General features: G+C 68.8%; 430 protein-coding genes, 4 tRNA genes, 1 other RNA gene and 4 pseudogenes (2 of these 439 cut by a window edge). 194 read left to right on the forward strand and 245 right to left on the reverse strand.

Annotation, left to right across the window (positions count from 1 at the left end; genetic code table 11):
• The 5 genes from LHA26_RS03735 to LHA26_RS03755 all read left to right on the forward strand — a co-directional run.
• Positions 1–438, forward strand: partial view of a nicotinate-nucleotide adenylyltransferase gene (locus LHA26_RS03735; protein WP_252167406.1) — the 3' portion only. Its footprint begins 276 nt before the window's first position; only the last 438 of its 714 coding nucleotides appear in the window; the start codon falls outside the window, past its left edge; the stop codon is at positions 436–438.
• Positions 435–842 (forward strand): ribosome silencing factor, encoded by a 408-nt coding sequence (rsfS, locus tag LHA26_RS03740; RefSeq protein ID WP_252168281.1) that lies wholly within the window; start codon positions 435–437, stop codon positions 840–842. The genes LHA26_RS03735 and rsfS overlap by 4 nt, the downstream gene beginning before the upstream one ends.
• A 1-nt stretch (position 843) precedes the next feature.
• Positions 844–1,266 carry a 23S rRNA (pseudouridine(1915)-N(3))-methyltransferase RlmH gene (locus LHA26_RS03745; protein ID WP_252167407.1) on the forward strand — a complete coding sequence of 141 codons (423 nt, stop codon included), beginning with the start codon at positions 844–846 and terminating at the stop codon, positions 1,264–1,266.
• Between the two features lie 3 nt (positions 1,267–1,269).
• Positions 1,270–2,439, forward strand: coding sequence for a murein hydrolase activator EnvC family protein (locus tag LHA26_RS03750; RefSeq protein WP_252167408.1), 1,170 nt, complete (start codon positions 1,270–1,272; stop codon positions 2,437–2,439).
• A 77-nt stretch (positions 2,440–2,516) separates the two neighbouring features.
• Entirely contained in the window at positions 2,517–4,823 is a 2,307-nt protein-coding gene (locus LHA26_RS03755; protein ID WP_437441231.1) for a GH92 family glycosyl hydrolase, read from the forward strand.
• 48 nt (positions 4,824–4,871) lie between these two features.
• On the opposite strand, the gene lpdA is transcribed toward LHA26_RS03755, so the two are convergent.
• The 12 genes from lpdA to sdhC form a co-directional block, all read right to left on the reverse strand.
• Positions 4,872–6,263, reverse strand: a complete 1,392-nt coding sequence (gene lpdA / locus LHA26_RS03760) for a dihydrolipoyl dehydrogenase (RefSeq protein ID WP_252167410.1) — start codon at positions 6,261–6,263, stop codon at positions 4,872–4,874.
• Positions 6,264–6,357: 94 nt separating this feature from the next.
• The gene (odhB, locus tag LHA26_RS03765) at positions 6,358–7,632 is read right to left on the reverse strand and encodes a 2-oxoglutarate dehydrogenase complex dihydrolipoyllysine-residue succinyltransferase (RefSeq protein ID WP_252167411.1); all 1,275 of its coding nucleotides are present in this window, start codon (positions 7,630–7,632) and stop codon (positions 6,358–6,360) included.
• A gap of 28 nt (positions 7,633–7,660) precedes the next feature.
• Positions 7,661–10,576 (reverse strand): 2-oxoglutarate dehydrogenase E1 component, encoded by a 2,916-nt coding sequence (locus LHA26_RS03770; protein ID WP_252167412.1) that lies wholly within the window; start codon positions 10,574–10,576, stop codon positions 7,661–7,663.
• A gap of 92 nt (positions 10,577–10,668) precedes the next feature.
• Positions 10,669–11,553, reverse strand: coding sequence for a succinate--CoA ligase subunit alpha (gene sucD, locus LHA26_RS03775; protein ID WP_252167413.1), 885 nt, complete (start codon positions 11,551–11,553; stop codon positions 10,669–10,671).
• 53 nt (positions 11,554–11,606) lie between these two features.
• Positions 11,607–11,897, reverse strand: a complete 291-nt coding sequence (locus tag LHA26_RS03780) for a GIY-YIG nuclease family protein (protein ID WP_252167414.1) — start codon at positions 11,895–11,897, stop codon at positions 11,607–11,609.
• 80 nt (positions 11,898–11,977) lie between these two features.
• Positions 11,978–12,940 (reverse strand): malate dehydrogenase, encoded by a 963-nt coding sequence (gene mdh / locus LHA26_RS03785; RefSeq protein WP_252167415.1) that lies wholly within the window; start codon positions 12,938–12,940, stop codon positions 11,978–11,980.
• Positions 12,941–13,117: 177 nt separating this feature from the next.
• Positions 13,118–14,230, reverse strand: a complete 1,113-nt coding sequence (gene zapE / locus LHA26_RS03790; RefSeq protein ID WP_252167416.1) for a cell division protein ZapE — start codon at positions 14,228–14,230, stop codon at positions 13,118–13,120.
• 3 nt (positions 14,231–14,233) lie between these two features.
• Positions 14,234–14,671, reverse strand: coding sequence for a PaaI family thioesterase (locus LHA26_RS03795; protein ID WP_252167417.1), 438 nt, complete (start codon positions 14,669–14,671; stop codon positions 14,234–14,236).
• Positions 14,672–14,673: 2 nt separating this feature from the next.
• On the reverse strand, positions 14,674–15,456 hold the full coding sequence (locus LHA26_RS03800; RefSeq protein WP_252167418.1) for a succinate dehydrogenase iron-sulfur subunit: 783 nt from the start codon (positions 15,454–15,456) through the stop codon (positions 14,674–14,676).
• A gap of 9 nt (positions 15,457–15,465) precedes the next feature.
• A complete protein-coding gene (gene sdhA / locus LHA26_RS03805; protein ID WP_252168282.1) occupies positions 15,466–17,262 on the reverse strand; it encodes a succinate dehydrogenase flavoprotein subunit in 1,797 nt (598 codons plus the stop codon).
• Complete coding sequence (sdhD, locus tag LHA26_RS03810; RefSeq protein ID WP_252167419.1) at positions 17,259–17,645, reverse strand: succinate dehydrogenase, hydrophobic membrane anchor protein; 387 nt, start codon at positions 17,643–17,645, stop codon at positions 17,259–17,261. Before sdhD ends, sdhA begins: the two co-directional genes overlap by 4 nt.
• On the reverse strand, positions 17,645–18,082 hold the full coding sequence (sdhC, locus tag LHA26_RS03815; protein WP_252167420.1) for a succinate dehydrogenase, cytochrome b556 subunit: 438 nt from the start codon (positions 18,080–18,082) through the stop codon (positions 17,645–17,647). The genes sdhD and sdhC overlap by 1 nt, the downstream gene beginning before the upstream one ends.
• 130 nt (positions 18,083–18,212) lie before the next feature.
• Here sdhC and LHA26_RS20005 point away from each other — a divergent pair, with 130 nt between their 5' ends.
• Entirely contained in the window at positions 18,213–19,538 is a 1,326-nt protein-coding gene (locus tag LHA26_RS20005; protein WP_302898032.1) for a methyl-accepting chemotaxis protein, read from the forward strand.
• An 83-nt stretch (positions 19,539–19,621) separates the two neighbouring features.
• Positions 19,622–20,956, forward strand: a complete 1,335-nt coding sequence (locus LHA26_RS20010) for a methyl-accepting chemotaxis protein (protein ID WP_302898033.1) — start codon at positions 19,622–19,624, stop codon at positions 20,954–20,956.
• Between the two features lie 13 nt (positions 20,957–20,969).
• Here LHA26_RS20010 and LHA26_RS03830 read toward each other — a convergent pair whose 3' ends face one another.
• On the reverse strand, positions 20,970–21,395 hold the full coding sequence (locus LHA26_RS03830; RefSeq protein ID WP_252167421.1) for a VOC family protein: 426 nt from the start codon (positions 21,393–21,395) through the stop codon (positions 20,970–20,972).
• Positions 21,396–21,728: 333 nt separating this feature from the next.
• Between LHA26_RS03830 and LHA26_RS03835 the strand changes: the two genes are divergently transcribed.
• Entirely contained in the window at positions 21,729–23,132 is a 1,404-nt protein-coding gene (locus LHA26_RS03835) for a sugar transferase (protein WP_252167422.1), read from the forward strand.
• A gap of 313 nt (positions 23,133–23,445) precedes the next feature.
• Positions 23,446–24,216, forward strand: a complete 771-nt coding sequence (locus LHA26_RS20015) for a TonB family protein (protein WP_302898034.1) — start codon at positions 23,446–23,448, stop codon at positions 24,214–24,216.
• Positions 24,217–24,327: 111 nt separating this feature from the next.
• Here LHA26_RS20015 and LHA26_RS03850 read toward each other — a convergent pair whose 3' ends face one another.
• Entirely contained in the window at positions 24,328–24,657 is a 330-nt protein-coding gene (locus tag LHA26_RS03850; RefSeq protein ID WP_252167423.1) for a glycine zipper 2TM domain-containing protein, read from the reverse strand.
• Between the two features lie 104 nt (positions 24,658–24,761).
• Here LHA26_RS03850 and pgmG point away from each other — a divergent pair, with 104 nt between their 5' ends.
• Positions 24,762–26,150, forward strand: coding sequence for a phosphoglucomutase/phosphomannomutase PgmG (gene pgmG / locus LHA26_RS03855; protein ID WP_252167424.1), 1,389 nt, complete (start codon positions 24,762–24,764; stop codon positions 26,148–26,150).
• A 52-nt stretch (positions 26,151–26,202) separates the two neighbouring features.
• Here pgmG and LHA26_RS03860 read toward each other — a convergent pair whose 3' ends face one another.
• Both LHA26_RS03860 and LHA26_RS03865 read right to left on the reverse strand, forming a co-directional pair.
• The gene (locus LHA26_RS03860; protein WP_252167425.1) at positions 26,203–27,054 is read right to left on the reverse strand and encodes a class I mannose-6-phosphate isomerase; all 852 of its coding nucleotides are present in this window, start codon (positions 27,052–27,054) and stop codon (positions 26,203–26,205) included.
• Positions 27,055–27,124: 70 nt separating this feature from the next.
• Positions 27,125–29,074 carry a S9 family peptidase gene (locus LHA26_RS03865; protein WP_252167426.1) on the reverse strand — a complete coding sequence of 650 codons (1,950 nt, stop codon included), beginning with the start codon at positions 29,072–29,074 and terminating at the stop codon, positions 27,125–27,127.
• 101 nt (positions 29,075–29,175) lie between these two features.
• Here LHA26_RS03865 and acs point away from each other — a divergent pair, with 101 nt between their 5' ends.
• Positions 29,176–31,077 carry an acetate--CoA ligase gene (gene acs, locus LHA26_RS03870; RefSeq protein ID WP_252167427.1) on the forward strand — a complete coding sequence of 634 codons (1,902 nt, stop codon included), beginning with the start codon at positions 29,176–29,178 and terminating at the stop codon, positions 31,075–31,077.
• A 62-nt stretch (positions 31,078–31,139) separates the two neighbouring features.
• A complete protein-coding gene (locus LHA26_RS03875) occupies positions 31,140–31,556 on the forward strand; it encodes a hypothetical protein (protein WP_252167428.1) in 417 nt (138 codons plus the stop codon).
• Between the two features lie 16 nt (positions 31,557–31,572).
• Here LHA26_RS03875 and flgM (LHA26_RS03880) read toward each other — a convergent pair whose 3' ends face one another.
• The 4 genes from flgM (LHA26_RS03880) to LHA26_RS03895 form a co-directional block, all read right to left on the reverse strand.
• On the reverse strand, positions 31,573–31,878 hold the full coding sequence (gene flgM / locus LHA26_RS03880) for a flagellar biosynthesis anti-sigma factor FlgM (RefSeq protein ID WP_252167429.1): 306 nt from the start codon (positions 31,876–31,878) through the stop codon (positions 31,573–31,575).
• Between the two features lie 84 nt (positions 31,879–31,962).
• Complete coding sequence (locus LHA26_RS03885) at positions 31,963–32,865, reverse strand: tyrosine-type recombinase/integrase (RefSeq protein ID WP_252167430.1); 903 nt, start codon at positions 32,863–32,865, stop codon at positions 31,963–31,965.
• A gap of 4 nt (positions 32,866–32,869) precedes the next feature.
• Positions 32,870–33,427 (reverse strand): DUF484 family protein, encoded by a 558-nt coding sequence (locus LHA26_RS03890; RefSeq protein WP_252167431.1) that lies wholly within the window; start codon positions 33,425–33,427, stop codon positions 32,870–32,872.
• Between the two features lie 60 nt (positions 33,428–33,487).
• The gene (locus LHA26_RS03895) at positions 33,488–33,982 is read right to left on the reverse strand and encodes a GNAT family N-acetyltransferase (protein WP_252167432.1); all 495 of its coding nucleotides are present in this window, start codon (positions 33,980–33,982) and stop codon (positions 33,488–33,490) included.
• Positions 33,983–34,051: 69 nt separating this feature from the next.
• Between LHA26_RS03895 and LHA26_RS03900 the strand changes: the two genes are divergently transcribed.
• Positions 34,052–36,220: a primosomal protein N' gene (locus LHA26_RS03900; RefSeq protein WP_252167433.1), complete on the forward strand. Its 2,169-nt coding sequence runs from the start codon at positions 34,052–34,054 to the stop codon at positions 36,218–36,220.
• 76 nt (positions 36,221–36,296) lie between these two features.
• Here the strand turns inward: LHA26_RS03900 and ftsZ are convergent, their stop codons facing one another.
• From ftsZ to LHA26_RS03990, 18 genes are all read right to left on the reverse strand, one after another.
• Entirely contained in the window at positions 36,297–37,751 is a 1,455-nt protein-coding gene (gene ftsZ / locus LHA26_RS03905) for a cell division protein FtsZ (protein WP_252167434.1), read from the reverse strand.
• Between the two features lie 120 nt (positions 37,752–37,871).
• On the reverse strand, positions 37,872–39,134 hold the full coding sequence (gene ftsA / locus LHA26_RS03910; RefSeq protein ID WP_252167435.1) for a cell division protein FtsA: 1,263 nt from the start codon (positions 39,132–39,134) through the stop codon (positions 37,872–37,874).
• A gap of 1 nt (position 39,135) precedes the next feature.
• The gene (locus LHA26_RS03915; RefSeq protein WP_252167436.1) at positions 39,136–40,077 is read right to left on the reverse strand and encodes a cell division protein FtsQ/DivIB; all 942 of its coding nucleotides are present in this window, start codon (positions 40,075–40,077) and stop codon (positions 39,136–39,138) included.
• Entirely contained in the window at positions 40,074–41,006 is a 933-nt protein-coding gene (locus LHA26_RS03920; RefSeq protein WP_252167437.1) for a D-alanine--D-alanine ligase, read from the reverse strand. The genes LHA26_RS03915 and LHA26_RS03920 overlap by 4 nt, the downstream gene beginning before the upstream one ends.
• Complete coding sequence (gene murB, locus LHA26_RS03925) at positions 41,003–41,947, reverse strand: UDP-N-acetylmuramate dehydrogenase (RefSeq protein WP_252167438.1); 945 nt, start codon at positions 41,945–41,947, stop codon at positions 41,003–41,005. The genes LHA26_RS03920 and murB overlap by 4 nt, the downstream gene beginning before the upstream one ends.
• A complete protein-coding gene (gene murC / locus LHA26_RS03930; RefSeq protein WP_252167439.1) occupies positions 41,944–43,365 on the reverse strand; it encodes a UDP-N-acetylmuramate--L-alanine ligase in 1,422 nt (473 codons plus the stop codon). Before murC ends, murB begins: the two co-directional genes overlap by 4 nt.
• Entirely contained in the window at positions 43,362–44,528 is a 1,167-nt protein-coding gene (murG, locus tag LHA26_RS03935) for an undecaprenyldiphospho-muramoylpentapeptide beta-N-acetylglucosaminyltransferase (RefSeq protein WP_302898035.1), read from the reverse strand. Before murG ends, murC begins: the two co-directional genes overlap by 4 nt.
• On the reverse strand, positions 44,525–45,748 hold the full coding sequence (locus LHA26_RS03940) for an FtsW/RodA/SpoVE family cell cycle protein (RefSeq protein ID WP_437441232.1): 1,224 nt from the start codon (positions 45,746–45,748) through the stop codon (positions 44,525–44,527). Before LHA26_RS03940 ends, murG begins: the two co-directional genes overlap by 4 nt.
• Positions 45,745–47,121 (reverse strand): UDP-N-acetylmuramoyl-L-alanine--D-glutamate ligase, encoded by a 1,377-nt coding sequence (gene murD, locus LHA26_RS03945; RefSeq protein WP_252167440.1) that lies wholly within the window; start codon positions 47,119–47,121, stop codon positions 45,745–45,747. The genes LHA26_RS03940 and murD overlap by 4 nt, the downstream gene beginning before the upstream one ends.
• The gene (gene mraY / locus LHA26_RS03950; protein WP_252167441.1) at positions 47,118–48,188 is read right to left on the reverse strand and encodes a phospho-N-acetylmuramoyl-pentapeptide-transferase; all 1,071 of its coding nucleotides are present in this window, start codon (positions 48,186–48,188) and stop codon (positions 47,118–47,120) included. The genes murD and mraY overlap by 4 nt, the downstream gene beginning before the upstream one ends.
• Positions 48,188–49,558 (reverse strand): UDP-N-acetylmuramoyl-tripeptide--D-alanyl-D-alanine ligase, encoded by a 1,371-nt coding sequence (locus LHA26_RS03955; protein WP_252167442.1) that lies wholly within the window; start codon positions 49,556–49,558, stop codon positions 48,188–48,190. Before LHA26_RS03955 ends, mraY begins: the two co-directional genes overlap by 1 nt.
• The gene (locus LHA26_RS03960; protein WP_252167443.1) at positions 49,555–51,006 is read right to left on the reverse strand and encodes a UDP-N-acetylmuramoyl-L-alanyl-D-glutamate--2,6-diaminopimelate ligase; all 1,452 of its coding nucleotides are present in this window, start codon (positions 51,004–51,006) and stop codon (positions 49,555–49,557) included. Before LHA26_RS03960 ends, LHA26_RS03955 begins: the two co-directional genes overlap by 4 nt.
• Position 51,007: 1 nt before the next feature.
• Positions 51,008–52,759 carry a peptidoglycan D,D-transpeptidase FtsI family protein gene (locus LHA26_RS03965; protein WP_252167444.1) on the reverse strand — a complete coding sequence of 584 codons (1,752 nt, stop codon included), beginning with the start codon at positions 52,757–52,759 and terminating at the stop codon, positions 51,008–51,010.
• Positions 52,756–53,292: a hypothetical protein gene (locus LHA26_RS03970; RefSeq protein ID WP_252167445.1), complete on the reverse strand. Its 537-nt coding sequence runs from the start codon at positions 53,290–53,292 to the stop codon at positions 52,756–52,758. Before LHA26_RS03970 ends, LHA26_RS03965 begins: the two co-directional genes overlap by 4 nt.
• Positions 53,289–54,296: a 16S rRNA (cytosine(1402)-N(4))-methyltransferase RsmH gene (gene rsmH / locus LHA26_RS03975; RefSeq protein ID WP_252167446.1), complete on the reverse strand. Its 1,008-nt coding sequence runs from the start codon at positions 54,294–54,296 to the stop codon at positions 53,289–53,291. Before rsmH ends, LHA26_RS03970 begins: the two co-directional genes overlap by 4 nt.
• Complete coding sequence (locus LHA26_RS03980) at positions 54,293–54,799, reverse strand: division/cell wall cluster transcriptional repressor MraZ (RefSeq protein WP_252167447.1); 507 nt, start codon at positions 54,797–54,799, stop codon at positions 54,293–54,295. Before LHA26_RS03980 ends, rsmH begins: the two co-directional genes overlap by 4 nt.
• 391 nt (positions 54,800–55,190) lie before the next feature.
• The gene (locus LHA26_RS03985) at positions 55,191–55,613 is read right to left on the reverse strand and encodes a hypothetical protein (protein WP_252167448.1); all 423 of its coding nucleotides are present in this window, start codon (positions 55,611–55,613) and stop codon (positions 55,191–55,193) included.
• A 3-nt stretch (positions 55,614–55,616) separates the two neighbouring features.
• Entirely contained in the window at positions 55,617–56,612 is a 996-nt protein-coding gene (locus LHA26_RS03990) for a cysteine synthase A (RefSeq protein ID WP_252167449.1), read from the reverse strand.
• A 155-nt stretch (positions 56,613–56,767) separates the two neighbouring features.
• Between LHA26_RS03990 and LHA26_RS03995 the strand changes: the two genes are divergently transcribed.
• The 5 genes from LHA26_RS03995 to bfr all read left to right on the forward strand — a co-directional run bounded on the left by LHA26_RS03995 (position 56,768) and on the right by bfr (position 61,582).
• Positions 56,768–57,181: a hypothetical protein gene (locus LHA26_RS03995; RefSeq protein ID WP_252167450.1), complete on the forward strand. Its 414-nt coding sequence runs from the start codon at positions 56,768–56,770 to the stop codon at positions 57,179–57,181.
• Between the two features lie 158 nt (positions 57,182–57,339).
• Complete coding sequence (gene purL / locus LHA26_RS04000; RefSeq protein WP_252167451.1) at positions 57,340–59,505, forward strand: phosphoribosylformylglycinamidine synthase subunit PurL; 2,166 nt, start codon at positions 57,340–57,342, stop codon at positions 59,503–59,505.
• An 89-nt stretch (positions 59,506–59,594) separates the two neighbouring features.
• Positions 59,595–60,794 carry a DUF418 domain-containing protein gene (locus LHA26_RS04005; RefSeq protein ID WP_252167452.1) on the forward strand — a complete coding sequence of 400 codons (1,200 nt, stop codon included), beginning with the start codon at positions 59,595–59,597 and terminating at the stop codon, positions 60,792–60,794.
• A gap of 35 nt (positions 60,795–60,829) precedes the next feature.
• Entirely contained in the window at positions 60,830–61,000 is a 171-nt protein-coding gene (locus tag LHA26_RS04010; protein ID WP_252167453.1) for a (2Fe-2S)-binding protein, read from the forward strand.
• An 81-nt stretch (positions 61,001–61,081) separates the two neighbouring features.
• A complete protein-coding gene (gene bfr, locus LHA26_RS04015; protein WP_252167454.1) occupies positions 61,082–61,582 on the forward strand; it encodes a bacterioferritin in 501 nt (166 codons plus the stop codon).
• 39 nt (positions 61,583–61,621) lie between these two features.
• Here the strand turns inward: bfr and LHA26_RS04020 are convergent, their stop codons facing one another.
• The 7 genes from LHA26_RS04020 to LHA26_RS04050 all read right to left on the reverse strand — a co-directional run bounded on the left by LHA26_RS04020 (position 61,622) and on the right by LHA26_RS04050 (position 67,256).
• Entirely contained in the window at positions 61,622–62,053 is a 432-nt protein-coding gene (locus LHA26_RS04020; protein WP_252168286.1) for an Hpt domain-containing protein, read from the reverse strand.
• A 65-nt stretch (positions 62,054–62,118) separates the two neighbouring features.
• Positions 62,119–62,346, reverse strand: a complete 228-nt coding sequence (locus LHA26_RS04025; protein WP_252167455.1) for a sulfurtransferase TusA family protein — start codon at positions 62,344–62,346, stop codon at positions 62,119–62,121.
• Complete coding sequence (gene der, locus LHA26_RS04030; RefSeq protein ID WP_252167456.1) at positions 62,343–63,713, reverse strand: ribosome biogenesis GTPase Der; 1,371 nt, start codon at positions 63,711–63,713, stop codon at positions 62,343–62,345. The genes LHA26_RS04025 and der overlap by 4 nt, the downstream gene beginning before the upstream one ends.
• An 89-nt stretch (positions 63,714–63,802) precedes the next feature.
• Positions 63,803–65,206 carry an outer membrane protein assembly factor BamB family protein gene (locus tag LHA26_RS04035; protein ID WP_252167457.1) on the reverse strand — a complete coding sequence of 468 codons (1,404 nt, stop codon included), beginning with the start codon at positions 65,204–65,206 and terminating at the stop codon, positions 63,803–63,805.
• 23 nt (positions 65,207–65,229) lie between these two features.
• Positions 65,230–65,925, reverse strand: a complete 696-nt coding sequence (locus LHA26_RS04040; protein WP_252167458.1) for a tetratricopeptide repeat protein — start codon at positions 65,923–65,925, stop codon at positions 65,230–65,232.
• Positions 65,926–65,988: 63 nt separating this feature from the next.
• Positions 65,989–66,864 carry a 3-methyl-2-oxobutanoate hydroxymethyltransferase gene (gene panB / locus LHA26_RS04045; RefSeq protein ID WP_252167459.1) on the reverse strand — a complete coding sequence of 292 codons (876 nt, stop codon included), beginning with the start codon at positions 66,862–66,864 and terminating at the stop codon, positions 65,989–65,991.
• Positions 66,865–66,908: 44 nt separating this feature from the next.
• The gene (locus tag LHA26_RS04050; protein ID WP_252167460.1) at positions 66,909–67,256 is read right to left on the reverse strand and encodes an ArsC family reductase; all 348 of its coding nucleotides are present in this window, start codon (positions 67,254–67,256) and stop codon (positions 66,909–66,911) included.
• 134 nt (positions 67,257–67,390) lie between these two features.
• Here LHA26_RS04050 and LHA26_RS04055 point away from each other — a divergent pair, with 134 nt between their 5' ends.
• Positions 67,391–67,882, forward strand: coding sequence for a cysteine hydrolase family protein (locus LHA26_RS04055; RefSeq protein WP_252167461.1), 492 nt, complete (start codon positions 67,391–67,393; stop codon positions 67,880–67,882).
• 18 nt (positions 67,883–67,900) lie between these two features.
• Here the strand turns inward: LHA26_RS04055 and LHA26_RS04060 are convergent, their stop codons facing one another.
• The 8 genes from LHA26_RS04060 to guaA form a co-directional block, all read right to left on the reverse strand.
• On the reverse strand, positions 67,901–68,515 hold the full coding sequence (locus LHA26_RS04060; protein WP_252167462.1) for a biliverdin-producing heme oxygenase: 615 nt from the start codon (positions 68,513–68,515) through the stop codon (positions 67,901–67,903).
• A gap of 47 nt (positions 68,516–68,562) precedes the next feature.
• Positions 68,563–69,417, reverse strand: coding sequence for an energy transducer TonB (locus LHA26_RS04065; RefSeq protein WP_252167463.1), 855 nt, complete (start codon positions 69,415–69,417; stop codon positions 68,563–68,565).
• Positions 69,407–70,852, reverse strand: coding sequence for a surface lipoprotein assembly modifier (locus tag LHA26_RS04070; protein WP_252167464.1), 1,446 nt, complete (start codon positions 70,850–70,852; stop codon positions 69,407–69,409). Before LHA26_RS04070 ends, LHA26_RS04065 begins: the two co-directional genes overlap by 11 nt.
• A 67-nt stretch (positions 70,853–70,919) precedes the next feature.
• Positions 70,920–71,678 carry a Slam-dependent surface lipoprotein gene (locus tag LHA26_RS04075; RefSeq protein WP_252167465.1) on the reverse strand — a complete coding sequence of 253 codons (759 nt, stop codon included), beginning with the start codon at positions 71,676–71,678 and terminating at the stop codon, positions 70,920–70,922.
• A 114-nt stretch (positions 71,679–71,792) separates the two neighbouring features.
• A complete protein-coding gene (locus LHA26_RS04080; protein ID WP_252167466.1) occupies positions 71,793–74,876 on the reverse strand; it encodes a TonB-dependent receptor in 3,084 nt (1,027 codons plus the stop codon).
• Positions 74,877–75,210: 334 nt separating this feature from the next.
• Entirely contained in the window at positions 75,211–75,705 is a 495-nt protein-coding gene (locus LHA26_RS04085) for a sigma-70 family RNA polymerase sigma factor (RefSeq protein ID WP_252167467.1), read from the reverse strand.
• Between the two features lie 247 nt (positions 75,706–75,952).
• Positions 75,953–77,776, reverse strand: coding sequence for a phospholipase D-like domain-containing protein (locus LHA26_RS04090; protein WP_252167468.1), 1,824 nt, complete (start codon positions 77,774–77,776; stop codon positions 75,953–75,955).
• A gap of 293 nt (positions 77,777–78,069) precedes the next feature.
• Positions 78,070–79,632 (reverse strand): glutamine-hydrolyzing GMP synthase, encoded by a 1,563-nt coding sequence (gene guaA / locus LHA26_RS04095; protein WP_252167469.1) that lies wholly within the window; start codon positions 79,630–79,632, stop codon positions 78,070–78,072.
• 134 nt (positions 79,633–79,766) lie between these two features.
• Between guaA and LHA26_RS04105 the strand changes: the two genes are divergently transcribed.
• Positions 79,767–80,795: a cache domain-containing protein gene (locus LHA26_RS04105; protein ID WP_302898036.1), complete on the forward strand. Its 1,029-nt coding sequence runs from the start codon at positions 79,767–79,769 to the stop codon at positions 80,793–80,795.
• A 20-nt stretch (positions 80,796–80,815) separates the two neighbouring features.
• Here the strand turns inward: LHA26_RS04105 and gorA are convergent, their stop codons facing one another.
• Positions 80,816–82,159: a glutathione-disulfide reductase gene (gene gorA / locus LHA26_RS04110; RefSeq protein WP_252167470.1), complete on the reverse strand. Its 1,344-nt coding sequence runs from the start codon at positions 82,157–82,159 to the stop codon at positions 80,816–80,818.
• Positions 82,160–82,279: 120 nt separating this feature from the next.
• Between gorA and lepB (LHA26_RS04115) the strand changes: the two genes are divergently transcribed.
• The 3 genes from lepB (LHA26_RS04115) to era are packed head-to-tail and all read left to right on the forward strand — an operon-like array spanning position 82,280 to position 84,677.
• The gene (gene lepB / locus LHA26_RS04115) at positions 82,280–83,122 is read left to right on the forward strand and encodes a signal peptidase I (RefSeq protein WP_252167471.1); all 843 of its coding nucleotides are present in this window, start codon (positions 82,280–82,282) and stop codon (positions 83,120–83,122) included.
• The gene (rnc, locus tag LHA26_RS04120) at positions 83,119–83,787 is read left to right on the forward strand and encodes a ribonuclease III (RefSeq protein WP_252167472.1); all 669 of its coding nucleotides are present in this window, start codon (positions 83,119–83,121) and stop codon (positions 83,785–83,787) included. Before lepB (LHA26_RS04115) ends, rnc begins: the two co-directional genes overlap by 4 nt.
• Positions 83,784–84,677, forward strand: coding sequence for a GTPase Era (era, locus tag LHA26_RS04125; RefSeq protein ID WP_252167473.1), 894 nt, complete (start codon positions 83,784–83,786; stop codon positions 84,675–84,677). The genes rnc and era overlap by 4 nt, the downstream gene beginning before the upstream one ends.
• Positions 84,678–84,686: 9 nt before the next feature.
• Here era and LHA26_RS04130 read toward each other — a convergent pair whose 3' ends face one another.
• Both LHA26_RS04130 and LHA26_RS04135 read right to left on the reverse strand, forming a co-directional pair.
• Complete coding sequence (locus LHA26_RS04130) at positions 84,687–85,400, reverse strand: NAD-dependent deacylase (RefSeq protein WP_252167474.1); 714 nt, start codon at positions 85,398–85,400, stop codon at positions 84,687–84,689.
• A 107-nt stretch (positions 85,401–85,507) separates the two neighbouring features.
• Positions 85,508–86,122 carry an outer membrane protein gene (locus LHA26_RS04135; protein WP_252167475.1) on the reverse strand — a complete coding sequence of 205 codons (615 nt, stop codon included), beginning with the start codon at positions 86,120–86,122 and terminating at the stop codon, positions 85,508–85,510.
• A 436-nt stretch (positions 86,123–86,558) separates the two neighbouring features.
• Here LHA26_RS04135 and rpsA point away from each other — a divergent pair, with 436 nt between their 5' ends.
• The 7 genes from rpsA to LHA26_RS04170 all read left to right on the forward strand — a co-directional run bounded on the left by rpsA (position 86,559) and on the right by LHA26_RS04170 (position 94,427).
• Positions 86,559–88,268: a 30S ribosomal protein S1 gene (gene rpsA / locus LHA26_RS04140; protein WP_252167476.1), complete on the forward strand. Its 1,710-nt coding sequence runs from the start codon at positions 86,559–86,561 to the stop codon at positions 88,266–88,268.
• 207 nt (positions 88,269–88,475) lie between these two features.
• The gene (locus LHA26_RS04145) at positions 88,476–88,754 is read left to right on the forward strand and encodes an integration host factor subunit beta (RefSeq protein WP_252167477.1); all 279 of its coding nucleotides are present in this window, start codon (positions 88,476–88,478) and stop codon (positions 88,752–88,754) included.
• A gap of 562 nt (positions 88,755–89,316) precedes the next feature.
• On the forward strand, positions 89,317–89,484 hold the full coding sequence (locus tag LHA26_RS04150; RefSeq protein ID WP_252167478.1) for a hypothetical protein: 168 nt from the start codon (positions 89,317–89,319) through the stop codon (positions 89,482–89,484).
• A gap of 606 nt (positions 89,485–90,090) precedes the next feature.
• On the forward strand, positions 90,091–91,029 hold the full coding sequence (lepB, locus tag LHA26_RS04155) for a signal peptidase I (protein ID WP_252167479.1): 939 nt from the start codon (positions 90,091–90,093) through the stop codon (positions 91,027–91,029).
• Positions 91,030–91,763: 734 nt separating this feature from the next.
• Positions 91,764–92,267 carry a hypothetical protein gene (locus LHA26_RS04160; protein ID WP_252167480.1) on the forward strand — a complete coding sequence of 168 codons (504 nt, stop codon included), beginning with the start codon at positions 91,764–91,766 and terminating at the stop codon, positions 92,265–92,267.
• A 274-nt stretch (positions 92,268–92,541) separates the two neighbouring features.
• Complete coding sequence (locus LHA26_RS04165) at positions 92,542–93,975, forward strand: ABC transporter substrate-binding protein (RefSeq protein WP_252167481.1); 1,434 nt, start codon at positions 92,542–92,544, stop codon at positions 93,973–93,975.
• 35 nt (positions 93,976–94,010) lie between these two features.
• The gene (locus tag LHA26_RS04170; RefSeq protein ID WP_252168288.1) at positions 94,011–94,427 is read left to right on the forward strand and encodes a DUF4112 domain-containing protein; all 417 of its coding nucleotides are present in this window, start codon (positions 94,011–94,013) and stop codon (positions 94,425–94,427) included.
• Between the two features lie 37 nt (positions 94,428–94,464).
• On the opposite strand, the gene LHA26_RS04175 is transcribed toward LHA26_RS04170, so the two are convergent.
• From LHA26_RS04175 to LHA26_RS04225, 11 genes are all read right to left on the reverse strand, one after another.
• Complete coding sequence (locus tag LHA26_RS04175; protein WP_252167482.1) at positions 94,465–95,181, reverse strand: ribonuclease T2 family protein; 717 nt, start codon at positions 95,179–95,181, stop codon at positions 94,465–94,467.
• Complete coding sequence (locus LHA26_RS04180) at positions 95,181–95,591, reverse strand: hypothetical protein (RefSeq protein WP_252167483.1); 411 nt, start codon at positions 95,589–95,591, stop codon at positions 95,181–95,183. The genes LHA26_RS04175 and LHA26_RS04180 overlap by 1 nt, the downstream gene beginning before the upstream one ends.
• A gap of 25 nt (positions 95,592–95,616) precedes the next feature.
• Entirely contained in the window at positions 95,617–96,468 is an 852-nt protein-coding gene (nadC, locus tag LHA26_RS04185; RefSeq protein WP_252167484.1) for a carboxylating nicotinate-nucleotide diphosphorylase, read from the reverse strand.
• 15 nt (positions 96,469–96,483) lie between these two features.
• Positions 96,484–97,473, reverse strand: a complete 990-nt coding sequence (gene nadA, locus LHA26_RS04190) for a quinolinate synthase NadA (RefSeq protein ID WP_252167485.1) — start codon at positions 97,471–97,473, stop codon at positions 96,484–96,486.
• A 97-nt stretch (positions 97,474–97,570) separates the two neighbouring features.
• Positions 97,571–98,272 carry a DUF4230 domain-containing protein gene (locus tag LHA26_RS04195; RefSeq protein ID WP_252167486.1) on the reverse strand — a complete coding sequence of 234 codons (702 nt, stop codon included), beginning with the start codon at positions 98,270–98,272 and terminating at the stop codon, positions 97,571–97,573.
• Entirely contained in the window at positions 98,272–99,093 is an 822-nt protein-coding gene (locus tag LHA26_RS04200; protein WP_252167487.1) for an MBL fold metallo-hydrolase, read from the reverse strand. Before LHA26_RS04200 ends, LHA26_RS04195 begins: the two co-directional genes overlap by 1 nt.
• Before the next feature lie 8 nt (positions 99,094–99,101).
• The gene (grxD, locus tag LHA26_RS04205; protein ID WP_252167488.1) at positions 99,102–99,437 is read right to left on the reverse strand and encodes a Grx4 family monothiol glutaredoxin; all 336 of its coding nucleotides are present in this window, start codon (positions 99,435–99,437) and stop codon (positions 99,102–99,104) included.
• An 11-nt stretch (positions 99,438–99,448) separates the two neighbouring features.
• A complete protein-coding gene (locus LHA26_RS04210; RefSeq protein ID WP_252167489.1) occupies positions 99,449–99,679 on the reverse strand; it encodes a BolA/IbaG family iron-sulfur metabolism protein in 231 nt (76 codons plus the stop codon).
• Between the two features lies 1 nt (position 99,680).
• The gene (locus tag LHA26_RS04215; RefSeq protein WP_252168289.1) at positions 99,681–100,004 is read right to left on the reverse strand and encodes a DUF1476 domain-containing protein; all 324 of its coding nucleotides are present in this window, start codon (positions 100,002–100,004) and stop codon (positions 99,681–99,683) included.
• Positions 100,005–100,148: 144 nt separating this feature from the next.
• The gene (locus LHA26_RS04220) at positions 100,149–100,799 is read right to left on the reverse strand and encodes a 3-oxoacid CoA-transferase subunit B (protein WP_252167490.1); all 651 of its coding nucleotides are present in this window, start codon (positions 100,797–100,799) and stop codon (positions 100,149–100,151) included.
• A gap of 1 nt (position 100,800) precedes the next feature.
• The gene (locus LHA26_RS04225; protein ID WP_252167491.1) at positions 100,801–101,712 is read right to left on the reverse strand and encodes an HAD family acid phosphatase; all 912 of its coding nucleotides are present in this window, start codon (positions 101,710–101,712) and stop codon (positions 100,801–100,803) included.
• 45 nt (positions 101,713–101,757) lie between these two features.
• Here LHA26_RS04225 and LHA26_RS04230 point away from each other — a divergent pair, with 45 nt between their 5' ends.
• Together LHA26_RS04230 and LHA26_RS04235 are read left to right on the forward strand one after the other, a co-directional pair.
• Positions 101,758–103,410 (forward strand): thiamine pyrophosphate-binding protein, encoded by a 1,653-nt coding sequence (locus LHA26_RS04230; RefSeq protein ID WP_252167492.1) that lies wholly within the window; start codon positions 101,758–101,760, stop codon positions 103,408–103,410.
• Positions 103,411–103,507: 97 nt separating this feature from the next.
• Positions 103,508–103,867 (forward strand): hypothetical protein, encoded by a 360-nt coding sequence (locus tag LHA26_RS04235; protein WP_252167493.1) that lies wholly within the window; start codon positions 103,508–103,510, stop codon positions 103,865–103,867.
• Between the two features lie 32 nt (positions 103,868–103,899).
• On the opposite strand, the gene LHA26_RS04240 is transcribed toward LHA26_RS04235, so the two are convergent.
• From LHA26_RS04240 to thiS, 3 genes are all read right to left on the reverse strand, one after another.
• Entirely contained in the window at positions 103,900–104,070 is a 171-nt protein-coding gene (locus LHA26_RS04240; RefSeq protein ID WP_252167494.1) for a hypothetical protein, read from the reverse strand.
• A 143-nt stretch (positions 104,071–104,213) separates the two neighbouring features.
• Positions 104,214–104,405 (reverse strand): CsbD family protein, encoded by a 192-nt coding sequence (locus LHA26_RS04245; protein ID WP_252167495.1) that lies wholly within the window; start codon positions 104,403–104,405, stop codon positions 104,214–104,216.
• A gap of 77 nt (positions 104,406–104,482) precedes the next feature.
• Complete coding sequence (gene thiS, locus LHA26_RS04250) at positions 104,483–105,490, reverse strand: sulfur carrier protein ThiS (RefSeq protein WP_302898037.1); 1,008 nt, start codon at positions 105,488–105,490, stop codon at positions 104,483–104,485.
• Between the two features lie 55 nt (positions 105,491–105,545).
• Between thiS and aroQ the strand changes: the two genes are divergently transcribed.
• Genes aroQ through accC form a run of 3 tightly spaced genes read left to right on the forward strand, consistent with a single transcriptional unit; the run spans position 105,546 to position 107,913 of the window.
• Complete coding sequence (gene aroQ / locus LHA26_RS04260; RefSeq protein ID WP_252167496.1) at positions 105,546–105,980, forward strand: type II 3-dehydroquinate dehydratase; 435 nt, start codon at positions 105,546–105,548, stop codon at positions 105,978–105,980.
• Positions 105,981–106,022: 42 nt separating this feature from the next.
• Positions 106,023–106,547 (forward strand): acetyl-CoA carboxylase biotin carboxyl carrier protein, encoded by a 525-nt coding sequence (accB, locus tag LHA26_RS04265; protein ID WP_252167497.1) that lies wholly within the window; start codon positions 106,023–106,025, stop codon positions 106,545–106,547.
• 7 nt (positions 106,548–106,554) lie between these two features.
• The gene (gene accC / locus LHA26_RS04270; protein ID WP_252167498.1) at positions 106,555–107,913 is read left to right on the forward strand and encodes an acetyl-CoA carboxylase biotin carboxylase subunit; all 1,359 of its coding nucleotides are present in this window, start codon (positions 106,555–106,557) and stop codon (positions 107,911–107,913) included.
• An 89-nt stretch (positions 107,914–108,002) separates the two neighbouring features.
• Here the strand turns inward: accC and LHA26_RS04275 are convergent, their stop codons facing one another.
• From LHA26_RS04275 to gap, 4 genes are all read right to left on the reverse strand, one after another.
• A complete protein-coding gene (locus LHA26_RS04275; protein WP_252167499.1) occupies positions 108,003–108,353 on the reverse strand; it encodes a hypothetical protein in 351 nt (116 codons plus the stop codon).
• Between the two features lie 91 nt (positions 108,354–108,444).
• Positions 108,445–109,641: a phosphoglycerate kinase gene (locus tag LHA26_RS04280; protein ID WP_252167500.1), complete on the reverse strand. Its 1,197-nt coding sequence runs from the start codon at positions 109,639–109,641 to the stop codon at positions 108,445–108,447.
• Positions 109,638–110,114 (reverse strand): MOSC domain-containing protein, encoded by a 477-nt coding sequence (locus LHA26_RS04285; RefSeq protein WP_252167501.1) that lies wholly within the window; start codon positions 110,112–110,114, stop codon positions 109,638–109,640. The genes LHA26_RS04280 and LHA26_RS04285 overlap by 4 nt, the downstream gene beginning before the upstream one ends.
• Positions 110,114–111,121, reverse strand: a complete 1,008-nt coding sequence (gene gap, locus LHA26_RS04290; protein WP_252167502.1) for a type I glyceraldehyde-3-phosphate dehydrogenase — start codon at positions 111,119–111,121, stop codon at positions 110,114–110,116. Before gap ends, LHA26_RS04285 begins: the two co-directional genes overlap by 1 nt.
• A gap of 130 nt (positions 111,122–111,251) precedes the next feature.
• Here gap and LHA26_RS04295 point away from each other — a divergent pair, with 130 nt between their 5' ends.
• The 5 genes from LHA26_RS04295 (at position 111,252) to LHA26_RS04310 (ending at position 112,717) form a co-directional block, all read left to right on the forward strand.
• Positions 111,252–111,437, forward strand: a complete 186-nt coding sequence (locus tag LHA26_RS04295; protein WP_252167503.1) for a hypothetical protein — start codon at positions 111,252–111,254, stop codon at positions 111,435–111,437.
• Positions 111,437–111,754 carry a cell division protein ZapA gene (locus LHA26_RS04300; RefSeq protein WP_252167504.1) on the forward strand — a complete coding sequence of 106 codons (318 nt, stop codon included), beginning with the start codon at positions 111,437–111,439 and terminating at the stop codon, positions 111,752–111,754. The genes LHA26_RS04295 and LHA26_RS04300 overlap by 1 nt, the downstream gene beginning before the upstream one ends.
• Before the next feature lie 11 nt (positions 111,755–111,765).
• A non-coding RNA gene (gene ssrS / locus LHA26_RS20245) (6S RNA) lies at positions 111,766–111,922 on the forward strand.
• Between the two features lie 4 nt (positions 111,923–111,926).
• Positions 111,927–112,493, forward strand: coding sequence for a 5-formyltetrahydrofolate cyclo-ligase (locus tag LHA26_RS04305; protein WP_252167505.1), 567 nt, complete (start codon positions 111,927–111,929; stop codon positions 112,491–112,493).
• Positions 112,490–112,717, forward strand: a complete 228-nt coding sequence (locus tag LHA26_RS04310) for a DUF2842 domain-containing protein (protein WP_252167506.1) — start codon at positions 112,490–112,492, stop codon at positions 112,715–112,717. Before LHA26_RS04305 ends, LHA26_RS04310 begins: the two co-directional genes overlap by 4 nt.
• Before the next feature lie 110 nt (positions 112,718–112,827).
• Here the strand turns inward: LHA26_RS04310 and LHA26_RS04315 are convergent.
• The 4 genes from LHA26_RS04315 to LHA26_RS04330 form a co-directional block, all read right to left on the reverse strand.
• Positions 112,828–112,904: transfer RNA gene (locus tag LHA26_RS04315), tRNA-Asp, on the reverse strand.
• Between the two features lie 38 nt (positions 112,905–112,942).
• The gene (locus tag LHA26_RS04320; protein ID WP_437441246.1) at positions 112,943–114,205 is read right to left on the reverse strand and encodes an AI-2E family transporter; all 1,263 of its coding nucleotides are present in this window, start codon (positions 114,203–114,205) and stop codon (positions 112,943–112,945) included.
• Positions 114,206–114,319: 114 nt separating this feature from the next.
• Positions 114,320–115,138 carry a DeoR/GlpR family DNA-binding transcription regulator gene (locus LHA26_RS04325; RefSeq protein WP_252167508.1) on the reverse strand — a complete coding sequence of 273 codons (819 nt, stop codon included), beginning with the start codon at positions 115,136–115,138 and terminating at the stop codon, positions 114,320–114,322.
• Positions 115,135–116,640, reverse strand: a complete 1,506-nt coding sequence (locus tag LHA26_RS04330; protein ID WP_252167509.1) for a glycerol-3-phosphate dehydrogenase — start codon at positions 116,638–116,640, stop codon at positions 115,135–115,137. Before LHA26_RS04330 ends, LHA26_RS04325 begins: the two co-directional genes overlap by 4 nt.
• Positions 116,641–116,783: 143 nt before the next feature.
• On the opposite strand from LHA26_RS04330, the gene LHA26_RS04335 reads away from it, so the two are divergent.
• The 4 genes from LHA26_RS04335 (at position 116,784) to LHA26_RS04350 (ending at position 120,920) form a co-directional block, all read left to right on the forward strand.
• The gene (locus tag LHA26_RS04335) at positions 116,784–117,587 is read left to right on the forward strand and encodes an MIP/aquaporin family protein (protein ID WP_252167510.1); all 804 of its coding nucleotides are present in this window, start codon (positions 116,784–116,786) and stop codon (positions 117,585–117,587) included.
• A complete protein-coding gene (gene glpK / locus LHA26_RS04340) occupies positions 117,584–119,077 on the forward strand; it encodes a glycerol kinase GlpK (protein WP_252167511.1) in 1,494 nt (497 codons plus the stop codon). The genes LHA26_RS04335 and glpK overlap by 4 nt, the downstream gene beginning before the upstream one ends.
• A 136-nt stretch (positions 119,078–119,213) precedes the next feature.
• Complete coding sequence (locus LHA26_RS04345) at positions 119,214–120,452, forward strand: cell wall hydrolase (RefSeq protein ID WP_252167512.1); 1,239 nt, start codon at positions 119,214–119,216, stop codon at positions 120,450–120,452.
• Positions 120,453–120,545: 93 nt separating this feature from the next.
• A complete protein-coding gene (locus LHA26_RS04350; protein ID WP_252167513.1) occupies positions 120,546–120,920 on the forward strand; it encodes a hypothetical protein in 375 nt (124 codons plus the stop codon).
• Here the strand turns inward: LHA26_RS04350 and LHA26_RS04355 are convergent.
• From LHA26_RS04355 to LHA26_RS04445, 19 genes are all read right to left on the reverse strand, one after another.
• Positions 120,886–121,812, reverse strand: coding sequence for a winged helix DNA-binding protein (locus tag LHA26_RS04355; protein WP_252167514.1), 927 nt, complete (start codon positions 121,810–121,812; stop codon positions 120,886–120,888). The two genes, LHA26_RS04350 and LHA26_RS04355, sit on opposite strands and share 35 nt — an antisense overlap.
• Before the next feature lie 73 nt (positions 121,813–121,885).
• Positions 121,886–122,284: a flagellar export chaperone FliS gene (locus LHA26_RS04360; protein ID WP_252167515.1), complete on the reverse strand. Its 399-nt coding sequence runs from the start codon at positions 122,282–122,284 to the stop codon at positions 121,886–121,888.
• Positions 122,285–122,479: 195 nt separating this feature from the next.
• The gene (locus LHA26_RS04365) at positions 122,480–122,818 is read right to left on the reverse strand and encodes a hypothetical protein (RefSeq protein WP_252167516.1); all 339 of its coding nucleotides are present in this window, start codon (positions 122,816–122,818) and stop codon (positions 122,480–122,482) included.
• 68 nt (positions 122,819–122,886) lie between these two features.
• Positions 122,887–124,023, reverse strand: a complete 1,137-nt coding sequence (locus tag LHA26_RS04370; RefSeq protein ID WP_252167517.1) for an EscU/YscU/HrcU family type III secretion system export apparatus switch protein — start codon at positions 124,021–124,023, stop codon at positions 122,887–122,889.
• Positions 124,023–124,808 (reverse strand): flagellar biosynthetic protein FliR, encoded by a 786-nt coding sequence (gene fliR / locus LHA26_RS04375; protein WP_252167518.1) that lies wholly within the window; start codon positions 124,806–124,808, stop codon positions 124,023–124,025. The genes LHA26_RS04370 and fliR overlap by 1 nt, the downstream gene beginning before the upstream one ends.
• A gap of 4 nt (positions 124,809–124,812) precedes the next feature.
• Entirely contained in the window at positions 124,813–125,094 is a 282-nt protein-coding gene (gene fliQ, locus LHA26_RS04380; RefSeq protein WP_252167519.1) for a flagellar biosynthesis protein FliQ, read from the reverse strand.
• A gap of 4 nt (positions 125,095–125,098) precedes the next feature.
• On the reverse strand, positions 125,099–125,944 hold the full coding sequence (fliP, locus tag LHA26_RS04385) for a flagellar type III secretion system pore protein FliP (protein ID WP_252167520.1): 846 nt from the start codon (positions 125,942–125,944) through the stop codon (positions 125,099–125,101).
• A complete protein-coding gene (locus LHA26_RS04390; protein WP_252167521.1) occupies positions 125,934–126,221 on the reverse strand; it encodes a FliO/MopB family protein in 288 nt (95 codons plus the stop codon). The genes fliP and LHA26_RS04390 overlap by 11 nt, the downstream gene beginning before the upstream one ends.
• Positions 126,218–126,535: a flagellar motor switch protein FliN gene (fliN, locus tag LHA26_RS04395; RefSeq protein ID WP_252167522.1), complete on the reverse strand. Its 318-nt coding sequence runs from the start codon at positions 126,533–126,535 to the stop codon at positions 126,218–126,220. Before fliN ends, LHA26_RS04390 begins: the two co-directional genes overlap by 4 nt.
• 5 nt (positions 126,536–126,540) lie before the next feature.
• Entirely contained in the window at positions 126,541–127,497 is a 957-nt protein-coding gene (locus LHA26_RS04400; RefSeq protein ID WP_252167523.1) for a flagellar motor switch protein FliM, read from the reverse strand.
• 29 nt (positions 127,498–127,526) lie between these two features.
• Positions 127,527–128,123 carry a flagellar basal body-associated FliL family protein gene (locus tag LHA26_RS04405; RefSeq protein WP_252167524.1) on the reverse strand — a complete coding sequence of 199 codons (597 nt, stop codon included), beginning with the start codon at positions 128,121–128,123 and terminating at the stop codon, positions 127,527–127,529.
• 16 nt (positions 128,124–128,139) lie between these two features.
• Positions 128,140–130,533 (reverse strand): flagellar hook-length control protein FliK, encoded by a 2,394-nt coding sequence (locus LHA26_RS04410; RefSeq protein WP_252167525.1) that lies wholly within the window; start codon positions 130,531–130,533, stop codon positions 128,140–128,142.
• A complete protein-coding gene (locus LHA26_RS04415; RefSeq protein ID WP_252167526.1) occupies positions 130,530–130,955 on the reverse strand; it encodes a hypothetical protein in 426 nt (141 codons plus the stop codon). Before LHA26_RS04415 ends, LHA26_RS04410 begins: the two co-directional genes overlap by 4 nt.
• Positions 130,952–132,277, reverse strand: a complete 1,326-nt coding sequence (locus LHA26_RS04420) for a FliI/YscN family ATPase (protein ID WP_252167527.1) — start codon at positions 132,275–132,277, stop codon at positions 130,952–130,954. Before LHA26_RS04420 ends, LHA26_RS04415 begins: the two co-directional genes overlap by 4 nt.
• Positions 132,274–132,915 carry a FliH/SctL family protein gene (locus LHA26_RS04425; protein WP_252167528.1) on the reverse strand — a complete coding sequence of 214 codons (642 nt, stop codon included), beginning with the start codon at positions 132,913–132,915 and terminating at the stop codon, positions 132,274–132,276. Before LHA26_RS04425 ends, LHA26_RS04420 begins: the two co-directional genes overlap by 4 nt.
• The gene (gene fliG, locus LHA26_RS04430) at positions 132,908–133,942 is read right to left on the reverse strand and encodes a flagellar motor switch protein FliG (RefSeq protein ID WP_252167529.1); all 1,035 of its coding nucleotides are present in this window, start codon (positions 133,940–133,942) and stop codon (positions 132,908–132,910) included. The genes LHA26_RS04425 and fliG overlap by 8 nt, the downstream gene beginning before the upstream one ends.
• Positions 133,935–135,716, reverse strand: a complete 1,782-nt coding sequence (fliF, locus tag LHA26_RS04435; RefSeq protein WP_252167530.1) for a flagellar basal-body MS-ring/collar protein FliF — start codon at positions 135,714–135,716, stop codon at positions 133,935–133,937. The genes fliG and fliF overlap by 8 nt, the downstream gene beginning before the upstream one ends.
• Position 135,717: 1 nt before the next feature.
• A complete protein-coding gene (gene fliE, locus LHA26_RS04440; RefSeq protein WP_252167531.1) occupies positions 135,718–136,083 on the reverse strand; it encodes a flagellar hook-basal body complex protein FliE in 366 nt (121 codons plus the stop codon).
• A gap of 10 nt (positions 136,084–136,093) precedes the next feature.
• The gene (locus tag LHA26_RS04445; protein WP_252167532.1) at positions 136,094–137,344 is read right to left on the reverse strand and encodes a sigma-54 interaction domain-containing protein; all 1,251 of its coding nucleotides are present in this window, start codon (positions 137,342–137,344) and stop codon (positions 136,094–136,096) included.
• 295 nt (positions 137,345–137,639) lie between these two features.
• Here LHA26_RS04445 and LHA26_RS04450 point away from each other — a divergent pair, with 295 nt between their 5' ends.
• The 3 genes from LHA26_RS04450 to LHA26_RS04460 all read left to right on the forward strand — a co-directional run bounded on the left by LHA26_RS04450 (position 137,640) and on the right by LHA26_RS04460 (position 139,996).
• Complete coding sequence (locus LHA26_RS04450; RefSeq protein WP_252167533.1) at positions 137,640–138,518, forward strand: flagellin N-terminal helical domain-containing protein; 879 nt, start codon at positions 137,640–137,642, stop codon at positions 138,516–138,518.
• A gap of 105 nt (positions 138,519–138,623) precedes the next feature.
• Complete coding sequence (locus LHA26_RS04455) at positions 138,624–139,523, forward strand: hypothetical protein (protein WP_252167534.1); 900 nt, start codon at positions 138,624–138,626, stop codon at positions 139,521–139,523.
• Positions 139,524–139,663: 140 nt separating this feature from the next.
• Entirely contained in the window at positions 139,664–139,996 is a 333-nt protein-coding gene (locus LHA26_RS04460; RefSeq protein ID WP_252167535.1) for a hypothetical protein, read from the forward strand.
• Between the two features lie 68 nt (positions 139,997–140,064).
• Here LHA26_RS04460 and LHA26_RS04465 read toward each other — a convergent pair whose 3' ends face one another.
• The 8 genes from LHA26_RS04465 to LHA26_RS04500 all read right to left on the reverse strand — a co-directional run bounded on the left by LHA26_RS04465 (position 140,065) and on the right by LHA26_RS04500 (position 146,248).
• Entirely contained in the window at positions 140,065–140,772 is a 708-nt protein-coding gene (locus LHA26_RS04465; RefSeq protein ID WP_252168291.1) for a FliA/WhiG family RNA polymerase sigma factor, read from the reverse strand.
• 14 nt (positions 140,773–140,786) lie between these two features.
• Positions 140,787–142,913 (reverse strand): flagellar biosynthesis protein FlhA, encoded by a 2,127-nt coding sequence (gene flhA / locus LHA26_RS04470; protein WP_252168292.1) that lies wholly within the window; start codon positions 142,911–142,913, stop codon positions 140,787–140,789.
• A 5-nt stretch (positions 142,914–142,918) separates the two neighbouring features.
• Positions 142,919–143,851 (reverse strand): transglycosylase SLT domain-containing protein, encoded by a 933-nt coding sequence (locus tag LHA26_RS04475; protein ID WP_252167536.1) that lies wholly within the window; start codon positions 143,849–143,851, stop codon positions 142,919–142,921.
• Positions 143,848–144,171 (reverse strand): hypothetical protein, encoded by a 324-nt coding sequence (locus LHA26_RS04480; RefSeq protein WP_252167537.1) that lies wholly within the window; start codon positions 144,169–144,171, stop codon positions 143,848–143,850. Before LHA26_RS04480 ends, LHA26_RS04475 begins: the two co-directional genes overlap by 4 nt.
• Entirely contained in the window at positions 144,168–144,446 is a 279-nt protein-coding gene (flgM, locus tag LHA26_RS04485) for a flagellar biosynthesis anti-sigma factor FlgM (RefSeq protein ID WP_252167538.1), read from the reverse strand. The genes LHA26_RS04480 and flgM (LHA26_RS04485) overlap by 4 nt, the downstream gene beginning before the upstream one ends.
• Positions 144,447–144,458: 12 nt before the next feature.
• Positions 144,459–145,004 carry a flagella basal body P-ring formation protein FlgA gene (locus LHA26_RS04490; RefSeq protein ID WP_252167539.1) on the reverse strand — a complete coding sequence of 182 codons (546 nt, stop codon included), beginning with the start codon at positions 145,002–145,004 and terminating at the stop codon, positions 144,459–144,461.
• Positions 145,005–145,088: 84 nt separating this feature from the next.
• Positions 145,089–145,562, reverse strand: a complete 474-nt coding sequence (locus LHA26_RS04495) for an OmpA family protein (protein WP_252167540.1) — start codon at positions 145,560–145,562, stop codon at positions 145,089–145,091.
• Positions 145,559–146,248 (reverse strand): MotA/TolQ/ExbB proton channel family protein, encoded by a 690-nt coding sequence (locus LHA26_RS04500; RefSeq protein ID WP_252168293.1) that lies wholly within the window; start codon positions 146,246–146,248, stop codon positions 145,559–145,561. Before LHA26_RS04500 ends, LHA26_RS04495 begins: the two co-directional genes overlap by 4 nt.
• A 242-nt stretch (positions 146,249–146,490) precedes the next feature.
• Here LHA26_RS04500 and flgB point away from each other — a divergent pair, with 242 nt between their 5' ends.
• The 14 genes from flgB (at position 146,491) to LHA26_RS04570 (ending at position 157,899) form a co-directional block, all read left to right on the forward strand.
• Entirely contained in the window at positions 146,491–146,841 is a 351-nt protein-coding gene (gene flgB / locus LHA26_RS04505; RefSeq protein WP_252167541.1) for a flagellar basal body rod protein FlgB, read from the forward strand.
• A gap of 4 nt (positions 146,842–146,845) precedes the next feature.
• The gene (gene flgC, locus LHA26_RS04510; protein WP_252167542.1) at positions 146,846–147,250 is read left to right on the forward strand and encodes a flagellar basal body rod protein FlgC; all 405 of its coding nucleotides are present in this window, start codon (positions 146,846–146,848) and stop codon (positions 147,248–147,250) included.
• The gene (locus LHA26_RS04515; protein WP_252167543.1) at positions 147,247–147,915 is read left to right on the forward strand and encodes a flagellar hook assembly protein FlgD; all 669 of its coding nucleotides are present in this window, start codon (positions 147,247–147,249) and stop codon (positions 147,913–147,915) included. Before flgC ends, LHA26_RS04515 begins: the two co-directional genes overlap by 4 nt.
• A 35-nt stretch (positions 147,916–147,950) precedes the next feature.
• The gene (locus tag LHA26_RS04520) at positions 147,951–149,258 is read left to right on the forward strand and encodes a flagellar hook protein FlgE (protein ID WP_252167544.1); all 1,308 of its coding nucleotides are present in this window, start codon (positions 147,951–147,953) and stop codon (positions 149,256–149,258) included.
• A gap of 33 nt (positions 149,259–149,291) precedes the next feature.
• Complete coding sequence (gene flgF, locus LHA26_RS04525) at positions 149,292–150,041, forward strand: flagellar basal-body rod protein FlgF (RefSeq protein WP_252167545.1); 750 nt, start codon at positions 149,292–149,294, stop codon at positions 150,039–150,041.
• Between the two features lie 24 nt (positions 150,042–150,065).
• Positions 150,066–150,854, forward strand: a complete 789-nt coding sequence (gene flgG / locus LHA26_RS04530; protein WP_252167546.1) for a flagellar basal-body rod protein FlgG — start codon at positions 150,066–150,068, stop codon at positions 150,852–150,854.
• 14 nt (positions 150,855–150,868) lie between these two features.
• A complete protein-coding gene (locus LHA26_RS04535; protein WP_252167547.1) occupies positions 150,869–151,537 on the forward strand; it encodes a flagellar basal body L-ring protein FlgH in 669 nt (222 codons plus the stop codon).
• An 11-nt stretch (positions 151,538–151,548) separates the two neighbouring features.
• Positions 151,549–152,667 carry a flagellar basal body P-ring protein FlgI gene (locus LHA26_RS04540; RefSeq protein ID WP_252167548.1) on the forward strand — a complete coding sequence of 373 codons (1,119 nt, stop codon included), beginning with the start codon at positions 151,549–151,551 and terminating at the stop codon, positions 152,665–152,667.
• Positions 152,664–153,044, forward strand: coding sequence for a rod-binding protein (locus tag LHA26_RS04545; protein WP_252167549.1), 381 nt, complete (start codon positions 152,664–152,666; stop codon positions 153,042–153,044). Before LHA26_RS04540 ends, LHA26_RS04545 begins: the two co-directional genes overlap by 4 nt.
• On the forward strand, positions 153,041–154,366 hold the full coding sequence (gene flgK, locus LHA26_RS04550; protein ID WP_252167550.1) for a flagellar hook-associated protein FlgK: 1,326 nt from the start codon (positions 153,041–153,043) through the stop codon (positions 154,364–154,366). Before LHA26_RS04545 ends, flgK begins: the two co-directional genes overlap by 4 nt.
• A gap of 11 nt (positions 154,367–154,377) precedes the next feature.
• A complete protein-coding gene (locus tag LHA26_RS04555) occupies positions 154,378–155,232 on the forward strand; it encodes a flagellin N-terminal helical domain-containing protein (protein WP_252167551.1) in 855 nt (284 codons plus the stop codon).
• Between the two features lie 291 nt (positions 155,233–155,523).
• Positions 155,524–156,387: a flagellar motor stator protein MotA gene (motA, locus tag LHA26_RS04560; RefSeq protein ID WP_252167552.1), complete on the forward strand. Its 864-nt coding sequence runs from the start codon at positions 155,524–155,526 to the stop codon at positions 156,385–156,387.
• Between the two features lie 4 nt (positions 156,388–156,391).
• Complete coding sequence (locus tag LHA26_RS04565) at positions 156,392–157,369, forward strand: flagellar motor protein MotB (RefSeq protein WP_252167553.1); 978 nt, start codon at positions 156,392–156,394, stop codon at positions 157,367–157,369.
• A 104-nt stretch (positions 157,370–157,473) separates the two neighbouring features.
• Complete coding sequence (locus LHA26_RS04570; protein WP_252167554.1) at positions 157,474–157,899, forward strand: GNAT family N-acetyltransferase; 426 nt, start codon at positions 157,474–157,476, stop codon at positions 157,897–157,899.
• A 48-nt stretch (positions 157,900–157,947) separates the two neighbouring features.
• Here LHA26_RS04570 and LHA26_RS04575 read toward each other — a convergent pair whose 3' ends face one another.
• Positions 157,948–159,972, reverse strand: coding sequence for a M13 family metallopeptidase (locus LHA26_RS04575; protein ID WP_252167555.1), 2,025 nt, complete (start codon positions 159,970–159,972; stop codon positions 157,948–157,950).
• Here LHA26_RS04575 and LHA26_RS04580 point away from each other — a divergent pair.
• Positions 159,953–160,645, forward strand: a complete 693-nt coding sequence (locus tag LHA26_RS04580; protein ID WP_252167556.1) for an NUDIX hydrolase — start codon at positions 159,953–159,955, stop codon at positions 160,643–160,645. The genes LHA26_RS04575 and LHA26_RS04580 overlap by 20 nt on opposite strands.
• On the opposite strand, the gene LHA26_RS04585 is transcribed toward LHA26_RS04580, so the two are convergent.
• The 4 genes from LHA26_RS04585 to LHA26_RS04600 all read right to left on the reverse strand — a co-directional run bounded on the left by LHA26_RS04585 (position 160,642) and on the right by LHA26_RS04600 (position 164,746).
• Positions 160,642–161,127, reverse strand: a complete 486-nt coding sequence (locus tag LHA26_RS04585) for a hypothetical protein (protein ID WP_252167557.1) — start codon at positions 161,125–161,127, stop codon at positions 160,642–160,644. The two genes, LHA26_RS04580 and LHA26_RS04585, sit on opposite strands and share 4 nt — an antisense overlap.
• 103 nt (positions 161,128–161,230) lie before the next feature.
• Positions 161,231–161,554 carry an ATP-dependent Clp protease adapter ClpS gene (clpS, locus tag LHA26_RS04590; RefSeq protein WP_252168294.1) on the reverse strand — a complete coding sequence of 108 codons (324 nt, stop codon included), beginning with the start codon at positions 161,552–161,554 and terminating at the stop codon, positions 161,231–161,233.
• 225 nt (positions 161,555–161,779) lie between these two features.
• Positions 161,780–162,706, reverse strand: a complete 927-nt coding sequence (locus LHA26_RS04595) for a phasin family protein (protein WP_252167558.1) — start codon at positions 162,704–162,706, stop codon at positions 161,780–161,782.
• A 270-nt stretch (positions 162,707–162,976) separates the two neighbouring features.
• Positions 162,977–164,746, reverse strand: a complete 1,770-nt coding sequence (locus LHA26_RS04600; RefSeq protein ID WP_252167559.1) for a PHA/PHB synthase family protein — start codon at positions 164,744–164,746, stop codon at positions 162,977–162,979.
• Positions 164,747–164,859: 113 nt separating this feature from the next.
• Here LHA26_RS04600 and LHA26_RS04605 point away from each other — a divergent pair, with 113 nt between their 5' ends.
• The 3 genes from LHA26_RS04605 (at position 164,860) to LHA26_RS04615 (ending at position 168,004) form a co-directional block, all read left to right on the forward strand.
• A complete protein-coding gene (locus tag LHA26_RS04605; RefSeq protein WP_252167560.1) occupies positions 164,860–166,074 on the forward strand; it encodes an LL-diaminopimelate aminotransferase in 1,215 nt (404 codons plus the stop codon).
• A gap of 107 nt (positions 166,075–166,181) precedes the next feature.
• Entirely contained in the window at positions 166,182–166,586 is a 405-nt protein-coding gene (locus LHA26_RS04610; protein ID WP_252167561.1) for a glycine zipper 2TM domain-containing protein, read from the forward strand.
• Between the two features lie 110 nt (positions 166,587–166,696).
• Positions 166,697–168,004 carry a homoserine dehydrogenase gene (locus LHA26_RS04615; RefSeq protein ID WP_252167562.1) on the forward strand — a complete coding sequence of 436 codons (1,308 nt, stop codon included), beginning with the start codon at positions 166,697–166,699 and terminating at the stop codon, positions 168,002–168,004.
• 47 nt (positions 168,005–168,051) lie between these two features.
• Here the strand turns inward: LHA26_RS04615 and LHA26_RS04620 are convergent, their stop codons facing one another.
• Complete coding sequence (locus LHA26_RS04620) at positions 168,052–169,794, reverse strand: hypothetical protein (RefSeq protein ID WP_252167563.1); 1,743 nt, start codon at positions 169,792–169,794, stop codon at positions 168,052–168,054.
• Positions 169,791–171,485, reverse strand: coding sequence for an Hsp70 family protein (locus tag LHA26_RS04625; protein ID WP_252167564.1), 1,695 nt, complete (start codon positions 171,483–171,485; stop codon positions 169,791–169,793). Before LHA26_RS04625 ends, LHA26_RS04620 begins: the two co-directional genes overlap by 4 nt.
• Before the next feature lie 312 nt (positions 171,486–171,797).
• On the opposite strand from LHA26_RS04625, the gene LHA26_RS04630 reads away from it, so the two are divergent.
• The 6 genes from LHA26_RS04630 to LHA26_RS04655 all read left to right on the forward strand — a co-directional run bounded on the left by LHA26_RS04630 (position 171,798) and on the right by LHA26_RS04655 (position 178,649).
• Positions 171,798–172,553, forward strand: coding sequence for a hypothetical protein (locus tag LHA26_RS04630; protein ID WP_252167565.1), 756 nt, complete (start codon positions 171,798–171,800; stop codon positions 172,551–172,553).
• The gene (locus tag LHA26_RS04635) at positions 172,543–173,088 is read left to right on the forward strand and encodes a hypothetical protein (protein ID WP_252167566.1); all 546 of its coding nucleotides are present in this window, start codon (positions 172,543–172,545) and stop codon (positions 173,086–173,088) included. Before LHA26_RS04630 ends, LHA26_RS04635 begins: the two co-directional genes overlap by 11 nt.
• A gap of 753 nt (positions 173,089–173,841) precedes the next feature.
• A complete protein-coding gene (gene recJ, locus LHA26_RS04640) occupies positions 173,842–175,614 on the forward strand; it encodes a single-stranded-DNA-specific exonuclease RecJ (RefSeq protein WP_252167567.1) in 1,773 nt (590 codons plus the stop codon).
• 41 nt (positions 175,615–175,655) lie between these two features.
• Positions 175,656–175,731: transfer RNA gene (locus LHA26_RS04645), tRNA-Glu, on the forward strand.
• 68 nt (positions 175,732–175,799) lie between these two features.
• Complete coding sequence (locus LHA26_RS04650) at positions 175,800–176,858, forward strand: retropepsin-like aspartic protease (RefSeq protein WP_252167568.1); 1,059 nt, start codon at positions 175,800–175,802, stop codon at positions 176,856–176,858.
• Between the two features lie 234 nt (positions 176,859–177,092).
• Complete coding sequence (locus LHA26_RS04655; RefSeq protein WP_252167569.1) at positions 177,093–178,649, forward strand: hypothetical protein; 1,557 nt, start codon at positions 177,093–177,095, stop codon at positions 178,647–178,649.
• 44 nt (positions 178,650–178,693) lie between these two features.
• On the opposite strand, the gene LHA26_RS04660 is transcribed toward LHA26_RS04655, so the two are convergent.
• Entirely contained in the window at positions 178,694–179,794 is a 1,101-nt protein-coding gene (locus LHA26_RS04660; protein ID WP_252167570.1) for a right-handed parallel beta-helix repeat-containing protein, read from the reverse strand.
• Between the two features lie 248 nt (positions 179,795–180,042).
• Between LHA26_RS04660 and LHA26_RS04665 the strand changes: the two genes are divergently transcribed.
• Positions 180,043–180,468, forward strand: a complete 426-nt coding sequence (locus LHA26_RS04665; RefSeq protein ID WP_252167571.1) for a hypothetical protein — start codon at positions 180,043–180,045, stop codon at positions 180,466–180,468.
• Between the two features lie 46 nt (positions 180,469–180,514).
• Here LHA26_RS04665 and ribD read toward each other — a convergent pair whose 3' ends face one another.
• The 3 genes from ribD to LHA26_RS04680 form a co-directional block, all read right to left on the reverse strand.
• The gene (gene ribD / locus LHA26_RS04670; protein ID WP_252168295.1) at positions 180,515–181,468 is read right to left on the reverse strand and encodes a bifunctional diaminohydroxyphosphoribosylaminopyrimidine deaminase/5-amino-6-(5-phosphoribosylamino)uracil reductase RibD; all 954 of its coding nucleotides are present in this window, start codon (positions 181,466–181,468) and stop codon (positions 180,515–180,517) included.
• A 92-nt stretch (positions 181,469–181,560) separates the two neighbouring features.
• On the reverse strand, positions 181,561–182,610 hold the full coding sequence (locus LHA26_RS04675) for an NAD-dependent epimerase/dehydratase family protein (protein WP_252167572.1): 1,050 nt from the start codon (positions 182,608–182,610) through the stop codon (positions 181,561–181,563).
• An 8-nt stretch (positions 182,611–182,618) separates the two neighbouring features.
• Complete coding sequence (locus LHA26_RS04680; RefSeq protein WP_252167573.1) at positions 182,619–182,930, reverse strand: putative quinol monooxygenase; 312 nt, start codon at positions 182,928–182,930, stop codon at positions 182,619–182,621.
• A gap of 318 nt (positions 182,931–183,248) precedes the next feature.
• Here LHA26_RS04680 and LHA26_RS04685 point away from each other — a divergent pair, with 318 nt between their 5' ends.
• Positions 183,249–183,677 carry a helix-turn-helix domain-containing protein gene (locus LHA26_RS04685; RefSeq protein ID WP_252167574.1) on the forward strand — a complete coding sequence of 143 codons (429 nt, stop codon included), beginning with the start codon at positions 183,249–183,251 and terminating at the stop codon, positions 183,675–183,677.
• Between the two features lie 30 nt (positions 183,678–183,707).
• Complete coding sequence (locus tag LHA26_RS04690; RefSeq protein WP_252167575.1) at positions 183,708–184,070, forward strand: hypothetical protein; 363 nt, start codon at positions 183,708–183,710, stop codon at positions 184,068–184,070.
• A 150-nt stretch (positions 184,071–184,220) separates the two neighbouring features.
• On the opposite strand, the gene LHA26_RS04695 is transcribed toward LHA26_RS04690, so the two are convergent.
• Positions 184,221–184,388: a hypothetical protein gene (locus tag LHA26_RS04695; protein ID WP_252167576.1), complete on the reverse strand. Its 168-nt coding sequence runs from the start codon at positions 184,386–184,388 to the stop codon at positions 184,221–184,223.
• Positions 184,389–184,531: 143 nt separating this feature from the next.
• On the opposite strand from LHA26_RS04695, the gene LHA26_RS04700 reads away from it, so the two are divergent.
• Positions 184,532–184,993, forward strand: a complete 462-nt coding sequence (locus LHA26_RS04700; protein ID WP_252167577.1) for a MarR family transcriptional regulator — start codon at positions 184,532–184,534, stop codon at positions 184,991–184,993.
• A gap of 13 nt (positions 184,994–185,006) precedes the next feature.
• Here the strand turns inward: LHA26_RS04700 and LHA26_RS04705 are convergent, their stop codons facing one another.
• Entirely contained in the window at positions 185,007–186,248 is a 1,242-nt protein-coding gene (locus LHA26_RS04705; RefSeq protein ID WP_252167578.1) for a CaiB/BaiF CoA transferase family protein, read from the reverse strand.
• 14 nt (positions 186,249–186,262) lie between these two features.
• Positions 186,263–187,582 (reverse strand): Nramp family divalent metal transporter, encoded by a 1,320-nt coding sequence (locus LHA26_RS04710; RefSeq protein ID WP_252167579.1) that lies wholly within the window; start codon positions 187,580–187,582, stop codon positions 186,263–186,265.
• A 173-nt stretch (positions 187,583–187,755) separates the two neighbouring features.
• Between LHA26_RS04710 and LHA26_RS04715 the strand changes: the two genes are divergently transcribed.
• Both LHA26_RS04715 and LHA26_RS04720 read left to right on the forward strand, forming a co-directional pair.
• The gene (locus LHA26_RS04715; protein ID WP_252167580.1) at positions 187,756–188,442 is read left to right on the forward strand and encodes a response regulator transcription factor; all 687 of its coding nucleotides are present in this window, start codon (positions 187,756–187,758) and stop codon (positions 188,440–188,442) included.
• A gap of 39 nt (positions 188,443–188,481) precedes the next feature.
• Positions 188,482–188,799: a hypothetical protein gene (locus LHA26_RS04720; RefSeq protein ID WP_252167581.1), complete on the forward strand. Its 318-nt coding sequence runs from the start codon at positions 188,482–188,484 to the stop codon at positions 188,797–188,799.
• On the opposite strand, the gene LHA26_RS04725 is transcribed toward LHA26_RS04720, so the two are convergent.
• Positions 188,796–190,508, reverse strand: coding sequence for a DUF885 domain-containing protein (locus LHA26_RS04725; protein ID WP_437441233.1), 1,713 nt, complete (start codon positions 190,506–190,508; stop codon positions 188,796–188,798). The two genes, LHA26_RS04720 and LHA26_RS04725, sit on opposite strands and share 4 nt — an antisense overlap.
• 122 nt (positions 190,509–190,630) lie before the next feature.
• Here LHA26_RS04725 and LHA26_RS04730 point away from each other — a divergent pair, with 122 nt between their 5' ends.
• Positions 190,631–192,409, forward strand: a complete 1,779-nt coding sequence (locus LHA26_RS04730; protein WP_252167582.1) for an aminopeptidase P family protein — start codon at positions 190,631–190,633, stop codon at positions 192,407–192,409.
• A 24-nt stretch (positions 192,410–192,433) separates the two neighbouring features.
• Here the strand turns inward: LHA26_RS04730 and LHA26_RS04735 are convergent, their stop codons facing one another.
• Positions 192,434–193,816 (reverse strand): aminopeptidase P family protein, encoded by a 1,383-nt coding sequence (locus LHA26_RS04735; RefSeq protein WP_252167583.1) that lies wholly within the window; start codon positions 193,814–193,816, stop codon positions 192,434–192,436.
• Positions 193,817–193,921: 105 nt separating this feature from the next.
• Here LHA26_RS04735 and LHA26_RS04740 point away from each other — a divergent pair, with 105 nt between their 5' ends.
• Together LHA26_RS04740 and LHA26_RS04745 are read left to right on the forward strand one after the other, a co-directional pair.
• Positions 193,922–195,346, forward strand: a complete 1,425-nt coding sequence (locus LHA26_RS04740) for a phospholipase D-like domain-containing protein (protein WP_252167584.1) — start codon at positions 193,922–193,924, stop codon at positions 195,344–195,346.
• Between the two features lie 75 nt (positions 195,347–195,421).
• A complete protein-coding gene (locus LHA26_RS04745; protein ID WP_252167585.1) occupies positions 195,422–195,847 on the forward strand; it encodes a DUF3597 domain-containing protein in 426 nt (141 codons plus the stop codon).
• 54 nt (positions 195,848–195,901) lie between these two features.
• Here the strand turns inward: LHA26_RS04745 and LHA26_RS04750 are convergent, their stop codons facing one another.
• The 3 genes from LHA26_RS04750 to LHA26_RS04760 are packed head-to-tail and all read right to left on the reverse strand — an operon-like array spanning position 195,902 to position 196,924.
• Entirely contained in the window at positions 195,902–196,396 is a 495-nt protein-coding gene (locus LHA26_RS04750) for a nucleoside deaminase (RefSeq protein ID WP_252167586.1), read from the reverse strand.
• Between the two features lies 1 nt (position 196,397).
• On the reverse strand, positions 196,398–196,559 hold the full coding sequence (locus LHA26_RS04755; protein ID WP_252167587.1) for a hypothetical protein: 162 nt from the start codon (positions 196,557–196,559) through the stop codon (positions 196,398–196,400).
• The gene (locus LHA26_RS04760; protein WP_252167588.1) at positions 196,556–196,924 is read right to left on the reverse strand and encodes a hypothetical protein; all 369 of its coding nucleotides are present in this window, start codon (positions 196,922–196,924) and stop codon (positions 196,556–196,558) included. Before LHA26_RS04760 ends, LHA26_RS04755 begins: the two co-directional genes overlap by 4 nt.
• Positions 196,925–197,078: 154 nt before the next feature.
• On the opposite strand from LHA26_RS04760, the gene LHA26_RS04765 reads away from it, so the two are divergent.
• On the forward strand, positions 197,079–197,288 hold the full coding sequence (locus LHA26_RS04765) for a hypothetical protein (RefSeq protein WP_252167589.1): 210 nt from the start codon (positions 197,079–197,081) through the stop codon (positions 197,286–197,288).
• 60 nt (positions 197,289–197,348) lie between these two features.
• Here the strand turns inward: LHA26_RS04765 and LHA26_RS04770 are convergent, their stop codons facing one another.
• The 4 genes from LHA26_RS04770 to LHA26_RS04785 all read right to left on the reverse strand — a co-directional run bounded on the left by LHA26_RS04770 (position 197,349) and on the right by LHA26_RS04785 (position 203,782).
• Positions 197,349–199,478, reverse strand: coding sequence for a M3 family metallopeptidase (locus LHA26_RS04770; RefSeq protein WP_252167590.1), 2,130 nt, complete (start codon positions 199,476–199,478; stop codon positions 197,349–197,351).
• Positions 199,475–201,142 (reverse strand): S10 family peptidase, encoded by a 1,668-nt coding sequence (locus LHA26_RS04775; protein WP_252167591.1) that lies wholly within the window; start codon positions 201,140–201,142, stop codon positions 199,475–199,477. Before LHA26_RS04775 ends, LHA26_RS04770 begins: the two co-directional genes overlap by 4 nt.
• A 98-nt stretch (positions 201,143–201,240) precedes the next feature.
• Positions 201,241–202,902 (reverse strand): DNA repair protein RecN, encoded by a 1,662-nt coding sequence (gene recN, locus LHA26_RS04780; protein WP_252167592.1) that lies wholly within the window; start codon positions 202,900–202,902, stop codon positions 201,241–201,243.
• 70 nt (positions 202,903–202,972) lie between these two features.
• Positions 202,973–203,782, reverse strand: coding sequence for an outer membrane protein assembly factor BamD (locus tag LHA26_RS04785; protein WP_252167593.1), 810 nt, complete (start codon positions 203,780–203,782; stop codon positions 202,973–202,975).
• 116 nt (positions 203,783–203,898) lie between these two features.
• On the opposite strand from LHA26_RS04785, the gene LHA26_RS04790 reads away from it, so the two are divergent.
• The gene (locus LHA26_RS04790) at positions 203,899–205,074 is read left to right on the forward strand and encodes a glycosyltransferase (protein WP_252167594.1); all 1,176 of its coding nucleotides are present in this window, start codon (positions 203,899–203,901) and stop codon (positions 205,072–205,074) included.
• 9 nt (positions 205,075–205,083) lie between these two features.
• On the opposite strand, the gene LHA26_RS04795 is transcribed toward LHA26_RS04790, so the two are convergent.
• From LHA26_RS04795 to yajC, 4 genes are read right to left on the reverse strand one after another with little or no spacing between them, the layout of a single operon-like run.
• Positions 205,084–205,458 (reverse strand): Mth938-like domain-containing protein, encoded by a 375-nt coding sequence (locus tag LHA26_RS04795; protein WP_252167595.1) that lies wholly within the window; start codon positions 205,456–205,458, stop codon positions 205,084–205,086.
• Positions 205,458–206,438: a protein translocase subunit SecF gene (gene secF, locus LHA26_RS04800; protein WP_252167596.1), complete on the reverse strand. Its 981-nt coding sequence runs from the start codon at positions 206,436–206,438 to the stop codon at positions 205,458–205,460. Before secF ends, LHA26_RS04795 begins: the two co-directional genes overlap by 1 nt.
• Positions 206,439–206,446: 8 nt before the next feature.
• Positions 206,447–208,036: a protein translocase subunit SecD gene (gene secD / locus LHA26_RS04805; RefSeq protein WP_252167597.1), complete on the reverse strand. Its 1,590-nt coding sequence runs from the start codon at positions 208,034–208,036 to the stop codon at positions 206,447–206,449.
• A gap of 8 nt (positions 208,037–208,044) precedes the next feature.
• Complete coding sequence (gene yajC / locus LHA26_RS04810) at positions 208,045–208,380, reverse strand: preprotein translocase subunit YajC (protein WP_252167598.1); 336 nt, start codon at positions 208,378–208,380, stop codon at positions 208,045–208,047.
• A gap of 182 nt (positions 208,381–208,562) precedes the next feature.
• Between yajC and LHA26_RS04815 the strand changes: the two genes are divergently transcribed.
• The 6 genes from LHA26_RS04815 to LHA26_RS04840 all read left to right on the forward strand — a co-directional run bounded on the left by LHA26_RS04815 (position 208,563) and on the right by LHA26_RS04840 (position 212,687).
• Positions 208,563–208,639 (forward strand) — tRNA-Pro (locus LHA26_RS04815).
• 140 nt (positions 208,640–208,779) lie between these two features.
• Positions 208,780–209,328, forward strand: a complete 549-nt coding sequence (locus tag LHA26_RS04820) for a glycosyl hydrolase 108 family protein (protein WP_252167599.1) — start codon at positions 208,780–208,782, stop codon at positions 209,326–209,328.
• Positions 209,325–209,633 (forward strand): 3TM-type holin, encoded by a 309-nt coding sequence (locus LHA26_RS04825; protein WP_252167600.1) that lies wholly within the window; start codon positions 209,325–209,327, stop codon positions 209,631–209,633. The genes LHA26_RS04820 and LHA26_RS04825 overlap by 4 nt, the downstream gene beginning before the upstream one ends.
• Before the next feature lie 9 nt (positions 209,634–209,642).
• The gene (locus LHA26_RS04830) at positions 209,643–210,572 is read left to right on the forward strand and encodes a 2-hydroxyacid dehydrogenase (RefSeq protein WP_252167601.1); all 930 of its coding nucleotides are present in this window, start codon (positions 209,643–209,645) and stop codon (positions 210,570–210,572) included.
• Between the two features lie 256 nt (positions 210,573–210,828).
• Positions 210,829–211,482: a BRCT domain-containing protein gene (locus LHA26_RS04835; RefSeq protein ID WP_252167602.1), complete on the forward strand. Its 654-nt coding sequence runs from the start codon at positions 210,829–210,831 to the stop codon at positions 211,480–211,482.
• A 434-nt stretch (positions 211,483–211,916) separates the two neighbouring features.
• Complete coding sequence (locus tag LHA26_RS04840) at positions 211,917–212,687, forward strand: hypothetical protein (RefSeq protein ID WP_252167603.1); 771 nt, start codon at positions 211,917–211,919, stop codon at positions 212,685–212,687.
• Positions 212,688–212,959: 272 nt separating this feature from the next.
• Here the strand turns inward: LHA26_RS04840 and LHA26_RS04845 are convergent, their stop codons facing one another.
• Positions 212,960–213,208 carry a glutaredoxin domain-containing protein gene (locus LHA26_RS04845; protein WP_252167604.1) on the reverse strand — a complete coding sequence of 83 codons (249 nt, stop codon included), beginning with the start codon at positions 213,206–213,208 and terminating at the stop codon, positions 212,960–212,962.
• Positions 213,209–213,345: 137 nt separating this feature from the next.
• On the opposite strand from LHA26_RS04845, the gene LHA26_RS04850 reads away from it, so the two are divergent.
• Both LHA26_RS04850 and LHA26_RS04855 read left to right on the forward strand, forming a co-directional pair.
• A complete protein-coding gene (locus LHA26_RS04850; protein WP_252167605.1) occupies positions 213,346–215,241 on the forward strand; it encodes a PAS domain S-box protein in 1,896 nt (631 codons plus the stop codon).
• 6 nt (positions 215,242–215,247) lie between these two features.
• Positions 215,248–215,625: a response regulator gene (locus LHA26_RS04855; RefSeq protein ID WP_252167606.1), complete on the forward strand. Its 378-nt coding sequence runs from the start codon at positions 215,248–215,250 to the stop codon at positions 215,623–215,625.
• 19 nt (positions 215,626–215,644) lie between these two features.
• Here LHA26_RS04855 and LHA26_RS04860 read toward each other — a convergent pair whose 3' ends face one another.
• The 4 genes from LHA26_RS04860 to LHA26_RS04875 form a co-directional block, all read right to left on the reverse strand.
• Positions 215,645–216,334, reverse strand: coding sequence for a DsbA family protein (locus LHA26_RS04860; RefSeq protein ID WP_252167607.1), 690 nt, complete (start codon positions 216,332–216,334; stop codon positions 215,645–215,647).
• A gap of 8 nt (positions 216,335–216,342) precedes the next feature.
• Positions 216,343–217,710: a M48 family metalloprotease gene (locus LHA26_RS04865; RefSeq protein ID WP_252167608.1), complete on the reverse strand. Its 1,368-nt coding sequence runs from the start codon at positions 217,708–217,710 to the stop codon at positions 216,343–216,345.
• An 85-nt stretch (positions 217,711–217,795) separates the two neighbouring features.
• On the reverse strand, positions 217,796–220,456 hold the full coding sequence (locus tag LHA26_RS04870; RefSeq protein ID WP_302898038.1) for an Rne/Rng family ribonuclease: 2,661 nt from the start codon (positions 220,454–220,456) through the stop codon (positions 217,796–217,798).
• 377 nt (positions 220,457–220,833) lie between these two features.
• The gene (locus LHA26_RS04875) at positions 220,834–221,238 is read right to left on the reverse strand and encodes a winged helix-turn-helix transcriptional regulator (protein ID WP_252167610.1); all 405 of its coding nucleotides are present in this window, start codon (positions 221,236–221,238) and stop codon (positions 220,834–220,836) included.
• Positions 221,239–221,316: 78 nt separating this feature from the next.
• Here LHA26_RS04875 and LHA26_RS04880 point away from each other — a divergent pair, with 78 nt between their 5' ends.
• Entirely contained in the window at positions 221,317–222,108 is a 792-nt protein-coding gene (locus LHA26_RS04880) for an SDR family NAD(P)-dependent oxidoreductase (RefSeq protein WP_252167611.1), read from the forward strand.
• Positions 222,109–222,131: 23 nt separating this feature from the next.
• Here LHA26_RS04880 and ubiG read toward each other — a convergent pair whose 3' ends face one another.
• Positions 222,132–222,881, reverse strand: a complete 750-nt coding sequence (gene ubiG / locus LHA26_RS04885) for a bifunctional 2-polyprenyl-6-hydroxyphenol methylase/3-demethylubiquinol 3-O-methyltransferase UbiG (protein WP_252167612.1) — start codon at positions 222,879–222,881, stop codon at positions 222,132–222,134.
• A 71-nt stretch (positions 222,882–222,952) separates the two neighbouring features.
• Here ubiG and LHA26_RS04890 point away from each other — a divergent pair, with 71 nt between their 5' ends.
• The 3 genes from LHA26_RS04890 to LHA26_RS20140 all read left to right on the forward strand — a co-directional run bounded on the left by LHA26_RS04890 (position 222,953) and on the right by LHA26_RS20140 (position 228,249).
• Positions 222,953–224,209 carry an aspartate kinase gene (locus LHA26_RS04890; protein ID WP_252167613.1) on the forward strand — a complete coding sequence of 419 codons (1,257 nt, stop codon included), beginning with the start codon at positions 222,953–222,955 and terminating at the stop codon, positions 224,207–224,209.
• Positions 224,206–225,225, forward strand: a complete 1,020-nt coding sequence (locus tag LHA26_RS04895) for an NAD(P)H-dependent flavin oxidoreductase (protein WP_252167614.1) — start codon at positions 224,206–224,208, stop codon at positions 225,223–225,225. Before LHA26_RS04890 ends, LHA26_RS04895 begins: the two co-directional genes overlap by 4 nt.
• 129 nt (positions 225,226–225,354) lie before the next feature.
• Entirely contained in the window at positions 225,355–228,249 is a 2,895-nt protein-coding gene (locus LHA26_RS20140; protein WP_367890736.1) for a PAS domain S-box protein, read from the forward strand.
• A gap of 21 nt (positions 228,250–228,270) precedes the next feature.
• Here the strand turns inward: LHA26_RS20140 and LHA26_RS04910 are convergent, their stop codons facing one another.
• Entirely contained in the window at positions 228,271–228,969 is a 699-nt protein-coding gene (locus tag LHA26_RS04910; RefSeq protein WP_252167615.1) for an EI24 domain-containing protein, read from the reverse strand.
• A gap of 107 nt (positions 228,970–229,076) precedes the next feature.
• Here LHA26_RS04910 and zwf point away from each other — a divergent pair, with 107 nt between their 5' ends.
• Positions 229,077–230,576, forward strand: a complete 1,500-nt coding sequence (zwf, locus tag LHA26_RS04915; protein WP_252167616.1) for a glucose-6-phosphate dehydrogenase — start codon at positions 229,077–229,079, stop codon at positions 230,574–230,576.
• Positions 230,573–232,405 (forward strand): glycoside hydrolase family 15 protein, encoded by a 1,833-nt coding sequence (locus LHA26_RS04920; protein WP_252167617.1) that lies wholly within the window; start codon positions 230,573–230,575, stop codon positions 232,403–232,405. Before zwf ends, LHA26_RS04920 begins: the two co-directional genes overlap by 4 nt.
• Positions 232,406–232,652: 247 nt before the next feature.
• Here the strand turns inward: LHA26_RS04920 and LHA26_RS04925 are convergent, their stop codons facing one another.
• The 20 genes from LHA26_RS04925 to LHA26_RS05020 all read right to left on the reverse strand — a co-directional run bounded on the left by LHA26_RS04925 (position 232,653) and on the right by LHA26_RS05020 (position 250,699).
• Positions 232,653–233,885 (reverse strand): MFS transporter, encoded by a 1,233-nt coding sequence (locus LHA26_RS04925; protein ID WP_252167618.1) that lies wholly within the window; start codon positions 233,883–233,885, stop codon positions 232,653–232,655.
• Entirely contained in the window at positions 233,882–235,618 is a 1,737-nt protein-coding gene (locus tag LHA26_RS04930; protein WP_252168297.1) for a chloride channel protein, read from the reverse strand. The genes LHA26_RS04925 and LHA26_RS04930 overlap by 4 nt, the downstream gene beginning before the upstream one ends.
• 49 nt (positions 235,619–235,667) lie before the next feature.
• Complete coding sequence (locus LHA26_RS04935; protein WP_252167619.1) at positions 235,668–235,943, reverse strand: hypothetical protein; 276 nt, start codon at positions 235,941–235,943, stop codon at positions 235,668–235,670.
• Positions 235,944–236,038: 95 nt separating this feature from the next.
• Positions 236,039–236,629: a methionine biosynthesis protein MetW gene (gene metW / locus LHA26_RS04940; RefSeq protein ID WP_252167620.1), complete on the reverse strand. Its 591-nt coding sequence runs from the start codon at positions 236,627–236,629 to the stop codon at positions 236,039–236,041.
• Entirely contained in the window at positions 236,626–237,753 is a 1,128-nt protein-coding gene (gene metX / locus LHA26_RS04945; protein ID WP_252167621.1) for a homoserine O-acetyltransferase MetX, read from the reverse strand. Before metX ends, metW begins: the two co-directional genes overlap by 4 nt.
• A gap of 2 nt (positions 237,754–237,755) precedes the next feature.
• The gene (locus LHA26_RS04950) at positions 237,756–238,538 is read right to left on the reverse strand and encodes a LysR family transcriptional regulator (RefSeq protein ID WP_252167622.1); all 783 of its coding nucleotides are present in this window, start codon (positions 238,536–238,538) and stop codon (positions 237,756–237,758) included.
• Positions 238,535–238,933, reverse strand: coding sequence for a Co2+/Mg2+ efflux facilitator ApaG/CorD (apaG, locus tag LHA26_RS04955; protein WP_252167623.1), 399 nt, complete (start codon positions 238,931–238,933; stop codon positions 238,535–238,537). Before apaG ends, LHA26_RS04950 begins: the two co-directional genes overlap by 4 nt.
• Positions 238,930–240,138: an aminotransferase class I/II-fold pyridoxal phosphate-dependent enzyme gene (locus tag LHA26_RS04960; protein WP_252167624.1), complete on the reverse strand. Its 1,209-nt coding sequence runs from the start codon at positions 240,136–240,138 to the stop codon at positions 238,930–238,932. The genes apaG and LHA26_RS04960 overlap by 4 nt, the downstream gene beginning before the upstream one ends.
• Before the next feature lie 60 nt (positions 240,139–240,198).
• Positions 240,199–241,242 carry a 3-isopropylmalate dehydrogenase gene (leuB, locus tag LHA26_RS04965; RefSeq protein ID WP_252167625.1) on the reverse strand — a complete coding sequence of 348 codons (1,044 nt, stop codon included), beginning with the start codon at positions 241,240–241,242 and terminating at the stop codon, positions 240,199–240,201.
• A gap of 49 nt (positions 241,243–241,291) precedes the next feature.
• Entirely contained in the window at positions 241,292–242,026 is a 735-nt protein-coding gene (recO, locus tag LHA26_RS04970) for a DNA repair protein RecO (RefSeq protein WP_252167626.1), read from the reverse strand.
• A 9-nt stretch (positions 242,027–242,035) separates the two neighbouring features.
• On the reverse strand, positions 242,036–243,958 hold the full coding sequence (gene uvrC, locus LHA26_RS04975; RefSeq protein ID WP_252167627.1) for an excinuclease ABC subunit UvrC: 1,923 nt from the start codon (positions 243,956–243,958) through the stop codon (positions 242,036–242,038).
• Between the two features lie 58 nt (positions 243,959–244,016).
• Positions 244,017–244,352 (reverse strand): hypothetical protein, encoded by a 336-nt coding sequence (locus tag LHA26_RS04980; protein WP_252167628.1) that lies wholly within the window; start codon positions 244,350–244,352, stop codon positions 244,017–244,019.
• 68 nt (positions 244,353–244,420) lie between these two features.
• Entirely contained in the window at positions 244,421–244,972 is a 552-nt protein-coding gene (locus tag LHA26_RS04985) for a F0F1 ATP synthase subunit B family protein (RefSeq protein WP_252167629.1), read from the reverse strand.
• 10 nt (positions 244,973–244,982) lie between these two features.
• Positions 244,983–245,474, reverse strand: a complete 492-nt coding sequence (locus tag LHA26_RS04990) for a F0F1 ATP synthase subunit B family protein (RefSeq protein WP_252167630.1) — start codon at positions 245,472–245,474, stop codon at positions 244,983–244,985.
• Between the two features lie 53 nt (positions 245,475–245,527).
• Positions 245,528–245,761: a F0F1 ATP synthase subunit C gene (locus LHA26_RS04995; protein WP_252167631.1), complete on the reverse strand. Its 234-nt coding sequence runs from the start codon at positions 245,759–245,761 to the stop codon at positions 245,528–245,530.
• 29 nt (positions 245,762–245,790) lie between these two features.
• Positions 245,791–246,579, reverse strand: coding sequence for a F0F1 ATP synthase subunit A (locus tag LHA26_RS05000; RefSeq protein WP_252167632.1), 789 nt, complete (start codon positions 246,577–246,579; stop codon positions 245,791–245,793).
• A 32-nt stretch (positions 246,580–246,611) separates the two neighbouring features.
• Complete coding sequence (locus LHA26_RS05005) at positions 246,612–246,935, reverse strand: AtpZ/AtpI family protein (protein WP_252167633.1); 324 nt, start codon at positions 246,933–246,935, stop codon at positions 246,612–246,614.
• 110 nt (positions 246,936–247,045) lie between these two features.
• On the reverse strand, positions 247,046–247,423 hold the full coding sequence (locus LHA26_RS05010; protein WP_252167634.1) for a YdbL family probable chaperone protein: 378 nt from the start codon (positions 247,421–247,423) through the stop codon (positions 247,046–247,048).
• Positions 247,420–247,605: a YnbE family lipoprotein gene (locus LHA26_RS05015; RefSeq protein WP_252167635.1), complete on the reverse strand. Its 186-nt coding sequence runs from the start codon at positions 247,603–247,605 to the stop codon at positions 247,420–247,422. Before LHA26_RS05015 ends, LHA26_RS05010 begins: the two co-directional genes overlap by 4 nt.
• Positions 247,606–247,636: 31 nt before the next feature.
• On the reverse strand, positions 247,637–250,699 hold the full coding sequence (locus tag LHA26_RS05020; RefSeq protein WP_252167636.1) for an intermembrane phospholipid transport protein YdbH family protein: 3,063 nt from the start codon (positions 250,697–250,699) through the stop codon (positions 247,637–247,639).
• A 151-nt stretch (positions 250,700–250,850) separates the two neighbouring features.
• Here LHA26_RS05020 and radC point away from each other — a divergent pair, with 151 nt between their 5' ends.
• Entirely contained in the window at positions 250,851–251,534 is a 684-nt protein-coding gene (gene radC / locus LHA26_RS05025; RefSeq protein WP_252167637.1) for a RadC family protein, read from the forward strand.
• A gap of 9 nt (positions 251,535–251,543) precedes the next feature.
• On the opposite strand, the gene LHA26_RS05030 is transcribed toward radC, so the two are convergent.
• Complete coding sequence (locus tag LHA26_RS05030) at positions 251,544–251,960, reverse strand: hypothetical protein (RefSeq protein ID WP_252167638.1); 417 nt, start codon at positions 251,958–251,960, stop codon at positions 251,544–251,546.
• A 131-nt stretch (positions 251,961–252,091) separates the two neighbouring features.
• Here LHA26_RS05030 and purB point away from each other — a divergent pair, with 131 nt between their 5' ends.
• Genes purB through LHA26_RS05045 form a run of 3 tightly spaced genes read left to right on the forward strand, consistent with a single transcriptional unit; the run spans position 252,092 to position 256,525 of the window.
• Positions 252,092–253,411 carry an adenylosuccinate lyase gene (purB, locus tag LHA26_RS05035; RefSeq protein ID WP_252167639.1) on the forward strand — a complete coding sequence of 440 codons (1,320 nt, stop codon included), beginning with the start codon at positions 252,092–252,094 and terminating at the stop codon, positions 253,409–253,411.
• Complete coding sequence (locus LHA26_RS05040; protein ID WP_252167640.1) at positions 253,404–253,955, forward strand: biliverdin-producing heme oxygenase; 552 nt, start codon at positions 253,404–253,406, stop codon at positions 253,953–253,955. The genes purB and LHA26_RS05040 overlap by 8 nt, the downstream gene beginning before the upstream one ends.
• Complete coding sequence (locus tag LHA26_RS05045) at positions 253,952–256,525, forward strand: HWE histidine kinase domain-containing protein (protein ID WP_252167641.1); 2,574 nt, start codon at positions 253,952–253,954, stop codon at positions 256,523–256,525. The genes LHA26_RS05040 and LHA26_RS05045 overlap by 4 nt, the downstream gene beginning before the upstream one ends.
• 18 nt (positions 256,526–256,543) lie before the next feature.
• Here LHA26_RS05045 and LHA26_RS05050 read toward each other — a convergent pair whose 3' ends face one another.
• From LHA26_RS05050 to LHA26_RS05060, 3 genes are read right to left on the reverse strand one after another with little or no spacing between them, the layout of a single operon-like run.
• The gene (locus tag LHA26_RS05050) at positions 256,544–260,740 is read right to left on the reverse strand and encodes a translocation/assembly module TamB domain-containing protein (protein WP_252167642.1); all 4,197 of its coding nucleotides are present in this window, start codon (positions 260,738–260,740) and stop codon (positions 256,544–256,546) included.
• A complete protein-coding gene (locus tag LHA26_RS05055; RefSeq protein WP_252167643.1) occupies positions 260,740–262,782 on the reverse strand; it encodes an autotransporter assembly complex protein TamA in 2,043 nt (680 codons plus the stop codon). The genes LHA26_RS05050 and LHA26_RS05055 overlap by 1 nt, the downstream gene beginning before the upstream one ends.
• A gap of 60 nt (positions 262,783–262,842) precedes the next feature.
• Complete coding sequence (locus tag LHA26_RS05060) at positions 262,843–263,052, reverse strand: hypothetical protein (protein WP_252167644.1); 210 nt, start codon at positions 263,050–263,052, stop codon at positions 262,843–262,845.
• Between the two features lie 135 nt (positions 263,053–263,187).
• On the opposite strand from LHA26_RS05060, the gene LHA26_RS05065 reads away from it, so the two are divergent.
• Complete coding sequence (locus LHA26_RS05065) at positions 263,188–263,358, forward strand: hypothetical protein (protein ID WP_252167645.1); 171 nt, start codon at positions 263,188–263,190, stop codon at positions 263,356–263,358.
• A gap of 144 nt (positions 263,359–263,502) precedes the next feature.
• Here the strand turns inward: LHA26_RS05065 and LHA26_RS05070 are convergent, their stop codons facing one another.
• Positions 263,503–263,700 carry a DUF5818 domain-containing protein gene (locus LHA26_RS05070; protein ID WP_252167646.1) on the reverse strand — a complete coding sequence of 66 codons (198 nt, stop codon included), beginning with the start codon at positions 263,698–263,700 and terminating at the stop codon, positions 263,503–263,505.
• Positions 263,701–263,830: 130 nt separating this feature from the next.
• Between LHA26_RS05070 and LHA26_RS05075 the strand changes: the two genes are divergently transcribed.
• On the forward strand, positions 263,831–264,748 hold the full coding sequence (locus LHA26_RS05075; RefSeq protein ID WP_252167647.1) for an NAD(P)-dependent oxidoreductase: 918 nt from the start codon (positions 263,831–263,833) through the stop codon (positions 264,746–264,748).
• Here LHA26_RS05075 and LHA26_RS05080 read toward each other — a convergent pair.
• The 3 genes from LHA26_RS05080 to LHA26_RS05090 are packed head-to-tail and all read right to left on the reverse strand — an operon-like array spanning position 264,709 to position 267,442.
• Positions 264,709–265,443: a Crp/Fnr family transcriptional regulator gene (locus LHA26_RS05080; protein WP_252167648.1), complete on the reverse strand. Its 735-nt coding sequence runs from the start codon at positions 265,441–265,443 to the stop codon at positions 264,709–264,711. The two genes, LHA26_RS05075 and LHA26_RS05080, sit on opposite strands and share 40 nt — an antisense overlap.
• Positions 265,444–265,454: 11 nt before the next feature.
• Positions 265,455–266,477, reverse strand: a complete 1,023-nt coding sequence (locus LHA26_RS05085) for a Gfo/Idh/MocA family protein (protein WP_252167649.1) — start codon at positions 266,475–266,477, stop codon at positions 265,455–265,457.
• Positions 266,471–267,442 carry an MDR/zinc-dependent alcohol dehydrogenase-like family protein gene (locus LHA26_RS05090; RefSeq protein ID WP_252167650.1) on the reverse strand — a complete coding sequence of 324 codons (972 nt, stop codon included), beginning with the start codon at positions 267,440–267,442 and terminating at the stop codon, positions 266,471–266,473. The genes LHA26_RS05085 and LHA26_RS05090 overlap by 7 nt, the downstream gene beginning before the upstream one ends.
• Positions 267,443–267,528: 86 nt before the next feature.
• On the opposite strand from LHA26_RS05090, the gene LHA26_RS05095 reads away from it, so the two are divergent.
• Entirely contained in the window at positions 267,529–267,786 is a 258-nt protein-coding gene (locus tag LHA26_RS05095; RefSeq protein ID WP_252167651.1) for an SWIB/MDM2 domain-containing protein, read from the forward strand.
• Positions 267,787–267,837: 51 nt separating this feature from the next.
• Here the strand turns inward: LHA26_RS05095 and LHA26_RS05100 are convergent, their stop codons facing one another.
• From LHA26_RS05100 to LHA26_RS05115, 4 genes are read right to left on the reverse strand one after another with little or no spacing between them, the layout of a single operon-like run.
• Positions 267,838–268,947 carry an inositol-3-phosphate synthase gene (locus tag LHA26_RS05100; RefSeq protein ID WP_252167652.1) on the reverse strand — a complete coding sequence of 370 codons (1,110 nt, stop codon included), beginning with the start codon at positions 268,945–268,947 and terminating at the stop codon, positions 267,838–267,840.
• Positions 268,934–269,860, reverse strand: coding sequence for a glycosyl hydrolase (locus LHA26_RS05105; protein ID WP_252167653.1), 927 nt, complete (start codon positions 269,858–269,860; stop codon positions 268,934–268,936). Before LHA26_RS05105 ends, LHA26_RS05100 begins: the two co-directional genes overlap by 14 nt.
• Positions 269,857–270,669: a TIGR04290 family methyltransferase gene (locus tag LHA26_RS05110; protein ID WP_252167654.1), complete on the reverse strand. Its 813-nt coding sequence runs from the start codon at positions 270,667–270,669 to the stop codon at positions 269,857–269,859. The genes LHA26_RS05105 and LHA26_RS05110 overlap by 4 nt, the downstream gene beginning before the upstream one ends.
• Positions 270,666–271,247, reverse strand: a complete 582-nt coding sequence (locus LHA26_RS05115; protein WP_252167655.1) for a histidine phosphatase family protein — start codon at positions 271,245–271,247, stop codon at positions 270,666–270,668. Before LHA26_RS05115 ends, LHA26_RS05110 begins: the two co-directional genes overlap by 4 nt.
• 249 nt (positions 271,248–271,496) lie before the next feature.
• Here LHA26_RS05115 and LHA26_RS05120 point away from each other — a divergent pair, with 249 nt between their 5' ends.
• Genes LHA26_RS05120 through LHA26_RS05150 form a run of 7 tightly spaced genes read left to right on the forward strand, consistent with a single transcriptional unit; the run spans position 271,497 to position 279,035 of the window.
• The gene (locus LHA26_RS05120; RefSeq protein WP_252167656.1) at positions 271,497–272,609 is read left to right on the forward strand and encodes an SDR family NAD(P)-dependent oxidoreductase; all 1,113 of its coding nucleotides are present in this window, start codon (positions 271,497–271,499) and stop codon (positions 272,607–272,609) included.
• Positions 272,606–273,661, forward strand: a complete 1,056-nt coding sequence (locus LHA26_RS05125) for an SDR family NAD(P)-dependent oxidoreductase (RefSeq protein ID WP_252167657.1) — start codon at positions 272,606–272,608, stop codon at positions 273,659–273,661. Before LHA26_RS05120 ends, LHA26_RS05125 begins: the two co-directional genes overlap by 4 nt.
• Positions 273,658–274,752: a glycosyltransferase family 4 protein gene (locus LHA26_RS05130; RefSeq protein WP_252167658.1), complete on the forward strand. Its 1,095-nt coding sequence runs from the start codon at positions 273,658–273,660 to the stop codon at positions 274,750–274,752. The genes LHA26_RS05125 and LHA26_RS05130 overlap by 4 nt, the downstream gene beginning before the upstream one ends.
• Positions 274,749–275,858 (forward strand): CgeB family protein, encoded by a 1,110-nt coding sequence (locus LHA26_RS05135; RefSeq protein WP_252167659.1) that lies wholly within the window; start codon positions 274,749–274,751, stop codon positions 275,856–275,858. The genes LHA26_RS05130 and LHA26_RS05135 overlap by 4 nt, the downstream gene beginning before the upstream one ends.
• Positions 275,855–276,943, forward strand: coding sequence for a CgeB family protein (locus tag LHA26_RS05140; RefSeq protein WP_252167660.1), 1,089 nt, complete (start codon positions 275,855–275,857; stop codon positions 276,941–276,943). Before LHA26_RS05135 ends, LHA26_RS05140 begins: the two co-directional genes overlap by 4 nt.
• Complete coding sequence (locus LHA26_RS05145) at positions 276,940–278,025, forward strand: CgeB family protein (protein ID WP_252167661.1); 1,086 nt, start codon at positions 276,940–276,942, stop codon at positions 278,023–278,025. Before LHA26_RS05140 ends, LHA26_RS05145 begins: the two co-directional genes overlap by 4 nt.
• Positions 278,026–278,036: 11 nt before the next feature.
• Positions 278,037–279,035 (forward strand): NAD-dependent epimerase/dehydratase family protein, encoded by a 999-nt coding sequence (locus tag LHA26_RS05150; RefSeq protein WP_252167662.1) that lies wholly within the window; start codon positions 278,037–278,039, stop codon positions 279,033–279,035.
• 197 nt (positions 279,036–279,232) lie between these two features.
• On the opposite strand, the gene LHA26_RS05155 is transcribed toward LHA26_RS05150, so the two are convergent.
• Positions 279,233–279,679 carry a PilZ domain-containing protein gene (locus LHA26_RS05155; RefSeq protein WP_252167663.1) on the reverse strand — a complete coding sequence of 149 codons (447 nt, stop codon included), beginning with the start codon at positions 279,677–279,679 and terminating at the stop codon, positions 279,233–279,235.
• A 76-nt stretch (positions 279,680–279,755) separates the two neighbouring features.
• The gene (locus LHA26_RS05160) at positions 279,756–279,899 is read right to left on the reverse strand and encodes a hypothetical protein (RefSeq protein WP_252167664.1); all 144 of its coding nucleotides are present in this window, start codon (positions 279,897–279,899) and stop codon (positions 279,756–279,758) included.
• A gap of 153 nt (positions 279,900–280,052) precedes the next feature.
• Here LHA26_RS05160 and LHA26_RS05165 point away from each other — a divergent pair, with 153 nt between their 5' ends.
• Together LHA26_RS05165 and LHA26_RS05170 are read left to right on the forward strand one after the other, a co-directional pair.
• Positions 280,053–281,654: a flavin monoamine oxidase family protein gene (locus LHA26_RS05165; protein WP_252167665.1), complete on the forward strand. Its 1,602-nt coding sequence runs from the start codon at positions 280,053–280,055 to the stop codon at positions 281,652–281,654.
• 5 nt (positions 281,655–281,659) lie between these two features.
• Entirely contained in the window at positions 281,660–282,064 is a 405-nt protein-coding gene (locus tag LHA26_RS05170; RefSeq protein ID WP_252167666.1) for a c-type cytochrome, read from the forward strand.
• A 69-nt stretch (positions 282,065–282,133) separates the two neighbouring features.
• On the opposite strand, the gene LHA26_RS05175 is transcribed toward LHA26_RS05170, so the two are convergent.
• A complete protein-coding gene (locus tag LHA26_RS05175; RefSeq protein ID WP_252167667.1) occupies positions 282,134–282,628 on the reverse strand; it encodes a RidA family protein in 495 nt (164 codons plus the stop codon).
• Positions 282,629–282,746: 118 nt separating this feature from the next.
• Here LHA26_RS05175 and LHA26_RS05180 point away from each other — a divergent pair, with 118 nt between their 5' ends.
• From LHA26_RS05180 to metK, 5 genes are all read left to right on the forward strand, one after another.
• Positions 282,747–283,319: a nitroreductase family protein gene (locus LHA26_RS05180; RefSeq protein WP_252167668.1), complete on the forward strand. Its 573-nt coding sequence runs from the start codon at positions 282,747–282,749 to the stop codon at positions 283,317–283,319.
• Positions 283,320–283,364: 45 nt separating this feature from the next.
• Positions 283,365–283,718 (forward strand): GntR family transcriptional regulator, encoded by a 354-nt coding sequence (locus tag LHA26_RS05185; protein ID WP_252167669.1) that lies wholly within the window; start codon positions 283,365–283,367, stop codon positions 283,716–283,718.
• Between the two features lie 114 nt (positions 283,719–283,832).
• On the forward strand, positions 283,833–285,281 hold the full coding sequence (locus LHA26_RS05190) for a sugar transferase (protein WP_252167670.1): 1,449 nt from the start codon (positions 283,833–283,835) through the stop codon (positions 285,279–285,281).
• A 69-nt stretch (positions 285,282–285,350) separates the two neighbouring features.
• Entirely contained in the window at positions 285,351–286,910 is a 1,560-nt protein-coding gene (gene lnt / locus LHA26_RS05195) for an apolipoprotein N-acyltransferase (RefSeq protein ID WP_252167671.1), read from the forward strand.
• Between the two features lie 37 nt (positions 286,911–286,947).
• Entirely contained in the window at positions 286,948–288,144 is a 1,197-nt protein-coding gene (metK, locus tag LHA26_RS05200; RefSeq protein WP_252167672.1) for a methionine adenosyltransferase, read from the forward strand.
• A 49-nt stretch (positions 288,145–288,193) separates the two neighbouring features.
• Here the strand turns inward: metK and LHA26_RS05205 are convergent, their stop codons facing one another.
• Complete coding sequence (locus LHA26_RS05205) at positions 288,194–289,957, reverse strand: sensor domain-containing diguanylate cyclase (RefSeq protein ID WP_252167673.1); 1,764 nt, start codon at positions 289,955–289,957, stop codon at positions 288,194–288,196.
• Between the two features lie 132 nt (positions 289,958–290,089).
• Between LHA26_RS05205 and uvrA the strand changes: the two genes are divergently transcribed.
• Entirely contained in the window at positions 290,090–293,008 is a 2,919-nt protein-coding gene (uvrA, locus tag LHA26_RS05210; protein ID WP_252167674.1) for an excinuclease ABC subunit UvrA, read from the forward strand.
• Positions 293,009–293,056: 48 nt separating this feature from the next.
• Here the strand turns inward: uvrA and LHA26_RS05215 are convergent, their stop codons facing one another.
• Together LHA26_RS05215 and LHA26_RS05220 are read right to left on the reverse strand one after the other, a co-directional pair.
• Positions 293,057–293,476, reverse strand: coding sequence for a DUF805 domain-containing protein (locus LHA26_RS05215; protein WP_252167675.1), 420 nt, complete (start codon positions 293,474–293,476; stop codon positions 293,057–293,059).
• A 68-nt stretch (positions 293,477–293,544) separates the two neighbouring features.
• Positions 293,545–294,417: pseudogene (locus LHA26_RS05220) on the reverse strand (YifB family Mg chelatase-like AAA ATPase); the annotation flags it as partial.
• Between the two features lie 374 nt (positions 294,418–294,791).
• Between LHA26_RS05220 and LHA26_RS05225 the strand changes: the two are divergent.
• From LHA26_RS05225 to LHA26_RS05250, 6 genes are all read left to right on the forward strand, one after another.
• Entirely contained in the window at positions 294,792–296,150 is a 1,359-nt protein-coding gene (locus LHA26_RS05225) for a metallophosphoesterase (protein WP_252167676.1), read from the forward strand.
• Positions 296,147–297,181: a GTPase-associated system all-helical protein GASH gene (locus tag LHA26_RS05230; protein ID WP_252167677.1), complete on the forward strand. Its 1,035-nt coding sequence runs from the start codon at positions 296,147–296,149 to the stop codon at positions 297,179–297,181. The genes LHA26_RS05225 and LHA26_RS05230 overlap by 4 nt, the downstream gene beginning before the upstream one ends.
• Entirely contained in the window at positions 297,178–298,194 is a 1,017-nt protein-coding gene (locus LHA26_RS05235) for a TRAFAC clade GTPase domain-containing protein (RefSeq protein WP_252167678.1), read from the forward strand. Before LHA26_RS05230 ends, LHA26_RS05235 begins: the two co-directional genes overlap by 4 nt.
• A complete protein-coding gene (locus tag LHA26_RS05240) occupies positions 298,191–299,036 on the forward strand; it encodes a TRAFAC clade GTPase domain-containing protein (RefSeq protein ID WP_252167679.1) in 846 nt (281 codons plus the stop codon). Before LHA26_RS05235 ends, LHA26_RS05240 begins: the two co-directional genes overlap by 4 nt.
• A gap of 1 nt (position 299,037) precedes the next feature.
• Positions 299,038–301,680, forward strand: coding sequence for a GAP1-N1 domain-containing protein (locus LHA26_RS05245; protein WP_252167680.1), 2,643 nt, complete (start codon positions 299,038–299,040; stop codon positions 301,678–301,680).
• Between the two features lie 99 nt (positions 301,681–301,779).
• The gene (locus tag LHA26_RS05250) at positions 301,780–301,974 is read left to right on the forward strand and encodes a hypothetical protein (protein ID WP_252167681.1); all 195 of its coding nucleotides are present in this window, start codon (positions 301,780–301,782) and stop codon (positions 301,972–301,974) included.
• A gap of 135 nt (positions 301,975–302,109) precedes the next feature.
• Here LHA26_RS05250 and LHA26_RS05255 read toward each other — a convergent pair whose 3' ends face one another.
• Positions 302,110–302,979: a hypothetical protein gene (locus LHA26_RS05255; protein WP_252167682.1), complete on the reverse strand. Its 870-nt coding sequence runs from the start codon at positions 302,977–302,979 to the stop codon at positions 302,110–302,112.
• A 489-nt stretch (positions 302,980–303,468) separates the two neighbouring features.
• On the opposite strand from LHA26_RS05255, the gene LHA26_RS05260 reads away from it, so the two are divergent.
• The gene (locus LHA26_RS05260; protein WP_252167683.1) at positions 303,469–304,488 is read left to right on the forward strand and encodes an IS110 family RNA-guided transposase; all 1,020 of its coding nucleotides are present in this window, start codon (positions 303,469–303,471) and stop codon (positions 304,486–304,488) included.
• Between the two features lie 756 nt (positions 304,489–305,244).
• Positions 305,245–305,799, forward strand: a complete 555-nt coding sequence (locus LHA26_RS05265) for a hypothetical protein (protein WP_252167684.1) — start codon at positions 305,245–305,247, stop codon at positions 305,797–305,799.
• A gap of 67 nt (positions 305,800–305,866) precedes the next feature.
• Here the strand turns inward: LHA26_RS05265 and LHA26_RS05270 are convergent, their stop codons facing one another.
• The 8 genes from LHA26_RS05270 to LHA26_RS05305 all read right to left on the reverse strand — a co-directional run bounded on the left by LHA26_RS05270 (position 305,867) and on the right by LHA26_RS05305 (position 316,399).
• Positions 305,867–307,495, reverse strand: coding sequence for an AAA family ATPase (locus LHA26_RS05270; RefSeq protein ID WP_252167685.1), 1,629 nt, complete (start codon positions 307,493–307,495; stop codon positions 305,867–305,869).
• 182 nt (positions 307,496–307,677) lie between these two features.
• Positions 307,678–307,971, reverse strand: coding sequence for a putative quinol monooxygenase (locus LHA26_RS05275; protein ID WP_252167686.1), 294 nt, complete (start codon positions 307,969–307,971; stop codon positions 307,678–307,680).
• A 201-nt stretch (positions 307,972–308,172) separates the two neighbouring features.
• The gene (locus LHA26_RS05280) at positions 308,173–310,989 is read right to left on the reverse strand and encodes an ATP-binding protein (RefSeq protein WP_252167687.1); all 2,817 of its coding nucleotides are present in this window, start codon (positions 310,987–310,989) and stop codon (positions 308,173–308,175) included.
• Positions 310,990–311,053: 64 nt separating this feature from the next.
• Entirely contained in the window at positions 311,054–312,379 is a 1,326-nt protein-coding gene (locus LHA26_RS05285) for an MFS transporter (RefSeq protein ID WP_367890738.1), read from the reverse strand.
• Positions 312,380–312,768: 389 nt separating this feature from the next.
• A complete protein-coding gene (locus LHA26_RS05290; protein ID WP_252167689.1) occupies positions 312,769–313,740 on the reverse strand; it encodes a quinone oxidoreductase family protein in 972 nt (323 codons plus the stop codon).
• A 190-nt stretch (positions 313,741–313,930) separates the two neighbouring features.
• Entirely contained in the window at positions 313,931–314,587 is a 657-nt protein-coding gene (locus LHA26_RS05295; protein WP_252167690.1) for an NAD(P)H-binding protein, read from the reverse strand.
• 71 nt (positions 314,588–314,658) lie between these two features.
• Entirely contained in the window at positions 314,659–315,642 is a 984-nt protein-coding gene (locus LHA26_RS05300; protein ID WP_252167691.1) for a LysR family transcriptional regulator, read from the reverse strand.
• Between the two features lie 226 nt (positions 315,643–315,868).
• Entirely contained in the window at positions 315,869–316,399 is a 531-nt protein-coding gene (locus LHA26_RS05305) for a glutathione binding-like protein (RefSeq protein ID WP_252167692.1), read from the reverse strand.
• 1,522 nt (positions 316,400–317,921) lie between these two features.
• On the opposite strand from LHA26_RS05305, the gene LHA26_RS05310 reads away from it, so the two are divergent.
• Positions 317,922–318,647 carry a POT-type proton-dependent oligopeptide transporter gene (locus LHA26_RS05310; protein WP_252167693.1) on the forward strand — a complete coding sequence of 242 codons (726 nt, stop codon included), beginning with the start codon at positions 317,922–317,924 and terminating at the stop codon, positions 318,645–318,647.
• A gap of 353 nt (positions 318,648–319,000) precedes the next feature.
• Here LHA26_RS05310 and LHA26_RS05315 read toward each other — a convergent pair whose 3' ends face one another.
• The gene (locus LHA26_RS05315; protein ID WP_252167694.1) at positions 319,001–321,793 is read right to left on the reverse strand and encodes an ATP-binding protein; all 2,793 of its coding nucleotides are present in this window, start codon (positions 321,791–321,793) and stop codon (positions 319,001–319,003) included.
• Positions 321,794–322,545: 752 nt separating this feature from the next.
• Here LHA26_RS05315 and LHA26_RS05320 point away from each other — a divergent pair.
• The 6 genes and pseudogenes from LHA26_RS05320 to LHA26_RS20145 all read left to right on the forward strand — a co-directional run bounded on the left by LHA26_RS05320 (position 322,546) and on the right by LHA26_RS20145 (position 331,731).
• Positions 322,546–324,183 carry an HWE histidine kinase domain-containing protein gene (locus tag LHA26_RS05320; RefSeq protein ID WP_252167695.1) on the forward strand — a complete coding sequence of 546 codons (1,638 nt, stop codon included), beginning with the start codon at positions 322,546–322,548 and terminating at the stop codon, positions 324,181–324,183.
• Between the two features lie 152 nt (positions 324,184–324,335).
• Positions 324,336–326,402 carry a catalase gene (locus LHA26_RS05325; RefSeq protein WP_252167696.1) on the forward strand — a complete coding sequence of 689 codons (2,067 nt, stop codon included), beginning with the start codon at positions 324,336–324,338 and terminating at the stop codon, positions 326,400–326,402.
• Between the two features lie 482 nt (positions 326,403–326,884).
• Positions 326,885–327,547: a (2Fe-2S)-binding protein gene (locus LHA26_RS05330; protein ID WP_252167697.1), complete on the forward strand. Its 663-nt coding sequence runs from the start codon at positions 326,885–326,887 to the stop codon at positions 327,545–327,547.
• A complete protein-coding gene (locus tag LHA26_RS05335; protein WP_252167698.1) occupies positions 327,547–328,563 on the forward strand; it encodes an FAD binding domain-containing protein in 1,017 nt (338 codons plus the stop codon). The genes LHA26_RS05330 and LHA26_RS05335 overlap by 1 nt, the downstream gene beginning before the upstream one ends.
• The gene (locus tag LHA26_RS05340) at positions 328,560–330,788 is read left to right on the forward strand and encodes a xanthine dehydrogenase family protein molybdopterin-binding subunit (protein ID WP_252167699.1); all 2,229 of its coding nucleotides are present in this window, start codon (positions 328,560–328,562) and stop codon (positions 330,786–330,788) included. The genes LHA26_RS05335 and LHA26_RS05340 overlap by 4 nt, the downstream gene beginning before the upstream one ends.
• Before the next feature lie 98 nt (positions 330,789–330,886).
• Positions 330,887–331,731: pseudogene (locus LHA26_RS20145) on the forward strand (arginase family protein).
• Positions 331,732–331,916: 185 nt separating this feature from the next.
• On the opposite strand, the gene LHA26_RS05345 reads toward LHA26_RS20145, so the two are convergent.
• From LHA26_RS05345 to poxB, 10 genes are read right to left on the reverse strand one after another with little or no spacing between them, the layout of a single operon-like run.
• A complete protein-coding gene (locus tag LHA26_RS05345) occupies positions 331,917–333,443 on the reverse strand; it encodes an efflux transporter outer membrane subunit (RefSeq protein WP_367890739.1) in 1,527 nt (508 codons plus the stop codon).
• The gene (locus LHA26_RS05350; protein ID WP_252167701.1) at positions 333,440–334,423 is read right to left on the reverse strand and encodes an efflux RND transporter periplasmic adaptor subunit; all 984 of its coding nucleotides are present in this window, start codon (positions 334,421–334,423) and stop codon (positions 333,440–333,442) included. The genes LHA26_RS05345 and LHA26_RS05350 overlap by 4 nt, the downstream gene beginning before the upstream one ends.
• Positions 334,420–334,632: a DUF1656 domain-containing protein gene (locus tag LHA26_RS05355; protein ID WP_252167702.1), complete on the reverse strand. Its 213-nt coding sequence runs from the start codon at positions 334,630–334,632 to the stop codon at positions 334,420–334,422. The genes LHA26_RS05350 and LHA26_RS05355 overlap by 4 nt, the downstream gene beginning before the upstream one ends.
• The gene (locus LHA26_RS05360) at positions 334,629–336,737 is read right to left on the reverse strand and encodes an FUSC family protein (RefSeq protein WP_252167703.1); all 2,109 of its coding nucleotides are present in this window, start codon (positions 336,735–336,737) and stop codon (positions 334,629–334,631) included. Before LHA26_RS05360 ends, LHA26_RS05355 begins: the two co-directional genes overlap by 4 nt.
• Positions 336,738–336,796: 59 nt before the next feature.
• On the reverse strand, positions 336,797–337,384 hold the full coding sequence (locus LHA26_RS05365) for a LutC/YkgG family protein (RefSeq protein WP_252167704.1): 588 nt from the start codon (positions 337,382–337,384) through the stop codon (positions 336,797–336,799).
• Positions 337,381–338,940, reverse strand: a complete 1,560-nt coding sequence (locus LHA26_RS05370; RefSeq protein WP_252167705.1) for a lactate utilization protein B — start codon at positions 338,938–338,940, stop codon at positions 337,381–337,383. Before LHA26_RS05370 ends, LHA26_RS05365 begins: the two co-directional genes overlap by 4 nt.
• Positions 338,937–339,680 (reverse strand): (Fe-S)-binding protein, encoded by a 744-nt coding sequence (locus LHA26_RS05375; RefSeq protein WP_252167706.1) that lies wholly within the window; start codon positions 339,678–339,680, stop codon positions 338,937–338,939. The genes LHA26_RS05370 and LHA26_RS05375 overlap by 4 nt, the downstream gene beginning before the upstream one ends.
• Before the next feature lie 17 nt (positions 339,681–339,697).
• Positions 339,698–340,684, reverse strand: coding sequence for a cytochrome d ubiquinol oxidase subunit II (cydB, locus tag LHA26_RS05380; RefSeq protein ID WP_252167707.1), 987 nt, complete (start codon positions 340,682–340,684; stop codon positions 339,698–339,700).
• A 4-nt stretch (positions 340,685–340,688) separates the two neighbouring features.
• Positions 340,689–342,113, reverse strand: a complete 1,425-nt coding sequence (locus LHA26_RS05385; protein ID WP_252167708.1) for a cytochrome ubiquinol oxidase subunit I — start codon at positions 342,111–342,113, stop codon at positions 340,689–340,691.
• 21 nt (positions 342,114–342,134) lie between these two features.
• Entirely contained in the window at positions 342,135–343,862 is a 1,728-nt protein-coding gene (poxB, locus tag LHA26_RS05390; protein WP_252167709.1) for a ubiquinone-dependent pyruvate dehydrogenase, read from the reverse strand.
• A gap of 665 nt (positions 343,863–344,527) precedes the next feature.
• Here poxB and LHA26_RS05395 point away from each other — a divergent pair.
• On the forward strand, positions 344,528–344,767 hold the full coding sequence (locus tag LHA26_RS05395) for a hypothetical protein (RefSeq protein ID WP_252167710.1): 240 nt from the start codon (positions 344,528–344,530) through the stop codon (positions 344,765–344,767).
• Between the two features lie 238 nt (positions 344,768–345,005).
• Here LHA26_RS05395 and LHA26_RS05400 read toward each other — a convergent pair whose 3' ends face one another.
• On the reverse strand, positions 345,006–345,428 hold the full coding sequence (locus LHA26_RS05400) for a DUF427 domain-containing protein (protein WP_252167711.1): 423 nt from the start codon (positions 345,426–345,428) through the stop codon (positions 345,006–345,008).
• A 572-nt stretch (positions 345,429–346,000) separates the two neighbouring features.
• On the opposite strand from LHA26_RS05400, the gene LHA26_RS05405 reads away from it, so the two are divergent.
• The 7 genes from LHA26_RS05405 to LHA26_RS05435 all read left to right on the forward strand — a co-directional run bounded on the left by LHA26_RS05405 (position 346,001) and on the right by LHA26_RS05435 (position 353,932).
• Positions 346,001–346,849, forward strand: coding sequence for an SDR family oxidoreductase (locus LHA26_RS05405; protein ID WP_252167712.1), 849 nt, complete (start codon positions 346,001–346,003; stop codon positions 346,847–346,849).
• 57 nt (positions 346,850–346,906) lie between these two features.
• Entirely contained in the window at positions 346,907–348,523 is a 1,617-nt protein-coding gene (locus tag LHA26_RS05410; RefSeq protein ID WP_252167713.1) for an NAD-dependent malic enzyme, read from the forward strand.
• Positions 348,524–348,537: 14 nt separating this feature from the next.
• Positions 348,538–350,004, forward strand: coding sequence for a class II fumarate hydratase (gene fumC, locus LHA26_RS05415; protein WP_252167714.1), 1,467 nt, complete (start codon positions 348,538–348,540; stop codon positions 350,002–350,004).
• Between the two features lie 426 nt (positions 350,005–350,430).
• Positions 350,431–350,640, forward strand: coding sequence for a hypothetical protein (locus tag LHA26_RS05420; protein ID WP_252167715.1), 210 nt, complete (start codon positions 350,431–350,433; stop codon positions 350,638–350,640).
• 106 nt (positions 350,641–350,746) lie between these two features.
• Positions 350,747–351,505, forward strand: coding sequence for an alpha/beta fold hydrolase (locus LHA26_RS05425; RefSeq protein ID WP_252167716.1), 759 nt, complete (start codon positions 350,747–350,749; stop codon positions 351,503–351,505).
• A 222-nt stretch (positions 351,506–351,727) separates the two neighbouring features.
• Positions 351,728–352,738: a helix-turn-helix domain-containing protein gene (locus LHA26_RS05430; protein WP_252167717.1), complete on the forward strand. Its 1,011-nt coding sequence runs from the start codon at positions 351,728–351,730 to the stop codon at positions 352,736–352,738.
• 64 nt (positions 352,739–352,802) lie between these two features.
• Positions 352,803–353,932, forward strand: a protein-coding gene (locus LHA26_RS05435; RefSeq protein WP_437441234.1) for an IS3 family transposase whose coding sequence is annotated in 2 segments (ribosomal slippage) — positions 352,803–353,049 and positions 353,049–353,932 — 1,131 coding nt in all. Because the reading frame shifts where the segments join, the coding sequence is not laid out codon by codon here.
• A gap of 384 nt (positions 353,933–354,316) precedes the next feature.
• Here the strand turns inward: LHA26_RS05435 and LHA26_RS05440 are convergent.
• Positions 354,317–354,631 carry a winged helix-turn-helix transcriptional regulator gene (locus tag LHA26_RS05440; RefSeq protein ID WP_252167719.1) on the reverse strand — a complete coding sequence of 105 codons (315 nt, stop codon included), beginning with the start codon at positions 354,629–354,631 and terminating at the stop codon, positions 354,317–354,319.
• A 152-nt stretch (positions 354,632–354,783) separates the two neighbouring features.
• Here LHA26_RS05440 and LHA26_RS05445 point away from each other — a divergent pair, with 152 nt between their 5' ends.
• Together LHA26_RS05445 and LHA26_RS05450 are read left to right on the forward strand one after the other, a co-directional pair.
• On the forward strand, positions 354,784–355,395 hold the full coding sequence (locus LHA26_RS05445) for an FMN-dependent NADH-azoreductase (protein WP_252167720.1): 612 nt from the start codon (positions 354,784–354,786) through the stop codon (positions 355,393–355,395).
• Positions 355,396–355,606: 211 nt separating this feature from the next.
• Positions 355,607–355,867 carry an NAD(P)/FAD-dependent oxidoreductase gene (locus LHA26_RS05450; RefSeq protein ID WP_252167721.1) on the forward strand — a complete coding sequence of 87 codons (261 nt, stop codon included), beginning with the start codon at positions 355,607–355,609 and terminating at the stop codon, positions 355,865–355,867.
• A gap of 410 nt (positions 355,868–356,277) precedes the next feature.
• On the opposite strand, the gene LHA26_RS05455 is transcribed toward LHA26_RS05450, so the two are convergent.
• The 4 genes from LHA26_RS05455 to LHA26_RS05470 all read right to left on the reverse strand — a co-directional run bounded on the left by LHA26_RS05455 (position 356,278) and on the right by LHA26_RS05470 (position 360,488).
• Positions 356,278–356,682, reverse strand: coding sequence for a tautomerase family protein (locus LHA26_RS05455; protein ID WP_252167722.1), 405 nt, complete (start codon positions 356,680–356,682; stop codon positions 356,278–356,280).
• 222 nt (positions 356,683–356,904) lie between these two features.
• Positions 356,905–357,783, reverse strand: a complete 879-nt coding sequence (locus LHA26_RS05460) for an NAD(P)-dependent oxidoreductase (RefSeq protein ID WP_252167723.1) — start codon at positions 357,781–357,783, stop codon at positions 356,905–356,907.
• A 37-nt stretch (positions 357,784–357,820) separates the two neighbouring features.
• Entirely contained in the window at positions 357,821–359,212 is a 1,392-nt protein-coding gene (locus tag LHA26_RS05465; protein WP_252167724.1) for an NAD-dependent succinate-semialdehyde dehydrogenase, read from the reverse strand.
• Between the two features lie 337 nt (positions 359,213–359,549).
• Complete coding sequence (locus LHA26_RS05470; protein WP_252167725.1) at positions 359,550–360,488, reverse strand: LysR family transcriptional regulator; 939 nt, start codon at positions 360,486–360,488, stop codon at positions 359,550–359,552.
• Positions 360,489–360,618: 130 nt separating this feature from the next.
• On the opposite strand from LHA26_RS05470, the gene LHA26_RS05475 reads away from it, so the two are divergent.
• The 4 genes from LHA26_RS05475 to LHA26_RS05490 all read left to right on the forward strand — a co-directional run bounded on the left by LHA26_RS05475 (position 360,619) and on the right by LHA26_RS05490 (position 367,333).
• The gene (locus tag LHA26_RS05475; RefSeq protein WP_252167726.1) at positions 360,619–361,200 is read left to right on the forward strand and encodes a carboxymuconolactone decarboxylase family protein; all 582 of its coding nucleotides are present in this window, start codon (positions 360,619–360,621) and stop codon (positions 361,198–361,200) included.
• A 98-nt stretch (positions 361,201–361,298) separates the two neighbouring features.
• The gene (locus LHA26_RS05480) at positions 361,299–362,081 is read left to right on the forward strand and encodes an NAD(P)H-dependent oxidoreductase (protein WP_252167727.1); all 783 of its coding nucleotides are present in this window, start codon (positions 361,299–361,301) and stop codon (positions 362,079–362,081) included.
• Positions 362,082–362,534: 453 nt separating this feature from the next.
• Positions 362,535–366,467: a tetratricopeptide repeat protein gene (locus LHA26_RS05485; RefSeq protein WP_252167728.1), complete on the forward strand. Its 3,933-nt coding sequence runs from the start codon at positions 362,535–362,537 to the stop codon at positions 366,465–366,467.
• A gap of 170 nt (positions 366,468–366,637) precedes the next feature.
• Positions 366,638–367,333, forward strand: coding sequence for a trypsin-like peptidase domain-containing protein (locus tag LHA26_RS05490; protein ID WP_252167729.1), 696 nt, complete (start codon positions 366,638–366,640; stop codon positions 367,331–367,333).
• A 211-nt stretch (positions 367,334–367,544) separates the two neighbouring features.
• On the opposite strand, the gene LHA26_RS05495 is transcribed toward LHA26_RS05490, so the two are convergent.
• From LHA26_RS05495 to LHA26_RS05505, 3 genes are read right to left on the reverse strand one after another with little or no spacing between them, the layout of a single operon-like run.
• A complete protein-coding gene (locus tag LHA26_RS05495; RefSeq protein ID WP_252167730.1) occupies positions 367,545–369,935 on the reverse strand; it encodes a hypothetical protein in 2,391 nt (796 codons plus the stop codon).
• Positions 369,932–371,272 (reverse strand): NACHT domain-containing protein, encoded by a 1,341-nt coding sequence (locus LHA26_RS05500; protein ID WP_252167731.1) that lies wholly within the window; start codon positions 371,270–371,272, stop codon positions 369,932–369,934. The genes LHA26_RS05495 and LHA26_RS05500 overlap by 4 nt, the downstream gene beginning before the upstream one ends.
• Complete coding sequence (locus LHA26_RS05505; protein ID WP_252167732.1) at positions 371,262–372,440, reverse strand: Fic family protein; 1,179 nt, start codon at positions 372,438–372,440, stop codon at positions 371,262–371,264. The genes LHA26_RS05500 and LHA26_RS05505 overlap by 11 nt, the downstream gene beginning before the upstream one ends.
• 872 nt (positions 372,441–373,312) lie before the next feature.
• On the opposite strand from LHA26_RS05505, the gene LHA26_RS05510 reads away from it, so the two are divergent.
• The gene (locus LHA26_RS05510; RefSeq protein WP_302898067.1) at positions 373,313–373,768 is read left to right on the forward strand and encodes a GNAT family N-acetyltransferase; all 456 of its coding nucleotides are present in this window, start codon (positions 373,313–373,315) and stop codon (positions 373,766–373,768) included.
• Here LHA26_RS05510 and LHA26_RS20150 read toward each other — a convergent pair.
• Together LHA26_RS20150 and LHA26_RS05520 are read right to left on the reverse strand one after the other, a co-directional pair.
• Positions 373,756–374,837: pseudogene (locus LHA26_RS20150) on the reverse strand (adenosine deaminase). The gene LHA26_RS05510 and the pseudogene LHA26_RS20150 sit on opposite strands and share 13 nt — an antisense overlap.
• 40 nt (positions 374,838–374,877) lie before the next feature.
• Entirely contained in the window at positions 374,878–375,270 is a 393-nt protein-coding gene (locus tag LHA26_RS05520; RefSeq protein WP_252167734.1) for a DJ-1/PfpI family protein, read from the reverse strand.
• Here LHA26_RS05520 and LHA26_RS20155 point away from each other — a divergent pair.
• Both LHA26_RS20155 and LHA26_RS05525 read left to right on the forward strand, forming a co-directional pair.
• Positions 375,235–375,516, forward strand: a complete 282-nt coding sequence (locus LHA26_RS20155; RefSeq protein WP_367890740.1) for a thioredoxin domain-containing protein — start codon at positions 375,235–375,237, stop codon at positions 375,514–375,516. The genes LHA26_RS05520 and LHA26_RS20155 overlap by 36 nt on opposite strands.
• Positions 375,423–375,815 carry a glutathione S-transferase C-terminal domain-containing protein gene (locus tag LHA26_RS05525; protein WP_367890746.1) on the forward strand — a complete coding sequence of 131 codons (393 nt, stop codon included), beginning with the start codon at positions 375,423–375,425 and terminating at the stop codon, positions 375,813–375,815. Before LHA26_RS20155 ends, LHA26_RS05525 begins: the two co-directional genes overlap by 94 nt.
• 297 nt (positions 375,816–376,112) lie before the next feature.
• Here the strand turns inward: LHA26_RS05525 and LHA26_RS05530 are convergent, their stop codons facing one another.
• Positions 376,113–376,838: an SDR family oxidoreductase gene (locus LHA26_RS05530; protein WP_252167736.1), complete on the reverse strand. Its 726-nt coding sequence runs from the start codon at positions 376,836–376,838 to the stop codon at positions 376,113–376,115.
• A gap of 113 nt (positions 376,839–376,951) precedes the next feature.
• On the opposite strand from LHA26_RS05530, the gene LHA26_RS05535 reads away from it, so the two are divergent.
• The 5 genes from LHA26_RS05535 to LHA26_RS05555 all read left to right on the forward strand — a co-directional run bounded on the left by LHA26_RS05535 (position 376,952) and on the right by LHA26_RS05555 (position 381,472).
• Positions 376,952–378,094 carry a LysR family transcriptional regulator gene (locus LHA26_RS05535; protein WP_252167737.1) on the forward strand — a complete coding sequence of 381 codons (1,143 nt, stop codon included), beginning with the start codon at positions 376,952–376,954 and terminating at the stop codon, positions 378,092–378,094.
• Between the two features lie 77 nt (positions 378,095–378,171).
• A complete protein-coding gene (locus tag LHA26_RS05540; RefSeq protein WP_252167738.1) occupies positions 378,172–378,651 on the forward strand; it encodes a hypothetical protein in 480 nt (159 codons plus the stop codon).
• A 150-nt stretch (positions 378,652–378,801) separates the two neighbouring features.
• Positions 378,802–379,434 (forward strand): sensor histidine kinase family protein, encoded by a 633-nt coding sequence (locus LHA26_RS05545; RefSeq protein WP_252167739.1) that lies wholly within the window; start codon positions 378,802–378,804, stop codon positions 379,432–379,434.
• Complete coding sequence (locus LHA26_RS05550; RefSeq protein WP_252167740.1) at positions 379,431–380,921, forward strand: TM0106 family RecB-like putative nuclease; 1,491 nt, start codon at positions 379,431–379,433, stop codon at positions 380,919–380,921. The genes LHA26_RS05545 and LHA26_RS05550 overlap by 4 nt, the downstream gene beginning before the upstream one ends.
• Positions 380,918–381,472 carry a hypothetical protein gene (locus tag LHA26_RS05555; RefSeq protein WP_252167741.1) on the forward strand — a complete coding sequence of 185 codons (555 nt, stop codon included), beginning with the start codon at positions 380,918–380,920 and terminating at the stop codon, positions 381,470–381,472. The genes LHA26_RS05550 and LHA26_RS05555 overlap by 4 nt, the downstream gene beginning before the upstream one ends.
• Here LHA26_RS05555 and LHA26_RS05560 read toward each other — a convergent pair.
• The gene (locus LHA26_RS05560) at positions 381,434–381,742 is read right to left on the reverse strand and encodes a helix-turn-helix domain-containing protein (protein ID WP_252167742.1); all 309 of its coding nucleotides are present in this window, start codon (positions 381,740–381,742) and stop codon (positions 381,434–381,436) included. The genes LHA26_RS05555 and LHA26_RS05560 overlap by 39 nt on opposite strands.
• 103 nt (positions 381,743–381,845) lie before the next feature.
• On the opposite strand from LHA26_RS05560, the gene LHA26_RS05565 reads away from it, so the two are divergent.
• The 3 genes from LHA26_RS05565 to LHA26_RS05575 all read left to right on the forward strand — a co-directional run bounded on the left by LHA26_RS05565 (position 381,846) and on the right by LHA26_RS05575 (position 384,862).
• Positions 381,846–381,986 carry a hypothetical protein gene (locus LHA26_RS05565; protein ID WP_252167743.1) on the forward strand — a complete coding sequence of 47 codons (141 nt, stop codon included), beginning with the start codon at positions 381,846–381,848 and terminating at the stop codon, positions 381,984–381,986.
• A 591-nt stretch (positions 381,987–382,577) separates the two neighbouring features.
• Positions 382,578–383,612, forward strand: a complete 1,035-nt coding sequence (locus LHA26_RS05570) for a spectrin repeat-containing protein (RefSeq protein ID WP_252167744.1) — start codon at positions 382,578–382,580, stop codon at positions 383,610–383,612.
• A gap of 149 nt (positions 383,613–383,761) precedes the next feature.
• A complete protein-coding gene (locus LHA26_RS05575) occupies positions 383,762–384,862 on the forward strand; it encodes a hypothetical protein (protein ID WP_252167745.1) in 1,101 nt (366 codons plus the stop codon).
• A 19-nt stretch (positions 384,863–384,881) separates the two neighbouring features.
• Here LHA26_RS05575 and LHA26_RS05580 read toward each other — a convergent pair whose 3' ends face one another.
• Together LHA26_RS05580 and LHA26_RS05585 are read right to left on the reverse strand one after the other, a co-directional pair.
• Positions 384,882–387,995: a hypothetical protein gene (locus LHA26_RS05580; protein WP_252167746.1), complete on the reverse strand. Its 3,114-nt coding sequence runs from the start codon at positions 387,993–387,995 to the stop codon at positions 384,882–384,884.
• A gap of 916 nt (positions 387,996–388,911) precedes the next feature.
• Positions 388,912–390,795 (reverse strand): hypothetical protein, encoded by a 1,884-nt coding sequence (locus LHA26_RS05585; protein ID WP_252167747.1) that lies wholly within the window; start codon positions 390,793–390,795, stop codon positions 388,912–388,914.
• 104 nt (positions 390,796–390,899) lie between these two features.
• Between LHA26_RS05585 and LHA26_RS05590 the strand changes: the two genes are divergently transcribed.
• Positions 390,900–391,526 carry a hypothetical protein gene (locus LHA26_RS05590; protein ID WP_252167748.1) on the forward strand — a complete coding sequence of 209 codons (627 nt, stop codon included), beginning with the start codon at positions 390,900–390,902 and terminating at the stop codon, positions 391,524–391,526.
• 25 nt (positions 391,527–391,551) lie between these two features.
• On the opposite strand, the gene LHA26_RS05595 is transcribed toward LHA26_RS05590, so the two are convergent.
• From LHA26_RS05595 to LHA26_RS05605, 3 genes and pseudogenes are all read right to left on the reverse strand, one after another.
• The gene (locus LHA26_RS05595) at positions 391,552–392,004 is read right to left on the reverse strand and encodes a hypothetical protein (RefSeq protein WP_252167749.1); all 453 of its coding nucleotides are present in this window, start codon (positions 392,002–392,004) and stop codon (positions 391,552–391,554) included.
• 358 nt (positions 392,005–392,362) lie between these two features.
• A complete protein-coding gene (locus LHA26_RS05600; protein ID WP_252167750.1) occupies positions 392,363–394,009 on the reverse strand; it encodes a recombinase family protein in 1,647 nt (548 codons plus the stop codon).
• Between the two features lie 35 nt (positions 394,010–394,044).
• Positions 394,045–394,683 (reverse strand): annotated as a pseudogene (locus tag LHA26_RS05605) (magnesium chelatase domain-containing protein); the annotation flags it as partial.
• A gap of 153 nt (positions 394,684–394,836) precedes the next feature.
• Here LHA26_RS05605 and LHA26_RS05610 point away from each other — a divergent pair.
• The 8 genes from LHA26_RS05610 (at position 394,837) to dapE (ending at position 400,373) form a co-directional block, all read left to right on the forward strand.
• Positions 394,837–395,088: a hypothetical protein gene (locus tag LHA26_RS05610; protein WP_252167751.1), complete on the forward strand. Its 252-nt coding sequence runs from the start codon at positions 394,837–394,839 to the stop codon at positions 395,086–395,088.
• Between the two features lie 112 nt (positions 395,089–395,200).
• Positions 395,201–395,335, forward strand: a complete 135-nt coding sequence (gene rpmH / locus LHA26_RS05615) for a 50S ribosomal protein L34 (protein WP_015459770.1) — start codon at positions 395,201–395,203, stop codon at positions 395,333–395,335.
• 17 nt (positions 395,336–395,352) lie between these two features.
• Positions 395,353–395,670 carry a ribonuclease P protein component gene (rnpA, locus tag LHA26_RS05620; protein ID WP_302898040.1) on the forward strand — a complete coding sequence of 106 codons (318 nt, stop codon included), beginning with the start codon at positions 395,353–395,355 and terminating at the stop codon, positions 395,668–395,670.
• Complete coding sequence (gene yidD, locus LHA26_RS05625) at positions 395,667–395,879, forward strand: membrane protein insertion efficiency factor YidD (RefSeq protein WP_252167753.1); 213 nt, start codon at positions 395,667–395,669, stop codon at positions 395,877–395,879. The genes rnpA and yidD overlap by 4 nt, the downstream gene beginning before the upstream one ends.
• 48 nt (positions 395,880–395,927) lie before the next feature.
• Complete coding sequence (gene yidC, locus LHA26_RS05630) at positions 395,928–397,634, forward strand: membrane protein insertase YidC (protein WP_252167754.1); 1,707 nt, start codon at positions 395,928–395,930, stop codon at positions 397,632–397,634.
• A complete protein-coding gene (yihA, locus tag LHA26_RS05635; RefSeq protein ID WP_252167755.1) occupies positions 397,631–398,296 on the forward strand; it encodes a ribosome biogenesis GTP-binding protein YihA/YsxC in 666 nt (221 codons plus the stop codon). Before yidC ends, yihA begins: the two co-directional genes overlap by 4 nt.
• A 266-nt stretch (positions 398,297–398,562) precedes the next feature.
• Entirely contained in the window at positions 398,563–399,237 is a 675-nt protein-coding gene (locus LHA26_RS05640; protein ID WP_252167756.1) for a glutathione S-transferase family protein, read from the forward strand.
• Between the two features lie 5 nt (positions 399,238–399,242).
• Positions 399,243–400,373, forward strand: a complete 1,131-nt coding sequence (dapE, locus tag LHA26_RS05645; RefSeq protein ID WP_252167757.1) for a succinyl-diaminopimelate desuccinylase — start codon at positions 399,243–399,245, stop codon at positions 400,371–400,373.
• Here the strand turns inward: dapE and LHA26_RS05650 are convergent.
• From LHA26_RS05650 to LHA26_RS05660, 3 genes are read right to left on the reverse strand one after another with little or no spacing between them, the layout of a single operon-like run.
• Positions 400,354–400,926: a Smr/MutS family protein gene (locus LHA26_RS05650; protein WP_252167758.1), complete on the reverse strand. Its 573-nt coding sequence runs from the start codon at positions 400,924–400,926 to the stop codon at positions 400,354–400,356. The two genes, dapE and LHA26_RS05650, sit on opposite strands and share 20 nt — an antisense overlap.
• Complete coding sequence (gene mltA, locus LHA26_RS05655) at positions 400,901–402,124, reverse strand: murein transglycosylase A (RefSeq protein WP_252167759.1); 1,224 nt, start codon at positions 402,122–402,124, stop codon at positions 400,901–400,903. Before mltA ends, LHA26_RS05650 begins: the two co-directional genes overlap by 26 nt.
• Complete coding sequence (locus LHA26_RS05660; RefSeq protein WP_252167760.1) at positions 402,121–402,780, reverse strand: Tim44/TimA family putative adaptor protein; 660 nt, start codon at positions 402,778–402,780, stop codon at positions 402,121–402,123. The genes mltA and LHA26_RS05660 overlap by 4 nt, the downstream gene beginning before the upstream one ends.
• Before the next feature lie 255 nt (positions 402,781–403,035).
• Here LHA26_RS05660 and secB point away from each other — a divergent pair, with 255 nt between their 5' ends.
• The 6 genes from secB (at position 403,036) to LHA26_RS05690 (ending at position 409,342) form a co-directional block, all read left to right on the forward strand.
• On the forward strand, positions 403,036–403,530 hold the full coding sequence (gene secB / locus LHA26_RS05665; protein WP_252167761.1) for a protein-export chaperone SecB: 495 nt from the start codon (positions 403,036–403,038) through the stop codon (positions 403,528–403,530).
• 34 nt (positions 403,531–403,564) lie between these two features.
• A complete protein-coding gene (gene murJ, locus LHA26_RS05670) occupies positions 403,565–405,151 on the forward strand; it encodes a murein biosynthesis integral membrane protein MurJ (protein ID WP_252167762.1) in 1,587 nt (528 codons plus the stop codon).
• 31 nt (positions 405,152–405,182) lie between these two features.
• A complete protein-coding gene (trpS, locus tag LHA26_RS05675; protein ID WP_252167763.1) occupies positions 405,183–406,214 on the forward strand; it encodes a tryptophan--tRNA ligase in 1,032 nt (343 codons plus the stop codon).
• 90 nt (positions 406,215–406,304) lie between these two features.
• On the forward strand, positions 406,305–407,057 hold the full coding sequence (locus LHA26_RS05680) for a DUF4136 domain-containing protein (protein ID WP_252167764.1): 753 nt from the start codon (positions 406,305–406,307) through the stop codon (positions 407,055–407,057).
• Positions 407,058–407,185: 128 nt separating this feature from the next.
• The gene (locus tag LHA26_RS05685; protein WP_252167765.1) at positions 407,186–407,926 is read left to right on the forward strand and encodes a 16S rRNA (uracil(1498)-N(3))-methyltransferase; all 741 of its coding nucleotides are present in this window, start codon (positions 407,186–407,188) and stop codon (positions 407,924–407,926) included.
• A 42-nt stretch (positions 407,927–407,968) separates the two neighbouring features.
• Complete coding sequence (locus tag LHA26_RS05690) at positions 407,969–409,342, forward strand: glutamate--cysteine ligase (RefSeq protein WP_252167766.1); 1,374 nt, start codon at positions 407,969–407,971, stop codon at positions 409,340–409,342.
• Here LHA26_RS05690 and LHA26_RS05695 read toward each other — a convergent pair.
• Both LHA26_RS05695 and LHA26_RS05700 read right to left on the reverse strand, forming a co-directional pair.
• Positions 409,336–410,946 carry an efflux transporter outer membrane subunit gene (locus LHA26_RS05695; RefSeq protein WP_252167767.1) on the reverse strand — a complete coding sequence of 537 codons (1,611 nt, stop codon included), beginning with the start codon at positions 410,944–410,946 and terminating at the stop codon, positions 409,336–409,338. The two genes, LHA26_RS05690 and LHA26_RS05695, sit on opposite strands and share 7 nt — an antisense overlap.
• A gap of 75 nt (positions 410,947–411,021) precedes the next feature.
• The gene (locus LHA26_RS05700) at positions 411,022–412,932 is read right to left on the reverse strand and encodes a potassium transporter Kup (protein ID WP_252167768.1); all 1,911 of its coding nucleotides are present in this window, start codon (positions 412,930–412,932) and stop codon (positions 411,022–411,024) included.
• A gap of 149 nt (positions 412,933–413,081) precedes the next feature.
• Between LHA26_RS05700 and LHA26_RS05705 the strand changes: the two genes are divergently transcribed.
• The 3 genes from LHA26_RS05705 to LHA26_RS05715 are packed head-to-tail and all read left to right on the forward strand — an operon-like array spanning position 413,082 to position 416,067.
• On the forward strand, positions 413,082–414,581 hold the full coding sequence (locus tag LHA26_RS05705) for a sensor histidine kinase (protein WP_252167769.1): 1,500 nt from the start codon (positions 413,082–413,084) through the stop codon (positions 414,579–414,581).
• Between the two features lie 5 nt (positions 414,582–414,586).
• Positions 414,587–415,036: a response regulator gene (locus LHA26_RS05710; RefSeq protein WP_302898041.1), complete on the forward strand. Its 450-nt coding sequence runs from the start codon at positions 414,587–414,589 to the stop codon at positions 415,034–415,036.
• Positions 415,033–416,067, forward strand: coding sequence for a sensor histidine kinase (locus LHA26_RS05715; RefSeq protein ID WP_252167770.1), 1,035 nt, complete (start codon positions 415,033–415,035; stop codon positions 416,065–416,067). The genes LHA26_RS05710 and LHA26_RS05715 overlap by 4 nt, the downstream gene beginning before the upstream one ends.
• Before the next feature lie 9 nt (positions 416,068–416,076).
• Here LHA26_RS05715 and LHA26_RS05720 read toward each other — a convergent pair whose 3' ends face one another.
• Positions 416,077–416,712: a DNA-3-methyladenine glycosylase family protein gene (locus LHA26_RS05720; protein ID WP_252167771.1), complete on the reverse strand. Its 636-nt coding sequence runs from the start codon at positions 416,710–416,712 to the stop codon at positions 416,077–416,079.
• An 82-nt stretch (positions 416,713–416,794) separates the two neighbouring features.
• Here LHA26_RS05720 and LHA26_RS05725 point away from each other — a divergent pair, with 82 nt between their 5' ends.
• Positions 416,795–417,112: a 2Fe-2S iron-sulfur cluster-binding protein gene (locus LHA26_RS05725; protein WP_252167772.1), complete on the forward strand. Its 318-nt coding sequence runs from the start codon at positions 416,795–416,797 to the stop codon at positions 417,110–417,112.
• On the opposite strand, the gene LHA26_RS05730 is transcribed toward LHA26_RS05725, so the two are convergent.
• A complete protein-coding gene (locus LHA26_RS05730) occupies positions 417,113–417,880 on the reverse strand; it encodes a TrmH family RNA methyltransferase (protein ID WP_252167773.1) in 768 nt (255 codons plus the stop codon). It abuts the gene before it with no gap.
• A gap of 83 nt (positions 417,881–417,963) precedes the next feature.
• Here LHA26_RS05730 and LHA26_RS05735 point away from each other — a divergent pair.
• Positions 417,964–418,050 (forward strand) — tRNA-Tyr (locus LHA26_RS05735).
• Between the two features lie 128 nt (positions 418,051–418,178).
• On the opposite strand, the gene LHA26_RS05740 is transcribed toward LHA26_RS05735, so the two are convergent.
• From LHA26_RS05740 to LHA26_RS05750, 3 genes are read right to left on the reverse strand one after another with little or no spacing between them, the layout of a single operon-like run.
• A complete protein-coding gene (locus tag LHA26_RS05740; protein ID WP_252167774.1) occupies positions 418,179–418,445 on the reverse strand; it encodes a BrnA antitoxin family protein in 267 nt (88 codons plus the stop codon).
• On the reverse strand, positions 418,435–418,629 hold the full coding sequence (locus LHA26_RS05745) for a BrnT family toxin (protein ID WP_252167775.1): 195 nt from the start codon (positions 418,627–418,629) through the stop codon (positions 418,435–418,437). Before LHA26_RS05745 ends, LHA26_RS05740 begins: the two co-directional genes overlap by 11 nt.
• Positions 418,630–418,673: 44 nt before the next feature.
• On the reverse strand, positions 418,674–418,859 hold the full coding sequence (locus LHA26_RS05750; RefSeq protein WP_252167776.1) for a hypothetical protein: 186 nt from the start codon (positions 418,857–418,859) through the stop codon (positions 418,674–418,676).
• Positions 418,860–419,171: 312 nt separating this feature from the next.
• Here LHA26_RS05750 and LHA26_RS05755 point away from each other — a divergent pair, with 312 nt between their 5' ends.
• Positions 419,172–420,929 (forward strand): hypothetical protein, encoded by a 1,758-nt coding sequence (locus LHA26_RS05755; RefSeq protein WP_252167777.1) that lies wholly within the window; start codon positions 419,172–419,174, stop codon positions 420,927–420,929.
• Positions 420,930–420,969: 40 nt separating this feature from the next.
• On the opposite strand, the gene LHA26_RS05760 is transcribed toward LHA26_RS05755, so the two are convergent.
• From LHA26_RS05760 to LHA26_RS05775, 4 genes are all read right to left on the reverse strand, one after another.
• Complete coding sequence (locus LHA26_RS05760; protein WP_252167778.1) at positions 420,970–421,566, reverse strand: SOS response-associated peptidase; 597 nt, start codon at positions 421,564–421,566, stop codon at positions 420,970–420,972.
• Positions 421,567–421,947: 381 nt separating this feature from the next.
• The gene (locus tag LHA26_RS05765; protein WP_252167779.1) at positions 421,948–422,175 is read right to left on the reverse strand and encodes a DUF5818 domain-containing protein; all 228 of its coding nucleotides are present in this window, start codon (positions 422,173–422,175) and stop codon (positions 421,948–421,950) included.
• Positions 422,176–422,263: 88 nt separating this feature from the next.
• Positions 422,264–423,313, reverse strand: a complete 1,050-nt coding sequence (locus LHA26_RS05770) for a glycosyltransferase family 4 protein (RefSeq protein WP_252167780.1) — start codon at positions 423,311–423,313, stop codon at positions 422,264–422,266.
• Positions 423,310–424,245, reverse strand: coding sequence for a UDP-2,3-diacylglucosamine diphosphatase (locus LHA26_RS05775; protein WP_437441235.1), 936 nt, complete (start codon positions 424,243–424,245; stop codon positions 423,310–423,312). Before LHA26_RS05775 ends, LHA26_RS05770 begins: the two co-directional genes overlap by 4 nt.
• Before the next feature lie 215 nt (positions 424,246–424,460).
• Here LHA26_RS05775 and LHA26_RS05780 point away from each other — a divergent pair, with 215 nt between their 5' ends.
• Both LHA26_RS05780 and LHA26_RS05785 read left to right on the forward strand, forming a co-directional pair.
• On the forward strand, positions 424,461–425,108 hold the full coding sequence (locus LHA26_RS05780) for a class I SAM-dependent methyltransferase (RefSeq protein ID WP_252167781.1): 648 nt from the start codon (positions 424,461–424,463) through the stop codon (positions 425,106–425,108).
• Positions 425,108–425,740: a hypothetical protein gene (locus LHA26_RS05785; protein WP_252167782.1), complete on the forward strand. Its 633-nt coding sequence runs from the start codon at positions 425,108–425,110 to the stop codon at positions 425,738–425,740. Before LHA26_RS05780 ends, LHA26_RS05785 begins: the two co-directional genes overlap by 1 nt.
• A gap of 64 nt (positions 425,741–425,804) precedes the next feature.
• Here the strand turns inward: LHA26_RS05785 and LHA26_RS05790 are convergent, their stop codons facing one another.
• Positions 425,805–427,466 (reverse strand): aminotransferase class III-fold pyridoxal phosphate-dependent enzyme, encoded by a 1,662-nt coding sequence (locus LHA26_RS05790; RefSeq protein WP_252167783.1) that lies wholly within the window; start codon positions 427,464–427,466, stop codon positions 425,805–425,807.
• Positions 427,467–427,498: 32 nt separating this feature from the next.
• On the opposite strand from LHA26_RS05790, the gene asd reads away from it, so the two are divergent.
• The gene (gene asd / locus LHA26_RS05795) at positions 427,499–428,359 is read left to right on the forward strand and encodes an archaetidylserine decarboxylase (protein WP_252167784.1); all 861 of its coding nucleotides are present in this window, start codon (positions 427,499–427,501) and stop codon (positions 428,357–428,359) included.
• Here the strand turns inward: asd and LHA26_RS05800 are convergent.
• Positions 428,356–428,712 carry a hypothetical protein gene (locus LHA26_RS05800; protein ID WP_252167785.1) on the reverse strand — a complete coding sequence of 119 codons (357 nt, stop codon included), beginning with the start codon at positions 428,710–428,712 and terminating at the stop codon, positions 428,356–428,358. The genes asd and LHA26_RS05800 overlap by 4 nt on opposite strands.
• A gap of 156 nt (positions 428,713–428,868) precedes the next feature.
• Here LHA26_RS05800 and LHA26_RS05805 point away from each other — a divergent pair, with 156 nt between their 5' ends.
• From LHA26_RS05805 to fghA, 6 genes are all read left to right on the forward strand, one after another.
• Positions 428,869–431,253, forward strand: coding sequence for a TonB-dependent receptor (locus LHA26_RS05805; protein ID WP_252167786.1), 2,385 nt, complete (start codon positions 428,869–428,871; stop codon positions 431,251–431,253).
• Positions 431,254–431,255: 2 nt separating this feature from the next.
• Entirely contained in the window at positions 431,256–432,581 is a 1,326-nt protein-coding gene (locus LHA26_RS05810; protein WP_252167787.1) for an alkaline phosphatase family protein, read from the forward strand.
• 166 nt (positions 432,582–432,747) lie between these two features.
• A complete protein-coding gene (locus tag LHA26_RS05815) occupies positions 432,748–433,677 on the forward strand; it encodes a GGDEF domain-containing protein (protein ID WP_252167788.1) in 930 nt (309 codons plus the stop codon).
• A 4-nt stretch (positions 433,678–433,681) separates the two neighbouring features.
• Positions 433,682–434,794, forward strand: coding sequence for an S-(hydroxymethyl)glutathione dehydrogenase/class III alcohol dehydrogenase (locus tag LHA26_RS05820; RefSeq protein ID WP_252167789.1), 1,113 nt, complete (start codon positions 433,682–433,684; stop codon positions 434,792–434,794).
• 8 nt (positions 434,795–434,802) lie between these two features.
• Positions 434,803–435,186, forward strand: coding sequence for a VOC family protein (locus LHA26_RS05825; RefSeq protein ID WP_252167790.1), 384 nt, complete (start codon positions 434,803–434,805; stop codon positions 435,184–435,186).
• Positions 435,186–436,028: an S-formylglutathione hydrolase gene (fghA, locus tag LHA26_RS05830; protein WP_437441236.1), complete on the forward strand. Its 843-nt coding sequence runs from the start codon at positions 435,186–435,188 to the stop codon at positions 436,026–436,028. The genes LHA26_RS05825 and fghA overlap by 1 nt, the downstream gene beginning before the upstream one ends.
• A 39-nt stretch (positions 436,029–436,067) precedes the next feature.
• Here fghA and ruvB read toward each other — a convergent pair whose 3' ends face one another.
• Together ruvB and LHA26_RS05840 are read right to left on the reverse strand one after the other, a co-directional pair.
• Positions 436,068–437,087, reverse strand: a complete 1,020-nt coding sequence (ruvB, locus tag LHA26_RS05835) for a Holliday junction branch migration DNA helicase RuvB (RefSeq protein WP_252167791.1) — start codon at positions 437,085–437,087, stop codon at positions 436,068–436,070.
• Entirely contained in the window at positions 437,084–437,626 is a 543-nt protein-coding gene (locus LHA26_RS05840) for a homogentisate 1,2-dioxygenase (RefSeq protein WP_252167792.1), read from the reverse strand. The genes ruvB and LHA26_RS05840 overlap by 4 nt, the downstream gene beginning before the upstream one ends.
• Before the next feature lie 96 nt (positions 437,627–437,722).
• Here LHA26_RS05840 and LHA26_RS05845 point away from each other — a divergent pair, with 96 nt between their 5' ends.
• Positions 437,723–438,205, forward strand: a complete 483-nt coding sequence (locus tag LHA26_RS05845) for a pyridoxamine 5'-phosphate oxidase family protein (protein WP_252167793.1) — start codon at positions 437,723–437,725, stop codon at positions 438,203–438,205.
• 7 nt (positions 438,206–438,212) lie between these two features.
• Here LHA26_RS05845 and LHA26_RS05850 read toward each other — a convergent pair whose 3' ends face one another.
• The 6 genes from LHA26_RS05850 to LHA26_RS05875 form a co-directional block, all read right to left on the reverse strand.
• Positions 438,213–439,085 (reverse strand): EamA family transporter, encoded by an 873-nt coding sequence (locus tag LHA26_RS05850; protein ID WP_252167794.1) that lies wholly within the window; start codon positions 439,083–439,085, stop codon positions 438,213–438,215.
• Complete coding sequence (gene ruvA / locus LHA26_RS05855; protein WP_252167795.1) at positions 439,085–439,693, reverse strand: Holliday junction branch migration protein RuvA; 609 nt, start codon at positions 439,691–439,693, stop codon at positions 439,085–439,087. The genes LHA26_RS05850 and ruvA overlap by 1 nt, the downstream gene beginning before the upstream one ends.
• A complete protein-coding gene (gene ruvC / locus LHA26_RS05860) occupies positions 439,690–440,187 on the reverse strand; it encodes a crossover junction endodeoxyribonuclease RuvC (protein WP_252167796.1) in 498 nt (165 codons plus the stop codon). The genes ruvA and ruvC overlap by 4 nt, the downstream gene beginning before the upstream one ends.
• Positions 440,188–440,218: 31 nt before the next feature.
• A complete protein-coding gene (locus LHA26_RS05865; protein ID WP_252167797.1) occupies positions 440,219–440,965 on the reverse strand; it encodes a YebC/PmpR family DNA-binding transcriptional regulator in 747 nt (248 codons plus the stop codon).
• Positions 440,966–441,081: 116 nt separating this feature from the next.
• Complete coding sequence (locus tag LHA26_RS05870; protein ID WP_252167798.1) at positions 441,082–441,324, reverse strand: DUF2312 domain-containing protein; 243 nt, start codon at positions 441,322–441,324, stop codon at positions 441,082–441,084.
• A gap of 58 nt (positions 441,325–441,382) precedes the next feature.
• The gene (locus tag LHA26_RS05875) at positions 441,383–441,682 is read right to left on the reverse strand and encodes a DUF1244 domain-containing protein (protein ID WP_252167799.1); all 300 of its coding nucleotides are present in this window, start codon (positions 441,680–441,682) and stop codon (positions 441,383–441,385) included.
• Between the two features lie 77 nt (positions 441,683–441,759).
• Between LHA26_RS05875 and pyk the strand changes: the two genes are divergently transcribed.
• Together pyk and LHA26_RS05885 are read left to right on the forward strand one after the other, a co-directional pair.
• A complete protein-coding gene (gene pyk, locus LHA26_RS05880; RefSeq protein WP_252167800.1) occupies positions 441,760–443,229 on the forward strand; it encodes a pyruvate kinase in 1,470 nt (489 codons plus the stop codon).
• 121 nt (positions 443,230–443,350) lie between these two features.
• Positions 443,351–444,568: a hypothetical protein gene (locus LHA26_RS05885; RefSeq protein WP_252167801.1), complete on the forward strand. Its 1,218-nt coding sequence runs from the start codon at positions 443,351–443,353 to the stop codon at positions 444,566–444,568.
• 102 nt (positions 444,569–444,670) lie between these two features.
• Here LHA26_RS05885 and ykgO read toward each other — a convergent pair whose 3' ends face one another.
• Positions 444,671–444,796 (reverse strand): type B 50S ribosomal protein L36, encoded by a 126-nt coding sequence (gene ykgO, locus LHA26_RS05890; protein ID WP_004210176.1) that lies wholly within the window; start codon positions 444,794–444,796, stop codon positions 444,671–444,673.
• 217 nt (positions 444,797–445,013) lie between these two features.
• Here ykgO and LHA26_RS05895 point away from each other — a divergent pair, with 217 nt between their 5' ends.
• A complete protein-coding gene (locus LHA26_RS05895) occupies positions 445,014–445,664 on the forward strand; it encodes a DUF4136 domain-containing protein (RefSeq protein WP_252167802.1) in 651 nt (216 codons plus the stop codon).
• A complete protein-coding gene (locus tag LHA26_RS05900; RefSeq protein WP_252167803.1) occupies positions 445,661–446,782 on the forward strand; it encodes a M14 family metallopeptidase in 1,122 nt (373 codons plus the stop codon). Before LHA26_RS05895 ends, LHA26_RS05900 begins: the two co-directional genes overlap by 4 nt.
• 18 nt (positions 446,783–446,800) lie before the next feature.
• On the opposite strand, the gene mltG is transcribed toward LHA26_RS05900, so the two are convergent.
• From mltG to fabD, 5 genes are all read right to left on the reverse strand, one after another.
• Positions 446,801–447,760, reverse strand: a complete 960-nt coding sequence (gene mltG / locus LHA26_RS05905; protein WP_252167804.1) for an endolytic transglycosylase MltG — start codon at positions 447,758–447,760, stop codon at positions 446,801–446,803.
• Positions 447,761–447,769: 9 nt separating this feature from the next.
• Positions 447,770–449,029: a beta-ketoacyl-ACP synthase II gene (gene fabF / locus LHA26_RS05910; RefSeq protein ID WP_252167805.1), complete on the reverse strand. Its 1,260-nt coding sequence runs from the start codon at positions 449,027–449,029 to the stop codon at positions 447,770–447,772.
• A gap of 165 nt (positions 449,030–449,194) precedes the next feature.
• A complete protein-coding gene (locus tag LHA26_RS05915) occupies positions 449,195–449,431 on the reverse strand; it encodes an acyl carrier protein (protein ID WP_252167806.1) in 237 nt (78 codons plus the stop codon).
• A 128-nt stretch (positions 449,432–449,559) separates the two neighbouring features.
• Entirely contained in the window at positions 449,560–450,300 is a 741-nt protein-coding gene (gene fabG / locus LHA26_RS05920) for a 3-oxoacyl-[acyl-carrier-protein] reductase (protein ID WP_252167807.1), read from the reverse strand.
• 11 nt (positions 450,301–450,311) lie between these two features.
• Positions 450,312–451,247: an ACP S-malonyltransferase gene (gene fabD, locus LHA26_RS05925; protein WP_252167808.1), complete on the reverse strand. Its 936-nt coding sequence runs from the start codon at positions 451,245–451,247 to the stop codon at positions 450,312–450,314.
• 271 nt (positions 451,248–451,518) lie between these two features.
• Here fabD and rpsF point away from each other — a divergent pair, with 271 nt between their 5' ends.
• A protein-coding gene (rpsF, locus tag LHA26_RS05930; RefSeq protein WP_252167809.1) for a 30S ribosomal protein S6 crosses the window boundary here: on the forward strand, positions 451,519–451,535 show its beginning. Its footprint extends 385 nt past the window's final position; the window shows 17 of its 402 coding nt (coding positions 1–17); the start codon lies at positions 451,519–451,521; the stop codon falls past the right edge of the window.

A 451,535-nucleotide genomic window follows, 5' to 3' on the forward strand; every position in this document is an offset into this window, starting at 1 on the left:
GGGCTCGGCACGCGCTTCACCGCCGATACGCTCGCGGCGCTGCTGCGTCGCTATCCCGGTCATGATTTCATCTGGCTGATGGGCGCGGACAATCTCGAGCAATTTGCGCGCTGGCATGATTGGCGGCGGATCGCGCGCACGCTTCCCATTGCCGTGATCGCGCGTCCCGGCTATGATGCGCCCGCCCGTCGCAGCGAGGCGATGGGCTGGCTTGGCCGTTTCGTCCGGCCCGCGGGCGATGCGAAGCGGTGGACGCAATGGAGTTTGCCGGCGATCGTGCTGTTGCACACGGTTCCCGATCCGATGTCCGCCACCGCCAGGCGCGCCGCCGATCCCCTTTGGGCGCGGCGCTTTCAACCCAGGGCCTTGCGCGATTCGGTCACGCGCCGGCCCGTCTCCCCGGAGGTTCATTGCCTGCTACCCCCGCCCGCGCCGTGACGCCGGGCAGCCCCGTGTCCGCCGAAGCGCAGAAGCTCCACGCGCAGGTGCTCCAGTCGCTTGAGGATGATCAGGCGGTCGAGACGATCTCGATCCCGCTCGCCGGCAAGTCGACGATCGCCGATTTCATGGTGATCGCCTCCGGTCGTTCCACGCGGCAGGTCGCCTCGATGGCGACCAAGCTCGCCGACAGGCTGAAGGGCGAGCTGGGGCGCACGCCGCGCATCGAGGGCCTGCCCACCGCCGACTGGGTGCTGATCGACGCCGGCGACGTAATCGTCCACCTCTTCCGGCCCGAGGTCCGCTCCTTCTACAATCTGGAGCGGATGTGGGCCTTTGGTGACGAAGCCGAGGCCGCCGGCGCAACGCCGCCGACGCCGCCGGCGCCGCCGCCCAGCGCCTGACTTGCTGCTCCACATCGTCGCGCGCGGCCGGATCGGGCGCGGGCCGGAGGCGGAGCTTGTCGATCGCTATCTGAAGCGCATCGCCTGGCCGGTGAAGCTGAGCGAGCTGCCCGATCAGGGCGGCCGCCTGCCCGAGGCCGTGCCCGGACTGCGCCGCGTCCTGCTCGACGAGACGGGGGAGGATCTGCCCTCGCGCGTCTTCGCCGCCCGGCTCGGCCGCTGGCGCGACGATGGCGTGCGCGAGGCCCGCTTCCTGATCGGCGCGGCCGATGGCCATCCCGAGGCGCTGCGGGCCGAGGCGGACCTGGTGCTGGGCTTCGGCCGTGCCACCTGGCCGCATCTCCTCGCCCGCGCCATGCTGGCCGAGCAGCTGTGGCGCGCCACCAGCATCCTCGCCAATCATCCCTATCATCGCGAAGGCTGAGCCATGCGCCGGCCCGCCGCTCTTGCCGCGCTCCTCGCCCTCGCCGCGCCGGCGCCGGGCCAGACGCCGGGCTATGATCAGAACCGCGCCGCGCTGTTCAGCGCGCGCCGCGCCGCCGCCGAGGCCGAGGCGCGCGCCGCCGCGCTCCAGGCGGCCGCGCGCGGCGCCAGCGACGAGGCGACGCGGGCGCGCGCGGAGGCGGCGGCGCTGACCCTGCGCGTCGCCGCCGCCGAGCAGGATCTCGCCGCCGCCCAGGCGCGCATCCGCCTGCTCGGCGCGATCCGTGCGCGCGAGCGGCGCCGGCTGGCGGCGCGGCAGGGCCCAATCCTCCATCTACTCGCCGCCTTGCAAACCATGGCGCGGCGGCCGCCGGGGCTGGCGATCGCGCAACCGGGCAGCGTCGCCGATCTCGTCCATGTCCGGCTGCTGCTCGCGGACGCGATGCCGGTGGTGGCGGCGCGCACGGTGCGGGTGCGCGCCGAACTGGCCCGCGCGACGCGGCTTCGCGCCGAGACCGAGCAGGCCGCCGCCGCGCTCGTCTCCAGCCGCCACACGCTCGGCGCACGGCGCCAGGCGCTAGCGGCGCTCGAGGCCAGCGCCACCCAGCGCGCGCTGCGCCTCGCCGATCGGGCCGCCGATGTCGCCCAGCAGGCGATCGGCCTCGGCGAGACGGCGCGCGACATCGCCGATCGGCTGCGCGTGGATCAGGCCGCCGATCAGGTGGTGCGCCGGCTCGCCGCCCTGCCCGCGCCGCCGCCGCGCCCCGGCCCGATTGCGGCGGCGGCGCTGCCGCTGCACCAGGGCCATGATCGCTACCGCCTGCCCTTTACCGGGCGGGTGGAGACCGGCTTCGGCGAAGTCAGCCCCAGCGGCGCCCGCGCGCGCGGGCTGAGCCTGGCGGTCGCGCCGCGCGCGGAGGTGCTCGCGCCGGCCGAGGGTCATGTCGCCTTTGCCGGGCCCTTCCGCTCCTATGGTCAGGTGGTGATCCTCACCCATGGCGGCTATTGGACGACCACGCTCACCGGCCTCGCCACGCTGGCGGTGCATGCCGGCGATCATGTGCGCGCGGGTCAGCCGATCGGCAGGGCGGGCGCGACGGCGCCGCGCCTGACGGTGGAGCTGCGCCGCGGGCGCCGCCCGATCGATGTGCTCGCCGTCGCTCAGGCGGGATAGGCCTCGCCGCGCCGCGCCCGGCACCCTAGCCAAGGATGGCCAAGGAGGAGAAAAGCCGCTTTTATAAGCGCATGCCCATGTCCGCTCTTGTCGCCGCGCTACTCGCGGCCGCCGCCCCCGCCTCCGGCTCCGGCTCCACTTTTCTGGCGGTCGATCCCATGATCGGCACGGGCGGCGAGGGCCACACCTTTCCCGGTGCCGTCGCGCCCTTCGGCATGGTGCAACTGAGCCCGGATACCGACACCAGCCACCAGATTCGCGACGCCTATAAATGGGCGGCGGGCTATCGCTACACCGATCCCACCATCCAGGGCTTCAGCCACACCCATTTTTCCGGCGCGGGCCATTCCGATCTCGGCGATGTGCTGGTGATGCCCGTCTCCGGCTCGATCGTGCCGCTGGAGGCGGGCGATGCGAGCCGGCCGGGATCGGGCTATCGCTCGCGCTTCGATCATCGCACCGAACGCGCCGAGCCGGGCTATTACGCCGTCACCCTGGCCGATTCCAAGGTGCGCGCGGAAGTGACGGCGGGGCTCCGGGTCGGCGTGCACCGCTATCGCTTCGCGCCCGGCGCCGAGGCGCATCTCGTGCTGGATCTGCGCACCTCCCTCTATGATTATCCGGGCAAAATCCTCTGGTCCTCGCTCCGCCTCCATCCCGACGGCACCATCACCGGCAGCCGCCAGACGCGGGGCTGGGCGCCCGATCGTCAGCTCTTCTTCGCGCTGCGCACCTCGGCGCCGATCGTCGGGCATGGCTTCGAGGATCGCGAAGGCGCGATCGCCTATAAGGGTTTCCAAGGCCCTGGCCGGGGCCGCGACGATGTCGCCGAGCGCAGCGGCCGGGCGCTGGTGGCGCGGCTCGATTTCGGCCGGCTCGCCGCGCCGCTGGAGGTGAAGGTCGCGCTCTCCTCGGTCGACGAGGCCGGGGCGATCGCCAATCTCGATTCGGAGCCCGGCGATTTCGATGCGATCCGCGCCGCCACGCGGGCCCGCTGGGAGGCCGCGCTCGATGCGCTCACCCTCACCGGCCCCGCGCCGCTGCGCCGTTCGGTCGCCACCGCCTTCTACCACACGCTCATCGCGCCCTCGCTCGCCGGCGATGCGGACGGGCGGTGGCGCGGCCCCGACAATCAGGTCCACCAGGCGCGCGGCTATGATTTCCACTCCACCTTCTCGCTCTGGGATACGTTCCGCGCCGAGCATCCGCTGCTCACGCTCGTCCAGCCGCCGGCGCGCACCGCCGCCTTTGTGCGCTCGCTGGTCGATAGCCAGGCGGTCAGCCCCTTCGGCATCCTCCCCATCTGGCAGTTTCAGGGACGCGAGACCTGGACGATGATCGGCTATCACGCCGTGCCCGTGATCGCCGACGCCATCCTCAAGGACATGCCCGGCATCGATGCCGAGGCCGCGCTGAAGGCCATGGTGGCGAGCGCCGACTATGCCCCTTATGGCGGGCTCGGGGACTATATGCGCTACGGCTATGTGCCGATCGACCGCGAGCCCGAGGCGGCCTCCAAGACGGTCGAATATGCCTATGACGATTGGACGATCGCGCGCGTCGCCGCCAAGCTCGGCCATGCCGATCTCGCGCGCCGCTTCACCGCGCGCGCCGGGAATTGGCGCAACAGCTTCGATCCCGCCACCGGCTTCGTGCGCGCGCGGCTGGCGAGCGGCGCCTTCCGCACGCCCTTCGATCCCACGGCGATCAACTATGGCTCGGACTATACCGAGGGCAATGCCTGGCAATATAGCTGGTTCGTGCCGCAGGATCAGGCGGCGCTGATTGCCGCCATGGGCGGCGACGCCGCCACCGTCCGCAAGCTTGACGCCATGTTCGATTATGACAACTCCAAGCTGGACTACAGCCATGCCGAGGATATCGCTGGGCTGATCGGCCAGTATATCCATGGCAACGAACCCAGCCACCATGTGGCCTATCTGTATGATTATGCGGGCCAGCCTTGGCGCACCCAGGAACGGCTCGCGCAGATCGTGGGCAGCCAGTATAAGCCGACGCCGGACGGGCTCGCCGGCAATGACGATCTCGGCCAGATGTCCGCCTGGCTCGTCTTCACCGCGCTCGGCTTCTATCCGGTCACGCCCGGCAGCGGCGAATATGTGATCGGCCGCCCCTTTCTCGATCGGGCGACGCTGGCTTTGCCCAATGGCCGGCGCTTCACCATGGAGGCGCGCCATCTGTCGGCCGCCAACCGCTATGTCGGATCGGTCACGCTCAATGGCCGGCCGCTCGCGCGCAGCGTGATCCGCCACGCCGACATCCTTGCCGGCGGCACGCTCGTCTTCACCATGCAGAAGACGCCGAATAGGAAATGGGCGACCGCCCCCGGCGATCGCCCCTATTCGATGAGCAGCGGCGGCTGAGCCGCGCCCCGGCAGACAAGGGGAGCGGCCGCGCCGCCCCCGGCCCGCTCAGATGTGGATCGGCTTGCCCTGCACCGCCATGGCGGCTTCCTTCACCGCTTCCGAATGCGTCGGATGGGCGTGGCAGGTATAGGCGATATCCTCGGAGGTGGCGCCGAATTCCATCGCCTGCGCCGCCTGCGCGATCATCGTGCCCGCCAGCGAGGCGATGATCCACACGCCGAGCACGCGATCCGTCTCCGCGTCCGCGATCACCTTCACAAAGCCGTCGGGCTCGTGGTTGGTCTTGGCGCGGCTATTGGCCAGCATCGGGAACTTGCCCACCTTCACCGCGCCACGCTCGCGCGCCAGCTCCTCGGTGAGGCCAACGCCCGCGATCTCGGGCATGGTATAGACCACGCCGGGGATCACGTCGTGGTTCACGATCCCGGTCAGACCGGCGATATTCTCGGCGACGGCGATGCCCTCATCCTCGGCCTTGTGCGCCAGCATCGGACCGGGAGTCACGTCGCCGATCGCCCAGATGCCCGGCACGCCGGTCGCGAAATCATGATCGACCGCGATCTGGCCCTTGGGGTTGGTGGACAGGCCGGCCTTTTCGAGCGCCAGCCCCTCGGTATTGGAGCGGCGGCCGATCGCCACCAGAACGGCATCGGCCGTCAGCGTCTCGGCGGCGCCGCCAGCGGCGGGCTCCACCGTCAGCGTCGCCCGGCCATCGGCCACCGTCACGCCCGTGACCTTGGTCCCGAGCCGGAGTTCGAGGCCCTGCTTCTTGAAGATCTTGGCGGCTTCCTTGCGGACCTCGGCATCCATGCCCGGCAGCAGCTGGTCGAGGAACTCGACCACCGTCACCTTGGCGCCAAGCCGCTTCCACACCGAGCCAAGCTCGAGCCCGATCACGCCGCCGCCGATCACCACCAGATGCTCGGGCACCTTGGGCAGCTCGAGCGCGCCGGTCGAATCCACCACCACCGTCTGGTCGATCGTGACGCCAGGCAGCGGGGTCACCGAAGAGCCCGTGGCGATCACGATATTCTTGGCCCGCACCGTGCGGCCACCCACTTCGACGCTGTCCGCGCCGGTAAAGGCGGCGCGGCCCTTCAGCCACTCCACCTTGTTCTTCTTGAAGAGATATTCGATGCCGCCGGTGAGGCCCTTCACGGCGTCCTTGCGGCTGCCATGCATCGCATCGAGATCGAGCACCGCCTCGGTCTTGATGCCGAGCTTGGCGAGCTTGCCGCTCGCCGCCTCCTCGAACAGCTCCGAGGCGTGCAGCAGCGCCTTGGAAGGAATGCAGCCGACATTGAGGCAGGTCCCGCCCAGCGTCTCGCGGCTCTCGGCGCAGGCCGTCTTCAGGCCCAGCTGCGCCGCGCGGATCGCGGCGACATAGCCGCCCGGCCCGGCGCCGATCACGAGAACGTCAAAATCATAGTCAGCCATGATGGTCTTTCCGCTGTTCGCGCCGGCGCGTGCCGCCGCCTGCATTCCGGGTCCGGCCGCCGGCCGGGCACGCGGCCCGGCCGGCAGGCGCGGCTTAGAGGTCGATCAGCAGCCGCGTCGGATCCTCGATCGCATTCTTGAGCGCGACGAGGAAGGTCACCGCCTCGCGGCCATCGATCAGCCGGTGATCGTAGCTCAGCGCCAGATACATCATCGGCTTCACCACGACCTGCCCGTTGCGCACCACCGGCCGCTCCTCGATCCGGTGCAGGCCCAGCACCGCCGACTGCGGCGGGTTGATGATCGGAGTCGACATCAGCGAGCCGAACACGCCGCCATTGGAGATGGTGAAGGTGCCGCCCTTCATCTCGTCCATCTTCAGCGTGCCGTCCTTGGCGCGCTTGCCGAAATCGCCGATCGTCTTCTCGATCGTCGCCACCGACATGGTGTGCGCGTCGCGGATCACCGGCACGACCAGGCCGTTCGGCGCCGACACCGCCACCGAGATATCGGCATAGTCGTGATAGACGATGTCGTCGCCCTCGATGAAGGCGTTGACCGAAGGCACGTCGCGCAGCGCCTGGCACGCGGCCTTCACGAAGAAGCCCATGAAGCCGAGCCGCACATTGTGCTTCTTCTCGAACAGATCCTTGTACTTGGCCCGCGCCTCCATGACCGCCGACATATCGACGTCGTTGAAGGTGGTGAGCATCGCGGCGGTGTTCTGCGCCTCCTTGAGGCGGCTCGCCACCGTCTTGCGGAGGCGGGACATGCGCTGCCGCTCCTCGCGGCGCGCGCCGGCGGCGGGCGTCGCCGCGGCCGCGGCCGGCGCCGGGGCGGGACGGCTCTGCGCCGCCTTCACCACATCCTCCTTGGTCAGCCGGCCGCCCGGGCCGGTGCCGCTGAGGCCGGCGGGATCAAGGCCATGCTCGGCCACCGCGCGGCGCACCGAAGGCGACATGGGGAGCGTCTGGCCGCTCTGCGGATCGGCCTCGTGATTGCCATAAGCGGCGGCGGTCGCCTGGGTGCCGGGCTTAGGCGCCTCGGCGGCGGGCGGCGGCACCGTCTCCTCGGCCTTGGCGCGCGGCTCGGTACCGGTGCCGGTCGCGACCTGGCCCGCGCTGGTGCCGCCGCCGGCCTCGATCGTCGCGATCAGGGCGCCGACCTCGACCGTGTCGCCTTCCTGCACCACCAGCGTGCCGATCACGCCGTCGACCGGCGAAGGCACCTCGACCGCCACCTTGTCCGTCTCCAGGCTGGCGATGGGTTCGTCGGCCTTCACCGCCTCGCCCGGCTTCTTGAGCCACTGGCCGAGGGTCGCCTCGGTGATCGATTCGCCGAGCGTCGGCACCTTCACATCGGTGGTCATCTGCTGGTCCTTGTCCTGGATCTTGGTCTTAGCTGGCCTTGGCGAGCTGCGGGGCGGCATCGGTCAGGCCGAGCGCGGCGGCGATCAGCGCCTGCTGCTCGGCGGCATGGCGCTTGGCGAGCCCGGTGGCGGTCGCCGCCGAAGCCTTGCGCCCGGCATAGACCGGCCGCTTGGTCTTGGCGCCGGCCTCGCCCAGGCACTCCTCGATCAGCGATTCGACGAAGAACCAGGAGCCCGCATTTTTCGGCTCCTCCTGCGCCCACACCACCGTCTCGACATTGGGATAGGCGCGCAGCCGCTCCACGATCACGTCCGACGGGAAGGGATAGATCTGCTCGACGCGCAGGATGGCGACATCGCCCAGCCCCGCCTCGTCGCGCGCCTCCATCAGATCATAGGCGACCTTGCCCGAGCAGAGCACCAGCCGGCGCACCTCGGCCTCGGCCGGCGCCTTGGGATCGAACAGCACGCGGTGGAAGCGGCTGTCGCCGGTGAGATCGGCCAGGCTGGAGACCGCCGCCTTGTGCCGCAGCAGCGACTTGGGCGTCATGATGATCAGCGGCTTGCGGAAGTCGCGCGTCATCTGGCGCCGCAGGATGTGGAAATAATTGGCCGGCGTGGTGCAGTTGGCGACCTGGATATTATCCTCGGCGCAGAGCTGGAGATAGCGCTCCAGCCGGGCGGAGCTGTGCTCGGGGCCCTGCCCCTCATAGCCGTGCGGCAGCAGCATCACCAGGCCGTTGGCCCGCAGCCACTTGGCTTCGGACGCGGCGATGAACTGATCGATGATCACCTGCGCGCCGTTGGCGAAATCGCCGAACTGCGCCTCCCACAGCACCAGCGTCTTGGGGTCGGCGCCGGCATAGCCATATTCGAAGCCCAGCACGCCGAACTCGGACAGCGGGCTGTCCAGCACCTGGAACTTGCGGTCCACCTCGGACAGCGGGATATATTTGTGGCCGTCCTTCTGGTCGGTCCAGGCGGCGTGGCGCTGGCTGAAGGTGCCGCGCCCCGAATCCTGGCCCGAAAGCCGCACGCCATAGCCTTCCTGGAGCAGCGTGCCGAAGGCCAGCGCCTCGGCGGTCGCCCAGTCGAAGCCCTCGCCGGTCTCGAACATCTTCTTCTTGGCGTCGAGCACGCGGGCCAGCGTCTTGTGGATGGTGAAGCCATCGGGCACGCCGGTCAGGATCGGCACCAGCGCGTCGATCTGATCCTGCTTGACCGCCGTGGTGCCCGACGGGCCGACCACCGAGACCGGCGCCGAAAGCCCCGCCCAGGCGCCCTCGAACCAGTCCGCCTTGTTGGGACGGTAGCTCTTGCCCGCCTCGAACTCCTGCTCGAGTTCGGCGACGTAGCGCGCCTCCTCGGCCTCGATCCAGGCCTGGTCGACCACGCCCTCCTCCTTCAGCCGCGCGCCATAGACGGCGGACACGGGCGGATGCTTGCGGATCGCCTCGTACATCAGCGGCTGGGTGAAGCCCGGCTCATCGCCCTCATTGTGGCCGAAGCGGCGATAGCACCACATGTCGATCACCACGTCGCGCTTGAACGCCTGGCGGAAATCGGTCGCGAGCTTGGAGGCGAAGGTCACCGCCTCGGGATCGTCGCCATTCACGTGCAGGATCGGCGCCTGCACCGTCTTGGCCACGTCCGACGGATAGGGCGAGGACCGCGCGAATTGCGGGCTGGTGGTGAAGCCGACCTGATTGTTAACGATGAAGTGGATGGTGCCGCCGGTATTGTAGCCGCGCAGGCCGGAAAAGCCGAGGCACTCCGCCACGATGCCCTGGCCGGCAAAGGCCGCGTCGCCATGCATCAGGATCGGCAGCACCTTGTGGCGCTCATTGTCCTTGAGCTTGGTCTGCTTGGCGCGCGCCTTGCCGAGCACCACCGGGTCCACCGCCTCGAGATGCGAGGGATTGGCCGAGAGCGACATATGCACCTTCACGCCCTCGAACTCGCGATCGGTGGAGGTGCCGAGATGATATTTCACGTCGCCCGAGCCGCCGACATCCTCGGGATTGGCCGAGCCGCCCGCGAACTCGCTGAACACCGCGCGATAGGGCTTGCCCATGACGTTGACGAGCACGTTGAGCCGGCCGCGATGCGGCATGCCCAGCACGATCTCGTTCACGCCGGCGAGGCCGCCATATTTGATCACCGCTTCCAGCGCGGGCAGCGCGCTTTCGCCGCCGTCGAGTCCGAAGCGCTTGGTGCCCACATATTTGCGGCCCAGGAACTTCTCGTACTGCTCGCCCTGGATGACCTTGGACAGGATCGCCTTCTTCCCCTCGGGGGTGAACTGGATATCCTTGTCGCGGCCTTCCATCCGCTCCTGCAGGAAGCGGCGCTCCTCGACATCGCCGATATGCATATATTCGAGGCCGACGCTGCCGCAGTAGTTGCGCCGGAGCACCGCCACGATCTCGCGCACCGTGGCGCGCTCGAACCCGAGCGTGCCGCCGAGGAAGATCGGCCGGTCCAGATCCTGGTCGGTGAAGCCGTGATAGGAGGGCTCGAGATCGGCGGGAACGTCGCGCCGCGCCAGCCCCAGCGGATCGAGCGTCGCGGCAAGATGCCCGCGCACGCGATAGGTGCGGATCAGCATCATCGCGCGGATCGAGTCGAGCGTCGCGGCGGCGATCGCCGCCTCGTTCGCGGGGCCGGCGGCCGGCGCCGCCGGCGCGGCGGGCTTGCCGCCCTTGGCGGGCTTGGGCGCGGGCGCCATCTGGGTCGGATCGAGGCCGGCGGTGAGCGGATCGGTCTCGCTCGGCGGCCAGTTCGGACGGGCCCAGCTCGGCCCGGTGATCGCCGCCGCGATCTCGTCGAAATAGCGGGCCCAGGCCGGGTCCACATCGGCCTTGTCGGCCTGCCACTTCTTGTAGAGCCCTTCCACGAAGGAGGGGCTCACGCCCGCCAGTTCGATCTCGCCTTCAAAGCCCATGTCACCGTCCTTATCACCCGGGCGCCCGCCATGGATCACCCGGGTTTCTCACGTCCGCCGCGTCGGCCGCATGGTCGGCGCGCGCTGCTGCCTCAGCCCTTCAGCAGGGCCGAAAGCGTGGTGCCGAGCTCCGAGGGGCTCGCCGCCACCTTGATCCCGGCCGCTTCCATCGCCGCGATCTTGTCCTCGGCGCCGCCCTGGCCGCCCGACACGATCGCGCCCGCATGGCCCATGCGCCGGCCCGGAGGCGCGGTACGGCCCGCGATGAAGCCGACCATCGGCTTCTTGCGGCCGCGCTTGGCCTCGTCGCGCAGGAACTGCGCCGCCTCTTCCTCGGCCGAACCACCGATCTCGCCGATCATGATGATCGACTGGGTGGCCTCGTCGGCCAGGAACAGCTCTAGCACGTCGATGAAGTTGGTGCCGTTGACGGGGTCGCCGCCGATGCCCACCGCCGTGGTCTGGCCCAGGCCTTCGTTGCTGGTCTGAAACACGGCCTCATAGGTAAGCGTGCCGGAGCGCGAAACAACGCCCACCGAGCCCTTGGAGAAGATCGAGCCCGGCATGATGCCGATCTTGCACTCGCCCGGGGTCAGCACGCCGGGGCAGTTCGGCCCGATCAGCCGCGACTTGGAGCCCGACAGCGCGCGCTTCACGCGCACCATGTCCAGCACCGGAATGCCTTCGGTGATGCACACGATCAGCGGCACCTCGGCATCGATCGCCTCGAGGATCGAGTCGGCGGCGAAGGCGGGCGGCACATAGATGACCGAAGCCTCGGCCCCGGTGGTGGCCACGGCCTCCTTGACGGTGTCGAACACCGGCAGGCCGATATGGGTGGACCCGCCCTTGCCGGGCGTGACGCCGCCGACCATCTTGGTCCCGTAGGCGATCGCCTGCTCCGAGTGGAACGTGCCCTGGCTGCCGGTAAGACCCTGGCAGATCACCTTGGTGTTCGCGTTGACGAGGATGCTCATGCCTTGTTCTTCGCCCTTCTTTCGTCACTCCGGCGAAGGCCGGAGTCCAGTCCCTACGTCAGCGACGCGAACAGATCTTCCCAGCCGGGATTCATCTCTTCGATCACGCGCATCTTCCATGCGCGCCGCCACGCCTTGATCTGCTTCTCGCGTCGGATCGCATCCTCGATGCGATCATGAACCTCGAACCAAACCAGATTTGTGCAGCCATAGCGAGAAGTGAAGCCGGCGCCGAGGCCGGCCTTATGCTCGTAGGCACGCTTCACCAGGTCACTCGTTACGCCCACATACAAGGTGCCGTTGCGGCCGCTCGCCATGATATAGACAAAGCCGCGCCGGCCCACGCGCCGTCATCCCAAGCCAAGGCCGCGGGCCTGGACCCCGGCCTGCGCCGGGGTGACGACACCTAAGGATAATTCCCCCCTCACCCCAGCGATCCGTCGATCGCGCGGCAGGCCTGCTGCAGCTCCTTCACCGCATCCACCGACACCTGAAGATTCTGCTTGGCGTCCGCCGCCAGCTCGACCTCGAGGATCTTCTCGACGCCGCCCGCGCCGAGCACCACCGGCACGCCGACATAGAGGCCGGACACGCCATATTCGCCGTTCAGCTCCACCGCGCAGGGGAGGACGCGCTTCTTGTCGTGGAGATAGGCCTCGGCCATCTCGATCGCGCTGGTCGCCGGCGCATAATAGGCCGAGCCGGTCTTGAGCAGGCCGACGATCTCGCCGCCGCCCGAGCGCGTGCGCTGGACGATCGCGTCGATCTTCTCCTGGGTGGACAAGCCCATCTTGATGAGATCGGAGACGGGGATGCCCGAGACGGTCGAATATTCCAGCACCGGCACCATGGTGTCGCCGTGGCCGCCCAGCACGAAGGCGTTGACGTCCTTCACCGAGACGCCGAACTCCCAGGCGAGGAAGGTGCGGAAGCGCGCCGAATCGAGCACGCCCGCCATGCCCACCACCTTGTGCGCGGGCAGGCCGGAGAATTCGCGCAGCGCCCACACCATCGCGTCGAGCGGGTTGGTGATGCAGATCACGAAGGCGTCGGGCGCGTGGCTCTTGATGCCCTCGCCGACCGCCTTCATCACCTTCAGATTGATGCCGAGCAGATCGTCGCGGCTCATGCCGGGCTTGCGCGCGACGCCGGCGGTGACGATGATCACGTCCGCGCCGGCAATGTCCGCATAATCATTGGTGCCGGTGATCTTCGCATCAAAGCCTTCGACCGGGCCGCACTGGGCAAGATCCAGCGCCTTGCCCTGCGGCACGCCCTCGACCACGTCGAACAGCACGATATCGCCCAAGCCCTTGAGCGCCGCGAGATGCGCGAGCGTGCCGCCGATATTGCCCGCGCCGATGAGCGCGATCTTCTTGCGTGCCATTATGCCTCCACGAGTCAAAGTCGGGGCGCGGCCGCGCGAGAACCGGCGGCCAGCCGGAAAAGCGGGCTTCGCTTAGACCCATGGCGCGGGCGGTTCAACCGCTTTGCGGCGACCGCGAACAGGAAAGCATGAAAAGCCACAGGCCGGACCGGGGCGGGACAAAGCCCGGCTGTCGGGTCAGACGACGCCGTGGCCGCGCGCGAGATAATCGGCCGAGCGCATCTCCATCAGGCGCGAGACGGTGCGCTCGAATTCGAACCCGTCATCCCCGCCGACATAGAGGCGCTCGGGCTCGGCATCGGCGGCGGCGAGCAGCTTGACGCCATGCTCGTACAGCGCGTCGATCAGCAGCTTGAAGCGCGCCGCCTCATTCCGCCGCTCGGGCGTGAACAGCGGGATGCCGACCAGGATCACCGTGTGGTAGCGCCGCGCCACCGCGAGATAGTCGGCGGTGCCGCGCGCATCGCGGCACAGCCGGGCGAAGGAGAAGACGGCGACACCCTTGACGCTCTTGGGCACCAACAGCGTGCGGCCGCCCGGCACGGCGATCTCTTCCGAGGGCACATGCGCCCGGTCCTCCACCGGGAAATCGGTGAGGCGGAAAAAGGCGCGGCTCAGCGCCTCGGTGGCGGCGCGGCCATTGGGCACATACCAGGTCGGGAAGCCGCCCAGCCGCTGGAGCCGGTAATCGGTCGGGCCATCCAGCGCGCGCACGTCCAGCCGCTCCTCGAGCAGCGCGATGAAGGGCAGGAAATGCTCGCGATTGAGGCCGTTCCTGTACAGATCGGCGGGCGCGCGATTGGAGGTGGCGACCATCGTCACGTCATGGCTCATCAGCCGCGTGAAGAGCCGCGACAGGATCATCGCATCGGCGGCGTTGGTGACGATCAGCTCGTCGAAGGCGAGCAGCCGCACCTCGTCAGCCAGCGCGTCGGCCACCGGGAGAACCGGATCGGCCACGGCGCGTGCGCGCTCGGCGCGCAGCCGCTCATGCACATCGAGCATGAACTCGTGAAAATGCACGCGGCGCTTGTTGGGCATCGCGACGCAATCGAAGAACAGGTCCATCAGCATGGACTTGCCGCGGCCGACCCCGCCCCAGAGATAGACGCCTCGCACCGGCTCCGGCCGCCGGCCGAGCGCGCGCCACAGCACCGATCCGCGCCGTGGCCGGGCATCGAGCGCCACCGCCGCCTGGTCCAGCCGAGCCGCGATGGCGCGCTGCGCCGGATCGGGGCGCAGCTCGCCCCGGGCGACGAGCGCGTCGTAGCGACCGAGGACTCCCGTCATGCCTCAGCCGCGCGGGGCGCTGAACTTCCGCAGCGTGCCCTCGAAGCTCAGCAGCAGCCGGCCCTCCTGCTCCATCACGCCACGCAGGAAGAGCAGCCGCCCCGTCTCGCGCAAAATCTCCACCACCGCGTCGAGCGGCTGGTCGATCCGCCCCGCATCCAGAAACTGGCTGGACTGGGCGAGCGTCACCGCCTCGCCGATCCGCACGCGCCCCAGCGCCTGCGGCGCCACGAACAGCACCTGGTCGAGAAAGGCGAGCATGAATCCGCCATGGATCATGTCCATGCCATTGGCGCGGGCCGGGCCGGTCTCGACCCGGCACCGCACCCGCTCGCCTTCCACCCGCGCCCGGATCAGCCCGAACACCGCGTTGAAATCCTCGCGCGGGGAGCGCCAGCCGACAAAGCCCTCGCCGTCCGGCTCCAGCGCCGCGTCCGTCATGGTCAGACCGCGCGCTCCACTTCGAGCTTCTTGATCTCGGCGATCGCCTTGGCCGGGCTCAGCCCCTTGGGGCAGACATTGGCGCAGTTCATGATCGTGTGGCAGCGATAGAGGCGGAAGGGATCCTCCAGCTCGTCGAGCCGCTCGCCGGTCATCTCGTCGCGGCTGTCGGCCAGCCAGCGATAGGCCTGGAGCAGGATCGCCGGACCGAGGAACTTGTCCGAATTCCACCAATAGCTCGGGCACGAGGTCGAGCAGCAGGCGCACAGGATGCACTCGTAGAGCCCGTCGAGCTGGGCGCGATCCTCGGGCGACTGGAGCCGCTCCTTGCCCGCGGGGGCCGGCGTCACCGTCTGCAGCCACGGCTTGATCGAGGCATATTGCGCGTAGAAGTGCGTGAAGTCCGGCACCAGATCCTTGATCACGTCCATATGCGGCAGCGGCGTGATCTGCACCGTGGACTTGCAGTCCTCGATCGCGGTGGTGCAGGCGAGGCCGTTCTTCCCGTCGATGTTCATCGAGCAGGAGCCGCAAATCCCTTCCCGGCACGAACGGCGGAAGGTCAGGCTGGGATCGATCTCGTTCTTGATCTTCAGCAGCGCGTCCAACACCATCGGACCCGTCTCGGCGAGATCCAGCTCGAACGTGTCGTAGCGCGGATTTTCGCCGCTATCGGGATCGTAGCGGTAGATCTTGAAGGTGCGGGGTTTGGCCGCGCCATCCGCCTTGTGGACCTTGCCGGTCTTGCGGATCGTCGAGTTCTTGGGAAGTGCGAATTCGGCCATGGCTCGTCCTCAATACACCCGCGCCTTGGGCTTGATATACTCGACCTCGTCGGTCAGCGTATATTCGTGCACCGGGCGATAATCGATCGCCACCTTCTCGGCGGTGCCACCGTCGAACCAGGCGATCGTGTGCTTCATCCACTCGGCGTCGTTCCGCTCGGGGAAATCCTCGTGCATATGGGCGCCGCGGCTTTCCTTGCGGTTGGCGGCGGAATGCATGGTCACCACCGCCTGCGGGAGCATATTGTCCAGCTCCAGCGTCTCGATCAGATCGGTGTTCCAGATCATCGAGCGGTCGGCCACGCCGACATCGGCCAGGCCCTCATACACGGTGTCGATCCGGCCCTTGCCCTCCTCGAGCAGCGCGGTGTCGCGGAACACGGCGGCGTGCTTCTGCATCGTCCGCTGCATCTCCAGGCGGATCGCGGCGGTCGGCGTGGCGCCGCTGGCGTTGCGGAACCGGTCGAGCCGGGTCAGCGCCCGCTCGTCGGCCGCCGTCACCACCGCGCCATGTTTGGTGCCGGGCTTCAGGATATCGGCGATGCGCAGGCCGGTCGCGCGGCCGAACACCACCAGATCGATCAGCGAGTTGGACCCGAGCCGGTTGGCGCCGTGCACCGACACGCAGGCCGCCTCGCCCACCGCGAACAGGCCGGGCACCACGCTATCGGGATCGCCGTCGCGCAGCGTCACCACCTCGCCATGATAATTGGTCGGGATGCCGCCCATATTATAGTGCACCGTCGGGGTCACCGGCAGCGGCTGGCGGGTGAGATCGACGCCCGCGAAGATCTTGCCCGTCTCGGTGATGCCCGGCAGCCGCTCCGCCAGCACCTTGGGATCGATATGATCGAGGTGCAGGTAGATATGGTCCTTGTTGGCGCCGACGCCGCGACCCTCGCGGATCTCCATCGCCATCGACCGGCTCACCACATCGCGCGAGGCCAGATCCTTGGCGGACGGGGCATAGCGCTCCATGAAGCGCTCGCCCTCCGAATTGGTGAGATAGCCGCCCTCGCCGCGCGCACCCTCGGTGATGAGCACGCCCGCGCCATAGATGCCGGTCGGATGGAATTGCACGAATTCCATGTCCTGCAGCGGCAGGCCCGCGCGCAGCACCATGCCGCCGCCGTCGCCCGTGCAGGTATGCGCCGAGGTCGCCGAGAAATAGCAGCGGCCATAGCCGCCCGTTGCCAGCACCGTCGCATGGCTGCGGAAGCGGTGGATGGTGCCGTCTTCCATGCAGAGCGCGATCACGCCCTTGCACTCCCCGTCCTCCATGATGAGGTCGAGCGCGAAATATTCGATGTAGAAGTCGGCGTCGTACTTCAGGCTCTGCTGGTAGAGCGTGTGCAGCATGGCGTGGCCGGTGCGGTCGGCGGCGGCGCAGGTGCGCTGCGCGGCCGGACCGGCGCCCATATTCTGCATCATGCCGCCGAAGGGGCGCTGGTAGATGCGGCCCTCGGTGGTGCGGCTGAAGGGCATGCCGGCATGTTCCAGCTCGTACACCGCCGCCGGCGCCTCGCGCACCAGATATTCGATCGCATCCTGGTCGCCCAGCCAGTCCGATCCCTTGACGGTATCGTACATGTGCCAGGTCCAATGGTCCGGGCCCATATTGCCGAGGCTCGCGGCGATCCCGCCCTGCGCCGCCACCGTGTGGCTGCGGGTCGGGAAGACCTTGGTGATGCAGGCCGTCTTCAGCCGGCGCTCGGCGATGCCCATGGTGGCGCGAAGGCCCGAGCCGCCGGCGCCGACGACCACCGCGTCATAGACATGGTCGATGATCTGATAGGCGGACATCAGGCCTGCACCCCACCGAAAGCGATTTTGAGGATCGAGAAGATGCACAGCGCGCCGGCGGCCAGCGCATAGGCGTTGAACACCAGCGTCCAGAAGATCTTCACGCTCTCATGCGTGTAATCCTCGATGAACACCTGCAACCCGAGCCGAAAATGGTAGAAGACGGAGATCACCAGCAGCACCATCGGCACCGCCACCAGCGGCGATTTCAGCCACAGCACCAGCGCCTGATGGTCCAGCACTGGCAGGCGCGCCAGCGAAACGATGAACCAGGTGATCAGCAGCAGATTGCCCGCCGCCGTGACGCGCTGCATCCACCAATGGTGCGGCCCGGCATGGGCGGCGCCGAGGCCGCGCACGCGGCCGAGGCTGGTTCCGGTACCCATCAATATTTCCCCAAGATCACGGCCCAGAGGACAAGCGTCGCGACGAGCGAGACGAGGAAGGTGAGCAGGGCGCCCCGCTTGTTGGTGCGCAGCTCATAGCCCGCGCCCGTATCCAGCAGCAGATGCCGCACGCCCGAGGCCATATGCTGGAACAGCGCCCAGCTGAGCCCGATGCCGACCAGCCGCGCCAGCCAGTTGAACAGGGCCTGCGCGCCGCCGCGCGGGCTCGCCGCATCGGCTTCCACCACCCAGTGGTAGAAGCTGGCATAGGCCGCCGGGCTGATCGCGGCGGCGGTCAGCCACCAGGTGAAGATGGTGACCGCTCCCACGGCCAGGGTGAGGCCGGTCGCCCGATGGACGATGGAGACCAGCATGTGCGGGCCCCATTTCCAGATGGTCAGGTGGGGCGAGAGCGGTCGCGCAGGATTTCGCGCCATGATGCCTCCCGTTCGAATGCGCCGCCTCTGTAGACCATGTGGCACGCTATGCAAGAGTTGTGCAGCGCGGGCTAACCCACGCTTTACGCTTCTCTGGCAAGGAGGGCCGGCCGCAACCGGAGTAGGCACCATGCTGGGCATCCTCGATCTCCCGCTCGATACCGATCCCAAGGCGGTGGAGGCGCGACTCGCGCTCTTCGTCGATGCCGGGTTCGAGCGGGACCGCGCCGCCTTGTGGGCCGCCGCCGGCCCGGCGCTGGTCGCCGGGCTCGATGCCTTCGCCGCGAGCGCGAGCGCCCTGCCGCCGCCGCTCGCCGATGCCGCCCGCCTCGTCGTCGGCCACACCGCCGCCTTTTACGGCCGGCCGATCGACCGCGCCTGGGTGGACGAGGTGCTGCGCTTCGCCCGCACCCTGCCGCCCTATGAATGCAACGATCCCCGGCTGAGCCTCTATCAGGCGCGGCGCTTCGCCGCGATCGGCGCCGCGCTGCACGCCGCCCGCCCGGACGATGCCGGCTTCGCCCCCGCCGGCCTCGCGACCATCTTCGCGATCGACGAGCTGCGCCAGTCGATCCTGCGCAGCGATCGGCTGCACGCGATTGAGGCGGAGCGGATCGAGAGCCGCCGCGTCGATGCCGATGCGTTCGGCGGTCTTGTCGGCGCCGCGCTGCACGGCGCGCTGTCCAGTTCGGGGGCGCTGCGCGGCCAGACGGGCCGGGCCTCGGCCTCGGCGCGCGGCATGCTCGGCAAGACGTCCGAAGTGGCGGCGGCGGCCGAACAATCGGCGGTGGCGATGCGCGAGGCCGCGCAGACGGCGGCCGGCCTGATCCGCGCGATCGACCAGACCCGCGCCGAGGTAGAGACCGCCTCGTCGATCGTCGCCCGCGCCGCCGACCAGTCGACCCAGGCGGTCGCGGTGGCGGACGATCTCTCCGGCCATGCCCAGGCGATCGAATCCATCCTCGGCCTGATCCGCGACATCGCCGGCCAGACCAATTTGCTCGCGCTCAACGCCACGATCGAGGCCGCGCGCGCGGGCGATGCCGGGCGCGGCTTCGCCGTCGTCGCGCAGGAGGTGAAGAGCCTCGCCTCGCAGACCGCGCGCGCCACCGACGATATCGCCGCCAAGATCGCCGCCATCCAGTCCGCCAGCCGCCAGACGCTCGACGTCAACGGCTCGATCCGCGACATTGTCGGCGAAGTCCAGGCCTCCGCCCAGCGCATCCGCACCGTCATGGAAGCCCAGGCGCAGACCGTCACCATGATCACCGCCGCCGTCGACGAAACCGCGCTCGCCGCCGACTCCATGTCCGGCACCATCGCCGCGATCCGCACCGACACCGAGGCCGTCGCCTCCGACATCGATCGGCTCGATGCCGGCTTCCAGGATGTCGACCGCCAGCTCGCCGCGCTCGAGACCGCCACCTCCGATTTCGTCGCCCGCATCGCCGCCTGAGCGGGGCGCCGGATCACGGGTAAGCGGGCGTTTACCCTTTCTCCCTATGCCAGGGGTCGAACCTTGGCAGACGGAAGCGTGCAATGATGGATCTCGCGGTCAGCGACGTGCGGCTGAGCGAACGCGCCCTGAGCGATAGGGCGAAGGGGCTGACGGGAGACGGCCAGCTCGAACAGGCGATCGCGCGGCTCTGGGCGCGCTGCGGCGAGGCGCTGGTCGAGCGGGTGCAGCAGCATTGGACCGCGCACAGCGCCGAGATCGGCTTCTCCGCCCGCCCCGCGCTGGAGCAGGCCTATCTCGATCATGTCCGCCGCTGCTTCACCGAGCCGCTCGACATGGCATGGGCGCGCCGCGAGGCGGCGCTCGGCGCCGTGGTCCGCGAGAGCGGCACGCAGACTTCCGCCGTCGCCCGCTTCATGGCGGGGCGCACCGAGACGCTGCTCGCCTATCTCGGCGAGACCCAGGCCGACGATCTGCCCTTCCTGGTCGAGGCGATGGGCGCCATCCAGCGGCTCACCCTCGCCGAGATCGAGCTGATCTTCGCCGAGCTTACCAAGCGCAACCGCCTGGATTCGATCGAGCAACGCTCCAGCGAAGGCCATGCCTTCCGCACCGAGGTGGGCGGAATCCTGGCCCAGACACTGTCCAGTTCGGGGGCGCTGCGCGGCCAGACGGGCCGGGCCTCGGCCTCGGCGCGCGGCATGCTGGGCAAGACGTCCGAAGTGGCGGCAGCGGCCGAGCAGTCGGCGGTGGCGATGCGCGAGGCCGCGCAGACGGCGGCCGGCCTGATCCGCGCGATCGACCAGACCCGCGCCGAGGTGGAGACCGCCTCCTCGATCGTCGCCCGCGCCGCCGACCAGTCGACCCAGGCGGTCGCGGTGGCGGACGATCTCTCCGGCCATGCCCAGGCGATCGAATCCATCCTCGGCCTGATCCGCGACATCGCCGGCCAGACCAATTTGCTCGCGCTCAACGCCACGATCGAGGCCGCGCGCGCGGGCGATGCCGGGCGCGGCTTCGCCGTCGTCGCGCAGGAGGTGAAGAGCCTCGCCTCGCAGACCGCGCGCGCCACCGACGATATCGCCGCCAAGATCGCCGCCATCCAGTCCGCCAGCCGCCAGACGCTCGACGTCAACGGCTCGATCCGCGACATTGTCGGCGAAGTCCAGGCCTCCGCCCAGCGCATCCGCACCGTCATGGAAGCCCAGGCGCAGACCGTCACCATGATCACCGCCGCCGTCGACGAAACCGCGCTCGCCGCCGACTCCATGTCCGGCACCATCGCCGCGATCCGCACCGACACCGAGGCCGTCGCCTCCGACATCGATCGGCTCGATGCCGGCTTCCAGGATGTCGACCGCCAGCTCGCCGCGCTCGAGACCGCCACCTCCGATTTCGTCGCCCGCATCGCCGCCTGAGCGGGGCCGCGCCTCAGGCCGTGGCGAAGAGCTTGGCGGGATCGCGGAAGGCTTTGAACTCCAGGGCGTTGCCGGCGGGATCCCGGAAGAACATGGTGGCCTGCTCGCCCGGCTGGCCGACAAAGCGGATATGCGGTTCGATCCCGAAGGCGATGCCCGCCGCGACGAGGCGCGCGGCGAGCGCCTCCCATTCGTCCCAATCCAGCACAAGCCCGAAATGCGGCACGGGCACGTCATGGCCGTCGACGGGCGCCCGCACCGCGTCGCCACGCGGCGCGGGATCGAGATGCGCCACGATCTGGTGGCCATAGAGGTTGAAGTCGATCCAATGCGCCGCGCTGCGGCCCTCGGCGCATCCCAGCACGCCGCCGTAAAAGGCCCGCGCCGCGGCGAGGTCGTCAACCGGAAAGGCGAGGTGGAAGGGCCGCAAGTCTGTCATGCGAAAAGGCTAAACCAAGTCGCGCCCGATCGATAGGGGCGCGCGGAGAGCATCGGCACGAGGACGATGCACCGCAGCAAAAGCACGGGCCGACGCAGCGGCGCCGGGCGGCCATGTTTCAGCCCGCGCAACGGGTTCGGGCGGGAACCAGGCCGATCCTGGGGCTTTGACGCGCCATCATCGGCCCGGAGCATGACACTTTGTTTCGCACCAGCAATTGGGAAGCCTTGGAGAAGGCCTGTCCTGTTTTGGTGCGGTGCAAAAAGTGGCTGGTCCAAGCCATGTGATTCGCGGTAGAAACAGTCTCACCGTCCGGCTGACAGAGGTCCCGTCATGAAGCTCGAAGTCGGTAACGCCGCGCTTTTCAGCCGGGTTGAACCGTCCAATTTCGGATCGGTCCTGCCCATGAGCAAGGTCTCGACTCGCGTCCGCCTTTACGCGCTTCTGCTGGGGCTGGACTGTGTGGGCGTGGTGGCGGCGTTCGCGCTGGCCAATCTCTTGCGCTTCGGCCTGGCGGATCAAGCCGCCGGGGTGAACAATGCGGCGCTGCTGCTGCCGCTCTATCTGGCGGTGGCGATCAACCGCAATGTCTACTCGTCCGATCTGTTCAACCGCTGGCGCCATGCCGCGCACCGCGCGCTCACCTCGCTGGGCGGCGCGGTCGGCGCGATCCTGTTCGTCGCCTTCTATCTGCGCGCCGGCACGCATCTGTCGCGCGAGGTGTTCACCATCGGCACCGCGCTCGCGGCCTTGTGGATCTTCGCGCTGCGCTACGCGCTCCACCGCTTCGGGCCGATGCTGTTCGCGGGCGATCCCTTCGCCACGCTGCTCGTCACCGATGGCGTCGCGCTCGAGCCCGGCCCCCATGCCGTCGCCGTCGATGCCGCCGCGCTCGCGCTCAACCCCGATGTCGCCGATCCGCACGCGCTCGATCGCGTCGGCCGGCTCCTCAAGCGCGCCGACCGCGTCGTCGTCGCCTGCCCCGAACATCGCCGCGCCGCCTGGGCCGCCGTGCTCAAGGGCGCCAATATCCGCGGCGAGATCGTCACCCCCGAACTCAGCGGCCTCGGCTCGCTCGGCGCCAGCCGCTTCGCCAACGCGCCCACGCTGATCGTCTCGGTCGGCCCGCTCAGCCTGCGCCACCGCGCGCTCAAACGCGGCCTCGATCTCTTCCTCTCGATCGCAGCACTCACCGTGCTCGCGCCGCTGCTCGCGCTCACCGCGCTCGCCGTCAAGCTCGAGAGCAGCGGACCCATCTTCTTCGTCCAGCCCCGGCTCGGACGCGGCAACCGCCTCTTCCCCATGTACAAGTTCCGCTCGATGCGGGCCGAATTGTGCGATGTCGCCGGCGCCCAGTCGACCGCGCGCGGCGATGCCCGCGTCACCCGCGTCGGCCGCATCATCCGCGCCACCTCGATCGACGAACTCCCCCAGCTGCTCAACGTCCTCAAAGGCGACATGTCGATCGTCGGGCCCCGCCCCCACGCACTCGGCAGCCTCGCCGGCGACAAGCTCTTCTGGGAAGTCGATCAGCGCTACTGGCACCGCCACGCCACCAAGCCCGGCATCACCGGTCTCGCCCAGGTCCGCGGCTTCCGCGGCGCCACCCACCTCACCTCCGACCTCACCTACCGGCTCCAGGCCGATCTCGACTATCTCAACGGATGGACCCTCTGGCGCGACATCTCCATCCTGCTCGCGACCTTCAAGGTCGTGCTCCACAAGAACGCCTATTGAGCGGCGGGTCGGCGCGGCCGACCCGCTCGCCTCGGGGCGCCGTCGCGCGCGCCCCATGCGCCGGGCAAGGGCCGGCGCCCGCCGATGCCAAGATCGTCCGCCGCCGCGCGATCCGGCCGCATGAGCGCGAATCTCTAGCCTCGAATCCCTAGCGCCGGGCCGTAGCCGCGCCGCCGCTGCCGATCGACCGCGCACCGATCGTCTCGCCGCCCCCGAGCGCGAGGGGTGCCCTGCCGCCGATACCGTCATCGGAGCGGCCTGCGCGCCATCCCGTGGCTCCGGCGCGCGCGATCGGCGTTATCGATCCGGACCCATGGCCAGCAGGACCCGCCGCAGCGTGCATCAGCCCCGTCAGGATCGCCTTGTCGCCGGCCTGGGCTCGGTCCTCGTCACGGCCGCGCTCGGGGCGGCGCTGCTCTACGGCCTGGCGGTGGATCGCGGCCTGCCGCGCGACACGCCGCTGGTGCTGATCGGCCTCTCGCCCCCACCGCCCCCGCCACCGCCCAATCCGCCGCCCGCCCCGCGCCGGCCGAGCCCGGCGGCGCGCGGCGCGCCCGCGCCACCCGCGCCCCGCGCCCGCGCCACCCCCGTCGTCGCGCCGCCCCCGCTGGTGGTGATGCCGCCTCCGCCGCCGCCGCTTCCGGTCGCCACCATCCCCGATAGCGGCGCGGCAGCGCGCTCCGGCATCGCCGACCGCGCCGGCCAGGGCAGCGGCACGGGCGGGATCGGCACCGGCAATGGCGGGGGCGGCGAGGGCGATGGCGAGGGCGACGATCGTCCGCCGCGCCAGATCCGCGGCCGGCTGAGCTATCGCGACCTGCCGCCCGCGCTCCGCGCCAGCGGCGAGGGCGGTCGGGTCGGCGTGCGCTACCGCGTCGAGACGGACGGCCGGGTAAGCGGCTGCACCATCACCGAGCCGAGCGGACGCCCCGACCTCGACGCGCTGACCTGCCAGCTCATCACCGAACGCTTCCGCTTCCGACCCTCGCGCACCGCCGACGGCACGCCCGTGCGCGCGATCATCGTCGAGCGGCATGAATGGGTGGTGGAGCATGATCCCGACGAGGCGGACGATCCGCGCTGACGCGGCGCACAGCCCGCCACGCCGCCCCGCCCGTGCCCGATACGACAAGGCCCGCCGCCCGCCGGCGCGAAGCCGGAGGGCGGCGGGCCCGGCAGGCGGTACCTAGGTGGCTCAGCAGCCGTTGCGGCGATTCTGCGCGGCGTCGTGCTTCTTGTCGAGGTGACGACCGAGCAGCGCGCCGCCGCCCGCGCCGGCCAGCGTGCCGAGCGTGCCGCCGCCCAGCACATTGCCGAGCACCGCGCCGCCGACGCCGCCGGCGATGGTGCCGGTGGTGCCGCTGCTGCGCTTGCAGTCCACGGCATAACGGCCGTCGCGGCCGCGATATTCCCGATCGTCGCGATAATGGCGCCGGTCATAGTCCTGCGCCATGGCGGCGCTGGGGAGCGCGGCCGGCACCAGGGTCACGGCGGTGAACGCGGCGAGCGCGAGCTTGATCTTCATGTCGATCTCCTTCCGGCCTTCGTAACGAAAAAGCCTGCTCCGGGTTGCGCGCCCGCGCCACGCCCCGCTTGCTCCCGCCGCGCCGCGCGCTAAGCCTCGGCGCCATGGGGCACCGCATCGATCCGCGCATCCTGCGCCACTATGACATTCGCGGCCGCGTCGGCGACGGGCTGGACCGCGCCGATGCCTATGCCATCGGCCGCGGCTTCGCGACGCTGCTGCGCCGCGCGGGCGGGCGCCGCGTGGCGGTGGGCTATGACGGGCGGCTCAGCTCGCCCGCGCTCGAGGCGGCGCTGGTGGAGGGGCTGTGCGCCTCGGGCGCGGATGTCGTGCGGATCGGGCTCGGCCCCTCGCCCATGCTCTATTATGCCGAGGCGGAGCTTGGCGTGGATGCCGGCATCCAGGTGACGGGCAGCCATAATCCCGCCGATGAGAATGGCTTCAAGCTGGTCCGCGGCCATCGCGCCTTTTTCGGCGACGCGATCCGCGCCTGCGCCGCGCTCGCCGCCGAAGGGGATTGGGAGACGGGCCGGGGCGCGGTCGAGACGGTCGACGTGCGCGATGCCTATGTCACGCGGCTGCTGCGCGATCATCGCGGCCATGACGGCCGGATCGGCTGGGATGCGGGCAGCGGCGCGGTCGGCGCGGTGCTCGGGCGGCTCACCGCGCGCCTGCCCGGCACGCATCACCTGCTCCACGATCAGGTGGATGGCCGCTTTCCGTATCATCACCCCGATCCCACGGTCGAGGCCAATCTCGCGGATCTGCGCGCGCTGGTGGCGCGGGAGCGCCTCGATTGCGGCTTCGCCTTTGACGGCGACGGCGATCGCATCGGCGCGATCGACGGCGCCGGACGGATCCTGTGGGGCGATCAGATCCTGCTGCTGCTCGCCGGGCCGGTGCTGCGCGATCATCCGGGCGCGCCGATCATCGCGGACGTGAAGGCGAGCCAGACGCTGTTCGACGGCATCGCCGCGCGCGGCGGCCGCCCGATCCTGTGGAAGACGGGCCATGCCCTCATCAAGACGCGCATGGCCGAGCTGGGCGCGCCGCTGGCGGGCGAGATGTCGGGCCATATCTTCTTCGCGGACCGCTGGTACGGCTTCGACGATGCGCTCTACGCCGCGCTGCGCCTGCTCGCGCTGATCGCCGAGAGCGGCCGCTCGCTCGCCGAGCTGCACGCCGCGCTGCCCGCGCCGGTCAACACGCCGGAACTGCGCATCCCCGTGCCCGAGGCGGACAAGCAGGCGATCGTCAAGGCGGTCATCGATCGGCTCCTGGCCGCGGGCGCGCGGGTGGATCGCACCGATGGCGCGCGCGTCGCGACGGAGCGCGGCTGGTATCTGCTGCGCGCCTCCAACACCCAGGCGATGCTCACGCTGCGCGCCGAGGCGGAGGATGCGGCCGCCCTCTCCGCCCTGCTCGACACGCTCGCCGCCGAGCTGGCCGCCGCGGGTCTCGCGCCGGACTGGCGCGCCGCCCTGCCCGGCTGATCGGGCGGAGCGGCCCCCGCGGCCGCCCCGCCCGTCGGCAGCGGGCCGCGCCTCAGCCGAGCAGCGCCTCGTTCACCGCGCCGCCGGGATAGGCGACGAGCAGATCGATTCCCGGATCGGCGGCGAAGGGCGCGTCGCTGTCGACCAGCCAGACCCCGCCCGGCGCGATCCGCTCGTCGCCGGCCGTGGCGCTGCCGGCGAGCGGGATCAGCCAGAGCGGCCGTTCGCGCGTGCCGGCGAGCCGGCCCTGGTGCGGCGCGGTCCAGCGCTCGGTGACGAACTTGCCCTCGGCAGCGAGGATCCGCCGGCCCGGCGCCAGATCCACCGGCTGGAACGGCGCGACATAGGGCACGGGATTGGACACGGCGACGCCATCGTCGAGATGCAGCTCGCGCGGGCGGCTATAATCGTAGAGGCGATAGGTGAGATCCACATTCTGCTGGATTTCGATCAGCACCAGCCCCGGCCCGATGGCATGGACGGTGCCCGCCGGCGAATACCAGAATTCGCCCGGCTTGACCGCCTTCCAGTCGAGCAGATCCTCGATCGTGCCATCGAGCGCGGAGGCGCGCAGTTCCTCCTGGGTCATCGGCCGGGTCATGCCGAGGCCGATCGTGGCGTGCGGCTCGGCCGATAGGATCTGCCAGGCCTCGCTCTTGCCGCGCTCGAAACCGCGCGCCACAGCGTCGGCATCGTCGGGATGGACCTGGATCGAGAGCTTCTCGCTCGTGAAGAGATATTTGATGAGGAGATCGGGATCGCCCTCCCCGGCCTCGGGCGGCGCCTGGAACCAGATCTCGCCGATCGGCGCGCCGCCTTCGGGTACGGCCTCGAAGCCCGGCCAGAGATCGTGCCGGCCCCACGGCTTTTCCACGCGCTTGGTGATCAGACGGATGACGGGCATGACGATTGGCCTCCTGCTGCGCGCGGCCGCCACGGCGCGGCCGGCGCGGGGTGAAACTCTGGAGCAGAATTCACGGGCGCGGCGTCGGTGCCGTGCCGAGCGTGCGATCGAACCAGTCGAGCGTGCGCCTTCGTACATCCTCCACATGGTCGGCGCCGGCGATATGATGGCCCTCGTCCGGATAGATGACGAGCCTGGTGTCGACACCAAAGGCTTTCAACCCGTTCCAATATTCCACCGATTGGGTGGGCGGCACCTCGATGTCGCGCTCGCCCACCAGGATCAGGGTCGGCGTCTTGGCGCGCGCGATCTCGCGCACGGGCGACACCTTCCAATAGGCGTCGTGATCGGCATAGGCGCTGGCGCCGAAGAAGGGGATCATCCAGCTGTTGATGCCGTTGGTGCCATAATAGCTGATCCAGTCCGAAAGGCCGGCCGAGGCGACGATGCCCTTGAAGCGGTTGGTCTGAGTATTGGCCCACATCGCCATGAAGCCGCCATAGGAGCCGCCCATCAGACCCAGCCTCTCGCCGTCCACGGGCGCGGCGGCGATCGCGGCATCCACCCCGGCGAGAATGTCGCGCAGGTCGCCGCCGCCGAAATCGCGCTTGTTGGCGGCGGTGAAGGCCTCGCCCTGGCCATAGCTGCCGCGCGGATTGGGATAGAAGATCCAATAGCCCTTGGCGATGAGCGCGGCGTTGGTGCCCTGCCAGACATAGTTCGGCACCGTCGCCGCGGCGGGGCCGCCATGCACCACCGTCACCATCGGCGCCTTACCCGGCGCGGGGCTGGCGGGGCCGATCAGCCAGCCCTGCACGCGATGGCCCTCGCTCATCCAGCTCAGGCTGCGCGCCCGCACGCGCGGCGTCCAGGCGTCATTGTCGTGGGTGAGGCGGCGCGGCGCGCTGATTGGCCCGGCGGCGATATAGGGCGGCGTTTCCCAATCCTGCGCCACCATCGCCACGCGATCCCCGGCGAGCGCGACCTGGCCGTCGGCCGCCTGGAAGCGCGCCGGCGCGGCGTAGAGCGCGGTCACGCCGCGCGCCGCCGGATCGATCCGCACCACCTGGCTGTCGGCGCCCGCCAGCGCGGTGCCGCGCAGCCCGGCCTTGTCCCATGTCAGGCCGGTGACGCTGCCCTTGAAGCCCGGCGTCACGTTGCGCGGCGTGCCGCCGGCCAGCGGCACGACATAGACATCGCCGCCGATCGAGCCGAAATCGCTCATCAGCCCGCCGATAAAGGCCACCGAACGGCCATCGGGCGAGACGCGGGGCGCGTTCATCTGCACCTTGGGCGCGGCGATCGGCCGGCGCGCGCCGGTGGCGAGATCGAAGCCGTCCAGCGTCGCCACCCACCAATTGGCGTCGCCATTGCCTTCCGCGCTGGTCGCGACGAAGCCGCGGCCATCGGGCGTCCAATCATATTCGTAGACATAGCGGCCGGCGGGCGAGACGAGGCGGAGCGCGCCGCCCCCGGCGGGAACGACCGCGATCCGCTGCTCGTCATTCTCGACGCCGATCTCGCCGATCGCGCGGACGCCGGCCTGCACCGCGCCGGCTTCCTTGCGCGCGCCGGGGGTGACGAGCAGCGCGATGCTGCGGCCATCGGGCGACCAGCGCGGCGTCGCGGCCAGCCCCCGCACCTCGGCCAAGGTCCGCGCCTCGCCGCCCGCGAGCAGCATCAGCCGCGCCACGCCCGCGCCGGTGTCGCGCGCGATGAAGGCGATGCGTCCATCGGCGGCGAAGGCCGGGTCGCTGTAGCGGCAGCGCGGGCAGGGATCGCTGGTGGACAGGATATGGCCATCCTGCGCCGCGCGCACAACCAGCCGACCATGGCCCGCCCCGACCGGCGCGGGCGCTTCCTCGCCCTCGATCGTCACGATCCGGTCGCCCGCCGGCGCCAGTGCGAGCGCCTGGAAGACATGGAGGGGCTTGGCGGGGGTCTGCCCGGTCTGGGCGAGAACCGGCGTCGCGACACCGGCGAGCGCCGCCACAGAGAGGGCGGATCTGGAAAGACGCACGGGCAAACCCTTCTAGCGATGATCGTCGGTCGATACCATGTCGTCGCGCGGGCGCAATCTCGGTGCTACCAAGCGCGGAAACTTCGCGAAGGAGGGGACAGATGAGCGGACAATGGACGATCGATCCGGCCGAGCGCGCGGCGCTCCATGCCCGATCGCTGGCCGATCCCGATGGCTTCTGGCTGGAACAGGCGCGCCGGCTGGACTGGATCACGCCGCCCCGCACGGCGGGCGACTGGTCCTTCGCCGAGGAGGATTTCCATGTCCGCTGGTTCGCCGACGGCACGCTGAACGTGGCCGCCAACTGCCTCGACCGGCACCTCGCCACCCGCGCCGACCAGACCGCGATCCTGTGGGAGCCGGATGATCCCGCGCACGCGCCGCGCCGCCTCAGCTATGCCGAACTCCACGCGGAGACGTGCCGCTTCGCCAATGTGCTGAAGGGCCTGGGCGCGGGCAAGGGCGATCGCATCACCATCTACATGCCAATGATCCCGGAGGCGGCGGTGGCGCTGCTGGCCTGCGCGCGGATCGGCGCCATCCATTCGGTGGTGTTCGGCGGCTTCTCGGCGGATGCGCTGGCCGGACGCATGGCGGATTGCGGCTCGACGCTGCTCATCACCGCCGACGAGGGCCGGCGCGGCGGCAAGCGCGTGCCGCTCAAGACCTGCGCCGACGAGGCCGCGCAGATCTATGACGGGCTGAAGACGATCCTGGTCGTCCGCGCCACCGGCGCCGAGGTGCCGATGCAGCCGGGCCGCGATGTCTGGTATGACGAGGCGGTGGCGGGCGTGGCGGCGGAGTGCCCGGCCGAGCCGATGGCGGCCGAGGATCCGCTCTTCATCCTCTACACCTCGGGCTCCACCGGCAAGCCCAAGGGCGTGCTGCACAGCAGCGCCGGCTATCTGCTCTGGGCGGCGCTGACGCACCAGGTCGTGTTCGATCACCGGCCGCCCGAAACCTATTGGTGCGCCGCCGATATCGGCTGGGTGACGGGTCATAGCTACATTGTCTACGGACCGCTCGCGAACGGCGCCACGACGCTGATGTTCGAGGGCGTGCCCAATTGGCCCACGCCCAGCCGCATCTGGGAAGTGGTGGATCGCCACCAGGTGAGCATTCTCTACACCGCGCCGACCGCCCTGCGCGCGCTGATGAAGGAGGGCGACGGCCCGGTCCGCGCCACCTCGCGCGCCTCGCTGCGCCTGCTCGGCTCGGTCGGCGAGCCGATCAACCCGGAGGCGTGGCGCTGGTATCACGATGTCGTCGGGGAGGGCCGGTGCCCGATCCTCGATACATGGTGGCAGACCGAGACCGGCGGCCACATGATCACCCCGCTCCCCGGCATGCCGCTCAAGCCCGGCTCGGCCACCCTGCCCTTTTTCGGCGTGGAACCGCGGCTGCTGGATGGCGAGGGCCGGACGCTGACCGGCGAGGCGGAGGGCAATCTCGTCATCGCCCGCTCCTGGCCCGGCCAGATGCGCGGCGTCTGGGGTGACGAGACGCGCTTCTTCGAAACCTATTTCCGCACCTTCCCGGGGGTCTACACGACGGGCGACGGCGCCCGCCGCGATGCCGACGGCTATTATTGGATCACCGGCCGCGTCGATGACGTGATCAACGTGTCCGGGCACCGCATGGGAACGGCCGAGGTGGAAAGCGCGCTGGTGCTGCACGAAAGCGTCGCCGAGGCGGCGGTGGTTGGGTTTCCGCACGATGTGAAGGGCCAGGGCATCTACGCCTATGTGACGCTCAATGCCGGGGTCGAGGCGAGCGACGCGCTGCGGCGCGGCCTGCGGGATTGGGTGCGCCACGAGATCGGCCCGATCGCCACGCCCGACGCCATCCAGTTCGCCCCCGGTCTGCCCAAGACCCGCTCGGGCAAGATCATGCGCCGCATCCTGCGCAAGATCGCCGAGGGCGAGACCGGCGGCCTCGGCGATGTCTCGACGCTCGCCGATCCGGCCGTGGTCGAGGATCTGGTCGCCAACCGGGTGGGATGAGCCGGTTCATCGCCGGGCCAGCCGGCGGGGTGGAGATGGGGCGGGATCTGGGGAGAGTGCGCGTGGATCCGAGGATTGCCCTGTTCGCCCTGGCGCTGGCCGCGCCGGCCGTGGCGCAGCCGCCCGACGAGGCGCCGGCGGCGGCGCGGCCGATGCCGGTCTATCGCGAGAGCGAGGAGGCGGTGCCCCCGGCCGAGAGCCGCACCGACAGCCTGGATGCGCGGACCGACGCCTGGGAGGATGCCGCACACCGCGCCGATCGCGCGCGGACGCGGGCGCTGAACCAGCGGGCCGCGCGCGCGCCGTCCGCGCCGCGCGTCAGCGGTGCCGCGCAGCGGCGCTACCAGGCCTCGCTCGATCGCTATGAGCAGGGGCTGGCCGGCTATGAGGCGGCGCAGCGCGATTACGCCGCGCGCATGGCCGATTGGCGCGCGCGCAGCGCGGCCTGCGCGCGGGGCTCTGTCGAGGCGTGCGACTAGCCGCCGGCAGCGGCGCTCAATTGTCGTTGGGCGCCGGCCGAATATCGAGCGAGATCATCTTCGCCGCGATGGCGCGCTCGTCGATCGGGAAGCGTCCCGATGCGATCAGCGCGCGGATCGCCTCCACCTTCTTGGAGTCGATCGGCGGCGGTGCCTTGGCCAGCAGGGTGATGAGATTGGCCACCCCGGCCTGCGCGCTCGTGGCGCTGGCGCTGGGCGCCGTCGCCTGCGTCTCAGTGGTCGCCCGCACGACCGATGACGTCGCAGTCGAACGGATCAGCGCATAGTCTGCGGTGCTCCCCGTCCTATCGATCCCGTCCATCGTCTTTCATCCTGGTCGTACGCTTCCCCACAGCCGATTACGACCGGGCGGCGGGAAGGTTTAGCCACAGGCGCGAAGTTTTTTTCAGGCCCGCGGATGGGCCGCGCGGTACACGTCCAGCAGATGCGCGGTATCGACGCCGGTATAGATCTGCGTGGAGGAGAGGCTGGCATGGCCGAGCAGCTCCTGCAATTGCCGCAGATCGGCGCCGCGCCCGAGCAAATGGGTGGCGAAGCTGTGGCGCAGCGCGTGCGGCGTGGTACGCTCCCCCAGTCCCAGCCGCCGCCGGGCGTGGCGCACCGCGCGGCGGATCATGTCCGGCGCCAGCGGGCCGCCGCGCGCGCCCCGGAACAGCGCCATGCCCGGGCGCAGCGGATAGGGGCAGGCCGCGGCATAATCGGCGATCGCGCGGGCGACGGCGGGCAGGATCGGCACCATCCGCGTGCGATTGCCCTTGCCGGTGACGCGGATCGTCTCGCCGATCGGCAGCAGCGCGGCATCCAGCCCCAGCGCCTCGCCGATGCGCAGACCGGCGCCGTACAGCAGCAGCAGCACCGCCCAGTCGCGCGCGGCGATCCAGGGCTGGGTGGCGGCGATGGCGGCATCCTCGGCCAGCGCCACCGCCTCCTCGGGCGCGATCGGGCGCGGCACGCCGCGTTTGACGCGCGGCCCGCGCAGGCGCGGCGGCGCCACCCCGGCGAAGCTCAGAAAGCCGCGCACCGCCGTCAGCTCGCGCGCCGCCGAGGCATTGGTGAGGCCGGCATCGGCGCGGCGCTGGGCGAGGAAGGCGCGGAGCGCGGCGGCGTCGGTCTCGGCGAGCGCGGCGGCATCCACCGGCCCGCCGCGATAGCCGCCGAGAAAGGCGATCAGCCGATGCGCCGCCGCGACATAGGCGCGCACCGTGTGCGGCGAGCGCAGCCGATCGCGGCGGAGATGATCGCCAAAGGCGGCCGCGAGCGCGCGCGCGGGATGATCGGCCAGGCTCATCGCCTCACAGCCACCGCGCCACGCCATGGGCCAGCATCTCGCCCAGAAAGACCAGCGGCTCGGCGCCGTGTCCGCCCTCGATCGCGCCGGCAGGCGCGCGCTGGCCCAGCACCAGCAGCCCGGCGGGCAAGGGCGCGACATGATCGAGCCGGATCAGCGCCTCGGCGCGGATCAGCGACGCGGCCGGCCCGAACAGCGGATGCCCGCGCGTCACGCCCCGCATACGCGCGCCATCCACCCGCATCGCCATCCGCGCCACCACGCGGGGATGGACATATTGCAGGCCATTGGCATCGGCGCGAACGCCGCGCCCGCCCAGCGCCAGCGCGATCGCCACCGCATCGACGCCGAGCAGATCGGGCCATTCCTGCGTGGCGATGTGGATCAGATGCTCGAGCCCCGTCGCCGCCGCCGCCGCCAATACGGCGCGATGGATCGCCGCCACCGCGCCCGAGCGGTTCCGCGCATAGGCGAGCAGATCGCGATTGGCCTCCTCGACCGCCGCGACACGCGCGCGCAGCGTCGCCACCGCGTGATCCTGGAAGTCGATGATCCGGCCCATTCGGCCAGTGTAGCCGGGGCGGGTTAAAAGGAAATGGCGGCCGGTCGGGCGCGGGCCGGCTCAGGCGAGACGGAAGAGCCGGCTGAGGCCGCCGCCGGCGGGCAGGCGCATCAGCCCCTGTTCGACAAAGCCGAGCTTGGCGAGCAGCGCGGCCGAGGCGCGGTTGTGCGGCGCGGCGATGGCGAGCAGCGGCCGCAGATCGGGCCGGCTGGCGAGCAGCCCCGAGGCCGCCTCGAAGCCATAGCCCTGCCGCGTCTCCCGCGCGAACAGGGCGAAGCCGAGATCGGGCGCCTCCAGCCCGGGGCGACGGTAGAAGCCGGCGGTGCCGATCGCGGCGCCGTCCGATCGACGCACTAGCTTGAGCCCGCCAAAGCCATGCTCCGCATAGGAGGCCAGAATGCGGGTGCGGACATAGTCCGCCGCCTCGGCGATTGTACGCACCCCACGATCCCCTATGTTGGCGCGGAAACCGGGATCGTTGAGCATCGCCAGCACGAAACCGGCATCCTCGATCCCGATCCGCCTGATTGTGAGCCGCTCCGTCTCGAACTCCATGCAACACCCCCTGCCGCCGATCCTATGCGCTTCGGCGCGCCTGTCACCTCCTCCCTTGGGCGTAGGCCGATGAGCCGCGCGCGCGTGCTGCTGCTCAACGCGGCGCTCGGCCCGCTCGATTATCGCGTCCCGCGCGAGATGCATGTCGCGCCGGGCTCGATCGTCCTCGCCCCGCTCGGCCCGCGCCAGCTCGCCGGCGTGGTGTGGGAGGCGGACCGCATGCCCTCGGACGCGGAAGTGGGGGATAACCGCCTGCGCAACCTCGTGGCCCCCTATGATCTGCCGCCGATCGCCGCGCCGCTGCGTCGGCTGATCGAGTGGACCGCCGACTATTATCTGGCGCCGCCTGCCGCCGTGCTGCGCATGGCGCTCGCCTCGGCCAGCGCGCTGGATGGCGGCCGCACCGCGATCGAATATCGCGCCACCGGCCGCGTGCCCGAGCGGCTCACCCCCCAGCGCGCCCAGGCGCTGGAGCGGATCGGCGAGCGCCAGGGTCTGGTCCGCGAACTCGCCGCCATCGCCGACGTGTCGGACGGCGTGATCCGCGGGCTGGTGAAGCTCGGCGCGATCGAGGCGGTGAAGGTGGCGGTGGACGATCCCTTCCTGCCGCCCGATCCCGATCATGCGCCGCCTGCGCTCTCGGCCGATCAGCGCGCCGCGGCCGAGGCGATGAGCGCGGCGGTGACCGCCGCCGCCTTCCAGCCCTTTCTGCTCGACGGCGTCACCGGATCGGGCAAGACCGAAACCTATTTCGAGGCGATCGCCACTGCGCTGCGGCACGATCGCCAGGCGCTGGTGCTGCTCCCCGAAATCGCGCTGACCGAGCCTTTCCTCAAGCGGTTCGAGGCCCGGTTCGGGCATTTGCCCGTGGCCTGGCATTCCGATCTGCGCTCCACCCAGCGGCGCCGCGCCTGGCGGGCGATCGCGAGCGGCGAGGCCCGGGTGGTGGTGGGCGCGCGCTCGGCGCTGTTCCTGCCCTATGCCCGGCTCGGGCTGATCGTGGTCGACGAGGCGCACGAGACCAGCTTCAAGCAGGAAGAAGGCGTGATGTACCACGCCCGCGACGTGGCGGTGATGCGCGCCCGCTTCGAGGATGTGCCCGTGATCCTCGCCTCGGCCACCCCCGCCATCGAGACCCGGCAGATGGTGGAGATCGGCAAATATCGCGAGCTGAAGCTCGCCAGCCGCTATGGCGCCGCGCAAATGCCGACGATCGAGACGATCGACATGACGCGCGATCCGCCGCCGCGCGGGCGCTGGCTCGCGCCTTCGCTGGTGGCGGCGCTGACCGATACGGTGGCGCGGGGCGAACAGGCGCTGCTCTTCCTCAACCGGCGGGGCTATGCGCCGCTCACCCTCTGCCGCAATTGCGGCCATCGCTTCCGCTGCCCCAATTGCACCGCCTGGATGGTGGAGCACCGCCTCACCGCGCGGCTCGCCTGCCACCATTGCGGCCATGTCATGCCGCCGCCCGCCGCCTGCCCGGAATGCCATGAGGAGGATGTGCTGGTCGCCTGCGGGCCCGGCGTGGAGCGGATCGCCGACGAGGTGGCGGCGCTCCTGCCCGAAGCGCGGGTGGCGATCGTCACCTCCGACACGCTCTGGTCGCCCGCCAAGGCGGCCGAGTTCGTGGCGCGAATGGAGGCGGGCGCGATCGACGTGGTGGTGGGCACGCAGCTCGTCACCAAAGGCTACCACTTCCCCAATCTCACGCTGGTGGGCGTGGTGGATGCCGATCTCGGGCTGCAGGGCGGCGATCTTCGCGCCGCCGAGCGCAGTTTCCAGCAGATCGCGCAGGTGGCGGGGCGCGCGGGGCGCGGCGAGAAGCCCGGCCGCGTGCTGGTCCAGACGCGCGAGCCCGGCGCGCCGGTGATCGAGGCCCTGGTGACGGGCGATGCCGAAAGCTTCTACCAGGCCGAAACCGAGAGCCGGCGCGAGGCCGGGGCGCCCCCCTTTGGCCGCTATGCGGCGATCATCGTCTCGTCCGAGGATCAGGGCGAGGCGCTGCTCGCCGCGCAGACGATCGGCCGCGCCGCGCCCGAGATCGATGGCATGATGGTGTTCGGTCCCGCCCCCGCGCCGCTCGCCATGCTGCGCGGGCGCCACCGCCAGCGGCTGCTCGTCCATGCGCGGCGCGCGCTCGACGTGCAGACCGTGATCCGCGATTGGCTGGGCGCGCTCAGCTGGCCGCGCGGCGTGCGCGTGGCGGTGGATGTGGATCCGTACAGCTTTCTCTGAGCCGCCGCGCCGCCCATGCAGAAAGGGGCGTGCAACCCGCCGGCCGCGCGCGCCCCTAATGCCGGCTCGGTGCCGCTTACTGGTTGTTCTGGCGGTTGAGGAAGCCCGGCAGATCCAGCGAGTCGCGGCGCTTCTCGGTGCCGCGATCCTCTTCCGGCGCGGCCTTGGCGGCGCCCCGCGCGATCGACGACATGCGCTCGAACAGCGTTCCGCCGCTGGCCGGCTGGGCCGCGCGCGCGGCGCGGGCGGGCACCGGCGCGGGCGGCTCGGCCTCGCCGGCCAGCCAGCGGCGGCCGCTCTCGCTGCCCTCGCCCGCGCGCACCGGCGGCGCCTGGGGCGGCAGCGGATTGGGCGAAACCGGCGGGGTGAGGATCGTATCCTGGTCGAGCAGCAGCTCATCCTCCTGCGGCGCGGGCGCGGCGGGCGCCTCGGCGACGGGCGGCGGCGGCGGCGCGGCCGGGGTGGCCGGCGCGACGGGCGCGGCGGCCGGCGCCTGGCTCACCGGCGCGGGCTTGGCGGCGGCGGGGAAGCTGAACACCTTGGCGGGCTCGGGCTGGCTGCCGACCTCGGCCTCGATCCCGGTGGCGACCACCGAAACGCGGATCTTGCCCTCGAGATCATTGTTGAAGGCCGAGCCCCAGATGATGTTGGCGTCGGGATCGACAAGTTCGCGAATATGGTTCGCGGCCTCGTCCACCTCCATCAGGCGCATGTCCTCGCCGCCGGTGATCGAGACGATCACGCCCTTGGCGCCCTTCATGCTCACGCCGTCGAGCAGCGGATTGGCGATCGCCTTCTCGGCCGCCTCGATCGCGCGATTGTCGCCCGAGGCTTCGCCCGTGCCCATCATCGCCTTGCCCATCTCGCCCATCACCGAGCGGACATCGGCGAAATCGAGGTTGATGAGGCCGGGCATGACCATCAGATCGGTGATGCCGCGCACGCCCTGCTGGAGCACCTCGTCCGCCATCTTGAACGCCTCCTTGAAGGTGGTGTTCGGATTGGCGATCAGGAAGAGATTTTGGTTGGGGATGACGATCAGCGTATCGACGTGCTTCTGCAGCTCCTCGATCCCCGCCTCGGCCGAGCGCATGCGGCGCGCGCCCTCGAAGCTGAACGGCTTGGTGACCACGCCCACGGTGAGGATGCCGCGATCCCGCGCCGCCTTGGCGATCACCGGCGCGGCGCCCGTGCCGGTGCCGCCGCCCATGCCCGCGGCGATGAAGCACATATGCGCGCCTTCCAGCGCCTTCTCGACCGCGTCGAGCGTCTCCTCGGCGGCGGCGCGGCCGATTTCGGGCCGCGAGCCCGCGCCCAGCCCCTGGGTGATGCGCAGGCCCAGCTGGATCCGCCGCTCGGCCGGCGAATGGTTGAGCGCCTGCGCATCGGTGTTGGCGACGAGGAAGTCGACACCCTGCACTTCGGCCGCGATCATGTTGGCGATGGCATTGCCACCCGCTCCACCGACACCGATAACGCTGATGCGGGGTCGAAGCTCGTCGACTTCGGGTCGAACGAATTCGATGCTCATCCAGTACACTCCAATGGGGCGGCGCCGGCCGCGGCGCTCCTACACCGGCCGATTTTTGCAAAAACAACGCCCGGACGCACGCGAAAATTCCCGGCATCCACAGTTTTTACGATCGGCCGGTCAATAGCTGCTCCGAAAGGCGGCGATCAGCCGGCTGATGAGCCCGCCGCCGCTCGACCGGCCCACCCGCACCGCCGCCGGGTCGGGCGCGCGCAGGTCGGTGGGGTTGGAGGCGGCATAGAGGGCGAGCCCCGCCAGAGTCGCGAAGGCAGGGCCGGCATGCGCCTCGGGCAGCCCGGCCAGCCCGCGCGGGCGGCCCACCCGCACGGCGCGGCCAAGCACGCCCTGGATATAGTCCGCAATGCCCTTCAGCTCGGCGCCGCCGCCGGTCAGCACCACCTGCCGGCCGACCGGCCCGGTGAAGCCGAGCGCCTTGAGCGCCGCCGCGATCTCGCCCGAGAGCATGTCCAGCCGCTGGCGGATCACTGCGATCAGCTGCGCGCGGGTGATGCGCTGCGGCTCGGCGCCCTCCTCGCTGCCCGCCATCGGCGCCACGTCGATCATGTCGTGATTGTCGCGCGGGCTGTTGGTGGCGGAGCCGTAGAAGCATTTCATCCGCTCGGCCTGGCTGCGGCGGGTGCCGAAGGCGGAGGCGATGTCGTCGGTGATGTCCTGGCCGCCGAGCGGGATCGCGGCCAGGCCGACCAGCATGCCGCCCGCGAACAGCGAGACATTGGTCACCCCGGCGCCCAGCTCCACCAGCGCCACGCCCAGCTCCCGCTCCTCCTCCGAGAGGCACGCGAGGCCGGTGGCGATCGGCGCGGCGACGATCGCCCGCACCGCGAGATGGGCGGAGCGGACCGAGAGATCCAGATTGCGCACGGGCGAGGCGTCGGCCGCGACGACATGGATGTCGACGCCCAGCTTGTCCGCATAGAGGCCGAGCGGCTTCTTGACGCCGCGCACATCGTCCAGCGTGTAGAGCGTCGGCTGCGCGTGCAGCACCATCCGCCCCTCGGGATCGATCGAGTTGCGCCCGGCATCGAGCAGATCGTCGATATCGTTCTGCTCGATCCGCACGCCGCCCAGCTCGACCTCGACCGCCGCGACGCGGCTGACCAGGCCGCCGGCGGAAAAGCCGACCCAGACATCCTCGATATTGACGCCGGCGATCCGCTCGGCCTGCTCCACCGCCTCGCGGATCGCCACTTCGGTGCGTTCCATATCGGCGATGAAGCCGCGCCGCACGCCGCGGCTCTCGCGCTGGCCGGTGCCGAGCACCGTCAATTCGCCGCCCTCGCCGCGCTCGGCGATCAGCGCGCACACTTTGGACGAGCCGATATCGAGCGCGGTGATCAGCTTGTCGGGTCGACGCTCCGCCATGTCAGATCGCGTCGGTGCCGGCCGGCGCCGGCGGCACCAGCGGCGCCGCGCCCGCATCGGCCCCCGGCTCGCGGCTCACCCGCACCACGAACTTGCCCGGCACGCGCATGTCGAACCGCACAAAGCCCTGGCCCAGCAGCCGCGCCGCCTGATCCATGCGATCGAACTTGGCCAGGGCCTGGCGCTCCGCCTCGGCGCCCTCGGGCAGCGCCAGCGTCTCGCCGGATTGAAAGCGCATGTCCCAGCGCCGGCCGCCGACCCAGGTGGCGCCCGCGATCAGCGGCTTGAGCCGGGGCGCGGCGGCGAACAATTGAGCGAGATCCTGGGTCTGGAAATTGGCGCCGGGGCCGACGATCACCGGCAGGTCCGGCATCGCCTGGGGCTGGACCGGGGCCAGCACCACGCCGCTGCGGTCGATCAGCGACAGCCGGCCATTGGTCTGCCAGATCGCCGCCGGCTCGCGCTCGACAATGTCGACCAGCAGCGTGTCGGGCAGCCGGCGCGACACGCGGGCATCGGCCACCCAGCCGAATTTGAGCAGCTTGGCCCGGATCTCGGCGAGATCGACCAGCGGCATCGCGGTCGAGGTCTGGTCGAGCGCGACCGAATAGACGGGCAGCCGGTCCATATGGTGAATGCCCTGGATCTCGACGCGCTTCACCGACAGCCCGGCCGCGCCGGCCAGCTCGCCAAGCTCGGTGCCGACCAGCGCGGGCACGCCCAGCGCCCAGGCGATGCCGGCGATGCCGATCGCGCCCAGCGCCAGCACGGTGCGCCGCCACCAGCGCTCCAGCCGCTCGGCCGGGATCGGCAGCGTCGCCACCGCGCGGCTCGCCACCGCCTTGCGCGTCGCCTTGGCGGCGGAGGCGCCGCGCCGCGCGATCGCGGGCGCCTTGACGCCACGCGGGGTCGCGCCGCGTCGGATCTTGGCGCGTTCGCTCATGTCGGCCTCCGGCTCAGCGCCTCGTCGAGCAGCATCTGCACCAGCGCTTCATAGCTGATGCCGGCATGGCGCGCCTGTTCGGGCACCAGGCTCAGCGGCGTCATACCCGGCTGGGTGTTCACCTCGAGCAGGAACAGCCCCTGCTCGCCCTGCGCCTCGTCCCAGCGGAAATCGGATCGCGAGGTGCCCCGGCAGCCGAGCAGCCGGTGCGCCTCCTCGGCCATGCGCATCGCTGCGGCGGCGATCGCCTCCGGGATCTCGGCGGGGCAGACATGGGTGGTCAGCCCCTCGGTATATTTCGCGTCATAATCGTAGAAGCCATTGGCGGTGCGCAACTCGGTCACGCCCAGCGCGGCATCGCCGAGCACCGCCACGGTCAGCTCGCGGCCCGGGATGAAGGGCTCGGCCAGCAGCCGGTCGAACCGACGCCACGGCCCCTCGCTGTCCCGGCTGATCGGATCGCCATGATTGCCGCCCTCGGTGATGATCGCGACGCCGACCGACGAGCCCTCGTTCACGGGCTTCAGCACATAGGGACGCGGCAGCGGATCGCCCGCGTACAGGCTTTCGCTCGCCACGATCCGCCCCACCGGCATGCGGATGCCGTGCGGCACCAGCGCCTGCTTGGTAAGCTCCTTGTCGATCGCGATCACCGAGGTGACGAGGCCCGAATGGGTATAGGGCAGGCCCATCAGATCGAGCAGGCCCTGCACCGTACCATCCTCGCCGGGCGTGCCGTGGAGCGCGTTGAACACCACATCGGGCGCGGCCAGCGCCAGCGCCTGGCCGACGCTGCGATCCATGTCGATCGCCACCACCTCATGCCCGAGCGCGCGCGCCGCCGCCGCGACGCCGCGCCCGGAGGTGAGCGACACCTCGCGCTCGGCCGACCAGCCACCCATCAGCACGGCCACCCTCAGCGGCGTCATCGCGTCTCTCCCTCTGGCGCGGCGGCGCGGCCGATCCGCTGTATCTCCCATTCCAGCGTCACGCCCGCATGGGCGAGCACGCGGCCGCGCACCTCCTCGCCCAGCGCCTCGATGTCGGCGCTGCTGGCGCCGCCCAGATTGAGGAGGAAGTTGCAGTGCTTCTCCGAAACCTGCGCATCGCCCCGGCGCAGGCCGCGACAGCCGGCGGCGTCGATCAGCGCCCAGGCCTTGGCGCCGGGCGGATTCTTGAAGGTCGAGCCGCCGGTGCGCGCGCGCAGCGGCTGGCTCGCCTCGCGCTCGGCGGCGATACGGTCCATCTCGGCGGCGATCGCGGCGACCGTGCCCGCCCCGCCCTGGAGCAGCGCCTCCACCACCACCGCGCCCTCGGGCAGCGCCGAATGGCGGTAGGAATAGCCGAGCCGCGCCGCCGGCCAGGTCTCGATCGCGCCCGCGCGCGTCACCACCGTCGCCTCGATCAGCAGATCGGCCATGTCGCGGCCATAGGCCCCGCCGTTCATCCGCACCGCGCCGCCGATCGTGCCGGGAATGCCGCGCAGAAATTCGAGCCCGGCAATGCCCGCGTCGCGCGCCGCGCTGGCCACGGTGATGCCCATCGCCGCCGCGCCGGCGCGCAGCCGCAGCCCCGGCTCCACCGTCACCGTGGCGAAGCTCTTGGGCAGGCGGATCACCACGCCCGGAACGCCGCCATCGCGCACGATCAGGTTGGAGCCCACGCCCACCGCCATCACCGGCATGTCCGCCGGAAGCGCGCCGAGAAAGCCGGCCAGATCGGCGCGGTCGCGCGGGCGCGCCAGCCACTCGGCCGGGCCGCCGGTGCGGAACCAGATGAAATCGGCGAGCGCGGCGCCCGCCTCCAGGCTGCCCGCGAGCGGCGCCGGCCCGGCCGGCGCCGCCGGCGCGCGGGGCGCGGCCTGGCTCATGCCGCGGGCTCCACGACGCGCGCCTTCTCGATCGCCGGGGCGAGGCCCGCCGCCCATTTGGTGATGTCGCCCGCGCCGAGGCAGATCACCATGTCGCCCGGGCGCACCTGCCGCGCGAGATCGGCGGCGAGCGCGTCGGGTCCGGCGATTTCCTGCGCGGCGCGATGGCCGCGCCGCCGCAGCCCGGCGACCAGCGCCGCCGCGTCGACCTCGGCGATCGGCGCCTCGCCCGCCGCATAGACCGGCGCGACATAGACCATGTCGGCATCGTTGAACGCCTGCTGGAACTCCTCCATCAGGTCGCGCAGCCGGGTGTAGCGGTGCGGCTGCACCACCGCGATCACGCGACCCCGCGCGCCTTCGCGCGCGGCCGAAAGCACGGCGCGGATTTCCACCGGGTGATGGCCATAATCGTCGATCACCGTGGCCCCGGCGACCTCGCCCACCTTGGTGAAGCGGCGCTTGACCCCGCCGAACTTGGCGAAGCCGGTGCGGATCACCTCGTCCGGCACGCCCAGCTCCAGCGCCACCCCGATCGCGGCGAGCGCGTTGGAGACATTGTGGCGGCCGGGCATGGGCAGCTCGATCCCCTCGATCGAGCGGCTGGTGCCGTCGCGATGGCGGATGATCGCCTCGAAGCGGTTGCCGCCCGGCACCGGCGTGACATTGACGCCGCGGACATCGGCCTGCGCCGAAAATCCATAGGTGACGATGCGGCGGTCGCGCACGCGCGGCAGGATCGCCTGCACCTCGGGATGATCGAGGCAGAGCAGGGCGGCGCCATAGAAGGGAACATTCTCGACGAACTCGACAAAGGCGTCCTTCACCGCCTCGAAGCTGCCGTAATGATCGAGATGCTCGGGATCGATGTTGGTGACGATGGCGTAGGTGCCGTCCAGCCGCAGGAAGGAGCCGTCGCTCTCGTCCGCCTCCACCACCATCCAGTCGCTCGCGCCGAGCCGGGCGTTGGAGCCGTAGCTGTTGATGATGCCGCCGTTGATGACGGTGGGATCGACCCCGCCCGCGTCGAGCAGCGCCGCGACCATCGAGGTGGTGGTCGTCTTGCCATGGGTGCCGGCGACGGCGACCGTGGATTTGAGCCGCATCAGCTCGGCCAGCATCTCGGCGCGGCGCACCACCGGCACGCGCGTCTCCAGCGCCAGCTCGACCTCCGGATTGCCGCGCTTGATCGCGGTGGAGGTGACGACCACCGCCGCATCGCCGAGATTGGCCGCGTCATGGCCGATCATCACCTTGATGCCGCGCTGCCGGAGATGCTCGATCACATAGCTCTCGGCCATGTCGGAGCCCTGCACCCGATAGCCCAGATTGTGCATCACCTCGGCGATGCCGGACATGCCGATCCCGCCGATGCCGATGAAATGGATGGTCCCGATATCGGTGGCGACACCTTTCACGCAAACGCTTCCTTCAACTTGGGCCGGCCCCGGCCGGCACGGGCCGGCACACCCTCCACGGGCGGCGCCAGCGTCTCGACCAGGTCCGCGAGATCCCGCGTCGCCGTGGGATAGCCGGCCTGTTTGGCGCGGCGCGCGGCATTTTCAAGCGCGCCGGGCTCCAGCGCCATCTTCTGCATCTGCTTGGCGAGCCGCGCCGCGGTGAACTGGCCCTGCGGGATCGATGCCGCGCCGCCGGTCGCCGCCATCTCGCGGGCATTGGCGGTCTGGTGATCGTCCGTCGCCGAGGGCAGCGGCACGAGGATGGCGGGGCGGCCGGCGGCGGTCAGCTCGGCGATGGTCGAGGCGCCGGAGCGGCCGATGAACAGATGCGCCCAGCCCAGCCGCTCGGGCAGATCGGCCAGATAGGTGGCGAGATCGGCCGGAATGTCCAGCTCGGCATAGCGGGCGCGGACCTGCTCGATATCCTCGGGCCGGCATTGCTGCGTCACCTGCAGCCGCTCGCGCAGCGACACGGGCAACAGGCCGAGCGCATCGGGCACCACGCCCGACAGCACCGCAGCGCCCTGGCTGCCGCCCGTCACCAGCAGCCGGAAAATGCCCTCCTCGCTGAGCGGCGGATAGGGCTGGTCGCGCAGCGCCAGCACCTCGGCGCGCACCGGATTGCCCACCACCACGGGCGCCACGCCGCGCGGCAGGCGATCGACCTGGCGATAGGCGGTCGCGACCCGATCGACGCGCCGCGCGAGCAGCCGGTTGACGCGCCCCAGCACCGCATTCTGTTCATGCACCAGCGTCGGCATGCGCAGCGACAGCGCGGCCAGCAGCGTGGGCAGCGCCGGATAGCCGCCAAAGCCGATCACCGCCGCCGCGCCATAGCGGCCGAGCAGCCGCCGCGCCTCGGCGCGCCCGCGCCAGATCGCGCGGCCGGCGCGCAGCCAGCCGCGCACGCCGCCGCCGAGGCGGCCGGCGGGCAGCACATGCACCGGCACATCCTCGAACAGGCCGGGAATGCGGGCGCCGCGCGCATCGGTGACGAGCACCACGCGATGGCCGCGCCGCAGCAGCTCCTCGGCCAGCGCATGGGCGGGAATCATGTGGCCGCCGGTGCCCCCGGCGGCGAGAATGAAGCAGCGTTGCGCGGTCGCGGGATGGGCGCTCACCGATGGGTATTCCAGGTCACGACATAGGGCGAGCGGGTGAGATACGGGTTTCGGCGGGTGAATGCCAGCAGCAGGCCGAACCCCATCGACAGCGCGATCAGCGACGATCCGCCATAGGAGATGAAGGGCAGCGTCATCCCCTTGGACGGGGCGAGCTGGACATTGACCGCCATGTTGATCAGCGCCTGCGCGCCGAACTGGGTGGCGAGCCCGGCCGCCGCCAGCGTCAGGAACATATCCTCCTCGTCCAGCAGCTTGACGAAGACCCGCACGACGATCGCCATGTAGATCAGCGCGATCGCGATACAGGCGATGAGCCCGAACTCCTCGCCGATGACCGAGAAGATATAGTCGGTATGCGGCTCGGGCAGGTGGAATTTGGCGGTGCCGCCGCCCGGCCCCGTGCCGAGCAGGCCGCCATGCAGCAGCGTCCGCCGCGCGCTGTCCACCTGATAGGTATCGCCCGACTGGAAGAGGAAATTATTGATGCGCAGCGTCGCCACCGGATAGAAGAGATAGGCGGCCACCACGGCGCCGATCCCGGCCAGGCCCAGCGTCACCAGCCCCTTCATCGGCGCGCCGGTCAGCGTCAGCAGCGCGGTCCACATCAGCAGGAACATGATCGTCTGGCCGAAATCCGGCTGCTTCATCAGGATGCCGGCGATCGCGGCGGTGATCACGCCCGAGATCAGCGTCACCGGCAGCGTGCGGTCCTTCTGCTTGATCGAGAACAGCCATGCCATCGCCACCACATAGAGCGGCTTGAGAAACTCGGAGGGCTGGAACTGCGCCATGCCGGAGCCGATCCAGCGCCGCGCGCCGTTCACCTGATGACCGACCAGCGGCGTGGCGGCGAGCGCGAGGAAGCAGAGCATCGCGCCGATCAGGCACAGCCGCCGCGCCACGTCCTTGGGCGTCATCGACACCACGAACATCACCGGCACGCCCACCATCAGCCACACGCATTGGCGGTAGAAATAATAGAGGGGCGGAAACTGCACCGCGCCGCCCGAGTAGCGCACGCCGGCGGCGGGCGAGGCGGCGGCGACCGCGATCAGCCCGATGCCGATCAGCACCGTGACGAGCGCGAGCAGCACGAGATCGATTTCCCAGAACCAGCGGCCCAGCGCCGAGCGATCGGCGCGGCCGAGCCGCTGCGCGCGCTGCCCACGCAGCCGGTCGCGCGCGGCCCGCTGCTTCGTCGCGCTATCCATCTTCATGGCCTCGCCTCCATCGCCCGCACCGCCTGGACAAAGGCGCGGCCGCGCGCCTCATAGTCGCTGAACTGGTCATAGGAGGCGCAGGCCGGCGACAGCAGCACCACATCGCCCGGCCGCGCCGCCGCCGCCGCCGCCGCCACCGCCGCGTCCAGCGTACCGGCGCGCGTCACCGCCACGCCCGCCGTGCCGAGCAGCGCCGCGAACAGCTCGGTCGCCTCGCCGATCGTGTAGGCGGCGGCGACATGGCCGAGAAAGGGGCGGCAGGCATCAAGCTCGTCGGTCTTGCGGCGACCGCCCGCGATCCAGTGGATGCGCTGATAGGCGCCCAGCGCGGGCGCCGTGGAGGTGGCGTTGGTGGCCTTGCTGTCGTTCACCCACAGCACCCCGTTGATCGTCGCCACCCGCTCCATGCGGTGCGGCAGCCCGGGATAGGAGCGCAGCCCCGCCTCGATCGCCGCGGGGTCGATGCCGAGCGCCTCCGCGATGGCGCACGCCACCGCGACATTCTGCGCATTGTGCGGCCCCTGCAGCGCGGGCCAGCGGCTCTGGTCGGCAATATCGGCGGCCGATACGGTCACCAGCAGCGGCCGCTCCGCCGGCGCGGGCAGCGCCGCCTGCGCGCCGAACAGCGCGGCGTCGCCCGGCGCCGGATCGGCCGGGTCCGCCAGCAGCGCGGCGATCGCGCGGGTCTCGTCATCGTCGGTGGCGATCACCGCCACCTGCCCGCCGCCCTGCAGCTGGAAGAGCCGCCGCTTGGCGGCCGCATAGGCGGCGAAATCGGCATAGCGATCGAGATGATCGGGGGTGATGTTGGTCAGCGCCGCGACATCGCAGGCGAGACTGTGGGTGAGATCGATCTGGAAGCTCGACAGCTCGAGCACATAGACCCCGCCGGCCGGCAGCGGCGTCTGGCCCAGAATGGGCAGGCCGATATTGCCGCCCATCAGCGTCGGCACCCCGGCGCCCTCGAGAATGTGGTGGACCAGCGCGGTGGTGGTGGACTTGCCGTTGGTGCCGGTGATGCCCACCACGCGGTGCGGCGGCAGCGTCGGGCGCGCCAGGGCGAACAGCTCGATATCGCCGATCACCGGCACCCCCGCCGCCGCCGCGCGCGCGGCGATCGGGTGGGTGTTGAGCGGCACGCCGGGCGACACCACGATCCCGTCCATCCCGTCGAGCGGCAGCGTCATGGGATCGGCGAGCGTGAGGCCGGGCGCGTCCGCCAGTTCGGGCGCGGCGCGGCGCGCGGCGTCTGCGTCCCACGCCGTGACGCGCGCGCCCCCGGCGAGCAGCGCGGCGACGCTCGCCAGGCCCGAGCGGGCGAGCCCCAGCACCGCATAATGGCGGCCGGCAAAGGCGGGCGAGCGGATCATCGCAGCTTCAGCGTGGCGAGGCCGGCCAGCGCCAGCACGAAGGAGATGATCCAGAAGCGGATCACCACGGTCGGCTCGGACCAGCCGATCTGCTCGAAATGATGGTGGATGGGCGCCATCTTGAACACCCGCCGCCCGGTCCGCTTGTAGAAGAAGACCTGGATGATCACCGACAGCGCCTCGACCACGAACAGCCCGCCGACGATGCCGAGCACGATCTCATGATGCGCCACCACCGCGATCGAGCCCAGCGCGCCGCCCAGAGCGAGGCTGCCCGTATCGCCCATGAAGACGGCGGCCGGCGGCGCGTTGAACCACAAAAAGGCGAGGCAGGCGCCGATCATCGCGGCGCAGATGATCGTCAGATTGCCGGCGCCCGGCACGTGCGGCACGCCCAGATAGGTGGCGAACTTCACGTTGCCAACGACATAGGCGATCACGAAGAAGGCGAGGCAGGCGATCACCACCGGCATCGTCGCCAGCCCGTCCAGCCCGTCGGTGAGGTTCACCGAATTGCCGAAGGCGACGATGGTGAAGGCGGCGAAGGGCACGTAGAGCGGCCCGAGATCGATCACCGGCCCGTTGTAGAAGGGCACGTAGAGTTCGGTGCCGTTGAAGTGGACGATCAGCGCCGAGGCAATGCCCGCGATCAGGAACTCGAACAGCAGCCGCACCCGGCCGGACACGCCCGCCGTGCTGCGCTTCTTCACCTTGTCGTAATCGTCGAGAAAGCCGATCAGCCCGAAGCCCAGCGTCACGAACAGCACCGCCCAGGTGTAGCGGTTGGACAGATCCATCCAGAGCAGCATCGAGACGACCAGCGCGGTCAGGATCATCAGCCCGCCCATGGTGGGCGTGCCGCGCTTGGCGAGATGCGATTGCGGCCCGTCGAGCCGGATCGGCTGGCCCTTGCCCTGGCGGATGCGCAGCCAGCCGATGAAGCGCGGGCCGATGATGAGCCCGAGGAACAAAGCCGTCAGCGCCGCCGCTCCGGCGCGGAAGGTGATGTAGCGCACCAGGTTGAAGACGTGTGGGAAGCCGAGCGACTCGGCGAGCAGATACAGCATTAGCCGATTTCCCCCGCCAGCGCCGAGACGACGCGGGCGAGCCCGATAGCATTGGATCCCTTGACCAGCACCGCATCGCCCGGACGGATATGCTCCGCCAGCATCCGCTCGGCGGCGCCCGCATCGGCCACATGCGCGACCGCGATCCGCCCTTCAAGCGATTCGGCCAGCGGCGCCATCGCGGGGCCGACCAGGATCGCCAGCGCCACCCCCGCCTCGATGAGCGGCGCGTCCAGCGCGCGATGATAGTCGGCGCTGCCCTCGCCCAGCTCGCGCATCTCGCCCAGCACCACCAGATGCCGCCCCGGCGCATGGCCAAGCTCCCGGATCGTCGCCGCCATCGAGGCCGGGTTGGCGTTGTAGCTCTCGTCGATCAGCAGCGCCTCGCCATCGGGCAGCGGCACGCGGCGGCGCGCGCCGCGCCCCGGCAGCCCGGCCAGTTCGGCCAAGGCGACGCCGGCGGCGGGCAGATCGCCGCCCGCCGCCTCGACCGCCGCCAGCACGGCCAGCGCGTTCGACACCCAATGCGCGCCGGGCAGGCCGATCTGGAAGGTGAGCGCGGCCTTCGGCAGCACCGCGTTCACCAGCGTCCCCTCGGCGATCCGCACGCTTTCCGTGGCGCGCACATCAGCGCCGGTGCCGAGCCCGAAGGTGAGGATATCGTCCGCATAGGGCCGCGCGGCGGCGCGCAGGCGATCGCGATGCGGGCTGTCGAACGGCAGGATCGCCACCCCGCCCGGCTCGAGCCCGCGGAAGATCTCGCCCTTGGCGTCCGCGATCTCCGCCTCGCTCGCGAAGAAGGCGGCATGCGCCGGCGCGATCGCGGTGACGAGCGCGACATGCGGGCGCACCAGCCGGGTCAGCGCATCCAGCTCGCCGGCATGGTTCATGCCCATCTCGAACACGGCGAAGGCGGCGTCGCGCGGCATGCGGGCGAGGCTGAGCGGCACGCCGACATGGTTGTTGTAGCTCTTCACCGAGCGGTGCACGCGACCGGGCATGAAGCGATCGAGCGCGGCGAACAGCGCCTCCTTGGTGCCCGTCTTGCCGACCGAACCGGTGACCCCGATGATCCGCGCCCCGCTGCGCGCGCGTGCCGCCGCGCCGAGCGCCTGGAGCGCGGCGGCGCTGTCCGCCACGCGCACATGCGGCGCCGCGACCGGCGAGGAGACGAGCAGGCCCGCCGCGCCCTGCGCCAGCGCCTGATCGATGAAGCGGTGGCCGTCGGTGGTCTCGCCGGTCAGCGCCACGAACAGGTCGCCCGGCCCCACCTCGCGCGAATCGAAGGCGACGCCGGTGACGGTGAAGGGCGCCGAGGCGGTGCCGCCGGTGGCGGCGGCGATCTCGTCGGCGGTCCACAGGCCGGTCATGCCGCGACCTCGCGCGCCACCTGCACATCGTCGAAGGCGAGCACGCGATCGCCGACGATCTGCCCGGTCTCATGGCCCTTGCCGGCGACGAGCACGATGTCGCCCGCGCCGGCCTGCCCCACCGCCTCGGCGATGGCGGCGCGGCGATCGCCGATCTCGGTCGCGCCGGGGGCGGCGGCGAGGATCGCGGCGCGGATCGCGGCCGGCGGCTCGCTGCGCGGATTATCGTCGGTGACGATGGCGATATCGGCCTGCTCGGCCGCGATCGCGCCCATTTCCGGCCGCTTGCCGGTGTCGCGATCGCCGCCCGCGCCGAACACCAGGATCAGCCGCCCCGAGACGTGCGGACGCAGGGCCGCGATGGCGGCGCGCAGTCCGTCGGGGGTATGGGCGTAATCGACATAGACGGGCGCGCCGCGCGCGGTGATCACCGCGCGCTCGAGCCGGCCGCGCACCGGCTGCAGGCGGCCGAGCCCCGCCAGCACGTCCGCTGCCGGCACGCCCGTGGCCATCGCCAGGCCCGCGGCGACGAGCGCGTTGGCCGCCTGATAGGCGCCGATCAGCGGCAGGGTGCAGCGATGCTCGCGCCCGTCCACCGCGATCGTCAGCGTCTGGCCGAGCTGGGTCGGCACGCGCTCGATCAGACGCAGCGCGTCGCCGCGCGTGCCGACGCTGAGCAGCCGGGCGCCGCGCTCGCGCACCAGCTCCTCCACCCGCGTCGAGGCGGGATCGTCCGCCCACACCACGGCGGCGCCATCGGCATCCACCACCTCCGAGAAGAGCCGCAGCTTGGCCTCGAGATAGGCCTCCATCGTGCCGTGATAATCGAGGTGATCGCGGCTGAGATTGGTGAAGGCGGCGGCGCGCACCGGCAGGCCTTCGGTGCGGAACTGGGCGAGGCCGTGGCTCGAGGCCTCGAACGCGGCATGGCTCACCCCCTCGCGCGCCAGCCCCGCCATATTGGCGAGGAAGGTCACGATGTCGGGCGTGGTCAGCCCGGTCGAGACCTGGCTGATCTTGCCCTCGCCATCGGTGGTGGTGACGCCGAGCGTGCCGATCGAGGCGGCGGCATGGCCCGCCATGCGCCACAGCTGACGGGTCAGCTCCACCGTGCTGGTCTTGCCGTTGGTGCCCGTCACCGCCACCGTGGTGGCCGGAAAGGGCGCGAAGAAGCGCGCCGCGATCCGCGCGAAGGCGCGGCGCGGCTCGGCATCGGCGATGTGGACGACATGCTCGGGCACCGCCGCCTCGGGCCGCGCCACCACCGCGATCGCGCCCGCCGCCACCGCCGCCGGGATGAATTCCTCGCCGTTGCGCGCCAGCCCGCGAAAGGCGCCGAAGATGGTGCCCGGCGCCACCTTGCGATGATCGATCGCGCACCCCGTCACGCGCGCCCCGGCCCCGCCGCCGCGCGTCGAAAATCCGGCGATCAGGCTGTCGAGCTGCATCTCAATCCTTGTCCTGGGCGGCGGCGGCGGGGCCGCTGGGCGCCGGCGTCTTGTTCTTGTCGGGGCGCCACAGCAGCGGCATCAGCTCGCTGAGATCGACATCGTGGCGCTCGTCGGGGATCACGCCCAACAACGGGCCGATCCGCGCCACGGTGTGCGCGATCGCCGGTCCCACCACCCAGGCGGCGGTGGTGAAGCCATAGGTGTCGGCGGTGCCGTGCGGGCTGTCGAGCGTCATCATGATGACGTAGCGCGGATCGTCCATCGGGAAGACGCCGGCGAAGGTGGAGACGTTGACCTTGCGGTTATAGCCGCCGGCCTGCGCCTTCTCCGCGGTGCCCGTCTTGCCGCCCAGGCGGAAGCCGGGCACGTCGGCCTTCTTGCCGGTGCCGTCGGCGGCGGGCAGCACCACCAGCCGCAGCAACTGGCGCACGCGCGCGCTGGTCGCCTCGGAGATCACGCGGCGGCCCGCCGGCACGGGATTGTCCGCGCCGCGCTTGAGCAGCGTGGCGGGGCGGTAGACGCCGCCATTGACCAGCGCGGCATAGGCGATGGCGAGGTTGAGCGGCGACACCGCGATGCCGTGGCCGAAGCCCACCGTCATCACCGTCGTCTTGCCCCAATAGCTCGGCCAGAGCGGGCGCGCCGCCGCGCCCAGCTCGATCGCCGCCGGCTTGTCGAGCCCGAGCTGCTGGAAGAAGCGCGTCTCGCGCTGCTGGCCCAGCTCCTCGGCGATGCGCGCGGTGACGATGTTGGAGGAATGCACCATCATCTCCGGCACGTTCAGCCAGCGATTCTCGGCATGTTCGTCATGGATCTTGAAGCGGCCGATCTGCAGCGGCTTGGTGGCATCGTAGCGCTTGGTCATCGAGGTGACGACGCCGCTCTCGATCGCATTGGCGATGGTGATGGCCTTGAAGGTGGAGCCGAGTTCGTAGACCGACTGAGTGGTGTTGTTGCGCAGCGCCTCGAGCCCGGTCTTGCCGGGATCATTGGGATTGAAGCTGGGCAGCGAGACCATCGCCACCACCTCGCCGGTGCGCACGTCCAGCACCAGGCCGCAGCCGCCGGCGGCCGAAAATTTGACGAGCGCGGCGTTAAGCTCGCTCTCCATCGCCGCCTGGACGCGGCTGTCGATCGAAAGCGCCGCCGGGGTGCCGCGCGTCGCAGGATCGGACAGGCGCTGGTTGAGCACCTTCTCCATCCCGAACACGCCATGGCCATCGGTGTCGGTCCAGCCGAGCACATGCGCGGCAAGGCCCGTCTGCGGGTAGAGGCGCTCGGGTTCCTGGGCAAGCGCGATCGCCGGCTCGCCGATCGCGTTGACCGCGCTCACCACATCGGGCGTGGCGCGGCGGCGCAGATAGATGAACGGCTTGCCCGAGCGCAGCATCGCCAGATAGGTGGCCGCGCTTTTCTCGGGCAGCACCCGCGCCAGCTTTTCGGCGACCTCGCGCGGATCGTTGACGAGCTTGGGCGGCTGTAGCGCGATCGACCAGGCCATGATCGTCTGCGCCAGCGGCACGCCGTTGCGATCGACGATATCGCCGCGCGCGGGCAGGCCGCTCGCGGTGGCGCCGGACGCATTGCTATCGTTGAAGGCGGTGAGCCAGATCAGCCGCAGCGCGATCAGCGACGCCAGGCCCAGGAACAGCAGCATCACCAGCATCAGCCGGAAATGCGTAAGCGCCAGCGATTGCTGGCGCTGTCCGGCGAGACGGACGCGATCCGGCCGCGCGGCGGTCCCGCTCACGGCCGGTCAGTCTTGCCCAGATAGGCGACCCGCTGCGGCGCCACCAGCGCCGCGCCGCGCGGCCGGACCAGCGCGGCATGACGCAGCACCGGCTGCGCGCCCTCATCCAGATCGAGCGAGACGGAATGGAGCAGGCCGCTGGCCGGCTTCTCGACCGGCGTATAGGCCACCTGCGCCACCGCCGGCGGCGCCTGGAGCGCGGCGGCGGCCGGGGTCGTCGGCACGCCCTGATCGGCGCCCGGCGCGGCGAGGCTGGCAAGCTGCATTTCGCCGTTGAGATACTGGGCCGCCTTGGGCGCGGTCAACGCCAGCACGTCCGCATTCCACCGCTCAAGCTGCACGAGCCGGCTCCGCGTGCCGAGTTCGGTGGAGAGCTGGCGGATATCGGACTGGGCGAGCATGAGGTGCCGGTCCAGCCGCGCCATCTGCGCGCGCTCGGCCGCGACCTTCAGCGACACGAGATAACAGCCGAGCGCCGCGACCGCGACACAGGCCACCCAGACGATGGTTTTGAAACGGGCGGCGATCATCATCGGCGAATTCCTCGGGCGGCGGCGGCGGGGATGGCGGGGGCAGGAGCGGAGGCGGCGGCGCGGCCCCAGGGCGGGGCGGGGGACCGGCGGGCGGCGCGCAGCGTGGCGGAGCGCGCGCGCGGGTTTCGGGCAAGCTCGGCGGGGCCGGCCTTGACCGGCTTGGCCACGGCCTCGAAGCTGGGCGGCGGCGCCGCGCCGGCATCGGGCCGGTGGCGCGATCCCGCCGGCCGCGGGCGCCCGCGCTCGACCAGGAAGCGCTTGACGATCCGGTCCTCAAGGCTGTGGAAGCTCACCACCGCGAGCCGGCCGCCGGGCACCAGCAGCGCCTCGGCGGCGATCAGCGCCTCGTCCAGCTCGTCCAGCTCGCCATTCACATGGATGCGAAGCGCCTGAAAGCTGCGCGTGGCGGGATCCTTGGGCATGCCGGGGTGATGGCCGGTGGCGCGGCGCACCAGCTCGGCCAGCTCGCCGGTGCGTGCCAAAGGCCGCGCCGCCACGATCGCGCGAGCGATCCGCCGCGCGCGCGGCTCCTCGCCATAATGGAAGAGGATGTCGGCGATCTCCGCCTCGTCGGCGCGGTTGAGGAAATCGGCCGCGCTCTCGCCGGCCTGGCTCATCCGCATGTCGAGCGGACCGTCCGCCTGGAAGGAGAAGCCGCGCGCCGCCTGATCGAACTGCATCGACGAGACGCCGATATCCAGCACCACGCCGTCCACCGCCGAGACACCGCGCGCCGCGAGCGCGGCCGCCATGGTCGCGAAACGCTCGGGCACCAGCACCAGCCGGCCCGCGCTCGCCGCTTCCAGCGCGCGACCGGCGGCGATGGCGTCGGGATCGCGATCGAAGGCGAAGACCCGCCCAGCCCCCGCCGCAAGCAGCGCGCGCGTATAGCCGCCGGCGCCGAACGTGCCGTCCACCAGCGTATCGCCGGGGCGCACCGCCAGCGCGGCCACCACCTCGTCGAGCAGCACCGGCACGTGCGGCGCTTCGGCGGCCGCGCTCACAGCGCCACCCCGCGCTCGCGCAGAAGGAATTGCAGCGGCTTGCGCGCGCGCGACGTGGCCGGCAGCCGATCCAGCGCGACGAGCGGGTTCCAGATCTGGAAGCTGGAGCCGGCGCCGATGAAGAAGGCGAGATCCTCGATCTGGCCGAGCATGCGCAGCATCGGCGTCAGCACCATGCGGCCCGCGCCGTCGAACTTGACCGGCTCGAGGCTGCCGAAGCTGTCGAGGCGCGCCGCCTCCAGCGCCGCCATCTGCTCGATCGCGGGCAGCTCGGCGACCGACGCCTGGAGCTGGCGGTCCATCTCGGCCGAGGCGACGGGATCGAGCGCGGTCAGGCAGTCGCCGCTGGCATGTTCGCCGATCGACAGGGTGTTGTCGGGATCGAGCCCGGCGCCGAGCGCCCGCTTCTCGATCAGCGCGCGAAAGCCCGCCGGCACGGATACCCGTCCCTTCGCATCCACGGCGTTCAGCGCATGGCCTTGAAAGAGATGGCCGAGTTCCACCGATACCCCGTTCGACGACGCGCGCCCCCGCCGCCACTCCGCGATCGACAGACCTGGCCCCTCGCCGGTCTGCCTCGCGGACGACGTGGGAGTATCATGGGTAGGGCATGGGTTTCAATACCACTGCATGGGTAGACTTGTGTATGAAATGCCACGGGCTGGTCGGGGGCAAAAATCGAAAAGCCCCGCAAAACAGCCACTATTCACGCTTCGTTCTTGTCGTCAGCCCTGTGGATAACTGTGTTGATGCGCGCACCCCGACTGGGGCAGGCATGGGCCGGCATGGATCGGCATGGCGCGCGGCGACGCACCGCGGCGGGCGCGCGCACGGCGAATCATCCGCGTCGCCGGCGGCGCGCGAGCGGAGCGGATCAGCGCTGGACGGGTGCGATCAGCGCGCGGGCGTGGCGGCGGCGCTGCCGGCGGGCGGCGCGGCGGCATGGCCGGCGGGTAGCGGCGGCCCGGCCATGGCGGCGGGCGGCGCGGCGGGCACGGCGGTGATCGATCCCGGCGCCGGCGGCGCGGGGTTGAGCGTCACGATCGGCGGCGACGGCTTGGGCGCGTTGCCCGGCGCCACACCCAGTTCGGCCAGCGGCTCCTTGGGCGCCTCCTCGGCCGCCGCGTTGGCGGGGCCGCCGCCATTATGGTGCGGGGCGGGATGCGGATCCTGGCCGAGAAAGGCGAACAGCGCGGCGGCGAGCAGCGTGAGCAGGAACACCGCGGCGAGCCCGGTGACGCCGACGCGGATCCTCTGCAGCGCGGGATCGCGCCCCGCCTCCTCGCGGCGCCTATCGCTGGGCCGGCGTCGCGCCATCGCTTAGCGCGCGAGCCAATCCGGCACCGGCAGGCCCTTGGCGGCGAGCCAGACGGGATTGGAGAGGGTGGAGAGGTAGCGCATGCCTGAATCGCAGAGGATGGTGACGATCGTCTTGCCTGGTCCCAACGCCTTGCCCAGCGCGACCGCGCCGGCGACGTTGATACCGGAAGACAGGCCGACGCACAGCCCCTCCTCCATCAGCAACTGGCGCACCCAGCGCAACCCCTCCTCGTCGGCGACGCGGAACTGGGTGTCGATCGGCGCCCCGTCGAGATTGGCGGTGATCCGGCTCTGGCCGATCCCCTCCGCCACCGAGCTGCCCTCGGCGGCGAGTTCGCCCTGCGCATAATAGCTGTAGAGCGCTGCGCCGTGCGGATCGGTGAGCGCGATGGTGATGCGCTCGTCCTGCTCCTTCAGCCCCAGCCCCACCCCGGCCAGCGTGCCGCCGGTGCCGCAGGCGCATGTGAAGCCGTCGATCCGGCCGCCCGTCTGCGCCCAGATCTCGGGCGCGGTCGTGCGGATATGGGCCATGCGGTTGGCGGTGTTGTCGAACTGGTTGGACCAGAAGCCGCCCGGCGTCTCCTCGGCGATGCGACGCGAGGTGTGCACATAATGGGCGGGGTTGGAGTAGCTGGTGGGCGGCACCTCCACCAGCTCGGCGCCCAGCGCGCGCAGCGTGTCCTTCTTTTCCTGGCTCTGCGTCTCGGGAATGACGATGATGGTGCGATAGCCCTTGGCATTGCCCACCAGCGCCAGGCCGATGCCGGTGTTGCCGGCGGTGCCCTCCACGATCACCCCGTCGGGGCCGAGCGCGCCGCGCGCCTCGCCATCCTCGATGATGAAGCGGGCGGCGCGGTCCTTCACCGAGCCCCCGGGGTTCATGAACTCGCACTTGGCGAGGATTTCGCATCCGCTCTCGGCGCTGGCGCCGGCGAGACGGACAAGGGGTGTGTTGCCGATGAGCGAAAGGGCACCGGGCACGATGCGGCTGGCCATGGTGCATGGATAGGATGCCCGGGCGCGAACGGCAACGCACCTTTGCACGGCCATCGCCAAGCGCAGCTTCGTCGGCCTGTCCCGAAAGCGGGCCAATGTGGCGCGCCGCAATGCACAATGCATCTTGACGCGGCGCACCCTGTTAACGATCACTTATGATCGTTATGCACATCCTCCCCCGCATCCGTCTCGCCGCGCCGGCCGCCGCCGGCCTTCTCCTGTTCGCGCTCGGCGCCTGCAACATGCAGCCCGAGAATATCGAGGTCGGCCCCAACGACGATCAGAAGGAAGCCCTCGCCCACGCCAAGCCGGTCGAGCTGCCGCCCGCCATCGAGGCGAGCAAGAGCTACCGCTGCAAGGACAACAGCGTCGTCTATATCGATTGGTTCGCCGGCGGCAAAAGCGCCACCGTGCGCCCCAAGAAGGACGATTCGCCCGTGATGCTCAAGGCCGATCAGGCCGGCCAGCCGCTCACTGCCGAGGGCGGCTACGCCATCTCCGGCACGTCCAAGGCCTCCAATGTCGATGTCACCTTGCCCGGCAAGGGCAAGCAGAGCTGCAAGGGCTGATCTCCCGGCCTTGAACCATGTCCGGCCGGCGACCTTGTCGCCGGCCTTTTTCATGCTCGGCGCCGCGCGGCGCCATCTTCCATCCCCCCCGCGATGCGGCGGGCGGCCAAGCCATTTTCTTTTGTCTGCGTCGCGCGGCTCGGCTATCGGCTGCGGCCATGACCGACAGCCCCGCCATCACCCCCGAGATCGTCGCCAGCCACGGCTTTACGCCGGAGGAATATGAGCGGGTGCTCATCGCGCTCGGCCGCGTGCCCAATCTTACCGAGCTGGGCATCTTCTCGGTAATGTGGTCGGAGCATTGCTCCTACAAGTCGAGCCGGGTCCATCTCCGCACGCTGCCGACCACCGGGCCGCAGGTGATCTGCGGGCCGGGCGAGAATGCCGGCGTCGTCGATATCGGCGACGGTCAGGCCGCCATCTTCAAGATGGAGAGCCATAACCACCCCTCCTATATCGAGCCCTATCAGGGCGCGGCGACGGGCGTGGGCGGCATCCTGCGCGACGTGTTCACCATGGGCGCGCGCCCGGTCGCCAATCTGAACGCGCTGCGCTTCGGCCGGCCCGATCATCCCAAGACCCGCCACCTCATCGCCGGCGTGGTCCATGGAATTGGCGGCTATGGCAATTGCGTGGGCGTGCCGACGGTGGGCGGCGAGGTGAACTTCCACCCGGCCTATGATGGCAACATCCTTGTCAACGCCATGACGGTGGGCGTGGCCGAGACCGACAAGATCTTCTACTCGGCGGCGAGCGGCATCGGCAATCCGATCGTCTATGTCGGCTCCAAGACGGGCCGCGACGGCATCCACGGCGCCACCATGGCGTCGGCCGATTTCACCGAGGAGAGCGAGGAGAAGCGCCCCACCGTCCAGGTCGGCGATCCCTTCACCGAGAAGCTGCTGATCGAAGCCTGTCTCGAGCTGATGGCCTCGGACGCGATCGTCGCCATCCAGGATATGGGCGCGGCGGGCCTCACCTCCTCCTCGGTGGAGATGGCCTCCAAGGGCGGCGTCGGCATCGAGCTGGTCATGGATCAGGTGCCGCAGCGCGAAACCGGCATGACCCCCTATGAGATGATGCTCTCCGAAAGCCAGGAGCGCATGCTGATGGTGCTGAAGCCGGGCCGCGAGGCCTTTGCCGAGGCCATTTTCCGCAAATGGGAGTTGGATTTCGCGGTGATCGGCCGGGTCACCGACACCGGCCGCATGGTGCTGACCTGGCATGGCGAGGTGGTGTGCGACATTCCGCTCGGCCCGCTCGCCGACGAGGCGCCCTGCTATCAGCGGCCCTTTGTCCGCACCACGCCGCCCGCGCCGCTCTCGGCGGTGCCGGAAAGCGCCGATCTCGGCCGCGATCTGCTGACGCTGATGGGCTCGCCCGACATCGCCTCGCGGCGCTGGATCTGGGAGCAATATGATCACATGGTCGGCGGCGACACGGTGCAGCGCCCGGGCGGCGATGCCGCCGTGGTGCGCGTGCACGGCACCGCCAAGGGCCTCGCCCTGTCGACCGATTGCACCCCGCGCTACTGCCAGGCCGACCCCTTCGAGGGCGGCAAGCAGGCGATCGCCGAATGCTATCGCAACCTCTCGGCGGTGGGCGCGACCCCGCTCGCCACCACCGACTGCATGAATTTCGGCAATCCGCAGCGGCCCGAAATCATGGGCCAGTTCGTCGGCTGCATCGAGGGCATGGGCGAAGCCTGCCGCGCGCTCGACTTCCCGATCGTGTCCGGCAATGTCTCGCTCTACAACGAGACCAAGGCCGAGGATGGCAGCGGCTCGGCGATCCTGCCCACGCCCGCCATCGGCGGCGTCGGCCTGCTGGCGGACTGGTCGCGCTCGGCCACCATCGGCTTCAAGGCCGAGGGCGAGGAGGTCGTGCTGATCGGGGCGCCGGGCCGGCATCTCGGCCAGTCCTTGTGGCTGCGCGAATGCCATGGCCGCGAGGAAGGGCCGCCGCCGCCCGTCGATCTCGCGGCGGAAAAGGCGCATGGCACGCTGGTGCGCACGCTGATCACCGAGGGCCGCGTCACCGCAGTGCACGATATCTCCGATGGCGGGCTGCTGGTCGCCATCGCCGAGATGGCGCTGGCGGGCGGCATCGGCGCGACGCTGGACGATGTGCGCGACGCCGCCACCGCCTTTGGCGAGGATCAGGCGCGCTACATCGTCACCGCGCCGCCGGGCACGCTCACCTGCGGAACGGTGATCGGCCGCACCGGCGGCCGCAGCGTGGCGGGGGTGGCGCTGGCCGATCTCGCCCGCGCGCATCAGGGCTTCTTCCCCGCGCTGATGGGCGCCGACGGCGCGCTCGCCTGATCGCGGCCGGCGCGCCTCCGCCCGCGCCGGCGCCCGATCCCGCGCCGGCGCCGCGCCTGGCCGCGCTGGATGGCCTGCGCGGGCTTGCGGTGCTGGGCATCGTGCTGATGAACATCAGCGGCTTCGCCCTGCCCTCCGGCGCCTATTTTAACCCGCGCGCGCTGGGGCCAGCCGGGCCGGCGGACCTCCTCCTCTGGTCCTGCGGCTTCATCGCCGTGGACGGCAAGATGCGCGCGCTCTTCTCGATCCTGTTCGGCGCCTCGACCGCGCTGGTGCTGGCCCGCGCCGAGGCCGCCGGGGAGGATGCGGGGGCGGTTCATCGGGCGCGGATGATCAGCCTGGGCCTGTTCGGCATCGCCCATTGGGTGCTGCTCTGGCCCGGCGACATCCTGCTCCATTACGCGCTGATCGGCCTGCTCGCCGCGCCCTTCGCCGCGCTGGACGGGCGCCGCCTCTGGCGGCTCGCGCTCGGCCTGCTGCTGTTACAGGCGCTCGCCCAGGCCTGGGTGCTGCTCGGCAATGTCGCGCTGCGGGCCGAGGCGCTCGCGCCCCATGCCGATCCCGCGCGCCTCGCGCAGTGGCGGGATTTCGCCGCCAATGTCGGCATCGGCGATCCGGCGCGCATCGCCGCCGAGATCGCGCGCCAGCGCGGCGCGTGGGGCGGCATCGTGGCCGCCAACCTCGCCACCCTGGCCGCCGGCGCGCCCTTTCTGCTGCTGTTCAACGGGCCCGAGACGCTCGCCTATATGCTGATCGGCATGGCGCTCCAGCAGTCGGGCTTCTTCGCCGGCGCCTGGCCGCGCGCGCGCTATCGGCGGCTCGGCGCCTGGGGCGTTGGGCTCGGCCTGCCGCTCTCGGCGCTGCTCTGCCTGCTGTGCTGGCGATCGGACTTCGCGACCCTGCCCGTCTTCGCGGCGGCGACGCTCGGCGGCGTGCCGCTGCGCCCGCTGCTGGCGCTGGGCTATGCCGGCTGGGCCGTGCCCCGCCTGGGCGGGAGCGGCCGCTGGGCACGGCGGCTGCAGGCGGCCGGGCGCATGGCCTTCAGCAACTATCTGCTCACCACGCTGCTGATGTGCGCGCTGTTCCAGGGCTGGGGGCTGGGGCTGTTCGCGCGGCTCGATCGCGGCCAGCTCTATGCGCTGGTGCCGATGGTCTGGGCGCTCATGCTGCTCTGGAGCCCCGCCTGGCTGCGCCGCTTCCGCTACGGTCCGCTGGAATGGATGTGGCGCAGCCTGGCGCGCGGGGAACTGCAAGTCTTTCGCAGAAGCATTGCAACTGGATCGCATTAGCCCTATAGGCCGGGCGTCCAACGCCGGGGAGCCCGATGGTCGTCTGCGTCTGCAATGTGATCCGCGAAGCGCAATTGCGCGAGGCCGCCCGCCAAGGCGCCAATGATCCCGCCACCGCCTATGCCAAGCTCGGCTGCCGCGCCAAATGCGGCAAATGCCTGCCCTTCGCGCGCGCGCTGATCGCAGAGGAGCGCAACGTCGCCTGAGAATCGCTTGCGCGAGTCGTTCGCGATGGGCTTTGCCCGGAGGCGGCCCTACGGTGTTGCAGCCGCGCAACGGAGACGAGCATGAAGGGCGACCCCAAGATCCTGGAAATCCTGAACACGGCGCTCAAGAATGAGCTGACCGCGATCAACCAGTATTTCCTGCATTATCGCATGCTCGAACATTGGGGCGTCGAGAAGCTCGCCGATTTCGAATATCATGAATCGATCGACGAGATGCGCCACGCCGATTGGCTGGCGGCGCGCATCCTCTTCCTCGAGGGCCTGCCCAATTTCCAGCTGCTCGGCCGGCTGCGCGTGGGCGAGACGGTGGAGGAGATTCTCCGCGCCGACATGGCGCTGGAAGAGGAGGCCATCCCCACGCTGCGCGAAGGCATCGCCCATGCCGAGGCGGTGCGCGATTATGTGAGCCGGGACCTCTTCCTCAAGATCCTCGCCAACGAGGAAGAGCATGTCGATTATCTGGAGAAGCAGTTCGATCTGATCCGCCTGATGGGGATCGGCAATTATGTGCAGCTCCAGTCCAAGCCCGCCAACGAGGAAAGCGCCGCCACCGGCGATTGAGCCGGGTGGGCCCCGGCCGCGCGCCGGGGCCGCTGCCGCTCAGCGTTGCGCCACGCCGAAGCCGGCGCCCGGACGCCGGCCGAAGCCGCTCGGCGCGCGCCGCTCCGCCATCTGGCCGAGCTCGCGATCGAACAGGGCGAGCGTCGCCTCGAAGCGCGGCCGGAGATCGATCACGCGCTGGATAAGCTCGTCCGGCGCGGTGCGCATCTCCACGCAATGGCGCGCGGTCATCTCGATGTCCTCGGCCAGCGCCGCGAGCGGCAGCGCGCCGAACTGCCGCGCCTCGCCCTTCAGCGTGTGCGCGGGCAGCACCAGCGCCGCTGCCGAACGCAGCCGCATCGCCTGCTCGATCGCCCCGACCGCCTTGGTGCCGTCCTCCCGGAAATATCCCAGGATGCGGACAAAGGCGGTCCCCAGCTCGGCCCGCGCCCGCGCGAAGACCGCCCAGTCGACCAGCTCCCCCGCTGCCATCGTCACTGCCGCTTCCTTTGCTTACCTCAGGCTCCGGCTTATCGCCGCCCAACGTAAACAGAGGCTTACTTTCCACCTTCGTCGATGGTCTGAGGTCCGAGATGGACCCAATCGTCGACGGTCCGCACGCTGCGCCCCTGCGCGGCGGCGAGCGCGTGGATCTCGCTGACGGCGCGCTCGTCATCCAGCCGCACCGCCAGCCCCGCCCCGCCGCCTTCGCGCAGCGCCCGCGCCGCGCGCAGCACCGGCCAGGGGCAGCGGAGCCCGCGCAGATCGAGCGCCGCGCCGGTCACTCCGCCGTCTTGAACGGATTTTTGGGGGCGCGCAGCGTCAGCCGCACCGGCACCGCGCCAAAGCCAAGCTCGCGACGGATGCCGTTGATGAGATAGCGCTGATAGCTGGTGGGCAGCTGATCCACGCGCGTGCCGAACAGCACGAAGCTCGGCGGCCGCGTCTTCACCTGGGTGACGAAGCGCAGCTTGATCCGCTTGCCGCCCGGGGCGGGAGGCGGATTCTTTTCCACCGCCGCCTCGAACCAGCGGTTGAGCTGGCCGGTCGAGACGCGCCGCGACCAGGCCTCGCGCGTCTCGAACGCCGCGCCGAGCAGCTGGTCCAAACCCTTGCCCGTCGCCGCCGAGACCGCCAGCACCGGCACGCCGCGCACCTGCGACAGCCCCTCGTCCAGCGCCGCCTTGACGCCGTTGAACAGCGAGGACTGATTCTCCGCGACATCCCATTTGTTGAGCGCGATCAGCAGCGCGCGCCCCTCTTCCAGGACGCGGTCGGCGATGCGCAGATCCTGCGCCTCCAGCCCGCGCGTGGCGTCCAGCAGCAGCACCACCACCTCGGCGAAATCCACCGCGCGCATCGTATCGGAGGCGGAGAGTTTCTCGAGCTTGTCCTCGATCTTGGCGCGCTTGCGGAGCCCGGCGGTATCGATCAGCCGCACCTTGCGGCCCTGCCACTCCCAATCCACCGCGATCGAATCGCGGGTGATGCCCGCTTCGGGCCCGGTGATCAGCCGGTCCTCGCCCAGCAGCTGGTTGACGAGCGTGGACTTGCCGGCATTGGGACGGCCGACGATGGCGAGCTTGAGCGGCGCATCGGGCTGGGCCTCCTCCTCGCTCTCCGCCTCCGCCGCTTCGGCCTCCAGCTCGGCGCGCTCGATATGCGGCAGCAGCGCCTGGAAGAGATCGCCCATGCCCTCGCCATGTTCGGCGGAGATCGGCACCGGATCGCCCAGGCCGAGCGCGAAGCTTTCGAAGATGCCCGGCTCGGCGGCGCGGCCTTCGGCCTTGTTGGCGGCGAGGATGACGGGCGTGTCGCTGCCCCGAAGCCAGCGCGCCACCTCCTCGTCCAGCGGGGTCACGCCGGCGCGGGCATCGAAGACGAACAGGGCGACATCCGCCTGGCGCACCGCCGCCTCGGTCTGCACCCGCATCCGCCCGGGCAGCGACTGGGGATCCTCATCCTCGAACCCGGCGGTATCGAACAGGCGGAAACTGAGGCCGAGCAGCTGGCCCTCGCCCTCGCGCCGATCGCGGGTGACGCCGGGCCGATCATCGACCAGCGCGATGCGCTTGCCGACCAGGCGGTTGAACAGCGTCGACTTGCCGACATTGGGGCGGCCGACGATTGCGACGGTAGGGAGACGGGACATGCCCGCGCGCTACCCTATTCCCGCGCCAAACTAAATGGGCTTGCGCGGCGCGGGCCGCCAAGACGCCCGCGCCGCGCCGAGACGGCGGCTCAGCGCCAGGCGGACAGCGTGCCGTCGCTCGCCAGCGTGTAGAGCATGGAATTGGCCACCACCGGCGGCAGATTCACCGGCTTCTTCGAAATCCGCACCTGCGCCGAGACCTTGCCCGTTTCCGGCGCGACATAGGCGAGATCGCCGTCGGTGCTGGTGAGCAGCAGCCGGCCGCCGGCCAGCACCGGCCCGCTCCAGGTGATCTGCTTGGTCTTCTTCTTCGGGTTCTTCCAGCGATCGAGCTGGGTCGTCCAGCGGATCTTGCCCGTGGTGCGCTGGATGCAATAGAGCTGCGCCGTATCGCTCACCACGAACAGCCAGTCCCCGCCCAGCGCCGGGGTGGAGATGCCGCCGATGTTGAGCTCCCACAGCCGCTGGCCGGTGACGAGATCGAGCGCGATGGTGCGGCCGCCCGCGCCCACCGCATAGACGCGCGTATCGTCCACCACCGGGCTCGCATCGACATCGGAGACATCGCCCACCGTCGTCGAGACGCTGGTGCGCGTCAGCGCGTCCTGCCACACGACGCGGCCATTCTCGTAGCGATAGGCATCGAGATCGCCCGAGGAGAAGCCCGCGATCACCGTGCCGCGCGCGATCGCCGGGGCGCCCGCGCCGAACACGCCGGCCGATTGCAGCGGGCCGCTCGCGGTCCATTGCGTGGCGCCATCGGCCTCGTTGAGCGCGTAGAGCTGATTGTCCTGCGTCATCGCATAGACGGCGCCATTGCCGATCGCCGGGGCGCCGCGCATCGGGCCCGCCGGCGTCACCTTCCACTCGATCTTGCCGCTCGCGGCATCGAGTTGCGCCACCTCGCCCAGGCCGTTGGTGGCGTAGAGCTTGCCATTGTCGTAGCTGACACCGCCGCCGAACAGCGACTTGCGGAAGCTCTTGCGCTTCTTGCCGAGCACCAGCCCGACCGGGCCGCCGCGCTTCAGCGCCGGGCCCTCGCGTCCGGCCAGCTGCGCCTTCCACAGCAGTTCGCCGGTGGCGGCGTTGAAGGCGCGCACCGTGGCGGTGGTATCCATGACATAGAGCTTGCCGTCGGCGATCACCGGCGCCGCGCCCAGTCGCGCGCCCGCCTTGGCGCCCTCGAGCCGCGCCGTCCAGACCCGCGCCGGCTGCGCGCCCAGCGCGACATTGCCCATCGCCTTTTGCGGATTGCCGCCCGGCTGCGGCCAGCCGCTATTCACCTCGGCCGGGGGCACCTGCACCGGCGTGTTGGCGAGACCGGGATCGGAGCTTGCGCCCTCCTCCACCGTCAGCACCGGCACACGCTCGCCCAGCACCGCCGTCTTGGGCTTGCCGTCGCCATGGCCCTTGAAGATACCGCATCCCGACAGCAGCAGCACCGCCGTCATCGCCGCCAAAGGCTTTCGCATCGCCCGCCCGCTCATCATCATCGGTTTAAAATCCTTAGCCCCTGTCAGGACCGGCCGCTGTCGGCAGGCTGAACGTCCCGGCCGAGATCGGCGGCAAGCTGGGCGACGCGGCCGCGCAGCGATTGCGGCACGCTCCGGTCCTTGGCCACTTCCGCGAAGCTTTGCGCGGCCTCTTTGGTCTGGCCGAGCTTCATCTGCGCCAGCCCGGTCAGCTCGCCCGCCGATCCGAACCAGGCGGTGCCAGGCACCATCAGCGGCTTGAGCCGGGCGATCACCGTGCCCGGCGGCAGCGTATCGAAGGCGAGCGCGGTGGCGCGGACCAGCGCCAGATCGCGCACCGGCTGCGGCGCGCCGGCATCGTTGGCGACGGCCATGAATTTGGTCGCGGCGTCGCCATTCTTGCCGTCGCGGATCAGCGCATCGGCCTGCAACACGCCGGCGAGCGCGGCATAGCCGGCGCTGCCATCCTGCTCCAGCGTGGCGAGCTTGGTCTTGGCGGCGGCGCTGTTGCCGGCGCCGAGCGCGGTCATCGCCGCGGTCAGCACCTCGCCATTCTCGCCCGCGCGCACGTCGCGATGATGCTGCCAGAACAACCAGCCGCCAAAGGCGATCAGGCCGATCACCACCAGCGCCGCGGCGATCAGGCCGTAGCGGCGCGCGGCGACCGTCATCTTCTCGCGGCGGACCTCATCGTCCACCTCGCGGAAAAACGCCTCGTTACTGTGCGGCGATCGGGCCAAAACCAACTCTCCAGGGATCAGGGACGCGGACCTTAGCCGGGCCGGCCGGCGGAAACAAATGGCCTATGGCTTGGGCGCGTAGATATGTGCCGTCTCGGGGAAGGCGCGGGCGCGCACCTCGGCCGCATAGCGGGCCGCCGCCGCATCGATCCGCCCGGCGAATTCGTCGTACCGCTTCACGAACCGCGCGGTGCGTTCGAACATGCCGAGCATGTCGTCGATCACCAGCACCTGGCCGTCGCACGCCGCCGAGGCGCCGATGCCGATCACCGGGCAGGGCACCGCGCCGGTGATCGCCACCGCCAGGGGCTCCATCACGCCTTCCACCACCAGCGCGAAGCAGCCGGCCTCGGCGATCGCGCGCGCATCGGCGAGGATCTTCGCCTCCTCGGCGGGCTCGCGCCCGCGCGCGCCATAGCCGCCCAGCGCGTTCACCGCCTGCGGCGTCAGCCCGACATGGCCGACCACCGGAATGCCCCGCGCCGCCAGAAAGGCCACGGTCGGCGCCATCGCCTCGCCGCCTTCCAGCTTGACCGCCGCCGCGCCGCTTTCCTTGAGCAGCCGCGCCGCCGCGGCGAAGGCCTGTTCGGGCGAGGCCTCGTAGCTGCCGAACGGCATGTCGATCACCACCACGCTGTGCCAGGAGCCGCGCACCACGGCGGCGCCATGCGCGGCCATCATGTCCAGGCTCACCGGCAGCGTCGAGGGCAGGCCGTAGATCACCTGGGCGAGGCTGTCGCCCACGAGCAGCATGTCGCAATGCGGATCGAGGATCTGCGCCATGCGCGCGGTATAGGCGGTGAGCATCACGATCGGCTCCGCCACCGGGCGCATGTCCGGCTTGCGCGCGCGGATGGCGGGCACCGTCAGCCGCTTCATCGGAGTCGGCGTGGGCGTGGCGCGGCTGGTCGCGGCATCGAGCGTGAAGCTGGTCGACATGGCGGCGCTGTAGAGCCTTGGGCCGCGCGGGGGAAGCGCTTCGCTCAGCCGGCCAGCGCGTCCGCGTAGAGATCGGGCTTGAAGCCGACGATCCGCGCCGCGCCCATATCCAGCACCGGCCGCTTGATCATCGAGGGCTGGGCCAGCATCAGTGCCACCGCGCGCGGCGCGTCGAGCCCCTGCTTGTCCGCCTCGGGCAGGCGGCGAAAGCTGGTGCCGGCGCGGTTGAGCAGCGTTTCCCAGCCCATCTCGGCCACCCAGGACTCCAGCCGCGCGCGATCGATGCCGGCGGTCTTGTAATCGTGGAAGGCATAGGCGACGCCGTGCGCGTCCAGCCAGGCGCGCGCCTTCTTCATCGTGTCGCACGCCTTGATGCCATACAGGGTGATCATCGCCGCTCCGCCTCAGCCCGGGTCTCGCCGCCGCCTAGCCGAGCCGGGCGGCGCGGGCCAGTCCCAGGCCTGCGGCAAGCCCGGATGGGCCTTTGCCGCGCCGCCCGCTACTTTTGGGGCGAAGGGAGCATGGCATGACGACGGCGTGGGCCATCATCGACGTTCAGCAGGATTATTTCCCCGGCGGCGCGCTGCCCCTGTGGCGCGCCATTGAAACCGAGGCCGCGATCGTCGCGGCGATCGCCGACGCGCGCGCGGCAGGCGAGCGCATCCTCCTCGTCCGCCACCGCAACCCGGCCGATGCCGCGCTGTTCGCCGCCGACAGCGCGGGCGCGGCGCTGCGCCCGGCGGTGCTGGCGGCGGCGGGGCCCGAGGCGCCGATCGTGACGAAGAGCGTCGCCGATGCCTTTCAGGGCACCGATCTCGCCCGCCATCTCGACGGGATCGATACGCTGCGCCTGTGCGGGATGATGACGCAGAACTGCATCGTCTTCACCGCCCTGTCCCGCGCGACCGACGGGCTGCGGGTCCAGGTCGCCCCCGATCTCTGCACCGCGCCCACCGAGCAGATCCACCGCATCGCGCTCCGCGCCCTGGCGAGCAAGGTGGAGCTGGTCGAGGGCTAATGGGCGCCCGGCGCCGGATCAGAAGATGTGACGATCGGCGAGCGACCGGACGAGGGCGAAGGCTTCGCGCGCGCCGGCGCCGGCCCGCGCATCGTCGACCACGCTCAGCGGCGCGGCGTCGAGCGCCTCGACGAAGCGGCGCCACTGCTCGGCCGGCCCTTCCCGGGCCGGCGCCAGGTGCCGCGCGCCGAAATCGTCCGAAAGCCCGATCTTCGCCACCTGCTTGCGGAGCAGACTGGCGCCGAGGTTCGATCCTTCGGCGACATAGAGCCAGCCCAGCGCGGTGGCGACCTCGATCGGCGCCGCTTCCGCGAAGACCGGCGGCTGAACCGGCGGCGGCGCGCTCAGGCCAAGATCCGACAGGTCGAGCGCGACGAGCGGCAGGCGTCGGCGCTCCACCAGCTGCGGGATCAGCGCTTGCAGCCGGGGATGCCGGTAGAGCGCGTCCACCGCCCGGTGGAACTGCAGCTGCATAACGAGGAAGCGGCCATAGGCTTCGACACTCGCGAAGGTGTCTGCCTGGCTGAGCGCGGAGTCGAGCTGCGCGTGCTGCTCGCAGGTCAGGGCCTTGAGCCGCTTGGCGCGGCTTTCCTCGTGCAGGAGGGGCGCGCCTTCGACGATCAGTTTGGTCATGGGCAATGGCCTTTCGGAAGCGGGTTGCGGGCAGAAAGGGGCGATGGCTAGGAGCGGTGCGCGTCCAGCGAGAACCGCACCGGCACCTCGACGCGCACCGGATCGCCCCGGATCGCGGCATCGGGCGGCGGCAGGGGCGCGGCGCGGCGGACGGTGGCGAGCGCCTCCATGTCGAGCAGCGGATATCCGGAAGGCCGGCGCAGCTCGACGCCGAGCACCGAACCCTCGCGGCTCACCAGGATCGCGACGGTGACAACGCCTTGCTGGCCGGCGCTCTCGGCGGCGCGCGGGTAGCGGCGAAATTGCTGGAGGCGGCCGAGCAGCCTTGCCAGCCACGCGGCCTCGGCGGCGTCCGCCTGCGCGGCGGCGCCGTCCTGCGCGGCCGCCGTGCCGGTTTCGGGCGCCACGGCCGGCGGTGCCGTCGCCGGCGCACCGGGCTCGCGCGCCGGACCGCTCGAGAAGGCCGGAGGCGCGCCGGTCGTGGCGGCGGCCTGGGCGGGCGCCGGTTGCGCGACGGGGGCCGGCGCCGCGGCATCGGACGTGCGCGCCGCCTCCGGCCTGCCCTCGCGCCGAGGCGGGTCCGGCCTCGCTGGCGCGTTGCGGGAAGAAGGCGGCGCCGCGCCGGGGAGATCGAAGCGGAGCAGGCGTGTCGCGCGCGCCGGCGGCGCCGCCGGGATCAGGCGGGCGCGCGCGGTCCAGAAGATCAACGCCAGCGCGACCGCGACGATCGCCAGCGCGCCCAGCGCGCCCGCCGGCCGGGCGGCGCGCGGCGGCGCATAGGATGATCGCGCGCGCCACCCGCCCTCGCCAAGAACAGGCGCGTCGCCGCCGCCCGCGGCGGTCTGCCGCAGAAATTTGGCGGCGGCGTGCGGATCGTCGAGGCGAGCCAGTTCAGAGTACATGATCGATCCTGACGCTGAGGCTGGTGCGGCGATAGGCGTAGAGCCAATCGACCGTGCTGGCGGTGCGGCCATGCTGGGCGAGCAGGCTGGGGCTGAAGCCGGCCAGGCGCAGGCCGGGCCATCGCGCGAGCAGGCTGTAAGTCTGCTCGGTATCGCGCCGAGTCGCGTCGAGCAGCGCGCTATAGGCCGCATAGTCGCGCTGCCGCACCGAGGCCGTCAGCAGCAGCTCGGCCGCCGCGCCGATTGTCTTCACCAGGCCGACGCGCCCGCCATATTGCCGATAGGCGTTGACCGCATCGCGCGCGCTTTTGTCGACCAGGTCCGGGCCGGCGAACAGCGTCCAGCCATGCGGCAGCGTGTACCAGCCGGTGAGCGCGAGATCGGCCTGGCGCCCGCTGAAATCCTGGTAGTCATCGCGGCGATAGGCGAAGTGGCGCAGATTGGCCTCGAGCCGCACCAAAGCGCGCGGGCCGATCGCCACGCCGAATTCGCCATGGCCGCCCCAGGCCTCGTACAGCCGCGCCGCCCCGAGCGTGCCAAGATCATAGGACGGCGCCAGCACCAGCCCCGTCCGCGCCGAGCGCCGGTCATAGCCGGCGTAGAGCGACAGCGATGTCTGGCTATAGGCATGGTTGCCCGGATAGACATCGCCGAACAGCAGCGCGCGCGCGGCGATGCCGCTCCGCCCGCCGAGCGGGCGGCGCCAGGCGGCATTGGCTTCGATGTTGATCCCCGCCGCCGCGATCGGCGCGGGCACCTTGCGGTCGATCAGGCAGCCGCCATCGTCTCCGGCGAGCAGACAGGTGGCGCTGGCCGAGGATTGGTTGAGGTTGGAGCTATAGCCCGGCCCGATCGAGAGCATGGCTTGCACGCCGCGTCTTTTGCGCAGCGCGCCCCGGAATAGCTCGACCGTCCGCAGCACGCCCGCCGCCTTGTCCCCCTGGGTGGCGAGTTCGCGCCGGAGATCGTCGAACAGCCGCGCCGCCTCCCGGTCGCGATGATCCAGAAAGAGCGCGCGCGCGAGTTCGAGCCGCGCCGGCAGCAAGTCCGGCTGGCGCGCGAGCAGCGCACGATAGGTGTCGGTCGCCCGCGCCAGATCGCCCTGCGCGCGCGCCAGCGCCGCCTCGGCATAGAGCAGCAACGCCGCGTCGCGATCGGGCAGCGTGCGATAGGCGTCGAGAAGGCGGCGCGCCTCCGCCCAGCGCTGCCGGACCAGCGAGAGATAGAGCGCTGCGCCGAGATCATTGGCGTTGGAGCCTCCGTCCTGGGGCGCGCCGTCGATCGCGATCGCGGCGGTATCGGCCGCCGCCGCGGCGGCGCGCGCGTCGGCCGCGGCCTTGCGGCGCTCGGCCGCTTCGCCGAGCCGCAGCCCCGTGTCGAGAGGAGCCGTCGGCTGCGCCCGCGCACCGCCCGGCGTCGCGATCATGCAGAGCATGGCCGACGCCAGGCACGCGCCGCGAAGGACAAGGGTCGCGAAGACCCTTGCCCCCCGACGCACAGGCTCAGTTCCTGGTGCCACCGAAGGCCGTGTCATTCTGGCGTGCACCGGCGAAGGTGACGATCCCGGCCAGCGCGGCCGCGCCGGCGCCGAAGAAGCGGCCGTTGACCGAGCCTCCGGTGTTGCCGGCCGAGTTGCTGGCGTTGCCGCTGCTGATTACGCCGCCGTTCGTGATCGTCGCGTTGCCGATATTGACGCTGTAGGCCGCGTTCGCGATGCTGCCGGTCAGCGTCTTGGCGGTGAAGTTGGCGTTGAACGTGCCGCTCAACAAACCGCTTGCGGCGGCATAATTGTTGATGCCCTTGACCGAGTAGCTGGCGGTTCCGCTCGTGGGAACGGTCGTGCCCGTGCTTGTCCCGGCATAATAGACCGTATGATCGGTGCTGCCGGAGGTGGCATTGCCGGCCCATTCGCCGAACCAGACATCGTTGTTGGCCACCTGGGCGAAGTGGAACAGGCCGAGATTGCGATGATCGTTCGGGCCGCTGGTCGGATTGTTGATCGTGGTGACGCGGTTGCCGTCGGTCACGCCGTCATTCTTCAGATCCTGGAAGGCGACATAGTAATCTATGCCGGTCGCTTGCGCGCTGAGCCCAGCCTTTTTCGCACTCGGATGCATCGGCCCGAAGCTCGCGCTCAGACCGACCTTGTTGTGCGAGGCGTCGCTGCTGCCGCCATCCACCACCTGCGCCTGGGCGGCGCCGGCAAGGGCAATCATCGTCACGACAGAGGTGGCAAGACGCTTGAGATTGACGATTTTCACAGTACTTCTCCTGCTTGGTGAAGCACCCGATGCTTCGGGCGCCGTCATCCGGCAGTCGCCGCTCGGCCGAGCTTTGGACGTGAGGCATGGTGGCGGCTGCCGAATTGCGTGATTTCATAAGCGGCCGGTCAGGCTGAACCGGAGCGTCCGACCCGGCGCGGGGTTGAGCGAGCGGGTCAGCGGATCGCCGTAATAGCGATCGGTGAGATTGGTGCCGTTGATCTCCGCGGTGAAGCGCGGGCTGATCCGGAAGCGCACATAGGCGTCCACGGTCAGGTTGGCGCCCCAGGCATAGGGCACGTTCAAGGCATAGCCATTGATCGGGTCTGCGGGATCCAGCAGACGCTCAAGGAGCGCGTTCTTGTAGCGGCTGTACCAGACGAAGCGGGGGCCGAATTCGAGCCGCCGCTGCAGCATCCGGGCGCCGAGCGTGACGTTGAGCGAATTGTCGGGCGCGGCCTGGGTGAGCAGATATCCACGGTAGAAGCCGTATTTGACGCAGTCGGGTACGCGAAATTTGATGATGTCGGTCGTGATGGCCCGGGTGGCGTCGCACGCCTTGTTGGTCAGCACATGCGCATAGCCGAAATCGCCGAACAGCCAGCCATTGTCATAGCGGGCCTGCACCTCAAGCCCCGAAAGGATCTGCTTGGCGATGTTGGACGCCTTAAGGTGGGTGTCGCGTTCGATGACATCCGTGGTGACGTTGCGGTAGAAGACGAGCTTGAGATCGGCCTTGTGCTGATCCTGGAGGTGAAGCAGCGGCCGCAAATCCTGGATGAACGCCGCCTCGAAAGCGTGAGCATGTTCCGGCCGCAGCCTGACCGACGGATTCAAGGATTGCGAGAAGCCGATGGTGCTCTCGAAGAGGCTGGGATAGCGAGAGGCCTCGGCATAGCGGACATAGGCGCGGCTGGACTCGGTGATGTACAGGGTGGCCGATGCCGTCGGCGCCCAGTTGCGACTGGAAAGCTGCGTATCCGCGAGATTGAGCTGACGGAAAATCGTGATGGGGGATAGCGTGCAGCCGCGCGCCAGATCATATTTTGATCGGTCGTTATAGCTGCCGTTCAGGCACGGTATGTCGGCGCGACTATAGCGACCGTTCGCGTCGGCGAAGACCGGGTCCAGATAGACCGGGAAAAGGCTCCAGCCATTGTCGGACGCCTCATAGCCCTGCGCGATCCGATCGGCTTCAGCGGCCACCGCGGCAAGCAAATCGGGGGTCGCGTCTGCGTCAGCGCCTCCATTAAGTATTCTCGCGTAGACACGCCGGCGGTAATCGGCCTGATTCTGCGTGTTGAAGTAAATGTAGGAAACATACCCGATCGTGGATTGCACCGAAGGTAGACTGCCGTCCTTTACGGCGTTGCGGAGGCGGTCATCATCCGAGCGGAAGCCGGCGTAGGTCGCGCCGGCGTTGAGTTTGAGGAAGCGGAACGGCCGCCATTCGCTCTTGAGATCGATACGATATTCCTCGCGGCGCCCGGATCGGTAATTGCCGCAGAAGAAGGACGCACAGGTCGTCGCGGCCTCTATCGCGGAGGCGCTCCGCGGCCGCAGCACTTCCCGCTGCCAATTGCCCTGCACCAGCAGGTCCAGGCGTGATCCCAGCTTGAACTGGTTGCTGGCGATGAACCCGAACCGATCGTTGCGCGCGCTCGCGACAGCCGTGTTGCGCAGGATCGGGTCGGTATAGGTGGCGGCGTTGGGATAGCCGCCATTGCTGTTTGTCTCGCTGAGCGTGTGCGTGTCCCACAGACCCGCTTTCAGATCGAGCCACCATAGACCGGGCTGAAGCCGGTAATCGAGATTATAGGCTTGGGCCCGGACATGGCTGGCCGGCCACTGGATTGATCCGATCGTTCCACCCCAGCCGACGATGCGCGACGGCATGATGTCGCCATAGCTGGCGCGCGTGTCGCGGAAGCCCGCCTTGAGATCGGACACGCCGTTGATATGCCAGGCGAGCTTCGCCAGCCAGGACGAGGTTCGCGACGAGGTGTTGGTGACCTCGTTGCCCGGCAGATAGTTGAACGCCATCCGCTGAATGAAGGTACCGGGCGAGTCCGGATTGGCGTCGGCCTGCGCATAATAGCCGAAGCCGTTCTCGCCCGCGAAATAATTGCCATGGGTGCGGTAGGCATAGGCGCCGAACAGATCGAGCCTGCCAAGCCGGCCCGCCATCGCGATCCGCGCGGCCCTGTCGCCCAGCGACAGCAGGTCATTGTCCTCGCGGGTCCGCGCCTTCACCAGGACGGCCGGGTCATTGGCGGGATAGACGAAGGAGCCCGGTGTTCCGTCCGAGCCCGGAAAGCCGGGCACCTCGTGATAATCCTTGCCCGTGAGCAGGGTCGGCCAGCGCGGCGCGGTGGAGTTGTTGCCGCCCTCGAGCTTGGCCTCGATGCCGAACGCCTGGCCCGTGCGCAGGATGTCGTCCGCGTCGAGCGTGCGGATGATCACCGCGCCGCCGATCGCGCCATCCACCCCGCGCTCGGAGACGGGGCCTTTTTGCACCTGGATGCCCGAGATCAGATTGGGATCGATATAGGCGCGGTTGCTCGCGCCGTTATAGCCGCGCCACACGGTCAGCGCCTGTTCGGTCCCGTCGACGATCACGGGCACGCGGCCGGGGCCGGAGATGCCGCGCACGCTGGGGTCGATCGCACCGCCATTGCGCGCGTCGCCGCTATAGACGCCGAGCATGCCCTTGAGCACGTCCGACGAGGTCACGCCCTTGTAGCGCTCGACCTCGTCCTTTCCCATATAGGTCGTGGTGGTGTCGCGATCGTAGATATCGTCGTGGCCGCGTGCGTCGCGCGCCGCTCCGGCGGTTGCCGCGCCCGGCTCGCCGCCCTCGATATGCAGCGGACCCGTGCTGATCGTGCCGGCGGCGGCCGGTCTCTCGGGCGCGACGGTGACGATCCCGCCCTTGATGCGGCCTGCATAGCCCGTGCCGGCAAGCAGCCGGGCGAGCGCTTGCGGCGCCGAAAGCAGGCCGGACACCTTGCCGCTCCGCGCGTCGGCCGGCACGGCCGCATCGATGCTGACCTGAAGACCCGATTGCGCGCCGAACGCGGCGAGCGCGCTTTCCAGCCGCTGGGCCGGAATTGCGAACCGGCTTTGCCCCGCCTCGCCCGGCGCGGTCGCGGCGAGCGACGGCAGCGCCCATCCCGCCAGCGCCACGGCAGCCAGCATCCGCGTGCGCCGCCGGCGATTACCCCCTGTTCGAAAAGCCTTTGCCCCCTTGTCCACCAGTGATCGCCCCCTTTGTCACGCCGTGATGACCGAAACTGCTATTGCAATTCAATCGCACGTCTATGACGAGCCGGGCCGGAGGTTTTCCGGGAGAAAATGCGCAGCCGCCAGGGCCGCGCAGTGGACGCTGACGATCCTCAGCCAGGGTGTGGGCGGCCGCACGTCGAGCGTGTCGGCTCGGCCACGGCCCGGCACGACGCGGGTGCCAAGCGCCACGAGCCGGACCATTTCCGGCCTTCTCGCGCCGGGCGTCCATACGCCCTTTCCGGCGCCATCAAGGCGCGCGCCGTAGGGCGCGCCGGCACCGCTCGAGCCCTTCGACCACCAGTTCGTGCGCCCTGCTCTTCGAGATCGACAGGCGCGCCCCGATCTCGACCAGCGTGACGCCCTGGATGCGGTGCATCTCGACCGCCCGGCGCATGCGCTCCGGCATGGCCGCCATCGTCTGCCGCACGAGGTCCAGCTCCTCGCGGGCGACGATGGCCGCCAGCGCGCTCGGATCGCCGCTTGGCGACGCCTCGGCAGCGCCACCAGGATCCGCCTGAAAGAGCCGCTGCTCGACGGCTGTGCGGCGGCTGCGGTCGATGACGAGGTTCCGGACGATGCGGCGCAGATATCGTTCGGGTTCGGCAAGCGGCCGCGTGCCGGAGACGGCGTTGAAGAGCAGCCAGGCTTCCTGGATCAGGTCTTCGGCCTCGGCGCGGTCGCCCATCCGCGCGGCGGCATAACGGATCAACCCGGGTCGCTGATGGAGGAAGATCTGCGTCAAGTCCCGGCGCCGCGCCACCACCGAAACGCCCCCTATCGCCTCGACCCCGTCTCGATGGACAATGCCGTTCTGCGAACGAGTCGCAATCCGCCATTTCCACAGTGTCGGGCTTAAGGGGAGGAGCGCTGCTCTCCCGTGCGCGGTTCAGGCCGTCGGACGGGCGGCAGGTGGCGCCTGCTCGCCCGCTCTCCGGTCGATCGATCGCGCGGGATCGGCCGGCAAACGCCGCCCGGGCGCCTCGCCCCCGCTATCGCGCGAACAAGACCCGGTCCTTGAAGTGCAGATCCTCGGGATCGAAGAATTTATGCGCCCATGCATCGGATGTTCCGAGGAACCAGCCTGCGGACACCGCCGCCTGCTGCTTCAGCGCGGGCGGCCGCACATTGGCCTTGGCCTTCGGGCCCTTCGCCGTACTGTCGAGAAAGTTGAAATGATCGATCAGCCCGATCGCCTCGATGGCGAAGACCGTCGCAACATCGCTGTCCCGGATCGCGAGCAGATTGTCGCCGTTCACCTGTTCGCCCTTCAGCGCCAGGTTGGATGATCCGCAATACACCACGGGATCGGCACCGTTGAAGCCACAGACCACGAACTTGTGGTGGATCTGATGGCCCACACCGGAGATATTGCGCACCTGGTTGAAGGGCGGCGGAAGCTGGGTGTTGACCGGCTTGCCCGTGACGATCACCCCGGTCGCGCTGCCGATGGGGTAGAGGGCGATGCCTTTCGGATCGTCGGAAATGCCGAAGCTGAAGACCGATTGGCTTTCATGCAGCGCGGTCAGCGCATCATAGACGGGGTTCTCGGACCCGCCGTCCAGCTCCATGACCGCGAACAGCACATTGCCGAGTCCGTCCGCGACCGTCTCCTCCGCCTTGATCCGCGTCACCAGCCCGTCGAGGATGGACCGCGCCTCGGCCTCGTCATGCGGCGAGAAGGTGATCGTGGTCTTCGGCAGATCGGTTGCTTCGAACGCATAGGGCCGGGTGGCGAAGGCCGATTTGGCGAAGGCCGCGGCGTGCACCCCATCAGTCCACGCCTCCTCGAACACGGCCGCATAGGTTTTGGCGACATCATCGTCGGTAAAGACGAGCACATGATTGGAATTCACGTAGAGGCCCGTCACCGAGAAGTTGGTCGATCCGGTGAGAACCTTGAAGGGCACGCCACCGCGCGCGAGAATGAACACCTTGTCGTGCGCGTACCGGCCGAAATGGCCGCGTTTGATCCGCTCGTCCCCGGCGCGCGCAGCGAACAGGGCGGCGAATTGATCCTCGGGCTTCGAGCCGTTTTTGTCGTGATGCAGGGCAGCGTCGTCGAGGATGATCCGGACCCGGCCCTTGGCGCCAAGATCGAGCAGCGCGCTTACCAGATCGGGCTCGTTCAGATCATAGGCGAAGATATCGAGCGAGAGGCTCTCGTCCTTGCCGACATCCTGCAAAAGATCGAAAATCAGCGTTCGTGCCGTGAACCCCGACCAGGCATATTGCTGCGCATAGGTGAAAGTCTCACCCTTGGCATTCGCGCCACAGACCTGGCTGGTGTCGAACTGAAGCGCGGCATTCTTCGGGCGGATGAGCGCGCTCAGCCCGAAATGGCGGACGAACGCCTGCGATTGGGTGAAGCCGCGCGTGAAGCCGAGCGCGAGCTTGCCCTTCACGAAGGGCGCGACCTCGATCTCCGCGCTCGCCGTGAGGCCGGCGTCGAGCGGCTGGAGCGACCCGCGGCCGTCGAAATAGCGCGGCGTCACCGCGTAGCGATAGGTGCCGAAGGCCGGCTCCAGCCCCTGATGCACCTGCCCCGGAACGTGGATCCAGCGGAACTTGTGGATGGGCGCGTTGATCGTCGAGAAGGCCGACTCGGTTGGCTCCTGCGCGTGATCGCCCGGTTGCTCGAAGCGGAGGTTGTTCTGGAGATAGTAAGAGGGCTGACCGGGCGGCGTGACCTGAATGGTGAAGCCGGCGAGATTGTGCTGAGCCGCTTCGGACGCAAGATCGAAGGCGAGAAGCGTCTTGGCGTCACCGCGATGGGCCACCAATATCGTAGGGCCGTTTTGCGCACGAACCTTCATGGCTTCCTCCTCTCCACCTCGATCATCTTCACGAGGTCCAGGATGGCGACGGGACCGGACGATGGATCAGCCATATGTCAGGGACATGACAGCCACTGAAGGCGAGCTTGGCGCTGCGGCATCGCCCGGTTCGGCGGAGTTGGATTGGCCCGTCAATCAGAACAAGCGTTACGCTCCGCTGCCCGCTACAAGGCTCACGCTTGGCGCCCGGAAAGCCCGTCAGCTATTAGGCTCCCCCAAGCAGCGTCTCTGTCGAACGCCGGCGTATTTTCCGAGAGGCGCACACGCCAAGATCATTCCCACTCGATCGTGCCCGGCGGCTTCGAGGTATAGTCGTAGGTGACGCGGTTGATGCCCTGCACCTCGTTGACGATGCGCGTCGCGACGCGGGCGAGGAAGCCGGCGTCGAAGGGGTAGATGTCGGCGGTCATGCCGTCGGTCGAGGTGACGGCGCGGAGCGCGCAGACCGATTCATAGGTGCGGCCATCGCCCATCACGCCGACGGTGCGCACCGGCAGCAGCACCGCGAACGCCTGCCAGATCGCGTCGTACAGGCCATTGGCGCGGATTTCCTCGAGATAGATGGCGTCCGCCTTGCGCAGAATGTCGCAGCGCTCCTTGGTCACCTCGCCGGGGATGCGGATGGCGAGGCCCGGCCCCGGGAAGGGGTGGCGGCCGACAAAGGCTTCGGGCAGGCCCAGCTCGCGGCCGAGCACGCGCACCTCGTCCTTGAACAATTCGCGCAGCGGCTCGACCAGCCGCATGTTCATGCGCTCGGGCAGGCCGCCCACATTATGATGGCTCTTGATCGTCACCGAGGGGCCGCCGGTGAAGCTGACGCTCTCGATCACATCGGGATAAAGCGTGCCCTGCGCCAGGAATTCCGCGCCGCCCAGCTTGCGCGCCTCGTCCTCGAACACGTCGATGAAGGTCTTGCCGATGAATTTGCGCTTGGCCTCGGGATCGGTGACGCCCGCCAGCCCGCCCAGGAACAGCGCCTCGGCCTCCACATGCACGAGCGGGATATTGTAATGGCCGCGGAACAGGCTCACCACCTCGTCCGCCTCGCCCGCGCGCATCAGGCCATGGTCGACGAACACGCAGGTCAGCTGGTCGCCGATCGCCTCGTGGATCAGCACCGCCGCCACCGCCGAATCCACGCCGCCCGACAGGCCGCAGATCACCCGACGCTCGCCCACCTGCGCACGGATTTCGGCGATCTTGGCCTCGCGGAACTCGGCCATCGACCAATCGCCGGCCAGCCCGCACACATGGCGCGCGAAATTGGCGATCAGCCGGGCGCCGTCGGGGGTGTGGACGACTTCCGGGTGGAACTGCACGCCGTAGAAGCGCCGCGCCTCGTCCGCGACGATGGCATAGGGCGCGCCTTCGGACACGGCGACGGGGGTGAAGCCGGGCGGCAGGGCATCCACCTTGTCGCCATGGCTCATCCACACCTGATGCCGCTCGCCCACCGACCAGAGCCCGTCGAACAGCGCGCAGGGCTGCTTCACCTCGACATAGGCGCGGCCAAACTCGCCGCCATCGCCCGAAATCACCACCGAGCCGCCGAGCTGCGCGCTCATCAGCTGCTGGCCGTAGCAGATGCCGAGGATCGGTATGCCCGCCTCGAACAGCGCCTGCGGCGCGCGCGGGCTGGCCTCGGCCGTCACCGAGGCGGGGCCGCCCGAAAGGATCACGCCCTTCGGTCGCATGCGCGCGAAGGCCGCCTCGGCCGATTGGAAGGGCGCGATCTCGCTATAGACCCCGGCCTCGCGCACGCGACGCGCGATCAGCTGCGTCACCTGGCTGCCGAAATCGACGATGAGGATGCTGTCGGAGGGGGTGACCGTCATGCCGCAGCGCCTAATCGCCCGTCGCGCCGCTGTCCAGCGGCGGCCATTGTGCTGCGATGCCGCATGTGCAACCCTTCCTTTACCCTATTCCCCTAATCTCCCCAAAATCCTTTGAAAAACGGATATTTGCCAGCATGCCACGCCGCATCCGATCGCTGCTCTCCACCCTGCGCGAGGAGGTGCAGCATTATGCGGCGGAAACCCAGGCGATCGCGGGGCGTACCAATTTGCTGGCGCTCAATGCCACCATCGAGGCGGCGCGCTCGGGCGAGGCGGGGCGCGGCTTTTCGGTGGTCGCGCAGGAGGTGAAGGCGCTGGCCGGCCAAGCGCGCACCAGCGCCGCCACCTTCCGGGCCGAAGTGCTCGATCGGCTGGCGCTCGGCGCGCGCATCGCCGAGGAGCTGGTCGGCGAGGTGGAAGGCGCGCGGCTGGCGGAACTGGCGCAGTCGATCATGCAGACGATCAGCCGCGCCATCCATGACCGCTCGATCGACCTGCGGATGATGGCGAGCGATCCCGCCGTTGTCACCGGCGTCGCCCATGGCCTGACCGATGACGAGGCCGCCGCCGGCGCGCTGGAGCGGCTGCGCGCGCTGCTCCGCTTCTCGCCCTATTTCCTCAACGCCTTTCTGTGCGACGATCAGGGCCGGGTGGTCGTGTCCGCGCACGAGAATGCGCAGGTCCGGCACCATAATTTCAAGGGCGAGCCGCAATATACGCGCACCTTGTCGAGCACCGTCGCGGATGAATGGTTCACCGACGAACCCTGGGAAAATCCCTTTTCGGGCGATCGCCAGGTGCTGATCTTCGTGGCGCCGGTGCGGCGGAACGGACGGGTGATCGGCGCCTGCTATCTCGAATATGACTGGCAGGGCCAGATCGGCGCGATCATCGGCGGCGAGCAGCCGGGCGGCGCGACGATCACGATCATCGACGAACGCAACCAGATCTTCGCCAGCACCGGCGCGCATGAGTTTGGCAGCATGCTGGCGATCGGCGCGCTTCCCGAGGACAGCTACCGATCGGTCGAGACGCGCGACGAATCGGTCGTCGCCCAGGCCATGGCCATGCCTGTCCACGGCTTCGACGGGCTTCGCCTGCGCTGCGTGATCGAGCAGCGCGTGCCCGGCGAACGCGAGCTGGCCGCCGCCGTGCGCGGCTGAAGGGCGGCCTCTCGGCGGCGCTACTTCAGCAGCACCAGTTCCTCCGCCATGGTGGGGTGGAGCGCGACGGTTTCGTCGAAGGCCTGTTTGGTCAGCCCCGCCTTCACCGCCACCGCCGCGGCCTGGAGGATTTCGGGCGCGTCGGGGCCGATCATGTGCAGGCCCAGCACGCGGCCGTTCACGGGGTGGCAGATCATCTTGTAGAGCGCGCGCTCGTTGCGGCCGGCGAGCACATTCTTCATCGGCCGGAAATCGGACTGATAGACCTTGACGCTGCCATAGCGGTTGCGCGCCTGCGCCTCGGTGAGGCCGACGGCGGCGATCGGCGGATGGCTGAACACCGCGCTCGGGATGCAATCATAGTCGACGCGCCGCGGCGTGCCGCCGAACTGCGTGTCGGCAAAGGCATGGCCCTCGCGGATCGCGACGGGGGTGAGCTGGACGCGGTTGGTGACATCGCCGATCGCGAAGATGGAGGGCACGGCGGTGCGCTGGTCCTCATCCACCCGGATCGCGCCGATCGCATCCAGCTCGACGCCGAGCGCCTCCAGCCCGAGATCGGCGCTGTTGGGCGCGCGGCCGGTGGCGAACAGCACGCAATCCGCCACCATCGGATCCTGGCCACGCGCATGGACGCAGAGCTGGCCATCCTCCATCCGCGCGACGCGCTCGATCTCGGCCGAGAAGCGGAAGTCGATCCCCTTTTCGGCGGAGATGCTGAGCAGCCGGTCGCGGATCGTCTCGTCATAGCCGCGCAGCAGGTCCGCCGATCGGTTGAGCAGCGTGACGCGCACACCGAACTCGTTGAAGATGCCGGCAAACTCATTGGCGATATAGCCGCCGCCGATGATCACGATGCGGCGCGGCAGCGCCGGCAGATGGAACACCTCGTTGGACGTGATGCCCAGCTCCTTGCCGGGCACGTCGGGAATGGCGGGGCGCGCGCCGGTGGCGATCAGGATCAGCCGCGCGGTGTGCCGGCTGCCATCGGCGAGCGCCACCTCATGCGGGCCGACCACCGTCGCGCGCTGGCGGAAGATGGTGACCTCGTGGGTGGCGAGCGTGTTGCCATACAGGCCCTCGAGCCGATCGACCTCGGCGGCGACGGTGTCGCGCAGCCTCGGCCAGTCAAAATCGCAGGCGGGCACCTCCCAGCCGAAGCGCCGCGCATCGCGAAGATCCTCGGCGAAATGCGCGCCATAGACGAGCAGCTTCTTGGGCACGCAGCCGCGAATCACGCAGGTGCCGCCCAGCCGATATTCCTCCGCCACCGCAACCCGCGCGCCATGCGCCGCCGAGATGCGCGAGGCGCGCACCCCGCCCGAACCTCCGCCGATGACGAACAGGTCGAAATCATACTGCATGGCGGCGCGCCTCCTGATGGTGGCGCGGCATGTAAGCGCCCGCGACGCTTTGGCCAATCCTTGCCGCAGCGGTGCCGCGCAGCCTTGACGAGCCGGGCCGCCCGGTCGCAAGGCGAGGCCGTGCCCAGTTCCTCGTCCGCGCTTCGACGCCCCGCCCCCGCCCGCGCCGGCGGCTGGCGCGAGAGCGTGCAGTCCCTGCTGCTGTTCCTGCTGCTGGCGCTCGTGCTGCGCACCTTCGTGGTGATGCCGCGCTCGATCCCATCCGAATCGATGATGCCGCGCCTGCTCGTCGGCGATTATGTGCTGGTCGCGAAATGGCCCTATGGCTTTTCGCGGTTCAGCCTGCCCTTCGCGCCGGCGGCGCCCGCCGGGCGGCTGTTCGGCCGCCTGCCCCGGCGCGGCGACGTTGTGGTGTTCCGCGCGCCGCCCGATGATCGGCACGATTACATCAAGCGCCTGATCGGCCTGCCCGGCGATCGCGTGCAGATGCGCGCGGGCCGGCTCTGGCTCAACGGGCGCATCGTGCCGCGCGCGCGGATCGCGGATTTCGTGGTGCCGCTTGCGGCCAATACCGAATGCCGCTCGATCGCGCTCACCCCCTATGGCCTGTCGGCCGATGCCGAGGGGCGGCCGCTCTGCCGCCTGCCGCGCTATCGCGAGACGCTGCCGGACGGGCGCAGCTACACGATCATCGATCAGGGCGTGACGCCGCAGGACGATACGCCGCCCGTCACCGTGCCGCCCGGCCATTTCTTCCTGATGGGCGACAATCGCGACATCTCCGCCGACAGCCGCTTCCCCGCCACGCCCGGCGGCGGCATCGGCCTTGTTCCCTTCGACAATCTGGAGGGCCGCGCGCTGATCACCTTCTTTTCCTCGGGCGCGGCCTTTGACTGGCGGCACCCGATCGCCTGGCTGGCCGCGATCCGCGCGGACCGCATCGGACAGGGCTTCTCCTCATGAGCGACACCGGCCTCGCCGCCTGGCTCGAAACCGCGCTGGGCCAGGCGCCGCAGCGGCTCGACCGGTTCGAGACCGCGCTCACGCATAGCAGCCATGCGGGCGAGAGCTATCAGCGGCTCGAATTCCTGGGCGATCGCGTGCTCGGGCTGGTGATGGCCGAATGGCTCTTCACCCTCTTCCCCGACGAGCCCGAGGGCAAGCTGTCACGCCGGCTCAACGCGCTGGTGGCGGGCGACACCTGCGCCGAGATCGCGCGCGAGATCGGCGTGGCGGCGCATCTGCGGCTCGGCAAGCAGGCGCGCGACGATGGCGCGACGCATTCGGTCTATGTGCTGGGCGACGTGATCGAGGCGCTGATCGGCGCGCTCTTCCTCGAGGCGGGGTTCGAAGGCGCGCGCGCCGCCATCCGCCGGCTCTGGGGCGATCGCGTCCAGCATCAGGACAAGGCGCCCAAACATCCCAAGGCCGAGCTGCAGGAGCTGGCCGCCGCGCGCCAGTGGCGGCCGCCGGTCTATACGCTGGGCCATCGGTCCGGCCCGCATCATGCGCCCACCTTCACCGTGCGGGTGGAGATTGCCGGCCGCGCCGGCGCCGAGGGGCGCGGATCGTCCAAGCAGGAGGCCGAGACGGCGGCGGCGCGCGCGCTATTGGAGCAAGTGAAATGACGGAGAAATGCGGCCTGGTGGCGGTGGTGGGCGCGCCCAATGCGGGCAAGTCCACGCTGGTCAACGCGCTGGTCGGACAGAAGGTGGCGATCGTCAGCCCCAAGGCGCAGACGACACGGGTGCGGCTGATGGGGATCGCGCTCGCCGGCCCGGCGCAGCTGCTGCTGGTGGACACGCCGGGCATTTTCGATCCCAAGCGCCGGCTGGACCGGGCGATGGTCGCCGCCGCCTGGGAGGGGACGAGCGACGCCGATCTGATCGCTCTGGTCATCGACGCCAAGACCGGGCTCACCGCGCGGCTGGCGCCGCTGATCGAAGCGCTGGCCAAGCGGCGCGAGCCCACATGCGTGATCCTCAACAAGGTGGACGTGACGCCCAAGGAGAAGCTGCTGGCGCTCGCCGCCGAGCTGCACGCGCGGCTGGCGCCCGAGGCGATCCTGATGGTGTCCGCCGCGACCGGCGACGGCATCGCCGATCTCAAGCAATGGCTGGCCGATCGCATGCCCGAGGGGCCCTGGCATTTCCCCGAGGATCAGGTGTCCGACGCCACCGACCGAATGCTCGCCGCCGAGGTGACGCGCGAGCAGCTCTATCTCCAGCTCCATGCCGAGCTGCCCTATGCCTGCGCGGTCGAGACCGAGAAATATGAGGAGCGCGGCGATGGCTCGGTGGCGATCCACCAGCAGATCCTCGTCGCGCGCGACAGCCAGAAGGCGATCGTGCTCGGCGCGCGCGGCGCGCGGCTGAAGGAGATCGGCAGCCGCGCCCGGGCCGAGCTGGCGCCGCTGCTCGGCCGGACGGTGCATCTCTTCCTGCACGTCAAGGTGAAGCCCGACTGGGAGGAGGATCGCGGCCTCTATCGCGAGATCGGGCTCGACTGGGTGGAGTGAGCGACCGGCTCAGCGGCTAGCCAGCATCGCCTCCACCCAGGCGGGCACCAACTGCGTCGCCGGGCCGAGCCGCGTCTCCTCGAACCAGGCGCTGCCCGCCGACGCCTCGAGATTAAGCTCCAGCGTGGCCGCGCCCGCGGCGGCGGCGAGGCGGACAAAGCCCGCGGCGGGATAGACCGCGCCCGAGGTGCCGATCGAGACGAACAGATCGGCGCCCTCCAGCGCCGCCTCGATCTCGGCCATGTGATAGGGCATCTCGCCGAAGAAGACGATGTCGGGCCGCAGCCGCGCCGCGCCGCAGGCGGGACAGGCGGGCGCATCGGCGAGATCGCCGGTCCAGGGCTGGCGGGTCTCGCACCCCTCGCACAGCGCCGAGCGCAGCGCGCCATGCATGTGGATCAGCTGGCGGCTGCCCGCGCGGGCATGGAGATCGTCGACATTCTGGGTGACGAGCAGGAAGGGGCCCGGCCAGCAGGCCTCGAGCCGGGCGAGCGCGGCGTGCGCGGCATTGGGTGCGACGGTGGCGAGCGCGCGGCGGCGCTGGTCGTAAAAGTCGAGCACCAGCGCGCGATCGGCGGCCAATGCCTCGGGCGTGCAGATCGTCTCGATCCGGTGCCCCTCCCACAGACCGTCCGGCCCGCGAAAGGTGGCGAGTCCGCTTTCGGCGGAAATGCCGGCGCCGGTCAGCACGACCAGGCTCTGCGGCGGTGTTTCGGCGGCCATGCGCGGCTCCCTCGGGAGAATGGCCGGAAGACTAGCAGCGCCGCGCGCGGCGCCGCCAGCCGGTTCCGCCCGCCCGGGCCGCACGCCCGGGCGAACGGAGGCGTCGCTTACTTGAAGCGGACGCCGATGCCACCCATCACGCGCTGGCGCGAGGTGTGGTCCTGATAGTTCGAATAGACGTACTGGGCGTTCACATAGACCGGCACCGGCACGAAGCTCTGGGTGAGCGTGTATTCCACGCCGCCGCCGACCTGATAGCCGGTGGTGCGGCCGTGATTATAGTAGCTCGTCTCGCCGACCGGCGCGTCGAAGCGCTTGCGCTGCTCGTTCACCGCATAGCCGCCCTTGCCGAACACGAGCAGGTTGGGGGTGACGAGATAGCCGGCGCGCACCGCGACCGCCCATTCCTCGAACGACTTCTGGCAGACGCTGCCGCCATTCACGCCGCCCGAGCAATTCTCGTTCCACTTGTTGGAACGCCAGAACGAGCCCTCGGGGCCGATCACGATCTTGTCGCCGAGCTGGCCGTCGAAGCCGATCGTGCCGCCATAGCCGAACTTGTCGTTGTGCTGGCCCTGCGACTGGAAGCGATCGCCACCGGCATTGCCCTCGAGGCGGAAGCCGCGGAAGGAGGTGGTGGTCCAGTCGGTGCTCTGGGCCGAAGCGGCCTGGGCCCCGAACACGGTCGCCGTGGCCAGAGCGGCCATGATCATCTTACGCATCGCAACATCCTTCTACTGGGGAGGTACATCCCTGTCGGCCGCAGAACCGGCGCTTGGGGCGCGGGTTCCCGGCGGGACGCGCTCCGTAGGCCGCATGTTGCAACACAGCAACACCAACTTGCGTCAGCCCCCCTGAGCGCCCATGCGCCCGCGCGGCTTGTGTCGCCGCCGCCGATCGCCTATGCAGGGCGGGTCCGTCGGCGCGAGTCCGGCGGGGTAGGCGCGTCTGGGCAGGCCGGTGGTCGTGTCCTCACGCGCCCTTTTCGCATGGTTGCGGCGCCGATGGCGCGTCTCGATCGACCTGCGCGAAGCGCCCCCGCCCGCTTGTGCCACCGGATGCCGCGCCGGCATGGGGCCGTCGCGGCGGTTCTGGCCAAAGACCTCCGGATACAACCGGATGGCCGGAAAGATCGAACGAACAGGACAACCGCTCCTTATGGCGACTGCTGCCAACCCGACGCGCGACGATTTCGCCGCGCTGCTCGACCAGACCCTGGGTGCCACGGACGGCTTCGAAGGCCGCGTGGTGAAGGGCACCGTGACCGGGATCGAGAACGACATGGTCGTGATCGATGTCGGCCTGAAGTCCGAAGGCCGCGTGCCGCTGCGCGAATTCGCGCCCGCGCCGGGCCAGAAGGCCGATCTCAAGATCGGGGACGAGGTCGAGGTCTATGTCGATCGCGTCGAGAATATCCATGGCGAGGCGATGCTCAGCCGCGACCGCGCGCGCCGCGAGGCCGCCTGGGACAAGCTGGAGCAGGAATTCGCCAAGACCGCGCGCGTCGAGGGCGTGATCTTCGGCCGCGTGAAGGGCGGCTTCACCGTCGATCTCAACGGCGCCGTGGCCTTCCTGCCGGGCAGCCAGGTGGACATCCGCCCGGTGCGCGACGTCACCCCGCTGATGGACCTGCCGCAGCCCTTCCAGATCCTCAAGATGGACCGTCGCCGCGGCAATATCGTGGTGTCGCGCCGCGCCGTGCTGGAAGAGACCCGCGCCGAGCAGCGCACCGGCCTCATCCAGTCGCTGCATGAGGGCCAGGTGATCGACGGCGTGGTGAAGAACATCACCGATTACGGCGCCTTCGTGGATCTCGGCGGGATCGACGGCCTGCTCCATGTCACCGACATGAGCTACAAGCGCGTCAACCACCCGTCCGAGGTGATCAATATCGGCGACACGGTGCGCGTGCAGATCATCCGCATCAACCGCGAGACGCAGCGCATCAGCCTCGGCATGAAGCAGCTCGAGAGCGATCCGTGGGAGGGCGCGGGCGCCAAATATCCGGTCGGCGCCAAATTCTCGGGCCGCGTGACGAACATCACCGAATATGGCGCGTTCGTCGAGCTGGAGCCGGGCATCGAGGGCCTGGTCCATGTCTCCGAGATGAGCTGGACCAAGAAGAACGTCCATCCCGGCAAGATCGTCTCGACCTCGCAGGAGGTGGAAGTCGTCATCCTCGAGGTGGATCAGGACAAGCGCCGCATCTCGCTCGGCCTCAAGCAGGCCCAGCAGAATCCGTGGGAGGCCTTTGTCGAGAAGCACCCGGTGGGCTCGACCGTCGAGGGCGAAGTCAAGAACGCGACCGAGTTCGGCCTGTTCATCGGCCTGGACGGCGATGTGGACGGCATGGTCCATATGTCGGACATCGCCTGGGGCGTGACCGGCGAGGAAGCGCTGGCGCTGCACCACAAGGGCGAGACCGTGCAGGCGGTGGTGCTCGACGTGGACGCCGAGAAGGAGCGCATCTCGCTCGGCATCAAGCAGCTCGAGCGCGGCGGCGTCGCCACCGGCACCACCTCCAGCGCGGGCGTATCGCGCGGGCAGACCGTCACCGTGTCCGTTCTGTCGGTCGGTGACGCCGGCCTCGACGTGCAGATCGGCGACGATGGCGCGACCGGCTTCATCCGTCGCGGCGATCTCGGCCGCGATCGCGACGAGCAGCGTCCGGAGCGGTTCCAGGTCGGGCAGAAGTTCGACGCGATGGTCACCGGCTTCGACCGGTCCAAGAAGCCGACCTTCTCGATCAAGGCGATGCAGCTCGCCGAAGAGAAGCAGGCCGTGGCGCAATATGGCTCGTCCGACTCGGGCGCGTCGCTGGGCGACATTCTCGGCGAGGCCCTCAAGGCGCGTCAGGAAAACAACTAATCCCGGATCGGGCGGCGCCGACGCCGCCCGCCACCGGCGCTCGACCCCTTCCCGCCCCGGCGGGGAGGGGTTTTTCGTTGCCCCTGTGCGGTTTACCGGTGCACACCGAGGGTAATCCACAGGGTGACATTGATCCAAATTTATGGGATTGCCCCTTGTCTACAGCCAGTGGCGCTCGCGGGGAGCGACCGAGGTAAGGGCAAGGCGATGATTCGATCGGAACTGGTTCAATCGATTGCGGCGGAGAATCCGACGCTGGGCCAGAAGGATGTCGAACGCATCGTCACGACGGTGTTCGATGCGATCGCCGATCGGCTGGTGGATGGCGGCCGGGTGGAGCTGCGCGGGTTCGGTGCCTTTTCCACCCGCGCGCGCGACGCCCGGGTGGGCCGCAACCCCCGCACGGGTGAGTCGGTGGAGGTGGATGCCAAGCGCGTTCCCTATTTCAAGCCGGGCAAGGAAATGCGGGAGCGTCTCAACGTCTGAGCCGGAGGGGGCGGCGCTCGGCGCGGAAGCGCCGCCTCCGGTTCAAGGCCATCGCAGCCGCCGGCTTGACCCGCGGCCCGCCATGGTCTTTGTCGCGAACCGATGCGGACGTGGCGAAATCGGTAGACGCAGCAGACTTTACAATTGGAGTGCCCGTGGGGAAATCCACGGAGTAGAACCGCTCAAAGTCGGGGAACGCTGTCGGGGCTCCGGCCCCATGCCAATCCCGAGCCAAGCCCGCACCGGCCACCGGTGCGGGACGGTGTAGAGACTGGACGGGCGGCGCCTAAAGCCTGCGGGCCAGGGCGAAGGGACAGTCCAGACCACGAACGCCCTGTGGCGGCGGCGAAAGCCGAAGTGGTAAGAAAATCTGCTTCTCGTAGAGAGTACGGGTTCGAGTCCCGTCGTCCGCACCAAAAGCCCGGTTCCGCCACCGGCGCGCAACCCGGGCCCGGCGGCGGGGGCCGGCAGGCGCGACGCGGGGGACGGGCCGCCTGCGCCCGGCGAGCCCGAGTGGCGTGGACGATGGCCTTGGGCCCATCTGGCAGACGGGAGACGGTCGATGGCACGGATCGCGCGCACCCTGTTCGTGGCGTTGGGCATCGCCGCTTTGGCGTTCGGCATCGGCCAATGGCGTCCCGGCCTTGGCATGCCGCTCACGCTCGCCGTCACGAGCCTCTGGGTGGCGCTTGCCATCGTGCGGCAGCGGGCGGTGAGTCGCCACCGCTAGAGGCGCGCGGCGGCCGGGGGGCACGCGGCCGCTGAAATAGGTGCGCGCTGTCGGCCCGGCCGCGCCCCCGGCCCCGACCCGCGCGCAAGGGGCCCACAGCACGGGCGGGCGCGCGGCCGGGCGGCGTACCCCATCGACCGAGCCCATGACCGCTGGAAGGAGAAAGCCAGTGACACGGAATGCGCTCACCCTGTTCGCGGCGTTCGGCCTCGGCCGATGGCGGCTCGGCCTTGGCCTGCCGTTCCCGCTCGGTGCCGCGCGCCTGTGGGTGGCGCTTGCCGTCACCTCGCGGCGCGCGACCGCTCGGCGGGAGGAGCGCGGCAGGGAAGGTCCACAAGGACGCGCGCGCACAAGGGCGGGGATCCGCCGGCGCGCGGCGCGAGGCCGACAGCGGCCCGACCGCTATCGGCGCCGCTCCGCAACCAAGCCGCGCACGGGACGGGCAGGCGCCGGGCCGAGCGGCGTGATCGATCGCCCGACCAGGGTAGTTCGTGGACCTGTAAGGAAAAGGGCCGCTTTCGCCCACGCGCCGCCTTCACGGCATACGCCGCTTTTCTTGAATGCTGATTTTTCAATAGGCTGCCGGGCCCTAGTGGGAGAGCGGGCATGAATGATGGCTCGGATGGGCGACAGATTGGCAGGCGCGTCCCGGCGCGCATCGGGATCGCTGCTCTGAATATCGTCACGCCCGGCCTTGGGCTCTTCCGCGTAGGAGCGTGGCGCGCCGGGTTGGGCTTCCTCGTTGCCCCTGCTGTGCTGATGGCGCTGCTCGGCGTAGCGATGGGCTATGCACCCGTCACGAGTTATTCGAGCGCTATAGTCGCGATCGCTGTCATTTCTGCGGCGATCGCCGCACTCTACATCGCGCCAATTCTCCTAACCTGGCGTAAGAGCAAGTTTCGTTCGCCGCCGTATAGTTGGTCCCGTTGGTACGGCTTGGTCGCCATATCGGTTGCGGTCGCTATTTTAATGCAGTTCCCCGCGCACGTCCTCGATCACTCCTATAAGGCTTACTTTGCGCCCGCTGAAAGCATGGCTCCTACGATCGAGAAGGGCGACATGTTCATCGTCGATATGCGTTGGCGCGGTCCGCTCGTTCGTGGAACGATCATCATGTTCAGAGGACAGGACAGTAATCGGGTTAGCCGGATCGCCGCAATAGCGGGGGACACGATTGAAATGCGGAACGGCGTGCCTTTTGTGAGCGGGAAGGCCGCGATGGAAACCGCACAGGGACAGGGACATTTCACCGGCTACGGCGGACCATATCAGGCTGCCATCTTCGGCGAGCGTTTTCCGGGTGAGCCCTCCATCCACAAGGTCTTGGATACGGGCTCTTCGCAGTTCGACGACACCTTCGAAGCGACCGTTCCGCCAAACCACGTCTTCGTTCTTGACGACGATCGTGATCGCGCGGCCGACAGCCGCGTGCCGCCAAAGCTGGGAGGCGTCGGAATGGTTCCAGTAGAGGCTTTGGTGGGCCGCCCTATATATATTTATTGGAGCGCCAATCGGGCGAGGATTGGAACAAGGCTCGATCGGTAGATGACCCAGCGGCGGTTCGGTCCGCTGTGTTCGCTTTCCAGGCAAGATCAGCCGCTTGCGGCCAGCGCCGCCGCTTCCTTCGGGAGCGCGGAGCGGTGATCGTCCTCCATCGGGGAAGACCGTAAGGCCTCCGGCTTTCTCGCTCGGTCACGAGGCACGAACGGAAGCGCGTTCCAAGCCTCGCGCCGAGAGAAGCGAAGATTAGGTCGTGAACTCATAAGCGGCCGCTCTTCGCGAAGCGGCGGAACGGGGTTTTGGGTGGTTTGCCGCCGGACCGCTCTCGTCTAGCCTTCGCTCCGTTCAGGCGAGCTATGGATAAGCGGGAGTGATGCGTGTGGGATCGCTTGGTTCGCTTTTCTTGACAATCCTCGCCACCGCTCCGCCGGGTGCCGCGATCGTCGCCCCCGTTCCGACGAAGGTCGATCAGGGCCGGGCCTGCTCGAATGACGAAATCAAATCGGGGGATTGGCGCACATGCAATCCCTGTACGGGGGAGGCTGGTGTTCGGGGCGACTTGGTCGTTTGTGACGGGAACCGAGATCAGACTCGGTACCGAATACCGCGCCAGCCAATGGCCGGAGAGGCGGGCACCGCCAAGCCGAAATAGCCAAAGGTTAGCGGCACAACGTCCGGTTCTGTGTTGGTGAGCGGCGCTCACCGGCGGAGACTGGGCGTTGGCTGCAAGTGGCTATGGTTGGTGAATAGGCGACCAGCCGCTTTTGACAGAGGAGGTGATGATGCTGACGTCCAAACCGGCAACGCTACTGGTAGGCCTCGTCTTGATTGGCACCCCGTCTGAACGTGGGTTGGCAGATGGCATGTCACCACAGCAGCAAGCCGATGAAACATCGCTCATGGATCCCAACGGGCCGCTCAATCCGCACGGCTTTCCCCGCTTGAACGAGTGTGAACGCATCCCCCTCAGCGACCCTGCTTCCGAGGCAAAAGCCAACATCTCAAGAGGTGATCTGCGCCCGTTTAAAATCTATGGCTTCATAAACCCCAAGACTCAGGTCGCGCCCGGCATCACATGTCCGAGCATTTCCTTTTGGCCATACGCCTACAGAGGCGGCAGGTTCATATCGGATATGCCTGCGTGCGGAACAACGAACACCGCATCGAACGCGCCGGCGGAGAAGATGGAAGCGTATAATCGGATACTTGCGGCTGATGCTCGTTTTCAACAACTCACGGGTTGTAAGCCCGCGCCATTGAAGAGCGACCCTGCGGCACGCTAGAGTCCGTCTCCGTTGGGTGACCGCGTTCGGTATCATGTGAATACCCGCGTCAAGTCCGCAACTGGGCGGTAGCGGTCCGTCCGCTTTATGAGTCTACGGCCTCGCTAACCACCCAAATCACGCTGGTCCGCCGCCTCGCCAATCGTATCCGCCCGGCGCGACCATCCGTCCGCCGGGCGCGCCGCCACGGGACGTGCCGCGCGGCCATGCCCCCCCGCCCCGCGCGGCGCCGCGCCCTCTTCCGCCGGCGGCGCATCCGTGCGAGGTCGGCGCGGTGATCGGCCGCCTCTGCCTCTGCTCGCTGCTGCTCCTCACCGCCTGCCGGCGCGAGCCGCCGTCCGGCCCCTTGCGGGTGAGCGTGATCGGCCCCGCGCTGGCCGCCGGCGCGGTGCCCGCCGCCGCGACCGGGCCGCTGCCCGCGCCGGCGGCGACGCTGATCGCAGCGACGGGCCAGGGGCTGCTCCGCTTCGATGCCGCGGGGCAGATCATCCCGGGCCTGGCGGAGCGCTGGGCGGTGAGCGACGATGGCCGCAGCCTGTTGTTCCGCCTCGGCGAGGTGGATCAGCCGCGCGCCGCGCCGGCGATCGCCGCGCAGCTGCGCGCCGCCATCGCGCCCGCCAGTCGCAACCCGCTCAAGCCGCTGCTCGGCGCCATCACCCAGATCGAGGCGGTGACGCCGCAGGTGATCGATATCGAGCTGGCCGCGCCGCGCCCCAATTTGCTGCCGCTCTTCGCCCAGCCCGCGCTGGCGGCGCCGTGCCGCGCGGGCGGCCCGTTCGCGCTGCTGCGCCTCGATGCGGGGGTGGCGCTGCTCCGCCAGAAGCCGCCGCGCGACGCCGATCCCGATGAGCCGGGGCCGGCGCCGACGCGCGTCGCGCTGCGGGGCGAGCCGGCGGCGCGGGCGGTGGCGCGCTTCCAGCTGGGGCGCGGCGATCTGGTGCTGGGCGGCGGATTCGCCGATCTGCCGATCGCGCGCGCCGCCACCATGGCCGCGGGCGCGCTGCGCGTCGATCCGGTCGCGGGGCTGTTCGGCCTCGCCTTCGAGGCCCGCGCCACGGGCTTCACCGCCGCCGCCGCGCATCGCCGCGCGCTGGCCATGGCGATCGATCGCGCGCGCATCGCCCGGCTGGTGGCGCCGCCGGGCTGGACCCCCATCGAGGCGATCCTGCCGCGCGGCACCCCCGAGATCGCCACGCCCGTCCAGCCCGGCTGGCAGGACATGCCGCTGGACGCGCGGCGCGCGGCGGCGCGCGCGCTGCTGGCCGGGGCGCCGGCGGCGCCCGTGCGCGTGGCGCTGCCCGATGGCCCGGGCGCGCGCCTGCTCTTCGCGCTGCTCGCCGATGATTGGCGGCGCATCGGCGTCGCGGCCGTGGCGGTGCCCGAGGGCGCGCCCGCCGAGCTGCGCCTGATCGACGAGGTCGCCCCCGCCGACACCGCCGCTTTCTATCTGCGCCGCTTCGCCTGCGAGCGCGGCACCGCCTGCACCGAGCCGGCGGACACGCTGCTGATCGCCGCGCGCTATGCCGAGACGCTCGACGAGCGCAGCGTGCTGCTGACCCAGGCCGATGCGCTGATCGAGGCCACCGCGCCCTTCATCGCGCTCGGCCCGCCGATCCGCTGGTCGCTGGTGGCGCCCGGGCTGGACCGGTTCCGCGATTCGCCGCGCGGCCTGCACCCGCTCGACGAGCTGCGCAGCCCGGCGCGCTGACCGGCTCCACCCGGCGCTTCGTGCGTTATAGGGCCATGCCCGCCACCTTCCAGTCCCTCCCCGGCCTCGGCCGCGATCCCGCCTCGATCCGCCAGCGGGTCGAACATGCCGAGCGGCTGCTCGAAGGGCTGATCACCATTCCGGGCCTCAACCGCAAGGTCGGGCTGGACGTGCTGCTCGACGCCCTGCCCGGCATCGGCCCCGTCGCCGCCACCGCGCTGGGCGGCTGGATCGTGTGGGAGGCGCGCAATCTCGGCCTGTCCAAATGGCAGATGGCGCGCATGGCGGGCAATGTCGGCTTCGACCTGCTGCTCTCCGCCATTCCCTTCGTGGGCGCGATCCCGGACTTTTTCTTCCGGTCGAACAGCCGCAATCTGCGCATCATCAAGCGCCATCTCGATCGGCACCATCCCGGCGCCGCGACCATCGAGACCGAGGTGCGGCGCGCCTAGCGGCCGCACCGCGCCGCGCCGCGGACGGGCGCCGCGTTCAGCCTTCCGGGGTGGCGATGCGCAGCGCGGCGCCCGGGGCGGCGCCGCCGGCGCCGGCCGGACAGGCGCGCGGGCGGCGATCGCGCCCGAGGCAGATCCACACCTCCTCCAGCCAGCCGCGCGCATTGACGTTGAGCCGGAGCATGTCCGCCGTCAGCCCCGGATTGGCGGCGGCGAACGCGGTCTGGAAATCGCGCGCGGTGAGATCGCGGCGCGCGGCGAGCGCCGCCATGTCGGGGCTGCGCACGCGCCGGAACAGCGCCGTCTCGGTGGCGAAATAGCGGCTCGGATCCGGGCTCATGCAGGTGCCGTGCTTGGCCCATTCATGCTGGAGCAGCTGCACCGAGGGCGTGGCGCAAAGGCCGGCGCGCAGCTGGGCCGGGCTGAGCAGCGGCGTCGCGCGGCAATATTGCGGCCAGCGATTGGGGCCGTCGCCATCGGGCCACAGGCCGTGCAGCGTGAAGCCGGTGCGCATCGCCGGGCTGGCGCAGCCGAAATCGCCCGGCCGCCCGCGCCGCGCATGGCAGGCCTCGGGCTGCCAGATCAGCGAGAGCGTATAGCCGGTGATCGGCACCACGCGCTTGGGCTGATCGGCGCTCGGCAGTTCGGGCTCGGGCCGCGGCAGGCCGGCGGGGATGGGGCAGGCCGGCGGCTGGGCGGCGAGCATGGCGGGCAGGACGAGAAGCGGAAGCGACACCAGGCGAAGCGGAAGCATCAGGCGGACTCCAGGCGGCGGCCCGGCGCCAGCCAGGCGCGGGCATCGGGGCGGAAGGTGAAGGCGAGCGCGAGGCAGTGCAGCGCCAGGCGGCCGGCGCCGAGCAGGCCCGCCGCATCCCAGCGATAGGTGCCGCGCGCCGCGCCGAAGAGCAGGAGCGCCACGCCCAGCGCGAGCAGCAGCAGCGCCAGCCAGCGCGCGCCATCGCTGCCGCGCGCCGCGATCAGCCAGAGCAGCAGCAGCGGCACCGAAAGGCCGCACAGCGCGAGGAGGGTGGCGAGGAAGCCGGGGCGCGACGCCGAGGCCAGCGCGGCGCGGATGGCGGACCAGTGCAGCAGCGTCGACCCCGCCCCGAGCGCGATGCCCGCCGCGTAGAGAATGGCGAAGCGCGTGATCGAGATCGGCCGCATCCTGTCCCCCCTGGCGGCGGCCAGATTAGGCCGGCGCCAGAGCGAGGTCGAGGCCGATATCCGCCGCCGGCGCCGATTGGGTGAGCCGGCCCACGGAGATATAGTCGACGCCCGTCTTGGCGATGGCGCGGATCGTCTCCAGGCTCACCCCGCCCGAGGCCTCGCACGGCACGCGCTTGCCCACCAGCGTCACCGCGCCGCGCAGAATGTCGGGCGGCATATTGTCGAGCAGCAGCCAGGTCGCGCCCGCCGCGAGCGCGGGCTCGATCTGGTCGATCCGGTCGACCTCGACGATGATCCGCGCGATCCCGGCGGCCTTGGCGCGCGCCGCCGCCGTGGCGACATCGCCCGCCACCGCGACGTGATTGTCCTTGATCATCGCCGCGTCCCACAGGCCGAGCCGATGGTTGGTGGCGCCGCCCATGCGCGTGGCGTATTTCTCGAGGCGGCGCAGGCCGGGGATCGTCTTGCGCGTATCGAGCAGCGTCGCGCCGGTGCCCGCGATCGCCTCGACATAGCGGCGCGTCAGCGTGGCGATGCCGGAAAGGTGCTGGAGCGTGTTGAGCGCGGACCGTTCGGCGGTGAGCAGCGCACGCGCCCTGCCCTCGATCCGCATCACCGTGGCGCCGCGCGGCAGCGCCTCGCCATCCGCCGCCCGCCCGTCCAGCCGGACATCGGGATCGAGATGGCGGAAAAAGGCGCCGGCGAGCGCGAGCCCGGCCAGGGTGATCGCGTCCCGCGCCACCAGCGCGCCGGTGAAGCGCGCCTCGGCCGGGATCACCGCGGCGGAGGTGATATCCCCCTCCGCGCCGAGATCCTCGGCCAGCGTGGCGCGCACAAAGGCGTCGGTGTCGAAGCCGTCGAGCGTGAAGTCCATCGTCGCCCCGCCCGCTCAGCCGCGCGCGCCGAGATCGCCGCCGCCGACGCTGCGGCCCGCCATCTCCAGCATGCGGTCCAGCGGACGCTTGGCGGCGATGCGGGTGGCCTCGTCCAGCTCGATGCGCGGCTCCAGATCGCGCAGCGCGAGATAGAGCTTCTCCATCGTGTTGAGCGCCATGTACGGGCACATATTGCAGTTGCAATTGCCGTCCGCCCCGGGCGCGCCGATGAAGCGCTTGTGCGGCGCCGCCTTCTCCATCTGGTGGATGATGTGCGGCTCGGTCGCGACGATGATCGTCTCGGCGGGCGAGGTCAGCGCGAATTCGAGGATCGCCCGGGTCGAGCCCACCGCATCGGCATGGTCGAGGATATAGGCCGGGCATTCGGGATGCGCCGCCACCGGCGCATCGGGATAATCGAGCTTGAGCTTGAGCAGCTCGGTTTCGGAAAAGGCTTCGTGGACGATGCAGGCGCCCGGCCACAAAAGCATGTCGCGGCCGGTCTTGCGGTTGAAATAGGCGCCGAGATTCTTGTCGGGCGCGAAGATGATCTTCTGGTCCATCGGCAGCTGGGCGAGGATCCGCTCGGCCGAGGAGGAGGTGACGATGATATCCGAATGCGCCTTCACCGCCGCCGAACAATTGATGTAGGTGATCGCCAGATGATCGGGATGGGCGGCGCGGAAGGCGGCGAAGCGTTCCGGCGGGCAGCTATCCTCCAGGCTGCACCCGGCGGCCATGTCGGGCAGCACCACCGTCTTTTCCGGCGAGAGGATCTTGGCCACTTCGGCCATGAAGCGCACGCCGCAAAAGGCGATCACCTCGGCATCGGTGGCCGCCGCCTTGGCCGAGAGATCGAGGCTGTCGCCGACGAAATCGGCGAGATCCTGGATATCGGGCGTTTGATAATAATGGGCAAGCACGATCGCGTTGCGCTCGCGGCGCAGCCGGTCGATCTCGGCGCGCAGGTCGAGCCCCTGCAAGGTCTGAACGGGCGCGGTCATCTCTAAACCCTTCTCGGCTGGCGCGGGCCGGCGCCTCGCGCTGCCCGCCGCTATTACGATTATGTCGGGGAGGAAAGGCCTGTCGTCCAGGGGAGGGTCAGCGGTCCAGCCCGAAAATCTCGCCGAGCGAACGGGATCGCTCCATCGGCCGGGGATCGGGCTCGGCGGGAAAGCCGGGCTCGTCGGGAAAGCGCACGCGCACGCGCGCGTCCAGCCCGGCGGCGCGGAGCGGCAGCGCGAAGCTGCGTTCCACCGCCCGCCGCGTGGCATCCCGCGCGATCTGCATCGCCACCGGCTGGCGCGCCTGGCGCATCAATTCGGTCTCGGCGGCCTTGCGGTTGGCCGCGTCCAGCCCTTCGCCGACATGGGAGAAACGCAGCAGCAGCCCGCCGCCATCATAGCTGCGCATCCGCGCCAGATCGACCGCCGGCCCCACCAGTTCCAGCGGCGGCAGCGTCACGTCGAGCCGGTGCGCGGCGGCGTCCCAGCGCAGATCCCCGGGCCGCAGCCGCGCGAGATCCACCTCGTAGCGCACCTGGCCGGGCAGGATCAGCGTGCGCTGGGCGGACAGGCCGAAGCGGCTCTGCGTGGCGGTGACCACGGCCACATAGCTGGCGACCAGCCCCGACAGGCGGTTCTGCGCGCGCAGCCCCTCCAGGCTGGCGGTGGCGATCACGCTGGGATCGGGGACGAAGCGGCGCTCGACCGCGCGCACGACCCGGAGCGCCGCCAGCCCCAGCGCCGCCACCGCGATCAGCCCGAGCAGCGCGATCAGCGCGCGCCGCGCCCAGGGCGGCATCAGGCGGCGAGCGCCCAGCGCGGGCCATCCTGCCGCACCCGATCGCGCTCGGCGAGGTGCTGGAGATGCGCGAGCACGCTGGCCTCGGCGCCGCGCACCAGCCGGGGATCGAGCCCGACATAGAGCCGCTCGACCATTTCGGGCACGCCCGCCACGCCTTCGCCGAGCAGCCGCAGGATCTGGCCCTCGCGCTGGCGGCGATGGCCGATCATCCGCCGCACCAGCCGCGCCGGCTGCGCCACGGGATCGCCATGCGCCGGGAAATAGGTATCGACATCCAGATCGAGCAGCCGCTCGAGGCTGGCGAGATAGGCGCCCATATGCCCGTCCGGCGGGATAACAACGCTGGTGGACCAGCCCATGACATGATCGCCGCTGAACAGGGCGCGGGCTTCGGGCAGCAGGAAGCAGAGATGGTTGGAGGTATGGCCCGGGGTGGCGAGCGCGCGCAGCGTCCAGCCCGGGCCGGTCACCGCCTCGCCATCGGCGAGCACGCGCGCGGGGGCATAGCTTTCGTCGAAGCCGGCGCCCGCCACCGGCGCGCAGCCCAGCACCGGCGCCCCGGTGGCCGCCGCGAGCGGCGCCGCGCCGGGGCTATGGTCGCGATGCGTGTGGGTGCAGAGAATGGCGGCGACCGTCTCGCCCGCGACCGCCGCCAGCAGCGCCTCGATATGCGCGTCCAAGGCGGGTCCGGGATCGATCACCGCGACCCGGCCATGGCCGACGATGTGCGTCTGCGTGCCGGTCGCGGTGAAGGGACCGCCATTGGCGGCGGTGATCCGCCGCACCAGCGGGTGCACCGTCGCGACCGGCGCGGCCATGCCCAGGCTCAGGCCGCTTTCTGCGCGACGCCGGACTTGGTCATCAGCTCGGCCAGCTCGCCGCTCTCGTACATCTCCATCATGATGTCCGAGCCGCCGACGAATTCGCCCTTCACATAGAGCTGCGGGATCGTCGGCCAGTCCGAATAGGCCTTGATGCCCTGGCGGATGCCCTGATCCTGAAGCACGTCGATCGAGGCGTAATCCACGCCGAGCCGATCGAGGATCGCGATCGCGCGGCTGGAGAAGCCGCATTGCGGGAATAGCGGCGAGCCCTTCATGAACAGCAGCACGTCGCTGCCCTTCACGGCCTGGTCGATCCGCGCCTGAACGTCTTCGGTCATGCTGTCACTCCTTAAGGCGTGGCGGTGGTGAGCTGGAGCGCGTGCAGCACGCCCCCCATGCGCCCGCCCAGCGCCTCGTACACACGTTGATGCTGCCGCACGCGCGGCAGACCTCGGAAGCTCTCGCTCACCACCCGGGCGGCGTAATGATCGCCGTCACCGGCGAGATCGGTGATCTCCACCGATGCGTCCGGGATGGACTGGCGGATCAGCGCCGCGATTTCGTCCGCCGCCATCGCCATGTCAGAGCGCCTCGATCAGCTGGCGGCGTGCTTCGATCAGCTTGAGTTCCAGCTCGCCGCGGATGGCGGCTTCGTCGATCTCCACGCCGGCGGAGACGAGATCGCCGTACAGCTTGCGGATCACATCCTCGTCGCCAGCGGATTCGAACTCCGCCTGCACGACCGAGCGGGCATAGGCATCGGTTTCGGCGGGGGTGAGACCCATGCGGTCCGCCGCCCATTGGCCGATCAGACGGTTGCGCCGCGCGACCACGCGGAACGCCATTTCCTGATCATGGGCGAACTTCGCTTCGAAAGCGCGTTCCCGGTCGTCGAAACTCGTCATGCCTCTGCCATCCCCTGCGGACCCTTGGCGGCGGAGATAGGCAAGCTCGTCGGGTGGCGCAATGGGCGCGGCCCGGTCCGCGATGTGGGTGCCGCGCGCGCGCGGCACGGGACGCGGGCCGCCGGAAGCGCCGGCCGGCCGGGCTCAGGCGGGGGCGAGCGCCTCTTCGTACCGCGCCGTCACCTTGGCCGCCACCTCGGCGGCGCTGATGCCCGGCGCCAGCTCGATCAGGCGGAACAGGCTCGCATGATCGGGCCGGCTGAACACCGCATATTCGGTGATGATCATGTCCACCACATTCTTGCCGGTGAGCGGCAGGGTGCAGGCGGGGATGAATTTGGGCGTGCCATCCTTGGCGGCGAGATCCATCACGACGATGATCTTCTTGACCCCGGCGACGAGATCCATCGCCCCGCCCATGCCCTTCACCATCTTGCCGGGGATCATCCAATTGGCGATGTCGCCCTGTTCGGACACCTCCATCGCGCCCAGCACCGCGACATCGATATGGCCGCCCCGGATCATGGCGAAACTGTCCGCCGAGGAGAAGAAGCTCGATGAGGGCAGCGCGGTAATGGTCTGCTTGCCGGCGTTGATGAGGTCGGGATCCTCCTCGCCCGCATAGGGGAAGGGGCCGATGCCGAGCATGCCGTTCTCGGACTGGAGCGTCACCTCCACGCCCGCGGGCAGATGGTTGGCGACGAGCGTGGGAATGCCGATGCCGAGATTGACGTAGAAACCGTCCTCAAGCTCGCGCGCCGCGCGGGCCGCCATCTCGTCGCGTGTCCACACCATCTCAGCCTCGCCCCTTGCCCTTGCCTGTGGTCGGCGCGCCGGGATCGGTCCAGCGCTGCGCCGGCGGGAAGATCGTATCGATTCCTCCCTTCAGCCCCGCTCCATAGACCGGATTGGGCAGCGCGAACCAGCCCCGCCCCCACAGGCCGGCGATGCCCGGCAGCGCGGTGAGCGCGCGGCGCGCGGCGGGATCGGCCTCGGCCGTGAAGAGATCGGAGAAATCGCCGAGCTGATCGCCGCCGAGCGCGATCACGCAATAGCGCGCCGCGATCCGCGCGCGGCGGCCGTCCTTGGCGGGGCCGGCCTCGTCGTCGCCCATCAGGAACAGCGTCTCGCCATGGCGCGCGGGGCCGAGGCCGGCGCGGTCGAGCGCCTGCTCGGTATAGCCCGCATTCGCGGCGGAACGATTGGTGTTGAAGATGACGGTGATGCCCAGCGCGCGCAGCCGCGCCAGCCCCTCGCGCGCGCCCGGCACCGGCGCCACCGCCTCGACGCCGCCCTGCTCCCAGCGCAGCCAGCGCTGCTGATCGAAGCCCGGCCGTCCGGCGGCGAGCTGATCATATTCGAAGCCGAGATTGAGCAGCACCGTCTCGTCCACGTCGAACACGGCGGCGGGCGGCTTGGCGCCGCACGGCACGAAGCGCGGCGCCGCCAGCGTCGCCCCGGCGGCGAGCACCACGCCTCGCCGGCCGGCGCGCGCGCGTTCGGCATAATCGGCCAGCGCGTTCCACGCCTGGCGGCTCACCGCCGCCGCCTCGCCCGAGCCATAGAGATATTGATCGCCCGCGAGAAAGGGCGACGCGGCGGCCGGCGCGCGCGGCCGCGGCGGCGTGCCGCAGCCCGCCACGGCGAGCAGGGGCGCGAGCGATAAGGCGAGCGGCGCGGCGCGCGCCAGGCGGGCAAGGATGCGCATGGCCGGAGCGCTAGCATCCCCCCGGCGGCCGGACTAGAGAGAGGTATGACTGACACGCGCACCGGCGGCCGCATTCTGGTGGACCAGCTCCTCGCCCAGGGCTGCGACCGGATCTTCACCGTTCCCGGCGAAAGCTTCCTCGCCGTGCTCGACGCGGCGCATGACAGCCCCGCCATCGATCTGGTCGTGTGCCGCCAGGAAGGCGGCGCGGCGTTCATGGCCGAGGCCGACGGCAAGCTGACGGGCCGGCCCGGAATCGCCTTCGTCACGCGCGGGCCGGGCGCCACCAACGCCGCCATCGGCGTGCATGTGGCGCGCCAGGATTCGACCCCGATGATCCTGTTCATCGGCGATGTCGCGCGCGGCGATCGCGATCGCGAGGCGTTTCAGGAGGTGGATCTCGTCGCCGCCTTCCGGCCGCTCGCCAAATGGGCGGCGCGGATCGACGATGCCGCGCGCATCCCCGAATATGTCGCGCGTGCCTATGCCACCGCGCTCTCCGGCCGCCCCGGCCCGGTGGTGCTGGCGCTGCCCGAGGACATGCTGCTCGACCGCGTCGAGGCGGCGGACCGGCCGCGCATCCAGCGCCCGCCCCAGCCCGCCGATCCCGGCGCGCTGGAGGCGCTGGTGGCGCTGCTCAAGGACGCGTGCGCGCCGCTCGCCATTGTCGGCGGGGCCGATTGGGACGAAGCCGCCGCGCACCATTTCGCCGCCTTCGCCGAGGAGATCGGCCTGCCCGTCGCCTGCGCCTTCCGCCGCCAGGATGCGATCGATAGCGCATCGCCCGTCTATGCCGGCAATCTCGGCTATGGCCCCAATCCGGCGCTGGTGGCGCGCGTCAAGGCCGCCGATCTGCTGCTGGTGGTGGGCGCGCGGCTCGGCGAGGCGACGACCGATGGCTATAGCCTCGTCACCCCCGATCATCCCGGCCAGACGCTGGTCCATGTCCATCCCGATGCGGCCGAGCTGAACGCCGTGTACCGGACCGATCTCGCCATCTGCGCCGATTGCCACGAATTCAGCGAAAGCCTGGCGCACTGGCCGCACGACATCCTGCCCTTCGCCGACGGCGCCGAGGCGCATGCGGCCTGGCGCGCCTGGTCCGAGCCGGCGCCGCGCGCGGGCGTGGCGCTCGATCTCGGGCCGTGCGTGGCGACGATGCGCGCGGCGCTGCCGGCCGATGCCATCCTGTGCAACGGCGCGGGCAATTATTCCGGCTGGTGGCATCGCTACTGGCGCTACGGTGCGCCGGGCACGCAACTCGCCCCCACCGCCGGCGCGATGGGCTATGGCCTGCCCGCCGCGATCGCCGCCGCGCTGCGCCGGCCGGGCGCCCCGGTGATCGCGCTGGCCGGCGACGGCTGCTTCCTGATGAACGGCCAGGAGCTGGCCACCGCCCAGGCCAAGGGGCTCAAGCTGCTCGTGCTGGTGGTGGACAATGGCAGCTATGGCACGATCCGCATGCACCAGGAGCGCGCCTATCCCGGCCGCCCCTCGGGCACGACGCTGACCAATCCCGATTTCGCCGCGCTCGCCCGCGCCTATGGCGCCTTTGCCGAGCAGGTGGACCGCACCGAGGATTTCGGCCCGGCGCTGGAGCGGGCGCTCAAGGCCCCCGGCGTGGCACTGCTCCACCTCCGCACCGATCTCGAACAGATCAGCCCCGCGCTCACGCTCACCCAGCTCAAGGCCCGGTGAACATTAAATAAACATCCCGTTCCTGGGCGGTTCAGCGGGGCGCGCCTATATCCGCCTCATGCATGATCGATCCGATCATCGTCTTGGGAGATGCGCGATGCGCAAAATGTTCACGGGTGCCGCCGCCGCCGCCCTTCTGGCGATGAGCGGTCTGGTCGCGACCGCGCCGGCCGAGGCGCGCTGGGGCGGCGGCTATGGCTGGCACGGCGGTGGCGGCTGGCATGGCGGCTATGGCCGGGGCTATGGCTATCGCCGCTATGGCGGTGTCAGCACGGGCACGGCGGTGGCGGCCGGCCTGCTCGGCCTGGGTGTCGGCGCGGCGATCGCCTCGTCCGATCGCTATCCGCCGGCCTATGGCTATGGCTACGGATATGCCCCGCCGCCGCCGCCCCCGCCGGTCTATTATGCGCCCCCGCCGCCGCCGGCCTATGGCTATTACGGCTATTACGGCTGGTAGCGCCGGACGATCGCCGGCCGCCTGACCTCCGGTCAGGCGCGCCCGGCGGTGTCGCGTTTGCTGCGGTCGAGCGCCACCAGCATGGCGAGGAAATCGCGCGGCAGCGCCTGTTCGGCCGGCTGGCCAAAGGCGGTGCTCAGCGTGGCGGACAGCATCGCGTCGGAGGCGCTGTGGTGCTCGGCGGGTCTGAACCAGTCTGTCATAACATGATCCATAACGGTTTGGTGGGCGAAACATTTACCGCGCCCGCCACTGTCCGCCCTTTTCCCCTAACGACAGAAGGCGCGAGCCTGCGACTCGCGCCTTCTTCGGCCTAGGTATAGGGGCTTTCGCCCAAGGTCGGAGGTCAGGCGCGGTCGACCACGCCCTTCACCGCGCCCTTCACGTCGCCCTTGGCCTGCTGGAGATGGCCCTTGCCCTCCTGCGCGGCACCTTCGGCCTCGAGTCGGCCATTGTCGCTCTCGCGGCCGACAGCCTGCTTGGCCTTGCCGGTGATCTCGTTGGCCACGCCCTTGATCTTGTCGGTCAGCTCGCTCATTGACTGTCTCCTTGTCCTTCGTCGGTAAAAACCCACGGCCGGACGGAGCGGTTCCAACCTCGATTAGCTTTAGACGATCAGATGAGCCCGGCGAGCGGGCTGGAGGGATCGGCATAGCGGCGCTGGCCCATGCGCCCGGCGCGGTAGGAGAGCCGGCCCGCCGCCACCGCCGCCTTCATCGCGGCCGCCATCAGCAGCGGATCCTTGGCCTCGGCGATGGCGGTGTTCATCAGCACGCCGTCGCAGCCAAGCTCCATCGCCACCGCCGCGTCCGAGGCCTGGCCCACGCCGGCATCGACCAGCACCGGCACCCCGGCGCCCTCCACGATCAGCCGGATCGTGACGCGGTTCTGGATGCCCAGCCCCGAGCCGATCGGCGCGCCGAGCGGCATGATCGCCACCGCGCCGGCATTTTCCAGCCGCTTGGCGGCAATCGGATCGTCGACGCAATAGACCATCGGGAGGAAGCCCTCCTTGGCGAGGATCTCGGTGGCGCGCAGCGTCTCCACCATGTCCGGGTACAAGGTCCGCGCCTCACCCAGCACCTCCAGCTTCACCAGATCCCAGCCGCCCGCCTCGCGCGCCAGGCGCAGCGTGCGGATCGCCTCGTCGGCGGTGAAGCAGCCGGCGGTGTTGGGCAGATAGGTGAAGCGCTTGGGATCGATATAGTCGGTCAGCATCGGCGCCTTGCGATCGGACACGTTCACCCGCCGCACCGCCACCGTGACGATCTCCGCGCCGGACGCCTCGAGCGCGGCGGCGTTCTGCGCGAAATCCTTGTACTTGCCGGTGCCGACGATGAGCCGCGAGGTGAAGCTCCGCCCCGCCACCGTCCAGCGATCCTCCGCCAGCCCTGCCGCCGGATGATCGCCGCCGCCGACGAAATGGACGATCTCCAGCTCGTCGCCATCCTCCAGCAGCACCGCCGCGAGCTGCGACCGGGGCACCACCTCGAGATTGCGCTCCACCGCCACCTTGGTCGGCTCGAGCCCGAGCTCCTGCGCGAGCCCGGCCAGGCTGAGCCCGGCGGCGACTCGCCGATGCTCGCCATTGACGCGGATGCTGAGGGTGCCGTCGCTGTGCATATTTGGTTTCCAAGAAAGCTCGTCTAGGTAGGCCCCGCATATAGGAAGGGAGCCCATGGCCGCCACCGTCTATGTCCTCAACGGGCCGAACCTCAACCTGCTCGGCACGCGCGAACCCGAAATCTACGGCGCCGACACGCTCGACGATATCGCCGGGCGGATGGAGGACCATGCCCGCACGCTCGGGCTGGAGCTGGATATCCGCCAGTCCAACCACGAGGGCCATCTGGTCGACTGGATCCAGGAGGCGGCGGCGCGCCAGGCGCATGCGGTCATCCTGAACGCCGGCGCCTATACGCACAGCTCCATCGCCGTCCATGATGCGATCAAGGCGGTCGAGGTGCCGGTGATCGAGGTGCACCTTTCCAACCCGCATCGGCGCGAACCCTTTCGCCGTCGCAGCTATGTCGGCATGGCCGCGCACGGCACGATCGCCGGTTTCGGCGCGTTGGGCTATCTGCTGGCGCTGGACGCGGCGGCAAAGCTCTGACAGGACGCGCGGCAATCTTGTCCACATAAGAAGGGTCATGGAATGACCGAAGCCATTCAGGACGGCGGCGCGGCGCCGATGCAGGTCGATCCCGCGCTGGTGCGCCAGCTTGCCGAACTGCTCGACGCCACCCGCCTCACCGAGATCGAGGTGCAGGACGGCGACCGCCGCATCCGGGTCGCGCGCACCGTCTCCATCGCCGCCGCGCCCGCGCCGATGGCGCTCGCCGCCGCCGCGCCGATGGCGCCGGCCGCCGCGCCGCTCGGCGCCGCGCCGGCGGCGGCGGCCCCCGCGCCCGCCGCCGCCCCCGCGCTGGCGGCTCCGGGCGCGCATCCCGGCACCGTCCGCTCGCCCATGGTCGGCACCGCCTATCTCGCGCCCGAGCCGGGCGCCGCCGATTTCGTGGCGATCGGCAAGCCGGTCAAGGCCGGCGAGACGCTGCTGATCGTCGAGGCGATGAAGGTGATGAACCCGATCGTCGCGCCGCGCGCCGGCCAGATCACGCAGATCCTGATTGAGAATGGGCAGCCGGTCGAGTTCGATCAGCCGCTCGTCGTGATCGAGTAGGATCCCGATGCCGATCCAGAAGGTCCTGATCGCCAATCGCGGCGAGATCGCGCTGCGCATCCATCGCGCCTGCCACGAGATGGGCATCCAGACGGTGGCGGTGCATTCCACCGCCGATGCCGATGCCATGCATGTGCGCCTGGCGGACCATGCCGTGTGCATCGGGCCGCCGGCGGCGAGCGAAAGCTATCTCAACATCCCCAACATCATCGCCGCCGCCGAAATCTCCGGGGCGGACGCGATCCATCCGGGCTATGGCTTTCTTTCGGAAAACGCCAAGTTCGCCGAGATCGTCGAGGCGCATGATCTGATCTTCATCGGGCCCAAGCCCGAGCATATCCGCACCATGGGCGACAAGATCGAGGCCAAGGCGACCGCCGCCCGGCTCGGCCTGCCATTGGTGCCCGGCTCCGACGGGCCGCTGACCTCGCTCGACGAGGCCAAGCGCGTCGCCGCCGAGATCGGCTATCCCGTGCTCATCAAGGCCGCCTCGGGCGGCGGCGGGCGCGGCATGAAGGTGGTGCCGGAAGAAAGCCAGCTCGAAAGCCTGATGGCGCAGGCCGGCAGCGAGGCCAAGGCCGCCTTTGGCGACGCCACCGTCTATATGGAAAAATATCTGGCGGACCCCCGCCATATCGAATTCCAGGTGTTCGGCGACGGGCGCGGCAACGCCATCCATCTCGGCGAGCGCGACTGTTCGCTCCAGCGCCGCCACCAGAAGGTGCTGGAGGAGGCGCCCTCTCCCGTCATCTCGATGGCGCAGCGCGAGGAGATGGGCGCCACCGTCGCCCGGGCCATGGCCGAGATGGGCTATCGCGGCGCCGGCACGATCGAATTCCTCTACGAGGATGGCCGCTTCTACTTCATCGAGATGAATACGCGGCTGCAGGTCGAGCATCCGGTCACCGAGATGGTCACCGGGCTCGATCTGGTGCGCGAGCAGATCCGCGTCGCCGATGGCTATCTGCTCACGCTCAGCCAGGACGAGGTCGAGTTTCGCGGCCATGCCATCGAATGCCGCATCAATGCCGAGCATCCGCGCAGCTTCGCCCCCTCGCCGGGGCTGGTGAAGGGCTATCACGCCCCGGGCGGCATGAATGTGCGCGTCGATAGCGGCCTCTATGCCGGCTATCGCGTGCCGCCTTACTATGATTCGATGGTCGCCAAGCTGATCGTCTGGGGCCATAGCCGCGAAGGCGCGCTGCGCCGGCTGCGCCGCGCGCTCGAGGAATTCGTGATCGACGGGATCACGACGACGATCCCGCTGCACCAGGCGCTGCTCGACGATCCCGAGTTCCAGGACGGCGACTATACCATCAAATGGCTGGAGCGGTGGCTGGCCGAGCAGGAGCCCGACCAGGGCTGAGCCGCCGGCCATGCGCTTATGAGAGCCCCGCGCCGAGCGATCGACGCGGGACTTTTCATGTCGGAACGGCACCCCGCGGCGGGCGCGCCTCAGCTTTGCGGACCGCCGCCGCTCATGCTGTCGGGATCGGGCTGCTCGGTCTCGCCGGCGCCGCCGCCGCCCGCCCCGGCGCCCGAACCGCGCGCGGCGCCGGTCTTGAAATCGGCGGGCTCGCCGGCCTCCTCGACAAAGGGATCGTCGCCGCCATGGCCCTGGCGCGGCCCGCGCCGGCGCTCCGCCGTGCTGCCCACGGGCGTGGCGTCGGTGCGTTCGGGGCGCGGCGGGGCGATGCCGGGGCCATCCTGCCGCTCGCCCTCGGGCGCGCCCGGCACATAGGGCGCCACCGCCTCGTCCGCCTCGGGCGCGCGGCCCGCGGCCTGGTTCTGATCCTGGTCGGCCATGTCTGTCTCCTCTCGCGTCGCGAGGAACAACGCGACAGGGCCGCCGCCGTGCCGCCCGCCGCGCGCCAGGCCGGCGCGCGGCGGCGCGGGATCACGATTGGAGCGCGGCGACCCCCGGCAGCGTCTTGCCTTCCATCCACTCCAGAAAGGCGCCGCCGGCGGTGGAGACGAAGGTGAAGCCGTCCGCCACCCCCGCCTGGTTGAGCGCGGCGACGGTATCGCCCCCGCCCGCCACCGAGATCAGGCTGCCATCCTGGGTGAGCGCGGCGGCGGTGCGCGCCAGGCTCACCGTGGCGGCGTCGAAGGGCGGCGTCTCGAAGGCGCCGAGCGGCCCGTTCCACACCAGGGTGCGGCAGGTCTTGAGCACATCGGCCAGCGCCTCGACCGCGCTCGGCCCGACATCGAGGATCATCTCATCCTCGGCCACCTCATGCACATTGACGGTGCGCACCGGCGGATTGGCGCGGAATTCCTTGGCCACCACCACGTCATAGGGCAGGTGGACGGTGCAGTTCGCCGCCTCGGCCGCTTCCAAGATCGCCAGGGCGGTCGGCGCCAGATCATGCTCGCACAGCGATTTGCCCACCTTCACGCCCCGCGCGGCGAGGAAGGTATTGGCCATGCCGCCGCCGATGATGAGATGATCCACCCGCGCCACGAGATGCTTGAGCACATCGAGCTTGGTCGAGACCTTGGCGCCGCCGACCACCGCCGCCACCGGATGCTCGGGCGAGCCGAGCGCCTTTTCGAGCGCCTCCAGCTCGGCCTGCATCGCGCGGCCGGCATAGGCCGGCAGATGATGCGCCAGCCCCTCGGTGGAGGCATGGGCGCGGTGCGCGGCGGAGAAGGCATCGTTCACATAGACGGTGCCGAGCCGCGCCATAGCCTGCGCCAGCGCCGGATCATTCTTCTCCTCGCCGGCGTGGAAGCGGGTATTCTCCAGCACCGCGATGCTGCCCGGCGCGAGCGCCGCGACCGCCGCCTCGGCGTCCGCGCCCTGGCAATCGGGGATGAAGCTCACCTCGCGCCCCAGCACATGCGCCAGCGGCTGGGTGACCAGCGCGAGGCTCATATCCGGTCGCTTCTCGCCCTTGGGCCGGCCGAAATGCGCCAGCACCAGCACCACCGCGCCCTTGTCGGCCAGTTCGGCAATGGTCGGCGCCGCCGCGCGCAGCCGCGTGTCGTCCGTCACCCGCGCGCCGTCCATCGGCACGTTGAGATCCTCGCGCACCAGCACGCGCGTGCCGCGCAGCGCGCCGAGATCGTCCAGCGTCTTGAAAGCCGTCATATCGCCTCCCGATAATCCGCGTGTATCAGCCGCACCTCATCGCCGAGCGCGATCGCGCCCGGCTCGACCACCCGCAGCGTGCGGCCGCCGCGCCAGCCGGGGCGCAGCGCCGCCTCCAGCCCGGGCGCCACCGCCTCCATCCGCCGGCAGGGATCGCATTCGCCGGTAATCTCGAGCAGCGCGGCGCCGATCCGCACCAGCGCGCCCGGCGCGCGCGGCAGCGAACCCTCGATCAGCAGATTGGCGCGGCGCAGCGACCAGTCGATCTCCGCCCCGCCCAGCGCCTCGAGCGCCGCCCGCCAATCGGCGGCGAGCAGCGCCGTCACCTGGCGGCGGCCGGCGGCGCGCGGCCTGCGCACGCCCCGGCAATCGCCCGCCAGGCCGGTGGCGAGGCCGATCTCGCCCGCCGCCATGCACAGCATCGGCCCGCGCGGCCGCGCCTTGCGCGCGATGCCGAGCAGGCGTCCGCGCATCAGAGCGTCTTGGCGATCGCGCCGGCGGTGTCGACCATCCGGTTCGAGAAGCCCCATTCATTGTCGTACCAGGAGAGGATGCGCACCAGCTTGCCCTCGAGCACCGCCGTCTCGAGGCTGTCGACCGTCGACGAGGCCGGCGCGCCGTTGAGATCGATCGAGACGAGCGGCTCGTCGGTATAATCGAGCACGCCCTTCATCGGCCCCTCGGCGGCGGCCTTGAGCAGGGCGTTGACCTCCTCCTTGCTGGTGTCGCGCTTGGGGGTGAAGGTGAGATCGATCATCGAGACGTTGGGCGTGGGCACGCGCACCGCCGATCCGTCCAGCTTGCCCTTCAGCTCGGGCAGCACCTCGCCCACCGCCCGCGCGGCGCCGGTGGTGGTGGGGATCATCGACATCGCCGCCGCCCGGGCGCGGCGCGGATCCTTGTGGATCTGGTCGAGGATCTTCTGGTCGTTGGTGTAGCTGTGCACCGTTGTCATCAGGCCGCGCTCGATGCCGATCGCGTCGTTCATCACCTTGGCCACCGGCGCGAGGCAGTTGGTGGTGCAGGAGGCGTTGGACAGGATGCTGTGCTCGGCGGTGATCTTGTCGTGGTTGACGCCGTAGACGACGGTCAGGTCCACGCCCTTGGCCGGCGCCGAGATCAGCACGCGCTTGGCGCCCGCCGCGAGATGCTTGCCGGCCGATTCGCGATCGGTGAAGAAGCCGGTGCACTCGAGCGCGATGTCGATGCCGAGATCCTTATGCGGCAGATTGGCCGGATCGCGCTGCGCGGTGACGAGGATGCGCGTGCCGTCGACGATCATATAGTCGCCCTCGGCGGTGACGCTGCCCTTCCAGCTGCCATGGATCGAATCCCGCTTGAACAAAGCGGCATTGGCCTTGGTGTCCGCGAGATCGTTGATCGCCACCAGCTCGAGGCCGCACTCGGGCCGCTCCAGGATCGCGCGCGCGACGAGCCGACCGATGCGGCCGAAGCCGTTGATCGCAACCTTGACCGCCATGTTCCGTGACTCCCATCGCAGGGTTTGAGACTGGCGCCCATGTGTCGCGCGGGGGCGGGCGCGTCAACTCTCGCAGGGCGCGAATCGCCAGCGCCTTGCCCGGCGCCCGCGCCATGCTATGCCAGGCGCCATGGCGGACACGCGCTTCGATCAGGCCCTTTCCCGCATCGAGGCGGCGCTTGCCCGGCTCGAACAGCTCGCCGCCTCCGTGCCGCAGGACGCGGCGGAGGCCGAGGCCCGCCATGCGGCGCTGCGCAGCGGCGCGGGCGAGGCGCTCGCCCGGCTCGACCAGCTGATCGCGGCGCGCGGCGGCTGATGGCGGACGTTCCGATCGAGGTGGGCGGCCGCGCCTATACGCTGGCCTGCCGCGAGGGCGAGCAGGATCGCGTCCGGCTGCTGGCGCGGCTGGTCGATTCCCGCCTCACCGAGGCGCGGCGCGCGGTCGGGCGCGGGCAGGAGGCACGCGAGCTGCTGCTCGCCGCCATGCTGCTGGCGGACGAGCTGGACGAGCAGCGCACCGCCTCCGCCGGGATCAGAATCGAAGGCGAAGCGCGGCTCGCCGCGCTGGAACGCTGCGCCGTCCGTCTCGAGGCGCTTGTCGCGGCCCTTGAGAAGCCGGCGCCGGCATCCTAGATCGGCCTTGGTGGGTACTGCCCGGTGCGAGCTGTAGCGATTATCCCTGAGGCGATTCCACATCCATGGGGGTCGTCCCTGGCCGGACCCTGGTCCGTGCTACATGGCTCCCACCTGACGTTGACGGCGTCAGAGGATATTCCGGCAAACGGCCATGGCGGTCCCACCACCCTTGGCTGAGGCCAATCCCGAAAAGCCGGCGCTGCGCCGCGCCGCCCGCGCCGCGCGCCGGGCCTTTCTCCAGAGCCTCGCCGCGCCCGATCGCCACGCGCGGGAGGAGGCGCTCCGGGCGCGGCTGGCGCCTTTGCTCGCCGCGCCGGGGCCGATCGCCGGCTATGTCGCGCATCGCGGCGAACCCGATATCCTGCCCTTCCTGCATCGCGCCCACGCCGCCGGCCATGCCATCGCGCTGCCGCGGATCGAGGATGGCGTGATGCGCTTCGTCGCCTACGCGCCCGATCGGCCGCTCGCCCCGGGCCATGCCGGCATCGCCGAGCCTCCACCCGCCGCCACCGTCCGCCCCGCCCGGCTGCTGATGCCGCTGCTCGCCTTCGATCGGCAGGGGCATCGCCTCGGCCAGGGCGGCGGCTTCTACGATCGCTGGCTCGCCGCCCATCCCGCTCCCGCCCGCATCGGCATTGCGTGGCGCGTGCAGGAGAGCGCCGGGCTTCCCGTCGACCCCTGGGACGCCGCGCTGACCGCGATTGTCACCGAAGAGGAATGGATCGCCTGCCCATGATCGCGCCCCCGCCCGCGCCCAGCTGGCGCAAGCCCGCCGGTGCCTTTCTGATCCTGCTGCTGATCGCGCTCTGGCTGGGGCTGGTGGTCCAGGTCGCGGGCCCGGTGGCGCGGCTCCATTGGGCGGCGCAGGCGCTGTTCTACGCGGCGGCCGGGCTCGCCTGGATCTGGCTGCTGCCGCTGCGCCGGCTGCTGCGCTGGATGGAAACGGGCCGCTGGCGCTGATCGGCGCCGGCGCGGATCAGCGATCCGAAAAGGCCATCGCCCGGGCGGCGGATTGATTGCGGAGGGGAAGAAGAAGCCCGGATGAGGCGCCCCCCACTCTCCGTGGAGAGTGGCGCGAGTGACGGGGCTCGAACCCGCGACCTCCGGCGTGACAGGCCGGCGCTCTAACCAACTGAGCTACACCCGCGCATTTCTTGGCGCCCCCGTTGCCGGGGTGGGCGCGCTCTACGGGGCTCCCCCGCCCCTGTCAAGCGACCCATGCACATCCTCGCGCACATTCTTGTCGCTGCCGCCGAGCGTGCCCGACTCGAACAGAAAGCCGGCGATGTCGGGGCGTCCGGCGGCGTCCAGCACGGTCCGCGCGATGATGAGCAGCGGCACCGCCAGCACCGCGCCGGACACGCCCCACACCCAGCTCCAGAAGCTCAGCGCCACCAGGATCAGCAGCGGATTGATCAGCAGCCGCCGGCCGACGATGAGCGGCGTGACGATGTTGGCCTCCACCAGATGCAGGCCGATGAAGATCGTCGCCGGCATCGCCGCCGCCCAGGGCTCGGCGAAGGTCATGATGCCGCCGAGCGCGAGCAGGCAGGCCGCCGCGATCGGCCCGAGATAGGGCACATAGTTCAGCAGCGCGACCATGCCGCCCCACATCAGCGGCGTCGGCAGGCCCAAGGCATGGACCGCGCCCGCCACCACCAGCCCGAGCGTCACGTTGATGACGGTGATGGTGGCGATGTAGCTGGAGGTGGCGTCCACCACATCCTGGATCACGCGCGCCAGCGTCATCGCCGAGGAAAAGCTGGAGCGGCGCATGATCGTGTGCCGCCGCATGTTCGACCAGCCGGCGAGGAAGAAGAAGATCACCAGCATCACGAACACGAACTGGATGATCGCGAAGGGCGCCGCCGTGGTGAGCAGCGAGAGCAGCGAATTGGGCGTTTCCAGCGTCACCGTGCGGGCGTGGCGCGCGGCCTTGGCGATCGCGATCGTCGCCGCCATGTCGTCGATCGATTTGTTGAGGCTGGCATAGATTTCCACCAGCGGGCGCACCGTGGTCTTGATGCGGCCGATGCGCTCGGGCACCAGCGACACCCAGTTGCTGGCCGGCACCACGATCGCCGCGATCGCCATATTGGCGATGCCGAGGAAGAAGAGCAGGCAGGTGAAGGCGGCCAGGCCCGAGGGCAGGCCGCGCCGTTCCAGCCATTCCAGCAGCGGCACCAGCGCCACCGCCACCACCAGCGCCGCCGTGACGGGCAGGAAGAATTCGGCGCCCGCGCGCAGCGCGAAGGGCAGAGCGATGGCCAGCCCCACGCCCATCACCAGCGCGATCGCGGCGAGCAGCCGGTCGCGATGATAGCCGCCGGGCCAGACCAGATCCTCGATCCGGCCGGCCGGCGCCGGCGGTGGCGCCGCCGGTGTCGGCGTCGGTGCCGGCGCGGCACCCAGCGGCTCGGCCCCGATCCTCTCGCCCGGATGATCCATGTCGTGCACGCGCCCGCCTTATCTGCTGCGATCGGATTCGCGTGGCGCGAAGCCGCATCCGGCGGACCTTAGCATGGCGCGCGGCGCTTGCCTCCCCGCCCGCGCAGGGGCGCGTCAGGTCGGGTCGGCGCAGCAGGTCACGCGCGTTCCGGCGGCGGCGCAGGCGGCGGCGAGGCGGGGATCGTCCAGCCGGTCGGTGACGAAATGGCCGATCTCCTCGAAGCCGCCGATCCGCACCGGCGCCGGCCGCCCCACCTTGCTGTGATCGGCGACGAGGATCACCTGCCGCGCCTGGGCGATGATGGTGCGCGCCACCTGCACCTCGTCGGTGTCGAAATCGAGCAGCGCGCCCTCGGCATCGATCGCCGAGGCCCCGATCACCGCGAAATCGACCTTGAAATTGCGGAGGAATTCCGCCGCCAGCGGGCCGATGATCGCGCGATCGGCCGCGCGCACGCGCCCGCCGACCGCGATGACCTGCCGGTCCGCGCGCCCGGACATGCGATCGATCACGTTGAGATTGTTGGAGATCACCAGCAGGTCGCGATGCTCGTCCAGGGCCTCGGCCACCGCTTCGGTGGTGGTGCCGATGGTGATGAACAGCGACGCGCCATCGGGGATCAGCGCCGCCGCCGCGCGGCCGATCGCCGCCTTGGCGCCCGCCGCCACCAGCCGCCGCTCGCCATAAGCGAGATTGTCCACGCCCGACGTCACGATCGCGCCGCCATGCACCCGCGCGAGCAGGCTCTTGCGCGCGAGGATATTGAGATCCTTGCGAATCGTCTGCGGCGTCACGGCGAGCCGCGCGGCCAGATCTTCGACATCCACCCGCCCCGCCTGGCGCGCCTGCGCCAGGATCAGCCGGTGTCGCGCGGCGACCGCCTCCATCCCCTTCCGATCGCCCGCGGCCGGCGCCGGCGCCGCGTCGCTCATGCCGCCGCCCGGCGCCGCGCCAGATAGGCCTCGATCCGCGCCGCCGCGTCCGCCGGCACGTGCAGGCCGAGCTTGCTGCGCCGCCAGAGTATATCCTCGGCGGTGCGGGCCCATTCCTCGGCGACGAGATAGTCGATCTCGGCGGCGTAGAGCCCGCCGCCGAAGTCCTCGCCAAGCGCCTCGGGCCCCGCCGCCGCCCCCAGAAGCTGGCGCGTGCGCGTGCCATAGGCGCGCGCCAGCCGCCGCAGCAGCGCGGGCGGCAGGCCGGGCCGCTCGGCGACCAGCGCCGCCACCAACCGCTCGAAGTCGTCGAAATCGCCCCCCGGCAGCACCGCGCCGGCCGTCCAGGCCGGCCCGGCTTCGGGGAAGAAGGGCGCGAGTTCGGCCAGCGCATGTTCGGCCAGCTTGCGGAAGGTTGTGATCTTGCCGCCGAAGATGCTGAGCAGCGGCGCCCGCCCCGCGCCCGCGTCGAGATCGAGCACATAGTCGCGCGTCACCGCCGAGGCGCTGGCGGCATGATCGTCATAGAGCGGTCGGATGCCGGCATAGCTCCACACGACCTGCGCGGGCGTGATCGGCCGCGCGAAATAGCGCGCGATCGTGGCGCACAGATAGGCGGTCTCGTCCGCGCTGATCTCGGGCCGCGCGGGCGCCGCGTCCCAGGGCTCGTCGGTGGTGCCGACCAGCGTATAGTCGCCCTCATAGGGGATGGCGAAGACGACGCGCTTGTCCGGATTCTGGAGCAGAAAGGCGTGGGCGCCCTCGTACAGCTTGGGCACCACGATATGGCTGCCCTTGACGAGCCGCACGCCACGCTCGTTCGGCGCCTGGCCGAGCCGGCCGAGCAGATCCACCACCCAGGGCCCGGCGGCGTTGACGATCGCCCGCGCCTCCACCCGGCGGCGCACCCCGCCCTGCTCGATCTCGGCCGCCCAGCCCGCGCCCGCGCGCGCCGCGCGCACCAGGCTGGTGCGGGTGCGGATATCGGCGCCCCGCGCGGCGGCATCGGCGGCGTTGAGCGCGACCAGCCGGCTGTCCTCGACCCAGCAGTCGGAATAGACGAAGGCGCGCCCCGCATCGGGCCGCAGCCCGTCGCCCATCGCGTCGCGATCGAGATCGACCGCGCGCGTCGCGGGCAGTTTCCGGCGGCCGCCGAGATGATCGTAGAGGAACAGGCCGAGCCGCACCATCCAGGCCGGACGCGGCGAATGCGCCTGCGGCAGCACGAATTCCAGCGGCCAGATGATGTGCGGCGCCATGCCCCACAGCCGCTCGCGCTCGATCAGCGCCTCGCGCACCAGCCGGAATTCGCCATATTCCAGATAGCGCAGGCCGCCATGGATCAGCTTGGTACTGGCCGAGGAGGTGTGGCCGGCCAGATCGTCGCGCTCCACCAGCAGCACCGACAGGCCGCGCCCCGCCGCGTCGCGCGCAATGCCGGCGCCGTTGATCCCGCCGCCGACGATGAGGAGATCCACCGTCTCCGCCTGATCGCTCGCCATAGCTGTTCGCGCTTTCGTTTCTCTTTCGGGTGAAACCAAATATAGGCGCGGTCGGTTCCCGGCGAAAGGCTTGACCTTCGCTCGAAAGAGGGGGAGGCTCGGTCCGGATAAGAGAGGCCGGACAAGAGAGGATGGCGCCGGGCATGGACCGCACGCTGATGGGCGAGCTGATTTCCGAACTGATCGCGATGGCGATCATCATGACGCTCGGCAATTCCGCCGCCGCCATGATCACCCTCTATGATCCGAGCCCCTATGCGCAGGCCTATTGGGGCGTGTGCATCGCCTGGGGCCTCGCCGTCACCATCGCCATCTATGTCACGGGCGCGGTCTCGGGGACGCACGCCAACCCCGCCGTCACGCTCGCGCTGGTGCTGTTCCGCGGCTTTCCGGCGCGCAAGGCGCCGCTCTACATGGCGGCGCAGGTCGCGGGCGCCTTTATCGGCGCGGCGCTGGTGTACCAGATGTTCCAGCCGGTGATCGATCACTACACCGCGCTCCACCATCTGCCCCGCACGCAGGGCGGCGCGGCCGGCGTCTTCTTCACCCATCCGGGCGAGGGCATCACCAGGATCCATGCCTTCTGGGACGAGGTGATCCTCACCGCCATCCTGCTGCTCGGCATCTTCGCCATCACCGAGGAATTCAACACCTCGGCGCCCATGGCCAATGCCAGCGCGCTGATCATCGGCCTGCTGGTCGCCTGTATCGGCGCCTCGGCGGGCTATCTGGAGGCCTGGCCGATCAACCCCGCGCGCGATCTCGGGCCGCGTCTCTTCTGCTGGCTCGCCGGCTGGGGCGCGGCGGCCCTGCCCGCGCCGGATCATTATTGGTGGGTGCCGATCGTCGGCCCCTTCACCGGCGGCGTCGTCGGCGCCGCCTTGTATCAGTTCGCCGTCCGGCCCTTCCTGCCGGGCCGCGCCCTGCCGCCAGAGGAGGCCGCATGACCCGCCCGACCCATATTCTCGCGATCGATCAGGGCACCACCTCCACGCGCAGCATCGTCTTTTCCGACGCGGCGCGCGCGGTCGCGACCGCGCAGACCGAATTTCCGCAACATTATCCCCGCCGCGGCTGGGTGGAGCATGATCCCGAGGATATCTGGCGCGATACGCTGGCCACCGCGCGCGAGGCGATCGCGGCGTCAGGCGTCGGCGTGGCCGGGCTCGCCGGCATCGGCATCACCAACCAGCGCGAAACCGTGGTGGTGTGGGAGCGCGCGACCGGCAAGCCGATCTACAACGCGATCGTCTGGCAGGACCGCCGCACCGCCGCCACCTGCCAGGCGCTCAAGGCCGAGGGCGCCGAGGCGCTGGTGCGCGCGCGCACCGGCCTGCTGCTCGATCCCTATTTCTCGGGCACCAAGCTCGCCTGGATCCTGAACGAGGTGGCGGGCGCCCGCGCCGCCGCCGAACGCGGCGACCTCGCCTTCGGCACGATCGACAGCTTCCTCCTGTGGCGGCTCACCGGCGGCAAGGTCCACGCCACCGATGTCACCAATGCCGGGCGCACCCTGCTCTACGATATCCGCCGCCAATGCTGGGACGAGGAGCTGTGCCGTCTGCTCGGCGTGCCGCTCGCCATGCTGCCCGAGGTGCATGACAATGCGCATGTCTTCGGCACCACCGAGGCCGGGCTGTTCGGCGCGCCGCTGCCGGTGGCGGGCATGGCGGGGGATCAGCAGGCGGCGCTGTTCGGCCAGGCCTGTTTCGAGCCCGGCATGGCCAAATCCACCTATGGCACGGGCTGCTTCATGCTGCTCAACACCGGCGAGGAGGCGCTGGCATCGGATCATCGCCTGCTCACCACCCCCGCGTACAGGCTCGACGGCCGCATGACCTATGCGCTCGAAGGATCGATCTTCGTCGCCGGCGCGGCGGTGAAATGGCTGCGCGACGGCATCGGCGTCATCACCCATGCCAGCCAGACCAACGATATGGCGACGCAGGTGCCCGACAGCCACGGCGTCTATATGGTCCCGGCCTTTGTCGGGCTGGGCGCGCCGCACTGGGATCCGGAAGCGCGCGGCGCCATTTTCGGCCTCACCTTCGGCGCCAGCGCCGCGCATCTCGCCCGCGCCGCGCTCGAGGCGGTGGGCTATCAGACGCTCGATCTCGCCGAGGCGATGATCGCCGATGGCGGCCAGGCGCCCGCGATCATGCGCGTGGATGGCGGCATGGCCGCCAATGACTGGCTCTGCCAATTCCTGGCCGACATGCTCGAAACCCCGGTGGAACGCCCTGTCCATCTCGAAACCACCGCGCTCGGCGCGGCCTTCCATGCCGGGCTCGCCACCGGCGTCTGGGCCGATCAGGCGGCGCTGGCGCGGACCTGGACGCGCGGCCAATGCTTCGAGCCCGCCATGGGCCGCGACATGCGCGCCACGCTGATCGCGGGCTGGCGCGAGGCCCTCGGGAAAACCCTTAGCCACAGCTGAGGATCGCGTAGGCCTTTGGCGAGTTACCTCCCCGGCTTGGCACAGGCCGGCGCATTCGCCGCGTGATTTCGCTTATCACGCGGCCGTCGCGCGCCTACAGCGCCCGGCCGCGTCGAAGCGACGCCAGGAGACAGACTTGCTGATTGCCCGACGGGATTATGATGCGCTGGTGTCGTTCGCGCTGATCTGCGCCTTCGCGCTGGCGCTGCTCACCATCGGCCGCCAGCCGCCGCCGGCGCGGCACGGCGTCGCGCCGAGCGCGCTTGCCGGCGCGCCCGCCGCGGCCCCCGCCGGCGCGCTGCTGCCGCCGCCGCCCGCGGTCGAGCCGATCGACTATGCGGCGATGAGCGCGGACGAAGCGCGCGCCTATAATGCCGGCATCCCCTTTGTCGCGAACGGGCTCGAGGCGGCGCGGCCCTTCATCTACACGGGCAGCCCGGCCGATCGCGCCGCCGCGCGCGCCTGCCTCGCGGCCGCCATGCTCTATGAAGCGGGCGATGATCGCACCGGCGAGCGCGCGGTCGGCCAGGTCGTGCTCAACCGCCTTCGCCACCCCGCCTTCCCGAAGACGGTGTGCGGCGTCGTCTTCCAGGGGGCCGAGCGCAGCACCGGCTGCCAATTCACCTTCACCTGCGACGGGGCGCTGGAGCGGCCGCCGCTCGCCGCCGCCTGGGCGCGCGCCAGCGCGCTCGCCGATGCCGCCCTGTCCGGCTCGGTGGATCGCGATGTCGGCCTCGCCACCCATTACCACGCCAATTATGTCGTGCCCTATTGGCGCGGCAGCCTCGATAAGATCGCCGGGGTCGGCGCGCACATCTTCTACCGGTGGACGGGCTGGTGGGGCACGCGCGGCGCCTTTGCCGGGCGGCTCCAGCCGCTCGAGCCGATCGACGCGCGTCTGGTCGCGCTGGCCGGGCCGGGCGTGCTGCCGGGGCCGCAGCCGGGCGATCCGCTCGCCACGCCGGGCGATGCGCCCGCCACCGCCACCGCCACCGCCGCCGCGCCGCCGCCGCCGCCGCCCAGCGCCGATCTCGAGGTGGAGGGCGTGCCGCGGCGCATGCTGCGCGGCGCGATCGTGCGGCTGAAGGACGAGCAGGCCTCGCAGTTCGTCGTCCAGCTGCCCGCCGACGCGCATCCCAACAGCTTCGCCATGACCGGCTTCTCGATCTGCGCCGATCGGCCCGACTGTCTCGTGATGGGCTGGACCGAGCAGGCCGATCTGCCGCGCGCGCTGCCGGTGATGCCGATCGACCAGCGCCGCATGGCCTTCACCTACCGCAAGAGCAGCGCGCTCGGCATCGCCCAGCCGCGCTGGGATTGCAGCCGCTTCGTCCGCGCCGCGGCGGGCGAATGCCTCCCCGGAACGGGACGATGAGCCGAACGCCCGCGCATTCGCCCTTGCCGCGCCCGGCGCCGGGGGCCATGGCGCGGCCGATCACCCTCATTCCGGCATCGAAAGCATAGACGCATGCAGCAGGCCCGACGCATCCTCAAGCTCCGCCCCGGATCGGGCGATGGCGCGACGCCGGCCGATCCCCGCCAGCTCATCACCCGCGCGATCGGCCGGCGGACGCGGGTGGAGGCGGTGTACAACCGGATGCGCATCGATCTGGCGCCGCACATCCTCTACACCAAGCATGACGAGGCCTATGTCGATGGCGTCGTGCTGATGCGCGAGGGCCAGCCGCCGCGCGAGCTTAAGCTCGGCAGCTTCAAGCTTTCGGGCCTGGCCGAGCTGATCCCCACCGCGCGGCCCTTCGATCCCAGCTCGCTCTTCGATCCCAAGCTCGAGCGCTACGAGGGCACGCTCATCGCTTCGGTGACAAGTCCTCCGGAAGCGTAAGCTCGGCCGACTGGCGCAGCACCGCGCCGGCATAGGCGGCCATCGCCTGGTTGGCGGCGGGCGTCAGCGACACAAAGGCACGGCGCCGGTCACGCGGATCGGGATGACGCACCATCAGCCGGTTGTCGATCAGCGTCGAGATCCAGCGCAGCGCGGTGGTGGCGGGCACCGAGGCGGCGATGCACAGGCTGGACACGGCGACCTCGCGCCGCTCGAGCTGGGCCAGCCGCAGATCGAGCAGCATGTCCCAGGCGGCATCGGCGAACAGGCCGCGCACGAAGAAATCGTGCCGCAGCCGGCGGCGGCGGATCACGGCGCGCAGCAGCGCCATCTCTTCGGCGGGAGGAACCTCCTCCAGCACGCCGGGCGTCGCGCCGGGCACCACCAGCTGCGCCAGCGAGCGCGCCACCCGCCCCACTTCCTCGCTGAGATCGGCTAGGCGCATCGCCATCGCCTCGGCGCTGCTGTCATGCACTTCGGTGCTGCGGCGCCGGCAGGCGGCGACCAGCGCCGAGGCCATTTCGCGCGGCTCGGGATCGACCAGCAGGCTCGCCGACAGCCCCGCCTGGGTCGAGGCGAGATCGACCAGCGCGAGCGGCACCAGCACCAGCGCCTCGAAGCGCCGCTCCTGCGCGGCCCGCTCCAGCCGCGCCAGCGCCGCATCCAGCAGCGCACCATAATCGGCCTGCACGTCGACGATGACCAGCTCCGGCTGCTCGGCATCCTCGAGCTGGAGCAGCGCCTCGGCGATCGTGGCTTGGCCGATCACCTCGCCCCCCGCCTCCAGCACCGCCGCATGGAGCGTCGCCATGCGCTTCGCATTATCGCCGAGCAGCAGCGTCCGCATGCCCGATTTGCGTTCATAGAGTAGATCGACCACGCGCCTATCCATCGCTGTTCCTCCGGCGCGGCGGACGATAGCAGCGGTTGCGGGCCGGCAAATCCTGAGACGAATACGAAATCGGTTATCCGATCTTGCCCCAAGCCTCTGCGATTTCGGCAATCAAGTCCCGAGCTTGGACGAGCGGCGCAAGATCGCGCTTCTCCAGCCCCTCGCCCAGCAGGCGACGCGCCTCGCGGTAGATGGCCGCGAGTCCCGCGGCCAGCTCGCCGCCCTGGCCATGATCCAGGCAGCCTTCAAGGCCGAGCAGGATCGAGACCGCGCGGGCGCGGCGCTCGGGCATGCCGGGGCTGGTCGGGCCGTTGCCCGCGGCGATGCCGGCGGCCAGCGTGTCGAGCGTCTTCATCACCTCGTCGAACAGGATCCCGATCAGCTGGTGCGGCGAGGCGCCTTCCACCTTGGTGCTGATGTCGAGCGCGCGGTACCGGGCGCGAGCGCCGGCATGGCCGGTATGTGCGAACATGGCGATCAATCCCTAATGACGGCGTGTCTGAAAATCAGGTCTGCGCGGGCCGGCGGCGGCATACGGGCACGGCCATGTCGTTGCTCCTGCTCGTCCCGCAGCGCCGGCCCCGTGGCGGCGTCCTGCCCTGATGACGACCATGACCGGAAAATCTTTACAGGCGGTTCAAGCGTTAACCCTAAATCGCCGGGCCGATCACAGGCCCGCGAGCAGCCGCACCGCGGCCGGCCCCAGCCGCGCCTGCGCGATCAGCGCGCGCCGCGTCGAGGCGGCCAGCGCGCCCAGCGTCGCGGCGCGGTCGACCGGACGCGCCGGCCCCGGCAGCGCCGCCTCGCCGCGCAGCAGGATCGCCGCGAGCAGCGCGCGGATCTCGGCCGATTCGCGGCTGGTCGCGCCCGGCGCGGCGCTCGCCGCGTCGTGCATCACCTGCCCGGTCGGCCGCGCCGGCGTGGGGCGCGGGCGGCGGCCGCGGCCATCCGCATCCACCATCCCGGCCAGGCCGGGCGCATCGGCGGCGGCGATCGCTGCAATCATGTGGCCCGCTCCATGCTTACCGTCTCTTAGGGATAACGGCGGCGGAGGCGGGACCTTAAGCGCCCGGTTCAGGCGGCGGGGCGGCCATGCTCGTCGAACTGCACCTCGCCCGGCACGTCCACAACCGGCTGGTCGATGCCCTCGGCGCGGGCGCGCTCGATGTTGAACACGAAGGCCAGCACGGTGGCCACCGCGATATAGAGATCCTGGCGGATCAGCTGGCCGGCGCGGGTGGTGAAATAGAGCGCGCGGGTCAGCTCCGGATAGCGCAGCATCGGCACCTTGGCCTCCTCGGCGAGCGCGCGGATCGCGTCCGCCGTCGCGCCCCGCCCGCGCGCGACCACCACCGGCGCCGCATCCTCGCCCGGGCGGTAGCGGAGCGCGACCGCGAAATGGGTCGGGTTGGTGAGCACCACGCTCGCCTCTCGCACCGCCTGGCGCGAGCTGCGCCGCGCCGCCTCCATCTGCCGCCGCCGCACCGCGCCCTTGAGTTCGGGCGAGCCCTCGCTCTGCTTGTGCTCGTCCTTCACCTCCTGCTTGGTCATGCGCAGCCGGCGTTGGCGGCGGATGATCTGGGCGGGAATGTCGATGCCGGCGATGGCGAACAGCCCCAGCGCCATCACCAGCACCGCGAACACGAAGCTCTGGCCAAGCTCGTTCATGGCGCCGGCGATGTCGCCCCGGCCAAGCGTGGTGAGCCCCTGCAGCCGCTTGCCGAGCAGCCACCAGCCCAGCGCGCCGAGCACCGCCACCTTTGCCATCGCCTTGAGCAGCTCGGTCACGCCCTGCATGCCGAAGATGCGCTTGATCCCGGCGAGCGGGTTGAGCTTGTCGCCCTTGAAGGCGATCGCCGACCAGCGGAAACCGAGCGAGCCGAGAATGGCGGGCGTGCCCACCGCCGCCAGCAGCGTCACCAGCAGCAGCGCGGCCATCGGCAGGGCGACCCGCAGCAACATGCCCGTCACCGCCCGGCCGGGCTCGAAATCCTCGATCGCGCCGCGGTCGAACCGCAGCGCGTCGCGCAGCAGCTCGGCGAGCGCCTGGGTCAGGATCGGGCCGCCGATCGCCAGCCAGGCGGCGCCCGCCAGCACCACCATCGCCGCGCCGAGATCCTTGGATTGGAGGACATCGCCCTTCTCGATCGCGTCCTTGCGCTTCTTGGGCGTCGGATCCTCGGTCTTTTCGCCGCCTTCGCTCTCCGCCATCAGCCGCCTCCCGCCGCCAGCGCGCGGGCGAGATCGAGGCCCCGCTCGAGCGCCGCGATAATCCCCTCGCCGATCGCGGGCGCCGCCATCGACAGCAGGATGATCCCCGCCAGGAGCGTCGCCGGCAGGCCCACCGAAAAGAGGTTCATCGCCGGCGCCGAACGCGCCAGGATCGCCATCACCACCTGCACCAGCACCAGCGCGAAGCCCACCGGCAGCGCGATCGTCATGCCCGCCGCGATCATGTCGCCGCCGAACAGGATCAGCGCATGGATGCTGCCCTGCCCGAGCCAGGCCTGGCCCGGCGGCAGCGCGCGATAGCTGTCCACGATGATCGCCGCGAGCATGAGATGGCCGCCGATCGACAGGAACAGGAAGGTGCCCAGGATCGAAAGCAGCGTGCCCAGCGCGGTCGAGGAGGCCTCGCTCTGCGGATCGATCATCTGCGCGAAGCCCAGCCCCATGGCGCTGCCGATCACCTCGCCCGCCATCAGCGCCGAGACGAAGCCCATCTGCACCGCGAAGCCGAGCGCCAGCCCGGCCAGCGTCTCGCCGATCACCAGCAGCACCCCGGCGGCGGAGGCGAGCCCGTCGGGCGGCAGGTCGAGCGGAACCGGGCCGAGCCCGGCAATGCCCACGCCCAGCGCGAGGATGATCCGCACCTGCACCGGCACGTTGCTGGCGCTGAATACGGGCGCGGCGAGAAAGGCGGCGCCCGGCCGCAGCATCGCGATCAGGAAGACCCAGAGCTGCGCCTCGATCCCCGCCAGGCTGGTCGGGATCATCGCGCTACTGCAACAGGTCCGGAATGCGCGCGAACATCTCCTTGGTGAAGTCCGCGAGCAGGGTCAGGATGGCGCCGCCGAACAGCGCGATGCACAGCGCCACCACCAGCAGCTTGGGCACGAAGGCGAGCGTCTGCTCCTGGATCGAGGTCGCCGCCTGGATCATGCCCAGCACCAGCCCGGCGACCAGCGCCGGTATCAGGATCGGCATGCAGGCCAGCGCCAGCACCCACAGCGCGTGCTGCGCGACGCCGACGAAATAGTCCGTGCCGATCGCCGGTTCCATGCCGCTATCCGAAGCTCGAGGCGAGGCTGCCCATCGTCAGCGCCCATCCATCGACGAGCACGAACAGCAGCAGCTTGAACGGCATCGAGATGATCTGCGGCGAGAGCATCATCATGCCGAGCGACATCAGCGTCGAGGCCACCACCAGATCGATCACCAGAAACGGCAGGAAGATCAGGAAGCCGATCTGGAAGGCGGTCTTCAGCTCGGAGGTGACGAAGGCGGGCAGCAGGATCGAGAAGGGGATATCCGCCGGCGTGGCGAATTTGGGCGCGTGCGCGATGGTGCTGAACAGCTGGAGATCGGTCTGGCGGACCTGGCGCAGCATGAAGCCGCGCAGCACCGTGCCCGAATTGGCGATCGCCTGCTCGATCGGGATGCGGCCCTGGCCATAGGGGGTGACGGCGCCGCGGTTGATCTCGTCGATCGCCGGTCGCATCACGAACAAAGTGAGGAAAAGCGACAGGCCGACCAGCACCTGGTTGGGCGGCGTCTGCTGCAAGCCCAGCGCCTGGCGCAGGATCGACAGCACGATGATGATGCGCGTGAAGCTCGTCATCATCAGCACCAGCGACGGCAGCACCGTCAACAGGCTCATCAGGATGAGGATCTGGAGCGACAGCGAGAGCGGCCGGCCCTCGCCCGAAATCTGGCCGAGCGCGCGGTTGAGCGCCCCCGTCTGCGCCGCGCCCGGCGCTGCCGGCACGCCCGTGCCCGGCGCCGCCGCCGGGGCGGCCGGCTGGGCATGCGCGACATGGCTCCACAGCAGCGCCACGACGAGCGCGAGCGCGAGCAGCAGCGCCGGCTTCAGCCAGGCCTGCGCCGGCGATCGGGCGCGCTCAGGCGCCATCGTCGATGAACGGCGCGAAATCGCCCGCACCTTCGGCGATCAGATCCATCCGGCCGCGGGTGACGCCGACCAGCAGCCGCCGCCCCTCGAACTCCACCACCACCAGCCGCGCGCCCATCGCGCCCATGGAGATGGCGTCGACCACCCGGATCGCGCGCTCGCGGCCGCCCGACCCGAGGCCCGGCTGCAGCCGCCGCATCAGCCAGAGCGTGCCCACGGCCATGCCGGCGACCAGCGCCAGCATCAGGAAGACGTTGAGAAAATAGGCGAAGGTCATGCGCGCCGTTCAAGCCCGGCGAGCCGGGTCTCGGTGGCCACGACATCCACGATGCGGATCCCGAAGCGGCCATTCACCGTCACCACCTCGCCCTTGGCGACGAGCGTGCCGTTCACCAGAATATCGAGCAGCTCATTGGCCTGGCGATCCAGCTCCACCACCGAGCCCTCGTTGAGATCGAGCAGCTCGGACAATTTGAGCGAGGTCGAGCCGACCTCGACCGAAAGCCGCAGCGGAATATCCGCGAGCAGCCGGAAATTGCGCGCGGCAAGGCTGTCGGGATCGTCGGTGCCCGGGAAGGGCGCTTCGCTCATCTCGTTCAAATCCTATGTCCCCCGGGACGATCCAGCGCGCCCAGAGTCTCGATCTGGAACGCCGCGCGTCCTTCCTGCTCGCCGATCGTGCCTTCCGCAAGCCGTCTGTTGCCGACGATCAGCGGCACTTTGGGGGCAAGCGTGATCGGGATCACATCGCCGACCTTGAGCGAAAGCAATTCCTTCACCGAGAGCGTCGGCCGCGCCACCACCGAGCGCACCGGCAGGCTGACATTCTCCAGCGCGCGCGCCAGCCGGTAGCGGAACTCGCTGTCGCCCGCCCCCGCCTCGGCATGGACCTTGGCGCTGAGCTGCGATTCATAGGCACGCATCGCCGCCAGCGGGAAGACGAGATCGATCGTGGTCGCGCCCGGGCCGCCGCCGGCGACGCTGAAGCGCTGCACCACCACCGGCTCGTCGCCGCGCACCAGCGTGGCATAGCCGGCATTGGTCTCGCGCGCGGCCAGCTGCGGCTCGAAATTGACGATATCGGCCCAGGTCTCGACCACCGCGAGCACGATGCCCTCGGTCACGCGGCCCAGCAGCCTTTCCTCGGCGGCGGTGAATTCGCGCTTGCGCACCGCGCCCTTGGGCGGCGCGCCGGTGCCGCCGTAAAAGGCGTCCACCAGCCGGCTCACATAATCCGGGGCGAGCGCGATCAGCATGCCGCCCTTCATCGGGCGCATCCGATAGAGGCTGACGCTGGTGAATTCGGGCAGGCCGTCGCGCCAGGTGTCGAAGCGCGAGGTCAGCGCCGGGGCATGTTCCACCTTGGGCTTGGCCTTGGCGAAGGGCTCCAGCACGTCGCGCAGCCGCCGCGCCAGCCGTTCGGCGAGCCGATCGAGCCCGGACAGGCGCGCGCCGGGGCGCAGCGATTCGCTGCCCAGCGCGAACCGCTCCACCTTCTGCGCGCCATCCTCGGCCCGCGTCTTCAGCCCCTTGCCGGCCGGCTCCTTCGCCACGTCGCTCCGCTCCTCATCGAGCGCTTATCCTACTGGATGATAAAGCTCGAAAAATAAACATTGTCGACGCCGCCATAGCCGGTCTTGTCGACCAGCACCTTGTTGATCGCGTCGGTCAGCTTGGCGCGCAGCTGGTCCTTGCCCTGCGGCGTCTGGAGCGCGATCGCATCCTGATCGGCGAGCACCGACAGGATCGCCGAGCGGATCGGCATCTCATTGTCCTTGAAGGCGTCCGCCACCTTCTGGTCGTAGAAGGTCGAGGCCGACAGCGCGAGCTGCACCACGCCGTCCGTATCGCGCAGGTTCGAGGTGAAATTCTGCTCGATCGTCAGATAGGTCGGCTTGTAGACCTTGGGATCGGGCGCGAAGCTGCCGATCTCCTTATACTGGTCGGCGGGGTGCGCCTTCTGCCCCTCGCGCGCGACCAGCTTGGGCGCCTCGGGATCCACTTCGGGCTCCTTGGCGTGCGCGCCGCCGCCGCCCATGCCGGCCGCGAACATGCCGCCCGCCGCGCCGCCGCCGGCCAGCACCAGCGCGCCCACGATCGTCAGGATCAGCTTCTTCTTGCCGCCCTTCTTGGCACCCGCATCGGGCGCCGCCGCCTTGTCCTTGGCGTCCTTGCTCATCGCTTATCGATCCTTATCACGCATACTGGCCATCGGCGGCGCGCGCCGGGGCCGGAGCCGGGGCGGCGCGGCGCGGGCGCGCGGCGTCGGTCTGCGGAAGCGGGGCGGCGCGCGGCGCCTGCCGCTGCTCCTGGCCCTGATTCTGCGCCTGCCGGCCCGCGTCGCCGCTGCCGCCACCGCTATAGCCGGCATCGGTTAAGGAATTGGTTGACGCGGCGTTTGTCATGGCCGGCCGGTCCGCCTGCTGGGCCTGGTGCTGCTGCGCCGCCTGGCGCCCGGCCTCGCCGCCCGCGCCGCCGCCGCCCAGATCCACCGTCACCGCGCTGAGATGCAGGCCATGGCCATGCGCGGCGGCGATCAGCTGCGGCCGCGCCTCGTCGAGCGCGCTGCGCGTCGCTTCGCTGCTGGCGCTGAGCGTCACCGCCGCGCTGCCGTCCGCGCCGCGCGAAATCGCCACGTCGATGCGGCCAAGGCCCTGCGGCGTCAGCGCGAAACGCGCGTCGCCGCTGGCGCTGCCGGCGCTGGCGATATCGCGGGCGATGCCATCGGCCCAGGCCGCGTGGCGCGCCACCGCGACGAGGCGGTCGGTCCCGCCCGCCGCCAGCATCGCGCCGGCCTGCGGCGCGGTGGCGGCGATCGCCGCGCGCGGCGCGAGCGGCGTGGCGGCGGGGGTGGCGACGGCGGAGGACGCGGCATCGGTGCCGGAGACGGGGATGGCGGCGCCCTCCGCGCCCGCCTCGTCGCGCGCCCGCGTCCGGTCGCGGCCGCGCGCCGCCGGGCTCGCATGGCTGGCGGCGGCGGGCATCGGCGCGGCGGCGGCGATGGGCGCGACCGGGGGGGCGGCGGCCGGAGCCGGGGACGCGGAGACGGCCGCGATCGGCGGCGCCGGGGTCGCGGGGGCGGCAGCCGCCTGCGCGACCGGTGGCGCCGTCCCTTCGGCCGGGAGGCGCGCGGCGGCCATCGGCGCGGCGGTGTTCGGGGCGACGCCGGCGGCCGGGGCGGACGGAAGCGGATCGGCCGGACGCGGCATCGCCACGCCGGCGCTCGCCACGCGCGGCGATGCCAGGACGGCGGCGGCGGACGCGGCGCCCTCGTCCGATGCGGGCGCGGGAGACGCGGGCGGCGTCGCGCCCGGCCGCGTCGCGACGGGGGTCGGCGCCGGGGTCGGCGCGGCCGTCAAGGGCAGCGGCGTCGGCATGGCCGCCGAGGGCAGCGGCGTCGGCATGGCCGCCGAGGGCAGCGGCGGCGGCGTGGCGGCGGCCGGAGCCAGCGGCGACGGCAGCGGCGCGGGCGTCGGCGTCTCGGTGGCCGAGGGCAGCGGCGCCGGCGCGGCGGCGAGATCGGCGGTGGCGAGCGCGAGCGTGGAGCTGGCCGCGGCGCCACGCGGCGAGGCGGCGCGCGCGGCGAGCAGCTCGCTGGTCGGCGCGGCGGCCGGCAGCGCGGCGGCCAAAAGCGTGGCGCGCGGCGTGGCGGAGGCGATCGGCGCGGTCACGGGCCGCGCTTCGGTGGCGAGCCGCGCCGCCGATTGCAGCGCCTGCAGCACGGGCGCGCCCTCCAGCGCCGCGTCGTCCGCGCTCGCCGTCATGGGCTGAGGGGCCGCAGCGGCCGGAATCGGCTGCGGCGCAAGCGCCGGCGCGGCCATGGACGCGCGCGGCGGCACGGGCGCGGCGGCGGACGAGGGAGCCGGCGTCGCGGGGGCGGGCGCAGGCGGCGCGATCGGCGTCATCGCCAGCGCCGCCGCAAGCGTCGCGGCGTTGTCGGCCGGGGCCTGGGGCGCGGACCGGTGGGGCGCGTCCGCCGCGTCCGCTGCCGTGTCGGCATCCGCGTCGGTCTCGGACGCGGCGGGCGCATCGGCGCGCGCGGCGGCCGTCGGCAGCGCCGCCGTGGCGATGGCGACCGGCCGGCGATCGGGCCGCGCGGGGATATTGGCGACGGGCACGGCCAGCGGCGGCGGCGCGACCGCCGGGAGGCTGGTGGCCGGGACCGGGGCGGAGGCCGCCGGATCGGCCGGCCTCTCCGGTGCGGGCGCCTGCAGCGCCTCGGCCGCGATCGCCGGATCCGGGCCGCCCGACGGTAGCGCCGCCGGATCGCGAGCGGCGGCGCCGGTGGCGATCGGCGCATCGGCATCGGCGCCGGCGGGCGCAAGCGGGGTCGCGGGCGTCGGCGCGCGGTCGAGCGCGGCCATGGCGACAGCGGTGAGGCTGGCGGGCAGCGGCGCCTGCGCTCCGCGCGGCGATGCCGCGCTCACCGGATCCCCGCCTTTGGCGGCCGGCATCGAGAGATCGCCCATCAGCGCCGCGAAACCGGGCGCCGCCCCCGCCGTGCCGCCGGCCGGCGCGGCGGCGGCGAGCGGGGCGAGCGGATCGGCCGCCGCCATGGCGGGCGCGGCGAGGCTGAGCATGTCCATCATGCGTCTCCCAGGGTGCGCGGCTCGCGCTGGCGGGCATTGGCCGCCGCGCGCCGTTCGGCGGCGCGGGCGATATCGGTGGCGGCGCGGCTGCTGAGCTTGGTCGCGCTCTCCTGGCGGATGCGCGCTTCCACCCGCTCCTCGCGGCGGAGCGCGGCGGTGGCGCGCGCGCCCTCGATGGCATCGGCGAGGCCGAAGCGCGCCTCGTCCAGCCGCAGCGCCAGCTCGGCGCGCGACGCCAGCGTGGCGGCCGAGAAATCGCCCAGCTCCCAGGAAAGGCTGGAGCGCAGCTGGGTGAGCCGGCTCTCGCTCGTCTCGAGCTGCGCGAGCTTGGCCTCGGCGGCGGCGGCGGCGGCGGCGGCCTGCGCATGTTCCACCCGGCGCACCCGGGCGATGCGTTCGCGGCGGCGGACCAGCGCGCTCATATCCCGAAGCGCTCGATCAGCTCGGCCGAGCTATGCACCATGTCGATCCGGTCCTTCGGGCGCTGCTTGAGAAAGTCGAGGATTTCCTGGTGGCGCGCAACCGCCATGTCGATCAGCGGATCGCTGCCCGCCTTGTAGGCGCCCATCAGGATGAGATCGCGGTTCTCCTCATAGACCGACCAGAGCCGGCGCAGCACGGCGGCGGCGCGGCCATGCTCCTCGTCGACGATATCGGCCATCACCCGGCTCAGCGAGCGGCCCACGTCGATCGCCGGGAAGACGCCCTGTTCGGAGAGCGAGCGCGACAGGATGATATGGCCGTCGACGATCGCACGCGCGGTGTCGACGATCGGGTCGTCGCCATCGTCGCCATCGGCGAGCACGGTGTAGAGCGCGGTGATCGAGCCGCCGCTGTGCGCATCGGCGCCGGCGCGCTCGATCAGCCGCGGGATCATGCTCAGCGCCGAGGGCGGATAGCCCTTCATCGTCGGCGGCTCGCCCAGCGACAGGCCAAGCTCGCGCTGGGCATGGGCGCAGCGCGTCAGGCTGTCGATCAGCAGCAGCACGCGCTTGCCCTGCTCGCGGAAATATTCGGCGATGGCGGTGGCGCGCATCGCCGCGCGGATGCGCAGCACCGGCGGGTGATCGGCCGGCACCGCCACCACCACGGCGCGCTCGCGCACCCCGGGGGTGAGCTTGGTGGCGAGAAAGTCCGCCACCTCGCGGCTGCGCTCGCCGATCAGCCCCACCACGATGACATCGGCCTCGGCGCCCTGGATCATCTGGCCCATCAGCACCGATTTGCCGACGCCCGAACCCGCGCAGATCGCGATCCGCTGGCCGACGCCGGCGGTGAGCAGGCCGTTGATGGCGCGCACGCCCATGTCGAAACATTCGGTGACGCGGGCGCGATCCAGCGGATTGGCGGGCTTGCCGGCGAGCGGCCAGCTGTGCGTCTCGCCGATCGGGCCGAGCCCGTCGAGCGGGCGGCCGGTGGCATCCACCACCCGGCCCAGCAGCGCCTCGCCCACCTCGGCCACGCCGCCCTTGGCGTCGGGCTCCACCCGGCCGCCATTGGCGTGCGGCGCGTCGCCGTCCAGCGCCATCAGCAGCGAGCGGTCGCCGCGAAACCCCACCACCTCGGCGCGCGTGGCATGACCATCGGCGTCGATCACCCGCACCGAGCCGCCCACCGGCATGGCGAGCCCCGTCGCCTCCAGCATCTGCCCGTCATAGGCGACGAGCTTGCCGATCCGGCGCGGCGCCACCTCGCCCACGGCCAGGCCGGCGAGCAGCGATTCGGCGCGGTCGGCGAGGCTCATCGCGCCGCCGCCACGCGATCGAGCGCGCCGCGCAGCCGGGCGAGGCGCAGCGCGGGGCTGTCCTCCACCGATCCCGCCGCCGTCTCGAGCCGCAGCGCGCCCGGCGCCAGCGTCGGGTCCGCCTCGGCCGCGACGGGCAGCGCCGCGCCGTGCAGCCGCGCGAGATCCTCGGGGTGGAGCTTGAGCACCGCCGGCTGGGTCTCCTCGCCGATCACGGCGGCGGCGGCCTCGGCGCGCGCCAGCAACAGCGCGGGATCGATCGTCACCGTCCCCATGATCTCGGTGACGAGCCGCTCCACCGTGGCCGCGATCAGCACGCCGAGCGGGCCGACCGGCTCGGGCCGGAGCGCCTCGAGCCCGACCGCCAGCCGCGCCAGCCCCGCCCGCTCCTGCTCCAGCTCGGCGCGCATCGCGGCGATGCCCTGCTCATAGCCGTCCGCGAAGGCGGCGTGGCGCAGCGCCTCGATATCGGGCGCGGGCGGCTCGCACGCCTCGGGCATCTCGGCGGCGGCGGCCGCCGGCGCGGGCGCCGCCGGCTCGCTGCCCCAGGCGGTGAAATGGTTGAAATGCGGCGGTCGCGTCCAGATCGAGACCTTGGCGGCATCGGCCACGGTCGCGGCGCTGAGCAGATTAGACATAGTCTTCCCCCTTGCCCCCAAGGTTGATCGTGCCGGCCTGGGCGAGCTGGCGCGCGATGGCGAGAATCTGCTTCTGCGCCTCCTGCACCTCGGCCAGCCGCATCGGGCCGCGCTCGGCGATCTCGTCCTGGATCGACTGGGCGGCGCGGCTGGACATGCAGCCGAAGATCTTCTGCCGCAGCCGCTCGTCGGCGCCCTTCAGCGCCACCACCAGCAGATCGCTCTCGACACCGCGCATGAGCGTGCCGAGATCCTTGTCGCTGACGCTCATCAGATTGTCGAAGATGAACATCTCGTCCTCGATCGCGCGCGCCAGCGTCTTGTCGAGCTTGGCGAGCTGGCGGATCACGCGCTGCTCGGTGGCGGTGCGCGTGGAGTTGACGATCTTGGCCGCCTCGCTGGCGCCACCGCGCGCCGGGGCGGTGCCGTTGGAGCGCTTGTTCACCTGGCGCAGCAGCAGCCGCTCGAGATCGTCGAGCGCTTCCTGCGTCACCGCGCCCAGAGTCGCGACCCGGTAGATCACCTCGGCCTGCAGCTCCTCCTCGAGCAGCTGCAGCACGTCCGCCGCGACCGGCGGCTCGAGATGCGCCAGCACCAGCGCGGCGATCTGCGGATGCTCGAACTCGACCAGCCCGGCGATCGTCTTGGCGTCCATCCACTTGAGCGAATCGAGCGCGGAGGAGCGCGCCGGCGGCGTGATGCGGGCGAGCATATTCTCGGCGCGCTCGGCGCCGAGCGCGCGCTCCATCATGGTGCGGATCTGGCTGTCCGCGCCGAAGCCGATCGTGGTCCGCTCGCGCGCCCGACCGATGAACTGGTCGAGCACCCCGTCCACCTCTTCCTCGCTCACATCGGCGACGCCGAACATGGCCGAGCCGAGCATCTGCACCTCGTCCGGATCGAGCCGGCCCAGCACCTGGGCGGCCTCGTCCTCGGCCAGCAGCATCAGCAGGATCGCGGCGGCGCTCGATCCCTTGGGCATGGGCGCGCCGCCATCGGGGGCGGGAAGCGGCAGCGGCTCAGGCATTTTCGGCGGCCTTGGGCATGTCGGCGCGGATCAGGTCGCGCACCACCAGGGCGGCGCGATCGGGATCCTGGCGGACGAAGTTGCGGATCAGCGCGGCGCGGGCGGCATAGCTGGGCGCGGCCTCGATCATGTCGAGCGTCACCGGCTTGTCGGGGCTGATCTCGGCGGTCTGCTCGGCGAGCGCGGACTGCATCTCGCGGCCCATGTCCACGCGCTCCTTCTCGGCGGCGGCGCGCTGCTGCTCCACGGCCGCCTGGCGGCGCTTCATCAGCGGCCGGCCGATGCCGAAGACGAGGATCGCGGCGACGATGATCGCGGTGAGATTGCGGCCGACCGGGCCGATCCAGCTCGCCTGATACCAGGCGGGCTTGGTGGCGGCGTCGCTGGGCGCGAAATTCTGCTGCGACACCGAGACGATGTCACCGCGGGTCTGGTCGAACCCGACCGCGCCCTTCACCAGATTCTCGATCTGCGCCTGCTGCTGCGGGGTCAGCGGCTTGGCGCCCTGCGCCTGGCGCAGCGCCACCGCCACGGTCAGCCGGCGCACCGTGCCGACCGCATTCTTGGTCACCGACACTTCGTGGCCCAGCGTGTAGCTGCGGTTGTAGCTCTCGTCGGTCTTGCCGGGAGCGGCCGCGCCGGCCTGGCCGGGGGCGGCGCCGGGCGCCTGCGGGCCGTTCGGCTGGGGCGGCGTCTGCGCCACCGGCTGGCCATTGGGCGTGGCGGTGGAGGTGGCGGCGGCGGGCGCGGTGTTGGACAGCGCGCCGGGGATGCCGGTCGCCGGCTTGGCGCCGCCGCTGCCGTCGGCGGTCCAGCTGCCCTCCTCATGGGCGAGCACCTGGCCGTCCTTGGGATAGGTCTCGCGGGTCGAGGCGATCTCGGCGAAATCGAGATCGGCATGGACCTCGGCGGTGAAATTGCCGTCGCCCACGATCGGCGTCAGCAGCGAGGCCAACGCCTGGCGATATTTGTCCTCCATCCGCGTCTGGAGCGCCACCTGGCGGTCGGCGCCGTCGTCGGCACCCGCGCCGCCGCTCTTGGAGAGCAGCCGGCCCGATTGGTCGACGATCGACACATCGTCGGGCGACAGGCCCGAGACCGAGGCGGCGACGAGATGCACGATGGCCTGGACCTGCGCGTCCGAGAGCGCGCGGCCGGCGCGCAGCCGCAGCATCACCGACGCCTGGGGCTTGGCGGTATCGCGCAGGAACACGCTCGGCGTCTCGACCGCGAGATGCACCTTGGCGCTCTCCACGGCATCGATCGCCTCGATCGTGCGCGCCAGATCCATCTCGTGCGCCTCGCGCAGCCGCTCGCCTTCCACCGCGCGGCTCGCGCCCATCGGCAGATTGGTGATGAGCTGGTCGCCGTCCGGCGCCGCCTTGGGCAGGCCCTGCTGCGCGAGCAGCATCTTGGCGCGGTAATAGCTGTCCTCGGGCACGGTCAGCGCGCCGCTCGAGGCATCGAGGTGATATTTGATCCCCGCGGTGTCGAGCGCGGCGGCCACCGCCGCCTTGTCGGCGTCCGGCAGGCCGGCGAACAGATCGCGCTGCGGCGCCTGGTGCAGCACCGCCCAGATCAGCGCGGCCGCGCCGAGCAGGCCGATCAGCCCCATCAGTGGCAGGCTCTTCGCCACCGCCGGCTGGGCCGCGATGCTGCGGATGCGCTGCAGGATGCCGCCCATGCCGCCGGCGGCGAGGCCGGCGACCGGCGCCGGCAGGGCGCCGGCGGCAGCGGGGACGAGATTGGTCGAGGGGGCGGTCAGTTCAGCCATGTCACACCGGCATGCTCATGATGTCCTTGTACGCGGACAGGAGTTTGTTGCGGACTTGCAGGGTCGCCTGGAAACCGACCGAAGCCTGCTCGCGGGCGAGCATCACGGCGGCCACGTCGGTGGTGTCGCCACGCTCGTAGGAGGCGGACATCGCGTCCGACTTGGTCTGAAGCTGGTTGACCTGGCCGAGCGCCGACTTGAGCGCGTCGCCGAAATCGGCGGCGCCCGGGCCGGACGGCGCGGCGGCGCCCCCCGCCGGCGCGACCGGCGCGCTCGGGGCGGCGCCGGCGGCCTTTTGCAGCGCGGCGTTCTGCTGGAGGATCTGCGCCCGCATCTGCAGCAGGCTGGAGGCGGTGATGCTCGTCATCGATCAGCCCTCACGCCGCGACCGCGCGCATCTCGGCCAGCCGGTAGCGCAGCGTGCGCTCCGAAATGCCGAGCGCCGCCGCCGCCGCCGCGCGGCGTCCGCCCGCGGCTTCGAGCGCGGCGCGGATCGCATCCTGCTCGGAGGCGCGCGCCGTATCCGCCAGCCGACGCGCCGGCGCGGCGGGCACCAGGCTCAGCACCGGCGCGGCGGCGCGGTGCATCACCTCGATCGCGAGATCCTCGGCCTCGATCCGGTCGCCGCCGCGCAGCAGCAGCGCGCGCTGGAGCACATTGTCCAGCTCGCGGACATTGCCCGGCCAGTCATGCGCCATCAGCCGGTCGAGCGCATTGGCGGTCGGCCAGGCGAGGCGCTCGCCCGGGCGGGCATGGCGCAGCAGCAGCGCGGCGGTGATCGCGCGAATGTCCAGCCGGCGCGCCTTGAGCGGCTTGAGCGCCAGCGGCATGACGTTGAGCCGCCAGTAGAGATCGGCGCGGAACCGGCCTTCCTGCACTTCCACCGCCAGCTCGCGATTGGCCGCGGCGATGATTCGCACGTCGATCTTGATCGGGCTCGTCGCGCCCACCGGCAGCACCTCGCGCTCCTGGATGGCGCGCAGCAGCTTGGCCTGCAGGCCGAGCGGCATCTCGGCGATCTCGTCGAGCAGCAGCGTGCCGCCCTCGGCGGCGCGGAACAGCCCCTCGGACGCCGCCGTCGCGCCGGTGAAGGCGCCGCGGACATGACCGAACAGCATCGCCTCGAGCATCGACTCGGGCAGCGCCGCGCAGTTGATCGCGACAAAGGGCTTGGCCGCGCGCGGGCTGGCGGCGTGGATGAAGCGGGCCATGCCCTCCTTGCCGGTGCCGGTTTCGCCGAGCACCAGCACGGTGGCGTCGGAGCGGGCGACGCGGGTGGCGAGCGTCAGGTAGAGCGCGCTCTCGGGCTCGCCCACCGCCGGGCCGGCGCCGCGCACCAGTTCGGCGATCAGGGCCAGCGCGAAGGGCAGGTCGTCAAAACCGAAGCGAAGCGTGGCCGGGCTGGTGGCGGTGGCGAGGATCAGCTCGGGCGCGCCCTCGGCCATGGCGATCAGCACGTCGCGCGGCGTGGCGTGGGCGCGCTCCGAATCGGCGAGGATGCGCGGCGCGGCGCGGGGCGCCGCGAGCGCCGCCGTCACCGGACCGGCGGCGATGCCAACCCCGGCCAGCCAGGCCGAAAGGGCCGGACAGGCGCGCTGCGCACCGTTGCTGATCCCGATCATCGTCATCGACGCTTGGTCTCCGGAAAAACTTGCCCGTTCACTGGGCAGGAATTTCCCTGATTCCGACCAATAAAACGTTAACGCGCGCGCCCGGATCGCTGAGGACCGCGCACGACGCGCGAGCGCCGCCCGCACCCGCCCGCTCATACGCGCGCGCGCGTGGGAAGAGGGCCGTCATGGTTAAGGGCGCGGTAGGAAAAAACCCCCGAAATTTCTGCTAAAACCCCGCCGGGCGCGGCCGTTATCGGGATCGTGGCCGGCAAGGAATTGTCGCTCCGGCCGGCACTCGGAGGATTTCGCGATGACCGTGATCAACACCAACACCGCCGCGATGCGCGCCCAGAATGGCAGCCGCGTGGCCAATGCCGCCATCCAGACCGCGATGAGCCGTCTCTCGTCGGGCAAGCGGATCAACACCGCCGCCGACGACGCCGCCGGCATGGCGATCTCCAACTCGATGACCTCGCAGATCACCGGCATGAACCAGGCGATCCGCAACGCCAATGACGGCGTCTCGCTGGTCCAGACCGCCGACGGCGCGCTCGACGAAGTCACCAACATGCTCCAGCGCGTCCGCGAGCTGGCGGTGCAGTCGGCCTCGGGCACCTATTCCGACAATGACCGCGCCAACATGCAGACCGAAGTCGGCCAGCTGACGACGCAGATCAAGTCGGTGCTCGGCAACACCACCTTCAACGGCACCTCGCTGTTCAACACCGGCGCCAGCGCCGCCGCGACGACGGTGAAGATCCAGGCCGGCGCCGGCTCCAGCGCCAACGACCAGATCACCATCAACATCGGCGGCATCGACCTCTCGGCCGCGACCGCGTCGGGCTCCACCGCCGCCACCGGCAATCTCGACGTGTCGAACACCGGCGGCTCGACCAGCAACGGCGTCACCAACGCGCAGAACACGATGAAGAGCGTCGACTCGCTGCTGACGACGATCAACACCGTCCGCGCCGGGCTCGGCGCCTCGCAGAGCCAGCTCAACTCGGCGGTGAACAACCTCACCAACAACGTCACCAACCTGTCGGACGCGCGCAGCCGCATCCAGGACGCGGATTTCTCCTCGGAGACGACCGCGCTCGCCAAGGCGCAGATCCTGAGCCAGGCCTCCACCGCCATGCTCGCCCAGGCGAACCAGTCCTCGCAGGGCGTGCTCAAGCTGCTCCAGTAAGCGGGTCCGGTCCCTCTCCGAGGCGATCCCGGCCTCCGGCGCACCGCTCCCCCGCGCCGGAGGCCGTCCCGTCTTCCTCTTCCTTCCCGTTTCAGGGCCGCGCGCATGACCGACAATCTCGATATGGCCAGCCTCATCGCCGAGGTCGACGAGCTGGTCTTCGACGAGCCCGAGGCGCCCGCCAAGCCCGCGCGCAAGCCGCGCAAAAAGGCCGCCAAGGCCGAGCCGACGCCGGCGCCGGCACCCGCCGCGCCGCCCGCCGCCACGGCCGAGCCGCTGCCCGAGATCGATCTCAGCGGTCTCGATTTCCTTGAGGCGGCGCCCGCCCCGGCCCCGGCCCCGGCCGGTCCGCCCGCCGCCGATCCGCTCGCCGAGATCGATCTGAGCGGGCTCGATTTCCTGGAAGCGGCGCCGGCCGCGCCGGTGGCCGCCACGCCGGTCAGCGCGCCCGCGCCCGCGCCGGCGCCCACCGCCGCCCCTGTCCCGCCCGCCGCGCCCACTGTCGCCGCCGCGCCCGTCGCCGCCGCGCCCGCCGCGATCGCGCCGCCCGCCGCCGCGCCGAGCCCGCGCGTCGCGCTGATGACCAAGCTGCTCGTCGGCCTGTGCGTCGTCAGCAGCTTCGCCTCGCTCGGCGGGCTGCTGACGGTGAGCCGCTCGGTCGCCGCCGCCGAGGCGCAGCGCGCCGCCGCCGCCGAGGAACGCGAGAAGCTGGAGCATCTGAACCAGACCGCCGAAAGCCTCGCCCAGTCGAGCAAGGCGCTCGCCGCCATCCTCGCCCGCGCGCCCGCCGTCGCCACCCCGCCGGCCAGCGCCGAGGATGTCCGCCAGGCGATGGACGGGCTCAAAATGGCGCTGTCCAAGCAGCAGCCCGATGGCGTCGCGCCGCTCGCCGGCATGATCCGCGACGGGCTGGGCGATGTCATCATCCGCCTCAACCAGATCGACGCCGCGCTCGATCAGCACGCCGGCACCGCCCCCGCCCCGCGCCGCCGCCCCGCCGACTGAGCGGGCCGGCGGCCCTGGCCTGCGCGCCGGATCTAGGGAAAGACGCGGAGGCCGCCCTCGGCATCCTGCGTAGAGCGGGTGTAAGCGCGCTGCCATAAAGCTCTGCGATCCTCGTCCCCATCGTCATGGAGGACAGGATCATGATCGCGGAGATCGTCACCTATTCGCTCGCGGCGGGCAGCGATGCCGAGACCGCGCTCGACATTTACCGCCGCACCAGCCGCGATGCCGAGCAGAATATTGATCTTGTCCGTTCTTTTCCGCTGTTTGACGCGGAGCGCGGGCTCGCCGGCGGAATCTTTCTCTGGCGATCGCGCGAGGCGGCGGAGCGCGCGCACGGCGAAAGCTACTGGGAATCGGTGCGCGCCCTCGCCGGCGCCTATCCCGAGATCGAGACGTTCGATCTCCTGCCCGACGATGATCTGGTCGATACCGACGCCGTCGCGGACGAGGCGCTGTACGACGAGGAATGAGGCACGACGAGGAATGAGGTACGTCGAGGATCGAGCGTCCGCCGGGCCGCTGCCCGGGGAAAGTGAGATCAATCCTCGTCCCAGCCCTTGAGCAGCGCGCGCACCTTGTCGAGCGCGGCCTTCTTGATCTGGCAGACGCGCGCGGCGCCGATGTCCAGCACGCGGCCGATTTCCTCGAGATTGAGTTCCTCGACGAAATAGAGCTGCAGCACCATCGCCTCGCGCTCGGGCAGCTTGCCGATCGCGCCGGCCAGCGCCTCGCGCAGCCGGTCGCGGTCCAGCTGCTGGTCCGCGCTCTCCTCGAGATCGGCGAACCACATGGACTGGTCGGAATAGACCTCGTCCAGGCTTTCCTGGCGCACCGATTCGGCGGCGTCGGCCATTTCGCGATAGCCGGCGGCGTCGAGCCCCAGCGTCTCGGCAAGCTCGCTCTCGGTCGCCGCGCGGCCCAGCCGGCTTTCGATCTCGGCGCGCGCGCGCGCGATCTCCTTGCGCTTGGCCATGCCCGAGCGGCACTGGCTGGCGTGACGCCGCAGATGATCGATCATCGCGCCCCGCACGCGCATCTGCGCATAGGTGGCGAAGGCGTGGCCGCGATCCTCATAGCCATTGGCCGCCTCGACCAGGGCGACCATGCCGATCTGCACCAGATCCTCGATGTCCACCGCGTTGCTCACGCGGCCATGGACATGCCAGGCGATCTTGCGGACCAGCGGCATGTGCGCCGACACCAGATCGGTCGGCCGCTGCCGCGCGGGCTTGCGGCCATAGGTCATCGAGCTGTGCGCGTTCACCGCACCATCTCCGCGTCGCGCCGCTGGCCGACCTGGCTCTGCTGGCCGCCGACCACGGCGACCACCTCGACCGGCTTGCCATCGGGTATCTCAAGGAAGGACAGGACCGGCGCCTCGGCCAGATGCGGCCGCAGCAGCCGGGCGAGCGCGCGCCGCGCGATCGGCGAGGTGACGATGGCGAAGCGCTTGGCCTCGCCCAGCAGCGGCTGCGCGGCCTCGCCGATCGCCGCGACGATCCGCGCCGCGAGCGCGGGCTCGATCGGGTGATTCGCGTTGGGGCCGGTGCGCACCGCCTGGGTGAGCAGCGCCTCGAGGCTGCCGTCGAGCGTCACCACCGGCAGCGGCATCCGCACCGGCACCAGCGTCTGCACGATCAGCGCGCCGATCCGGCGGCGGATATTCTCCACCAGCATGATCGGCTCCACGCCCTCGGCGGCGGCATCCGCCATCGCCTCGGCGATGCGGCGGAAATCCTTCAGCGGCACGCCCTCCACCAGCAGCGCGCGGCACACGCCGGCGATCTGCGGCAGGGTGAGCGGCGCCGGGGTGAGCGCGGACACCAGCTGCGGCGCGGTTTCCTTCAGCTGGTCCACCAGCTTCTGCGTCTCGTCCATGCCGAACAGATCGGCCGCCGAGGTGGCGATCAGCTGGTTGAGATGGGTGGCGATCACCGTCGAGGGATCGACCACCGTATAGCCCAGCACCACCGCCTCGGAGCGTTTCTCGGGCGCGATCCACACCGCGTCGAGGCCGAAGGTCGGATCCTTCACCGCGCGGCCGGGGATGGTGCCGACCAAGTCGCCGCTGTCGAGCGCGAGCAGCTCGGCGGCGAAACATTCGTCCTCGGCCAGGCACACGCCGCCCACGGTGATGCGATAGCCATTGGGCGACAGGTTCATATTGTCGCGCACGCGGACCATCGGCACGACGAAGCCAAGCTCCTTGGAAAGCTGGCGGCGGATGCCGGTGATCCGCGCCATCAGCGGCGCGCCCTTGCGCTCGTCCACCAGCGCCACCAGCCCATAGCCGATCTCGAGCCCGAGCGGCGCGTCGTCCGAAACCTCGTCCCAGCCGATCTGGCTGGGATTGGCGGGCGCCGCCGGCGCCGGCTTGTCGGCGAGCGCCGCCTCCGCCTTTTTGAGCGCGTCCGCGCCCCGCAGCTTCCACGCGACAAAGCCGCACAGCGCCGCCGCCGGCAGGATGATGATATGCGGCATGCCCGGCACCACGCCGAGAATGCCCAGGATCGCCGACACCGGCGTCCACGCCTTGGCCGAGCCGAACTGGCTGCCGATCTGGCCCGAAAGATCGAGCGGCGAATTGACGCGGGTGACGATCGAGGCGGCCGCGATCGAGAGCAGCAGCGCCGGGATCTGCGCCACCAGCGCGTCGCCGATCGCGAGCTGCACGTAATTCTTCGCCGCGTCGCCGATCGACAGGCCGTGGCTGAGCACGCCCAGCACCAGCCCGCCCAGGATGTTCACGGCCAGCACCAGCACGCCGGCGACGGCATCGCCCTTCACGAATTTGGAGGCGCCGTCCATCGAGCCGTAGAAATCCGCCTCGGTCGCCACTTCCTGGCGGCGCACCTTGGCCTCGTCCGGGGTCAGGAGCCCGGCATTGAGATCGGCGTCGATCGCCATCTGCTTGCCCGGCATGGCGTCCAGCGTGAAGCGCGCGGACACTTCCGAGACGCGCCCGGCGCCCTTGGTGATGACCACCAGGTTGATGATCATCAGGATCGAGAAAACGAAGATGCCGACCGCGTAATTGCCGCCGATCAGGAAGGAGCCGAAGGCCTCGATCACATGGCCCGCCGCCGCCTCGCCCTCATGGCCATGCACCAGCACGACGCGCGTGGAGGCGACGTTGAGCGCCAGCCGCAGCAGCGTGGCGAACAGCAGCACCGTGGGGAAGGCGGAAAAGTCCAGCGGGCGCGCGGCGTTCAGCGCCACCATCAGCACGGCGAGCGAGATCACGATGTTCGAGATGAAGCCGAGATCGAGCATGATCGCCGGCATCGGCACGACCATCAGCGCGATCAGCAGCAGCGATGCCATCGGCAGGATCGCGCCGCGGCTCGCATCGGCCCAAACACGCTTGTTGATCGCCTTGGTGGCCATCTTCGTCACATTCCCAGGCTGGACAGCATCAGATAGGCGAGCTTCGCGGTCTGCGGGCTCGGGGTGAGCGCGGCCTTGGCGTCGAGCGCCGCGTCGAGCGTGTCGCCCGTCGCGGCGGCGGTGCCGCCGGTCGCCGCGCCGGGCAGATCGCCGCCGTTGAGCGCGGCGAGCTGCATCCGCGCCAGCTCGGACGCGGTGTCGCCGCTCGTGCCCTGGCGGGCGAGCAGCGTCTGCACGGTCGAGGCGCCGGCGGGCGCGTCGCCCGACGCGGCCGGCGCCTGGCCGCCGAAGCGGCTGGCGAAGCGCTGATACACCTCGTCCAGGCTGCGCGCCGATCCGTCCTTATTGTAGAAGACCCAGCGATTGGCATGGGCGGCGGCGGGGAGCAGCGCGGCGGCGGACTGGCTGCCATCCGCGTCGCGCGCCGCCAGGAAGCGGCTCGCCCCCGCCGGGCCGAGGAAATGCGCCATGTAGAGATCGACCGAGCCCGCGTCGCGCCCCAGCCTCTTCTCCAGAAAGTCGCGATTGTCCGAGGCATATTCGCCCGCCATCGCCGCCGAGGTGCCGGCATCCTGGCGCAGCGCGAGGATCTGCGCCTTGGTCGCCTGGTCGCTCACCACATAATGGCCGCCGCTGGTGCGCTCGATGGCGTTGGCGGCCCAGCCCAGCCCATGCTCGGCGCCGTGCTGCTTCAGCATGGCGAGCCAGGTCTGGCTGGTGAACTGGTAGAGGCCCGACGCGCTCGAGGTCGCGGCCTTGGCATTGGGGTTGAGCCCGCTCTCGATCTTCGCCTGGTGGTAGAGATAATGGAAATCCACCCCCGTCGCCGAGGCGGCGGAGGCGATCGCGCCCTGCACGCCGCCGCCGGCCGCGAGGCCGGTATCGGTGGCGGCGGTGCCCGCGCCCGCGCGGACGCCGGGGATGACGGTCAGGCTCATCCGCGCTTCCACCGGGCATTGCGGCCATAGGTGGGCGCGGCATCGCCACGGCCGCTGGCGGCGGCCAGCCGGGTGAGCCGGCGCTCGGTCATGTCGGCCAGCACGTTGATGCGCACGCGCGCGGCGTCGGCGAGGCGGGTCGCCTCCTCCGCCAGCGCCTTCATCTCCGGCGTCGGCCGCGTCGGGCTGGCGCGCACGCGCAGCAGCGCCTGATCCACGGCGGCGTTGGCGGCCTCGATCGCGGGCGCGTCGTCGGCGTCGAGCGCGGCGATCAGCGCGCGCTGCTCGCGCAGCAGCGCCTCGAGCGCGGCGACGCTCACGACGCCACCCCGCCGAGATCGGAGGCGATCATCTTGTCGGCGATCTGGCCGGCATCCGCCTTGTAGGTGCCGCCGCGAATCGCCGCGCGCAGCGCCGCGACGCGATCCTGCGCGATCGGCGCGCCCTCGGCGGCGAGCCGGTGGATGGTGGTGGCCGGGCCATGCTCGGCGGGCGTCGCGCCCGGCGCGGCGGCGCCGCCGGCGCGCGCGGTCTGGCCGAGGCCGGTCTGGCCGCCGATCAGGCCGCTGCCCGATGCTCCGATGCCGTTGATCATCCCCGCCCCCCTTCAGAAGCTCGCGACCCGGACGATGCCGGTATCCACCACGTCGCCGATCACCACCGGGCCGCGCGCGTCCGTCTTGACGCGCACCTTGCCGCCGGCGCGGCCATCTTCCTGCGCGATCGCGGCGGTGCTGACGGTGAAGCCCGCCGAGGTGGCGCGCAGCTCGACGGGATCGCCGCGCCGGATCAGCGGCGGCGCCGCCGGCGTCGCGGGCTGGGCGGCGGCCATGGCGGGCGTGCCGGGCGCGGGCTGGGCGCCGGGCACGCGCATCAGCGGCACGCGGATGCGCCAGCCGAGCGGCTCGCAGCGCAGCGGCAGCGCGCCGAGCGCGGGCGGATCGATCGTCACGGGCTTGGGGCAGGCGGCCAGCTTGAGCCGCCGGTCGAGATGGGTGAGCGGGCCGCCCGGCGTCGCGACATCGGCGTCGAGCGCGGCGACCACGCGGCTCTCCAGCCGGGCGATGTCCTCGAATCCGTCCGGCCCCGCCACCGCGCCGGCCGGCGCCGCGATCAGGCAGGAGAGAATCAGAAGGGCGAAAGCCCGTGCCATGCGAGTGCTCCCAGAGTTCGGGGCTCACAAAGCAATGCGCGTGCCAAACAATTGGTTAACGCGACCGCGAAAGTGTTAACGCGGTTAGACCAAAGTCACGAGCCGGATCGTCTGCCCGCCGTGCCGCGCCGCCGCGCGGGCGGTGCCCTCCACGCGCAGATCGATCCGGTCGGCCGCGAGCCCGCCCTCGGAAAGCGCGCGCGCCACCGCCGCCGCCCGCGCCGCCGCCAATTCCCAGCCGTCGAAGCGGCGGGCATCGCCGTCGCGCCCGCGACTCTCCACGATCATCCGCGCCCCCCGCGTCACCGCGCGCGCGCCGGCGGCGCGCAGCATCGCGCGCGCGGGCGGCAGCAGCAGCGCCTCGCCGGGCTGGAAGAGCGGCGCCGCCGCGCGCTCGTCCGCCAGCGGCGCGGGCGCGCCGAAGGCGGCGCGCAGGCTCGCCGCCGGATCGCCGCGCTGCGCCTGGAGCAGCAGCAGAAAGCCGAGCAGCACCAGGCAGAGATCGGCGAAGCTCAGCGCCCAGCGCGGGGTCGCGGCCGGCGCCGCCCGGGCGATCACGCCGCCGGCCTCAGCCGCGGCGGCGCCGCGCGCGCGGCCGCCGGCGCGGGCATGGGCATGGGCAGCGGGGTCAGCTCCGCCTCGGCGAGCGCCGCCAGCCGCGCCACCGCCTGGGCCTGCCATTCGCGCTCCACCTCGCCCAGCCGCTCCAGCCGCGCCGCGATCGGCCCGAACAGGCAATTGGCCGCGATCATGCCGTATAAAGTGGTGGTCAGCGCCAGCGCCATGCCCGGCCCGATGCGGCTGACATCGTCCATCGCCTGGAACATGGCGATCAGCCCCAGCACGGTGCCGATCATCCCCATCGCCGGCGCCGTGTCGGCGGCGGCCCGCCACACCGCCTGCACGCCGGCATGACGCGCCGCGCGCGCGTCCAGCTCGGCCTCGGCCCAGGCGCGGAAGGCGGCGGCATCGCGCGCATCGGCCAGCTCGATCGCCACCTGCGCGAGGAAATGCTCCACCTTGGCCCGATCGCAGGTCGCGATGCCGGTACGGTTGGCCTTTTCGATGATGCGCTGCACCGCGCGTCCCGCCGCCTCGGCGTCGGCCGCCGGGCGCGCGGTCACAAGCGGCCGCAGCGCCGCCAGCGCCCGGCGCGCGTCGCGGCCGGTGGCGCGCGCCGCCGCCAGGGCGAGCGATCCGCCGATCACCAGCAGCGGCGCGACCGGATCGAGGAAGATCTGCATATACACCGCACCCGCCCCCGCTGCCGCCGGCCGGCAAAATCGGCCGGCAAAAATCTGCCGCCCACCGGCAAAACATTGCCGGCGTCCTTGCGCCCGAAGCGAAAATCACCCGTCGCCAGGAATTGGCACGACGGTTGCATACCCTCGGAGCGACCGCCGCACATGCGACGATCCCGATGGCCCCACAGCCGATAACGGCGGGCCCGGCGGAAGTTTTAGGAGGCTCGGCAGAGTTTTTTCAAATGGCAGACGACGCGCTCTTCGGCATTCACGGCACCGCCCTCGCGCTGCGCTCGCAGCGTATGGCGATGCTCGCCTCCAATATCGCGAACGCCGCCACGCCGGGCTTCAAGGCGCGCGACATCGATTTCGCCAAGGCGCTCGACAGCGCCAGCCAGACCGGCAGCGTCGATCGCGCGGTGGATGGCCATGTCCAGTACCGCGTGCCGGTGCAGGCCTCGGCCGATGGCAACACCGTCGAGCTTGCCACCGAGCAGACCCAGTTCGCCGAGAATGCGATCGCCTACAAGGCGACGCTCAACTTCCTGCAGGGCCGCATCTCCACGGTCATGCAGGCGCTGAAGGGGGAATAAGGCGATGAGCGCGCCGCTCTCTGTCTTCCAGATTTCGGGCCGCGCCATGTCGGCGCAGCTCGTCCGGCTCAACACCGTGGCGTCCAACCTCGCCAATGCGGGCACGGTCGCCACCACCAAGGAAGGCGCCTATCGCGCGCTCAAGCCGGTCTTCACCCAGGTCTCGGACACGCCCGGCGTGTCGACCGTCAAGGTCGATCAGGTGGTGCAGTCCAACACCGAGCCGACCAAGCGCTACGATCCCAACAATCCGCTTGCCGACAAGGACGGCAATGTCTGGGACGCCGGCGTCGATGGCGCCGCCGAGCTGGTCGATATGATCGAGACCCAGCGCCAGTACCAGAACAACGTCCAGGTCATGCAGACCGCCAAGACGCTCACCCTCGACACTCTGAGGCTCGGACAATGACCAGCGTTACCAGCTCGATCGACTCGCTCAAGACGCCCACCACCTCGCCCACCAGCACGGGTGCGGGCAGCCAGACCATCGACCAGGCCGGCTTCCTCAAGCTGCTCACCACGCAGATGACCAGCCAGGATCCGACCGCGCCGATGGACACCAACACGATGGTGACCCAGCTCAGCCAGCTGTCGCAGACCTCGGGCATCACCGAGATGAACGCCAGCCTCAAGTCGCTGGTCAGCGAGGCCACCGGCAACCGCATCGGCGATGCCGCGAGCTGGATCGGCAAGGCCGCGCTGGTCAGCGGCTCGGTCGCCCAGCCCATGACCGATGGCAGCTTCGGCGGCCAGATCACCCTGCCCGCCGACGCCACCTCGGTGAATGTCGATCTGGTCGATGCCGGCGGCAATGTCGTCCATTCGGAGCAGGCCGGCGCCCAGCCCAAGGGCAGCTTCGAATTTCTGTGGGACGGCAAGGGCGCGGACGGCAAGGCCGTGTCCGGCCCGCTCAGCGTCAAGGTCTCGGCGGTCGGCAGCGCCGGCGCCGTCACCCCCACGGTCGCGACCTGGTCCACCGTCACCGGCGTCAACTCGCCGGCCGGCGGCAGCGCCGCCCAGCTCACCACCACGGTCGGCACCGTCGCGCCCAGCGACGTGCTCAGCCTGTCCTGATCCCCTTTCCGCCTCTTCCCTGACGGAGCGTATCCATGGCTTTCTATACCTCGCTCTCCGGCCTCAACGCCGCCCAGCTCGATCTTTCGGTGACGTCGAACAACATCGCCAATGTCGGCACCACGGGCTTCAAGCAGAGCCGCGCCGAGTTCGGCGATCTCATCTCCTCCTCGGCGCTGCAGTCGCAAAGCTCGTCGGTCGGTCAGGGCACGCGGCTGAAGAGCATCAGCCAGGATTTCACCCAGGGCGCCACCCAGACGACGAGCCGCGCGCTCGATCTCATGGTCGGCGGCGAGGGCTTCTTCGTCACCCGCGCCTCGGGCACGGGCAATGTCACCAAGTTCACGCGCAACGGCGCCTTCTCGCTCAACGGCAACAACGATGTCGTCGATAGCGGCGGCGCGGTGCTCCAGGTGCTCCCGGTCGATTCGCTCGGCAACGTGATCGCCACCGGCTCGGCGGCGATGCAGGGCCTGCACGTGCCGCCCACCAGCGGCACGCCCAAATCGACCAGCGCCATGTCGGCGACGCTGACCTTCCCGTCGGATGCCGATCTGCCGGCGCAGCGCACGGTCTACAACAGCACCACCGCGCCCTATGCGTTCAACAAGAACGACTCGAACAGCTATAACTACGCCACCTCGATCACCGTCTATGACGCGGTGGGCAACGCGCTGCCGGCGACCAGCTATTATATCCGCACCACCAAGCCGGCGCCGGATGGCTCGGGCGACCAGACCAGCGCCTGGACGGTCCACACCTATGTCGGCGACAAGGAAGTCTTCCCCACCGGCACCACCACCGCGCAGCAGATCACCTTCGCCGCCGATGGCACGATGACCGCGCCGACCGCGTCCTTCACCTATGATCCGGTGCAGCCCACCGGCGCCGCCGCGCCGCTCACCATCACCATGAACTATGGCTCGGCGACCAAGCAGGGCAATTACGCCTTCACCACCGTCAAGCAGGATCAGAACGGCAACACCACCGGCAAGCTCAACGGCCTGACGGTGAGCGAGGACGGTCTCGTCCAGGCCGGCTATTCGGATGGCACCACCAGCGCGCTCGGCAAGGTCGCGCTCGCCACCTTCGCCAACCCCAACGGCCTCCACCAGGCGGGCTCCACCTCCTGGACGACCACCGGCAAGAGCGGCAACGCGCAGATCGGCGAGGCCAGCACCGATGGCCGCGGCCAGGTCAATGCCGGCGCGCTCGAGATGTCCAACGTCGATCTCACCGCCGAGCTGGTCAACCTGATCTCGGCGCAGCGCAACTTCCAGGCCAACGCCAAGGCGATCGATACCGACAAGCAGATGCTCCAGACGATCATCCAGCTGCAGTAACTTTTTGGTGATCCGCCCGAGGGATAATAGGTAATGGACCGCCTGATCTACACCAGCTTGTCGGCGATGCGCGCGCTCATGGATCGCCAGACGGTGACCGCGGGCAACCTCGCCAACGCCAACACCACGGGCTTTCGTGGCGATATGGCTGACACGCAGGCGATCTACCTCGATGCCACCAAGGGCGTCACCACGGCGCGCGCGCAGACCGGGCAGAATGTCCAGCGCGCCGATTACAAGCAGGGCGCGGTCGTCGAGACCGGGCGCGATCTCGATGTCGCGCTCGAAGGCGACGCGATGCTCAGCGTGCAGGGCGCGGACGGGCAGGAAGCCTATACGCGGCGCGGCGATCTCAAGGTCGCCGATACCGGGCTGCTCACCACCGGCGACGGCCTGCCCGTGCTCGGCGATGGCGGCCCGATCACGCTGCCGCCCGCCGACAAGGTGACGATCGACAAGACCGGCGCCGTGTGGGTCGTCCCCACCGGCGGCGATCCCGCCCAGCCGCAGCAGGTGGACCAGCTCAAGCTGGTCTCGCCCGCCGGCTCGGCGATCACCAAGCAGTCGGACGGGCTCTTCCATGTCGCCGCCGGCGGCACCCTGCCCGGCGATCCCACCGCGCGCCTCACCAGCGGCGCGCTGGAGGGCTCGAACGTCGATGTGACGCGCACGCTCACCGACATGATCGAGGCGAGCCGTTCCTACGAAACCCAGGTCAAGCTGCTCTCCGGCGCCAAGGAGATGGACAGCTCGACCGCCGAATTGATGAACCTGCCGAGCTAAGCCCGACAGTCCGGAGTATCAGTCATGACCGTCGCCGCCCTTCACGTCGCCCGCACCGGCCTCGATGCCCAGCAAGAAAAAATGCAGGTCATCGCGAACAACATCGCCAACGTCAACACGACCGGCTTCAAGCGGGATCGCGCCAATTTCGCGACGCTCGCCTATCAATATCTCACCCAGCCGGGCGCGACCTCCTCGGGCGACGACAAATACACGCAGGGCGCCGCGCTCGGCACCGGCGTGAAGATCGAGGGCACGTCGCGCTCCGACAAGCAGGGCACCATCAACCAGACCGGCAACGCGCTGGATCTCGCCATTCAGGGCAATGGCTTCTTCCAGGTGCAGCAGCCCGACGGCACGATCGCCTATACCCGCGACGGCAATTTCACGATGACCGCCGAAGGCGCCGTCACCACCGCCGATGGCCATGCGCTGATCCCCAATATCCAGGTGCCGCAGGGCGCCACCAACATCACCATCGGCCAGGACGGCACCGTCTCGGCCACGGTCGGCAACGCCACCGAGGCGACGCAGATCGGCAAGATCCAGCTCGCCAGCTTCACCAACCCCACCGGGCTGAAGGCGATCGGCGACAATTATCTGGTCGAGACCCAGGCCTCGGGCGCGCCCCAGGTCGGCGATGCCGGAGTCGAGGGCCGCGGCACGCTCGAGCAGGGCGCGCTCGAATCGTCCAACGTCAACGTCGTCGAGGAGCTGGTCGACATGATCGAAACCCAGCGCGCCTATGAGGTCAATTCCAAGATGATCAAGGCGACCGACGAGATGCTCCAATTCTCCAACCAGAATATCTGAGGCGCGGCTCCGTCATGGCTTCTGTCCGTCTGCTCTGCGTTCTCGGCCTCGGCCTCGCGCTCGCCGCCCCGGCGGAGGCGCGCCGCGCCGCGCCCAAGGTCAGCGAATACGCGCCCACCATGCCGCAGCCGCTGCCGGCGCCGCCGGCCAATGGCGCGATCTTCCAGGTGTCGCTCGGCTATGCCCCGCTCACCTCCGGCGCGCGCGCCTCGATGGTGGGCGATCTCGTCACCATCGTGCTGACCGAGCGCACCGCCGCGCAGAAGACCAACACCGCCTCCACCGATCGCTCGGGCAATGCCGGGCTCACCCCGCCAACCAGCGGTCCGCTCTCCTTCTTCAAGGCGTCGGATGCGAGCGCGGGCGCCAGCGCCACCTTCTCGGGCAAGGGCGGGGCCACCCAGTCCAACCAGCTCACCGGCGCGGTCACCGTCACCGTCCAGCAGGTGCTGCCCAACGGCAATCTCGTGGTGCGCGGCGAGAAGCATCTCACGCTCAACCGCGGCGACGAGTTCGTGCAGATCTCGGGCATCATCCGGCCGGTGGATATCGACAGCCAGAACCAGGTTCTGTCCACCCGCGTCGCCGATGCGCGCATCACCTATTCGGGCAAGGGCGAGATCGCGCGGGCCTCGAGCCAGGGTTGGCTCGGCCGCTTCTTCTCGCGCGTCAGCCCCTTCTGAGCGAGCCTGTGATGACCCTGCTCTCCCGCTTCCGCGCCGCCGCCCTCGCCGCCCTCGCCGCCTTCGCGGCGCTCGCGCCCGCGCCGCTCGTCGCCGCGCGCATCAAGGATCTCGGCCAGTTCCAGGGGCTGCGCACCAACCAGCTCACCGGCTATGGCATCGTCGTCGGCCTGTCGGGCACCGGCGACGACAGCCTCGAATATGCCACCCAGGCGATGAAGGGCGTCGCCTCGCGCTTCGGCCTGCAGATCCCGGCGGGCGTCAATCCGGCCACCAAGAATGCGGCGGCGGTCATCATCACCGCCGATCTCCCCGCCTTCGCCAAGCCCGGCCAGACGCTGGACATCACCGTCTCGGCGCTGGGCAAGGCCAAGAGCCTGCGCGGCGGCACGCTGCTGCTCGCGCCGCTGGTCGGCGCCGATGGCCAGATCTACGCCATGGCGCAGGGCAATCTCGCGGTTGGCGGGCTGGGCGTGTCGGCGGCCGATGGCTCCAACGTCGTCATCAACGTGCCCACCGCCGGCCGCATTCCCGGCGGCGCCACGGTGGAGCGCGCGGTCGATGCCGGCTTCGCCACCACCCCCACCATCAACTTCAACCTCGCCGAGGCCGATCTCACCACCGTCCAGCGCGTCGCCGAGGCGATCAACGCGCGGCTCGGGCCGGGCCGCGCCCAGGCGATCGATGCCGAGACGGTGGCCATCACCGCCCCCCCGGGCGCCGAGCTGCGCACCGCGCTGATGGCCTCGATCGAAAATCTCGACGTGAACCCCGCCGACGCCGCCGCGCGTGTCGTTGTAAATGCGCGCACGGGTACGGTCGTTATCAATGGTGCGGTCAGGATCGCGCCGGCGGCGGTAAGCCACGGCAAGCTGACCGTGAAGGTTGATGAGAAGCCGCAGGTGTCGCAGCCCGCGCCCTTCTCGCAGGGTCAGACGGCGGTCGTGCCCAACAGCGCGATCTCGGTCGAGGAGAAGCATTCGCCCATGTTCCAGCTCGCCCCCGGCGCCAGCCTGGCGGACATCGTGAAAGCGGTGAACGCAATCGGCGCGTCGCCTGCCGATCTGGTCGCCATCCTCGAAGCGCTCAAGCAGGCGGGCGCGATGAAAGCGGATTTGATCGTCCTATGATCCAGCCTCTCTCCCCCCTCGCCGCCACCACCGGCACCACCGGCACCACCGGCACCGCCGCGACCGGGCAGAACGCCAAGCTCAAGTCCGCCGCCCAGGCGTTCGAGGCGGTGTTCCTGCGCCAGATGATCGGCTCGATGCGCCAGGCGCAGCTCGCCGATGGCGCGATGGACAGCTCGGCGACCGACCAGTTCCGCGACATGGCCGATTCGCGCACCGCCGACTCCATGTCGACCAAGGGCGTGCTCGGCATCGCCAAGATGCTCGAGAGCCAGCTCTCGGCGCTGCCCCAGGTGAAGGCCGCCACTGCCGCCGCCGATACCGCCGGCCGCGCCGTGCATGTCGTGGGCGATCTCGCCAAGCGGTTCGCCCTGTGAGCGATCTGCTCCAGATCGGTGCGTCGGGGCTGCGCGCCTTCAACACCAAGCTCGCCGCGATCGGCGAGAATGTGTCGAACGCGGGCACCGACGGCTATACGCGGCGCACCGTCACGCTCGCCGAGGCCTCGGCCAACAGCTCGTCGAGCGTCAGCAATCTGAACGGCGTGCGCGTCCAGTCGGTGCAGCGCGCCGACGATACCTTCGCCGCCACCGCCAAGCGCTCCGCCGCCACCGATGCGGCCGCCGCCACCGCGCGCTCGACCTGGCTCGGCAATGTCCAGACCGCGCTCGCCGACGACGCCACCGGCGTCGGCCAGAGCGCCACGACCATCTTCACCGCCGGCCAGGCGCTCGCCGCCGATCCCGGCAGCACGGGCAATCGCAAGGCCTTTCTCTCGGCGATCGATCAGACCGCCCAGGCGTTCAACACCACCGCCAAGCAGCTGCAGAACGCCGCCGACGATATCACCGCCGCCGCCCAGGGCGCGGTGACGACGATCAACCAGTCGCTGGATCAGCTGGATAATATCAACAGCCAGCTCCATGCCGTCCAGCCCGGCACCGCCGCCCAGGCCAATCTGCTCGATCAGCGGGACAAGATGCTGGATTCGGTGTCCGCCAATATCGGCATCGACGTGCAGTTCGCGGCCGATGGCAGCGCCACGGTGCAGATCGCCGGCGGCGGCGCCACGCTCGCCTATTCGGGCAAGTCGGCGGCGCGCCTGTCGGTCGGCGCCACCGGCGGCCGGCTTTCGCTCAACGCCACCGTCAACGGCGTCGATCAGCCGATCACCGCGCCCGGCGGCACGCTCGGCGGCCTGGTCGACAGCGCCGACGCGGTCGCCACGCAGCAGACCCGGCTCAACGATCTCGCCACCGATTTCGCCAATCAGCTGAACAGCTGGTCGGCGGCGGGCACCGATGCCAATGGCGCCGCCGGCGCCCCGCTCGTCAGCGGCACCAGCGCCGCCACGCTCGCCGTCGCCACCACCGATCCCACCAAGGTGCCCGCCGCCAAGGGCGGCGTCTCCAACGGCAATCTGCTCACGCTCGATGGCCTGCGCGGCACCAGCGGGATCGAGCAGAGCTGGACGCGCCAGGTCACCGATGTCGGCCGCCAGGTCGCCGCCGCCAAGACCGCCGCCACCGCCGCCTCGTCGCGCTCGGACGCGGCCAACGCCAATTTCACCGCCGCCACCGGGGTCGATACCGATTCCGAGGCGGCCGATCTCGTCCGTTACCAGCAGGCCTACAACGCCGCCGCCAAGGTCATCCAGGTGGCGCGCGACACCATGCAGGCGCTGTTGCAGGTCATCTGAGGAAGCCGTCCATGATCACCAGCGCCCGCTATTCGATCCCGCAGGAAATGGCGCGCCAGAAGGCGCTGTCGGACAGCATCGCCCAGCTCCAGACGGATATTTCGAGCGGCGTGAAGATCCACCAGGCGTCGGACGATCCCGTCGCCGCGCGCCAGATCGCCAAGATCCGGTCGATCCAGGCGAGCTACCAGACGTACAAGACCAACATCGCCACCGCGACGCAGATCAGCAGCCAGGTGCAGGACAGCCTCGACACGCTGCAGACCTCGATGATCCGCGCCAAGGAGCTGATCATCCAGGCCAAGAACGGCACCGCCAACAGCGGCGACCGCGCCGCCATCGCGGCCGAGCTGCAGGGCATCGCCGCCGAGGTCACCCAGGCGCAGGGCGCCACCGATTCGGCCGGCAATCCCATCTACACGCCCAGCGGCACCGAGCCGATCCTGATCCCGGTGGGCGAGAATGTGCAGCTGCCCGCCGCCGCCAGCAGCGACGATGTGTTCGGCAACGTCAAGCTCGCCGATGGCAGCACCAGCACGCTCTCCGATATTCTCCAGAACGCGATCACCGCCTTCCAGAACAACGACGCGACCGGGATGCAGACGGCGCTCACCTCGCTGGATGCCGCCCAGTCGCATCTCAGCCTCAACCTCACCGATGCCGGCGTCCGCGCCCAGCGCATCACCGCCGCCGACGATCGGCTCGAGAACCGCAATATCGATCTCACCGATCAGCGCTCCACGCTGGAAGATACCGATATCACCGCCGCCAGCGCCGAGCTGATGCAGAAGAAGCTGGTGCTCGACGCGGCCCAGTCGATCCTCGCCCAGCTCTCCAAGACCTCGCTGTTCGACAAGCTCACCTGAGCCGGCGCGCGGGCCGGCCGCCGCGCCGCCCGCCCCCGCCCCGCCGGCCGCAGCCGCGCCGGCCACCGCGATCCTGATGGCCGCGCGGCGTGCAGCCGATCGCGGCCATTCTCACATCGTCCCCAGCGCCCCACCACGCGCCGCCACGCGCCGATTGCGCGCCGATTGCGCGCCAAGAGGCCGGTTAACACGCCGTTAGCTTATCGATTCCTTGAGAATTGCCGGGCTAGTCCGACTGGTGATGAGCGTGCGGCCCCGCGGCCGGCGAACCGCTTCAGGGGTGAGTACCACATGTTCGCAGCGATTGGTCTCGTCGTTCTTCTCGGCATGGTGTTTGGCGGCTTCGTCTTTACGGGCGGCGATCTCCATCCCGTCCTCGAGGCCATTCCGCATGAGATGATCATCATCGGCGGCGCCGCCGTCGGCGCCATCGTCGCGGGCAATTCCGGCAAGGAACTCAAGCAGCTCGGCGGCGGACTCGGCAAGGTGTTCAAGGGTCCGACCTACAAGAAGCAGGATTTCCTCGATGCCATCTTCCTCGCCTCGTCGCTGATGAAGATGCTGCGCACCGAAGGGCCGGTCGCGGTCGAGCCGCATATCGAGGATCCCAAATCCTCCACCGTCTTCGCCAACTATCCCAAGCTGCTCAAGGATTCGACGCTGGTCCACCTGATCTGCGACACGCTGCGGCTGGTCGTCGTCTCGTCGGGCACGCTCGATCCGCACGCGGTCGAGGAGGTGATGGACAATGGCCTGAAGACGCACCACCACGACGCCATCCGTCCCGCCGACATGCTGCAGAATCTGGCCGACGCGCTCCCCGCGCTCGGCATCGTCGCCGCCGTGCTCGGCGTGGTGAAGACGATGGGCGCGATCGACAAGCCGCCCACCATCCTCGGCGCCATGATCGGCTCGGCGCTGGTCGGCACCTTCATGGGCGTGCTGCTCGCCTATGGCATCGTCGCCCCCTTCGCCAACCGCGCCAAGCAGGTGATCGAGAGCGACGCCTCCATCTACCATGTCGTCAAGCAGATCATCATCGCCTCGCTGCACGGCCATCCGCTGCCGCTGGTGATCGAGGCGGCGCGCTCCAGCATCAGCCACTCGAACCAGCCGGCCTTCGCCGATGTGTTCGACGGCATGCGCGGGCGCTGATCCCATGGCCAGCGCGGCAGGCGGCAAGCGCGGGCGCAACGAGCCCGAACCTCCCAAGATCATCATCGTCAAGAAGATCAGCGGCGATGGCCATGGCGGCCATCATGGCGGCGCCTGGAAGGTCGCCTATGCCGATTTCGTCACCGCGATGATGGCCTTCTTCCTGCTGCTGTGGATCCTCGGCGCCACCACCGAGAAGCAGCGCAAGGGCATCGCCGATTATTTCGCGCCGACGATCATCGAGGTGCGCGAGAAATCCGCCGGCTCCAACGGCCCGCTCGGCGGCGACAGCGTCGTCGCGCGCGACAATTATCCGCACAAGGCGCAGCAGACGGGCACGCGCAGCCTCACCATCCCCAAGGACGCGACCGGCGGCCCCAAGGATGGCGCCTCCGCGCTCCGCACCCGCGATCGGCTGCGCTTCCAGCAGCTCAAGAAGGTGGTGCAGAAGCAGATGCAGCAGAACAAGGCGCTCGCCCAGCTGCAGCAGCATATCCGCTTCACCGAAACGCCCGAGGGGCTGCGCATCGATCTGGTCGACGGCGCCGATTTCTCGATGTTCGCGCTCGGCTCGGACCAGCTGGTGCCGCGCGCGGCGGCGCTGATCGGCGAGGTGGCGCAGGCGATCGCGCAGGTGCCCAATGGCGTGATCGTGCGCGGCCATACCGATGGCCTGCCCTATGCGGCGGGGCGGTCCGTCAACAACTGGACGCTCTCCTCCGGCCGCGCCGAGGCGACCCGCCAGCGCCTGGCGGCGGGCGGCGTCGCCGCCGCGCGCTTCCAGCGGATCGAAGGCGTGGCCGATCGCGAGCCGTTCGAGAAGGACGCCTATGATCCGCGCAACCGCCGCATGTCGATCACGCTCGCCTGGACGCAGGGCGGCGCCGACGAAAGCGAGGCCCGCGCGCTGGCGGACAAGCTCGGCGGCGAGGTGGTGAGCGACAAGCCGCCGGAAGGGCTGCACGGCTTCTCCGGCAAATAGGATGCCGGCGCCGGCACGGGCGGTGATCCCGCGCCGGACGGGCGTGGCGGCGGCGCGCGGCGCGGGCTAGGATCGGCCCCTCTCCTCGCCTAGAGGCTGGTGCCATGGATCTTCCCCCCGGCTATACGCTCCACCCCGAAGCCCCGGACGTCGAGAGCTATCGGCGGCTGCGCGCCGTCTCCGGCCTCACCCCGCGCAGCGCCGCCGCCGCCGAGGCGGGGCTGCCGCACGGCGTCCACGCCGTCACCATCCGCCACCAGCAGCGCGCGGTCGGCATGGGCCGCATCGTCGGCGATGGCGCGCTCTTCCTCCACATCGTCGATATCGCGGTGGACCCCGCGCATCAGGGGCGCGGCCTCGGCAAGGCGGTGATGGCGGCGTTGATGGCGCATATCCGGGCGCACGCGCCGGCGGAGGTCCATGTCAGCCTGATCGCGGACGGCGAGGCCCGCCATCTCTACGCCCAGTTCGGCTTCGCCCCCGTCATGCCCGATTCGATCGGCATGGCCTTGTGGATCAAGCCGGACTGAGCGTGGACGGGGCGGCGGCCCCCGCCCCGCCCCGCCACGCCGCGCCGCTCACCAGACGGTGACGCGCGCGGCCGGCGCCAGATACAGCCTGTCGCCCGGCTTGACCGCGAAGGCGGCGTACCAGGGCGTGAAGTTGCGGACGATGCCGTTCACCCGATATTCCTCGGGGCTGTGCGGATCGGAGAGGAGCTGGCTGCGCAGCGCGCCCTCGCGGCTCTTGCCCTGCCAGCTCTGCGCATAGGCGAGGAAGAAGCGCTGGTCGCCGCTATAGCCGTCGATCACGCGGTCGCCATGGCGCGCGACATAGCGGCGCCACGCCGTATAGGCCGCCTCGAGCCCGCCGAGATCGCCGAGATTCTCGCCGAGCGTGAGATCGCCCTTGATGTGCACGCCCGGGATCGGCTCATATTGGTCGAACTGGCGCGCCAGCAGGGTGGCATGGGCGGTGTAGCGTTGCGCGCTGGCCGGGGTCCACCAGTCGCGCAGCCGGCCGGCGGCATCGTAGTGGCGGCCCTGATCGTCGAAGCCATGGCCCATCTCATGGCCGATGGTGGCGCCCGATTCGCCATAATTTACCGCCGGATCGGCCGCCGCATCGAAGAAGGGCGGCTGCAGGATCGCCGCCGGAAAGGTGATCTGGTTCATCGTCGGATCGTAATAGGCGTTCACTTCCTGCGGGGTCATGTACCACAGGCTGCGATCCACCGGCTTGCCGAGGCGCGAGCGCTGGAGCGCCCAGTCGAACTGGTCCGCCGCCAGCACATCGCCCAGCACATCGTCGCGCCGCACCGTCATCGGGCCATAATCGATATAATGGGCGGGGTGGCCGATGCGCGGCTCGAAGCTGGCCAGCTTGGCGAGCGCCTCGCGCCGCGTCGGCGCATCCATCCAGGCGGCGCCCCGGATCTTCTCGCCATAGGCGGCGCGCAGATCGGCGATCAGCTCGGCCATCTGCCGCTCGGTCTCGGCGGACCAGTATTTCTCGACATAGAGGCGCCCCACCGCCTCGCCGAGCCGCGCATTCACCAGCCGCACGCCGCGCTTCCACCGCGCCGGCGGCGTCGGCACGTCGTTCAGCGTCCGGCTGTAGAAATCGAAATGCGCATCGTCGAAGGCCTTGGGCAGATAGGCCGCGTGATCGCTGAGGAAGTGCAGCGTCAGATAGGTCTTCCACTGGTCGAGCGGCACGTCCGCCAGCCGCTGGCCGGCCGCCGCCACCGCGCTCGGCTCGCGCACCACCACCGTCGGCATGGCGGCGAGGCCGATATGATCCAGCGTGCCCGCCCAGTCGAACTGCGGCGCCAGCGCCGCCAGCTGCGCGCGGGTCATGGGGTTATAGGTGGCGGTGGCGTCGCGCTGGCGCTCGGGCGTCCATTGGTCGGTTGCGAGCCGCGTCTCCAGCGCGAGCATGGCCTGCGCCTTGCCGGCCGGGTCGGAGAGCCCCGCCAGCCGCGCCAGCCGGGTCAGATAGGCGATATAGGCGGCGCGGATCTGATCATATTTGGCGCCCTTGAGCAGATAATAGTCGCGCCCCGGCAGGCCCAGCCCGCCCTGCTCGGCCACCACCGTGTAGCGCGTCGGATCGGCATCGTCGGGCTGGATGCCGATCTGCACCGGCGCGGCGAAGCTCGGCTCCGCCATCAGCCGCACCAGCTGGCCGCGATCGGCGATCGCCGCGATCCGCGCCAGGCTGGGCTGCGCGGGCGCCAGGCCGCGCGCCTCGATCCCCGCCTCGTCCATCCAGGCGGCGTAGAAATCGCCCACCTGCCGCGCCGCCGGGCTGGCGCCGGGATCGCGCATCGCCTGCTCCACCAGCTGGCGCACCGCGATCTCGGCCTCGTCCACCAGATCGTTGCTATAGCCCGCGCTGCTGCGATCGGGCGCGATCCGCACCGTCTTCAGCCAGGTGCCGTTGGCGTAGCGGTAGAAATCGTCCCCCGGCTTCACCGATTTGTCCATGGTGGCATAATCCACCCCCCAGCTGCCATAGCGGGGATGGGCGGCGGGCGCGGCCAGGGCGCCGCCGGCGAGCGCGGACGAGAGCAGAATGGCGATGGCAAAACGTGACGACATGAAGGCCCCCTGGCAGCAAGCGGCGGAAGCTAGCGCGGGCGGCGACGCGGAACAATGCGCCGCCGCCGCCTCGCTCCTCGTGATGCGCGACACGCCCGACGGCGCCGAGCTGCTGATCGTGCGCCGCGCCGCCGGGCTCGCCTTTGGCGGCGGCGCGCTCGTCTTTCCCGGCGGCCGGGTCGAGCCGGAGGATTGGCGCGGCCCGGCCGACGATCCCGAAGCCGCCGCGCGCCACGCCGCCGTGCGCGAAACGCGCGAGGAGACGGGGATCGCCTGCGCGGTCGAGACGCTCCACCCCTTTGCCCGCTGGCGCGCGCCGCCGGGCCTCGCGCGCCGCTTCGATACGCGCTTCTTCCTCGCCCCCGCGCCCGGCGCGGCCGATCCCCGCGCCGATGGCGTGGAGACGGACGAGGCCTTCTGGGCGCGCCCGGCCGCGCTGCTCGCCGCCGCCGAAGCCCGGCCCGGGCTGCTGCTCTTTCCCACCTTCTGCCTGCTCGCGCGGCTCGCGGCGCTGCCCGATTATGCGCGGGCGCGCGCCGATGCCGAGGCCTGGCCGCGCCCCGTCATCACGCCGCGCGTCGAACAGCGCGCCGACGGCGCCTGGCTCGCCATCGACCAGGGCCTCGGCTATCCGCGCACCGCGCGCCCCGTCGCCGCCCAGCGCCGCGCCTAGGCCGCCCCCGCCCGCGCCGCGCAGGCGCGCTCGACGGCGGCGCGGAAGGCGGCGGGATCGTCGGGACAATGGGCGATCGCGCGGATCGTCCTGCGGCCGGCGCGGATCGGCCGATCGAGATCGAGCACGATCGTCGGCCAGGCGATCAGCGCGAGATTGAGCAGGTCGGGCGCCTTCAGCGCCGCCCGCGTCCAGTCGGACCGGAAGCCGCGGATCGCCTCGAGCGGCACGCTGTGCGGCCCGAAGGGGCCCGCGCGCAGGATCAGCCGGTCCGGCTCAAGCCGCAGCGGGCGCCGCCGCACCAGGCGCAGCATCCGCACCAGCAGCGCCAGCGCGACGAGATCGATCGCCCCCACCGGCGCCGCCACGCGCCAGCCCCACAGCGCCACCAGCACGCCGTGCACCACCGCCGCCTCGATACAGGCGAGGCCGAGCAGCACCGCCAGCAGCGGCGCCAGCGCGCGATGATAGGAAAAGGCCATGGCCCAGACTGGACGCTCCCGCGCCCGCGTCAATTGGGACCATCACCAGAGTGGCGCCCGCGCCGGCGCCGATCGGCCCCCGTGCGGGCGGCTCAGGCCCGGCTCACGCCTTCTCGATCGTGCATTGCAGCGGATGCTGGTGCTGGCGCGCGAAATCCACCACCTGGGTCGCCTTGGTCTCGGCGACTTCGTGGCTGAACACGCCGCACACGCCCACGCCCTTTTGATGGACATGCAGCATCACGCGCGTCGCATCCTCGATGTTCATCCGGAAGAAGCGCTGAAGGCACAGCACCACGAATTCCATCGGCGTATAATCGTCGTTCAACATCAAAACTTTGTAGAGCGACGGCTTTTTCGTGCGGGTGCGGGTGCGCGTCGCCACGCCGGTGCCGACATCCTCGCCACCCGCGTCCTTGCCGGCCATCGACCGCACCGTCTCGAGCGCCCGCATCACCGCCTCATCATGCTTCATGCTATGCCTGTCCTGAGAGTCGCCACGATATGGCATCGCGACGCCGCTCGGCAAGACCTCGCACCGCGTTCGCACCACGACGCACCGCCGCCGCCCGCGCGCAATTGGCCCGAAAACGCGACAGGCGGCCGCCCCGCCTGGGGACGGCCGCCTGCCGGAGCCACGAAAGGGGGTGGCTTAGGCGATCGGCGCCTTGGCCTTCTCGGCGGCCACGGCGACGCGGCTCGAGAGCGGCTGGACGATCTCGCCCGCCAGCTTCAGCCACGCCTCGGAGAATTTGGAACCCTCGGCCACCGCCTCGTCGAACGCCTTGCGGGCATAGTCCGACTGGAGGGTGAAGAGTTCGGTCGGGCTCTTCGCGGCGACGAAGCCCTTGAACGCGGCGGCCGCGCTCTCGAAGCTCTTGCGGCTATAGTCCACCGCCTCCTGGCCCAGAGTCTCGGCGCCCTTGGCGGCGACGCGGCCGGAGGTGACCAGCGCCTCGACATTGCCCTTGGTGAAGTCGTTGAATTCCTCGATCATCTTCGCGCCGCGCTCGAGCGAGGCCTTGGCGCGCGACTGCATGTCGCCAAAGGCGGCCTGCACATGCTCGGAATTGGGGGCGAAGTTGCCGGTGTTGAACGAGGTGGCCATCAGAAATCCTTTCGGGCTGAAATAGTCTTGAAGCGAGGGCGGGGCGGCCTTGCCGATCGCGTCGGCGGCCTGGGCGAAGGCGGCACCCGCCTCCTCCGCCACCTGGCGCCCCGCCTCGGCCGCCTGGACGGCGGCGTCGGGAGCGGCGACGGTCGGGGTGGAGGCGAGCGGCGCGGGCGCCGGAACCGGAGCCGGAGCCGGAGCGGCCGCCTCGGCCTTGGGCGCCTCGATCTTCGGGGCCTCCGGCTTCGGCGCCTCGGCCTTGGCCGGCTCCACCTTGGCAGGCTGGGCGCTCGGCGCGGCCATGGGCGGCGCCGGAGTCGCGGCGGGCTGTGTCTCGGCCGGGGGCACGGGCGCCGCGACCGGCGGCTTGGCGGCCGCGGACGGAGCGGGCGCCGCGGCGTCCTTCACGAGCGGCGCGGGCGCCGCTTTGGCGCCGCGTTTGGCAATGGGGGTTTTGCTGTCTGCCATCGACCACCTCTCACCTTATTGCGCTGCACAATAAACGAATCGCGCGCCGCGCTCAAGCATTTTGTGCGCTGCAACAAAAGTATAACCTCCATTTACGGAGAGGTCGCGCCGGCTTTGGTCTAAGCCGCTTTGACCGGGCGCAAATCACCGAGCGCTCCGGGTCGGGCCGGGCACGGGCGCGCCGCCGGGCCACGCCATGCCCGGCCGTATCGCGCGGGAGGGCCGCGCCGCTCCCTCGTCCAGGGATCGAGTCGGGGCGCCCGGTGCCGGTCAGCGCATCCGCACATAGCGGCCCGGCGCGGGCTCGATCGCCGGAAAGGGGCCGGCGCCGGGCACGCGCGCGCCGGTGGCGGGCACCGTCTCGCCATCCTGCTGCGCGATCCAGGCGCGCCAATCGGGCCACCAGCTGCCCTTGGTCTCGCGCGCCCGGGCGAGGAAGTCGGCGAAGTCTGTCGCCGGCTCGTCCACCGTCCAATATTGATATTTCTGCGCCTCGGGCGGGTTGACCACGCCGGCGATATGGCCGGATCCCGCCAGCACGAAGCGCAGCGGGCCGGCGAAATGCTCGGTCAGCTTCCACACGCTCTCGGCCGGCGCGATATGATCCTGCCGCCCCGCCTGCACATAGGCGGGCGTGGTGACGCGGCCGAGATCGATCGGCACGCCCAGCACGGTCAGCGCGCCCGGCCGCACCAGCAGATTGTCGCGGTAGAAGTCGCGCAGATAGTCGAGGTGCCAGCGCGCCGGCAAATTGGTGACATCGCCATTCCAGTGGAGCAGGTCGAAGGGCCGCCCCTCCTCGCCCAGCAAATAGCTGTTCACCACGTGCGACCAGATCAGGTCGCGCCCGCGCAGCAGGTTGAAGGTGGCGGCCATGTAGCGCCCGTCGAGATAGCCGGGCTCGCCCAGCGCGCCGATCAGCTGGAGCATGGCATCGTCCACGAACAGCGACAATTCGCCCGCCTGGCTGAAATCCACCTGCGCGGTGAAGAAGGTGGCGGAGGCGACCTGCGCGGCCTCGTCGCGCGCGGCGAGCAGCGCCAGCGTGGTGGCGAGCACCGTGCCGGCCACGCAATAGCCGACCAGATGCACCCGCTCCGCCGCCAGCGCCGCGCGCACCACGCGCAGCGCGTCGAGCTGGGCGGCGACATAATCGTCGAGCCGCGTCTCGGCGAGATCGGCGTCGGCCGATTTCCACGAGACGAGGAACACGCTCAGCCCCTCCGCCACCGCCCAGCGCACGAAGCTTTTCTTCGGCCCCAGGTCGAGAATGTAGAAGCGGTTGATCCAGGGGGGGAAGATCAGCAGCGGGGCGGCGCCCACCCGCGCCGTGGCGGGGGCATAGTGGATCAGCTGGAAGAGCGGCGTCTCGTAGATCACCGCGCCCGGCGTGGCGGCGATGTCGCGGCCCAGCTCGAACACGCCCGGCGAATGGGTGAGCTGGCCGCGCCGCAGATCGGCGAGCATATGGTCGAGCCCGGCGAGCAGGCTCTCGCCCTTCGTCTCGATCATGCGCGCCAGCGCCTGCGGATTGGTGGCGACGAAATTGGTCGGCGCCAGCGCCTCGCGCAGCGCCTCGGTGGCGAAGCGCAGCTGGTCCTTCTGCTTGGCGTCGAGCCCCTCCAGCGCCTCGACCTGGTCGGCGAGCGCGCCCGCGAGCAGCCCGTGCGCCTGCTCGATCAGCGCGAAGCCCGGATGCGCGCGCCACGCGGCGGGATCGTCGGGCCGCGCGGGCAGCGTCGCCACCGCCGGATCGAGCAGCGCCTCCCACAAATGGGTGGCGCCCTGCCAGAAGCGCTGCTGCGTCTCGGCGAGACGCGCGCTGTCGAAATGCGGCGCGGCGGCGGGCGCCCAGCGCGCGAACAGCGCCTCGCCGGCCTGGGCGAGCGCCGGCGCGGCGGCCCCGCGCCCGGCCTGTTCGGTGGCATAGTCGAGCAGCATCTGCTGCGCCCGGCCGATCACCCCGGTCCAGTGCTGCAGCTCCTCGAGCGAGGGCGTCGCCAGCGGCGCCGAGGACGGGGCGGTCTGGGGATCGGGCACGAACATCCTCCTCCGGCGCGCGATCCGGCCTGTGCCGATCGCGAGGGCGGCGTTATAAGCCGATCGCCGCCAGCAAGGCGAGCATTCCAGAAAGTTCGTCCGAAGGACCGCTCATGTCAGAGGATTTCTACCGCATCCGCCGCCTGCCGCCCTATGTGTTCGCCGAGGTGAACGCGATGAAGGCGGCGGCGCGCGCGCGCGGCGAGGACATCATCGATCTCGGCATGGGCAATCCCGATGGCGCGCCGGCGCCGCACGTGATCGAGAAGCTGGCCGAGGTGGCGCGCGATCCCGCCGCCCATGGCTATTCCGCCTCCAAGGGCATCGCCGGGCTGCGGCGCGCGCAGGCGGGCTATTATCAGCGCCGCTTCGGGGTGGATCTCGATCCGGATTCGGAAGTGGTGGTGACGCTCGGCTCCAAGGAGGGGCTGGCCAATCTCGCTCAGGCGATCACCGCGCCGGGCGACGTGGTGCTCGCCCCCAATCCCAGCTATCCCATCCACACCTTCGGCTTCATCATCGCGGGCGCGGCGATCCGCTCCATCCCGGCCGCGCCGGGGCCGGATTTCTTCGCGCGGCTGGAACATGCCATCGCCTATACCGTGCCCAAGCCCTCGGTGCTGGTGATCGGCTATCCCTCCAACCCCACCGCCTATGTCGCCGATCTCGCCTTTTACGAGGAGGTCGTCGCCTTCGCCCGCGCGCACAAATTGTGGGTGCTGTCCGATCTCGCCTATTCCGAAATCTATTTCGGCGACACGCCGACGCCCTCGATCCTCCAGGTGCCGGGCGCCAAGGAGGTGGCGATCGAATTCACCTCCATGTCCAAGACCTATTCGATGGCGGGCTGGCGGATCGGCTTCGCGGTCGGCAACCGCACGCTGATCGCGGCGCTGACGCGGGTGAAATCCTATCTCGATTACGGCGCCTTCACCCCCATCCAGGCGGCGGCGGTGGCGGCGATCAACGGGCCGCAGGATATCGTCGAGCATAACCGCCAGCTCTACAAGCGCCGCCGCGACGTGCTGGTCGAGAGTTTCGGCCGCGCCGGCTGGGAGGTGCCGCCGCCCGCCGCCTCGATGTTCGCCTGGGCGCCGATCCCGCCCGCGCTGCGCCATCTCGGCGCGCTCGAATTCTCCAAGCAGCTGCTCAGCCACGCCCAGGTGGCGGTGGCGCCGGGCGTGGGCTTTGGCGAGGAGGGCGAGGGCTATGTGCGCATCGCGCTGGTCGAGAATGAGCATCGCATCCGCCAGGCGGCGCGCAACCTCAAACGCTATCTCCAGTCGATGGGGGTAAATGCCGCCGCGCCCGGCCGCCGCGCCGGCTGAGCGCGCCACCCGTCCCCGCTTCGCCCGTCCCGCCCCCTTGCGCCGGCCGCCGCAACCAAATCGGCGGACCGGCGGTTGGAGGGGCAGATGTGCAAGGGAGATGGATCATGAAGACGTTCATCCTCGCGGCGGCGATGGCCAGCCTCGCCGCGCCGCTGGCGACCGCGCCGCTCCAGGCCCAGCCGGGGCGCGACTGGGATCATCGCGGCGACGATCGCGACCATGATCGCGGCTGGCACGGCGATCGCCACGATTGGGATCCGTCCAACAGCTATCGCCGCGGCAATTATCGCGAGCGCCGGCTGGGCCGCAACGACGAGGTCTATCGCGGCCGCGACGGGCGCTATTACTGCAAGCGCAACGACGGCACGACCGGGCTGGTGATCGGCGCGCTCGGCGGCGGCGTGGCGGGCAATCTGCTCGGCGGCGGCACGCTCGGCACGCTGCTCGGCGCGGGCGGCGGCGCGCTGCTCGGCCGCTCGATCGATCGCGGCAATGTGCGGTGCCGCTGAGCGCGGCTGACGCACGCTCCTAACCGAAAACGCCCGTCGGGCGATTTCATTATTGCTCCGGCCCTCCCGTCGTGCCAGCGCTCGCGCCGGTTCTACGGGAGGGTTTTTGCATGGCACAGCCGTTGCGCGTCGCGCTCGCGGGTCTCGGCACGGTGGGCGCGGGGGTCATCGCCCTGATCGACGCCAATCGCGATCTCATCGCGCGGCGCGCCGGCCGGCCGATCGAGATCGTCGCCGTCTCGGCGCGCGATCGGGCGCGCGATCGCGGCGTCGATCTCACCCGCTTCGCCTGGCTGGACGATACGCGCGCGCTCGGCCAGCGCGACGATGTCGATGTGGTGGTGGAGCTGATCGGCGGCGCCGATGGCCCCGCGCTCACCTTGGCCCGCGAGGCGCTCGGCCAGGGCAAGCATTTCGTCACCGCCAACAAGGCGATGATCGCGCATCACGGGCTCGCGCTCGCGGCCGAGGCGGAGCGGCTCCAGCGCGCCTTCAAATATGAGGCGGCGGTGGCGGGCGGCATCCCCGTCATCAAGGGGCTGCGCGAGGGCGCCGCCGCCAATGCGCTGACCCGCGTCTATGGCATCCTCAACGGCACCTGCAATTACATCCTCTCCACCATGGAGAGCGAAGGCGCCGATTTCGCCGCCGTGCTCGCCGAGGCGCAGCGGCTGGGCTATGCCGAGGCCGATCCCGGCTTCGACATCGACGGCGTCGACGCCGCGCACAAACTCTCGATCCTCGCCAGCCTCGCCTTCGGCTCGCGCCTCGATTTCGAGGCCGTCGCCATCACCGGCATCCGCCAGATCATCGCCGCCGATATCGCTCAGGCCCAGGCGCTGGGCTATCGCGTGCGGCTCGTCGGCATCGCCGAGACCAGCCCCGAAGGCAGCAGCACCGCCGGCCTGTTCCAGCGCGTCCATCCCTGCCTGGTGCCGCTGCACCACCCGCTCGCCCATGTCGCGGGCTCGCTCAACGCCGTGGTGGCGGAAGGCAATTTCGTCGGCCGGCTGCTGTTCGAGGGGCGCGGCGCCGGCGCCGGGCCGACCGCCTCGGCGGTGGTGGCGGATCTGATCGACATCGCCCGGGGCGAGCTTGGCCCCGCCTTCGCCATGCCCGTCGCCGCGCTCGAGGCCCAGCCCCCCGCCCCCGCCGGCGAACGCCGCGCGCGCGCCTATCTGCGCTTCTCGGTGGCCGACCGGCCCGGCGTGCTCGCCGAGATCGCGGCGGCGATGCGCGACGCCAATGTCTCGATCGAAAGCCTCATCCAGCGCGGCCAGACACCCGAGGGCGGCGCGCTGGTGGCGCTCGTCACGCACGAAGGCCCCGAACGCTGCGTCGCCGACGCACTCGCCCGCCTCGACGGCTCGCCCAGCCTGCTCGGCCAGCCGATGTGGATGCATATTCTGGACGTGTGAGGGGGGCATGGCCCGCCGGGCACGCGCAGACCGACCGCCTCGCCGCCTCATCCCCCGAACATCGCCCGCAACAACGTGAGGCTCGTCTTGTCCCGCCGGACCAGCGCGGCGTCGATCAGGGCGATGCGCGCGTTGCAGATCGCGAGCGGCGGCCCCTCGCGGTGCAGCGCCCGCACAAACGCCGCGCGGTTGAGGCGCGCGCGCGTCATCGCTTCGTCCATGAGGGTCGACGGGACGGTGTAGGTGCCGGTGTTCTTCACATCGTCGGCCGGCGGCGTGCCGGTGCGGATCGCGCGCGCGAGCAGGGCGTAGCTATCTTTGCTCAGATCGCGCCGGTCCGGGCCCCTGTCGCGGCCCTCGAGGACCGCGACGCATGTCTCGGGCGCGGCGCGCTCGGCCCAGCGGAGCCGCTGCTCGTAATAGGTCGCAAAGTCCAGCACCAGCTTGCCGTCCCCGTCGCGCAGCACGCGCGCCAGGAGGTGCGAGAGGATGATGTCGGTCTTTTTCACCAATGCCTGGAAAGCCGGGTGCGGATCGCTGCCGCGCCGCGCCCGCGCGCTGTCCCACTCCCGCTTCAGCCGCGCGTACAGATCAGGGTTCACCCTCGGCAGCTCGGGCAGACTCAACGCGCCATTGGTGAACAGGGAAAGCAATTGTTCCAGATCCTGGTCCAAGACGACCAGTTCGGGAGCGGGCGCTACCACCTCAAAGGCCGGACGGGCCGGTGGCTGCACGCGATTTGGGTCGGGCGGCGACGATACGTGAAAGATCATGCCCAGTAAGATGGGCCCAAAAACAGACATGAGCATCAGCGCCATCAATCTTGCCGGCGCGGACAGACCCGCCTGATCGATCACAGTATCGAGGATCCTCCGGCATCGCTCGCGATAGAGGATACCGATCGGGAACGGCGCCGCGCGCTGTCGCTTGATGCGATCCGCCCACCAGGCATGCGAGTCTTCGTTCAGCCCGGCAAGGATCGTCGGGTGATAATTCCGCGCATAGGCCAGCATATATTCGACGCGGGGGCCGGATAACCAACCGTCGATCCAGCCGCGCACCCCCGATGGCGGCGCTTGCCGCAGCCGGCGCAGATACCGGTACATGCGGCGGTTCTCCGTGCGCAGCTCGGCCTCGAAGCTCAGATCCCTGGCGCGCTTGAGGATCCAGTCGATCACCGGCGGCCGGTGCAGCGCGCTATCGTCGCTGTCCCAGCGGAAATAGGCGATCGCCCGATCGATCATCGGATCGCTGCGCGGCGTACCCTCGGAGATGGTCTCCGCGAAGAAGCGCTCGACCTGTTGGGCATGCGCCAGATTCTGCATCGCCGGATCGGCGAGGATCCGCTCGACCAGCGCCGTCATCTCCTCCTGCGAAACGCTGCGGCTGCGATCGTGCACCATCGCGTGCAGCGCATGCAGCGCCTCGAAATCGGCCTGCCCGCGCAGGTCGGGCGCACGCTCGATCGGAAGAAGATCCGGCGCCGCCGCGGCGACCGGTTCGGGCGCGGCGGCCCCCGCCGGATCGGCCGCGGCCTCTCCGGCACCCTCGGCGTCGTCGCCGTCCTCGACGTCCTCGGCCTCGTCGGCATCCTCGGCGTCGTCGGCCTCCTCCTCCTCCGCCTGCTGTTCGGCCAGATACATCGCCCAGTCGCGCGCCTCGCGCAGCGCGGCGAAGCCTTCGGGATCCGTCTCCGGATCCATCGCCTTCAGCAGCCGCGCATAGGCCTTGCGGATCTCCCGGATATCGCCGGTCGGGTCGATGCCCAGCGTTGCCCAGGGCCCCATCACAGGTAGCGCTCGCCCTCGATGGCATCCAGCTGCTCGGTCACCATCGCCATCGCCTCGGCGATCGCGCGGGGATCCTGCGTGGCGAGCACGCCTTGGAAATGCGCCAGCAGCCGCCCGGCCCGCGCGCGCCGCTCGCCGACAAAGGATTCGAAGCAGCGCTCGGCGCGGGCGATCAGCGCCTGGTTGGCGGCCTGGTCGCGCGGGTGGATCTTGAGCGCGGCCAGCGCGGCGCGGCGTTCCTCCGCCTCGGCCCGGTCCAACCCCTCGCCCTCGTTGATGACGGCCACGCGCTTCTCGCCGGTCTCGGGCACGGTCACGTCCACCTCGAGCAGCCCGCTCACGTCATAGGTGAAGCGGCAGTCGACCGTGATCTCGCCGGCGGCACGCGGCGGCACCGCGATCTCGACGCTGCCGAGCCTTATGTTCGCCGCCACCGTGCGCGCCTCGCCCTGGTAGATGTTGAACACGATCCGGTTCTGCTGCGGGTGTACGGTGGAGAAGCAGTGGACCCGGCTGGCGGGCAACACGGTGTTGCGCTCGATGATGGGCTGGAACAGCCCCCTGTGCAGCGTGCCGCTGGCGTCGTGCTCCGCCACCTCGACGCCCAGGCTGAACGGGCAGACATCGGTCAGGCGGATCTCGGCGAGGTCGGCCTTGCGTTCGCGCAGCCCCGCCTGCACCCCCGCGCCCAGCGCAATCGCGTGGTCGGGATGAACGGAGGCGTTGGGGAAGCGCGCGAACATCCGCGTCACCGCCTTGCGCACGATCGGCATCCGCGTGGCGCCGCCGACCAGCACGATCTCGCTCATGGCATCGGCATACAGCTTGCTGTCGCGCATCGCCCGCAGCACCGGCTCGCGCAGGCGGTCGAGCAGCGGGGCTGCGGCGGCCTCGAACTCTTCGGCCGTGATCTCGGTCGATAGCAGCGTGTCCCGCCAGACGAGTTCGAAGGTCGCGGTCTCCGCCTCGCTCAGCGCGCGGCGGGTCCGCTCGGCGGCGGCGCGGATCTGCTCGCGCAGCTTGTCCTGCGCCGGATTGAGCGGCAGGCGCAGCCGTTCCTTGGCGATGCCGGCGATGACTTCGTTGAAATCCTCGCCGCCCAGCCGATTGTCGCCCGCCGAGGCGCGGACCTCGATCACCCCGTCGAAGATCTCGACGATCGAGACGTCGAACGTGCCGCCGCCCAGGTCGAAGACGAGGAAGGGATCGCGGTCCTCCCGCTCGGCGATGCCGAAGGCGAGCGCGGCGGCGGTGGGTTCGTTGACCAGCCGCTCCACTTTGAGCCCGGCCAGCTCGCCGGCGCGCCGCGTCGCCTTGCGCTGGCGATCGCTGAAATAGGCGGGCACGGTGATCACCGCGCTGGTGACCTCTTCGCCGCAATGGCGCTCCGCATCGGCCTTGAGGCTCTTGAGCACCAGCGCCGAGACTTCCTCGGCGGTGAACGACGAGCGTCCGAGCTGGATCGGCTTCTGCGTGCCGATCAGCCGCTTGAACGCGGTCGCGGTGCGATCCGGATGGACGGGCTGGCGATCAAGCGCGGCCCGGCCGACCAGCACGTCGCCATTGTCGGTCAGGCTCACCGCCGAGGGCGTCAGAAATTCGCCCAGGCTGTTTGGAATCAGCTCGGGCCCGCCATCCCCCCAGCGCGCGATGGCGCTGTTGGTCGTGCCAAGATCGATGCCTACGATCACGAAACCCCCCTGCGCCACCCCCTGACGACTAATGCTATAGTAGAGCGCTCGGGCGCCCGAGCGGCCATGGGGGGGCCTTAATCTCGGCGGAATGGCCAGCGCTGGCGCTGACAAGGGCACATGATGCGCGCGGCGGAGTGTCCGCCGCCGGGTCTTGGGAGAACGGCGCGTGACCGGCCCTCTTATCCTTCCGGTGCGGCAGGCCGGCGTCACGCTGCCGGCGGCCAACCCTTGAGAAAAGTCCAGGCCCGCCCCATCGAAGCTATCCGGGCTGGGCGGTCGCGGACGCTTCGCTGTCGGGGCGCGAAGCGGTTGGCGCGCGCGTCCGCCACGCGATTTCTGCGTTCACGGCCTAGCGGCGACCGACGGGCGCGCGCGGCGGGGCGGGGCGGGGCGGGGCGGGCAAGAAAGCTTCTGGTCGTTGATCTCGACGGGCTCATTCTTAAGCGGCGTGGACAAATTCAGCCGTGCCGGATCGTCCGTCGTCCCGCCTCAGGTGAGAAACATCGTCATGATGGCGGTCCGGCGACCGTCAACTACGACGGGAATAACACCGTCATTAAGCAGACTGTTGTGCCAGCATTTGAACAATCTGCTAAGACAATATCCGACGCTCTCAACAATGCCAACCCATTCTCGATTATCGTCAATGGGAAAGTGACGACGGCTGATGAAATTGCCGACATCACACACCACTTCGATTTCAAGTTCACAGAGGGCGTAGCCTATCCGGATCATAATTACGGGGGACAAACCCAGTATGATCCGGCTACGGGTCGGTACGTCTCGAATATGGATGCGACCGGAACCGCGGCGGGCTACGCGGCTCAGGGCCCTGACGGGGTCAACTACATCGAACTGCATGAGATTGCGCACAAGCTCCAGATTTCCCGGCAGTTTCAGCAGACGCAGTATTCTGACTTCCTGAACCAACATAATCAGGACCCAACTGGCTGGTCCGACTCAGCCCAGTTTGACGCCGTTGAAAGGTTTGCGAACGACATTACGGAGGCGATTGAGCTACAACTCCACATCAATGTGAAGACGGACGTGCCACATGGCTACTAAGTTCACCGCCCTGCTATGCTCGACCCTGGCTCTCAGCGCCGCGTCGGCCTTGGCCGAAAGCTATCAGCCGCAGGTTTTTGCGTTTGGTCCGCTGGTCCTCGACCTTCATCATCAGATGGTGCGGTTTGGCCCGGAGGATCGGCCTCTCGTGGACTGCTCCGATCCAAGCACATTTTGTGTCCGCTCCGACCTTGTCACTTTCGCGGTTCCGAGGCGCTGTGCCGATCTTCAGAAGGAGAGATTTGGCTCGGGTGACGTCGAAACGATTGTTCTACAAAGAAAGGTCGACGGCGGCACCAAGCCGGACTTTGCACGAGAAATGCTCCTCGGAAATCCTTCTCGCCCAAACGTGGTTGTCGGGTATGAAGCGACCTTTGGCGTTACCTATATCTTCTATGACTCGCAGCGGAAGCTGGACCTTGTCAAGCTTGCGCGCGAGGGTAAGCTGACTGAAATGGTCAAAACTGACAACTACACCTTCAACATAAAGCGACGACTTATTACCTTTGATAAACTTGCACCTTGCGAAGCCTAGGCTGCGCGGGCAAAATCAGGACGCCTGCTGCCTAGGCGGCTCGGACAAATTCAGCCGTGCCGGATCGTCCTTCGTCCCGCCAAGCGTAATTTGGCAGCGTCGGCTGCCACCGATTACTGGCTGAGGCACAGGGGCTAACAACGAAATTATGAGCCTCCACCAGGCGGTGGCAGCCGCACAGCCTGGTGGCTGAGAGCCGATCGCAGCATCACTTCAGTGCGCTGAGAATGACGGACAGGCGGGAACGATGGCGAGGACTTCTTCAGCCTACGCATAATGCCGAGGTTTCGCACAGAAAGCGCACAGGCTATGGTCCGACGGTCTGACCAAGCCCGAAGGCCAAGGGCGAGGCGGACGGGATTGGAGGCCGCCGAGCCTTCAGCCGGCCGGGCGCGAAGTCATCCGGGTTCGCCGAAGCTTCGCATTTGCCCGTTCACCGGTCAGCGCAGGTTCGCCCGTCCCGTGCCACAGGGGGGGCCTCATCTGCGTGACCCCAGCCCCGCGCGAGAGAGCGGGTCTAAAGCGGTCCGCCACAGGGCCGCACCCCGGGTGCCCGAGGCACGCGAGGACGCGCCAGGCCGGCTCTCCCCCGCCCCGTAGCGTCCCCGCCGCGCGCCCGCTTATCCTACAGAGCGCCACGCTGCCCGATCGGGCGCACCCCCTCGCCTCGCCCCCCTCCGATCGCCACCGCCCCGCCCCCGAAACCCCACCGCCCCGCTTCCTTCCCCCGGTGCGATCGGCTATGCGGCGGCGATGCAGCTTTCTCCCCCCTGCGGGGTCACGCGCTCGATCACCGGCCAGGCCTGGCGGTGGCGCGGGCTCGCCGCCGATGCCGGATTCCAGCCCGAGGCGCTGGTCGATCAGCTGCTGCTGGCGCGAGGCTGCGCGCGCGAGGCGCTGGCCGCGCACCGCGCGCCGACGATCCGCGATTTCATGCCCGATCCTTCGCTGTTCCGCGATATGGACGCGGCGGCGGCGCGGCTGGCCGATGCGGTCGCGGCGGGCGAGGCGATCACCGTGTTCGGCGATTATGATGTCGATGGCGCCACCTCGGCGGCGCTGCTGGTGCGGCTGCTCGGCGCGTTGGGGGTGCGGGCGGGGCACTATATCCCCGATCGCCTGCTCGAAGGCTATGGCCCCTCGGCGGACGCGCTGGTCGGGCTCAAGCGCGCGGGCGCGTCGCTGGTGGTGACGGTGGATTGCGGCGCGCTCGCCTTCGAGGCGCTGGCGGCGGCGCGCGCGGCGGGGCTCGATGTGATCGTGGTCGATCACCACAAGTGCGAGACGCGGCTGCCGGAGGCGCTGGCGATCGTCAATCCCAACCGGCTCGACGAGGCGGACCAGGCCGCGCAGCACGGCCATCTCGCGGCGGTGGGCATGGCCTTTCTGCTCGGCGCGGCGCTGGTCCGCACGCTGCGCGCGCGCGGCTGGTTCGCCGGCCGGGCCGAGCCGCGGCTGCTCGATCTGCTCGATCTCGTCGCGCTCGGCACGGTGGCGGATGTGGCGGCGCTGCGCGGGCTCAACCGCGCCTTTGTCGCCCAGGGCCTCAAGGTGCTGGCGCAGGGGCGGAATATCGGGCTGGCGGCGCTGGTGGAGGCGGCCCGGCTGAAGCGGCCGCCGAGCTGCACCGATCTCGGCTTCGCGCTCGGGCCGCGCATCAATGCCGGCGGCCGGGTCGGCCGCGCCGATCTCGGCGTGCGGCTGCTCACCACCGAGGATCCGGCCGAGGCGCGCGCCATCGCGCTCGAGCTGGACCGGCTCAACGAGGAGCGCCGCGCCATCGAGCAGGCGGTGCGCGACGAGGCGGAGGCGCTCGCCGCCACCGCCGGCGATCGCGCCGTGGCGCTGGTGGCGGGGGCGGGCTGGCATCCCGGCGTGATCGGCATCGTCGCCGGCCGGCTCAAGGAAAGGCTCGGCCGCCCCGCCATCGTCATCGCGCTCGATGAGACGGGCGCCGGCAAGGGCTCGGGCCGCTCGATCGCGGGGGTGGATCTCGGCGCGGCGGTGCTCGCGGCGCGCGAATCTGGGCTGCTGCTGGCGGGCGGCGGCCATGCCATGGCGGCCGGCCTCAGCGTCGCGCCGGGCGGCGTGCCGGCGCTGGCGGCGTTTCTGGAGGAGCGGCTCGCCGGCGCGGTCGCCGCCGCCACGGCGGAGCGCGCGCTGCTGCTCGATGCGGTGGTCGCGCCCGGCGGCGTCACCCCCTCGCTGGTGGAGGCGATGGAGGCGGGCGGCCCCTATGGCGCCGGCTGGCCCTCGCCGCGCGTCGCGGCCGGGCGGGTGCGCGTGGTGCGCGCCGATTGCGTCGGCACCGGCCATGTCCGCGCGATCGTCGCCGGCAGCGACGGGCGATCGATCAAGGCCATGGCGTTCAACGCCGCGCAGGGCCCGCTCGGCCAGGCGCTGCTCGGCGCGCCGCCGCACCGCAGCCTGTGGCTCGCCGGCCGCGCCCGCATCGATGATTGGTCCGGACGCGCCGCCGCCGAACTCCATGTCGACGACGCCGCCTGGGCGGACGAGGCCGCTTGACCCCGCCCCCCGCCTCGCCTAAGCGACCCCCCACCCAGGACGGCCCCTTCGTCTAGCGGTCTAGGACGCGGCCCTTTCACGGCTGAAACACGGGTTCGATTCCCGTAGGGGTCACCAAATCCGCCACCCTCTTGATCGGCGTTCCCACAGGCGTAGCATCCCCGGCAAAGACACGGGAGAGGCACGTGGCGGGATCGATGATGGCGGCGGGCCTGCTGGCCCTGCTGCAGGCGGCGGCGTCCGCGCCGTCCCCCGCACCCCAGGCGCCCCCCGCCGCCTCGCAGGCCTCCGCCCCGCAGGACCCGTCCCCCGCCCCGGCCGCGCCGCGCGATCCGGCGCCGGACGCCGCCGCCCCGCCGGTCGATGCCAGCACCGTCCCCGGCGCCCCCGCCAGCACCGCCGTGCGGCTCCACGAGGTCGATACGCGCATGACGGTGCCCGTGCTCATCAACGGCAAGGGACCCTATCGCTTCATCGTCGATAGCGGCGCCACGCGCACCATCATCTCGGGCGCGCTCGCCGCCCTGCTCGGCCTGCCCTCGGCGGGCGCGGTGTCGCTGCACAGCATCGGCGGCGAAAGCCGCGTGCCGGCGGTGCGCATCGATTCCCTCTATGTCGGCGCGCTGCCCGCCAAGGCGCTGGTCGCGCCCGTGCTCGACGCCGGCAATCTCGGCGGCCTCGGCATTCTCGGCATTGATACGCTCAAGGGCAAGAAGATGGTGATCGATCTCGTGCGCCACAGCATGACGATCAGCCCCGCCGATGCCTATGCGCCCCGGCCCGGCAGCAACGAGATCGTCGTCACCGCGCGCAGCCGGCTCGGCCAGCTCGTGCTCGCCGATGCCGATGCGGCGGGGCAGAAAATCTATGCCGTGGTGGATACCGGCAGCATGGTCACGCTCGGCAATCTCACCCTGCGCGACAAGCTTGTCCGCCACCGCCGCGCGACGCCCCAGCCGGTCACCATCACCGATGTCACCGGCCGCACCATCGTCGCCAGCTCGGCGCCGATCCGCGATCTCCGGCTTGGCGCGGCGCATCTCGCCAATGTCGTGCTCGCCTTCGACGATGCCCATGCCTTTGAGCGGTTCGGCCTCGCCAAGAAGCCGGCGATGCTGCTCGGCATGGATATCATGCAGGCGTTCAGCCGCGTCTCGATCGATTTCGCCCGCCGCACCGTCCGCCTGACCCGGCCCGAGGAGAAGGACGCGGCGCCGATCGTCCGGCTCAATCCGGAGGGCTGAGCCGCCGCCCGAGTCGCGCCCGCCCGCCCGGCCGGCGCACGCCTGCCGGCTCGGCTCGGCGCGAGGCGGCGCCGCTTCGTCGCCGCCTGCACAGGCGATGCAGTACGCCATCATCGGACATAATCCGAAGTCCATTGCCAAAACCATAATGGTCGTAATAAGTAGCCGCGTCGCGAGTGTTTGCGCCGGAAACTCCGGAAGATAGCCGTACTCGCACCTGGGGGGAGACGGTCTGTGTCAAGTGTCGTTACGGTTGCGTCCAGCCGTCTTGCCAACGGAAATCAGGCCCAGCTCAGCTTCCGTCCCGATGATGACCAGAGTCTCACCGGCGAGTTGGTGCTGACGCTCACCAATTCCAGCAAGCCGGGCTTCTCTCGGACGGTGGATCTGGGCCACACCCAATATGAAAGCACCGACGGCATCGTCACCGCCCCCAAGGGCGCGTCGATCCTGACCTGGACGGGCGACAACCAGACCCATGCGGTGCTGTTCAACCAGGACGGCGTGATCCTCAACACCGTCGATCGCAGCGGCGATGGCTTCGTCACCGGCAATTCGCTGATCAACCCCGATGGCTCGCTGGGCTTCTCGACCTACAGCTTCGGCGCGAGCCAGGCGGTGGACACGATCAACTTCCGCGCCAATGGCGTGATCATGTCGGAGAATCTCACCAGCATCGTCCTGTCCGACTATGTCTCGCACACCAATTTCTACGATCGCTCCGGCGCGCTGATCGGCTCCCGCCCCGGCACCGACGCGATCCGCGAGGAGGTCAGCACCGATGCCGCCACCGGCGTGCGGACCGACACCTATTATGATCTGGCCGGCCATTATGCGGGCTCGGAGCGGATCGCCGCCAATGGCAGCCTGATCTATTATGACGGGCTCCAGCTCAACGCCGCCGGCGATGCCTATGAGCATGTCATCACCACCTACAATGCCGATGGCTCCTACCATGTCCGGCATCTGGATGATCCGCAGCCCAATGTGCAGGCCTTCAACGCGGCGGGCACGCTGATCGGCTCCGATGTGCGCCAGGACAATGGCGATCGGCTGGTGGTGGACTATGATCCCGCCCATCCCGGCGCGATGCTGCGCTCCACCGTGCTGCATCAGGATGGCAGCAAGGCCGTCGAGACCTTCGTCACCGGCCAGACCTATGCCACCCAGACGCTGAGCTATGACGATCAGGGCAAGCTCACCCAGCTCGAGCGCGACTATGCCGATGGCAGCGTGCAGATGCGGCAGAGCTTCGGCGCCGATGGCAGCAGCGCCGTCACCAGCTTCGATACGCACGGCCGCACCGTCTCCAGCGTCCTCACCGCCGCGGGCGGCGCCAAGGATGTGGTGAGCTTCAGCTATGCCGACGACAGCGCCGCCAAGCCGAGCAGCGCGGTCGCCACCCATTATGCGGCGTCGGGCACCAAGATCCTCACCGACACGAGCAATGCGGACGGCAGCCACCGCATCCAGGCGCTGGTATCGGGGGTGACGCTGGCGGGCCATGCCGGATCGGACGATCTGCTGGTGGGGGCGCCGCTCGGCTCCACCACCCTGGCCTTTGGCGAGTCGATCGGTCACGATACGGTGTGGAACTTCAAGCCGGGCACGGCCGCGCACCATGATGTGATCCAGCTCTCGGCCTCGCTCGCCAGCGATTTCCAGCATCTCCAGTCGCACCTCTCCACGGTCGGCGGCGACACGCTGATCAGCTTCGATTCGCACAATTCGATCCTGCTGCACGGCGTCACCGCCAGCAGCCTCGTCGCGTCGGACTTCGCCTTCGTCTGAGCCGAAGTCCGGCTCCGCCCCCGGCCCGACCGGGGGCGGACGGATCACCGGACCTCGACCGGCCCGGTGAAGCTGTTGCCGCCCAATGCCACCTTGCTTTCATAGGCGAACAGCGCGCGCCGCCCCGCCGCCGCGCGCACCGTATTGTTGGTCACGGTGCCCGAGGCGAGATTATAGTTGAGTTCGCCATTCTCGTCCCCGCAATTGGCGCCCTTCACCGGGCAGCTATGGCTGCCGCTGACGATGTTCTTGTTCATCGTCACCCCGGTCGAGCGATAGGCGCGGATGCCCGAGCCGCCCGACCGCTCCACGACATTGCCCTCGATCAGCACGATTCCGGCATAGCGCGGATCGAGCCCCTGCGCGCGATCCACCATGATGCCGTTGCCGTCGGTCGGCTTGGCGTTGAGCGGATCCTGCCAGAAGGGCACGCTATTGGCCGAATCCCGCACCGTGTTCACGCGGATGCGCACCCCCTTGGCGCCGCCGCCGGCGGGGGTGCGGCCATAGTGGAAGTCGATCCCGCTCGGATCCTGGATGCTCCACCAGCCCGTCCGCTCGACCCGGTTGCTGCTGATCTCAACATCGTCGACATTCTGCGCATAGATTCCCGCGCCCGCGCAATCATGCACGTACACGCCCGAGATCAGCACATGATCGGCGCGCACGGCGATGCAATATTGGTTGAAGCGCTGGTGCGTCGGCGCCTTGCCGCTGGCCTTCTCGGCGCGGTAATTGGCCTGGGCCTGATCGTAGCTGATGCTCCGCAGCGTGCCCACCACCTCGCCGCCGACGATCCGCACATAGGGGGCCGCCACGTCCAGCGTGAACAGCGAGACATCGTCGCTCGGGTCATGCTCCAGCCGCGCGCCGGCGGCGAAGCGGTAGAAAATGGGCTGGCTCGCGCTGCCGCCGCGCCCGATCCAGACCGGGCCGGGATAGCGGCCCGCCGCGATCTGCACCTCGTCGCCCGGCAAGGTGAGGCTCGCCGCGCGCCCGATCGTCGCGCAGGCCTCGGCGGCGGACAGGCAGGTCCTGGTGTCGCCGCCGCCCGGCGCGACATAGAGCGTCCGCCCCGCCGCCGGCGCGAGCGGCGCAAATCCGCAAAGAAGCAGCGGTACGACCCCGCCTATAGTGATACGCATCTACTCGTCTCCCCAACACGGTCAAAGACGGGACGGGATCTGCCGCCGGCGCCCGGGCCCGGCAAGGCGCGGGCGGCGCGGCGAGCGCGGGGCGCGGCGAGCCACGCACGGCCTGCTTCTTTGTCATGCCTCCGCCATGCTCCGGCGGGGCCGCGCCCGGTAGGCCGGCATGGCGGACGAGGAACGGCGCGATCCCCGGATCGTTGGCCGGGCGTCCTGCAGGGACCGTTTTTGCAATGCGGAGAGAGATGATGAAGACCATGCTCATCGGTGCCGTCGCGATCACCGCGCTCGGCGCGGCCGTCAGCCCCGCCTTCGGCCAGGACGCCTCGAGCCTGCCGCCGGGCGCCGCCCGGGATCAGGCCTATAACCGCGCGATCAAGCATGATCAGGCGTACAACCAGTCGCTCAAGGGCGCGCCCACGCCCGAGACGCACGATCAGGCCGTGGCCCGCGACGAGGCCTATAACCGGGCCAAGCGCGCCAATGCCGCCGGAATCGCGCATGACGAGCAGTATCACGAGGCGACCGCCCGCGATGAGGCCTATAACCGCAAGCTGAAGGGCAATCCCGCGCCCGAGACCCATGCTCAGGCGGTGGCGCACGACCAGGCCTATAATGCCGGCGCCAAGCGCGACAAGGCCTATCACGAGGCGCATCCCAACGGCCATTGAGGCCTGATCGGGCCGGGCGGCGCGATGCCGTCGTCCGGCCCGCTTTCTAGCGGCGGCGTTCGTAGAGTTCGAGCCGATCGACTCCCAAGCCGCGCGCGTCCAGCAGCCGCCACCGGCCATGCGCCGCGTCCAGCCCGGCAAGGCCGATCCCTCCCAGCGCCGCGCGGCCCGCGCCGATCAGGAGCGGCGCACGATACAGCAGCAGCCGATCCACCAGATCCTCGGCGAGGAAGGCCGCCGCCGCGCCCGCGCCGCCCTCGACCAGCAGATGATCCACCCCCGCCAGCGCCGCCGCCGCGCGCGGGCTCTCCACCCAGGTCCAGCCCGCCGGCAGATCGGCCGGGGTTCGCGCCAGCAGCAGCCGGCGCGGCGCGCGCGCCTCCAGCCCGGGCAGCCGCACGTCCAGTCGCGGCGCATCGGCGCGCAGCGTGCCGCCGCCGATGCAGATCGCCTCGGCGCGCGTCCGTTCCAGATGGGCATGGGCGCGCGCCTCGGCGCCCGTGATCCAGCGGCTCTCCCCCGAGGCCAAGGCGATGCAGCCGTCGAGCGAGGTGGCGAGCTTGAGCGTCACCTCCGCCCGCCCCTGGTAGCGGCGCTGGAGAAAGCCCGCCATGGTACGGGCCGCCTGATCGGCGCCGATCCCGATCGTCACGCCGATGCCGGCGGCGCGCAGCCGGGCGAAGCCCGCGCCGGCGGTGCGGGGATCGGGATCGGTGAGCGCCGCCACCACCCGCGCCGGCCCCGCCGCCGCGAGAAGATCGGCGCAGGCCGGCCCGCGCGGCGAGACATGGGCGCACGGCTCGAGCGTGACGAAGACGGTCGCGCCGCGCGCCGCCGCCCCCGCTTCCGCCAGCGCCATCGCCTCGGCATGGGGACGGCCGCCGGGCTGGGTCCAGCCGCGCCCTACCACCACGCCCTCGCGCACGATCAGGCAACCGACATTGGGGTTGGGCGCGGTCCGCCCGCGGCCCCGCTCGGACAGGGCGAGCGCCGCCGCCATCCAGCGCCTGTCCGCGCCTTCGCGACCCGCCGCCCCGCCGTCTACCCCGCCGCTCGCCATCGACACCTCTCCTCCCCCCGCCCCGCTCCGCCTCAGCGCGGCAGCACCCGCGCCGCCTGCAGCCGGGCGATGGCATCGAGCAGCGCCTGGCCGCTGTCCACCGTCTCGGCGAAGCCGGCGCGGCGGATCTTGCCCATGTCCGACACGAGATCGAAGGCGGAATGGAAGACGAAATCGCCAAAGCCCCACTGCACCGCCGCGTCATAGGGCGTGTCCACCAGCCCCTGCGCCGCGACCAGGCGCCGCCAGGCGGGCCCCTGGTCCGCCAGGCGCGTGGCGAGCGTCATCGGCAGGGGCGGCCCGGGCGGCAGCGCCAGCGCGGCGCCGATCCGCTCCCAGATCCGGCGCCAGCGAAAGGGTTCGTGCACATAGTTGAAGGCCTGGCCCCGCGCCGCCTCGGCGGTCGCCGCCCATAGGCTGGCGCGCGCCAGCGCGTGCGCATCGGTCAGCTGCGCGAACACCCCGTCATAGACCTGCGCCGGGCCGGGAAAGCGGAAGGCCGCCCCCGCCGCCCGCACCAGCGCCGCATAGGCGCCGATCACCATGGCGATGTTCATCGGATTGCCGGCGGCATCGCCGATCACCACGTCGGGCCGCAGCAGGGCGAAGTCGGGACCCCCGGCGGCCGCCCGGCGGCGCAGCGCATCCTCCTGCGCGAAGTAGAAATTCGCGCCCAGGGGGCGGATCGGATCATCCTCGTAGAAGGGCGCCGGCACGGGGCCGAGATGCACGCCATAGACTTTGGCGCCCTGGTACAGCACCACCCGCTCCACCGGCGCGCCCGCCGCCGCCAGGCCATCCAGCAGCGTCTCGAGCATGGCGCCGTTGACCGCCTCCTCCTCCGCCAGATCGGCGCGCGGGCTGAGCGCGGCATAGAAGACATGGGTCACGTCGCCGGCGGCCATCAGCGCGGCGCGCGCGGCGGCGGGATCGGTGAGATCGGCGGCGATCGCGCCGGCGCGCGGATCGGCCCGCCGGCCCAGCGGCCGCGCCCGCCAGCCCGGCGTCTCCGCCAGCGTTTCCAGCAGGGCCTTGCCGATGATGCCATGGGCCCCGGCGACGAGCGCGACGCGGTCGGCCATCGTCCGGCTCAGGCCAGATGCCGCAGGAAGGTCACCGTCGGCGCGCCGTCCAGCAGCGTGTCGAAGCGCGCCGCCAGCGAGAGGAAGGGCGGCGCGGCCTCGTGCGCGTCCAGCGCCGCGCGATCCGCCCAGCGTTCGATCATCACGATGCGGCGCGGATCGTCGCGGTCCACATACATGCTATAGGCGAGACAGCCCGGCTCCTCGCGCACGGCGGGAATGATGGCGCGCAGCGCATCGGCGAGCGCATCCTCCTGGCCGGGACGGGCGACGAGCGTCGCCACCAGATCGAGCGGATCGGCGGAAGGCTGGCTGGACATGATGATCTCCTCGGCGGCGGCCGCGTCGCGGCACGGCCATGCGCCATCGCTAAACCGCCGGGCGGCCCCTGGCGATCCGACGTTTTTCGCAATGCACAAAGCCAAGGCTCCCCCTCCGCCCCGCGCCTGACCTAAAGGAGCGCGGACATTGTCGCGCTTGGGGGCTTACTGGATGGAAGAAGTGGTCAATCTCCTGCGGCGCAAAAGGAAGTGGCGCGCCGCGCGGGCCGCCGGCCGGCTCGAGCGCCCCGCCACCGGCTTTGCGGTGGATTGCGCTGCTCCGCCGCACCCGTCACGCTGCGCCGCTAGGGGGCGGTGATGCACGACGAGCGATTCGACAGCCTGAGCGAACGGCAGCGCCTCTACCTCCGCCTCGTCTTCACCCATCACAATTCGTCCGAGATCGGCCGCCAGACCGGGTCGAGCCCGGACGCCGTCGACAAGCAGTTGAAGATCGCGATGCGCAGGCTCGGTGTGTCGAGCCGGTTTGAGGCGGCGCGCCAGTTCGCCGCCTATGAATCCGGGGTCCAGCCTTCGGACCCCCCAGCCACCGGACCTTCTCTCCCCCCGGTCCGGTCGCTTCCTCTGCCGGTGCCGACCAAGGCGAACCCGGCGAACACGCTGTCCTGGCGACAGGTGCTGATCTGGGGATTGGTGATCGGGCTCCTCGGCCCAGCGCTCATCACGCTGGCCGCCGCCGCGCTCGAAGCCGCCGATCACGTCCTTGGCGGCGCCGGACATCCATAGGTGCCGCTGCGTGTGGCTTGGGAGATAAGTATGACGGATCGCGCAACCATCGCCCGACTGATCGCGAACGACGTTCGCCGGGCCGAAGCCTCGATCACCAGTGCCGTCCGGGATACGTCCGCCTTTCTCGTAACGCTGTGCGAAGGCGATCTGGCCGACGATCTCGGCGCGGCCACGCTTCAGATCGCGCTGGAGCGCACCAGCCTCGGCATCCAGTCGCTGGTCGAGAGCCGCCGCCGGATCGGCTGCGAAACGCATAGCTATCTCGAGAAGGTCGGCCGCCGGATCGGACTGGACGAGACAGCCTGGGGCGAAAAGCCCGCGAACATCGCGCAGTTGGGCTTGATGGAGGGCAATGACATCTCCCCCGAGCCAGCCATGACAGATCGTTGAGCGAGGCTCAGCACGAGGGATTTGCAACTGGCAATGCTGTCGCTGCTCGCATACAATCTGTTTCTGCTTGGGGTGTGTATCTATGCCCTTGTTGCTGGCGGCCGGCCTGAAAAGATTGCTGCGGCTGTAAACTTGGTGGCGTCCTTCGCGTCAGCTGTGGTTTTCAGGCTTGGCCTTGCGGATATGCGTCTCTTTGCTCCACCGATAATCACAATAGATTTGATGGTGTTGCTGTGCTTCTTCTGGCTTGCCGTGCGCACCGATCGCTTCTGGCCGATCTGGTGCTTCGGTTTCGCCGTGTCCGATGTCGCCATCCATTTCGCGCGCTGGTTCACGCCGGCCAAGCCGTTCGCCTACGCGACCGCGATAGCGATTTGGGCTTATCTCGCGCTTCTGGCGCTTCTCTTGGGCACCCTCCGGGCCGCGCGCCGGCCCGCAGACCCGAACGGAGGTTTTAGACCATGGAAACCGGCAACCCCCTCGGCACCCCCTCCTCGCCCGCCACGTCCGATGTCCGGGCGGAACTGATCAACGCCTTGCACCGCTCGCTCGCCACCGCGCCCGGCCAGGCGACGATCCGGCTGATGCTGGCACGCCGTCTGCTCGCCGGCCGCCAGCGCCGCGCCATGATGATCCCCGGCGTCAGCTTCGGCGAGCCCGCCTGGGATATTCTGCTCGATCTCTACGTGGCCGCGCGCGAGCATCGCCGCGTCTCGGTGTCGGATGCGTGCATCGCCGCGCAGGTGCCGCCCACCACCGCGGTGCGCTGGATCAAGCGGCTGGAAGCGCAGGGCGCCGTGGTCCGCCATCCCGATCCCGATGATCGCCGCCGCTGGTTCGTCAGCCTCTCGGTCGCGCTCCTCGCCTCGGTCGATCAGTGGCTCGATGCGGAATGGCAGTCGCTGAGCAAGATGCAGGCCTGACCGGCGCTTTGGCTCAGCGGGGCCGCGGGATGATTCCGGCCGCCTTCAGCGCCGCCAGCCGTGCCGCGTCCAGCCCCAGCGCCGCCGCCAGCACCGCCTCGGTGTCCGCGCCCAGCCGGGGCGGCGCCCGCCTATAGCTGGGCGGCGTCGCCGAAAGCTTGGCCGGAAAGCCCGGCACCCGCACCGGCGGCCCCTCGCCGCGCGTCAGGCTCTGCACCAGCCCGCGATGCGCGATCTGCGGATCGGCCAAAGCCTCGCCCACGCTGTTCACCTTGCCCCCCGGCAGGCCCGCCGCCGCCATCGCCTCGGCCAGCCGCGCCACCGGCCAGCGCGCCAGCCGCGCGCCCAGCGCCTCGTCCAGCGCCGCGCGGTGCGCGTGGCGCGCGGCATTGGTGGCGAAGCGCGCGTCCTCGGCCAGTTCGGGCGCCTCGATCAGCCGGGCGAAGGCCTGGAACTGCCGATCATTGCCGAGCGCGACGAGGATCTCGCCATCGGCGCAGGCATAATCCTGATAGGGCACCAGCGTGGGATGCGCGTTGGCGAGCCGCTGCGGCGCCAGCCCGCCGTTGAGCGCGTTGGACGCCTGGTTGGCGAGCAGCGCCACCTGCGTGTCGAACAGCGCGCAATCGATATACTGGCCCTCGCCCGTGGCGTCGCGGTGGCGCAGCGCGGCGAGAATGGCGATCGTCGCATAGAGGCCGGTGAACAGGTCGCTCACCGGCACGCCCACCTTGAGCGGACCGCCGCCGGGCGCCGCGTCGGGGCGGCCTGTCACGCTCATCAGCCCGCTCATGCCCTGAATCAGGAAATCATAGCCGCCGCGGTCGCGATAGGGCCCGTCCTGGCCGAAGCCCGTGATCGAGCAATAGATGAGCCGCGGGCTCTGCGCGCGCAGGCTGGCCTGGTCCAGCCCATATTTGGCGAGACCGCCGACGCGGAAATTCTCGATCACCACATCGCTCGTCGCCGCCAGCGCGCGCACCAGATCGGCGCCCTCGGTCCGGCTGATATCGATCGCGACCGAGTGCTTGTTGCGGTTGGCGGCGGCGAAATAGGCGGAATCGCCCGATCCGTCGTCCAGAAAGGGCGGCCCCCAGCGGCGCGTATCGTCGCCATGGCGCGGCTCCTCGATCTTGATGATCTCGGCGCCGAGATCGCCCAGGATCTGCGTCGCCCAGGGCCCCGCCAGCACCCGCGACAGATCGAGCACGCGCAGCCCCGCCAGCGCGCCCGTCGTCCCGCCCGTCTCCGCCATCCTCGCCTCCTCGTTCAGCCCGCTATGCCGAGAAGCGCGGCGAGGAGCCAGAGGTCGGCCAGCACGATCCCGGCGAACAGCGCCCAGGCGATCCCCGCCACCGGCCGCGCCAGGCGGAAGCGGCCCATGATCGCCGGATTGGCGGTAAAGCCGATCAGCGGCGCCAGCGCGAAGGGCAATTGGAGCGAGAGCACCACCTGGGTGAGCACCAGCAGCTTGCCCACGCCGCCATCGCCAAAGGCCAGCACCCCGGCCAGGGCCGGGCCCAGCGCCAGCCCGCGCGTGATCAGCCGGCGCTGCCAGCAGGGGATGCGCAGGTCCAGAAAGCCTTCCAGCACCACCTGGCCGGCGATGGTGCCGGTGAAGGTGGCGCTCTGTCCCGAGGCGAGCAGCGCCACGCCGAACAGGATCGGCGCCACCGCCGCGCCGGTCAGCGGCTCGAGCAGGTGGAAGGCATCGCCGATCTCGGCCACGGCCTCATGGCCGGAGCCGTGGAAGACGGTGGCGGCGACGATCAGGATCGCCATGTTCACCAGCGTCGCCAGCGCCAGCGCGGCGATGGTGTCGATCCGCGCATAGCGCAACCGGTCGCCGAAGCCGATCGACGCCGCGCCGCGCGTCTGCACGATGGCCGAGTGGAGATAGAGATTGTGCGGCATCACCGTGGCGCCGAGAATGCCGACGGCGAGATACACAGCGTGCGGATCGGAAAACAGCCCGGCCGAGGGCAACAGCCCCGCCAGCACCGCCGCCGGCGCGGGCGGCGCCAGCGCGATCTGCGCCACGAAACAGCCCGCGATGGTGGCGATCAACCCGAGCACGATCGCCTCCAACTCGCGGAAGCCATGGCCCTTCAGCCCCAGCACCAGCACCGTATCCAGCGCGGTGAGCAGCACGCCCAGCCAGAGCGGCAGGCCGAACAGCAGCGTGATGGCGAGCGCGCTGCCCAGCACCTCGGCGATGTCGGTGGCGATGATCGCCAGTTCGGCAAGCAGCCAGAGGCCGCGCGTCACGCCGCGCGGATAGTGCGCCCGCGCCATCTGGGCGAGATCGCGCCCGGTCACGAGCCCCAGCCGCACGCTCAGCGATTGCAGCAGCATCGCCGCCAGCCCGCAGCCCAGCACCACGCACAGCAGGCCATAGCCGAAGCGCGAGCCCGCCTCGATGTCGGTCGCCCAATTGCCGGGATCCATATAGCCGACCGACACCAGCAGGCCGGGGCCGAGGAAGCGCAGCAGCCGGCCGAGCGTCGGCGCGCCTTCGGGCACGCGCACCGATCCCTGCACCTCGGGCGGGCAGAAGGGGGCGGTCGCGGTCTTGGGCAAGGTGAACACGATCGGTGCTGGTACGCACCGGACCGGCCGGGAGCAATCGGCGCGGCTCGATCACAGTCATCGAAGGCGGCGGGGTTCGCGCCGCGCGGCGGGATCGGCTATGGCGGCGCGATGCCCTGCCGCGCATCCGCCCCGCCGCGCACGCCGCCCCCCGCCCCCGTCGCGAGGCGCGGATGAGCGGCGGCGTCCTTGTCGTCGATGACGAGTTCCCGATCCGCCGTCTGCTCCGCAACAGCCTGGAACGCGCGGGCTATGCGGTGCTGGAGGCGGCCGATGGCGCGGCCGCGCTGGCGGCGGTGGAGCATCATGATCCGGCGGCGGTGCTGCTCGATCTCGGCCTGCCCGATCGCGACGGCCTGTCGCTCGTGCCGATCCTGCGCAAGCGTCCCCGGCTCGCGCTGCTCATCGTCTCGGCGCGCGACGCGACCGGCGAGAAGGTGGCGGCGCTCGATCTCGGCGCCGACGATTATGTCACCAAGCCGTTCGACAGCGACGAAGTGCTGGCGCGGCTGCGCGCGGCGCTGCGGCATCGCGGCCATGAAACGGCGCGCGCCGCCCGGCTCCGCGCGGGCGCGATCGAGATCGATCTCGAGCATCGCCTCATCCGCCGCCCCGACGGCGAGGCGCATCTGACGCGCAAGGAGCATGACGTGCTCGCCGCGCTCGCCGCCGCGCCCGGCCGGGTCGTCACCCACCAGCGTATTCTCGAGGCGGCATGGCCGCTCGATCATGATCGCAAGATCGAATATCTGCGCATCGTCATCCGCAATCTGCGCCAGAAGATCGAGCCGGCCGATGCGGTCGGCAGCGTGATCGTCAACGAACTCGGCATCGGCTACCGGCTGCGCGCCGAGCCCTGAAGGCTATCGCCGCCGCCGCGCCCCGGCTAGGGAGCGGCGATGGATCTCGACGCGCTGCTCCGCCACTATTTCGGCACCGACGACCCCGATGCGATCGACGGCGTCCGCCTCGCCCTGGGCCGCGAGCGGCTGACGGTCGATTTCGGCCGCGAGGCCGATCCCGGCCGACGCTTCGCCTTGTGGACGCTGATGGAGGTGTTCGGCATCGCGCCGCTGCCGGCCGAGGCCTTTCCCGATCATCCCGCGCTGCGCCGCGCCGCCGACGACTATCTCGACGCGGCCGACCGCCTCGCCGAGCAGGACGAGGCGGACGACGCCGACGAGGCCGGCCTTCACGGAGGCGGTGGCGGCGCCTAGAGCGCCGCGCCGCCCCCCGGCAGCATCCGCGCCCGCACCAGCGGGATGGGCGGGCCGCCATAGCTCAGGAACTGGTCGTGAAAGGCCTTCCAGCCGGCGCGGCCGCCATGGCTGCGGGTCCAGTCCGCGCGCAGCTTGAGGATCATCAGCTTGCCGAGCGTGTAGTTGAGATAGGCGGGATCATAGGTGCCGCGCGCCGCCTGCTGCTCGGCATTGCCCGGATCCTGATAGCCATCGTCGATGAACATGCGGCGCGACTCGGCCTCGCTCATGCCGCGCGTGTGCAGCCCGATCGCGGAGAGGAAGCGCACGTTGCGCAGCAGCGCGTTGGTCAGCTGGCCGATATGCGTCTCGGGGTCGCCATCGCCCAGACCCGCCTGCCACATCATCTCCTCGGCATAATGCGCCCAGCCCTCGGCATAGGCATAGCCGACATAGAGGCGACCGATCGGCGAGGCCGCCCGGTTGGCGTGGAGGAACTGCACGAAATGCCCCGGCATCACCTCGTGCACCGTGGTGAAGAGCAGATCGCCGCGGCTGGGGATATAGGCGTCCTGCTGCGCCTTGGACCAGCGCGGATCGGGCGGGGCGATATAGTAGATCGAGGGCACGCCGATATCGAACGGCCCGGGCGGATCGATATAGGCGGAATTCTGCGCGTTATAGGGCGGCGCCGCCGCCACCAGCGCCTGTTCGCGGCCCGGAATGGTGAGCAGATCATGCTGCACGACAAAGGCGCGCAGCCCCGGCACCTGCCGCCGCGCCGCCGCCACCGGGCCTTCGGCCGGCTTGTCGCGCGCCGCCTTGTCGATACAGGCGCGCACCGTGCCGCCCGGCAGATAGCGCGCGCAGGCCTCGGCCAGCGCCGCCTTGTTGCGGGCGAGATCGGCGCGGCCGATCGCCTCCAGCCGGTCGAGCGGGGTATCGACCATCTCCGTCGCCGCGAGCATGCGCGCGAAACGCGCCGGCCCCAGCGCATAATCCTGCGTCGCGTGCGCGGCATTGGCCTGCAGCCAGGCCGCCAGCTGGCGCATCGCGGCCGCCGCCGGCGCGGCGGCGGCATCATAGGCCGCCTGGAGCGCGGGATCGCGGACGCTGGCGAACGCCTTCTTGCCGTCGCCCGGGTAATAATCGGCCAGGCCGCCAAAGGCGGTCACGCCGTAATGGATGAAGCTGGCCGGCATCGGCATCCGCAGATTGGCGCGGATCTGCGCCACCGCGCCCGGAACCGCGCGCAGATAGGCGATCATCGCCTTCATCCGCACCGCCGGCGCCGCATAGGGGCGCGAGGTGTAGGTGCCGGGATCGATGCCGTTCGAGAAATACCAGGCGGGGTTATGATGCGGCTGATCGGCATCGGTGAGCCAGAAGAGCCGGCCCTTGGCCACCGCCACCAGATAGTCGCGCTCGAAGCGCTGGTCGGCGGTCAGCGCGGCGGCGGGAAAGGCCTCGGCGCGGCGGATCGACCCGCGCAGAAATTCGGCGCGGCGCGCGAGCCCCGCCTCGCTCCAATCGGGCAGCCGGCCATCCTGCTCGTGCCGCCCGGCCTGCACCGCAAAGGCGGGATCGAGCCTGAAGTCGGTGGCGATATAGGCGTCGCGAAAAGCCTCCCAGCGCGGCGCGGGGCGTGCGCCGATCAGCGTGGCGAGCAGCGGCAGGGCGAGCGCCCCGCGTCGGACGAAGCGGGGTAGGCGGGCGAAGGAACGCAAGGCAGGCCCTCTCGATCGGAACAGCCCGCCATGCTAGCCGGGCCGCCCGCCGCGCGCCAGCGGGTGCAATCCGCCGCGAAGCGTGTATCGGGGCGACACGCAAGCTTGAGGAGAGATCCGCGATGAACCGCCTGGGCGCGCTGCGCCAGCTGCTGGAGACCGAAGGGCTGGACGGGCTGATCGTGCCCAAGCAGGACGAGCATCTGATCCGCGAGGTCGCCGCCGATGCCGAGCGTCTGCGCTGGCTCACCGGCTTTACCGGCTCGGCGGGCACCGCGCTGGTGCTGCGCGATCAGGCGCTGCTCTTCGTCGACGGGCGCTACATCACCCAGGCGGCGCGCGAGGTGGCGGAGGCGGATTGGACGCTGGTGCACAGCATCCGCACCCCGCTCGCGACCTGGCTCGGCGACACGCTGCCCGCCGGTGTGCGGCTGGGCTATGCCCCGCGCTTCCACGCCATTGCCGATGCCGAAGCGCTCGGCCGCGCGGCCGCGCGCGCCGGGGCGACGCTGGTCGCGCTGGACCAGAGCCCGATCGATCGTCTGTGGCAGGATCGCCCCTCGGTGACGCCGCGCCCGGTCCGCATCCATCCCATCGCCTTCGCGGGCGAGCCCTCCGAGGCCAAGCGCCACCGCCTCGCCGCCGATCTCGGCCGCCAGTCCGCCGATGCCGCGATCGTGACGGCGCTCGAATCGATCGCGTGGCTGTTCAACATTCGCGGCGACGATCTGGCGGACACGCCGGTCGCCCGCGCCGCCGCCATCCTCGACGCGGGGGGCCGCGCCACCCTCTTCCTCGCCGATCCCGCGCCAAGCCCTGCGCTGCGCGATCATCTCGGTGCCGAGGTGACGATCGCCGCGCTCGCCGATTTCGCCGGCGCGCTCGACGCGCTGGGCATGGCCGGACGCGCGGTGCTGGTCGCCGCGCAGGGCACCAATGCCTGGATCAAGCAGCGCCTCGAAACCGCGGGCGCCACCATAAGGCTGGGCGCCGACCCCTGCCTGCTGCCCCGCGCGCTCAAAAATCCCGTCGAGTTGGCCGGCGCGCGCGCCGCGCATTTGCGCGACGGGGTGGCCCTGGTACGCTTTCTCGCGTGGCTCAAGTCCGGCGCCGGCGGGCCTTCGCTGGACGAGATCGGCGCGCAAGAGAGGCTGCGCGCCTTCCGCGCCGAGGGCGCGCACTTCACCGGGCTGAGCTTTCCCTCCATTTCGGCCGCCGGGCCCAATGCCGCGCTGATGCATTACAGCGCCGCGCCGGACACGGTGCTGCCGCTGGCCGATCATCCACTCTATCTCATCGACAGCGGCGGCCAATATCTGGACGGCACCACCGATGTCACCCGCACCGTTGCCATCGGCATGCCGGATGCGGCGATGCGCCGCGCCTTCACGCTCGTGCTCAAGGGGCATATCGCGCTCGCCCGCGCGCGTTTCCCGCTTGGCACCAGCGGCGCCCAGCTGGATGTGCTGGCGCGCCAGCCGCTCTGGCGCGAGGGGCTGGATTTCGACCATGGCACCGGCCATGGCGTCGGCGCCTATCTCTGCGTCCATGAAGGGCCACAGGGGATCAGCGCCAGCAATCGCGAGCGTTTGCAGCCGGGCATGATCCTGTCGAACGAGCCCGGCTATTACGAGGTCGGCGCCTTCGGCATGCGCTTCGAGAATCTCATGGCGGTGCGGGAAGACGGCGCGCTGGCCGGATCGGGCACGCCGCTGCTCGCCTTCGAGACGCTGACGCTGGCGCCGATCGAACGCGCGCTGATCGCGGTCGAGCGGCTGGACGCCGACGAGATCGCCTGGATCGACGCCTATCATGCGGAGGTGGCGGCGCGCCTCACACCACTGCTCGATCCCGCCACCGCCGCCTGGCTGGCGGCCGAATGCCGCCCGCTGGCCGGCTGATCCGGCGGGCGGCGCGCCCCCGGCTCAGTCGGCGAGCAGCGCTTCCATCTCCTCGGCCTCCTTGGGAATGGCGGGGCCGAGGATGCGCGGCGCGTCCTCGGTGACGAGCACATCATCCTCGATGCGGATCCCGCGCACGCCGGTAAAGGCGCGTACCCGCGCATAATCGATCATGTCGGCGTGGCGGCCTTCCGCCTCCCACTTCTCGATCAGCGGCGGGATGAAATAAAGGCCGGGCTCCACCGTCACCACCATGCCCGCGCGGAGCGGCTTGGCCATGCGCAGATTGGCGAGGCCGAACAGCGGGCTGCGCGACACGCTCTCGTCATAGCCGACGCTCGCCTCGCCGAGCGCCTCCATATCGTGCACGTCGAGCCCGATCTGGTGGCCCACCCCGGTCTGGAAGACGAGCGCATAGGCGCCGCTGTCTACGATCGCCTGCGGGTCGCCGCGGAACAGGCCCTCGGCGATCAGTCCCTCCACCAGCACGCGCGCGGCGCATTTGTGGACCTCGAGATAGGGCGTGCCCGCGCGACACGCCGCGATCGCCGCCTTCTGCGCCGCCAGCACCAGATCGTAGCAGAGCCGCTGGCGCGCCGAGAAGCGACCGCCGATCGGCAGGGTGCGGGTGATGTCGCCGGCATAGCCGAGCGGGCTGGTGGCGCCGCTATCGTGCACCACGAGATCGCCGGCGGCGAGCAGCTGGTCGCGCCGGTCATTGTGCAGCACCTCGCCCGCCGCCGAGAAGATGACGGGATAGGCGAGCCGGCGATCCGCCGCGCGCGCCACGCCTTCCACCGCCCCGGCGACGACATGCTCGCGCACGCCGGGCCGCGCCAGGCGCGCGGCGGTGGCGTGCATCTCCGCCGTCACCGCCAGCGCCAGCTCCATCTCGGCGATTTCCTCCGGCGACTTGATCTCGCGCTGCGCGACGATCGCGGCCACCAGCGGCGCCGAGGCGCCCGCCACCACCTCGTCGGCGCCACGACCCAGCCAGGCGCCGATCCGCGCGACGCTGGTCTGCCGATAGGGCGGGGTATAGTGGATCATCCGGCCGCGGCTGACATCGAAAAGAAAAGGCGCCAGATCCGCCAGCGGCCGCACCGCCGCCACGCCGACCCGCGCGGCCTCCTCGCGGAGCGGGGTCTTGGGGCCGAGCCAGATCAGATCGTCGAGCGAGGGATCGTCGCCGAACAGCAGGCTCTCGCCGCTGTCGAAATCGATCAGCCCCACCAGCCCGCTACGGTTCAGCCCGAAATAATAAGCGAAGCAGCTGTCCTGCACATAGGGATGGTGGTTGGACGCATAGTTCATCGGGCTGCTGGGCGCGGCGGGAAACAGGCCGAGGCCGGTGAGCGAGGCGGCGAGCGTGGCGCGCCGGGCGACATAAAGGCTCGTATCGAACATGGCCGCCGGCATAGCCGCCGCGGGCGGACGCGACAACATGCGCGCCGGCTGGATCATCGCGGCGCGTCGGGATATGGCCTGCTCGCAATCGCATAAGGGGTGACCATGCTCGAACAGGGCCGGAACTGCTGGCGGATCGAGCAAGCGGACCGCATGGCCGTGATCGTCGATGCGGACGAGTATTTCGCCGCCGCGCGCCGGGCGCTGCTCCAGGCGCGATCCCGCGTCATGCTGATCGGCTGGGATTTCGACGCGCGCATCACCCTGCACGACGGGCCGCGCCTGCCCGGCGAGCCCGAGCGGGTGGGCGAGTTCCTGCTCTGGCTGGTGCGCCGCACCCCCAGCCTCCATCTCTATCTGCTGCGCTGGGACATGGGCGCGATCAAATCGCTGTTCCGCGGCTCCACGCCCTTCACGCTGCTGCGGCTGATGCGCCACCCGCGCGTGCATGTGAAGCTGGACGGGCACCACCCGGCCGCCGCCTCGCATCACCAGAAGATCGTGGTGGTGGACGATTGCCTGGCCTTTTGCGGCGGCATCGACATGACCGGCGAGCGTTGGGACACGCGCCACCATCGCGATGGCGATCCCCGGCGCGTGCGGCCCAACGGCACGCCCTATAAGCCGTGGCACGATGCCACCACCGCTCTGTCCGGCCCCGTCGCGCGGGCGCTGGGCGACGCCGCGCGCGATCGCTGGGCGCGCGCCACGGGCGAGCGGCTCGAGCCCGTCGCCGACACCGGCCCGTGCTGGCCGGAGGGGCTGCCCGCCCATGCCGAAGCGGTGCGGGTGGCGATCGCGCGTACCCATCCGGTGATGGCGGATCAGGAGCCGGTGCACGAGATCGAGGCGCTGTTCCTCGATCAGATCGCAAGCGCACGTCGCTGGCTCTATTGCGAGAGCCAGTATTTCGCCTCGCGGCGGGTGGCGCAGGCGATCGCGCGGCGGCTCGACGAGGCCGACGGGCCGGAAATCGTGATCGTCAATCCGCTCGCCGCCCAAGGCTGGCTCGAACCCATCGCCATGGACACGGCGCGCGCGCGGCTGATCGAGTCGCTGCGCCGGCGCGATCGGCACAAGCGGCTCGCCCTCTACCATCCCTTCACCGCCGGCGGCGCGCCGATCTATGTCCATGCCAAGATCACCGTCGTCGATGATCGCCAGCTGCGGATCGGCTCGGCCAATCTGAACAACCGCTCGATGCGGCTCGACACCGAATGCGACATCGCGCTGGTGGACCAGGCGCCCGATATGATCACGGGCATCCGCGACGGGCTGATCGCCGAGCATCTCGGCCTGCCGGTGTCGCGCGTCGTCGAGGTGCTGGCCGAAACCGGATCGCTGATCGCGACGATCGAGCGGCTGCGCGGCCCCGGCCGGTCGCTCCGTCCCTATGTCGTGCCCGATCTCAGCGCGGTCGAGACCTGGCTCGCCGACAATGAGGTGCTCGATCCCGAAGGGCCGGAGGAGAGCTTCGAGCCGCTGTCCGGCCACCGTCTGTTCGAGCGCCTGCGGCCGCCGCCACGATAGACCGTGGCCCGCGCCTGACCGGCCGCGCGCCTGCCGCCGGCCGCGCTTCGTTGACGCCCGGCAAAGGAGACGGGCATGAGCATTTTCGGTACCATCCTGAACAAGATCTTCCACCATGGCGGGGCCGGTTCGGCGCCCGCCCAGCCGGCGCCCCAGCCGGCCGCCGCCGCGCCCGCCAGCCCGAGCGCGGCCGCGGCCCCAAGCCCGGCCCCCGCGCCCGCCGCCGCCGCTGCTCCGGCCCAGCCGGTGGATGTCGAGGCGGTGCTCACCGACATGGCGCAGCAGCAGGGCGGCGGCGGCAATTGGCGGACGTCGATCGTCGATCTGCTCAAGCTGCTCGATCTCGATTCCAGCCTTACGGCGCGCAAGGCGCTGGCCGACGAGCTCAACGTCCATGTCGGGGCGGACGGCAGCGCCGAGGAGAATATCGCCCTGCACAAGGCGGTGATGCGCAAGCTCGCGGAGAATGGCGGCAAGGTGCCGGCAGACCTGCGCGACTGATCGATCGCGTTCGAGCCGGGCCGCCCCAAGCGCGGGGCGGCCCGGCCTCGGCCCCTAGATGTTGCCCTGCTCCTCGGCGGGCACGCTGTCCTCCGGGCCATAATAGAGCGCGGCGCATTCCGCGCGCAGCAGCCCGCCTTCAAAGACGATATCGTCCCGCCATGCGTCGCGGATGAAGGACAGGGTGTCGATGTGCCGATCCTCGAAATACATGCGATGCACATCGTCGCGTCCCGCGCCGTACACCACGCGCCCGACCTTGGACCAGATCGCGGCCATGGTGCACATGCCGCAGGGCTGGAGCGTGGAATAGAGCGTGGCGCCGCGCAATTCCATGTCGCCGATCGCGGCACCGGCCGCGCGGATGGCGGCGATCTCCGCATGGGCGGTGGGATCGCACTGCTCCTCGGTATGGTTGCGCTCCACCGCAATGGCGGCGCCATCACGCACGATCACCGCGCCGATCGGGCTCAGCGCGGGATCGCGCCCGCGTTCGACCGCCTTTTCGATCGCGAGGCGCATCCAGCGCGAATCCTCGTCCGCGCCCATCTCAGCGCTCGTCGCCCTGGCTCGGCGGAACGGGCGGCGGCGCCGGCGTTGGCGGCCTGTGGACCAGGCCGCCCGCCGCTTCCCATTCGGCGCCTTCGGGGATGAAGGGCTCGGCGGCCGGGTCGGCCGGCGGCGGAGCCGAGGTCGGGCCGGTGCCGCTCATCGCGACGTCGCCGTCGGATCATGGCCGATATCGCCCGGCGTCGTCGCATTGGTGCGCGCCTCGCGCGCGGCATCGCGCGCGGCCCCTTCGGGCGGCGCCTCGTAGCGCGCGCCATCGCCGCCGAAATGCGCGCGGCTGTCGAGCGGCGCGCGCGTTTCCTGCGGATCCTCGCGCGCCTCTTCCGGGCTGCGGCCGCTCTGATCGTCATAGGCGCCGCTGCGCACCGCGCCCTCGGCCAGAGGCACGTCATCCGCCGCGCGCTCGCGCGGCGGGCGCGTCGCCGGGGTCATGCCGCCGGCCGCCGCCGTGCTGACCGCCGCGGTGCCGCCCTGGTGGCGCTCGGCATAGTCGGTCTTCTCGGTCATGCTCGCTCTCCTTGTCCGGCCCCAACGCATGGCGGCGGCGCTTCGCCCCGACAGGAATCGCGCGCGGCGCTCGCTTTGCCGCGTCCCGATGTTAAACCGGGGTTCACGCAAGCGGGCGCAGCCTTCCGATCCGCCCGGTGGAAAAGGATGACCGATGACCCGCGCCAAGACTTCGCTCGCCCTGGTGGGCGCCGGCCTGCTGCTCGGCGGGGGCTGGATGGCGGCGCAACAGACGCGGCATCCCAGCGCGGAAGAAGTGGCGCAGCGCGCCTGTATCGAGGATGTCGCCAATCACTCCGCCGAGGCGGAGGATAGCGGCGCGCTCGCCGCCCAGGCGGCGGAGTGCTCGGTCCAGGATCTCTGAGCCCGCGCCGGGCGGAGCCGCCGGCCCCGCCCCTCCACCGCCCGCTACGCGGCCGTCGCCCTAGCGGATGAAGCCATCGTGGCGCAGCAGCGCGTCGGGGCTCGGATCACGGCCCCGGAAGGCGCGATAGGCCTCGGCAGGGTCCACCGTCCCGCCGCGCGACAGGATGGTGTCGTGCAGCCGCGCCGCCACCTGCGGGTTCCAGGCATCGCCCGTCTCGGTGAAGGCGGCGAAGGCGTCATGATCGAGCACTTCGGCCCAGAGATAGCCGTAATAGCCGGCGGCATAGCCCTCGCCCGAAAAGATGTGGCCGAATTGCGGGATGCGGTGGCGCATCACGATCTCCGAGGGCATCTTCAGTTCGGCGAGCGTGGTCTTCTCGAAGGCACGCGGATCGATCTTCGCGTCGCCCGCCAGGTGCAGCTTCATATCGACCAGCGCGGAGGCCTGCGTCTCCACGACCGAAAACGCCTTGTTGAACGCCTGGGCCTGCTTGATCCGCGCGATCAGCGCCGGCGGCATCGGCTCGCCGCGCGCATTGACGAGCAGCCGCAGCACCTCCGGCGTTGTCAGCCAATTCTCGTTGAGCTGGCTGGGGAACTCCACGAAATCCCGGGCGACGGCGGTGCCCGACAGGGTCGGATAGGTGACCGAGGAGTTGAGGCCGTGCAGCGCGTGGCCGAATTCGTGGAACATGGTGTTGGCGTCGTCGAACGAGATCGTCACCGCCTCGCCCGCCGGCGCCTTCACGAAGTTGGAATTGTTCGAGACGATGGTGGTGACCGGGCCCTCGAAGCGCGATTGCTCGCGATACGATGTCATCCACGCGCCGGAATTTTTGCCGGCGCGGGCATAGGGATCGAAATACCAGAGGCCCACCTGCCGGCCATCGCGGCCAAGCACCTGCCACACCTTCACGTCCGGCTGGAAGACGGGCACGTCGGTCACGGGCTTGAAGGTGAAGCCGTAGAGCCGCCCGGCCGCGTAGAACATCGCCTCGCGGACATGATCCAGCTGGAGGTAGGGCTTCACCTGGTTGAGATCGAGATCATATTTCGCCTTGCGGAGCTTCTCCGCATAATAGCGGTAATCCCAGGGCGCGATCGCGAAGCCGCCATGTTCGGCGTCGACGATCTTCTGCATCGCCGCCACGTCCTGGTGCACCTGCGCCACCGCCGGCCACCAGACCTTCATCGAAAGATCGAGCGCCGCCGTGGGCGTCTTGGCCATGGTGTCGGCGAGATGCCAGTCGGCATAGGTGTTGTAGCCGAGCAGCCGCGCCTTGCGCGTCCGCAGCGCCAGGATCTGCGTGACGATCGCGTTGTTGTCGGTCGCGCCGCCCATGTCGCCGCGCGAGGTCCACATGGCGAACGCCTTCTGGCGCAGCGCGCGGTTGCTGCCATAGGTGAGGAAAGGCTCCACCGCCGAGCGGGTGTTGGCGATGCGCCACTTGCCGGCCTGGCCATGATCGGCGGCATCCGCCGCATAGCCGGCGACGAGCGCGGCCGGCATGCCCGCGAGATCCTCGGCCCGATCCAGCACGAGCGCGACATTCTCCTCGTCCGCCAGCTCATTCTGGGCGAAGCGCGTCTGCAGCACCGAAAGCTGCTGGTTCACCGATGCCAGCGCCTGCTTGTCGGCGGGCGACAATTTGGCGCCCTCGCGGCTGAAATCCGTCCAGATGCGCCAGACCAGCCGCTGCTGCTCGGGCGTGAGCCGGGCCTTGTCGGGTGCGGTATAGACCGCGTCGATGCGGCGGAAGAGCGCCGCATTCTGGATGATGCTATCGTCGAACGCGGCGAGGCGCGGCGACATGCGCGCCTCTATGTCGCGCATCGGGCCCGTCTTGAGGTTGGCGCTCCACAGATCGTAGAGCACCATCACCCGCTGCAGCGCCTTGCCCGATCGCTCCAGCGCCACGATCGTATTGTCGAAGGTCGCCGGCGCGGGATTGCTGGCGATCGCCTCGATCTCCTTCGCCTTCATCGCCATCGCCGCCGTGAGCGCGGGCTCGAAATCGGCCGGGCGCACCTTGTCGAAGGGCGGCACGCCGCCATAGGGGCCGGTCCATTCGGCGAGCAGCGGCGCGGCCGAGGCCGGGAGCGCGGTCGGCGCGGCGGAGGGTGCGGCGGCGGCGGCCAGGCCCGCCAGGCCGCCCAGCGCGGCGCCGGCCATCAGCAGCGCCCTCACTGGCCGCCCCCCACGCGGCCGGCTGAGAGGCTGGGCGGCGCCGAGGGCTGGCGCTGCTGGGCGTCCGCCACGGCATCGTCGAAAAAGGCGGCGAGATCGCGGTGCATCGCCGCCCGCGCATCGGGATTCAGATAAGCCATATGTCCTGCCGGATAATAGTGGAATGCGAAATTGCGGGCCTGATCGGGGCCGAGCTGCATGTGCCGCAGATCATATTCCGTGCCGGCGAACGGTGTCGCCATGTCGTAATAGCCGTTGAGCGAGAGCACGTGCAGATAGGGGTTGGTGCGCATCGCCACCGCGAGATCGACGGCGGTGTTCGGCACCGATTGCTTGGCGTCATAGCCGCGCACCGGCGCCGCATGCTTCCAATCCCAGGAGAAGCCATCGAGATTATAGGCCGAAACGCGATAGGGCATCTCGGTGTCGTAGTGCAGGTCGCGCACGAGATAATCGGAGAAGGCGCCGATATAGGCGCCCGAGATCGCCTCGCTCGAGGCATCGAATTCGGGCGCGTCGCCGGCGGCGTCGGCGTCGACACCGGTGTAGCGGCTGTCGAAGCGGCCGATCGTCAGCCGCTGGTCGCGCAGCAGCTCCTTCTGGAAGCGGGGCAGATCGACGCGCAGATTGGCGTTGAGGATGAAGGCCGGCGACAGGCCGGTGAGCGCGGCCATCTGCTCGGCGATGCGCTGCCGGCTGGCCGGATCCAGCGCCGAGCCCTGGGCGAGCGCGGCGGCATAGGGGCCGTCGGCGAACTGCCGCGCGCGCGCCACCGCCTCCTCCACCGTCGCCGGCGGATTGGCAAGCTTGTGGTGATACCAGGCGGTGGCGGCGTAGCTCGGCAGATAGGTGATGTAGAGCCGGTCGTAGCCGGGCTGGCGTATGCCGTAATTGAGGATGGAGGAGAGCAGCACCACGCCGTTCAGCGCCATGCCGCGATCCTGCAGCGCATAGGCGAGCGCGCCCGAGCGGGTGGTGCCATAGCTTTCGCCGAAGATCACCTTGGGGCTCTGCCACCGCGCGGTCTTGGTGACATAGCGGATGATGCCGCGCGCGAAGGCGTCGACATCCTGGTCGACACCCCAGAAATCCTTGCCCTTCTTGTCGCCGAGCGGACGCGAGAAGCCGGCGCCGACCATATCGAGGAAGACCATGTCGGTCTTGTCGAGCAGCGTATCGGGATTGGGGCCGAAATTGAACGGCGCCGGGCGCACGAATTCGGGATTGGCGGTGGCCACCCGCATCGGCCCGAACGAGCCCATGTGCAGCCACAGCGACGAGGAACCGGGGCCGCCATTGTAGAAGAAGGTGATCGGCCGCTTCCGGTAATCGCCCGGCTTGTCGGCGGTGTAGGCCACGTAGAAGATCGAGGCGATCGGCTTGGCCTCGTCGTCGCGGATCGTCAGCGTGCCGGCGGTGGCGGCATAGGCGATGCGGCCGCCGCGCGTTTCGGCGACATGATGGGTGACGACGGCGCGCTCCTCGACGGGCGGCTTGATCCAGCCTTCCACCGCCTCGGCATCCTTGTCCTTCTGATGCTGGCGGGCCATGTCGCCGCCGCTGTCGGGCTTGGCGGGATCGGCCTTGGCGGCCTCAGCGGCGGCGGGAAGGGACAGGCCGGCGAGCAGCGCGGCCGCCAGCGAAAGCACGAATTTGGAACGCATCAACGGGCCCTTGCAAGATGATCGCAGCTGCCCCCCGGCCCGGCTGCGCCCCCCGCTGCCAAGACAGCCCGCGCGCGCCCGCTTGGCAAGCCTTTTCGTCAGGCGACCGCGATGAGCCGCCGCGCCTGGGCGCGCGCCTCGTCGGTGATCTCGGCGCCGGACAACATGCGCGCGATCTCCTCCGCCCGATCCCCGGCATCGAGCGCGCGCACGCCGGTCCGCGTGACAAGGCCGTCATGGCTCTTGGCGATCAGGAAATGACGGTCGGCCCGGGCGGCGACCTGCGGGCTGTGGGTGACGACGAGCAGCTGCGCCTGCGCCGCCAGCCGCGCCAGACGCTCGCCGATCGCCGAGGCGACCGCGCCGCCGACGCCGCGGTCGATTTCGTCGAACACCATCGTCCGCGCGCCCGCCTGCTCGGCCAGCGCGACCTTGAGCGCGAGGATGAAGCGCGACAGCTCGCCGCCGCTGGCGATCTTGGCGAGCGGCGCGAAGGGCGCGCCGGGATTGGTGGAGACGAGAAACTCCACCCGGTCCCAGCCTTCCGGGCCCCAGGACGCTTCGCCCAGCTGCTCCAGTCCGGTGCGGATGCGCGCGGCGTCCAGCTTGAGCGGCGCGAGCTCGCCGGCCACGGCGGCGTCCAGCCGCTCGGCGGCGGCGGCGCGAATGGCGCTCACCGCCTCCGCCTGCGTGCAATAGGCGTCGCGCGCGGCATCGCGCGCGCGCTCCAGCGCCGCCAGCCCGGCGCTCCCTGCCGTCAGCCGCGCCAGCCGCGCCGCCAGCTCCTCGTGCAGCGCCGCCAAGCCGTCGGGCTGGACGCGATGCTTGCGGGCGAGGCCGCGCAGATCGAAGAGCCGCGTCTCGATCCGGTCGAGCCGGGCGGGATCGAAGGCCAGCGCCTCGCCCGCGCGGGCCAGCGCCTCCTCGGCCTCGCTCGCCTCGATCACCGCGCGATCCAGCGCGGCGAGCGCGGCGGCGAGATCGTCCTGCTCGGCGGCGACGCGATCCAGCCGGCGCGCCGCCTGGCGCAGCGCCGCGAGCGCGCCGTCCGACCCGTCGAGATGCGCGATCACCCCGGCGAGATCCTCCGCCAGCCGCGCGCCCTTCTGCATCGTCGCGCGCTCGGCGGCGAGGCTTTCCTCTTCGCCCGGCTCGGGGGCGAGCGTGGCCAGCTCGCCCACCGCATGCTCCAGCCATTCGCGATCGCGCGCCGCCGTTTCCAACTCCGCCCGCGCCTCGGCCAGCACCGCCTCGGCGCGCCGCCACGCCGCATAGGCCTCGGCCAGCGGGGCGAGCGGCGTGCGCGCGAAGGCATCGAGCAGCGCGCGATGGCCGCGCGGGTTGAGCAGACCGCGATCGTCATGCTGGCCGTGGATTTCCACCAGCCGCCCGCCAAGCTCGCGCAGCAGCGCGGCGGAGGCGGGCTGATCGTTGATCGAGGCGCGGCTGCCGCCATCGGCCTTGACGATGCGGCGGATCAGCAGCGGCTCGCCGGGCTCGCCTTCCAGCCCATGCTCGGCCAGCAGCGCGGCGATGCCGGCATCGTCGCCCGGTTCGAAACTGGCGGTGACGACCCCCTGCGCGGCGCCATGGCGGACGAGCCCGCTATCGGCCCGCTGACCGAGCACCAGCCCCAGCGCATCGAGCAGGATCGATTTGCCGGCGCCCGTCTCGCCCGTCAGCGCGCCGAGGCCGGGCGCGAAATCAAGGTCCAGCGCCTCGATCAGGACGATGTCGCGGATGGCGAGCCGGGTCAGCATGCGCGCCCTCTCTAGTCGATCCCGAGGGGAACGGGAACAGGGGACGAACAAATCGCCCCGGTCGCGTGCCTCACCCGGCGGTGCGCACCACGCCCTTGGGCGCCTTGCGCGTCATCAGGCTATAGGCGCGCCCATACCATTTGGAGCCGGGATAATTGGCGCCGAGCACCGCCGCCGACCGCTCCGCCTCTTCGGGCAGACCGAGCGCGAGATTGCTTTCGACCAGACGCTCCAGCGCCTCGGGCACATGGGTGGTCGTCTGATATTGGTCGATCACCGCGCGGAAGCGGATGATCGCGGCGAGCCACTGGCCGCGCCGCTGGTAGAAGCGGCCGATCTCCATCTCCTTGCCGGCGAGGTGATCGTTGACGAGATCGACCTTCAGCCGGGCGTCTGCGGCGTATTTGGTATCGGGATAGCGGCGGATCAGCTCGCCCAGCGCATCGAGCGCCTGCTGGGTGATCTTCTGATCGCGCGTGACGTCGTTGATCTGCTCGTAATAATCGACCGCGATCAGATAATAGGCATAGGCGGCATCGCGGTTGCCCGGATGGATCGACAGGAAGCGCTGCGACGACTTGATCGAGTCATTATAGCTGCGGGCAAGATAATAGGAATAGGAGCTCATCAGCTCCGCGCGACGCGCCCAGACCGAATAGGGGTGCTGCCGCTCCACTTCGTCGAACAGCTGCGCCGCCACGCGGTAATCCCGGCGATCCAGCCGGTCATAAGCGAGGTTGTACAGGGTATCGACATCGCGGGCGATGTAGCGCTGATCGCCCGCCTTCTTCTTGCCATTGCTGGCGCAGCCGGCAAGCGGCGCGAACACGGCTGCGGCAAGGGCGGCGAAAAGGAGCGGACGAGAGGCGAGGCTGCGCATAACGACGCTCCTTAGCGGCTGCGGGGGAGTGTGGGAAGCGGCCCGCGACATCCACGCCGCGCCTTGCGTCCCGGCGCTGAACCCGCTCTTAACGGCTTGTCGGCCATGGTGGGATCATGCTGCGCATCCTGACCATCGCCAGCCTCTTCCCCGATGCGACGCGGCCCGGCTTTGGCGGCTTTGTCGCGCGGCAGACCTGCGCGCTCGCCGCCCTGCCCGACACCGACGTGACGGTGATCGCGCCGCTCGGCCTGCCGCCGCTGCTCGGCCGCCGCCATCCGCGCTGGCGCGCGCTGGCCGCGCTGCCCGCGCGCGAGGCCTGGGCGGGGCTGGACGTGCACCGCCCGCGCTTTCCCATCATTCCCGGCCTGGGCGCGGCGCACGGCCCGCTGCTGGCGGCGCGGCTGCTGCCCTATGTGGCGCGGCTCCATCGCCGCCTTCGCTTCGACGTGATCGATGCTGAATTCTTCTATCCCGATGGCCCGGCGGCGATCGCGATCGGCCGTCGGCTGGGCCTGCCGGTCTCGATCAAGGCGCGCGGCGGGGACATTCACTATTGGGGCCGGCACCGGGGCAGCGCCGGTCAGGTGCGCCGCGCCGGCCGCGCTGCCGATGGCCTGCTCGCCGTGAGCGCCGCGCTCAAGACCGATATGGTCGCGCTTGGCATGCCCGAGGCCCGGATCCTGGTGCATTATACCGGCGTGGATCTCGCCCGCTTCCGCCCGCCGGCGGACCGCGCCGCCGCCAAGCGGTCGCTCGGGCTCGAGGGGCCGGTGCTGCTCTCGGTCGGCGCGCTGATCGCCCGCAAGGGGCATGATCTCGCCATCGCCGCCCTGCCCCGCCTGCCCGGCGCGACGCTGCTGATCGCCGGCGAGGGGCCGGAGGCGGCGGCGCTGCGCGCACAGGCCGAGCGGCTGGGCGTGGCGGATCGGGTGCGGCTGCTCGGCCGCCAGCCACACGAGGCGCTGCCCGCGCTCCATGCCGCCGCCGATGTCGGGCTGCTCGCCTCGGCGTCGGAAGGGCTCGCCAATGCCTGGGTCGAATCGCTCGCCTGTGGCGTCCCGCTGGTCATCAGCGAGGCGGGCGGCGCGCGCGAACTGCTTGACCGGCCCGAGGCGGGGCGGATCGTCGCGCGCACGCCCGAGGCCATCGCCGCCGCGGTGGCCGCGCTCCTCGCCGATCCGCCCGCGCCCGAGACGGTGCGCGCGGCGGCCGAGCGCTTCACCTGGCCGCGCAACGCGGCGCGGCTGCGCGCGCATCTCGCCGGGCTGGTGGCGGCGCGGGGCGGCTGAGCCGCCGGATCAGGCGTCGAGCGGGAAGAGCGCCACCGCGACCTCGCGGCCCTCGCCGCGCACGATCACCCAGGCGCGGGCGGCGGCCCGGCTGTCCATGAGATCGATGCCGATGCCGCGCGCCTGGGCGGCGGCGAGCAGCGCGGGAGACGGCCGGCGCAGCCGCGCGCCGGTGCCGATCAGCAGGAATTCGGGTGCCGGATCGAGCAGCGGCGCCAGATCGTCCAGGCTCAGCGCCTCCAGCGCGGGCGGGGTCCAGGCGATGGCGCGGCTGGGGCTGAGCTGCACCGCCCGGTACAGCGTGCCGTCCACGCGGAAGCCGCCCGCCCCGACGCCCTGGAGCACCGGACCGGCCGCGGCCTCTTCCGGGACAAAGCGCGCCATCAGCGCTTGGGCGCGATCCGCTCGGCATTGGCGCGCGCGGCCTTGCGGGAGTCGCTCGCGGCGGCCACCTGCTTGAAGCGCGACTTGTCGATGCCGAGCGAGATGAGCAGCGAGGAGGAGACGTAGATCGAGGAATAGGTGCCGACGATCACGCCCAGGATCATCGCCGCCGTGAAGCCGCGCAGCACATGGCCGCCGAACAGCAGCAGCGACACCAGCGCCAGCAGGATGGTGAGCGAGGTCATCACCGTGCGCGGCAGGGTTTCGTTGACCGAGAGATCGATCAGCTCGCCGATCGGCATCTGCCGATACTTGCGCAGATTCTCTCGGATGCGATCGTCGATCACGATCTTGTCGTTGATCGAATAGCCGACGATCGTCAGCACCGCGGCGACGATGTTGAGATCGAATTCGAGCCGGGTGAGCGCGAAGAAGCCGAGCGTCATCAGCACATCGTGCAGGATCGACACGAAGGTGGAGACACCGAACTGCCACTCGAACCGGAACACGCCGAACAGGGCGATGCCGGCGATGGCGAGGAAGACGGCGAGCACGCCCTTCCAGATCAGCTCGTCAGAGACCTTGCCCGAGACCGTCTCGACGCGATTGTAGCGGACGCCGGGAAAGCTCTGGCTCAGCGCACCCTCGACCTTGGCGACCAGCGCGTTGTTGGCGCCTTCGTCGGTCGAGCGCGGCAGCGGCAGGCGGATCGAGATGGTGGTGGGGTCGAAGGACTGGAGCGACGCCTCGCCCACATCGAGCCCGTCGATCCGCTCGCGCACCGCGTCGAGCGGCGCGGCCGTGGGGAATTTGGCCTCGATCAGCAGGCCGCCGACGAAATCGACGCCGAGGTTGAGGCCGCGCGCGGCGACCAGCCCGACGCTGGCCAGCGACAGCAGCAGCGTCACCGCAAAGGCGATGCCGCGCAGCCGGACGAAGCCGATATTGGTGTTGTCGGGGACGATTTTGAGAAGGCGCATGGCAGGGCTCAAATATGGATCGCCTGCGGGCGGTGGCGCTTGAGCCACAGCGCGACCAGCATGCGCGTGAAGGTGACGGCGGTGAACACCGAGGTGACGATGCCGAGCAACAGCACCACCGCGAAGCCTTTGACCGGGCCGGAGCCGAGCAGCAGCATGATGGTGCCGGCGATGGCGTGGGTGACATTGGCTTCGAAGATGGTGCGGCTCGCTTCCTTATAGCCAAGCTCGACCGCCTGGACGACGTTGCGGCCGCGCCGGCGCTCCTCGCGGATGCGTTCGTTGATCAGCACATTGGCGTCCACCGCCGTGCCGATCGTCAGCACGAAGCCGGCGATGCCCGGCAGCGTCAGCGTCGCGTTGAGCAGCGCCATCGCCGCGAGGATGACGAAGATGTTCAGGATGACCGCGAGATTGGCGTAGACGCCGAACCGGCCATAGGTGACCAGCATGAAGGCGACGACCAGCGCCACCGCGATCGCGCTGGCGACGACGCCGGCATGGATCGAATCGGCGCCGAGGCCGGGGCCGACCGTGCGCTCCTCCACCGTCTTGAGCGCGATCGGCAGCGCGCCCGACTGGAGCGAGATGGCGAGCTGCTGCGCGCTGTCGACGGTGAAATTGCCGTTGATCCGCGCCGCGCCGCCGAGGATCGGCTCGTTGATCGAGGGCGCCGAGAGCACGACATTGTCGAGCACGATCGCGAAGGGCTTGCCGACATTCTGCTGGGTCACCTCGGCGAAGGCGCGCGCGCCCTTGGAGCCGAAGGTGATCGAGACGACCGGCTCGTTGGTCTGGCCGTCATAATCCTGGGCGGCCTTGGCGAGATCGGTGCCGGTGATGATCGCGCGGCGCTTGACCGCGATCGGCGCGCCATTCTGGTAGCGCAGGATCTGGTCGCCGATCGGCGCCTGGCCGGCGGCGACCTTCTGCGGATCGGCCTGGGTATCGACCAGCTTGAACTCGAGCTTGGCGGTCTTGCCGATCAGCGCCTTGAGCTTGGCCGGATCCTGCAGGCCCGGCACCTGGACGAGGATGCGATCGCTGCCCTGGCGGACGATCGTCGGCTCCTTGGTGCCGAGCGCGTCGATGCGCTTGCGGACGATATCGGTCGCGCCCTTCATCGCCTGATCGACGAACTGGTTGATCCCGCCCTGGGTGGGGGTGAGGACGATGCGGGTGGAATCGACCACCTTCACGTCCCAGTCGCGCGTGCCGGTGGAGCCGACGGGCGCGGTGAGGGTGCGGATCTTCTCGACCGCGGCATCGACCCGGGCGGGATCGCGCACGAAGAAGCTGAGCGCGCCATCGGCGGTGGAGATGTCGCCGATGTCGATCGCGGGCTGCATCGCGTGCATCGAATCGCGGACGCTGTCTTCCATGGCGGCGACGCGGGTCTTGGCGACATCGGCCGTATCCGCCTCGAGCAGGATATGGCTGCCGCCGGCGAGATCGAGGCCGAGATTGATCCGCGGCATGCCGCCGAGCCCGAGCGCGCGGGCGGTGTGGTCCGGCATCAGGCTCGGCACGGCGAGCAGCACGCCGAGCAGCAGCACGCCGAAAATCGACAGGATCTTCCAGCGCGGAAAGTCGAGCATCGGGCGCCTCAGTCGTTCGCGGGCTTGCCGGCGGCGCGCACATCGGTGAGCGTGCCCTTGACCGCGCGGACCCGGGTGTTGGGCGCCAGCTCGATCTCGACCTCATCGCCGTCGACGCGGATCACGCGGCCGATCAGGCCGCCGCCGGTGACGACGGCGTCGCCCTTCTTGAGCGCCTCGAGCATCTGCTTGTGCTGCTTGGCGCGCGCCTGTTGCGGGCGGATGAGCAGGAAGTAGAAGATCACCACCATCAGGATGATCGGCACGAAGCCCGAGAAAGCGGCGAAGCCGCCGCCCGAGGGCGCGGCGCCGGCGGCTTGGGCGAAGGCGGGAGACGAGAACATGGGGCGGGTCGCCTGGCTGGACTGGGGGCGTGACAGCGCCCCCCTGCTGAAGGCGGGCGCCTATCACGGCAGGCGCGCCCCGCGCAAGCGAGGGCGGGACGCGCGCTTCCCGGAAAGCGACGCGAGCCCCTTGCGAACGCTTGCCAAGCGCCGCCGCCTCCCCTACAGGCCCCCGCTCAGGTCGGGGCGTAGCGCAGCCTGGTAGCGCATCAGACTGGGGGTCTGGGGGTCGCAGGTTCGAATCCTGTCGCCCCGACCAGCGCGACCCTTTGGAGTCGCGGGCCAAGGGCCGGGTCAGCAATGGCCCGGCCTTTTCCTTTGGCGCCCGCCGCTTGGCGCAGGCTGTCCTACACGAACCCATTTGGTTATACAGCGGGCGTTCTGGACAGGAGGCTGCGCATGGACCCGACGCATCTGATCGACGCGCTGATCGCGCGCGAGGGCGACTATGTGGATCACCCCGCCGACGCCGGGGGCCCGACCCGCTACGGCATCACCGAGGCGCAGGCGCGCGCCGCCGGCTGGACGGGGTCGATCCGCGCGCTGCCGCGCGCCACCGCCGCCGCGCTCTACGCCGCGCGCTACTGGCACGAGCCCGGCTTCGACCGCGTCGCCGAGCGCGCGCCGCGCCTGGCCGCCGAACTGTTCGACACCGGCGTCAATATGGGCCCGCTCACCGCGATCGCGCTGCTGCGGCGGGTGCTGCGCGCGCTCAACCGGCAGGGCCGCGACTTTGCCGATCCGCGCCCGCGCGGCCCGATCGACCGGCCGCTGCTGGCGGCGATCGACGCCTTTCTGCGCCAGCGCGGCGCGCCCGCCGAGACGGTGCTGATCCGCGCGCTGGATGCGCTGCAGGGCGCGCGCTATGTCGCGCTCGCCGAACGGCGCCCGGCCAACGAGCTGTTCCTCTATGGCTGGCTCGCCAATCGCGTGGGCGGGGCGCGATGAGTGAGGATCGCTTCACCCGCCGCGCGCGGCCCGCCTTTCTCTACGTGATGTACGCGCTGCTGCTGGGCGCGGGGCCGGTGGCGCTGGTGGCGGCGCTTTCGCCGGCGACGGCGGCGGCGATGACGCGCGCGATGGCGGCCTATCTCGCCGCCCTGCCGGAGCCGCTCTACGCGCTGTTCGGCACGGGCTATATCGGCTACACGGCGGCGCGCGAATGGGGCAAGGCGCGGCCCGCCGCGCGCGTCGCGCCGGCCGCCGCCGAGACGGTACGCGCCGGCTTTCCCTCGCCCCCCGCGATCGACTAGGCCGCGCCCATGACCGCGCTTCCCCGCATCGCCATCGCCCATTCCCAGCTCGGCAGCGTCGTTCCGCCGCTGCGCGCGCACTATACGGTGCTCCCCTTGTGGGAAGCGCCCGATCCGGCGGCGCTCGCCGAGACGCGGATCCTGGTGGCGGCGGGCGAGCTGCCGCTGCCGGACGCGGTGTTCGAGGCCATGCCCCGGCTCGGGCTGATCGCGGTCTTCTCGGTCGGCTATGACGGGATCGACGTGGCGGCGATGCGGCGGCGCGGGCTGGAGGTGAGCCATGCGCGCGACGCCAATCACGAGGATGTCGCCGATCACGCGATCGGCCTGATCCTGGCGCATCGGCGCAAGATCGTGGCGGGCGAGGCGCTGCTGCGCGCCGGCCTGTGGGGCACCGGGCCCAAGCTGCTCACCCGCGCGCTGGGCGGCGCGCGGCTGGGGCTGGTGGGGCTGGGCGCGATCGGCGGCGCCATCGCCCGGCGCGCCGAGGCGATGCGCATGACGGTGGGCTGGTGGGGCCCGCGCGCCAAGCCCGACGCGCCCTGGCCGCGCGCCGACAGCCTGACGGCGCTGGCGCGGGCGAGCGACATCATGGTGCTGACGGCGCGCGCGACCGAGGACAATCGCGCGATGATCGACGCCGGCGTGCTCGACGCGCTCGGCCCCGAGGGGCTGCTCGTCAATGTCTCGCGCGGCCAGCTGATCGACGAGCCCGCGCTGATCGCGGCGCTGCGCGACGGCCGGCTCGGCGGCGCCGCGCTCGATGTCTATACGGTCGAGCCGACGCCGGCGGACATGTGGGCGGATGTGCCCAACACGCTGCTCACCCCGCACAGCGCCGGCGCCACCGACCAGGCGCTGGCCGAAATGCAACGCCAGCTCCGCGCCAATATCGACGCCTTCCTCGCCGGCCGGCCGGTGCTGTCGCCGGCGGCGTGAGGGGGGGGGAGACCTTCGGTGGGTTCAAGCACTCCAACACCGTCGAAAGTCTTTTCTGGCTCTTGAAGCGCGGCATGGCTGGCATCTTCCGGATGAACGAAGCCCATCTGAGCCGTAGACTCATAAAGCGGCTGCGCCGCTAACGCCCGACGTGTTGCCGATCGGCCTCTACCCCCACCGATCTGAAAACGGGTATCTCGTTCACTCAGAGTTGGCAGTAAGGAAATCTGAGCATCCGACTCGCCATACCCACGTCATGGCCGACCTGATCGTCAAACGCGCGACTGCTAAGCGCGATCTCCTTCGCCGTTATGCAATTCACATCGATGGTGAGTGCGTTGCGCACGTTCGCGCGGGAGGAGCGACGCATATCAAGATCGCAGAGGGGATGCGTGAATTGCGGTTGTCGATCGACGGCCACAGTTCACAAGCAAAGACAATCCTCGCGAGCAATCACTGCGTCGCCATAGTGAACTGCGCTCCAGCCGAATATCCGGTTCCTGCTAGACAGTCCCGGATCTCAATCCTCCGATTGGCGGAGCGCTTACCCCCGGACCGCACGTCCTATATCAAGGTGGATCTGGACTGTGCGACTGAACTGGCACGGGCGTTCTTGCATGCAGCTTGGTCGGTCGCCCGATATAAAATTGGAGAGCGATCCAAGCCGGGTGAACAGTCGCGATACGGGCTCAGCGCTGGCGACCTTTCTGTGCTTTACCACGGGTGCCGCAGCCCCAACGCGGCTATTGTCACCACTCTCGGTTCGGCAAATGATCGCCTTTGGCGTGAGTTGGTCCGCGTCCATTGGCTAGCTGCCAGCACGATCCCCGCAATCGGTTCTGGGGCAGCGGTCGGCTATAGATTTACAGAGCTTGGCCAGATAGAATTGCTTGAAATCTTCGACGGATAGATCGTCTCGGCAGCGGATTTCTCCATGGTATCCTGATTGCAGGATAAGCCAATTGCACCCAATCTCAGGCATGTCGAACGGTGGCAACTAGGCATCTTTTCTTGAGTTCACGACCTAGGTTGCTACTGCGCTGAATTTGATTTTGCTACAGCACCCGCATGGTAAGCGATGCGGAGCGCACGGACGCCGCAAGGACCGGTGGCCGCTGCAAGAGCCTCACCTATGGAAGAATTGATCAGATCGCCGCCTAAGCATCCCAAGCTACCCCGCCAGAGTAGCTAGCACCCTCTTCCATATTTCCTGAAGACTCCGGCCACCTTCCCTTGCTAGCCTTGTGCGGCTTGTGAGGGGTGGCGAGGGCGCGTTTCAGCGCCGCTCCCATGCGAGCCGCTGTCTCTACGTCAGAGAGAGTGTCCGCCTGCCACGGTGCTGACATGTACCTAGATCCATTCGAGGGGCCGTTTCTCAAGCTCGAGAGAGCGGGTAAGCATTTAATCGAGCTTGTCGAAGCAGTTCGCGCCTATCAGGCGCTCGCCCATCCTGAGTTCATTCACAGAGGTCGCGCTGAGGACCCGTGGGAGATTGCGCTTTCCGAAAAAGTTCCTCCCGAAATATCGCTGATCCTAGGCGATATCGCGCACTCCTTGCGATCAGCACTAGATGTGATGACGTGTGACATCGCTCGGGTCCGAAAAGTAGGGGTGTCCGACATGTCGTTCCCATTCACAGATAGTGAGGAGTCTTTCAAGGCGAAGCTGTCTGTTTCGCCAAAGTCGGCTCCCTTTCTAAAGCTGGGGAAAGACGTCGTAAGCATGATCGAAGCTGCACAACCTTATAAGGGCGGAAACGACCTCCTCCGCGGCCTGCATGATCTCAACAATCACGACAAACACCGAACGGCTGTACCATTAGTACAGTTCATTAGTACTTCATTCAATCCTGGAGTGAAATGGTCGAGAGAGATGGGAGTTAATCTTATCTATCAATCCGGAATACTAATGGGGCTCGGGGTTGGAGAACCTATCTCGCACGAAAGGTACCTCAGCCATCCCGCTGACAGCATCACTATCAACAAGGACGCCATGATTATAACGTTTCCCCCGGGATACTTCCTAACCGGCTCTATCTTGGAAACAATGGAAAACCTCGTGAATGCTGTTTTTAGTCTCGTCGAGCGATTCAAGGAGGCAGTTTTGCCGGCCTAATTTAGGCAATCATGTCCTCGCTTTCTAGATTTTTTGAAGTCTGGATTGACGACTCCATTTGAAGTATGATTTCAGCGCCTGCCCGTCTAGATGGCTTCCTTTTGGACCTCATGCATCAAATATGTGATTGCGTTCGAAACGATGAAGAAGCCGATTACCGGTTTATGTCAAAAGCAACATCCATTAGGCGGCCTTGAACGGCGGCTAAGTCTCAGTCTTCGTCCCACCTGGGGTCATTAACAACCGGCAGTTCTTGGAGCCGGTCGCCCCCCTCAGCGTTCCGCCAGATAGGCGTCGAGCGCGTCGCTGCCGCCGATGCGGTGGTCGCCGATGAAGATTTGCGGCGTGGTGTCGACGCCCTGGTCCTGCTTGAAGCGATCGACCTCCTCGCGCGAGACGAGCAGGCGGTCGTCCACCGCATAGCCGGCGCCTTCGAGCAGCGCCTTGGCGCGCAGGCCGAAGGGGCAGACATGATCGGGCAGCACCATGCGGTACAGCGTCGCCTCGTTGGTATCGGTCATGCCGGGTCCTTTCCTGATGCTCTGCGCCAACGCGCGGCGGCGGGGGGTGATCCGCCGGGCCCGCGCGGGCCGGCGCGCGGCGGCGCCGCCCCCTTCGCGCGGCGCCGTGCGTTCTTGATCCAGCTTAGGAGTGGCCGATGCTGGACAGGGACGATCTTCTGCGGCGGCAGCATGTGCTGGCCGAGTTCGGCGAGTTCGTGCTGCGGTGCGACGATCTGCAGACCGTGCTCACCGAAGCCTGCCGGCTGATCAGCGAGGCGCTGGGCACGGGGCTCGCCAAGGTGCTCGAGATCGAGCCCGGCGGCGAGACGGCGGTGGTGCGCGCCGGCGTCGGCTGGGCGGCGAACGTGGTCGGCACGATGCGGATCCCGCTGGACGAACAATCCTCCGAGACTTTCGCGATCGAGGCCGGCGCGCCGGTGATCGCGCGCGACGTGGAGACCGAGAGCCGCTTCTCGGTGCCCGATTTCATGCGCGCGCACGGCGTGGCGGCGCTGGTGAACGTGCCGATCCGCCTGCCCGGCGGCCGCGCCTTCGGGCTGTTGCAGGTGGATGCGCGCGAGCCCCGCCAGTTCGGCGCGGAGGATATCGAGTTTTTGCGCACCTATGCGATGGTGCTGGGCCCGGTGATCGACCGGCTGCACAAGATGCGCGACCTCGAAGACACGATGAAGCGCTACCGGATGATCGTGGAACATGCGCGCGACTACGCGATCTTCCTGAGCGACCCCGAGGATCGCATCACCGATTGGCTGCCCGGCGCCGAGGCCGTGTTCGGCTGGACCGAGGCGGAGGCGCGCGGCCGCAGCGCCGAGATCCTGTTCCTGCCCGAGGATCGCGCCGCCGGCGTGCCGCGCCAGGAGATCGCGCGCGCGCTGCGCGACGGCACCGCGCCCGACATTCGCTGGCATCTGCGCAAGAATGGCGAGCGCGTGTTCATCGACGGGCGCACCATCGCCGTGCGCGACGGCGCGCGGCTGACCGGCTTCATGAAGATCGGCCAGGACATGACCGAGCGGCGCCGGTCCGAGGACGCGCTGCGCACCAACGAGGCGCGGCTGCGGCTGGCGCTGGAGACGGCGCGGCTGGGCGCGTGGGACTGGGACATGGTGGGCAACCACATCGAATGGTCCGACGAGCATTTCCGGCTCCAGGGCTATAGCGTGGGCGGGGTGACGCCGAGCTTCGAGGCCTGGGCCGAGCGCATCCACCCCGAGGATCGCGCCGAGGCCGAGCGGGCGCTGCTCCGCGCGCGCGACGAGCGCATCCCCTATGTGGCCGAGTTCCGCACGGTGCATCCCGATGGCACGACGCTGTGGTGCTCGGCCTCGGGCCGCTTCTTCTACGACGAGCAGGGCCGGCCGATCCGCATGATCGGGGCGATGCAGGACATCACCGAGCGCCGCCAATGGGCGGACCGCCAGCAGGTGCTGGTCGGCGAATTGCAGCACCGCACGCGCAACCTGATGAGCGTGGTGCGCAGCATCGCCGAGAAGACGGTGCGGGCGAGCACCGGGCTGGAGGATTTCCGCGACCGCTTCCGCGACCGGCTCGACGCGCTGGCGCGGGTGCAGCAGCTGCTCTCGCGCTTGCAGGAGGGCGAGCGGGTGCGGTTCGACGAGCTGATCCGCCACGAGCTGGACGCGATGCAGGGGATCGGCACGATCAGCCTGGACGGGCCCTCGGGCGTGCGGCTGCGCTCCTCAACGGTGCAGATGCTCGCGATGGGGCTGCACGAACTCGCCACCAACGCGATGAAATATGGCGCGCTGGGCCAGGCGGGCGCGCGGCTGAGCGTGACCTGGCGCTACGAGCCCGACGGCGAGGGCGGCGAGCCCTGGCTGCACATCCGGTGGCGCGAGGAGGGGGTCGCCATGCCCGCCGCCGATGCGCCGGCCGCCGGCACCGGCCAGGGCCGCGAGCTGATCGAGCGCGCGCTGCCCTATCAACTCGGCGCTCAGACTCGATACAGGTTAGAGAAGGACGGGCTCGACTGCTGCATCGCCTTGCCGGTGTCGCGAACGAAAGGCTGATCGACCATGACCGGCGCGCCCCTGCGCGGCTGCCGCCTGCTGGTGGTGGAGGACGAATATTTCCTCGCCCAGGATCTGCGCGACCATCTCACGGCGGCGGGGGCGACGGTGATCGGGCCGGTGGGGCTGATCGACGAGGCGGTGGCGCTGATCGTCGCCACCGACGCGATCGACGGCGCCATTTTGGACGTGAACCTGCAGGGCGAACCCGCCTTCCCCGCCGCCGATCTGCTGACCGCGCGGGGCGTGCCGATCCTCTTCACCACGGGCTATGACGGCGACGCCATGCCCGAGCGCTACCGCCATATGCCGCGCTGCGAGAAGCCCGTGCCGGCGGCGACGGTGATCCGCGCGATTGGCGCGGCGGTGCGCGGCGGGCGCTGAGACGGGCGGGCGCGCGGGCTCAGCCGGTATGGGCGCGCGCCGCCGCGACGGCCGCCTTCAGCCCCGCATAGCCGACCGCGCCCGGCAGGATCTGATCGCCGACGACGAAGGTGGGCGTGCCGGAAAAGCGCATCGCGCGCACCGCCGCCATGGTGGCCTCCACCTCGCGCGCGATGTCCGGCGCATCGGCGGCGGCGGGCGCGATGCCGGCGGCGCGGGTGGCGGCGGCGAGCGTCGCCGTATCGAGCGGGCCGGCGGCGTAGAGCGCATGGTGGAACGCGGCGAAACGGCCCGCCTTGGCGGCGGCGAGGCTGAGCCGGGCGGCGCTGTCCGACAGTTCGGACAGGACCGGCATCTCCTTGAAGACGACGCGCAGATTCTTGTCCTCGGCGACGAGGCGATCGACATCGCCGACCGCCGCGCGGCAATAGCCGCAGGCATAATCGTAGAATTCGGCCAGCGTGACATCGCCCTTGGGATTGCCCGCGACCGCGCCCGGAAAGGGCGTGAACAGGGCGGCGCGGTTGGCGGCGACGAGCGCGGCATTCTGCTGCGCCTGGAGCCGCTCCATCGCTTCGGGCAGCACCTCGGGATGGGCGAGCAGATAGGCGCGGACGCCGGCGCCCTGATCGCTTGGCGGACGCAGCGCCAGCATCGCGCCGGCGCCGGCCAGGCCGCCGATCAGCGCCGCCGCCGCTGCCATCGCCATGCCGCTTTTCACTTGCGCCGTTCCTTCCAGTCCAGATTGTTGCGCGAGGCGAGCGCGATGTCCTCGGCGCGGAGATAATCGACCGTGCCGACCTTGAAGCCCTTCATCGCGCGTTCGGCATTGAGGCCGGCGAGGCGATCGTCGCCCTCCATATGGTAGCGTTCGGCGGTGGCGAGCGCGGCATGCGCCTCGTCGCCGCGGCTGGCATAGACGGTGCCCAGCGCATACCAGGCGAGCGGATCCTCGCGATCGCGCGCCACCGACAGGCGCAGCACGCGCTCGGCCTCGGCATAGTTGGCGGGATCCTCGGTGGCGAGCAGCGCATGGCCGAGCATGGCCGAGATGAGCGGCGCATTGTCCGATCCGGCGACCGCCTTGCGCAGCGGCGGCAGCGCCTCCTTGGGGTGGCCGTTCTCGAGCAGCATCTGGCCGGCCAGCTCGTTGAAATAGGGATCGCCCGGCGCGGCGGTGAGCAGCGCGCTCGCCTCGCGCATGGCCTGATCGGGATAGGCGGCGCGGTGCCAGGCGAAGGCGCGCGCATAGTGGCCGTAGATCGACGAGTCGCTCGTCGGATAGCGTTTGAGCGCCTGATCGGGATCAAGCACATAGCCGGCCAGCTTGGCCTTGACCCGCAGGAAGCGGACCTGCTTGGCGGGATCGATCGGCGTGTTCCACCAGGGCGAGGCGGACAGATCATGCTCCAGCACCGCCTGGCGATCCGCCGACATGGGGTGGGTCTGCATGAAGGGATCGGCCGAGGCATAGCTGGAGGACAGCCGATATTCCTCGGCGCGCAGCTTGTCGAAGAAGCTGATCATGCCCTTGCCGCTCAGATGCGCGTCGTTGAGGTGGCGCACCGCCGAGGCATCGGCCGCGCCTTCCTGCGCGCGGCTGAAGGCGAGATAATTGCCCAGCGCCATCTGCTGGCCCGCGCCGAGCGCCGCCATGCCCGCCTGGGGCGCGCCGGCGACGGCGGCGGCGACTCCGAGCAGCAGCGAGAGCAAGGCGATGCGGGTGGCCGGCTTGGCATGCTCGCTGCCGAGCGGGGCATGGCCGCCCTCGATATGGCCAAGCTCGTGCGCGATCACGCCTTCCAGCTCATTGGCATTGTCGGCGGCGAGGATGGTGCCCGAATTGATGTAGATGACCTGGCCGCCCGCGACGAAGGCGTTGATCTCCGGATCGCGGACCAGCACCACTTTGAGCGCGCCCGGTGCGAGGCCGGCCGTCTTCGCGAGCGGGCTGGCGATGCTGTCGAGGAAGCGCTCGGTCTCGGTATCGCGGAGAATCTCGGGCGCGTCCTGCGCCAGGACGGGCCGCGCGCCGAGCAGGAGCGCGAGCAGCAGCATGAGGACAGCGCGAACCCGCCGGAACATGGCCCTGCCTCGCATCGCGCCGCTGAACCTCAAGTGAAAGGCTGCCGGCGCGCACCCGGACAGGGCGCGCGCCGGCGATTTCGGATCAGGCGCCGAAGGTGCGCTGCCACCAGCCGCGACGCGGCGCGGACTCGGCGGCCGGCGCGGGCTCCTCCCCGGCGTCGGGGGCGGGCGCGGCGGGCTCGACCTCGGCCGGCGCGGCCTCGACCGGAGCGGCCTCCGTCTCGACCGCCTTCTTGCGCGGCGCGCGCTTGCGCTTGGGCGCGGGCGCGGCCTCCTCGGTGGCGGCCGGCGCGGCCTCGACCGGGGCGGCCTCCGCCTCGACCGCCTTCTTGCGCGGAGCGCGTTTGCGCTTGGGCGCGGGCGCGGCCTCCTCGGTCACGACCGGCGCGGCCTCGACCGCGACCGGCTCGGGCGCGGCGGGCGCCTCGGCGACAGGCTCGGCCGCGGCGGCCGTGGCGGCCTCGGCACGCGCCCGGGGACGACGCCGGGTCTTGGGCTTGGCAGGCGCCTCCGGTGCCACCGCCGCCGGCGCGACCGGGGCCGCTTCGGGCGCGGCATCGACCTCGGCCTCCGCCGCCGGCGCGGCGTCGCCCGGCGTCTCGGGATCGGTCGCGGCCGGGCCGACATCGCCGGCATCGACGATCAGCGCCTCGCCCGCTTCCCGACGACGGCCACCGCGACGGCCGCGACGGCGACGACGGCCACCCTCGCGCCCCTCGCCCGCCGGGCTTTCGCCCGCCTCGACCGGCTCGGCGCCGGCGGCCTCATCCTCGGCGTCCAGATCGGCGTCGGCTTCGGTCGCGGGCGCGGTCTCCTCGCCCTCCTCCTCGGCGCCATCGGCCAGGGTCTCGCCCTGATCCTCCTGGTCGCGGCGACCGCCGCGCCGGCGGCGACGGCGCTTGCGGCGGCCATTGCGCTCGCCCTCGCCGCGCTCGCCCTCCTCGGCGGCGCCGGAGGCGGCGGCCTCGGCCTCCTCCTCCTCCTCGTCCTCATCCTCCTCCTCGGGAAGATCGCTGTCATCCTCGGGAACAACGGGCGGCGGCAGCTTGGGGGCGTGGGCCGGCGGCGGGCCGGACACCTCGATGCTCATCCGCGCGCCATCATCCTGGCCGTCGAGCAGCACCTCGATGCGGACGCCGTAGCGATCCTCGATATCCGCGATCTCGGCGCGCTTGCGGTTGAGCACATAGATGGCGGCCTCGCGGCTGGCGCGCAGGCAGAGCAGCGAACCGCGTCCGCGCGCCGCCGTCTCCTCGAGCAGACGCAGCGCCGACAGGCCCGCCGACGAGGCGGTACGGACAAAGCCGGTGCCCTCGCAATGCGGGCAGATGCGGGTGGAGGCCTCGAGCACGCCGGTGCGCAGCCGCTGGCGGCTCATCTCGAGCAGGCCGAAGGAGGAGATGCGCCCCACCTGGATGCGGGCGCGATCATTTTTGAGCGCCTCCTTCATCGCCTTCTCGACCTTACGGATATTGGATCCGTTCTCCATGTCGATGAAGTCGATGACGACGAGGCCGGCCATGTCGCGCAGGCGCAGCTGACGCGCGATCTCGTGCGCCGCCTCGAGATTGGTGGCGGTCGCCGTCTGCTCGATATTATGCTCGCGGGTGGAGCGGCCCGAGTTGATATCGATCGAGACGAGCGCCTCGGTCGGGTTGATGACGATATAGCCGCCCGATTTGAGCTGCACGACGGGATTATACATGGCGGAGAGCTGATCCTCCGCGCCGAAGCGCTGGAACAGCGGCACCGCATCCGAATAGGGCCGCACCTTGCGCGCATGGGCGGGCATGAGCAGCTTCATATAATCGCGCGCGGCGTGGTAGCCGGACTCGCCCTCGATCAGCACCTCGTCGATGTCGCGCGTATAGATATCGCGAATCGCGCGCTTGATGAGGTTGGAATCCTCGTAGATCAGCGCAGGCGCGGTGGAGGAGAGCGTGTTCTCGCGGATCTCGTCCCACAGCCGGGCGAGATAATCGAAATCGCGCTTGATCTCGGTCTTGGTGCGGCTGAGGCCGGCGGTGCGGACGATGCAGCCCATGGTGCGGGGCAGCTTCAGCTCCGCCATGATCGACTTGAGCCGCTTGCGATCGGCCGCGTTGGAGATCTTGCGGCTGATGCCGCCGCCGTGCGACGTGTTGGGCATCAGCACGCAATAGCGGCCGGCCAGGCTGAGATAGGTGGTGAGCGCCGCGCCCTTGTTGCCGCGCTCTTCCTTGACGACCTGGACGAGCAGCACCTGGCGGCGATGGATGACATCCTGGATCTTGTAGCGGCGGCGCAGCGCCTGGCGGCGGCGGCGCAGCGCCTCGACCTGATCGCCCTCGCCATGGTTGGACGAAGGCTTGGGCTTGGGCGCGCCCTCGCCATCCTCGTCGGTGGCGGCGTCCTCGGCGAAATCCTCGTCCTCGTCCTCGCCGGGATCCTCGATCTCGTCCTCGTCATCCTCGGCGACGCGCAGCGCCTCCTCCGCCTCTTCGCGGAGCAGGGCCTCGCGATCCTCCTTGGGGATCTGGTAATAATCCGGATGGATTTCCGAGAAGGCGAGGAAGCCGTGGCGGTTGCCGCCGAATTCGACAAAGGCGGCCTGGAGCGACGGCTCCACCCGCGTCACCTTGGCGAGATAGATATTGCCCTTGAGCTGCCTGCGTTCGGCGGATTCGAAATCGAATTCTTCGATGCGGTTACCGGACAGGACGGCGACCCGGGTTTCCTCCGGGTGGCGCGCGTCGATGAGCATGCGCTGAGTCATTGATGGGTCTCCGCGCGCCGGCGGCTTCAAGAGCTCGCGGGCGCGCATGGTCAAAAGGCCGGCGCGCGCGACACGGGCGCACGCTTGCGGCGGGATCGGAAAAAGCGGCTTCGGCCGTCCAGGGGCGCTGCCCGCCACGCGCGCCGCGCGCCCGGGGCGTGCGGTCTGCTGGGACGGGGCGATGCGGCATTCTGGACGTCAACCTGGTTTGCGCCGGCGGACGCCGGCCTCGCGATCGGCGGGCCAACGACGGAAAGCGGCTGGCGGATCGACCGATGCGATCCTACCCTGCTAGCATCGGTGCGGCGGAGGAGCAAGCCGGCCAAAGGCGAAGTGTCACCCGATGGTTAACGCGCCGCGCACTTTTAGTCGGCGAGCAGCGGGCGGCCGGTGGCGCGATCGATCACCACCGGATCGAAGGCGACGCCATCGGCGCCGGCGAGCACGATCATCGGCGTGTCATCGCCGAAGCGCCGCGCCCAGGCGCCGAGCGCGATCAGGATCGGGATCAGCGCCTGCCCCTTCTCGGTGAGGCGGAATTCATCGCGCGGCGGCCGCTCGGAATAGCGGTGGCGGGCGAGCAGCCCATCCTCCACCAGCCCCGCCAGCCGGCGCGTGAGGATATTGGGGGCGATGCCGAGCGCGCGGCGCAGCCCATCGAACCGGAATTCGCCGCGCGCCACCTCGCGCAGGATCAGCAGCCGCCAGGCATCGCCCATCCAGGCGGCGGCGCAGGCGATCGGGCAGGCAGGTTCGGCAGGCGCGTCCATCGAGTCCATTGCAATTTGAAAGTTACGTCACTATCATTCCGCTACCAACTCAATGTGGTCGGTTTCAGGAGAATTGCAATGCAGGAAGCCAAGGGAACGGCGCTGGTCACGGGCGCCTCGGCGGGAATCGGCGCCGTCTATGCGGAGCGGCTGGCGCGGCGCGGCCATGACGTGATCCTCGCCGCCCGCGACACCGCGCGGCTGACCGCGCTGGCCGAGCGGCTGCGGACCACGCATGGCGTCGGCGCCGAAATCGTCACCGCCGATCTCACCCGGGACGCCGATGTCGCGGCGCTGGAGGCGCGGCTGGCGCAGGACCCGGCGATCACGCTGCTGGTCAACAATGCCGGCATCACGCTCAAGGGCGGCCTGCTCGACAATGACGCCGAAGCCATCACGCGGCTGATCGCGCTCAACGTGACCGCGCCGACCCGGCTGGCGACGGCGGCCGCGCGCGCCTTCTCGGCGCGCAAGGCGGGGGCGATCGTCAATATCGCGTCGGTGCTGGCGGTGGCGCCCGAACTGTTCGAAGGCGCCTATTCCGGCACCAAGGCCTATCTGCTCAACCTCTCGCTCGCGCTCGCGGCGCAGCTGGCGGAGAGCGGCGTGCGCGTGCAGGCGGTGCTGCCGGGCGCGACGCGCACCGAGATTTGGGAGAAATCGGGGGCCTCGGCGGATGCGCTGCCGCCCGAATGGGTAATGGAGGCCGATGTGCTGGTGGATGCCGCGCTGCTCGGGCTCGATCGCGGCGAGGTGGTGACGATCCCGCCGCTGGCCGACGAGGGCCTGTGGCAGGCCTATGACGGCGCGCGGCGCGCGCTGGCGCCGCATCTTTCGCGCCGCGAGGTCGCGCCGCGCTACCGCAGCTGAGCCGGGCCGGCCGTGCGCGCGGATCAGGCGCGCACGGCCGCGACCATATAGTTGAGGCGCATATCGTCCGAGAGGACAAAGCCCCGGCTGGGCGAGAGGCTGAGCCCGCGCCGCGCCACAGGCGTCAGGCCGGCGGCGCGGAGATGCGCCTCCAGCTCCTCCGGGGTCAGGAACTTCGCCCAATCATGCGTGCCGCGCGGGATGATCGACAGGCCCTCGGCGAGCGTAATCAGCGCGAGCCGCGACCGCGCGGTGCGGTTGGGCGTGGAGAGGATGAGCAGCCCGCCCTCCGCCAGCGCGCCCGCCAGCCCGGCGACGAAGGCGGCGGGATCGGCGACATGCTCGATCACCTCGAGGCTGCAGACGAGATCGAAGCGGGCGCCCGCCAGCGCCTCCACGCTGCCGGCGCGATAGCGGATCGCCAGCCCCTGCCCCTCGGCATGGGCGCGCGCGGCGGCGATATTCTCCGGCGCGGCATCGAGGCCGGTGACGCTGGCGCCGAGCCGGGCGAGCGGTTCCGCCAGCAGGCCGGCGCCGCAGCCGAGATCGAGCGCGCTCCGCCCGGCGAGCGGGTGGCGGGCGCGCGGATCGAGGCCGAAATGCCGGTCCGCCATCTCGCGGATGAAGCGCAGCCGCGCCGGATTGAGCCGGTGGAGCATCGCCGAGGAGCCTTTGGGATCCCACCATTCCGCCGCCATCGCGCCGAAATGCCGGGCCTCGCGCGGATCGATGGTGGTGGCCGGCACAGGGTGAAGTGCAGTTGCATCGCTCATCCCTTACCCCTAACAGGACGCCCGCTTCTTTCCCACGCGCTTTCCGAACGGCGCAACAATCGAGCGAAGATATGGCCCGTATCGTTATGAAATTCGGCGGAACGTCGATGGCGGGCATCGAACGTATCCGGCTGGTGGCGCGCCAGGTGAAGCGCGAATGGCAGGCCGGGCACCAGGTGGCGGTGGTGGTATCGGCGATGTCGGGCGAGACCGACCGGCTCGTCAATTTCTGCCGCGAGGCCTCGCCGCTGTACGATGCGCGCGAATATGACGTGGTGGTCGCCTCGGGCGAGCAGGTGACGACGGGGCTGCTCGCGATCGCGCTGCAGGCGATCGGCGTGCCCGCGCGCTCCTGGCTCGGCTGGCAGCTGCCGATCCGCACCAGCGAGGCGCACGCCGCCGCGCGCATCATCGACATCGACACCGCCGCCATGGACGAAAGCCTGGCGCGGGGCGAGGTGGCGGTGATCCCGGGCTTTCAGGGCCAGGGCGCGGACGGCCGCATCACCACGCTGGGACGCGGCGGCTCCGACACCTCGGCGGTGGCGGTGGCGGCGGCGATGAAGGCGGACCGCTGCGACATCTACACCGATGTCGACGGCGTCTACACCACCGACCCGCGGATCGTGCCGCGCGCCCGCAAGATCCCGCGCATCACCTATGAGGAGATGCTGGAACTCGCCAGCGTGGGCGCCAAGGTGTTGCAGACCCGCTCGGTGGGACTGGCGATGAAGGAGCGCGTGCGCGTGCAGGTGCTCTCCTCCTTCGGCGACCCGGACCTGCCCCCCACCCCCGGCACGCTCGTCGTCGGAGAGGACGAGATCGGAGACGAAAACGTGGAAAGCCAGCTCATCACCGGCATCGCCTATGACCGCAACGAGGCCAAGATCACGCTGACCGCCGTGCCCGACCGGCCCGGCGCGGTGGCGACCATCTTCGCGCCGCTTTCGGAGGCGAACATCAATGTCGATATGATCGTGCAGAATGTAGCGCACGGCACCGGATCGACCGACGTCACCTTCACCGTGCCCGGCGCCGAGCTGGCGCGCTCGATCGACGTGCTGGAAAAGGCGCAGGCGACGATCGGCTATGCGGCGCTGGTGCCCAATACCGAGGTGTGCAAGATCTCGGTGGTGGGCGTGGGGATGCGCAGCCATGCCGGCGTCGCCGCCACCATGTTCGAGGCGCTGGCCGCGCGCGGCATCAACATCCTCGCCATCACCACCTCGGAGATCAAGGTCTCGGTGCTGATCCACGAGGATTATACCGAGCTTGCGGTGCGCGTGCTGCACACCGCCTACGGCCTCGACGCCGAGGACGCGGCATGAGCAGCGGCAGCGACCGGCTCGCCGCGCTGATGGCGCGGGGGACGGCCTTTCTCGGCTGCGACGTGGCGATCATGGCGGGTGCCATGTCGTGGATCTCGGAGCGGCATCTCGTCTCGGCCATGTCCAATGCGGGCGGCTTCGGCGTGATCGCCTGCGGCGCGATGACCCCGGCGCTGCTCGACGCCGAGATCGCCGCCACGCAGGCGCTGACGCGCCGGCCCTTCGGCGTCAACCTCATCACCATGCATCCCGACCTGACCGCGCTGATCGATGTCTGCGCGGCGCGCGGGGTCGGCCATGTCGTGCTGGCGGGCGGACTGCCGCCGGCGGGCTCGATCGAGCGGATCAAGGCCTCGGGCGCCAAGCTCATCTGCTTCGCCCCGGCGCTGGCGCTCGCCAAGAAGCTGATCCGCTCGGGCGTGGACGCGCTGGTGATCGAGGGGATGGAGGCGGGCGGCCATATCGGGCCGGTCTCCACCAGCGTGCTCGCGCAGGAGATGCTGCCGCATATCGCCGAGGCGGTGCCGGTGTTCGTCGCCGGCGGGATCGGCCGGGGCGAGGCGATCGCCGCCTATCTGGAAATGGGCGCGGCCGGCGTGCAGCTCGGGACGCGCTTCGTGTGCGCCACCGAATGCGTGGCCCATCCCCATTTCAAGAAGGCCTTCATCCGCGCCTCGGCGCGCGACGCCGTGGCGAGCGTGCAGATCGATCCGCGGCTGCCCGTGATTCCGGTGCGCGCGCTGCGCAATGCCGGCGGCGACCTGTTCACCGCCAAGCAGCGCGAGGTGGCGCAGGCGCTGGACGAGGGCCGTGTCGCCATGGCCGAGGCGCAGCTCCAGATCGAGCATTATTGGGCGGGTGCGCTGCGCCGCGCGGTGATCGAAGGCGATATCGAGCATGGCTCGCTGATGGCCGGCCAGTCGGTCGGGATGGTGACGCGCGAGGAGCCGCTGGCGGACATCCTCGCCCAGCTCACGGCCGAGGCGGGCGAAGCGCTGGCGCGCCGCGCCGCCTGATCGCGACGCGCGGACGAAGGCCGGCGCGGCTTAGCCTTTCGTCCAGCCGCGTACCGCCCGCGCGCAGGCTCCAACCAATTCGTTAACCTTATTTGGGCAAGGCTCGGCGCGTCCTTGAGGAGGCGAGTGGTGTTCGGCGCCTTGATCTATCTGGCCAGCCATCACGACCTGCGGCTGCTGGCGCTGGCCGGCCTTGTCTGCGCGGCGTCGACCTCCACCGCCGTGCTGTTGCTGCGGCGGCTGCGCGCCGATCCGGGACAGGCGCCGCGCCTCTGGCTCGCCGCCGCCGGGATCGTGACCGGCGCCGGTATCTGGGCGACGCATTTCATCGCCATGCTGGGCTTCGATGCCGGCGTGACGATGGGCTATGATCCGGTCCGCACGCTCGCCTCGCTGCTGATCGCGGCAGGCTTCACCACCGGCGCCTTCGCGCTGACGGTGCGCGACGCGGTGCCGGGCGGCCGCTGGGCGCGGGGCGCGCTGTTCGGCCTGGGCGTGGCGGCGATGCATTATACGGGCATGGCGGCGATGACGGGCAGCGCGACGATGCGCTGGTTCCCGCCGCTGATCCTGCTCTCGCTGGCCTTCGCCATCCTGCCCGCCATATCCGCGCTCAACCTGATCGCCGCGCGGCGCGACCGCGGCTCGGCCACGCTCGCCAGCCTCTTGCTGACCCTCGCGATCCTGCTGCTGCATCTCACCGGCATGGCGGCGATGCGGATGATGCCGATGGCCAGCGCCGCGCCGGCGGCCGGCGCCCTGCCCACCCCGCTCTTCGCCGGCCTGGTGGCGGCGATATCGATGGGGCTGATCGCCATCGCGCTCGCGGCCAATCGCTGGAGCCTGAGGCGGCGCCAGGCGCATCAGAGCACCACCGACGCCGCCTGGGCGGCGCTGTGCCGCTCAAACCTTGTCGCCGAATTCGGGCTGGACGGCCGCATCCGCTGGGCGAACGAAGCCTTTCTCGCGACGATGGGCTATACGCTCGACGAGCTGGCGGGGGAGAGCCACCGCCTCCTCTGCCCGCCCGACTTGCCCGCCACCCCGGACTATCAGGCCATGTGGCGCAGCCTGGGCCAGGGCGCCTTCGCGTCCGGCGAGTATCGGCGCATCGCCAAGGACGGGCGCACCGTCTGGCTCCAGGCCACCTATAATCCCGTGCTCAACGATCGCGGCCAGCCCGACCGCATCCTCAAGATCGCCTCCGACGTCACCGCCGCCAAAATGGCCGCCGCCGATTCCGCCGCGCGGCTGAAGGCGCTGGATCTTTCGCAGGCGGTGATCGAGTTCACCCCCGATGGCGTGATCGTGGCGGCCAATGACGGCTTTCTGCGGCTGATGGGCTATGCGCGCGAGCAGCTGATCGGCCAGCATCACCGCCTCTTCTGCACGGCGGAGGACGCCGCCTCGGAAAGCTATGCCGCCTTTTGGCGCAAGCTCGGCCAGGGCCGGTACGATCAGGGCACCTACAAGCGGGTGGCGCGCGACGGCCGCGAGGTCTGGCTGAACGCCAGCTACAATCCCGTGCTCGACCCGGACGGGCGGCCGGTGCGGATCGTCAAGTTCGCCAGCGACGACACCGAGGCGCGGCTGCGCAGCGCCGAGCGCCAGGCCATGGCCATCGCCATGCGTCGCTCGCAGGCGGTGGTCGAGTTCGATCTCGACGGCACCATCCTGGACGCCAACGACAAGTTCCTCGACTGCCTCGGCTATGCCCGGCACGAGGTGATCGGCCGCAAGCACAGCCTGTTCGTGCCGGACGCCGAGGCGCGCGGCCCCGCCTATGCCGCGCTCTGGGCCAAGCTTGCCCGGGGCGATTATGACGCCGGCATCTACAAGCGGCGCGCGCGCGACGGCCGCGACGTGTGGCTGCAGGCCAGCTACAATCCGATTCTCGATCCCGAAGGCCGGCCGATCAAGATCGTCAAATTCGCCACCGACATCACCGAGGCCAAGCTGCGCAGCGCCGAGCGCGAGGCGATCGCGGCGGCGATGGACCGTTCGCAGGCGGTGATCGAGTTCGCGCTCGACGGCACCATCCTGCACGCCAACGCCAATGCGCTGGAGGCCTTCGGCTATAGCGCGACGGATCTGGCCGGCCAGCCCCATCGGCTGCTCTGCCCCGCCGGGCAGGACCGTACCGACGACTATCGCCGCTTCTGGGACCGGCTCGCGGGGGGCGGGTTCGACAGCGGCGTCTACAAGCGCCGCGCGCGGAACGGCGCCGATCTGTGGCTGCGCGCCACCTATAATCCGATCCTCGATCCCGAGGGCCGCACCCTCAAGATCGTGCTGTTCGCGATGAACATCACCGAAGCGCGCGAACGGCACGCGGATCATGAGGGCCGGGTCAACGCGATCGCCCGCGCGCAGGCGGTTGTGGAATTCGCGCTGGATGGCACCATCCTGGACGCCAACGACAATTTCCAGGCCGCCTTCGGCTATGACCGGGCCGACCTGATCGGCCGCCACCATCGCATGCTGTGCGACGAGACGATCGCCGGCGCGGCCGACTATGCCGCCTTCTGGGAGCGGCTGGCGCAGGGCGAGTTCAGCAGCGGGCGGTTCCGCCGGCGCGGCCGCGACGGCGGCGAGATCTGGATCCAGGCGACCTATAGCCCGATCCTCGACGCCGATGGCCGGCCGCGCAAGATCGTGAAGATCGCCAGCGACATCACGCGGCAGGTGCGGCTGGAGCAGGAGGTGCAGGCGGCGCTCGCCGAAAGCCGCCGCTTCCAGGCGGCGCTGGAGACGCAGCGCGACCAGCTGGGCCGCACCATGACCGAGATCACCCATATCGTCGGCTCGATCGGCGCGATCGCCTCGCAGACCAATTTGCTCGCGGTCAACGCCACGATCGAGGCGGCGCGCGCCGGCGAGGCGGGGCGCGGCTTCGCCGTGGTGGCGAGCGAGGTGAAGAAGCTGGCGCACAACACCAAGGCCGCCACCGAGCGCGCGCAGGACATGATCGTCCGCCATTCGGACATCGGCCAGTCGGCGCGCGGGCAGACGCTGGCGGCGTGAGGCGCCGGGCCCGGCCCGTCCTCAGCCCCGCCCCTCGCGCCGGCCGTGATAGAGATGGGTGGCGGCGGCGGCCGCGACGATCGGCACGAGCAGATTGACGAAGGGCACCAGGAACAGCGCCGCCGCCGCCACCCCCAGCGCGGTGCGCGCGCCCCGGCTGGCCTGGAGCGCGGGGCGGAGCGCCGGGCCGCGGACGTGGCGCAGCGCCACCATCTCGCCGAGATCGGTTCCGAGCGCGAGCCCGTTGACCAGCACGAAGAGCAGCGCCGGGCCGATGCCGGTGACGAGCAGCACCAGATAGAAGGGCAAGGCGACCAGATTATAGACGAGCAGCCGCGCCGAGGAGCGCAGCCCCAAGGCCAAGGCGCGGGCCGGACCGAGCGGTCGCGCGGTGGCGCGGGCGGCGGGATAGTGGCGCGCCTCCACCGCCGCCACCACCGCGTCCATGAAGCCCGACAGCACGCCGATCGCCACCGCCGGAAAGAGCAGCCACAGGCCCAGGAGCGTCGCGAGCAGCGCGGACAGGCCCGAGGCGGTGGCATCGAGCGGGCAGCCGTCCAGCCCGATCAGCCCGCAGGGATCGCTCCCCGAAAGCGCCCAGCCGATCGCCAGCCCGGCGGCGGCGAACAGCGCGAGCGTGAGGAGCAGCGAGCGCATCAGGATGCGCAGCAGGGCGGGATCGGCGAGCTGGCCGACAGCGAGGGCGAGGGCGCGCAGCATGCCGGCCCCAGCGCGCCGCCGCCCGGCGCGGTTCCCGCATCCGGCGGCGGAACAGAAGACGGGATGAGCCTTTGTTGCGGCGCGAGGCTTTGAAAGGACTGCTGATCATGGAAGCGCCGCGCGTGCCGCCCGCGCCACCCTGCCTGCTCGTGCTGTTCGGGGCGACGGGCGATCTCACCCGGCGCCTGCTGATGCCGGCGCTGATCAACATGACCCGCGCCGGGCTGCTGGACGAGAAGTTCCGCATCCTCGGCATCGGCATCGAGCCGGGCGACGACGCCATGCTGCGCGAGCGGCTGGCGAGCTTCCATCCCGAAAAGGGGGGCGAGGGCGATACCGAGCGCGGCGCCGCCTGGACGCAGCTGTCCGAGCGCATCCACTATGTGCAGGGCGATTTCACCCAGGACGCGATCTACGAGCGGGTGAAGCAGGAGGTGGGCGACGGCAACGCCGCCTTCTATCTGGCCACACCCCCGGCGCTGTTCGCGCCGATCGCCGCCAAGCTCGGCGCCCATGGCCTGACCGACGAGGCCAAAGGCTTCCGCCGCATCGCCATCGAGAAGCCGTTCGGCCATGATCTGCAATCGGCGCGCGCGCTCAACGCCGCGCTGCTGGAGAGCGCCGCCGAGAGCCAGATCTACCGGATCGACCATTTCCTCGGCAAGGAAACCGTCCAGAACATCATGACGGCGCGCTTCGCCAACATGATGATCGAGGGGCTGTGGAGCAGCGACAAGATCGATCATGTCCAGATCACCGCCGCCGAGACGGTGGGGATCGGCACGCGCGGCGCCTTTTACGATGTCACCGGCGCGCTGCGCGACATGGTGCCCAACCACCTCTTCCAGCTGCTCGCCATGATCGCGATGGAGCCGCCGACCAGCTTCGACGCGGAATCGATCCGCACGGAAAAGGGCAAGGTGCTGAAGGCGATCCGCCACTACAGCGTGGAGGAGGCGCGCGACAATGGCGTGCGCGGCCAGTTCACCGCCGGCACCGCCGAGGGCGCCGCCGTGCCCGCCTATACCGAAACGCCCCATGTCGCGGCCGACAGCCGCACCGAGACCTATGTCGCGCTCAAGCTGCTGGTGGATACGTGGCGCTGGGCGGGCGTGCCCTTCTATCTGCGCACGGGCAAGCTGCTCGCCGCGCGCGACACCGAGATCGTCGTCACCTTCAAGCCGGTGCCCTTCGCGCAATTCGCCTCCATCCCCGCCGAGCATCGGCCGCCGCCCAACCGGCTGGTGATCCAGGTCCAGCCCAATGAGGGCCTGTCGATGCAGATCTCGATCAAGCGGCCCGGGCTGGTGGTGGAGGCGGTGCCGGTGGCGCTGGATTTCCGCTACGCCGCCATGTTCGATATCTCGGGCCTGACCGGCTATGAGACGCTGCTCTACGATCTGTTCGTGGGCGACCAGACGCTGTTCCAGCGCGCCGACGGGATCGAGGCCGGCTGGGCGGCGGTGCAGCCCTTTCTCGACGCCTGGGCCGACGCCCCCGCCCCCGATCCCTACGCGCCCGGCAGCAGCGGGCCCGAGGCGGCGGACGCGCTGCTCGCGCGCGACGGTCGCCAATGGTGCCCGGTCGGCGCGGCGCGCTGCCCGTGAGCCGGGCGATCGAGGATTATGCGCTGATCGGCTCGACCCACAGCGCGGCGCTGGTGCATCGCGACGGCACCATCGCCTGGCTGTGCCTGCCACGCTTCGACAGCGAGGCGATCTTCGCCAGCCTGCTCGGCACCGAGGCGCATGGCGGCTGGACGATGCACGCGCGCGGCGAGGCCGAGCGGACGCGGCGCTATCTGCCCGACACGATGATCCTCGAGACGACCATCGCCACCCCCACGGGCACGGCGGTGGTGCTCGATTTCATGCCGCCCCCCGCCAGCGACGAGGTGCATGAGCTGATCCGCATCGTGCGCGGCGTGGAAGGCGAGGTGGCGCTCGCCACCGAGCTGCGGCTGCGCTTCAACTATGGCCGCGACATTCCCTGGGTGCATCGCAAGGAAGGCGCCACCCTCGCCGTGGCGGGGCCCGACGCCGTCCGCATCTCCAGCAGCATCGAGCTGGAGAACGAGGATTTCGCCACAAGGGCGGAGTTCACCTGCCACGCCGGCCAGGCGATCGCCTTCACGCTGGAATGGTATCCCTCGCATCGCGAGCCGCCGCTCCCGCGCGACGCCTTCGCGCTGCTCGAGCATAGCCGCTGCTTCTGGCAGAACTGGATCGCCGCCTATTCGGCCGACGGCCCCTATGCCGATATGGTCGAACGCTCGCTGCTGACGCTCAAGGCGATGACCTATAGCCCCACCGGCGGCATCGTCGCGGCCCCCACCACGTCGCTGCCCGAGGCGCCCGGCGGGGTGCGCAACTGGGATTATCGCTTCTGCTGGCTGCGCGATGCGGTGGCGACCATCTATGCGCTCGGCGCCTCGGGCTTTCTGGAGGAAGCGGGGGCGTGGCGCTGGTGGCTGATGCGCGCCGTGGCGGGCGCGCCCGACGAATTGCAGATCATGTACGGGTTGCGCGGCGAACGCCGGCTGACCGAGATCGAGCTGGACCATCTTCCCGGCTTCGCCGACAGCCGCCCGGTGCGGATCGGCAACGCCGCGTCCGAACAGATCCAGCTCGATGTCTATGGCGCGGTGCTGGCGGCCTTCGATGCCGCGCGGCGCAGCGGCATTCCCGATATGGACGCGGTGTGGCCGGTGCAATGCGCGATCGCCCATCATCTCCTCGCCATCTGGGACCAGCCCGATAGCGGCCTGTGGGAGATGCGCGGGCCCAAGCGCCAGTTCGTCCACTCCAAGATGATGTGCTGGCTCGCCTTCGACCGGATGATCGCGAGCGCCGAGGATTTCGGCCTGTCGGGCGATCTCGACACCTGGCGCGCCGCGCGCGACGCCATCCACGCCCAGGTCTGCGCGCAGGGCTTCGACGCGGAGAGCAACAGCTTCGTCCAATATTACGGCGCCAAGGGCGTCGACGCGGCGCTGCTGCAGATGCCGATCATGGGCTTCCTGCCGCCCGAGGATCCGCGCGTGCGCGGCACCATCGCCCGGATCGAGCGCGAATTGCTGCACAATGGCGTGGTCTATCGCTACCGCACCGATGACGGGGCGGATGGCCTGCCGGGCGAGGAAGGCGCCTTTCTCGCATGCAGCTTCTGGCTGGCGGAGGCCTATGCGCTGTGCGGCCGGCTGGACGACGCCAAGGCGCTGTTCGCGCATCTGTGCGGCTTCGCCAATGATCTGGGCCTGCTGGCCGAGGAATATGACCCGGTGAACCAGCGCCAGCTCGGCAATTTCCCGCAGGCCTTCAGCCATTTCGCGCTGGTCAACGCGGCCCATACCCTCGCCGGCGCGACCGGCGGCATGGCGCAGAGCCTGGCCGGTCGCCACGGCCGGCGGCTGAAGGAGACCGACGCCGCCGCCTGAGCGCGGCGCCGCGCGGGGTCGCGAGGGCGGAAACGGCCGCTCGCCGCTTTGCGGGGGAACACGGTGTTCTGGGGGGAGAGCCGAACGGCTCGCTTCGGCAAGACAGGTATTTCCCAAGATTAGTCCTCGAGCATGAGGAAGCGGGACTTGTCGCGCTGAACTTATCCCTCTTTCGGCAAGTCACAGTGTCCGCCTGGGCGTCGGCGACTGGGGCGGCGGCGGCCCGTGCGCTCTATGCGTTTCCGCCCTAGAGCCGGCGCGCCGAGGCGCAGGCGGCGAGGCCGATTGCGCCCAGCGTCAGCATAAGCCCCGGTTGGCCGAGCCGGGGCAGCACCGCCACCGACACCAGCGTGACCAGCACCATCGCCAGCGCGTTGGCGACATTGTTAGCGGCGACATCGCGCGCGCGGGCGGCGGCGGCGCCAGCGGTTTGCAGCGTGGCGTAGAGCGGCACGATATAGACCCCGCCCGCCACCGCCAGCAGCAGCAGCAGCCCCGCCACCAGCGCGCCGCCCGGCGTCGCCACGAAGCTCAAGGCGTCGAGCGGCGCGGCGGCGGGCGGATGGCGCGTGGCGAGGCCGAGCCCGGCGGTGAGCAGCGCCAGCGCGAGCGCCGCCGGCGCCGCCGCGCGGGTGCGCACCGCCCCGCCCATCCAGCGGCTGACGCCGAGCGCGCCGAGCGCCACGCCGATCGAGAAGAGCGCGAAGAACAAGATCGCGACGCCCGGGCGTCCGCCGAGCCGCGCCGCCAGGGGGGGAAATTGCTGCGTGAGCGCGGCGCCCAGCGCGAAGAACCAGCTGATGCCGAGCACCGCGTGGCGCAGCCGCGGCGTCGCCAGCGCGTGGCGCAGGATGCGCGCCGTGCCGCGCGCCAGGTTGCGATCGGGCGGCGGCGCGGCCCCGGGCGGCGGCGCGGGCGGGATGCGCCGCGCCGCCATCAGCCCGACGAGCGCGGTCGCCAGCAGCAGCGCCAGCGCCGCCTCGCGGTGCACCAGTCCGCCCAGCATCTGGCCGGCCAGGATCGCGAGGAAGGTGCCCGCCTCGACCAGCGCGGTGCCGCCGACCAGCTCGTCCGGCCGCAGATGCTGGGGCAGCAGCGCGTATTTGACCGGGCCGAACAGCGAGGAATGGGCGCCGAAGCCGAACAGGGTGAGGCAGAGCAGCGGCAGCGAGGCGCGGTACAGCGCCAGCCCGGCGAGCCCGACCAGCGCCAGCTCCGCCGCCTTCACCCAGCGCGCGATCCGCGCCTTGTCGTAGCGATCCGCCGTCTCGCCCGACAGGCTGGAGAAGAGCAGAAAGGGCAGGATGAACAGCCCGCCCGCCAGGCTGGCGACCAGCGCGGCGGCGGCGGGCCGGTCGCGCAGCACGCCATAGGTGACGAGGAACAGCATCGCCGAGCGGAAGAGATTGTCGTTGAAGGCGCCCAGCAACTGGGTGACGAAGAGCGGGCCGAAGCGGCGCCGGGCGAGCAGCGCGATCATCCGCCGCGCTCCTCGCCGAACAATTCGCGCTGGGCGCGCTCCAGCTCGTCGGCATAGCGTTTGCGGACATGCGCCTCGGTGATCAGCCCGAGCACGCCGCCATCGGACGTGACGACGGCCAGCTCGTCCACGCCCAGGCGATCGAACACCGCCATGCAGTCGGTGATGGTGCGATCGGCGGTGACGGTTTCGTCCGGCCGCCGCGCCAGGCTCTGGATCGGCGCGGCGGGATCGAGCCCGTCGGCATAGGCGGCGGCGGTGGTGACGATGCCGCGATACATGCCGTCGCCATCGGACAGAACCATGCGGCTGGTGGCGCCGAGCGGCACCTGCCGGCGGAATTCGGCGATGCTGGTGGCGGCCGGCACCGCCGCCGGCGCCTTGCGCATCATCCGCCCGGCGGTAAGCTGCCGCACCCAGCCGATATCGCGCGCCGAGCGGACCACCTCGCCGCGCAGATGCAGGCGCCAGGTCGAGAAGCTGTAGCCGAACAGCTCGCGCACCAGCGCGCTGGCGACGAGCGACGCCGTCAGCACCACGCCGGTGAGCGCGAAATCCCGCGTCGCCTCGAGCACCAGAAAGGCCATGGTGAGCGGACCGCCGACAATCGTGACGGCCAGCGCGGCCATGCCGACCAGCGCCGCATCCTGCGTCCAGAGATGCTGGCCGGGCAGCCAGAGATTGACGCAGGCGGCATAGACGCGGCCGATCAGCACGCCGAGGAAGAGCGAGGCGAAGAACAGGCCGCCGCGAAAGCCGAAACCGAGCGAGATGGTGGAGGCGGCGAGCTTGGCGAGCAAGGTGGTGACGAGAAAGGCGAGGCCGACATCGCCCGCGATGGTGAGCCCGAGCGCGCCATGGCCGGCGCTGAGCGCCTGGGGCGAGGCCCAGGCGATCGGCATCAGCAGCGCGCCGCCCAGCGCCGGGCGCAGCGCCACGGGCAGCTTCAGCCGGCGCACGCCGGCCTCCACCAGCCCGACCGCGCGCATCAAGGCGATGCCGATCACGGCGCAGACCAGCGCCACCCCCATGAAGGCGACATAATCGAGATTGCGGGTCACCCCCGCGACATCGGCGGTGAGCAGATAGGGCTCCGCGCCGAGCGCCTTGGCCATGCCGACCCCGGCGATGCAGGCGGCGGCGACCGGCGCCACCGCGGCGGGCGTATAGGCGCCGATCACGATCTCGAAGGCATAGAAGGCGCCCGTCAGCGGCGCGCCGAAGGCGGCGCCGATCGCCGCGCCGGTGCCCGCCCCCACCAGCACGCGCAGATCGGCGCGGCGCAGCGCCAGCCAGCGTCCGGCGAGCGAGGCGAGGCCGCCGCCGATCTGCGCATAGGCCGCCTCCAGCCCCACTGACGCGCCGCAGCCATTGGAGACGAAGGTCTGCCCCGTCACGCTCAGCGTGTCGCGCAGCGGGATGGCGCCGCCATGCAGCGCGTTCGCCTCCACCACGTCGATCGCGGTGCGGCGGCGGCCGAGCGCGATGCGGATCAGGCCGAGCAGCGCGCCGCCGGCGGGCAGCGCCAGCAGGCTGAGCGGCGGCACATGGCCCATCTCGCTCAGCCGCGCATGGCCGGGCAGATGATAGAGGGCGCGCTGCACATCATGGGCGGCGAAGCCGAGCAGGATGGCGAGCGCGCCCGCGCCCGCGCCGGTGCAGGCGGCAAAGGCGATGAACACCGCCTCGCTTCGCCGCAGCTGGCCGCGCAGCGCGACAAGGTGGCGCAGCATGGTGTGCCCGGTCACGCCGCTCCCTTCCGCTCCGCGCCTGCGCGCCCTCCTAGGCGCTTTCGCGCGCCTCGGCCAGCAGCGCCGCAAGCCTCGGATCGCGCGCGACAAACAGATCGAGCAGGCCAAGCGCGGCAAGCGCCGGCACGGCGGCGCGCATGGCCGCCTCGCGCGCGGCGCGCGTCTCTGGCGGGCCATCCGCCTCCAGCCAGGCGCGCGCATTGGCGAGAAAGGCGGCGACGGTGCCCTTGCGCAGCAGGCGTCCGTCGCGCTCGATATGGTCCGCGCCGTCGGCGAGAATGTCTTCGGGTCGCACGCTTTCGGTCATGGTCGCATCTCCTCTTTCCCTCCTTGTAGCGGCGGCGCGGCGCCGCTCTCCCGGATCATGCGCCAAACGGCGGCCCACCCGCCGCGAGGTCAGGGTCAGGCCCGGCGGATGAGGAAGATGGCGTGAGCCGCGAGGAGGTTGGCGGCGGTGGCGCCGGTCCGGCGCTCGCCGCTCAGAAACCATTCGCGCTCGCGCACGATCGCGCGGTCGCGGAGGAAGGCGCGGAAATCGTCGATGGTGAGGTGATGGATGTTGGGCGTGTCGTACCAGGCCTCGGGCAGGCTACGCGTCACCGGCATGCGGCCGCCGAACAGCAGCGACAGGCGCACCCGCCAATGCGCGAAATTGGGGAAGGAGACAAAGACGTGCCGGCCGATGCGGAGCAGCTGCTCGAGCACCCGCTCGGGCGCGCGGCTGGTCTGCAACGTCTGGCTCAGAATGGCATAGTCGAAGCCGGCGTCGGGATAGCCGGCGAGATCAATATCGGCGTCGCCCTGCACCACCGACAGGCCGCGCGCCATCGCCGCCGCGACATTGCCGGCATCGATCTCGATGCCGCGCGCATCCACCTGCCGCGCGTCGCGCAGCGCCGCCATCAGCGCGCCATCGCCGCAGCCGATATCGAGCACGCGCGCGCCCGGCTCGACATGATCGGCGATGATCGCGAGATCGGGCCGCAGGCTCACAGCCCGCCCGCGCGCAGAAACCCGTCCACGAGCCGATTCAGCTCGGGCACGTCGAGCAGAAAGGCATCATGGCCGAAGGGCGAACGCAACTCGACAAAGCTGGCGGCGGCGCCGGCGGCGTTGAGCGCCTGCACGATCGCGCGCGATTCGCTGGTCGGGTACAACCAGTCGGTATCGAAGGAGACGAGGCAGAAGCGCGTGGACGAGCGGCGGAAGGCATTGGCCAGCCAGCCGCCATGCTCCTCGGCCAGATCGAAATAATCCATGGCGCGGGTGATGTAGAGGTAGGAATTGGCGTCGAACCGGTCGACAAAGCTGATGCCCTGGTGGCGCAGATAGCTCTCCACCTGGAAATCCGCGTCGAAGCCGAAGCCCTTGGTATCGCGCGCCTGGAGCCGCCGGCCGAATTTGGCGGTGAGCCCCGCCTCGGACAGATAGGTGATGTGCGCCGCCATGCGCGCCACCGCCAGCCCGGCGGCGGGCGGATCGGCGCTGGCATAATAGTCGCCGCCGCGCCATTTGGGATCGGCCATGATCGCCTGGCGCCCGACTTCGTGAAAGGCGATATTCTGCGCCGAATGACGCGCCGCCGAGGCGATCACCACCGCCGCGCGCACGCGATCGGGATAGGTGGCGGCCCATTCCAGCACCTGCATCCCGCCCATCGACCCGCCGACCACCGCCGCGATCGTGCCGATGCCGAGATGATCCGCCAGCCGCGCCTGGGCGCGGACCATGTCGCGGATGGTGATGACGGGAAAGCGCATCGCGAAGGGCGCGCCATCGGGCGCCGCCTCGCCCGGCCCCGAACTGCCCATGCACGAGCCCAGCACATTGGCGCAGACGATGAAGTGCCGCGCGGGATCGATCGGCCGCCCTTCCCCGACCAGCCGGCTCCACCAGCCGGGCTTGCCGGTGCGCGGATGGACGCTGGCGACATGCTGATCCCCCGTCAGCGCGTGGCAGATCCACACCACATTGTCGCGCGCGGGGGCGAGGCGGCCATAGGTTTCGTAGGCGATCGTCACCGGGGCGAGCTGCTGCCCGCCATCCAGCGCCAGCGGCGCCGCCAGCGTGACGCGGCGCTGCGGGCCGAAGCGGCGATCCTCGGCGGCGCTCGCCACGATCAGCCGGCCAGCGCCGCCACCAGGGCGCGCACCTTCTTCTGCCGCCACTGCGGCAGCGGCGCGACCAGCCAGTAATGCGGGCCGGGCTCGCGCGCGAACACGGCGACGCGGCCCGCCGCGACATCGCCCGCCGCGAGCAGCGCGGGCACCAGCGCGCGCCCGAAGCCGGCGGCGGCCGCTTCCAGCGCCAGCCCGGCATCCGCCACGCTCAGCAGCGGCTCGCTCGCCTGGGGCGGCGCGCCGGGCCAGCCGATCGCCGCCTCGCCGCCGCCTTCCACGCCGACCAGCGCGAAGCCGCCCTCGAGCAGGGCGACGCCTTCATGCTCGCCCTTATCCTCGGCGAAGCGGATGGCGAGATCGAGATTGGCCTCGGTGAAATCGAGCCCATCGTCGGAGGAGAGCAGCACGAAGCGCAGCTCCGGATCGGTGCGCGCATAGTCGGCCAGGCGCGGCGCCAGCCAGCGCCCGGTCATGTCGCGCGGGGCGGCGATGGTGAGCGTCTTGGACGATTGGCCGGCCTGCATCGCGCGCACCGCCTCCTCGAACTGGAGAAAGCCCCGGCGCAGCGCCTCCAGCCCGGCCTCGCCCTCCTGGGTCAGCTCCAGCCCGCGCGTGGTGCGGCGGAACAGCACCACGCCCAGCGTATCCTCCAGCGCGCGGATCTGCTGGCCCACGGCGGCCGGCGTCACCGCCAGCTCATCGGCCGCGCGCGTGAAGCTGAGATGGCGCGCGGCCGCATCCAGCACGCGCAGCCCGTTGAGCGGGAGATGCGTCCGCTTCATCGCGCGGTGACGGGCACGTGCAGCAGGAAGCGGGGAATGGCGACATCGAAGCTGGCGCCGAGCTCGTCGACCATGCCGTAGCTGCCCTCCATCGTGCCGCTCGCCGTATCCAGCGGACAGCCCGAGACATAATCGAAACTGTCGCCGGGGCCGATCAGCGGCTGATCGCCCACCACGCCGCCGCCGCGCACCTGCTGCACCTGGCCGCGGCCATCGGTGATGATCCAATGACGGGTGAGCAGCTGGACGCCGCGCCGGCTCTGATTCTCGATCCGGATATGATAGGCCCAGAACCAGCGATCATGCGCCGGCTCGGACTGTTCGGCCTGATAGCTGACCGACACGCGCACGATGATGCCGCGCGTTTCCGCCTCATAGGGGAAGAGCGCCTTCACAGCCCCACCGCCCGCAGCGCGGCATCGAAATCCTCGAGCAGATCATCCGCATCCTCGAGCCCGATCGACAGGCGCAGCATGCCCTCGGTGATCCCCATATCGTGGCGCACCTCCTCGCTCAGCCCGCTGTGCGTGGTCGAGGCCGGATGCGTCATCAGGCTGCGCGAATCGCCGAGATTGTTGGAGATGTCCACCAGCCTCAAGGCATCGAGCAGGCCATGGGCCTGGGCGCGCCCGCCATCGAGCATGAGCGCGATCACCGTGCCGCCGGCCGACATCTGGCGCATCGCCAGCGCGTGCTGGGGATGCGAGGCGAGGCCGGGATAGAGGAGACGGGGAACGCGGCGCTCCAGAAAGGCGGCGACGCGCAGCGCCGTCTCGCTCTGGCGGCGGATGCGCAGATCGAGCGTCTCCAGCCCCTTCAGCACCACCCAGGCGTTGAAGGCGGACAAGGTGGGGCCGGTGTTGCGGGTGAAGGGCAGCAGCGTATCGGTGATGAAGCGTTCGCTGCCGCACACCGCGCCGGCCAGCACGCGCCCCTGGCCGTCCATCATCTTGGTGGCGGAATAGGCGACGACATCGGCGCCGAACTCCAGCGGGCGCTGCAGCGCCGGGCTGGCGAAGGCATTGTCGACCACGGTGGTGATGCCATGATCGCGGGCGATCGCGCAGATCGCTGCGATATCGGCCACGTCGAGCGTCGGGTTGGTCGGCGTCTCGAAGAAGAAGACCTTGGTCTCGGGCCGGATCGCCGCCGCCCAGGCCTCGGTGTCGCGGCTGTCGACCACGGTGGTGGCGATGCCGAACTTGGGAAGCAGCGTATCGGTGAGCCAGCGGCACGAGCCGAACGCCGCCTTGGCGCCGACCAGATGATCCCCCGCCTGCAACTGGCAGAGCAGGGCCGCCGTCATCGCCGCCATGCCGCTCGCCATCGTCCGCGCCGCCTCGGCGCCCTCGAGCAGCGCGATCCGCTGCTCGAGCATCTCCGTGGTCGGGTTCTGGAGGCGGGAATAGGTCATGCCCGGCTGGTCGCCGGCGAAACGGGCGGCGGCATCGGCCGCGCAATCATAGGCGTAGCCGGAGGTGAGGAAGATCGCCTCCGACGTCTCGCCATATTCGCTGCGCGCGGTGCCGCCGCGCACCGCGCGCGTGGCGGGGCGCCAATTCTGGGTGATCGAGCGATCTTGTCCGGCCTTGCGCTTCATGCCCGCCGCTTTGCGCCCCCTCTCCCGTCCGCGTCAATCGCCGGCTTTGCCGTAAGCCCCTCAGAGCGCGGCGCGCACCGCCTCGCCCATGGCGCGCGTGCCGGTGGCGCCGCCGAGATCGGCGGTGCGGTGCCCCGCCGCCAGCGCGGCGGCGACGGCGCGCTCGATCCGGTCCGCCGACGCCGGATCGCCCAGCGAATAGCGCAGCATCATGGCGGCGGACAGGATCGTGGCGAGCGGATTGGCCTTGTCCTGGCCGGCGATATCGGGCGCGGAGCCGTGGATCGGCTCGTACAGCCCCTTGCCGGCGCGGTCGAGCGTGGCCGAGGGCAGCATGCCGATCGAGCCCGCGCACATCGACGCCTGATCCGAGAGAATGTCGCCAAACAGATTGCCCGTGACGATGACATCGAACTGGCCGGGATCGCGCACCAGCTGCATCGCGGCATTGTCGACATACATGTGGCTCAGCGCGACATCGGGATAGTCGGCGGCGAGCGCGCTCACCACGTCGCGCCACAGCTGCGAGGTCTCGAGCACATTGGCCTTGTCGACCGAGCAGAGCCGGCCGCGCCGCGCCCGCGCCGTCTCGAAGCCGACCCGCGCGATGCGCGTCACCTCGTCCTCGTCATAGCTCATCACGTCATAGCCCTGGCGACGGCCGGCCGGGGTGGTGCGCAGTCCCTTCTCGCCGAAATAGACATCGCCATTGGTCTCGCGGACGATCACCAGATCGATCGCGGCGGCGATATCGGGGCGCAGCGCCGAGGCGGCGGCAAGCTCGGGATAGAGCTTGGCGGGGCGAAGGTTGGCGAACAGCTCCAGATGTTTGCGCAGGCCCAAAATGGCCTGCTCGGGGCGCAGCGCGCGCTCCAGCCCGTCGCACGCGGGATCGCCGACCGCGCCGAACAGGATGGCATCGGCCCGCCGCGCGAGATCGAGCGTGGCGGGCGGCAGCGGATGGCCCTCGGCGCGATAGCCGGCGGCGCCGACCGGCGCCTCCTCGAAGCGGAGCCCGGCGCCGGCGACCGCCTCCAGCACCTGCCGCGCCTCGGCCACCACTTCGGGTCCGATCCCGTCTCCGGGCATGAGCGCGATCAACATGGGCGGTCTCCTTCAACGCGGCGCGTATCGCGGCGCCATGCCAGCCCGCTTACGGCCCGGCAAGCCGGCGCAGCCGCGCCAGCAGCCGCTCGCGCGCATCCAGCACCGCCTCGCGCGCGCCGCCGAGCAGATCGCGCGCGAGGAAAAAGCCGGTGAGGCGGAACCCATCGAGCAGCGCGGGCCAATCCGCCTCGCCGCCCGCGAGCAGAAAGCCCGGCAGCGGCAGCAGCCGCGCGGCATAGGGCTCGCCGGCCGCGCGCGACACGGCCTGGCCGCTGCGCGGGCTGACATAGACAAGATCCGCCCCCGCCCCGGTGGCGGCACAGCGCGCGAGATCGAGGCCGAAGCCCAGCTCGGCGAGCAGCAACAGCTCGTAGCGCGCCAGCGCGCCCGCCCAGAGCCGCGCCGAGGGTGCCGCCTCGATCGCCGCCAGCAGCCCGCCGAGCGCCGCATAGAGGCGCGGATAGGGCTGCGCTTCCGGCAGGGCGATGGCGGTGAGCGCGGTCGCCCAGTCGATCGCCGCCGCCGCCATCGGCTCGCCATGGAGCGGCGCGCGGCTTTCCAGCAGCTCCACCGTCAGCGCCGCGAGCTGCGTGTCGGTGCGCGCGCGCAGCTCGGCAGCGACGCCATTGCCCGGCATCAGCACCGGCCGCAGCCGCCGCGAGCGGCCGCCGCGCACATAGCCGTGGCGCAGGCCGTGCTCGGCGGTGAGCAGGCGCACCACCGCGCCATGTTCGCCATGCGGGCGGACCGCGCAGATCAGGCCGGCGGCGCGGATCAGCACGCCGCCGTCTCAGCCGCGCGGGTGGAAATGATCGTGGATCGCCTGCGCCATCGCCTTGGAGATTCCGGGCGCGCGCTCGAGATCGGCCAGCGCCGCGCCGCGCACCGCCTTGGCCGATCCGAAATGCATCAGCAGCGCCTTTTTGCGCGCGGGCCCTATGCCGGGCACATCGTCCAGCGGATTGGCGGTGAAGCTGCGCGCGCGCTTGGTGCGGTGCGCGCCGATGGCGAAGCGGTGCGCCTCGTCGCGCAGCCGCTGCAGATAGAAGAGCAGCGGCGAGTTGAGCGGCAGCATCGATTCGCGGCCGTCGGGCAGGTGGAAATGCTCGCGCCCGGCGTTGCGGTCCGGCCCCTTGGAGATGCCGACCACAGCGACATCCTCGACCCCGGCCTCCTGCAGCGTCGCGCACACCGCCGAGACCTGGCCCTTGCCGCCATCGATCAGCAGCAGATCGGGCCATTCGCCCGAGCGGCGCTCGGGATCCTCCTTCTCGAGCCGCGCGAAGCGGCGTTCCAGCACCTCGCGCATCATCGCGAAATCGTCGCCCGGCGCGGTTTCGGGGCGCTTGATGTTGAACTTGCGATAGGCGTTCTTGCGCAGCCCCTCGGGGCCGGCGACGATCATCGCGCCCACCATGTTGGTGCCCATGATGTGGCTGTTGTCGTACACCTCGATGCGCGCCGGCGGGCCGTCCAGCTCGAACAGCTCGGCCACCTCGCGCAGGATGCGGCTCTGGGTGGTGCTTTCGGCCTGATGCCGGTCCAGCGCCTCCTCGGCATTGCGGCAGGCCTGCTGGAGCAGCCGCCTCTGCTCGCCGCGCTGGGGCCGCTTGAGCTCGACCCGGCGGCCGGCGCGCGTCGCCAGCATCTCGGCGAGCAGCGCTCCCTCCTCCAGCTCGCGATCGATCAGCACCAGCCGCGCAGGCGGCACCTCCTCGTAGAATTGGGCGAGGAAGCTCACCAGCACCTCTTCCTCGGGCACGTCGGCGGTGTGCGCGGGGAAGAAGCTGCGATGGCCCCAATTCTGGCCGCCGCGGATGAAGAAGGCCTGGATGCACATGGCGCCGCCCTTGGCGGCCAGCGCGAAGACATCGGCATCCGCCACGCCTTCCGCATTGATCGCCTGGGTGCCCTGGATGAAGGTGAGCGCGCGCAGCCGATCCCGGAGCAGCGCCGCCAGCTCGAAATCCATCGCCTCGGCCGCCGCCGTCATCTGATCGCCGAGCTTCTTCTGCACCTGGGTCGATTTGCCGGCGAGAAAGCTTTTGGCATCCTCGACCAGCTCGGCATAATCGGGCTTGGAGATGCGCTCGACGCACGGCGCCGAGCAGCGCTTGATCTGGTAGAGCAGGCAGGGCCGCGAGCGGTTCTGGAAGAAGCTGTCGGTGCAGCTGCGCAGCAGGAACAGCTTCTGCAGCGCGTTGAGCGTGCGTGTCACCGATCCGGCGCTGGCGAAGGGACCGTAATATTGGCCCTTGGCGCGCCGCGCGCCGCGATGCTTCTGCACGCGCGGGAAATCATGATCCTCGCGCAGCAGGATGAAGGGGAAGCTCTTATCGTCGCGCAGCAGGACATTGTAGGGCGGCCGGAACCGCTTGATGAGCTGCGCCTCGAGCAGCAGCGCCTCGGCCTCGGTGTTGGTGGTGACGATCGTCATCGAGCGCGTCTGCGCCACCATGCGCTGGAGCCGCTTGGTGAGCCGCGCGACCTGGACATAATTGCCGACGCGGTTGCGCAGCGCGCGCGCCTTGCCGACATAGAGCACCTCGCCGCGCTGATCCTGCATCCGGTAGACGCCGGGGCGGACGGGCAAAGTCTTCAGCACGTTGCGGATCGCGGCGATGCCCGCCTCGAGATCGGGCTGGTCGCTGCCGCGCACGGTGAAGGCGGACTTATCTTCGGCGAAACGGTCGGGCGCTACGGGATCGGTCACCCCGGCGATTTAGGGTGCGGAGGCGGCGGGCGAAAGGGCCTGCGCGCCGCCGCCCCGGTCAGGCGCGGGCGCGATCGCGCGTGAAGCATTCGGTGGCGGCGCGCGCGCTGCTCACCACGCGGCAGATATGATCCGCGCCGAGAAAGCGGAAGCTGTACAGCTCGCCGAAGCGGGTGCGGACCGAGATCATCTTCTCGTCGCGCTCGAAGGCGGCGATCGGCACCAGCCCCAGCTCGCGCCGGCCGCTGCCGAAGGAGATGGCTTCGGGCGTGATCGTCATGGTCGGCTGGGCGGACAGGCTGATCCGATCCATGCCGGGCCGTTCGCCGATCCACTTGCCGAGCAGGGGATTGGCGCCCGCGCTGATCGCCAGAGCCATGAGCAGTGCGGCCATATACATCCCCCGGGTAACGCCGGAGCATAGCGCGGCGCGGCCGATCCGCCAAGCGCCGCCGCAGCGGCTCAGCCCAGGGTGGCGATCGTCCGGTCGATCAGCGCCGCATCGGCGGCCGCATCGTGCCGCTCGGCGATGATCCGCGCCGCCGCGCCGGCGGCCGCGCTGGCGGCGGTGGCGCGGACATCGGCGATGGCGCCGCGCTCGGCGGCGGCGATCTTGTCCTCCGCCATCTTGCGGCGGCGCGCGATCAGCGCCTCGGCGTCGGTCTTGGCGCGGGCGACGAGCAGGCTCGCCTCCTCGCGGGCGCCGGCGAGGATCGCCTCGGCGTCGCGATGCGCGGCCTTGGCCTTGGCCTCCATGTCCGCGCGCAGCGCCTCCGCCTCGGCGCGCAACGCCCGGGCTTCCTCGAGCTGCTGACGGATGGTGGCGATCTTCTTGTCGAGGCCGGCGGCGATCAGGCGGGGCACGCCCTTCCAGATCATGATCAGGATGACCACCAGCATCGACAGCGCCACCCAGCCGGGCGGGCCGAGGCCGAGGGCGGATTCCTCATGCTCGGAGCCGGGCACGGGCACGCCGACTTCGGCGGTCGTGGCGGCCTGGGCGGGTGCGCTCATATCAGATTCCTCAGGCGGCAAGCTGGGCGCGGACGGCGGCCATCGCCTCGCCCTCGCCGATCTGCGCGCCGGACAGACGCGCGACGATGTCCCGCGCGGCCTCGGCGGCGACGCCTTCAATATCGGCCAGGGCGCGGGCGCGGGCATTGGCCAGCGCCAGCTCGGCCTTTGCGAGCGTCTCGGCCGTGTCGGCGGCGGCGTGGCCGAGCACCGTCTCGGTGTGGCGGACCGCCTCGGCCTTGGCGGTGGCGACCGCCTCGGCGGCGGCCTTGTGCGCGCGCGCCATCTCGGCGGCATAGTCCTTCTCCACCGTCGCGGCGGCCGCGCGCGCCGCCTCGGCGGCGGCGAGATCGCCGGCGATGGTGTCGTTGCGGGCCTGGACCGTGCCTTCGATCTTGGGCAGCATCCCCCGGCCGATCACCACATAGATCACGGCGAAGACGAGCAGCAGCCAGAGCAGCTGCGAGGCATAGATGGATGCGGCTTGATCGATTTGCGGCATTGGTCACTCCGCCCGCGCGGCGGTCCGGCCGGGGCCGGGCCGCCGGGCCGGGCTCAGCCCTTGACGACGAACAGGATGAGGATCGCGACGACGAAGGCGATCAGGCCGAGCAGCTCGGCGGCGGCGAAGCCGATGAACAGGCGGCCCTGCTGGCTGTCGGCGGCGGACGGGTTGCGCAGCGCCGAGGCGAGGAAGGAGCCGAACACATTGCCCACGCCGAGCGCCGCGAGACCCACGCCGATCGCCGCGAGACCGGCGCCGATGACCTTGGCAGAAGCGAGATCCATGACTGTATCCTTATGTTGAAATCGGAAGATTAATGCAGGTTGATGGCGTCGTTCAGATAGAGCGAGGTCAACAGCGCGAAGACATAGGCCTGGATCGCCGCGACCAGCAGCTCGAGCATGCTGACGCCGACGATCATGACGAAGCTGAGCAGGCTCACCACCGGCCCGATCGCGGTGCCGGAATTGATGCCCTGGATCACGAAGCTGGCGAACACGTCGAGCAGGATGTGCCCCGCCGTCATGGCGACGAACAGCCGGAGCCCGAGCGAGAAGGGCCGCACCAGGAAGGACACCAGCTCGATCACGAAGATCAGCGGCACCAGCAGCGCGGGCGTGCCATGCGGGATGAAGAGCGAGAAGAAGTGCAGGCCGTGACGGGCGAAGCCGACGATCAGCACGATCGAGAAGCTCATGATGGCGAGCACGCCGGTGACGGTGATGTGGCTCGTCACGGTGAAGGGGTGCATGCCCGGGATCAGCGCCAGCGGGAAGAGGCCGATGAAGTTGGCCAGCAGGATGAACATGAACAGCGAGAAGACATAGGGGGTGAAGGCACGCCCCTTCGGCCCGATGTTCGACTCGATCATGTTCGAGACGAAGCCGGTAAAGCCTTCCACCATCGCCTGCCAGCGATTGGGCACCAGCTGGCGGCGCATGCCGCCCAGCATGAACAGCCACAGCAGCGCCAGGATCACCACCATGAACGCCGCGGAATTGGTGAAGGCGATATTGTGCCCCAAGAGCGTCCAATCCGCGCCGACCACCGGGTCGACGCGGAATTGCGCCATGGGATCGATGCCGCCGCCCGCTTCAGCCACTCTGGACCCTTCTCATGCTCGAAGCGCCCAGATCACTCCGGGCGCTCGCTAGAAATCCGATAAATATTCCTGAAGGCAACGGCGACGCCAAGCGCCAGCATCACCAGCAGGAGCCAGGGCGAGGTGCCGAGCCAGCGATCCAAGAGCCAGCCGATCAGCGCACCGCCTGCCGGTCCGGCGATCAGCTCGGTCAACACGCGGCTTCCCTGACTATAGCCTTTTTCGGGCTTGCGCGGGCGGCCTTGCGCGATCCGGGCCGTCTCGGCGGAGCGGGCCGCCCTCAACCGCTCCTCGAGCGATGAAGGCTCTCCCCCCGTCCCACCTGACTGGACCTGCCGGGGATCGTCCTGCGCCATGCACCCTCCTCGCGATCGGGAGGGTCATGCCGCGGGCCAGCCCCCCTAGGCGGGCTCCCCTTAGGTGCGGCGGCAGGGCGAGTCAATCGCGGGCGGAATGGCGGCGCGCGTCAGCCGCCGCATTGGGGCGGCAGGGTGATGGGCGCGTCGCGCTTGACCGCCCATATCCCCGGCGCGACCGAATAGGCCCGGCCGGCCTTAAGCCCGGTCAGCGTCTTGCAGCCGATCGAGGCGGCGAACGCCTCGATCGGCACGTTCTTGGCCTGGGCCACCTGGGTATAGCCCTGGCGGCGCTTGATATTGATCGCCTCCACCTCGGCCTTGAGCGCGGCCGAGGGAGGCCGCGCGAAACCCAGATAGCCATCCGCCTGCTCGCCCACGGCGCCGCTGGCGATCGCCGCCTCGACCGCGCTCGACTGGGCGAGGGCGACGCCGCCGGCGGCGAGCGCCAGCGCGGCGAGGCACGGAAAGAGCGCGCGTCGCATCATTTGGGGAAAAGCTCCGGGTTGGAGGTGATGAAATCCTCGGCATCCTTTTTGAGGCTGACGACGACTTCCTGCTTCACGGTGATGTTGAGGTTGATCTCGATCGGGCGATCGGGCGCCTTGACCGAGACACAGCCGCCAAGCGCGCCGACCAGCGGCGGAAGAAGGAGAAGTTGGGGCCGCATGGCGGAATGCTAGCATCCTCTCTGCTGTACGTCACCGTGGCCGATGATCTGCCATGGCATCGCTGACGGCGGGCTGAATGGCGGGGGATGACGGTGCGGCGGCGGCGGGCAGGCCGGTGCCGGCGAGCAGCAGGCTGGGATCGGCATAGGAGCGCGCGGTGCCGAGCAGCGCGCGGAAGGGCGCGCGGATGGCGATGGAGAAGCGGAAGGGCAGGTTGCGGATCAGCCGCGCCACCAGCCCGGCGCCGGGCGTCGCCTCGCGCACGCCGGTGAAGCGCACGCGGCTGACGATCTCCCCATCCAGCCGACCGTCCAGATCCACGGCGAGCGCGCTGTAGCGGATCGCCTTCAGCGCATCGAACGCGAGCGCGCCGAGCCGCCCGACATTCTCCTGCGAGAGCGCGCCGATATAGGCGAGCGTGCCGCCCGGCGGCCGCGCCACCATCTCGCCGCCCTCGATCCGGCCGCCGCGCTGGTCGAACACCATCGGCAGGGTTCCGTCGAACAGGCCGGTGGCGGCCAGGTTGGGCGCCGCCATGTCCTGGACGAAGGCGGCGGCATCGGCGCCGCGCACGCGGAAGGTGAGCCGGCGCTCGCTATCCTGATCGAAGGCGAGCAGCGAGGGATCGAGCGTCAGCTGGCCGCGCGCGAAGGGCCAATGCCCCTCCTCCAGCGCCACCTTCTGCCCCGGCAGCAGCTGATAATGGAGGACGCCCTGTGTCACCGGCACGCCGGGATTGACCTCGGCGATCCGCACCTCCTGGCCGGGCGGCGTGGCGAGCGCGAGCAGATCGTTGAAATGCACCCGTCCCGAAAGTCCGGTAACGGGGCCGAAGGCGGCGGCGAAATCGAGCCGCTCGGTCTCGAAATCGCCCTGCGACGTGATCGCGCCCGGCGCCCAATCGATCCGGGCGCGGCCGCGGACATGGCCGCGCGCATTGGCGATCACGCCCAGCGTCAGCCGGGTGAGCGCCTCGGGCTGCAGCGCCGGGGTGAAGGCGAGATCGGGCACGGCGATGTCCGCGCTGCCCCGCCCCGCGTTCAGATCGTGGCGCAGCGTCACCTCGGCCAGCGTCGCGCCGCCGCCCGGCCGGGTGAGGCCGGTGGTGGCGGTCACCCGCCCCTGGTCCAGCCGCAGCGCCAGCCCGCGCCCCGCCAGCGGCTGGAAGCGTGCGGGCGCCTGCGCGTCGGACAGGGTGAAATCCGCCGCCAGCACCAGCGCGCCGTCCGCCTCGCGCCATTCGCCCTCGCCGCCATCGGCGATCAGGGGCACGCTGCCGATCTGCCCGCCCAGCCGGTGGAAGCGGCCCGCGCGCGCGCCGAACGCGCCGTCGAGCGCGGCGATGTCGAGCCGGGTGGGCGTGGCGCCGGCGCCGAGCCGCACCGCCAGGCCGGTGACGTCGAACCGGTCCTGGTCCAGCGTCACGCGATCGGCGGCGAGGCTGAGCGGCGCCGTGCCCGAGCGGCCGGCGAGCCGCAGATCCGCCACCATCAGCCCGGCGCGGAGCCGCCCGGCGGCGTCGATCGCCGCGATCGGCGCGCCAGCGCGGCCGCAGCCGCGCAGCCGTCCCTCCTCCAGCGTCATGCCCGCGACGGCAAGCCGCGCGAAGCCGATCGGCACGCAGCCGGACTCGAGCCGCCAGCCCCCCGCCCCGCCCGCCAGCGCGAGCGGCAGCGTGAGCCCCTCCACCCGGCCGCCGCCGATCGGGCCATCGGCGGTGAGGCGCGTGGCGAGCCGCAGCGTGCCGGCGTCGTAGCGCAGCGTCACCGGCGTGAGCGCGAGCCGCGCCGCCCCGGCTTCATACGGCGCGGCGAGGATGGTGGCGGTAAGCGGCGCAGCGCCGCGCGGCCGGGCGAAGCGGGCCGTGAGGCGGGGTAGGCCGTCGCCCGCGCTGGCCGCCTGGCCGCTCAGCGCGATCCCGCCGCCGGCCGGCCAGCTCAGCGTGCCGGCGAGGCGCAGCGCGCCGCCGCTCGCGCCGCGCAGCATGGCGTCGGCGAGGCGCAGACGCGGCCCGCCAGGCGGCCGATCGAGCGCGATCCGCGCATCGAGCGTGGCGGCGCGCGCGAGCCGCGCCGCCGCCGCGCCGATCGCCGCCGCCACCGGGCCGGCGGGCGTGGACGCGGCGGCGCGGCCGAAAGCGGCCAGCGCGCGGCGGCGATCCGGATCGAGCGCGAGCCCCGTTCCGTGCACGGTGCCGCTGCCGGTCACACCCCCGGCATAGACCAGTCGCCCCGTCAGGCTGGCCTCGGCGGCGCGGAGCCCGGCTGCGGCGAGGCGCGGTGCGGCGAGGCGCAGCGTGCCCATGCCGGTGGTGGCGCGGCGATCCCCGGCGAAGCGCAGCGCGCCGTTCAGCGCCGCGATCCGCGCCGGCCCCGCCGCGCCCGGCCCGGCGGCGAGCGCGAGCCGCCCCTCCCAGCGATCGAGCGCGGGCGAGAGGCTGGCGCGGCCGTCGATCCGCGCCGGGCCGAGCGCCGCGCCGCCGCAGCGCAGGCCGGCGAGGGTCAGCGGCCCCGCCAGTTCGGGCCCTCCGCCGGCCACGCGCACCGCCAGCGTGCCCGCCAGGCCGGTGAGGCGGCAGCCGGGCGCGGGCCGCAGCTGCGGCGCGGCGAGCGTGAGCCGGCCGCTGAAATCGCGCGCCGCATTGCCCCGGCCGTCGAGCCGCGCCGCGATCGCCCCGGCCGGGGTGGCGAGCGCGAGCCGCGCATCGGCGAGCGTCAGCGCCAGATCGGGCAGGCCCGCCGCGCCACGGCCCTGCGGCCGCAGCCGATCGAGCGCGCCGAGCGACAGGCCGCGCGAATCGATCCGCGCGGCCAGCCGCACCCCCTCGGCGCGCACGCCGCGCAGCTGCGCGCCGCCGGCGCCATAGCCCAAGGCGAGATCCAGGCTGCGCACGGTGAGATCGGGCGCGCGCGGATCGCCGATGCGAAGATCCGCCAGCCGCTCGTGGAACGGCCCGATCGACACCAGCCGGTAGGAGGCGCGCACGCCGCGCCGCGCCAGTTCGCGATCCACCACGCCGCGCACCAGCGTCTGGCGCTCGATCCATACGCCGCCCAGGACGAGGAGGATCGCGGTGCCCGTCGCAAGCGCCACAGGCCGCCGCCGGCGCCATCCCGATCGGCCCCCGGGCCTGTTTTCCTCCGCGCCTGATATCATCGTATCGGCTCTTTATGCGGGCCGCGCGCCGGGCTCCAGGTTTTCGCGAAATTGTGGCGCGCCGCGCCGTCGCCTAGCGTGGGTCCACATGCATGATCGATCCCACTCCGCCGACGGCCACCGCGCGCGCCTGCGTCGGCGCCTGCTGACACAAGGGCCCGACTCTCTCGACGACCATGAGCTGGTGGAATATCTGCTCGCGCTCGCCATTCCGCGCCGCGATACCAAGCCGCTCGCCCGCGCGCTGCTGCACGAATTCGGCGACATTGCGCGCCTGTTCGCGGCCGAGCCCGAGGCGCTGATGCGCGTGAAGGGCATGGGCGCGAGCGCGGCGGCGGCGATCCGGATCGCCGATGCCGCCGCGCTGCGCCTGCTGCGCGCCCGCGCGATGCAGGGGCCGGTGCTGGCGAGCTGGCAGGCGCTGCTCGATTATCTGCAGGCCGACATGGCGCATATCGGCATCGAGCGGGTCCGCGTGCTGCATCTCGACACGCGCAACCGCCTGATCCGCGACGAGCTTGTGTCCGAAGGGTCGATCGATCAGGCAACGGTCCATATCCGCGAGGTGCTGAAGCGCGCGATCGAGCTGGACTCGGCGGCGCTGATTTTGGTGCACAACCACCCGAGCGGCGATCCGGCGCCGAGCCGCCAGGACATCGCGCTGACCCGCGAGATCATCGCCGCCGCCAAGCCGCTCGGCATCCTGCTGCACGATCACATCGTCATCGGCGCGCAGGGCCATGCCAGCCTGCGATCGCTCGGGCTGATCTGAGGCGGCGGCTCAGCGCGCGAGGAAATCCGCCATTTCCTCCGGGGTGACGCCGCCATCGTGATTCGCGTCGGCCACCGCGAAGGCGCGCGCGGCGGCGTTCATCGCCGGCACCGGGCGGATGCCGCCGGACTGCGCCGCGCCCGCCGCCGCCACCTTCGCGCCATTGGCGCGCATCACCCAGGTCGCGAATTCGAGCGGCCCGAGCCGGCCGGTGCGGCGGACATCGTAGCGCGGCCATTCGGCCCTGACCGCCGCGAGGATCTGCGCGCGAGCGGGCTTGGCGCGGGGCGTCGGATGCGCCGGCGCCGGTTCGGCGCGCGCCATGGGCGCCGCGGGCAGGCGCTGGACGGGCGCGGGCGCGACCGGCCCCGGCTCCGGGCGTGCCGCCGCCTCGGCGACCAGCAGGGCCGCCAGCAGGATCGTCATCGTCTCGTCTCCATGGGCGCCGGCGCATCGCCTGTCCCGCCTTGCGAAAGGCTGAACATGGCTTCGTTGCGGGGGCCGGCGGCCTCTGCTACGCGCACCGCTTTCTTCCGGCGGCACGCAAGGAGTTCCGCATGATTCCGCGCTATTCGCGACCCGAAATGGTCGCGATCTGGACGCCCGAGAGCCGCTTCCGCATCTGGTTCGAGATCGAGGCGCATGCGCTCGACGCCATGGCCGCGCTCGGCGTGGTGCCGGTCGAGGCGGCGCAGCGCGTGTGGGAGGCGGATCGCGCCGCCGGCGCCTTCGACGTCGCGCGAATCGACGCGATCGAGGCCGAAACCAAGCATGACGTGATCGCCTTCCTCACCCATGTCTCGGAGCGGACCGGGCCCGAGGCGCGCTTTCTCCACCAGGGCATGACCAGCTCCGACGTGCTGGACACCTGCCTCGCGGTGCAGCTGAGCCGCGCCGCCGATCTGCTGATCGCCGATGTCGACGCGCTGCTCGCGGTGCTGGAGCGGCGCGCCTTCGAGCACAAGCGTACCCCCACCATCGGCCGCAGCCACGGCATCCATGCCGAGCCGGTGACCTTCGGGCTCAAGCTGGCCCAGGCTCATGCCGAATTCCAGCGCGGCCGGGCGCGGCTGGTGACGGCGCGCGCCGAGATCGCGACCTGCGCCATTTCCGGCGCGGTCGGCACCTTCGCCAATATCGATCCGCGCGTGGAAGCCTATGTGGCCGAGAAGATGGGGCTGGTGCCCGAGCCCGTCTCGACCCAGGTGATCCCGCGCGATCGCCATGCCATGTTCTTCGCCATTCTGGGCGTGATCGCCTCCTCGGTGGAACGGCTGGCGATCGAGGTCCGGCATCTCCAGCGCACCGAGGTGCTGGAGGCGGAGGAATATTTTTCGCCGGGGCAGAAGGGCTCCTCGGCCATGCCGCACAAGCGCAATCCGGTGCTCACCGAAAACCTCACCGGCCTCGCCCGGCTGGTGCGCGCGGCGGTGACGCCGGCGATGGAGAATGTCGCGCTGTGGCACGAGCGCGACATCTCGCATTCCTCGGTGGAGCGCGGCATCGGGCCCGACGCCACCATCACCCTCGATTTCGCGCTCGCCCGGCTCACCGGCGTGATGGACAAGCTGCTCGTCTATCCCGAGCGGATGCGCAAGAATCTGGATCGCATGGGCGGGCTCGTCCATTCGCAGCGGGTGCTTCTGGCGCTCACCCAGGCCGGCGTGAGCCGCGAGGACGCCTATCGGCTGGTCCAGCGCAACGCGATGAAAGTGTGGGAATCGGACGGCGCGCTGTCGCTGCTCGATCTGCTCAAGGCCGATCCCGAGGTGACGGCGGCGCTCGGCCCCGCCGAGATCGAGGAAAAGTTCGATCTCGATTATCATTTCCGTCAGGTCGACACGATCTTCGATCGCGTCTTCGGCCGCCATGGCTGAGCGCGGCGGCGCCCATGCCGCGCTGCGCGCCGCGACCCGCGCGGACCATGATCGCGTCGACGCGCTGTTCGGCGCGCTGACGCTGGCGTCGGCGGCCGATTATCGCGCCTTCCTGCTGGCGCAGGCGCTGGCGCTGCCGGCGGTGGAGCGCGCGCTGGACGAGGCGGATTTCGCCGGCGCGCTGGCGGACTGGCCGGGCCGCCGGCGCGGCGACGCGCTCGCCGCCGATCTCGCCGCGCTCCACACCCAAGCGCCCGATCCGCTGCCGCCGCCCGCGCTCGCCGGCCGCGCGGCGCAATGGGGCGCCGCCTATGTGCTCGAAGGCTCGCGGCTGGGCGGCCAATTGCTCGCCCGACAGCTTGGCGCGGGCCAGCCCAATGCCTATCTTGGCAAAGTGCACGCACCCGGAAAGTGGCGAGATTTTCTCAGCGCGCTCGATCAGGCGATCGAGACGCCGCCGGCTGTCGCCGAGGCGGTGGCAGGCGCGCGCGCGGTATTCGCGCTGTTTGAGCGTGCGGGACGGCGCGCGATGGAGATGCATTGATCCAGCCCCTCGCTCCCGCCGGTGCGCCTGCGGTGGACCTGTCCAACTGCGATCGCGAGCCGATCCATATCCCGGGGCTGATCCAGTCCTTCGGCTTTCTGCTCGCGCTCACCTCGGATTGGATGGTGGCGCGGGCCTCGGCCAATAGCGAGGCCTTTATCGGCCAGCCGGCGGCCGCGCTGATCGGCCGGCCCGTGCTCGACATTCTGGGCGGCGAGGCGGTGCACGCGATCCGCAACCGCGTCGCGCTGCTGCGCGGGCCGGACGCCACCGAGCGGCTGTTCGCCCTGCCCGTTCAGGGGGTGGAGCAGCGGTTCGATTGCGCGGTGCATCTCGCCAATGGCGGGATCGTCGTCGAGCTGGAGCCCTGCCATCCGGAGCTAGGCGACGGTGCCGGGCTGGTTCGCTCGATGATGGCGCGGCTCGACCAGGCGGAGACGCTGGACGGCTTTCTGCGCGAAGGCGCGCGCCAGATCCGGGCGCTGACCGGGTTCGACCGGGTGATGGTGTACCGCTTCCACGCCAATGGCGACGGCGAGGTGGTGGCGGAGGCGGCGCGCAGCGGCATCGGCAGCTTTCTCGGCCTCAACTACCCGCATACCGACATCCCCGCCCAGGCGCGCCGGCTGTACGAGCGCAACCTGTTCCGGATCATCGCGGATGTCGCGGCGCCGCCGGTGCCGATCGTGCCCGCGCTGGACGAGAGCGGCCGTCCGCTCGATCTGTCGCTGGCGGTGCTCCGCGCGGTGTCGCCGATCCACATCGAATATCTCACCAATATGGGCGTGGGCGCGTCGCTCTCGGTGTCGATCCTGCTCGAAGGCAAGCTCTGGGGCCTGTTCGCCTGCCACCATTATGGCCCGCGCTGCCCCGGGCTCGAGCGGCGCTCGCTCACCGAATTGTTCGGCCAGATGTTCGCGATGAAGCTTGAGACGATCGAGCGCCGCGCCGCCGCCGCCTTCGCGGATCGTGCCCGCGCGGTGGGCGACCGGCTGCTGGTCCAGCTCGCCGGCAATGAATCGCTGCGCGACGATCCCGCCTGGCTCGCCGAGACGATCGGCGACGCCATCCCCTCCGACGGCATCGGCGTGATCGTGAACGGCCAGATCGCGCTCGCGGGGCTGACCCCGCGCGAGGATGCGTTCGTCCGCCTGGTGCGCGAACTCAACCGCACCACCGCCGGCCGGGTGTTCGCCACCGATTCGATCGCCGGCTTCTTTCCCGAGGCGGCCGAATGGGGCCACCAGGCCGTCGGCATGCTGGCGCTGCCGATCTCGCGCAGCCCGCGCGATTATGTGGTCCTGTTCCGCCAGGAAATGGTGCGTTCGGTGCGCTGGGCGGGCGATCCGCACACGCCCAAGAGCTTCGGTCCCAATGGCGATCGGCTGAGCCCGCGCAAAAGCTTCGAGGCCTGGTCGGAGACCGTCCAGGGCCGCTCGCTGGCCTTTTCGCCGGCCGAGCTTGACGTCGCCGAAAAGCTGCGCGGCACGCTGATCGAAGTGGTGCTGCGCATGTCGGATGAGGCGCATGCCGAGCGCCAGCTCGCGGCCGAGCGGCAGGAGCTGCTAATCGCCGAGCTTAACCACCGCGTGCGCAACATTCTCGCGCTGATCCGCGGCCTGGTGCGCCAGTCGCGCGGCAGCACCGGCTCGGTCGAGGAGTTCGTGCGCGAACTCGACGCGCGCATTCACGCGCTGGCGCGCGCGCACAACCAGATCACCGCCGATCACTGGAACCCCGCGCCGGTGCGCGGCCTGATCGAGACCGAGGCCGAGGCCTATCTCGGCGGCGCCAGCGGCCGCGTGCAGGCGACGGGGCCGGATGTGCTGCTGAGCCCCAACGCCTTTTCCACCCTCGCGCTGGTGATCCACGAGCTTGTCACCAACAGCGCCAAATATGGCAGCCTGTCCGATAGCGGCCGGGTCGAGACGCACTGGGCGATCCGCGAGGATGGCGCGCTGATCCTCGACTGGCGCGAGATCGGCGGCCCGGCGGTGACGGCGCCGCGCCGCCAGGGATTCGGCAGCACCATCATCCGCCGCTCCATCCCCTATGATCTGGGCGGCGAGGCCGAGGTGGAGTTCGCGCTTACCGGACTGCGCGCGCATTTCGTGATCCCCGCCGCGCATGTCGGGCGGCGGCCCGGCGCGGCGGCGCGCGAGGCCAGCGCGCCGGCGGTGCGGCCGGCCGAGCCGCGCACCCGCCCTTCGCTGCCCGCCGGGCCGGTCCTGCTCGTCGAGGACAGCCTGATCATCGCGATGGACGCGGAGGATATTCTCGTCCGGCTCGGCGCCGAGCGCGTGCTCACCGCCAATTCGGTGCGCGCCGGGCTGGAGGAGATCGCGCTGGAAACGCCGGTGCTCGCCATTTTGGACGTCAATCTCGGCCCCGAGACCAGCCTGCCGATCGCGGATCGGCTGAAGGCGCTGGGCGTGCCCTATCTCTTCGCCACCGGCTATGGCGAGCAGGCGCAGCTGCCGGAGCCGCATGCCCAGATTCCGGTGGTGCAGAAGCCCTATACGCAGGACGGCGTGGAGCAGGCCCTGCGCGCGGTGCTGCCCACTCCCTGAGCCGCACCGGCCGCCGGCTCAGTAATCCTTGGAGATCCGCACATTGGCGCTTTGCCGGCCGATGGTGGAAATGGTCGAGAGCAGCGACAGCCAGCGCGTCACCTGGAACTCGATCCGCGTCGCCGAATAGCCCTGGCCGTCCGTCACCAGCTCCACATAGGTGCGGCGGCCGATATATTTGCCGGCGGCGATCGAGGTCTTCTGGCCGGTGGTGACATCGGCGGCCTCGATCCGCAGCCGATCGAGACCGGCGACGCGGCGGATGGCGTTGATCGGATCCAGCGCGCCGCGCCCGCCGCCGGTACGCAGCGCGTTCACCGCCGCCGCCAGCTGAAGCGCCTCGGGCGCCGAGAGATTGGCGATCGAGGTGCCGAACAACAGCCGCGACAGCAGCTCGTCCTCGGGGAGCGCGGGAACGCTGGTGAAGGACAGTTCCGGCTTGCTGCCCGTGCCCGAGACACGGATCGTGGCGTTGAGGTTGGAGATCGACGCGATCGCCGCGATATCGAGCGCGGGATCGACCGGCTGGCTGCCGGTGAAGCGGATGATGCCGCGATCCAGATCGAAGCGGCGACCGGCGAACTGGTAGCTGCCGCGGATCATGTCCGCCCGCCCCGTGATCGCCGGATTGTCGACCGTGCCGCGGATCTGGAGCTTGGCGCGCCATTCGCTGTCGAGCCCGAGGCCGCGCACGAACAGCTGGTTGCGCGCATCGGTGGTGAGATCGAGCGACCAGGGCGCGGGCGCCGCCTCGGGCTCGACATCGGCGGGGCGGTTGAGCTCGGTGACGGCGAGATGCGGCACCGCCGTGGCGGCGACGCTGCCGAAGCGATAGGTGGCGCGGTCGAGCCGGACGGCGCCGCTGATCGCGCCGCCCCGCCCATTGGAGCGGATGGTGAGAGGCCCGGTCACGGTGGCGGCGATATCGTCGCGATTGAGCAGCAGCGCCTTGCGCGCGGTGAGCGCGATATCGATGCCGAGCCCCTGCGGCGCGGCGAAATCGAAGCTGGCCTGGCCGCTGAGCGCGCCATCGTCGCGCGTGGTGCCGCTGAACTGATCGATCACCAGCCTCGATCCGTCGAACCGGCCGCGCCCCTTGATCCCCTCGATCACGGTGCCGAGCGTGGCGCTCTCCAGCCGCGCCGCGCCGGTCGCCAGCGAGCCGCGGATCACGGGCGCATCGACCCGCCCGCTGATATCGGCGCCGATCGCCACCGGCCCCGACAGATCGATCGTCTCGATCCCCGACAGGCGCCACAGCGTGTCGATCGGCCCGGCATAGCGAAGCTGGCCGAACAGCCCGGCATGGGCGAAACGCTCGGCCAGCGTGCCGCCGGGCGGAAGCGGGCCGAGCGCCGCCTGGGCGCGTCCGATCACCTGGCCGCCCGATGCCGCGACCGCGCGCAGCGCGGCGCGATCGCCGGTCAGCGCCGCTTCCACCCCGAGATCGACCGGGCGCGAGGAGAGCACCAGCCCGGCGCGGCTGAGCCCGCGCACGCGCAGCGTCACCCGGCCGCTCGGCAGCGCCCCCTCCTGCGCGCGGCCATAGCTGATCCGGCCGCTGGCGGCGCCGCTCAGCGCCAGGCCGGGCTTGAAGATGTCGAGCATCGTCAGGGGCAGCGCGGAGAGGCTGGCCTCGAAGCGGTTGGGCCCGGCGCCGAAGCGGCCCGCCACGGTGGCGCCGCCGCCGCCATAGCTGAGCCCGGTCGGCTCGAGCCGCCAGCCGGCGCCGTCGCGGCTGAGCGTGGCGGGGCTGGTCAGCGTCACCGGCCGGCCATCGATCTGGCCGCCGCCGCGCAGCCGGTACTGCATCGGCGCGACATCGATATCGGTATCGAAGCTGAAGGCCTTGCCGCGCGATCCGGCGAGGCTGGCATGGATCAGGCCGCGCCCGCCCGCGAGCCGCGCCTGGCCATCGGCGCGGGCGAGGAAGATGGTGCCGCGCCTGAGCCCGCGCGCCATCACCTGCGCCGTCACGCGGGTGGCGGCGGGATCGAGCACGATGTCGGCATCGGCGCGCCCACGCCGCACCGTGAGATCGGCATCGCCCGCGAGCCGGGCATCGGCGGCGGCGATGTGGACGAGGATGCGCTGCAGGGCCTGCGCCGCCGCCAGATCGATCGTGCCGGTCAAGCCGCCGCCCGCCACCGCGAGCCGGCCGGCCAGCACCGGCCCCACCGCCGTCAGCCGTCCGGTGGCGCGCGTGCCCGACACCGCGAGCGCGGCGACGTCGATCACGGTCGGCTGCTGCGGCGGGGTAAGGATGCGCCCGCCCAGCGTGAAGGGGCCGAGCGTCGATCCGCCCTGCGCCTGGAGCGCGAAGCCTTCGGGCACCGGATCCAGCGCGACGCGCACCCCGGCAAGGCCGAGCGCGGGCACCGGGCGATCGAGCAGCAGCCGCACCTGGGGATGATCGATCAGCCCGTCGAGCGCGAGGCGGAATGGCCCGTAACTGGTCTGGCTGCCGCTGCCCTCGAACTGGAAGCTGCCGTCGCGGCGACGCAGGCCGGCGCCGCTGATGCGCAGCGCGGGCGCGGTGACGGTGAGGTTGGTGAGCCGGAGCCCACCATCGGGCTGGCGCACGAGATGGGTTTCCAGCATCGGCAGGCCGCCCGCCAGTCCGCGCAGAAAGCCATTGTCGAAGCGCCGCACCCAGGCGCGGCCGCGCCCCTCCACGATCGCCGCGCGCGTATCGGCGGTGGGGCGGACGGCCAGCTCGGTCAGCACGTCCACCAGACCCAGATTGGGGATGAGATAGCGCGTCAGCCCGCCCGAGAGCGTGACGCCGAAGCGGCCGGTGACGAGATCGACGAACAGCGCCAGCCGGCCGTTCAGCTTGTCGGAGCGCAGGCTCAGCCCCTCGCCCGTCACCAGCCTGGGCGTGACGCGCAGCCGGCCGCTGACCGCCAGATTGGCGAGAATGCCCCCCGCCTCCGCGCCCACCCCGGTCACCCGCCGCGCGGTGAGCCGCAGCGGCAGATCCAGCGCGCGGCCGCCCAGCCGCCCCTCGCCGGCGGCGCGCACCGCCTCGAAGCCGGTCGTGTCGAAGGCGAGCGTCGGGGCGGTCAGCGCGTAGCGGAAGGCGGCGGTGCGGAACGGCCCGGCGAGGCGCGCGCGCAGCCGCACGTCGCGCCCCGTCATATTGGGGAAGAGCGCCGCCGGCCGGCGCAGCGCCAGGTTCACGGTCAGCGGATCGAAGCGGCTGGCGGCCAGATCAATCCGGCCCTGGGCCTGCGCCTCGAGCGCGGGCGCCTTCAAGGCGAGCCGGCCGGTGAGCTGGCGATCGGCATAATGCGCGCGGCCGGACACGCGGACCGCCGGGCTGGTGAGGCGCTGGAGCTTGCCCGCGACGAGGCTGGCGGGGGTGACGAGCCCCGACAGCGCATAATCGCCCCGCGCCTCGGCAAGGGCGAGATCGGCGACGCTGCGGCCGGCGACGCGCAGCCGCGCCCGGCCGCGCCAGCCGCGCCACCGCCCGGTGCCGCTGATCGCCATCGCCACCGGCCGGCGCGCGCCGAACAGGCCGGGCACCACCCCCGTCGCGGGCGCGGTGAGCCGGCCGTCCAGATCGAACCGGTCCTGCGCGGGCGCGGTATCGAGCCTGAAGGCGAGGCGATCGCCCGCCGTGGAGGCGGCGACGAGATGGATCAGCGCCCGCCCCCGCGCGGTATCCGCCCGCGCGCGCAGCCGCACCAGCCGCCGCGCACCCGCCACCGGCGGCTCCAGCCGCAACCGCAGATCGACCGCGCCGAGATGGATGGGATAGCCGGGTATCAGCGGCTGCGGATGGGCGGAGGGCCGCAGCCGGGGCAGGCGCCGGAGGATCACCAGATCGGAGCCGAGGCGATCGACATAGAGGCGATGCGCGAACCAGCGCGTCGGCCGCCAGTCCAGCGTCACCAGCGGTGCCTCGAGGAACAGGCCCTGGGGATCGGACAGGCGGAGGTCGCGCAGCCGGGCATGGCGCCAGATCGAGCCCTCGATCCGGCCGATATGGATGCGCAGGCCGGTGGAGGGGCGCAGTTCGCCGATGCGATCGACGATGAAGCGGTGGCCGGCATCGCTGTCCACGCCAATGCCGATCACGGCGACGAGCGCCGCCAGCAGCGCCACCAGCCCGGCGAGCGCGCGCGCCAGCCGCCCCGGCCAGCGCCGCCGCGCGCGGGGCGGCGGCGCCGCTGGCGCCGGAGCGGCGCTCGCGTCCGGCTCAGCCATCAGAAGGCCTGGCCGAGCGAGACATAGATGGCGACGCGGCTGTCGCCGGGCTGACGGTTGATGGGTGTGCCGACATCGACGCGGATCGGACCGAAGCTCGTATAATAGCGCACGCCAAGCCCCGTGCCGAAGCGGAAGCCGGTGAAGCGCGGCAGCGCCGCCGTATAGAGATTGCCGCCATCGAGAAAGGGCACGATGCCGAAATTGCCGAAGCGGAACCGCGCCTCGGTGCCGAACTCGGCAAGGCTGCGGCCACCGATCGGATCATTGTCGACATCGCGCGGGCCGATCCGCTGATAGCCGAAGCCGCGCACCGAGCCGCCGCCGCCCGCGTAGAAGCGCCGGGTGGGGGCGATGCGATCGCGGCTGGCGCCCTGGATCGAGCCGAGCCGCACCCGCGCCGCCAGCACGATGCGATCGCCCAGCGGCTGATAGGCCGAGCCATCGATCTGCAGCCGCGCATAGCCGAAGGCCGAGCCCTGGAGCGACAATTCGGGCGAAACGCGCGCCGCCAGCCGATAGCCCGAGGAGGGATTGAGCAGATCGTCCGATCCGTCATAGGCGAGGCTGGTCGGCACGGCGGCGATATAATAAGTGCGCCGGCGCGGCTGGCCGGTGGCGGCGATCACGTCGCGCTCGTCCGATGTCGCGAACTCGACGCCGTAGGACCAGGTCCATTTCTTCTGCCAGACGATGTTGGTCTGCCGCTCGATCCCCGCGCTGATGCTGAAGGTGTTGGCATCATAGGCCGGGCGCTTCTGGTGATCGGCCGCGATCTGCGCCGTGAACACCTGGTCGCGCTGGCGGAAATTGCCGCGCCGCAGCTGCGCCGAGACAAGCTGTTCCTGCGTGCCCGCCTTGCCGCGGAAGGTCACCGCGCCTTCGGGCGGGAGCAGATTGCGGTGCTGCCACGAAAGCTCGACGCTGGCGCCCTCGCCCGTGCCATAGCCGATCGCCGCCGCGACGGTGCGCGGGGGCGCCGGCTCGAGCCGCACGGCGAGATCCACCACCTGCGGATCGGCCGTGCGCACCGGCCGGATCTGCACCACCGACACAAGGCCGGTCGCCACCAGCGCGCGGCGGAGATCGTCGAGCCGCTCGGCATTGTAGCGATCGCCCGGCTTGAGCCTGGAGATGCGCGTGACATGGCGCGGCCCGAACACGCGATGCCCCTCCAGCCGGATCGCGCCGATGCGCATCCGCGCGCCCGGCGTCACCGCCAGCGCGAGCGTGGCGCGGTGCGTGTCATGATTGATGGTGATGTCGGGATCGGCCACGACGGCGAAGGCATAGCCGCGCGCGCCGAGCGCGGCGCGAAGCGCGGCGATGCCGCCATTCACGCGATCGGCATCGGCGGGATCGCCGGGCTTGAGCGCCAGCGCCGAACGCAGCGCCGGGGCATCCTCGCCCGCCGCGGCAAGCCCGCTGACATGCACCTCGGCAAAGGCATAGCGCTGGCCCGGGCTGGCCAGCAGCGCCACCTGGAGGCGCTGCGCCGTCCCCGCCACCGGACCGGTGGGCAGCGCGACGCGGGTGTCGACCTCGGCATCATAATAGCCGGCGGCACGCAGCAGCTCGCGCAACAGGCCCGCATCCTGGCGGGCGCGGCGATCGATCTGCGCGACATTGGCGGGCTTTTCGAGCCCGGCATGGAGCACCGACAGCTCGTCGAAGCGCGTGCGCAGCGCCGCGCCGCCGCCAATATCCTCAAGCCCGTCGAGCCGGATGGTATAGCGTTGCTCGCCGACCGGCACGGATCGGCCGCGGCTCGCCACCGGCGCGGCGGGCGGTGGCGGCGGCAGCGCCAGGGTAGGGATCGGGCCGGGCGCCACCAGCAGCGGCGCCGCCTCGTCCGGCCGGCTGAGATCGGGCCAATCGACCCCAAGATCCGGCAGCGGCGCCAGCGGCGAGCCGGGATCGAGCACATCGGCCGGCGGCGTGGCGATGCCGGGCTGCTCGCCCCGGGCCACGGCCGGACACAAAGCGAGGGTGATCGCGGCGCGCGCCCGCCAGGCGCTGAGCCGCGCGGCGGCGGACGACATGGCCCGACAGTAGAGCCTGATGCGGCAAGGGGAAAGCGTCTCGCGCGGCGCCTGGCGGCGCTAGTGCACCGTGCCCGAGGGCGCCGCCGTCTCCAGCATGCGGATGGTGCGGCCGACGCGGCACCAGCGCGTGTAATGGATGAAATTGCCCCAATCCCGGCTGCGCGCCGCCCGCTGGCGCGCCTCGCCGATCGCGCCGGGGCCGAATTGCTCAATCAGCGCGGAAGCCTGATCATAGGCTTCGCGATCACCGATGAAGATGAGTTCCACGTCTTGTCTCCCCGCTGCCACCTTGGTCGCACGGATGGGGTTAAGGACGGACCGAGGACAAGGGTGAAGCGCCGGCTTACCATTCTTGCCGCCTTCGCGGCTGGCATCGCCGCCTCGCCCATGGCAGAGCGGGGCATGGCCAGCCCTTCCCGGTCGTCGCGCGGCGGCGGCGTTCTCATCGCGCTCGGCGCCGTGCTCGGCGCGTTGATCGGCACCTTCTCGGGCCAACCCTCGATCGGCGTCGTGGCGGGCACCGGGCTCGGCGTGGCGCTGGCGGTGCTGCTCTGGTGGCGCGACCGGCGCTGAACAGGATCGCCGCTGCGGCCCGCCTCGGCGCATAAAAAAAGGCCGACCCTTGCGAGCCGGCCCGGAGTTTAGGAGAGGATGCCTGAAAGGCACGCTTCTTGTGCATCTGCGAAGATCATTTTGCAAGTGCACAATCCTCAAGTCTCAAGCGGGTCGCAACGCGCGCACTTCGACCCGGCCGGCCTCCACATAAATCCCGGTGACGAAGACTTTCTTCTCGACATGATCGACCGGCAGCCGGTTCAGCTCGAGCAGCACGGCGCCGCCGCTGTCCCGCCGCAAAACAAAGCCGCCCGCCTCGCGGACGAGCGTGCCGCTATCGACGAACGAGTCGCCGCGCATCGGAGCTTCCACCATCGCCGCCCAACGCCCGGCACGACGAAGGGGTGCCGCAGCGGGATCGGCGCGGCTGGCCGGGCGGCGGCGCCGGCGATATGGATCGGTCGCGGCCGGGCGCCCGAGGAGACTGGACATGCATATCGGATTCATAGGCTTGGGCGGAATGGGCGCGGCCATGGCGAGCAATCTCGTGCGCGCCGGCCATGATCTGACCGTGTTCAACCGCAGCCGCGACAAGGCCGCGCCGCTGGCCGAGATGGGCGCCAGGGTGGCCGAGGATATCGCCGGCGCCTGCACGGGCGAGTGCGTCGTCACCATGTTGGCCGATGATGCGGCGGTTCGCGCGGTGGCGCTGGGCCCGGACGGGATCGTCGCCCATCTCGCGCCGGGCGCCATCCACATCTCCTCCAGCACGATCGGGCTCGACTGTTCCAAGGCGCTGGCGGAGGCGCATGCCGCCGCCGGCCAGCGCTTCGTCGCCGCGCCGGTGTTCGGCCGGCCCGATGCGGCGGAGGCGGCGCGGCTGTTCGTCGTCGCCGCCGGGGCGCCCGAGGCGCTCGCCGCCTGCGAGCCCGTGTTCGATGCCATCGGCCAGCGCAGCTTCCTGCTCGGCGACGAGCCCAGCGCCGCCACCATCGCCAAGATCGGCGGCAATTTCCTGATCGCCTCGACGATCGAGGCCTTGGGCGAGGCGCTGGCGCTGGGCGCGCGTGGCGGCATCGATCCGCATGCCTATCTCGATCTGCTCACCAACACGCTGTTCGGCGCGCCCGTCCACAAGACCTATGGCGCGCTCATCGCCGACGGCGCCTTCACCCCCGCCCGCTTCGCCGCCCCGCTCGGCGCCAAGGATGTCGGCCTCGCGCTGGAGGCGGCCCGCGCGCTGAAGGTGCCGCTGCCGCTCGCCGGCCTGATCCATGACCGCTTCGTGCGGCTGATCAACACCGGCGGCGCGGAGCGCGACTGGGCGGCGCTGGGCGGTCTCGCCTTCGAGGATGCCGGCCTGCCGCCTCAGTCCCCCGCCGCCGCGAGCGATGCCGAGTCTAGATAGAGGTAGAGCGGATTGAACTCGGCGATCTGCCGCAGCCGCTCGGCGTCGAGCAGCTCGGCCTCGCCGTTGCGGAACAGCAGCAGCCCGTCCTCACGCAGGCTGCGGAGCGTGCGGTTGACATGCACCGGCGTGAGCCCGCACGCCTGGGCGATATCGATCTGGCTCAGCGCCAGGGCGAAGCGGCGGCCATCGCTGAGCCCGACCGCGCGCAGCCGCGCCTCCAGCTCGCAGAACATGTGGCTGATGCGGCCCGCCGCATCGAGCCGGCCGATGCGGAATATCCATTCGCGATGGGTGGCGGCATCCAGCAGCGTGCTGGCCCAGAGCGCGGTGGTGAGCGCGGGCCGGGTGGCGACGAGGCGGCGGAGATGCGCGTGCGGCATCATCGCCACCGTCACCGCCGTCATCGCGATCACGTCATGATCGATATAGCCGAGCGGAAAGCCGTGCAGATCGACGAAATCGCCGGGCACGTGCAGCCCCACGATCTGCCGCTCGCCCTTCTGATCGTCCATCACCCGCGCCACCAGCCCGTCCAGCAGCAGCAGCGCCCGATCCAGCGGCTCGCCCCGCGCCACCGCGCGCTGACGCGGCGCGAGGTGGCGGGTTTCGGTGAAGGCGGCATCGAAGGCGCGCTGGTCCTCGGGATCGGCGTCGCGGACCGAGCGGTGCTTGAGGAAGAGTCCGCTGCGCATGGCCAATTCCTTCACGTGAGTCCGGCGGAAAGCGCCGCTGTCGAAATCCCGGCGGCCGCGTAGATGCGATCGAGCGTGTCGGACACCTGGACAAGATGCTCGGCATCCGCATCGTAACGCGGCGATGCGGCGATCCGCTCCGCCCAGGCCGCGGCCGCGCGCCCCCCCCAGGCATCGGGCGGACCGGCGAGACGATCCGCCCTTGTGCCGGTGAAATGCTCGGCGGTGAAATCGTAGAAGGAGCCGTCGACGTTGCGCAGCGCGGCGCCGCCGTGCCGCCCCTGAAACTCCGCCGCGATCACCGCGTCGCGCCCGGCATGGAGCCGCCACGAACAGGCCAGCCGCACCACCGTGCCGCCGGCGAGCCGCAAGGTGGCGAGCGCGAGATCCTCGACCGCGTCGCTAGCGATCGGCGCGCCGCCGCTGAACAGATCGGCCTCGACCGCCTCGACCGCGGGAAAGTCCAGCGCCCAGAGCGCGAGATCGACGAGATGCACGCCAAGATCCATGACACAGCCGCCGCCCGCCTGGCTGCGATCGTAGAACCACGGCTTGTCCGGCCCATAGGCATTGTGGAACACCAGATCCACGGCATGGATCGGACCGAGCGCTCCGGCCGCGAGCAGATCGCGGATCGCCACCATGCCGGCGGTGAGCCGATAGGAGAAATCGACCGAAAGCAGCCGGTCCGCCGCGCGCGCGGCGGCGATCACGCGGCGCGCCTCGCCCGCGTCACGGCCGAGCGGCTTCTGGCAGAAGACGGCGCAGCCGGCCTCCAGCGCGGCGATCGCCTGGCCGGCGTGGAGCGCGCTGGGCGTGGCGATCACCACCCCGTCGAGCCCGAGCGCGAGCATCTCGTCAAGCGAGGCGCAGCGCCGCGCGGACGGCGCCAGCGCGCACGCCGCCGCCGCCGCCTCGTCCGCGCCGTCCGCCACCGCCACCGCCTCGATCGCGCCGGTGGCGAGCATCGCCTCCATGCGGTGGCGGCCGATCCAGCCGGTGCCGAGAAAGCCGATCCGGGGGCGGCTCAGCATCGCACCAGCGCCTTGACGAAGGCGCCGGGCTTGTCGCGCGTCGCATCCAGGGCGGCGCCGAGCTGCGCCAGGGGATAGTCGTGCGTGTAGAGCGGGCGCGGATCGAGCGTGCCCGAGGCGACCAGATCGATCGCCGCGCGCAGCCCGGCCATCTGCACGGCGGGATCGCGCTCATGCGCATTGATCACGTCGATTCCCTTCCAGTTCCACATCTGCATGCTCACCTGGCGCGGCCCGTCCTGGTGATAGCCGGCGATCACCAGCCGGCCGCCAAAGCCCACCAGCTCGCCGGCGAGATCGAGCGGCCACTGCTTGCCCACCGCCTCGATCACGCGCGCGCACAGCACATCGCCGGTCAGCGCCTTGACGCGATCGATGATCGCCCAGTGATCGTCCATCACGATCGTTTCGGCGGCGCCATAATGCCGGGCGAGCGCGAGCGAGCTTTCGCGGCGCGAGATGGCGATGACGCGCGCGCCCGCCGCGCTCGCCAGCCGCGTCAGCACCGCGCCGAGAAAGCCGATGCCGATGATCGCCACCGTCTGCCCCGGCTCGATCGCGGCGCGGCGGAAGATGTTGACGGCGCAGGCCAGCGGCTCGCCGGGAAAGGGCTGGCCGGCGAGCGCCTCCGGCAGCCGCGCCACCTTGTCGGCGTCCGCCACGTCGAAGCCGGCAAAGCTGCGATAGGACAGCGCCGCCACGCGATCGCCCGGGGCGAGCCCGGTCACGTCAGGCCCGATCGCGTCGATCACGCCCCAACCCTCATGGCCGAGATCGCCCGGCTCGCGCGGATAGGTCAGCCATTCCAGCCCGGCCCAGGGCTCGAGGTTGGACGCGCACACGCCGCAGCCCTCCAGCCGGACGCGGACCTGGCCGGGCCCCGGCTCCGGTCGCGCCACCCGATCGAGGCGGATCATCCCCGGCTCGACCAGAACGGCCGCCGTCATCATTGCCGGTGCGTCCATGAATTCTCCTGAGTTTTCAATGCAACCATTTGCCCGTCCTGCGCTTTCCAGCCGGTCGTCAACCGCGAGAGAACGGGAGCAGGGATATGGCGGGAAGCACCAAGACCGATGGCGCGCACAAGACGGTACAGCCCTCGCCGGAACTCGGCGCGGTGGTGGGCAACGATCCGTTGAAGCGCACCGACGTTGTCAGCAAGATCTGGGAATATATCAAGAAGAACAATCTCCAGAACGAGAAGGACAAGCGTCAGATCGATGCCGACGACAAACTCGAGAAAGTGTTCGGCAAGAAGCAGGTCAGCATGTTCGAGATGAACAAGCTGATCTCCGCCCATCTGAAGTGAGACGGATCGGCGGCCCGTCCCGGCGGGCCGCCGCGCCGTTCCGGCACAGCCTCATGGCTGGTCGCCGGCGATGAAGCGCTGCACCGCCGCATGGGCCGCGTCGTCGGTCATCTGCTCGGCGGGATGCTTGCAGAAATAGGCCGACGGCGCCCCTATGACGCCGCCCGCGCCGCGATCGCGCGCGAGCTTGGCGCAGCGGATCATGTCGATCGCCACGCCCGCCGAATTGGGGCTGTCCTCCACCGAGAGGCGCAGCTCCAGATTCATCGGCACGCCGCCGAACAGCTGCCCTTCCATGCGGATGAAGGCGACCTTATTGTCCTTCTGCCAGGCGACATAATCCGACGGGCCGATATGCACGTCGGGATCGGGCAGCCGTTCCGCCGCCACCGCCTGCACCGCCTCGGTCTTGCTGATCTTCTTGGATTTCAGCCGGGTCCGGTTGGACATGTTGAGGAAGTCGGTATTGCCGCCGGTATTGAGCTGGTAGGTGCGGTCCAGCTTCACCCCGCGCTTGGCGAAGAGATCGGTGAGCACGCGGTGGACGATGGTGGCGCCGAGCTGCGCCTTGATATCGTCGCCCACGATCGGCACGCCCGCCGCCTCGAAGCGCGCGGCCCAGTCCGGATCGCTGGCGATGAAGACGGGAATGGCGTTGACGAAGGCGACCCCCGCCTCGAGCGCGCAGGCCGCGTAGAATTCGGTCGCGCGCTGCGAGCCTACCGGCAGATAGTTGATCATCACCTCCGCGCCGGCCTCGCGCAGCGCCGCCACCACGTCGGCCTGGCTCGGCTCGGGCAGATCGGCCGCGACGAAGCTCTGCGCCTCCGGATACTCCGCCATATGCTCGGCGACGCCGTCCAGGATCGGGCCCATGCGCACCCGCGCGCCGGTTTCGGGCACCGCCTCGCAGAAGCGCGCGGTGCAATTGGGCGCGGCGAAGATCGCCTCGGCGACATCGCGCCCGACCTTGCGCGCATCCACGTCCCAGCCCGCCACGACACGGATGTCGCTGGGCCGGTAGCCGCCCAGCTCCCAATGCATCAGGCCCACCATCTCGTTGGCGCCCTTGCGATAATGCGCGATGCCCTGGACCAGCGAGCTGGCGCAGTTGCCGATCCCGACAATGGCGAGGTTGATCGGACGCTCAGGCGACAACATCGATACTCTCCCGGATCGCCGGCAGCGCCGGCGCATAACGATCGATCATCCAGGCGCAGAAATCGGCGAAGGCCTGGGGTTCGCGCGCGCAGCTGGTATGGTGCGGCGCGACGCCGAGATGTTCCGGCGTGAAGCAGAAGGTGACGGTCACGTCGAAATCGGCGAGCGCCTCCATCTGCCGATCGAACCAGCCGATCGCATCGGGCCGGAAGCTGTCCGCCCAGGACAGGCCGGTGCGCAGCTTGCGCGTGCCGAGCCGCTTCATCCACGCCACCGCCTCGTCGAGCCGGGGATCCTGATAGTGGAACCATTGCATCAGCCCCATCTCGCCGGCGACGCGGGCATAGTCGTCCAGCGCCGGCTTGGGCGTGCCATCCTCGCGGATCAGCCCCATGTAGAAATGGCGGTAATAGGAAGAGCCCTCGGCCTCGCGATGCCGCGTCTCGGCACCCCAGGCCATGGGAAGATCGTAGAGCGAGTACCAGAAGAGGCGCGGCACGCGCCCGATCAGCAGCTCGGCGGTGCGCGTGAGCCCGAAGACCTGCACCTCCTCCGCGCCGAACGAGCCGACGCCCACTTCCGTCACCCAGACGGGCTTGTCGGTCACCGCCTCGATCTCGGCGATCTTGTCCGGCCAGGCGTGGATCGGCCACAGATTCCAGTCGAGCGGGAAGCCGTGCACGGCAACCACGTCGACCGCGTCGAGCGCGCCGTGGCGCTCCATGCGCTGCAGCCAGGAAGGATCGATCGGCGACATGCCGCCGAGCACGCGCGTGACCGCGGGATTGATCGCGCGGATCGCCGCCCCGGCGCGGATCACATGATCGGCATAGATGGCCCAGTCCGGATCCAGCGCCGGATCCCAGTGCGACTTGTTGTTGGGCTCGTTCCAGATCATCGCGGCTTCGATCATCGGCCGTCTCCTTTCGCGGGATAGGCCGCCATCGGGCCGTGCATGAGGTCGCCGAACGGCACCGGCGCGGCGCGGCAGAGATAGACTTCCGCCTCCGGCCGCGCCGTGATGGCGAAGCCGGCCGCGCGCAGCATCGCCTCGGTGCAGGCGCGGTTGGGCGCCCACCAATTGGTCCAGTCGCCTGCATAATGCCGCTCGATGAAGTGCATCCGCGGATAGCCGGGCTCGGAAAAGAGCGGCGGCTCGTCGAAGGTGCCGGGGGTATGGAAGGGATGGTCCTCGGGCACCGGCGCGACCGTCTCGGCGCCGCGCTGCATCGTCTGGAACAGCATCCAGTCACCCGCGACATGCTCGCGGACCAGATCCAGCGCCAGCAGCGGATGGCGCAGATGGTAGAGCACGCCCATGAAGATGACGAAATCGAAGCGCTCGCCGAGCGCGCCGACATCATAGACCGACAGGTTGCGGAACTCGATTCCGTCGAACCCCAGCGTGCGCGCCGCCAGCCGCCCCTGCGCCAGATAGCGCTCGTCGCTGTCGATGCCGACCACGCGGTCCGCGCCGCGCCGCGCCATCTCCATCGCGTAGAAGCCGGCGTTGCAGCCGATATCGAGCACCGTCATCCCGCGCATATCGCCCGGCAGCGCATGGGCGAAGCGCTGAAACTTGAAGCGGGGATAGTCGCCCAGAAAATGCTCGGGCGCGGTGTGCACGCCGCCCAGATCGATATTGTGGAACCACGGGGCCAGCGCCGCCACCTCGTCGCGCAGGCGCTCGCGCGCCGCATCGGCCGGTTCGCGGTCGCTCATGCCGGCCGCTCGTTGAGCTGGACCAGCCGCCCGCCCCAGCCGCCCACCGACAGCGTCGTCACCGATGCGGGATCGACATCGAAGGCGAGCAGCCGATCCAGCGACAGGCCGAGATAATGCGCGACGACGCCGCGGATGATGTCGCAATGGCTCACCAGCACCACCGGGCCCGGCGTGGCGGCCGCCGAGCGCGCCTCGACACAGGCGACCGCGCGCGCCGTCGCCGCCGCCATCGTCTCTCCCTCGGGCGGCCGGGCCGCCTCGCGCGCTTCGTTCCAGCGGGTCCAATCGGGATCAGCGGCAAGCTGGGCGAAGGGCCGCCCCGTCCAGAGCCCGAAATCGATCTCGTCCAGCCGCTCGTCCACCGAAACCGGCAGGCCCAGCGCGCCCGCTGTTTCGCAGGCGCGGCGCCGGGGGCTGGAGAACACCGCGCCGATCGGGCGGGCCGCGGCCCAGCGGCCCAGCGCCTCGGCCTGATGCCGCCCTTCCGGGCTGAGGCCGATATCGGATCGGCCGCTCAGCACATCGCCCAGTTCGGCGTGGCGGGCATGGCGGATCAGGTGGACGAGCGCGCTCACCGGCGCGAGACAGGCAGGAAAAGCATCAACATAGAAGCTGGTAACCCCGAGATAGGCCCGGCGTTCCCTCCACCGGTCGGTAAAATCCCTCCGTTCACCCGAAGAAGGGGAACAAAGATGAAGAAGGATGGCTTCTTACTCTCTGTTTCCACACGATTACCCAGTCAATTGATCTACGTTAATCACAATAATTGATCTATGTTGCGATGCCTTTCGGCATCGCGGCGGGATGAGCTTTGCGGAGGGCACATGGAGCGGGTACTCATCACCGGCGGGGCGGGATTTATCGGCCGGTTCGTGGCCGACGAGCTGATGCGGCGGGGCCATCAGGTCCGCGTGCTCGATAGCCTCATCGAACAGGTTCATGGCCAGATCGACCGTCCGGCGATGCTGCACGAGGATGTCGAGCTGATCCGCGCCGATGTGCGCGACGGCGCGGCGGTGGCGCGCGCGCTCGAGGGGATCGACAGCGTCGTGCACCTCGCCGCCGAGGTCGGCGTCGGCCAATCCATGTACGAGGTGGAGCGCTATACCTCGGTCAATGATGTCGGCACGGCGGTGCTGTTCGAAAAGCTGATCCAGCGGCCGGTGCGGCGCGTGGTCACCGCCTCGTCGATGAGCATCTATGGCGAGGGCCTGTATCGCGACCAGGATGGCGCGCTGGTGGAAACCGCCGAGCGCACGACGCTGCGCGACGGCCAGCGCAACTGGGAGCCGGTTGACGCACAGGGCCGGCCGCTCGCCCCGGTGGCGACGCCGGAATGGAAGCGGCCCAACCTCGCCTCGATCTACGCGCTCAACAAATATGTGCAGGAGCGCACCACCCACATCCTCGCCGCCCCCTATGGCATCGAGGGCGTGTGCCTGCGGCTGTTCAACGTCTATGGCCCGGGCCAGGCGCTGTCCAACCCCTATACCGGCGTGCTGGCGATCTTCGCGGCGCGCCTGCTCAACGGCCAGCAGCCGATGATCTTCGAGGATGGCGAACAGCGGCGCGACTTCGTCCATGTCACCGATGTCGCCCGCGCCTTCGCCGATGCGCTGGAGCTTCCCGGCGCGGCCGGCGGCACCTTCAATATCGGCTCGGGCACCGATCGCAGCGTGACCGAGGTCGCCCGCGCGCTGGCCCGCGCCATGGGCAAGAACCAGATCGAGCCGGAAATCGTCGGCAAGGCCCGGATCGGCGACATCCGCCATTGCTTCTGCGACACCGGCCGCGCGCGCGAGGCGATCGGCTTCGAGGCGCGGCAGGATTTCGAGGCCGGTCTGGCCGAGCTGGCGGAATGGGTGGCCGAGCAGACCGCCGAGGATCGCGTCCATTCGGCGCGGGCCGAACTCGAGGCCCGGGGGCTGGTGGCGTGAGCGGCGGCGCGATCCTCGTCACGGGCGGCGCGGGCTTTATCGGCTCCAACCTGGCGGACGCGCTCGCCGCCGCGGGGCACCGGGTGATCGTGTATGATGCGCTCGCCCGCGCCGGGGTGGAGCGCAACCTTGCCTGGCTGCAGGCGCGCCATGGCGATCGGATCGATGCGCGCATCGCCGATCTGCGCGATCGCGCGGCGCTGGCCTCGGCCGTGGCGGAGGCCGAGGCCGTTTTCCACCTCGCCGCACAGGTGGCGGTGACGACCAGCCTCACCGACCCGCGCGACGATTTCGAGATCAACATCGCCGGCACCTTCGATCTGCTCGAGGCGATCCGCGCCACCGGCCGTCGCGTCCCGCTCGTCTTCGCCTCGACCAACAAGGTATATGGCGATCTCGCCGATCTCGATTTCGCCCGCGAGGGCGAGGCCTATGTGCCGGTCGACGCGGCGGTGCGCGCGCACGGCATCGGCGAGGCGCGGCCGCTGGATTTCCATACGCCCTATGGCTGTTCCAAGGGCGCGGCCGATCAATATGTGCTGGACTATGCGCGCAGCTATGATCTGCCGGCGACGGTGCTGCGGATGAGCTGCATCTATGGCCAGCGCCAGATGGGCACCGAGGATCAGGGCTGGGTCGCCCATTTTCTGATCCGGGCGCTGGAGGGCCGGCCCATCACCCTGTACGGCGATGGCTATCAGGTGCGCGACATTCTCGACGTCGGCGATGCCGTGGCGGCCTATCTCGGCGCGTGGCGCGAGATCGAGACGGTGAAGGGCCGCGCCTTCAACCTTGGCGGGGGCCCGGCCAACGCGATCAGCCTGCGCGCGCTGATCGCGCATATCGGCGCGCTGATCGGCCGCCCGGTGACGCTCGACTGGTCCGACTGGCGGGCCGGCGACCAGCGTTATTTCGTCGCCGATACGCGCGCGGTGGATGCGGCGCTCGGCCTGCCCGCCAAGCGTCCCTGGCGCGACGGCGTGGAAGGGCTGGCGCGCTGGCTGGCCGAAGAGCGCGGCCACAGCCTGGCCGGGCTCGAGGCGGTATCATGAGCCGGCGCCCGCTGCGCCTGCTGATGACGGCGGATGCGGTCGGCGGGGTGTGGCAATATGCCGCCGACCTCGCGCGCGCGCTGCGCCCGCTCGGCATCGAGACGGTGATCGCCCTGCTCGGGCCCGCCCCGACGCCCGGGCAGCGCGCCGAACTCGGCGACATCCGCCTGATCGAAACCGGCCTGCCGCTCGACTGGCTGTGCGACGGACCGACGCCGGTGCTCGCCGCCGGCGAGGCGGTGGCCGCGCTCGCGGCGGCGGAGCGGGTCGATATCGTCCAGCTCAACATGCCGACCCTGCTCGCCGAGGCGCGCTTCCCCTGCCCGGTGGTGGCGGTGACGCATGGCTGCGTCGCCACCTGGTGGGCGGCCGCCCGCGCCACCCCGCTCAGCCCCGCCTATCGCTGGCATGAGCGGCTGACCGCGCGGGGCCTCGCGCGCGCCGATCGCGTCGTCGCGCCCAGCGCCGCCTATGGCGCGATCGTCGCGCGCCATTATGATCTTCCCCGCCCCGCCACCGTGCCGAATGGCCGGCGTCCGCTGCGCGTGGTGCCGGGCGCGCGGCACGATTGCGTCTTCACCGCCGGACGGCTGTGGGACGAGGTCAAGAATGCCCGCACGCTGGATGCCGTGGCCGCGCGGCTGGCGGTGCCCTTCCACGCCGCCGGCGCGGCGATCGGCCCGCATGGCGAGACGATCACGCTCCAGCATCTTCACCCGCTCGGTCTGCTCGACGAGGCGGGCATCGCCGCGCGGCTGGCGCCGCGCCCCATCTTCGTCTCGGCGGCGACGTTCGAGCCCTTCGGCCTGGCGGTGCTGGAGGCGGCGGCGGCGGGCTGCGCGCTGGTGCTGTCGGACATCCCGACCTTCCGCGAGCTGTGGAGCGGGGCCGCGCTGTTCGTCGATCCGCACGACGAGGACGGCTTCGTGGCCGCGATCGACTCGCTGATCGGCGACGATCGCCATCGCGTCGAGGCCGGCGAGGCGGCACGCGCCGCCGCCGGCCGCTACACGCCGGCGGCGATGGCGGCGGGCATGGCGGCGCTGATCCGCGGGCTCCTCCCCACCCGCGCCCGGGCCGCCGCCGCATGAGGATCGTCTATTTCACCCACTCGCTGGCCTCGTGCTGGAATCATGGCAATGCGCATTTCCTGCGCGGCGTGGCGAGCGAGCTGGTCGCGCGCGGCCATGATGTGCGCGTCTACGAGCCCGCCGGCGCCTGGAGCCTCGCCAATCTGCTGGGCGATCATGGCGAGGAAGGGCTTACCGCCTATCGCCAGGCCTATCCCGAGTTGGGATCGACCGAGATCGACGCCGAGGCCGATCCCGTGCCGCTGATCGAGGACGCCGATCTCGTGCTGGTGCATGAGTGGAACCCGCCCGCGCTGGTCGCCGCGATCGGCCGCGCCCGCGCGCGCGGCGGCCGCTTCACGCTGCTCTTCCACGATACGCACCACCGCGCCGTGAGCGCGCCGGACGAGATGCGCGCCTATGATCTGGCCGCCTATGACGGGGTGCTCGCCTTTGGCGAGACGCTGTCCGAAGTCTATCGCGGCTGGGGCTGGGGCGCGCGCGTCTGGACTTGGCACGAGGCGGCGGACCTGCGCCGCTTCCACCCGCCCGAAACCGAAGGGCCGCGCGAGGGGCTGATCTGGATCGGCAATTGGGGCGATGGCGAGCGCACCGAGGAACTCGAATCCTATCTGTTCCGCCCCGCCGAGGCGTGCGGCCTCGCGCTCGACATATATGGCGTGCGCTATCCGGAGGCGGCGCAGGCGCTGCTCGCCCGGCATGGCGCGCGCTATCATGGCTGGGCGCCCAACGCCGCCGCGCCGCGCCTGTTCGCCCGCCACCGCGCCACGGTGCACGTGCCGCGCCGCTTCTACGCCACCATCCTGCCCGGCATCCCCACCATCCGCGTGTTCGAGGCGCTGGCCTGCGGCATTCCGCTGGTCTCGGCGCCCTGGAACGATGCCGAGGGGCTGTTCCGCGTCGGCCAGGATTTCCTCATGGTCGACCGCCCCGATCAGATGGCCGATGCGCTGCGCCTGATCCGCGACGATGCGGACGCCCGCGCCGCGCTGGTGCGCGCCGGGCTCGAGACCATCCGAACCCGCCATAGCTGCGCGCACCGGGTCGACGAGCTGCTCGCCATCGTCGATCGCCTCCGCAGCCCCGTCCTGGAGCCCGCCGCATGAAGATCGCCTTCTACGGATCGAGCCTGTTGTCGTCCTACTGGAACGGCGCGGCCACCTATTATCGCGGCATCCTGCGCAACCTCGCGCTGCACGGCCACGCCATCCGCTTCTACGAACCCGATGCCTTCGATCGCCAGAAGCATCGCGATATCGATCCCCCCGAATGGGCGCAGGTCACCGTCTATCCCGCGACGGAGGAAGGGCTGCGCGGCGTGCTGGCGGAGGCCGGCGATGCCGATGTGGTGGTGAAGGCCAATGGCGTCGGCGTGTTCGACGCCGAGCTGCTGGACGGGATCGTCGCCGAGGCGGCGCCCCATGCGCTGCGCATCTTCTGGGATGTCGACGCCGCCGCCACCCTGGACGAGATGCGCGCCGATCCCAGCCATCCGGTGCGGCGCCGGCTCGCCGATCTCGATCTGGTGCTCACCTATGGCGGCGGCCCGCCGGTGATCCGCGCCTATGAGGCGTTCGGCGCCGCGCGCTGCGTGCCGATCTACAACGCGCTGGATCCGACCACCCATTTCCCGGTGCCGCCGGATCCGCGCTTCGCGTGCGATCTCGCCTTTCTCGGCAACCGGCTGCCCGACCGCGAGGCTCGGGTGGAGGAATTCTTCCTCAAGGCCGCCGCCGCGCTTCCCGACCGCGCCTTTCTGATCGGCGGCAATGGCTGGGAGAGCAAGGCGATGCCCGCCAATGTCCGGCATCGCGGCCATGTCTACACGGCCGAACACAATGCCTTCAACTGCACGCCGCGCGCGGTGCTGAACGTCGCGCGCGACAGCATGGCGCATATCGGCTTCTCGCCGGCGACGCGCGTGTTCGAGGCGGCGGGGGCGGCCGCCTGCCTCATCACCGATCAATGGGAGGGGATCGAGATGTTCCTGACGCCGGATGTCGAGGTGCTGGTGGCGCGCGACGGGCAGGACGTGGCCGATCACCTCGCCGGGCTCACCGCCGAGCGCGCCGCCGCGATCGGCGCCGCCGCGCGGGCGCGGGTGCTTGCCGAGCACAGCTATGATCTGCGCGCCGCCCAGGTGGATGCCTTGCTGCGCGAACATGCCGCGCGCCAGGCGGTGCCGGCATGAGGCTCGTCGTTCTCGGGCTCACTTTGTCCTCCTCCTGGGGCAATGGCCACGCCACCACCTTCCGCGCACTGCTCAAGGCCTTCGCCGCGCGCGGCCACGACATCCTGTTCCTCGAGCGCGACAAGCCCTGGTATGCGAGCCAGCGCGATCTCGCCGATCCGGACTATTGCCAGCTCGCCTTCTATGACAGCCTGGGCGATCTGGCGGACTGGCGGCGCGAGATCGCGGGCGCGGATGCGGTGATCGTCGGCTCCTATGTGCCCGAAGGCGTCGCCGTCGCCGGTCTGGTGCAGCAATGGGCCGAGGGCGTCACCGCCTTCTACGATATCGACACGCCCGTCACGCTCGCCAAGCTGGCGCGCGGCGACACCGAATATATCGCACCCGAGACCATTCCCGGCTTCGATATCTATTTTTCCTTCACCGGCGGCCCCACTTTGGCGCGGATCGAGGCGGAGTTCGGCGCCCCGGCGGCGCGCGCGCTCTATTGCTCGGTCGATCCGGCGCTCTATCCGCCGCCGGCGCCCGGCACGCGCAAGCTCTGGGATCTCTCCTATCTCGGCACCTACAGCCCCGATCGCCAGCCGACGCTTGAGCGGCTGCTGATCGCGCCGGCGCGCGCCAATCCGGGGCTGCGCTGCGTGGTGGCCGGGCCGCAATATCCGTCCGACATAGACTGGCCGGACAATGTGGCGCGGATCGAGCATCTGCCGCCCGCCGAGCATGCGGCCTTTTACGGCGCCTCGCGCTTCACGCTCAACGTCACGCGGGCGGACATGATCGCGGCCGGCTGGTCGCCCTCGGTGCGCCTGTTCGAGGCGGCGGCGTGCGGCACGCCGATCATCTCCGACATCTGGGACGGGATCGAGCAGCTCTTCACCCCCGACGCCGAGATCATCCTGGCGCGGAGCGGCGCGGAGGTGGAAGCCGCGCTCGCCGGCGATGCCGAGGCGCTCGGCCGCGCGGCGCGGGCGCGGGTGATGGCGGCTCACACCGCCGCCCACCGCGCCGCCGAACTCGACGATCATCTTAGCCAAGCAACGGCCAAAAAGGCCGCCGGCCCGCTCGTGCTGGCACGTTAGAGGAGTAGCGGATGCTCAACCCCCAAAGCGACCTGATCCTTGTCGCCGGCGGCGCCGGCTTCATCGGTTCGCACCTGTGCCGCGCCCTGCTGGATCAGGGTCATTCCGTCGTCTGTCTCGACAATCTCCAGACCGGGCGCGCCCAGAATCTGGAAGGGCTGAGTAGCGATCCGCGCTTCGAGTTCATCGAGGCCGATGTGGTCGCCCCGCTGCCGGCGAGCGTGACCGAGCGCACCGCCCGCTTCCGCCGCATCTACAATCTCGCCTGCGCGGCTTCGCCGCCGCAATATCAGGCCGATCCCGAGCATACCATGCTCACCAACGTGGTCGGCTCGCACCATCTGCTGCGACTCGCCGAAGCCTCGAGCGCGCGCTTTCTGCTCAGCTCCACCAGCGAGGTCTATGGCGATCCGGAAGTCCATCCGCAGCGCGAGGGCTATCGCGGCTGGGTGAACTGCACCGGCCCGCGTGCCTGCTATGACGAGGGCAAGCGCGCCGCCGAGGCCATGGCGTTCGATTATGCGCGGCTGGGGCGCGCCGAGGTGCGCGTGGCGCGCATCTTCAACACCTATGGCCCGCAAATGCACCCCGATGACGGCCGGGTGGTGTCCAACCTCATCTGCCAGGCTCTGTCGGGCCGCGAGATCACCATCTATGGCGATGGCAGCCAAACGCGCAGCTTCTGCTACGTCTCCGACATGGTCGACGGGCTGATGCGGCTGATGGAGAGCGAGACGGTGGGGCTCGATCCCGTCAATCTGGGCAATCCGGTGGAGCTGACGGTGAGCGAGTTGCTCGCCGAGGTGCTGGACCTGACCGGAAGCCGCGCGCCCATCGTCCATATGCCGCTGCCGATCGACGATCCGCGCCGCCGCCGGCCCGATATCGACCGCGCCACGGCCTTGCTGGGCTGGCAGCCGCGCGTCGGCCTGCGGGACGGGCTGGAGCGCACCTGCGCCTGGTTCGCGCGCGAGCTGGCAGAAACGACGCCACAGCGCGTGCCAGCCTGACGATCAAAGCGGCCGGCGCGCCAACGCATGTGAATTCGGAGCCGGCGCGAATCGCCTAGACGGAAGGGGTCCACAGGGCGCGCCGGCCATCCCCCAAAGCCCCGCCGCCGGTTCGACCCGCCGCGATGGACGCGAAGAAAACTGGCGCCCCGGCCCGTCCCCATGGGCCGGGGCGCCATTTCATGCAGGCTGCGGGCTCAGCGCTTGAACAGGCCGCGCATCTTGCCGAGCAACGAGCCCGGCTTCTCTTCCGGGATCTCGCGATCGGTCGCGCGGCGGTTGTAGGCGATCGCCTCCTGGGTGCGGATGCGATCCCGCATCTGGGGGAAATTGCCCTCCGCCACGGTTTCGGCGATGCCGGCGCGCACCACATCCTCGGCGCTGATCGGCATGAGGAAGGCGGCGCCATGTTCGATGCCGTTGACGCGCATCACGCGCGCCGCCTGCATGCCGAGCCCGGGGATGCCGAGGCTCACCAGCGCGCCGATTTCCAGCGGCGGTTCCGCGGTGAAGCGGACGCCGGTGGTGGATAGGTCGATCACGGCGACGTCGCTCGCGACTCGCGTCCGCTCGCGCACCGTGCCGCGGCGGCCGATCTTGATTCGCTCGGCGCGTTCGACCTCGATCGATGTCTTTATGGACATGCTCGCACGCTCACTCGTAACCTTCTCAGCTACTCGTTAAAGCATCGTCCTTACCAAGCGCTTACCAAAGCGCGGCTCATGGCCCCTCGCGCCACGGATCGGGGGCGCCATCGGGCAGCGGCTGGTCCGGCCGCGGCGGATGCGGCGCATCGGCATCGGGCGGCGGCGCGTCGGGCATCTCGGGCGGCAGCTCGGTGGGGGGCTTGGACGCCATCATCATCTCCTCTCCCAATCCCAACGCACGACCTCCAAGCGCGGCTTCCGTGCCGCACCGCCGCAATTTTTTCTCGCCCATGCACAATCAGCGCTTGCGTAATAAAAGTATCACGGCACCTTGGGTGTCGGGACATAAAAGCAAATGGGGCAAGGGAAAATGGAGAATAAGCGTGCGGAGCCGGGTGGCTTCACGCGGCGGACCCTGCTTGAGCGCATGGCCGCCATGGGCGGCACCGCCATGCTGCTGGCGGGCATGGACGCGCTCGGCTTCGGCATCGGCTCGGCCCAGGCGGAACCGCCCCGCCTCACCGGACAGCCCGCCAAGCGGCGCGTGCTGGTGCTGGGCGGCGGCGAGGCCGGGCTCGTCTCCGCGCTGGAGCTTGGCCGCGCCGGCTATGACGTGACGCTGATCGAGGCGCGCGCCTTCCCCGGCGGACGCGCGCAGACCGCGCGGCGCGGCTTTCAGCTGACCGAGCTGGGCGGCACCCCGCAGACCTGCCAATTCGACGAGGGGCTCTATATCAACCACGGCCCGTGGCGGATCCCCTACCACCACCGCTCGACGCTCCATTACACGCGCAGCCTGGGCGTCCCGCTCGAGCTGTTCAACAATGATAACGACGCCAGCTATCTCTATTTCGAGAAGGGCCACGGCCCGCTCGCGGGGCGGCCGGTGCGCAAGGGCGAGATCGCGGCCGATCTGGGCGGCTATACCTCCGAAATCCTCGCCAAGCTGACCCGCCAGGGCGCGCTGGACCAGCAGCTGAGCGCGGACGATCGCGAGCGTTTCGTCGCGTATCTCGTCTCCTCCGGCTATCTGTCCCCCAAGGATCTCCGCTATTCCGGCACCGAGGGCCGGGGCTTCGACGTGCTGCCCGGCGCCGGCACCGATCCCGGGCCGGGCCGCGCCTCCACCCCCTATAGGCTGACCGATCTGCTCCAGGCCGGCAGCTGGCAGGCGCTCCATTCGGTGACGCTGTGGGATCAGCAGCGCACCATGTTCCAGCCCGTCAACGGCATGGAGCAGATCCCCAAGGCGATGGCGCGCGCGATCCCGCCGCGCGTGATCCGCTATTCGACCGAGGTGCAGCGCATCCGCCAGTCGCCCGACGCGGTGATGGTGGACGTGCTCGGCCCCGGCGGCCAGCGCGAGACGCTGACCGCCGACTGGTGCGTCTGCACAATCCCGCTTTCGGTGCTGAAGACGATCGACTCGGACTTCAGCCCCGCCTTCAAGACCGCCATGGCCCAGGCGGCCTATGCGCCGGTCGGGAAGATCGGCCTCCAGATGAAGCGGCGCTTCTGGGAGGAGGATCACATGATCTATGGCGGGCATGTCTACACCGACAATCCCGACATCATGTCGATCGCCCTGCCCTCCACCGGCTGGCAGGGACGCAAGGGCGTGCTGCTCGGCTATTACAACTTCATGGCCAACGCCGCGAAGATCAGCGCCAAGAGCCCGGCGGAGCGCGCCGCCTTCGCGGTCGAGTTCGGCCAGAAGATCTTCCCGGAATATCGCGACAGCTTCGAGAGCAGCTTCTCGGTGGCCTGGCACCGGGTGAAATATAATTTGGGGGGCTGGGCGATGTGGAGCGACGAGGCGCGCGCCACCGCCTATCCCGTGCTTTGCCAGCCCGACCGGCGAATCTGGCTGGCGGGCGAGCATATGAGCTATATCGGCGGCTGGCAGGCGGGCGCGATCGAGAGCGCCTGGCAGCAGATCGCCCAGCTCCACGCCCGCGCGATGAAAGGATGATCGGCATGCGCTTTCGCTCCGCTTTGCGCGCCGCCTGGCCGATGCTGGCCGTGGCGCCCGCCGCCTTGCTCGCCCAGGCGCCCGACGCCCCCACGCCCGCCCAGGCCTTTGCCGACAATTGCGCGGCCTGCCACCAGGCGGACGGCAAGGGCATCGCCGGCGCCTTTCCCGCGCTGGCGGGCAATGGCTTCGTCACCGGGCCGGCCGAAAAGCCGATCGCGGTGGTGCTCAACGGCCGCGCCGGCATGCCGACCTTCCGCGACGATCTTACCGACGCGCAGATCGCCGCCGCGCTCAGCTATGCGCGGAGCGCCTGGGGCAATCACGCGCCGCCGGTCACGCCGGACATGGTCAAGGCCGCGCGCGCTGGCGCCGCCGTCGCCGCCAAGGCGCCGCTCCAGGCGCATTGAGGCCGGGCCGGGCTCCACGCATAGTCCGCCCGCGCCGCCGGACCAGGACCGGCGGCGCGGCGCGGCCGCTCAGCGGCTGGGCGGACGGGCGGCCTGGACCTCGATTTCCACCAGCGCGCCGGGCGTGACCAGCGCGGCCACCTGCATCGCCACGCGCGCCGGTTTGTTGGGCTGGGCGGCGGTTCCGAAGAACTTGGAATAGCTCGCCATCATGCCCTTGAAGTCCATCTTCCCGCCAAGCGCGGGATCGCCGACCATATAGACCCGCATCATCGTCACGTCGCCCAGGCCGAGCCCCTCGGCCTTGAGGCTGTCCGCCAGCTTGGTGAGCACCGACAGGGTCTGCTGCTCGGTATTGCCGAGCTGATCGGGATGCGCGGGATCGGGCGGGCTGGCGAGCGCGCCGCTGACCCAGACGATGTCGCTGCCGGCGGGCGCCCGCACGCTCGCCGCGATCGGAAAGCTTCCCGTGTAGCGGCGCGTCACCTCCGCCGCGCCGGCGCCGGCCGGGATCGCCGCCGCCATGGTGATCGCCAGCATCATGCCCCGAACTGCTCTGCTCATCGCCATCGCCCCTTTTTATGTTGCAGGTGCGAGTGAACCAGCGCGGTGCCCCTCCCGTCAACGGCTTTGCGCGCCCGTGCGCTTTCTTCGCCGCGCGCCAGCCGGTACAGCGCGCGCCATGTTCAACGATCTCTCCTCGCCGGCGAGTCTCGTCGCCAGCCGCCGCTCCGCCAAGCCGCGCGATCTCGTCGCCCCCGGCCCCGACGCCGCGCAGCTGCGGCGCATCCTCGCCGCGGCGATGCGCGTGCCCGATCATGGCAAGCTGGCGCCCTGGCGGCTGGTGGTGATCGGCGCCGATCGGCGCGACGCCTTCGCGGCGCTGCTCAAGCAATGCTACCGCGCCGACAAGCCCGACGCCGCGCCGCGCGAGCTTGAGGCGCTGGACCAGTTCGCCCATCAGGCGCCGGTGCTGGTGGCGCTGCTTTCCACCCCCGCGCCGGCGAGCGCGATCCCGCTCTGGGAACAGGAGCTTTCGGCGGGCGCGGCGGGCATGATGCTGCTCACCGCCGCCCATGCCGAAGGCTTTGCCGGCGGCTGGCTCACCGGCTGGCCCTCCTACGGGCCCGGCGTGGCCGAGGGGCTCGGCCATCCCGGCGCGCGAATCGCTGGCTATTTCTTCCTCGGCACCCCCGCGCGCCCGCTGGAGGAGCGGCCCCGCCCCGACTATGACGCGATCGTCAGCCACTTCTGACGCCGAGGCTTGACGCGCCGTGCTGTGTTACTACGGTACCGCAGCATGGCCAGCGATGATCGTCCCGTCTATATCCGTCTGCGCGACAGCATCGCCGAGGCGATCCTCGAGGGCCGCTACGGCGATGGCGACGCCCTGCCTTCGGTGCGCGCCTTCGCCGCCGAGCAGGGCGCCAATCCGCTGACGGTGGCGCGCGCCTATCAGAGCTTCCAGGACGAAGGGCTGGTGGTGGTGCGGCGCGGCATCGGCATGTTCGTAGCACTCGGCGCGGCGGAGCGGCTGCGCGCGCAGGAACGCGCCCATTTCCTCCGCCATACCTGGCCACAGGTGCGCGCGCAGATGCGACGGCTGCGGCTGCGGCCCGAGGATCTGCTGAAGGATGATCTCGCGCTCGGCTGAGCCCGTCGCCATGCCATTCCGGCACAAAGCCGCGCCAAGCCCGCTGGACCCGCGATCCGGAAGGTCTAGAGCAAAGATTAACCTGCTCGGACCTATAAAGCAGCGGGGGAGGAGATGGACCTGGACAGTGGCACCGAGGCGGATCCGTATGGGGATCCGGACGCCGTGGCGGTCGCGCGCGCCGCGCTGGCGGCCAACCTGCCTCCGCTCGAGACCGATACCGTGCTCGCGCGCGACAAGGGGCGCTTCCGAATCCGCCTCTACGCGCTTCTGCTGGGGCTGGACTGTGTGGGCGTGGTGGCGGCGTTCGCGCTGGCCAATCTCTTGCGCTTCGGCCTGGCGGATCAAGCCGCCGGGGTGAACAATGCGGCGCTGCTGCTGCCGCTCTATCTGGCGGTGGCGATCAACCGCAATGTCTACTCGTCCGATCTGTTCAACCGCTGGCGCCATGCCGCGCACCGCGCGCTCACCTCGCTGGGCGGCGCGGTCGGCGCGATCCTGTTCGTCGCCTTCTATCTGCGCGCCGGCACGCATCTGTCGCGCGAGGTGTTCACCATCGGCACCGCGCTCGCGGCCTTGTGGATCTTCGCGCTGCGCTACGCGCTCCACCGCTTCGGGCCGATGCTGTTCGCGGGCGATCCCTTCGCCACGCTGCTCGTCACCGATGGCGTCGCGCTCGAGCCCGGCCCCCATGCCGTCGCCGTCGATGCCGCCGCGCTCGCGCTCAACCCCGATGTCGCCGATCCGCACGCGCTCGATCGCGTCGGCCGGCTCCTCAAGCGCGCCGACCGCGTCGTCGTCGCCTGCCCCGAACATCGCCGCGCCGCCTGGGCCGCCGTGCTCAAGGGCGCCAATATCCGCGGCGAGATCGTCACCCCCGAACTCAGCGGCCTCGGCTCGCTCGGCGCCAGCCGCTTCGCCAACGCGCCCACGCTGATCGTCTCGGTCGGCCCGCTCAGCCTGCGCCACCGCGCGCTCAAACGCGGCCTCGATCTCTTCCTCTCGATCGCAGCACTCACCGTGCTCGCGCCGCTGCTCGCGCTCACCGCGCTCGCCGTCAAGCTCGAGAGCAGCGGACCCATCTTCTTCGTCCAGCCCCGGCTCGGACGCGGCAACCGCCTCTTCCCCATGTACAAGTTCCGCTCGATGCGGGCCGAATTGTGCGATGTCGCCGGCGCCCAGTCGACCGCGCGCGGCGATGCCCGCGTCACCCGCGTCGGCCGCATCATCCGCGCCACCTCGATCGACGAACTCCCCCAGCTGCTCAACGTCCTCAAAGGCGACATGTCGATCGTCGGGCCCCGCCCCCACGCACTCGGCAGCCTCGCCGGCGACAAGCTCTTCTGGGAAGTCGATCAGCGCTACTGGCACCGCCACGCCACCAAGCCCGGCATCACCGGTCTCGCCCAGGTCCGCGGCTTCCGCGGCGCCACCCACCTCACCTCCGACCTCACCTACCGGCTCCAGGCCGATCTCGACTATCTCAACGGATGGACCCTCTGGCGCGACATCTCCATCCTGCTCGCGACCGCGCGCGTGGTGCTGCACCGCAACGCCTATTGACGGCACCGGCCGCGCCGATCCGACAAGACTCTCTAGCCAGCGTCGCGCCGAGCCTCTACCGCGCCCGCCATGGCACCGTTCTTCTCGGCCGTGGCCCTTGGCCTGCTCGTCGCCTTCGGCTTCCAGCCCTTCGGCATCTGGCCGCTCGCGCTGATCGGCTATGCCGGGCTGGCGCTGCTGATCCAGGCCCGCAGCCCGCGCGCGCGCGCCGCGTTCGCGATCGGCTGGGGCTTCGGGCTCGGCCAGTTCGTGCTCGGGCTGGACTGGATCGCCACCGCCTTCACCTACCAGGCCAAGATGCCGGGCTGGCTCGGCTGGATCGCGGTGCTGCTGCTGTCGCTCTACCTCGCCGTCTTTCCAGGCCTGGCCGCGCTGGGCGCCTGGTGGACGACCCGCCGGATCGGCGGCGGCGCGGCGACCCTGTCGCTCGCGCTCGGCGCCTGCTGGGGCGTTTCGGAATGGCTGCGCGGCACGCTCTTCACGGGCTTTCCGTGGAACCCGGCCGCCGCCGCCTTTGTCGATCTGCCGCTCGCCCAGCTGGCGCGGATCACCGGCACCTACGGGCTTTCGGCGATCATCGTCGCCTCGTCGGGCTTCATCCTCATCCTCGCCGCGCTGCCGCGCGAGCGGCTCGGCCGCAAGACGATGCTGTCCTCCGCCAACCTGCCCGCGGCGGCGGGGCTGCTGCTGCTCGCGGGCCTGTATTTCGCGCCGGGCATCGCGGTGCGTATCGGCCGTCCCGATCCGCTGCCGCCGGGGACCGGCCCGCGCGTGACGGTGATCCAGCCCGATATCGGCCAAGGCGAGCGCTGGGATCCGCAGCTGAGCCGCCGCCATCTGCAGCGGCTGATCGCCCTGTCCGGCCGGCCGGGCGATCAGCCGCGCGTGCTGCTCTGGCCCGAATCGGCGATCGAGGATTTCGTCACCGAGGATCCCGCCATAGCCGCCGCGCTGGCGCCGGTGATCGGCCCGCGCGACGTGCTGATCGCGGGCGGCGTGCTGCCCGTTCGCGACGCCGGAGGCGCCTTCGTGGCGGCGCGCAACAGCGCCTTCGCGATCGGGCCGGGCGGCCGCATCCTCGGCCGCTACGACAAGGCGCATCTCGTGCCCTACGGCGAATATCTGCCGATGCGGCCGCTGCTTTCGCTGCTCGGCCTGTCGCGGCTGGCGCCCGGCGACGTGGATTTCCTGCCCGGGCCGGGGCCACGCACGCTCGCTCTGCCGGGCGGCCTCAGCGTGGCGGTGCAGATCTGCTACGAGATGATCTTCTCGGGCCATGTCGTCGACGAGGCGCACCGGCCGGACTTCCTCTTCAACCCCTCGAACGATGCCTGGTTCGGCCCGTCCGGCCCGCCCCAGCATCTGGCGCAGGCGCGGCTGCGCGCGATCGAGGAGGGGCTGCCGATCGCCCGCGCCACGCCCACGGGGATCTCCGCCATCATCGCGCCCGATGGCCGCATCGTCCGCGAACTCGGCGCACACGCAATGGGCATGACGAGCGAGCGGTTGCCCGCCGCGCGGCCGCGGCCGATCTTCACCTATCTGGGCGATGGCGCCGTGTGGCTGATAGCCCTGCTTCTCGGCCTCATGGCGATTGCCGCTGGCCGATATAAGGAAAGCTTTATATAAGGCTTCCTCAAAGTCTGGTTCCTCAGGAGACCCTTCCTTGCGCAGCGACTATATCTTCACCTCCGAATCCGTGTCCGAAGGCCATCCGGACAAGGTGGCGGATCAGATTTCGGACGCCGTCGTCGATCTCTTCCTCTCCAAGGATCCGGAAGCCCGCATCGCGTGCGAAACGCTGACGACCACCAACAAGGTGGTGCTGGCCGGCGAGATCCGCTGCAAGGGCGTCTATGAGGACGGCACCTGGGCCGAGGGCGCGCTCGACGAGATCGAGCGGACGGTGCGCGAGACGGTGAAGCGGATCGGCTATGAGCAGTCCGGCTTCCACTGGCAGACCTTCGACTTTTCGAACAATCTCCACGGCCAGTCGGCGCATATCGCGATGGGCGTGGACGAGACCGGCAACAAGGACGAGGGCGCCGGCGACCAGGGCATCATGTTCGGCTATGCGACCGACGAGACCCCGGGCTTCATGCCCGCCACCCTGTATTACAGCCACAAGATCCTCGAGCAGATGGCGGCGGATCGCCATTCCGGCGCCGCGCCCTTCCTGGAGCCGGACGCCAAGAGCCAGGTGACGCTGCAATATCAGGGCGGCGTGCCGGTGCGCGCGACGGCGCTGGTCGTCTCCACCCAGCATTCGCCCAGCCTCTCCAACGAGGCCGGCCAGCAGCAGCTGCGCGACTATGTGAAGGGCGTCTTCGCCAAGATCCTGCCCGAGGGCTGGCTGCCGGCGGACGAGTCGATCTACGTCAATCCCACGGGCCTGTTCGAGATCGGCGGCCCCGATGGCGATGCCGGCCTGACCGGCCGCAAGATCATCGTCGACACCTATGGCGGCGCGGCGCCGCATGGCGGCGGCGCCTTCTCGGGCAAGGATCCGACCAAGGTGGACCGCTCGGCCGCTTATGTCGCGCGCTACCTCGCCAAGAATGTGGTCGCGGCCGGGCTCGCCAAGCGCTGCACCATCCAGCTCAGCTATGCGATCGGCGTCGCCGAGCCGCTGTCGCTCTATGTCGACACGCACGGCACCGGCACGGTCGACGAGGCGCAGCTCGAGAAGCTGCTGCCGACGCTGGTGCGGCTGACGCCCAAGGGCATTCGCGAGCATCTCAAGCTCAACAAGCCGATCTACCAGAAGACCGCCGCCTACGGCCATTTCGGCCGCGACGCCGAGGGCGATCTCTTCACCTGGGAGCGGACCGACCTGGTCGATCAGCTGAAGGCGGCGATCTGATCGCGGCGGGCCGGCGGCGGCGCCATCGCCCCGCCGGCCCCACCCCGTCTCAGGCGGCGGACACCTGGTTGCGGCCGTTGCGCTTGGCCGCATAGAGCGCGGCATCCGCACGCGCCAGCAGCGCCGCGGCGGGCTCCATCCCATCGTGCCGCGCCATGCCGCAGCTGATCGAGATGGGCACCCACAGGCCGGCGCCGATCGCCACCGGCCGCGCGGCCACCTGCGCGGCGATCGCGGCGCACAGGCTCTGGCTGCGCTCCTCGCCCTCCTCGATCAGCAGCAGCGCGAATTCATCGCCGCCGAACCGGCCGAGCGCATCCTCGCCGCGCACCAGCGCGCCGATCCGCGCCGCCACCTCCACCAGCACCGCATCGCCGGCGGCGTGGCCATGGCGATCGTTGATCGGCTTGAAGCGATCAAGATCGATCATCGCCACATGGACGCGCGCATGGGCGGCGAGCGCGCGGTCCAGCCGTTCCAGAAATCCCGCCCGGTTGAGCAGCCCGGTCAGGCTGTCGGTGCGGGCGCTGCGCGACAAGGCCAGTTCGGTGCGCTTGCGGGCCGTCACGTCGCGGATGGTGGCGACGCTGCCGCCGGCGCCGCCCTCCCCCGCTGAGACGGCGCAGATCGCCGCCTCAAGCCAGCGCGCCTCGCCCTCCACGGGGCTGAACTCGATCTGATGGAAGCGGCCCGGCTCGCTCAGCGCGGCGCGATGCCCCTCCACCAGCAGATCGCCGCCGAGCGCGGACAGCGCCATGCCGGCCAGATCCGCGGGCGCGCGGCCGAACAGCGTCATGGTCGCGCCATCGGCGGCGCGGCACTGGCCGTCCGCGCCAATGTGGAGCAGCACATCGGCCGAGCGCGAGGCGAGAAGCCGCAGCATTGCCTCGCTCTCCGCCAGCCGCGCGGTCAGCGCGCGGCGCGCGCCGAGCGCAGTGGAGACGGGCAGGCCCGTCAGCAGCAGCGTGGCGAGGTAGAATTGCAGATAATGCGCCTGCTCCAGCGGCACCGGCGAGACGAGCGGCAGCGGGCCGCGCCCCACCAGCGTGGCGCTGATTCCCGCCAGCGCGACGATCAGCACCGAGACCTGCGTGCCGCGCTGGCCGAGGCGGAAGGCCACGAGCATCATCAGCGCGAAGGGCAGGAACAGGAGCGGCCGCTCCGCGCCCCAGAAGACGATCACGGCGGTGAGGGCGGTGAGGGCGAGCAGCGCCACGCATTCCAGCCGCCGCGCCGGGGCGCAGCTGCGCAGCCAGCCCGCATAATCGCCCCGCAGCTGCGAGACGAAGATCGGGGTGAAGATCAGCAGGCCCAGCCCGTCGCTCAGGAACCAGACGCGAAAGGCGCGTACATAGCCTGTGTCCAGCAGCAGCGTGGCGGCGCCGGCGGCGACCACCCCGCTGACCGCCGGCGCGATCAGCCCCGCCCAGCCGAGAAAGCGGATCATCGCCGCCGGATCGGGCAGCAGCCCCTCGCGGCGCAGCGCCGCCGCGCGCAGGCCGAACAGCGCCAGACCCACTTCCAGCATGTTGCACGCGGCGAAGGCGAGCGGCACCGGCGCCGAGCCGCGCACCACCAGCCCCGCCGCCGTGCTCCCCGCATAGCCGATCGCCAGCAAGGTGGGCCAGCGGTGGCGCGGCAGGCGCAGCCCGGTGGCGAGCAGCAGCGCATTGGCCGGCCACACCGCCGCGATCGCGCCATCGTGGCTGACTAGGCGGAGGGTGAGGATGGCGAGCAGCGCCGAGCCGATGCCGGCCGCCAGCATCGCGCCCGTGTGGCGGGGATGATCGAGGCTGGGGCAGCGTCTGGCCATGACCAAAGTCTAAGCAATAATCCCTAGCGGTTTGTTAACCGAACTTCACCGCCGCCCTTGTCCTTGCCGAGGCGCTTCCCATGTGCGCGGAGGCACTTGCCCAATCCGAACAAATATGGAACGTTAACCCCTATGCTGACCCATATCTCTGTCCGTGGCGCCCGCGAGCACAACCTCAAGGGGGTCGATCTCGACCTGCCGCGCGACAAGCTGATCGTCATCACGGGGCTTTCGGGCTCGGGCAAATCCAGCCTCGCCTTCGACACCATCTATGCCGAGGGCCAGCGCCGCTACGTCGAATCGCTGTCGGCCTATGCGCGCCAGTTCCTCGAGCTGATGCAGAAGCCGGACGTCGACCATATCGAAGGTCTGTCGCCCGCCATCTCGATCGAGCAGAAGACCACCTCGCGCAACCCGCGCTCGACGGTGGCGACCGTCACCGAGATCTACGATTATATGCGCCTGCTCTGGGCGCGGGTGGGCGTGCCCTATTCGCCCGCCACCGGCCTGCCGATCACCGCGCAGACGGTGAGCCAGATGGTCGATCGGGTGATGGCGCTGCCCGAGGGCACGCGCTTCTACCTGCTCGCGCCCGCCGTGCGCGGCCGCAAGGGCGAGTATCGCAAGGAGCTGGCCGAGTGGCAGAAGCAGGGCTTCCAGCGGGTCCGCATCGACGGCACCGTGCACGAGATCGAGGACGCCCCCGCGCTCGACAAGAAGTACAAGCATGACATCGACATCGTCGTCGATCGCATGGCCGTGCGCGAGGGCATCGAGACAAGGCTGGCGGACAGTTTCGAGACGGCGCTGAAGCTGGCCGAGGGGCTGGCCTATGTCGATATCGTCGCCGAGGGCGAGGCGCTGGCGGCGGCCGGCAAGAAGATGAAGGGTACGAGCCTGCCCGAGGGCATCGCCGACCGGCTCACCTTCTCGGAGAAATTCGCCTGCCCCGTCTCGGGCTTCACCATCGCCGAGATCGAGCCCCGGCTCTTCTCCTTCAACGCCCCGCAGGGCGCCTGCCCGGCGTGCGACGGCCTGGGCGAGAAGCTGTATTTCGATCCCGAGCTGGTGGTGCCCAACCATCATCTTTCGATCAAGCAGGGCGCGGTGGTGCCCTGGGCCAAATCCAACCCGCCCTCGCCCTATTACATGCAGGTGCTGGCGAGCCTGGCGCGCGAGGCGGACTTCGCGCTGGAGACGCCGTGGAACGCGCTCAGCGAGGCGCAGCGCCAGCTGGTGCTGCACGGCTCGGGCGGCAAGCCGGTGACGCTGCGCTTCATCGACGGGCGCAAGAGCTACGAGGTGAAGAAGCCGTTCGAGGGCGTGATCGGCAATCTCGAGCGGCGGATGCTCGCCACCGAAAGCGCCTGGATGCGCGAGGAGCTCGCCAAATATCAGTCCGCCAAACCGTGCGAGGTGTGCGGCGGCGCCCGGCTCAAGCCCGAGGCGCTGGCGGTGAAGATCGCCGGCGAGGACATCGCCGCCGCCACGCGCCGCGCCGTCGGCCCCGCCCTCGCCTTTTTCCGCGACCTGCCCAACCATCTGAGCGAGCAGCAGAAGCAGATCGCCGAGCGGATCCTGAAGGAAATTGTCGAGCGGCTCGGCTTTCTCGACAATGTCGGGCTCGACTATCTCAATCTCGATCGCACCTCGGGCACGCTGTCGGGCGGCGAGAGCCAGCGCATCCGGCTCGCCTCGCAGATCGGCTCGGGCCTGTCTGGCGTGCTCTATGTGCTGGACGAGCCCTCGATCGGCCTCCACCAGCGCGACAATGACCGGCTGCTGGTGACGCTGCGGCGGCTGCGCGATCTCGGCAACACCGTGATCGTCGTCGAGCATGACGAGGACGCGATCCGCACCGCCGACCATATCGTCGATATGGGGCCGGGCGCCGGCGTCCATGGCGGCGCGGTGGTGGCGGAGGGCAGCCTGGACGATATCCTGGCGACGCCCGGCTCGCTCACCGGCGATTATCTGGCCGGGCGCCGCGCCGTGGGCGTGCCGCGCACGCGCCGCAAGGGCTCGGGCAAGCAGCTGACGGTGAGGGGCGCGCGCGCCAACAATCTCAAAAACGTCACGGCCTCGATTCCGCTCGGCACCTTCACCTGCATCACCGGCGTGTCCGGATCGGGCAAATCCACCTTCACCATCGATACGCTGTTCGCCGCCGCCAGCCGCCAGCTCAACGGCGCGCGGATGCTGGCGGGCGCGCACGAGACGGTGGAGGGGCTGGAGCGGCTCGACAAGGTGATCGATATCGACCAGTCCCCGATCGGCCGCACGCCGCGCTCCAACCCCGCCACCTATACCGGCGCCTTCACCCAGATCCGCGACTGGTTCGCGGGCCTGCCCGAGGCGCAGGCGCGCGGCTACAAGCCGGGGCGCTTCTCGTTCAACGTCAAGGGTGGCCGCTGCGAGGCCTGTCAGGGCGATGGCGTCATCAAGATCGAGATGCACTTCCTGCCCGATGTCTACGTCACCTGCGACGTCTGCCACGGCAAGCGCTACAATCGCGAGACGCTGGAAGTCACCTTCAAGGGCAAGTCGATCGCCGATGTGCTCGACATGACCTGCGAGGATGCGGTGGAATTCTTCAAGGCGGTGCCGGGAATCCGCGACAAGATGGCGATGCTGGTCGAGGTCGGTCTCGGCTATGTCAAGGTCGGCCAGCAGGCCACCACCCTGTCCGGCGGCGAGGCGCAGCGCGTCAAGCTCGCCAAGGAATTGTCTCGCCGCGCCACCGGCAACACGCTCTACATCCTCGACGAGCCCACCACCGGCCTGCATTTCGAGGATGTCCGCAAGCTGCTGGAGGTGCTCCACGCGCTGGTGGAGCAGGGCAATACGGTGGTGGTGATCGAGCATAATCTCGAGGTCATCAAGACCGCCGACTGGATCGTCGATCTCGGCCCCGAGGGCGGTGACAAGGGCGGCGAGATCGTCGCCGTCGGCACGCCCGAGCAGGTGGTGAAGGCGCCGCGCAGCTATACCGGCCGCTATCTCAAGCCGCTGCTGCCGGCCACCGGCAAGAGCAAGGCGCAGGCGGCCTGAAGCGGCGGGCGGCGCGGCGGCCCGTCGCGCGCGCCCGTCGGGCCCGCCTCAGCGGTAGAGGTGCGGCGCGTCCTTGGGGTCCGGCCCCCAGCGATTGGCGCCGCGCTGGCTGTCGGTGAGGAAGAAGATCAGCAGCACCAGCGCGCCGACAAAGGGGATGAAGCCGATCAGCAGCCACCAGCCGCTGCGGCCGATATCGTGGCAGCGGCGCACCGCCACCGCCAGCGAGGGGATGAGCGTCGCCAGCCAGGCGAGCTTGGTGATCCAGCCGGCGGTGCGCATCGTCTCGTAGGACCACAGGCCGGTGCCGGTGGTGAGCACGGTCGCGCTGGTGCCGCCGGTCGGCAGCAGTTCGTCCAGCGCCATGGCGACGGCGTAGAGCAGGAACAGGAACAGCACGAAGAGCCAATATTCGATGCGCGGTGCGCGGCCTCGAAAATCGGCATAGTGGCGCAAGGGCCGGATCATCCAGTGCATCGGTCTTCCCCCAGAAGCTGTGGTCGCAGCTGCAACGTCCGCCCGCGCGCGACGCTCCCTCAGCCCGTCAGCGGACGGCGGCGGTAGGAAAGCGCCTCCGCCACGTCATCATGCCCCACCGTCGCGCGCTGGGCGAGATCGGCGATCGTCCGCGCAACCCGCAGCACCCGCGTATAGCCGCGCGCCGAAAGGCGCAGCGTCTCGGCGGCGCGGGCGAGCAGCGCCTGGCCGCGCGCATCGGGGGTGGCGACCGTGTCGAGCAGCGCGCCATCGGCCTCGGCATTGGTGCGCAGCCCCGCCTCGGCATAGCGCGCCGCCTGGCAGGCGCGCGCGGCGGCGACGCGCGCCGCCACGGCGGCGGACTTCTCCCCCGTGGGCGGCAGCGCGAGATCGGCGGCGGTGACGGGCCGCATCTCGACATGGCAATCGATGCGATCGAGCAGCGGGCCCGATATCTTGGCCTGGTAATCGGCGGCGCAGCGCGGCGCCCGCGCGCAGGCGAGGCCGGCATCGCCGAGATAGCCGCAGCGGCAGGGGTTCATCGCCGCGATCAGCTGCACCCGCGCGGGGAAGGTGACATGGGCGTTGGCGCGGGCGACGGTGACGCTGCCCGTCTCCACCGGCTGGCGCAGCGAATCGAGCACGGCGCGCTGGAACTCGGCCAGCTCGTCGAGGAACAGCACGCCGAGATGGGCGAGGCTCACCTCGCCCGGCCGCGCGCGCAGCCCGCCGCCGGTGAGCGCGGCGATCGAGGCGGAATGGTGCGGCGCGCGGAACGGCCGGCGGCGGATCAGCCGGCCTTCGGGAAGCCCGCCGGCGACGCTGGCAATCATCGACACCTCGAGCGCCTCGGCGGGGGCGAGATCGGGCAATATCCCCGGCAGGCACGCCGCGAGCAGCGACTTGCCCGCCCCCGGCGGCCCCACCATCAACCGGTCCGATATGGCTACACCCTTCTATATCAGTCAGCTCTGGTCGGCCACATTCCCGCTTTCAGGAAAGTGGCCCGGACCAGCTTCAAGCCACGCCCGCCCCCTAGCCGCTCCCATCATCTTCATTTACGTTCGAATTAAGCTTTCGGGCCGCCGCCCGGAATGGCTCACCTTGGGACAAAGCCGCCGTACTTGGCCTGCCAATTCGACGACGGCTTTCGGCATGAGCAGACGCAACAGCCTCGGATCGATGTGTCGATCGACTGAGGCTGGGCGGTGTGCGGCAAGGCAGCTTACAACCGATAAGGCGATAGAAACGACGTGGGTGCGTAACTATATAGGTTGCGGGGCTGACGTTGAGGAATGGGGGATTGATGCCGGCGGTTTTCGTCCATGTTTCGGACATTCACTTTGGACAGGAGCGCGATCACTCGATCCACATTCACAACGATGTGAAGCTGCAGTTGATCGAGGACGCCGCCGATGTGGTGGCAGGCCTTCCTGCGGGCGTGGCACAAGGCATTCTCGTGACCGGCGATATCGCCCAGAGCGGCACCTGGCAGGAATATGAGGATGCGAGCAGATGGCTCGACGAGCTCGCTGGGAGGATCGGGTGCCCGATCCACCGTGTGCAGATGGTGCCGGGCAACCACGATCTCGATCGCAAGAAGCTGTCCGTCGGCGGCTCCGCGCTGCTCGACTACATCCGCGCGGGCGGTCAGGCGGAATATGAGAAGGTTTTCGCCAATCCGAGCGACCGCGCGACGCTGCTCGCCCGCTTCGAGGACTATGGCCGCTTCAGCTTCGGTTATCGATGCGTGCTCGACGAGGAGGCGAGATTCGCGACCAATCTACGAATCGAGGTCGGACCGGACCGATGGATCAGATTCGTGCGGCTGAACTCGTCCCTGCTCTGCACGGGCGATGAGAAGGAGGAGCACCCCGAGCTAATGATCGGCTCGCGACAGTTCACGATTCCGAGGAAGACGGGAGAGGAGAACGTCGTGCTCGTCCACCATCCGCTCCACTGGTGCAAGGATGCTGCCGACGTGCGGGAGTATGTGCACGCCAGGGCGCGCGTTTTCATCTCGGGCCACGAGCACGATCCGAAGGTGAATGTCGAACGCGTCGCGGATGGCTGCGACGTGCTGATGCTCGCCGCCGGCGCTGCCGTGCCCTATCGGTCGAACGACGAATACACCTACACATACAACATCATTGAATTCGACTGGGACGAGGCAAACGACGCGCTGGCGGTAACGATGCATCCGCGAGCCTGGAACCGGACGGGAAAGTGCTTCGAGGCCGACGAGAAGCGCCTCGGAGGCAAGGACCCGCGCTTCTCCCTCGGTTCGCCCAATTTCAGGAAACTCGGCCCTGTGACGTCGGATGTCGACGGAAACGCCATCGTTGAGGATGCCGCTGGTACCGAACCCATCGTCGAGGAAGTGCCTGCGGAGACCGCTGGCGCGGAACTGGGGGAGACGCCGCCGATGCCGCCCGCTGCCAAAGGCTATGAGCTCGCCCTCCTGCGCTTCTTCCGCGATCTCGTGGAAAGCGAGCGACTTCGCATCCTGGTCGAACTGGACGCGATCCCCTCGGACTTCGACGAGCGGATGACGCAGGGTGTGGAGCGTAGGCTATTCGATTGGCTGGTCGGCGAAGGGCGTCTTCCAGACGTCACGGCGATGATCGAGAAGATGATCTCAGAACGGAAGGATGGGGACGCGTGACTGACAACATTCCGGTGCACCTGCGGATCACGGGCCTCACCCCGTCAAACGATGACGTGGATTCCCGCCGCCTCGCGGTGGCCGACCTCGCCAAGAATTGGGGCAAGGTGAAGGACGTCGGTTCGATCGTCTCCAAGGCGGCGGCGATCGCGGTGTCGCTCGGCGGCGACGGGAGCCCCACCGTAGAGCTTGGCACCGAGGTGCAGGGCGCCGTCCAAAAGCACGCGTCGGCGTTTCTCTACGAGGATCGTCCGCTCGAGGTGGGCGTCTGCGCCGGCATGGCGGCGGTGGCGATGCTCGCGCCCGATCCGGCGACCTACGGCTGGACGATTCTGGACGTCTATTCGAACTCCCTGTGGTCGGCGCTCGCGTTCCAGCCGGTGTTGGAGGACGGAAAGCGCGAGAACCTGCGGCGCGAGGTCCTGGACCGAGCGCAGCGGCGCAGCCTCGACAGCGCCGAGCGGGCGCGTGAGCGCGACGCTGTGCCCGATCCGGCTGAGCTGGTCGTTACGATCGGGGAGGAGGACAAGGTCACCACTAACTTCAAGAAAGCGGCGCTCGACGCGATCGAGGCCCTTCGGCGGAACTCCGCCCTCGACCGGGAGGAGCTGGACTTTCTCTGGTGGTCGCAGCTCAGCCGCAGCCGCCTACTGAGTCGCCCCCTGTCGGCGCTCTCCGAGACCGTTAGGCTGGTCGGTTCGGGCATCGAGGCGTCGAACCACCTGCGGCGGCTGCCCGCCGAGGTTCATCGCGACCTGGTCCTGCGAACCGTCGACGCCGATCCCGAGTTCGATCTGCCCGAGCTGCTCGCGGGGATCGGCGTTGATCGTGCGCCGCTCGCAGCAGGGGTCCACGCCGCCGGCAACGTGACGGCCCATCCGACCGTCTTCCCGCTTCTCAACGCCATCGTGACCGGCAATGCCGACGTGGTCGGGTCCGAGATCAAGCGGAAGGTCTCGACCTGGGGATCGCGCGCGCTTCTCGAGGGTGCGCTGTCGCGGAACATGGCCACGGGGATCATAAAGCAGTGAGCTCGGGCTGCAACTTCGAGGGGTGCACCGTCGGCGAGACCGGCGTGTGCGCTCTCGAGCAGAATCCCGCAACCTGCGAGCACCGCACGGCGTTGGCGGCCGATGTCGACGGCGGGGATGCCGACGCGCACGGGGATGGCGGCGCCGGCGGTATCGGCGCGCCGGTGCTGCAGCGCCCAACTGGCGGCGCCTCCTTCCCATCAAGCCACACACTCGGCCCCGAGGTCATCTCCGGCATGATGGCTTCGCGCTATGTGACCGTTGTGGGAATTCTGGGCGATCCGGATTCAGGCAAGACTGCGTGCCTGGCGAGCATCTACCTGCTCGTCTCGAACGCCATGCTGGAAGGCTGGGCATTCGCCGATAGCCGCAGTCTGATGGGCTTCGAGGACATCGCCCGCGGCGCCCGCGATTGGAACGCCGGCAACCCTCCGGACCAGATGACCGTCCACACCGAGATGTCGGACGATCGCCGGCCGGGCTTCCTCCACCTGCGCCTCGTGCGCAAGTCGGACGGCCGTCGCGTCGATCTGGCGCTCCCCGATCTGCCTGGCGAATGGACCACCAAGCTCGTGGCGAGCGCACAGTCGGATCGCCTCGAATTCATGAAGGCGGCCGAGGTGATCTGGGTCGTACTCGATGGTCGCGCCCTTGCGGACAAGGAGCGGCGGCAGGCGCTGATCTCGCGTGTTGGGCAGTTGGCGGAGAGGTTGAAGACCTTATTCGACGGCCGGCCGCCACGCGTCGTGGTCGTCGTCACCCATCGCGACGACGGCGAGCTTGTCGAGGCGGCCTCCAGTCGGCTGGCCGCCGAACTCGAGCGCCGCGGAGTCGAGGCGAGCATCCTGCAGGTGGCGCCGTTCTCCGACCATGCGGAGGTGAAGGCCGGGTTCGGGATTGCCGATCTCATCGGCGAGACCGTGGGCGTGACGCGGCCGATCCCGGACTTCTGGCCGACCAGTCCGTTGCGCGACGGCGTTCGGTCATTCGTGAGCTACAGGAGGCATCGATGACCCGTTCGGTGGTGCTTCTCGGCGGTCCCGATTCTGGGAAGACCAATTACGTCGGACGGGTGTGGCCTGCGCTAGACACGAAGCAGGGGCGCCTTCAGATCGCCCAGCAGCCGGACGACATCACCTTCGTGCTGGAGGTGACGGATCATCTCAACTCCGGGAACTTTGCTCCTCGATCTGAGCACGCAGATGCGCGTCGAGATTTCGAAGTAATCGTCGCGGAAGAGGAAGGCGGCGCACAGACGGCGATCGTCATTCCCGACATCTCCGGCGAGCTGTGGTTGAACGCCGTCAAGGATTCGGAAATCTCATCCGACTGGATGGACGAACTGCGCCGGGCTGACGGCGCGCTTCTATTCGTCCGGGTCGGGTCCGATCAGGATGTCAGGCCTCTGGATTGGGTGAGCTCGAAGAAGATGATGGCGAAGCTGGGGAACGGCGAGGATCCGGGCCTAGCGACGCAGGTCATGCTCTGCGAACTGCTGCGCTTCCTCGAAGTATCGCTGATCGATCGCCCGAATGGCGGCCGGCCCCGGGTGTCGATAGTGGTGAGCGCCTGGGACATGGTCGACGTCGGAAAGTTCGCGAAGGGGCCAAAGGCGTATCTCGAGCATGAGTATCCCCTTCTCGCCGGAAGGCTGAACGACATCGAGCGGCTTGATCTCCGCGTGTTCGGCCTGAGCGTCGTAGGAGGTGATCTGAAGGTCGATGCCGACTGCCGCGATGCGGTGCAGGAGGGGGGACTGGACGGTCGCGGCTGGGTGGCCGTGCAGAATTCCGAAGGGAAGTGGGAGCGCGACGGTGACCTCACGCTCCCGATCGCCTGGATAATCGGCGCCTAGTGTGACGGTCGTCGAGCGCCAGGTTCATGGATATCGCAGGGGGCATCAGCTCCTGGCTGGATCGGTGCGGCTGCCGAAGGAGGATCAGGCGGCGATCGACCGTCTTTCCGATGTCGCGGGGCCCTTGCGTCCGCGTGAGAGTTTCGATCCGTATCTGACAGGCTATCCGCTCCCGAGCGGGACTCATTACGTCCTCGCCCGAACATGGATGGATCTCACCGTCACCCGGGCGGGCTGCGTCCGGACGATCAGCCTGATCATCCCCATGGCCGACTGGGCGGCGACCGACGGCATTTCTGCCTTCCTAGCGCTGCTGGAGCTGGATCGCCCGCCCGAGGACGGGGATGCCACCAGCGTCTCCCTGGAGAATCGGTCAACCGAGGCCCTGCCGCCCGTGCCGGACTTCAAGGGAAGCGAACTCCTCGAAGCACTGTTCCTCGAGGACTCGCAGCCCGTCGCCTTGTTTGATGCCCCGATGCCAGAACTCATCGCCGTCCGGTTGATGACCGCGCTATGGCCGTCGATGCGCCGGCGGTTTGCGGTATCCACGTTCGCGCTTTCGCCGCGGAAGGTCGCCGGTAGGGATTTCAATCTCGTCTTCGCACCGAAGGATGCAAGGGCGAAGTTCTCCGATTGGAGTGGCCGGCGGATCGACGGGCGCCTGTCCCAATCGGCTCGGCATCGATGGACCGGCTCGATCGTCGGCCGGGTCTTCGATGATCCTCATCCGCGCCTGCTGACCTCGAAGGAGGTTGGGCTTGTCGGGGGTGACGGCGAGGATGTCGACAGCGCGGCGGCCTTGAGGATCGCCCTGCTGTGGGACGAACTTCTCGGTAAGTTGAGCGGCACGCCGACGGCGGCGCTGGGGCTTCTCGACATCGCCAGCTCGGGTAAGGTTCGCGACGCGTTCGCTGTCCGTATGCTGGAACCTTCGCTCGCCGATGCCGTGCTGAGGGCCCCCTCGATCCTTCCCGAGGACGAGGCCTGGACCTTCCTGGGCGCGATTGCGCGGAAGATGCACGGCCGTTCCATGCCGCTTGGCGTTGATGCGGTGGGAACGGCTGTGGGGCAGCTTGCCGGACGGGCGCCCGAGGGGGCGATCGCATTGCTCTCCCAACCCGACGACCGCGGCGTCATCACCGGACTGTCGCCCATCATCGCCGACGGCATAGGCCACGCCTTCGGCGACCATGCCGAGCGCGCATTGCTATCCGCCCGACCTGAGGTGTTCGGGAGATTGCTGTCGGAGAGTGCGCGGCTGGCGGAGGGAGTGGCGAACGATCCCTTGCTGATGGAACGCGTCGGCGAGATTGTTCCGGATCTCGAACCGCATCTCGCCGCCGCAGTCGGCGACGAACTGCTGCCGCTGCTGGTGTGGGACTGGCAGCTTCCCGCTGCCGCCCCTCTTCTGAAGAGGCTCGATGGAGGGGAGCTCGCAGCAGAGGTACGGCATCTCGGCAGCGTGAACGACTTCGAGGCACCCGGACTTGCGGATCTCTGCATCCGGCGCGCCCGCGAGATCGGGGTCAAGGATGCGGTCCTCATCGCGCTCAGCGAGATGCCCGCCACGAATCGCCGGAATTCCCTTCTGGCGCAGGCGTTGGATCCGGCGTCGGGGGATGCGAGGTGGCTGCTGCGCGAGGCGCATCTGCCTGACGATCTCCGCGCCACCATGTTCGCTGGGTTGCTACGACGGGCGGACGACCGCCAGCTCGGCGCAATGCTCGGTGATCCCGGCATAGGCGTTGATGCCGTGTCCATCGCGGAGCGGGTTGCGCCGGATCTGCTGCAACGCTTGATCTTCATCGACGCGGTGCCGCTCGACGTATTCGTGCGGACCGTGACGACCGTCTTCGCCCGTACGAAGGGTGACGACAGGTCCAAGATAGCACGCCGTGCGCTTCAACGCTGCTTGGGCGCACACTTCCCGGGTGACGAGACGGCGTTTCTCGTCGCGATGCTCGGTGGCCTCGGCGAAGGGCTGGATGGCGCATGGGTCGCACGCGCCGGCCTTGCATCAGGCATTCTCCCCTCGCTGGCCGGTAGGAACATGGTGGCTTTCCGGAAGGCGCCCCAACCTGCGCGCCTTCGCGTGGTCTGGGCGATGGGAGAGGTGGGGCAGATCCTGCGCGAGAGGCGGTCGTTCGATCTGGACGCGGCCGCTGCGGAGGCATGCGCGTATCTGCTGTTTGAAGCCGAGAAGGCTGCGCCGCGCGCTGCACTCGCGGCGGCCGGTCATCTCCTTCCCATGCTGATCGGACAGCGGAAGGATCCTGTGTCGATGATGATCGCCGCCGCCTTCCCGCTGATATATCGTGAGCTGGCTAAGAAGGACGACGTCCCCGACCTGCTGAAGTTCATTCCGTTCTTCGACTGGGATCGTTGCAAGGCGGCGCGGCAGGAGTTGGTGTCCGCGTTCTTGTCATCTTCTTGGCCGCCAGGCGATCTGGCTCTCACCGCATGCCGATGCAACGACCTTGGAAAGATCCTCCGCCGGACCGCCAAGTCGTATGGCGGCGATGGCTATATTGGGAGGGTGGAGGCAGATCTTTCGCGTCTGCCTGACGGTTGTCGCAAGCCGGCCGTCCAAGCCATCAGCTCGATCCGATCAGACTGGTCATCGAAATATGATTGGCGCGACTGAAGCGTATCGGGATTAACAGAATTCGACAAACTTTGGCTTTTTAGGAGCACGCGAACCTGTTCAGCGACAGCAATCAGGAGGGCTCTTCCATGGACCGCTTTGGAACAACCCATCGGCAGCTTTTGTCACAAGCGGACGACCATGGTGTCTAGACTGAACGACCGGCTCTGGTCGCCAGCTGCCTTGCAGCTCCGCCAGCGCGAAGACCCGGATCGCTTCACCGCCAAACTTCCGCTCGACGCGCGACGGCGTACCACCAGCGCCGCGGCGGAAATGCTTGCGGCGATCCTCTGAAGATCCGGACTGAAGGCCCACGCGCCCCGCGTCGACCGATCACGCCGTCCCGAGCGCTCCAGCTGACTGGCCAAGTCCACCAGCCATCCATAAGCGACCGCCTCAGCCAGCTTCCGGCTTAGCGCTGAAGCCGTCCTAGCTTGTAAGTTGACCTTTGGGCGTTGCCCTCTCCGATCCCAAATCGGGGTCAATGATTGCCGCTGCCGACCGTAGAGGATCGGTGACATCCCGTACCCCATCGATTGTCCAAATCGCGTCATCGAGGATGAAGCGCCAGCCGTTCACATGACGGGCGTGGGTCGCCCTCGCAGCCACCACGGCTTGAGGGATGATGGCCGCCCGCGCCACTACGAAGTCGCAGTCGAACAGAGCGGCTGCAAGGAAATCGAAGGTACCTTGAGGCAAACCACGCATGACGCCGAGCTGCCGCTCGCCGGCTGAATTGCCGGTGAGTATTCGTGCCTTGATCTGATAGCGCCTTCTATGGGCATCCTCGGCGTCGTAACTCGCCGCCGAATTCGCTGTAAGCGTCCAGCCGAACGCCTTGGCGAAGAGATGCTCGGCGTAGTCACCTAGCGGAGCATTACCGGTCCGAACGACGCCACGTCGGCGGAGCTCTCCGACCGCTGCTGCCTGCAGCTGGAGTAGCGCCTTGTGACTCGCCGTCTGCAGGAACGGCCAGCGGACATCCGGTGCGGCCGCTGGCTTCTCGGCAGGTTTGCAGGGGAGAGGCGACCCGACCTTTTTCCCCAGTGATGGCAGAACGCTGTAGACGTTCTCAGGCACTATACGGCGCAGTCGATTGCCCACGTTCATCCGCTGCTGTCCCGGGTTGAGGTGCGCATGCTTGGCGGCATCAACGCCAAACTCAGCGGCCACCGAATGAAGGGCATTGAGATCGAGAAGACCGTCGGGCCCAGTCGTGCGCGCTCTCAACCAACGTTTGAAGGGACTGTCCCGCGTCTCCGCATACCGGGCGCCACGTTGCTCCCGGGTGAAATGCATCGTTTTAGATCCAAATGCGGACGGCGCCGATTGTCGCCCTCTTTCCGACTCTAGCCGACCTTGAGCTCGTCCGCGAGAGCCCTCCGCACCACGCGGCTCTTCTGGGGTCGAAACAGTCGCTACGGGTTCTCCGGACAGCCTGCATCTTCACTCGGTTTCGCAGGGATGACTCTTCCAGCTTATCAGCGAAAGCGGCTCGGTGATGATCGAGATCGGTGGAAGCGTTCCGCGACTTCGGACCACTGCCCGGGGGCGGGTTGCACGGAGGAGGGCTCGTGAGAGCGCGCGTACTTCCGCTGTGCCGATTCTGGTCGGTGCCATCTTGCCGACGCCGGCCTGGGTGGAACGCGACGCATCAGCTTCGCGCACCAGCTCATAACGTTAAATCACTATGCGTCGGGACAGGTGACGTGATGGGGTGGACGGCCCCTGCACCAGCGTAGCTGTGCGATGATGCGGCCGTAGAGCCACGTCTAGAGGAGCCGTCCCATGCAGCAGGATGTTGTCACCGTTGGAGTCGATCTGGCGAAGAACGTGTTCCAGGTCCACGCGATCGGCGCCGATGGCAAGGTGCTGGTGCGCCGGCAGCTTCGGCGCGCGGAGGTTCTGAAGTTCTTCTCAACGCTGCCGCCTTGCCTCGTCGGCATGGAAGCGTGCGCGTCGGCACATCATTGGGCGCGCGAGCTGGTTGCGTTCGGGCACGACGTGCGGCTGATGCCGCCAGCCTATGTGAAGCCGTACGTGAAGCGTGGGAAGACCGACGCTGCCGACGCGGAGGCGATCTGTGAGGCGGTGACCCGGCCGACCATGCGATTCGTGGCGGTGAAGACGCCGGAGCAGCAGGCCGTGCTAATGCTCCACAAGACCCGTGACCTGCTGGTCCGGCAGCGGACCGGGCTCATCAACGCATTGCGCGCCCATCTGGCCGAGTATGGCATCATCAGCAGCAAGGGCCCGGGCGGCGTCACCGTGCTCATGAAGGTGCTGCACGAAGCGCAGGAGCGGCTACTAGCGCATGCGCGATCGGCTCTCCATACGATCGGCTCGCAGCTTCGCGCGCTTGCGAGCGAGGTCGATCGGCTTGAGGCTCAGATCCTGGCCTGGCACCGTGCGGATGACGCGAGCCGACGGCTCGCCACCATCCCCGGCATCGGTCCGATCACCGCCTCGGCTATCGCGGCGGCCGTGCCGGATGCGACCATGTTCCGGTCGGGGCGTCAGTTTGCGGCCTGGCTCGGCCTCACGCCACGGCCGCACAGCTCGGGTGGCAAGGAGAAGCTCGGCGGCATCAGCAAGCAGGGTGACGGCTATCTACGGCGCCTCCTCGTGGTCGGCGCCACGGCGGTGATGCGCATGGCGCGCAAAGATGCGGCTCGGCAGCCATGGGCAGCCCAACTGCTTACGCGCAAGCCCGTGAAGATCGCCACGGTGGCGCTCGCCAACAAGACGGCGCGGGTCGCCTGGGCGGTGATGGCGCGCAACGAGGTCTACGCGGCAGCTGCCGCGTGATCGCCATCCTCGCCGCACGCTGAGCAGCGGCGGGGTGGTGTGAAGGGTAGCTCAGCGATGATGACGGACCGGTCAGACCGGGGATCGCACAAACCCAGGGGAGCAGAGCGCCTCGAGCGCGATGACGTGATTAGGGATGTGATCCGCGGAGTTCATCAGGGCCAGCAGCCGTGCGGTGCTGCGCGAACAGGCCGAACACATGGATGCACCCGACCGGTGCTCATCGCGCTGAAGATACCCCTTGCACCGCAGGGGTCGTCCACACATGGCTCTACGGCCGCATCATCGCACAGCTACGCTGGTGCAGGGGCCGTCCACCCCATCACGTCACAGGGACCCTGATGACTAAGCAGCGGCGTGACGGATTGCGCGAGAAGCTGCCAAGCCCTCCTCGCGTCTTTCCGCACGAGCCGCAGGGATGGCTACAGTTGAAAAAGACCTATGATCCGGGGACCAAGGGCGGCCTGCACGTAACGTTCGCTGGCTGCCGAGTTGCCCTTTGAAGTGTCTCAGGCGGCGCACTACTCATCGGCCGCAGACTGCATTAGCGGGCTCGACGGTCGAGCACTTCCTGCTCTCACTTCCTCGCGAAGTGCCAATCAGTCGGGCCAAGCGGGCCGAACGCTCAGTCGCGCCCGACGCACAATTGACGAGCAAGGCTCCAGGTTTGCCGGAAGGGTCCCTTGCACTCCGCATTGCCGATAGGTGAGTGGGGAAAAAGGTTCCTCTCCGCCTTCGGCGACCAGGAGGTTCTGCATGACGAACGATGCATCCGGTCGCGAGCGCGACTACAGGATGGTGCGCGCGGCGATGGCGCTGATCGCTGGCGGAGACGATGCGCCAGGAGATCCCGACGTGGTGGTGATCGTGGGCCGCGAGATTCGTGACATTTCTCAGACCAAGGTGCTCCTGGAGATGCTCGCGGCGCAGAAGAAGGGCTGCATCTACATCGCGATGCCGCCACTCGGTGCCACGAGCCGCGCACCCCAGGTGCATGTGATTCGGTGGACCGGCCTGCCTGACGCCAGATTCGATGTGACCGGCCGCTGCGCTTTCTGGGCGCCCGACGAAGACGGGCGCCTCCTGATCACATCGCAGGGAGGACGGCGCGGCCACTTCGAGATGATCGACGGCCGTCTGGTCCACCAGGAAGGGCCGCCTCCGGGCCCATTGGGCGCGGGCATCGCGCGGGCGGCCCGGCGGCTCCGTACGAAGATGAGTTCGCTGCGGGACGTGACGGAGGGTCTCGAGCAGATGCCCAGCAGGAGGATCGAGAGCATCGACGACTTCAGGCGATCGTTCGAGGTCTGAACGGCAGACCCGGGCGGCGACGCCCGGGTTTGCAAGCGCGTCCACGCGTGTTTCCAGTCGGGCCCGCTCAGCCGTCCGGTGAAAGGCCGCCACCCCGGAGCAGATCCGAAGCGGCAAAGCGGAACATGCGCCCGTCCTTCTCCAGAAGGCCGCTTTCCGCCAGCCTGTCGAGATGCCAGTTGATCGCACCAGGCCGCGCTTCAGTGCTTCCGCCTCCGTGAGCCGTCTTGACCAACCTGCTACGGGGATCGTGCGCTCGTTCGGCGGCCACGATCTTCTTGAGCCGGTTGGCGGAGACGGTCGTGCCAACCGCCGCGGCCGGGTAGGTTTGTTGGAGAACTTCACGGACCAAGTCGGTTCCTGGGCCGAAGGCGGCCGCATCGACTGACCTACGTCCTCTCCTCTGCACGACAGTCCGCTCCTCTCGCGGCGCCCGATCGATCGAAGGACTCTCCTCTGCATCCGAAACGCCGCTGTCCCCGACGGTGGGAGAACGATCGTCACTCTCCCAACCGTCGAGCGCGCCGCTCTCGAGCACGTGATCTGGCATGTCCGTCACGTCCACGAAGGCGCCGTGGCGCTGGCGCGCCAGAAAACGCTCTCCCGTACAGGCACCTTTCAGGTTGGCCTTCGCCACATAGACGACCAGCAGGTTCTCCCGCTTGAAGCGCTTGCCGAGCCACTTCCGGACAGGCTCCGCCTCGGGGGCGACCTTCCTCCGCCCGCCCCAGTCCTGCACGAGCCGCACTTCGACCACCAGGCGAGGCGCCGTCGTCCACATCGCCACACCTCGCAGGCGGCTCGCCGCGCTGGCCCGATATGTCTTCTCGGAGATGGTCGTTGTCTTAGGAGTATGACCGATGATCGCCCAGAAGATGCGGAGGCTCTCGCAAAGTCGCCCGAGATGGAAGAAGAAGTTCGTCGTCGCCTGGGCGTCCATGCTGTCGAAACCGGACATGCTGGTGGCCGAGTCCATCACCACTCCGATGATGCGATCCTCCGGAGACGGGTGTGCCTCGTTCCACTTGGAAATGTATTCACGCACCTCATCCATCACCGCGCTGGCCACCCACTCGCGCTCCTTGGTTTGCCAGAACAGGCTCGAGTTCGGGTGTCCGAACTCCTCCTCGGGCATGCTGAGGAACGGCATGACGTGGAGCCGAGCCGACGTCCGCATCTGCGCGTCGTGATCCTGGCCCATGGAAAACTGCAGAACGTCGCGAAGACGGCCTATGATCTGATCGCGGGTATCCTCGGCGGACAGTATGAGGACGTGACCCGTGCCATGAATGTCACCGCCAAGCCATTGCCGCTGTGGGCGATCGTCGACCTGGCTGGCCAGCATTGCGGCCATCCAGAGCATCAGTTGAGTCTTGCCCGTCGAGCCGGCCCCGAACCAGACGGACGTGCCCACCTCCGCGAGCCAGCCGTCAATTCGGTATCTGATCGTCGGATCCGCGCTGCCGACGTGCAGGTGGGCGAGCCACCTGCCGCTGCCGGGCTCCGAGTCCCATAGCTTTTCCGTCGTCCGATCAGGGGCGGACACCGCCTGCTTCCGTCCAACGGCATCGCGAACTGCAGCCTTTTCCCGGCTCGAAATCGCCGCTGCCCCGCGTCTTCTGAAATCGTGTGTCGCGTCCACCCGATGCATCCCGATCGTATCGAGCCGACCGACGTCGGCTGCGAGGTTCAGCATCCAGCGGAAAAGGTTTCTTTATAGTATATGGATCAGAAGCTGGCTGAAGGTCAGCCAGCGATGATCCAGTGGGGTCGCTGAACGATGCTTGCAAGCCCGGCCGGCGACTCGTCCCGAGGCATCCTCGATCTCGCCTATGAGAGCCGCCGTCACCGATCAGCCGCGCCCGCCCCGCAGCCGCGTCAGGCGACTTCCACGGGGTCGAGGACGAAGGCGACGCGCTCAGCGAGAGCGTTGATCTGCGCGAGGTATGCCTGGAAGTGAGGCGCCCGATGGGCCGCGACCGCCTCCGCGTCGACGTAGAGCTCATCGAGGACGAAGCGCTCGAGCGCGGTCTGGTCCTGCCAGATGTCGTACCGAAGATTGCCGGGTTCGGACCTGCTGGGCGCGAGCATGCCGTCGAGCAGCGCACGCAAACGATCCCCGGCGTCCGGACGTGCTGTGAGGACGGCGACGATCTTCACCGGAGCTGTCATGGTATCTTTCCTCGTTCTGATATTTAGAGCTTGGAACGCAGCCGGAGCCCCCCGGGTGACCCGGCTGCTCACGCGGCCACGGCGGCGCGGTCGAGAGCCTGGAGCTACGACTTGGTAACCAAATGGTCGCTTGCCGCAATCGCCTCGCAGGCCCCGCCGCTAACCCCTCGCGCTTCGGGCGGGGCAGTGCGGCTAGTCGGCCTATTCAATAGGGGCCGGACGCGGCGGCTTCTCCTCCAGACCGCCTTGAGCCGAATGGGGAGGGACGGAAGGGCGTTCATGCCCCCTGCCGGTTGCCAACCCCTCGGTTCGGTCGAGCAGTATTCGTGCCTCCAACTCATGCGCGCCGATGGCGCGCGCATTGTCCACGGCCGCGTTCATGACTTCGGAAGCTCTCGCTTCTTCGCCCAAGGACCGCAGCACTCGGCTCTTGATCCGAAGAAGCTCAGGCAGACACCATGCCTCGTCGGTCTGCCACTGTAGGAACAGCGCGGCATCGATCTCCTTCAGCGCGTCAGCGGCCCTGTCTACGGCGAGCAGGGAATCAGCCAAAATGCCCTTGTACATCGGCGTCCGCACCAGCATCCCATCGTCCAGCAGCTCCTGAACGGCGAGCGTCATCTCCGTCAAACTTTGCGCGTCACCTGCATGATGTCGTGCTACTCCGGCGTAGAAGCGGTAAACTGGCTCCCAAAGCCTGATGTTCTCACGATCGAGATTACGTCTCAGAAGAGACAGATGGCGCTCCAGCCGCTCCTCGTCACCGCTCCAGACCGCGAGCGGAAGGGCGACAAGCGCAAGGATGTTGGATTGCCCCATCAGCTGGCCTACGTCCTCCAGCTTGAGGATCATCTCATCGGTCATTTTATGCGCGCGTTCGGGTTCGCCGGTCAGCCAACGCGTAAACGCGAGAGTCGTATGGATGCTGACGTATCGCTGCTCCTGATAGCGTACGATACTTGATGTTGGGACGCCCCTGAGGAGATCCTGAGCCAGTCGCTCAAGCGTCTGCTGGACCTCCGAGATCCTGCCTAGATGCATGCCGGCAAGCGTACCGAGTCGCTCGCCGTCATGCTGCGATGCCCAATCGCCCCGTTCCCGGGCCAAATTCAGATATTCATCGAGCACAGCGAGCGCGTCCTCGTTGCGCCCGCTATAGATGAGGAAAAGAGCCTTGCCGTACATGGCCGAGAGGTAACGCTCGATGTTCTCGCTGAGCTTCGAGAGTCTCAGAGCGCGAGACCAAGCCTGATCCGCCTCGTGTTGCGGCCTGCGGGCCAGCGTCATGCTGTAGGCAAGCGATTGCGCCAGAACCGCCTGGCGAAGACCCTCCGAGGGCGCACCATCGCTATACTCGAGCGCGCGACCAACTTGGAAAAGCTGCTCGGAGATCGATGAGCGCTCGTTCCAAAACCGGATGGCTGCTACCGCGATATCAATCCCCAGCGATGGATCACCATCATCGCCGAAGCACCAGTCCAGCGCTTTGCGAAGATCTCCGACCCTACCTTCGTATCGCGACAGCCAGACGCTGCTCTGCAGCCTACCCCATTCGACGGTCGACTGCTCGAATGACGTTAGGACAAGTCGCGCATGCTGCCGAAAAGCCTCAGGCGCGATCGGCTCACGAAGAAGCGCGTCCGCCGCGTAGCATTTGGTGCTCTCCAAAAGCCTATAGCATACCTGATCCTCCCGAATTTCGGCTGAGATCAAGGATTTGGATACCAGGCTACCAAGCGCAAACGTGATCTGGAAGGAGCCGAGGTGGACCAATCCCGCCATGTAAGCGACGTCGGCCATCCCGAAGTGACTGGCGAACACAGAGAGCAGCCGAAAGATCGTCGCCTCATCGATGGAAAGCAGCCGATAACTCCATTCGACTGTGGCCGACAAAGTGCGATGCCTCGCTTGCGAGACCTTCCGCCCATCGCCGCCCTCATCCAAACGGTTGACCACCGACTCCAACAGGTCGGCCGGCGAGAAATTAGAGATCTGTGCGGCGGCGATTTCGATAGCGAGCGGCAGGCCGTCCAACGCCTCGCACAAGGAGACTACGGCGAGGGCATTCGCGTCATCGAGCCGAAAGTCTACCGCCTCCTTCGCCAAGACCGTGAAAAGCTGAACGGATGAGAACGTCGACGCCTCAGCTGCGGTGAGGCCCCCCTTCACGGTCGGAAAGCGGAGCGGTTCGACGCGCTGGACATCCTCGCCGACAACTCCGATCGGTTCTCGGCTGGTGGCTAGAACGCGGCTTCTAACCCCCGCCCCCACGAGGCGTGCCACGATGGTAGCCGCCATTGGCAGAACATGCTCGCAGTTGTCGAGGACGATGAGCAATCGCCTAAATTGCAGGTGCTCGACTATAGCACCGACAGGGTCTGTAGGATCGCCCTTAAGACCGAGGCATGCGCTGATTATGTGCGGGACGAGCGAAGGGTCGTCGGTAGCCGAGAGATCAACGAAACGAACGCCGTCGGCGAATGCCCCGTGTTTGAGGTGCGCCACCGCGATCGCAAGGCTCGTCTTACCAACGCCGCCTGCTCCCACCAAGGTCAAGAGCGGGACTTGATCCAGCGAACGGCCGATGTTCTCGACGTCCTGCTGACGCCCGATCAACGTCGGCAGCAGCGGCAGCGAGCATCCGACCTCCTCCTCGGGCGCGGCAAACGTTGCGCCATCAGCGTTCTCCAGATGGACGCGGGCGACGAAACGGTAACCTCGCCCGACGACGGTGGCGATGTACCTAGCCTGAGGTAACGTGTCTTCGAGGACACGGCGCAAGTTGCTTATGTGGACCTTGAGGTTGTGCTCGTCGACGAAGACGTTCGGCCAAGCGAATTCATTCAGCTCCCTTTTGGTGACCTCCTCCCCCGCGCGACGCACAAGAAGGTGCAGGATGTCTAACGCGCGGCCACCGAGCTTGACCGGCTTACCATCCCGCAGAAGGACGTGACGGCTGGGCACAAGCTGGAAGGCACCGAAACGAAAGGCTACGTCGGCTGTCAGGCGTTCCCGCATGTAGCCGGCCTCACTCTTCCTTTCGATCGGCGGGGACCATCTCTCTTCGTCATATCGGACGAGCCTAGCGGGTTTCGATCCCCTTGTCCCCCGACCATTTCGCGTGCGCAACGGCAGCCCCCTCCTGCCGGGCGAGGCGGCCGTGGCGATGCGCGAGCACCAGAAAGGTTCCGGCACCCACACTCAATGCCGATAGGAACAAGCGGACGTGGCCCCAATCCCCGGCATACGAGACGATGTGCGCCATCACGACGGGACCCAATCCGGCGCCCAAGCCACCAAGCAGCTGAACCGACGCGGCGACGAAGCCACTCGAGCCTTCCGAGAAATCCTGCACAGTCGACCATAAGGCCACCTGACCGAGGCCGACGAACCCCATTCCGACGCACATCAGGGTGACCATCGCTATCAAGGTACCCGCCGACATGCCGATCGCGAACCAGAGGCCGCTGCAAACCATCGCCGCTCCTCCAACCCACACCCGAGAGATAAAAAGCGACCCCGAGCGTTTGAGGACCATGTCGGAAATGACGCCGCCAAATACGACCGCCAGGTAGAGAGCGGCGAGCGGTATCGAGGAGAGCCAACCAATCCTTACGAGATCTGTACGCCAGACTTCTGAAAGATATAAAGGGAACATAGCAAAAATGAAACTTTGCAATGCGAGGAAAAGCATGTAGGAAATCGCCAAGCTTCTAACATCTCTTCTTGAAATCGTTCTAAATAGCCCCCCATCTCTGCGCATTTCGACGGCACAGATTGATCTACGCCTCTTTTGATCAAAAGTGGCGTATGCGTAAACCAGCGCCCCGAAAACCATGCCGAAGGCCCCCAACGCTCGGAAGCAGTCCCGCCAACCCCAAAGCTGCGCGACCTCCGCCGCAATCGGGCCGCTGGTGATGGCCCCCAGGTATGCGGCAGCCAAGAGTGAAGCGCTACCCCGCGATCTGAGCCGCAAGGGCACCTCACGTTGCAGCAGCATCATGCTTGAGACGAAGTCGGGTGCCTGGAACGCGCCCATCAAAGCTCTCATGAATAGAAGGCCAATGGCACCTAAGGCGAACGGCGTGAGAAGCACCGCAAACGACCAGCCGACTACGCAAACACCGATGGTGCGGATCGGGCTCAAGCGCCTCGCCATCCACGCTCCAGGAATCTGGAAGAGCGCATATGTCCATGTCACGGCTGCCAAGACATGCGCAACCTCTACAAGGGAAAGACTGAAGTCCTTTCGAATTTGCGGTGCAAAGATGGGCATCATGTGTTTGTCGAACTGCATCAAGAACGCTGCGGGCATTAGGATCAAGACGATCTTCGCCCAAGTAGCACCCATTCCCTTGGCGGTTGACCGTCCTGCAATCGACATTCCCATTACCCCCGCTGAAAGCATACGCCTTTGCGGCGCCTAGCCGAAAGGCTGGAGAGATTCCAGCTTACGCCCGCTCAGAAGCGGTGCGCATCCTGTCAAGATGCAGCTTGTTCGCAGATACTGCAAGCGCTCATACAGCCTTTCCAGGTGATGGGCGACCGGTGCAAAGCCCCAACGAATGATTATTATTCCCAACCATTCGACTCAATGCAAATTATTTAGCAAATCACACGATGTAGTTCCCGACGAGTACTTTAAATCTCTGCTCCCCTCGCAAAGACCGATGTTCGTTAAGTCGACCGAAGCCGCTGGAAGAGTATCGCCGAACCGGCGCGTCCGCCGGTTTGATGGTAGTGTGATCCGCCCACCGTCCCCCGGACCTCACAGCGCCTTCGCGCATCCTTCGACATTCAGGGCCTAAGGATGATCGCGCCTTCGGTTTCGCCACGGTCGAGCATGGCGTGGACGTCGACGACGTCGTTCAGCGGAAAGGCGCGCCAAAGGTTCGGCTTGATGATCCGCCGGCTGACGGCGTCCAGGACATCGCGCGACCGGGCCCTGTATTCATGGGCATCGTCAACATGGGCCGCGAGCCCAGGGCGCGTCAGGAACAAGGACTTCTTGTTGAGAAGGTCGATGTCGACGGGCTCCGGCTTTCCGGACGATGCGCCGAAGGAAACCATCGTTCCGCGAACGCGAAGACTGTCCAGCGACGCTTGGAAGGTCCGCCGTCCCACGCCATCGTAGACGACGTCTACCATCCTACCGCCGGTCAACCGGGCAACCTCCGACGGCACTTCTGACCGCCCCCAGATCAAGACGTCGCTGCACCCTGCCTCGCGCGCCCGTTCGACGCTCCCCTCGCGGGAGACGACGCCGATCACCTGCGCACCGAGATGCGCTGCCCACGATGCGATGAGCTGCCCCACTGCACCGGCCGCGCCGTAGAGGAGGATGACGGTCCCGCTCGTAACCGGAAAGGTGCTCTTGAGGAGGTATTGCGCCGTCAGACCCTTGAAAAGGACCGCCGCAGCGTCCTCGAAGCTGATAGTGTCCGGCAGCGCGATCAGGCGCTCAGCGGGGTAGATTCGCGAGCTTGAGTAGGCGCCGATGGGACCCAGCGCATAGGCGACACGATCTCCGACGCTGATCCCCTCGACCTCGCTGCCGATCGCCGAAACGGTGCCTGCACCCTCAAGACCGAGTCCACTCGGCAGCGGGATCGGAACGGCACCGGTGCGCTGCTGCACATCGAGGTAATTGACCCCGATCGCCGCCTGTCGGATCTGAACGTCTCGCGGCCCGGGCATCGCCTCGCCAAACTGCTCCACGAGGAGCACGCTCGGCCCACCCGTCTCTTTAATGCGGACCGTAGCGACCATCGACAACTCTCCCAAAGGGCACCATTTCGTAAAAAATCATAGTTCGATAAGCATCCACCAGATGAAAGGCGTTGCCTTCGATTGAGCAGAATGGAGGGGGTAGGATTAAGGCCGTCCGGCCGCAGGTCTCCTTCAAGGCATGACTGCCAAGCCTTGCCGTCTAAATAGGGACCGCAAGCGGCTGCTCCGCTCAGCGTCTCACCAGCTCCGCCACGGCTGACGTGATCGATGTAGTACCGGCGGTCACCTCAAGGATGACCCGCTTGATCGAAGGTTCGGCGATCAGGGCCACGATCGTCGCCGCGACGTCGTCACGCGTGATCCGCCCGTGGATCTTCGCAGGGCCGAGATCGACTTCACCCGTCCCGGGGTCGTCGAAGAGCGCCGATGGGCGGACGACGACCCAATCCAGATCGCGCCGAACCAGATCGGCCTCGGCTCGCTTCTTCTCAAGCAGATAATGCTCGAAGCTCGCCGCCATGTGCCGCCCGCGCCATGCTTCCGGAAAGGCCGAGATGAGGTAGAAGCGCGCGACCCCAGCAAGGTTTGCAGCGGAAGCAATCCTGCCCGGCCCCTCGCCGTCGATGGCGGTGGTCGCCTCCTCGCCGCCCTTCCCCCCGGCTCCGGCCGAGAAGACGATGATTTCGCAGCCCCGGAGCGCAACCGCAAGCTCGTCGACCGACATGCGGGTAAAGTCACCGATGCGCGCCTCGATTCCGTCCCCCGCGAGCGACCGAAGCTGCTCGTCCCCGCGGACGAGGCCGTCTACGTCCCAACCTCGATCGACGAGCAGTCGGGCGATCCTCCTACCGGTCCCACCGGCGATCCCGATGATGAACGCCTTCACCAGACCCTCCTGCGACGACATGAGCGACTACGCATCTTCAACGGGACGGCCCGGCGTCAGATGTCAAAGGACTAGGCTTGCGCGTTGACCGGCGTCGCCAGACGCGTGATCACAGAAGGCAAAGCCTCGGGCGCGAGGCTCGAAGAGCCGCGGGCTCCATCCGCCGGCACACCGTCGAAGACGCGCCGGTCGCGTGTGACCCGATCCGCGATCCCGTCCATGACGGCCCGCACTCGCGGCGAATCCGCTAGGTCCTCATGGACGGCAAGCCAGTAGTCGCGCGTCGGCCGCAGTTCGTCGGGGAGGACCCGTTCGAGATCCTCGTGCGCGTCGCCCACGAAACATGGCAGGAACGCGAGCGCCGCACCGCTACGCACCGTCGCGAGCTGAGCGGTCACGGTGGTGGTCCGGTAGCGGGGCTCGACCCGAAGCTCCTGCCCCGCGCAGACATCGAGCTCCGTCGTCTGCAGCATCTCCGTTATGAATCCGCACCAGCTCTCGTCGAGGAGGTCCACCGGCAAGTTGGGCGGTCTTCGCGAGGCGAAATAGCCGGCCGTGCCGTACACGCCAAATTCGAACGAAGTGAGCTTCCGGAAGCGGAGATCCCCCGACGAGGGGCGATCCATAGTCACGACGACGTCCACCTCCCGGGATGCGAGCGAGAAATTGCGCGAAATGGCGACGAGGTCGAGGTCGAGATCGGGATGCTCTCGGGCAATCTCCGGAAGCCGCGCAGCGAGGTAGTGGGCTCCGAACTCCTCCGTCGCACCGATCCGAACCCGCCCAGCGATGTTCGATCGAGCTTCCGCCAGCGTCATGACCTCACGCAGGATGATCGACTCGAGCTTCTCTGCGGCCTCGGTCAGCCGCTGCCCCTCCTCGGTGACGGCGAGACGACGTCCCGCCCTCTCGAAAAGCGGCACACCAGCCTCCTTCTCAAGACGCGCGATGCGGCGGCTGATAGTCGAGTGGTCCATGCGCAGCGCGTTAGTGGCCTCGGTCATGGTGCGATCACGCACGACCTGGAGGAATACCTTGATGTCGCTCCATTCCATGTGGCGCTCCCGACGCTTGCACCAGACCGATGTCGAGGAGTCGACCCGCACCCGCCGCGGCGCAGCCGTCCGGTGGAGCTTGAAGTCCGCTGGGCACCGACAATCCGCCGCGGTGACAACTCGGATAAGAGGCGCCTCCACGACATGGTCTTATCTGACGCACGGAACGGCGGGGGTGAATCGTTGTAAAAAGACCCGCCGCCGCCAAGCCTCGTCCAAGGTCCACCTAGCCCTCGACCATCAAGGCCGTCGCTACCCGCGGGCGCGATTCGACTCGCGACGCCCACCGGTCGATGTTGAGCATCCCCAGCTCGTCGGCCACGGCCGTGCTCGCCACGCTCCAGAAGGCCCAGAGATATATGTCGGCGATCGAGAACTCCTCGCCGATCAGGAAGGAATGTGACGCCAGATGAAGGTCGATCCAAGCCAGACGTGTCAGGAGCGGTGGCTCACGAAGGTCCGCCGTCTCGGTCCTCCGCTCGCAGCCGTAGATCTCGCCCGATATGAAATGCATCCATTCCGAGTGCCGGTTGCGCTTGATCGTGCCGGCACGCGGCACGAGGTGTCGCTCGGGACATAGATCCGCAAGGAACTCCATGATGGCAGGTGGCTCGCGAAGTGTCGTTCCGTCGGAAAACTTCAGGATCGGAGCGATCGCGAACGGCGTGAAATCCTTCAGATCACGGTGTGGCTGCTCTTCACCACCCGGCAGCCTGACCAAGTCCCACGGAAGGCAGGTTTCGCTAAGCGCGATCAAGGGAGCCCGTGATCGCATGCCCGGCGCATGGTAGAGCCTTGGTCGCACCGTTGACGGCCTTGACCCTGGTAGACCATCGTTCGAATGCCGCATCACTGCCTCCCGCGTGGGCATAGCCAACTTTCCGCGGCGTTTGCTTCATGGCAAAACAGTTCGGCGGAGGTGACCGTCGGCCGATGATCCACTACTCGTAGGATCGCGGTGGAAGCGAGGGTGAAATAGGACCGCTCGCGGGGAACGTCTCCTGAAGGGCCTCGTCGAGGGCCCCTTCCAAATCAGACGGGAGCGCGTCGGCGTCCCGCGGCGTGTCCATCGGCATCGAATGATCCTTCTCCAGAGCACACCAAGTTCGACTGCGGCCCGAGGATCGACAAGGCCGAACACCGCCCAGGCCCTGTGCGAGAATACCAGAGGTCAGTGCGTTATTGGTTGGACCGTAGGGCGCCGTGGTCTTCGCTCACGCGTAAACCTCTCCCTTGCGATGCCCCGGCCGCTTAGGTTTAGGAAACAAGAAAGGAGAATAAGCCACGGATGGCAAATTTCTAGCAGTCTTTGTCATTGCCAAATGCAAGGACTTGGGTCGGTCGCCATACCCGGCGATGACACGGCCTGCCCTCTGTCTGTCGGCAACAGGTTTTTACATGCGCCCTCTGAAGCCGTATGTTTTAACGGCGATCAGTGACCAATTCGACAGGAGCCGGCGACAAGCAGATGCGGACTTGACCGGGGGACACGCCAATACTTCTCCCAGTCAACGACCGCAGGCTATCCATTCAGAGCCTGTCGAGACCCGCATTTCAAGGGACATGATGGATGACCGCGGCAGCAACACTGCCTGAGCAGGCCGCAATAGAAATAGCTCTTGATTGAATCTGTCAGGCGTCAAGCGTCGTGTATCTCGCGCGCCAACGGAAGCAACATCATTCCTATCCTCCCATGGTTCATGCAGGGCTCGCCTTCGAACTGGATGTCGCCGAGCTGCCTTGAACCATCGACACGGTCGTTTCCCGCCCCGCCCGGGTACCGGCAGCCGAAAGCCACACAAGGGCGGGAGGTCCAACTTGGCTCTTCCCGCCCCAAGCGGCACGTGCGAAAAAGCTGACGACCTCCATGCGAAATGCGGCCCGGTTTAACGATTCAAGCCCTGAGATCCATCGACATCCGCCAGCGCAGCCGACCTTCCCCCACCTATAGATCCGGCCTAGCTTATCTTGTGCTCGCAGAGGGATGTATACAATTTTCTCTTTTTGGCTTACTGTCAATTCTTACATTTTACACCTCCAATCACCTTTTTCAACAGGGACATATTGAACATGTTTTAGGCTTTGGCAGCCTCTCCACGATCATATACTATTTGCTAGGTCCACAATCACCGGTGAGAATGGGCGCCGGTGTCACAAGTCTCTTCGTGAGCCTAACATACTTAACGCCCGTTCTTTGCGGACCGATTCTCAGGCAACATAGAAGCCGGTCCAAGGCAGTCATCTTTGGCAGCTTGACAATGTTGATCGGCTAGCTGTGCATGCTGCCTGAGGCTACGTTTTTACCCGCGCTTGCTTGCATCCTCGTCGGGTTCGGCTTCATCAAGGGCAACTTGGCTGCACAGATCGGTGAGCTCTGCGCTGAGCGAAACGTCAGCCGGACAAGCGCCTTCCAGGTCTACAACCTCATGCTGCAGATAGCGGCGACGATCTCCCCTCTGGTTTGCGCGTTCTTCAGCCAGGAGGTCTCTTGGCCCTTTGCTTTCGGCGCAGCAGGCGCCGCCACGCTTCTCGGTTTAGCGATCTACCTCGCGGGTCTCCGATCAGCACGCCTCAAGGAGGAGGACCGCCGCGGTCAGATCCCCGAGCAGACGACAAGTCAGGGCAGTAGGGATTTCATTCGCACTTCAACATTGATTCTACTTGTTCCTGTGATGGCGCTTGTCTGGGTGGGGAACCAAGAGATCCCGATAGGATACGAGCTCTGGGGCCGCGCGCACTTCGCCCTGGACTTCCTCGGCTGGAAGATGCCAGCGAGCTATCTTGTCTCACTGGATGCGTTCATCTCGATCGTGACAGCGGCCTTGAGCATAGCGTTTTGGCGGTGGTGGGGGATGCGTCACGTACAGCCGGACGAAATGAGCAAGGTCGCTCTCGGCGCGACTCTTGCGGCGGCGGCCCCATTCGCTCTTGCGCTTGCGTCGATGCACCAGGATGCTTCCAAGGCAAGTATCAGCCTCGCGGGGGTATCGCCTTCCACGTTCTGAATGGTCTAGGATTAGCTAACTTCTATCCAGCCGCCCTCGCACTTTATTCTCGCACCTCCCCGCAACCGCTTACCACGACGATGATTTCTGCCTTCATCATGTCGCAGTTTATCTCGGGTCTCTTCGTCGCAAAGCTCGCGAGCCTTCTAGGGTCCATGTCGGACACCCTGTTCTGGTCTCTACATGGCGCGGTGATCGCTCTCGCAGCGGCTGCACTGCTCTCGATCCGCCGGCTAGCGGGCCAGCTGCTTAGCTGAATCGGAGTGCATGCTCGAGATGATGGGGAAGGCTGATGCCGAGTTGCTCGCTACAAAGGCTTGGTATCCGAGTAGATGGTCAATCCTGATGCTAGCCTAGGCGCGCAGGTACAAGCCCGCCTTACGAACGGTATTTTCAGGCGCAGGTAAAGGCAGTCTTTCAGCCGACAACACACTACTCAGTCGAAGAGCCTCTTGCTTGATGCGGCTTCTAAAGAAGAGAGCTCCTATCTTAGATGCCGCGGCCTCCGCGCGCTGGAGGCAGTCCATAGCTCCAGCATAGATACCGCCAGCAGCGTTGATTTTTGCTTCTACTCGCAGAAGTTCAGGGTAGATCCATTCCTCGCAGCGGAGCGTCTGCTCTTCGAAGGCCCGCCCGATGAACTCGCAAGCCAAGTCGCGCTTTCCGCTTCCTAGCGCAGCCTCCGCGATCATCGATAGATGAAGAGCGGAGCGCTTCAAGAAGCCTCTGGATGACATCTCCTCGAAACACTTCATCATCCCGTTGAGCCCACCCGTAGGATCACTTGCACGGCGGCTCGCTGCCGAATAGAAGTCGACAAGGAGATCCCAAAGCTCGACGGGCCGCCCTCTCCTATGGCATAAAGCTATTTTGGCCAATCTAGTCATCTCAAGATGGTCCTGCCGGAGGTAGGCAATCGGCATCGCAGCCGCAGTAAACAGAAGGCCTCGGTCGACAGGATGAAGAAAGTCCATTCCCTCTTCTATCTGGTCCAAAATAGGGGGCCGCCTTCCCTCCGGATCCATCAGAAATTGCATGAATGAGCGGTTAGCCTGTATGTTGATGAATCGCTCCCAACGATATCGGTTGGTGCACGATGCCGGCGAAGTTACTCCCAGGTGCGTCTCGGCAAAACGTAGGCAGCCATAAGCCTCTGCAAGCCGGCCTTTAGTAAATTCTATGGTTGATCTTATTCGCTCAACTTCTATGATCACAGAATGATTGTTTGGGCGCCTACCAATCTCTTCCAGACGGTCGAAATCGAGCGTAGCTTCTCTGATTTCGCCTTTTAGAAGATGAAAGCCGCACTTCCCGGCTAAGGCCGTGAAGCAGCTGAGTTCATCCCCGGTGGCGACGGCCAAGTCTACGACCTCGATCCAAGCCCTCTCGGTTGCCTCTCCCAGTTGAGCCGACAGAGTCAGACTCCACGCGCGAGCGTTCGCGACGCGGAATTTCGCAGCCTCAAGCCCCATTGCAGCACTGCCAAGCCGCAACGATCTCTCGAAGGTTGCCTGCTGGAAGCGGAGGTCCCCCTGCTCGTCCCACAGCCGAATGGCAGCAGCCGTCAATTCCAGTAGAAGAGCCGGGTTTGCTCCCTCGCCTGCACACCAGTCGATCGCTTCGACCAGGTCCACATTCCTGTGGGCGTAGCGCTGGCGCCAGGTCTCAGGCTCGATCCAAGCCCACTCGTCCTCCGCACGATTGAAGATCCGGAGCATCACGCGGGCATGTTGAGCCCGGGCGACCTTCTGCTCCGTCACGTCCCCCCGCAGCTGGGCACGCCCAAAAAAGCGTTCGGCGGCAAGGAGGCGATATCGGGTTATGGTAGACGTCGATTCAACAGCGACGAGCGACTTGGCGACCAAGTTGCTCAGCACCATGAAAATCCGATGCGCATCCCAGACGGTCGGGTCAAGAAGGGATACGACGTCCTCTACTTCGAACCCGCTGTGGAATACCGACAATGTCTTGAACAGCCTGGACTCGTCTATCGAGAGGCGACTGAAACCAAAGTCCGTCTTGCCTGACATGAGCCACATCGGGTCGTCCGGTTCATTCGGTAGGGGACCGTCGAGCACGCGGCGCGTCACGATGTCCAGCATCTCGGACACAGACACCCGGCCGTAGAGATTTGAGAGGGCACTGGCGATTGATCGAGGCCGGCCGTCCATAATCTGGCAAAGCGCCACGACAGGTCTCACGTCGTCTTGAGTCAGTTCGTAATCGGATATCGCCTTTGCGCCCTCCACCAACATCCTCACAGCTGGAAACGCCAGGGCCTCCTCGGAGGTCAGGGTCAGTTCGCTTCCCGCTGGCGGATACGATAGCGATCCGATCCGGTGAATGGATTCATCGGGTACCCGCAGCGGTTCCAGGCTGACGACCATCATGACGGACGCGCTGGGCGAGTAGAGGAAACGAGATACCAGCAGTCGCACGGCCGGTAGCACCTTCTCGCAGTGATCGAGAATGATCAGGAGGCGACGATGCTCGAGGAAATCCAACAGCAGTCCCGTCATGTCGGTGGCAGTCGCGCGAAGTCCGATTGATGCGGCTATGCAGTTCGCAACGGCCCCGAGATCCTCCAACGATGAGAGGTCGACGACGAAGGTGCCGTCCTCGAAGTTAGGTCGGACGGTTTCGGCTACGGCGAAGGCGACCGACGCCTTGCCCATCCCGACAGGTCCGGCGAGTGTCACCACGCGGCATGAGCCCACCGCCATCGCGATCTCGCCGAGCTCGCGAGATCGGCCAAAAACCGGGCTCGCCACGGGTTGGCCGCGACTTTCACCCGGGACGATACCGACCGCGCCCGGTTCTTTCGCATCGGTCATAAGAACGGGGGCGATGAACTGGTAACCTCTACCCGGGACGGTCGCGATATACGTAGTCTGCGACTTCGTGTCCCCGAGCGCCCGTCGGAGGCTGGAGACGTGGACCTTGAGGTTCGCGTCGTCAACTGTCGTCGAGGGCCACGTGTGGTCGATCAACTCCTGCTTCGTGACCAAGCCGCCGGTCCTGCTGATTAGCAGGTGGAGGATATCTGCAGCTCTCGACCCAAGCCTTATCCTCTCCTTTCCCCTGACCAGCAGGTGGCCGCGAGGTATGAAGAGGAAGGGCCCAAAGAGGTATGATCCCTCTTCCATGCTAGAAAGCTGCACGTTCCACCTGACCGCTGGATTCCATGGCGTGATCGTAGCACGAGCATGCTGCATCGCAATGCACACGCGTGGGCGTTACCGGCCACATCGAGGAGCTTCCGCTCCTTTGCGACGTTGAAAAATGGCGGAATTGAGGGCTTTCTCGAGATGGTGGAGAGACATGCCTGCGTGTCGATGCGTGCCGGATTTACGACTTTTAACTTCGCTCAGCGTGCTTTTGAGCACAAGGTTCAAGAAGGAACAACCCCGCCCGCGCTGCGAAGTGCCTCGAGTGCCCTGGGCGGCCGCAGAAGCCGCCTTGAAGCCGACCCGTCCCCTTCGGCGAAGTTAGGACAAAGCATCATGGAACGGCCGGAAACGCGAAGGCAGCGGCTCAAGCCGTGGACGAAGTCCCGGCTCACCATTTCGAGGCGGTCGGCTCTGTGCTTGGAGCGCCTCGGCCTTCGATCGGCTCGATCGACGGCGTCAACGTGGGGGGAAGCCGGATGCCTTGGAGGCTCCGCGTCTCGGATGGACGCACTTCCCGCGGCGAGGCCGATCCACGTGGGAGCCGCAAGGGCATTCAGAACCCGACCGGGCTTGCCGAGCACATCCGACAAAGGGAGTTCGCTGCCAGTCTGGCCCGCGAAGCGGTGTCACGGCGGGACGGAGATAAAGACCATGGATAGGTCCGTTTACCCCCGGGCCGAAATGCCTCGCGGGAGTTCGATGGTAGGGCGGCAGCGGAGTTGAAGGGCATGTCGCAGCTTACCGGAGGCGTCGATAGGGATGGTCCCTTCTTCCTGCATGAGATCCGCTCCGCCAGAGTCTACGAGGAGGCAGCACGGCTGATCCGGGCGCTCTCGGAGTCAGAGGGGATCGACGACGGCTGTAGATCGGCGATCGCCGCGACGGACCTTCCAGTCGTGATCACCAACCCCGCACTTGCCGACAATCCCATCGTTCATGCGAACGCTGCGTTCGAAAAACTGACTGGCTTCGCAGTCGAAGAGGTGATCGGCCGGAATTGTCGTTTCATGCAAGGGCCAGCGACCGACAGGGTCGCCATAGCCCGCCTGCGCGCCGCCGTGGCAGCACAGCAGCCGATCGACATCGAGATCCTGAACTACAAGCGAGATGGAACCGCGTTCCTTAACAGACTGCTCGTTACGCCTGTGCCCCTTCATGAGGGTGGGTCGGTACTCTTTCTGGCCGTCCAATGGGACGTCGCGCTTGGAACAGACATGATTGCCGCTGATTCCGGCTGCGAAAGACATTCTACAAAGCACGCTTCCGATGCATTCATGGCATCCAATTTGCGAGCCGAGCGGTTGCGCCAAACCCTCTCGGCCGGCGGCTTGGGTTCCTGGTGGCTCGACCTCGAGACCGATGACTATCAGGAATGCGAGACCTGCAGATCGCAATACGGTCGCAGCGACCTCACTCCGGTCACCTTTGGGGAACTTGAGACGTCGGTGCATCCGGACGATCGTGAGCGACGTCGGGCAGCCTTGCGCCAAGCGCTGGAGGCCGGGAAAGGCATCGACGTCGACTTCCGCGTGTCTACTTCCGCCGGGGAGGAGCGTTGGATCCATCTCCGTGGGCAAGCCGATCATCGTGCCGACGGCACGCCGATGTCGCTTGCCGGCATTTCGCAGGACGTGACCGCCCGGAGACGGGTTGAAGAGCGTCGCGCATTGCTCTCAAACGAGTTGAGCCACCGGGTGAAGAATATGCTGGCCATGCTCCAGGCAGTGGTCGCTCAAACCGTTCGTAGTTCCAAGTCCCTGCAAGAGGCTGCTCGGACGCTCGACACAAGAATCCAAGCAATAGTCGCTGCCACCGATCTGCTAGTGCATGAGCGGCCTGAAGCTGCCGACTTGCGAGACGTCATAAGCCGGTCTCTCGCTCCATTCGGCATCGAGGACGCCCGCAGAGTCGATGTGAAGGGTATGGATCTCACTCTTCCCGCGCAGTTGGCGGCCGCACTATCACTCACCCTCTACGAGTTGGCGACTAACGCGACAAAATACGGCGCGCTGTCGACTGCCACAGGCTCGGTCTTAATCAAGTGGCATGTCATCAACGATCCCAGTTCGGAGTCTTTGCGCCTGGACTGGATTGAGAGAAACGGCCCGGAGGTTTCTCCGCCAGATAAGAAGGGCTTCGGCACGCTACTGATTCAGCAAGTTCTAAAACAAGACCTCGGATCGGAGATCGACATACTTTATTTGCCGGAAGGTATAGAATTTACGGCAGTGATGCCTCTAATCGAGCCGCCTGGAATGCTATCGCCACCCTCCTGTTTTCGAACGGCGAGGCTTGAGCAGGCTAAGCCAATCATCCTTGACAAACAACCGCTACAGAAGGCTCCTCAGCGGGCTACCGAGCGCTAGCAGAACACTCTATCGCCTCCGCCCCCAGACTTCCGGCTCGGCCAATCTGCACAAGGCAGTTTCGCAGATCCGCTTGTTAGCACTGATGATGCGTAAGAAGACGACTGGGCGCTGTGATAGCGGTTCATCCCGTTCTCAAGGAACATTGATCGATGGAAAAACTTGAAAGCAAAGGTGGCGAGACGCATCAGGTCACGGATGAAGATCATCCCGTCCTCACGACCAATCACGGCGTACCCGTCAGCGACAACCAGAACCAGCTCAAGGTGGGCCTGCGGGGACCCACGTTGCGCGAGGACGAAGTATTTCGCGAAAAGATCAATCACTTCGACCACGAGCGGATCCCTGAGCGAATCGTACATGCCCGGGGCAGCGGTGCCCACGGTTATTTCGAATGCACTGAGAGCCTCGAGGACGTGACGCGGGCGGACTTGTTCCAGCATGTCGGGCGGCGAACCGAGGTCTTCGTGCGCTTCTCGACCGTGACAGGTGGCGCCGGGTCGGCCGATACGCCGCGCGACGTCCGAGGCTTCGCAATCAAATTCTATACCCGGGAGGGTAATTGGGACCTCGTCGGCAACAATATTCCCATCTTCTTCATCCAGGACGCCATCAAGTTCCCGGATCTGATCCACGCTGCGAAGATGGAAGCAGATCGCGGTTACCCGCAAGCCGCGACGGCACATGATACCTTTTGGGACTTCATGTCGCTGATGCCGGAAACGACCCACATGGCTATGTGGATCATGTCGGATCGCACGCTTCCACGAAGCTTCGCGACGATGCAGGGTTTCGGTATCCACACGTTCCGGTTCATCAACCGCGCAGGCCGCCCCACCTTCGTCAAGTTTCATCTCAAGCCCAAGGCTGGTCTCGTCTCCACGATCTGGGACGAGACGGTGAAGATCGCGGGTGCAGACCCGGATTACCAGCGCCGAGACCTTTTCGAGCGCATAGGTCGCGGGGATCATCCCGAATGGGAGGTTGGCGTTCAGTTGTTTGACGAGAGCCTGGCCGACAGCCTCCCTTACGACGTCCTGGATGCCACCAAAATTATCCCGGAGGAGGTAGTTGCGGTGAGGACCATCGGCCGCCTCGTCTTGGATCGGCGGCCCGACAACTTCTTCGCCGAGACGGAGCAGGCCGCCTTCTGCCCAAGCCACCTCGTGCCAGGGATCGACCACACCAACGATCCTCTTCTCCAGGGCAGGTTGTTCTCGTACCAGGACACCCAGATCAAAAGGCTCGGCTCGACCAACTGGCACCAGATACCCGTCAACCGAGCGAAGGGTCGGGAAGGCTGCCCCTTCCTCAACATGCAGCGCGACGGGCACATGCAGATGGATGTACCCAAAGGACGGGCCAACTACGAGCCCAACAGCCTCCATCTGGCTGGCGAGATCGGTGGTCCCCGCGAGACTCCGGAGAGCGGGTTCCGGACATACCCGGCGGCCGAAGAGGGCGAGAAGGTAAGGCGCCGGGCGGCCAGCTTTGCTGACCATTACACTCAGGCCCGGCTTTTCTGGCGGTCAATGGATCCCGCAGAGCAGGCCCACATCGCGAGCGCTTTCGTATTCGAGCTTTCCAAGGTCTCACTCATGCACGTCCGGCTTCGTATGCTGGCCAACCTGCGTAACGTCGACGAGGAGCTCGCCGCGCGCATCGCCGCTGGACTGACGATGGAGCTGCCCGAGGCCTCGGCCACGGCCGCGCCAGTGATCGACATGCCGGTCTCGCCGGCTCTACGCACCGTGCGCGGACCACTGGAAAGGGAGACGCTCCTAGGCCGGACAGTCGGCATATTGATCGCGGACGGGAGCGACGCGGACGCGCTGAGGGAGCTGCGGGCCGATCTCGGTAAGGCTGGCGCCCACGTCCTTGTCGTGGCTCCCAGGATAGGTGCCATGTCCCTTTCGGACGGTTCTACCCTCGAAGCCGATGCGCAGCTGTTCGGACAGCCCTCGGCAACTTTGGATGCGGTCGCGATCATTCTCTCGGATCCCGCGTGCGCCAAGCTAATACGCGAAGTCGCGGCCGTGCAGTGGGTCATGGACGCGTTCGGCCACCTCAAGGCGATCGGCCACGATGCCGGAGCCAAGCCGCTGCTCGACCGCGCAGGGGTCGAGCCGGACGAAGGCGTGACGGGACTCGCCGACTTCGTCGAAGCCGCGAAACGCCGCTACTGGGACCGGGAACAGAAGGTCAGGACTCTCGCCTGAAGTCCCTCATCCCTTCCTCAGCACGGCCTCACGCGAGGTGCCGCGCCAGCCGCCACGCGTGGGCTGGGCAGGCCGTCGCTCTGCTCGGCCACACGGGACCACGGCCGCAAGGTGCAGAGGTGGCAGCTCGACGAGGCGAGCGCCACCAGGGGCCGCGCCATAGGACGATGGCCTACGAGGTTACTGTCACTGAGCAAGGCCGGGCAATCTATGAGCGACCGTGGGGCCGTTCACTGCATGCCGCAGCGTCGGGCGCCGAACACCGACGACGGCCACAATCGTCTTGTGACTACAGAGGCAAGACCGCGTCGTTCCTTCTCCGGGCGGCTCATCCACCAGCACGCCAGCAAATGGTCGGCTAGGCTGGCCTGCCCGCAGCCCGAAGGATCGACGGGTCTTGAAAGCACGGATGTCCTTCGTGGTCATTTTTACCTCAATTTACGTGCCTCAACGAAAGCAGTTTGCTCAGAGGATCTTCGGAGATGTGGCTCGGCATCCGGTCCGCATTCAAAACGGATCTTCCGCCCACGGTGCAGGAGTTGACGACCATGGAAGAGCCTATCGTCGGACGCCGAACCGTTCTCTCGAGCGGAGCCGCGATGGCGGCCTCCCTATCGCTCGGAAGCACTCCCCTTCAGGCCGGAGACCCAGCGGTGAACAGTTCCAATCCAGAGATGAGCGACGTGCTGCTGATGGTGAACGGCGCCGAGCACGTCGTCCATGTCGACACTCGCATGACTCTGCTCGACGCGCTCCGAGAGAGGTTGCACTTGGCCGGCTCGAAGAAGGGCTGCGACCAGGGTCAGTGCGGTGCATGCACGGTCCACATCGATGGTGAGCGGCACCTGTCCTGCCTGACCCTGGCCGTCGCGGCGCAGGGCCACCAAATCACCACGATCGAAGGGCTGGCGCAGGGCGACCGGCTACACCCCATGCAGCAGGCCTTCATCGATCACGATGCCTTCCAATGCGGCTATTGCACGTCGGGACAGATAATGTCTGCGGTGGCCTGCGTCCGCGAAGGCCATACCGGCACCGACGCGGACATCCGCGAGTACATGAGCGGCAATCTGTGCCGGTGCGCTGCCTATCCCAACATCGTCGCGGCCATCAAGCAAGCCGGTAAAGCGATGGAGAAAAGCTGATGCGTCCGTTCGCGTATGAGGCCCCGACCGACGCGCAGGCAGCGGTAAGGCTAGCTTCCGTCCCGGCGACCGCTCATGTCACCTCCCCCGTCCAATACAAGGGCGGCGGCACCACGCTGATCGACCTCATGAAGCTCGACGTGATGCAGCCCACTACCCTGGTCGACATCACAAGGTTGAACGACGAGCGCCTGCGGCGGATCGAGTCCCTCCCGAACGAGCTGCGGATCGGATCGCTGGTCACGATGGCGAGGCTCCACGAGGATCCTGCGATCGTTCGGAACTACCCGATCCTGACGGAGAGTCTTTGGCAAGGCGCCTCCCAGCAATTGCGCAACATGGCGTTTCTGGGCGGCAACGTCCTTCAGAGAACGCGCTGCTCCTACTTCCGCGATCCCAGCTTCGCACAATGCAACAAGCGCAATCCCGGATCGGGCTGCTCCGCGCTGGACGGGGCCAATCGCGGGCACGCGGTCCTCGGCACGAGCGAGCATTGCATCGCACTCTATGCGGGCGACTGGGCACCGGCCCTGGTCGCGCTTGACGCCCGCGTCGAGGTGCTGGGCCGATCGGGCGTCCGCTCCGTCGCCTTCGCCGATCTCCATCGCCTTCCCGGTTCGACCCCACACATCGAGACCAACCTGATGCCGGGCGATCTGATCACGGCATTCGTCATTCCCGGCGGACCTCGCCGGCGCTCGCTCTATCGCAAGATCCGCGATCGGGAGAGCTACCAGTTCGCGAACGCGAGCGCAGCGGTTGCCCTCGAGATGGACGGCGACGTCGTCCGCGATGCCCGCATCGGGCTAGGTGGTGTAGCGACGATTCCGTGGCGCGCGCGCACTGCGGAGCGGATGCTGCGCGGCAGACGGCTCACCGAGGCCTCCGCGAACGCCGCGGCGGCCGCCGAGTTCGAGGCCGCCAAGACCCGCGCGCATAACGTCTACAAGGTCGCGCTCGGTCGCGCGACGATGGTTCGCTCCCTGTTGGAAGCGCAGGCACTGGAGATCGCATGATGGGCGACCTGAACACCGCGGCACCGGCGCCCGGTCCAAACATGGGCTCTCCGATCCCACGCAAGGAGTCGGTCGCGAAGGTCACTGGTCGCCTGCCCTATGCAGCCGACGTGAACGATGTGATCCCGCTGCAGGCGTATTTCCTCACGAGTGCGATCGCCCGTGGGCGCATCGTGTCGATCGACACGGCGCCCGCGGAGGCGCTCGAGGGTGTCGTCAAGGTGTACACGCACCAGAACGCACCCAAGAGGATCCCCACGCCCTACACCCAGAAGGGGGGCTACGCTTCCGATACGAACATGCCGTTGACCGGCACCGAGATTTTTCACGATGGCCAGATCGTGGCGATGGTCGTCGCCGACAGCTACGAGATCGCCCGCGACGCCTCGCGGCGCATCGTCTGCCGCTACGCGGAGGAAGTTCCTTCGCCTACCATGACCAGCAAAGGCGTGCTGATCACCCATCCCGATGCACTCGCAGAAAAGGAGAAGAAGGCCGGTGACTTCGCCGCCGAGTTCGCCGCGGCGCCGGTGAAGGTGGAGGGCGAATATACGACGCCTGCGCAGCATCAGAACGCGATCGAGCTATATTCGACTACAGCATCCTGGTCCGGCGACGAACTGACGATCCACGAGCCCAGCCAATTCGTCGTGGAGCTTGCCAATGGCACCGCGGCGATGATGGGCATCGACCCTTCCAAGGTCCACATCGTGAACCCGTACATCGGCGGCGCCTTCGGCGGAAAAGGGTTCATGACGCAGCGGACAGCGCTGATCGCCGGCGCCGCCCGTGATCTCGGACGGCCCGTCCGCAACGTCGTCACTCGTGATCAGGGCTACACTCTTGCGACCTATCGTGCGGAGACCAAGCATCACGTCCGCCTAGCCGCCGACCATCGGGGGCGCCTGCTCGCCTACGGGCACGAGAGCTGGGAGCTGCAGTCCCGGCACGACGACTATCCGCTTGCCGGATTCGGCATAACGACGGTGATGTATGGCAAGCCTGCGATCGAGACCCGCGTGAACATGGTGAAGGCGGACCGCCAGACGTCGGGCTTCATGCGCGCGCCGATCGAAATGCCATACATGTACGCGCTCGAGAGCGCGATGGACGAGCTGGCCGTCGCCCTGAAGATGGATCCCATCGAGCTGCGTCGCGTCAACGATATCCGCGAGAGTCCAGTGGATGGAGCGCGCTTCACGAGCCGCTCGCTGATGCGCTGCTTCGACGAGGGTGCCGCGAGCTTCGGCTGGAACAAGCGTCATCCCGAGCCCGGCTCGATGCGCGATGGAGATTGGCTGATCGGATACGGATGCGCGGCCGCAGCCTACCCGACGCACATGGCGCCGGCGATGGCACGGGTGACGCTCAACGCGGACGGCGACGCGCGGATCGAAACCTCGGGACAGGATTCGGGGCAGGGCACCTACACGGCGCTGGCTCAGATCGCCGCGCGGGAATTGGGCATAGCACCGGGGCGCATTCGCGTGACCATGGGCGACAGCAAGCTCCCTCCGGCGCCAGCTTCAAGCAACTCCTTAGGCACCGCGTCGATCGGGTCGGCGGTCAAGCTAGCGACCGATAAGATCCGCGCCCGGTTCGGCGGCACCCTGCCCAAGCCGGACGAGCGGGCCGACGCATTCCGGCGGCTCGGCCTCAGCGAGGTGGCCGAAATCGGCGAGTTCGTGCCGCCCACCAAAAGCCCGGAGGTGCTGGCAAAGCTGCAGAAGGGGCAGGTTCCATTCGCTAACCAAGCACGGGGAGACGAGACCAAGGACGGCAAACCGCTCATGTTCGCATTCGGTGCGCAGTTCGCGGAGGTCCGTATCCACCGTCTCACGCACGAGATCCGCGTACCGCGGCTCACCGGTGCCTTCGCGGCCGGCCGGATCGTCAATACACGTATGGCCCACAGCCAATTCATGGGTGGCATGATCTGGGGCATGGCCTCCGGGCTTCTCGAAGCGACCGGAGTCGACGAGAAGCGAGGCCGCTACGTGAAGGATGCACTCGGAGAGTATCTCCTCCCGGTCAACTCCGACGTCTCCCAAGTCGACGTGATCCTCATCCCCGAGGAGGATCGCGAGATTAATCCCCTCGGAGTCAAGGGCATCGGCGAAATCGGCATCGTCGGTGGGGCAGCCGCCATGGCGAATGCTGTCTACCACGCCACCGGCAAACGGATCCGCGATCTGCCGATCGTGATGGATAAACTGCTGGTATGACCGTTTGGATCAGGCAACTGGTCCTGCGGTCCTGCGAGTATAGAAACAGACGACCGAGCGGCATCGACGTAAAATTCGTCAAGGCGTAGTTGTGCAGCATGCCTCGTTCAGTGGAAATCATAGTCGCGCCATTCCATGCGGGCGCCTATTGCCAGCGCGTCGGCAACGGACCTCACCGCCTCCTGCCGAACGTCGAGAGCGTCGCCCGAGAGAATGGCCGTGATGCTTCGTGCATCGAGATCGAGAGGGTCGAAGGGGCCGAGGGGGAGATCGGTCGCAGCTTCGAAGTCAAACGACGTGTCGCGACCGACGTCTCCGCAGCCACTGAGGCAGGACGCTTCCCTTTGGTCCTAGCGGGCAATTGCAATACCAGTGTCGGCGTGTTCTCGGGCCTGCGGGACGCCGAGGCCGGCATATTGTGGTTCGATGCCATCCCGACTTCGACACGCCCGATGAGACGACGAGCGGCTACTTTGACGGCATGGGCGTCGCAACGCTCGCTGGGCAGTGCTGGCATCGTCTTGCGGCATCGATCCCAGGGTTCAGACCGTTCGACACCGGCAGGCTCATCTACTGCGGCATTCGCGACTTCGAGTCGGGGCAGCGCGAGAAGGTCCAGAGGCACGGCATCAAGGCGGTGTTTGGATCGGCTACATCGCCACCCGATTTCGCCCGGCGGCTCGAACCATTGCTTGACGGCTTCCCGCCACGACACCTACTACATCTTGATCTCGATTGCCTCGACACTTCAATTGGGCAGGCCAACGAGTATGCAGCGCCTGGCGGCTTAACAGAGAACGACCTCTTCTCTTGCGTCCAACAAGCAATCCACCGATCCCGACCTATTGCGCTTACGGTCGCCTCCTTCAATCCCGAATTTCCAGGGAACGAGGCAATCGCCAACGCCGCCGTCAAGTGTATCCGATCAGTCCTTGAGGCTTGATAAACAATATCACGAAACCGCGTGCACGATGCACCAACGAATACCCCGCTTCTAGGGAGGCGTGATACCGATAGGCGGATCAATCTGTCCCGCTTGATCGGGTATACATGCCTCATTGCCATGTCCAGAAGACAAACTATCCCGCAAGCAGGTTGCCTCACCACCCCGCTCTCCGCTCGGCGGCCTCAGTCGCCTCCCCTGCGCTGATCCGGGGAGTTTCTGCGAGTGCCGTTGCGGCTCGGGTCGGGGCCGCGCCTGCGTGTGACGACTACGTCGTCGAGCGGTGTCTCAAGCGGCTGCGGCGCGTCCTGCCATCCGCCACCAAGCGCTAGGAACAGATCGACCTGACGATCCGCCAGTTGCGCGGTCGCGTCCGCCAGCATCGCATCGGCCTGAATGAGCGTCCGTTCTGCATCCAGCGTGTCGATGAACTCCCCAATTCCGCCGGCATATAGCCGCTTGGTATTTCGAGCGGCGATAGCGGCCTGATCGCGAGCCTCCATCAGGCTGCGCTCGTTCTCTATCTGCCTGGTCAAAGCGGACATGGAGGTTTCGGTTTCCCGCAGAGCGGCGAGGACGGTTCCGTCGAAAGCGGCCAGGTCGGCACGGGCCAGAGCATTTGCTTGGGCAACTTCCGCCCTTGCCACTGCCACGTTCGGGAAGCTCCAGCTCACGAGAGGGCCGAGCTTGCCGCTGAAGGCCCGATCGCGAAGGATGTCCCCTGCCCTCGTTGCGACGGTCCCCAAGTCGCCACCCAAGGTGATCGAGGGGTATAGCGCGGCGGTAGTGACTCCGATCGCAGCAACCTCGCCCGCCAGCCGCCGCTCGGCCTGCCTGATATCCGGCCGCCGCCGGAGCAGGGCGGCACCATCGCCAGTCGGGATAGGCCTTCTCACGACGGCAGGTGACGCGCATCCAGATACGGCGATCGGCACCTGCTCCGGCGGATCACCGGTCAGCGTCGCGAGCAAGTAGAGGGCAGCCCGTTGCCGAGCCACATAGGTCGGGCGATCCGCCTCCGTCTGCGCGAGCAGTGCGCGAGCGCGGACGACGTCGTTGATACCCGAGATGCCTCCTCGGAACCGGCGATCCGAGACTGACACGATGTCGCGCGCGAGCTCTATAGAGCGATCGTTCACGGCGATCTGATTCCCGGTCGCGCAAACGGCGGAATAGGCGCGTGCGACCTGCGCGGCGACGTTGATCCTGGTGAGGTCAAGGGCGGCGCGCGCAACATCTACCTCCGCCCTCCCCGATTCGACGTTGCGCCGGAGTCGGCCAAAAAGATCGAGATCGTAGGATATGGCCTCGGCGAATGCGTAAACCGGGCGGGGCTTCAGCGCTTTCGTCGCGCCGGCCGCGTCCGCCGAGCCCTGACCGTAGGTTGCGCTTCCCGTGAAGGTCGATTGCGGCGTGCGTTCCAGCTCGATCGCGCGCATGGCCGACTGTGTGGCTTCCAATGTCGCGAGCGCCTTCCGCAGATCCGCGTTGCGTATGAGCGCCTTGGTTATCAGGGCGTCGAGGGCGGGCACGTCGTACATTTGCCACCATCGGTCTGGTAGTGGCTCGGATGTGAAAGCGGTCGACGTTCCCTCGACCAGTGGTGGCGCGGATCTGGTTTCCGCAAGTATCGCGGGGCGGCGGTAATCTGGTCCGACCGTACAAGCTCCGGCAAGCAGCCCTACCGCCACAACCCAATTTCTCGCGCTCACGGTAAATCGACCCTGCCGATGGCAATTCGCGGCGGCGCTGATGGACGGAAGAGCGGGGCCTTGTTCGCCCGGTGGATCGGCGTGGCAGGCAGGCCGGCTGGCGTGACCCGCTCCGCATTTGGCCGGATCGTGACAGTAGCCGTGCGCCCGGCGACGAGGCGCACACCTTCCGGCACTTGATCGATGACGATGCGGACCGGGACTCTTTGCGCGAGGCGGACCCAGGAAAAGGTCGGATTTACGTTGGGTAGAAGAGCGGCCGAGCCACTGTCCTCGCGGTCGGCTATGCCAGCCGACAAGCTGTCCACGTGGCCCCGTATCGGCTGCTCGTCCCCGAGCAGAGTTATCGTCGCCTGATCGCCTAGTCGAAGGCCGTGGAGCTTCGTCTCTTCGAAATACCCGAGCACGTAGTAGCTGTCGACGTCCAGCAGGGCGAACCGCGGGCTGCCAGCTGCGACATAGTCGCCCGGGCGCAACGTGAAGCCGGTGACGTAGCCGTCGACGCGCGCACGCACGTCCGACCTTGCAAGATTGATGCGGGCGACCCGGAGGTCGGCCAGCGCCTGTCGAACTGAGGCTCGGTCGATATCGGCGGCCGTAACCCGCTGGTCCCTCACCTCGCGACTGACCAGGTCGCCCAAGGCTACGTAGCGCTGGCGTTCCCGGATGGCGTCCACAAGGGATGCGCGCGCACGAGCCACGGCGGCCGCCGCCTGCTCCATCTGCGCGGCGTAGCGCTCCTTGTCGACGACGAACAGGATCTGCCCGGCCCGTACGAACTGGTTGTCGTGCACCGCGACCCGGGTGACCAATCCGGAGACGTCGGCCGCGACCTGGACGCTGTCGGCACGCAGCTTCCCATCACGGGTCCAGGGATAATCCTGGTAGCGATGCCAGACAGAGATGAGTGCCCCCACTGCCGCCGCCGCGAAGACGAGCGTGACGAGGATCCGGCCAATCTGCGGCAGCGCTCGGCTCATCGAGCCACTCCAACCAGCGGCGCCCCCGCGAGGAGCGCGAGCAGGATGCAGAAGATCGCGACCTCGACGAGAGGACGGTGCCAGACGAACCGATAAAACCCGCTTCGCACAAGCAGCACCGAGAGCAATGCCGTCAGGAACAGTGCAAGTGCCACCTCGGGAATGATCGGCGAGAGGTACACGCCTCCGATGGCGAACTGGGCCGTCACGCAGCACTTTCTCGCGGGTCCGCAACGATCGGTTCGGCGGCCAGCGTCATCCGCAAGGAGGCCAGCGAGCCGCACAACTCGGCAGCGGCCAAGTTGCCGCTCTCCCGCGCCAGCGAGGTCCATACCCGCTCGACGAGTGCGAGCGACGGGGTGGGACCGGTCTTCTCTGCGCTGAACCGTCGAGCGATCGCGCGGCGCAGGTCGGCGATCGCGTCGCGGGTCGGCGCGGCCACTTCGTTCTGGTGTGTTCTGAGGCAACGTAGAGCGGCGGCGGTGAGGAACGCCTTGAGCAGCGCCTCGAAGCCGGTCGGATCGTCGTGCGGTAGCCCCGGCGCGATCACGCCGTATTGTGCGATCCTATCGATGCTGAGCGAGACAAAACGATCCTCGTCCGGCAGGATGCGAGCACTCGCCATCTCGACGACTTCGCTGCGCTGACTGCCAATCAGCCGCCGAGCCACGAAAGACGGACGGTCAAAGCTGCAAACATGAAGTGAGGCGACGCTGAACAGGCCTGCGGCAAGGCAGGCGAACAGGATATGCAAGGTCGTGTCGTAGTCCGGTACATAGGCGTTCTGAAGACCAAGGAAGGCGAACGTATTCGCGATGACCAGGATGGCAGCCGGCGCCATGCCCATCATCGCGCCCAGCGGGAGCTGGATCATGGTGAGCACGCCGATCAGGACAGGGAAGGCAGTGACGCGTGGCAGAATGCCCACCTCATAGGTGAGCGCGATCATTCCGGCGACCGCCAGCCAAAGGCAGATGCCGGTCGAAGAAACCAGTGCGCCGGAGGTGCCGAGAACAAAGCCTAGCGAGACGTAGACGAACAGAAGCGAGTAGGCGCCATCACTCCAAGCCGTGGCATACCAGGCGATAGCGGCCGCGGTCAGCGCCAGCGCCAAGGGCGCGACGTCGAAAGCGCCGAGCAGGTAATCGACGCTTCGCACCGGACGTGCGTGCCGGCCGTCCCCCCGCAGTTCGCTTGGGACGGAGCCGGTCGTTGCCACGCATTGAAGTAGACTTTCCAGGCGACACCAATGACCGACGAGTTCGGAGAGGCGGATACGCGCGAATGAGCAGAGCAAATCGGGCACATCCTCAAGCGCCGCCGCATCCCTGCTCGCCTCTGACAACCTGTCCCGCAATCGGCAGCCTCGAACAATATGATCCTCGATCGCCCCGCTTCCGTAATCGAGGCGCTCGAGCAGCCACTCTCGGACCTCCGCCTGGTCCCGGTCCATCGAGCCAACATCCGCTCGGCCCTGGTGATCGGCTTGCAGCCAAAGGTCCGCCGAGGCGAGGTGGGCTATGATGTGGGCGATAGTCATCCTGAGCAGCCGGAGCTCACTATGCCGCGGCGGTCGCGCCACGATATCATATGGCAGCTGCACGAACAGCGCGTCGAGCGGGGCCAGCAGGCCGGCAAGCCGGCACAGGCTCTCGCGGGAATTCCAGCGCGACGGCGCGTCATGCACGGCATGGGGTGCCAGCCAGACGTTCGCCAACTCGGCCGCCTGTCGCCGCCATTCCGTCATCTTGGCCAGGAAGTCGGGCGTGGCGGCACGCGGCAGGATCAGACTGTCGACCAACAGGATGGCAAGGATGCCGAGGCTGCTCTCCGCAACTCGGGTGGCGGCGAAGAAAAAGATGCTTCCCGGTGCCTCGACGTGGACGACGCCGATCACGCAGATCGTCAGCGAAGCGGAGACCCACATGTAGGCGGCGGGCGTGCGGTCGAGCTTGGCGGGGTAATAGGTGGCGACAACAGCGAGAATGAGCACCGTCACAAGGACGCCGATGTTGCTGCCGAATGTCGAAGCGAGCAGGACCGCAGTCACCCCTCCCATCGCGGTGCCCGCCAGGCGGAACAGGGCACGCGAGCGAAACGCTCCGGTGCCGGGTTGAACCAGGAGCACGTAGATCGTGAGGGCGGACCAGTAGGGATTGTCGAGGTTCTGGCTGAAGCCGATTGCCAGCGAAATGGCGACGGCGAGGGCCGCCTTTACGGAAAGCAGGAGGTCGTCCAGCTTAGGCGTGCGAAGCGCCCGGATCGTTCCATGGACGCTGAACGGGGGAGCAGGAACAGCGGCTCTGGTCGACATCGATCGTCTTCGGGCTCGTGCTTCGATGGGATCTCTCCGCAGGCGCTACGGCCAGTCTTCTAGCGGGCGACCAATGCGACTTGGAGCGAGCGCACTCCCTGTGCACCGTGGATCAACACGCCCTCGATATCCGCAGTGGCCGACGGCCCGGTCTGGAAGACGGCGTAATGCACCCGTCGCCACTCCAGGCGACGATAGGCGTGATGAACATTCGGGACGATGTCGGCCGGATCAACGAGGACGATCAGGTGCTGGGGTAGATAGCCGAGCGTGTTGATTCGGAGCTGCTCCTCGGTCAGGCACACCGATCCCGTTTCGGCGATCGCGAATGCCGCCCGCACGATGCCGACGTCCACGTCGGCAAGATCGGTCGGTTCGGTGGAAGCCGTGATCTGCTTGCTTCCGTCGATTTCGGGAACGGCGGAGCAGACCACCTTGGCGTCTCCGAGCCTCTCCTTCACGAAGGCAATCGGATCGGATCCGTCGGTCACCAACAGTTCGCCGCCCATGCGTTCGAGCGCCTCACCGAAGGCGTTGATGAGGTCGCGGGGCGCGTTCCCGTCGAAGAGAGGCACCAGCGGATCTGGCCGATCTATCCGGGGCAGGTGCGCCCGGACGGAGGCGAGGATTTCGTCACGCGCGCTCACGCCTTCGTCTCCCGATTGTCCTTGTACCACTGATGGAAGGTCTGCTTGGGTGCATGGGGCACCTCGCGGCCCCTCCCCCAGGTATTCATCCGGTTGTAGATGACGAAGCGCGGGAGATGGCGAAGCGCGCTGTTCGCCACGGGAAGCGCTGCCCGGTAGAGCGCCGGATTGGCGAGCAGGGCGCCCGCCGCCTTCATCATCCCCTTCTTCAGCAACGGCAGCTCATGCGTCTCCGCCAGCACCTTGCGCCAGTCCGCGATCTGCTCGTGAATGTTGATCTTCACTGGGCAGACGTTCGTGCAGCTGCCGTTGAGGGTCGAGGCGAAAGGCAGGTTGCTGTACTTGCGAGCGCTGAAGGTGGGATCGAGGATCAGTCCGATCGGTCCGGCGTAGGTGGCGCCGTAGCTGAGGCCGCCGCTGCGACGGAAGACCGGGCATGTGTTCATGCAGGCTCCGCAGCGAATGCACTTCAGCGACGACCAGAACTTCTCCATGCCGAGCCGGTCGGAGCGACCGTTGTCGACCAGCACGATGTGCATCTCGCCGCCTCGGCGTGGACCGCGGAAATAGGACGTGTACTGCGTGAGCGGGGAGCCGAGCGCTGACCGCGACAGCATCCGGACGAATACGGCCAAGTGGTCCATCGTCGGGATCACCTTCTCGATCCCGGCCGAGACGATGTGGAGCGGCGGCGTGTTGGCGGAAAGGTCGGCGTTGCCCTCGTTGGTGCAGACCACCACCGCACCGGTCTCAGCGACCGCGAAGTTGCAGCCGGTCATGCCGGCGTCCGCCGACAGGATCAGCGGTCGCGTCGCTTCGCGCTGCCGCTCGGCAAGGTAGTGTACGTCATCGTTGTCCGGGTCCGATCCGAGCTTCTCGGCGAACACCGCGGCGACGTCCGTCCGCAGCTTGTGCACCGCGGGCACCACCACGTGGCTCGGAGCCTCGCCATCAAGCTGTTGAATGCGCTCGCCGAGATCTGTCTCTATGACCTCGACCTCGTGCTCCTTCATGAAGTCCCGGAAGTTGCACTCCTCGGTGAGCATCGACTTGCTCTTGATCAGTCGCTTGGCTCCGTGATCGCGCAGGATGCCGAGGACGATCCGATTATGCTCCTCGCCGTCGCGAGCCCAGTGGACGTGGATACCCTGGGCGCGGGCGTTGGTTTCGAACTGATCAAGGTACTTGTCCAGATTGGCGAGGGTGTGCTCCTTGATCGCGGAGGCGAGGTTGCGCAGTTCCTCCCATTCCGGGAGGCCGTGCGTCTCGCGGTCACGCTTTTGACGAAGATCCCATAGCCGCTCGTCGTGCATCTTCTCGTGCTCGGTCGCGCCGATGAACCGGTCCGCCGCCTCGGCTTGATCAACGGGGCGGTCGCCTTTGATCACCGCGCCACGAGGTTGGGCTTCTGGCGTCCGAGACCGGAGCGGCTTGGACTGGCCCTCGGCGTGATCGAGCCGCCTGCCGCCTCGCTGCGCGCCCTCGCCGGGCCCCGGATCCAGCATCTCCGGATGAAGCATGGCGTCGCGACGGAGCGTATGCTGCGGGTCGGTCATGCCTTGGCTCCGTTCAGGATCTGAGCGATGTGGATGTAGCGGAGCGGGAGCCCGAGGCGCTCGGCGCATCCCTGCTGATGCAGCATGCAGGAGCTGTCGGACGAGGTGACGTATTCCGCCCGGCTCTGATGTTGGTCCTTCACCTTGTCGTGACCCATCTTCGCCGAAACACCTTCTTCGAAGACCGAGAACGTCCCTCCGAAACCACAGCACTCGTCGGGCCGGGCGAGTTCCACGAATTCGAGGCCCTTCACCTTCTCCAGCAGGTTCCGGGGCTTGGAGAAGGGCACCTCGTGGAGTTCCGACATGCTGGCGAGGTGCAGTCCTCGAAGCGACTGGCAGTTATTGTGCAACGCCACCCTGTGCGGGAACTCGGCCCAGGGAAACTCGTCGATCTTCAGAATGTCGTGAAGAAACTCCACCAGTTCGTAGATCTTCCCACGAACACCCGTCACCTCCTCGGTCTGCTCGATCGCGTCGAGGTTGAAGCGGACTTGATGGACGCAACTGCCGGATGGCCCGACGATGTAGTCATAAGGAGCGAAGTTTCGGACGAACAATGCTTCCGTCGCCGCGGACTCCTCGTGACACCCAGTGTTGGTCATAGGCTGACCACAGCACGTCTGGTCGATCGGATATTCGACATCGCAGCCGAGACGCTCGAGGAGCTGGAGCGTCGCTATTCCGACCTCGGGATGGAAGGCATCGACGTAGCAGGGAACAAACAATCCGACGCGCATGACTCGACTCCGCCTGCTCAGAGGTAATTTGTTTCGGGATCAATCTTGCCGCGGAAGACGCGGTAGACGACGGCCGTGTAGATCAGGGTTATCGGCAGTACGACGACGCCTGCTCCCCAGAAGAGGAAAGCGAGACTGGCGTGCGGCGCCGCCGCCTGATCGATCGTCACGCTGAAGGGCACCATGTACGGCAGGAAGGACGCCACGAGCGTCCCGAACGCCGAGCCGAAGATCAACATGCCCATCGGGTAGAGAGCGCCGTCGTAACGGCGCCGAATCGCGACGGCCAGCACGGTGGATGCTGCAAGGCCAATCGCTGGAAACGTCATCATGGCAGGCCGCTCCGACCACCGGTGCAGCACGCGAAGGTCGAGGCCGATCGCGTAGGTGAAGGCCAAGAGGAGGAAGACCAGCACCGCCGCCAGGAGCCGAGGCAGATATCGATATCCGAGATCGCGGACCTCGCCTTCGGTCTTGGCGCAGAGCCAGGCCGCTCCGAGCAGCGCGTAGCCGAAGACGAGCCCAAGGCCGCAGAGGATCGCGAATGGACTGAACCAGCCGAAGGCGCCGCCGACATATTGGCCTCCCCTGACCGGAAGCTCCTGCACGAGGGCACCAATGGCGGCACCCTGCACGAACGCGATCAGGACAGAGCCGCCGGCGAAGCCGAGGTCCCACACATGTCGAAGACCGATCGACTTGTAGCGAAACTCGAAAGCAACGCCGCGCAGGATGATCGCCGCCAGCATGACAAGCAATGGCAGGTAGAAGGCGGAAAGAAGGAGCGCATACACGTGCGGAAAGGCGCCGAAAAGGATCGTCGCGGTCAGGACGAGCCAGGTCTCGTTGCCGTCCCAAACGGGTGCGATCACTCGCATCATCTGCCGCCTGGCCGCCTCATGGGGAGCGATGCCGAACAGCATGCCGACCCCGAGGTCGAAGCCGTCGAGCAGAACATACATGAGGAGCATCAGCCCGAGGGCGGCGGCCCAAAAGTCGATCATCGCCCTACTCCGCCGCGGCCAAGCCGGCCGCCGAATCCACTCCCGGACTGCTGCCGGGCACGGAGAGGGGCCGTTTGGGATTGGTCTCGGTGCCGAGATGTCCGGGCGCGGGGAAGGCGCCGGCCTTGAGCAATCGGTAGATGTAGATGGTGCCCGCCACGAAGATCAGCGCATACACCACCGCGAACACGATGAGGCTGGCCGCCACCTGCGGCGTCGTGAGGAAAGGCGTGGCCGCCCGCGCGGTTCTTACCTGGCCGTAGATCGTCCAGGGCTGTCGCCCGACCTCCGCCGTGAACCATCCCGTCAGCGTGGCGATGAAGCCGAGTGGAAAGGAGAAGAAGATGGACCACAGCAGCCACCGCGCCCGCTCGAGCCTGCCGAGCGCGTGGAGGACCGAGCCACTCCAGGCGAGTGCCAGCATCAGCAGGCCGCACCCGACCATGATGCGGAACGCGAGGAAGGGTATCGCCACGGGCGGCCGATCGGAAGGGGCCCAGTCCGTCAGGCCGACCTCCTTCGAGTTCAGCGTCGACGTTGCGATCAGACTTCCCAGATAGGGCACGCTCAGCGTGAACCGATTACGCTCGTTCTTCTGGTCCGGCCAGGCGATCAGCACTTCCGAGGCCGGCTGTTCGTCATGCCAGCGCGCCTCGATGGCGGCGAACTTCGTGGGCTGCCACTTGTGGACGTAGTCGCCCGTCAGGTGGCCGAAGAGAAGCTGAGCAGGCACGAGAATGGCGGCGAGGCCGAGGCCCATGCGCAGCATCGCGCGCGCCTCGACCTTGTTCATGCCACGCAACGCATACCACGCGCCGGTCGCGGCGATGCAGAACGAGGTTGTGACGTAGGCGGCGAGCACCATGTGCGGCACCCGGACCCACACGACCGGACTAAAGATGATTGCCGTCCAGCTCGTCGGCACGAACACCCCGTCCGGCCCCTGCACGAAACCGACCGGCGCCTGCATCCAGCTGTTGTTCACCATTATCCAAAAGGAGGACATGGTGGTGCCAAGGCACACCATCAGCGACGAGAAGAAGTAGAATCCTCTCGTAACTCTGTCGCGACCAAGCACGAGCACGCCGAAGAACGACGCCTCGATCGCGAAGGCCGTGAAGCTCTCGTAGCCAAGCAGCGGGCCTTGGATCGGTCCCGCGCGCCGCGACAGCTCGCTCCAATTCGTTCCAAATTGAAAGGCCATGACGATGCCCGAGACGACTCCGAGGCCGAAGGCGATGCCGAAGATACGCAGCCAGAATGAGAACAGCCGGTCATAAACCGGTGCCTTCAGGATCAGCGAGCAGCCCTGAAGGTAGGCGAGCCAAGCCGCAAGCCCGACGGTGAATGCAGGAAAGATGATGTGGAACGAGATCGTGAAGGCGAACTGGATTCGCGACAGAAGCAGCGGGGTGACGTCCATGGCCATCTCCGATCCCGTGTGCATCGATCAGCGAAGGAGGTTGGTTCGGGCTACGTCGACCACCTCGTTCCCGCGACCGTTAATCACCGCCCGCGCCAGCCAGAGACCGAAGCCCTTCGCCTGCTCGACGCCGATGTGCGGCGGCATCGAGAGCTCCTGGCGGGCGGTGACGGCATCGAGGAGCGCCGGTCCGGGGTGCGCCAGCACCTCGCGCATCGCCTCTTCGAGGTCCTCGGGATCCTCGACGCGCCTCGCGAACAGGCCGATGCTTCTGGCCATCTCCGCAAAGTCGGGATTCAGAAGGTCAACGCCCGCGTCGAGAAATCCCGCCGCCTTCATCTCCATCGAAACGAAACCGAGCGAGCCGTTGTTCAGCACGATGATCTTGACCGGAAGCTGGTGCTGCCGGAGCGTGAGAAGGTCGCCCATCAGCATGGCCAGTCCCCCGTCACCGGAGAAGGAGACGACCTGCCGGCCAGGAAAGGCAGATTGGGCGCCGATCGCTTGCGGAAGCGCATTGGCCATGGACCCGTGGTTCAACGAGCCGATCAGCCGGCGCCTGCCGTTGAGCTTGAGGTAACGCGCGGACCAGATGGTGGTGGTGCCCACGTCGAAGGTGAACACCGCATCGTCCGCCGCGGCTTCGCTCAGCGTCCGCGCGACATACTGCGGGTGCAGGGGACCACCGCGACGGCCGACGGCGAGATCATCCAGATCCTCGCGAGCCCTCCTGTAGTTAGCGAGGCTGTCTTCGAGGTGTGCGCTGTCCTTCCTCCTATCGAGCCGCGGCAGGAGTCCCTCGATCGTCCGGGCGACGTCGCCGATGACGCCAAGGTCGATCGGGCACCGCCGGCCCAGGCTTTCCGCCCGCACATCGACCTGTGCCACCTTGGCATCGGTCGGATAGAATTGGCGGTACGGGAAGTCCGTGCCGAGCATCAGCAACGTGTCGCAGTCGAGCATCGCGTGATAGCCGGACTTGAAGCCGATAAGACCGGTCATGCCGACGTCGTACGGGTTGTCCCATTCGACGCCCTCCTTTCCCCCCAAGGCGTGGACGATCGGCGACTGCAGCGCAGCAGCCAGCCGCATCAACTGCTGATGAGCGCCGAAGCAGCCACGCCCGCAAAGCAAAGTGACGCGGCTTGACTCGTTCAACAGCGTGGCGAGCTCGTCCAGCTGGCGGTCTTGGGGCCGGACGACCGGCGCGGCAGGGACGAGGGATTTGGATAGCCTGGTGCCGCTGGGCATCTCCATCAGGCCGACGTCCCCAGGCAACACGATCACCGCGACGCCGCGCTCCGCCACCGCGACGCGGATCGCCGTCTCAAGGACACCCGGCAGCTGCTCCGGGCTCGTGATCAGCTCGCAGAAATGGCTGCATTCCTGAAAGAGGTTCTGCGGGTGGGTTTCCTGGAAATAGGAGCGTCCGATCTCGGCGCTGGGGATCTGCGCCGCAATCGCCAGTACGGGCACACGCGAGCGGTGACAGTCGAACAGTCCGTTTATGAGGTGCAGATTGCCCGGGCCACATGACCCCGCGCAGACGGCCAGATCGCCCGTCAGGTGGGCATCGGCGCCGGCCGCGAAAGCCGCGACCTCCTCGTGACGCGTGTGGATCCAAGCCATGTCCTCGCGTTTGCGAAGCGCCTCGGTCATACCGTTCAGGCTATCACCGACGATGCCGTAGATCCGTCGCACGCCCGATTGGTGGAGAGCCTCGATCAGCAGGTCCGCGACATTCGTCTTGCCCATCTTCGCTTCCTTCGACCCAACTGCTTTGAAGATCCGGCGCTCTCGTCCCCAACGGCTCGGATCCGCCTGCAAATGCTCTTCGACCACCTTCGGATCGCCGTGCAACCGACACGCAACGGCAACGAATCTTATCGCAATCGTGGCGAATGGATGCTCGTGCCGCAGTCGTGCCTCGAGCAGATCGCTCGGTCCGCAGCTCATTTGCGACCGGGAATGGCGTGACTTTCTTGGAACAGCGGCCCGACAACATCGAGCCACGTGGATCGGTCGGATAAGGGATCCTGGATTGAGGCTACACGCGCTCGAGGGTCGAAAAGGCTGTCTTCGGAGGGAAGTGTTCACCCTGCTTGCGGCAAAGTTCTGCCGCGTTGCGATCGCATGGACCGGCGCAGCCTCCAAGCATAGCTCCCAATCAGCGCACCAATCTCGTTGCGCCTTTTTGAAGGAGGTAGGCAGCTTTGTCGGCGCGGCGGTCAGGGGTGCGCCCGGCAATATGACCGCCGTCGAGGTCGCGCTGATCCCCAACGACATGCGCGCTGGGCGCATTCCCTACTATGGGTGGGATCCGCTACCCGACCCCTTCCCCGGGGACTCCCTCATACGAACAGCGTGATGGTCGCCGCAGGGCGACCTCGATCACACCTGCACGACCCGTAGCAACCCAGATGACCAACGGCATCGTGACGGGGGTCAGCGCGGGCACCGGTGGTCGTCACCTGATCGTGAGGTCTGCGGATCGCTCCTGGCGATTCCACATGGCGGTGCCCGCCCAAGCGCCCGTTGTTCGCTACCTGCTGGCCGATCGCGCCGCGCTTGCGGTCGGATCGCGGGTGATGATCAAGACCATATCGGGCGGTGTCGCCGATCTCGTTTCGATCGGCAGGGGCGTCACTCCGCCAATGTGATCGCCGACCGGTCATTCTCATCCGGAACGACGATGAGATGAGCCCTCCTCGTATAGGCGCCCGATCTCACCGTCGCAGCTCGTCCGCTTTCCAGCCGTCAGGCGAGGAACTCGTCGATCACGATCGGAAGATGGCGCGTTTGGAGCGGGCCAAGCCAGCTTTCCGGATTAAATTGCGGGCGGCCGGGCGTCGCCAGCGCAGCGGCTTGATTCACGCCGGCGCGCCATCGATTCCCTCCTCACTCCTGAGGCATATCAACCCGTCCGGGGTAGAAGGCGATGTGGCCTCTGATGGCCGCGACGGCATCGAACGGCTCCTCGTAGGACCAGGCGATGTTCTCCATTCGACGGTCATCGGCAGAGCCATCGAAATAGGATGCGTCACCTTTGTAGGGACAGTGGGTCCGATGATCGCTGCCCGAGAGATAGGCGAAATCGACGTCGGCGCGCGGGATGTATTGGACTGGGGCGTAGGCGGCTTCCCGCAGAATGAGCGCGTTCGTCGTGTCTACAATTGTCTTACCGCCTAAACTCACCGTGACGCGCTTTCCATTTGGCTCGATCGTAAACGGATGGTCCGAGCCAGGTACCCGGCGATCTTGGTTCGGCATGAGACACTCCTCAATCTGGTGGCCATGAAATGGGCGCTGGGCGCGGTCCATGTCAACGACGAGCCTTTTCCATAATCGGCCTCTCGGCCTACCGACCCGCGTCCATGACAGCCGGCGGAGTGAGCGGGATCGTTCTTTCTCGAGCCTTGGCGGAGGCGGTCTCGGCATATGTGCTGCCACGTTCCGAGGCTCCAAACGTCGGCGCCTCGGCCAAGTGGCTTTGAACGGCGCCACGCTAACGAGCAGCTCCATGCCGCCGACCTATGCGACGGACCAGACGTCGCGCCAATCCCCAAGAGCTGGACATCGACCACGCCCCGGCCATGTTGTGCCAACCAGGTCCACTAGAGCTTCGCCGGCCATTTACCGTGGATTCGCGATCTCGCAGGGCTCTCCTTCGCTCCTGTTGTCGATTGCTTCGCCCAGGTTGCGCAAGGGGATCGGAGCCCACCAGCCCGAGTTGATCCCAGCGACCGCAAAGCAGAGCCGGTCCGGCGCCCGGTTGGCAACGATCAGCCAGCGTCTCGCGCGATCATGTGCGCTGGTCCTGCAGCGATTTGCTCGCATCCGTGCCGGCGAAAGACGGCCGACATCGCGAGGCGAGCGCGAAGGAGAAAAGGTCGATGAAGCGAGTATTGATCACCGGCGCTGGCACGGGTTTTGGAAACGAGGTCGCCTTCCGGCTTGCCGAGAAGGGTTTTGACGTAATCGCGACCGTCGAGATCTACCCGCAGGTCGAGGTGCTCGAGAACCAGGTCAAGGAGCGTGGCGTCCCGCTGCAGATCGAGAAGCTCGACGTGACCAGCGAAGGCGATCGGCGGAAGGCCCTCGGTTGGGGCGTCGAAATCCTCGTCAACAACGCGTCGGTCCTCGAAGGCGGGTCGGTGGTGGACATCCCCGGCCTCAACATGCGCAACGAGTTCGAGGTCAACGTCATCGCGCCGCTGCTGCTTACTCAAGGAATCGCCAAGCAGATGATCAAGCGGCGTGAAGGTCGCATCGTCTGGGTTTCGTCGCGCGAAGGAATCAACGTCAATCCCTTCACCGGCATCTACTCAGCGTCAAAGCACGCGACCGAGGCGATCGCGCAAACGATGGCGGTCGAACTGCAGGAGTTTGGCATCGAGGTCGCCACCATGAATCCTGGGCCTTTCCTGACCGGATTCAACGATCGCGGCTTCGACACGTGGAAGAGCTGGATCGACGATCCGACCGAGCGCGTGTTCGACTATTCCAAGCTCGCATTCCCTCGCGCGCAGTTCGATCCCGAATACGTCTACGCGACCCTCACAGCCCTTGCCGCGGGTGAACTCGACAGCTTCCGCAATCTCGAGCCGAAATCGATGATCGAGGAAGCGAAGCAGAACATCGAGAACGTCTGGACCAAGAAGATCAGCGACGGGCTCGGCACGCGCCACAAGCAGGTGCAGCAGTGTTACGACATGGAGCCCGAACAGCGCGTGCAAGAGTGACGATCGGCTTCAATCAGTGCGGCGCGACTTCGCGCCGTCAAGTTAGGGGATAGGAATATGTCAGAGCATCAGCGCGGCCTCGCGCTTCTTCAGAACCCGATTACCAACAAGGGCACCGGGTTCACGGCCGAGGAGCGGCAATCGCATGGAATGGAGGGCCTACTGCCCACCACCGTCGAGACGCTGGAGGCGCAGGTCGAGCGGGTGCTGGGGCATCTCTCCGCCAAACCGACCGACCTCGAACAATACATCTATCTGGAAGAGCTCTGTGATCGCAATCGGACGCTGTTCTACGCGGTGCTGATGAGTGACCCGGCGCGCTTCGTCCCGATCGTGTACGATCCGACCATCGCGGACGCCTGTCTCACCTACGGTCACATCTATCGCCGTCCGCAGGGCATGTACCTGACGAAGGAGATGAAGGGCCGGTTCGCCGAGGTGCTGTCCAACTGGCCGAACCGCGACATCCGCTTCATCTGCGTGACGTCGGGCGGCCGCATCCTGGGGTTGGGCGACATCGGCGCAAACGGCGCACCGATTCCGATTGGCAAGCTCCAGCTGTACACCGCCTGTGCCGCGGTCCCCCCGGATGGCCTCCTGCCCATCCACTTCGACATTGGCACCACCAATGCCGCCCTGCGAGCGGATCCGCTCTATACCGGCCTCCGCAACGAACCACCCTCGCCGGCAGAGATCGACGAGCTGGTCGACGAATTCATGGAAGCCGCGAACGCGGTGTTCCCGGGAGTGTGCGTCCACTTCGAGGACTGGAAGGGCGTCGACGCGATCCGGCTGCTGGCGCGCTACAAGGACAAGTACCTCGTCCTGAACGACGACATTCAGGGCACCGCCAGCGTCACGATCGCCGGTCTGATCACCGCTCTCCAGATCAAGAGGGAGAAGCTGGCTGACCAGAAGATCATGTTCGCAGGGGCCGGATCTGCGGCGATCGGCATCGCCAATATGATCGTCGAGGAGATGAAGAACGAGGGCGCGAGCGACGAGGACGCACGCGCTCGCGTCGCGCTGTTCGACGTCGACGGGCTTCTGGACGCGAAACGCGGGGACTTGAGCCCGTCGCAACGGGTCTACGCCAAGGATCTTCCGCCGACGAAGGATCTGGCGGAGGCGGTCAAGGCCTTCAAGCCGACCACGCTCATCGGGGTCAGTACGACGCCGGGGCTGTTCACGGAAGCGGTGGTGAAGGGTGTGGCGGCGAGCACCGACCGGCCGATCATCTTCCCGCTTTCCAACCCGACGGACCGGGCGGAGTGTACGCCCGAGCAGGCTTATGCCTGGACGGACGGGAAGGCCTTGTTCGCTGCCGGCGTGCAGTTCCCGGACGTGACCGTCGCTGGCAAGACCTTCCATCCCGGTCAGGCCAACAATTTCTACGTATTCCCCGCCTTCGGTCTTGCGGTCTACGCGACCAAGCCGAAGCGGATCGACGATCAGATGTGGATCGCCGCAGCGAAGGGCTCGGCCGACCAGGTCGACCAGTCCGCCCGCGAGAAGGGCATGCTCTACCCGCCCCAGCGCGGCATCCTCGAGACGGAGATCACGACCGCGACCCGCGTCGCCGAGCACATCTTTGATCGCGGTCTCGCGACGGTCGACCGTCCCGATGACATCCGGGCCTGGATCAAGGGCCTGACCTACACACCGCGCTACTAATCGGGAGACGGACGATGGGCGATAAGCCGGCAGGCGGGACCGGGCATCCCGCATTGAAGGACGTGGCGATCGGACTCGACGCCAAGGGACAACGCGACGAGTTCGACTCGATGGGACAGGTGCAGGTTCCTGCCGACCGATACTGGGGCGCGCAGACCCAGCGATCGCTCCAGCATTTCTCCATCGGCGACGACCGCATGCCGAAGCCGGTCTACCACGCCTATGGCTACGTCAAGAAGGCCGCGGCGCTGGTCAATGCCAAGGCCGGACGGCTGGAGGAATGGCGCGCCGATGCCATCGTGAAGGCGGCGGACGAAGTGATCGCTGGTAAGCTCGACGATCACTTCCCGCTGTTCGTCTGGCAGACCGGCAGCGGCACCCAATCAAACATGAACGTAAACGAGGTCATCTCGAACCGCGCCATCCAGTTGCTCGGCGGCGAACTCGGCACCCAGAAGCCCGTCCACCCGAACGACCACGTGAACATGGGCCAGTCGTCGAACGACAGCTTCCCGACCGCGATGCACGTCGCGACCGTCCTCGCGCTCGACGATCAGCTCCTTCCGGCCCTCGACCGCTTCGCCACGTCCATCGAGGCGAAGGCAAATCAGTGGATGGACGTCGTCAAGACCGGGCGGACCCACCTGCAGGACGCGGTACCGCTGACGGTCGGCCAGGAATGGTCCGGCTACGCGGCGCAGATCCGCGATGCCGCAGACAACGTGGTCCGGTCGCGCGACGGACTGTACAGACTTGCCGCGGGCGGCACGGCGGTCGGAACCGGGCTCAACGCGCCCCAGGGTTTCTCGCGCGCGATCGCGGGCCAGATCGCGGATCTGACCGGCAAGCCATTCGTGACGGCACCCAACAAGTTTGCAGCCCAAGGCTCGCTCGACGCGATGGTCGCTTCCATGGCTGCCGTCCGCGGTGTCGCGATCGCATGCATGAAGGTCGCGAACGACATGCGCTGGCTCGCCTCCGGCCCACGCTGCGGCCTAGGAGAGCTACTGCTGCCGGCGAACGAACCGGGCTCCTCGATCATGCCGGGGAAGGTGAACCCAACGCAGTGCGAAGCGATGGTCATGGTCTGCATCCAGGTGATCGGCGAGGACAACACGGTCGCATTCGCGGGGAGCCAAGGCAACTTCGAGCTGAACGCCATGCGGCCGGTGATCATCAGCAACGCGCTGCACTCGATCCGCATCCTCTCGGACATGTGCGACAAGATGCGCACCTTCTCGATCGAGGGCACGGAGCTCAATCGGAAACGGATCGACGCGACCGTCGACCAGTCGCTGATGCTCGTGACCGCGCTGGCGCCCGTGATCGGGTACAACAAGGCCGCCGCCATCGCGGAGGCGGCCAACGCCGACGGCTCCACCCTCCGCGAGGCCGCCATCAAGGCCGGAGTAGACGAGTCCACCTTCGATCAAACCGTCGACCCGTCGAAGCTCGTGGGCGAAGGCGTCGCGGGCGCCTGACGCGCCTGGCCCTAACGGGAAAGCGCCTGCTTTCCGAGGCGGTACGGCCGGTGACGAAGCGATTGTATGAGCACGTCCACGGGCAACGATCGCTTCGGACAAACTCTCGCGACCGCGCCGTCGCCTTCCCGTCCCTGAAGGGCCCTCCAGGTGGGCGCGGTCAGCCGAAGGTCTCGCCGTTCGCGGCTGGAGCGTCGGGACTTCACCGCTGCTCGACCTGGCGTGCCAAATCCGGAGGCCGTTCCCGTCACCGCATCATTCAGGGTCCGAGCGAGCTTGATTGCCCAGCCTGCCGCGCGGACTCATGCACTCGCGCGATGGTCAGGCAACCGGGCAGCTCGGGCAAAGTTAGCGTCCCCGTGCGGCACGCGGTTCCGATGCCACATCGCCACCCTCGCTTTACCTCGGTCCGCCTGTGTGGCCGTCATGGGATGGGTCAATCGGGATGACCACCGCTCGCTGAGTGATCTTACCGATCAACATCAGGGCATCGTTCAGGGCAAGCACCCCGTCACTAGCTTTGCCGCCGCTGCCCGCCTCATGCGGCGCCAGCCACCGATGGGCGACTTTACCACGATTAACTTCTCCAATCTGAGCATCGGGTTCAATGTTAAATCAGGAGGCGAGCGCGGTTGAGGCTCGGCTGCAACGGACGAGCCACGGCCAACGTCGCTCCCAACCACACTCCGCTGCCTCGGCAGCATCGATTGAACGATAGTCGAAAGGCATCATGATGAGACGCGTGGCTGCAATCCTGACCACCGCCTTTGGCTGCTTGCTTGGCTCGGAAGCGCTCGCAAATCGAGCGGAAGATGGCGCGCGGAACATCGTCCTCGTCCACGGTGCCTTCGCGGACGGATCCGGCTGGAAGCGGGTCGCCGACATCCTTGCGCACGACGGTTATGTCGTCAGTGTCGTGCAAGAGCCGCTGACATCCTTGGAAGACGATGTCGGCGCCACCAATCGAGTGCTAGACCGCCAACGTGGCCCTGCAGTCTTGGTCGGCCACAGTTATGGCGGAGCCATCATCACCGAGGCTGGGAACAACTCGCACGTGGCCAGTCTAGTGTATGTGGCGGCGTTCGTGCCCGACGAGGGCGAGACCGTCAAGTCGCAGGTCAGGAGCAAACCCGGGGCGGCGAACAGCATCGTGTCGACGGCCGATGGATATCTTCTGGTCGATCAGTCCAAATTTCCCGCCGACTTCGCCGCTGATGTGCCGCTCGCCGAAGCAAAGTTCATGGCCTTGTCTCAAGTGCCCTGGAACAGCAAGATCACCTCGACGCCGATCGCGGATCCCGCGTGGAGGCATAAGCCCGCCTATGCGATCGTCGCCACTCAGGATCGCATAATCAACCCTGACCTAGAGCGGGTGATGTACGCTCGTGCGAAGGCCAAGGTGACCGAAATCAGAGGTAGCCACGCCGTCTTCATTTCACAGCCCCGAGCCGTGGCTGACGTCATCGAGCGTGCTGCCAGAACAGGTGATCAACATCGATGATAAGTGCCATCATCCGCTCATTTGAAAGCCCGACGAGATCATGGAGAGTCGCGTAGCGAACCGAAGCGTTGCGCGCAGTAGGGCCGAAAAGCCTGTGCTGACACTCTTGAAGTCGCAGGCAACTGGTGGGCTCGCTATCTTGGCGGGCGGCACGACCCCGCATCGCCTCTTCAACCTGATCGGCTTCACAAGCATCATACATCGTATCGAGAGATCCTGGTTATGGCGATCATTTCGAACAGGGCAAACGACAGCATAGCTCATTCGGTGCCGGAGAACGCACTGGATCCTCGCAACTATTCGTCCAAAAGCCTCGACTTCCTCTCCTTCCAGCCAGGCGTTGCAGCTGTGGAGCGGAGTGATGAGATCGGCTGGACTTCCTTGCTGACCGGCCACTCTCGCGGCGCAAGCAAGTGCACGGGATACGAGACGGGCCGGACGCCGGATCAACGCATCACCGTCATGACGGGTGGCCACGGCCGAATAGAGTATCACGAGAAAGGGCAGTGGATCGGTCGCACATTTTCCGCTGGGACCATCTTCCTCGCCGAACCCGAGGAGAGCCAATGGATCCGATGGGAGACTTCACCAAAAAGCCCACCCGTCGAATGGCTTCATGTCTTCATATGCAAGCGACTCTTCGAAGAAGCAGTCGAGGTCTTCCGCCGACCAGGACAAAGATCCCATCGTCCTAATATGACCGCCTTGGCGATCAGAGATGGTGTCCTAGAGCGTGTCATGTTGGCGCTGCTAAGAGGAATGCGCGACAATCTACCCGATATCTACGCACAGGCGACGGCACAATGGATTGTCGTCCACCTGCTTGGTCGTGGCGGAAATTTGCAGCCCGAACAGCCGGCATGGGCTGGGGGGGTCGTCGATCTGCGGCTCCAAAGGGCAATCGACTACATGCAAGCACATCTCAGTGAGGAGATCGAGCTTGAAAAAATTGCCGAGGCCGCCGCTGTAAGCAAATTCCACTTCGTAAGGCTTTTCAAAGCCGCTACAGGCAATACGCCATTCGCGCACCTAACAGAACTTCGTCTCAATTTGGCCTCTAGTCTATTAAGAAGAGGATCCGACCTGGTAAGCCAAGTGGCATATCAAAGCGGATTCAAAAACATAACCCACTTCAACGCAGCTTTTCACAAGCGCTTCGGCGTTGCGCCTAGCGCGTACCGGCGGGAATTTGGCAAGACCACCGTTTATAAAAGAGAGAATGCTCTTGCCTAAACTGACGTGCTCCCCTGAAACTCCGCCAGTCTGAGCTAGAGTCCGCCTTCGTGAGGAGACGGACGTGAAGAAGGCCAGGTTCAGCGAGGAGCAGATCATCGCGGTGCTGCGTGAGCAGGAGGGCGGAATGAAGACCGCCGACGTGTGCCGGAAGCACGGTATCAGCAGCGCGACGCTGTACGCGTGGAAGGCGAAGTACGGCGGCATGGACGTGTCGCAGGCGCGCAAGCTGAAGGTGCTGGAGGAAGAGAACGCCCGGCTGAAGCGGCTGCTAGCGGACGCGATGCTCGACAATGTCGTGCTCAAGGAGGCGGCAGCAAAAAACTGGTAGGGCCTGCCGTTCAGCGGAAGGCTGTCGAGCATGCTCGACAGGTGTTCGGCATCAGCGAGCGTCGGGCCTGTACCATCTTCGGCGTGGATCGGACGTCGATGCGCTATGCGCATCGGCGATCTGATGATGGCGACCTGCGGTCGCGGCTGCGGGAGATCGCGGCCGAGCGTCGCCGCTTCGGGTACCGGCGGCTGGGGATCATGCTGGCTCGCGAGGGCCTGGTCATGAACCACAAGAAGCTGCTGCGGCTGTACCGCGAGGAGAACCTGCGCGTGCGGCGCCGGCGCGGTCGCAAGCGAGCCATGGGCACGCGGGCGCCCATGACGCTGCCCCAGGGACCGAACCAGCGCTGGAGCCTCGACTTCGTCAGCGACACGCTGATCAGCGGCCGGCGCATCCGCATCCTGGCGGTGGTCGACGACTTCACGCGCGAGTGCCTGGCGCTCGTGGTCAACACCTCGCTGTCAGGCGCGCGGGTCGCCCGTGAGCTCGACGCCATCATCGCGGTGAGAGGCGCACCGCCGCTGATGATCGTCAGCGACAACGGCACCGAGCTGACCAGTCTGGCGATCCTGAAGTGGACGCAGGAGCGCCCTATCGAATGGCACTACATCGCGCCCGGCAAGCCGCAGCAGAACGGCTACGTCGAGAGCTTCAACGGCCGCCTGCGCGACGAATGCCTCAACGAGACGCTGTTCGTCTCGCTCGGCCATGCTCGCTCGGTGCTGCGGCTCTGGCGCGACGACTACAACCATGTGCGGCCGCATAGCGGGATAGGCGGGCTGACGCCCGCCGATGCTGCCGGGCGGGTTGTGCAACACCGCCCCGACGGGCACCATGACAACCCCGGACTCCAGTTATGACTGGAGGAGCTTTGGGGAGCACGTCAAAACCCCTGCTTCGCTTGCATATGCCATTTGGATTGTACCAAAATTATGAAGCGCTTTAGTGCCAAGGAGATGCACGCGTAGTAAAGCAATGCAAAATGCGGCCATCGCGGCGCTCTCTGGGACCTCGGAGCCGAGGAGCGACGAAATCAATCGATGAACGGAGTCTCAGACATCAAGTATTCCTTTCATTGAAAGTGAATGTCCTGACTTTTTGTCACGTCGGCATGCATAAACCCGATCTCCGCTCAATCCCCTCGCCGCGCGGTTCAGATTCATTTTATGCAGGTTGCGGATAGCGGATATGTCTGCATCTTTGGCAAACCTGTTCGACCGTCGACGATACCGAATAAAAGAGATCTAAACCTTGGCTTTAGCCTCATCAAAAGCCAGTCGGTTGCGCTCGATCTCCAAGATATGGCTCCTCGCCCAGGCTCCAAGCTCGTTGATGGGCCCAGCCAGGGATTGCCCCAGGTGCGTCAGTGCATATTCGACCTGAGGAGGAATCGTGGGATTTACGGTGCGCGTCAACATGCCGTCACGTTCCAGTGCGCTCAGAGTCCGAGACAGCATCTGCTGACTTATGCCCCCATTGATACGCTTGATTTCGTTGAAACGCCTTGGTTGATCAACGAGCGTCAAGACGATCATCACGGTCCACTTGTCGCCGATCAAACTTAGAATACCGCTGAATCGGCTGCAATCCACGTGATCCGGCTCTGCGTAAGTCAGCTTCTATGACCAGGTCTTCGAAAAATGACCTCTTGGCGAGGCCGCTAGAGTCACATAGCTGGCTCTGGTCACTTTTCTAGACCGGAGCCAACTCGATGAAGATCCTCCACCTCGATGTTAGCGCTAGCGACGTCGCGACCTCCCATACGCGTCGCCTGACAAGCAGGCTCGTCGAGCGGCTGAAGGAGGCAAATTCCGGAGCTACGGTCATCTACCGCGATCTAGTCGCCAACCAGCTGCCGCATGTGGACTTGACGATCCTACATGCCTGGATGCCCGAGAACGCCAACGATCCCGAACTGATCGCGACGCTGGGACGCTCTAAGGCGCTTGTGGACGAACTTAAAGCGGCCGATGTGGTGGTGGTAGGATCGCCCATGTACAACTTCACGGTCCCATCGACCCTGAAGACGTGGATCGATCACGTGGCCATCGCCGGGCAGACTTTCAGCTACACCGCCGAAGGCCCGCAAGGACTGCTGAGCGGACGTGCGTATCTAGTTCTCTCCTCCGGCGGAATCTACTCCGAAGGCGCTTCCGCGGGGAACGATCATCTCTCCGGCTACCTCGAAGCGGTCTTTCGGACGCTCGGCCTCGAGCAGATCAATGTCATTCGCGCGGAGGGTGTGGCCTACGGACCCGAGCAGGACCGCGCGGCCATGGAAGCTGCCATCGAGAGGATCGAGGAGTTGACGGCGGCCGCTTGACGGCTCCGCCACCGACGGCCAGCCACGAGTGAGGATCGTGGCTGATTGTCGGCCTGGTTCCTCCGCTCGTTGCCGCTCGAATCCGAGGTGCGTCGCCCCTCCGGGCCGGCCCAATTCATCGGCCAACACCGGTGGGCGCGATGCATGGGAACAGAGAGAACAGGCGCTGCTCTCTGCCTCTCCTAGGGACCAGAGCGGAAAGATGCGCCCGGTGGCGAACGTCTTCGTCATGATCGGCGCGGAGCCGAACACCGAGTGGCTCGGCGACTGCATCGAACTTGACGACAAGGGCTTCGTCGTCACCGGATTCGCTCGAGATGCTGCGGTCGCAGGCGGCGTCTACGGCACGTCGCGGCCGGGCATCTTCGCTGTCGGCGACGTCCGGGCCCAATCCGTCAAACGCGTCGCCTCAAGCGTAGGAGAGGGCTCAGTCGTGGTCGCGGCGTTGCACCGATACCTGCACGGTATCTGATGGAACAGGAACTCGTCGCTTCGGGGACCAAGCCGGGCCCCATACCGCTGACGCTCGGCCTCATCAGGTCGGCGGCCTCTAGGCGGTCGATCGCAACCGGTGCATGTCTGCTCCCCCGAACTAGCCCACACCGGGGCTCTGGAGCGTCTTGAGCAAACCCCGCCTATTAAGCGCCAGCCAGACAGCCCCCATGCAACCGCTAGCGCCCGGTCTGGAGATCGCGTCCCTCGAAACTGGTCAAGCCCATCGCCGGAAATGAAGCGTCCGGCGATGGGGTGGGATCGGCCGCCAAATCCTTGGTCTGCTGCTGGACGGGTCGCAGCGGGATCAGGCCCTGAACGCGGCGCAGACGAATTTACGCGCCCCTCGGACCTCGTGAGCCCCCATCGACCAGCTTCCCAGGCGATCCATCACGTGCGTAGTGAAGCAAGGGAGACCTGGGCGCCATTCATTCCCCAGGCGACTTCCGGCGTCTCCTGGATCGAGACGTAGATGGAGTGCGGAACATCGGTGGGAAGGTCCGCCGCGAGGATCGCGGTCGCCTCCCTTATAAGCTTGGTCCGGCCACTCTCGTCGAGGCCGCCTTCCAGTGCGTAGACGATCAGGGCGACAATTGGCGTAGCGGCGATTTCGCCACCGCTGAACGCTGCGCCCGGCGCCACTTCGTTGAACAGGACCCACACGCCGGCTCGGACCTTTTCAGTATCGGCCAGCCGTTCGCACGTCATGCCGAGGTCCGTCAGCGAACGAGCGATCCGAGCGCGCGCGGCTTCATCGTAGGCTCCTGCGGGTGCCTGGACGAACATCTTGGGCATCTGCAACCTCCTGATCTTCGGCAAAGGATATAAGAAAGCTGATCCACACGTCCGAAACGCCGATCAACCCTGTGGAAACGGCGATGCAGTCTTGCGTCGAGGCCTGGTCTTGTCCGATGGCGGCGCAGCGTCCCGGAAGCCGATACGGGGCCGCCACTGCGCCGCTTGCCACCGAAGGTACGGTTAGACCCGGCCACGCTAGACCGGCGACGCCCGATGTCGTCAATTGTCGTTCGCCAGCTCCTCCGCGACGGCTATCGCCGATGCGTAGTCGTCGTCGGGACGGACACGCGCCGCGTGTGCATAAAGCTGCGCGACCGCAGCCATGCCCGGGACCGAAACGCCGCGCTCGCGAGTATCGTCGAGCAGCAAGCCCATGTCCTTGGACATCAGCCTGGTCGGAAACTGCGGGGGAAAGTCGTTCGCCCGCGCCATCGCGAGCTTCCGTTTGTGATGCTCGGAGACGAGGATCAGGTCGGACAGCACGTCGATCAGGGTATCTCGATCCACTCCGGCGCGTGCGGCGTATGCAAGCCCCTCCGCAAGAGCGTTCGTGCCCGTCGCCATGATCCCGTTCACGATGAGCTTCGCTACTGCGCCGTCGCCCGCCTCTCCGATCCGCACGGTCCTGCGCCCGATCACCTCGAGAATGGGCTTCGCCGCATCGATATCCTCCGGCCGACCGCCGGCGAGGAAGACCAGCTTGCCCGACTCCGCTTCCGGCGTGCTGCCGGACATCGGCGTCTCCACGTAGCGAACTCCTTGCGCGGCTGCCGCCTCGGCCAATCGCTTCGAAGCCGACGGCGAAACCGTGCTGAAATTTAGCAGCAGCTGGCCCTCCCGGGCGCCCTCGAGGGCTCCTCCGGGGCCGGTCATCGATTTGGCGAGCGCGGCATCGTTCGGAACGGCGACTAGGATCGCTTCGACCTCCCGGGCCAGATCGGGGGCGCTGTCGACGGACTTGAACCCTTCGATCGCATCCGGCTTCAGATAAGGGTCGAAGACGGTCGCCTGGAAACCCGCGTCCCGCAGCCGGGCGGCCATCCGCTTCGGCATGGCGCCGAAACCAACGAAGCCTAACTTCATGTTCTTGTCGCCCATCGGATCATCCTCTTATCGAACGGCGGGTCTAACGTGTTCAAGCCGGCTTCTTCACCCAGACGGTCTGCGCGTTGGTGAATTCCCGCAGGCCGAAATGCGACAGTTCGCGTCCGAAGCCGCTCTGCTTCACGCCGCCGACGGGAACGCGGACGTTTGAAGCGGTAAAGCCGTTGATGAAGGCGCCACCGGTTTCCAGTCTCCGGGCCATCGCACGCGCCTTCTCGATGTCCGCAGTCCAGATATTGCCGCTCAGCCCATAATCGCTCATGTTCGCGAGGCGGATCGCATCCTCAGCATCCTCGGCGACGATGAGAGCGCCGACCGGTCCGAATACCTCCTCGTCGAAGGCCGCCATACCGGGCCTGACGTCGCCAAGGACCGTCGGCTCGTAGAAGAAGCCTGGCCCGTCGATCTTCCGACCACCCAGCAGCAGCTTGGCCCCGGCCAGAACCGACCGCGCTACTTGGTCGTGGACGCCGTCGCGCAGATCAGCCCTTGCGATGGGTCCGAGGAAGGTGGACTCGTCCATCGGGTCGCCTACCTTGAGCGCGGCGGCGCGCTGCACGAAAGCGTCCTGAAAACGCTGGGCGATCGGGCGCTCCAGAATGATCCTCTTGGCCGCCAGGCAGACCTGTCCCGCGTTCTCGAAACGCGACTGGACGGCGGCCTTCACGGCCCCCTCCAGGTCGGCATCCGCGAGGACGATGAAGGGATCCGCACCGCCCAGCTCGAGCACGCTTTTCTTGATGACCCGCGCCGCCGTGGAGGCGACGGCCGACCCGGCCCGGACGCTCCCCGTGACGGTGACCGCGGCGATGCGAGGATCCTTGATGACGCGTGCGACTGTGTCATTGTCGGCGTTCAGGTTGGCGAAGAGGCCGCGTGGGAAGCCGCTGGCTTCGAAGACCTCCTCGAGCGCGTACGCGCAGCCCATCACGTTGGTGGCGTGCTTCAGGAGGAAACCGTTGCCTGACAGCATGATCGGACCGGCAGCCCGGATCGCCTGCCAGATGGGTAGGTTCCAAGGCATGACCCCCAAGACCGTGCCGATGGGAAGAAACGAAACGTAGACCTCGTCGCCCTCGACCTGCGCGGGTTCGTCGGCGAGGATCGCCGGGCCGTGCTCGGCGATCCACTCGATGGTCGAGGCGCATTTCTCCACTTCGAAGCGGGCCAGGGTGATGGTGCGGCCCATTTCCGCCGTCACGAGCTTGGCGAGCGTCTCCGAGCGGTCGCGCAGCGTCTCCGCCAGGCGTCGATAACGGGCGGCCCGCTCGTCGATGGGGGTCGCTCGCCAGGCTGCGTAGGCGGAGGCACAACCCTGCAGCGTCTGCTCGATCTCGTCCGCCGTCTGGAACGGATAGTTGCTGATCAGCGAGCCGTCCGCGGGATTGCGCGAGATCGCTCCGCCTTCTGTGGATGTGGACATGTCGGTCTCCGCTCATCGAGGTTGCTGCGCGAAAGGTAGGGGGTCGACCCAGTGTCGAGGAGTAAAGAGATGTTAATTGGCATCATGCGGCTTCAGCGCCGACGGGTTCGCATGTCGGAATGGGCGCGGATCGGCTCCGCGCCAGCGCTTCGCGGCGTCCGCTTCAACCCAGTTTCGGCCGTTCGTGACACCCTGTGTCGCTTCCAGCTTCGGTCATTCGTTCAGCTTTAAGGGTCGCCTTATGTGGGTTCCGATGCGCCCCGCCTTGCTCCATCAGCGTATGAAAGCGGGAGGGCATCTTAGGAAGCGCCGTCGCAACCTTCAGTCGAGGTCCTGACTAACCTTCTGCGGCCAACGTCGTCAGTCGTTCACGAAGCCAGCGTTGTGCCGGATGGTTGGTGGTCCGGTCGTGCCAGACACTCGCGATGGCAAAGCCAGCGATGGCGAGCGGCGGTTCCACCACCTTCACCCGATCCAACCAGCCATTGGCGACCCGTCGCGGGATCAGCGCAATCATGTCGGACCGCGACACGACCTCCGGCACGATCAGGAACCCTGACGTGGACAGCGCTACGGTACGCCGGCGGCCGACAGCCTCCAGTGCCGCATCGGCAGGCCCGGAGAACCCTCCACCCTGAGGAGACACGACGACGTGCTCCAAAGCGCAGAACACATCCAGGCTGAGTTGCCCCTGCACGGCCGGATGTCCCTGCCGGGCAATCACCGCATACTCCTCTTGAAAGAGCTGGCGTTGACGCATGGCCGCCGGTGCATGATCCGAGGGTGCCAGGGCCAAGTCGACCTCGCCGCGCTCCAACTGTGTAGCGAGCGCCAGCACGTCGAGGGCACGCCAGGCAAGGCGGACCCTGGGAGCCTCGGTCCTGAGCGCGATCGAGAAGCGGCTAAGCAGAGCGAACTGCACATAGTCGCTCGCGGCGATGACCAGAGTAGCCTCCATCGTCGCCGGGTCGGACGGCATTCCTTCGGTCACAACCCGGCGAACCGCCTCCAGCGCTTCATGCAGCGGCTGCTGAAGCTCAACCGCGCGCTGGGTCAGGACCATCCCGCGCCGCGCCGGAATGAGGAGGGGATCGCCGAGGGCGTCGCGAAGCCGCGCCAGCCGGGCCGACAAGGCGGGCTGGCTCAGGTTCAAACGACGGGCGGCACGCGTGACATTCCGTTCCGCCAGCAGGGCTTCAAGTGTGACGAGCAGGCCGAGATCAAGGTTCCTGGTATCCATGCGCTCGATAACAACAGCCAGAAGGTTCGATTTCAACTTCGGGACGTGACACCCCACCTGCCGGATTGGCGAGTTCGCCGAGCCTTTCGCCTTCCCGAGAACGGGTCGGGGGCGCAGGCGCCGCCCGCCGGCCGTACAAATTCCCTTTCTGACCAGGAGAGAAACGATGCGCGCACCGCCCTTTCCCCCCGACCAGATGCCGCCAAACGTGCGGGCTCTTCATGACGATATGGCGGAGATCGCCGACCGGCAGAACGCTTACGTCTCGAAGCGCGATAACGGTGCCCTTGTCGGTCCTTTCGCGCCGATGCTGCGCTTTCCCAAGTTCGGGGTGACTGCATGGGCTTACACCAAGGAGCTGCTCGAGAACTCCACACTGCCCAAGCCGGCGAAGGAGGTGGCCATCCTGGCTACGGGGGCGACGTTCAACTCGCGCTACGAGCTCTACGCCCACGAGCGTGTGGCCGCGCACGTCGGCCTGAGCGACGCCAAGATCGCCGCGCTCGCGGCCGGCCAACGCCCCGCCGACCTGACCAGGGAGGAGCAGGCCGCCTACGACGTCGCTGTGGCCCTGACCGCCGGCAAGCAGCTTCCAGAATCCACCTACCAACGTGCCGTGCAGGTTTTCGGCGACGAACAAACGGCCGAGCTGATTTACCTGGTAGGCGGCTACGCCCTGATCTCGATGCTGCTCAACGCCTACGACGTCTCGGTTCCCGGGCAGGAGGATCGTCTTCCGCATGGATGAGCGGACGGGTTGCCTTCCGCCCCCCTTAGGATTGGCAGCCGCTTTAGCAAGTTCGTCGTCGGATACTGAAAGACCCAGAGCACCAGGAAGAAGGCATCATGAAGGTTCTCATTGTCTACGCGCATCCTGAACCCACGTCGCTGACACGGCAGCTGGTTGACGTCACGGATGAGACGTTGTCCGCAGCGGGGCACATTGTGATCCATTCGGACCTCTACGGCATGAAGTGGAAGGCGGTGTACGATGCCGATGACTTCCCCGTTCGAGACAACCCCGAGCGGCTGTCGTTCATAGCGGAATCGGGCCATGCTTACGCAAATGGGCATCAGACCACGGACGTGGTCGTCGAGCAGCAGAAGCTGCTCGCGGCCGATGCCGTGATCCTGCAGTTCCCGCTCTGGTGGTACGGCGTGCCCGCCATCCTGAAGGGCTGGATCGAGCGGGTCTATGCCTTCGGTTTTGCCTACGGCTATCAGAACGGCTCCAACGAGTTCCGCTTCGGCGATGGCATCCTCAAGGGCAAGCGGGCGCTAGTCAACGTGCAGGCCGGAGGTCCTGCGGCCGATTATGGCCCGCGGGGGATCAACGGTCCGATTGACCAACTGCTGTTCCCGCTAACGCATGGCGCGCTGTTCTACCCCGGCATGGACGTGCTTCCGACGCACGCGGTCTATGGAGCGGGTCACGTGTCCACAGCGAAAGAGGTGGAGGCGATTAAGACAGCATGGCGCGAGCGTCTTGCTGGGCTGTTTACCGACGCGCCGATTCCCTTTCGTCCGCAGAACGGCGGCGGCTTCCCCGACCGTCACACCATGGCGGACCACGTTGCGCCCGGTCAGACCGGCCTCGCCGCGCACGTTGCCGACTTGGCCGACGCATGAAGAGCAACTTCAAAGTCGGTCAATCAAGGCGATATGCTTCGGCCACATCACGCCGGCCGATCTAAGACGAGGCCTCGCAGGCTCGCTTGACCCAAATCCGGCCGTTCACGCCCCTCGAGCCCCGACGCAGCTCCGGACATTGGTTCAGCTTCAGGAGACGCCTTCAGGAAAGACGCAGAACGATCACGCAAGCTGAGAAGGTCGCAGCGAACCCTGGGGTACTACGCAGTGGGCTAGCCGCCGGTCGAGCGGTCCGACGCGCTGACTACCGTCTTCACCGACGCGCTCCCGGATGCGACGGCCAGATCGTGGCGAATGCCAGGCACCTGCTGCCGATCGAAGCGCCGATCGCCATCAGCGGCGGGCGGGCGCGCAGCGCCGGAATGCGTACGCCGACGAAACGCCGGCGTCGAACCCGTTTGAGATTCACCACCTGTTCTCTATGTTGATGCCATGGCGATATCCCCCTCGAAGACCGGCCGGAGGCACAGCTTCGCGTCCACGGGCGTGCCGGTCGGGCAGCGGCTCTCGATCGAGATCGCGAAGCCAAAGGACTGGGGCGCCTTCCAGCGCAACTGCGTCGTGCTGTTCCGAGAGGAGCTGCGGGATCCGAACGCCAAGGAGTACGGTCGCAACGGGCAGGACCAGGGCGGTATCGACATCCTTGGCTACCGCGGCGGCGACCCGGCGCATCCGGTCGGCATCCAGTGCCGCCTCGTCACCAGGAGCCTGAAGCACGCCAAGATCCTCGCCGACTGCCGCGCAGCCCTGGCGCTTACCTTCGGTGTGAAGGAGATCATCTTCGCCACCACCGCCCCCGCCGACACGAAGGCGGAACAGGCGGCGAAGGCGGTCGAACGCGAGCTTCGGGCCGAAGGGCACGACGTGACCGTGCACCTGTACGGCTGGGACCAGCTCCAGCTGCTCATCGGACTGCACGAACCCGCCTACAACGCCTTCGTCCCGTCATCAGTGGCGACCACGCTTCCGGTCCAGATCTCGGACGGAGGCGCGATGAGCGTCGACGGCTTCATCGCCCACATGGCGGACGAGTTCATGCGGCGCGGCATCGTCCCCACCTCGCCTGCGCCCGCCGCCGAAGCCGGACCGGGGAGCATCGGCGACGAGGATCCGGCGCTCCACGCCCGCATCGACCTGCTGCGCGACCTCGTGCGCGAAGGGCAAGGCGCGGTGGCCGAGAGGCGGCTGCTGGCGCTGCGCGACGGGCCCGAGGCGGCCGACGCGCCTTGGGCGCGCTATCGGATAGAGACCAACATTGCGGCGGCGCTGATGGACCGCGGACGCCAGGCCGAAGCCGCCGAGGCCTACGAGCGCGCCCACCTGCTGCGCCCCGACGATCCCGACGCGCTAGCGAACCTCTCCATCGCGCGAACAATCCAGGGCAGACCAGACGAGGGAATGAAGATCGCCCTAGCCGTGCTCGCGCGCCCCTACAGGACCGAGTTCGCCGTCAGCGCATTGCTCCAGGCCGCGTCCCGCTCCGAGTGGCAGGGTGATCCCGAGACACTCGTGCCCGAGGACATGCGCGGCACCCGCTCGGCCGAGCTCGCCGTCGCCGACTTCCTGCGCAAGCGGTGGCTGCCGGGCTGGGAGAAGAGGGTCCTGGCGCTCGAGGACGGCGACAGCGAATTTGACGACCTCGCCCGGCTCAAGGCGCTGGCCGTCCTCTCGATCGCGGTCGACAGCCGCGTGCACGTGGTCGGCGGCGGCGACGCCGTCACCGACCTCCAGATCGACGAGGCAGCGACGCACATGCTCGCCTACGCGAAGCACTGCCTCGACGTCGCCTACGCCGACCCGCACGACCTCATGGCTCACGTCAGCAACGCGGCGCTGCTGCTGCGGATCGCCAATCGGCGCGACGAGGCCGAGGCGCTGCTGCGCGACGGCCTGAGGGCCATGCCTGGCGAGGACCAGCTGATGAGGCTCCTCGCAATGACGCTCATCGATCGCGGCAGGCGCGATGAGGCGGTCGAGGTGCTGGAACCGAGCAGCGAACCCGAGACTGTCCTCATGAAGGTCCAATTCTCCCGCACAGGCACGCCCGCCGATCGGCTCGCGGCGCTCCAGGCGATGGAGGATCAGGGTAACGAACGCGTTTCGGGGATGCGGCGCAGGCTCGTCGCCGAGATGGCCATCGCCGCGAAAGACGACGCCGCGCTCCGTTCCGTCCTCGACGACATGCTCGCCCGCCCGGAGGACGTGGTCGCGGCCAGGCTGCTGGAACTCCAGGCGTCGATTCGCTCCGGCGCGGCCGAGGAGGAGACCCGCGATCGCCTGATCGGCATCGCCGACGACCTCGGCGACGATCCGGAGCCGATCGAACGCATGCTCGTCGCCGAGGCGATGCTGGAGAACGGCCTGGAGGCCCGGGCCGCCGACCTGATTGAGCGACTTGCCGATCTCGACAGCCCACGTCCCGTCACCTTCATGTACCTGACCGCGCTCGCCGAGGCGCGACGCGATGGCGCGTTCCGCGCCGCGCTGGCGCGCGCGGCGGCGACGGTGCGCGAACACCCGGACATGCTCTGGCTCGACGCGCGCCACTCTTGGAACGTCGGCGACCTCGACCGCTGCCTCGCCGACCTCGACCGCATGCTTGAGATCCGGCCCGGGCTGCCCAAGGCGATACTGATGCGGATCGAGACGCTGCTCAGGCTCGGGCGCTCTAAGGCGGTGCTGGAAACGCTCGAGACCCCGATCGAGGACCTCCCTTGGTCCGGTGGAAGCGATCCCTACCGCGTCGCCCGCCTCCTCCACCACTTTGGCCACCATGATCGGGCGGCGAGGTTCGCCTATCGCCTCTTCCTCCAGCAGCGCGACCGGCCGCGGGCCTGGATGACGCTCACATCCATGACTATCCGAAAGGGACCGCAGGACGCCGGCAGGCCGGACAACTGGTTTCCGGACGCGGTCGGCACCGACGTCGCCATCGACATCGAGTACGCCAACGGCTCGACCGCGTTCCTCGTCGTCGAACCCGACAAGGAGCTGCGCGCCCTGGACCCGCAGTCGTGGGAACCCGAGCATCCGCTCGTTAAGGCCGCCTGGGGTCTTCGCGTCGATGACGAGTTCACCGCGCCGGACGGCAGATCGGCCCGGATAACCAAGCTGCGCCACAAGATCGTGGCCCGCTTCCACTACGTCCTCGCAAATTACGAGGAACGCTTCCCCGACGTGTTCGGGCTGAGGTCGATGACGGTCGATCCGGAAAGCCCCAACGGCCTCGACGAGGTCATCGCGGAGCTGAAGGAGCGGCGCGACTGGGTGCTCGCCGAGCAGGAGCGCCACCTCGCCAGCGGGATGCCCATCGACCTGCTCGCGGCCCGGCTTCACATGGACACGATCGACGTCGCCGCGGGTCTCGCCGAGCAGGGCGTTCCGCTCAAGGTGGCGGCGGGTACCGAACCGGAACGGGAGGCCGCGCAGGCCGCGATCCTCGCGAACGGGCGTCGCGGATGCGTGCTCGACCTCCTGTCCTTCTGGACGGCGTGGCGGCTAGGCGTGCTCAACGTCGTTGCGGAGATCTGCGGCCCCATCGCCGTGCCCCGGAGCGTCGTCGACCGCCTGGACGCCCGGCTCGACGCGCAGTCGCTCATGGCAGACGGCAGCCACTCGTCGCTCTCCTACCTCGAGGGCGGACGCATCCTCCACACCGAGACGCCCGCGGAGAGGATGAAGGAGCTGCGCGACGACCTGTTCGCCGCACTCGCCTGGATCGGCGACAACGACGCCTCGCGTCCGCTGGTCATGGGCGACGATCTTCCCGCCGCCTTCCGCGACCTGATCCAGTCGGGACGCACCGACATGCTCGACGCCGTAGCCCTCGCGCTCACGAGCGGGACGCTGCTGGTCTGCGACGATCTGGCGCTGCGCGGCATGCACGCGGCGGGCGGCGGCAAGTTGTCCGCCTGGCTGCACGCAGTCCTCTCGGAGGCGAGTGCCCGCGGCCGCATCGGGTCGACCGACTTCACCCAGCACACAGTCGACATGATCCGCGCAGGTCATACCCACCTCGGCATCTCCGGCGGCATGATCGCCTTGGGCATCGAGCAGGACTGCCTTCAGAGCGGACGCCTGGGCGACCGCGCAAGGGCGCTCGCGGGCCGTTTGGGCGGCAAGGAGGCCGAACCGCTCTCCCATCTGCAAGCCGCATGCGAGGCCATCGGCCAGCTCTGGTCCACGGGCAGCGTGCGGACCGTCCGAGAGCCGGCGACGGGCCTCATCCTCGAGCGCCTAATCCGCGAACGCGAAGACTGGCGGCGGCTCATCGGGGTGGTGGAGGGCTTCGCCTCCAACATCCCCGGTCTGCAGGAATACATTCGCGGGTGGTCGCGAGGCCACTTCCTGCCGGGCTACTGCTGACCGGGAAGGATTGGTTGGCCCCATAACCAGACGTTCGTCGCTGATTGAGCCACCTCCGATAAGCGACGGTCGTTCATCGGCCTCTGGCTCACCAACAGAAACGTTGGTAATAGCTCGTTCTGTCAAGGCGTCATGGATGCCACGCAAATACCGGAATGAGAGCAGCGGCTATGAGGCTTACGAGCGGTCATCTCGGAACATGCGTTCAGGTTAGGACTGCAGCAGGTGTCGGCACATGCTTTTTCCGAAAGAGCGGCCCCCATGGCGGCTTCCTTAGCGCCGCACACGTATTCAAAGGTGTCCAACAGAACGAGCTGATCTACTTTCGGGAGACAAAAGATTGGTCGCCGTTTACGGTCAAAGAGATAGTTCGGCATCCTGATGGCCACGACGTGTGCGCGTTTACCTTAGAAAATCTGATCTGGGCTGCTGAAGATAGCGATCTTCGTCCTGTAGGAATGTTTCCTGGCGACCCTGTCCGCTTTTTAGGTTTCCCACATGGACTTTCTAACACCTACCCGTCCGAAACAGCTTTCACAACGCCCCTAACCCGGCATGCTCATTTAAGCGGTGCTATCATCCACAATGGCATCACACTAACCGTCTTAGATGGATTTAACAATCCTGGTTACTCTGGCGGCCCGGTGTATGCTGATATCGGAGATGGAACGCCAATACTCATCGGCATTATCTCCGGGTATAGGAATGAACTTCGCGAAAAGAGTCTAGTTTATCGGACTGATGGTGTTGTTGAAACCGAAGTTGATGGGCTGTTCGTTAAGCCGAACAGCGGTATGATCCTAGCCGTGCAAAGCGCGGCTGTTCTTGATACTTTTCATTTGCTTCATACTTCGAATGCCGAGTAGAGTCTTCCGCGCGCTACGTAGTTGAAGAAGTGTTTGGACCCAAACCCGGCCACTCAGGGGCGCTTACACGTCTCCGGGGAACGGCCGTTAGTTCAGCTAACACCTGACGGCTGCAATTGGGTCGGGAGCGAACTGACCGGCTCCTAACTGGTCCGTGCTAAATGTCGAATCCTTGATCTCGGAGGCGCCGCGCGTTGCTCAACTTGATATGTCAAGAAGCAGCGCTATCAGCTGGATTCATCTTGGCGAAGTCGCGAACTCGTTCGACCGACCACAAAGGCTCGTCGGCGTCCTGTGTCGCACGCTGCCGCGCCCTTACCGCCATCCAGCTTCGATATTCAGGCTCGGGATGTTCCTGCTCCAAGGCCTTCATCGCGGCATATGCATCCGGCCCTGGCACTTCGATCAGCATATTGAACAGCGTGTTGCGCGCCTCCTGCGCATTGTCGCGCGTGGTGGGCGAATAAACGCCCTTTCCGGCACGCTCGATATCCTCTGACACCCGGATGTAGCGGTGCATCAGCACATACAGGGTCTTGAGATCGTGCGCGTTGCGATAGGCACCGACACGCACGCCGGCGCCGTGCCGATCGCCGAGAAGCGCGACGATGAACTGCTGTGCGAAGTCCGATCCGTCCTCCGGTGACAGGCCGGCGAGATGGGACTCCAGCACCGGAATGGCAGCCGATGGATCGGTATCGACCCACATCGCGAACCATCGTGGCCGCTGCTCGTCCAACACCGTCCCAGTCGCCTTGGTCGCCGAAAGCTCGGCAAGGGTTTCGGGTGCCACGCCGCTGCCGGCGAGAATATTCAGACTGTAGCGCAAGGCGTCGGCGTTGGGGATGTCGTTGGCCCGCAGCCAGTCGAGAATCAGCGACCCAACCTCGGCATGCAACCACGGCGCATGGTAGAGGATGTCATGCAGAACGTAGTGCAACGGCTGTTCGCCCACGCTGTGCTTCAGTTCCCACAACAGCTCGGTTGTGACGGCCTCGCGACCAATGTCGGGAAAGGCGCGATACAGCTGCTCGAACCAGCCGGGAAAGCCGTTCAGTTCCCAGGTCACATAGCGGAACGCCAGACGCGCTTCATCGGGCGTCAGGCGCTGGGCGAAGGCGCTGTCCTCATTGGCCTCGATCGCGAGGCCGGTCATCGCGAAGATCAGCGAATAGGGCGTCCGTCCCGTGTCCCCGCCTTCCGAGCGCAGCGTGGGCCGATAAATGCGCCAGTGGGCTATCGCTGCGTCGCGATAGGCACGCGCAACCGGCTCGCCAAACTCGGGGATCAGCGCACGCCAGTCGGCGCCATCTTCCCGGCTTGTCGAGACTCCACTGCTCATCGCGCTGAGAAGCAGATGATACTGATCGCCGCTGAACTCGCCGGGCTTCAAGCCGGCCGGATGGAGGATGCGATCGGGATGGGCCTGGAGTGCGCGCACCCAATCCTCCCGATCCTTCTTATGCTTGCGGTCGCGCGCGTCATTTTTCCGCTTCCAGCGGCGATGTTCGGCGTCCATCCGCTCCATCGCCGGGGATGGCTTGGGATTGAGCCGTGACTCAAGAAATTCTGAGAGACCCGGATCGTCGGCGACAGCCGCGCGAAGCGGTTCGAGCCATGCCGATGGCCGATCCGCCTGAATGTAGAGCTGGATGCACCGCGAAAGCGCGATGTACCGATCGTCGCCGTCCTTCTCCGCGATCCAGGCGAGGCACCGATCGAAATCCTCGGGGCCGAACCCCCAGAAATGACCCATAAACGCCATCTGCCAGTCATCGCGCAGTACCTCGCCCTTGGCTTCCTTGCGGGCGCGGCACGCGGCGACGCTCGTCCAGTAGAGAAGGTCGTTGAGTTCGCGCCAGCGGTGCACGTTCTGCGAAAGTGAGTTCTTGTATTCGTCGGTATCACCGCTGCGCCAGAACCGAAGCGCAGGCGTGTTGCGCAATACCGCGAGTGCGGTCGGCTGCAATGCCGCTGTCGAGCGCGCGGCAACGAGGCGATCGACGGCATGAAGAGCCGCCGGCATCAGCCAGGCGAACTCCTCGGACACGTGGCATTCGCCACGCTCGACATAGGGCTCGCGCTCAAGGAACCGGTTGAAGCCTTCGATGAGCTGACCCAGCGGATGGACATCGGCCGCATCGGCCATGACCGGCAATCGCTCGATGAATTCGTGCATCGCATGGACGAGGCCCGTCGCGTTGAAGCGCTCATGGGGTGCGGTATGGTCGAGCGTTCGCAGGACCAGATCGACACCGCGCGTCGTCAGCGGCGCCCAGTCGAGCAATTCGGCGAAGACCGCTCGATCGAGCAACGCCGGGTCATCCGCGATCCTGTGCCACAGCTGGTCCTTCAGCTCGTCGGCGCCGACCGACATGACGCCCCGGATCGCTGCGATCCGCGCATATTTGCCCCGGATGGTATCGGCCGCGATCTCAAGCAGGAGCGGCGCGCACGACGCCATGTTGCCCTGCCAGACCAGCCGGCCGATGAAGAAGACGACATCGTCGTTCGACCGATACTTCTCGAGCAGGGCCAGCGTATCGGCGGCAAGTTCCGGTGTCGCAATGCGCTCGATTGCGCTGTTGTCCATAATGCTCATCCGCCCCTCCGCGTCGCGATGCGCTCGACGATATTGCTCAGCATGGCTTGGCGGACATCGAGCGGAAGCCGCGAGGGGTCGCCGCCCTCGGTCGCGATCTCCGGCGCGATCGCCAGCGCCTTGTCGCGCACGGCGTCGTCGAGAAGAATGAGCCAGGTGAGCGTCGGGCGGGTGCGAGGAACAATGACCGCCTCCCCGTAGCGCTCTCGGAAAAATAGATCTTCGATCCGCGGCCGTTCGCCGGGCCGGTTCAGAAGATCGTTCGCCCACTCCGCGCTCAACAACTCGCGAATTTCGCGATGCCGGAAGCGCACGCTCGTGTAGACGATGTCGTCGAACAATCCGGTTCGAAGTAGCGCTTTGATCTCGGCATCCGACCATCCTACGAGCAGGACGCGGGGATCAATCCGATCAGGGCTATGCACGCCATTGGGCAGGCAGATCACCGCCTTGCCCGTCATCATCACCGCGCCGGCAAGCATTTGCGCGCCGGCCCGCAACTTCGCGGCGTCCAGGCGAACGGCAGCGGTGGTTGCTGACAGCGGCGCCAACTGCAAGGCAATCATGCGTTGGAGGACGTCGAAACGGCTGCCGAGCTTGTGGTCCGCGATCCAGACGCGGATGAGCGCCTTGAGGTCGAACGGGCGCTCGGCGAGCTGCAGCAGGTTCGCGCGCTTTATGGCATCGACGAAGTCCGTGACGTCGCTGATGCCATAGTGGCTGGCGAACAGACGAATTTCATCCTCGCTGAGCCCGGCCAGCCGAAACAGCTTGAGGGTCGGATCGCTGTCGCGGCTCGTGTCGGCGCCGCGTTCGGACGGTTCGGGCTCGCCATAGGGCAGGTGCTGTTCGATGAGCGTCTGGTCGGGCAGTGCGCGCCACGCGTCCTCGCGGCTGGTGATGAAGATGCGCGCGCGGTCCAGCGCCGCATGGCACCGCGCCCCGAAAATCCGCACGGCGTCCTCAAGCGCGCGCGGAGTCTCCAGCTGCGCTTCGTCGACGGAATCGAGGAAGAACCACGCTTGGTCTGTCGATGCGAGCCAAGCCTCGAATTCCTCGGCGGTCCCGACCTCAAACGCCTGCTCGAAGTTGCTGTCGATCTTTTCAATCCGGATGAAGAAGGCATGGCGACCACGCTCCTTGATCCTCTTGGCACGGGTCTGCGCCTCGAATGTCTTTCCGGCGCCCGGGTCGGCAATTACGAGGACACGATACGCGTCCTCGATCTCGTGCCACCGCATTGACTTGCCGCTCCCCGGCATGAGGAAGTCCCACTCCGCCGATCGAGGCGACATGGGCGTGAAGCGTCGTATCAGCTCGACGATCTTATCGGTCATGGCGCGAGCCTGCATTGGCCGGATACAAGTTGGGGAACCAGCGCTCAGCGACGTCGGCCGGGAAGGCGAGTCGGAGCGGCGCGCGGTGCGAGGCGGCGGTGAGCATCCCGCGCTCGACCAGACCCGATGTCACGTTGCGAGCGCCACGCTCCTCATAGCCTGTCAGCGACGGGATCTTAGCACGCTCGACCTCGCCGTTCATCACGGCCTCGCGCAACACGGCAAAGCTGCCACGCAGCAATCGCTTGGCGCGGACCTCCTCTTCTATGTGGATTTCCATACGGGTCAGGAGCGTCATCGGCTCAAGCAGCCCACTCATGAATCGGATCTGGTCGACGGACCGATCGAGGAAGAACTTGCAGAACTCGATCAGACCCCGCTGCGTAAGATTACCCCGACCGTCGCGGTCGCCTTCGCGCGGTCCGTCGGCCTGCGCCAGCAGTGCCTTGTACCGCTCCTCGTCGCGCGCGAGCCCTCGCGCCACTGACCATAGGCTCGTACCAATCCCGAGCCGTTTGTAGAGCGCGTGCGACATCAGGCGTGCGACGCGTCCGTTGCCGTCGAGAAACGGGTGAATCCAGAGGAACCGGTGATGCACGGCCCCAACCGTCTGTATCTGCCGCGTCTTGCTGAGCGGCGGCGACCCATAAGCTGTGTCGAAGCGCGCCATGAAGCGCGGCAGGTCTTCATGCGGGGGCGGCAGGTGGCGTCCGACGTCGACGTCACGCTTACGCCAGGCGCCGGGAATGATCTCGAGCCGTTCCCCGGTTTTGTGGTCGGTTACGAACAGCATTTCAGGCGGCAGCCGCGAGCAGAATTCTTCATGGAGCCACGAAGCGTAGGCGGCCGAAGCCGGCCAGGCATCAGGGTCGTGGCCGGTGTCGATCAGCTGCTGGACGTGGATATGGGCGACGGCCTCCTTCTGCAGGTCGCGCTTCTTCGGCTCGACCGAGAAGTCGTTGGCGAGCGCCCGATCGATGTCGCGCGGGTGCGTATCGTGCCCCTCGATCAGATTCGAATAATAGCAATTCATCGACCGGACGAGATCGCCGATCGAGTCGCGGAGAATGGGGTGGATGCGCCCAGCCAGTTGGTTGGCTTCCGCGATCAGGGGCAGAATGTCATCATCGAGAAGGCGGGACGCCTCCTCGGGGACCATCGGCTCCATCGTTGTCACATCCATGCGGGATCATACCGGATTATCTGCCGGTTTAAAAGGTCGGTAGGTACCTGACTTTGTTGCCTTTTGCGAGTTGCGCGTCGGGTGGTATGCCGGATTATGTACCGGTTCCTATGCCGGATAGCGGTGACGCTCGATGCATCCGAATCGAGGCACCGAAGGTGGGGCGCGTAGCTGCTGTGGGGCGGAGGTGAACTAACGTCGGCTTACGCCATCGAAACGCCCGAAAGCGGCCAAGCCGTTCTCCCCCCACCTGCGGTCGTTCGTACCGCTCTGCGCCACTGGATGAACGAGCTGCCGATTACCGCGGTCGACCGCCCAAAAGCGGCCGTTCCGCTCTCCTCCAGAATTGAGCGTTCAAGCCCTCATCCTGCGCCGCCTGAACGAATGTCTGCTTTCTCGCGCGCTCGACCGAAAGCGGACAGGCCGCTCCCCCCATAATTGAAGATGCAGGCGAGCGTCGATAACTGGTCCAGTGAACGACAGGGCCTGGCTCTGAGGATCAGGACAGAGGGACAGTTGCTCCGAAGCCTCTGATTTTAGCTCCACGAGCTTGCGCACTATCGTTCCTCCGCTTGACCGCGGATGGATATCCGAGCGAAGGTGACACGACACCTCGGATGAGAAGCCTCGCCGGCATCCGAGGACGGCTGCTACCAGCTGGCTTCTCGTTCGATGCAAATGCGCACGGAAAAGCGAGCACCTCGATTGGCAAAGTTGATCTCCACCTCCCGACTCGTTCTGCGCACCCCCTCAATCGACGACCTTTCCGGTTATCTTTCCTACCGGAATGATCCTGCCGCGTTGGCCGCACAGATGATGGAGCCGATCAGCCCGGAAGACGCCCGCGCGCTTTTGGTATCGCAGTCGGATCCAGGGCGGAAAACTCCGGATGGATCATGTTCGCGGTTCAACGGCAGAACGAGCCCAGCATCATCGGAGAGGTCGGCTTCTTCCTACCGCAAGAGGGACCGACTACCGGTGACCTCGGATGGTGGCTCAATTCGGACCATCAAGGTCAGGGGTACGGCGCCGAGGCGGTCGAAGCGCTGGTCGACTGGTGTTTCAAAGTGCGTGGATTGCATCGCCTGACTGCCCATTGCCTCGCGTCGAACACGGCGTCCGAAAGGTTGATGGCGAGGGTTGGGCTGCGCCTGGTGACCCGATCGGTAGGAAGCCGATGGTCAGCCGGGGCGTGGCACGACGAGGTCGGCTATGCGTTGCTCAAGGACGATTGGCAGGCGCGATCGCACCCGGAGGCGGTGAAACCTCGACCAATGCCCGCGCAGGATCATGAACGGCCTCAGGACATGTGATTGTCAGCCATGTTCCGACCGTCCAGATACCGTTGCAACCTGCTAAGCAGTTCAACTCGCCGTTCACGTGTGAGGAACGCGGCCTCAATGCCATTGCGGACGAGTCCGACGATATCGGCGACCGTGACGCCGAGATCTCGATAACATGCAAGAAGGTTCTCCGTGACGTAGCCGCCGAAATATGGAGGATCGTCCGAGTTGATCGTGACGTTCAACCCGGCATCCAACATCGCCTGTAACGGATGCTCGGCCATATCCCTCACGACCTTCAGGCGAACGTTGGAAAGCGGGCAGACCGTCAACGGAACGCGGCCCCGCGCAAGTGCCTCGACCAGGTCGGGATCGGCGAGGCACGCGTTGCCATGGTCGATACGATCGACCTTCAGGAGCTCGAGAGCCTCGCGGACATAGGACGCCGGCCCCTCTCACCGGCGTGTACGCAGGTCCTGAAGCCGCGCTCTCGCGCCAAGGCGAAGAAGCGGGCGAACCGCGAAGGAGGGTTGCCGACTTCCGCTCCGCCCATACCGATCCCAACGACCTGATCGCGCCAAGGCATGATCTGGTCCAGGATCAGGATCGCATCCGCCTCCGCTCTGTGCCGATGCACGCTGATCAGTAGGCCTGAGCTGATCCCGTCGCTGGCTCTCGCGTCGGCCATGGCGCCAAGAACGCCGTTCATGAGGGCCCGGATTGAAGTGCCCCCCTCCAGGAAGCTCTGTGGACCGATGAACATTTCCGCGTGGATCACACCGTCAGACACGGCTCGAGCAAGGTAGGCGCTCGTCACCTCCCGGAAATCCTGCTCGGTGACCATCACCCGACAACCGTCGAAGTAGAGATCCAGAAAGGATTGTAGATTCTCGAATTCATAGACACCCCGAAGCGCATCGGGAGTCTTCCAGCGCAACGGTATGCCATTACGGCCGGCGAGACGTACCATGAGCTCCGGCTCGATGCTGCCTTCCAGGTGCATATGCAGGTCCGTCTTCGGCAGCCCGCGGATGAAAGCCTCAACCTCATCCATGTGCTGCTCCGTCATACGGTTTCCTGCGAGCATGGCCGTCTTCATGTCTGACGGCCTGCCTCCTAGCTGGCGGCGAAAGAACCGACTACCCTCGGAGCAGGAGCTGGTCGATCGCCTCCACGAAGGCGGCGAGGTCTAGCGGTCCGCGGGAGGTGACGATGTTCCCGTCCGTGACTGCAGCCTCGTCGATGAACGTGGCGCCCGCATTCTCGAGATCCGGACGAGTGGCGAGCCAGCCCATCACCTTCTTTCCCCGAGTGACGCCAACGTCGGAGATCACCCAGGGACCATGGCAGATCGCCGCTACGACCTTTCCGGCATCGGCCGCCTTCCTGACTAGGTCGAGCGCGTCGGTGTCGGCGCGGAGGGTGTCCGGTCCCCACGCACCACCCGGCACGATGAGAAGGGCATCGCCGACCGGTTTGAACAGACGATCTACGACATGTCCCCGGTCGGCGAGCAGCGCGGCTGGCGGCACCTGAAGATGAACGCGTGGGGCGAGACGCCGACCCTTGCGCTAGCCGACGGTTCCTTCCTCAGCGAGACATCGGCAATCGCGCGGTATCTCGACGATACGTTCGACGGTCGGAGATCATGGGCGCGACGGCCCACGAGCGCGGCTTGGACCAGATGTGGGACAATCGCGTGTGGGTGCACATCCTCTATCCCATCGTCACGGCGTTCCACGTCCTGCACCAAGATCTCGGCCCGAAGCTCGAATTGACCAGCAATCCCGCCTGGGGCGAGCACTCGCGCAAGGTCGCGCTGACGCATGCCGGACTGGTCGATCGCCATCTCTCCGACGGCCGCGAATGGCTGCTGGGCGGTGATCAGCCTACGTTCTCGGACATCACGCTGGCGACGGCGGTCGCCTTCTCCAAGTTCCCGGTGAACGCCACGCCGCTGGACGAGCGCTTCGAGCACATCGACGCCTTCTGGCAGCGTTGGCAGACCCGACCGACCTTCCTCGCTGCCTACGCCGATCGCAGCAGCGGGGTCCCGGAGCTCGACGACCGGGCCTGATCCGGTCTCACGATCTTCGAATGCCAATGATCGGCGGAGGCATGACCTCCGCCGATCATCGCTCCTGTGTTAAAGCCAGCTTCCTCGAGGATCGATCTCGGACGGAGATGTCCGATCGTCCTCGAAGATGCGGATGGAATGGTGCCACGACCAAGGCCACAGATGTCAGGCGGCCGATATTTCCCCTCCCCCGGCGCCAGGAGCAGTCGCACGTACTTCGGCAAAGCTGTATTGCGGCAAGACGATGGAGCGGCTGCCCTCGAGCAGCCACCTTCCGAAGGCATGTCGATATCCAAACTACCAGGGTGCTCGAGTCTGCTCGAAGTAGAAACCGCCCGTGGCTTCGGGATCCCGGCAATCGGCCAACCAGACGATACCCGCTGCGGCCTGCTCCACCGTGCGGTAGCCTGTGTGGTCGTTGAAGTCCGTTGCCGTGTAGCCGGGATCCGCCGCGTTCACGACGATGCCGTAAGCCTTGAACTCCTTGGCGAAAGAAACGGTGACCGCGTTAAGTGCTGTCTTCGAACTGTTGTAGCCGAGGATGTTGACGCGATTATAAGGATGGTCGGGATCGGACAGCCAAGCAAGCGATCCAAGCCCGTTGATCACCATCACCACCGCGGCACCGTTGCCAGCTTTCAGTAGCGGCAGGAATGTCTGAGTGACGCGGATCGGAGCGTAAACGTTAGTCGCGTAGACCGCTTCGATGTCGTCAAGCGGCTGTTGGCTTGGAGGCTTTCCCTGACCTCCCGGGATACCGGCGTTGTTGATGAGAACGTCCAGCCTCCCATCTTCCGCCCGGATCCTGGTCTCCGCCGCCAGCACGCTTTCCTCGCTGGTCACATCGAGGATCAGCGCGCGAACGTCGAGGCCCTCGGACGCGAGGCGGCAGGCCGCCGCCCCACCCCGATCCTCGTCCCGACTGCCGAGCCAGATCCTATGTCCCTTGCTACCCATCTGCCTGGCTACCTCGAAGCCGATACCCTTGTTCGCTCCGGTGATGAGGACGATCCTGCCTTCCATCGAAATCCTCCGCGTTCTCCGAGGCAAGGTGCCTCGTCTCCACAATAGCTCCGCCCTCCTCGCTTGTTCGGAGAGGTTTGATAATCACCCCGGGAGCGGACATACTGATCGACATGGCGAACAGTGACTTCGGCTTGAACTTGGATGACCTTGGCATCTTCCTGGCAGTGATCGAGGCACGCGGGTTTCGGGCCGCATCCAAGCAACTCGGCTTGTCGCCCTCCACCGTCAGCGAGAGGATAGCCGAGACGGAGCGACGGCTTGGTGTCACTCTACTCAGCCGGACCACGCGGAGCGTCACGCCCACTGAGGCCGGATGGGCCTTGGCCGGCAGGTTGAAGCCGCTCTTCGCCGAAGCTCGATCGGCCCTGCAGGACGCCGCGACCACGAAGACGGAGGTCCGAGGTCTTCTGAGGCTGCATGCGACAGGCGCGGTCATGGTCGACATCCTGCCCCCGCTGCTTGATCGCCTGCTATCGGCGCACCCTCACATGCGCGTCGAGGTAGTGGTGGAGGATCGGCTGGTGGACATCGTGGCCGCCGGCTGTGACGCGGGCATCCGACACGGAGAGCATCTTGCGAAGGATATGACCTCGGTTGCGATCGGGCCGCCCACCCAAGCCCTCGCCTATGCCGCAAGTCCTGCCTACCTTGCTCCGCACGAGTGGATCCGGGAACCTCGCGAGCTGCTCGACCATGAAGCCATAAGGCTTCGGTTCTCCAGCGGTGCGCTGGTGCAATGGGAGTTCGAGCGCGATGCGGACTTGGTCACGATCGACCCGCCGGGTCGGCTGATCATCGGCGTCGATGCGGCAGCTTCCGCGATCGCGGCCGCTTGCGCGGACCATGGAATCATAGGGACGTTCGAGAACTGGCTCCGACCGCACTTCGACGCCGGCGCTCTTGTACCCGTCCTGCAGGAATGGTGGCCGACCTTCGAGGGCCCACGGCTCTACTTCCCGCGGCGCGTCGTAGCGGCACCCTTGCGTGCTCTGATCTCCCTCGTGGAAAAGGAGCAAGGTTCGGGCGACAGCAGCCAAGCAAGCGACCGACGTTCAGGCCGCCGCGCCGACACACCGCGGTCAGGTAGACCGCGTCGGCGTCGGCGTCGTCAGCGATTGAGCGCGCCCTCTTCATGGACGAGAATCCGCCGAAGACCAAGCGTAAGCATCCTCAACTGCTACGACAGCCGCATCACCCGCTGCTCGAAGCTTGATGGGGAGAGGATGTCATCGTCGGCCGCGGCGATCTCCTAATCTCACCACTTGGCTCGGCAAGACGAAGCATCTTCTTAACCTGCTTCTGGAAGCGTGCACTCCGGGAGGTAGGCCGTATGGAGATCGCTGAAGGTATGACGAGACTCGAACGGGCACGCATCGTGCGGGACGCGGTGGTCGAGCAGGGACGCTTGACGGGCAAATGGGGCAGCGTGGAGCTTGGCAACGGCCAGATGGCGCGTCCCTGGATCGTCGATGGGGAGGGTTGGACAGCCTTCGTGTCCACGCCCTTCACCGGACTGCCGGGCGGCCTTCCTGGTCCGCACCATGGCGGCGCGTCCTCTCCCGGGACCGGCGGAGACCTGTTGATCGACGTCTTCCACCCCGATGTCGGCAAGGTGCTCTCCATCGCAAGCAAGGGCGATCAAGATCGGCTCATCGGCATGCAGGCAGGGCCGTGGGAGGCACTATTCGGGCTACCATACCAGGCTTGGAGCACCGCGAAAGCCCGGAGTCTCGCCGCGAAGGCGGCGGCCCGCAGGCTAGAGGTGGCGCAGGCTTCCCGAAGATCCTCCACGGCGCCGGAAGCAGCCTGACCAAAAGGGCCGGTGTGCGCTTCATCCCCGATCTCGTTGACCTGGAAGGATATCGTCGATCCAATATGACACAAAGCACCCGGAGAGCCCAGCAAACATCCTTGTCCGCGAATATGCATATGTGCATGTTTCCTGACGAGGAGAAGCCAGATGCTGGATCAAACGGCCAATAGCTGCGGATGCCCCGAAGCCATCTACGCGCGGGAGCTTTCGCACCGTGCGAACAACGCGCTGCAGGGAGCTCTCGCTGCAATGCACCTCGGACGTCGAGGCGGAGCTGGTCTCGATTACGCGGTTCAGCGCCTGGAGGGGGTGATCGCGCTGAACCGCGCGCTCGGACCAGACCGAGCTGGCGTCGTGGAGACCGAGAAGGTCATTCGGCAGGTCTGCGCAGCCGTGGTCAAGGCTGCGGGTAGCGAAGATGTGGACGTCATCGTGTCGGCAGACACGATCTGGGCGGAGAGCCATAGGGTGCGGCCATTGCTGATGGTGATCGCGGAGCTGGTCGGCAACGCGATCAGCCACGCCTTTCCCGAAGGTGCCGGTACCGTCCTCGTCAGTCTCCGCGACAGCGGCCGGTCCGCCCGGCTGGTCGTGGAGGACGACGGCATCTGCGGTGGTTGGGATCGGCCTGGTGGGCAGGGGCGTGGTATCGTGGATGCATTCGCGGCCCACCTTGGAGGACGGGTGCGCCGCGGCATCACGTCCGGCGGATCCTCCCGCATCGTCGTCATTCTGCCGACCATCGCTCTGGTCGCATACTGCAGCGAAGGCCGGGCGTGAGCGAGCCGATGCCGCTGATCTCGGGCGCGATGCTGCGGGACATCCTTCTTTGCGAAAGGAAGGCTGCCCTCGACATCCACGGCGACCAGGCTCGACGGGATCCGATATCCGCCTTCGTCCGGCTGCTATGGGCCGAGGGGGCGGCCCACGAGGAGGACCTGCTCGGTTCCGACGGCGGAGGCGTCGTCGATTTGCGCGGTCTTGATCGAGCCGCCAGGGAAGCAGGCACCATCGCCGCGATCCAATCCCGCGCGCCGACGATTTACGGCTCCGTCATTCTGCACGACGATCTGATCGGCATGCCCGACATCCTTGCTCTCTCATCCAACGGGTACGTCGCGTCGGATGTGAAGTCGGGCGCGGCGACAGAGGAGCCGAACGGAGCCTACAAGAAGGAATACCTTGTTCAGGTGGCCCACTATGCCTTCATGTTGCGCGAGTTGGGCGTGGGAGCCGGCGAGGAGGCGGGAATCATCGACCGGAAGGGCGAGGCGGTCTGGTACGATCTTCGGCTTCCCCTCGGCAGGGAGCGGATCACCGGCCTGGAACTCCATCTCCGCACCCTGGATCGGGCCAGGGAGATCCGGGCATCCCCGTCGAACAGTCGGGGAGCCCTCGGCGCTCGGTGCGGGATGTGCGAGTGGAAGACCCTTTGCCGTGCCGAACTGCGCGCCGCCGACGACCTGACTTTGATTCCGGGCCTTGGACGAGCCATTCGACCGCCGATCGAGACGCTCGCTACCACGGTAGCCGACCTCGCGGCGATGCCGACGTCCGCCATCCGGTCCGTGCCGGGCGTCGGGATCGACCGGATGCGCCGCTTCGTCGACCGGGCCAGGCTCCTCGCGAACCCGCACGCCGGGCCGATCATAAGGGAGCCGTTGAGCTTAAGCCGTCCACCGCACGCGATCGACTTCGACATCGAGGCCGACCCGCTTCGCGACATAATCTATCTGCACGGCTTCTGGCACTGCAGCGAAGGTCGGGAGCGCTTCGTCCACTTCTTCGCCGAGACTGCCGACGAGGCAGGTGAGCGCGAAGCGTTCGCGAGCGCGGTCTCGCACTTCCGCGAGCATCGCACGGCCCATTGGTTCCACTACTCGGCCTACGAGAGGACCGCCTACCGCAAGCTCCAGCGGCGCTATCCCGACGTGTGCGACGCAGACGAGATCGAAGACATCTTCGCTCCCGTGCGATGCACGGACGTCTATGCCGTGATCGCCAAACGAACGGATTGGCCCCTGTCGAGCTACGGCATCAAGAGCATCGCTCGCGCATGCGGCTTCAAGTGGGAGGATACCGATCCGGGCGGCGCGAACAGCATCGAATGGTACGACCGCTACGTCCAGACGGGCGATAGAGCCCTGCGCGACCGGATCATCGCCTACAACAGGGATGACGTCATCGCCAGCCAAGTGGTCCGCGACGCCCTGTTTGAGCTCGAGACGACCGGGGCGATCACCTCGTTCAAGAGGCCGGCGAAATGAACCGGCAGCTCGGATCCTGGCTACTCACCTGTCCCCTCGTGAAATCGATATCCCGGCTTGCCATCGATGCCGGCCGGGAGGGACTCATCGACCTGCGGGCGGAAGCACTTAAGGCGATCGCCGCTGGAATACGTTCGGCGAGCCTCCCCGGCGCGAGGGCGAGCCGGTCGGGGCGTCAGCCCGAGGGACAAGCCCGCATGCTGGCCGCCCGACGTCGAGGCTGCTTCCTTACGCTCGTCGAGGACACGCTTGTCCTGATCGGCTCATTGGCGCGCGACGTGGGCGTCTCGGGAAGCGTCAACGTCGCCGTCCTGCACGTCCGAGTCACGCTGCCTCAAACGGTCTTAGCGGCGCTGCCGAACCGATCTCTCGGCGAGGTGATCGACATCGGGCGCCTCCCGCTCGGGACCTACAGCATCAAGCGGGCCGAGCTGAGCGGAACCGGAACTACCTTCTGGCTCGAAATGCCCAAGGTGCCGTTCGATCTCGGCACCCTGGGGTATCCGCCCGTCTCAGCTTCGCTGACGAGGTTCGACGAGTCGCGGATCTAGTTCGATGTCCGCGATGAGCTTCTCCATCGGCACATCCAGAGAGATCGCAAGGCGGGCGAGCGTATCGATCGTGAGATTCTGGCCCGTTTTTTCGATCCGGAACATGGAGCTCACGTCGATGCCCGCACCTTTCGCACAATCCACTTGGCTGATGCTGCGGCTCTTCCTGACGGCACGGATGCGTCGGCCGACCGCCGCGTGAAGCTCCTTCTGCGCTTGTCCGGTCGTTGTAACGACCTGCGTCTCGGCTCCCGGATCGATCTCACCCACTGCGCTCCTCTAGAACGGTTCGGGCGCGTGCAGAAGCCCTCGCGCGAAGGCATACGCTTCCACTGCCACGAGCGGACATCGTGCAGGATGCCGCCGATGAGGCATGTTTCCGCCGATCTCGATCACCGCCGACGAGCAATATGAAGTGACCGACGACCAAGGTTCAGCACCTCGTCTGGATCATCGCTGGCTGACCTTCAGCCAGCTTCTGATCCATATATATATTTGGGCGAGATCCGGCTGAACGCTGAAGCCGGTTGAGCCTCGTCGCCACGGGGCGGCGTTCGCTAGCATGGCGCCGAGTGCCGCAGCCCCTCGGGTCGGCGTTTTGGAAAGACCCATCGGGCGCGGGGCGCGCTCTCCGCATGGGATCGCAAGACCAGAGTAGCCGAGCGGCCGCAGCCGCCTGCCGCGAAAGCGGCCATGGCGGTCGAACGAGCGGCGGCGCAGCAAGCGGACCCGGATCCGCCTGCCCCGGCTTGAGGCACGCCTTCGCTGTCGCGCCCTTCACATCCGCGCCGCCCCTGGTCTTGCATCGACATGCCAGAGCGGCGCCGCCGTGCCCGCGCTCCTGCCTGACTGGCGCACCGGCGCGGTCCGCCATGCACGTCCATCCTTTTCCCTCAAGCGCCAGACTGCGCGAGAGCGTCCCTCCACATCAGGAGACGCAGCAGCACATCGACGCGGCGGCGGCAGAGGCCGCGACTGGCGGCGAAACGAAGCTCGGCCGCAAGGGGACGCGGCGGCCTCGATGTTCATTCGGAAGGCAGACTTGATGAGCGAGCAGGGAAGAGGAAAATCCTTCTTCCGTGACGCGCTCCCAAAGGAGCCTATCATGACAGAACAGATCTGCGCGCCCATGACGAACCGGGAATTCGTCGCACGGGTCCGTGCAAAGCTCGATGCCGCCGGCCGGCGGGACGTCCCGATCAGCCGCCTCTGGATCGACGAGGATACGATCGGGTACCCATTCCTGCTCAAGGTGCCGGTCGGTCCCGAACTCCTCGTGCCGTTGCAGCCGATGGACGGGTTCTACGACGAGACCGCCAGAACCTCGGATTGGCACATCGACTACTTCGCGGCTGCGTTGATCAATCTGCGGTCGGCGGAGAGGATGCTGATAAGGTATGCGCGGGACATCCGCCGGCAAGCCCTCAGGCAAATCGAAGACGCGCGGTCCAAGGGCCTTGATGTTTCCCTGGAGGGCATCGGCTTCAGGCCGACTTATGCCTGGCATCTCTCCGGCGACAACTGGAAGGATGCAGCCCATCACGTGCTCGCCGAAGTCAAATTGCGCAACACATCGTTTTCTCTCAGGCCGGAAAACACCCAGATCTGGGTCGAGGAGCCAGCGGATGTCGGGCGGCACCTTGAGAGCGTGCTCAAGGAACAGCGTGAACACCAAGCCCTGGCTGGTGAAATGGAGGCGATGGGAGCCGATCTGATCGTCGATGGGATCACGATGGATCTGCTCGCGGCGTCCGGCTTCGACGCGGTCGACGTCCTCAGGAAGGTATGGAAGGAGCAATGCGTCAACATGACCATCCGACACGGCGGTCTCGATCGGCACTTCTCGGTGATCAGCTTCCGCGGTAGGACCTCGGCAAGCGTCGATCTCGAGAATGCCTCGTGGAACGGCGAACATCTCTGGTTCCACGGCGAGGCGGAACGCCCGTGGCAGAGGGATCTCGTGGGTCGGACCCTCGCAGGATTGGTGGACCATCCCGCGTTCGCCGCGCGCACCGTGATCGGGGTGGGCGATGGAAGTCCACAAGGCCGGCCCGGTCAGATCTCCCTGGACATCTCCGACAGGTTCCTCTTCGACGCCGACACCGGCAGCATCTGGCCGCAGGAGCGGCACGCGGCATGACGACACGATCCGCATGCTCCAGCGAGCAGACACGCGACGCTGAGGACACTCGGCAACGTCATGCCGCGCGAAGGACACCGCGGATGCCGTCCGCCGACCTCGAATGTTTCTCCCCCGCATCCCGCAGGGAGGGCCAACCTACGCGTTCGATGACCCTGTTGCCGTGCAACGCCGCGGGTTCCAACAGACGCTCCGAGCCGAGCTTCCCGGACGATGCATCCGTCGCCGCGCGGAGCAGCGGGGGTCGATCAACGAGGCTGCGGGACGGCCCTCGCGGCGCACTCCTGCGACCGCCCCCGCTGCGCGATCCTGCGGAGATTCTCGACCTCGCCGAGAAGATGCGGCGTCGCAACCTCCTACCCGGCGTTCGAGACTTCGCGGTCCGGAGCGCCCGCGGCGCAGACCGCGAGTACCGGCATGTCCTCATCGGACGGGCCGAGGCGGGAGCCGACTGGATCGTCCACTGCCCCGATGCCGACGATGGCGACGTCGAGCGTCGGCTGGCCAGGGAGCACGCGATCTACGTTGGTGCTCGGCTCGTCGGCGAGGACCATCTGAAGGCTCAGCTGAGGCGGGTGCAGCCCCTCTTGCAGGTCGGGACGGATGAGGATCCCGAACTGCTCTGGCACGGCGTCCACGTTCCCACCGGGCGCTGCCGCATCAGGCCGGACCTGCATATCGGCATCCGCGCCCGAGGGGGTGATACGTTGCTCGGGACCGAGCTTCTGGTAATGGGACAGGATTGTCGTGACCGTGGGCTCAATAGCATCCTCGACACGCACGTCGCGGCGGCCGAGGTCGCGGCGAATTGGGAAGCCCGCCGCGCCATCGCCGCCGTCGATATGATCGCGTTCGGATTGATGCAGTCCTTCGGCATCAGGCTTCGCGATGTGATCGCCACGCTGCAGCTTCATGGCCAAGCAGATTTCAAGGCTGTCAGCGAAGTGCACAATGGGGGGCACTTCGCCTGGAGAGACTTCCGCATCGAAGCGCATCTCGATCATGAACTCTTCATCCTCGAAGGAAACACGGTCGAACTCAAGCCGACGGAGATTTATCCCGAGAACATTCTTACCGCCTTGGGCGGAGTACCACTTGGCAAGCTGATGGAGATTCCGCTCATTCCGCCCGACCTGAAGATCGCTCGGGCGGTGAATCGAGACGGCAGACTCAGCATCGAGCTGAACTCGATCACGCGGCTGGTAAACGGCGACTCCAAGCTGCTGCCGCCTCGAAGGGCGCGGCCATAGCCGGCCGCGCCCCATCGCCTCAATACTTGAAGTCGCCGCTGAACCCCTGCGCGAAGGCCATGGCATACATCGGATCGACCTTCATCAGTTCGCGCTTGGCCTCGACGAAGGCGTAGCGCTTCTTCACCACATCCACGCCAGTCCCCAGCACCGCCGAAGCCAACTCCCACCGGGACTCGTCGGTGAAGTGAAGCACGATATGGGTCGCGACGATGTCGCGGATGGCATGCGGTCCGAAAGGCAGCACGTTCTGCATACCCGTGCCGAACCTTTCGTTCGGAACGCTCCACATCCGCGTCCAGTTGGTGACGACCGTATTGAAGGTCTTATGCGACCACGAGGCTGCCGTCTGTGCCGTCGGGAACAACAGGTCGCTTTGGCGGCCCTTCAGGAGAATCGGGCGGCAGGTCTCGATGTAGTAGTCGATGATCTCGGTCAGCCTTCCCCAGTGACCAAGCGCCCGCTCATAGTCCCGGCGCCGCCAGGTTGGGCCGAAGAGCCATTCGCAGAAGCCGTTCTTGAAGAGCGACGCCTCGACCCGGAGATCCCAGCCCTCCGGCGTCCTCGTCAGGTTGCCCGTTCCGTCCGCCCGATAGGTGAGGTTTCGGAGGGTGCCGGACCTGAAGACCGCCGTCACGAGGAGCAGCATGACGACCGCGTTTCGGTATTCCCGTGCGTGCTGCATGGGTGCCCGCTCCAGCGATGGGGCGCGGTCCAGAGCGTCGACCACCATGTGGACGATGCACCCGACCGGCGTATCGTGCCGGAGGATCGGGCCCACCAGCGCATGCGGATCGCGGATCATTTTGTAGTGCCGTTCTACCTTGCCCGCCAATGACGACACCTTGGCGTGGGTGACCTTCACCACAGCCTTGAGGCCGACCGAGGCGGCCGCCACGAGCTTCGCGTCGATCACCTTGAAGAGGGGCGCATCGTCATCCTCCTCGATCGCGATGTCGTTCCCCACCGTCACGAGGTGCGCGATTCGGAATTCGACATCTATCTCCTGGATGGGCGCAATCTCGTGAGGAGACTGAACGATGAAGCCCAGCTCAGGATCGAGAAGCGACTTCACGAAGCCGAGGAACCCGAACTCCGTTCCACCCAGGATCGGGCCGATCTCCTTCCCGTCAAGCGTGAGATGGACGAACCGCTTGGTTCGGTCGATGACATACTTGTTCACGACGTTAGGGTTGAGAAAGAGGTTCATGCTGACCTGATCGGCCCGGAGACCCAGGCCACCCTCGCTCTGGGGCGTCATCGCCCACCGGGCGAAATCCATCGTGTGGTTCTTGTTCTTGTCGATGGTGGATTGGGTCCTCCACTCGTATTTCGGGTGCTGGATCCGCAAGGGATCGTTCAGCGTCGTCTTGAAGGTGACCAGGTGGCGCCATTCCTCGAAGATCGGCGCCGACCGATCGAGAGGACCACGCTCCCTCGTCAGCTGCGACACCTTCTTCTGTCGAACCGTGTTCAGCGTCTGCGCGCCGAAATGCGTCCGATCTGCACGCTCCACGGCGAGGCGCAGCCGCTCCTCGTCCCAGGCGAGCGCACCAGCGGGCAGGTAGCGGATGTACTTCCGCAACTCCACGATCCGGCCATCGCCCATCTTTATCGTCTTGCGGCTGGTGGTGTTCCGCCCGGTGCGGAGCGGGCCAAGCAGCTCCACGAGCAGCCCACGCTTGTAACCGAGACGATCTTCGATGCGGTGGACGTGATGCACCTCGAGGAAGCTCGGCAGGGCCCTGTCGTTAACCCAGCGGAGCATGGCATCGTAGGGCACGCCGCATTGTTTTGCGAATTCGCGGATCGAGACGTCCTTCCGCTTGATCCCGGCACCGAGACGGGCCGCGAAATTAAGCTGGGAGGAGGCGAAATCGGCCATGGAGGCGAGCAGGGATCGCCAACGCTGCACGGACGCGTGGAAGAAGCGCGCCCCGCCCTCGAGGCCCTCCGCCGCCTTCGCTATAGATACCTCGGCACGAGCTCCGAGCAGCACTTCTTCGGCATTCGTCGCCTCCGTCCAGCCGTTGACCTCCATGGTCCGCTTCAGCGGCGAAATCTCATTGCGGACGTAGGCGATCTCCTTGGGCCCATTCGGCTCCCCCGTGGGGTGCGTTTCGCGGTAGCGTGCGGTCGCGACTTGCCGACCCCGTTCGACGAGCTCGGAAAAGGTGATCACCGGCAACTTCCGGTCGGCGGGGTGCTCGCTTCCGATCTTCGCGCTGACCTGCCGGAGGACCTTCCTGACGTTCTGATCACGCTTGAAGGCATCGCGCATCCGCGCATTCTTGATTCCTGCCTCATCGAGCAGGCGGTCGAAGTCGAACATGCGCCGAGCAAGCCCCTGCATGGGGATGGGAACCCCCTTTGCGCCGTACCCCTCGATCACCTTGATCAGCCTCGCCCGATCCTTCCTACGGGCAACGCCCCTTGTTGAAGTGTCGACGAAGCGCTTGCCCAGCCGCAGCCTTCCGTCGGCCACTCGATCGAGGACTTCCCTCTTCGCCTGGACATGCCGGCTGAGTTCCACCAGCGGCAGCCCGAGCAATTCCGAAAGCCCGGCCCAAGACACGCGGGTGCCATTCTGTCCAAAAGCCGGAATGAGTGTGCCGTGAGGCAAGGCGTCCAGCTTGGCGCGGACGATAGCGATGAAGCTAGTGGTTTTGGCGTTCTTCGGAGCCTGCTTGCGTCCGTAGAGAGCCGGAGCGCGATGGAGATGGTGCGACAGGCGGATCAGCAGCATCTGTAACTGCGGATGGGCCTGAGCCAATTCAGCATCCATCCCTATGAGATCGAGAACGGAGCGGAAGCAGGGGCCATAATGCCCCCAGTTGATGGCGATCCGCTCCTTCGCGAGATCCTGGAGATCCTGGATGAAGATGCGTTCGATCTGTCCCGGTGCGTTCTCGAGAGCCGCCTCGAACGACAGGGCAAGGGGATGCTCGGATCCTACCGCCTCCCTGCTCTCCGGAGCCCCGACCATGTCGTTGGCCGCTTCAAGCGCGGCGACGCCCCCGGCAGGAGCGGTCGCCTCCAGGGTTACATGCGAGATTCCGCTCTTGAGGTCAGACCGGCGCGAGCCATGCTCGGCCGCAGCACCAGGAGATTCGTTGGAGACGGTCCGGAACATCGAGAATCCTTTGGGTTAGAGTTTTAACCCATCAAAGTTATGATATTATTCCATACGTACAAGCTCTTGAGGAAGAATTTTTCCGGATACTGCTCCGCTGCGCTCGTCCCTGTCGGCGGGAGGATCAGATCCTCTTCAGCAGCATGGGATGGGCCACCGAAGGATCGCGTCCGCCACGATCCGTACCTCGGAAGCAGCGCAAGAGTGATCGATGCGAGGTCGCCGTCTCAGATGGCTTATGGTGGCGAAGCATTTCCGCGCGATTATGGTGGGCAACGCCACGCGTCCGGCTGGCACGCGGGGTCCCACGCGTCGGTCAAGCGATCAGTCCGCGGCGAACCGAGTATCCACCGGACGCGTCTTTGAAGGTATGATCGGCGAGCTTGGAGGCGAGGAAAACAGTATGCCGAATGGGAGGCTCAGACCGCCTCGTCAGCATCAAGGATGACGCGCGACCACGCATGTTCGCGCTCGTGTCTGTGCCGCATCCAACACAGGGATGAGCACCTAGGAGCGGAAATCATCTGCATAGTTCATACGCAAGGAGCTCTCACATGAGGGGATTGAAGGAAATCGTGTCCACCGCCCGGATCACACTGCTTCTATAGGAACCCTATATCGCGCATGAGTGCGCGGAACGGTCCGACACAGCTTCCGGCACAGTTTCCGGCACAAAAGCGGCACTTTGGGTGCGGCTGGGAACGACAGATGGCGTGACAGCCGATATACATGGATGAGGCCAATTCGAGCCCGAATCGGAAGCCGGTATGAGCCCCAGAGGGAGTTTTCCGGCACCAGTTCGCGCAACGACTGGACCGCCAGTCGAGACCTCTCCGAGCGATCAGGCCGTAACGATTGGTGGTCACCAGTGGTCGCCGGTCGTCCATCACTCGAAGGCTCGTGCCGGCCGACGATATCAGCCCCTCGCCTTCCTCGCGTGCATGCCGGGGAAGATGGCTCCGCAGACCTCCGAGTAGCGGCATTCCGCACAAGGCTTCTCCACACAGAAGGCGAAGGCAGCCGCTGGGTCGTCGGACACCGGCGTATCGCCGCTGTTCAGCTTATATATCCGCGATATCTGACCATGGAGCCGCCGCCTCGTCATCGCGCCGGCATCCACCTCGGGCTGGATTGCGAGCCAGCGGCCGACGCGCTCGGGCGTGAGCGCCTCCGGATCGCCGCCGTGCAAGGCGACCTCCAGGAGCACCTGCACCATGGCCAGATGCCCTCCGTTCCCGCACGCCACGAGCACCTTGCGCATCACCTCCTCGGGAGAGGGTCGCAGCGGATCCGATCGCTCCTGCGGAGCCGGTAGGATCGGGCTTTCGGCTTCTGCGAACATCTGCTCTTCGGCGAACGCCAAGGCGTCCGGAACCCCGGCCTTCCGCCACCCGCCTCCCAGCTCCTCCATCAGGTTCATGGACCATAGATAGAGGTCGTCCCTCAGCGCCCCAGCTTCAGAGGGCAGAAAGTCGCAGGGCGTAGCGTCGGAGAGCTCGACCTCCTCGACTCTGCAACCGAGCCCGCTGCCCGCGATGCGAGCTCCGATCACCGCCTTCGGTCCATAGATATCCAGAGACCGAAGACCGTCGCGTCCCGTCACTACGACGTAGGTGGAGGCGTCGCGCACACAGCCCGCCTCTAGAAAACGACCGACTTCAGTCGGGCCGTGCGGACCTGCGAGCGGTCCCGGCTCGTCGAGAAGCATGACGCCGCCACCGGCATCGGCAACCCTCGCCAGACGGGCAGCTCTTGCCCGCGCGATGGATACCGGAGAGTGGCAGATCGCGCTCAACATCCGGCGGACAGCGAGGCGGCCGGAGGAGCTTCCACCACGGAGCACGAGGATCGGAAGCCGATCGAAGGCGGCGAAGATATAGGTGAGCCCCACAAAAGCGACGACCGACCGCGCGTCCGCATGATACTTCAGAAGCGGCACGACCGCCTTGCGTAGCCTCTCGCCGAGGTCTCTTGGTTTGCGGCTGTCCCCGGACAGGAAACTCTCGACGGAGGACATGCTCCATACGGCATCGTCGGGTGCCGCGGCCTGAGCCACGGTCCGGGTGCCGCACGCATGGACGATCTCCGCTGCGGAGCGGTCCGAGCGGATCAGCATCCGCAACGAGCCCGTCCCCCGTCCCGGCTCAACGAAGACCGTTCTTGCCAACCTCATCTCATCGTCGAGGCGCCGCGAAGTTATGGCGTCGAACGATCCGCCGCGCTGCTGCACCGTTATCCCGCGATGATCATCTATGGACTTGGCAGCTCGGCTGATCCGATCCAGCGCGGCATAGTCGACGACGTTCGCGGCGGCCCAATCCCGCCAAGTGGCATTCGCCGGTGGAAGGGCGACGCCAGCCTTCACCTCCTTGGAGAGGATCGGAAGTAGCGGCGAAGGCGTCGTGACGCTATCGAAGAGCAAGATAAGCTGCTCGAAGCGCCAATACCGCGGGTCGAGCCACTCGTGCGGCGCACTACGCGAAGCCGTCGAGGCGACAAGGACGAAGGGATAGACGCTGCTGTCGCCGATCGCCTCCACCAATCGCCAGAACGACGGCATGTCGGGAGCGACGATGACGCGGGAGACCTTCTCCAAGCGGTCGCTCCAGTTGGCTAGAGGTCGATCCGCGATCAGCTCTCCCGTCCAGCGATCGACGGAGGCTCGGTATGTCTGCGCTGCCCCGAGCCTGTCGAGGCCGCGCCACCTCAGGCCGAAAGTGTCGGGCTGTTCGTCCACGATCTCGAACGGGCTGATGCCCGACCGGAGACGCAGACTACGGGTCCACTGCTCCACGGACATGGGCGACAAGCCGCTCGCTGTCGGCGGATCCATGCCAGAAGGCCGCATCGTCAGCCACTCGACCCTTGGTGCGCGAACCGGCCAACCAGGTAGCAACAGCTGATATGCCCAAGCTGCCCATTGCCGACGCTCGGATCGCCCTTCGCTACGCGCAGCTCGAAGAGCTGATCGCGAACTTCCTGGACGTGCATGCCGACCGCCGCACGGCGCTTACCGCGCGCCTGCGGCTGTTCCGCCACAAACGCTTTCCGCCCGGCCTCAAAGCCGAATCCCGCTCCCGCTTCTCCTATGATCTGGATGCGGTGATCCATCTGCTGGTAGCCTTCCAGCTCCTGGACGGGCTCGTTCCTCAGGAGAGCGTCCCAACCCTCCTGGAAGCACGGTGGAGCGCCATACGCGCTGCCTTCGGCCGCGCTTTCGATCTCACGGCGCTGAAGGGCAGCGAGGCTGCCGGCATTGACCCGGAGCGTGACCTTCTGATCGTCCGCCCTCGCAACCTTCTCAGCTTCAGCCAGCCGAGGCAGGAGGATACGGCGACCGAGCTGCCAGCCCTCTCCGAGGTGATGAGCGCCCGCGATTTCGAGAGGCATCTGCGCCGTTCGGACGTCGATGGCCTGTCGCCCCGGCTCGTGATCGATCTGCAGCGGATCGCAAGCTGGCTGCGCGAGGCGCTTCTGGCTGCCCGTTGGGCCTCGCCCGAGAGCTTCGAAGCCGCCCCTTCGGACGAATGACGCCGCATCCTCGATAGGATAATTGTCACACATTTTCGTGATTCTCGAAGGTGATCCCGAAGACCATCCGGTCCGTCTCCAGCCCCCGGGCGAAGAGGCCACCGATTCCTTCGACGATCGCGATGGCGCGAAAGAGGCCGGCCATCGCGCTTGCGGAAGGCACGGGCCGCAGGTCGCCTTCGGCAGCGAAAGCAAGGACGATGCTCCCGCCATCGCAGCTCAGCGCCAGATAGAGGCGGATCGCCTCCTTGGCCGGCGTCGCGTCCAGCACGAAATCGGCGAGTTCCGAGAACGCCACCGCCAGCGCCCGTGCCTTGAGAGACGACATGCGCAGCTCCGCCAAGCTCGTCATCAGCACGTCCACGCACCCGGCGGTCATCTGATGCAGCGACGCGATCCTCGCGAGAAGTGCCCCTGCGTCGACCTTGCGAGGCAGACGCGCCACGAGAGCTGCGTCCAACATGGACGCGGCTCGCATGCGGCAATCTCCAGAGGCTTCAGCTTCCACGGGGCGGCGGGCGCCGACGATGCGCGCCAAGCGGCCGAGGCGGGCGTCTCGCGACGCGGCAAGAAGCCGCCTCACCGACGAGGACGAGAGCCGACCTAAGGCTGGCCAGGATCTGGCGGTGTTCCGTTTCATCCCGGTTAAACTATGCACATGTGCATATGTTGCGGATCTTGGATCGGCCTATCTGTTCTCGGTCCAAGAGCCTGAAGTAGTGAAGATTGCCCCGCAAATCCGCCGCTTCCGGGCCTCGCCGATGGTCTTGCAAAGGCCGATCATGCCCTGAAAAGGGACAGCGCCGTTCCAGGTAGCGTCACGCTCTGGACCAACCTCAGGCCTGCGTTGTCTTTCCACGCGGCCAAGCAGGTTTTCCATGCGCGTCCGTCGATGCCCACTTCGTCACGGTGACGCCCTTCTGATCGCCCCACTCCTCCCAAACGGCGTCAATCACGACCCCGCCGTGCGTGACCATCTCAACGGCGGGATGGCCGAGGGTGAACTGCATTGTCCGGACGAGCTCGTGCGTGGCCTCCTTGATCCGGGCACGGGTCGCAAACCGCACGTCCTCGTCCTCCGCATCGAGCGTCGCACGCAGGGCGAAAATTCGTTTCCGATGTTCATCGGGCGACACGGTGCCCCGGGCCTTGACGAGACGACGCTCCAGGTCGGCTATCACCTGGTCATGCTCATCGACCGCCTCGACGATCGCGATCCACGATGCCTTCACCTCCGGCCGCTGCGTTTCGATGTAGAGCGCCAAGGCGGTATCCGCGCGGTCTTTATCGGACGCGCGCTTCCGCTTCCTCTCCGCCATCTCGATTTCGAGCGGCCGAAGGGCCTCGGGTGCGGCGAAGTGCCGGTCCTCGAGAGCATCGAGCAGGATGGCGTCGAGGATGCCGCTCTCCCAAAGTGCGTAATTGAAGTGGTGCCCGTTCGAGCAGCCGAGACCGCGCTGATAATTGCCGCAGATGAGGTAGTCCTCATTTACCAGGCTACCATCGGCCCGGGACTTCCGACCCTTCGCCCGCATCGTCATGGGCGCGTGGCAGCCTTGGCATCGGGCCAGCCCGGAGAAGAGATTTACGAGGCGCCTCCCCCGGCCGCCAACCCGTCGGTGCCGCCCTTTCATGCTCGTCATTGCCATCGCATGAAGATCGGGCTCGATGACTCGAGGATAGTAGTCCGGGATCACGTCACCGGCGGCTTGCCTAGCTTCGCCGCGGGGCTTGCTGCCCGGCTGAAACTCTCCAAGAACCGCCGGGCTACGCAGGATCTTCTGGATGTACGACGCATGCCAGCCTTCGGCGCGTCCGAACGGCACGACGCCGTCGCGATTGAGATTCCTAGCGATGTGGTGTTTGCCGAAGCCTGCGACCGTCTCCTCAAAGATGCGCCGAACGATCGCAGCGCGCTCTGGGACAATCTGGAACCGGGCTGGCTGGTCCACGACGGTCAGCCAGGCAGGAGCTCGCCGCGTCAGGACGATCTTCTCGCCCCGATCCAGACGGTCACGCTTGATCGCCCATGCCCTGGCGATCCGTGATGACTTCTTCACCGACTCCTCGTTGGCGACCTGCGCCTTCACGATCACCTCGATGATCGTTTGCATGTCGAGGTTGTCGCGGGTGTACTGACGATCGGAGTCGACGGTCGCAACGACCACCCCGAGGTCCGTCATGTGGACCATCCATGCGAACGCCTTTTTGGCACTTTCACGCGAGAGGCGGTCCAGCTTCTCGGTCAGGAGGATGACCCCATCCGGATAAGCGCCGTTCTCGACGTCGGCCACGAAGCGCGACAGCTCCCCGACCGATGCATGCCGGCCCTTGAAGGCGGAGACGCCGTCGTCCACGAGCTCCTCCAGGACCTTCCATCCATGCTTTACGGCGTGGCGCCTGCAGTCCTCGCTCTGGCGCTCGAGGCTACTGCCCTTGCCCTGCTCGGTGCTCGACCAGCGTATGTAGATGACCGCGTCCATCGTCCTACCCTATGCGGAGTAGATTGATCCTATCTTAGCAGATTATGACCCCCGGCCGCCGCCACCTCGAGCGCGCGCTTGGCGGTTTCCTGCCCGCGCACCTGGGCGAGATCGGGGCCGGGCGACGCCGGCTCGGCGATGCCGGGCACCGGCGCCGGCAGCAGCGCGCTGCCTTTCAGATGCGCGATCAGCCCGAGCAGATCGGGCGCGGCGGCCAATTGCAGCCGCCCCGCCCAGGCCGCTTCCGGCCCCTGGGCGGCGGGGCAGATCAGCCCGCGCCCGGAGGCGGCGGCATGGAGCGCGGCGAGCAGCACCCCGGGCGCGGGACCGATCCGCCCGTCGAGGCTGAGTTCGCCCACCACCACGAATTCGGCCAGCAGCTCGGCATCCACCACGCCCATGGCGGCGAGCAGGCCGAGCGCGATCGGCAGATCGAAATGCGAGCCTTCCTTGGGCAGATCGGCGGGGGAGAGATTGACGGTGATGCGTTTGGGCGGCAGCGCGAGCCCAATCGCGGCCAGCGCGGCGCGCACCCGCTCGCGGCTTTCGGCCACCGCCTTGTCGGGCAGGCCGACCAGCACGAAGGCGGGCAGGCCGGCGGCGAGCTGCACCTGCACCTCGACCCCGCGCGCCTCGAGCCCGAGGAACGCGACGGTCGCCACGATCGCCACCATCTTGCCCGATCTTCCCCCGCCGTCCCCGGCGCCGCAGCCTAGGCGGGCGCGGGCGAAAGGCAAGGCGCGCGGCTTGCGCGGGCGCGCGGCCTCGCCCATCTAACCCGCATGGACTGGGCCGAACGACGGCGGCGCTGGAAGACGCACAGGGTCATGCGCCCGCTTCTGTTCGGCTGCGGCTGGCTGCTGGTGCTGCTCGCCCCGCTGGTGGGGCTGCTGCCGGGCCCGGGCGGCCTCTTCGTGTTCGCGCTCGGCGCGGCGCTGCTGCTGGAAAGCTCGCCCCGGGCCAAGCGATTCTATGTCCGGATCAAGCGCCGCTGGCCTCGGCTGGGCGACTGGCTCGACTGGGGCCTGCGGCGGCCCAGCTGGAAACGGCGCCAGGCGCGGCTCGGGTCCGCCTGCTAAGGAGCCCCCGCCACATTGACGCCGCCCGCCATTTCGCCTATCGGCGCGGGGCATTGGCCGCCGCACGCCGGCGGCTTTTTCCGTTTGACCGTCTCGTTCGAGGTTTAGATCGATGAAGCGCACCTTCCAGCCCAGCCGCCTCGTGCGCAAGCGCCGCCACGGCTTCCGCAGCCGCTCCGCGACCCCGGGTGGCCGCAAGGTGCTGGCCGCCCGCCGCGCGCGCGGCCGCAAGACGCTCTCCGCCTGAGCGTTCCCGGCCTCGTCATGCTCCGGCGCCGCGCGGATTTCCTCGCGGCGAACGGCGGCAGACGCAAGCCGATGCCCGGATTCGTGTTGCTCGTGCGCCCGCGCGGCGATGCGGATCCGGCGATTCGAATCGGCTTCACCGTTTCCAAGAAGGTCGGCGGCGCGGTGGTGCGCAACCGTATGAAGCGGCGCTTCCGCGCGCTCGCCGCCGATCTGCTGCCGGCGCATGGCCTGGCCGGCGCCGATCATGTGCTGATCGGCCGCGCCGGCGGTATCGAGCGCGACTATGGCCTGCTCGAGCGCGAGCTGATCAAGGCGCTCGGCGCCTTGCGATGATCGCGCGGGCGCTCATCCTGCTCGCCCGTAGCTGGCAGGCCGGCCCCTCGCGGCTGCTGCCACCAACCTGTCGCTATCATCCGTCATGTTCGGCCTATGCGATCGAGGCGGTGTCGCGCTATGGCGCGCTGCGCGGGGGCTGGCTCGCCGCGCGCCGGCTCTGCCGCTGCCATCCGTTCGGCGGGCACGGCTATGATCCGGTGCCCTGACGCCATCGCCTTCGTCCTGATCGACCTGACCTCCTGGGGAACCCACCCGTGAACGAACAGCGCAACCTTCTTCTCGCCCTGCTTCTCTCGGGGCTGGTGCTGCTCGGCTGGACGCTGATCTCGGATCGCTATTTTCCGACCGCGAACAAGCCCTCGACCAAAGTGGTGGATGGCAAGCCCGTGCCCTTGCCCAATCCCCAGGCGCAGCCGGTCGCGACCGGGCCGCTCGCCAGCCAGGATCGCGGCCGCGCGCTGGCGGCGAGCCCCCGCGTGCGCATCGCGACGCCGCGGCTCGCGGGCTCGATCAACCTCAAGGGCGCCCGCCTCGACGATCTGGTGCTGACCACCCAGCGCGAGACGATCGCCAAGGATTCGCCGCCGGTGCGGCTCTTCTCGCCCGATGGCGCGCCCGAAGCCTATTTCGCCGGCTTCGGCTGGACGGGCAGCGGCATCGTGCTGCCCGATCCCAACACGGTGTGGACCGCAACCGGCGACATGCTGGCGCCGGGCAAGCCCGTCACCCTCTCCTGGAACAATGGCCGCGGCCAGGCCTTCGCCATCCAGCTGGCGGTGGACGATGCCTATCTCTTCACCATCCGCCAGACGGTGACCAACACCACGCGCGGCGGCGCCGTCAGCGTGCGGCCGTTCAGCTTCGTCACCCGCGAGGGCCAGTCCAAGGATCCGTCGAGCTGGGCCAATCATGTCGGTCCGCTCGGCGTGTTCGACCGCGCCGCCGATTACTCGCTCGACTGGAAGGATGTCGACAAGGCGGGCGCGGCCGGCGTGGCGCGCAGCTCCACCGGCGGCTGGCTGGGCTTTGGCGACAAATATTGGCTGACCGCCGCCATCCCCGATCCCAAGGCCAAGGTGGATGCCGCCTTCCGCGCCGATGGCGGGCGCTACCAGGCGGAATTCTCCCCCGCCGCCGCCATCGTCGCCCCCGGGCGCCAGACGGTCGCGACCTCCTATCTCTTCGCCGGCGGCAAGGACGCCTCGCTGCTCGACACCTATGACCAGCGCTACGGCTTCGACAAGCTCGACCATGCGATCGACTGGGGCTGGTTCATCTGGTTCGAGAAGCCGATCTTCTATCTGCTCGACTGGCTGTTCAAGGCGGTGGGCAATTTCGGCGTGGCGATCATCCTGCTCACCATCCTGGTGCGCGCGCTGATGTTCCCGATCGCCCAGCGGCAGTTCCGCTCGGCGGCGCAGATGCGCATCGTCCAGCCCAAGATGAAGGCGCTGCAGGAGCGGCACAAGGACGACAAGGTGAAGCTTCAGGAAGAGATGATGAAGCTGTACCGCGAGGAGAAGATCAATCCGCTCGCGGGCTGCCTGCCCGTCTTCCTCCAGATCCCGATCTTCTACGCGCTCTACAAGGTGCTGACGCTGACGCTGGAGATGCGCCACCAGCCGTTCGCGCTGTGGATCAAGGATCTCTCCGCCCCCGATCCGCTGACCCCGGTGAACCTGTTCGGCTTCCTGCCCTTCACGCCCACCGGCTTCCTCCACCTGTCGGTGCTCGCGATCCTGCTCGGCATCACCATGTGGCTGCAGTTCAAGCTCAATCCGGCGCCGGTCAGCGATCCCACGCAGAAGCAGATGTTCGCGCTGATGCCCTGGTTCATGATGTTCGTGATGTCGCCCTTCGCGGCGGGGCTGCAGATCTATTACATCGCCTCCAACTCAATCACGATCCTCCAGCAGAAGTGGCTCTACAGCCGCATGCCCCAGATGAAGGACGCGCGATGAGGGAGGCGCCGGGCGCCGAGGAGGATCCGCGGATCGAGGCGGCGCGCCGGCTGTTCGCGGGGCCGATCGCCTTCCTCAAATCGGCGCCCGAACTGAAATTCCTGCCCGAGCCGGGGGCACCCGAGATCGCCTTCGCCGGCCGCTCCAATGTCGGCAAGTCGAGCCTGATCAACGCGCTCACCGGCCGCTCCGGGCTGGCGCGCGCGTCCAACACGCCGGGTCGGACGCAGGAGCTGAACATCTTCGATGTCGGCACGCCGCTCGTGTTCCGGCTGGTCGACATGCCCGGCTATGGCTTCGCCAAGGCGCCCAAGGACGTGGTCCGCCGCTGGACCTATCTGATCAACGATTATCTGCGCGGGCGCGCGGTGCTGGCGCGCGTGCTGGTGCTGGTGGACAGCCGCCACGGCCTCAAGGATGTCGACCGCGAGGTCATGAAGATGCTCGACAAGGCGGCGGTGTCGTACCAGCTGGTGCTGACCAAGGCCGACAAGGTGAAGCCGCCCGCGCTCGAGGCCGTGACCGCCGAGACGCTGGCCGAGGCGCGCCGCCATGTCGCCGCCTTTCCGGAGATATTGGCGACCTCGAGCGACACGGGCGGCGGCCTGCCCGAGCTGCGCGCCGCCATTCTCGATGCGATCGCCGCCGCCAGCCAGGGCTGAGCGCCAAAACCGCTAATCTGGAGCAAGTTTCGGTCGACCGGGGCTGCCCGGCGCGGCATCGTGGCGGCGGAGAGGATCGCCAGCCCCGACGCCGGCCGACGGCGCGGGGACGCTTCACGGAGCCCGGCGCGCGCGCGGTGCGCCGGGCCTTGCCGCCGGGCGCCCGGCCCGCCGCCGCCCTGCCCGCGTCGCCCGTGCGATAGCGCTTCCCTTTCGCGCGCGCCTGACGCAGGGACAAGCCCTGTTCCTGGCGAGGAGGCGGCCTCATGCTCAAGCTCATCATCGGCAACAAGGCCTATTCCTCCTGGTCGCTGCGCGGCTGGCTGGCGGTGCGCCAATCGGGCCTGCCCTATGAGGAAATCACCGTTCCCCTCTATGACGAGGCCTGGGACCGGCGGCGCGAGGGCGCCGAATTCGCGCCCTCCTCCGGCAAGGTGCCGATCCTGTGGGATGGCGAGACGGTGGTGTGGGATTCGCTCGCCATCGTCGATTGGCTGGCCGATCGCGTCGGGCGCGAGCGCTTCTGGCCCGAGGATCCCGCCGCGCGCGGGATGGCGCGCTCGATGGCGGCGGAGATGCACAGCAGCTTCGCGGCGCTGCGGCGCGAGCACAGCATGAACATCCGCCGCCGCTACGCGCCGGTGCCGCCCTCCGAGGCGGTGCAGGCCGATCTCGCGCGCCTCTTCGAACTCTGGGCGCAGGCGCGCGCGCGCTTCGGCGGCGACGGCGATTTCCTGTTCGGCGCGTTCGGGGCGGCGGACATCATGTTCGCGCCCGTCTGCACCCGGCTCGTCACCTATGGGCTGCCGACCCCGCGCTTCGCGCTGCCCTATCTCCAGGCGGTGTTCGAGCATCCCTTCCTGCAGGACTGGATCGCCGACGCCCAGGCCGAGGATTGGGTGATCGAGAAGTTCGAAGCCGCGCCCGGCGCCGCCGCCTGAGCGTCATGACTGCGCTCGATCCGGTCCGCCTCGCCGCCGAACTCATCGCCTGTCCCAGCGTCACCCCCGAGGAGGGCGGCGCGCAGCAGCTCCTCGCGCAGTGGCTGTCGGCGCAGGGTTTCGCGGTGGAGCGGTTCGCCGCCGGCGCGGCGCCGCATGGTCCCGTCCCCAATCTCATCGCGGTGCGCCACCAGGGCGACGGGCCGCACTTCGCCTTTGCCGGGCACAGCGATGTCGTGCCGCCGGGCGAGGGCTGGACCGATCCGCCCTTCGCCGCCACGCGGCGCGGCGATCTTCTCTACGGACGCGGCGCGGTGGACATGAAGGGCGCCCTCGCCGCCTTTGTCGCCGCCGCCGATCGCGTGCGCGAACATCGCGGCACGATCAGCCTGCTCATCACCGGCGACGAGGAAGGGCCGGCGGTGCATGGCACGCGCGCGATCATGACGCGGCTGGCCGAGCGTGGCCTGCGGCCGGACATGATCCTGGTGGGCGAGCCCACGTCGAGCTCCCGGCTGGGCGACATGATGAAGATCGGCCGGCGCGGCTCGATCAACGCCTGGGTGCGCGTACCCGGCACCCAGGGCCATGTCGCCTATCCGCATCTCGCCGACAATCCGGTGGCGCGGCTGGTGCGCATCCTGGCGCGGCTCCAAACCTGGGAGATCGACCGCGGGACGGACTGGTTCCAGCCCTCCAATCTCGAAGTCACCGAGCTTGTGGTCGGCAATCCCGCCACGAACATCATCCCCGGCGCGGCGGCGGCGCGGCTCAACATCCGCTTCAACACGCTCCAGAGCGGCGCCGACCTGGCCGAGGCGATCCGCCGCATCGCGCTCGAGGAGGCGCCGCGCGCGGAGGTGGAGGCGATGATCTCGGGCGAGGCCTTTCTCACCGCGCCCGGCCCGCTCTCCGCCCTGGTCGCGGACGCGGTGACGGCGGTGACCGGGCTCGTGCCGGAACTCTCCACCAGCGGCGGCACCTCGGACGCGCGCTTCCTGTCCGCGCTCGCGCCCACCGTCGAATTCGGCCTGACCAACGCCACCATGCACAAGCTGGACGAGGCGGTGGCGGTGGCCGATCTCCACGCGCTTACCGCCATCTACGCAGAGCTGCTCAGACGCGCGCTCGCCTGAGCACGAGATAGAGCGCGCCCGCGCCGCCATGGCGGGGATGCGCGGCGCGGATCGCGGCGATGGCGGCGGCGTGGCGCGAATGGTGGAGCCAGTCCGTCACCGAGGCGCGGATCACGCCGCGCAGCGGATCGTCCATGCGGCTGCGGCCCGGCGGCGGCGGCCGTCCGGTGACGAGCAGCACCAGCCGCGCGCCGGCGGCGGTGGCGCGCGCCAGCCCGGCATCGAGCGCAGCATGCGCGGCGGCGAGCCCATGGCCGTGAAGATCGATCACATAATCGGGGGCGGCGGCGCCGCGCGCGAGGCGCCGGTCCCAGCCGCCGTCAAGCGTGTTGGAGAGGCGCGGCGGGGCGGGCGCAGGGCGAGCGCGCGCCAGCGCGGGCGGGGCGGGCACGGCCGGCGGGCTTGTCGGGGCGGCGGCGTCTGGCGCGGTCGCGGCCGGCTCCGCCTTGGCGGCGGGCGCGGACACCCCCGCCCGCCCCTTCAGCGGCCGGACGGTGGCGGCGACGCGGCGCCACAGCGCGGCCTCGTCAGGAGCGAGCGGCCGGTCGCGCATCGGCGCCAAGCCGGGCCAGCGTGCCCTGGGGCAGCAGCAGCAACGCGGTGCCGCGTGCCGCCATGCCGCCGGCGACCCGTTCGGCCTCGGCGCCCGCACCCCAGAAGGTATCAACCCGATTCGGTCCCTTGATCGCGCCGCCCGTATCCTGCGCGATCCACAGGCCCGCCGCCTCGCGGCGATCGGCGCTGAGCCAGAGCGGCGCGCCCAGCGGCACGAAGCGCGGATCGGCCGCGACCGAGACCCCGCCCGTCACCGGCACGCCGAGCGCGCCCAGCGGCCCCGGGCCGGTCAGCGGCTTGAAGAAGACATAGCTGCGGTTCTGCCGCATCACCTCGGCGGCCTGGTCGGGATGGGCGTGGAGCCAGCCGACTATCCCCTGCATCGAAGCCTGGCCCGGCGCGAGCAGGCCCTGCGCGAGCATCCATTTGCCGATGCCGGTATAGCTCTGGCCGTTCTGGCCGGCATAGCCGATCCGCAGCAGCCCGCCATCGGCGAGCCGGACCCGGCCCGATCCCTGAATCTGAAGGAAGAAGAAGGCGATGGGATCGGCGGCATAGCCGAGGATCGGGGCGTGTCCGCCAAGCCCCTGCTCTTCGATCTGGCGGCGATCGGGATAGGGCACGAGCCGCCGCCCGTCGATCCGGCCGCGAATCTTGCGGCCTTGCAGGTCGGGCGAGAATTGGCCAAGATCGGCCTCAACAAGATCGTCCGGCACGCCGTAGATCGGCACATCATAGCCGAGCTGCGGGGTGGCGCTGCCGGCGATCTCGGGCTCGTAATAGCCGGTGGCGAACAGCTGGCCGTCGCCGATCCGCGCGGTCTCGAAGAAGCGCGCGAAAAAGGCCAGCGCCTGGGCATCGGGCCAGCCCGAAGCGGCGGCGCAGGCGGGCTGCCAATCGGCGCCCCGGGTCAGGCCGCTCGCGTCGGTGCGGCGCACCAGCGCCGGGCACGACAGGCGGAAGGCGGCGAGCGCGGCGCCCGCGCGGCTGGGATCGATCGGCAGGCTCGCCAGCGCCGGCCCGGCGGCGACGCCCGCCTGGAGCGCGGTGGTGCCCGCTCCGGCGGGCGGCGGCGGCGCGGCGGCGGGCGGCGCGGGATGCACCGGCGGCGGCGCGATGCGCCCGGCCTGTGGCGATACGCAGGCCGCCAGCGCCAGCAGCGCGGCGAGCGGGGCCGCCCGCGCCTGGCGGATCATGCCGCCTCGTCGGTCTCGATCAGCAGCCAGTTGGGATCGGCCGCACGCACCGGCCGGCTGAACGTCCAGAGATCGTGCGTCTGCACCGCGTCGCTCATCGATCCGGCGACCACTTCGCCCGCCGCATTGCGCGTGATGGCGGCGATGTCGGCATCGAAGCGGACGGTGATGATCGCGGTCTGCCCGGCGACGCCGGCGCCGGCAATGCTCGCCCGCTCGATCTCGATCAGGCGATTCTCCAGCGTCTCGCCGGCGGCGGTGCGCGCGGCGATCGAATCGGTGAAGGCGGCGAGCACATCCTCGGCCACCAGCTTGGCCAGCACCGCCTCGTCCCCCGCCCAGAAGGCCTCGAGCGTCTGGCGATAGGCTGAGCGGGCGCCATCCAGGAACAGGCTGACGTCGAAATGCGGATCGGCGGCGACGACGGCGCGCACGCCCTCCACCGCGGCGGGATCGATCAGCGCGGCGGACGGCGCCTCGATCGCCTTGCGATCGCCCAGCGGCTCGGCCGCCGGCCGCGCGAGCAGCGTGCCGCGCTGCGCCTCGGCCGGCTTGGCGATGGGCTGCTGCTCATGGCCGGTGCGCCGTCCGAGCACGGCATAGAGCCGCAGCCCCACGAACAGCGCGACACACGCCAGGATGATGATCTCAGGCACCGAACCTCCGCTCCGGCCATGCGCCGGGCCAATAACGCGCTCACATCGAAATTGCCGGACCAGACCCGCCGCGGCTTGCGACGGAGTCTCGCCCACACCCTACATAGTCGTTTGGCGTCGACGTTACAAATGCGCGGCGCCGGCCCGGCGTTCCGTCGCGCATTGCTCCCGCCCGGCGGCCCTGCTAGGCGCGGCGACGGTCCGGCCGGCGCCGCCTTCGGGCCATAGCTTCTGAATTTGCTGAGGATGCCGATCATGGCCGACGAGATGGCCCCCGATTTCACCGCCAATGGCGAGGACACCCAGCCGCAGATCGGCATGATCGCGCAATATGTGAAGGATTTCTCGTTCGAGAATCCGAACGCGCCCAATGTCTATTCCTGGGCCGCCCAGCCGCAGATCGACGTCCAGTTCAATCTCGCCACCAGCCAGATCGGCGAGGATGTGCACGAGACGACGCTGAAGATCGACATCACCGCCGAGGGCGCCGAGGGCGTCGCCTTCCGCCTCGAGCTGCTTTACGGCGGCCTGTTCGGCATCCGCAACGTGCCGCCCGAGGCGGTGCAGCCCTTCCTGCTCGGCGAAGCGCCGCGCCTGCTCTTCCCCTTCGCGCGCCGCGTCGTGGCCGATGCCGTGCGCGACGGCGGCTTTCCGCCGCTGATGCTCGATCCGATCGATTTCAACGGCCTCTACTTCCAGCAGCTGGAGCAGCAGCAGGCGGCGATGGGCACGCCGGCCGGCGAAGCCTGACCTTTCGGCGGAGCGGGGCTCGGCACCGGCGGCCATGAGCCTCCTCCGCAATACGGCCACGATCGGCGGCCTGACCCTGGTCAGCCGCGTGCTGGGCTTTGTGCGCGATCAGCTGATGGCGCATTTCGTCGGCGCCGGCTTCGCCTCGGATGCCTTTCTCGTCGCGTGGCGGCTCCCCAACCTGTTCCGCGCGCTGTTCGCCGAGGGCGCCTTCGCCTCCGCCTTCGTGCCGATGTTCAACCGCACCGTCGGCGAGGCCGAGGCGACGGGCCAGCCGGGTCTGCCCGCCGGCATCCGCTTCGCCGAGGATGCGCTCTCGGTGCTGCTGCCCTTTCTGTGCGTGTTCACCACGCTCATCATGGCCTTTCCGCGTCCGATCGTGTGGCTCATCACGCTCGGCTTCCGCGAGGGCGGCGGCGCCGACAAGTTCGATCTCGCGGTGACGCTCACCCGCATCACCTTCCCCTATCTCCTGCTCATCTCGCTGGTCTCGCTGCTGGGCGGCATCCTCAACTCGCTCAACCGCTTCTGGGTGAATGCGGCGGCGCCGGTGCTGCTCAACATCTGCATGATCGCGGCGCTGCTCTTCTTCCGGGGCAGCACCGGCATCGCCACCGCGCACACCCAGGCGATCGCCGTCACCGTGTCGGGCGTCGCCCAGCTCGGCTGGCTGATCTGGTCGTGCCGCCGCGCCGGCGTGGTGCTGCGCCTGCGCCGCCCGCGCCTCAGCCCGCGCGTGCGCGCGCTCCTGGCGATGATCTGGCCGGCCGCGATCGGCCAGGGCGCGGTGCAGTTCAACCAGCTGATCTCGACCATGCTGGCCGCCGGCTTTCTCGGCCAGGGCACCGTCTCGTACCTCTATTATGCCGATCGGCTGAACCAGTTGCCGCTGGCGCTGGTGGGCATCGGCGTGGGCACCGCGATCCTGCCGAGCCTGTCCCGCCAGATCGGCGGCGGCGACGAGGCCGGCGCCATCGCCACCCAGAACCGGGCGATGGAATTGTCGCTGCTGCTGACGCTGCCGGCCACCGCCGCGCTCGCCGTCAGCGCCACGCCGCTGATCCGCGCGGTGCTGCAATCGGGCCATTTCTCGCCGGCCGATACGCGCGCCACCGCCGCCGCGCTGACCGCCTATGCGCTCGGCCTGCCCGCCTATGTGCTGATCAAGGTGCTGACCCCCGGCTTCTACGCGCGCGCCGACGTGAAGACGCCGGTGCGCATCGCCATGGCGGCGATGCTGTGCAACCTGCTGCTCAACGTCGCGACGGTCACGCTCACCCATCTCGCGCAGGTCGGGCTCGCCCTCTCGACCGCCGCCGCCTCGTGGATCAATGTCAGCGCGCTCTATCTCACGCTGCGGCGGCGCGGCCATTTCCATGTCGATGCCGGGCTCAGGCGGCGCGGGGTGCGGCTGCTCGCGGCGACGCTCTTGATGACGGTGGCGCTGCTCCTGCTGAACCCGCTGGTCGATCCGCTCGTGGGCGGCGCGCTGGGGCCGCGGCTGATCGGGCTGACGCTGCTGATCGGCATCGGCGCTGCGGTCTATTTCGGCGGCGCCTTCCTGGTCGGGGCGGTGCGGCCGGCCGAGCTGCGCGCGCTGGTGCGCCGTCGCCGCGCTTGACGCCGCGCGGCCGCTGGCCGATGCGCAGCCCATGAAGACACGCATCGTCTCGGGCATCCAGCCCACCGGCAACCTGCATCTCGGCAATTATCTCGGCGCGATCCGCAATTGGGTGCGGATGCAGGACGAAACCGCCGCCGCCGGCGGGGATTGCTTCTTCTTCCTCGCCGATCTCCACGCGATCACGGTCTATAATGATCCCGCCGAGCTGCGCGCCAATGTCCGCGCCATGGCGGCGGCGCTGATTGCCGCCGGGGTGGATCCAGCGCGCGCCACGCTGTTCAACCAGGCGGCCGTGCCCGCCCATGCCGAGCTGGCCTGGCTGCTCAATTGCACCGCCCGCATCGGCTGGCTCAACCGGATGACGCAGTTCAAGGAGAAATCGGGCAAGAATCGCGAGGGCGCTTCGATCGGCCTCTATGCCTATCCGGTGCTCCAGGCGGCGGACGTGCTGCTCTACGGCGCCAGCCATGTGCCGGTCGGCGAGGATCAGAAGCAGCATCTCGAGCTGGCCCGCGACATCGCGACCAAGTTCAACACCGATTACCATGTGGACCTGTTCCGCCTGCCCGAGCCGATCATCCCGCCGGCGGCGGCGCGGATCATGTCGCTGCGCGATGGCGGGGCGAAAATGTCCAAATCGGATCCGTCCGACGCCTCGCGCATCAATCTGACCGACGATGTCGACACGATCGCCGCCAAGATCCGCAAGGCCAAGACCGATCCCGAACCCCTGCCCGACACGGCCGAGGCGCTGGACGGCCGGCCCGAGGCGCGCAACCTGGTGGGCATCCATGCCGCGCTGGGCGACGAGAGCGTGGCGGACGTGCTGGCGCGGCACGCCGGCCAGGGCTTCGGCCAGTTCAAGCCGATGCTGGCGGAGCGGCTGGTGGAGACGCTGCGGCCAATCGGCGCGCGCCTGGCCGAGCTTGCCCGCGACCCGGCCGAGCTGGACCGGCTGCTCGCCGCCGGCGCCGCCCGCGCGCGCGACGCCGCCGCGCCGATGCTCGCGGGCGCCTATGATGCACTTGGATTAAGCCGGCAGCAACCGGCTGCGGGGTGATACGTTCATCGCCTGTTCGGGTCGCCTCGTCGATACTGTGCGCGCCGATCCGGCTGGCGGGGTCCATCCGCTCCCAAGAGGTCATGCTCAATGACGATTGCCCGTAAAATTCTCGCCGCCGCCGCTCCACTGGCGCTTCTCGTCGCCGGTGGCTGCGCGCAGACCTTCACCGCCAACGTCGCCCGGTTCCAGCGTCTGCCCGAGCCCACGGGCCAGACCTTCCGGATCGTGCCGACCAACCCGCGCTTTGCGGGCGGCCTTGAGTTCGGCAGCTATGCCAGCCTTGTGTCGCACCATCTCGCGCAGTTCGGCTACCGCCCGATCGAAGGCGCGGGGCCGGCCGACATGGTCGTCCAGCTCGATTATGGCGTCGATCGCGGCCAGCAGAAAGTCACCACCACGCCCGGCTTCGATTGCGGCGGCTGGGGTGGCGGCTGGGGTGGTTGGGGCGGCGGCTGGGGCGGCTGGGGCGGTGGCTTCGGCGGCTGGGGCCGTGGCTGGGGCGGCTGGGGCGGACCCGGCTGGCGCTATGGCTGGGGCGGCTTCGGCTGCCCGGACGTGGAGAGCTACACCATCTATTCCAGCTATCTCGCCATGCACATCACCCGCACCGACGGCGTGAAGCTGTTCGAGGGCCGGGCGCGCGCCCATTCCACCACCGACAATCTGACGGTGCTGGTGCCCAATCTGATCGACGCGATGTTCACCGGCTTCCCGGGCAATTCGGGCCAGGACATCCGCATCACCGTGACGCCGGAACAGCAGCGCCAGCGCCGCGCCGCGCCCGGCGGCGCGCCGATGCCTGCGCCCGCGCCGATGCCGGCGGGGGGCCCGACCAGCTGATGCGGCCGGCCTCGCGGACGGACAGAGGGGGCGCCGGTGCATCCGGCGCCCCTTTTGCCGAGCCGGGGCCGGACAAGGCGCCGATCCGATCTTCCCAAGGCCGCCGCCAAGGCCTTATGGCTGCGGCCATGCCCGCCACCCCCGCCTGGCCGCCGGCGAGCGCGCCGCGCCTGTTCGTCGACCAGCCGCTCGCCGCCGGCAGCGACCTCACGCTCGATGCCGCCGCCACCAATTATCTCGTCACCGTGCTGCGGCTGAAGCCGGGCGCGATCGTGCGCTGCTTCGACGATCGCAGCGGGGAATGGGCGGCCGAGCTGGGCGAGGGCAGCCGCAAGGCGGCGCGGCTCCATGTCACCGGCCAGCTCGCCCCGCGCGAGCCCGTGCCCGATCTCTGGCTGCTCGCCGCGCCGATCAAGCGCCAGCGGATCGACTGGCTGGCCGAGAAGGCGTGCGAGCTGGGCGTCGCCCGGCTCGTGCCGGTGCTGACCCGGCGCACCGTGATCGAGCGGCTCAACCCCGAGCGGCTGCGCGCGCATATGATCGAGGCGGCCGAGCAATGCGGGCGCACCGCCCTACCGGCGCTGGCCGAGCCGGTGAAGCTCGCCACGCTGCTGGCGCAGTGGCCGGAGGGGCGCGCCCTGTATTTCGCCGACGAGACCGGCGGCGACGCCTTCGCCGGGGCGATCGCGCCGGGGCCGGCGGCGATCCTGATCGGCCCGGAAGGCGGCTTCGATCCCGAGGAGCGCGCCGCGATCCGCGCGGTGCCGGGCGCGATCGGCCTGTCGCTCGGGCCGCGCATCCTGCGCGCGGAAACCGCCGCGCTCGCCGCCGTCAGCCTGTGGATGGCCGCCGCCGGCGACTGGCGCTGATCGCGCTTTCCATACCGCTCGGTAGCAGCTAGGGCGCGGCGCATGTCGACCCGCACCGCCACCGCCGACGCCGATCCCGTCATCGAGCACCGCGACGATCTGCTCACCCTGTTCGCGCGGGGGGAGAAGCCGGCCGATCGCTGGCGGATCGGAACCGAGCATGAGAAATTCGTCTTCTTCCGCGACTCCCACCGCGCGCCCAGCTATGACGAGCCGGGCGGCATTCATGCGCTGCTGATCGGCCTCACCAAGTTCGGCTGGGAACCGGTCTATGAGAATGGCCATATCATCGCGCTGTCCGGCGCCGATGGCGGCATCAGCCTTGAGCCCGCCGGCCAGTTCGAGCTGTCGGGCGCGCCGCTCGACAATCTCCACCAAACCTGCGCCGAAACCGGACGCCATCTCCGCCAGGTGAAGGAGATTGGCGATGCGCTCGGCCTGGGCTTCCTCGGCATGGGCTTCTGGCCCGACAAAAGCCGCGCCGATCTGCCGATCATGCCCAAGGGCCGCTACGCGATCATGCTGCGCCACATGCCGCGCGTCGGCGAACTCGGCCTCGACATGATGCTCCGCACCTGCACCATCCAGACCAATCTGGATTATGGCAGCGAGGCGGACATGGTGAAGAAGTTCCGCGTCAGCCTCGCGCTGCAGCCGCTCGCCACCGCTCTGTTCGCCAATTCGCCCTTCACCGAAGGCCGGCCCAACGGCTTCCTCTCCTACCGCTCGCACATCTGGACCGATACCGATCCCAAGCGTACCGGCATGCTGCCCTTCGTCTTCGAGGACGGCTTCGGCTATGAGCGCTACGCCGAGTATATGCTCGATGTGCCGATGTACTTCGTCTATCGCGACGGCCGCTACATCGACGCCGCCGGCCTCTCCTTCCGCGATTTCCTCGATGGCCGCCTGTCCGTGCTGCCGGGCGAGAAGCCGACCATGGCGGACTGGACCGATCACCTCTCCACCGCCTTTCCCGAGGTGCGGCTGAAAAGCTTTCTCGAGATGCGCGGCGCCGATGGCGGTCCTTGGGGCCGCATCTGCGCGCTGCCGGCCTTCTGGGTGGGGCTGCTCTATGATCCCAACGCGCTCGATGCCGCCTGGGACGAGGTGAAGCATTGGACGATCGAGGATCACCACCGCATCCGCGCGCAGGTGCCGCGGCTCGGCCTGCGCACGCAGGGGCCGCGCGGCCGCACCTTCCAGGAGCTGGGCCGCCGCATCCTCGCCATCGCGCATGACGGCCTCGCCGCGCGCCGCCGCCTCAACGCGGCGGGCGATGACGAGACCGGCTATCTCGCCGAGCTGCGCGACATCGTCGCCAGCGGCCGGACCTCGGCCGATCTGCTGCTGGAGCGCTTCAACGGCCCCTGGGGCGGCGACATCCGCCGCATCTACGACGAAATGGCCTATTGAGCGCCCGGCGCGCGCGGAGCGGGTGCGGGCGCTGAGCCGGTATCGGCCGCGCCGTCATCCGGACGCAGCCCGCCGCCCAGCGCGGTGTAGAGGGTGACGAGGTTGGTCGCGCGCGCGAGCCGCGTGCTCGCCAGCGTCTGCTCCGCCGCATAGGCGGTGCGCTGCGTGTCGAGCGCGGTCAGATAGGGATCGATCCCGGCCCGGTAGCGCGCGTCGGAGAGCAGCGCCGCCCGGCGCGCCGATACGACGCGCGCGCCCTGCGCCGCGATCTGCTCGGCGATGGTGCCGCGCACCGCGAGCGCGTCGGAAACGTCGCGGAACGCGGTCTGCACCGCCTGGCGGTAGCGCGCCACCGCCGCGTCGCGGCTGGCCTCGGCATAGCGCAGCTCGGCGCGGCGGCGGCCGAAATCGAACAGCGTCTGGACGACGCTGCCGCTCGCATTCCAAGACCAGCTGCCGCCGGCGAACAGGCCCGCCAGCCCGCCCGAGGCGGTGCCGGCGGCGGCGGTGAGCGAGATGCTGGGGAAGAAGGCGGCGCGCGCCGCGCCGATATTGGCATTTTCGGCGCGCAGCTGATCCTCCGCCTGGATCACGTCGGGGCGGTTGAGCAGCACGCCCGAATCGAGGCCGGCGGGCAGATCGGCGAGCGTCGGCTGCGCCTCGCCCAAAGCGGCGGGCAGCAGCGCGGCGGGCACGGTGGTGCCGGCGAGCAGGTTGAGCGCATTCTGATCCTGCGCGATCTGGCTGGTGCGCTGCGCGACATCCGCGCGCGCCGACTGGAAGGCCGTGTCCGCCTGCCGCACGTCCAGTTCGGACACCACGCCGCGGGTGAACTGGGCGCGCGTGATGCGCAGCGATTCGGCATAGGCGGCGCGCGTTTCCCGGCTGAGCCGCAGCTGGTCCTGGTCCGAGGCCAGGGTCAGCCAGGCGGTGGCGACTTCGGCGATCAGGCTGATCTGCGTGGCATCGCGCGCGGCGCGGGTGGCGAGATATTGGTCGAGCGCGGCCCGCGAGAGATTGCGGATACGGCCGAACAGATCGATCTCCCAGGAGGCGATGGTGGCGGTCAGCCCATAGGTCTCGATCGTCCGCCCGGCGGCGGTGCCGGTGGTCGCGCCGATCAGGCTGCCGCTGCCGCTGGTGCCGCCCGTTCCCGTTCCCGTGCTCGTGCCCGTGCCGGTCGTGCCGGTGGTGACGCCGGTGCCTGCGGTGCCGGTCGATCCGGTCAGCCCGCTGCCGCTGATCCCCGCGCTGGCGCCGTTGCTGGCGGTGCGGCGCCCGCTGGCGCTGGCTGCGACGCCGAGCGTGGGAAACAGGTCCGCGCGCTGGATGCGGTATTGCGCGCGCGCCTGGGCGATGGTGGCGAGCGCGAGCTGGATATCCTGATTATGCGCCAGGCTCATGCCGATCACCGTGGCGAGGCGCGGATCGGTGAAGAAGCGGCGCCAGCCGATCGCCGCGACATCGCCCCCCGCTCCCAGCGCCGGATAAGCGGGGCCTTGCGAGAATTGGCTGGGGATCATCGGCGCGGGCCGCCGATAGTGGGGCGCAAGATCGCACCCGGCGAGGGCGAGCGGCAGCAACAGGAAAAGGCGGCGCGACATGCGCGTTCCGAACACCAGCCCCGCCGCGCTGGCAAGCGCGAAGGTGTTACGGCTTCGACATCATGTGTCGCGCGGTCAGATTTCTAACTGGCTGCCGAGTTCGACCACGCGGTTGGGCGGCAGCTTGAAGAATTCCATCGCGCTTTCGGCGTTGCGCACCATCCAGGCGAAAAGCTTCTCGCGCCAGATCGCCATGCCCGGCCGGTCCGACGGGATCAGCGTCTGGCGGCCGAGGAAGAAGGTCGTCTCCATCAGCTTGAACGGCGCGCCGCAGGCGCCGCTGCGGGCGAGCGCGGCGGGCACGTCGATATCCTGCATGAAGCCGTAGCGCAGCACGATCCGGTGGAAGCCGGAGCCGAGATCCTCCGGCATGACGCGGCGCTCCTCCTGGACCACGGGCTGACCCACGATCTTCACCGTCAGAATCACCACCCGCTCATGCAGCACCTTGTTGTGCTTCAGATTGTGCAGCAGCGCCGGGGGCGCGCCCTCGGTCGAGGCGCTGAGGAACACGGCGGTGCCCGGCACCCGCTTCACCGCGCGCGTCGCCGAGCCGATGAAGGTCTCGAGCGGCATCGAGCTTTCCGCCAGCCGCGCGCGCAGGATGCGGCGGCCATCGGCCCAGGTCGTCAGCCCGGTGAAGGCGCTGAGCCCGACCAGCAGCGGAAACCAGCCGCCATCGGGGATCTTGGTGACGTTGGAGGCGAAATAGGCGCCGTCTACGAGCAGGAAGGCGCCGATCACCGGCGCCGCCAGCGTCCGCCGCCAATGCCAGACCTGGGTGACGAGCACGCCCAGCATGCACGAGGTGATGAACATCGTGCCCGTCACCGCGATGCCATAGGCCGAGGCGAGGCTGTCCGAGCTGCGGAAGCCGAGCACGAGCAGCAGCACGAAGCCGAGAAGCGCCCAATTGACCAGCGGGATGAAGATCTGCCCGGCGGCCTCGGCGCTGGTGTGGGTAATCTTCAGGCGCGGCAGAAAGCCCAGCTGCACCGCCTGCTGCGTCACCGAAAAGGCGCCCGAGATCACCGCCTGGCTGGCGATGATGGTGGCGCAGGTGGCGAGCAGCACCATCGGCAGTCGCGCCCAATCGGGCGCCATGCGGTAGAAGGGGCTGTCGATCGCGGCGGGATTGTCGAGCAGCAGCGCCGACTGGCCGAGATAGTTGAGCATCAGGCAGGGAAAGGCCACCCACAGCCAGGACAAAGTGATGGCGCGGCGGCCGAAATGGCCCATATCGGCGTACAGCGCCTCGGCCCCCGTCACCGCCAGCACTACCGAGCCCAGCGCGAGAAAGGCCAGCACCGGATCGGCGAGGAAGAAGCGCGCCGCCCAGACCGGGTTGAGCGCGAGCAGCACGCTCGGATCCTGCGCGATGTTGATGCCGCCGAGCAGCGCCAGCACGAAGAAATAGACGAGCATGACGGGGCCGAAGACCCGCCCGACCCGCGCCGTGCCGCGCGACTGGATGAGGAACAGGCCGAGCAGGATCACCATCGAGAGCGGCAGCACGAAGGGCGCGAAGCTGGGGCTCGCCACCTCCAGCCCCTCGACCGCCGACAGGACCGAGATGGCCGGCGTGATGATGGCGTCGCCATAGAAAAGCGCGGTCGCCAGCACGCCCAGCAGGATGATGCCGCTGGTCCAGCGCTTGCCCGGCGTGTTGCGCACGATCAGCGCCAGCAAGGCGAGGCTGCCGCCCTCGCCCTGATTGTCGGCGCGCATCGTGACGAACACATATTTTAGCGTCACGACGATCATCATCGTCCAGAAGATCAGGCTGAGGACGCCGAAGATGTGCGGCCGGTCCAGCGCCAGCGGGTGCGGACCGGCGAAGCTCAGCTTCAGCGAGTAGAGCGGGGACGTGCCGATATCGCCGAACACCACCCCGATCGCGCCGATCGCCAAGGTGCTGAGCTTCTGGCCCTGGCCATGATCATGGCTCTCGCCGAGATCGCCGGTCAGGCCCGCAGTCGCGTCCATCGTCGCAGGACCCATGTCTCAAATGCCCTCGCGCGCACCCCGGCGCTTTGGCGGGCCTATGGTCGCATGGCGCGCGGAAATAAAGGGGTTGCCGGTGAAACTCCACGCAAGGCGTTGCGCTGCGGTATGAATTTGCTACGCGACCAGCAATGCTGACCGCGCTTCAAGAAACCGCCCGCAGCGAACGCCGCGTTTCGCGCCTGGTTCTGACCTGCGCGCTGCTCGGCTTTCTGGCGCTGTTCGTGGCCGCCGGCGTGGCCGCCTGGTCGGTGCTCCAGGCGCAGGATCATGCCCGCTGGGTGGAACATACCTACCGCGTCCAGCAGCGAATCTCCGCGCTGCGCACGGCGGTGGAGCGCAAGGAGGCGGCGCGGCGCGGCTTCCTGCTCGATTCCACCCCCTCGCGCCGCCAGCTGTACGATCAGGCGGCGGGGCTGCTGCCGCGGCTGGTGGTGGAGGTGGAGCGGCTGACGGTCGACAATCCCGCGCAGCAGACCAACAGCGCAGAGCTGGGCCGGCTGATCCGCCAGCATGACCAGATGATGCAGGCCTCGCTCGCGCTCGCGCTGCGCGATCCGCTGGCGGCGCGCGCGCGCTTCGACGAGGATGGCAGCCGCGACGTGCTGGCCGCGCTGCGACAGGTGACCGCGCAGATGCTCTTCATCGAGGAGCAGCTGCTTCACCGCCGTGTCGCCGAGCAGCGGCGCAGCGTCACCATCCTGTTCGTCGCGCTGGGCGTGGCGGCCGTGCTGCTGGTGGTGGTGGCCGTCTTCTCCATCGTCACGCTGCGCAACTATACCAGCGGGCTGATCAAGGCGCGGCTGCGCGTGGAGGAGCTGAACGACGAGCTCGAGGATCGGGTGGAGGAACGCACGCGCGATCTCACCCGCGCCAACGAGGAGATCCAGCGCTTCGCCTATATCGTCAGCCATGATCTGCGCTCGCCGCTCGTCAATGTGATGGGCTTCACGGGCGAGCTGGAGGCCGCCACCAAGCCGCTGGCGGCGCTGGTGGACGCCGCCGAGGCGGAGGCGCCCGCCATCCTCAGCGAGGAGGCAAGGCTGGCCGCGCGCGAGGATCTGCCCGAATCGATCCGCTTCATCCGCAGCTCCACCCAGAAGATGGACCGGCTGATCAACGCCATTCTCAAGCTCTCGCGCGAGGGCAAGCGCGTGCTCGCGCCCGAGACGATCGATCTCGGCACGCTCGCCGATGGCATCGTCGCCTCGCTTGCGCACCGGCTGGAAGCGATCGGCGCCACGATCGAGGTGGTGCGGCCGATGCCGAGCCTGGTCGCGGACCGGCTGGCGGTGGAGCAGATGCTGTCCAACCTCGTCGAGAATGCCGTCAAATATCTGAAGCCCGGCCGCCCCGGCCGCATCATCCTCTCGGCCGAGACGCATCGTGGCCGGATCGACGTCAAGGTGGCCGATAATGGCCGCGGCATCGATCCGCGCGATCACGACCGCATCTTCGATCTGTTCCGCCGCTCGGGCACGCAGGACCAGCCGGGCGAAGGCATCGGCCTCGCCCATGTCCGCGCGCTCGCCTACCGCATGGGCGGGCTTGTGGAATGCCAGAGCGCGCTCGGCGAGGGCGCGACCTTCACCCTGTCGCTCCCCGCCACCCCTCTCTCCAGTCAAGGATAACGCTTGTGAACGCCCAACAGCCGGTCAACATCGTCATGATTGAGGACGATGAAGGCCATGCCCGCCTCATCGAGAAGAATATCCGGCGCGCCGGCATCTCCAACGGCATCCGTCACTTCACCGATGGCACCAGCGCGCTCGACTATCTCTACACCGCGCCCGACGGCCCCGCGCTCAACGGTCCGGCGCTGGTGCTGCTCGATCTCAACCTGCCCGACATGTCGGGCACCGATATTCTCGCGCGCATCAAGGCCGAGGGCAATCCGCTCAAGCGCACGCCGGTGATCGTCCTCACCACCACCGACGACAAGGTCGAGATCCAGCGCTGCTACGATCTCGGCGCCAATGTCTACATCACCAAGCCGGTGGACTACGAGAATTTCGCCGTGGCGATCCGCCAGCTCGGCCTGTTCCTGTCGGTCATCCAGGTGCCGGAGGTCGAGCCCGAGGCATGAGCGCCGAACGGCGGATCCTCTATATCGACGATGACGCCGGCCTGTGCCGGCTGGCGACGCGCAGCCTGGCGCGGCGCGGCTATCGGGTCGACATCGCCACCGACGGCGCCACCGGCGTCGCGATGGCGGCGGCCGAGCGGTACGACGCGATCACGGTCGATCATTACATGCCGGGCATGGACGGCGTTGCGACGCTGGAGGCGCTGCGCGCCCAGCCGGAGCCCGCCCCCGTCGTCTATGTCACCGGCTCGGAGGAGAGCCGTGTCGCGGTCGCCGCGCTCAAGGCGGGCGCCGACGATTATGTGGTGAAGACGCTGGGCGAGGATTTCTTCGACCTGCTCGACACCGCGCTCAGCCAGGCGATCGACCGGCGCGCTCTGTCCCTCGCCAAGGCGGTGGCCGAGGCCGAGCTGCGCGAGAGCAATGCGCGGCTCGAGACGCTGCTCCGGGAAGTGAATCACCGCGTCGCCAATTCGCTGCAGCTGGTCTCGGCCTTCGTCCATCTGCAATCGGCCGCGCTCACCGATCAGGCCGCCAAGGAGGCGCTGACCGATACCCAGCGCCGGATCGAGGCGATCGCCAAGGTGCATCGCCGGCTCTACACGGGCAGCGCGCTCGATATGGTGGCGATGGACGATTATCTCCACGCGCTGGTGGAGGAGCTGGAACAGACCTGGTCGACGCCAAGCGCGCCGCGCCAGCTGAAGCTGGCGAGCGATCCGATCCGCATGACCACCGATCGCGCCGTGTCGCTCGGGGTTATCGTCAACGAGCTTGTCAGCAATGCCTGCAAATATGCCTATGCGGGCGGCAGCGGCGGCGAGGTGCGGATCGCGCTGCTGCGCGAGGGCGAGGCGCATTTCCGCCTCGTGGTGGAGGATGATGGCTGCGGCATGGCGCCGGGCGCGACGCCGCGCGGCACCGGCATCGGCACGCGCGTCATCGGCGCCATGGCCAAGAGCCTGCATGGCGAGCTGAGCATCGATCCCGGCCATAGCGGCGTCCGCGCGGTGCTCACCGCCGCGCTTTGACGGCCGCGCTCAGATCGGCAGCGCGGCGCGCGCGGCACTCGTCATATAGCTGTGCCAGGCGAAGATGGCGGCGGCGCCCCGGTGCGGCCGCCAGGCTTCGGCGAGCGCGCGCACGGCCTTCTCGCTCGGGCGCTCGGCCAGGCCCAGAAGCCGGCCCGTCTCGATCTGCACGGCGAGATCGCCCGCCGGCCAGATGTCCGGCCGCCCCTCGGCGAAGAGCAGATAGATTTCGGCCGACCAGCGCCCGATCCCCTTGATCCGCGTCAGCGCCGCGATCGCCGCCTCATCCTCCTCGGGGAGCGCGGCGAGATCCAGCGTGCCCTCCGCCACCAGTCCGGCCAGGCTGCGCGCATAGCCCGCCTTCTGCCGCGACAGCCCGGCGGCGCGCAGCGTCTCGTCCGAGGCGGCGAGCAGCGCGCGCGGATCGTCCACACTGCCCAGCGCCGCCGCCAGCCGGCCATGCACCGCGCGCGCCGAGGCGACGCTCACCTGCTGGCCGATGATGGTGCGCAACAAGGTGCCATAGCCGCGCGCCTGGATGCGGGGCGGCGGCACGCCGATCGCCGCGACCCGCGCGGCGATGCCGGGCTCGCGCGCCGCCAGCTCCGCCATGGCCGCTTCCAGCTGTTCGATGCTCAGCCCCATGCCGCTCCACGTTCCCCGCTTGTGCGCCGCGCGCGCTTTCCGCATAGCCCCGGGCGACCGGAACGTCATCCAAAGGATAGTCATGCCGAAGCTTATCATCGTCACCCGCGAAGGCGAGGAGAGCAGTGTCGACGGCCAGACCGGGCTGAGCGTGATGGAGGTGATCCGCGATCACGGCATCGACGAGCTGCTCGCCCTGTGCGGCGGCTGCTGTTCCTGCGCCACCTGCCATGTCTATGTCGACGAAGCCTATGCCGACCGGCTGCCGCCGATCAGCGCGGACGAGAGCGATCTGCTCGACAGTTCCGATCACCGCACCGCCGCCAGCCGCCTCTCCTGCCAGCTGCCCTTCGACGAGAGTCTCGACGGGATGCGCGTGACGATCGCGCCGGAGGAATGATCAGTCGCGCGGCGGCGCCGGCCGGGTCGCCGTCGCGTACAGCGCGATCGCCGCGGCGTTGGAGATGTTCAGGCTCTCCACGCGCGGGCTGATCGGCAGCTTGGCGAGGATGTCGCAATGCGCCTCGGTATTCTGGCGCATCCCCTCGCCTTCGGCGCCCAGCACGAGCGCCTGCTTGCCCGGCACCATCGCCTCGCCCAGCATGGCCTTGGCATGGCCGGTCAGGCCGATGCGCCAATAGCCGGCCTCCGCCATCTCATCGAGCGCGCGGGCGAGGTTCACCACCCGGATCCAGGGCACATTCTCCAGCGCGCCCGAGGCGGCGCGGGCGAGCGCGCCCGATTCCGGCGGCGCGTGGCGATCCTGGGTGACGATGCCGAGCCCGTCGAACGCCGCCGCCGAGCGCAGCACCGCGCCGACATTGTGCGGATCGGTGACCTGATCGAGCACGACGATCGGCCGCCGATCGGCCGGGTCCGCCGCCGTCTCGAACAGATCGGCGAGCCAGCGATCGGGCAGCGGATCCACCTCCAGCACCAGCCCCTGGTGCGGCGCGTCGGGCGGCACCAGCCGGCCGAGATCGGCGACATCGGCGTAGCTGACCGGCAGCAGCGAGGGCGCGAGCGCGAGCGCGGCGGCCGCCTCGCGCGTGGCCCAGAGCTTGCGGAGCGTCCGTTCGGGGTTGGCGAGTGCCGCCGTCACGGCGTGGCGTCCCCAGAGACGGACACGACCGGAGGCGGAGACGGAGGGGCGATGGCCTTTGCGCATGATCCGCGCGCTTTTCTACGTTGCCGCGTTGACAGGCAAGACCTCTTTCGCCACAGAGCCGCCTCGCCCCGGCGCGCGACGCTGGAAGGGTGGCCGAGTGGTTAAAGGCAGCAGACTGTAAATCTGCCCGTCTCTGACGTACGCTGGTTCGAATCCAGCCCCTTCCACCATTCACCGCGCCGGGGCGTTTCCAGTTGGGAAGGGGTGTGCGGAAGGTCCTGTCGGGCCGATGAGCACGCTTCCGGGGATCAGATCATCAGGGCTGGGCGCCAAGAGGGCGGACCTTCCTCCGATGGCTCTACACCGATATTTTTCTCAGCGCCGCGTTGATGCGTCCCTGCCAGCCCGGCCCCGTTGCCCGGAAGCGGGCGAGCGTGTCCTTGTCGATGCGGATCGTGATCCGCTCCTTGTCGGAGCCCGGCGGCCGGCCGATCGGCTTGGCCGTCTTTGGGAAAGCGGCGAGAATAGGCTCGGGCAGCTCGGCGGCGGGCCGCGAGCGGGCGAAATCCTCCTCGGTCCACTCGGGGTTGTCGTCGTCGAAGACGGGGGGCTTCTCAGAGGCCATAGCGGCGCATCTCCCTGGCGTGCGCTCGGCGGAGGCTGATCGCGCGAACCCGGCCGTTGCGATCGACGGCGGCGAGGCAATGGGCCACCCCGTCGATCAGGCCATAGAGGCGATAGCGGGGCTCATCGAAGCGGGCGCTGTCATCGATGAACCGTCGGCGCTCGTCCGCGCGCCTTCGCCTCATCGCCTCGAGGAAACACGCCCGCGCCCGGGTCGATGCGCTTCGCGCTAGGCGTCCGGGGCGGAGGCGCACAGCAGCACGGCGGCGGCGACGCCGGCCTGCCACAGATCCTGGCGCCCCGCGCGGCGGCCCGCCATGGCGAAGGCGAGCGCGGTAGCGGAGGCTGCCGGCTCCCCGCGTAGCGCACAGGCCATGGCCCGCGCCTCCTGGTCGATATCCGCTATGGTCCGCATCCAGCCTCTCCTGTCTTTTTTCAAAGGCTAGAAGGCGCGGCGGGTTCCCGCATCCGGCGCGTCGGCGGGGCGTGCCAGATCGGGCGGGCGGGCGCGAAAAGCCGGCCGCGCGCCCGGCGGCCACCGCACCCGTCCGGGGCGACAGCGAGGAGGCACAAGCGTGGTCGCTTGCAACTGTTCGCCAAGGACATCGCCCGCAAGACACGGGGCGGCGCCACCATTCCCAAGTCTTTCCCAAGCACAGCCAAGGTGTTACCTAGATGTAGCCGACGATCGGACGATTACGAATCGGCGGTTTATCGGGAGATCGTCATGCCTGCAGCGTCGATGCCAAGCCTCGCCTCGCTCGATCTCTACACCATCTACCAGCCCGACGACGGCACTTATCTGCTCTATGGCCAGCGGCTCGATGCGCAGGGCAATGCCATCGGCGCGCCGATCCTGGTGAGCGATCCGGGCTATACCGACAATGACGGCAATGTCGGTCAGGTGACGATCCTCAAGGATGGCGGCTTCGTCGTCTCCTATGATTCGCGCGATCCCTTCAGCCCGTTCGACGTCGTGACCACGGTCGTGCGCCACTATGACAGCAATGGCGCCACCGGCGGCCAGCTCGGCATTCTCGGCCCCTATACCTTCTACGACAATGTCATCCAGCAGCGGCAGCTGCTCGACAATGGCGGCTTCGCCATCCTCGCGACCGACATCCGGAGCGATATCGCTCCCGATGTGTCGATCAGCGATTCCACGCTGATCATCGGCACTCCGCATGGCGGGATCGTCCAGACGGAGGTCGCCTATTTCGAGACGGATGGGGGCACGCCGCTGCCCTCCTTGCTGCAAAGCCAGCCCGTGCTCAGCGTCGGCCCCGACGACAGCGTCATCGTCCGGTTCGATCGCGCCTATTCGCCGCCCAACCCCGATTTTCCGACCGACGATCCCACCGGCACCCAGCATTTCGAGTTCGTCTACGACGCGGAGGGCCGGCTGGAGAGCCAGCGCTTCGCCGATTTCGACGGCACCGTCACCACCACGCGCTACGATGCCTCGGGCCACGACCTGGAGACGCTGGTGCGGCACCCGGACGGCTCGATCTCCGACGATCTGTACGGCATCACCGGCCAGGCCTATGTCCACCAGGTCTCGTCCTACGACGCGAGCGGCCATCTCGTCTCGATGCAGCGCTATGCCGCGAACGGCACGCTGATCCTCGATCAGAGCGCCGACCGCACCGAGAGCTATGCGCCGGACGGATCGCATATCCTGTATCGCAGCGACGGCGCGCAAAGCATCATCGACAGCTATGACGCGGCGGGCACGCTGATCAGCGAGGATGTGCGCAACAGCGTCACCGGATCGCACGTCCGCGATCTCTATCAGCCCGGCCATGGCTATGTGTTCGAGGAGCAGAGCTTCTTCGCCGATGGCAGCCGCACGATCGACGATTATGACGGCGCCGGCAACGAGAAGACCGTCACCTATGACGCGACCGGCTTCGTCACCGGCCAGGTCCGCCGCGCCGCGAGCGGCGCCGTGTTCACCGAGACGCACGATCATCAGGGCGGCTTCACCGTCGACCAGAGCGACGCGTTCGGCCGGCCGATCGTCTCGATCGTCGGCGACACGCAGGGCAAGACCGTCATCACCACCCAATGGGACGGCCTCAACGACACGCCTCCGCGTCGCATGATCGAACATTGGTCGGGCGACATGGTGACGGACCGCGAGTTCATCACCCCCGAGTCCGACCGCGTCACCATCTATGCCGCCGGCGTCACCAAGGCGATCAATCCCGACACGCTGGTCGTCGGCTCGCCGCTCGGCGCCGGCACCTTCGTCTTCGGCGAGACGCTCGGCAAGGTGACGATCGCGGGATTTCTGGCCGGCGATGCGCCGAACCATGATGTGCTGGATCTGCGCGCGGCAGGCATCACCAGCCCGGAAGCGCTCCAGGGCCATATCGCCGCCGCCGGTGGCGATACGCTGATCACGCTCAGCCCGCACGACACCATCCTGCTCAGGGGCATTTCGGAGGCCGCGCTCACCAGCGCCGACTTCTTCTTCCACTAAGCGACGGCGCGCGGACGCCGTAAGCCGGGATCGGGGCCGATCAGGCCAGCGCCATCAGCTGCGCCGGGAAGGGCGCGGCGAGCGTCAGCGCCTCCTCGAGCGGGGCGCTGAGCCAGCGCGCCTCGTCCTCGTCGTGGAGCAGCACCGGCATCGCCTTGGGGTGGATGGGCGCGACCAGGCTGTTGGGCTCGGTGGTGAGGAAGGCGAAGACCGCGCCGCCTTCCGCCGGCCGCCACACCCCCGCGAAGCTGACGATCGGCCGCGACGGCACGCTGAACCAGTGGAGCGGGCGTTGGCCGACCGGACCGGGGCCATATTCGCTGAAGCTGGTGAAGGGCACGAGGCAGCGCCGCGCCGGGTTCTGCAACGCCGATCGCCAGAAGGGCGAGGCATAGTTGCGGACATTGGTGACGGGCTTCTCGATCCGCTTGCCCGAAGCGCCCGTCACCATGTGCGGAAAGCCCCAGCGCATCGCGTCCAGCCGGCGCGCGCCCTGCTCGGCGCGCACGACGAAGGCGCGTTTTTTCGGGAAAAGCTCGTCGGGCGGATAGCTTTCGTCAACGGGATAGGGGCTGATGATGCCGTAGCGCGACAGCAGCTCGGCTTCCTTGGCGCCCATGCGGTAGCGGTTGCACATCGGCGGCGGCGCGCGCGGTGTCCGGCGTCACGCCGCCGGGCGAGGCGCGGGCGGCCCCCGCCGGCGAGCGGTCGCGGGCGCACGCACCGGCGCGCCCGGCGGTCTCGAAACCAAAGCCGAGTCCGCCCGCGCCATTCACCTCCCCTTTTCTGTGCAGCGTTTTTTGGAGACTCTCCCGCATCCGCGGCCTCGTCAAGCGCCATCTCCAGGAGATGGTTGGTGAATCGCCGGCACTGCGCGCGGCGGGACGGCGGCTCGGGGCCGGCGGCGCGTAAGCATGCGATGGACATCGGGGCGCCCCTTAGCCCGACGGCCCCCGGCTATGCGCGCGTTGACTGTGGCGGGCCGCACGGCCGCGTCGGCCCAGGCGCGCGCGGACGATCAGCCGCAGGGGCCGATGGCGCGCACCCAGACATGATCCGCCCCATAAAGATCGCCGGTAATCTCGACCTGCTGGTCCATCAGGTGCAGCGGCACCGGATCCAGTTCCAGCCAGAGATCGCGGCCGGCGGCATCGTGCAGCGCGAAGGCCCCGGCCTTGGCGATGAACAGGCCGGTGCGGCGGCAGGGCGCCGGGTCGGACCGGCATGGCGCGGCGATTTGTTCCATCGACAACTCCCAGACGGTTCCGCCCCGGGGTCATCCCCTCCGAGCCGGAGAATAGCCGCGCGTCATGGGAATGCAATATTATTTTGGCTCAGGCACGTCGCACGTGATTTCCTTGCGCCATACCCGACACCTCGGATCGAACCGCCAAGCCGGCGACGAACTGATCGGTGCAGCGTACCCAGTCGAAGCGCTTGGCGGCGTGTGCTACGGCGCTGCGGTCCAGTTGGAGCGCCTGCTCGATCGCTTGGTCGAGATCGGCGTGGAGGATGCCGGTCACGCCGGGGTCAACCACTTCCAGCGGGCCGGCGACGGGAAAGGCGGCAACCGGCGTGCCACAGGCCATGGCTTCGGCCATCACCAGCCCGAACGTATCGGTAAGGCTGGGGAAGACGAGCAGGTCCGCGGCGCGGTACATGGCGGCCAGCGCCGCGCCGCGCAGCGCCCCCATGAAGCGCGCCTCGGGAAAACGCTGCGCCAGCGTCGGGCGCGCCGGCCCGTCCCCCACCACGATCTTCGTCCCCGGGCGATCCAGCGCCAGAAAGGCGGCGATATTCTTCTCCACCGCGACGCGCCCGACATAGAGGAGCAGCGGCCGGGGCAGATCCGCCAGCCCCTCCGGCCAGGGACCGTCCGGGCTGAACACGCTATTGTCCACCCCGCGCGACCAGCGATGCGTGCGGCTCAGGCCGCGCTTAGCCAGCTCCTCCGCCAGCGCCGCGCTGGCGACGAAGACGCGCTCGGCGGGCGCGTGGAAGCGGCGCACCGGCGGCCAGAACCAGTCGCTCGGCAGGCGCGTCCGCAAGGCCAGATAATCGGGAAAGCGCGTATGGAAGCTGGTGGTGAAGGGTTGGTCGTGCAACAGGCACCAGCGCCGCGCCGCCCAGCCGAGCGGGCCTTCGGTGGCGATGTGCACGGCATCGGGGCGGAAGCCGGCAAGCCGCTCGGCCAGCGCGCGGCCCGGCCGGATGGCGAGCCGGATCTCCGGATAGGTCGGACAGGGCACGCCGGGAAACTGGTCCGGGGTGATGGTCTCCACGGCCATGCCGCGGGCCCGCAACTGCGCCACCGTGGTGGTGAGGGTACGCACAACGCCATTGACCTGGGGCGCCCAGGCATCGCTGATCAGCGCGATCCTCACGCCGGGGCGAATTCGCCCTGTGCCACGATGCGCGGCGTGGACCGGTGCGTCAGCGCCTCCTTGCGGCGCTCCTCCGCCCAGTCGACGATCATCATGCGGCCATCGGCCTCTTCGACCAGCGCGGTGCAGCTCTCCACCCAGTCGCCGTCATTATAATAGGTGACGTCCCCGAACTGGCGGATCTCGGCGGAATGGATGTGCCCGCACACCACGCCGTCCACCCGCCGTTCGGCGGCGGCCTGGGCGACGACTTCCTCATAGCGCGAGATGAACTGGACCGCGTTCTTCACGCGCTTCTTCATATGCGCCGCGAGCGACCAATAGGGCAGGCCCAGCCGGCGGCGCACCCAGTTGACCGCGCCATTGCTCTTGAGGAGCAGCGTGTAGGCGGAGTCACCCAGAAAGGCGAGCCAGCGCGCATAGAGAACCACGCTGTCGAACTGGTCGCCATGCAGCACCAGCAGCCGGCGCCCATCGGCGGTGACGTGGATGTCCTCGGGCACAAGCTCGACGTCGCCGAAATGCAGGCCGATGAAATCGCGCAGCACTTCATCGTGATTGCCGGGCACATAGACGACGCGCGTGCCGTGCTTGGCCATTTTCAGGACGCAGCGCACCACATCATTGTGCGCGGCGGGCCAGAACCAGCCCTTGCGCAGCTGCCAGCCATCGATGATGTCGCCCACCAGATACAGCGTCTCGCATTCCATCGACTTGAGGAATTCGAGCAGCATCTCGGCGTTGCAGCCGGCGGTGCCGAGATGCACGTCGGAAATCCAGACGGTGCGGTAGCGCTGGCGGCCGTCGGCGGGCGCATCGCCCTCGCCGCCCTCGGTCATCCAGCTCGGCAGGACGGGACTGCGTCGGCTGGTGCGCGCGGGCGGCGCCCCCGGCGCACGCGCGACGATCGGCAGGTTGGGCAAGGATGCCATGTCCGCTCCCCAAGGCATGGGGCCGGCGACTCCGCCCCAGCCCGGCTTCTGCATAGACGTAAACCGCGATGGTTCGGTGAATAGTCGATGACGTTATGCTTACAGCCGCTTTCGACCTATGCCTGTCTCGAAAGTGAAACATGCAACTGTAAGAGATTGGCACTGGCGCTGATGTACCGCGCCCTTCGTGAGACGGGATGGTCATGGCCTTATCGATGAGCACCGCCAGTGTCGCCCAGGCTTATGGGCGGTGGGCACCAGTGTATGACTTTGTTTTCGGTCCAGTATTTCGGCGCGGCCGATCGGCCGCCATCCGCGCGGCGGAGCAGGTGGGTGGCCGCATCCTGGAAGTGGGCGTCGGCACGGGCATCTCGCTGCCCGATTATGCCGCCTCCAGCCGGCTCACCGGCGTCGACATATCCGAGCCCATGCTCGACAAGGCCCGCGCCCGGGTCGCGCGGCTAAGGCTGCGCAATGTCGAGGCGATTCGCGTCGGTGACGCGGAGGCGCTCGATTTCCCCGACGAGGCGTTCGATGTCGTCGTCGCGCAATATGTCGTCTCGGCGGTGCCGCATCCGCGCCGCGCGCTCGATGAATTCGCGCGCGTCTGCCGTACCGGCGGCGAAATCGTCATCACCACCCGCGTCGGTGCCGAAAAGGGGCTGCGCAAGGCCATCGAGAAGGGGCTGATGCCGGTCACCAGCCGGCTCGGCTTCCGCACCGATTTCCCGTTCGAACTTTACACCGAATGGGCGCTTACCCGGCCCGATGTCCGCCTCATCGAGCGGCGCCCGCTGCCGCCGCTCGGCCATTTCTCGCTCGTCCGCTTCACCAAGCTCGCCACACCCAAAGGGATCGCCTGATGCGCCGCCTGCACTTCGCCGCCGAGAGCGGCCAAGCGGGATTTCGCGCCCAGCTCGCCGAACAGCGCTGGGACGACCACCGCTTCTACCACCAGAGCCTGCTCAACCAGAGCCTGCACTTCGTCAGCGCCTGCACCTTCCTGATCGCCTATGTGCTGCTGTTCACCGATCCGGCCCTGGCCAGCCTGCTGGCCTGGGGGGTGGCGATGACGAGCCGACAGGCCGGGCATTTCTTCTTCGAGCCGAAGGGCTTCGACGAGAAGAACCAGGTCAGCCACGCCTATAAGGAAGAGGTAAAGGTCGGCTACAACCTGGCCCGCAAATATGTGCTGATGGGGGCCTGGGGCGCGGCGCCGCTGCTGCTGTGGCTCCAGCCGGATCTGTTCGGCATGATCCAGGCGCCGCACGATTTCGAGGGCTATCTCCGCCATGTCGGCATCGCCTGGCTGATGCTCGGCCTGCTCGCCATCGCGCTGCGTGTCGCGCAGCTCACGGTGGCGCGCGATTTCGAGACGGGGCTGGTCTGGGCGGTCAAGATCGTCACCGATCCCTTCAACGATTTCCGCCTCTATCGCAGCGCGCCCGCGCAGCTGGTGAAGGGGCGGCGCGCGGGCGATCAGCTCGCCGCCTGATCGACGCGGCGCGGCTAGCCGGCAGAGGGCCGAGGCCGCGCCGCGCCCTCGGCCCGGTCGCCGCTCAGCGGCCCAGCCGGGCGCGGATCGTTTCGCGCAGCACCTGCCGGCGCAGCATCGTGTTGGTGACGCCCGGCGCCTGCCACCACCAGCCATCGGCCTGCATCGCCACGCAGGCGGCGGTGAAGCGGCGCGCGATTTCCTCGAACAGCGCATCGTCGATATCGAGGCTGAAGATCAGCCGGCCGGTGCCCACCCAGCTCAGCGCCAGCCCCTCCGCGCGGAGATAATATTGCAGCATCCAATTGTAGCGCGAGGGCTGTGTGTAGAGCACGCTCCAGATGGTGACGAGCGCGGCGATCCGCACCGGCACGCCGGCCGCCGCGAGCCGGGCGTTGAGCGCCTCGGCGCGATCGGCCCAGCGCCTGTCCATATCCTGGTAGAGCGCCTTGACCTCCGCCGTTTTCAGCCGGCGCAGAAAGGCCGCCATCGCCGCCATCACATAGGGGTGCGCGTTGAAGGTACCGCGCGCGAAGCAGATATCGGCGGGCCGGTCCTCGCGGAAGCGGCGCATCAGCGCGGCGCGTCCGGCCAGCACGCCCACCGGCAGGCCGCCCCCCAGCGTCTTGCCCAAAGTCAGGAGATCGGGCGTCACGCCGAAATATTCGGCGGCGCCGCCGGGCGCGAGGCGGAAGCCGGTGAAGATCTCGTCGAGGATGAAGACGATCTTGTTGCGGCGGCAGGTCTCGGCGAGGCGCCGCAGCCACGCGCCATAGGCCTCGCGCTCGACGCCGGCGGCGCGGCTGCTGTCGATCAGCATATTGTCGCCCGGCGCGCCGCGATTGGGGTGCAGCGCCTGCAGCGGATTGACGATGACGCAGGCGATATCGCGGCGCCGCGCCAGCACCGCCAGCGTGCGTTCCGACTGGTCGGCCAGCGTCAGCGTATGGTCCGCCGGCACCGGATTGCCGATGCCCGGCTGCACATCGCCCCACCAGCCATTATAGGCGCCGCAGAAGCGCACCACCCGGCGGCGTCCGCTATGGTAGCGCGCCAGCCGCACCGCCTGCATCACGGCTTCCGTCCCGGACATGTGGAACGAGAATTCCTCCATCCCCGTCAGCGCCTTCAGGCGGGGCAGAACGGAGAGCAGCACGGGATGATAGGCGCCCAGCACGGCGCCCAGCGGCGCCGCCTCCGCCACCGCCTCGGCGATGCAGGCCTTGTACGCTTCGTGGCCGAGCAGATTGACGCCATAGCTGCCCGTGCAGTCGATCAGGCGATTGCCGTCGAGATCGGTGAGCCACGGCCCGTCGGACCGCTCCAGAAAGGCGCCCATCCCCAGCTTCGCGCGCACCAGCGGCGAGAATTGGAAGGGCACGCGGTAGCGGCTGGTGAATTGCAGGTCGGACAGGCTCTGGCGCGCCTCGGCGGTGCGCGCCAGCGTGATCGGAAAGCGCGCGGCATAGAGGGCGGCGAGCCGCTCGAAGCCGGCGCGGCGCTGCGCCGCGATCGCCTCGGGCGCGCCATCGGCGGCGAAGACGGTCGCCTCGTCATAGGCGTAGAAGGGGATCTGGCCGGCGATGCGCTTGGCCATGCGGACATGGCCGGCGAGCGACGGATGTTTGGCGCGCGACAGAGCGAGGCGGGTGCGCGCCTTGGCGGCGGTGGCGAGCGCGCCGGCACCGGCGGCGCCCGCGAGCAGGGCAGTGGAGAGCGTAGCCATGGCCTCTTCCACCGCAAAGAGGTGACGCGCGCATGACACTTCGCCGACAGCTGCTGCGCATCCTGCTGCAGGAGGATCTCAACTTCCTGCTGACCAACCGCCTGCCGCGCCGGTTCGCCACGCAGCTTGTGGGCCGGCTGGCGCGGATCGAGCATCCGCTGGTCAGCCGGCCGGCGATCGCCCTGTGGCGCTTTTTCTCAGGCGCCGATCTCAGCGACGCCGCCGCGCCGCGCTATGCCAGTCTGCGCGCGGCCTTTACCCGCGCGCTGCGGCCGGGCGCCCGCCCCTATCCGCGCGCGCCGGGGGTGATCGCCAGCCCGTGCGATGCGATCCTTGGCGCGCATGGCCGGATCGAGGCGGATCGGCTCTATCAGATCAAGGGCTTCCCCTATGATCTGGCGGAGCTGGTGCCCGATCCGCGGCAGCGGGCGCTGGTCGCCGGGGGCAGCTATGCGACGCTGCGGCTCACCGCCGCCATGTACCATCGCTTCCACGCCCCGGCGGATCTCCGCGTCACCGGCGTCACCTATATCTCGGGCGACTGCTGGAATGTGAACCCGATCGCGTTGAAGCGCGTGGAGCGGCTCTTCTGCCGCAACGAGCGCGCCGTGATCGAGGCGCGGCTCGCCGCCGGGCCGACGCTGCTGCTGGTGCCGGTCGCCGCCATTCTCGTCGCCGGCATCCGGCTCACCTTCCTCGATACGCGGGATCTGCTGCGCGTCGGCGGTCCGCGCCATGTCGCGTGCGATCAGCCGCTCGCGGCCGGCGCCGAGATGGGCTGGTTCGAACATGGCTCGACCATACTGGTGCTCGCGCCGCCGGGGCTCACGCTCGATCCCGCGCTGCGCGAGGGCATGACCCTGCGCGCCGGCACGCCGCTGCTCCGGGCCTAGCGCGCGGCGAGACGCCGGGCATTGGCGGTCGCCGTCTTGTGGACGGGCCGCCACCAGGCCGCCTGGCTCGCCAGACCCTGCTCGACCAGATCGAGCATGGTCATGCTTTCGTGCGAGTAGGTGCGTCCCATCGCGGCCCAGGCGGCGAGGCCGCCGCGCGTGAAGGCATCCAGCTTCTCGCTGCCCATCAGCAGCATTTCGCGCTGGTTGAGCCGCGACGGATCGGCAAGGCCGGCGCCCATCATCGCCAGCCGCGCACCGATCACGCTCTGCGCCGCGACGCTGGTTTCGGTCATCGTCCAGGCCAGCCGCCACCAGGCCATCCCAGCATCCATCCAGCGCAGCATCGTCATCGGCATCTCCATCGCGGCAACAACGCCTCAGCGCCCCGCCTGTTGCGCCGCGGCATCACCGCAGACGCTCACAAAAGCGTCTTGAGATGGTCACATCGTTGCAACGCCGAAACGGCACAGCGCGCCCCGGGGTCTGTCACGACTTTGGGGGAATATATGCACAGGGGTTTCTATCTTCTTACCACCGCCGTGGCGCTGGTGGCGACCACCCAGGCTTATGCCGGGACGAAGGGCGCCGATGCCGTGCCCGCCACGGACACGGTGCCCGCCGCCGATACGGCGCCTGCCGCCACCGATGTCGCGCCGGCCGCCGACACCGCCGACTCGGAGATCGTGGTGCTCGGCTTCGGCCGCAGCCGCCAGGTCCAGTCCGTGTCGCAGGCGGATATCGCGCGGCTCGTGCCCGGCACCAGCCCGCTCAAGGCGATCGAGAAGCTGCCCGGCGTCAATTTCCAAGCGGCCGATCCGTTCGGCGCCTATGAATGGGCGGTGCGCATCTCGCTGCGCGGCTTCAACCAGAACCAGCTCGGCTTCACGCTCGACGATGTGCCGCTCGGCGACATGAGCTACGGCAATGTCAACGGCCTCCATATCAGCCGCGCGATCATCTCCGAAAATGTCGCCTCCACCGAAGTGGCGCAGGGCGCGGGCGCGCTGGGCACGGCGTCCACCAGCAATCTCGGCGGCACCATCCAGTTCCACTCGCTGATGCCGAGCGACAAGTCCGGCATCTCGGTCTCGGGCACCTATGGCGCCGACACCACCGGCCGCGCCTATGTCCGCCTCGACAGCGGCGATCTCGGCGGCGGCCTGAAGGGCTATATCAGCTACGCCTATCTCCATGCCGACAAGTGGAAGGGCGCCGGCCCGCAGCGCCAGCACCAGGCGAACGCCAAGCTGATGAAGGATCTGGGCGACGCCGGCAGCATCACCGCCTTCGTCAACTTCTCGGACCGGCGCGAGACCGACTATCAGGATCTCAGCTACGACATCATCGCGCGGCGCGGCCTGCGCGACGATAACCTCACCGGCCAATATGCCCTCGCCAACCAGATCGCCAAGGCCTATCAGAACCAGACCGCGGCGGCGGCGGGCAAGCCCCTGCCCTGGCCGGGCGCGGGCACGACCTTCCCGGCCGGCTTCGGCACCGTCGACGATGCCTATTATGACGCCGGCGGCCTCCGCCGCGACTGGCTGACCGGCTTGACGCTGGACCAGCATCTCACCTCGGCGCTGAGCCTCAAGACCACCGGCTATTATCATAACAACAAGGGCCAGGGCTCCTGGATCACGCCCTATTCGGCCACGCCGCAGGGCGCTTTGGGGCAGGACGGCACCACCATCGCCAATCCGGGGCCGATGAGCTTCCGTACCACCGAATATTCGATCCATCGCGGCGGCGTGATCAGCGCGCTGACGCTGGAGACGGGGCCGAACACGCTGCAGGCCGGCGGCTGGCTCGAGGCGAACAGCTTCCGCCAGGCGCGCCGCCTCTACGGCATGGGCGATGGCGACACGCCGACCCGGGCCACGCTGAGCTTCCAGGAAAATCCGTATTTCACGTCCTGGTATGGTCAGTACAACACCACTACCTACCAATATCATGTGGAAGACACGCTGAAGCTGTTCGATGACCGGCTGACGCTGAACGGCGGCTGGAAGGGCGTAAAGGTCGTCAACCAGGCCAATATGCTCGTCCAGGGTGGCCTGGCTTCGGGGCAGATCAAGGCCAAGGACTGGTTCCAGCCCCAGGCCGGCCTCGTCTTCCGGCTCACCCCCCAGGCCGAGCTGTTCGCCGACTATACTGAGAATATGCGGGCCTTTGTCAGTTCCGCCACCTCGGGCCCCTTCGCCACCAGCCAGACCGGCTTCGACGGTATTCGCGGCGATCTCAAGCCCGAGCGGTCCAAGACGGTGGAAGGCGGCGTGCGCTATCGCAACGGCCGCTTCCAGGGATCGGCGGTCGGCTATTATGTCGATTTCACGAACCGCCTGCTCGCCTTCGCCAATGGCGTGGGCATTCTCGGCAAAGTGTCGACGCTCTACAATGTCGGCAGCGTGCGCACCTATGGCGCCGAGCTGACGGCCAATTACCGCATCCTGCCACCGCTCTCGCTGTTCGCCAGCTATTCCTACACCAACTCCACCTATCGCGACGACATCAACGCCGCCACCGTCGTGCCCACCAAGGGCAAGACCACGGTGGATACGCCCAAGCACATGGTGAAGGGCGAGATCGTGTATGATGACAATCGCTTCATGGCACGCATCGGCGCGGACTATATGTCCAAGCGCTTCTTCACCTATCTCAACGACCAGTCGGTGCCGGACCGGGTGCTGGTGGATGCCAGCATCGGCTATACCTTCCGCGAGGGCGGGGCGTTGAACGGGCTGAGCCTCATCGCCAGCGTCACCAACCTCACCGACAAGAAATATATCGCCACCGTCGGCTCCAACGGCTTCACCGCCAGCGGAGACAATCAGACGCTGCTGGCCGGCGCGCCGCGTCAGTGGTTCGTCACCGTGAAGAAGGCGTTCTGATCATGCGGGGCCTGTTCCGCTTCGCGCTGCCGGCGCTGCTCGCGCTTTCCGCGGCGGGACAGGCTTCGCCTGTCCTCATGATCTCGCTCGACGGGCTCCGGCCCGCCGACATCATCGAGGCCGAGGCCCGCGGTATCGCGGCGCCTCGGCTGCGGGCGCTGATGCGCGAGGGCGCCTATGCCGATGGGGTGGTGGGCGTGCTGCCCAGCCTCACCTATCCCAGCCATGTCACGCTGCTCACCGGCGTCGCGCCGGCGGTGCACGGCATCGCCAACAATCTCAGCTTCGATCCGCTCAACCACAACCAGATGGGCTGGACCTGGTACAGCCAGGACATCAAGGTGCCGACCTTGTGGCAGGCGGCGCATCGGGCGGGGCTGCGGACCGCCAATGTCCATTGGCCGGTTTCGGTCGGCGCCGAGGGCGTCGACTATAATTTGCCGCAGATCTGGCGCACGGGCGAGCCCGACGATCGCAAATTGCTGGCCGCGCTCGCCACGCCGGGGCTGCTGCCGCCGCTGGAAGCCGCGCTCGGCGCCTATCCGCTCGGCATCGACGAGAGCGTGGATGGCGATGCCGCCCGGGTGCGCTTCGCGGCGCGGCTGCTCGCCGAGCGCAAGCCGGACTTCATGACCGTGTATCTGGCCGGCATCGACCATGTCGAACATCATGACGGTCCGGATTCGGCGGCCGCCAAGGCCGCGATCGCGCGCACCGACGGGCTGGTCGGCGCGCTGATCGATGCGGCGCGCGCCGCGCGGCCCGATACCACCATCGTCATCGTCTCCGATCATGGCTTCGCGCCCGTGACGACCGACGTGAACCTGTTCGCGCCCTTCATCGCGGCCGGCCTCATCCAGATCGGGGCCGACGGCAAGCCGACCGACTGGCTGGCCGAGCCCTGGATCGCGGGCGGCACCGCCGCCATCCGGCTGAAGCACCCCGACGACGCGGCGCTGGTCGCGCGCGTGCGGGCGCTGCTCGAGACGATGCGCGCCACGCCCGCGCTCGGCATCGACCGCGTGCTCGACGCGGCGGAGATCCGCGCCGCCGGCGGCCCGGCGGAGGCGAGCTTCCTGATCGCGCTCAAGCCCGGCTATGAGACGGGCACCGATCCGGCGGCGCCACCGGCGCGCCCCTCGGTGCTGCGCGGCATGCATGGCTATAGCCCCGATCTGCCGGCGATGCGGGCGACGTTGATCGTCGCGGGCCCGGGCGTGCACCGCCATGGCGCGCTGGGCTTGGTGGACATGCGCGCCATTGCGCCCTCGGTGGCGCGCATCCTCGGCGCGCCAATGCCCGATGCCAAGATCGCGCCCGCCTTTTAGGCGAACCGGGCTTTGATCACGATCAAGACTCAAGTCACGGTATTGACTTAATTTTTTCAACCAGTCGCACGGCTTCGCTCGTTTCGCCGCCGCTGTCGGGCACATTGCCGCCGGAATGGCGCGATCGGCTTTACAGCGCCGCGCCGGGGCCGGACAGAAAACGCCCATGCGTTTCTATTTGGCCACCGGCTTTCTCTTCCCGCGCGATTTCCGACTGCGGCTCTTCCTCCTCTGCTTCCTCGGCACGCATCTGCCGCTCGTCACGCTGATCGGCTGGCAATTGGCGACGCACAGCTGGCGCTGGCCCCCGGTGCTGGCCGTGCTGATCGCCACCATGGCCGGCGCGCTGCTCGCTCTGTCGGGGGCGGGCGCGCTGCTCGCGCCGATCGATCACGCCACCGAGGCGCTGCTCGCCTTGCAGCGCGGCGAGCGCGTGACGCCGCTGCCGAGCGGCGGCGAGGATCAGATCGGCCGGCTGCTGACCAGCGTCACCGCCGCCGCCGCCGCGACGCGCCAGCAGATCACCCGCCTCGATGCCGCCGCGCATGACGATGCGCTCACCGGCCTGCGCAACCGGCGCGGCTTTCTGGAGCGGGTGACGCCCCAGCTCAGGCTGAGCGAGGAGGCCGCGCTGGCGCTGGTCGATCTCGATCATTTCAAGAAGATCAACGATCATTATGGCCATGGCGAGGGCGATCGCGTGCTCCAGGCCTTTGCCGGCCGGCTGCGCGCCGGGCTGCGGCGGCTCGATGTGGTGGCGCGCTGGGGGGGCGAGGAGTTCGCGATCTTCTTCCCCGGCACCCCAGCCGAGGAGGCGGCCTGCGTGGTCGAGCGGATCCGCCAGAGCCTGATCGACAATCCGCTGCAATCGCTGGAGGGGCGCCCCATCTCCTTCTCCAGCGGCGTCGCTTCGGTGCGCTTCGCGGTGGGCGATCCGATCGGCGATGCGCTGGGCCTCGCCGATGCCGCCCTCTATGCCGCCAAGCGCGGCGGCCGCGACCAGGTGCGCGTCGCGCCCGTCCAGCCTGGCGACGCCACCGCTTCCCCCGGCGCGTCCGGAGCGTTTAAGGGAGACAGCGAAAGCTCTGGAGGCTGAGACTATGAAGACACGTGCCGCCGTCGCCTTCGCGGCGAAACAGCCGCTGGAGATTGTCGAGCTGGATCTGGAAGGCCCGCGGCCGGGCGAGGTGCTGGTCGAGATCATGGCGACCGGCATCTGCCATACCGACGCCTATACGCTGGACGGGCTCGATTCGGAGGGGCTCTTCCCCTCGGTTCTCGGCCATGAGGGCGCGGGCATCGTGCGCGAGGTGGGCGCGGGCGTCACCTCGGTGGCGCCGGGCGATCACGTCATCCCGCTCTACACGCCCGAATGCCGCCAGTGCAAAAGCTGCCTCTCGGGCAAGACCAATCTCTGCACCGCAATCCGCGCCACCCAGGGCAAGGGGCTGATGCCCGACGGCACCACGCGCTTCCGCTACAAGGGCGCGCCCATCTTCCACTATATGGGCTGCTCCACCTTCTCCAATTTCACCGTGCTGCCCGAGATCGCGGTCGCCAAGATCCGCAAGGACGCACCCTTCCAGTCGAGCTGCTATATCGGCTGCGGCGTCACCACCGGAGTGGGCGCGGTGGTCAACACCGCCAAGGCCGAGCCGGGCGCCACCATCGTGGTGTTCGGACTGGGCGGAATCGGGCTGAACGTCATCCAGGGCGCACGGCTGGTCGGCGCGGGGGCGATCGTCGGGGTCGACATCAATCCCGATCGCGAGGCCTGGGGCCGGCAATTCGGCATGACCCACTTCATCGACGCGCGCGGCAAGGATCGCGCCGCGCTGATCGCCGAGATCGCGGCGCTCACCGATGGCGGCGCCGATTACAGCTTCGACTGCACGGGCAATACCGAGGTGATGCGGACCGCGCTGGAATGCTGCCATCGCGGCTGGGGTGAATCGATCATCATCGGCGTCGCCGAGGCGGGCAAGGAGATTGCCACCCGCCCCTTCCAGCTCGTCACCGGCCGCGTGTGGAAGGGCACGGCCTTTGGCGGCGCGCGCGGACGCACCGACGTGCCCAAGATCGTCGACTGGTATATGGACGGCAAGATCGCCATCGATCCGATGATCACCCATGTGCTCAGCTTGGACGAGATCAACCGCGGCTTCGATCTGATGCACGCCGGCGAGAGCATCCGCTCCGTCGTCGTCTACTGAGCCGCGCCATGTTCAGCCATGTCATGCTCGGCGCCGACGATCTCGACGCCGCCCGCGCCTTCTACGATGCCGCGCTGGGCGCGCTGGGGATCGCGCCGGGCCAGCTCGATGCACGCGGCCGGCTGGTCTATAGCAGCGGGAGCGTCCGCTTCCTCGTGACGCGGCCGATCGATGGCGCGCCCGCCCGCCCCGCCCATGGCGGCACGATCGGCTTCGCCGCCGCCTCGCCCGAGGCAGTACGCGGCTGGCACGCCGCCGGGCTGGCGGCGGGCGGCACCGCGATCGAGGATCCGCCCGGCATCCGCGAGGCGACGGAGAACCGGCGGCTCTATCTCGCCTATCTGCGCGATCCCGCCGGCAACAAGCTGTGCGCCGCGCATCGGCTGGCCTGATGATCGAGACGCTCTCCACCGCGCGCGCGCATGGCGGCACCCAGGGCCTGTACCGCCATGCCTCCACCGCCACCGGCACCGACATGGATTTCGCCGTCTATGTGCCCGATCATTCGCCGGGCGCGCGCCTGCCCGTCGTCACCTATCTGTCGGGCCTCACCTGCACCCCCGCCAATGTCGTCGAAAAGGGCGAGTATCGCGCCGCCTGCGCGGCGCTGGGGCTGATCTTCGTCGCGCCCGATACCAGCCCGCGCGGGCCGGGCGTGCCCGACGATCCTGCCGGCGCCTATGATTTCGGCCTGGGTGCGGGCTTCTATCTCGATGCGACCGAGGCCCCCTATCGCGGGCCCTATGCGATGCGCCGCTACATCGCCGAGGAATTGCCGGCGCTGATCGCCAGCGCCTTTCCCGCCGATGCGACGCGCCAGTCGATCATGGGCCATTCGATGGGCGGGCATGGCGCGCTCACCCTCGCGCTCGCCGCGCCGGGCCGATACCGCGCCGTCTCCGCCTTCGCGCCGATCGTCGCGCCCAGCCGCGTGCCCTGGGGCGAGAAGGCCTTTACCGGCTATCTCGGGCTCGATCGCGCCGCCTGGCGCCGGCACGATGCGGTGGCGATGATCGAGGATGGCGCGCGCCTGCCCGCGCTGCTGGTGGATCAGGGCGATGCCGATCCCTTCCTGGCCGAGCAGCTGCGGCCCGAGCTGCTGCGCCAGGCCTGCGCCGCGGCGGGGATCGATCTCACCCTGCGCCTGCAGCCGGGCTATGACCACAGCTATTATTTCATCTCGACCTTCATGCCCGATCATCTGCGCTGGCACGCCGCGCGGCTGGCGGATTGAGCGCCGGGCCGGCGGCGCGGGCGGGCGCCGCCGCCACCCTCAATCGAACAGCCCCTCCTGGCTGCCGGCGGGCGGCGGCAGGCCGAGATGCGTCCAGGCGCGTCCCGTCAGGCAGCGGCCCCGCGCGGTGCGCGCGAGCAGGCCGAGCTGGATGAGATAGGGCTCGATCACCTCCTCGATCGTGTCGCGCGGCTCGGCCAGCCCCGCCGCCAGCGTTTCCACGCCCACCGGGCCGCCCCGGTAGATGTCCGCGATCATGAGCAGATAGCGCCGGTCCATGGCATCAAGGCCGAGCGCGTCCACCTCGAGCCGGTTGAGCGCGGCGTCGGCGACGCGCGCGTCCACCAGCGGATCGCCCGCCATATGGGCGAAATCGCGCACCCGGCGCAGCAGCCGGCCGGCGATGCGCGGCGTCCCGCGCGATCGCCGCGCCACCTCGCGGGCGCCGTCGGGCGCGATCGGCAGCGCCAGCAGCCGCGCGGCGCGGCCTACCACGCGCTCCAGCTCGTCCACGGTGTAGAATTGCAGACGGACGGGAATGCCGAAGCGATCGCGCAGCGGCGTGGTGAGCAGGCCCTGGCGGGTGGTGGCGCCGATCAGCGTGAAGCGCGGCAGATCGATCCGGACCGAGCGCGCCGAGGGGCCCTCGCCGATCATCAGATCGAGCGCGCGATCCTCCATCGCGGGATAGAGCACTTCCTCCACCGCCGGCGCGAGCCGGTGGATCTCGTCGATGAAGAGGACATCGCCTTCCTCGAGATTGGTGAGGAGCGCGGCGAGATCGCCCGATTTGGCGATCACCGGGCCCGAGGTGGCGCGGAACCCCACGCCAAGCTCGCGCGCGACGATCTGGGCCAGCGTCGTCTTGCCGAGCCCCGGCGGGCCGAAGAACAGCACATGGTCCATCGCCTCGCCGCGCGCCTTGGCGGCGCCGATGAAGACGCGCAGATTTTCGCGCGCCGCCGCCTGGCCGACGAAATCGTCGAGCGTCTTGGGGCGCAGCGCGGCATCCACATCCTCGCCCAGCCGCTCGGGGCTGAGCAGCCGCTCGTCGCTCACGGCTGGCGAACCACCATCAGCGTCAGCGTCGGCGCGGGCGCGGCCGCCAGTTGCAGCGTGTACCGCCCCGGCGCGAGCGTGAAGTCCACGAGCTTGCGCACCGTGCCGCAGGCCGGGCCATGGGCGTGCGCGGTCGAGCGCAGCACCCGCCCGCGCCGCACCACATCGAGCCAGGCCGGCGCGCCCAATGCGATGCGGTAGCGGCCGGCGCGCGGTGCGGTGAAGGCGATCAGCCCGCCATAGCTGGGGGCGCCGCCCGCCTTGCCGGGCTTGGCGGCATAACGCAGCTTCTCGCTGGGGGCGAGCGCGAGCACGGCGGCGCGGCCGAGATCCAGCTCGGGCAGCGGCGCGGTGGCGAGATGATCCGCCGCCACCATCGGCATCGGCTTGGTCCAGGCGGCGAAGCCCGGCGGCGGCGGGCAGGCCGCGGCGGGCGGCCCTCGCAAGGGCGCGGCGGCGGGCGGCGCTGCGCCCGGCCCGGGCTGGGCGGCGGCCGGCGCAGCGAGAATCACTGCGAGCGGAAGCAGGCGAACGAGCATCACCTTGCTATGGCCCCGCCCGCCCGGCGCCGCAACCCGCTCGGAACCGGCCGCCCTCTTTGCCGGTTGGGCCGAAATTGCAGCAAGGAGCGCATCATGCCTAGCGATGCCGATATCAAGGCGCAGTTCTGGAAGGATCTGGGTGCCTCGCCCTTCATGATGCTCGGGCTGGACGGCGCGCGCGACGGCCATACCCAGCCAATGACCGCCAAGAGCGAGGGCGATACCGGCCCGCTCTGGTTCTTCACCACCAAGGACAATGGGCTGGTCGCCGCGCTCGAGCAGTCGCATCGCGCGATCGCCACCTATACCGGCAAGGGTCATGATCTCTTCGCCAGCATCCATGGCGAGCTGAGCGTCGATCGCGACGAGGCGGTGATCGACCGGCTGTGGGACAAGCATGTCGAGGCTTGGTTCGAGCATGGCCGCGCCGATCCCAAGCTCACCCTGCTCCGTCTTGACGTCGAGACCGCCGAGATCTGGGTCACGGGCTCGTCGATCGGGGCCTTTGTGTCGCGCCTGTTCGGCAAGGATCCCAAGCAGACCTATGCCGACAACATCGCCGAAGTGACGCTCTGAGGCCGGATCAGGCGCCGCCGGCGATCGGCGGCGTCGGCCGCAGCGCGCGCGTCGTGCCGATCGAGGCGGCGACGATGGCGAGGATGCCGAGCCATTGCACGCCCGCCAGCCGCTCGCCGAGCAGCGCCAGCCCGGCCAAGGCGGCGAGCGCGGGATCGAGGCTGGTGAGCGTGCCATAGGCGCGCGCCGGTAGCGCGGTGAGCGCGATCATCTCCAGCGAATAGGGCAGCGCGCTCGACAGCAGCGCGACGAGCAGGCCGAGCCCGAGCACCGCCGGATCGAGCAGCGTGCGGCCCGCCGAGGCGATGCCGATGGGCGCGCAGACCAAAGCCGCCACCAGCGTTCCCCAGGCGACGGCGTGCGCGCCGAGCGCGCCGCCCGCGCGCTGCCCGGCCAGGATATAGATGGCCCACAGCCCGCCCGCGCCGAGCGCGTAGAGCGCACCCGCGCGATCGACGCCGTGCGCCGCCTCGTGCCAGGGGAGGAGACAGGCGAGGCCGGCGAGCGCCAGCGCGATCCACAGCGCCTCCGCCGGCCGCCGGATCGATGCCGCCGCCACGCCGAGCGGCCCGACAAATTCGATCGCCACCGCCACGCCCAGCGGCACGGTGCGCAGCGCGCGATAGAAGAGCAGGTTCATCGTGCCGAGCGCGACGCCATAGACCAGCAGCGCCGGCCATGCGGCCCGCGGCGGAAGCCGGCGCCAGGGCCGCAGCACCAGCGCCAGCATCAGACCGCCCAGCAGGTTGCGCAGCGCCGTGGTGCCGTCCGCGCCGATCTGGCCGAACAGCTGCTTGGCGGTGGAGGCGCCGAGCTGGAAGCAGAGCATGGCGGCGAGCAGCGCGGCGATCGCCGCCCCCGCCCCGCCGCGCCGGATCATCAGCGCGCGGCTTTGCGCAAGGCCAAGCGCACCAGCGCGTCGAGCGTCGCGCCGGGGCCGAGTTCCTCCTCGGCGGCGGTCACCGCCGCCTGCGCCTCGGCCGGGCGGAAGCCGAGATTGGCGAGCGCGGAGGCGGCGTCCGCCGCGGCGCCGCCCCCCGCCGCCGCCCCGCCCGCGCCCGCGCCTGGCCCCACGGCCGCCAGCGCCGGCCCCGCCTTGTCCTTGAGTTCGGTGACGATGCGCAGCGCCAGCTTCGGCCCGACGCCATTGGCGCGCGCCACCATCGCCTTGTCGGCGGCGGCCACGGCGCGGCTCAGCTCGTCCGGGGCGAGCACCGAAAGGATCGCCAGCGCAACCCGCCCACCCACGCCCTGCACGCCGGTGAGCAGGCGAAACCAATCGCGCTCGGCGGCGGATCCGAAGCCGTACAGCGTCATCGCATCCTCGCGCACGTGCAGCTCGGTCAGCAGCCGCACCTCGCCGCCCGGCGCGCCGATCGCGGCCAGCGTCCGCCCCGACAGCTGCACCAGATAGCCGACGCCCTGCACGTCGACGACGGCATGATCGGCGCCCAGCTCGGCGAGGAGGCCGCTGAGCCGCGCGATCATGACGCGCGCCGCAGCAGCGCCCGCGCCGAGGCGAGATGATGCGCGTGGGTGATCGCCACCGCCAGCGCATCGGCCGCGTCGGCGCCGGCCAGCCGCACGCCCGGCAGCAGCCGCGCCACCATCGCCTGGATCTGCGCCTTGTCGGCGCCGCCGGTCCCGACCACCGCCTTCTTGACGATCGAGGGATGATATTCGCCCACCACCAGCTCGGCCTGCGCGGCGGCGAGCAGCACGACGCCGCGCGCCTGGCCGAGCTTGAGCGTGGATTGCGGATTGGAGTTGCCGAGCACCTCCTCCACCGCCGCCGAATCCGGCCGGTGCGCGCGGATCATTTCCACCAGCGCGCCGTGCAGCAGCGCCAGCCGCCGCGCCAGCGCCATGCCGGGCTCGGTGCGGATCTGGCCATTGCCGATATGGGCGAGGCGATTGCCCTCGGCGCGGATGATGCCCCAGCCGGTCGAGCCCAGCCCGGGATCAAGGCCGAGGATCAGCATGAAGGCCGGCCGGCGCGGGGCGGCCGCGGGCTCAGCCGACCTGCTCCATCACCGCATCGGGCACGTCGTAATTGCCCCAGACCGTCTGCACATCATCGTCATCGTCGAGCGCGTCGATGAGCTTGAGCAGTTGCTGCGCATCCTCGACGCTGGTCAGCGTAACCTGGGTCTGCGGCCGCCAGGCGAGCTTCACGCCCTCGGGCTCGCCGAGCTTGGCCTCGAGCGCCTTGGCCACTTCGTGCAGCGAATCGACCGCGGTCCAGATCTCGTGCCCATCCTCCGAGGAGGAGACATCCTCCGCGCCCGCCTCCAGCGCGGCCTCGAACACCGTGTCAGGATCGCCCGCCTTGGCCGGATAGTTAATCAGCCCGCGCCGGTCGAAGCCATGGCTGACCGCGCCGCTCGCGCCGAGATTGCCGCCATTCTTGGAGACGGCGGTGCGGACATTGGTGGCGGTGCGGTTGCGATTGTCGGTCAGCGTCTCGATGATGAGCGCGACGCCGCCGGGACCGAAGCCCTCGTACCGGACCTCCTCGAAATTATCCATTTCGTTGCCCGCCGCCTTCTCGATGGCGCGGCGGATATTGTCGTTGGGCATGGACTGCGCCCGCGCGGCGACGATCGCCGAGCGCAGCCGGGCGTTCATGTCCGGATCGGGCAGGCCGGCCTTGGCCGCGACGGTGATCTCGCGCGAGAGCTTGGAGAAGAGCGCCGAACGCTTCTTATCCTGTGCGCCCTTGCGGTACATGATGTTCTTGAACTTGGAATGGCCGGCCATCGCCGTTCTCGTCCTGTTTGTGCGCCTGAATCGGTCGCTTGCTCTACGGTCGCCGCGCGGCCGGCGCAACGGGCGGCCGCCGGGTGCCGACCCGCCGCCGCGCCGCGCCGCCCGGCTCAGCTCAGGCCCAGCGCCGCCTTATAGGTCTCGAGCAGCGCCTCGGCCTCGTCGCGCGCATTCTTCTCCATCTTCCGGAGCCGCACGATCTGGCGCATCGTCTTGGGGTCGTAGCCCTGCGACTTGGCCTCCAGATAGACGTCCTTGATGTCGTCCTGCATGCCCTTCTTCTCTTCCTCCAAGCGCTCGATGCGTTCGATGAAGAGGCGCAGCTGATCGGCTGCGACGTTGCCGTCACTCATGGGTGTCCCCGCTCCCGATTCGGATGGAGCGCGGGGATAGGGGAGGCGGGGCTCGGGCTCAAGCGGGCTGGTTGCGGCGCACGCTCTCCGCCATGCGCGCCAGCTGCTCGGGCGTGGCCTCGGCCTGGTGCCGCGCCTTCCACTCGTCATAGGGCATGCCGTAGATCGCGGTGCGCGCCGCCGCCTTGTCCAGCGTGCCCGCGGACGCCTCGGCCAGCCAGTCCGACAGGCAGTTGCGGCAGAAGCCGGCGAGCCCCATCAGATCGACATTCTGCGCGTCCGCGCGATGGCGCAGGTGCCGCACCAGGCGCCGGAAGGCGGCCGCCGCCACCCGATCGTCAACGGCTTCGATGTCCATGGATCACTCCTCGGTTGATCTATCGCTCCAACTGCCTAGAGGCAGTCGCTCGCAACCATGTAGGAGCCCGATCGGTCATGTCGATCAAGACGAGCGCACTCGAGCCGCGCCAGCGCAAGGTGCGCATCCTCGCGACGCTCGGGCCGGCCAGCCGGTCGCCCGAGATGATCGAAACCCTGTTCATCGCCGGCGCGGACGCCTTCCGCCTCAATATGAGCCATGGCGATCATGCCGATCATGCCGCCTCGGTGGTGGCGATCCGCGCGCTCGAGAAAAAATATAATCGGCCGACCACGATCCTGGCCGATCTCCAGGGGCCCAAGCTGCGCGTCGGCACCTTCGCCGAAGGGCTGGTGACGCTGCGCAAGGGCGAGACCTTCGTGCTCGACCGCGATCCCACGCCGGGCGATGCCGGGCGCGTGCACCTCCGCCACAAGGAAATCTACCAGGCGCTGCGGCCGGGCGAGCGGCTGCTGCTCGACGATGGCAAGCTGGTGCTGCGCGTCACCGAGTGCGACGACCAGCGGATCGAGACGATCGTCGAGGTCGGCGGCCCGCTCTCCAACCACAAGGGGCTCAACGTGCCCGACGTGGTGGTGCCGCTCGCCGCGCTCACCGAGAAGGACCGGCTCGATCTCGCCTTCGCGCTCGAACAGGGGGTGGATTGGATCGCGCTCTCCTTCGTGCAGCGGCCCGACGATCTCGCCGAGGCGCGCAAGCTGGTCGGCGGCCGCGCCGCGCTGCTCGCCAAGCTCGAAAAGCCGGCCGCGATCGATCGCCTCGAGGAGATCGTCGAGATGGCCGATGCGGTGATGGTGGCGCGCGGCGATCTCGGCGTCGAGCTGCCGCCCGAGAAGGTGCCGCCGATCCAGAAGCGCATCGTCGCCGCCGCGCGCACGCTCGGCCGGCCCGTGGTGGTCGCCACGCAGATGCTCGAATCGATGATCAAGGCGCCCACGCCGACCCGCGCCGAGGTGTCCGACGTCGCCACCGCCATCTATGACGGCGCCGACGCGATCATGCTCTCCGCCGAAAGCGCCGCCGGCGACTGGCCCGAGGAAGCGGTGGCGATGATGGACCGCATCGCCCGCACCGTGGAAAGCGATCCCGCCTATTTCGCGCGCGTCCACTTCACCGAGACGCGGCCGGACGCCACCACCGCCGATGCCATCGCCTCGGCGGCGGCGCGCATCGTCGATACCGTCTCGGCGGCGACGATCGTCTGCTACACCAGCTCCGGCGGCACCGTCCGGCGCGTCTCGCGCGAGCGGCCGCGCGTGCCGATGCTGGCGCTCACCCCCAAGCTGGAGACGGCGCGGCGGCTGGGCCTGGTGTGGGGCACCCATGCGGTGCACACGCGCGACATCGCCAGCTTCGAGGAGATGGTCGCCAAGGCGCGGCGGATGGCGCTGCGCGCGCGCGTGGCGAAGGGCGGCGATCCCGTGGTGCTGATGGCGGGCGTGCCCTTCGGCACGCCGGGCGCCACCAACGTCCTCCATGTCGTCCGCCTGCGCGGCGACGAGCTCAAGAACTACCACGCCGATTGAGCGCCGGCGCGCCCGGCTGCGGCCGGGCGCGCCGCGTAATCGCCCCGGGCGGCGCTTAGCGCGGCCTTAATCTTCGCCGGCTAGGCGTGCGGGCTTTGCACCAGCAGCGGGCGCCCGGCGGATGCGCATCGAACCCACCGCGCCGATCGGCGCCAGCCCCACGATCGCGCTGGACGCTCTGCTCACCCGCCGCGATCCCGCCCGCGCGCCGGTGGACGTGGTGATCGAGCAGCTGACCGAGACGGGCGCGACGCTCGCCACCGAGGCGCCGCTGCCCGAGCAGAGCCTGCTCAAGCTCCATATCGATCGGGTCGGCGTCCGGCTGGCGCAGGTGGTGGAAAGCCGCGCCCAGCGGATGACGATCGCCTTCGATCAGCCGCTGCCCGAGGCGGCGCTGGCCCGTGCCCGCGCGCTTCCGCGTCTCGCCAGCGTGGCGGTGCCGCAGCGCGCCGTGACCACGCCCGGCGCCCCCGCCGCGCCGGCGCCGCGCGGCCAGCCCGCCCCCGCCGCGTCGCCGGCTCCTGAAGCGTCGCCCGCCGCTCCACCGGTGCCGGCCCCGCAGGGTGGCGCGACCGGGCTGGTCCGCCAGCTCGGCACGCTGATCGCGGGGCTGACCGGCACGTCACCCGCCCCGGCGGCGCCCGGCCCCACCGCGAAAGCCGCCTCGCCGCGCGACGGAAGCCAGGCGGAGCCGGCGCCCGAATCGCCCGCGCCGGGCGCGCAGGCGGAGGCGCCGCTGCTCGCCTATGGACGCCCGGCCCGCGCCGCCGCGACGCCCTCCGCGCGATCATCGGCAGGCGCCCCGATCCCGGAGGCACCACCGCCGCCGCGCGCGCCGGGCACCGCGCTCGGACCCTATGGCCGTGTCTCCGCCGCGCGGCCCGATCCGGCGTCGCCCGCCGCCGCGGCGCCGCCCGCCCCCGCCGGACATGCCGCCGCCGCGAGGTCCGCCCCCCCGGCGCCCGAGGCGGGGATGACCGCACCGAGCGGGCTCGATCAGGCTTTCGCCGCGCCCGTGGCGACGCCCGCGCCCGATTCGGCGGCGCGCGCCGCCGATGTTCCGATGGGCGCCGCCTCGGGCGCGGGGCCGGCACAGCCCGGCCAGGTCGCTGCCCCGCCCGCGATGCCGCTGGCGGTGCCGCAGGACGCCCGCCGCAGCGACGGGCCCGAGCCGCCCGACGATCCCTCGCCGTACCGGCCGAGCGATCCGCCCGCGCCGAATTTTGCCTGGTGGATCCAGCCGCTGCTGCCGCTGATGCGCGGCGAGCGACCGGGCGCCGGCACGCTGCTGGTGCTCGGCGCCGTGATTCTGGTCGGCCTGGCCTGTCTGCTGCGCTAGCACGCGCCGGCGGAGCACGCAAAAAGGCCCGCGGGCCTTATGGCCGCGAGCCCTGATGCACAGGCCGGCATGCCGCGCGGGCGGACGCGCCGCCCGGCCGGATCAGCCCTGGCGCGCCTTGAAGCGGCGGTTGGTCTTGTTGATCACATAGGTGCGACCGCGCCGGCGGATCACCCGGTTATCGCGATGACGGCCCTTGAGCGACTTGAGCGAATTGCGAATCTTCATGGCGCGACGCCTATGCCTTGCTTGATGTGGCGCTCGCGCGCGCACGATTGGCTGGAAAAACGAGGCGTCCGCCTATGGGAGCCGGGCGCCTGAGTCAAGTCCGCCGCTCCGTTCATTTCGGGTGCAGCGTTTCCGCGCGATCGGACGTTCCCTATATATCGTATCGTGCAAGATCATGGCCGGGCTCCGCCTGGCCGGCCAGGGAGAGATCCGAAAGATGGTTCCGTTCCGCCGCGCCGCCCCGCTCGCTTCCGCCGCCGCGCTCGCCCTGGCGCTCGCCGGCTGCACCACCACCCCGCCCGTGGAGGTGACGCGCTTCCACCTCGCCGATCCGATCGCACGGGGCAGCTTCGTCGTCCAGCAGGGCGTGCCCGCCGGCCAGGCGGTGCCGCCCGGGCTGGGCGCGGACAGCCTGGAGCAATCGAGCTATAACCAGATCGTCGCGGGCGCGCTGCAGCGCACGGGCTTCACCCCCGCCGCGTCGATCGCCGATGCCGATCTGGTCGCGTCGGTGATCGTCGACCGCGGCACGCGCGAGGATCTCAGCGCGCGCCAGAGCGGCTTCAGCTTCGGCCTGGGCGGCTTTGGTGGTGGCGGCGGCTATCGCCATGGCGGCACCGCCGTGGGTGGCGGCCTGGGCGTCACGGTGCCGGTCGGCGGCAATCATCCGCGCTACATCATCGGCACGCGGCTGATGGTCCAGCTCAAGCGCCGGTCCGAGGGCACGGTGATCTGGGAAGGCCGCGCCCAGACCGAGGCGCGCGGCGCCGATCCCGCCTCGCAGCCGGACGCCGCGGTGGCCAAGCTCGCCAACGCCTTGTTCACGGGCTTTCCCGGAGAATCAGGACGCACTATCACGGTGAAATGACTATCCGCGTCTCGTCCGCCTTCGACAGTGGCAATATCCGGCTGACCTCGATCCTCGACGATCGGGTCGGCCTGGAGATCGTCCCCGATCATCAGTCCGACTTCTACCAATGGTTCCACTTCCGCGTGCTGGGCGTGCGCGGACGGCGGATCAGCTACGAGATCGGCAATGCCGGCGGCTCGGCCTATCCCGATGGATGGCCGGGCTACCAGGCCTGCTGGTCCGAGGATCGGGTGACCTGGCGGCGCGTGCCCGACACGCGCTACGAAGAGGGCGTGCTGCACTTCAGCCATGTCGCGGAGACGGACAGCATCTGGTTCGCCTATTTCGCGCCCTATTCGCTGGAGCGGCATCTGGATCTGGTCGCGCGGATCGGCGCCTGCCCGGGCGTCCGCGCCTATTCGCTCGGCCAGAGCCTGGACGGGCGGGAGATTGATTGCCTGACGCTGGGCGATGGCCCGGTGCGCGTCTGGCTCTATGGCCGCCAGCATCCCGGCGAGACCATGGCGGAATGGTGGATGGAGGGTGCGCTCGAGGCGCTGACCGATCCCGCCGATCCGATCGCGCGCGCGCTGCGGACCCGCGCCACCTTCCATATCGTGCCCAACATGAACCCGGACGGATCGGCGCGCGGACATCTGCGCACCAATGCCGCGGGCGTGAACCTCAACCGCGAATGGCATGCGCCCAGCGCCGAGCGCGCGCCCGAGGTGCTGGCGGTGCGCAACGCGATGGACCAGACCGGCGTGGATTTCGCCATGGACGTGCATGGCGACGAGGCGATCCCGCACGTCTTCCTGGCCGGGTTCGAGGGCATTCCCTCGCTGACCGAGCGCCAGACCGCGCTGTTCGCGCGCTACAGCGCCGCGCTGGTGCGGCGCACCCCCGATTTCCAGACGCGGCGGGGCTATGGCGTGGCGGGTGCCGGCAAGGCCAATCTCACCATGTCCACCAACCAGCTCGCCGAGCGCTTCGGCTGCGTCGCGATGACGCTCGAGATGCCGTTCAAGGACAATGACGATCTGCCCTCGCCCGAATTCGGCTGGTCGGCCGAGCGGTCCAAGCGGCTGGGCGCGGCCTGCCTCGCCGCCCTGTGGGACATGATCGGCGAGATCTGAGCGCCCGCCGCGCGCGGGCTACATCTCGCCCCGCGCGCGGCGAATGGCGAACCACTTGGCCACGTTCGCATTATGCTCCGCCAGCGTATCGGCGAAGACATGGCCGCCCTTGCCATTGGCGACGAAGTAGAGCGCCTTGCTGGGCGCGGGGTGCAGCACCGCCGCCAGCGAGGCGCGGCCGGGATTGCAGATCGGCCCCGCCGGCAGGCCGGCCATGGCATAGGTGTTATAGCCGTTGCGCGCGTGCAGCTCCGATTCGCGGATGCGACGGCCGAGCGGGCGGCCCTTGGTGATCGGGTAGATGACGGTGGGATCGGCCTGGAGCGGCATGCCCAGGCGCAGCCGGTTCGCGTAGACGGCGGCGACGGTGGTCCGCTCGGCCGCGATCGCGGTTTCCTTCTCCACGATCGAGGCCAGGATCAGCGCCTCGCGGGGGCTGGTGACGATCAGCCCCGGCGCCCGCGCCTGCCAGAGCCGCGCGAGCTGCGTGTCCATCGCCCGCGTCATGCGCGCCGCCACCGCGGCGCGGGTCTCGCCCGGCTGATAGGCATAGCTGTCGGGCAGCACGCTGCCTTCGGCGGGCGTCGGCGCGGGGCCGATCAGGCCGGCGGCGGCGGCGAGCTTGTCGTGCACCAGCACCGAGGGCATGCCTTCGGGCACGGTCAGCAGATGCAGCAGCGGCCGGCCATGCTGCAGCAGATCGAGGATGCGCGCCGGGCTCGCGCCGGCGGGGATGGCGAATTCGCCCGCGCGGATCGGATCGGACGATCCGAAGAGCCGGGCCAGGCGGCGGAACAGCTCGATCGAGGGGATCGCGCCCGCGCGGCGCAGTTCGCGCGCCGCCACCGCCAGCGTGGCGCCTTCGGGAATGGCGACGCTGGTCTGGCGCGGCAGCGGGCCCGGGCCCCGCCACAGCCAGGTGGCGCCGCCAAGCCCGATGGCGGCGACCGCCAGCACCAGGAGCAGGAGCCGGCGCATCGCCCCGCCTCAGACCGCGCGCATCACCAGGCTGGCGTTGGTTCCGCCAAAGCCGAAGCTGTTGTTCAGCACCGCCCGCACCGTCCGCTGCTTGGCCGTGTGCGGCACGAGATCGACCCCGAGACAGCTGTCGCTCGGATTGTCGAGGTTGAGCGTCGGCGGCACGATCTGGTCGCGCAGCGCGAGGATGCAGAAGATGCTCTCCACCGCCCCGGCGCCGCCCAGCAGATGGCCGATCGCGGATTTGGTGGACGACATGGACAGCCCGCCGATCGCGCTGCCGAACAGCCGCCGGACGGCGCCCAGCTCGAGTTCGTCGCCCAGCGGAGTCGAGGTGCCATGGGCGTTGATATAGTCGATATCCTCCAGCGCGAGGCCCGACTTCTTCAGCGCCATGCGCATCGAACGGAAGGCGCCATCGCCCTCGGGATGCGGCGCGGTGACGTGATAGGCGTCGCCCGACAGACCATAGCCGATCACCTCGGCGTAGATCTTGGCGCCGCGCGCCTTGGCATGCTCATATTCCTCGAGCACCACCACCCCCGCGCCCTCGCCCATGACGAAGCCGTCGCGATCCTTGTCATAGGGTCGGCTGGCCTTTTCGGGCGTGTCGTTGAAGCTGGTGGAAAGCGCGCGCGCCTGGGCGAAGCCGGCGATGCCGAGCGGACAGATCGCCCCCTCGGCGCCGCCCGCGAGCATGATGTCGGCATCGTCCATGGCGATCATGCGCGCGGCGTCGCCGATCGCGTGCGCGCCCGTGGAGCAGGCGGTGACGACCGCGTGATTGGGGCCCTTCAGCCCATATTTGATCGAGACCTGGCCCGAGATGAGGTTGATCAGCCGGCCATGGACGAAATGGGGCGAGACGCGGCGCGGCCCCTTCTCGTGCAGCACGATCGATTCGCTCTCGATGCCCGGCAGGCCGCCAATGCCCGAGCCGATCGACAGGCCCGCGCGCTCGCGCGTTTCGTCGGCCATGTCGAGCAGCCCGGCATCCTCAAGCGCCTGGCCGGCGGCATCGATGCCATAGACGATGAACGGATCGACCTGGCGCTGCACCTTGTGATCCACGCGCTTGCCGGCGTCGAAGCCATAGGGATGATCGGCCGGCTTCACCTCGCAGGCGACCTGGCAGGCCATGGCCGAGGCATCGAAGCGGGTGATGCGGCCGGCGCCCGATTTGGCGGCGATGATGTTCGCCCAGGCGGTCTCGACATCCGCGCCGAGCGGCGTGACCAGCCCCAGACCCGTGACGACTACACGGCGCATGCGCAAATCCTCTCGTCTCTCATGCGCCCGGCGGCCCTGACGGGGCTGAAGCCCCGGCGCCGGCGCGCGGCCACCCCATGTGGGATCGCCGGCTCAAAAAGAAAACGGCCCCCGGCACCGGCTGACCGGGGCGGGGGCCGCATGTCCGACCGACGGGCGGTCGGCTCAGCCCTTGTGGCTGTCGATATAGGTGATCGCGTCCTTCACGGTCGTGATCTTCTCGGCGGCGTCGTCGGGGATCTCGACCCCGAACTCCTCCTCGAACGCCATAACCAGCTCGACGATGTCGAGGCTGTCGGCGCCGAGATCGTCGATGAAGCTGGCTTCCTCCGTCACCTTCTCGGCTTCGACGCCGAGATGCTCAACGACGATCTTCTTAACGCGCTCGGCGGTCTCGCTCATGGTCTTCCCTTCGACCTTTTAGGGCTAGTACTGTCGCCGCCCTAGACGCGACCGTCGGGGCGCGCAAGGGGGACCAAGGGTCCGGCGCCGCCAGGGGAGCCCCCCGCGCGGCCTGCCGCAGCTTATGGTCAGATCATCGCCATTCCGCCGTTCACATGCAAGGTCTGGCCGGTCACATAGCCCGCCTCGCGCGCGGCGAGATAGGTGACGGCGGCGGCGATATCATGCCCGCTGCCCAGCGCGCCCGCCGGAATGCGGCCGAGAATGGCGGTGCGCTGCGGCTCCGACAGGGCATCCGTCATCGCCGAGGCGATGAAGCCGGGGGCGACGCAATTGACCGTGATATGGCGGCTCGCCAGTTCCTGCGCCAGCGCCTTGGACATGCCGATCAGCCCCGCCTTGGACGCGGCATAATTGGCCTGGCCCGGATTGCCGGTGACGCCGACCACCGACGTGATCGAGATGATGCGCCCGAAGCGCTGCTTCATCATCGGCTTGGCGGCGGCCCGGATGAGCCTGAAGGCGGCCTCCAGATTGACCCGGATCACCTGCTCCCACTCCTCGTCCTTCATGCGCATGGCGAGATTGTCCCGCGTCACGCCGGCATTGTTGACGAGAATGTCCAGCCGGCCGCCCAGCGCCTCCACCGCGCGCGGCACCAGCCCGTCCACGGCGGCGGTGTCGGACAGATCGCACGCCAGCGGCACGGGATCGCCGGGCAGGCCGGCGGCGAGCGCGCGCAGCTTCTCCTCGCTCGTGCCGGACACGGCCACCCGCGCCCCCTGCGCCGCCAGCGTCGCGGCGATCGCCGAGCCGATGCCGCCGCTCGCGCCGGTCACCAGCGCGGTCATGCCGTTGAGGTCGAACATGTCAGTCTCCGTCAGAGCGTCTTTGCGAAAGCCTCGATATCGGCCATGGTGACGAGCGAGATCGCGCCTGCCTCGGGGGCGATCCGCTTCACCATCGGCCCCAGCACCTTGCCGCCGAACTCGACAAATTCGGCGACGCCGGCCTCGGCCATCGCGGCGACGCTCTCGCGCCAGCGCACCGTGCCCGTCACCTGATCCACCAGCAAGGTGCGGATGGCGGCGGGATCGGCCACCGGCGCGGCGGTGACATTGGCGAAGACGGGCACCAGCGGCGCGCGCAGATCGGCGCGCGCCAGCGCCTGGTCCATCACCCGCGCCGCCGGCTCCATCAGCGCGCAATGGAAGGGCGCCGAGACGGGCAGCAGCATGGCGCGCTTGCCGCCGCGCACCTTGGCCAGCTCCACCGCGCGCTCCACCGCCGCCTTCGCCCCGGAAATCACCACCTGGCCGGGCGCATTGTCGTTGGCGGCCTCGCACACCTCATGCTCGGCGGCATCGGCCGCGATCTGGCGGGCGGCCTCGAAATCGAGCCCGAGCAGGGCCGCCATCGCGCCCTGCCCGACCGGCACCGCCGCCTGCATCGCGGCACCCCGGGTGCGCAGCAGCCGCGCCGTCTCGGCAAGGCCGAGCGCGCCCGCGGCGCACAGCGCGCTATATTCGCCGAGGCTGTGGCCCGCGACATAGGCGGCCGCGTCGACCAGCTTCACCCCGCCCTCGCGCTCCAGCACGCGCAGCGTGGCGATGGCGTTGGCCATGATCGCCGGCTGGGCATTTTCGGTGAGCATCAGCGCGTCGGCCGGGCCTTCCGCCATCAGCCGGAAGAGATTCTGGCCGAGCGCCTCGTCGACCTCCTGAAACGTCTCGCGCGCCGCCGCGCTGGCCGAGGCGAGCGCCTGGCCCATGCCGACCGACTGGCTGCCCTGGCCGGGAAAGATGAAGGCCCGCATGATCCTCTCCTGCTGATCAGGCGCGCCGCGATAGGGGTGTGACGGAAACAAGGCAAGCCGGGTTGCCGCCGCCCGTCGGGGCCGCGGCGCGGGCGCGGCGTCGCTCCGCGGCGGCCGATCGCTTGCCAGCGCGGCGGCTTTCCGCTAGGGGCCGCCGATCCGGGGTGATGGACGCCGAGTCCGTCGCCCCGGCGTTTTTTGGAAGACAGCCGGAGGGGCATGGCGATGGGCGCCATGCCAGCGATCGGCCAACATGGAAGGACAAGGCCACATGGCTCTCTACGAGCA

The organism is Sphingomonas morindae (assembly GCF_023822065.1).
GTDB classification, from domain to species: Bacteria; Pseudomonadota; Alphaproteobacteria; order Sphingomonadales; family Sphingomonadaceae; genus Solisphingomonas; species Solisphingomonas morindae.

Coding starts and splice junctions, on each gene's coding strand:
- LHA26_RS03750 (WP_252167408.1), top strand. CDS start 1,270: ATGCGCCGGCCCGCCGCTCTTGCCGCGCTCCTCGCCCTCGCCGCGCCG.
- LHA26_RS03755 (WP_437441231.1), top strand. CDS start 2,517: ATGTCCGCTCTTGTCGCCGCGCTACTCGCGGCCGCCGCCCCCGCCTCC.
- lpdA (WP_252167410.1), bottom strand. CDS start 6,263: ATGGCTGACTATGATTTTGACGTTCTCGTGATCGGCGCCGGGCCGGGC.
- odhB (WP_252167411.1), bottom strand. CDS start 7,632: ATGACCACCGATGTGAAGGTGCCGACGCTCGGCGAATCGATCACCGAG.
- LHA26_RS03770 (WP_252167412.1), bottom strand. CDS start 10,576: ATGGGCTTTGAAGGCGAGATCGAACTGGCGGGCGTGAGCCCCTCCTTC.
- sucD (WP_252167413.1), bottom strand. CDS start 11,553: ATGAGCATCCTCGTCAACGCGAACACCAAGGTGATCTGCCAGGGTCTT.
- mdh (WP_252167415.1), bottom strand. CDS start 12,940: ATGGCACGCAAGAAGATCGCGCTCATCGGCGCGGGCAATATCGGCGGC.
- zapE (WP_252167416.1), bottom strand. CDS start 14,230: ATGACGGGAGTCCTCGGTCGCTACGACGCGCTCGTCGCCCGGGGCGAG.
- LHA26_RS03795 (WP_252167417.1), bottom strand. CDS start 14,671: ATGACGGACGCGGCGCTGGAGCCGGACGGCGAGGGCTTTGTCGGCTGG.
- LHA26_RS03800 (WP_252167418.1), bottom strand. CDS start 15,456: ATGGCCGAATTCGCACTTCCCAAGAACTCGACGATCCGCAAGACCGGC.
- sdhD (WP_252167419.1), bottom strand. CDS start 17,645: ATGGGTACCGGAACCAGCCTCGGCCGCGTGCGCGGCCTCGGCGCCGCC.
- sdhC (WP_252167420.1), bottom strand. CDS start 18,082: ATGGCGCGAAATCCTGCGCGACCGCTCTCGCCCCACCTGACCATCTGG.
- LHA26_RS20005 (WP_302898032.1), top strand. CDS start 18,213: ATGCTGGGCATCCTCGATCTCCCGCTCGATACCGATCCCAAGGCGGTG.
- LHA26_RS20010 (WP_302898033.1), top strand. CDS start 19,622: ATGATGGATCTCGCGGTCAGCGACGTGCGGCTGAGCGAACGCGCCCTG.
- LHA26_RS03830 (WP_252167421.1), bottom strand. CDS start 21,395: ATGACAGACTTGCGGCCCTTCCACCTCGCCTTTCCGGTTGACGACCTC.
- LHA26_RS03835 (WP_252167422.1), top strand. CDS start 21,729: ATGAAGCTCGAAGTCGGTAACGCCGCGCTTTTCAGCCGGGTTGAACCG.
- LHA26_RS20015 (WP_302898034.1), top strand. CDS start 23,446: ATGGCCAGCAGGACCCGCCGCAGCGTGCATCAGCCCCGTCAGGATCGC.
- LHA26_RS03850 (WP_252167423.1), bottom strand. CDS start 24,657: ATGAAGATCAAGCTCGCGCTCGCCGCGTTCACCGCCGTGACCCTGGTG.
- pgmG (WP_252167424.1), top strand. CDS start 24,762: ATGGGGCACCGCATCGATCCGCGCATCCTGCGCCACTATGACATTCGC.
- LHA26_RS03860 (WP_252167425.1), bottom strand. CDS start 27,054: ATGCCCGTCATCCGTCTGATCACCAAGCGCGTGGAAAAGCCGTGGGGC.
- acs (WP_252167427.1), top strand. CDS start 29,176: ATGAGCGGACAATGGACGATCGATCCGGCCGAGCGCGCGGCGCTCCAT.
- flgM (WP_252167429.1), bottom strand. CDS start 31,878: ATGGACGGGATCGATAGGACGGGGAGCACCGCAGACTATGCGCTGATC.
- LHA26_RS03885 (WP_252167430.1), bottom strand. CDS start 32,865: ATGAGCCTGGCCGATCATCCCGCGCGCGCGCTCGCGGCCGCCTTTGGC.
- LHA26_RS03890 (WP_252167431.1), bottom strand. CDS start 33,427: ATGGGCCGGATCATCGACTTCCAGGATCACGCGGTGGCGACGCTGCGC.
- LHA26_RS03895 (WP_252167432.1), bottom strand. CDS start 33,982: ATGGAGTTCGAGACGGAGCGGCTCACAATCAGGCGGATCGGGATCGAG.
- LHA26_RS03900 (WP_252167433.1), top strand. CDS start 34,052: ATGAGCCGCGCGCGCGTGCTGCTGCTCAACGCGGCGCTCGGCCCGCTC.
- ftsZ (WP_252167434.1), bottom strand. CDS start 37,751: ATGAGCATCGAATTCGTTCGACCCGAAGTCGACGAGCTTCGACCCCGC.
- ftsA (WP_252167435.1), bottom strand. CDS start 39,134: ATGGCGGAGCGTCGACCCGACAAGCTGATCACCGCGCTCGATATCGGC.
- LHA26_RS03915 (WP_252167436.1), bottom strand. CDS start 40,077: ATGAGCGAACGCGCCAAGATCCGACGCGGCGCGACCCCGCGTGGCGTC.
- LHA26_RS03920 (WP_252167437.1), bottom strand. CDS start 41,006: ATGACGCCGCTGAGGGTGGCCGTGCTGATGGGTGGCTGGTCGGCCGAG.
- murB (WP_252167438.1), bottom strand. CDS start 41,947: ATGAGCCAGGCCGCGCCCCGCGCGCCGGCGGCGCCGGCCGGGCCGGCG.
- LHA26_RS03940 (WP_437441232.1), bottom strand. CDS start 45,748: ATGAAGATGGATAGCGCGACGAAGCAGCGGGCCGCGCGCGACCGGCTG.
- murD (WP_252167440.1), bottom strand. CDS start 47,121: ATGATCCGCTCGCCCGCCTTTGCCGGCCGCCATTATGCGGTGCTGGGG.
- mraY (WP_252167441.1), bottom strand. CDS start 48,188: ATGCTGTATCTGCTCGCCGAGTCGCTCGGCTTCCCACACGTCTTCAAC.
- LHA26_RS03955 (WP_252167442.1), bottom strand. CDS start 49,558: ATGACCGGCCTGTGGACCGCCGACGAGATCGCCGCCGCCACCGGCGGC.
- LHA26_RS03960 (WP_252167443.1), bottom strand. CDS start 51,006: ATGCAGCTCGACAGCCTGATCGCCGGATTTTCGACGCGCGGCGGCGGG.
- LHA26_RS03970 (WP_252167445.1), bottom strand. CDS start 53,292: ATGATGATCGCCGCCCGTTTCAAAACCATCGTCTGGGTGGCCTGTGTC.
- LHA26_RS03985 (WP_252167448.1), bottom strand. CDS start 55,613: ATGGCGCGACGCCGGCCCAGCGATAGGCGCCGCGAGGAGGCGGGGCGC.
- LHA26_RS03990 (WP_252167449.1), bottom strand. CDS start 56,612: ATGGCCAGCCGCATCGTGCCCGGTGCCCTTTCGCTCATCGGCAACACA.
- LHA26_RS03995 (WP_252167450.1), top strand. CDS start 56,768: ATGATCGTTATGCACATCCTCCCCCGCATCCGTCTCGCCGCGCCGGCC.
- purL (WP_252167451.1), top strand. CDS start 57,340: ATGACCGACAGCCCCGCCATCACCCCCGAGATCGTCGCCAGCCACGGC.
- LHA26_RS04010 (WP_252167453.1), top strand. CDS start 60,830: ATGGTCGTCTGCGTCTGCAATGTGATCCGCGAAGCGCAATTGCGCGAG.
- bfr (WP_252167454.1), top strand. CDS start 61,082: ATGAAGGGCGACCCCAAGATCCTGGAAATCCTGAACACGGCGCTCAAG.
- LHA26_RS04020 (WP_252168286.1), bottom strand. CDS start 62,053: ATGGCAGCGGGGGAGCTGGTCGACTGGGCGGTCTTCGCGCGGGCGCGG.
- der (WP_252167456.1), bottom strand. CDS start 63,713: ATGTCCCGTCTCCCTACCGTCGCAATCGTCGGCCGCCCCAATGTCGGC.
- LHA26_RS04035 (WP_252167457.1), bottom strand. CDS start 65,206: ATGATGATGAGCGGGCGGGCGATGCGAAAGCCTTTGGCGGCGATGACG.
- panB (WP_252167459.1), bottom strand. CDS start 66,864: ATGTCGACCAGCTTCACGCTCGATGCCGCGACCAGCCGCGCCACGCCC.
- LHA26_RS04050 (WP_252167460.1), bottom strand. CDS start 67,256: ATGATCACCCTGTATGGCATCAAGGCGTGCGACACGATGAAGAAGGCG.
- LHA26_RS04055 (WP_252167461.1), top strand. CDS start 67,391: ATGACGACGGCGTGGGCCATCATCGACGTTCAGCAGGATTATTTCCCC.
- LHA26_RS04060 (WP_252167462.1), bottom strand. CDS start 68,515: ATGACCAAACTGATCGTCGAAGGCGCGCCCCTCCTGCACGAGGAAAGC.
- LHA26_RS04065 (WP_252167463.1), bottom strand. CDS start 69,417: ATGTACTCTGAACTGGCTCGCCTCGACGATCCGCACGCCGCCGCCAAA.
- LHA26_RS04070 (WP_252167464.1), bottom strand. CDS start 70,852: ATGCTCTGCATGATCGCGACGCCGGGCGGTGCGCGGGCGCAGCCGACG.
- LHA26_RS04080 (WP_252167466.1), bottom strand. CDS start 74,876: ATGCTGGCTGCCGTGGCGCTGGCGGGATGGGCGCTGCCGTCGCTCGCC.
- LHA26_RS04090 (WP_252167468.1), bottom strand. CDS start 77,776: ATGAAGGTTCGTGCGCAAAACGGCCCTACGATATTGGTGGCCCATCGC.
- guaA (WP_252167469.1), bottom strand. CDS start 79,632: ATGACGGTCACCCCCTCCGACAGCATCCTCATCGTCGATTTCGGCAGC.
- LHA26_RS04105 (WP_302898036.1), top strand. CDS start 79,767: ATGCCACGCCGCATCCGATCGCTGCTCTCCACCCTGCGCGAGGAGGTG.
- gorA (WP_252167470.1), bottom strand. CDS start 82,159: ATGCAGTATGATTTCGACCTGTTCGTCATCGGCGGAGGTTCGGGCGGG.
- rnc (WP_252167472.1), top strand. CDS start 83,119: ATGAGCGACACCGGCCTCGCCGCCTGGCTCGAAACCGCGCTGGGCCAG.
- era (WP_252167473.1), top strand. CDS start 83,784: ATGACGGAGAAATGCGGCCTGGTGGCGGTGGTGGGCGCGCCCAATGCG.
- LHA26_RS04130 (WP_252167474.1), bottom strand. CDS start 85,400: ATGGCCGCCGAAACACCGCCGCAGAGCCTGGTCGTGCTGACCGGCGCC.
- LHA26_RS04135 (WP_252167475.1), bottom strand. CDS start 86,122: ATGCGTAAGATGATCATGGCCGCTCTGGCCACGGCGACCGTGTTCGGG.
- rpsA (WP_252167476.1), top strand. CDS start 86,559: ATGGCGACTGCTGCCAACCCGACGCGCGACGATTTCGCCGCGCTGCTC.
- LHA26_RS04145 (WP_252167477.1), top strand. CDS start 88,476: ATGATTCGATCGGAACTGGTTCAATCGATTGCGGCGGAGAATCCGACG.
- LHA26_RS04150 (WP_252167478.1), top strand. CDS start 89,317: ATGGCACGGATCGCGCGCACCCTGTTCGTGGCGTTGGGCATCGCCGCT.
- lepB (WP_252167479.1), top strand. CDS start 90,091: ATGAATGATGGCTCGGATGGGCGACAGATTGGCAGGCGCGTCCCGGCG.
- LHA26_RS04160 (WP_252167480.1), top strand. CDS start 91,764: ATGATGCTGACGTCCAAACCGGCAACGCTACTGGTAGGCCTCGTCTTG.
- LHA26_RS04170 (WP_252168288.1), top strand. CDS start 94,011: ATGCCCGCCACCTTCCAGTCCCTCCCCGGCCTCGGCCGCGATCCCGCC.
- LHA26_RS04175 (WP_252167482.1), bottom strand. CDS start 95,181: ATGCTTCCGCTTCGCCTGGTGTCGCTTCCGCTTCTCGTCCTGCCCGCC.
- LHA26_RS04180 (WP_252167483.1), bottom strand. CDS start 95,591: ATGCGGCCGATCTCGATCACGCGCTTCGCCATTCTCTACGCGGCGGGC.
- nadC (WP_252167484.1), bottom strand. CDS start 96,468: ATGGACTTCACGCTCGACGGCTTCGACACCGACGCCTTTGTGCGCGCC.
- nadA (WP_252167485.1), bottom strand. CDS start 97,473: ATGACCGCGCCCGTTCAGACCTTGCAGGGGCTCGACCTGCGCGCCGAG.
- LHA26_RS04195 (WP_252167486.1), bottom strand. CDS start 98,272: ATGCCGCCCTGGGCGCGGCGCGCGCTGATCGCGCTGCTCGGGCTGATC.
- LHA26_RS04200 (WP_252167487.1), bottom strand. CDS start 99,093: ATGGCCGCGCCGGTCGCGACGGTGCACCCGCTGGTGCGGCGGATCACC.
- grxD (WP_252167488.1), bottom strand. CDS start 99,437: ATGACCGAAGACGTTCAGGCGCGGATCGACCAGGCCGTGAAGGGCAGC.
- LHA26_RS04210 (WP_252167489.1), bottom strand. CDS start 99,679: ATGGCGATGGCGGCGGACGAAATCGCGGCGCTGATCCGCCAGTCCATC.
- LHA26_RS04215 (WP_252168289.1), bottom strand. CDS start 100,004: ATGACGAGTTTCGACGACCGGGAACGCGCTTTCGAAGCGAAGTTCGCC.
- LHA26_RS04220 (WP_252167490.1), bottom strand. CDS start 100,799: ATGGTGTGGACACGCGACGAGATGGCGGCCCGCGCGGCGCGCGAGCTT.
- LHA26_RS04225 (WP_252167491.1), bottom strand. CDS start 101,712: ATGCGCATCCTTGCCCGCCTGGCGCGCGCCGCGCCGCTCGCCTTATCG.
- LHA26_RS04230 (WP_252167492.1), top strand. CDS start 101,758: ATGACTGACACGCGCACCGGCGGCCGCATTCTGGTGGACCAGCTCCTC.
- LHA26_RS04235 (WP_252167493.1), top strand. CDS start 103,508: ATGCGCAAAATGTTCACGGGTGCCGCCGCCGCCGCCCTTCTGGCGATG.
- LHA26_RS04240 (WP_252167494.1), bottom strand. CDS start 104,070: ATGACAGACTGGTTCAGACCCGCCGAGCACCACAGCGCCTCCGACGCG.
- LHA26_RS04245 (WP_252167495.1), bottom strand. CDS start 104,405: ATGAGCGAGCTGACCGACAAGATCAAGGGCGTGGCCAACGAGATCACC.
- thiS (WP_302898037.1), bottom strand. CDS start 105,490: ATGCACAGCGACGGCACCCTCAGCATCCGCGTCAATGGCGAGCATCGG.
- aroQ (WP_252167496.1), top strand. CDS start 105,546: ATGGCCGCCACCGTCTATGTCCTCAACGGGCCGAACCTCAACCTGCTC.
- accB (WP_252167497.1), top strand. CDS start 106,023: ATGACCGAAGCCATTCAGGACGGCGGCGCGGCGCCGATGCAGGTCGAT.
- accC (WP_252167498.1), top strand. CDS start 106,555: ATGCCGATCCAGAAGGTCCTGATCGCCAATCGCGGCGAGATCGCGCTG.
- LHA26_RS04275 (WP_252167499.1), bottom strand. CDS start 108,353: ATGGCCGACCAGGATCAGAACCAGGCCGCGGGCCGCGCGCCCGAGGCG.
- LHA26_RS04280 (WP_252167500.1), bottom strand. CDS start 109,641: ATGACGGCTTTCAAGACGCTGGACGATCTCGGCGCGCTGCGCGGCACG.
- LHA26_RS04285 (WP_252167501.1), bottom strand. CDS start 110,114: ATGCGCGGACGCCTGCTCGGCATCGCGCGCAAGGCGCGGCCGCGCGGG.
- gap (WP_252167502.1), bottom strand. CDS start 111,121: ATGGCGGTCAAGGTTGCGATCAACGGCTTCGGCCGCATCGGTCGGCTC.
- LHA26_RS04295 (WP_252167503.1), top strand. CDS start 111,252: ATGGCGGACACGCGCTTCGATCAGGCCCTTTCCCGCATCGAGGCGGCG.
- LHA26_RS04300 (WP_252167504.1), top strand. CDS start 111,437: ATGGCGGACGTTCCGATCGAGGTGGGCGGCCGCGCCTATACGCTGGCC.
- LHA26_RS04310 (WP_252167506.1), top strand. CDS start 112,490: ATGATCGCGCCCCCGCCCGCGCCCAGCTGGCGCAAGCCCGCCGGTGCC.
- LHA26_RS04320 (WP_437441246.1), bottom strand. CDS start 114,205: ATGGATCATCCGGGCGAGAGGATCGGGGCCGAGCCGCTGGGTGCCGCG.
- LHA26_RS04325 (WP_252167508.1), bottom strand. CDS start 115,138: ATGAGCGACGCGGCGCCGGCGCCGGCCGCGGGCGATCGGAAGGGGATG.
- LHA26_RS04330 (WP_252167509.1), bottom strand. CDS start 116,640: ATGGCGAGCGATCAGGCGGAGACGGTGGATCTCCTCATCGTCGGCGGC.
- LHA26_RS04335 (WP_252167510.1), top strand. CDS start 116,784: ATGGACCGCACGCTGATGGGCGAGCTGATTTCCGAACTGATCGCGATG.
- glpK (WP_252167511.1), top strand. CDS start 117,584: ATGACCCGCCCGACCCATATTCTCGCGATCGATCAGGGCACCACCTCC.
- LHA26_RS04350 (WP_252167513.1), top strand. CDS start 120,546: ATGCAGCAGGCCCGACGCATCCTCAAGCTCCGCCCCGGATCGGGCGAT.
- LHA26_RS04355 (WP_252167514.1), bottom strand. CDS start 121,812: ATGGATAGGCGCGTGGTCGATCTACTCTATGAACGCAAATCGGGCATG.
- LHA26_RS04360 (WP_252167515.1), bottom strand. CDS start 122,284: ATGTTCGCACATACCGGCCATGCCGGCGCTCGCGCCCGGTACCGCGCG.
- LHA26_RS04365 (WP_252167516.1), bottom strand. CDS start 122,818: ATGATTGCAGCGATCGCCGCCGCCGATGCGCCCGGCCTGGCCGGGATG.
- LHA26_RS04370 (WP_252167517.1), bottom strand. CDS start 124,023: ATGGCGGAGAGCGAAGGCGGCGAAAAGACCGAGGATCCGACGCCCAAG.
- fliR (WP_252167518.1), bottom strand. CDS start 124,808: ATGATCCCGACCAGCCTGGCGGGGATCGAGGCGCAGCTCTGGGTCTTC.
- fliQ (WP_252167519.1), bottom strand. CDS start 125,094: ATGGAACCGGCGATCGGCACGGACTATTTCGTCGGCGTCGCGCAGCAC.
- fliP (WP_252167520.1), bottom strand. CDS start 125,944: ATGGCGCCTGAGCGCGCCCGATCGCCGGCGCAGGCCTGGCTGAAGCCG.
- LHA26_RS04390 (WP_252167521.1), bottom strand. CDS start 126,221: ATGACCTTCGCCTATTTTCTCAACGTCTTCCTGATGCTGGCGCTGGTC.
- fliN (WP_252167522.1), bottom strand. CDS start 126,535: ATGAGCGAAGCGCCCTTCCCGGGCACCGACGATCCCGACAGCCTTGCC.
- LHA26_RS04405 (WP_252167524.1), bottom strand. CDS start 128,123: ATGAGCAAGGACGCCAAGGACAAGGCGGCGGCGCCCGATGCGGGTGCC.
- LHA26_RS04410 (WP_252167525.1), bottom strand. CDS start 130,533: ATGATGGACATGCTCAGCCTCGCCGCGCCCGCCATGGCGGCGGCCGAT.
- LHA26_RS04415 (WP_252167526.1), bottom strand. CDS start 130,955: ATGAGCGCGCTGGTCCGCCGCCGCGAACGCATCGCCCGGGTGCGCCGG.
- LHA26_RS04420 (WP_252167527.1), bottom strand. CDS start 132,277: ATGAGCCTCGCCGACCGCGCCGAATCGCTGCTCGCCGGCCTGGCCGTG.
- LHA26_RS04425 (WP_252167528.1), bottom strand. CDS start 132,915: ATGTCTAATCTGCTCAGCGCCGCGACCGTGGCCGATGCCGCCAAGGTC.
- fliG (WP_252167529.1), bottom strand. CDS start 133,942: ATGCCTGAGCCGCTGCCGCTTCCCGCCCCCGATGGCGGCGCGCCCATG.
- fliF (WP_252167530.1), bottom strand. CDS start 135,716: ATGGCTGAACTGACCGCCCCCTCGACCAATCTCGTCCCCGCTGCCGCC.
- fliE (WP_252167531.1), bottom strand. CDS start 136,083: ATGACGAGCATCACCGCCTCCAGCCTGCTGCAGATGCGGGCGCAGATC.
- LHA26_RS04445 (WP_252167532.1), bottom strand. CDS start 137,344: ATGACGATGATCGGGATCAGCAACGGTGCGCAGCGCGCCTGTCCGGCC.
- LHA26_RS04450 (WP_252167533.1), top strand. CDS start 137,640: ATGACCGTGATCAACACCAACACCGCCGCGATGCGCGCCCAGAATGGC.
- LHA26_RS04455 (WP_252167534.1), top strand. CDS start 138,624: ATGACCGACAATCTCGATATGGCCAGCCTCATCGCCGAGGTCGACGAG.
- LHA26_RS04460 (WP_252167535.1), top strand. CDS start 139,664: ATGATCGCGGAGATCGTCACCTATTCGCTCGCGGCGGGCAGCGATGCC.
- LHA26_RS04465 (WP_252168291.1), bottom strand. CDS start 140,772: ATGACCTATGGCCGCAAGCCCGCGCGGCAGCGGCCGACCGATCTGGTG.
- flhA (WP_252168292.1), bottom strand. CDS start 142,913: ATGGCCACCAAGGCGATCAACAAGCGTGTTTGGGCCGATGCGAGCCGC.
- LHA26_RS04475 (WP_252167536.1), bottom strand. CDS start 143,851: ATGAGCCTGACCGTCATCCCCGGCGTCCGCGCGGGCGCGGGCACCGCC.
- flgM (WP_252167538.1), bottom strand. CDS start 144,446: ATGATCAACGGCATCGGAGCATCGGGCAGCGGCCTGATCGGCGGCCAG.
- LHA26_RS04490 (WP_252167539.1), bottom strand. CDS start 145,004: ATGGCACGGGCTTTCGCCCTTCTGATTCTCTCCTGCCTGATCGCGGCG.
- LHA26_RS04500 (WP_252168293.1), bottom strand. CDS start 146,248: ATGCAGATCTTCCTCGATCCGGTCGCGCCGCTGCTGGTGATCGGCGGA.
- flgB (WP_252167541.1), top strand. CDS start 146,491: ATGGCAGACGACGCGCTCTTCGGCATTCACGGCACCGCCCTCGCGCTG.
- flgC (WP_252167542.1), top strand. CDS start 146,846: ATGAGCGCGCCGCTCTCTGTCTTCCAGATTTCGGGCCGCGCCATGTCG.
- LHA26_RS04515 (WP_252167543.1), top strand. CDS start 147,247: ATGACCAGCGTTACCAGCTCGATCGACTCGCTCAAGACGCCCACCACC.
- LHA26_RS04520 (WP_252167544.1), top strand. CDS start 147,951: ATGGCTTTCTATACCTCGCTCTCCGGCCTCAACGCCGCCCAGCTCGAT.
- flgF (WP_252167545.1), top strand. CDS start 149,292: ATGGACCGCCTGATCTACACCAGCTTGTCGGCGATGCGCGCGCTCATG.
- flgG (WP_252167546.1), top strand. CDS start 150,066: ATGACCGTCGCCGCCCTTCACGTCGCCCGCACCGGCCTCGATGCCCAG.
- LHA26_RS04535 (WP_252167547.1), top strand. CDS start 150,869: ATGGCTTCTGTCCGTCTGCTCTGCGTTCTCGGCCTCGGCCTCGCGCTC.
- LHA26_RS04540 (WP_252167548.1), top strand. CDS start 151,549: ATGACCCTGCTCTCCCGCTTCCGCGCCGCCGCCCTCGCCGCCCTCGCC.
- LHA26_RS04545 (WP_252167549.1), top strand. CDS start 152,664: ATGATCCAGCCTCTCTCCCCCCTCGCCGCCACCACCGGCACCACCGGC.
- LHA26_RS04555 (WP_252167551.1), top strand. CDS start 154,378: ATGATCACCAGCGCCCGCTATTCGATCCCGCAGGAAATGGCGCGCCAG.
- motA (WP_252167552.1), top strand. CDS start 155,524: ATGTTCGCAGCGATTGGTCTCGTCGTTCTTCTCGGCATGGTGTTTGGC.
- LHA26_RS04565 (WP_252167553.1), top strand. CDS start 156,392: ATGGCCAGCGCGGCAGGCGGCAAGCGCGGGCGCAACGAGCCCGAACCT.
- LHA26_RS04570 (WP_252167554.1), top strand. CDS start 157,474: ATGGATCTTCCCCCCGGCTATACGCTCCACCCCGAAGCCCCGGACGTC.
- LHA26_RS04580 (WP_252167556.1), top strand. CDS start 159,953: ATGGCAAAACGTGACGACATGAAGGCCCCCTGGCAGCAAGCGGCGGAA.
- LHA26_RS04575 (WP_252167555.1), bottom strand. CDS start 159,972: ATGTCGTCACGTTTTGCCATCGCCATTCTGCTCTCGTCCGCGCTCGCC.
- LHA26_RS04585 (WP_252167557.1), bottom strand. CDS start 161,127: ATGGCCTTTTCCTATCATCGCGCGCTGGCGCCGCTGCTGGCGGTGCTG.
- clpS (WP_252168294.1), bottom strand. CDS start 161,554: ATGGCCGGCAAGGACGCGGGTGGCGAGGATGTCGGCACCGGCGTGGCG.
- LHA26_RS04595 (WP_252167558.1), bottom strand. CDS start 162,706: ATGGCAGACAGCAAAACCCCCATTGCCAAACGCGGCGCCAAAGCGGCG.
- LHA26_RS04605 (WP_252167560.1), top strand. CDS start 164,860: ATGTCAGAGGATTTCTACCGCATCCGCCGCCTGCCGCCCTATGTGTTC.
- LHA26_RS04610 (WP_252167561.1), top strand. CDS start 166,182: ATGAAGACGTTCATCCTCGCGGCGGCGATGGCCAGCCTCGCCGCGCCG.
- LHA26_RS04615 (WP_252167562.1), top strand. CDS start 166,697: ATGGCACAGCCGTTGCGCGTCGCGCTCGCGGGTCTCGGCACGGTGGGC.
- LHA26_RS04635 (WP_252167566.1), top strand. CDS start 172,543: ATGGCTACTAAGTTCACCGCCCTGCTATGCTCGACCCTGGCTCTCAGC.
- recJ (WP_252167567.1), top strand. CDS start 173,842: ATGCAGCTTTCTCCCCCCTGCGGGGTCACGCGCTCGATCACCGGCCAG.
- LHA26_RS04660 (WP_252167570.1), bottom strand. CDS start 179,794: ATGCGTATCACTATAGGCGGGGTCGTACCGCTGCTTCTTTGCGGATTT.
- LHA26_RS04665 (WP_252167571.1), top strand. CDS start 180,043: ATGATGAAGACCATGCTCATCGGTGCCGTCGCGATCACCGCGCTCGGC.
- ribD (WP_252168295.1), bottom strand. CDS start 181,468: ATGGCGGCGGCGCTCGCCCTGTCCGAGCGGGGCCGCGGGCGGACCGCG.
- LHA26_RS04675 (WP_252167572.1), bottom strand. CDS start 182,610: ATGGCCGACCGCGTCGCGCTCGTCGCCGGGGCCCATGGCATCATCGGC.
- LHA26_RS04680 (WP_252167573.1), bottom strand. CDS start 182,930: ATGTCCAGCCAGCCTTCCGCCGATCCGCTCGATCTGGTGGCGACGCTC.
- LHA26_RS04685 (WP_252167574.1), top strand. CDS start 183,249: ATGCACGACGAGCGATTCGACAGCCTGAGCGAACGGCAGCGCCTCTAC.
- LHA26_RS04690 (WP_252167575.1), top strand. CDS start 183,708: ATGACGGATCGCGCAACCATCGCCCGACTGATCGCGAACGACGTTCGC.
- LHA26_RS04695 (WP_252167576.1), bottom strand. CDS start 184,388: ATGGATGGCGACATCGGACACGGCGAAACCGAAGCACCAGATCGGCCA.
- LHA26_RS04700 (WP_252167577.1), top strand. CDS start 184,532: ATGGAAACCGGCAACCCCCTCGGCACCCCCTCCTCGCCCGCCACGTCC.
- LHA26_RS04705 (WP_252167578.1), bottom strand. CDS start 186,248: ATGGCGGAGACGGGCGGGACGACGGGCGCGCTGGCGGGGCTGCGCGTG.
- LHA26_RS04715 (WP_252167580.1), top strand. CDS start 187,756: ATGAGCGGCGGCGTCCTTGTCGTCGATGACGAGTTCCCGATCCGCCGT.
- LHA26_RS04720 (WP_252167581.1), top strand. CDS start 188,482: ATGGATCTCGACGCGCTGCTCCGCCACTATTTCGGCACCGACGACCCC.
- LHA26_RS04730 (WP_252167582.1), top strand. CDS start 190,631: ATGAACCGCCTGGGCGCGCTGCGCCAGCTGCTGGAGACCGAAGGGCTG.
- LHA26_RS04735 (WP_252167583.1), bottom strand. CDS start 193,816: ATGTTCGATACGAGCCTTTATGTCGCCCGGCGCGCCACGCTCGCCGCC.
- LHA26_RS04740 (WP_252167584.1), top strand. CDS start 193,922: ATGCTCGAACAGGGCCGGAACTGCTGGCGGATCGAGCAAGCGGACCGC.
- LHA26_RS04745 (WP_252167585.1), top strand. CDS start 195,422: ATGAGCATTTTCGGTACCATCCTGAACAAGATCTTCCACCATGGCGGG.
- LHA26_RS04750 (WP_252167586.1), bottom strand. CDS start 196,396: ATGGGCGCGGACGAGGATTCGCGCTGGATGCGCCTCGCGATCGAAAAG.
- LHA26_RS04755 (WP_252167587.1), bottom strand. CDS start 196,559: ATGAGCGGCACCGGCCCGACCTCGGCTCCGCCGCCGGCCGACCCGGCC.
- LHA26_RS04760 (WP_252167588.1), bottom strand. CDS start 196,924: ATGACCGAGAAGACCGACTATGCCGAGCGCCACCAGGGCGGCACCGCG.
- LHA26_RS04765 (WP_252167589.1), top strand. CDS start 197,079: ATGACCCGCGCCAAGACTTCGCTCGCCCTGGTGGGCGCCGGCCTGCTG.
- LHA26_RS04775 (WP_252167591.1), bottom strand. CDS start 201,142: ATGCGTTCCAAATTCGTGCTTTCGCTGGCGGCCGCGCTGCTCGCCGGC.
- recN (WP_252167592.1), bottom strand. CDS start 202,902: ATGCTGACCCGGCTCGCCATCCGCGACATCGTCCTGATCGAGGCGCTG.
- LHA26_RS04785 (WP_252167593.1), bottom strand. CDS start 203,782: ATGCGCAGCCTCGCCTCTCGTCCGCTCCTTTTCGCCGCCCTTGCCGCA.
- LHA26_RS04790 (WP_252167594.1), top strand. CDS start 203,899: ATGCTGCGCATCCTGACCATCGCCAGCCTCTTCCCCGATGCGACGCGG.
- LHA26_RS04795 (WP_252167595.1), bottom strand. CDS start 205,458: ATGGCGCGCTTTGTCCCGGAAGAGGCCGCGGCCGGTCCGGTGCTCCAG.
- secF (WP_252167596.1), bottom strand. CDS start 206,438: ATGCGCCTTCTCAAAATCGTCCCCGACAACACCAATATCGGCTTCGTC.
- secD (WP_252167597.1), bottom strand. CDS start 208,036: ATGCTCGACTTTCCGCGCTGGAAGATCCTGTCGATTTTCGGCGTGCTG.
- yajC (WP_252167598.1), bottom strand. CDS start 208,380: ATGTTCTCGTCTCCCGCCTTCGCCCAAGCCGCCGGCGCCGCGCCCTCG.
- LHA26_RS04820 (WP_252167599.1), top strand. CDS start 208,780: ATGGACCCGACGCATCTGATCGACGCGCTGATCGCGCGCGAGGGCGAC.
- LHA26_RS04825 (WP_252167600.1), top strand. CDS start 209,325: ATGAGTGAGGATCGCTTCACCCGCCGCGCGCGGCCCGCCTTTCTCTAC.
- LHA26_RS04830 (WP_252167601.1), top strand. CDS start 209,643: ATGACCGCGCTTCCCCGCATCGCCATCGCCCATTCCCAGCTCGGCAGC.
- LHA26_RS04835 (WP_252167602.1), top strand. CDS start 210,829: ATGGCCGACCTGATCGTCAAACGCGCGACTGCTAAGCGCGATCTCCTT.
- LHA26_RS04840 (WP_252167603.1), top strand. CDS start 211,917: ATGTACCTAGATCCATTCGAGGGGCCGTTTCTCAAGCTCGAGAGAGCG.
- LHA26_RS04845 (WP_252167604.1), bottom strand. CDS start 213,208: ATGACCGATACCAACGAGGCGACGCTGTACCGCATGGTGCTGCCCGAT.
- LHA26_RS04850 (WP_252167605.1), top strand. CDS start 213,346: ATGCTGGACAGGGACGATCTTCTGCGGCGGCAGCATGTGCTGGCCGAG.
- LHA26_RS04855 (WP_252167606.1), top strand. CDS start 215,248: ATGACCGGCGCGCCCCTGCGCGGCTGCCGCCTGCTGGTGGTGGAGGAC.
- LHA26_RS04860 (WP_252167607.1), bottom strand. CDS start 216,334: ATGGCGATGGCAGCGGCGGCGGCGCTGATCGGCGGCCTGGCCGGCGCC.
- LHA26_RS04865 (WP_252167608.1), bottom strand. CDS start 217,710: ATGTTCCGGCGGGTTCGCGCTGTCCTCATGCTGCTGCTCGCGCTCCTG.
- LHA26_RS04870 (WP_302898038.1), bottom strand. CDS start 220,456: ATGCTCATCGACGCGCGCCACCCGGAGGAAACCCGGGTCGCCGTCCTG.
- LHA26_RS04875 (WP_252167610.1), bottom strand. CDS start 221,238: ATGGACGCGCCTGCCGAACCTGCCTGCCCGATCGCCTGCGCCGCCGCC.
- LHA26_RS04880 (WP_252167611.1), top strand. CDS start 221,317: ATGCAGGAAGCCAAGGGAACGGCGCTGGTCACGGGCGCCTCGGCGGGA.
- ubiG (WP_252167612.1), bottom strand. CDS start 222,881: ATGAGCGATGCAACTGCACTTCACCCTGTGCCGGCCACCACCATCGAT.
- LHA26_RS04890 (WP_252167613.1), top strand. CDS start 222,953: ATGGCCCGTATCGTTATGAAATTCGGCGGAACGTCGATGGCGGGCATC.
- LHA26_RS04895 (WP_252167614.1), top strand. CDS start 224,206: ATGAGCAGCGGCAGCGACCGGCTCGCCGCGCTGATGGCGCGGGGGACG.
- LHA26_RS04910 (WP_252167615.1), bottom strand. CDS start 228,969: ATGCTGCGCGCCCTCGCCCTCGCTGTCGGCCAGCTCGCCGATCCCGCC.
- zwf (WP_252167616.1), top strand. CDS start 229,077: ATGGAAGCGCCGCGCGTGCCGCCCGCGCCACCCTGCCTGCTCGTGCTG.
- LHA26_RS04925 (WP_252167618.1), bottom strand. CDS start 233,885: ATGATCGCGCTGCTCGCCCGGCGCCGCTTCGGCCCGCTCTTCGTCACC.
- LHA26_RS04930 (WP_252168297.1), bottom strand. CDS start 235,618: ATGCTGCGCCACCTTGTCGCGCTGCGCGGCCAGCTGCGGCGAAGCGAG.
- LHA26_RS04935 (WP_252167619.1), bottom strand. CDS start 235,943: ATGACCGAAAGCGTGCGACCCGAAGACATTCTCGCCGACGGCGCGGAC.
- LHA26_RS04950 (WP_252167622.1), bottom strand. CDS start 238,538: ATGAAGCGGACGCATCTCCCGCTCAACGGGCTGCGCGTGCTGGATGCG.
- LHA26_RS04960 (WP_252167624.1), bottom strand. CDS start 240,138: ATGAAGCGCAAGGCCGGACAAGATCGCTCGATCACCCAGAATTGGCGC.
- leuB (WP_252167625.1), bottom strand. CDS start 241,242: ATGTTGATCGCGCTCATGCCCGGAGACGGGATCGGACCCGAAGTGGTG.
- LHA26_RS04980 (WP_252167628.1), bottom strand. CDS start 244,352: ATGGCCGCACTGCTCATGGCTCTGGCGATCAGCGCGGGCGCCAATCCC.
- LHA26_RS04985 (WP_252167629.1), bottom strand. CDS start 244,972: ATGAGCGCACCCGCCCAGGCCGCCACGACCGCCGAAGTCGGCGTGCCC.
- LHA26_RS04990 (WP_252167630.1), bottom strand. CDS start 245,474: ATGCCGCAAATCGATCAAGCCGCATCCATCTATGCCTCGCAGCTGCTC.
- LHA26_RS04995 (WP_252167631.1), bottom strand. CDS start 245,761: ATGGATCTCGCTTCTGCCAAGGTCATCGGCGCCGGTCTCGCGGCGATC.
- LHA26_RS05005 (WP_252167633.1), bottom strand. CDS start 246,935: ATGGCGCAGGACGATCCCCGGCAGGTCCAGTCAGGTGGGACGGGGGGA.
- LHA26_RS05010 (WP_252167634.1), bottom strand. CDS start 247,423: ATGATGCGACGCGCGCTCTTTCCGTGCCTCGCCGCGCTGGCGCTCGCC.
- LHA26_RS05015 (WP_252167635.1), bottom strand. CDS start 247,605: ATGCGGCCCCAACTTCTCCTTCTTCCGCCGCTGGTCGGCGCGCTTGGC.
- radC (WP_252167637.1), top strand. CDS start 250,851: ATGCATGATCGATCCCACTCCGCCGACGGCCACCGCGCGCGCCTGCGT.
- LHA26_RS05030 (WP_252167638.1), bottom strand. CDS start 251,960: ATGACGATCCTGCTGGCGGCCCTGCTGGTCGCCGAGGCGGCGGCACGC.
- purB (WP_252167639.1), top strand. CDS start 252,092: ATGATTCCGCGCTATTCGCGACCCGAAATGGTCGCGATCTGGACGCCC.
- LHA26_RS05040 (WP_252167640.1), top strand. CDS start 253,404: ATGGCTGAGCGCGGCGGCGCCCATGCCGCGCTGCGCGCCGCGACCCGC.
- LHA26_RS05050 (WP_252167642.1), bottom strand. CDS start 260,740: ATGGCTGAGCCGGACGCGAGCGCCGCTCCGGCGCCAGCGGCGCCGCCG.
- LHA26_RS05055 (WP_252167643.1), bottom strand. CDS start 262,782: ATGTCGTCCGCCGCCGCGCGGCTCAGCGCCTGGCGGGCGCGCGCCGCG.
- LHA26_RS05065 (WP_252167645.1), top strand. CDS start 263,188: ATGGCCAGCCCTTCCCGGTCGTCGCGCGGCGGCGGCGTTCTCATCGCG.
- LHA26_RS05070 (WP_252167646.1), bottom strand. CDS start 263,700: ATGCGCGGCGACTCGTTCGTCGATAGCGGCACGCTCGTCCGCGAGGCG.
- LHA26_RS05075 (WP_252167647.1), top strand. CDS start 263,831: ATGCATATCGGATTCATAGGCTTGGGCGGAATGGGCGCGGCCATGGCG.
- LHA26_RS05080 (WP_252167648.1), bottom strand. CDS start 265,443: ATGCGCAGCGGACTCTTCCTCAAGCACCGCTCGGTCCGCGACGCCGAT.
- LHA26_RS05085 (WP_252167649.1), bottom strand. CDS start 266,477: ATGCTGAGCCGCCCCCGGATCGGCTTTCTCGGCACCGGCTGGATCGGC.
- LHA26_RS05090 (WP_252167650.1), bottom strand. CDS start 267,442: ATGGACGCACCGGCAATGATGACGGCGGCCGTTCTGGTCGAGCCGGGG.
- LHA26_RS05095 (WP_252167651.1), top strand. CDS start 267,529: ATGGCGGGAAGCACCAAGACCGATGGCGCGCACAAGACGGTACAGCCC.
- LHA26_RS05100 (WP_252167652.1), bottom strand. CDS start 268,947: ATGTTGTCGCCTGAGCGTCCGATCAACCTCGCCATTGTCGGGATCGGC.
- LHA26_RS05105 (WP_252167653.1), bottom strand. CDS start 269,860: ATGATCGAAGCCGCGATGATCTGGAACGAGCCCAACAACAAGTCGCAC.
- LHA26_RS05110 (WP_252167654.1), bottom strand. CDS start 270,669: ATGAGCGACCGCGAACCGGCCGATGCGGCGCGCGAGCGCCTGCGCGAC.
- LHA26_RS05120 (WP_252167656.1), top strand. CDS start 271,497: ATGGAGCGGGTACTCATCACCGGCGGGGCGGGATTTATCGGCCGGTTC.
- LHA26_RS05130 (WP_252167658.1), top strand. CDS start 273,658: ATGAGCCGGCGCCCGCTGCGCCTGCTGATGACGGCGGATGCGGTCGGC.
- LHA26_RS05135 (WP_252167659.1), top strand. CDS start 274,749: ATGAGGATCGTCTATTTCACCCACTCGCTGGCCTCGTGCTGGAATCAT.
- LHA26_RS05140 (WP_252167660.1), top strand. CDS start 275,855: ATGAAGATCGCCTTCTACGGATCGAGCCTGTTGTCGTCCTACTGGAAC.
- LHA26_RS05145 (WP_252167661.1), top strand. CDS start 276,940: ATGAGGCTCGTCGTTCTCGGGCTCACTTTGTCCTCCTCCTGGGGCAAT.
- LHA26_RS05150 (WP_252167662.1), top strand. CDS start 278,037: ATGCTCAACCCCCAAAGCGACCTGATCCTTGTCGCCGGCGGCGCCGGC.
- LHA26_RS05155 (WP_252167663.1), bottom strand. CDS start 279,679: ATGTCCATAAAGACATCGATCGAGGTCGAACGCGCCGAGCGAATCAAG.
- LHA26_RS05160 (WP_252167664.1), bottom strand. CDS start 279,899: ATGATGATGGCGTCCAAGCCCCCCACCGAGCTGCCGCCCGAGATGCCC.
- LHA26_RS05165 (WP_252167665.1), top strand. CDS start 280,053: ATGGAGAATAAGCGTGCGGAGCCGGGTGGCTTCACGCGGCGGACCCTG.
- LHA26_RS05170 (WP_252167666.1), top strand. CDS start 281,660: ATGCGCTTTCGCTCCGCTTTGCGCGCCGCCTGGCCGATGCTGGCCGTG.
- LHA26_RS05175 (WP_252167667.1), bottom strand. CDS start 282,628: ATGAGCAGAGCAGTTCGGGGCATGATGCTGGCGATCACCATGGCGGCG.
- LHA26_RS05180 (WP_252167668.1), top strand. CDS start 282,747: ATGTTCAACGATCTCTCCTCGCCGGCGAGTCTCGTCGCCAGCCGCCGC.
- LHA26_RS05185 (WP_252167669.1), top strand. CDS start 283,365: ATGGCCAGCGATGATCGTCCCGTCTATATCCGTCTGCGCGACAGCATC.
- LHA26_RS05190 (WP_252167670.1), top strand. CDS start 283,833: ATGGACCTGGACAGTGGCACCGAGGCGGATCCGTATGGGGATCCGGAC.
- lnt (WP_252167671.1), top strand. CDS start 285,351: ATGGCACCGTTCTTCTCGGCCGTGGCCCTTGGCCTGCTCGTCGCCTTC.
- LHA26_RS05205 (WP_252167673.1), bottom strand. CDS start 289,957: ATGGCCAGACGCTGCCCCAGCCTCGATCATCCCCGCCACACGGGCGCG.
- uvrA (WP_252167674.1), top strand. CDS start 290,090: ATGCTGACCCATATCTCTGTCCGTGGCGCCCGCGAGCACAACCTCAAG.
- LHA26_RS05215 (WP_252167675.1), bottom strand. CDS start 293,476: ATGATCCGGCCCTTGCGCCACTATGCCGATTTTCGAGGCCGCGCACCG.
- LHA26_RS05225 (WP_252167676.1), top strand. CDS start 294,792: ATGCCGGCGGTTTTCGTCCATGTTTCGGACATTCACTTTGGACAGGAG.
- LHA26_RS05240 (WP_252167679.1), top strand. CDS start 298,191: ATGACCCGTTCGGTGGTGCTTCTCGGCGGTCCCGATTCTGGGAAGACC.
- LHA26_RS05255 (WP_252167682.1), bottom strand. CDS start 302,979: ATGCATTTCACCCGGGAGCAACGTGGCGCCCGGTATGCGGAGACGCGG.
- LHA26_RS05260 (WP_252167683.1), top strand. CDS start 303,469: ATGCAGCAGGATGTTGTCACCGTTGGAGTCGATCTGGCGAAGAACGTG.
- LHA26_RS05265 (WP_252167684.1), top strand. CDS start 305,245: ATGACGAACGATGCATCCGGTCGCGAGCGCGACTACAGGATGGTGCGC.
- LHA26_RS05270 (WP_252167685.1), bottom strand. CDS start 307,495: ATGCTGAACCTCGCAGCCGACGTCGGTCGGCTCGATACGATCGGGATG.
- LHA26_RS05275 (WP_252167686.1), bottom strand. CDS start 307,971: ATGACAGCTCCGGTGAAGATCGTCGCCGTCCTCACAGCACGTCCGGAC.
- LHA26_RS05280 (WP_252167687.1), bottom strand. CDS start 310,989: ATGCGGGAACGCCTGACAGCCGACGTAGCCTTTCGTTTCGGTGCCTTC.
- LHA26_RS05285 (WP_367890738.1), bottom strand. CDS start 312,379: ATGCTTTCAGCGGGGGTAATGGGAATGTCGATTGCAGGACGGTCAACC.
- LHA26_RS05290 (WP_252167689.1), bottom strand. CDS start 313,740: ATGGTCGCTACGGTCCGCATTAAAGAGACGGGTGGGCCGAGCGTGCTC.
- LHA26_RS05300 (WP_252167691.1), bottom strand. CDS start 315,642: ATGGAATGGAGCGACATCAAGGTATTCCTCCAGGTCGTGCGTGATCGC.
- LHA26_RS05310 (WP_252167693.1), top strand. CDS start 317,922: ATGCTGCCTGAGGCTACGTTTTTACCCGCGCTTGCTTGCATCCTCGTC.
- LHA26_RS05315 (WP_252167694.1), bottom strand. CDS start 321,793: ATGGAAGAGGGATCATACCTCTTTGGGCCCTTCCTCTTCATACCTCGC.
- LHA26_RS05320 (WP_252167695.1), top strand. CDS start 322,546: ATGTCGCAGCTTACCGGAGGCGTCGATAGGGATGGTCCCTTCTTCCTG.
- LHA26_RS05325 (WP_252167696.1), top strand. CDS start 324,336: ATGGAAAAACTTGAAAGCAAAGGTGGCGAGACGCATCAGGTCACGGAT.
- LHA26_RS05330 (WP_252167697.1), top strand. CDS start 326,885: ATGTGGCTCGGCATCCGGTCCGCATTCAAAACGGATCTTCCGCCCACG.
- LHA26_RS05335 (WP_252167698.1), top strand. CDS start 327,547: ATGCGTCCGTTCGCGTATGAGGCCCCGACCGACGCGCAGGCAGCGGTA.
- LHA26_RS05340 (WP_252167699.1), top strand. CDS start 328,560: ATGATGGGCGACCTGAACACCGCGGCACCGGCGCCCGGTCCAAACATG.
- LHA26_RS05350 (WP_252167701.1), bottom strand. CDS start 334,423: ATGAGCCGAGCGCTGCCGCAGATTGGCCGGATCCTCGTCACGCTCGTC.
- LHA26_RS05360 (WP_252167703.1), bottom strand. CDS start 336,737: ATGTCGACCAGAGCCGCTGTTCCTGCTCCCCCGTTCAGCGTCCATGGA.
- LHA26_RS05370 (WP_252167705.1), bottom strand. CDS start 338,940: ATGACCGACCCGCAGCATACGCTCCGTCGCGACGCCATGCTTCATCCG.
- LHA26_RS05375 (WP_252167706.1), bottom strand. CDS start 339,680: ATGCGCGTCGGATTGTTTGTTCCCTGCTACGTCGATGCCTTCCATCCC.
- cydB (WP_252167707.1), bottom strand. CDS start 340,684: ATGATCGACTTTTGGGCCGCCGCCCTCGGGCTGATGCTCCTCATGTAT.
- LHA26_RS05385 (WP_252167708.1), bottom strand. CDS start 342,113: ATGGCCATGGACGTCACCCCGCTGCTTCTGTCGCGAATCCAGTTCGCC.
- poxB (WP_252167709.1), bottom strand. CDS start 343,862: ATGGGCAAGACGAATGTCGCGGACCTGCTGATCGAGGCTCTCCACCAA.
- LHA26_RS05395 (WP_252167710.1), top strand. CDS start 344,528: ATGACCAACGGCATCGTGACGGGGGTCAGCGCGGGCACCGGTGGTCGT.
- LHA26_RS05400 (WP_252167711.1), bottom strand. CDS start 345,428: ATGGACCGCGCCCAGCGCCCATTTCATGGCCACCAGATTGAGGAGTGT.
- LHA26_RS05405 (WP_252167712.1), top strand. CDS start 346,001: ATGAAGCGAGTATTGATCACCGGCGCTGGCACGGGTTTTGGAAACGAG.
- LHA26_RS05410 (WP_252167713.1), top strand. CDS start 346,907: ATGTCAGAGCATCAGCGCGGCCTCGCGCTTCTTCAGAACCCGATTACC.
- fumC (WP_252167714.1), top strand. CDS start 348,538: ATGGGCGATAAGCCGGCAGGCGGGACCGGGCATCCCGCATTGAAGGAC.
- LHA26_RS05420 (WP_252167715.1), top strand. CDS start 350,431: ATGGGATGGGTCAATCGGGATGACCACCGCTCGCTGAGTGATCTTACC.
- LHA26_RS05430 (WP_252167717.1), top strand. CDS start 351,728: ATGGCGATCATTTCGAACAGGGCAAACGACAGCATAGCTCATTCGGTG.
- LHA26_RS05445 (WP_252167720.1), top strand. CDS start 354,784: ATGAAGATCCTCCACCTCGATGTTAGCGCTAGCGACGTCGCGACCTCC.
- LHA26_RS05455 (WP_252167722.1), bottom strand. CDS start 356,682: ATGCCCAAGATGTTCGTCCAGGCACCCGCAGGAGCCTACGATGAAGCC.
- LHA26_RS05460 (WP_252167723.1), bottom strand. CDS start 357,783: ATGGGCGACAAGAACATGAAGTTAGGCTTCGTTGGTTTCGGCGCCATG.
- LHA26_RS05465 (WP_252167724.1), bottom strand. CDS start 359,212: ATGTCCACATCCACAGAAGGCGGAGCGATCTCGCGCAATCCCGCGGAC.
- LHA26_RS05475 (WP_252167726.1), top strand. CDS start 360,619: ATGCGCGCACCGCCCTTTCCCCCCGACCAGATGCCGCCAAACGTGCGG.
- LHA26_RS05480 (WP_252167727.1), top strand. CDS start 361,299: ATGAAGGTTCTCATTGTCTACGCGCATCCTGAACCCACGTCGCTGACA.
- LHA26_RS05485 (WP_252167728.1), top strand. CDS start 362,535: ATGGCGATATCCCCCTCGAAGACCGGCCGGAGGCACAGCTTCGCGTCC.
- LHA26_RS05490 (WP_252167729.1), top strand. CDS start 366,638: ATGAGGCTTACGAGCGGTCATCTCGGAACATGCGTTCAGGTTAGGACT.
- LHA26_RS05495 (WP_252167730.1), bottom strand. CDS start 369,935: ATGAGCATTATGGACAACAGCGCAATCGAGCGCATTGCGACACCGGAA.
- LHA26_RS05500 (WP_252167731.1), bottom strand. CDS start 371,272: ATGACCGATAAGATCGTCGAGCTGATACGACGCTTCACGCCCATGTCG.
- LHA26_RS05505 (WP_252167732.1), bottom strand. CDS start 372,440: ATGGAGCCGATGGTCCCCGAGGAGGCGTCCCGCCTTCTCGATGATGAC.
- LHA26_RS20155 (WP_367890740.1), top strand. CDS start 375,235: ATGTCCCCGGTCGGCGAGCAGCGCGGCTGGCGGCACCTGAAGATGAAC.
- LHA26_RS05525 (WP_367890746.1), top strand. CDS start 375,423: ATGTGGGACAATCGCGTGTGGGTGCACATCCTCTATCCCATCGTCACG.
- LHA26_RS05530 (WP_252167736.1), bottom strand. CDS start 376,838: ATGGAAGGCAGGATCGTCCTCATCACCGGAGCGAACAAGGGTATCGGC.
- LHA26_RS05535 (WP_252167737.1), top strand. CDS start 376,952: ATGGCGAACAGTGACTTCGGCTTGAACTTGGATGACCTTGGCATCTTC.
- LHA26_RS05540 (WP_252167738.1), top strand. CDS start 378,172: ATGGAGATCGCTGAAGGTATGACGAGACTCGAACGGGCACGCATCGTG.
- LHA26_RS05545 (WP_252167739.1), top strand. CDS start 378,802: ATGCTGGATCAAACGGCCAATAGCTGCGGATGCCCCGAAGCCATCTAC.
- LHA26_RS05555 (WP_252167741.1), top strand. CDS start 380,918: ATGAACCGGCAGCTCGGATCCTGGCTACTCACCTGTCCCCTCGTGAAA.
- LHA26_RS05565 (WP_252167743.1), top strand. CDS start 381,846: ATGTTTCCGCCGATCTCGATCACCGCCGACGAGCAATATGAAGTGACC.
- LHA26_RS05570 (WP_252167744.1), top strand. CDS start 382,578: ATGACAGAACAGATCTGCGCGCCCATGACGAACCGGGAATTCGTCGCA.
- LHA26_RS05575 (WP_252167745.1), top strand. CDS start 383,762: ATGACCCTGTTGCCGTGCAACGCCGCGGGTTCCAACAGACGCTCCGAG.
- LHA26_RS05580 (WP_252167746.1), bottom strand. CDS start 387,995: ATGTTCCGGACCGTCTCCAACGAATCTCCTGGTGCTGCGGCCGAGCAT.
- LHA26_RS05585 (WP_252167747.1), bottom strand. CDS start 390,795: ATGTCCGTGGAGCAGTGGACCCGTAGTCTGCGTCTCCGGTCGGGCATC.
- LHA26_RS05590 (WP_252167748.1), top strand. CDS start 390,900: ATGCCCAAGCTGCCCATTGCCGACGCTCGGATCGCCCTTCGCTACGCG.
- LHA26_RS05595 (WP_252167749.1), bottom strand. CDS start 392,004: ATGCGAGCCGCGTCCATGTTGGACGCAGCTCTCGTGGCGCGTCTGCCT.
- LHA26_RS05600 (WP_252167750.1), bottom strand. CDS start 394,009: ATGGACGCGGTCATCTACATACGCTGGTCGAGCACCGAGCAGGGCAAG.
- LHA26_RS05610 (WP_252167751.1), top strand. CDS start 394,837: ATGCGCCCGCTTCTGTTCGGCTGCGGCTGGCTGCTGGTGCTGCTCGCC.
- rpmH (WP_015459770.1), top strand. CDS start 395,201: ATGAAGCGCACCTTCCAGCCCAGCCGCCTCGTGCGCAAGCGCCGCCAC.
- rnpA (WP_302898040.1), top strand. CDS start 395,353: ATGCTCCGGCGCCGCGCGGATTTCCTCGCGGCGAACGGCGGCAGACGC.
- yidD (WP_252167753.1), top strand. CDS start 395,667: ATGATCGCGCGGGCGCTCATCCTGCTCGCCCGTAGCTGGCAGGCCGGC.
- yihA (WP_252167755.1), top strand. CDS start 397,631: ATGAGGGAGGCGCCGGGCGCCGAGGAGGATCCGCGGATCGAGGCGGCG.
- LHA26_RS05640 (WP_252167756.1), top strand. CDS start 398,563: ATGCTCAAGCTCATCATCGGCAACAAGGCCTATTCCTCCTGGTCGCTG.
- dapE (WP_252167757.1), top strand. CDS start 399,243: ATGACTGCGCTCGATCCGGTCCGCCTCGCCGCCGAACTCATCGCCTGT.
- LHA26_RS05650 (WP_252167758.1), bottom strand. CDS start 400,926: ATGCGCGACCGGCCGCTCGCTCCTGACGAGGCCGCGCTGTGGCGCCGC.
- mltA (WP_252167759.1), bottom strand. CDS start 402,124: ATGATCCGCCAGGCGCGGGCGGCCCCGCTCGCCGCGCTGCTGGCGCTG.
- secB (WP_252167761.1), top strand. CDS start 403,036: ATGGCCGACGAGATGGCCCCCGATTTCACCGCCAATGGCGAGGACACC.
- murJ (WP_252167762.1), top strand. CDS start 403,565: ATGAGCCTCCTCCGCAATACGGCCACGATCGGCGGCCTGACCCTGGTC.
- trpS (WP_252167763.1), top strand. CDS start 405,183: ATGAAGACACGCATCGTCTCGGGCATCCAGCCCACCGGCAACCTGCAT.
- LHA26_RS05680 (WP_252167764.1), top strand. CDS start 406,305: ATGACGATTGCCCGTAAAATTCTCGCCGCCGCCGCTCCACTGGCGCTT.
- LHA26_RS05685 (WP_252167765.1), top strand. CDS start 407,186: ATGCCCGCCACCCCCGCCTGGCCGCCGGCGAGCGCGCCGCGCCTGTTC.
- LHA26_RS05690 (WP_252167766.1), top strand. CDS start 407,969: ATGTCGACCCGCACCGCCACCGCCGACGCCGATCCCGTCATCGAGCAC.
- LHA26_RS05695 (WP_252167767.1), bottom strand. CDS start 410,946: ATGTCGCGCCGCCTTTTCCTGTTGCTGCCGCTCGCCCTCGCCGGGTGC.
- LHA26_RS05700 (WP_252167768.1), bottom strand. CDS start 412,932: ATGGACGCGACTGCGGGCCTGACCGGCGATCTCGGCGAGAGCCATGAT.
- LHA26_RS05705 (WP_252167769.1), top strand. CDS start 413,082: ATGCTGACCGCGCTTCAAGAAACCGCCCGCAGCGAACGCCGCGTTTCG.
- LHA26_RS05715 (WP_252167770.1), top strand. CDS start 415,033: ATGAGCGCCGAACGGCGGATCCTCTATATCGACGATGACGCCGGCCTG.
- LHA26_RS05720 (WP_252167771.1), bottom strand. CDS start 416,712: ATGGGGCTGAGCATCGAACAGCTGGAAGCGGCCATGGCGGAGCTGGCG.
- LHA26_RS05725 (WP_252167772.1), top strand. CDS start 416,795: ATGCCGAAGCTTATCATCGTCACCCGCGAAGGCGAGGAGAGCAGTGTC.
- LHA26_RS05730 (WP_252167773.1), bottom strand. CDS start 417,880: ATGCGCAAAGGCCATCGCCCCTCCGTCTCCGCCTCCGGTCGTGTCCGT.
- LHA26_RS05740 (WP_252167774.1), bottom strand. CDS start 418,445: ATGGCCTCTGAGAAGCCCCCCGTCTTCGACGACGACAACCCCGAGTGG.
- LHA26_RS05745 (WP_252167775.1), bottom strand. CDS start 418,629: ATGAGGCGAAGGCGCGCGGACGAGCGCCGACGGTTCATCGATGACAGC.
- LHA26_RS05750 (WP_252167776.1), bottom strand. CDS start 418,859: ATGCGGACCATAGCGGATATCGACCAGGAGGCGCGGGCCATGGCCTGT.
- LHA26_RS05755 (WP_252167777.1), top strand. CDS start 419,172: ATGCCTGCAGCGTCGATGCCAAGCCTCGCCTCGCTCGATCTCTACACC.
- LHA26_RS05760 (WP_252167778.1), bottom strand. CDS start 421,566: ATGTGCAACCGCTACCGCATGGGCGCCAAGGAAGCCGAGCTGCTGTCG.
- LHA26_RS05765 (WP_252167779.1), bottom strand. CDS start 422,175: ATGGAACAAATCGCCGCGCCATGCCGGTCCGACCCGGCGCCCTGCCGC.
- LHA26_RS05775 (WP_437441235.1), bottom strand. CDS start 424,245: ATGGCATCCTTGCCCAACCTGCCGATCGTCGCGCGTGCGCCGGGGGCG.
- LHA26_RS05780 (WP_252167781.1), top strand. CDS start 424,461: ATGAGCACCGCCAGTGTCGCCCAGGCTTATGGGCGGTGGGCACCAGTG.
- LHA26_RS05785 (WP_252167782.1), top strand. CDS start 425,108: ATGCGCCGCCTGCACTTCGCCGCCGAGAGCGGCCAAGCGGGATTTCGC.
- LHA26_RS05790 (WP_252167783.1), bottom strand. CDS start 427,466: ATGGCTACGCTCTCCACTGCCCTGCTCGCGGGCGCCGCCGGTGCCGGC.
- asd (WP_252167784.1), top strand. CDS start 427,499: ATGACACTTCGCCGACAGCTGCTGCGCATCCTGCTGCAGGAGGATCTC.
- LHA26_RS05800 (WP_252167785.1), bottom strand. CDS start 428,712: ATGACGATGCTGCGCTGGATGGATGCTGGGATGGCCTGGTGGCGGCTG.
- LHA26_RS05805 (WP_252167786.1), top strand. CDS start 428,869: ATGCACAGGGGTTTCTATCTTCTTACCACCGCCGTGGCGCTGGTGGCG.
- LHA26_RS05810 (WP_252167787.1), top strand. CDS start 431,256: ATGCGGGGCCTGTTCCGCTTCGCGCTGCCGGCGCTGCTCGCGCTTTCC.
- LHA26_RS05815 (WP_252167788.1), top strand. CDS start 432,748: ATGCGTTTCTATTTGGCCACCGGCTTTCTCTTCCCGCGCGATTTCCGA.
- LHA26_RS05820 (WP_252167789.1), top strand. CDS start 433,682: ATGAAGACACGTGCCGCCGTCGCCTTCGCGGCGAAACAGCCGCTGGAG.
- LHA26_RS05825 (WP_252167790.1), top strand. CDS start 434,803: ATGTTCAGCCATGTCATGCTCGGCGCCGACGATCTCGACGCCGCCCGC.
- fghA (WP_437441236.1), top strand. CDS start 435,186: ATGATCGAGACGCTCTCCACCGCGCGCGCGCATGGCGGCACCCAGGGC.
- LHA26_RS05840 (WP_252167792.1), bottom strand. CDS start 437,626: ATGCTCGTTCGCCTGCTTCCGCTCGCAGTGATTCTCGCTGCGCCGGCC.
- LHA26_RS05845 (WP_252167793.1), top strand. CDS start 437,723: ATGCCTAGCGATGCCGATATCAAGGCGCAGTTCTGGAAGGATCTGGGT.
- LHA26_RS05850 (WP_252167794.1), bottom strand. CDS start 439,085: ATGATCCGGCGCGGCGGGGCGGGGGCGGCGATCGCCGCGCTGCTCGCC.
- ruvA (WP_252167795.1), bottom strand. CDS start 439,693: ATGATCGCGCGGCTCAGCGGCCTCCTCGCCGAGCTGGGCGCCGATCAT.
- ruvC (WP_252167796.1), bottom strand. CDS start 440,187: ATGCTGATCCTCGGCCTTGATCCCGGGCTGGGCTCGACCGGCTGGGGC.
- LHA26_RS05865 (WP_252167797.1), bottom strand. CDS start 440,965: ATGGCCGGCCATTCCAAGTTCAAGAACATCATGTACCGCAAGGGCGCA.
- LHA26_RS05870 (WP_252167798.1), bottom strand. CDS start 441,324: ATGAGTGACGGCAACGTCGCAGCCGATCAGCTGCGCCTCTTCATCGAA.
- LHA26_RS05875 (WP_252167799.1), bottom strand. CDS start 441,682: ATGGACATCGAAGCCGTTGACGATCGGGTGGCGGCGGCCGCCTTCCGG.
- pyk (WP_252167800.1), top strand. CDS start 441,760: ATGTCGATCAAGACGAGCGCACTCGAGCCGCGCCAGCGCAAGGTGCGC.
- LHA26_RS05885 (WP_252167801.1), top strand. CDS start 443,351: ATGCGCATCGAACCCACCGCGCCGATCGGCGCCAGCCCCACGATCGCG.
- ykgO (WP_004210176.1), bottom strand. CDS start 444,796: ATGAAGATTCGCAATTCGCTCAAGTCGCTCAAGGGCCGTCATCGCGAT.
- LHA26_RS05895 (WP_252167802.1), top strand. CDS start 445,014: ATGGTTCCGTTCCGCCGCGCCGCCCCGCTCGCTTCCGCCGCCGCGCTC.
- LHA26_RS05900 (WP_252167803.1), top strand. CDS start 445,661: ATGACTATCCGCGTCTCGTCCGCCTTCGACAGTGGCAATATCCGGCTG.
- mltG (WP_252167804.1), bottom strand. CDS start 447,760: ATGCGCCGGCTCCTGCTCCTGGTGCTGGCGGTCGCCGCCATCGGGCTT.
- fabF (WP_252167805.1), bottom strand. CDS start 449,029: ATGCGCCGTGTAGTCGTCACGGGTCTGGGGCTGGTCACGCCGCTCGGC.
- LHA26_RS05915 (WP_252167806.1), bottom strand. CDS start 449,431: ATGAGCGAGACCGCCGAGCGCGTTAAGAAGATCGTCGTTGAGCATCTC.
- fabG (WP_252167807.1), bottom strand. CDS start 450,300: ATGTTCGACCTCAACGGCATGACCGCGCTGGTGACCGGCGCGAGCGGC.
- fabD (WP_252167808.1), bottom strand. CDS start 451,247: ATGCGGGCCTTCATCTTTCCCGGCCAGGGCAGCCAGTCGGTCGGCATG.